The sequence below is a fragment of the Methyloceanibacter caenitepidi genome (assembly GCF_000828475.1).
Classification (GTDB): Bacteria; Pseudomonadota; Alphaproteobacteria; order Rhizobiales; family Methyloligellaceae; genus Methyloceanibacter; species Methyloceanibacter caenitepidi.
Genome location: NZ_AP014648.1, coordinates 171,117 through 625,075 on the forward strand (window position 1 = coordinate 171,117; position 453,959 = coordinate 625,075).

412 protein-coding genes, 7 tRNA genes, 3 pseudogenes and 2 riboswitches (2 of these 424 cut by a window edge) are annotated in these 453,959 nt (G+C 63.6%); of the genes and pseudogenes, 195 read left to right on the forward strand and 227 right to left on the reverse strand.

Translation table 11 applies throughout. The features are described 5' to 3' along the window. The 3 genes in view from GL4_RS00835 to GL4_RS00845 are tightly spaced (at most 50 nt apart) and all read right to left on the reverse strand, a layout consistent with a single transcriptional unit that may run on beyond the window. Window positions 1–676, reverse strand: partial view of a DUF1365 domain-containing protein gene (locus GL4_RS00835; RefSeq protein ID WP_052464006.1) — the 5' portion only. The gene continues 113 nt to the left of window position 1, outside the view; 676 of the gene's 789 nt are visible here — the first part of the coding sequence; its start codon is at window positions 674–676; the stop codon falls past the left edge of the window. Further along, a complete protein-coding gene (locus tag GL4_RS00840) occupies window positions 673–2,076 on the reverse strand; it encodes an NAD(P)/FAD-dependent oxidoreductase (RefSeq protein ID WP_342016325.1) in 1,404 nt (467 codons plus the stop codon). The genes GL4_RS00835 and GL4_RS00840 overlap by 4 nt, the downstream gene beginning before the upstream one ends. A 50-nt stretch (window positions 2,077–2,126) precedes the next feature. Beyond that, window positions 2,127–2,531, reverse strand: coding sequence for a DUF2177 family protein (locus tag GL4_RS00845; RefSeq protein ID WP_045363501.1), 405 nt, complete (start codon window positions 2,529–2,531; stop codon window positions 2,127–2,129). 472 nt (window positions 2,532–3,003) lie between these two features. On the opposite strand from GL4_RS00845, the gene GL4_RS00850 reads away from it, so the two are divergent. The 3 genes from GL4_RS00850 (at window position 3,004) to GL4_RS00860 (ending at window position 7,818) form a co-directional block, all read left to right on the forward strand. Next, a complete protein-coding gene (locus GL4_RS00850) occupies window positions 3,004–3,999 on the forward strand; it encodes a ligand-gated ion channel (protein ID WP_172653264.1) in 996 nt (331 codons plus the stop codon). Between the two features lie 97 nt (window positions 4,000–4,096). Beyond that, entirely contained in the window at window positions 4,097–5,944 is a 1,848-nt protein-coding gene (locus GL4_RS00855; protein WP_045363504.1) for an ABC-F family ATP-binding cassette domain-containing protein, read from the forward strand. A 182-nt stretch (window positions 5,945–6,126) separates the two neighbouring features. Next, window positions 6,127–7,818, forward strand: coding sequence for an alpha/beta hydrolase (locus tag GL4_RS00860; RefSeq protein WP_045363508.1), 1,692 nt, complete (start codon window positions 6,127–6,129; stop codon window positions 7,816–7,818). Window positions 7,819–7,867: 49 nt separating this feature from the next. Here the strand turns inward: GL4_RS00860 and GL4_RS00865 are convergent, their stop codons facing one another. After that, window positions 7,868–8,260 (reverse strand): hypothetical protein, encoded by a 393-nt coding sequence (locus GL4_RS00865; RefSeq protein WP_045363511.1) that lies wholly within the window; start codon window positions 8,258–8,260, stop codon window positions 7,868–7,870. 541 nt (window positions 8,261–8,801) lie between these two features. Between GL4_RS00865 and GL4_RS00870 the strand changes: the two genes are divergently transcribed. The 4 genes from GL4_RS00870 (at window position 8,802) to GL4_RS17360 (ending at window position 13,520) form a co-directional block, all read left to right on the forward strand. Beyond that, window positions 8,802–9,731: a YegS/Rv2252/BmrU family lipid kinase gene (locus GL4_RS00870; protein ID WP_082025380.1), complete on the forward strand. Its 930-nt coding sequence runs from the start codon at window positions 8,802–8,804 to the stop codon at window positions 9,729–9,731. 249 nt (window positions 9,732–9,980) lie between these two features. Then, a complete protein-coding gene (locus GL4_RS00875; protein ID WP_045363514.1) occupies window positions 9,981–10,523 on the forward strand; it encodes a zinc ribbon domain-containing protein in 543 nt (180 codons plus the stop codon). Between the two features lie 291 nt (window positions 10,524–10,814). Further along, window positions 10,815–13,190: a mechanosensitive ion channel domain-containing protein gene (locus tag GL4_RS16460; RefSeq protein ID WP_052464009.1), complete on the forward strand. Its 2,376-nt coding sequence runs from the start codon at window positions 10,815–10,817 to the stop codon at window positions 13,188–13,190. Window positions 13,191–13,373: 183 nt separating this feature from the next. Next, entirely contained in the window at window positions 13,374–13,520 is a 147-nt protein-coding gene (locus GL4_RS17360; protein WP_156137333.1) for a hypothetical protein, read from the forward strand. A gap of 86 nt (window positions 13,521–13,606) precedes the next feature. Here GL4_RS17360 and GL4_RS00885 read toward each other — a convergent pair whose 3' ends face one another. Continuing rightward, window positions 13,607–14,062 carry a hypothetical protein gene (locus GL4_RS00885; RefSeq protein WP_045363517.1) on the reverse strand — a complete coding sequence of 152 codons (456 nt, stop codon included), beginning with the start codon at window positions 14,060–14,062 and terminating at the stop codon, window positions 13,607–13,609. Between the two features lie 154 nt (window positions 14,063–14,216). Here GL4_RS00885 and GL4_RS00890 point away from each other — a divergent pair, with 154 nt between their 5' ends. The 8 genes from GL4_RS00890 (at window position 14,217) to GL4_RS00925 (ending at window position 22,103) form a co-directional block, all read left to right on the forward strand. After that, on the forward strand, window positions 14,217–14,993 hold the full coding sequence (locus GL4_RS00890) for a phospholipase D-like domain-containing protein (RefSeq protein ID WP_052464010.1): 777 nt from the start codon (window positions 14,217–14,219) through the stop codon (window positions 14,991–14,993). Between the two features lie 79 nt (window positions 14,994–15,072). Next, window positions 15,073–15,282, forward strand: a complete 210-nt coding sequence (locus GL4_RS00895) for a hypothetical protein (protein ID WP_045363520.1) — start codon at window positions 15,073–15,075, stop codon at window positions 15,280–15,282. Window positions 15,283–15,434: 152 nt separating this feature from the next. Further along, window positions 15,435–15,923 carry an ATP-dependent zinc protease family protein gene (locus GL4_RS00900; protein WP_045363523.1) on the forward strand — a complete coding sequence of 163 codons (489 nt, stop codon included), beginning with the start codon at window positions 15,435–15,437 and terminating at the stop codon, window positions 15,921–15,923. 67 nt (window positions 15,924–15,990) lie between these two features. Continuing rightward, window positions 15,991–16,896 carry a 30S ribosomal protein S6--L-glutamate ligase gene (gene rimK, locus GL4_RS00905; RefSeq protein WP_045363526.1) on the forward strand — a complete coding sequence of 302 codons (906 nt, stop codon included), beginning with the start codon at window positions 15,991–15,993 and terminating at the stop codon, window positions 16,894–16,896. Between the two features lie 2 nt (window positions 16,897–16,898). Further along, window positions 16,899–17,939 (forward strand): succinylglutamate desuccinylase/aspartoacylase family protein, encoded by a 1,041-nt coding sequence (locus GL4_RS00910; RefSeq protein WP_045363529.1) that lies wholly within the window; start codon window positions 16,899–16,901, stop codon window positions 17,937–17,939. A 284-nt stretch (window positions 17,940–18,223) separates the two neighbouring features. Next, window positions 18,224–20,218 (forward strand): acyl CoA:acetate/3-ketoacid CoA transferase, encoded by a 1,995-nt coding sequence (locus GL4_RS00915; RefSeq protein WP_045363532.1) that lies wholly within the window; start codon window positions 18,224–18,226, stop codon window positions 20,216–20,218. A gap of 254 nt (window positions 20,219–20,472) precedes the next feature. Next, window positions 20,473–21,333, forward strand: a complete 861-nt coding sequence (locus tag GL4_RS00920) for a D-alanyl-D-alanine carboxypeptidase family protein (RefSeq protein ID WP_045363535.1) — start codon at window positions 20,473–20,475, stop codon at window positions 21,331–21,333. Window positions 21,334–21,488: 155 nt separating this feature from the next. Then, a complete protein-coding gene (locus tag GL4_RS00925) occupies window positions 21,489–22,103 on the forward strand; it encodes a hypothetical protein (protein ID WP_045363538.1) in 615 nt (204 codons plus the stop codon). A 6-nt stretch (window positions 22,104–22,109) separates the two neighbouring features. Here the strand turns inward: GL4_RS00925 and mdoH are convergent, their stop codons facing one another. The 3 genes from mdoH to GL4_RS00940 form a co-directional block, all read right to left on the reverse strand. Continuing rightward, window positions 22,110–23,981, reverse strand: coding sequence for a glucans biosynthesis glucosyltransferase MdoH (mdoH, locus tag GL4_RS00930; RefSeq protein ID WP_082025383.1), 1,872 nt, complete (start codon window positions 23,979–23,981; stop codon window positions 22,110–22,112). A 3-nt stretch (window positions 23,982–23,984) separates the two neighbouring features. Beyond that, window positions 23,985–25,484: an OpgD/OpgG family glucan biosynthesis protein gene (locus GL4_RS00935; protein WP_172653265.1), complete on the reverse strand. Its 1,500-nt coding sequence runs from the start codon at window positions 25,482–25,484 to the stop codon at window positions 23,985–23,987. 284 nt (window positions 25,485–25,768) lie between these two features. Further along, window positions 25,769–26,110, reverse strand: coding sequence for a hypothetical protein (locus GL4_RS00940; RefSeq protein ID WP_156137334.1), 342 nt, complete (start codon window positions 26,108–26,110; stop codon window positions 25,769–25,771). A 73-nt stretch (window positions 26,111–26,183) separates the two neighbouring features. Between GL4_RS00940 and GL4_RS00945 the strand changes: the two genes are divergently transcribed. Next, the gene (locus GL4_RS00945; RefSeq protein WP_045363548.1) at window positions 26,184–26,990 is read left to right on the forward strand and encodes a metallophosphoesterase family protein; all 807 of its coding nucleotides are present in this window, start codon (window positions 26,184–26,186) and stop codon (window positions 26,988–26,990) included. On the opposite strand, the gene GL4_RS00950 is transcribed toward GL4_RS00945, so the two are convergent. Together GL4_RS00950 and GL4_RS00955 are read right to left on the reverse strand one after the other, a co-directional pair. Then, window positions 26,950–27,435 carry a Crp/Fnr family transcriptional regulator gene (locus GL4_RS00950; protein ID WP_045363551.1) on the reverse strand — a complete coding sequence of 162 codons (486 nt, stop codon included), beginning with the start codon at window positions 27,433–27,435 and terminating at the stop codon, window positions 26,950–26,952. The two genes, GL4_RS00945 and GL4_RS00950, sit on opposite strands and share 41 nt — an antisense overlap. A gap of 65 nt (window positions 27,436–27,500) precedes the next feature. Then, window positions 27,501–29,870, reverse strand: coding sequence for an AsmA family protein (locus GL4_RS00955; RefSeq protein WP_052464012.1), 2,370 nt, complete (start codon window positions 29,868–29,870; stop codon window positions 27,501–27,503). A 228-nt stretch (window positions 29,871–30,098) separates the two neighbouring features. Between GL4_RS00955 and gpmA the strand changes: the two genes are divergently transcribed. Continuing rightward, a complete protein-coding gene (gene gpmA / locus GL4_RS00970) occupies window positions 30,099–30,842 on the forward strand; it encodes a 2,3-diphosphoglycerate-dependent phosphoglycerate mutase (protein ID WP_045363560.1) in 744 nt (247 codons plus the stop codon). Between the two features lie 23 nt (window positions 30,843–30,865). On the opposite strand, the gene GL4_RS00975 is transcribed toward gpmA, so the two are convergent. Continuing rightward, window positions 30,866–31,210, reverse strand: a complete 345-nt coding sequence (locus GL4_RS00975; protein WP_156137335.1) for a hypothetical protein — start codon at window positions 31,208–31,210, stop codon at window positions 30,866–30,868. A 42-nt stretch (window positions 31,211–31,252) separates the two neighbouring features. Then, on the reverse strand, window positions 31,253–31,951 hold the full coding sequence (locus GL4_RS00980; protein ID WP_156137336.1) for a hypothetical protein: 699 nt from the start codon (window positions 31,949–31,951) through the stop codon (window positions 31,253–31,255). A 528-nt stretch (window positions 31,952–32,479) separates the two neighbouring features. Here GL4_RS00980 and GL4_RS00985 point away from each other — a divergent pair. The 5 genes from GL4_RS00985 (at window position 32,480) to GL4_RS01005 (ending at window position 37,843) form a co-directional block, all read left to right on the forward strand. Beyond that, a complete protein-coding gene (locus tag GL4_RS00985) occupies window positions 32,480–33,187 on the forward strand; it encodes a WecB/TagA/CpsF family glycosyltransferase (protein WP_172653266.1) in 708 nt (235 codons plus the stop codon). 68 nt (window positions 33,188–33,255) lie between these two features. Next, window positions 33,256–34,449, forward strand: coding sequence for a glycosyltransferase family 4 protein (locus GL4_RS00990; RefSeq protein ID WP_052464014.1), 1,194 nt, complete (start codon window positions 33,256–33,258; stop codon window positions 34,447–34,449). Further along, window positions 34,436–35,806 (forward strand): hypothetical protein, encoded by a 1,371-nt coding sequence (locus GL4_RS00995; RefSeq protein WP_045363568.1) that lies wholly within the window; start codon window positions 34,436–34,438, stop codon window positions 35,804–35,806. Before GL4_RS00990 ends, GL4_RS00995 begins: the two co-directional genes overlap by 14 nt. A gap of 8 nt (window positions 35,807–35,814) precedes the next feature. Further along, a complete protein-coding gene (locus GL4_RS01000) occupies window positions 35,815–36,714 on the forward strand; it encodes a hypothetical protein (RefSeq protein ID WP_045363571.1) in 900 nt (299 codons plus the stop codon). A 13-nt stretch (window positions 36,715–36,727) separates the two neighbouring features. Beyond that, window positions 36,728–37,843: a glycoside hydrolase family 5 protein gene (locus tag GL4_RS01005; RefSeq protein WP_244462656.1), complete on the forward strand. Its 1,116-nt coding sequence runs from the start codon at window positions 36,728–36,730 to the stop codon at window positions 37,841–37,843. Between the two features lie 8 nt (window positions 37,844–37,851). Here the strand turns inward: GL4_RS01005 and GL4_RS01010 are convergent, their stop codons facing one another. The 5 genes from GL4_RS01010 to GL4_RS01030 all read right to left on the reverse strand — a co-directional run bounded on the left by GL4_RS01010 (window position 37,852) and on the right by GL4_RS01030 (window position 43,626). Continuing rightward, window positions 37,852–38,973, reverse strand: a complete 1,122-nt coding sequence (locus GL4_RS01010; RefSeq protein ID WP_052464015.1) for a glycosyltransferase family 4 protein — start codon at window positions 38,971–38,973, stop codon at window positions 37,852–37,854. 221 nt (window positions 38,974–39,194) lie between these two features. Beyond that, a complete protein-coding gene (locus tag GL4_RS01015) occupies window positions 39,195–40,805 on the reverse strand; it encodes a lipopolysaccharide biosynthesis protein (RefSeq protein WP_045363576.1) in 1,611 nt (536 codons plus the stop codon). Between the two features lie 36 nt (window positions 40,806–40,841). After that, complete coding sequence (locus tag GL4_RS01020) at window positions 40,842–41,999, reverse strand: glycosyltransferase family 2 protein (RefSeq protein ID WP_052464016.1); 1,158 nt, start codon at window positions 41,997–41,999, stop codon at window positions 40,842–40,844. A gap of 168 nt (window positions 42,000–42,167) precedes the next feature. Then, on the reverse strand, window positions 42,168–42,821 hold the full coding sequence (locus tag GL4_RS01025) for a PIG-L deacetylase family protein (protein ID WP_045363579.1): 654 nt from the start codon (window positions 42,819–42,821) through the stop codon (window positions 42,168–42,170). 4 nt (window positions 42,822–42,825) lie between these two features. Next, a complete protein-coding gene (locus GL4_RS01030; RefSeq protein WP_045363582.1) occupies window positions 42,826–43,626 on the reverse strand; it encodes a sugar phosphate nucleotidyltransferase in 801 nt (266 codons plus the stop codon). A 355-nt stretch (window positions 43,627–43,981) separates the two neighbouring features. Between GL4_RS01030 and GL4_RS01035 the strand changes: the two genes are divergently transcribed. The 5 genes and pseudogenes from GL4_RS01035 (at window position 43,982) to GL4_RS01055 (ending at window position 50,782) form a co-directional block, all read left to right on the forward strand. Beyond that, window positions 43,982–44,587: a dTDP-4-dehydrorhamnose 3,5-epimerase family protein gene (locus tag GL4_RS01035; protein ID WP_045363585.1), complete on the forward strand. Its 606-nt coding sequence runs from the start codon at window positions 43,982–43,984 to the stop codon at window positions 44,585–44,587. Window positions 44,588–44,614: 27 nt separating this feature from the next. Continuing rightward, window positions 44,615–45,880 (forward strand): annotated as a pseudogene (locus GL4_RS01040) (methyltransferase domain-containing protein); the annotation flags it as partial. A 101-nt stretch (window positions 45,881–45,981) separates the two neighbouring features. After that, window positions 45,982–47,310 carry a DUF4910 domain-containing protein gene (locus tag GL4_RS01045; protein ID WP_045363587.1) on the forward strand — a complete coding sequence of 443 codons (1,329 nt, stop codon included), beginning with the start codon at window positions 45,982–45,984 and terminating at the stop codon, window positions 47,308–47,310. 97 nt (window positions 47,311–47,407) lie between these two features. After that, window positions 47,408–48,454 carry an NAD-dependent epimerase/dehydratase family protein gene (locus GL4_RS01050; protein WP_045363590.1) on the forward strand — a complete coding sequence of 349 codons (1,047 nt, stop codon included), beginning with the start codon at window positions 47,408–47,410 and terminating at the stop codon, window positions 48,452–48,454. A gap of 210 nt (window positions 48,455–48,664) precedes the next feature. Further along, entirely contained in the window at window positions 48,665–50,782 is a 2,118-nt protein-coding gene (locus GL4_RS01055) for a GumC family protein (protein ID WP_045363592.1), read from the forward strand. A gap of 45 nt (window positions 50,783–50,827) precedes the next feature. Here GL4_RS01055 and GL4_RS01060 read toward each other — a convergent pair whose 3' ends face one another. After that, window positions 50,828–52,294 (reverse strand): undecaprenyl-phosphate glucose phosphotransferase, encoded by a 1,467-nt coding sequence (locus GL4_RS01060; RefSeq protein ID WP_052464017.1) that lies wholly within the window; start codon window positions 52,292–52,294, stop codon window positions 50,828–50,830. Window positions 52,295–52,725: 431 nt separating this feature from the next. Between GL4_RS01060 and GL4_RS17675 the strand changes: the two genes are divergently transcribed. After that, window positions 52,726–53,397: a polysaccharide biosynthesis/export family protein gene (locus tag GL4_RS17675; RefSeq protein WP_045363595.1), complete on the forward strand. Its 672-nt coding sequence runs from the start codon at window positions 52,726–52,728 to the stop codon at window positions 53,395–53,397. Window positions 53,398–53,517: 120 nt separating this feature from the next. Then, entirely contained in the window at window positions 53,518–54,864 is a 1,347-nt protein-coding gene (locus GL4_RS01070) for a glutamate-1-semialdehyde 2,1-aminomutase (RefSeq protein WP_244462657.1), read from the forward strand. 18 nt (window positions 54,865–54,882) lie between these two features. Here the strand turns inward: GL4_RS01070 and GL4_RS01075 are convergent, their stop codons facing one another. Genes GL4_RS01075 through GL4_RS01085 form a run of 3 tightly spaced genes read right to left on the reverse strand, consistent with a single transcriptional unit; the run spans window position 54,883 to window position 60,021 of the window. Further along, on the reverse strand, window positions 54,883–55,332 hold the full coding sequence (locus GL4_RS01075; RefSeq protein WP_052464018.1) for a potassium channel family protein: 450 nt from the start codon (window positions 55,330–55,332) through the stop codon (window positions 54,883–54,885). A 3-nt stretch (window positions 55,333–55,335) separates the two neighbouring features. Further along, window positions 55,336–58,530, reverse strand: coding sequence for an efflux RND transporter permease subunit (locus tag GL4_RS01080; protein ID WP_045363598.1), 3,195 nt, complete (start codon window positions 58,528–58,530; stop codon window positions 55,336–55,338). A gap of 3 nt (window positions 58,531–58,533) precedes the next feature. Next, the gene (locus GL4_RS01085; RefSeq protein ID WP_082025386.1) at window positions 58,534–60,021 is read right to left on the reverse strand and encodes an efflux RND transporter periplasmic adaptor subunit; all 1,488 of its coding nucleotides are present in this window, start codon (window positions 60,019–60,021) and stop codon (window positions 58,534–58,536) included. 229 nt (window positions 60,022–60,250) lie between these two features. Between GL4_RS01085 and GL4_RS01090 the strand changes: the two genes are divergently transcribed. After that, window positions 60,251–60,664: a hypothetical protein gene (locus GL4_RS01090; RefSeq protein ID WP_045363601.1), complete on the forward strand. Its 414-nt coding sequence runs from the start codon at window positions 60,251–60,253 to the stop codon at window positions 60,662–60,664. Window positions 60,665–60,693: 29 nt separating this feature from the next. Here the strand turns inward: GL4_RS01090 and GL4_RS01095 are convergent, their stop codons facing one another. Beyond that, window positions 60,694–62,940, reverse strand: coding sequence for a DUF6600 domain-containing protein (locus GL4_RS01095; RefSeq protein WP_045363604.1), 2,247 nt, complete (start codon window positions 62,938–62,940; stop codon window positions 60,694–60,696). Between the two features lie 251 nt (window positions 62,941–63,191). Between GL4_RS01095 and GL4_RS01100 the strand changes: the two genes are divergently transcribed. From GL4_RS01100 to GL4_RS01125, 6 genes are all read left to right on the forward strand, one after another. Beyond that, complete coding sequence (locus tag GL4_RS01100; RefSeq protein ID WP_045363607.1) at window positions 63,192–64,316, forward strand: DegT/DnrJ/EryC1/StrS family aminotransferase; 1,125 nt, start codon at window positions 63,192–63,194, stop codon at window positions 64,314–64,316. A gap of 150 nt (window positions 64,317–64,466) precedes the next feature. Then, window positions 64,467–65,474, forward strand: a complete 1,008-nt coding sequence (locus tag GL4_RS01105; protein ID WP_045363610.1) for a glycosyl hydrolase family 28-related protein — start codon at window positions 64,467–64,469, stop codon at window positions 65,472–65,474. Window positions 65,475–65,492: 18 nt separating this feature from the next. Continuing rightward, window positions 65,493–66,620 (forward strand): NAD(P)/FAD-dependent oxidoreductase, encoded by a 1,128-nt coding sequence (locus GL4_RS01110; RefSeq protein WP_045363613.1) that lies wholly within the window; start codon window positions 65,493–65,495, stop codon window positions 66,618–66,620. 116 nt (window positions 66,621–66,736) lie between these two features. Then, complete coding sequence (locus GL4_RS01115; RefSeq protein WP_172653267.1) at window positions 66,737–68,329, forward strand: sulfatase-like hydrolase/transferase; 1,593 nt, start codon at window positions 66,737–66,739, stop codon at window positions 68,327–68,329. 164 nt (window positions 68,330–68,493) lie between these two features. Then, window positions 68,494–68,835, forward strand: coding sequence for a c-type cytochrome (locus GL4_RS01120; RefSeq protein WP_045363618.1), 342 nt, complete (start codon window positions 68,494–68,496; stop codon window positions 68,833–68,835). Window positions 68,836–68,921: 86 nt separating this feature from the next. Next, complete coding sequence (locus GL4_RS01125) at window positions 68,922–69,869, forward strand: metallophosphoesterase (protein ID WP_045363621.1); 948 nt, start codon at window positions 68,922–68,924, stop codon at window positions 69,867–69,869. Here the strand turns inward: GL4_RS01125 and GL4_RS01130 are convergent. From GL4_RS01130 to GL4_RS01140, 3 genes are all read right to left on the reverse strand, one after another. Beyond that, window positions 69,863–70,351, reverse strand: coding sequence for a CDP-archaeol synthase (locus GL4_RS01130; RefSeq protein WP_045363623.1), 489 nt, complete (start codon window positions 70,349–70,351; stop codon window positions 69,863–69,865). The genes GL4_RS01125 and GL4_RS01130 overlap by 7 nt on opposite strands. A gap of 116 nt (window positions 70,352–70,467) precedes the next feature. Further along, entirely contained in the window at window positions 70,468–71,688 is a 1,221-nt protein-coding gene (locus GL4_RS01135) for an NAD(P)/FAD-dependent oxidoreductase (protein ID WP_045363625.1), read from the reverse strand. 113 nt (window positions 71,689–71,801) lie between these two features. Further along, window positions 71,802–73,139, reverse strand: a complete 1,338-nt coding sequence (locus tag GL4_RS01140; RefSeq protein WP_045363628.1) for a UDP-glucose dehydrogenase family protein — start codon at window positions 73,137–73,139, stop codon at window positions 71,802–71,804. 275 nt (window positions 73,140–73,414) lie between these two features. Between GL4_RS01140 and GL4_RS01145 the strand changes: the two genes are divergently transcribed. Next, a complete protein-coding gene (locus GL4_RS01145; RefSeq protein ID WP_045363631.1) occupies window positions 73,415–74,422 on the forward strand; it encodes an NAD-dependent epimerase in 1,008 nt (335 codons plus the stop codon). A gap of 60 nt (window positions 74,423–74,482) precedes the next feature. Here GL4_RS01145 and GL4_RS01150 read toward each other — a convergent pair whose 3' ends face one another. Further along, on the reverse strand, window positions 74,483–75,262 hold the full coding sequence (locus GL4_RS01150) for a sulfotransferase family protein (RefSeq protein WP_045363634.1): 780 nt from the start codon (window positions 75,260–75,262) through the stop codon (window positions 74,483–74,485). A 381-nt stretch (window positions 75,263–75,643) separates the two neighbouring features. Here GL4_RS01150 and GL4_RS01155 point away from each other — a divergent pair, with 381 nt between their 5' ends. The 3 genes from GL4_RS01155 to GL4_RS16465 all read left to right on the forward strand — a co-directional run bounded on the left by GL4_RS01155 (window position 75,644) and on the right by GL4_RS16465 (window position 79,061). After that, a complete protein-coding gene (locus tag GL4_RS01155; RefSeq protein ID WP_045363637.1) occupies window positions 75,644–76,483 on the forward strand; it encodes a putative nucleotide-diphospho-sugar transferase in 840 nt (279 codons plus the stop codon). 145 nt (window positions 76,484–76,628) lie between these two features. Continuing rightward, on the forward strand, window positions 76,629–77,822 hold the full coding sequence (locus GL4_RS01160) for an NAD-dependent epimerase/dehydratase family protein (protein ID WP_045363640.1): 1,194 nt from the start codon (window positions 76,629–76,631) through the stop codon (window positions 77,820–77,822). 303 nt (window positions 77,823–78,125) lie between these two features. After that, window positions 78,126–79,061: a sulfotransferase domain-containing protein gene (locus tag GL4_RS16465; RefSeq protein WP_244462658.1), complete on the forward strand. Its 936-nt coding sequence runs from the start codon at window positions 78,126–78,128 to the stop codon at window positions 79,059–79,061. A 92-nt stretch (window positions 79,062–79,153) separates the two neighbouring features. Here the strand turns inward: GL4_RS16465 and GL4_RS16470 are convergent, their stop codons facing one another. The 4 genes from GL4_RS16470 to GL4_RS01185 all read right to left on the reverse strand — a co-directional run bounded on the left by GL4_RS16470 (window position 79,154) and on the right by GL4_RS01185 (window position 86,358). Beyond that, window positions 79,154–83,317: an FkbM family methyltransferase gene (locus GL4_RS16470; RefSeq protein WP_052464021.1), complete on the reverse strand. Its 4,164-nt coding sequence runs from the start codon at window positions 83,315–83,317 to the stop codon at window positions 79,154–79,156. A 655-nt stretch (window positions 83,318–83,972) separates the two neighbouring features. Then, on the reverse strand, window positions 83,973–84,635 hold the full coding sequence (yidC, locus tag GL4_RS01175; RefSeq protein WP_045363643.1) for a membrane protein insertase YidC: 663 nt from the start codon (window positions 84,633–84,635) through the stop codon (window positions 83,973–83,975). Then, the gene (locus tag GL4_RS01180) at window positions 84,635–86,086 is read right to left on the reverse strand and encodes a class I SAM-dependent methyltransferase (RefSeq protein ID WP_052464022.1); all 1,452 of its coding nucleotides are present in this window, start codon (window positions 86,084–86,086) and stop codon (window positions 84,635–84,637) included. Before GL4_RS01180 ends, yidC begins: the two co-directional genes overlap by 1 nt. Window positions 86,087–86,094: 8 nt before the next feature. After that, window positions 86,095–86,358, reverse strand: coding sequence for a hypothetical protein (locus tag GL4_RS01185; RefSeq protein ID WP_156137339.1), 264 nt, complete (start codon window positions 86,356–86,358; stop codon window positions 86,095–86,097). Between the two features lie 734 nt (window positions 86,359–87,092). On the opposite strand from GL4_RS01185, the gene GL4_RS01190 reads away from it, so the two are divergent. Further along, on the forward strand, window positions 87,093–88,808 hold the full coding sequence (locus GL4_RS01190) for a sulfatase-like hydrolase/transferase (protein ID WP_045363649.1): 1,716 nt from the start codon (window positions 87,093–87,095) through the stop codon (window positions 88,806–88,808). 189 nt (window positions 88,809–88,997) lie between these two features. On the opposite strand, the gene GL4_RS17070 is transcribed toward GL4_RS01190, so the two are convergent. The 5 genes from GL4_RS17070 to GL4_RS01215 form a co-directional block, all read right to left on the reverse strand. After that, window positions 88,998–89,882: a putative capsular polysaccharide synthesis family protein gene (locus tag GL4_RS17070; protein ID WP_082025390.1), complete on the reverse strand. Its 885-nt coding sequence runs from the start codon at window positions 89,880–89,882 to the stop codon at window positions 88,998–89,000. 17 nt (window positions 89,883–89,899) lie between these two features. Beyond that, window positions 89,900–90,574 carry an SDR family NAD(P)-dependent oxidoreductase gene (locus tag GL4_RS01200; protein ID WP_082025746.1) on the reverse strand — a complete coding sequence of 225 codons (675 nt, stop codon included), beginning with the start codon at window positions 90,572–90,574 and terminating at the stop codon, window positions 89,900–89,902. A gap of 90 nt (window positions 90,575–90,664) precedes the next feature. Further along, window positions 90,665–91,639 (reverse strand): phosphoglycerate dehydrogenase, encoded by a 975-nt coding sequence (locus GL4_RS01205; RefSeq protein ID WP_045363658.1) that lies wholly within the window; start codon window positions 91,637–91,639, stop codon window positions 90,665–90,667. A 3-nt stretch (window positions 91,640–91,642) separates the two neighbouring features. Next, on the reverse strand, window positions 91,643–92,326 hold the full coding sequence (locus GL4_RS01210) for an acylneuraminate cytidylyltransferase family protein (protein WP_045363661.1): 684 nt from the start codon (window positions 92,324–92,326) through the stop codon (window positions 91,643–91,645). After that, window positions 92,323–93,360, reverse strand: coding sequence for a glycosyltransferase family 2 protein (locus GL4_RS01215; protein ID WP_052464023.1), 1,038 nt, complete (start codon window positions 93,358–93,360; stop codon window positions 92,323–92,325). Before GL4_RS01215 ends, GL4_RS01210 begins: the two co-directional genes overlap by 4 nt. Before the next feature lie 234 nt (window positions 93,361–93,594). Here GL4_RS01215 and GL4_RS01220 point away from each other — a divergent pair, with 234 nt between their 5' ends. Further along, the gene (locus GL4_RS01220) at window positions 93,595–94,488 is read left to right on the forward strand and encodes an SMP-30/gluconolactonase/LRE family protein (RefSeq protein ID WP_045369181.1); all 894 of its coding nucleotides are present in this window, start codon (window positions 93,595–93,597) and stop codon (window positions 94,486–94,488) included. A gap of 91 nt (window positions 94,489–94,579) precedes the next feature. Beyond that, window positions 94,580–95,764, forward strand: a complete 1,185-nt coding sequence (locus GL4_RS01225; RefSeq protein ID WP_045363664.1) for a hypothetical protein — start codon at window positions 94,580–94,582, stop codon at window positions 95,762–95,764. Between the two features lie 41 nt (window positions 95,765–95,805). On the opposite strand, the gene GL4_RS01230 is transcribed toward GL4_RS01225, so the two are convergent. The 3 genes from GL4_RS01230 to GL4_RS01240 form a co-directional block, all read right to left on the reverse strand. Further along, a complete protein-coding gene (locus GL4_RS01230; RefSeq protein ID WP_052464025.1) occupies window positions 95,806–96,618 on the reverse strand; it encodes an ABC transporter ATP-binding protein in 813 nt (270 codons plus the stop codon). 4 nt (window positions 96,619–96,622) lie between these two features. Beyond that, the gene (locus GL4_RS01235; RefSeq protein ID WP_172653268.1) at window positions 96,623–97,393 is read right to left on the reverse strand and encodes an ABC transporter permease; all 771 of its coding nucleotides are present in this window, start codon (window positions 97,391–97,393) and stop codon (window positions 96,623–96,625) included. A gap of 175 nt (window positions 97,394–97,568) precedes the next feature. Continuing rightward, window positions 97,569–98,669, reverse strand: coding sequence for a hypothetical protein (locus tag GL4_RS01240; RefSeq protein WP_045369185.1), 1,101 nt, complete (start codon window positions 98,667–98,669; stop codon window positions 97,569–97,571). Between the two features lie 134 nt (window positions 98,670–98,803). Here GL4_RS01240 and GL4_RS01245 point away from each other — a divergent pair, with 134 nt between their 5' ends. The 5 genes from GL4_RS01245 to GL4_RS16475 all read left to right on the forward strand — a co-directional run bounded on the left by GL4_RS01245 (window position 98,804) and on the right by GL4_RS16475 (window position 106,247). After that, complete coding sequence (locus tag GL4_RS01245; protein WP_052464027.1) at window positions 98,804–100,843, forward strand: acyltransferase family protein; 2,040 nt, start codon at window positions 98,804–98,806, stop codon at window positions 100,841–100,843. 204 nt (window positions 100,844–101,047) lie between these two features. Beyond that, window positions 101,048–102,124: a glycosyltransferase family 2 protein gene (locus tag GL4_RS01250; protein WP_045363670.1), complete on the forward strand. Its 1,077-nt coding sequence runs from the start codon at window positions 101,048–101,050 to the stop codon at window positions 102,122–102,124. Between the two features lie 37 nt (window positions 102,125–102,161). Continuing rightward, window positions 102,162–103,085 carry an NAD-dependent epimerase/dehydratase family protein gene (locus tag GL4_RS01255; RefSeq protein WP_045363673.1) on the forward strand — a complete coding sequence of 308 codons (924 nt, stop codon included), beginning with the start codon at window positions 102,162–102,164 and terminating at the stop codon, window positions 103,083–103,085. Further along, the gene (locus GL4_RS01260) at window positions 103,078–104,370 is read left to right on the forward strand and encodes a glycosyltransferase (RefSeq protein WP_052464028.1); all 1,293 of its coding nucleotides are present in this window, start codon (window positions 103,078–103,080) and stop codon (window positions 104,368–104,370) included. The genes GL4_RS01255 and GL4_RS01260 overlap by 8 nt, the downstream gene beginning before the upstream one ends. Window positions 104,371–104,459: 89 nt before the next feature. Further along, window positions 104,460–106,247, forward strand: coding sequence for an FkbM family methyltransferase (locus tag GL4_RS16475; protein WP_052464029.1), 1,788 nt, complete (start codon window positions 104,460–104,462; stop codon window positions 106,245–106,247). A gap of 13 nt (window positions 106,248–106,260) precedes the next feature. Here GL4_RS16475 and GL4_RS01270 read toward each other — a convergent pair whose 3' ends face one another. After that, entirely contained in the window at window positions 106,261–107,682 is a 1,422-nt protein-coding gene (locus GL4_RS01270; RefSeq protein ID WP_045363676.1) for a hypothetical protein, read from the reverse strand. A 42-nt stretch (window positions 107,683–107,724) separates the two neighbouring features. Further along, on the reverse strand, window positions 107,725–109,140 hold the full coding sequence (locus tag GL4_RS01275) for a mannose-1-phosphate guanylyltransferase/mannose-6-phosphate isomerase (RefSeq protein ID WP_045363679.1): 1,416 nt from the start codon (window positions 109,138–109,140) through the stop codon (window positions 107,725–107,727). A 236-nt stretch (window positions 109,141–109,376) separates the two neighbouring features. Between GL4_RS01275 and GL4_RS01280 the strand changes: the two genes are divergently transcribed. Then, window positions 109,377–110,345 (forward strand): GDP-L-fucose synthase family protein, encoded by a 969-nt coding sequence (locus GL4_RS01280; RefSeq protein WP_045369191.1) that lies wholly within the window; start codon window positions 109,377–109,379, stop codon window positions 110,343–110,345. A 15-nt stretch (window positions 110,346–110,360) separates the two neighbouring features. Here GL4_RS01280 and gmd read toward each other — a convergent pair whose 3' ends face one another. From gmd to asnB, 5 genes are all read right to left on the reverse strand, one after another. After that, entirely contained in the window at window positions 110,361–111,437 is a 1,077-nt protein-coding gene (gene gmd / locus GL4_RS01285; protein WP_045363680.1) for a GDP-mannose 4,6-dehydratase, read from the reverse strand. A 147-nt stretch (window positions 111,438–111,584) separates the two neighbouring features. Next, on the reverse strand, window positions 111,585–112,466 hold the full coding sequence (locus tag GL4_RS01290) for a glycosyltransferase family 2 protein (protein ID WP_052464030.1): 882 nt from the start codon (window positions 112,464–112,466) through the stop codon (window positions 111,585–111,587). A gap of 2 nt (window positions 112,467–112,468) precedes the next feature. Beyond that, a complete protein-coding gene (locus tag GL4_RS16480) occupies window positions 112,469–113,392 on the reverse strand; it encodes a glycosyltransferase family 2 protein (protein ID WP_052464031.1) in 924 nt (307 codons plus the stop codon). A 31-nt stretch (window positions 113,393–113,423) separates the two neighbouring features. After that, a complete protein-coding gene (locus tag GL4_RS01300; protein WP_045363682.1) occupies window positions 113,424–114,293 on the reverse strand; it encodes a sulfotransferase family protein in 870 nt (289 codons plus the stop codon). A gap of 158 nt (window positions 114,294–114,451) precedes the next feature. Continuing rightward, window positions 114,452–116,377 carry an asparagine synthase (glutamine-hydrolyzing) gene (gene asnB, locus GL4_RS01305; RefSeq protein ID WP_045363684.1) on the reverse strand — a complete coding sequence of 642 codons (1,926 nt, stop codon included), beginning with the start codon at window positions 116,375–116,377 and terminating at the stop codon, window positions 114,452–114,454. A 210-nt stretch (window positions 116,378–116,587) separates the two neighbouring features. Between asnB and GL4_RS01310 the strand changes: the two genes are divergently transcribed. Beyond that, window positions 116,588–117,835, forward strand: a complete 1,248-nt coding sequence (locus GL4_RS01310; RefSeq protein WP_045363685.1) for a polysaccharide pyruvyl transferase family protein — start codon at window positions 116,588–116,590, stop codon at window positions 117,833–117,835. 167 nt (window positions 117,836–118,002) lie between these two features. On the opposite strand, the gene GL4_RS01315 is transcribed toward GL4_RS01310, so the two are convergent. Then, window positions 118,003–119,880, reverse strand: a complete 1,878-nt coding sequence (locus GL4_RS01315) for a protein kinase domain-containing protein (protein ID WP_045363687.1) — start codon at window positions 119,878–119,880, stop codon at window positions 118,003–118,005. 231 nt (window positions 119,881–120,111) lie between these two features. Here GL4_RS01315 and GL4_RS17365 point away from each other — a divergent pair, with 231 nt between their 5' ends. After that, window positions 120,112–120,267, forward strand: coding sequence for a hypothetical protein (locus GL4_RS17365; RefSeq protein ID WP_156137343.1), 156 nt, complete (start codon window positions 120,112–120,114; stop codon window positions 120,265–120,267). Between the two features lie 14 nt (window positions 120,268–120,281). Here GL4_RS17365 and GL4_RS01320 read toward each other — a convergent pair whose 3' ends face one another. Both GL4_RS01320 and aat read right to left on the reverse strand, forming a co-directional pair. Continuing rightward, window positions 120,282–121,619, reverse strand: a complete 1,338-nt coding sequence (locus GL4_RS01320; RefSeq protein WP_045369197.1) for a lipopolysaccharide biosynthesis protein — start codon at window positions 121,617–121,619, stop codon at window positions 120,282–120,284. 71 nt (window positions 121,620–121,690) lie between these two features. Further along, window positions 121,691–122,644: a leucyl/phenylalanyl-tRNA--protein transferase gene (gene aat / locus GL4_RS01325; RefSeq protein ID WP_052464033.1), complete on the reverse strand. Its 954-nt coding sequence runs from the start codon at window positions 122,642–122,644 to the stop codon at window positions 121,691–121,693. Window positions 122,645–122,860: 216 nt separating this feature from the next. Here aat and GL4_RS01330 point away from each other — a divergent pair, with 216 nt between their 5' ends. Beyond that, window positions 122,861–123,904 (forward strand): NADP(H)-dependent aldo-keto reductase, encoded by a 1,044-nt coding sequence (locus GL4_RS01330; RefSeq protein WP_045363690.1) that lies wholly within the window; start codon window positions 122,861–122,863, stop codon window positions 123,902–123,904. A gap of 33 nt (window positions 123,905–123,937) precedes the next feature. Continuing rightward, window positions 123,938–124,546: an RNA 2',3'-cyclic phosphodiesterase gene (gene thpR, locus GL4_RS01335; RefSeq protein WP_045363693.1), complete on the forward strand. Its 609-nt coding sequence runs from the start codon at window positions 123,938–123,940 to the stop codon at window positions 124,544–124,546. Here thpR and GL4_RS01340 read toward each other — a convergent pair. Further along, the gene (locus GL4_RS01340) at window positions 124,543–125,067 is read right to left on the reverse strand and encodes a low molecular weight protein-tyrosine-phosphatase (protein WP_208430892.1); all 525 of its coding nucleotides are present in this window, start codon (window positions 125,065–125,067) and stop codon (window positions 124,543–124,545) included. The genes thpR and GL4_RS01340 overlap by 4 nt on opposite strands. Before the next feature lie 97 nt (window positions 125,068–125,164). Here GL4_RS01340 and GL4_RS01345 point away from each other — a divergent pair, with 97 nt between their 5' ends. Next, window positions 125,165–125,575 (forward strand): YkvA family protein, encoded by a 411-nt coding sequence (locus tag GL4_RS01345; protein ID WP_425283178.1) that lies wholly within the window; start codon window positions 125,165–125,167, stop codon window positions 125,573–125,575. 21 nt (window positions 125,576–125,596) lie between these two features. On the opposite strand, the gene GL4_RS01350 is transcribed toward GL4_RS01345, so the two are convergent. Further along, a complete protein-coding gene (locus GL4_RS01350; RefSeq protein WP_045363696.1) occupies window positions 125,597–126,577 on the reverse strand; it encodes an NADPH:quinone oxidoreductase family protein in 981 nt (326 codons plus the stop codon). 127 nt (window positions 126,578–126,704) lie between these two features. On the opposite strand from GL4_RS01350, the gene GL4_RS01355 reads away from it, so the two are divergent. From GL4_RS01355 to GL4_RS01370, 4 genes are all read left to right on the forward strand, one after another. Beyond that, complete coding sequence (locus GL4_RS01355) at window positions 126,705–127,253, forward strand: RNA methyltransferase (protein ID WP_045369204.1); 549 nt, start codon at window positions 126,705–126,707, stop codon at window positions 127,251–127,253. A 72-nt stretch (window positions 127,254–127,325) separates the two neighbouring features. Continuing rightward, window positions 127,326–127,838, forward strand: coding sequence for an invasion associated locus B family protein (locus tag GL4_RS01360; protein WP_045363699.1), 513 nt, complete (start codon window positions 127,326–127,328; stop codon window positions 127,836–127,838). A gap of 140 nt (window positions 127,839–127,978) precedes the next feature. Further along, window positions 127,979–129,175, forward strand: a complete 1,197-nt coding sequence (gene rlmN, locus GL4_RS01365; protein WP_045363702.1) for a dual-specificity RNA methyltransferase RlmN — start codon at window positions 127,979–127,981, stop codon at window positions 129,173–129,175. After that, the gene (locus tag GL4_RS01370) at window positions 129,172–129,735 is read left to right on the forward strand and encodes a peroxiredoxin (protein WP_045363705.1); all 564 of its coding nucleotides are present in this window, start codon (window positions 129,172–129,174) and stop codon (window positions 129,733–129,735) included. Before rlmN ends, GL4_RS01370 begins: the two co-directional genes overlap by 4 nt. Window positions 129,736–129,738: 3 nt before the next feature. On the opposite strand, the gene GL4_RS01375 is transcribed toward GL4_RS01370, so the two are convergent. Continuing rightward, window positions 129,739–130,332, reverse strand: coding sequence for a 2-hydroxychromene-2-carboxylate isomerase (locus GL4_RS01375; RefSeq protein WP_045363708.1), 594 nt, complete (start codon window positions 130,330–130,332; stop codon window positions 129,739–129,741). A gap of 84 nt (window positions 130,333–130,416) precedes the next feature. On the opposite strand from GL4_RS01375, the gene GL4_RS01380 reads away from it, so the two are divergent. Beyond that, window positions 130,417–130,899: a hypothetical protein gene (locus GL4_RS01380; protein ID WP_045363711.1), complete on the forward strand. Its 483-nt coding sequence runs from the start codon at window positions 130,417–130,419 to the stop codon at window positions 130,897–130,899. Here the strand turns inward: GL4_RS01380 and GL4_RS01385 are convergent. Further along, a complete protein-coding gene (locus GL4_RS01385; protein WP_045363714.1) occupies window positions 130,865–131,086 on the reverse strand; it encodes a hypothetical protein in 222 nt (73 codons plus the stop codon). The genes GL4_RS01380 and GL4_RS01385 overlap by 35 nt on opposite strands. A gap of 227 nt (window positions 131,087–131,313) precedes the next feature. On the opposite strand from GL4_RS01385, the gene GL4_RS01390 reads away from it, so the two are divergent. From GL4_RS01390 to GL4_RS01400, 3 genes are all read left to right on the forward strand, one after another. Beyond that, complete coding sequence (locus GL4_RS01390) at window positions 131,314–132,138, forward strand: phosphatase PAP2 family protein (protein ID WP_052464035.1); 825 nt, start codon at window positions 131,314–131,316, stop codon at window positions 132,136–132,138. Between the two features lie 118 nt (window positions 132,139–132,256). Further along, window positions 132,257–133,468 carry an argininosuccinate synthase gene (locus tag GL4_RS01395; RefSeq protein ID WP_045363717.1) on the forward strand — a complete coding sequence of 404 codons (1,212 nt, stop codon included), beginning with the start codon at window positions 132,257–132,259 and terminating at the stop codon, window positions 133,466–133,468. Window positions 133,469–133,500: 32 nt separating this feature from the next. After that, window positions 133,501–134,565, forward strand: coding sequence for an NAD(P)H-dependent flavin oxidoreductase (locus GL4_RS01400; RefSeq protein WP_045363719.1), 1,065 nt, complete (start codon window positions 133,501–133,503; stop codon window positions 134,563–134,565). Between the two features lie 36 nt (window positions 134,566–134,601). Here GL4_RS01400 and GL4_RS01405 read toward each other — a convergent pair whose 3' ends face one another. Next, entirely contained in the window at window positions 134,602–135,684 is a 1,083-nt protein-coding gene (locus tag GL4_RS01405; protein WP_082025397.1) for a cupin domain-containing protein, read from the reverse strand. Between the two features lie 240 nt (window positions 135,685–135,924). Here GL4_RS01405 and typA point away from each other — a divergent pair, with 240 nt between their 5' ends. The 3 genes from typA (at window position 135,925) to GL4_RS16485 (ending at window position 140,563) form a co-directional block, all read left to right on the forward strand. Then, window positions 135,925–137,754 (forward strand): translational GTPase TypA, encoded by a 1,830-nt coding sequence (typA, locus tag GL4_RS01410; RefSeq protein ID WP_045363724.1) that lies wholly within the window; start codon window positions 135,925–135,927, stop codon window positions 137,752–137,754. A gap of 118 nt (window positions 137,755–137,872) precedes the next feature. Continuing rightward, entirely contained in the window at window positions 137,873–138,379 is a 507-nt protein-coding gene (locus GL4_RS01415; RefSeq protein ID WP_045363727.1) for a GNAT family N-acetyltransferase, read from the forward strand. 105 nt (window positions 138,380–138,484) lie between these two features. After that, window positions 138,485–140,563: a putative bifunctional diguanylate cyclase/phosphodiesterase gene (locus tag GL4_RS16485; protein WP_052464036.1), complete on the forward strand. Its 2,079-nt coding sequence runs from the start codon at window positions 138,485–138,487 to the stop codon at window positions 140,561–140,563. A gap of 27 nt (window positions 140,564–140,590) precedes the next feature. Here the strand turns inward: GL4_RS16485 and GL4_RS01425 are convergent, their stop codons facing one another. Then, window positions 140,591–141,160, reverse strand: coding sequence for a hypothetical protein (locus GL4_RS01425; RefSeq protein WP_045363728.1), 570 nt, complete (start codon window positions 141,158–141,160; stop codon window positions 140,591–140,593). Window positions 141,161–141,321: 161 nt separating this feature from the next. Between GL4_RS01425 and dapB the strand changes: the two genes are divergently transcribed. After that, complete coding sequence (gene dapB, locus GL4_RS01430) at window positions 141,322–142,119, forward strand: 4-hydroxy-tetrahydrodipicolinate reductase (protein ID WP_045363729.1); 798 nt, start codon at window positions 141,322–141,324, stop codon at window positions 142,117–142,119. A gap of 201 nt (window positions 142,120–142,320) precedes the next feature. Beyond that, window positions 142,321–142,974, forward strand: coding sequence for a 2,3-bisphosphoglycerate-dependent phosphoglycerate mutase (locus tag GL4_RS01435; RefSeq protein ID WP_045363730.1), 654 nt, complete (start codon window positions 142,321–142,323; stop codon window positions 142,972–142,974). Between the two features lie 21 nt (window positions 142,975–142,995). Here GL4_RS01435 and GL4_RS01440 read toward each other — a convergent pair whose 3' ends face one another. Then, on the reverse strand, window positions 142,996–143,502 hold the full coding sequence (locus tag GL4_RS01440; protein ID WP_045363731.1) for a DUF2244 domain-containing protein: 507 nt from the start codon (window positions 143,500–143,502) through the stop codon (window positions 142,996–142,998). 42 nt (window positions 143,503–143,544) lie between these two features. Between GL4_RS01440 and nth the strand changes: the two genes are divergently transcribed. Next, window positions 143,545–144,255, forward strand: coding sequence for an endonuclease III (nth, locus tag GL4_RS01445; protein WP_045363736.1), 711 nt, complete (start codon window positions 143,545–143,547; stop codon window positions 144,253–144,255). Here the strand turns inward: nth and GL4_RS01450 are convergent. Then, complete coding sequence (locus GL4_RS01450; protein ID WP_045363739.1) at window positions 144,252–144,980, reverse strand: sulfate transporter family protein; 729 nt, start codon at window positions 144,978–144,980, stop codon at window positions 144,252–144,254. The genes nth and GL4_RS01450 overlap by 4 nt on opposite strands. Window positions 144,981–145,087: 107 nt before the next feature. Between GL4_RS01450 and GL4_RS01455 the strand changes: the two genes are divergently transcribed. Continuing rightward, window positions 145,088–146,086: an adenosine kinase gene (locus GL4_RS01455; RefSeq protein ID WP_045363742.1), complete on the forward strand. Its 999-nt coding sequence runs from the start codon at window positions 145,088–145,090 to the stop codon at window positions 146,084–146,086. An 11-nt stretch (window positions 146,087–146,097) separates the two neighbouring features. Here GL4_RS01455 and coaA read toward each other — a convergent pair whose 3' ends face one another. From coaA to hisB, 8 genes are read right to left on the reverse strand one after another with little or no spacing between them, the layout of a single operon-like run. Next, window positions 146,098–147,051, reverse strand: a complete 954-nt coding sequence (gene coaA, locus GL4_RS01460; RefSeq protein WP_045363745.1) for a type I pantothenate kinase — start codon at window positions 147,049–147,051, stop codon at window positions 146,098–146,100. Between the two features lie 21 nt (window positions 147,052–147,072). Further along, on the reverse strand, window positions 147,073–147,390 hold the full coding sequence (hisE, locus tag GL4_RS01465; RefSeq protein ID WP_045363748.1) for a phosphoribosyl-ATP diphosphatase: 318 nt from the start codon (window positions 147,388–147,390) through the stop codon (window positions 147,073–147,075). 60 nt (window positions 147,391–147,450) lie between these two features. Next, window positions 147,451–148,227, reverse strand: coding sequence for an imidazole glycerol phosphate synthase subunit HisF (gene hisF / locus GL4_RS01470; protein ID WP_045363751.1), 777 nt, complete (start codon window positions 148,225–148,227; stop codon window positions 147,451–147,453). A gap of 3 nt (window positions 148,228–148,230) precedes the next feature. Next, the gene (locus GL4_RS01475; protein WP_208430893.1) at window positions 148,231–148,506 is read right to left on the reverse strand and encodes a hypothetical protein; all 276 of its coding nucleotides are present in this window, start codon (window positions 148,504–148,506) and stop codon (window positions 148,231–148,233) included. 59 nt (window positions 148,507–148,565) lie between these two features. Next, complete coding sequence (gene hisA / locus GL4_RS01480; RefSeq protein ID WP_045363757.1) at window positions 148,566–149,324, reverse strand: 1-(5-phosphoribosyl)-5-[(5-phosphoribosylamino)methylideneamino]imidazole-4-carboxamide isomerase; 759 nt, start codon at window positions 149,322–149,324, stop codon at window positions 148,566–148,568. A 13-nt stretch (window positions 149,325–149,337) separates the two neighbouring features. Next, entirely contained in the window at window positions 149,338–149,988 is a 651-nt protein-coding gene (hisH, locus tag GL4_RS01485) for an imidazole glycerol phosphate synthase subunit HisH (RefSeq protein ID WP_045363760.1), read from the reverse strand. A gap of 4 nt (window positions 149,989–149,992) precedes the next feature. Next, on the reverse strand, window positions 149,993–150,493 hold the full coding sequence (locus GL4_RS01490) for a DUF2628 domain-containing protein (protein ID WP_052464037.1): 501 nt from the start codon (window positions 150,491–150,493) through the stop codon (window positions 149,993–149,995). A gap of 58 nt (window positions 150,494–150,551) precedes the next feature. Further along, window positions 150,552–151,184, reverse strand: coding sequence for an imidazoleglycerol-phosphate dehydratase HisB (hisB, locus tag GL4_RS01495; RefSeq protein ID WP_045363763.1), 633 nt, complete (start codon window positions 151,182–151,184; stop codon window positions 150,552–150,554). Window positions 151,185–151,301: 117 nt separating this feature from the next. Here hisB and GL4_RS01500 point away from each other — a divergent pair, with 117 nt between their 5' ends. From GL4_RS01500 to GL4_RS01515, 4 genes are all read left to right on the forward strand, one after another. Further along, window positions 151,302–151,871, forward strand: a complete 570-nt coding sequence (locus tag GL4_RS01500) for a DUF2939 domain-containing protein (protein ID WP_045363766.1) — start codon at window positions 151,302–151,304, stop codon at window positions 151,869–151,871. A gap of 68 nt (window positions 151,872–151,939) precedes the next feature. Further along, window positions 151,940–152,518 (forward strand): ATP-dependent protease subunit HslV, encoded by a 579-nt coding sequence (gene hslV / locus GL4_RS01505; protein ID WP_045363769.1) that lies wholly within the window; start codon window positions 151,940–151,942, stop codon window positions 152,516–152,518. 32 nt (window positions 152,519–152,550) lie between these two features. Further along, the gene (hslU, locus tag GL4_RS01510) at window positions 152,551–153,855 is read left to right on the forward strand and encodes an ATP-dependent protease ATPase subunit HslU (RefSeq protein ID WP_045363772.1); all 1,305 of its coding nucleotides are present in this window, start codon (window positions 152,551–152,553) and stop codon (window positions 153,853–153,855) included. Window positions 153,856–153,867: 12 nt separating this feature from the next. Beyond that, entirely contained in the window at window positions 153,868–154,410 is a 543-nt protein-coding gene (locus GL4_RS01515) for an AAA family ATPase (protein WP_045363776.1), read from the forward strand. On the opposite strand, the gene GL4_RS01520 is transcribed toward GL4_RS01515, so the two are convergent. The 6 genes from GL4_RS01520 to GL4_RS01545 all read right to left on the reverse strand — a co-directional run bounded on the left by GL4_RS01520 (window position 154,407) and on the right by GL4_RS01545 (window position 160,240). Next, a complete protein-coding gene (locus tag GL4_RS01520) occupies window positions 154,407–156,212 on the reverse strand; it encodes a tetratricopeptide repeat protein (RefSeq protein ID WP_045363780.1) in 1,806 nt (601 codons plus the stop codon). The two genes, GL4_RS01515 and GL4_RS01520, sit on opposite strands and share 4 nt — an antisense overlap. Window positions 156,213–156,239: 27 nt before the next feature. Then, window positions 156,240–157,232 (reverse strand): hypothetical protein, encoded by a 993-nt coding sequence (locus GL4_RS01525; RefSeq protein WP_045363783.1) that lies wholly within the window; start codon window positions 157,230–157,232, stop codon window positions 156,240–156,242. A gap of 28 nt (window positions 157,233–157,260) precedes the next feature. Continuing rightward, the gene (locus GL4_RS01530; protein ID WP_045363786.1) at window positions 157,261–157,722 is read right to left on the reverse strand and encodes a thioredoxin family protein; all 462 of its coding nucleotides are present in this window, start codon (window positions 157,720–157,722) and stop codon (window positions 157,261–157,263) included. A gap of 103 nt (window positions 157,723–157,825) precedes the next feature. Further along, window positions 157,826–158,476 carry a Smr/MutS family protein gene (locus GL4_RS01535; RefSeq protein WP_045363789.1) on the reverse strand — a complete coding sequence of 217 codons (651 nt, stop codon included), beginning with the start codon at window positions 158,474–158,476 and terminating at the stop codon, window positions 157,826–157,828. Window positions 158,477–158,500: 24 nt separating this feature from the next. Then, window positions 158,501–159,505 carry a murein transglycosylase A gene (mltA, locus tag GL4_RS01540; protein WP_045363792.1) on the reverse strand — a complete coding sequence of 335 codons (1,005 nt, stop codon included), beginning with the start codon at window positions 159,503–159,505 and terminating at the stop codon, window positions 158,501–158,503. A 9-nt stretch (window positions 159,506–159,514) separates the two neighbouring features. Continuing rightward, window positions 159,515–160,240 carry a Tim44/TimA family putative adaptor protein gene (locus GL4_RS01545; protein WP_045363795.1) on the reverse strand — a complete coding sequence of 242 codons (726 nt, stop codon included), beginning with the start codon at window positions 160,238–160,240 and terminating at the stop codon, window positions 159,515–159,517. Between the two features lie 298 nt (window positions 160,241–160,538). On the opposite strand from GL4_RS01545, the gene secB reads away from it, so the two are divergent. Next, complete coding sequence (gene secB / locus GL4_RS01550; protein WP_045363799.1) at window positions 160,539–161,057, forward strand: protein-export chaperone SecB; 519 nt, start codon at window positions 160,539–160,541, stop codon at window positions 161,055–161,057. A gap of 57 nt (window positions 161,058–161,114) precedes the next feature. On the opposite strand, the gene dnaQ is transcribed toward secB, so the two are convergent. The 5 genes from dnaQ to GL4_RS01575 are packed head-to-tail and all read right to left on the reverse strand — an operon-like array spanning window position 161,115 to window position 164,757. Beyond that, a complete protein-coding gene (gene dnaQ, locus GL4_RS01555; RefSeq protein WP_045363802.1) occupies window positions 161,115–161,804 on the reverse strand; it encodes a DNA polymerase III subunit epsilon in 690 nt (229 codons plus the stop codon). 23 nt (window positions 161,805–161,827) lie between these two features. Continuing rightward, a complete protein-coding gene (coaE, locus tag GL4_RS01560; RefSeq protein ID WP_045363804.1) occupies window positions 161,828–162,451 on the reverse strand; it encodes a dephospho-CoA kinase in 624 nt (207 codons plus the stop codon). Beyond that, the gene (locus tag GL4_RS01565; RefSeq protein WP_045363807.1) at window positions 162,451–163,293 is read right to left on the reverse strand and encodes a shikimate dehydrogenase; all 843 of its coding nucleotides are present in this window, start codon (window positions 163,291–163,293) and stop codon (window positions 162,451–162,453) included. The genes coaE and GL4_RS01565 overlap by 1 nt, the downstream gene beginning before the upstream one ends. A 7-nt stretch (window positions 163,294–163,300) precedes the next feature. Then, window positions 163,301–163,924, reverse strand: a complete 624-nt coding sequence (locus tag GL4_RS01570; RefSeq protein WP_045363810.1) for a Maf family nucleotide pyrophosphatase — start codon at window positions 163,922–163,924, stop codon at window positions 163,301–163,303. Continuing rightward, on the reverse strand, window positions 163,921–164,757 hold the full coding sequence (locus tag GL4_RS01575; protein WP_045363813.1) for a pyruvate, water dikinase regulatory protein: 837 nt from the start codon (window positions 164,755–164,757) through the stop codon (window positions 163,921–163,923). The genes GL4_RS01570 and GL4_RS01575 overlap by 4 nt, the downstream gene beginning before the upstream one ends. Window positions 164,758–164,935: 178 nt before the next feature. On the opposite strand from GL4_RS01575, the gene GL4_RS17680 reads away from it, so the two are divergent. The 4 genes from GL4_RS17680 to rho all read left to right on the forward strand — a co-directional run bounded on the left by GL4_RS17680 (window position 164,936) and on the right by rho (window position 168,211). After that, the gene (locus GL4_RS17680) at window positions 164,936–165,178 is read left to right on the forward strand and encodes a hypothetical protein (RefSeq protein WP_172653270.1); all 243 of its coding nucleotides are present in this window, start codon (window positions 164,936–164,938) and stop codon (window positions 165,176–165,178) included. Window positions 165,179–165,186: 8 nt separating this feature from the next. Continuing rightward, the gene (gene hemE / locus GL4_RS01580; protein ID WP_045363816.1) at window positions 165,187–166,230 is read left to right on the forward strand and encodes a uroporphyrinogen decarboxylase; all 1,044 of its coding nucleotides are present in this window, start codon (window positions 165,187–165,189) and stop codon (window positions 166,228–166,230) included. A 15-nt stretch (window positions 166,231–166,245) separates the two neighbouring features. Next, on the forward strand, window positions 166,246–166,674 hold the full coding sequence (hemJ, locus tag GL4_RS01585) for a protoporphyrinogen oxidase HemJ (protein ID WP_045363819.1): 429 nt from the start codon (window positions 166,246–166,248) through the stop codon (window positions 166,672–166,674). A gap of 271 nt (window positions 166,675–166,945) precedes the next feature. Beyond that, the gene (gene rho / locus GL4_RS01590) at window positions 166,946–168,211 is read left to right on the forward strand and encodes a transcription termination factor Rho (protein ID WP_045363822.1); all 1,266 of its coding nucleotides are present in this window, start codon (window positions 166,946–166,948) and stop codon (window positions 168,209–168,211) included. 24 nt (window positions 168,212–168,235) lie between these two features. On the opposite strand, the gene GL4_RS01595 is transcribed toward rho, so the two are convergent. Further along, entirely contained in the window at window positions 168,236–170,281 is a 2,046-nt protein-coding gene (locus GL4_RS01595; protein WP_045363825.1) for a thioredoxin domain-containing protein, read from the reverse strand. A 71-nt stretch (window positions 170,282–170,352) separates the two neighbouring features. Here GL4_RS01595 and mnmE point away from each other — a divergent pair, with 71 nt between their 5' ends. The 5 genes from mnmE (at window position 170,353) to GL4_RS01620 (ending at window position 176,089) form a co-directional block, all read left to right on the forward strand. After that, complete coding sequence (gene mnmE / locus GL4_RS01600) at window positions 170,353–171,672, forward strand: tRNA uridine-5-carboxymethylaminomethyl(34) synthesis GTPase MnmE (protein WP_244462660.1); 1,320 nt, start codon at window positions 170,353–170,355, stop codon at window positions 171,670–171,672. A 161-nt stretch (window positions 171,673–171,833) separates the two neighbouring features. Next, window positions 171,834–173,717 carry a tRNA uridine-5-carboxymethylaminomethyl(34) synthesis enzyme MnmG gene (gene mnmG / locus GL4_RS01605; protein ID WP_045369211.1) on the forward strand — a complete coding sequence of 628 codons (1,884 nt, stop codon included), beginning with the start codon at window positions 171,834–171,836 and terminating at the stop codon, window positions 173,715–173,717. Continuing rightward, window positions 173,714–174,379: a 16S rRNA (guanine(527)-N(7))-methyltransferase RsmG gene (gene rsmG, locus GL4_RS01610; protein ID WP_052464038.1), complete on the forward strand. Its 666-nt coding sequence runs from the start codon at window positions 173,714–173,716 to the stop codon at window positions 174,377–174,379. The genes mnmG and rsmG overlap by 4 nt, the downstream gene beginning before the upstream one ends. Continuing rightward, on the forward strand, window positions 174,376–175,179 hold the full coding sequence (locus tag GL4_RS01615; RefSeq protein WP_045363831.1) for a ParA family protein: 804 nt from the start codon (window positions 174,376–174,378) through the stop codon (window positions 175,177–175,179). The genes rsmG and GL4_RS01615 overlap by 4 nt, the downstream gene beginning before the upstream one ends. Before the next feature lie 43 nt (window positions 175,180–175,222). Further along, window positions 175,223–176,089 carry a ParB/RepB/Spo0J family partition protein gene (locus GL4_RS01620; RefSeq protein WP_045363834.1) on the forward strand — a complete coding sequence of 289 codons (867 nt, stop codon included), beginning with the start codon at window positions 175,223–175,225 and terminating at the stop codon, window positions 176,087–176,089. Between the two features lie 37 nt (window positions 176,090–176,126). On the opposite strand, the gene pyrE is transcribed toward GL4_RS01620, so the two are convergent. The 4 genes from pyrE to leuS all read right to left on the reverse strand — a co-directional run bounded on the left by pyrE (window position 176,127) and on the right by leuS (window position 180,988). Continuing rightward, a complete protein-coding gene (gene pyrE / locus GL4_RS01625; protein WP_045363837.1) occupies window positions 176,127–176,714 on the reverse strand; it encodes an orotate phosphoribosyltransferase in 588 nt (195 codons plus the stop codon). A gap of 70 nt (window positions 176,715–176,784) precedes the next feature. Beyond that, window positions 176,785–177,720, reverse strand: coding sequence for a DNA polymerase III subunit delta (gene holA / locus GL4_RS01630; RefSeq protein WP_052464039.1), 936 nt, complete (start codon window positions 177,718–177,720; stop codon window positions 176,785–176,787). Between the two features lie 150 nt (window positions 177,721–177,870). Beyond that, window positions 177,871–178,395, reverse strand: coding sequence for an LPS assembly lipoprotein LptE (locus GL4_RS01635; protein ID WP_045363843.1), 525 nt, complete (start codon window positions 178,393–178,395; stop codon window positions 177,871–177,873). Continuing rightward, window positions 178,382–180,988: a leucine--tRNA ligase gene (gene leuS / locus GL4_RS01640; protein ID WP_045363846.1), complete on the reverse strand. Its 2,607-nt coding sequence runs from the start codon at window positions 180,986–180,988 to the stop codon at window positions 178,382–178,384. The genes GL4_RS01635 and leuS overlap by 14 nt, the downstream gene beginning before the upstream one ends. 171 nt (window positions 180,989–181,159) lie before the next feature. On the opposite strand from leuS, the gene GL4_RS01645 reads away from it, so the two are divergent. Beyond that, complete coding sequence (locus GL4_RS01645; protein WP_045363849.1) at window positions 181,160–181,855, forward strand: YggS family pyridoxal phosphate-dependent enzyme; 696 nt, start codon at window positions 181,160–181,162, stop codon at window positions 181,853–181,855. A gap of 10 nt (window positions 181,856–181,865) precedes the next feature. Here the strand turns inward: GL4_RS01645 and GL4_RS01650 are convergent, their stop codons facing one another. Continuing rightward, on the reverse strand, window positions 181,866–182,393 hold the full coding sequence (locus GL4_RS01650; protein WP_244462661.1) for a L,D-transpeptidase family protein: 528 nt from the start codon (window positions 182,391–182,393) through the stop codon (window positions 181,866–181,868). Window positions 182,394–182,540: 147 nt separating this feature from the next. Here GL4_RS01650 and GL4_RS01655 point away from each other — a divergent pair, with 147 nt between their 5' ends. Beyond that, window positions 182,541–183,230: a response regulator transcription factor gene (locus GL4_RS01655; RefSeq protein ID WP_045363852.1), complete on the forward strand. Its 690-nt coding sequence runs from the start codon at window positions 182,541–182,543 to the stop codon at window positions 183,228–183,230. Between the two features lie 37 nt (window positions 183,231–183,267). Here the strand turns inward: GL4_RS01655 and GL4_RS01660 are convergent, their stop codons facing one another. The 7 genes and pseudogenes from GL4_RS01660 to tesB all read right to left on the reverse strand — a co-directional run bounded on the left by GL4_RS01660 (window position 183,268) and on the right by tesB (window position 192,190). Beyond that, window positions 183,268–184,089: an exodeoxyribonuclease III gene (locus GL4_RS01660; RefSeq protein WP_045363855.1), complete on the reverse strand. Its 822-nt coding sequence runs from the start codon at window positions 184,087–184,089 to the stop codon at window positions 183,268–183,270. A gap of 340 nt (window positions 184,090–184,429) precedes the next feature. After that, entirely contained in the window at window positions 184,430–185,254 is an 825-nt protein-coding gene (locus GL4_RS01665; RefSeq protein ID WP_082025399.1) for a LolA family protein, read from the reverse strand. 114 nt (window positions 185,255–185,368) lie between these two features. Then, window positions 185,369–187,735: pseudogene (locus tag GL4_RS01670) on the reverse strand (FtsK/SpoIIIE family DNA translocase); the annotation flags it as partial. Between the two features lie 164 nt (window positions 187,736–187,899). Then, on the reverse strand, window positions 187,900–189,114 hold the full coding sequence (locus tag GL4_RS01675) for an aminotransferase class I/II-fold pyridoxal phosphate-dependent enzyme (RefSeq protein ID WP_045363858.1): 1,215 nt from the start codon (window positions 189,112–189,114) through the stop codon (window positions 187,900–187,902). Window positions 189,115–189,320: 206 nt separating this feature from the next. Continuing rightward, complete coding sequence (locus GL4_RS01680; protein ID WP_342016326.1) at window positions 189,321–190,505, reverse strand: ammonium transporter; 1,185 nt, start codon at window positions 190,503–190,505, stop codon at window positions 189,321–189,323. 254 nt (window positions 190,506–190,759) lie between these two features. Further along, a complete protein-coding gene (locus GL4_RS01685) occupies window positions 190,760–191,098 on the reverse strand; it encodes a P-II family nitrogen regulator (RefSeq protein WP_045363861.1) in 339 nt (112 codons plus the stop codon). 225 nt (window positions 191,099–191,323) lie between these two features. Further along, a complete protein-coding gene (gene tesB / locus GL4_RS01690; protein WP_045369220.1) occupies window positions 191,324–192,190 on the reverse strand; it encodes an acyl-CoA thioesterase II in 867 nt (288 codons plus the stop codon). Window positions 192,191–192,361: 171 nt separating this feature from the next. On the opposite strand from tesB, the gene GL4_RS01695 reads away from it, so the two are divergent. Further along, complete coding sequence (locus tag GL4_RS01695; RefSeq protein ID WP_045363864.1) at window positions 192,362–193,609, forward strand: FAD-dependent monooxygenase; 1,248 nt, start codon at window positions 192,362–192,364, stop codon at window positions 193,607–193,609. A 4-nt stretch (window positions 193,610–193,613) separates the two neighbouring features. Beyond that, on the forward strand, window positions 193,614–194,519 hold the full coding sequence (gene gluQRS / locus GL4_RS01700; RefSeq protein WP_045363867.1) for a tRNA glutamyl-Q(34) synthetase GluQRS: 906 nt from the start codon (window positions 193,614–193,616) through the stop codon (window positions 194,517–194,519). 24 nt (window positions 194,520–194,543) lie between these two features. On the opposite strand, the gene GL4_RS01705 is transcribed toward gluQRS, so the two are convergent. The 4 genes from GL4_RS01705 to GL4_RS01720 form a co-directional block, all read right to left on the reverse strand. Beyond that, window positions 194,544–194,756, reverse strand: a complete 213-nt coding sequence (locus GL4_RS01705) for a Trm112 family protein (protein WP_045363870.1) — start codon at window positions 194,754–194,756, stop codon at window positions 194,544–194,546. Continuing rightward, on the reverse strand, window positions 194,753–195,430 hold the full coding sequence (locus GL4_RS01710; RefSeq protein ID WP_045363873.1) for an LON peptidase substrate-binding domain-containing protein: 678 nt from the start codon (window positions 195,428–195,430) through the stop codon (window positions 194,753–194,755). Before GL4_RS01710 ends, GL4_RS01705 begins: the two co-directional genes overlap by 4 nt. A gap of 19 nt (window positions 195,431–195,449) precedes the next feature. After that, window positions 195,450–196,364, reverse strand: coding sequence for a thioredoxin (gene trxA / locus GL4_RS01715; RefSeq protein WP_082025402.1), 915 nt, complete (start codon window positions 196,362–196,364; stop codon window positions 195,450–195,452). Window positions 196,365–196,494: 130 nt separating this feature from the next. Beyond that, entirely contained in the window at window positions 196,495–196,989 is a 495-nt protein-coding gene (locus GL4_RS01720) for a prolyl-tRNA synthetase associated domain-containing protein (RefSeq protein ID WP_045363879.1), read from the reverse strand. 172 nt (window positions 196,990–197,161) lie between these two features. On the opposite strand from GL4_RS01720, the gene GL4_RS01725 reads away from it, so the two are divergent. Beyond that, a tRNA-Gly gene (locus tag GL4_RS01725) sits at window positions 197,162–197,236 on the forward strand. A gap of 113 nt (window positions 197,237–197,349) precedes the next feature. On the opposite strand, the gene GL4_RS16490 is transcribed toward GL4_RS01725, so the two are convergent. Continuing rightward, window positions 197,350–199,344 (reverse strand): L,D-transpeptidase family protein, encoded by a 1,995-nt coding sequence (locus GL4_RS16490; protein ID WP_052464041.1) that lies wholly within the window; start codon window positions 199,342–199,344, stop codon window positions 197,350–197,352. A 433-nt stretch (window positions 199,345–199,777) separates the two neighbouring features. Here GL4_RS16490 and GL4_RS01735 point away from each other — a divergent pair, with 433 nt between their 5' ends. Together GL4_RS01735 and GL4_RS01740 are read left to right on the forward strand one after the other, a co-directional pair. Beyond that, entirely contained in the window at window positions 199,778–200,389 is a 612-nt protein-coding gene (locus GL4_RS01735; protein WP_045363882.1) for a LemA family protein, read from the forward strand. A 28-nt stretch (window positions 200,390–200,417) separates the two neighbouring features. Then, on the forward strand, window positions 200,418–201,194 hold the full coding sequence (locus tag GL4_RS01740) for a TPM domain-containing protein (RefSeq protein WP_045363885.1): 777 nt from the start codon (window positions 200,418–200,420) through the stop codon (window positions 201,192–201,194). A 5-nt stretch (window positions 201,195–201,199) separates the two neighbouring features. On the opposite strand, the gene GL4_RS01745 is transcribed toward GL4_RS01740, so the two are convergent. Further along, a complete protein-coding gene (locus tag GL4_RS01745; RefSeq protein ID WP_052464042.1) occupies window positions 201,200–201,967 on the reverse strand; it encodes a DUF3047 domain-containing protein in 768 nt (255 codons plus the stop codon). Window positions 201,968–202,098: 131 nt separating this feature from the next. Here GL4_RS01745 and GL4_RS01750 point away from each other — a divergent pair, with 131 nt between their 5' ends. The 3 genes from GL4_RS01750 (at window position 202,099) to GL4_RS01760 (ending at window position 205,158) form a co-directional block, all read left to right on the forward strand. Beyond that, entirely contained in the window at window positions 202,099–202,731 is a 633-nt protein-coding gene (locus GL4_RS01750) for a TPM domain-containing protein (protein ID WP_045363888.1), read from the forward strand. Beyond that, complete coding sequence (locus GL4_RS01755; RefSeq protein ID WP_045363891.1) at window positions 202,724–204,091, forward strand: MFS transporter; 1,368 nt, start codon at window positions 202,724–202,726, stop codon at window positions 204,089–204,091. The genes GL4_RS01750 and GL4_RS01755 overlap by 8 nt, the downstream gene beginning before the upstream one ends. Before the next feature lie 179 nt (window positions 204,092–204,270). Continuing rightward, a complete protein-coding gene (locus GL4_RS01760; RefSeq protein ID WP_045363894.1) occupies window positions 204,271–205,158 on the forward strand; it encodes a hypothetical protein in 888 nt (295 codons plus the stop codon). A gap of 66 nt (window positions 205,159–205,224) precedes the next feature. Here GL4_RS01760 and purH read toward each other — a convergent pair whose 3' ends face one another. From purH to htpX, 4 genes are all read right to left on the reverse strand, one after another. After that, complete coding sequence (purH, locus tag GL4_RS01765) at window positions 205,225–206,811, reverse strand: bifunctional phosphoribosylaminoimidazolecarboxamide formyltransferase/IMP cyclohydrolase (RefSeq protein ID WP_045363898.1); 1,587 nt, start codon at window positions 206,809–206,811, stop codon at window positions 205,225–205,227. A 3-nt stretch (window positions 206,812–206,814) separates the two neighbouring features. Further along, window positions 206,815–208,593 (reverse strand): heparinase II/III family protein, encoded by a 1,779-nt coding sequence (locus tag GL4_RS01770; protein ID WP_052464043.1) that lies wholly within the window; start codon window positions 208,591–208,593, stop codon window positions 206,815–206,817. 130 nt (window positions 208,594–208,723) lie between these two features. Continuing rightward, window positions 208,724–210,082: a 16S rRNA (cytosine(967)-C(5))-methyltransferase RsmB gene (rsmB, locus tag GL4_RS01775; protein ID WP_045363901.1), complete on the reverse strand. Its 1,359-nt coding sequence runs from the start codon at window positions 210,080–210,082 to the stop codon at window positions 208,724–208,726. 131 nt (window positions 210,083–210,213) lie between these two features. Beyond that, entirely contained in the window at window positions 210,214–211,170 is a 957-nt protein-coding gene (gene htpX / locus GL4_RS01780; RefSeq protein ID WP_045363904.1) for a zinc metalloprotease HtpX, read from the reverse strand. Window positions 211,171–211,392: 222 nt separating this feature from the next. Here htpX and GL4_RS01785 point away from each other — a divergent pair, with 222 nt between their 5' ends. Further along, window positions 211,393–211,872 carry a globin domain-containing protein gene (locus GL4_RS01785; RefSeq protein WP_045363907.1) on the forward strand — a complete coding sequence of 160 codons (480 nt, stop codon included), beginning with the start codon at window positions 211,393–211,395 and terminating at the stop codon, window positions 211,870–211,872. A 77-nt stretch (window positions 211,873–211,949) separates the two neighbouring features. Here GL4_RS01785 and GL4_RS01790 read toward each other — a convergent pair whose 3' ends face one another. From GL4_RS01790 to GL4_RS01825, 8 genes are all read right to left on the reverse strand, one after another. After that, window positions 211,950–212,294, reverse strand: coding sequence for a hypothetical protein (locus GL4_RS01790; RefSeq protein WP_045363911.1), 345 nt, complete (start codon window positions 212,292–212,294; stop codon window positions 211,950–211,952). Between the two features lie 118 nt (window positions 212,295–212,412). Next, window positions 212,413–214,380: an acetate--CoA ligase gene (gene acs / locus GL4_RS01795; RefSeq protein WP_045363913.1), complete on the reverse strand. Its 1,968-nt coding sequence runs from the start codon at window positions 214,378–214,380 to the stop codon at window positions 212,413–212,415. Window positions 214,381–214,522: 142 nt separating this feature from the next. Continuing rightward, window positions 214,523–214,936 carry a DUF1761 domain-containing protein gene (locus GL4_RS01800; RefSeq protein ID WP_045363915.1) on the reverse strand — a complete coding sequence of 138 codons (414 nt, stop codon included), beginning with the start codon at window positions 214,934–214,936 and terminating at the stop codon, window positions 214,523–214,525. A gap of 69 nt (window positions 214,937–215,005) precedes the next feature. Continuing rightward, window positions 215,006–215,437, reverse strand: coding sequence for an EVE domain-containing protein (locus GL4_RS01805; protein WP_045363917.1), 432 nt, complete (start codon window positions 215,435–215,437; stop codon window positions 215,006–215,008). A 13-nt stretch (window positions 215,438–215,450) separates the two neighbouring features. Beyond that, window positions 215,451–215,741 (reverse strand): YciI family protein, encoded by a 291-nt coding sequence (locus tag GL4_RS01810; protein WP_045363919.1) that lies wholly within the window; start codon window positions 215,739–215,741, stop codon window positions 215,451–215,453. A 53-nt stretch (window positions 215,742–215,794) separates the two neighbouring features. Next, on the reverse strand, window positions 215,795–216,802 hold the full coding sequence (locus tag GL4_RS01815; protein WP_045363920.1) for an NAD(P)H-dependent glycerol-3-phosphate dehydrogenase: 1,008 nt from the start codon (window positions 216,800–216,802) through the stop codon (window positions 215,795–215,797). Between the two features lie 69 nt (window positions 216,803–216,871). Then, window positions 216,872–217,954, reverse strand: coding sequence for a tRNA (adenosine(37)-N6)-threonylcarbamoyltransferase complex transferase subunit TsaD (gene tsaD, locus GL4_RS01820; protein WP_045363922.1), 1,083 nt, complete (start codon window positions 217,952–217,954; stop codon window positions 216,872–216,874). Then, the gene (locus tag GL4_RS01825) at window positions 217,951–218,898 is read right to left on the reverse strand and encodes a DUF808 domain-containing protein (RefSeq protein ID WP_045369226.1); all 948 of its coding nucleotides are present in this window, start codon (window positions 218,896–218,898) and stop codon (window positions 217,951–217,953) included. The genes tsaD and GL4_RS01825 overlap by 4 nt, the downstream gene beginning before the upstream one ends. Before the next feature lie 215 nt (window positions 218,899–219,113). Between GL4_RS01825 and hemC the strand changes: the two genes are divergently transcribed. The 7 genes from hemC (at window position 219,114) to GL4_RS01865 (ending at window position 227,883) form a co-directional block, all read left to right on the forward strand. Continuing rightward, a complete protein-coding gene (gene hemC / locus GL4_RS01830) occupies window positions 219,114–220,040 on the forward strand; it encodes a hydroxymethylbilane synthase (RefSeq protein WP_082025404.1) in 927 nt (308 codons plus the stop codon). Window positions 220,041–220,049: 9 nt separating this feature from the next. Next, window positions 220,050–220,766, forward strand: a complete 717-nt coding sequence (locus GL4_RS01835) for a uroporphyrinogen-III synthase (RefSeq protein ID WP_052464044.1) — start codon at window positions 220,050–220,052, stop codon at window positions 220,764–220,766. An 88-nt stretch (window positions 220,767–220,854) separates the two neighbouring features. Next, complete coding sequence (locus GL4_RS01840; RefSeq protein WP_045363923.1) at window positions 220,855–222,393, forward strand: COG4223 family protein; 1,539 nt, start codon at window positions 220,855–220,857, stop codon at window positions 222,391–222,393. A 3-nt stretch (window positions 222,394–222,396) separates the two neighbouring features. Continuing rightward, window positions 222,397–224,160: a heme biosynthesis protein HemY gene (locus GL4_RS01845; RefSeq protein ID WP_045363925.1), complete on the forward strand. Its 1,764-nt coding sequence runs from the start codon at window positions 222,397–222,399 to the stop codon at window positions 224,158–224,160. Between the two features lie 102 nt (window positions 224,161–224,262). Continuing rightward, window positions 224,263–224,338, forward strand: a tRNA-Thr gene (locus GL4_RS01850). Window positions 224,339–224,487: 149 nt separating this feature from the next. Continuing rightward, window positions 224,488–225,087 carry a cysteine hydrolase family protein gene (locus tag GL4_RS01855; RefSeq protein ID WP_045363927.1) on the forward strand — a complete coding sequence of 200 codons (600 nt, stop codon included), beginning with the start codon at window positions 224,488–224,490 and terminating at the stop codon, window positions 225,085–225,087. 330 nt (window positions 225,088–225,417) lie between these two features. Further along, window positions 225,418–227,883 carry a DUF3141 domain-containing protein gene (locus tag GL4_RS01865; protein ID WP_244462662.1) on the forward strand — a complete coding sequence of 822 codons (2,466 nt, stop codon included), beginning with the start codon at window positions 225,418–225,420 and terminating at the stop codon, window positions 227,881–227,883. 89 nt (window positions 227,884–227,972) lie between these two features. Here GL4_RS01865 and GL4_RS01870 read toward each other — a convergent pair whose 3' ends face one another. The 8 genes from GL4_RS01870 to GL4_RS01905 form a co-directional block, all read right to left on the reverse strand. Continuing rightward, a complete protein-coding gene (locus GL4_RS01870; RefSeq protein ID WP_082025405.1) occupies window positions 227,973–228,875 on the reverse strand; it encodes a MipA/OmpV family protein in 903 nt (300 codons plus the stop codon). Window positions 228,876–229,083: 208 nt separating this feature from the next. Further along, window positions 229,084–230,277 (reverse strand): acetate/propionate family kinase, encoded by a 1,194-nt coding sequence (locus GL4_RS01875; RefSeq protein WP_045363933.1) that lies wholly within the window; start codon window positions 230,275–230,277, stop codon window positions 229,084–229,086. Next, on the reverse strand, window positions 230,277–231,686 hold the full coding sequence (locus GL4_RS01880) for a bifunctional enoyl-CoA hydratase/phosphate acetyltransferase (protein WP_045363935.1): 1,410 nt from the start codon (window positions 231,684–231,686) through the stop codon (window positions 230,277–230,279). The genes GL4_RS01875 and GL4_RS01880 overlap by 1 nt, the downstream gene beginning before the upstream one ends. A gap of 69 nt (window positions 231,687–231,755) precedes the next feature. After that, a complete protein-coding gene (locus GL4_RS01885; protein WP_052464045.1) occupies window positions 231,756–234,110 on the reverse strand; it encodes a DUF3141 domain-containing protein in 2,355 nt (784 codons plus the stop codon). Continuing rightward, window positions 234,100–234,864 (reverse strand): enoyl-ACP reductase FabI, encoded by a 765-nt coding sequence (fabI, locus tag GL4_RS01890; RefSeq protein WP_045363937.1) that lies wholly within the window; start codon window positions 234,862–234,864, stop codon window positions 234,100–234,102. The genes GL4_RS01885 and fabI overlap by 11 nt, the downstream gene beginning before the upstream one ends. A gap of 169 nt (window positions 234,865–235,033) precedes the next feature. Continuing rightward, window positions 235,034–236,212: an osmoprotectant NAGGN system M42 family peptidase gene (locus GL4_RS01895; protein WP_045369234.1), complete on the reverse strand. Its 1,179-nt coding sequence runs from the start codon at window positions 236,210–236,212 to the stop codon at window positions 235,034–235,036. Between the two features lie 70 nt (window positions 236,213–236,282). Beyond that, entirely contained in the window at window positions 236,283–237,989 is a 1,707-nt protein-coding gene (gene ngg / locus GL4_RS01900; RefSeq protein ID WP_045369235.1) for an N-acetylglutaminylglutamine synthetase, read from the reverse strand. Window positions 237,990–238,053: 64 nt separating this feature from the next. Beyond that, on the reverse strand, window positions 238,054–239,829 hold the full coding sequence (locus tag GL4_RS01905) for an N-acetylglutaminylglutamine amidotransferase (protein WP_045363939.1): 1,776 nt from the start codon (window positions 239,827–239,829) through the stop codon (window positions 238,054–238,056). 456 nt (window positions 239,830–240,285) lie between these two features. Between GL4_RS01905 and GL4_RS01910 the strand changes: the two genes are divergently transcribed. Next, entirely contained in the window at window positions 240,286–243,789 is a 3,504-nt protein-coding gene (locus tag GL4_RS01910) for a L,D-transpeptidase scaffold domain-containing protein (RefSeq protein ID WP_156137346.1), read from the forward strand. 9 nt (window positions 243,790–243,798) lie between these two features. Here GL4_RS01910 and GL4_RS01915 read toward each other — a convergent pair whose 3' ends face one another. The 3 genes from GL4_RS01915 to cobS form a co-directional block, all read right to left on the reverse strand. Beyond that, window positions 243,799–245,739, reverse strand: coding sequence for a glutamate ligase domain-containing protein (locus tag GL4_RS01915; protein ID WP_172653272.1), 1,941 nt, complete (start codon window positions 245,737–245,739; stop codon window positions 243,799–243,801). A gap of 65 nt (window positions 245,740–245,804) precedes the next feature. Further along, window positions 245,805–246,086, reverse strand: coding sequence for a hypothetical protein (locus tag GL4_RS01920; protein ID WP_045363944.1), 282 nt, complete (start codon window positions 246,084–246,086; stop codon window positions 245,805–245,807). Between the two features lie 144 nt (window positions 246,087–246,230). After that, entirely contained in the window at window positions 246,231–246,995 is a 765-nt protein-coding gene (cobS, locus tag GL4_RS01925; RefSeq protein ID WP_342016314.1) for an adenosylcobinamide-GDP ribazoletransferase, read from the reverse strand. Between the two features lie 39 nt (window positions 246,996–247,034). Between cobS and cobT the strand changes: the two genes are divergently transcribed. Then, window positions 247,035–248,054: a nicotinate-nucleotide--dimethylbenzimidazole phosphoribosyltransferase gene (gene cobT, locus GL4_RS01930; RefSeq protein ID WP_045363950.1), complete on the forward strand. Its 1,020-nt coding sequence runs from the start codon at window positions 247,035–247,037 to the stop codon at window positions 248,052–248,054. Window positions 248,055–248,076: 22 nt separating this feature from the next. Here the strand turns inward: cobT and GL4_RS01935 are convergent, their stop codons facing one another. Beyond that, window positions 248,077–249,390, reverse strand: a complete 1,314-nt coding sequence (locus tag GL4_RS01935; protein ID WP_045363953.1) for a cobyrinic acid a,c-diamide synthase CobB — start codon at window positions 249,388–249,390, stop codon at window positions 248,077–248,079. Window positions 249,391–249,440: 50 nt separating this feature from the next. On the opposite strand from GL4_RS01935, the gene GL4_RS01940 reads away from it, so the two are divergent. Beyond that, entirely contained in the window at window positions 249,441–250,547 is a 1,107-nt protein-coding gene (locus tag GL4_RS01940) for a cobalt-precorrin-5B (C(1))-methyltransferase (protein WP_244462663.1), read from the forward strand. On the opposite strand, the gene cobM is transcribed toward GL4_RS01940, so the two are convergent. From cobM to GL4_RS01990, 10 genes are read right to left on the reverse strand one after another with little or no spacing between them, the layout of a single operon-like run. Next, window positions 250,526–251,287: a precorrin-4 C(11)-methyltransferase gene (gene cobM, locus GL4_RS01945; RefSeq protein WP_045363959.1), complete on the reverse strand. Its 762-nt coding sequence runs from the start codon at window positions 251,285–251,287 to the stop codon at window positions 250,526–250,528. The two genes, GL4_RS01940 and cobM, sit on opposite strands and share 22 nt — an antisense overlap. Next, window positions 251,284–251,670: a cobalamin biosynthesis protein gene (locus tag GL4_RS01950; RefSeq protein WP_045363962.1), complete on the reverse strand. Its 387-nt coding sequence runs from the start codon at window positions 251,668–251,670 to the stop codon at window positions 251,284–251,286. Before GL4_RS01950 ends, cobM begins: the two co-directional genes overlap by 4 nt. After that, window positions 251,667–252,914 carry a bifunctional cobalt-precorrin-7 (C(5))-methyltransferase/cobalt-precorrin-6B (C(15))-methyltransferase gene (locus tag GL4_RS01955; protein WP_045363965.1) on the reverse strand — a complete coding sequence of 416 codons (1,248 nt, stop codon included), beginning with the start codon at window positions 252,912–252,914 and terminating at the stop codon, window positions 251,667–251,669. Before GL4_RS01955 ends, GL4_RS01950 begins: the two co-directional genes overlap by 4 nt. Before the next feature lie 33 nt (window positions 252,915–252,947). Next, window positions 252,948–253,712: a precorrin-3B C(17)-methyltransferase gene (locus GL4_RS01960; protein ID WP_045363968.1), complete on the reverse strand. Its 765-nt coding sequence runs from the start codon at window positions 253,710–253,712 to the stop codon at window positions 252,948–252,950. Next, window positions 253,709–254,440 (reverse strand): precorrin-2 C(20)-methyltransferase, encoded by a 732-nt coding sequence (locus GL4_RS01965; RefSeq protein WP_045363971.1) that lies wholly within the window; start codon window positions 254,438–254,440, stop codon window positions 253,709–253,711. The genes GL4_RS01960 and GL4_RS01965 overlap by 4 nt, the downstream gene beginning before the upstream one ends. 10 nt (window positions 254,441–254,450) lie before the next feature. Beyond that, window positions 254,451–255,083, reverse strand: coding sequence for a precorrin-8X methylmutase (locus GL4_RS01970; protein ID WP_045363973.1), 633 nt, complete (start codon window positions 255,081–255,083; stop codon window positions 254,451–254,453). After that, window positions 255,076–256,353: a precorrin-3B synthase gene (cobG, locus tag GL4_RS01975; RefSeq protein ID WP_082025409.1), complete on the reverse strand. Its 1,278-nt coding sequence runs from the start codon at window positions 256,351–256,353 to the stop codon at window positions 255,076–255,078. Before cobG ends, GL4_RS01970 begins: the two co-directional genes overlap by 8 nt. Further along, window positions 256,350–259,688, reverse strand: coding sequence for a cobaltochelatase subunit CobN (gene cobN, locus GL4_RS01980; RefSeq protein ID WP_045363976.1), 3,339 nt, complete (start codon window positions 259,686–259,688; stop codon window positions 256,350–256,352). Before cobN ends, cobG begins: the two co-directional genes overlap by 4 nt. 15 nt (window positions 259,689–259,703) lie before the next feature. Beyond that, entirely contained in the window at window positions 259,704–260,774 is a 1,071-nt protein-coding gene (cobW, locus tag GL4_RS01985) for a cobalamin biosynthesis protein CobW (protein ID WP_045363979.1), read from the reverse strand. Further along, on the reverse strand, window positions 260,771–261,196 hold the full coding sequence (locus GL4_RS01990; RefSeq protein WP_172653273.1) for a DUF1636 family protein: 426 nt from the start codon (window positions 261,194–261,196) through the stop codon (window positions 260,771–260,773). The genes cobW and GL4_RS01990 overlap by 4 nt, the downstream gene beginning before the upstream one ends. Window positions 261,197–261,305: 109 nt before the next feature. After that, window positions 261,306–261,528, reverse strand: a riboswitch (cobalamin riboswitch). 113 nt (window positions 261,529–261,641) lie between these two features. After that, a riboswitch (cobalamin riboswitch) is annotated at window positions 261,642–261,845 on the forward strand. A gap of 36 nt (window positions 261,846–261,881) precedes the next feature. Between GL4_RS01990 and GL4_RS01995 the strand changes: the two genes are divergently transcribed. Genes GL4_RS01995 through GL4_RS02010 form a run of 4 tightly spaced genes read left to right on the forward strand, consistent with a single transcriptional unit; the run spans window position 261,882 to window position 265,132 of the window. Further along, entirely contained in the window at window positions 261,882–262,511 is a 630-nt protein-coding gene (locus tag GL4_RS01995) for a HupE/UreJ family protein (protein WP_045363982.1), read from the forward strand. Between the two features lie 7 nt (window positions 262,512–262,518). Further along, the gene (gene cobU / locus GL4_RS02000; RefSeq protein ID WP_045363985.1) at window positions 262,519–263,055 is read left to right on the forward strand and encodes a bifunctional adenosylcobinamide kinase/adenosylcobinamide-phosphate guanylyltransferase; all 537 of its coding nucleotides are present in this window, start codon (window positions 262,519–262,521) and stop codon (window positions 263,053–263,055) included. Beyond that, entirely contained in the window at window positions 263,052–263,669 is a 618-nt protein-coding gene (gene cobO / locus GL4_RS02005; RefSeq protein ID WP_045363988.1) for a cob(I)yrinic acid a,c-diamide adenosyltransferase, read from the forward strand. The genes cobU and cobO overlap by 4 nt, the downstream gene beginning before the upstream one ends. Before the next feature lie 2 nt (window positions 263,670–263,671). After that, window positions 263,672–265,132 carry a cobyric acid synthase gene (locus GL4_RS02010; protein WP_045363991.1) on the forward strand — a complete coding sequence of 487 codons (1,461 nt, stop codon included), beginning with the start codon at window positions 263,672–263,674 and terminating at the stop codon, window positions 265,130–265,132. On the opposite strand, the gene cbiB is transcribed toward GL4_RS02010, so the two are convergent. Next, window positions 265,116–266,093, reverse strand: coding sequence for an adenosylcobinamide-phosphate synthase CbiB (gene cbiB / locus GL4_RS02015; RefSeq protein WP_045363994.1), 978 nt, complete (start codon window positions 266,091–266,093; stop codon window positions 265,116–265,118). The two genes, GL4_RS02010 and cbiB, sit on opposite strands and share 17 nt — an antisense overlap. Here cbiB and cobD point away from each other — a divergent pair. After that, the gene (gene cobD, locus GL4_RS02020) at window positions 266,092–267,153 is read left to right on the forward strand and encodes a threonine-phosphate decarboxylase CobD (RefSeq protein ID WP_082025410.1); all 1,062 of its coding nucleotides are present in this window, start codon (window positions 266,092–266,094) and stop codon (window positions 267,151–267,153) included. The two genes, cbiB and cobD, sit on opposite strands and share 2 nt — an antisense overlap. Before the next feature lie 21 nt (window positions 267,154–267,174). On the opposite strand, the gene GL4_RS02025 is transcribed toward cobD, so the two are convergent. The 3 genes from GL4_RS02025 to ligD all read right to left on the reverse strand — a co-directional run bounded on the left by GL4_RS02025 (window position 267,175) and on the right by ligD (window position 269,385). After that, on the reverse strand, window positions 267,175–267,396 hold the full coding sequence (locus tag GL4_RS02025; RefSeq protein WP_069443941.1) for a hypothetical protein: 222 nt from the start codon (window positions 267,394–267,396) through the stop codon (window positions 267,175–267,177). A gap of 149 nt (window positions 267,397–267,545) precedes the next feature. Continuing rightward, on the reverse strand, window positions 267,546–268,361 hold the full coding sequence (locus GL4_RS02030; RefSeq protein ID WP_156137347.1) for an extensin-like domain-containing protein: 816 nt from the start codon (window positions 268,359–268,361) through the stop codon (window positions 267,546–267,548). A gap of 97 nt (window positions 268,362–268,458) precedes the next feature. Then, on the reverse strand, window positions 268,459–269,385 hold the full coding sequence (gene ligD / locus GL4_RS02035) for a non-homologous end-joining DNA ligase (protein WP_045363999.1): 927 nt from the start codon (window positions 269,383–269,385) through the stop codon (window positions 268,459–268,461). 217 nt (window positions 269,386–269,602) lie between these two features. Between ligD and GL4_RS02040 the strand changes: the two genes are divergently transcribed. Then, window positions 269,603–270,496 (forward strand): SDR family NAD(P)-dependent oxidoreductase, encoded by an 894-nt coding sequence (locus tag GL4_RS02040; protein ID WP_082025411.1) that lies wholly within the window; start codon window positions 269,603–269,605, stop codon window positions 270,494–270,496. A 48-nt stretch (window positions 270,497–270,544) separates the two neighbouring features. On the opposite strand, the gene GL4_RS02045 is transcribed toward GL4_RS02040, so the two are convergent. From GL4_RS02045 to GL4_RS02055, 3 genes are read right to left on the reverse strand one after another with little or no spacing between them, the layout of a single operon-like run. Then, window positions 270,545–271,198, reverse strand: coding sequence for a response regulator transcription factor (locus tag GL4_RS02045; protein WP_045364002.1), 654 nt, complete (start codon window positions 271,196–271,198; stop codon window positions 270,545–270,547). Further along, on the reverse strand, window positions 271,199–272,719 hold the full coding sequence (locus GL4_RS16495; RefSeq protein WP_156137348.1) for a HAMP domain-containing protein: 1,521 nt from the start codon (window positions 272,717–272,719) through the stop codon (window positions 271,199–271,201). Continuing rightward, window positions 272,712–273,263: a hypothetical protein gene (locus tag GL4_RS02055; protein ID WP_045364005.1), complete on the reverse strand. Its 552-nt coding sequence runs from the start codon at window positions 273,261–273,263 to the stop codon at window positions 272,712–272,714. Before GL4_RS02055 ends, GL4_RS16495 begins: the two co-directional genes overlap by 8 nt. Before the next feature lie 567 nt (window positions 273,264–273,830). Here GL4_RS02055 and GL4_RS02060 point away from each other — a divergent pair. The 13 genes from GL4_RS02060 to GL4_RS02120 all read left to right on the forward strand — a co-directional run bounded on the left by GL4_RS02060 (window position 273,831) and on the right by GL4_RS02120 (window position 285,946). Next, entirely contained in the window at window positions 273,831–275,738 is a 1,908-nt protein-coding gene (locus GL4_RS02060) for a methanol/ethanol family PQQ-dependent dehydrogenase (RefSeq protein ID WP_045364008.1), read from the forward strand. 185 nt (window positions 275,739–275,923) lie between these two features. Continuing rightward, window positions 275,924–276,808, forward strand: a complete 885-nt coding sequence (gene moxJ / locus GL4_RS02065; protein ID WP_045364011.1) for a methanol oxidation system protein MoxJ — start codon at window positions 275,924–275,926, stop codon at window positions 276,806–276,808. A gap of 77 nt (window positions 276,809–276,885) precedes the next feature. Further along, the gene (moxG, locus tag GL4_RS02070; protein ID WP_082025412.1) at window positions 276,886–277,509 is read left to right on the forward strand and encodes a cytochrome c(L), periplasmic; all 624 of its coding nucleotides are present in this window, start codon (window positions 276,886–276,888) and stop codon (window positions 277,507–277,509) included. A 25-nt stretch (window positions 277,510–277,534) separates the two neighbouring features. Further along, entirely contained in the window at window positions 277,535–277,831 is a 297-nt protein-coding gene (locus tag GL4_RS02075) for a methanol dehydrogenase [cytochrome c] subunit (protein ID WP_045364013.1), read from the forward strand. 171 nt (window positions 277,832–278,002) lie between these two features. Then, window positions 278,003–279,061 carry an AAA family ATPase gene (locus tag GL4_RS02080; RefSeq protein ID WP_045364016.1) on the forward strand — a complete coding sequence of 353 codons (1,059 nt, stop codon included), beginning with the start codon at window positions 278,003–278,005 and terminating at the stop codon, window positions 279,059–279,061. Next, window positions 279,058–279,948, forward strand: coding sequence for a DUF58 domain-containing protein (locus GL4_RS02085; protein ID WP_045364019.1), 891 nt, complete (start codon window positions 279,058–279,060; stop codon window positions 279,946–279,948). Before GL4_RS02080 ends, GL4_RS02085 begins: the two co-directional genes overlap by 4 nt. Continuing rightward, entirely contained in the window at window positions 279,945–280,865 is a 921-nt protein-coding gene (locus GL4_RS02090; RefSeq protein WP_045364022.1) for a hypothetical protein, read from the forward strand. Before GL4_RS02085 ends, GL4_RS02090 begins: the two co-directional genes overlap by 4 nt. Continuing rightward, window positions 280,862–281,902: a vWA domain-containing protein gene (locus GL4_RS02095; RefSeq protein WP_045364024.1), complete on the forward strand. Its 1,041-nt coding sequence runs from the start codon at window positions 280,862–280,864 to the stop codon at window positions 281,900–281,902. Before GL4_RS02090 ends, GL4_RS02095 begins: the two co-directional genes overlap by 4 nt. Further along, window positions 281,899–282,516 (forward strand): hypothetical protein, encoded by a 618-nt coding sequence (locus tag GL4_RS02100; protein ID WP_052464050.1) that lies wholly within the window; start codon window positions 281,899–281,901, stop codon window positions 282,514–282,516. Before GL4_RS02095 ends, GL4_RS02100 begins: the two co-directional genes overlap by 4 nt. After that, complete coding sequence (locus GL4_RS02105; protein ID WP_045364027.1) at window positions 282,513–283,523, forward strand: vWA domain-containing protein; 1,011 nt, start codon at window positions 282,513–282,515, stop codon at window positions 283,521–283,523. The genes GL4_RS02100 and GL4_RS02105 overlap by 4 nt, the downstream gene beginning before the upstream one ends. Beyond that, window positions 283,520–284,053 (forward strand): SRPBCC family protein, encoded by a 534-nt coding sequence (locus tag GL4_RS02110; protein ID WP_045364030.1) that lies wholly within the window; start codon window positions 283,520–283,522, stop codon window positions 284,051–284,053. The genes GL4_RS02105 and GL4_RS02110 overlap by 4 nt, the downstream gene beginning before the upstream one ends. 74 nt (window positions 284,054–284,127) lie before the next feature. Beyond that, window positions 284,128–285,030, forward strand: coding sequence for a beta-propeller fold lactonase family protein (locus tag GL4_RS02115; RefSeq protein ID WP_172653274.1), 903 nt, complete (start codon window positions 284,128–284,130; stop codon window positions 285,028–285,030). 13 nt (window positions 285,031–285,043) lie between these two features. Further along, window positions 285,044–285,946, forward strand: coding sequence for a trypsin-like serine protease (locus tag GL4_RS02120; RefSeq protein WP_045364033.1), 903 nt, complete (start codon window positions 285,044–285,046; stop codon window positions 285,944–285,946). Here the strand turns inward: GL4_RS02120 and GL4_RS02125 are convergent. Then, window positions 285,930–286,553 carry a hypothetical protein gene (locus GL4_RS02125; protein WP_045364035.1) on the reverse strand — a complete coding sequence of 208 codons (624 nt, stop codon included), beginning with the start codon at window positions 286,551–286,553 and terminating at the stop codon, window positions 285,930–285,932. The two genes, GL4_RS02120 and GL4_RS02125, sit on opposite strands and share 17 nt — an antisense overlap. A 304-nt stretch (window positions 286,554–286,857) precedes the next feature. On the opposite strand from GL4_RS02125, the gene GL4_RS02130 reads away from it, so the two are divergent. From GL4_RS02130 to GL4_RS02155, 6 genes are all read left to right on the forward strand, one after another. Next, window positions 286,858–287,232: a hypothetical protein gene (locus GL4_RS02130; RefSeq protein ID WP_156137350.1), complete on the forward strand. Its 375-nt coding sequence runs from the start codon at window positions 286,858–286,860 to the stop codon at window positions 287,230–287,232. A gap of 270 nt (window positions 287,233–287,502) precedes the next feature. Beyond that, a complete protein-coding gene (locus tag GL4_RS02135; protein WP_052464052.1) occupies window positions 287,503–288,225 on the forward strand; it encodes a response regulator transcription factor in 723 nt (240 codons plus the stop codon). A gap of 374 nt (window positions 288,226–288,599) precedes the next feature. Beyond that, window positions 288,600–290,525, forward strand: a complete 1,926-nt coding sequence (locus GL4_RS02140; RefSeq protein WP_045364038.1) for a PQQ-dependent dehydrogenase, methanol/ethanol family — start codon at window positions 288,600–288,602, stop codon at window positions 290,523–290,525. An 88-nt stretch (window positions 290,526–290,613) separates the two neighbouring features. Then, window positions 290,614–292,560 carry a quinoprotein dehydrogenase-associated putative ABC transporter substrate-binding protein gene (locus tag GL4_RS02145; RefSeq protein ID WP_052464053.1) on the forward strand — a complete coding sequence of 649 codons (1,947 nt, stop codon included), beginning with the start codon at window positions 290,614–290,616 and terminating at the stop codon, window positions 292,558–292,560. After that, window positions 292,557–293,864 (forward strand): ABC transporter substrate-binding protein, encoded by a 1,308-nt coding sequence (locus tag GL4_RS02150; RefSeq protein WP_045364040.1) that lies wholly within the window; start codon window positions 292,557–292,559, stop codon window positions 293,862–293,864. Before GL4_RS02145 ends, GL4_RS02150 begins: the two co-directional genes overlap by 4 nt. A gap of 5 nt (window positions 293,865–293,869) precedes the next feature. Then, window positions 293,870–294,844, forward strand: coding sequence for a PQQ-dependent catabolism-associated beta-propeller protein (locus GL4_RS02155; RefSeq protein ID WP_045369258.1), 975 nt, complete (start codon window positions 293,870–293,872; stop codon window positions 294,842–294,844). 91 nt (window positions 294,845–294,935) lie between these two features. Here the strand turns inward: GL4_RS02155 and GL4_RS02160 are convergent. Next, window positions 294,936–295,011: transfer RNA gene (locus GL4_RS02160), tRNA-Ala, on the reverse strand. Between the two features lie 209 nt (window positions 295,012–295,220). On the opposite strand from GL4_RS02160, the gene GL4_RS02165 reads away from it, so the two are divergent. Beyond that, complete coding sequence (locus GL4_RS02165; RefSeq protein ID WP_045364043.1) at window positions 295,221–295,514, forward strand: YggT family protein; 294 nt, start codon at window positions 295,221–295,223, stop codon at window positions 295,512–295,514. 7 nt (window positions 295,515–295,521) lie between these two features. After that, complete coding sequence (locus GL4_RS02170; RefSeq protein WP_045364046.1) at window positions 295,522–295,881, forward strand: DUF167 family protein; 360 nt, start codon at window positions 295,522–295,524, stop codon at window positions 295,879–295,881. Here GL4_RS02170 and pyrF read toward each other — a convergent pair. The 4 genes from pyrF to dnaK form a co-directional block, all read right to left on the reverse strand. Next, complete coding sequence (gene pyrF / locus GL4_RS02175; RefSeq protein WP_045364048.1) at window positions 295,878–296,585, reverse strand: orotidine-5'-phosphate decarboxylase; 708 nt, start codon at window positions 296,583–296,585, stop codon at window positions 295,878–295,880. The genes GL4_RS02170 and pyrF overlap by 4 nt on opposite strands. A 22-nt stretch (window positions 296,586–296,607) precedes the next feature. Further along, window positions 296,608–297,171 carry an NADPH-dependent FMN reductase gene (locus GL4_RS02180; protein ID WP_045364050.1) on the reverse strand — a complete coding sequence of 188 codons (564 nt, stop codon included), beginning with the start codon at window positions 297,169–297,171 and terminating at the stop codon, window positions 296,608–296,610. A gap of 211 nt (window positions 297,172–297,382) precedes the next feature. Further along, window positions 297,383–298,540: a molecular chaperone DnaJ gene (dnaJ, locus tag GL4_RS02185; protein ID WP_045364053.1), complete on the reverse strand. Its 1,158-nt coding sequence runs from the start codon at window positions 298,538–298,540 to the stop codon at window positions 297,383–297,385. Window positions 298,541–298,660: 120 nt separating this feature from the next. Continuing rightward, a complete protein-coding gene (gene dnaK / locus GL4_RS02190) occupies window positions 298,661–300,586 on the reverse strand; it encodes a molecular chaperone DnaK (protein ID WP_045364056.1) in 1,926 nt (641 codons plus the stop codon). Window positions 300,587–300,963: 377 nt separating this feature from the next. Between dnaK and GL4_RS02195 the strand changes: the two genes are divergently transcribed. Continuing rightward, on the forward strand, window positions 300,964–301,533 hold the full coding sequence (locus GL4_RS02195) for an alpha-ketoglutarate-dependent dioxygenase AlkB family protein (protein WP_244462664.1): 570 nt from the start codon (window positions 300,964–300,966) through the stop codon (window positions 301,531–301,533). A gap of 9 nt (window positions 301,534–301,542) precedes the next feature. On the opposite strand, the gene grpE is transcribed toward GL4_RS02195, so the two are convergent. The 5 genes from grpE to GL4_RS02220 form a co-directional block, all read right to left on the reverse strand. After that, entirely contained in the window at window positions 301,543–302,211 is a 669-nt protein-coding gene (grpE, locus tag GL4_RS02200; protein ID WP_045364062.1) for a nucleotide exchange factor GrpE, read from the reverse strand. Between the two features lie 100 nt (window positions 302,212–302,311). Beyond that, entirely contained in the window at window positions 302,312–303,406 is a 1,095-nt protein-coding gene (gene hrcA, locus GL4_RS02205; protein ID WP_045364065.1) for a heat-inducible transcriptional repressor HrcA, read from the reverse strand. A gap of 66 nt (window positions 303,407–303,472) precedes the next feature. Next, on the reverse strand, window positions 303,473–304,495 hold the full coding sequence (gene olsB, locus GL4_RS02210) for a l-ornithine N(alpha)-acyltransferase (RefSeq protein WP_082025414.1): 1,023 nt from the start codon (window positions 304,493–304,495) through the stop codon (window positions 303,473–303,475). 180 nt (window positions 304,496–304,675) lie between these two features. Continuing rightward, window positions 304,676–306,949, reverse strand: coding sequence for an ATP-binding protein (locus tag GL4_RS02215; protein ID WP_156137351.1), 2,274 nt, complete (start codon window positions 306,947–306,949; stop codon window positions 304,676–304,678). Between the two features lie 110 nt (window positions 306,950–307,059). Next, a complete protein-coding gene (locus GL4_RS02220; RefSeq protein WP_045364071.1) occupies window positions 307,060–308,595 on the reverse strand; it encodes a YifB family Mg chelatase-like AAA ATPase in 1,536 nt (511 codons plus the stop codon). 122 nt (window positions 308,596–308,717) lie between these two features. Between GL4_RS02220 and GL4_RS02225 the strand changes: the two genes are divergently transcribed. Further along, complete coding sequence (locus GL4_RS02225) at window positions 308,718–309,665, forward strand: IS1595 family transposase (protein ID WP_045364075.1); 948 nt, start codon at window positions 308,718–308,720, stop codon at window positions 309,663–309,665. 136 nt (window positions 309,666–309,801) lie between these two features. Here GL4_RS02225 and GL4_RS02230 read toward each other — a convergent pair whose 3' ends face one another. Then, window positions 309,802–310,620 (reverse strand): DUF3800 domain-containing protein, encoded by an 819-nt coding sequence (locus GL4_RS02230; protein ID WP_045364078.1) that lies wholly within the window; start codon window positions 310,618–310,620, stop codon window positions 309,802–309,804. On the opposite strand from GL4_RS02230, the gene GL4_RS02235 reads away from it, so the two are divergent. Then, window positions 310,619–310,798, forward strand: coding sequence for a hypothetical protein (locus GL4_RS02235; RefSeq protein WP_045364081.1), 180 nt, complete (start codon window positions 310,619–310,621; stop codon window positions 310,796–310,798). The two genes, GL4_RS02230 and GL4_RS02235, sit on opposite strands and share 2 nt — an antisense overlap. Window positions 310,799–311,089: 291 nt before the next feature. On the opposite strand, the gene GL4_RS17370 is transcribed toward GL4_RS02235, so the two are convergent. Next, window positions 311,090–311,395 (reverse strand): hypothetical protein, encoded by a 306-nt coding sequence (locus GL4_RS17370; RefSeq protein ID WP_156137352.1) that lies wholly within the window; start codon window positions 311,393–311,395, stop codon window positions 311,090–311,092. Between the two features lie 259 nt (window positions 311,396–311,654). Between GL4_RS17370 and GL4_RS02240 the strand changes: the two genes are divergently transcribed. Continuing rightward, complete coding sequence (locus tag GL4_RS02240) at window positions 311,655–311,858, forward strand: 2TM domain-containing protein (RefSeq protein ID WP_045364084.1); 204 nt, start codon at window positions 311,655–311,657, stop codon at window positions 311,856–311,858. Here GL4_RS02240 and gshB read toward each other — a convergent pair. From gshB to rph, 6 genes are all read right to left on the reverse strand, one after another. Continuing rightward, window positions 311,855–312,802, reverse strand: coding sequence for a glutathione synthase (gshB, locus tag GL4_RS02245; protein ID WP_045364087.1), 948 nt, complete (start codon window positions 312,800–312,802; stop codon window positions 311,855–311,857). The genes GL4_RS02240 and gshB overlap by 4 nt on opposite strands. A 111-nt stretch (window positions 312,803–312,913) precedes the next feature. Further along, the gene (locus GL4_RS02250; protein ID WP_045364090.1) at window positions 312,914–313,273 is read right to left on the reverse strand and encodes a YraN family protein; all 360 of its coding nucleotides are present in this window, start codon (window positions 313,271–313,273) and stop codon (window positions 312,914–312,916) included. Then, window positions 313,270–314,154 carry a 16S rRNA (cytidine(1402)-2'-O)-methyltransferase gene (rsmI, locus tag GL4_RS02255; protein ID WP_045369262.1) on the reverse strand — a complete coding sequence of 295 codons (885 nt, stop codon included), beginning with the start codon at window positions 314,152–314,154 and terminating at the stop codon, window positions 313,270–313,272. Before rsmI ends, GL4_RS02250 begins: the two co-directional genes overlap by 4 nt. Before the next feature lie 114 nt (window positions 314,155–314,268). Next, the gene (gene hemW, locus GL4_RS02260) at window positions 314,269–315,468 is read right to left on the reverse strand and encodes a radical SAM family heme chaperone HemW (RefSeq protein ID WP_082025415.1); all 1,200 of its coding nucleotides are present in this window, start codon (window positions 315,466–315,468) and stop codon (window positions 314,269–314,271) included. Beyond that, window positions 315,437–316,072 carry an RdgB/HAM1 family non-canonical purine NTP pyrophosphatase gene (gene rdgB / locus GL4_RS02265; protein WP_156137664.1) on the reverse strand — a complete coding sequence of 212 codons (636 nt, stop codon included), beginning with the start codon at window positions 316,070–316,072 and terminating at the stop codon, window positions 315,437–315,439. The genes hemW and rdgB overlap by 32 nt, the downstream gene beginning before the upstream one ends. Window positions 316,073–316,082: 10 nt before the next feature. After that, window positions 316,083–316,796 carry a ribonuclease PH gene (gene rph, locus GL4_RS02270; RefSeq protein WP_045369266.1) on the reverse strand — a complete coding sequence of 238 codons (714 nt, stop codon included), beginning with the start codon at window positions 316,794–316,796 and terminating at the stop codon, window positions 316,083–316,085. Window positions 316,797–316,942: 146 nt separating this feature from the next. Here rph and GL4_RS02275 point away from each other — a divergent pair, with 146 nt between their 5' ends. From GL4_RS02275 to trpS, 6 genes are all read left to right on the forward strand, one after another. After that, window positions 316,943–317,854, forward strand: a complete 912-nt coding sequence (locus GL4_RS02275; RefSeq protein WP_045364096.1) for a DUF6869 domain-containing protein — start codon at window positions 316,943–316,945, stop codon at window positions 317,852–317,854. Continuing rightward, the gene (gene mutS, locus GL4_RS02280; protein WP_045369268.1) at window positions 317,851–320,598 is read left to right on the forward strand and encodes a DNA mismatch repair protein MutS; all 2,748 of its coding nucleotides are present in this window, start codon (window positions 317,851–317,853) and stop codon (window positions 320,596–320,598) included. Before GL4_RS02275 ends, mutS begins: the two co-directional genes overlap by 4 nt. A 25-nt stretch (window positions 320,599–320,623) precedes the next feature. Next, window positions 320,624–323,404 (forward strand): [protein-PII] uridylyltransferase, encoded by a 2,781-nt coding sequence (locus GL4_RS02285; RefSeq protein ID WP_052464055.1) that lies wholly within the window; start codon window positions 320,624–320,626, stop codon window positions 323,402–323,404. A 50-nt stretch (window positions 323,405–323,454) separates the two neighbouring features. Then, the gene (gene murJ, locus GL4_RS02290) at window positions 323,455–325,014 is read left to right on the forward strand and encodes a murein biosynthesis integral membrane protein MurJ (RefSeq protein WP_045364100.1); all 1,560 of its coding nucleotides are present in this window, start codon (window positions 323,455–323,457) and stop codon (window positions 325,012–325,014) included. Window positions 325,015–325,101: 87 nt separating this feature from the next. Continuing rightward, on the forward strand, window positions 325,102–325,992 hold the full coding sequence (locus GL4_RS02295) for an HpcH/HpaI aldolase/citrate lyase family protein (protein ID WP_045364103.1): 891 nt from the start codon (window positions 325,102–325,104) through the stop codon (window positions 325,990–325,992). A 98-nt stretch (window positions 325,993–326,090) separates the two neighbouring features. Then, on the forward strand, window positions 326,091–327,137 hold the full coding sequence (gene trpS, locus GL4_RS02300) for a tryptophan--tRNA ligase (protein ID WP_045364106.1): 1,047 nt from the start codon (window positions 326,091–326,093) through the stop codon (window positions 327,135–327,137). A gap of 141 nt (window positions 327,138–327,278) precedes the next feature. On the opposite strand, the gene msrA (GL4_RS02305) is transcribed toward trpS, so the two are convergent. Further along, window positions 327,279–327,923 carry a peptide-methionine (S)-S-oxide reductase MsrA gene (msrA, locus tag GL4_RS02305; RefSeq protein ID WP_045364109.1) on the reverse strand — a complete coding sequence of 215 codons (645 nt, stop codon included), beginning with the start codon at window positions 327,921–327,923 and terminating at the stop codon, window positions 327,279–327,281. An 80-nt stretch (window positions 327,924–328,003) separates the two neighbouring features. Next, window positions 328,004–328,321 carry a hypothetical protein gene (locus GL4_RS02310; protein WP_045364111.1) on the reverse strand — a complete coding sequence of 106 codons (318 nt, stop codon included), beginning with the start codon at window positions 328,319–328,321 and terminating at the stop codon, window positions 328,004–328,006. Between the two features lie 174 nt (window positions 328,322–328,495). Between GL4_RS02310 and GL4_RS02315 the strand changes: the two genes are divergently transcribed. Beyond that, a tRNA-Ser gene (locus GL4_RS02315) sits at window positions 328,496–328,585 on the forward strand. Window positions 328,586–328,658: 73 nt separating this feature from the next. Here the strand turns inward: GL4_RS02315 and GL4_RS02320 are convergent. Both GL4_RS02320 and sthA read right to left on the reverse strand, forming a co-directional pair. Further along, window positions 328,659–329,918, reverse strand: coding sequence for a DEAD/DEAH box helicase (locus GL4_RS02320; RefSeq protein ID WP_045364113.1), 1,260 nt, complete (start codon window positions 329,916–329,918; stop codon window positions 328,659–328,661). Window positions 329,919–330,286: 368 nt separating this feature from the next. Continuing rightward, on the reverse strand, window positions 330,287–331,678 hold the full coding sequence (gene sthA / locus GL4_RS02325) for a Si-specific NAD(P)(+) transhydrogenase (RefSeq protein WP_045364115.1): 1,392 nt from the start codon (window positions 331,676–331,678) through the stop codon (window positions 330,287–330,289). Between the two features lie 438 nt (window positions 331,679–332,116). Between sthA and GL4_RS02330 the strand changes: the two genes are divergently transcribed. Beyond that, window positions 332,117–335,356 carry an AMP-binding protein gene (locus GL4_RS02330; RefSeq protein WP_052464056.1) on the forward strand — a complete coding sequence of 1,080 codons (3,240 nt, stop codon included), beginning with the start codon at window positions 332,117–332,119 and terminating at the stop codon, window positions 335,354–335,356. 63 nt (window positions 335,357–335,419) lie between these two features. Here GL4_RS02330 and GL4_RS02335 read toward each other — a convergent pair whose 3' ends face one another. Then, window positions 335,420–335,869: a cupin domain-containing protein gene (locus GL4_RS02335; protein ID WP_045369274.1), complete on the reverse strand. Its 450-nt coding sequence runs from the start codon at window positions 335,867–335,869 to the stop codon at window positions 335,420–335,422. A gap of 101 nt (window positions 335,870–335,970) precedes the next feature. Between GL4_RS02335 and GL4_RS02340 the strand changes: the two genes are divergently transcribed. Together GL4_RS02340 and GL4_RS02345 are read left to right on the forward strand one after the other, a co-directional pair. After that, complete coding sequence (locus GL4_RS02340; RefSeq protein ID WP_045364118.1) at window positions 335,971–336,696, forward strand: glutathione S-transferase family protein; 726 nt, start codon at window positions 335,971–335,973, stop codon at window positions 336,694–336,696. A gap of 132 nt (window positions 336,697–336,828) precedes the next feature. Beyond that, window positions 336,829–338,325 carry an MFS transporter gene (locus tag GL4_RS02345; protein WP_045364121.1) on the forward strand — a complete coding sequence of 499 codons (1,497 nt, stop codon included), beginning with the start codon at window positions 336,829–336,831 and terminating at the stop codon, window positions 338,323–338,325. Between the two features lie 6 nt (window positions 338,326–338,331). Here GL4_RS02345 and ppk2 read toward each other — a convergent pair whose 3' ends face one another. The 5 genes from ppk2 to GL4_RS17685 all read right to left on the reverse strand — a co-directional run bounded on the left by ppk2 (window position 338,332) and on the right by GL4_RS17685 (window position 341,471). Next, entirely contained in the window at window positions 338,332–339,246 is a 915-nt protein-coding gene (gene ppk2, locus GL4_RS02350; RefSeq protein WP_045364124.1) for a polyphosphate kinase 2, read from the reverse strand. Between the two features lie 177 nt (window positions 339,247–339,423). Continuing rightward, window positions 339,424–339,663 (reverse strand): helix-turn-helix domain-containing protein, encoded by a 240-nt coding sequence (locus GL4_RS02355; protein ID WP_045364126.1) that lies wholly within the window; start codon window positions 339,661–339,663, stop codon window positions 339,424–339,426. 9 nt (window positions 339,664–339,672) lie between these two features. Then, window positions 339,673–340,269, reverse strand: a complete 597-nt coding sequence (locus GL4_RS16500) for a DUF2975 domain-containing protein (protein ID WP_052464058.1) — start codon at window positions 340,267–340,269, stop codon at window positions 339,673–339,675. Between the two features lie 27 nt (window positions 340,270–340,296). After that, window positions 340,297–340,887: a hypothetical protein gene (locus tag GL4_RS02365; protein WP_045364129.1), complete on the reverse strand. Its 591-nt coding sequence runs from the start codon at window positions 340,885–340,887 to the stop codon at window positions 340,297–340,299. 122 nt (window positions 340,888–341,009) lie between these two features. After that, on the reverse strand, window positions 341,010–341,471 hold the full coding sequence (locus tag GL4_RS17685) for a DUF3617 domain-containing protein (protein ID WP_052464059.1): 462 nt from the start codon (window positions 341,469–341,471) through the stop codon (window positions 341,010–341,012). Window positions 341,472–341,709: 238 nt separating this feature from the next. Here GL4_RS17685 and GL4_RS02375 point away from each other — a divergent pair, with 238 nt between their 5' ends. After that, entirely contained in the window at window positions 341,710–342,981 is a 1,272-nt protein-coding gene (locus tag GL4_RS02375; protein ID WP_052464060.1) for an MFS transporter, read from the forward strand. 422 nt (window positions 342,982–343,403) lie between these two features. Continuing rightward, window positions 343,404–344,300 carry a hypothetical protein gene (locus GL4_RS02380; protein ID WP_045364131.1) on the forward strand — a complete coding sequence of 299 codons (897 nt, stop codon included), beginning with the start codon at window positions 343,404–343,406 and terminating at the stop codon, window positions 344,298–344,300. A gap of 10 nt (window positions 344,301–344,310) precedes the next feature. Here GL4_RS02380 and olsA read toward each other — a convergent pair whose 3' ends face one another. From olsA to mepA, 10 genes are all read right to left on the reverse strand, one after another. Then, entirely contained in the window at window positions 344,311–345,105 is a 795-nt protein-coding gene (gene olsA / locus GL4_RS02385) for a lyso-ornithine lipid O-acyltransferase (protein ID WP_045364134.1), read from the reverse strand. A 51-nt stretch (window positions 345,106–345,156) separates the two neighbouring features. Beyond that, window positions 345,157–345,546 (reverse strand): hypothetical protein, encoded by a 390-nt coding sequence (locus GL4_RS02390; RefSeq protein WP_156137354.1) that lies wholly within the window; start codon window positions 345,544–345,546, stop codon window positions 345,157–345,159. Window positions 345,547–345,635: 89 nt separating this feature from the next. Next, entirely contained in the window at window positions 345,636–346,085 is a 450-nt protein-coding gene (locus tag GL4_RS02395) for a Fur family transcriptional regulator (RefSeq protein WP_045369280.1), read from the reverse strand. A 118-nt stretch (window positions 346,086–346,203) separates the two neighbouring features. Further along, entirely contained in the window at window positions 346,204–346,698 is a 495-nt protein-coding gene (locus tag GL4_RS02400) for a GNAT family N-acetyltransferase (RefSeq protein ID WP_052464061.1), read from the reverse strand. Further along, window positions 346,695–347,387, reverse strand: a complete 693-nt coding sequence (gene tsaB, locus GL4_RS02405; RefSeq protein ID WP_045364140.1) for a tRNA (adenosine(37)-N6)-threonylcarbamoyltransferase complex dimerization subunit type 1 TsaB — start codon at window positions 347,385–347,387, stop codon at window positions 346,695–346,697. Before tsaB ends, GL4_RS02400 begins: the two co-directional genes overlap by 4 nt. A gap of 9 nt (window positions 347,388–347,396) precedes the next feature. Continuing rightward, window positions 347,397–347,987, reverse strand: coding sequence for a malonic semialdehyde reductase (locus GL4_RS02410; RefSeq protein WP_045364143.1), 591 nt, complete (start codon window positions 347,985–347,987; stop codon window positions 347,397–347,399). Then, on the reverse strand, window positions 347,984–348,544 hold the full coding sequence (locus tag GL4_RS02415) for a NifU family protein (protein ID WP_045364146.1): 561 nt from the start codon (window positions 348,542–348,544) through the stop codon (window positions 347,984–347,986). Before GL4_RS02415 ends, GL4_RS02410 begins: the two co-directional genes overlap by 4 nt. A gap of 124 nt (window positions 348,545–348,668) precedes the next feature. Further along, window positions 348,669–349,217 (reverse strand): universal stress protein, encoded by a 549-nt coding sequence (locus GL4_RS02420; RefSeq protein WP_045364149.1) that lies wholly within the window; start codon window positions 349,215–349,217, stop codon window positions 348,669–348,671. A 94-nt stretch (window positions 349,218–349,311) separates the two neighbouring features. After that, window positions 349,312–349,707 carry a DUF2237 family protein gene (locus GL4_RS02425; protein ID WP_045364152.1) on the reverse strand — a complete coding sequence of 132 codons (396 nt, stop codon included), beginning with the start codon at window positions 349,705–349,707 and terminating at the stop codon, window positions 349,312–349,314. Between the two features lie 64 nt (window positions 349,708–349,771). Next, the gene (mepA, locus tag GL4_RS16505; protein ID WP_244462665.1) at window positions 349,772–351,061 is read right to left on the reverse strand and encodes a penicillin-insensitive murein endopeptidase; all 1,290 of its coding nucleotides are present in this window, start codon (window positions 351,059–351,061) and stop codon (window positions 349,772–349,774) included. A gap of 255 nt (window positions 351,062–351,316) precedes the next feature. Between mepA and GL4_RS02435 the strand changes: the two genes are divergently transcribed. From GL4_RS02435 to GL4_RS02465, 7 genes are all read left to right on the forward strand, one after another. Further along, window positions 351,317–351,742: a L,D-transpeptidase gene (locus GL4_RS02435; protein ID WP_045364154.1), complete on the forward strand. Its 426-nt coding sequence runs from the start codon at window positions 351,317–351,319 to the stop codon at window positions 351,740–351,742. A gap of 126 nt (window positions 351,743–351,868) precedes the next feature. Then, the gene (locus tag GL4_RS02440) at window positions 351,869–352,606 is read left to right on the forward strand and encodes a carbonic anhydrase (protein WP_052464063.1); all 738 of its coding nucleotides are present in this window, start codon (window positions 351,869–351,871) and stop codon (window positions 352,604–352,606) included. A gap of 11 nt (window positions 352,607–352,617) precedes the next feature. Next, window positions 352,618–353,667, forward strand: coding sequence for a VIT1/CCC1 transporter family protein (locus GL4_RS02445; protein WP_045364156.1), 1,050 nt, complete (start codon window positions 352,618–352,620; stop codon window positions 353,665–353,667). Window positions 353,668–353,773: 106 nt separating this feature from the next. Then, the gene (locus tag GL4_RS02450) at window positions 353,774–354,106 is read left to right on the forward strand and encodes a c-type cytochrome (RefSeq protein WP_052464064.1); all 333 of its coding nucleotides are present in this window, start codon (window positions 353,774–353,776) and stop codon (window positions 354,104–354,106) included. Between the two features lie 264 nt (window positions 354,107–354,370). Then, on the forward strand, window positions 354,371–355,501 hold the full coding sequence (locus GL4_RS02455; protein WP_045364159.1) for a linear amide C-N hydrolase: 1,131 nt from the start codon (window positions 354,371–354,373) through the stop codon (window positions 355,499–355,501). A 193-nt stretch (window positions 355,502–355,694) separates the two neighbouring features. Beyond that, window positions 355,695–356,618, forward strand: a complete 924-nt coding sequence (locus GL4_RS02460) for a hypothetical protein (protein WP_156137355.1) — start codon at window positions 355,695–355,697, stop codon at window positions 356,616–356,618. Window positions 356,619–356,749: 131 nt separating this feature from the next. Further along, window positions 356,750–358,762 (forward strand): AI-2E family transporter, encoded by a 2,013-nt coding sequence (locus GL4_RS02465; protein WP_045364165.1) that lies wholly within the window; start codon window positions 356,750–356,752, stop codon window positions 358,760–358,762. Here the strand turns inward: GL4_RS02465 and GL4_RS02470 are convergent. Beyond that, window positions 358,759–360,060: an MFS transporter gene (locus tag GL4_RS02470; protein ID WP_045364167.1), complete on the reverse strand. Its 1,302-nt coding sequence runs from the start codon at window positions 360,058–360,060 to the stop codon at window positions 358,759–358,761. The two genes, GL4_RS02465 and GL4_RS02470, sit on opposite strands and share 4 nt — an antisense overlap. 75 nt (window positions 360,061–360,135) lie before the next feature. Here GL4_RS02470 and GL4_RS02475 point away from each other — a divergent pair, with 75 nt between their 5' ends. Beyond that, on the forward strand, window positions 360,136–360,726 hold the full coding sequence (locus GL4_RS02475; protein ID WP_045364170.1) for an HdeD family acid-resistance protein: 591 nt from the start codon (window positions 360,136–360,138) through the stop codon (window positions 360,724–360,726). Here GL4_RS02475 and GL4_RS02480 read toward each other — a convergent pair. The 3 genes from GL4_RS02480 to lepA all read right to left on the reverse strand — a co-directional run bounded on the left by GL4_RS02480 (window position 360,723) and on the right by lepA (window position 365,341). Beyond that, entirely contained in the window at window positions 360,723–362,039 is a 1,317-nt protein-coding gene (locus GL4_RS02480) for an SH3 domain-containing protein (RefSeq protein ID WP_156137356.1), read from the reverse strand. The genes GL4_RS02475 and GL4_RS02480 overlap by 4 nt on opposite strands. Before the next feature lie 42 nt (window positions 362,040–362,081). Next, entirely contained in the window at window positions 362,082–363,218 is a 1,137-nt protein-coding gene (locus GL4_RS02485) for a TAXI family TRAP transporter solute-binding subunit (RefSeq protein ID WP_045364176.1), read from the reverse strand. Between the two features lie 311 nt (window positions 363,219–363,529). Next, a complete protein-coding gene (lepA, locus tag GL4_RS02490; protein WP_045364179.1) occupies window positions 363,530–365,341 on the reverse strand; it encodes a translation elongation factor 4 in 1,812 nt (603 codons plus the stop codon). A 244-nt stretch (window positions 365,342–365,585) separates the two neighbouring features. Between lepA and GL4_RS02495 the strand changes: the two genes are divergently transcribed. Both GL4_RS02495 and GL4_RS02500 read left to right on the forward strand, forming a co-directional pair. Then, window positions 365,586–365,813, forward strand: coding sequence for a hypothetical protein (locus GL4_RS02495; protein ID WP_045364181.1), 228 nt, complete (start codon window positions 365,586–365,588; stop codon window positions 365,811–365,813). Window positions 365,814–365,939: 126 nt separating this feature from the next. After that, window positions 365,940–366,185 (forward strand): hypothetical protein, encoded by a 246-nt coding sequence (locus GL4_RS02500; RefSeq protein WP_045364184.1) that lies wholly within the window; start codon window positions 365,940–365,942, stop codon window positions 366,183–366,185. A gap of 76 nt (window positions 366,186–366,261) precedes the next feature. Here the strand turns inward: GL4_RS02500 and msrA (GL4_RS02505) are convergent, their stop codons facing one another. Beyond that, the gene (gene msrA, locus GL4_RS02505) at window positions 366,262–366,873 is read right to left on the reverse strand and encodes a peptide-methionine (S)-S-oxide reductase MsrA (protein ID WP_197539056.1); all 612 of its coding nucleotides are present in this window, start codon (window positions 366,871–366,873) and stop codon (window positions 366,262–366,264) included. A 154-nt stretch (window positions 366,874–367,027) separates the two neighbouring features. Between msrA (GL4_RS02505) and GL4_RS02510 the strand changes: the two genes are divergently transcribed. Both GL4_RS02510 and GL4_RS02515 read left to right on the forward strand, forming a co-directional pair. Next, a complete protein-coding gene (locus GL4_RS02510; protein WP_052464065.1) occupies window positions 367,028–368,692 on the forward strand; it encodes a GMC oxidoreductase in 1,665 nt (554 codons plus the stop codon). A gap of 181 nt (window positions 368,693–368,873) precedes the next feature. Then, window positions 368,874–370,142 carry a CapA family protein gene (locus tag GL4_RS02515; RefSeq protein ID WP_172653276.1) on the forward strand — a complete coding sequence of 423 codons (1,269 nt, stop codon included), beginning with the start codon at window positions 368,874–368,876 and terminating at the stop codon, window positions 370,140–370,142. A gap of 391 nt (window positions 370,143–370,533) precedes the next feature. Here GL4_RS02515 and pheT read toward each other — a convergent pair whose 3' ends face one another. The 8 genes from pheT to GL4_RS02555 all read right to left on the reverse strand — a co-directional run bounded on the left by pheT (window position 370,534) and on the right by GL4_RS02555 (window position 379,360). Continuing rightward, window positions 370,534–372,945: a phenylalanine--tRNA ligase subunit beta gene (gene pheT, locus GL4_RS02520; protein ID WP_045364190.1), complete on the reverse strand. Its 2,412-nt coding sequence runs from the start codon at window positions 372,943–372,945 to the stop codon at window positions 370,534–370,536. 3 nt (window positions 372,946–372,948) lie between these two features. Beyond that, window positions 372,949–374,034, reverse strand: coding sequence for a phenylalanine--tRNA ligase subunit alpha (gene pheS / locus GL4_RS02525; protein ID WP_045364193.1), 1,086 nt, complete (start codon window positions 374,032–374,034; stop codon window positions 372,949–372,951). Between the two features lie 33 nt (window positions 374,035–374,067). Next, window positions 374,068–374,424 (reverse strand): 50S ribosomal protein L20, encoded by a 357-nt coding sequence (gene rplT, locus GL4_RS02530; RefSeq protein WP_045364196.1) that lies wholly within the window; start codon window positions 374,422–374,424, stop codon window positions 374,068–374,070. 61 nt (window positions 374,425–374,485) lie between these two features. Continuing rightward, window positions 374,486–374,689, reverse strand: coding sequence for a 50S ribosomal protein L35 (gene rpmI / locus GL4_RS02535; protein ID WP_045364199.1), 204 nt, complete (start codon window positions 374,687–374,689; stop codon window positions 374,486–374,488). A 187-nt stretch (window positions 374,690–374,876) separates the two neighbouring features. Then, entirely contained in the window at window positions 374,877–375,398 is a 522-nt protein-coding gene (gene infC / locus GL4_RS02540) for a translation initiation factor IF-3 (RefSeq protein ID WP_045364201.1), read from the reverse strand. A gap of 157 nt (window positions 375,399–375,555) precedes the next feature. Further along, window positions 375,556–376,869 (reverse strand): O-antigen ligase family protein, encoded by a 1,314-nt coding sequence (locus GL4_RS02545; RefSeq protein ID WP_045364204.1) that lies wholly within the window; start codon window positions 376,867–376,869, stop codon window positions 375,556–375,558. Window positions 376,870–377,059: 190 nt separating this feature from the next. Next, complete coding sequence (locus GL4_RS02550) at window positions 377,060–377,971, reverse strand: hypothetical protein (protein WP_156137357.1); 912 nt, start codon at window positions 377,969–377,971, stop codon at window positions 377,060–377,062. A gap of 192 nt (window positions 377,972–378,163) precedes the next feature. Next, window positions 378,164–379,360, reverse strand: a complete 1,197-nt coding sequence (locus GL4_RS02555) for a glycosyltransferase family 4 protein (protein ID WP_045369287.1) — start codon at window positions 379,358–379,360, stop codon at window positions 378,164–378,166. A gap of 46 nt (window positions 379,361–379,406) precedes the next feature. Here GL4_RS02555 and GL4_RS02560 point away from each other — a divergent pair, with 46 nt between their 5' ends. Then, window positions 379,407–380,198, forward strand: coding sequence for an alpha/beta hydrolase (locus GL4_RS02560; RefSeq protein ID WP_045364210.1), 792 nt, complete (start codon window positions 379,407–379,409; stop codon window positions 380,196–380,198). A 3-nt stretch (window positions 380,199–380,201) separates the two neighbouring features. Here GL4_RS02560 and GL4_RS02565 read toward each other — a convergent pair whose 3' ends face one another. From GL4_RS02565 to GL4_RS02575, 3 genes are read right to left on the reverse strand one after another with little or no spacing between them, the layout of a single operon-like run. Continuing rightward, on the reverse strand, window positions 380,202–381,077 hold the full coding sequence (locus tag GL4_RS02565; protein ID WP_045364213.1) for an SDR family oxidoreductase: 876 nt from the start codon (window positions 381,075–381,077) through the stop codon (window positions 380,202–380,204). Continuing rightward, window positions 381,074–382,204 carry a tRNA epoxyqueuosine(34) reductase QueG gene (queG, locus tag GL4_RS02570; RefSeq protein WP_045369288.1) on the reverse strand — a complete coding sequence of 377 codons (1,131 nt, stop codon included), beginning with the start codon at window positions 382,202–382,204 and terminating at the stop codon, window positions 381,074–381,076. Before queG ends, GL4_RS02565 begins: the two co-directional genes overlap by 4 nt. Before the next feature lie 58 nt (window positions 382,205–382,262). Further along, window positions 382,263–382,949, reverse strand: a complete 687-nt coding sequence (locus GL4_RS02575) for a glutathione S-transferase family protein (protein WP_045364216.1) — start codon at window positions 382,947–382,949, stop codon at window positions 382,263–382,265. 135 nt (window positions 382,950–383,084) lie between these two features. On the opposite strand from GL4_RS02575, the gene GL4_RS02580 reads away from it, so the two are divergent. Then, window positions 383,085–383,882: an undecaprenyl-diphosphate phosphatase gene (locus GL4_RS02580; RefSeq protein WP_045364219.1), complete on the forward strand. Its 798-nt coding sequence runs from the start codon at window positions 383,085–383,087 to the stop codon at window positions 383,880–383,882. Window positions 383,883–383,889: 7 nt separating this feature from the next. Further along, a complete protein-coding gene (locus GL4_RS02585) occupies window positions 383,890–384,306 on the forward strand; it encodes a GFA family protein (protein WP_045364222.1) in 417 nt (138 codons plus the stop codon). Window positions 384,307–384,331: 25 nt separating this feature from the next. Here GL4_RS02585 and GL4_RS02590 read toward each other — a convergent pair whose 3' ends face one another. Next, complete coding sequence (locus GL4_RS02590; protein ID WP_156137358.1) at window positions 384,332–385,306, reverse strand: complex I NDUFA9 subunit family protein; 975 nt, start codon at window positions 385,304–385,306, stop codon at window positions 384,332–384,334. 146 nt (window positions 385,307–385,452) lie between these two features. Here GL4_RS02590 and GL4_RS02595 point away from each other — a divergent pair. The 7 genes from GL4_RS02595 (at window position 385,453) to GL4_RS02625 (ending at window position 391,638) form a co-directional block, all read left to right on the forward strand. Further along, window positions 385,453–385,539, forward strand: a tRNA-Leu gene (locus tag GL4_RS02595). An 82-nt stretch (window positions 385,540–385,621) separates the two neighbouring features. Next, complete coding sequence (locus GL4_RS02600; RefSeq protein WP_045364226.1) at window positions 385,622–386,242, forward strand: ribonuclease D; 621 nt, start codon at window positions 385,622–385,624, stop codon at window positions 386,240–386,242. Between the two features lie 130 nt (window positions 386,243–386,372). Further along, the gene (gene lptC / locus GL4_RS02605) at window positions 386,373–387,113 is read left to right on the forward strand and encodes an LPS export ABC transporter periplasmic protein LptC (RefSeq protein ID WP_045364228.1); all 741 of its coding nucleotides are present in this window, start codon (window positions 386,373–386,375) and stop codon (window positions 387,111–387,113) included. After that, on the forward strand, window positions 387,110–387,868 hold the full coding sequence (locus tag GL4_RS02610) for an LptA/OstA family protein (protein WP_045364230.1): 759 nt from the start codon (window positions 387,110–387,112) through the stop codon (window positions 387,866–387,868). Before lptC ends, GL4_RS02610 begins: the two co-directional genes overlap by 4 nt. A 378-nt stretch (window positions 387,869–388,246) precedes the next feature. Beyond that, the gene (gene lptB / locus GL4_RS02615; protein WP_082025419.1) at window positions 388,247–389,182 is read left to right on the forward strand and encodes an LPS export ABC transporter ATP-binding protein; all 936 of its coding nucleotides are present in this window, start codon (window positions 388,247–388,249) and stop codon (window positions 389,180–389,182) included. 26 nt (window positions 389,183–389,208) lie between these two features. Next, on the forward strand, window positions 389,209–390,750 hold the full coding sequence (rpoN, locus tag GL4_RS02620) for an RNA polymerase factor sigma-54 (protein ID WP_045364232.1): 1,542 nt from the start codon (window positions 389,209–389,211) through the stop codon (window positions 390,748–390,750). Window positions 390,751–391,170: 420 nt separating this feature from the next. Continuing rightward, window positions 391,171–391,638 (forward strand): PTS sugar transporter subunit IIA, encoded by a 468-nt coding sequence (locus GL4_RS02625; protein WP_045364234.1) that lies wholly within the window; start codon window positions 391,171–391,173, stop codon window positions 391,636–391,638. Window positions 391,639–391,684: 46 nt separating this feature from the next. On the opposite strand, the gene GL4_RS02630 is transcribed toward GL4_RS02625, so the two are convergent. Beyond that, window positions 391,685–391,951, reverse strand: a complete 267-nt coding sequence (locus GL4_RS02630; protein WP_045364236.1) for a BQ00720 family protein — start codon at window positions 391,949–391,951, stop codon at window positions 391,685–391,687. Window positions 391,952–391,971: 20 nt separating this feature from the next. Further along, window positions 391,972–392,385 carry an Hsp20 family protein gene (locus GL4_RS02635; RefSeq protein ID WP_052464066.1) on the reverse strand — a complete coding sequence of 138 codons (414 nt, stop codon included), beginning with the start codon at window positions 392,383–392,385 and terminating at the stop codon, window positions 391,972–391,974. A 225-nt stretch (window positions 392,386–392,610) separates the two neighbouring features. Here GL4_RS02635 and GL4_RS02640 point away from each other — a divergent pair, with 225 nt between their 5' ends. The 4 genes from GL4_RS02640 (at window position 392,611) to GL4_RS02655 (ending at window position 395,500) form a co-directional block, all read left to right on the forward strand. Then, a complete protein-coding gene (locus tag GL4_RS02640; RefSeq protein WP_082025420.1) occupies window positions 392,611–393,618 on the forward strand; it encodes a quinoprotein relay system zinc metallohydrolase 2 in 1,008 nt (335 codons plus the stop codon). A gap of 34 nt (window positions 393,619–393,652) precedes the next feature. Further along, the gene (locus GL4_RS02645; protein WP_045364238.1) at window positions 393,653–394,480 is read left to right on the forward strand and encodes a quinoprotein dehydrogenase-associated SoxYZ-like carrier; all 828 of its coding nucleotides are present in this window, start codon (window positions 393,653–393,655) and stop codon (window positions 394,478–394,480) included. 34 nt (window positions 394,481–394,514) lie between these two features. Next, window positions 394,515–395,093: a TetR/AcrR family transcriptional regulator gene (locus GL4_RS02650; protein ID WP_045364240.1), complete on the forward strand. Its 579-nt coding sequence runs from the start codon at window positions 394,515–394,517 to the stop codon at window positions 395,091–395,093. Between the two features lie 95 nt (window positions 395,094–395,188). After that, window positions 395,189–395,500, forward strand: a complete 312-nt coding sequence (locus GL4_RS02655; RefSeq protein WP_045364242.1) for a hypothetical protein — start codon at window positions 395,189–395,191, stop codon at window positions 395,498–395,500. On the opposite strand, the gene GL4_RS02660 is transcribed toward GL4_RS02655, so the two are convergent. The 3 genes from GL4_RS02660 to GL4_RS02670 form a co-directional block, all read right to left on the reverse strand. Then, window positions 395,481–396,098, reverse strand: a complete 618-nt coding sequence (locus GL4_RS02660; RefSeq protein ID WP_045364244.1) for a hypothetical protein — start codon at window positions 396,096–396,098, stop codon at window positions 395,481–395,483. The genes GL4_RS02655 and GL4_RS02660 overlap by 20 nt on opposite strands. Before the next feature lie 121 nt (window positions 396,099–396,219). Further along, window positions 396,220–396,295: transfer RNA gene (locus tag GL4_RS02665), tRNA-Ala, on the reverse strand. A gap of 162 nt (window positions 396,296–396,457) precedes the next feature. After that, window positions 396,458–396,850, reverse strand: coding sequence for a TIGR02300 family protein (locus tag GL4_RS02670; protein WP_045364247.1), 393 nt, complete (start codon window positions 396,848–396,850; stop codon window positions 396,458–396,460). Between the two features lie 99 nt (window positions 396,851–396,949). On the opposite strand from GL4_RS02670, the gene aroA reads away from it, so the two are divergent. From aroA to GL4_RS02730, 12 genes and pseudogenes are all read left to right on the forward strand, one after another. Next, window positions 396,950–398,263 (forward strand): 3-phosphoshikimate 1-carboxyvinyltransferase, encoded by a 1,314-nt coding sequence (gene aroA / locus GL4_RS02675; RefSeq protein WP_045364250.1) that lies wholly within the window; start codon window positions 396,950–396,952, stop codon window positions 398,261–398,263. Further along, a complete protein-coding gene (cmk, locus tag GL4_RS02680; RefSeq protein ID WP_045364253.1) occupies window positions 398,260–398,901 on the forward strand; it encodes a (d)CMP kinase in 642 nt (213 codons plus the stop codon). Before aroA ends, cmk begins: the two co-directional genes overlap by 4 nt. A 194-nt stretch (window positions 398,902–399,095) precedes the next feature. Beyond that, window positions 399,096–400,808, forward strand: a pseudogene (gene rpsA, locus GL4_RS02685) (30S ribosomal protein S1); the annotation flags it as partial. A gap of 242 nt (window positions 400,809–401,050) precedes the next feature. Continuing rightward, window positions 401,051–402,013, forward strand: coding sequence for a signal peptide peptidase SppA (gene sppA, locus GL4_RS02690; protein ID WP_045364256.1), 963 nt, complete (start codon window positions 401,051–401,053; stop codon window positions 402,011–402,013). A 51-nt stretch (window positions 402,014–402,064) separates the two neighbouring features. Next, window positions 402,065–402,364: an integration host factor subunit beta gene (gene ihfB, locus GL4_RS02695; protein WP_045364259.1), complete on the forward strand. Its 300-nt coding sequence runs from the start codon at window positions 402,065–402,067 to the stop codon at window positions 402,362–402,364. Between the two features lie 45 nt (window positions 402,365–402,409). Then, complete coding sequence (locus GL4_RS02700; RefSeq protein WP_045364262.1) at window positions 402,410–402,754, forward strand: LapA family protein; 345 nt, start codon at window positions 402,410–402,412, stop codon at window positions 402,752–402,754. 10 nt (window positions 402,755–402,764) lie between these two features. Then, window positions 402,765–402,983 (forward strand): hypothetical protein, encoded by a 219-nt coding sequence (locus GL4_RS02705; protein ID WP_045364265.1) that lies wholly within the window; start codon window positions 402,765–402,767, stop codon window positions 402,981–402,983. A 110-nt stretch (window positions 402,984–403,093) separates the two neighbouring features. Next, a complete protein-coding gene (locus tag GL4_RS02710; protein ID WP_045364268.1) occupies window positions 403,094–403,753 on the forward strand; it encodes a phosphoribosylanthranilate isomerase in 660 nt (219 codons plus the stop codon). Further along, a complete protein-coding gene (gene trpB / locus GL4_RS02715) occupies window positions 403,750–404,976 on the forward strand; it encodes a tryptophan synthase subunit beta (protein ID WP_045364271.1) in 1,227 nt (408 codons plus the stop codon). Before GL4_RS02710 ends, trpB begins: the two co-directional genes overlap by 4 nt. Before the next feature lie 2 nt (window positions 404,977–404,978). After that, window positions 404,979–405,815 carry a tryptophan synthase subunit alpha gene (gene trpA / locus GL4_RS02720; protein WP_045364274.1) on the forward strand — a complete coding sequence of 279 codons (837 nt, stop codon included), beginning with the start codon at window positions 404,979–404,981 and terminating at the stop codon, window positions 405,813–405,815. A gap of 28 nt (window positions 405,816–405,843) precedes the next feature. Continuing rightward, on the forward strand, window positions 405,844–406,911 hold the full coding sequence (accD, locus tag GL4_RS02725) for an acetyl-CoA carboxylase, carboxyltransferase subunit beta (protein WP_082025423.1): 1,068 nt from the start codon (window positions 405,844–405,846) through the stop codon (window positions 406,909–406,911). A gap of 137 nt (window positions 406,912–407,048) precedes the next feature. Continuing rightward, a complete protein-coding gene (locus GL4_RS02730) occupies window positions 407,049–408,350 on the forward strand; it encodes a bifunctional folylpolyglutamate synthase/dihydrofolate synthase (RefSeq protein WP_045364275.1) in 1,302 nt (433 codons plus the stop codon). Window positions 408,351–408,361: 11 nt separating this feature from the next. On the opposite strand, the gene trxA (GL4_RS02735) is transcribed toward GL4_RS02730, so the two are convergent. From trxA (GL4_RS02735) to GL4_RS02775, 9 genes are all read right to left on the reverse strand, one after another. Further along, window positions 408,362–408,694 carry a thioredoxin gene (trxA, locus tag GL4_RS02735; protein ID WP_045364278.1) on the reverse strand — a complete coding sequence of 111 codons (333 nt, stop codon included), beginning with the start codon at window positions 408,692–408,694 and terminating at the stop codon, window positions 408,362–408,364. A 63-nt stretch (window positions 408,695–408,757) separates the two neighbouring features. Beyond that, window positions 408,758–412,297 (reverse strand): double-strand break repair helicase AddA, encoded by a 3,540-nt coding sequence (addA, locus tag GL4_RS02740; protein WP_045364281.1) that lies wholly within the window; start codon window positions 412,295–412,297, stop codon window positions 408,758–408,760. Further along, window positions 412,294–415,368 (reverse strand): double-strand break repair protein AddB, encoded by a 3,075-nt coding sequence (gene addB / locus GL4_RS02745; protein WP_045364283.1) that lies wholly within the window; start codon window positions 415,366–415,368, stop codon window positions 412,294–412,296. The genes addA and addB overlap by 4 nt, the downstream gene beginning before the upstream one ends. Window positions 415,369–415,377: 9 nt before the next feature. Next, window positions 415,378–416,106: a nucleotidyltransferase family protein gene (locus tag GL4_RS02750; protein WP_045364286.1), complete on the reverse strand. Its 729-nt coding sequence runs from the start codon at window positions 416,104–416,106 to the stop codon at window positions 415,378–415,380. A 9-nt stretch (window positions 416,107–416,115) separates the two neighbouring features. Further along, on the reverse strand, window positions 416,116–417,642 hold the full coding sequence (tsaE, locus tag GL4_RS02755; RefSeq protein ID WP_045364289.1) for a tRNA (adenosine(37)-N6)-threonylcarbamoyltransferase complex ATPase subunit type 1 TsaE: 1,527 nt from the start codon (window positions 417,640–417,642) through the stop codon (window positions 416,116–416,118). After that, window positions 417,639–419,879, reverse strand: coding sequence for an ATP-binding protein (locus GL4_RS02760; protein ID WP_045364292.1), 2,241 nt, complete (start codon window positions 419,877–419,879; stop codon window positions 417,639–417,641). The genes tsaE and GL4_RS02760 overlap by 4 nt, the downstream gene beginning before the upstream one ends. Before the next feature lie 332 nt (window positions 419,880–420,211). Next, window positions 420,212–421,597 carry a porin gene (locus tag GL4_RS02765; RefSeq protein ID WP_197539057.1) on the reverse strand — a complete coding sequence of 462 codons (1,386 nt, stop codon included), beginning with the start codon at window positions 421,595–421,597 and terminating at the stop codon, window positions 420,212–420,214. Window positions 421,598–421,965: 368 nt separating this feature from the next. Beyond that, on the reverse strand, window positions 421,966–422,280 hold the full coding sequence (locus GL4_RS02770) for an EthD family reductase (protein WP_045364295.1): 315 nt from the start codon (window positions 422,278–422,280) through the stop codon (window positions 421,966–421,968). Window positions 422,281–422,383: 103 nt separating this feature from the next. After that, on the reverse strand, window positions 422,384–423,604 hold the full coding sequence (locus tag GL4_RS02775; protein WP_045364298.1) for a permease: 1,221 nt from the start codon (window positions 423,602–423,604) through the stop codon (window positions 422,384–422,386). Window positions 423,605–423,913: 309 nt separating this feature from the next. Between GL4_RS02775 and GL4_RS02780 the strand changes: the two genes are divergently transcribed. Together GL4_RS02780 and GL4_RS02785 are read left to right on the forward strand one after the other, a co-directional pair. Further along, a complete protein-coding gene (locus tag GL4_RS02780) occupies window positions 423,914–424,333 on the forward strand; it encodes a (R)-mandelonitrile lyase (protein WP_045364301.1) in 420 nt (139 codons plus the stop codon). After that, window positions 424,315–424,548, forward strand: a complete 234-nt coding sequence (locus tag GL4_RS02785) for a tautomerase family protein (RefSeq protein WP_045364304.1) — start codon at window positions 424,315–424,317, stop codon at window positions 424,546–424,548. Before GL4_RS02780 ends, GL4_RS02785 begins: the two co-directional genes overlap by 19 nt. 60 nt (window positions 424,549–424,608) lie before the next feature. Here GL4_RS02785 and GL4_RS02790 read toward each other — a convergent pair whose 3' ends face one another. Then, window positions 424,609–424,896: a hypothetical protein gene (locus GL4_RS02790; protein ID WP_045364307.1), complete on the reverse strand. Its 288-nt coding sequence runs from the start codon at window positions 424,894–424,896 to the stop codon at window positions 424,609–424,611. 170 nt (window positions 424,897–425,066) lie between these two features. On the opposite strand from GL4_RS02790, the gene GL4_RS02795 reads away from it, so the two are divergent. Continuing rightward, the gene (locus GL4_RS02795; protein ID WP_045364310.1) at window positions 425,067–427,598 is read left to right on the forward strand and encodes an arylsulfatase; all 2,532 of its coding nucleotides are present in this window, start codon (window positions 425,067–425,069) and stop codon (window positions 427,596–427,598) included. A 63-nt stretch (window positions 427,599–427,661) separates the two neighbouring features. Here the strand turns inward: GL4_RS02795 and ahcY are convergent, their stop codons facing one another. After that, window positions 427,662–429,050, reverse strand: coding sequence for an adenosylhomocysteinase (gene ahcY, locus GL4_RS02800; protein ID WP_045364312.1), 1,389 nt, complete (start codon window positions 429,048–429,050; stop codon window positions 427,662–427,664). A gap of 225 nt (window positions 429,051–429,275) precedes the next feature. Here ahcY and GL4_RS02805 point away from each other — a divergent pair, with 225 nt between their 5' ends. Then, window positions 429,276–429,851 (forward strand): cytochrome b/b6 domain-containing protein, encoded by a 576-nt coding sequence (locus tag GL4_RS02805; protein WP_045364315.1) that lies wholly within the window; start codon window positions 429,276–429,278, stop codon window positions 429,849–429,851. Window positions 429,852–429,897: 46 nt separating this feature from the next. Here the strand turns inward: GL4_RS02805 and GL4_RS02810 are convergent, their stop codons facing one another. From GL4_RS02810 to GL4_RS02830, 5 genes are all read right to left on the reverse strand, one after another. Next, complete coding sequence (locus tag GL4_RS02810) at window positions 429,898–430,215, reverse strand: HPr family phosphocarrier protein (protein ID WP_045364317.1); 318 nt, start codon at window positions 430,213–430,215, stop codon at window positions 429,898–429,900. Then, window positions 430,216–430,617 (reverse strand): PTS sugar transporter subunit IIA, encoded by a 402-nt coding sequence (locus GL4_RS02815; RefSeq protein ID WP_045364320.1) that lies wholly within the window; start codon window positions 430,615–430,617, stop codon window positions 430,216–430,218. It abuts the gene before it with no gap. Window positions 430,618–430,717: 100 nt separating this feature from the next. Further along, entirely contained in the window at window positions 430,718–431,215 is a 498-nt protein-coding gene (locus tag GL4_RS02820; protein ID WP_045364323.1) for an HPr kinase/phosphorylase, read from the reverse strand. Window positions 431,216–431,231: 16 nt separating this feature from the next. Continuing rightward, the gene (locus tag GL4_RS02825; RefSeq protein ID WP_045364325.1) at window positions 431,232–433,046 is read right to left on the reverse strand and encodes a sensor histidine kinase; all 1,815 of its coding nucleotides are present in this window, start codon (window positions 433,044–433,046) and stop codon (window positions 431,232–431,234) included. 12 nt (window positions 433,047–433,058) lie between these two features. Continuing rightward, a complete protein-coding gene (locus GL4_RS02830; protein WP_045364328.1) occupies window positions 433,059–433,754 on the reverse strand; it encodes a response regulator transcription factor in 696 nt (231 codons plus the stop codon). A 176-nt stretch (window positions 433,755–433,930) separates the two neighbouring features. Here GL4_RS02830 and GL4_RS02835 point away from each other — a divergent pair, with 176 nt between their 5' ends. The 4 genes from GL4_RS02835 to GL4_RS02850 all read left to right on the forward strand — a co-directional run bounded on the left by GL4_RS02835 (window position 433,931) and on the right by GL4_RS02850 (window position 439,045). Next, entirely contained in the window at window positions 433,931–434,677 is a 747-nt protein-coding gene (locus GL4_RS02835) for a HugZ family pyridoxamine 5'-phosphate oxidase (protein ID WP_052464069.1), read from the forward strand. A gap of 113 nt (window positions 434,678–434,790) precedes the next feature. Further along, window positions 434,791–436,596 carry a phosphoenolpyruvate carboxykinase (GTP) gene (locus GL4_RS02840; protein ID WP_045364332.1) on the forward strand — a complete coding sequence of 602 codons (1,806 nt, stop codon included), beginning with the start codon at window positions 434,791–434,793 and terminating at the stop codon, window positions 436,594–436,596. A 125-nt stretch (window positions 436,597–436,721) separates the two neighbouring features. Then, window positions 436,722–438,245, forward strand: a complete 1,524-nt coding sequence (locus tag GL4_RS02845) for a gamma-glutamyltransferase (protein WP_045364335.1) — start codon at window positions 436,722–436,724, stop codon at window positions 438,243–438,245. 104 nt (window positions 438,246–438,349) lie between these two features. Further along, the gene (locus GL4_RS02850) at window positions 438,350–439,045 is read left to right on the forward strand and encodes a glutamine amidotransferase (protein WP_045364339.1); all 696 of its coding nucleotides are present in this window, start codon (window positions 438,350–438,352) and stop codon (window positions 439,043–439,045) included. A 3-nt stretch (window positions 439,046–439,048) separates the two neighbouring features. Here the strand turns inward: GL4_RS02850 and GL4_RS02855 are convergent, their stop codons facing one another. Further along, window positions 439,049–440,260 (reverse strand): APC family permease, encoded by a 1,212-nt coding sequence (locus GL4_RS02855; RefSeq protein WP_172653277.1) that lies wholly within the window; start codon window positions 440,258–440,260, stop codon window positions 439,049–439,051. Between the two features lie 76 nt (window positions 440,261–440,336). Next, window positions 440,337–441,599, reverse strand: a complete 1,263-nt coding sequence (locus GL4_RS02860; protein WP_045364342.1) for a SulP family inorganic anion transporter — start codon at window positions 441,597–441,599, stop codon at window positions 440,337–440,339. Between the two features lie 149 nt (window positions 441,600–441,748). Between GL4_RS02860 and GL4_RS02865 the strand changes: the two genes are divergently transcribed. Further along, complete coding sequence (locus GL4_RS02865) at window positions 441,749–442,003, forward strand: hypothetical protein (protein ID WP_045364345.1); 255 nt, start codon at window positions 441,749–441,751, stop codon at window positions 442,001–442,003. Between the two features lie 3 nt (window positions 442,004–442,006). On the opposite strand, the gene polA is transcribed toward GL4_RS02865, so the two are convergent. The 3 genes from polA to GL4_RS02880 form a co-directional block, all read right to left on the reverse strand. Beyond that, window positions 442,007–444,976: a DNA polymerase I gene (gene polA, locus GL4_RS02870; protein WP_082025425.1), complete on the reverse strand. Its 2,970-nt coding sequence runs from the start codon at window positions 444,974–444,976 to the stop codon at window positions 442,007–442,009. A 96-nt stretch (window positions 444,977–445,072) separates the two neighbouring features. After that, window positions 445,073–446,737 (reverse strand): FAD-dependent oxidoreductase, encoded by a 1,665-nt coding sequence (locus GL4_RS02875; protein ID WP_045369303.1) that lies wholly within the window; start codon window positions 446,735–446,737, stop codon window positions 445,073–445,075. A gap of 108 nt (window positions 446,738–446,845) precedes the next feature. Continuing rightward, window positions 446,846–447,811: an acyltransferase family protein gene (locus GL4_RS02880; protein WP_082025755.1), complete on the reverse strand. Its 966-nt coding sequence runs from the start codon at window positions 447,809–447,811 to the stop codon at window positions 446,846–446,848. Window positions 447,812–448,026: 215 nt separating this feature from the next. On the opposite strand from GL4_RS02880, the gene GL4_RS02885 reads away from it, so the two are divergent. After that, a tRNA-Arg gene (locus tag GL4_RS02885) sits at window positions 448,027–448,103 on the forward strand. 79 nt (window positions 448,104–448,182) lie between these two features. On the opposite strand, the gene GL4_RS17375 is transcribed toward GL4_RS02885, so the two are convergent. The 10 genes from GL4_RS17375 to GL4_RS02930 form a co-directional block, all read right to left on the reverse strand. Then, entirely contained in the window at window positions 448,183–448,356 is a 174-nt protein-coding gene (locus tag GL4_RS17375; RefSeq protein ID WP_156137360.1) for a hypothetical protein, read from the reverse strand. Continuing rightward, a complete protein-coding gene (locus tag GL4_RS02890) occupies window positions 448,353–448,901 on the reverse strand; it encodes a 3'-5' exonuclease (RefSeq protein ID WP_045364351.1) in 549 nt (182 codons plus the stop codon). Before GL4_RS02890 ends, GL4_RS17375 begins: the two co-directional genes overlap by 4 nt. Then, window positions 448,898–449,077: a hypothetical protein gene (locus tag GL4_RS02895; protein WP_045364354.1), complete on the reverse strand. Its 180-nt coding sequence runs from the start codon at window positions 449,075–449,077 to the stop codon at window positions 448,898–448,900. The genes GL4_RS02890 and GL4_RS02895 overlap by 4 nt, the downstream gene beginning before the upstream one ends. Then, window positions 449,074–451,278, reverse strand: a complete 2,205-nt coding sequence (locus GL4_RS02900; RefSeq protein WP_045364356.1) for a DNA polymerase — start codon at window positions 451,276–451,278, stop codon at window positions 449,074–449,076. The genes GL4_RS02895 and GL4_RS02900 overlap by 4 nt, the downstream gene beginning before the upstream one ends. Next, window positions 451,275–451,769: a DNA N-6-adenine-methyltransferase gene (locus tag GL4_RS18170; RefSeq protein ID WP_045364359.1), complete on the reverse strand. Its 495-nt coding sequence runs from the start codon at window positions 451,767–451,769 to the stop codon at window positions 451,275–451,277. Before GL4_RS18170 ends, GL4_RS02900 begins: the two co-directional genes overlap by 4 nt. Beyond that, window positions 451,766–452,179 carry a winged helix-turn-helix domain-containing protein gene (locus GL4_RS18175; protein WP_052464071.1) on the reverse strand — a complete coding sequence of 138 codons (414 nt, stop codon included), beginning with the start codon at window positions 452,177–452,179 and terminating at the stop codon, window positions 451,766–451,768. Before GL4_RS18175 ends, GL4_RS18170 begins: the two co-directional genes overlap by 4 nt. Beyond that, the gene (locus GL4_RS02915) at window positions 452,176–452,730 is read right to left on the reverse strand and encodes a phosphohydrolase (RefSeq protein ID WP_045364361.1); all 555 of its coding nucleotides are present in this window, start codon (window positions 452,728–452,730) and stop codon (window positions 452,176–452,178) included. Before GL4_RS02915 ends, GL4_RS18175 begins: the two co-directional genes overlap by 4 nt. A 92-nt stretch (window positions 452,731–452,822) precedes the next feature. Then, window positions 452,823–453,098 carry a DUF2312 domain-containing protein gene (locus GL4_RS02920; RefSeq protein ID WP_045364364.1) on the reverse strand — a complete coding sequence of 92 codons (276 nt, stop codon included), beginning with the start codon at window positions 453,096–453,098 and terminating at the stop codon, window positions 452,823–452,825. Then, window positions 453,095–453,400, reverse strand: coding sequence for a hypothetical protein (locus GL4_RS02925; RefSeq protein ID WP_045364367.1), 306 nt, complete (start codon window positions 453,398–453,400; stop codon window positions 453,095–453,097). The genes GL4_RS02920 and GL4_RS02925 overlap by 4 nt, the downstream gene beginning before the upstream one ends. 5 nt (window positions 453,401–453,405) lie before the next feature. Further along, window positions 453,406–453,959 carry the 3' portion of an ssDNA-binding protein gene (locus GL4_RS02930; protein ID WP_045364369.1) on the reverse strand. 37 nt of this gene lie beyond the right edge of the window, so 554 of the gene's 591 nt are visible here — the last part of the coding sequence; the start codon falls outside the window, past its right edge — the gene reads right to left on this strand; the stop codon is at window positions 453,406–453,408.

Below are 453,959 nucleotides of genomic sequence, written 5' to 3' on the forward strand. Positions count from 1 at the left end.
GAATGGCCGCAATGACCTTAACCGAAAGCCAGCCTGTTCGCGCCAAGGCGGCCGCCAGCGACGCGTCGGTCAGCGTCGTACGCTCGCCACGGAAGAAGGCCTTCAGCAGCGGCCCCTCCTCGGTGTGAAGCGCAATGCCGATCGTGATCTCGTCCTCAAGCGGGGTGACGTGGAAACTGTACCGCCCGTCGACGCTGTTGAAAGGCGAGACGTAGAACGTCTTTCCGCAGCTTTGATGCAGTGTTTCACCGCTGCCGCCCGGTTGTGCCGGCACCACATAGGTCTGCCGCTCGCCGAACGTGTTGTTCACCTCGTAGACGATGAGCGCAGGGGTGCCGCACGCCTTCAAGCCGAAATAAACCGTCACCGGATTGAAGCCATAGCCCAGCACGCGCGGATAGCAGAGCATCAAGAAACGTTCGATCCCCGTCACACCGCTCTGATCCGCAATGCCCCGCAGATACGCGGCAATTGCCGTGCCGTCACCATGGTCGGCGTCTCGGATGCTGCAAACATTGAATCGGTTGTAGGAGAAAAGCCGCAAACGCCGATCTAGATCGGGAAGCTCATCACAATCGATCAGAAGAGAAAAGACATGATAACGCAGCGCATGCTGTACCGGACGCACGCGCTTGTGCACCACGACACCGTTGTAAAGCGCCGATGCGGACATCATTCCGCCGCCACGAGTGGCACGGTGCCGGCAGCACCCGCATCGTGTGTGATGTGGATACGTCCCGACTCCTCGGGCACCGACCATGGCCGCCGAACGCCTCCGAGTTGTTCCGCGACCGCCAGTCCACTCTGCAGCCCGTCCTCATGAAAGCCGTAGCCGAAATAGCTGCCGCAGAACCATGTGCGAGCCTTGCCTTGCAGCGACCAGAGTCGGCGCTGCGCGGAGATGGCCCGCGCATTGAATACGGGGTGGTCGTAGTCGACCTGCAGGTCGATCGCCTTCGGGTGAATCTCCCAGGGCGGGTTCAGGGTCACGAACAGGTCCGTCTTGGTCGGCAGGTTCTGCAAGCTGTTCATCCAATAGGAGACGCACAACTCCGATTCCAAGCCGCGCCCGCGCTTGATGTAGTTCCAGCTCTGCCAGAGTCGGCGGCGGCGCGGCATGAAACGCCGATCGCGATGGAGCACCGCATGGTTACGCTCATAGGCGAAGTCGCCAAGAATCTCCTGCTCCCTTGAAGTCGGATCGGCGAGCAATTTTAGCGCTTGGTCCGCATGCGTTGCAATTACCACGTGATCGAACATCCGAACGACGCCTCGTACATCCTCCACGTGAACGCGGGACCGCACGCGGCCGATCCGCCGAACCGGAGTGCCGACGGCGGTTTGGATGTTGCCATCGTCGATCAAGCGGTCGACGTAATTCTTGCTCCCCCCGGCAACGGTCTTCCAAGCGGGGCGGCCGACCGCCTGCAGCATGCCGTGATTGGCGTAGAAGTTGACGAAGGTTGCTGCCGGAAAGTCCAGCATGCCCGCCATCGGCGTCGACCAGATCGCTGCGCCCATGGGCAGAATGTGGTCCTCGATGAAGGCGTCGGAATAACGTTCTGCTCGCAGGAAAGCGCCCAGCGAAATCCCTTCCGGATGATGCTTCAGTGCGCCTTGCGCGTTGCGGAAAAACCGGAAGAGATCGGAAACGAGGCGCCATTGGCGCGGGTTCGCGAGATTCGAGACCTGGCCGAACAAGCCCGGGCCGCTGCCGGCATATTCGAAGGCGCCGTCGTTCGCGGAAACGGCGAAAGTCATCTCGGTCGACTCGGTGCGAACGCCGAGATGCGCGAAGAGAGCGGTCAGATTCGGATAGTTCAACTCGTTGTAGACGATGAACCCGGTATCGACAGGCACCGGTCCATCGGCCGTCAACGCGGTCGTCGTGTGGGTATGGCCGCCAAGCCGATGATCCTGCTCGAACAGCGTGACGTCATGACGTTTGGAGAGCAGCCAGGCGGCGGAAAGCCCTGAAATCCCCGAGCCGACAACTGCGATATTGAGATTAGCCATGGTGACCCTGATAGACGGCAGCACTTGAACCGTTACGGACCAATAGACGGCTTGGATCACCTGCAAGGAGCAGGAGTTGCGGCATCGTTTCGAATGCCGCGGCAGATCCCTTATGTGCCAGTCAGTGCCCGCGTGGCGCTATAGCCGGCAACGGCGGCGGTACCCGTGAGAAAAGTGCCCCAGGCGATATCGACGACCGTAAGAGTCGGGCTCCAGCCTTGCAGCGTGGCCAGATTGGTCATGTCATAGGTGGCATAGGCGAAGAAGCCGAACATGGCGCCGTAGAGCAACGCCGTTCGCCACGTGCCCCCCTGCAGCGCGGGAGCCACCGCGAAGATGACCACGCCTGCGATAAAGACCAGATAGAATCCGACTGCCGCAGAGGCATTGAACTTCTCGAGGAGAAGCGGACCAATTTCCTGCTGGTAGAGGGGCTTGGCGACGTATCCCAGCCAGATGAAGTCCAGGAAAAGAAAAGTAATCGCGGTTGCCACATAGGCAAGGACATAGGTCATGCGGTGGTCCTGAGCGTTTTCCGTAAGCGCATTACGGAAGGCGGCCCGATCCGGATCACTCTTATGGCCCGAACTGCGCCCAGGCCCGGGAGTTCGGACAACCCATGCAACAACCGCGGGCCCTACGGGCGGCTCACCGCCGCGACGTAGGTGCAGCGACGATTGGCATCGGATGCGTGAGGCATCCACGTCGGCCTGAGCTGGCTATCGGACGCTTGGAATGTCTCGGCTATTGAAGAGCGCCTCGACAATAGGTTACAGCGGGCCCTGTCGATGCGGGAGCCGATTCTAACCTGGAGCTACTAGTCTCAAGATGCCAACTGACTGCATGAGGAGTGCTTGCCGACATGCCCGTGGTGCATTCAGCAAGGCCGGATTCGCAAAACCACTCCTCCACGCAGCGCTCAGGCCCGCGCTCGTTTGGCTTCTCCTGCTTGTCGGTTCCGCTCCCGCCTTCGCCATGGATGCGGGGATGCCCAATCCGCCCGCCTCTCCCACCGAGGTGAAGGTCGGCATTTTTCTGGCGGACATTATCGACCTGGACGAGGTGGATGAAACCTTCCAGGCCGAGCTCATTATCCTGGCGGAATGGAAGGATCCGCGTCTCGCGTTCGACGCAGACGAATACGGCAGCGACCGCAAACTGTTTCAGGGCGGCTTCCAGTTCGACGAAGTGTATAGCGGCTGGTGGCCGTCACTCATTTTTCTCAATGAGATCGGGTCCGGCGATCTCAACGCCATACAGATCGAGGTGTTTTCCGACGGCCGGGTGCTCTCCAAGGAGCAACGCAATGTGACACTTGAGACGCCCATGAATCTGCACTCATATCCCTTTGATGTGCAGGTTCTGGAAGCAGACATGATTGCTTTTGGCGACACGCGCCACGAAGTCGTCTTGGATGTTCACACGGGGATGCAGGGCGCCAGCGAGGAATATGCCGAAACCAACCAGAGAGTGAATATTGCCCAGTGGCAATTGGCCGGTGTCGACCTGACGCCCTTCATGTCGAAGCACCGGTACTATGCCGAAGACGCGGAGGTTTCCGCAGTCAAGCTCGCCATAACGCTGAAACGCGACCCCATGAACATTATCTGGAAGGTGCTCGCGCCGATGGTGATCTTGGTGTCACTCATGTGGGCGGTCTTTTGGATGGATATCCACGACCTGTCCGACCGGTTGAACGTCTCGTTCATCGGCATCCTCACCATCGTCGCGTACCAATTCCTGATCGACGGAACCATGCCGCGGATATCGTATTTCACGCTCACCGATACAGTCGTGCTGTACTCCTTCGTCATCATGTGCCTGACGATCTTGGAGAGCCTAGTGGTGGTGTCCCTCTCCAGGGCCGATCGGGATTCGATTGCCCGCCGGGTCGACAAGACAGCCCAGTGGCTGTTCCCGGTCGTCTATTTCTCCGGCTTGGTCCTAATTTTCGCGACCTATCACTTCTACTTTCGTGGCTGAGTCCGGCTTGGGTCCCCACCCGTCCACCCCCCCGACGAAGACGCCGCATACTGGAATTCCGTCTAGGCATTGAGGCAAAGACGGGCTAGCACGGGCCATGGCTCCGCCTCCCCTCCTGCTTCTCAAGGACATCTCGCTGTCCTACGGCAGCAAACCGTTGCTGTCCGACGCCGTTCTGTCGATCGGCCAAGGCGAGCGGCTTTGCCTGGTCGGCCGCAATGGTTCCGGCAAATCCACGCTCCTGAAGATCGCCGCCGGGATGATCGAACCCGATGCCGGCAGCCGCTTCGTCCAGCCGGGCGCCACGATTCGCTATCTGGCGCAAGAGCCGGACCTGTCCGCCTATGCCACCACGGGAGCCTTCGTCGAGGCGGGACTGAACCCCGGCGATGATCCCCATCGCGCGCGCCAACTGCTGGAGAGCCTCGGACTGACCGGCGACGAAAAGCCGTCCAACTTGTCAGGCGGCGAAACAAGGCGCGCGGCCCTAGCTCAAGTCTTGGCCCCTGATCCCGACATCGTGCTGCTGGACGAGCCGACCAACCATCTCGACGTGGCGGCGATCGAGGAGTTGGAGGCGGTGTTGAAAGCCTCCCGTTCGGCATTGGTTTTGATCAGCCATGACCGGCGTTTTCTGGAAACTCTCTCGCAAGCGACAGTTTGGCTTGACCGCGGAATCACAAGGCGGCTCGAAGAGGGCTTCGGCGCGTTTGAGGCATGGCGGGACGGCATTCTCGAAGACGAGGAGACGGCCCGTCACAAGCTCGACCGCAAGATCGTCCGCGAAGAACATTGGCTGCGCTACGGCGTCAGCGCCCGGCGAAAACGCAACCAGCGCCGTTTGGAGAACCTGGTATCGCTGCGCGGCGAACGCACGGTCGCCAAGCGCAACCGCACGCAAGCCGACGTGAAGATGGCCGCCCATGAGGCAAACGAGTCCGGGCGGAAAGTGATCGAAGCCCGGGGTCTTGCAAAACGCTACGGCGACCAGATCCTGGTGCGCGACTTTAGCATCAAGATCGCCCGGGGCGACCGGGTCGGTCTCGTTGGACCGAACGGCGCCGGCAAGACGACCCTGATCAACATGCTCACTGGCGCGCTGGAACCGGATGCGGGCCGCGTGAAGTTCGGCACGAATCTCGAAGTGGCCACGCTCGATCAGAAGCGCGAACAACTCGATCCCGAAAGAAGCGTCGCCGCGACCTTGACCGGGGGGAGCGGCGACACGGTGATCATCAACGGGGAAGAACGCCACATCATCAGCTACATGAAGGATTTCCTGTTCGAGCCCGAGCAGGCCCGCACGCCCATCAAGGTACTGTCGGGCGGCGAGCGCGGCCGGCTGATGCTGGCCCTGGCGCTGGCGCACCCGTCCAATGTTCTGGTGCTCGACGAGCCCACCAATGATCTCGATCTTGAGACCTTGGACGTCCTGCAGGAGTTGCTGGCGGACTATCCGGGAACCGTGTTGCTCGTCAGCCACGACCGCGATTTTCTCGACCGCACCGTCACCTCGATCGTCGCCTCCGAAGGGGACGGGCGCTGGATCGAATATGCCGGCGGCTACACGGACATGGTGGCGCAGCGCGGGGCTGGCGTGGGCACGCCAAAACGGGACAAGCCGGCTGCGAAGAGCCGCGAAAATGGAACCGCGCCACCGCCGAAGGTCCCGCCCGCACCGCGGAAGCGCCTCAGCCCCAAGGAGCAGCATCTGTTGAAGACGGCGCCGGAGCGAATGGACAAGTTGACGGAAGAGATTCGCCGGCTGGAGCAAGTCCTCGCCGATCCGCACCTCTATACGAGAGATCGCGACGCATTCACTGCTGCGGCAGAGGCGTTGGGCAAGGCTCAAGCAGAACTTGCCGCCGTGGAAGAAGAGTGGCTGCGGCTTGAACTGCTGCAAGAAGAGATAGCGGCGAACGCCGCCGCACCATTTGCGCCGTAAGACGCAAGGACGAAGCATCGCGGTCCGAGTCCGTTGTCCCTCCTGCGCGGTGCCCGTCTCGGTATTCTTCGTCGTCGACGTGTCGAATGCGGTTGTCGTTCAACTAGCTCTCTGGCTGTAGCGTCGGGTACATTGACGCCTTGGCGACTTTGACCACTCGAGATTGCGACTCATTGGAGAGCATGACCAAAAGCCAACGTTCGACAGCGACCGAGCCCGAGGCGTCCCCTTGGTGGCTTCCCTCCTACGTAGGACTCTTCGTCGGCGTCATTTTCTTCGCCCTGATGTTCACGCCGTCCTTGATCCCGCGCCCGCCGATCTTTCAGGGACTTCTCGGCGGTCTGGCCTTTGCCATAGGCTACGCCATCGGGCACGGCAGCGTGGTCCTGTGGCGCTATCTCGAACTGCCGGAAGTGCCGCGTCCCTGGCGGCGGGCGGCCAACATCGTGCTGGTCATCGCCTGCGCCATTGCCGCCGTCATATACGTTCCGCAGGCGGCCGCGTGGCAGGACGAGGTGCGCGCGCGGCTGAACATGCCGCCGGTCGAGACCTTCAATCTCCTGCTCGTGTTCGCGGTGGCGGTGATCACGGCGCTGCTCCTGATCCTCTTGGGGCGTCTCGTGCTCGCGGGCGTCCGGGCCGCGTCGGCCGGCGTCTACCGCTGGATGCCGCGCCGCATTGCGAGCTTGCTCGGCGCCGTGATCTTTATCGTGCTGTTGGTCACGATCGTGAACGGCACGCTGGTCAGTGCCACGATTGGCGCGATCGACCGGGCTCAAGCGCTCGTGGACGTTACCGATCCCCCCGGGGCTGTCGTACCGGCGGAAGACACCCGCTCGGGCGGGCCCGGCTCGTCAATCGAGTGGCGGCAACTTGGCCGGGCCGGCAAGCGGTTCGTCACGGAAGGGCCAAGAAAGGCGGACATCGAGGCCTTCACCGGGCGCCAGGCCCTCGAGCCGATCCGTGTCTATGCCGGACTCCGCGCTGCCGATTCACCCGAAAAGCAGGCAGAGGCGGCCCTAGCGGATCTGATTCGCATGGGAGCGTTCTCCAGGTCCATCCTGGTTATCGCGACACCCACAGGGACGGGCTGGGTCGACAACAACGGCATCGCGCCGCTCGAGTACATGCATGACGGCGACATCGCGACCGTCGGCGTTCAGTATTCGTACCTGCAAAGCCCGTTCTCGCTGGTGCTCGAGCCGGGGCGGGCTCAGGACTCCGCGGCCGCGGTATTCCGGACCATCTACCGCTATTGGAAGACCCTGCCCGAGGACAGCCGGCCGAGGCTCTATCTCTTCGGCCTCAGCCTCGGCTCGCACGGTTCGGAAGCCTCACCTCCGTTGCATGCCTGGCTCGGGGATTCGTTCGACGGTGCCGTCTGGTCCGGCCCGCCGTTTCGCAATCGACTCTGGCTCACCATTCAGCGCGACCGGGACGAGGGGTCGCCCTCTTGGCGTCCGGTGTTCGAGGGCGGTGCCAATTTCCGCGTGATCGGCCACGGGGGCGACGCGAGCGATGCCCCTAGCGACTGGGGACGCGTGCGGATGGTCTACATTGTCTACCCGAGCGACGCGATCGTGTTCTTCGAAGAGAGCATGTTCTATCGGCCACCCGAGTGGTTGACCCCGCCTCGTGGGGAGGATGTGTCTCCGCTGCTGCGTTGGTACCCGATCATCACCGCCCTTCAGGTCGGAATCGACATGATGCTGTCGGCGGAGGTGCCGCCGGGACACGGGCACGACTACGCGGTAGCGGACTATATTTCCGCTTGGAACGCCGTCAGCGCCCCTGCGAATTGGACGGACGAGGACGCGAAGCGACTCGCCACAAAGATCGAGACGGAAACGGCAAAGCACAGCGGGTCCTGGTAAGGCCGGGTCCAACCGGCCGGCCGGCGATCAGCTGCGACGACCTATCGGGTTACCAGCAGAGCTTTGCCCCGGACGTGCACACATAGGGCGAGACCACGCCCGACCAGCAAGTTGTGTAGGAGCTCTTCTTCACGATGTCGGGCTTGTAGATGCCGCACCAGACGTTGAAGCAGAGCATGTTGTTGCTGACGCTGGTGCGCCAATAAGGGTTCGGCGACGCACGCATGGCGGTCACGCTAACGGTGCCCAATCTCTTCTGCGCCTTATAATCCCTGACCTCCTCGGCGAGCGCGGCCTGAGCGCGGCCGACCGCCGTCGGCTTGTCGAACCCGTCGGCTGTGCCCGACAGGAGAACACAACCTGCCTGCGCGGGAGCGCCCACAGCCAAACAAAATACCGCGGCGACGAAAGCCAGCGCCACGCCGTGCCAACAAACCCTCATCGGAACGTCTCCCTCCCTGTCAGCCTGATCAAATATAGGGTGCCGTCCAGGCTTCTGCCGACACTGCCAAATCCTAGTAGCTCCCGACGTAATTCTCGACGGAAGTGTCGGATTCCCGCTGGCTCCCGTTCCCGATCTGGCAGTCGTCTGGTAGCAATTGTTCAGATAAACGAGCTCCATGAGGCCGGCCACACACAACAGCCCGATCACGGCTCCGCAGGTCGCTCACCGTCTCAAGATCGGTCTCCGTCTAATGGTCCATGCAAAATGGATAAGGGGCGACTAGATAGCCGGCGATGTCTGACCGGAAAAAATAGCAAAACCGGGGCGTCCGGCTTCGAGGAGATCGTTGTTTTGGTCCGGGGCCCGTCCCGCCGCGAAAAACAGCGTGGCGGCCGCTGCGGACATGAACGATCCAGGCTGCACGTGCTGTTTCGCTGTTTCGAACATTGGAACAACCTGGCAAATCAGCTGTTCGACCTTGGGGCGGTTGCTGGCATCACTATAGGGAGATGCTCGAGTGCGCTGGAGGCGCGGCTAAATGTCGACAAGACGTCCTGGTGTGTGCCTGCTGGCACGCGATGAGATCCTCTGCCGACCGGATGTGGCGGCAGCGGTCGACGCGGTGCGGCGCTCTTCCGTCGAGCTTGATATCGGCACACCGGCCAGCCCCGAGGCACTCAAGGCCTCCATCCCACGTGCGATCGAAGAGGGCGCCAGCCGGATCGTGGTCGCCGGCGGCGACGGCACGCTCAACGCCGCGGTCGACACACTGATGGGAGCGGAGCTCGGCCGGGAAGCATCGCTGGGGCTCCTGCCGCTCGGAACGGCCAACGACTTTGCGAAGAGTGCTGGCATACCCTCGGACGACGTGGCCGCGGCGCTCTCTCTCGCCTGCACCGGCGAGGCGACCCGGATCGACGTCGGGTGTGTGAACGGAAGCTATTTCGTGAACGCGGCCAGCCTCGGCTTCGGGGCGCAGGTCACGGCGACTACGCCACAGGATATGAAAAGTCTGCTGGGTGGCGCGGCCTATTCCATCATGGGACTCGTACGCGCCTTCCGCGCGGAGCCCCATGAAGGACGGCTCACGTTGCCCGACGGCGAGACGATGGAGGTGCGCTTCCTGATGATGGCGGTTGGCAATGGCCGTTTCGCAGGCGGCGGGTTCGACGTGGCCCCTTACGCCAGTCTGACCGATGGCCTGCTCGATATCGGGTGGATCGCCGAAGCGGCAACGGAATCGATTGGCACTGTGTTGGATGAGATGACCGACCCCGCCGACCCACAGAACGAGCACATACTCTATCGGCAGGCTCCCGGTTTCAAACTCCAAACAATCGACCCGCTCCACGTCACGCTAGACGGGGAGGCCACCACCGGTTCCCTCTTCGAATTTGAATGCTTTCCTCAAGCCCTGTCCATGGCCTTGGGTGCGGATGCTTTGACCTCCAAGGAGCCGTCTTCTTGATGAGATCGGATGTTTGAAATGCGCCGTCAGGGCAGGCCTGGCGGCGCCCTTCGTGCTATCGAGCGTGAGAGATCACCTTGCACCGCACGTTGACGATGGCGTGCAATGTTTTGATGATAGCGGTCGATGAGAGTCGCTCGAGGCGGCGCAGGTTCGCTGTGCGCAACAGGGCCAGCGTCACAATACAGGCGGTATCGCGGTCTGATGCCGGCCAATGCAATGCAAGAGTGTTAGGAGCACCGATTACCGATGACTCAGGTCTGCCCAAGCTGCAATGCGCCCCTCGCCGATGACGACAAATTCTGCAGCGAGTGCGGCAAGGAGCTCGATGCCTTTCTGGAGCTGCCTGACGGATCGCGGCCCGTGGCGCGCCGGCCGAACCTCTACCGCGACGCCCTCGTCTTTTTCCTGCTCGCGGCAATCAGCACGCTGGTTGCGGACTTCATTGAAGTCAATCTGGCCCTGAGAGCGTCTTGGGACATCACCTCCACCCCGTCGCTCTACCTTGTCTATTCGTTGCTGGCGATGGGCGTTTTCGTCATCCTCTACATCCTCTGGGGACGTCTTTTCCGCGGCTTGGGACCGGCCTATTCCGGCCGCCAGCTGCTGGCACAGCTGGTATGCCTCGGCCTTGGCATGGCGATCTTGTTCTACGGTCCGATCACCGATGCGATCTACGAAGTGACCGACCCCGAGGGGCCTATCTGGTACCAGTTCGACCTCCTGAATGCCTTGCTGTCCGCTCTCCTGTATGCGGCGTTTATGGCGTTCACCATGAGGCGTTCCGATTGACGGCAACGCTCGGTGCTCACCATGGCCGGTGATGGGGCGTTCGCGCTTGGTCTGAGCCTCGCAGAATCGGGCGGTTTCCGCTGAATTTGGCTTAAAAACCAAGGCGGGTACGAACTCGGGCCAGTGCTGTACCGGCCTGCCGTCAATCTTCCTCATTGTCGTGGCTGAACGTCAGCCGGTAAAACCGGCCTTGGAAGTTCAAGGGAATTTCCGGCCGCTGTTCGCCGAGGAGATGAATCGACCGTGCCAATGTTTGGGCCAACGCAGAGACTCTCACGCATAGCAACCGTCTTGGGCTTTCTCCTGACGCTGGTGGCCTCCCCGCTCGCCATCGCCCAGGATGGGACAAAGACGCCGGTTGCCGAAGCGGGAGCCCCCGAAGCTATCGTTGCCGACCCTGGCGTTCTGGCCTTCAGCGAGAAGCTCGATAAATGGCGCGCCAAAATCGAGGCTGCTGAGCGAGAGATTGCCGATTCCTCAACGACCGACGAGGACCTGCGAACAATTCCGGACGAGCTCGAAGGGCTCCGCCAGACGATCGTCGACCGCCGTGCGAAACTCCGGCCGAATTTGGAGGACCGGCGCGAGCGGCTGGCAAAGCTCGGCCCCGCTCCCGAAGACGGGGCGCCGCCGGAAAGCGACGAGATTGCCAAGCAAAGGAAGCAACTCGAGGACGAAGTCGCGGACCTTGACGGCAAGCTGAAGCAAGCGGATGTGCTGTTCGTGCGCGCAGGCCAGGTGATCGACCAGGCCAACGAGGCGCGCCGTGATCGCTTTACGGACTCGCTTTTTCGGCCGGTTCCCAACCTGTATTCGTCCATCCTTCCGACTGCCCTTGAAACACTGCCCCAGCAATTCGTCCGCATTTTCGCAGAATCTGAAGAGCGGATCGCTGAAGCCTGGAGCAAAGGCGTCCTTGTATTCGGGCTTCTAGTGTTCGCACCGTTCGGTGCCGCCTACGCGACGAGCCGCTTTGTTCGCCGCTTGGCGCCGAGCGCGGTCGAGGCCGGTCAACCCGCCAGTCTTCAAGACCGGGGCATCGCTGTGATCAAAGCCTTGCTGCGCACGTGCTTGCCCATTTTCGCAGGGCTCGCCGCATTCGGCCTCATCGCCGTATCGGCTGGGCTGGCCGGTCCCACGCTCGACGCCTTCCTGCCGCAAGCGCTGTTCGCAATCGCCTGGGCCGCGCTGCTCGCATCCCTCGTTCGCGAGACGCTCGTTCCGGAGGACGGCGTTCAAAGAATAGTGCACGCAACCGACGCGGTGGCCTGGAAGGTGGCGGTTTTGCTGTGGGCGCTGATCGCCGTCTGGCTGCTAGACAAACTGTTCGTCTTGAAAGACCTGATCGTATTCACGCCCTATCAGGTTTCGGTCTTCCGCTCGACCCTCTTCGCCGCGCTGTGCGGGCTCCTACTCGCTTCGGTTCTTTGGACCATCCACAAAGGACCGCAGATACGCCAAGCCGCTCTCAGCGGCTGGCGGGGCTGGCTGTTCTCGCTCGCCGCCGTTCTCACCGGCGCCATATTGCTGGCCATGCTCCTCGGCTACGCGTCGCTCGCGCAGTTCATCGGGACGCATGCCGTGTCGACGGCGGGCGTGGTGTGGATCATGTATCTGCTCCACCTGGGCGCGGAGTCCATCTCGAGCGTCAGCGTGATCTCGGGCCAGGCCATCGACGATGATGCCGAGGAAGACGAGGACATGGGGGCGCCATCGCTCCTGACGATGCGGATCATCGCCAGTCTATTCTTGGACATCGCCATCCTCGCAGTTGGCATCACGATCCTCCTGCTGCTGTGGCGGTTCGACTGGGTCGAGGTTCACAGCTGGATCAAGGCGGCCTTTTTCGGATTCCAGTTTGGCCCGATACGGATCTCGCTTCAGTCCTTGCTGATCGCGCTTGGCGTCTTTGCCCTGGGCCTGGCTCTCACGCGGTTCGTACAGCGCTGGGTTACGGGCCGTGTTTTCGCCGGCCGTAGAAGCGAATCCGGCCTGCACGAATCGATCCGGATCGGGATCGGCTATCTCGGCTTCGTCCTAGCCGCGCTCGCGGGCATATCCTATCTCGGCGTCGACTTTTCGAACCTTGCCATCATCGCGGGCGCGTTGTCGGTCGGCATCGGCTTCGGCCTGCAGAGTATTTTCAACAACTTCGTGTCGGGTCTCATTCTCCTCGCCGAACGGCCGATCAAGATCGGTGACTACATCCGGGTTGGCGACCAGGAGGGAACGGTCAAGAAGATCAGTGTGCGGTCGACCGAGATCGAGACGATCCACCGGCAATCCGTCATTGTTCCGAACGCCACACTCATCACAGATCCGGTGGTCAATTGGATGCATCTCGACAAGAGCTGCCGCCTCGATTTGCCGGTTGGCGTCGACTACGGCACGGACATGGAACTGCTCTCTTCGACGCTGCTGCAAGTCGCCCGGTCGCATCGCGGCGTTCTCAAGCATCCGCCTCCGGTCGTGCACTTTGCCGGCTTTGGCGACAGCTCGCTCGACTTCGAGCTCCGCGTCTTCTTGCGTGACGTGCGCGAGCGCATCACAACGAGCAGTGCGCTCCGCTTCGCTATCCTCGCGGCCTTGCGCGACGCGAATATCACCATTCCGTTCCCGCAGCGCGACGTGCACGTTCGGGGCGGCTCGCCCGAAGATGGGGTCTGACACCTGAGGCTGGCTGCCCCGCGCTCTGACTGCCCACTCCTGGTGAGAATGGTTTTGCGCGGCCGCCGCAATACGGCTTTGAAAAATGCGCCAGGCCGCTATCGGTTGGTCGCGGCTTTGCCCCGATCTGGCCCTAGTAGTCTTCTTCGCCGGTCTCCGGCGTTCGTTATAGGGAGCAGATCCATGAGGCCTCTCATCGCATTGTTTGCCGCGCTCGCTCTTATGGCGGTTTCCTCAGGGGCCATTGCTCAAGACGACTGCCCCTCGGGCACCCATTGGGACGAAGATGTCCAGGCCTGCGTTTCCGACGATCTTCCCGACGAAGCCTAGCAGTCTGCTCTGCATTCGCTCGAAAGAGCGCAGAACTCCGGCGCCGCCCGGCCCTCACGGGCTTCTTGCCGGGGCATAACGGCCGGCTATTCGAACGTGACGATGCGCCCGCCGACGCTCCACTCGAGGCCAAGCGGATCCACACTTACACCGTCCTGCAACACGGCCGGCAAGCACCCGCCCCAGGCCTCTCCCGGCTTCAGGATCTTGTTGCTGTTGTAAGCACGGCGGCTCGCCAGGTTAGTGGTGTCCCCCTTGCGCTGGGCCCTGAGCCTAAAGCTTATCTCCTCGACGGTCTTCGGCGAGTTGTTGACGATGTCGACGAATAGTGGACGGTCTCTAGCGTCGGAGCAGATCGCTCCGGCACCTTGCGGATGGACGGTCACGCTGACAGCAACCTTCTTGACGTGGCGATCGTAGGTCCAATGCCGATAGACCGTGATGCCCACCCAGAGCAGCAGGCCGAAAGCTGCGATCGCAAGCAGCCCCTTGAGCAGCCGCGTTAGAAACACGCGACTGAACGCTTTGACCGAGTCGGCCATCGACCCTACCCTTCAGCTCCAGTCCCGGTAGTCTACCTGGATGGGCATGGATCACCAATGGCCATAGGCATGATCGGATGGGCGTTGTCATGCTGGAGACACACCAAGACCCAGCCGGGCGCGGCGCCCGCGAAAGCGACGATGGCTGCTTGTGATGAGCACATCTGACGAACTCTATCACCGGGCCGGCATTCTCCTGTCCCAGGTGCCGAACTTCAATCGGCAGGGCGCGCTGAGCGCTGAGGAAGACCACTGGCTCGCAGCGGCGATCGCCTTGATCGAGCGCGCGTCCGAAATTGTCCCCATGCCGGACATTCTGGAGATCTTCGACGCGAAGTACGCGGCAAAGATGGTCGTGGCGCAAATCGCGAACGCTCATTTGAGAGCGACGAATGCGCGCATCGTCATTTCTTTGCTTCGCCGCGTCCTGGGCCGTCTTGAACTGCAGGTCCAAACGGCAATCGTCGGCGCTTATGTGCCCGCCGGAGATCTCGAAGAAGCCCACAAAGCCGTCGGCGATGTGCTGAGGACGGCGGTCAGCGATGTACTCCTGGTGGATCCGTTTGCTGATGAAACCATTCTCAAGGCCTATGCGGAACGTGCCCCCGACAACGTTGTCGTCCGTGTCCTGACCGATCCCGATAAGCACGAGCCGACACTGAAGGCGGCACGCGAAATCTGGAAGCAGCAATACGGGGACAAGAGACCGCTACAGGTGCGCCTCGCCAATGCCCCGTTGCACGACCGGCTGATCATCGTGGACGGAAAGCGCGCATGGACGGTGACACAGTCCTTCAAGGACCTCGCCGCAACGCGCCCAACGACGATCGTCAGCACACCCAACGAAATCGCCGAACTGAAGATCAGGGCCTACCAGGATATTTGGAGCGGCGCGGCGCGGATTGTACCGGCATCCGGGCCTTCCCCGTGACGATAACCTGCCTGCCGGCGCCGCAACCTAGGTGCGTCCTGCTTTTTCAAACTCCCGTCAGCTAAGAGGCCTGAACCCGATGAACACGGAGACGTATCTGGAAGAGGCTCGAGTGGCCCACAGGAAGATTCTGGAGGCGGCGGCATTTCTTCACGATGCAGCCGAGCCCTTCGCCGACACGCCGCGCCGACGGGCCATCGAGGGGGTCGCGGCCGATGCCGAGAAACTGGCCCGGGACTTAGAAGCCCATTTGCAGGAAGTCCTGCGTGGACTCTGGCAGGGCGAGTAGAGCGGATCCTGCGTGCAACCGTATGGGGTTCTGAAGCGCGCCCGCCGGTTCTTGATAACCGCATGGTCGGCCCGTTGCTGCTTCACGTTCAGCCGAAAGACAGTATGGTGCTCTGACCTCGTTGGTGCCCGTCGCGGCAAGGACTTCCGTACATGAAGAAACGCGTCCCTCGTTCGAAACGTCTCGACGGCCGTGAGATCGGCTGGCGCGAGCATGTCGCCCTTCCCGAACTCGGCATTGCATCGATGCGCGCCAAAATCGACACCGGGGCACGAACCTCGGCGCTGAATACGGACCACATGGAGCGATTCGAACGCAACGGGCAGCATTGGATAAGCTTTACGCTCCCGGCGGCCGGCCGAAGATCCAAGGTGCGCTACGAGGCACAGCTTGAGGACGTGCGCAACATTAAGAACACGGGCGGCGTGGCGGAGACTCGTCCCATAATCAAGACGACGATGATTCTCGGCAAACGCGCTTGGGTGATTGAGATTTCACTCGCAGACCGTGAGAATATGAAATTCGACATGATTGTTGGGAGAACGGCGATTCGCACGCAGCGACTAATCGTCAACCCCGGCCGGTCGTATCTCGCCGGAGAGCCCATCGGGCCCGCGCCGCTTGAGTCGAACGAGACGTAGCCGTGAAACGTGTCGAGGACGCATTGGCGCCTCGTTTTGCCTAATCTGTTGACACCGGGGTTTTGATATGAAGATCGCTATGTTGGCTCGCAACCCAAACCTTTATTCGCATCGGCGCTTGGAGGAAGCAGCGGAGGAACGCGGCCACGAGCTGCATATCATCAACACGTTGCGGTGCTACATGAACATCGCCTCGCGCCGCCCCGAAATCTACTACAACGGCGAGAAGCTGCCCCACTACGATGCTGTCATCCCCCGCATCGGCGCGTCTGTGACCTTTTACGGTCTGGCCGTGCTGCGGCAGTTCGAGATGATGGGCGTTTATCCTTTGAACGAGTCGGTCGCCATTGGCCGCTCGCGCGACAAGCTGCGGTCCATGCAGATTCTGGCGCGCGATGGGATCGGCCTGCCGGTCACAACCTTCGCTCACGATCCGAAACAGACCGAGGAAGTCGTCAGGCTGGCCGGCGGCGCCCCGCTGGTCGTGAAGCTCCTCGAAGGCACTCAGGGCATCGGTGTGGTCCTTGCGGACACCGATCGATCCGCCAAGTCGGTCATCGAGGCCTTTCGTGGCGCCAATGTGAACATTCTCGTGCAGGAGTTCATCAAGGAGGCTGGCGGCAGCGACATTCGTGTCCTCGTCATCGGGGGGAAGGTCGTCGCCGCCATGAAGCGCACGGGCGCGGAGGGCGAGTTCCGGTCCAACCTCCACCGGGGCGGCTCCGCTCAGACGGTCAAGATCTCGCCGGAGGAGCGGTCCACGGCGGTACGCGCGGCAAAAGCGCTCGGGCTGAATGTCTGCGGCGTCGACATGCTGCGCGCCAACCACGGTGCCGTTATCATGGAGGTGAATTCGTCCCCAGGGCTCGAGGGTGTCGAGAAAGCCACAGGCATCGATATCGCCGGAAGGATGATTGAGTTCCTCGAAAAAGAAGCAAAGCCCGGCAAGACACGGACACGCGGCAAGGGTTGAATTTGAGGCGCAAACCATTCGAGATCGGCGGCAGAAAAGTCCCGCCAGGCGCACGGCAGACCGTTGACCTCCCCGTCAGCGTTCTGTCCGACCACACACCCGTCACCATGTCGGTCCATGTGGTGCATGGACGCGAACCGGGACCGACCTTGTTTGTGAGCGCCGCGATCCACGGCGACGAGGTCATGGGCGTGGAGATCGTACGCCGGCTCTTGCGTATGCCGAGCCTCGATACGGTGAAGGGCACGCTGTTGGCGATCCCCATCGTCAACAGCTATGGCTTCCTCAATCATTCGCGTTACCTGCCGGACCGGCGCGACCTCAACCGCTCCTTTCCCGGCGACGCGGTCGGATCGCTCGCCGCGCGTCTCGCCAAGATGTTCATGACCGAGATCGTCAAGCGGTCCGATGTCGGCATCGATCTGCACTCCGCGGCGATCCACCGTACGAACCTGCCGCAGGTCCGTGTCTCGCCGCGAAAGCCGGAGACGATGACGCTCGCCGAGGTCTTCGGCGCTCCGATCGTGATGACGTCCAAGATTCGCGATGGATCCCTGCGTCAGGCCGCCCGAGAGCATGACGTCGACATCTTGCTCTACGAAGCTGGCGAAGGCTTGCGCTTCGACGAAGTTTCTGCGCGAACGGGCGTCATGGGCATCCTGCGGGTCATGCGTCATCTAGGGATGGTCAGGGCCAAAGGGATCGCCAAGCCGCAGGTCGCACCGATGCGGTCCTCGTCGAGTTTCTGGCTTCGCGCTCCGGCAGGCGGACTGTTGCGTACGGTCAAGACGATCGGCGCCCGTGTGGAGTCCGGCGACATCCTCGGACTGATCTCCAACCCGTTCGGCGAAATCGAGACGGAGATCATTGCCGGCGAGCCGGGCTTGCTGGTGGGTCGCACCAATCTGCCCGTGGTCAACGAGGGCGACGGCCTCTTTCACGTGGCCAGAATTCGCGCCGACGACAACCCCGCGGCGACGATAGACCTGCTGACCGGCCAGCTGGAAGAAGACCCGCTGTTCGACGAAGACGAAATCATCTGATCCCGGCGGCGCAGGCCCGGGCGCCGTCCTGCACGACCGCGACGGAGCGGCGTGCGGCATGGCGAGAAAGAAGCCCTGCCGTGCCACTCCCGAGGACCGCGCCGCGATAGACCCCCGGCCCGCCGGTCCGTTTTTGGCATCCGCGACTCGGTGAGACGCGCTCTGGAAGTCAATGAGGCTTTGGTCTAATGCTGGTCCGATGAGGCCCTTCTTCTTGGGCTTCCAAAAAGCTGTGCCCTTTTCGCAAGTGCGAAAAGAGAAGACCCCAGAGGAAACGGACGGACATGAAAGACAAGGTCATCAATGCTGACGAAGCGATCGCGCTGATCAGTGACAACGACGTCGTCACGACTACGGGTTTTGTTCAAAGTTGCATACCCGAAGCGCTTCACGCTGCCCTAGAGAAGCGTTTTGTCGAGACAGGTGCCCCCCGTGACCTCACGCTGATCATGTGCGCCGGCGCCGGCGACAGTAAGGGCCTTGGCACCGGCCGTCTGCACCATGAGGGTCTTCTGAAGCGCGTGATCGCCGCCAACTTCGGGCGGATGCCCAAGGTAGCCGAGGCAGCGCAACAAAATAAGATCTGCGGCTACAACCTGCCCCAAGGCGTGATCTCTCAACTCTACCGGGCCTGTGCCGCCGGTCAGCCCGGCCTCTTCTCCAAGGTCGGCCTTCACACTTACGTTGATCCGCGGATCGACGGCGGCAAGGTCAACGACATCACGAAGGAAGACATCGTCAAGCTCGTCGACGTCGAGGGAGAGGAGTGGCTCTTCTACAAGGCGACCAAGATCGATGTGGCCTTCATCCGCGCCACGAGCGCCGATCCGTCGGGCAATCTCAGCATGGAGAAGGAAGCGCTGACGCTCGATAGCCTGGCCCAGGCCATGGCCGCCTACAACAACGGTGGCCTTGTCATCGCCCAGGTCGAGCGCATCGTCGAGCAGGGGTCCCTAAAGCCGAAAGAGGTCAAGGTGCCCGGCATTCTGGTGGACTGCGTCGTCGTCGCCGACCCGCCGGAGATGCACCGCATGAATTACGGCGTGATCTACGATCCGGCGCTGTCCGGCGAAATCCGCGTGCCGGTGGATGCCATGCCGAAGATGCCGCTCGATGCCCGCAAGGTGATCGCGCGCCGCGCCGCATTCGAGCTCCCGCCCAACGGCGTCGTGAACCTTGGCGTCGGCGCGCCCGACGGCGTGGCCTCGATCGCCAACGAGGAGAAGGTGACGCCCTATATCACCCTCACCACCGAAGCCGGCGCCGTCGGCGGCGTGCTGGCGGGCGGATCGAGTTTCGGATCCTCGGCCAACGCCCACGCGATCATCGACCAGAACACGATGTTCGATTTCTATGACGGCGGCGGGCTCGACCTCACTTGCCTCGGCATGGCCGAGTGCGATGCGCAAGGCAACGTCAACACCAGCCGCTTCGGCGGCCGCCTCAACGGATGCGGCGGCTTCATCAATATCTCGCAGAACTCCCGCGCCGTCGTGTTCGCGGGGACGTTCACCGCGGGCGGGCTGCAAGTCGAGATCGCGAACGGCACGCTCAAGATCGTTCAGGAGGGCCGCGCCAAGAAGTTCGTCAAGCAGGTCGAGCAGATCACGTTCAGCGGGCACTTCGCGCAGCAACGCTCACAGCCGGTGATCTACGTCACTGAGCGTTGCGTGTTCCAGCTGACCCCCGATGGGCTCGAGCTAATCGAGGTCGCTCCGGGCATCGACATTGATCGGGACATTCTCCCCCACATGGAGTTCGAGCCCGTCAGCATCAATCCGATCTGCATGGAACGGCGCATCTTCTTCGATGAGCCGATGGACCTCTTGTCCGACCTGATGAACCTGAAACTCTGGGAGCGCGTCAGCTACGACGCGGATCGGAACATCCTGTTCCTGAACCTCGAAGGCTGGAGTGTCCGCAAGAAGAGCGATATCGACGACCTCCAGAAGGTCCTGTGCGATGCCTGCGAGAAGGCCGGCAAGCGTGTCAACGCCGTCGTGAATCACGATGGCAGCCGGATTGCGGAGGACCTCTACGACGACTATGCCGCGATGATCGAGTATATGATGCAGCATCATTACGCATCGACCACCCGGTATACGACCAGCGCCTTCATGCGCCTCAAGATGCAGGAGGCGTTGAGCAAACGCGGACTCGCACCGCATGTCTTCGAGAAAGCGTCCGAGGCTCACGAGGCTCTCGGACTCGACGACAGCGGCAACTCGGGTCCGAAGCCGACGGCGCGTCGTATGGCAGAAGCTCCTATGGGTAAGTAGGACCGGGGCGGCCAGCGTCAATGCCTATACGAAACACACGCGGGGCGGCCTTGCGGCATGCCGTGCGACCACCGCACCGTTGGAACTGTCATCGAGCCTTATTATAGATTGCTCAACGACACTCGAACGAAACGCGGTGGCGCCGGATCATGTTGCAAAGATGGGGGCGGCTTTTCGGATTAGCTTGCATCGCCGTGACGGTGGTTTCGGCGATAGCATTGACAGGGCTGCACCGAACGGCACAGTCGAGCGCGATGAACAAGGGGATCGAACCGCCGGACGTGAGCGCGAAATCGGTGTTCGTGCTGAATGCCGATACGGGTGAAGTCCTCTATGAGAAGAACCCCGACGAAGTCTTCCGGATCCTCAGCCTCACCAAGCTGGTGACAGCCTACCTCCTCGTGGACCGGATGGGCGACAGGCTCTCCGAGACGATCAAGATCAACTGGCCGCACCTCGCCGGCGGCTCGTCCGCGAAGCTCAAGCGGCTCGATGTCTGGACGCTTCAGGACCTGCTCTATGGCATGGTGCTCGTCTCCGGCAATGACGCCTCGCTCGCCATCGCCGACGCGGTCGGGCACGACCTGTTGGCCTCTGAGGGCCAGCGCGGCGACACGGCTAAGGCCACGGCGCGTTTCGTCGAAGAAATGGGGGCCGCGGCCAAGACGCTCGGTGCGCACAATGCGACCTTTGCCGACCCGTACGGCTTGTCGCCCCAGAACGCCGCGACAGCGCGCGACATGGGGCTGATCGCCGCCCAGATCTTCGTGGATCCGCGGCTCCTGCCCGCATGGGCTTGTACCGAGCGCACGCTGCATATCGAGGGAAGACAGCCCCGCACGGTCACGCTCAAGACAAGCCTCGAAATCCTCGGCGAAGGATCCGTGATTGGCGCCAAGACGGGATCGCACGTGTCCAAGAACATCTACAATCTGGTCACGGCATGGCGCGCACCGAGCGGCCAGACTATCGTGGGCGTGGTGCTGGGCAGCAAGAGCCATCCCGCGCGCTACGACGAGATGCGCGCCATCATCGACGCGGCGCCCCGCGACTTTCCGGAGCTCGGGGCGGTCGAGACCGCTACAAAGCGCGCGTCCACCGACACGTGTCATTAACGGAAACCGCCTAGATCGCCGTGGGGCACGAACGGGCCGGTTCAGATGGGCCGGTTCGGACATCCATCGGTCAGCACGCATGCCTGCCGGGGTGGCGCGCTGGATCGGGGGTCTGGCCTGTGGCATAGTGCGCATCTGCGTAGGGAGTAACGTTCATGGCCGAGCATAAGCTACTCGGAATTCTTCTGGCGATCGGCCTTTGCCTTGTCGCGGGTGTCTTCTTCTTGATCGACACCGAAGACACGACTACCAAAGACACGCTGGGGATGACGGTTGACGTTGCGCCGCCGGCCGACGACTCGGGCTCGGCGGCAGCCGACAACCGGCCGACCATGGGCACGCCCTTGCCGCCGGACTCGCCCCTTGCCGGCAAGGTGCTCGTTTCGAAGCAGCCCGTGCAGGTGCTGTCCTCACCCAGTCCCTCCGCAACACCGCTTTACAGCCTTCCTATGGGGCGGCCGTTCCGCGCCGTGGCGAAACAAGGCAGGTATTTGCGTATTCAGGACGTGAATAGCGGCGCCGGCGGCTGGATCGAGCAGGCCGCTCTCGCGCCCGCGCCCGCCCAGAAGCGAGCTGCGGAGCCAAGCCGCGCCGCCCCGTCCGATTCCGGCGCCAGCCCATCGCGACGGACCACGACGTCCAGCCCGCCGAAGCAGACAACCACAACCACGAGCACGGCAGCTGCGCCCAAGAAGGAACAGCCCCAGCGCCGTTCCGGCGGCGGTCTGTTCGGCGGCAACGGACCGCTTAAGGGCCTGTTCGGCAACTAGCAGAACCTACCCCGGTACGGCCTCGCCCTTGGGCATGGAGGCTTCCTTGTCGCGCCGGCGCTCGGCGGCGATGCGAAACAGGCCTGCCCGCAAGGCTGCGGCGCCCACGCCCCGCCGCGCTGTCACATAGGCAAGCGGGATGGCGGCCGTCAGTCCCAGCCACACGGGCAGAAGCCACAGCCAGACCGACACGGACACGCTGAACGCGGCGAACGACAGGGCGAGCCCCATGGCCGTCAGCCCCAAATTCCCCCGGACCAAGGCTGTGAAGGAGGCATCCGCCGCAAACCGCTGCTGAGCGGCCCAGCCCGAATCGCGCCCTAGGACCACTTCCAGCACGGCGCGGCTCTGCAGAAGCATCAGCACCGGCGCCAGGAGCGAGGACAACAACACTTCGAGAACGACGCTGCCCGTCAGCGCGAGGCCCCCGCCCGCGGCCGTGCGCCTGCCACCGTCTATCATGGCCGCGGCCCAGGCCAGCACCTTCGGCATGAGCAGCACCGCCAGGGATACGCCCAGCAGAGACCACGCCTGCCGGGCATCGAACTGCGGCCAGGTCGGATAGAGCGCAAAGTCGCGGGGGAAGTAGTCGATCGGGACCGCCACGGCGATCCAACTCAAGGCAAAGCCGGTCGCCAAGAAGAGGAGCCAGATGGGCGACGCCAGATAGCTCATGATGCCGTTGACGAGATGGAACCGGCTCATCCAATGAAGCCCCGCCCCGCCGACGATGCGGGCGTGCTGAAGATTGCCTTGTGCCCAACGGCGGTCGCGTGCGGCGTGCTCGGACAGCGTCGGCGGCGTCCCCTCGAAACTGCCGGCGATATCGGGCCGCATGGAAACGCCGTAGCCGGCCCGGCGCATCAGGGCGGCCTCGACGAAGTCGTGACTGAGGATCGGTCCGCCGAAAGGCGGCACGCCGCGGAGGTCCGGGAGCCCGCACGCTTCGGCAAAGGCCCTCACTCGGATAATCGCGTTGTGGCCCCAGTAGTTGCTGTCGTTCCCGAACCAAAGCGCAAGGCCCGATGCATGAAGCGGTCCATAGACGGCCGCGGCGAATTGCTGGAGCCGAGCGAACAGCGTTTCGCCGCCGGTGAGATGGGGCAAGGTCTGAATGAGACCGGTCCGGGGTTCCGCTTCCATGGCCTGCGCGAGCGCGATCACCGCGCCGGGAGTCATCGTGCTGTCTGCGTCGAGAACGATCATGAAATCGTAGCGGCCGCCCCACCGGCGCACGAACTCGGCGACGTTACCCGCCTTCTTGCCTTCATTGTTCTGCCGCTTGCGGTAATACGCAAGGATGCCATGCCTGCCGAGAGACCGAAGCCGGTGCGCCGCCATCTCTTCGCGGCGCACCGTCTCGGCGTCGCTCGTGTCGCTGAGAACGAAGACCTCGAAATGCTTTGCGCATCCCTTTGCCGCGAGTCCCCGCGCCAGATCGCCCAGCGACCCGAACACCATGTCCGGATCTTCATTGTAGACGGGCATCACGATCACCGTTCGCGTCGTCAGGGGCGTGGCACGCTCGGTGCTTTGCGCACGAAGGCGCCGGCTGACCAGAATGCAGAAGCCGAGCAGCGCGGTCGCCGCCGACAGTGTGATCCACGCGAATGCCAAGGCGAACAGGATAACGAGGAGCACCTGCAGACTGGTGGCATTGCTCTGCCCCACGATGGCGTACATCTGCGTCGCCCCGTACATGGTGACAGCGCCCGCGGTCGCGAACACGAAGAGGCGCGCGAGCAGAACCTTCCAGGACAGCCACCCAAGATGGCGCGGACTCGGCCAGTGTCTGAGGCACTGCCGCGGCATGGTCAGCCCCTGCTCCGGCGGCACGAGTGCTGTAGGGCTGAGAGACTTGGTTGCGGCCTCTATCATGACTCAGCCCGTCCACCGGTACAGCCAGGTCTCGCTGACGACCGCGCCGTGATGCTCCAACGCGAGCCGAAGCTCGCTCAGGTCGACCCCGCTTGTGTCCAGCTCGAAGCTCGCCCGATAGCCGCCCGTGGCACGGTTCGGGTATCCGACGACGTTGGCGACCTCGCCGGCGCTCGCCCAAACGCTCGGCTCGATCTCGTCCGGGAAATAGTCCGCGCCCTTGCGGCCGCCCGGCGTCTCCACGTCCAGCGGCGCCTCGAAGTCCACGACGAAGAGCTGCCGGCTGCGATCCAGCGTCAGTCCGCCATTGGTTTCCTTCACGCGCGCAAGACCACTCTCGGTCAGGGGGCGTCCCCAACGCAAGGCGTAGGCGTAGTGCATCGGCGCACCGGGCTTGAGCACGCGGGAGGGCCGCCAGAAGGCGACGATGTTGTCGTTGAACTCCCTGTCGGACGGGATCTCGACGAGCTCCACGACGCCCTCGCCCCAACCCTCGCGCGGCACGACCCAAATGCTCGGCCGCAGCTCGTACTTTGCTTCGAGATCCTTGAAATCGGTGTAGCGCACCGAGCGCTGTTGCAGGCCGAAGCCCTTTACATCGTTGGCCGCGAACGCGCTCATCTGGAGCGACGTAGGATTTGCGAGGGGCCGCACGACCCAGTTGCCGCCAGCCTCGGCAATTGTAAGCGTGTCGGAATCATGAACCGCGTCGCGATAGTCCGGAAAGCGCGGCTTCTCCATCGAGCCGAACAGATACATGCTGGTAAGCGGCGCAAGACCCAAATGGCCGATCTCCGCGCGGGCGAACAGCGTCGCATCCACGTCCATCAGGGTCGAGTGACCAGGCATGATCTGAAAGGTGAACGCGCCGGTGACGCGCGGGCTGTCCAGCAAGGCGTGCACCGTTGCGATACGCGCACCGACTGCCGGCCGCTCGACCCAAAACGCACGAAAGATGGGGAACTCTTCCCCTTCCGGCTCTCCGGTATCGATCGCCAGCCCGCGGGCGGACACGCCATAGACCTGCCCCTCGCCAACCGAACGGAAATAGCTCCCGCCCTGGAAGACGGCGATCTCATCCAAATAGCCAGGGGTGTTGATCGGATAGCGCAGGCGAATACCGCTGAAGAGGCGCGCGCCGGGCTCATGCGGCAGCTCATTCTTCCCGAATGCAAATAGAGAGGGATCGTAACGCACTGCCGCTTCGACACCGTTCTCGACGAGATGAACGTCGACCGGCGTGTCGTAGATGAACCCGCTATGCAGGAGCTCGAGCACAAAGCCGCGTTTGTCGCCCGACCAGATCGCATGGCCCGGCCGAAATTGAATGTCACGGTACTGATCATATCCGAGCGCGCGAAAGGGATCCCCGACCTTCTGCGGCGGTTCGTAAGGCCGTGCGGCGAGTGTCTCGGCGCGCGCAACAATCTCATCGCGATTGAACGACCGGCTACGTTCCTCGGCCCAAGCCGGGTCGGCAACGCGCGGCGCAATCGCGCTCAACGCACTTCCTCCGCCAGCAACCAGAAACTCGCGACGGTTCATCCCGACCCTTCGGATGAAAATTCCAAACCGGAGACCAACGTAAGTTTGGCGTGCTGTGTTCCGACTTCAGAACCGCTTTCTGAATTGAGTCGCAGGCAAAACGTCGCAGCGACGGCGATTGCCGTCTGCTTAAGCAGTCTCATAGGGGGAATGCGCAAGGCGCGGGCGGATGGCGCGTAATTGCACTGAGGTCCGCGGGAAGCCTGGCGGGCGGCGCGGCGCGGCACCGCCATCGCTACGCGCTAGAGAGCGCGATGCCGGCCGACGGGAACGCCGATGATGAGATCCGCGCTTGCGGACTCGACAGTCGTCACTTCGGGCACCGGGACAGTCGACAAGCGATTGTCGAGTTGCATGCCGAGCCAAATCAGGGCGATCGCACCTGTCAGGCCGAACAGCTCCACCAGCTGGTGACGCCGGGCCAGGGTCCGGAAGCAGATCGGACGCTGCCGCCTCAAGAAGCGCTTGCGTCCGTAGAAGGGTGTCATCAGGTTGAGCATCATCGTATGCTGATCATTGGTGCCGTTGGAGGCCTGCGAGCGATGGTGCAGGTCTAACCGGGGGACCCCAAAAGAACCGTTCACGACGTCGCCGATTCTCCGATTTGCACGGGGAACCTGCGAACAAGGTGAGCAAACTGTTGACGGTGGAAACGCCATGCGCCTGCTCCTGGTCTCCGACCTGCACTATTCGCTGCCGCTGTTCGACTGGGTCGTCGGGGTCGCGGGCGATTTCGACGTCGTGGTCATGGCAGGCGACCATCTCGACCTCGCTTCGCTGGTGGACGGCCGCGCGCAGGCCACCGTGGTCCGGAAGTACTTCGATCGCATTCGCACCAAGACGAAGCTTCTCATCTGCTCGGGCAATCACGACCTCGATTCGAAAAACGAGGCCGGCGAATGGACGGCGCGCTGGCTGACGGGGCGCCGCAAGGACGGCGTTCTGTCGGATGGCGAGACGACCCGTATCGGCGACATCCTGTTCACGGCCTGCCCTTGGTGGGACGGTCCGGTGTCACAGGCCGAGATCGGCCGGCAGTTCGAGAAGGCCGCCAAGGACCGCGAGGGGCGTTGGATTTGGATCTACCATGCGCCGCCGTCGAAATCGCCGATCGCCTGGAGCGGTCAACGCTATTTCGGAGACGACGCGCTACTGCGCTGGATTGAGGAGTACCAGCCGGACATCGTCATGTGCGGCCACGTGCACGAAGCGCCTTATGTGGCGGATGGATCATGGGTGGATCGCGTCGGCGCGACCTGGGTCTTCAACACGGGTCACTATCTGGGGGCCCCGCCCGCCCACGTCATCATGGACACCGACGAACAAGAAGCGATCTGGTTCTCGGCGGCGGGAACCCAGCATGTCCGCCTGACGGAAGATTTGGCGCGCCCGGTGCCGAACCTTCGCGCCCTCCCCGATTGGCTTAAAGACGGGGATCCGATTCCCGCTCCGGACCAGGGCTGAACTCTCTTTCGTGCGTGTGCATCAGCGTGTCGAGCACCTCGCCGACCATGCCGAGATGGTCCGCGCGATCTTCGAACTGTTGCTTGATGTCCGCCAAATAACAGGTTGCGGAGTTCAACCGGCTTGCGAGGAGCCGCGCCACGTGAAACGCAATCTCGGGGCGCGACCGCAGGAAGCTCGCGGCATCGTCGAACACGAAAAGGGTGCAAGGCGTCATGGTGCGGACGGTCGCCGTGTGGGGCCGCTGCAACAGCACCGACATTTCGCCGAACAGGGCGCCCGGTTCGTCCACGACCGCCACTTGCGTCTCGCCGCGCAGGACCTCGACCTCACCGTCCTTCAAGACGTAAAGATGTCCCGACGTCGTGCCCTCCGTCAGCAACACCTCGCCCGCCGGAACTTCGGCAAGCGGTGTACCCTGACAGACTTCGAGGAGCGATTGCATGACGTTGAGCCTAGCGCGCGGCCAACGTTTGTCAAACAGCGGCCTGGGGGCAATGCGTCACACGTCTATTGCCCGGAGAGCCAATTGTTGAGGAGCTGCTTCCCGATATCCTCGGGCTTCAGCTTCTTTTTCTTGGTGTTGTCCTGGGCCTGATTTTGGGTCTGGGTCTCGGGCTGAGCCGTGCGGTTCGTCGTCGGCGCCGTGCCCGTCGCCGCGCCGGTTTTTGGCTGCTGCGCAGGTTTAGGCTGTTGCGCGGCTTTGGGTTGTTGCACAGCATTGGGTTGCGGCGCGACGTTGCCGCCGCCGATTAGTCCACCAATGCCTTCGATCAGCTTGTTCTTGTCGATCTTGCCGTCCTTGACGACGCCGTCCAGCGCGCCGGCGGCGCCACCCAGCCCGCCCGGCAGATTCTTCAGGTCCTTGCCGAACTGCTTGTAGCGCGCAATTGCCTCGGCGGGGTTCTCCAGAATGCCTTTGATGTCAGGATAGATCTTCGGGTTCGCCCAAGGCCCGACGATCATGACCGGCACGCCGAGACCGGCCATCTCCTGCTGGCGCCCCTGGCCCTCAAGCGAGGCCACGAGCTGCGGATCGACGCGAAGCTTCAGCGACTGCTGGGGAAGGTTGACCGTGCCGCCGCCATTCACCGTCACGAGCGGTCCGACGAGGTGGATGTCCTTCGTTTGGGCCACACCGTTCTTGATCTGAAAGCTCGCCCCGAGCGATGCGAAATCCGTCTTCTCGGCCGCACCGCCCTGCCAGCCGTTGATCGCGCCCTGTCCCAGGTTGCGGATCATCTTGGCGACATTGACGCCACGAATAGCGCCGTTCTTGAACTCAACGCTTGCCTTACCGCCGAGCGAGCCGACCATCGCCCGCTGACTGGTACCGGCCGTCCCGACATTGAGTGACACGGTCCCCTTACCCTCGATGGAGTCGAGGCCCGCGGCATCGTTGAGGAACGTGCGACCGTCGAAATTCTTCAAGGACGCGTTCACACGCTGCGTGGGCCGCTTGCCGCTGGCATCGATGACCACGGTTGCATTGCCCGCGCCGCCATAGAGCCCGAATTGCGCCAGCTTCGCGTCGAGCTTACCGCCATTGAGTGTGACCTGGAGGGAGACGGGCGCGATCTTGACGTCGTCGTAAATAAGTTGCTCCGCACGCAGATTAACTTTGCCGTTGACCGATCTCAGGATCGAAAAGTCGATCTTGTCGTTGCTCCAACCGCTGCCGCCTGCGCGCTTGGCCCCGCCGCCTTCTTTCTTCGCGCCGCCGGAATTCGAGCTTTTGGATTTTTTCGGCGATGACTTCTTGCTCCCTGTCATCGCGTTGATGTCGATCGTCTTTGCGCCGAATGCGGCCACTACATAAGGCACCTTGTTCGCGAGACTGGCCTGAACCTGGCCGGCGAGAACCGTGCCGCGCACATTCGCCCGCAACGGGTTGATGGTGATAATTTTGTCCTTGTAGTGCACGGTGCCGGCGAAGGTATCGCGTCCCATCGTCCCGGTGAGCTGACTGAGCGTCGCCGCGCCGTCCTTGTAGAGGGCCGAGCCCGACAGTGTCTTGTCACCGGACTTGGCGCTGAACTGAGGCAGCGTCAGCGTCTCGTCCTTGTAGGATGCGGTGCCGCTCAAGCTCACCGGATCGTCGAGCGTGCCGGGCAGGCTCGCCTTGATGCGTACGGGCACCGTGGCGCCGCCGAGGAACGGCCCGAAGTTTCCGATCGCGGCGCCGAGCGTCATCGCCTTGCCATCCACCACGGCGGACGTATCGAGGTTCATCGGCTCGTCGTATCCAGGCAGCGAAGCCGTGAGGTTGAGCTTCGCGATCTTGGTCCCGGGCTTTCCACCGGACGACGGCAAGGTCACAGTGCCGTTCTTGATGACGAGCTTGTCGAGAGAAATCGATTTCAGTTGCTCGGCGAACGCGGCCATGCCCGACTGCCCGTCCTGAGCCGCGGGCGATGCTGGAGCGGCGGGAGCATATGGCGCAGCCGGCGTGGCTGGCGCCGCGCCCGGTTGTGCGGCGGGTGGAGCTGGTTGGGGAGGCTGTGCCGGCGCTGGCGCCGACGCCGTCGTCTGCGGCACGGCGACAACCGGATTGACCAGGGTCACCTCGCGCACGCGAACGTTCCCCTGCAGAAGTCCGGTCCACAAGAGATCGAACCGGACCTCCTGTGCCTTCGCGAACTCCTTGTCGCCGCCGGCGGTCGGCTGCGCGATCCCGACATCTTCGGCCACGAGGGCGAGAGAAGGAAACACGGTGATATCCAACGGGCCGCTCACCCGAAGCCGGTAGCCGGTCATCTGCTCGACCCGCGCGAACAGCTCGTTCCGCACATCGTCCGCGGAGATGAACATCGGGGCGACGAAAATCAGGCCCGCGATCAAGACCACGATAGCCGTCAGGATTGAGAAGATGAGCCGCACAATGCCTCTCCGCAGGTGTGGTGGGGTTGAAGCCAGTTTACCGCGATTCCTGCCATGTCAGGAAAGGTCGCGAAAACCTGACAAAATACCGCCGTCGAGGAGGAAATTGGCTTTGAAATACGTGCAAATAACGGCCAGACACAACGGTGGCTGCAAGAATGTCCGCCTTGCCCTTTCGCTTGTGGCCCCATAAACCGTCCCGGCGGAGAATTTGCAAGGAGGAGCCCAATGCCGCGCCTGATCTTGCTTAGACACGGCCAAAGCGTCTGGAACCGCGATGCTATCTTCACGGGCTGGACGGATGTCGACCTCTGCGACAACGGCATCGAGGAGGCCCAGCGCGCGGCGGAGCTCCTGAAAGATCATAATATTGAATTTGATCAATGCTTTACCTCGTATCTGCACCGCGCCATCCATACGCTTTGGATCGTTCTCGAAGCGTTGGACAAGACTTGGCTGCCCGTGGAGCGCAACTGGCGGCTCAACGAACGCCATTACGGTGCGCTTCAAGGGCGCAAGCGTGACGTGGTCAAGGAAGAGGTCGGCGCCGAGCAGCTACATATCTGGCGCCGGAGCTATGCCGTCCAGCCGCCCGCTCTGACGGAGGACGATCCGCGCTATCCAGGCAACCAGGCCAAGTACAAGGGCGTGCCGCGGCGGCATCTGCCCCTCACCGAGAGCCTGAAGGATACGGTTTCGCGCGTCTTGCCGTTTTGGCAGGAACGGGTGGAGCCGCTGCTGATGCAGGGACGCACGCCGCTGATTTCCGCCCATGGCAACAGCCTGCGCGGTCTCATCAAATATCTCGATGGAATCTCCGACGAGGACATCCCCAGCCTCGAAGTGCCGACCGGCAAGCCGCTGGTCTACGACCTCGACGATGGTCTGCAGACGGTCCGCAGCTTCTATCTGGAAGATGGCCAAGAGGCGCACAGCCTGCCAAAGGCCAAGGCGGCACGCTCAACCGCCTAGCCGGCCAGCCCGGGAGGCGCTTATCACCAAAGGTTCTGCGGCCCATAGGCCCCGCAAGCGCCCTGCAGCCGGGTGTCGCCGCCCATCGCCTGGCAGATCTCCACCTTCTTGAGGGGGTTGTTGCGCACTTCCGCATCGGAAACGCGCCAGCCGTAACTGCGCGCGACCCGTGCGATCTGCCGGTCCCGGCAGATCTGGGTCGAGACCAAACCGGTCTTGTTGACCTGGAAGATTCCCTTGCAGCGGATTTTCGCCGAAGCGGGGGCGGTGCAGACCGCTATCAGGAGAGCGAAAAGAGCGCTCGCGATCAACGGCGCGGCTGCACGCCACCTAGAGAGGACCGGCTTCAAGGCTGCATCTGCCATCATCACCTCCGTGGCGCCGCCCCGGGACGAGACAGCCCCGCGCACCTACCACTCGACGGACTGCAACGCCGGGAAGAAACCATCCTCACGAAAGGCATAAGCCTCCCCGTTCGGCCATACGGCTGCGGGACGTCCGTCCGAAACCAGGGCGCCGTCCTCGAGCCGAAGGCGCGGCAGCGGGAGGCAGACGAAGCGCTGCCCGACAATCCAGAACGACCCGAGCCCGGCCATCAAGGCGTCCGCGAATGGCATGTAAGCCTCGTTGAGGTCCTCGAGACGCTCACTCTCCACACTGGAGTTCGCCACCACGTCACGCATCACCGACGTGACCAACGAGGCTACGTTGTACCCTCGCGTGCCGGCGTCGCCCGAAATCAAGTTCCGCAGAGCCAGCGCGAATATTTCTAGATGCAGCGCGTCGGCGATCCGCTCGGCCGCATTGGCTTGCGCCCGACGATAGGCCTCCGAGGTCGCAGGATCCGCACTGAGTTCCGCCATGGCCTCATCGCGCATGGACTTCGTGGTGTCTGCCCAAAGGCAGGATTCTGAGCTCGAGAAGTCGATTCCGGAAAGCTCGTCATTGGCCTGTTGCGGCCCCATGGCCCAGGTGAAGGAAACGTCTCGAAAACCGATCAGCCGCGCGTGCCGGCTCACAGCTTCCTCAACCACGATCGGGTCGAAATACGGCCGCTCCGGATCGATTCCGTTCAGGCGTGAGATAATTTTTTCGACTTCATCCACCACGGCCATGTCCTCCCTGCGGGGCGCCCTTCCGCGCTTTAGCCGGTAACGCCTCTTCTAAAGGTTCTTGTCTGTCTTGGCAGTGCCGCTATGGAGCGCTTTAAGCGCCCGCGTCCCCCTAGCATAGCCTATCGCGCCCCGTCGCGCGCCCAGATTGCCAAATTCGAACGAAAAATCTAGGCCCCGGCGCGAGCCGGCAATAATGCATTAGCCACAGTCGCTTATACGTAGATGAGTTCCATACTAGATCGTGCGCGGCAGCCTCGAAACGTAACCTTTGCCATACTATATCGTAGGCGAAATCGGGGCCGGCCGCGCCAGAATGAGGCGGTCCTGTATCGGGACGAGACGGGGCACTGCCGAAGGGCCTGGAAGACAGCGTTTGCCGTTGCCGAACCGTGGCAGGCGAATTGCAGTGACGGAGCAATGGCCCAAACTGGTACGGGTTCGCGCGAGACGGCAAGTGGGCGCCAATAGAGCATGCAAGACATCGCACAATCCAAAGAGAACGCCTCACGCACGATTCTCGGAGTGAGGATCGAAGACCTGAGCCGCGACAGTGCCATCGCCCTGATCGATGAACGGCTGGCGGCCGGCCTGGAGACCAAGATTTGTTTCGCCAACGCCCAAGCCCTAAACGTGGCCTGCGACAACCCCGACTTCCGCAAGGCTCTCGCTGATTTCGTCGTTCTGAACGACGGGCTTGGGACGGACCTCGCCTGCCGGCTCAAATTCGGCCACCCCTTTACCGAGAACTTGAACGGGACGGACTTCGTTCCTGACTATCTCGGAAGGACCGATCAGACACTCCGCATCTATCTGGTGGGAACGAATGACGACACGGTTGCGCGTGCGGCGGAGGTCCTTGGGCACGCCTATCCGAGGCATAGCGTCGTCGGATACCGCAACGGATTTTTTCAAGATCGGCAAGACATCGAACAGACCTGCGCCGAAATTCGCCAGTCCACGGCGAACTGCCTGCTAGTGGGCATGGGCAATCCTCTGCAGGAGCTGTGGATCGCCGAACATGGCGGCAAAACCGGAGCGAAGCTGTTTTTCGGGGTCGGCGCGCTACTCGACTTTCAAGCGGGGCGGGTGCCACGCGCGCCGGAATGGCTGCGCGGTCTACGCTGCGAGTGGATTTACAGGCTGGCTCAGGAGCCTCGGCGCCTGGCGCGGCGGTACCTGATCGGCAATCTGGTCTTTCTCGGACGGGTGATGGCTGATGCGCGCCGTTGAACAATCACACCGCCCGGCGGGTGGATCGAGTTGCCGCCGAACCGCAAACAGTGTGCGGGAGGACTGACATGTTCCTGACGCATGTTGTTCGGCAGTTTTATCCCGGGGTCGGCGGCCTCGAGAACCACGTACTCGACCTTGCCGCTGCGCAAGTTGCGGAAGGGCATCGGGTTCGAGTCGTCGCCTTGAACAGGCTGTTCAAGGACGCTCAGGCCAAAGTCTTGCCGGCACAGGAGACGCTGAACGGCATCGAGATCGTGCGGATTCCCTTTCGGGGGTCTTCGCGCTATCCGATCGCACTGTCGGTTCTCCAGCACATCAAGGACGCCGACATCGTCCATGTCCACGCCATCGACTTCTTCTTCGATTTCCTGGCTTGGACAAAACCATTTCACCGGCGCCCGCTCGTCGCCACAACCCATGGCGGCTTCTTCCACACGTCCTATGCCGCGGGTCTCAAACGCTTGTGGTTCGCCACTTTGACCAGATGGTCGGCGCGCGCCTATGACGCCATTATTGCCTGCAGCGCCTCCGACTACGATCGGTTCCGCACGCTGAACCTCGAGCGCCTCGTCCTGATCGAAGACGGCGTCAACACGGACAAGTTCCGGGACGCGGCATCAAAGAACTTTCGAAAGTCCATACTTTGGATCGGGCGTTTCTCGCAAAACAAGCGCATCGATCGCTTCGTGCAGTTTGCGAAATCTCTCAGGCAGATCGACCCCGAATGGACCTTCACAATCGTGGGGCGTCCGGACGATCTCCAGACCTCCGACATTGCGGCGCTCGCGGACGCGGCGCAGGTTGAAGATGCTATCCAAGTCGTCACGTCGCCATCGGACGCGCAGCTGAGGAAACTGATGGGCGACTGCTCCTTCATCGCGAGCACGTCGGACTATGAAGGTTTCGGAATGACAGCCGTGGAGGGACTGTCCGCCGGTCTCTTCCCGCTGCTCAGCGACATCCCGCCCTATCGGCGTCTGGTTCAGGCGACGGGGCTCGGGTTGATCCTCGACTATGCCGACCCCGACGCCGCCGCGCGGGCCGCATCCGCCGAGGCGAAGACGCTTGTCTCCTCAATCGGACGGCGACGGCGCGCCAGTATGGAGGCGGCGGCCGGCTACGACTGGGCCCATATTTCCCGTAAGACATCTGAACTCTACGAACAGGTTCTGAATGGCGACGTCACCGGCGAGGACCCGGAAGACCGGAACGCATCCGAGTCTCTCGACAATGGGGGCGTTTCGATTGCCAAGCACTGACCAAACGCTCCCGGCCACTGCCTCGGCTTCGGCGTGGTTCGCCGGCGCCATCATTGTCGGAACGGTCGCGTTCAACGCGGGTCTCGCCTTCTTGAACGGGCACGTATTTCCGACGGGCGCCACGGTGGTGATGGCGTCTGAGGCGCTCCTTTTGTTCGCTGCTGGCCTGGCATGCCGCAACTACCTCACGATGAACCACGTGGCGCTGCTCGGGCTGCTGGTCGCCTATGCCTTGGCACTGGCAGCGACGCGGTCGATAGCGATTCCCGGTACGCCCTTCGATCCGAAGAGCGCGCGGGACATCGTCATCCCGGTCATCTTCTTCCTGCTGGGACGCGCCGTCGGCGACATTCGGGCGGCGGACAGGATCGTGCTCTTCGTCACGGGCCTGCTCTTCGTCGTCGCGCTGTTGGAATACTTGTCGCTGAGCACCTATCTGTCGGTCTTCAAGGTGGCTCAGTACTACATCGCGCGCGGCACGTTGGAGGCCAGCTCCCACTCCCTGAACGTTTCGGAGGGCTTGATGGTCAGCGGCGTGCGGCCGGAGGAGCAGGGACGCACGCTGCTTCCGTTCCTCGGCGGCCACCGCGTTTCATCGCTGTTCCTCGAGCCGAGCACGCTTGGAAACTACGGAGCGATTGTCGCGCTATGGGGCGCGGTCCGGACACGGATGACGCGGCAAATCTACTTCTGGACCATTCTCGGCGCCTTGGCGCTCGTCGTCCTGTCGGACACGCGCGTGGCAGCATTCCTGGCTCTGGTCGGACTGATCGTCCTGTTGCTCCCGCCGCGGCTGACGACCCCGGCCGTCTTTGTGCTTCCCTTTGCGACGATCTTCGCTCTATGTGTCTTCGCCGCCTGGACCGGACCTGTGAACGGCAAGCTCGAAGTCGAGGGGTTGGGCCTCTATGACCGGCTGCTCTATTCCGGCCGTGTGCTGATGAGTTTCGACATCTACCACTGGTTCGGTCTCAACGTTTCCACGGCACAAACCTTCGATTCCGGCTACGGTTATGTCATCAGTAATTTCGGGATTGTAGGGTTCGCGCTTCTGTGGACGCTGTTCATGTCCTTGAGGGGACGCACCCCGTATTTTCTTGCTTTTCGAAACGTCATGGGGGTTTTCTTCGCAGCCCTGCTCTGCATCTCCGCCTCGCAATTCACGATCAAGCTGGCGGCAACATTGTGGTTCCTTCTCGGCGTGCTGTCCGTCGCGCAAGAGCCGAAGCTTGCGAAGCGCTTCGGCACGGCAAGGACCCAGCTGGCGCCGCCTCGTCGGATCGAACGCGGCTGGTTCGGAACGCCGGCGGGAACCGCCCCGGAACTATCAGTCACCAACAAATTTCGTCGAGCATAGGAACCAAGATGTCACTGTACGCTTTGAGACGGCTCGGCCGGCCCGGCCAACTGAGGAAGGTCCTCGTTGAGCGCGGAACCGAGCCAATGCACCTGAACCTTCTGTCCGTGTTCGTTGCACTTTTCGGCAGCTATCGGGCAAAGGTCGATTTCGACCTCGTGGTCCGGCAGCAATATGCGTTTCCGATCCTGTACGCCGCCGATATGGCAAAGAGATATGGCTACAAGGCCGTTACGATTATCGAGTTCGGCGTTGCGGGCGGCGCCGGGCTGATGAACATGTGCGAAATCGCCAAACGAACCACCAAGGCGACGGGCATCGAGTTCCGCGTCTTCGGATTCGACACGGGTACGGGCATGCCTCCCGCCATCGACTACCGGGATCTTCCGGAGTCCTTCCAGGCCGGCGATTTTCCCATGGACCAGGAGCGTTTGCGTGAGGCGCTACCGGATTTCGCGGAACTCGTTATCGGCGATATCGCTGACACGGTGCCGGCCTTCTGCAAGACGCTCACCGAGGATGCGCCGGTGGGCTTCGTCGCCATCGATGTGGACTACTATTCCTCGGCGAAAAAGACGCTCGAGATTCTGAAGGGCGCACCGGAGCATTATCTGCCGATCGTTCCCGTGTACCTGGACGATATCGGCGTCGACGGGTCCAATCCCTGGACCGGCGAGCTGCTGGCGGTCAAGGAGTTCAACGAAGAGAACGCGCTACGCAAGATCGCGCCGTTCACGCTCCTCCGGTCGCAGCGGATATTCAAGAACACCCAGTGGATCGACCGAATGTTCGCCGCCCATATCCATGACCACGCCTTGCGCTCGCCGGAGAACAAGCGCGAGCCGCAGAGAAGCTTGCCGAACGAGTACATCAACTGGCGGAGCAAAGACACCGCCGACGCAAGCTGACGGCGGTGCGGACGTGGGCGTCGCCGAGATCGGCCGAGGACGAGACGGCTCGGGCGTGACCGTGGCCTCGACTTCCGGCCGCCGGCGAAGTGCCCGTGTCGCTACCATTTTGGCGTTACTTGCAGGAACGCTGTTCCCGGTGCACACGACGTCTGCCGCCATGGCCGACAAGTCCGGCGCACTGCCGCTTCCGGGTGTCAACCTGCCGAGCGGCAGTTTCGGTTCGGACGGGGACGTTCTGGGACGCGACTATATCTATCCGACGCGCGCCGATATCGATGCCTGGGCCGCGCAAGGTTTCAAACTCATCCGATTGGGATTTCTGGGGCGCCGGCTGCTGAAGCCGGACGGTTCGGGCGGGTTCAACACGACGGCTGATCTCGACATTCTCGTAGACCTTGTAGACTACGCCTCTACCAAGGACATGTCGGTGATCCTCGACATGCACGATTACGGCAAGACGGCATCGGGAAAGCTGATCGGGCGCGACGAAGGCGCGGTCGCCGAGTTTGCGGCCGCGTGGCGAAAGCTTGCGGAGGCCATGAAGCACCGCGCCAATGTCATCTTCGGCCTCATGAATGAGCCGCACGAGCAGTCGGCGGCCGAATGGCTGGACGGCGCGAACGCTGCCATTGCCGCGATACGCGATGTCGGCGCCTATCAGCTCGTTCTGGTCCCGGGGTCCTACTGGGGCGGCGCGCACGACTGGACCAAGACGGACAACGCGACGGTCATGCTGCAGGTCGATGACCCGGCCCGGAACGTCGCGTACGAAGTCCATCAATACCTGGACTACAACAGCTCCGGCACCCACCGCACCGTCGTGGCCGGAGCTGGTGCGCAACGCCTTGCGGCATTCACGGCCTGGGCCCGCGCGCATGGCGTTCGCGGCTTTCTGGGCGAGTTCGGCTGGGCGGACAACCGGCAGGCCCAACGCGAAGGCAGGGCCCTGCTCTGCTACATGGCGCGTAATCGCGACGTGTGGCTCGGCTGGACGTACTGGGCGGCAGGTCCGTGGTGGGGCGACTACATGTTCTCGATAGAGCCCAAGGACGGTGCGGCGCGGCCCCAAATGGCCGTGCTCGGGAAGTTCGTCGGCCCGACCGTTCCACCGGACTGCGCCTCGTAGACGGCGTCTTAGGCTTGGGCGTCCATCGGCAAACTAGATGGCTCCTGTCGGCGCCGATCCACGACTTGCTTGACGAAACTGTCGAGCGCATCGGCCATCTTCTCAGGCGAGTAGTCACGCGACCGGGACAGGGCGCCCTTTTGAAGCCTGCGAAAGAGAGGTCGGTCTTCCGCTAAGCGGCGAAGGCAGGCGCCAAGCTCGTGAGGATCGCCAGGCGAAAAGACAAGCCCGCTCTTGTCCGGTTGGACAATTTCAGGAAGTGCCCCGGAGCGGGCGGCAATAACAGGCACACCGTACGAGAGCGCCTCGACTGCCACGTTGCCGAAGGGCTCTTCCCAAATCGACGGAACGACAACGACGTCGACCTGCCGGAAGAATTCATCCCGCTCGGTCCAGCCAAGAAACGTTGCTGTCGACGACGGGAACGTCGCACGTAGCTTCGCCATGAAATCGCTGTCGCCATCGCCGGCGATGACGTATTCGAACCCGGCGTCGGGTCCCAGCAATGCCGCAGCATCGGCCAGCGTGCCGATGCCCTTGACCGGCGCAATCATACCGATGAACCCGACGCGGACCGGTCCGGTGTCAGGCAGAACATTGTCCGGAATGACACTGGGCGGTTCGACAGCACCCGGAATAACCATGCCCAACGCGCGGCGGAAGAAGCCGTTCTTCCGATGCTTTGCCATCGAGTGGGAGGCCTCGGACGTGACGCCATCGACGACCTGACTGCAGAGTTTCTTACCGGCGGAGGCGATGCGGCACTGCCAGCACTGCGTAGGGCAGTTCCGCCCTTTCGAGAACATCGTGCCACGCCAGCACATCAAGAAGTAGCTATGGATTACGTGCGCGACGGGATAGCCCATGGTCTTGGCGGCCACCCAGGTTGCGACATTCACGTTCTCGGCGCTAATCGTCATGACAAGGTCGGGACGGAATTCGGCGATTTCCTTGCGCATCCGGAAGTAGGCGCGCGGATTGAAGTTCTCGAGCGCGTGCCAGATCAGCTTGGTGATGGTGGGCCGTTCGGTCCAATAGTTCCAGTAGACGTTCAGACCACCGATCGTCTTGACCTCGACACCGTCACGGGCCTCGAGCGTTTCTTCACCCGCGACCGTAATGACACGCACGGTATGCCCGCGGCCGGCGAGTGATTTGGCTACAGCCTCCGACGCCTTGGGTCCACCACCGCGGCCGTGCGGCGGATAGGCGGCGGCTGCACAGAGTATTCGCAATCAACGAACTCCCGTCTGGTCCGACACGTCGGCACCGAGCTGTCCTTGGCGGCGATCCGTCATGGACATAGTGTGCAAGGAGGGTGCCACCGTGAGAGCATGGAGCATCGTTTACCCTATTCATTGCCCGCGGACCGGAAACGACCGGGCCCGTATTTCGATATCCAGCTCAACAGCATCGTCTGCTCGTCTTGCGGGAGGACCGACAGCAGCGCAATGCAAGCCGTGTAGACAACAGCGCCGGCCGCGATGCCGAGGAGCATGCCGAGAAGCCCGGGATCCCAGTAAAGGCAAAACCGCGCCGCCAAGGCCGACATGAGACCTGCCGCGACAATCTTCAAGATGTCGGCCGTAACAAATGGCATGTCGAGCCGCGTCTGGCAGTACCAGGCAAACGACGCGAGCGTCGCAACGGCAATCGCGGCCTTGATCCAAGCGGCCCCAATAGGCCCGAGGAACGGAACGAGGATCAGCATAAGGACGATCGAGATCGCGCCCCAGACTCCCGAGAGGCCGAGCTGCCACGCGCTTTTTTCCCGGGCGAGCATCATATGGGTCTGCACCAATGTGAGCGCGCTCGCAAATGAACACGCGACCAGCACTTCCGAAATCGGGACTGCCGGCGTGAACTCTTGTCCGAAGACCAAGGGTATCAACGCCGGCGCTATCGCGGCTCCGCCGAAACAGATCGGCGCGAGGACGATTCCCAGCCAACGCAGACTGCGCTGGTAGCTGAGGACAAGCCCCGCGACGTCGTTTTGGTCGTGTAGTGCGCTGAAATGAGGAAGAAGACTCGCAAGGAGGAACAGCCCGAGCTGGACCACCAACGCATACATGGTGAGGCCGACTGCGTAATAGCCGACGGCGACGAACGAGAAATACAGACCGATGACGGCGAGTTCGGCGCGGGTTTCGACGGTGGCATGCAGGACGCCCGAAAGCCACGTGTTCCTGGCATAGTTCCGAACCGGTTTCGTAATCTCGACGTCCCGGCTCGAGCCCGGTCCGATATAGCTGCGAAGCGAAAGCGCCTGCGGCAAATGCCGGAGCACGTGTCCGAGAATTGCCCCGCCCGGCCCGAGCACCAAAGCGCCAAAGAGCACAGCCGCCGGCTGCATGATGCATCCGATGAGCGTGTTGACGGCCGCGTCGCCGAAACGACCAAGACCGTGAGCGGCGCCGATCGACATGGCGGCATAGGCATAGGTGAGGAAGAGCGCCGCCGTCGCGGCCCATACAAACGCCGCCCCGCTGTTGCCAGAGTGGTAAAGCCAGCCGGCATAGCCGAGGATGCCGATCGCCATGAGGCCAGTCGTAACGGCGAACCTCTTGATCAGCGCCTTGCAAAGTAGGCTGGTCCTGCCATCAGGCCCAACGGTTCCCCCAATAAAGCGCAGAACTGCTTGCGGCCACCCCCGGTCGGAGACGGCCGTCGCAAGCATCATGAACCACAGCGCGAAGGCAACGATACCCGTTCCTTCGACACCCAGCGCCCGGGCAACGATCACGCTCGAACCGAAGCCGGCGATGAGGGAAAACATCCCCGCCGCAGTATTGATGAGCGACGAGTTCAGCGCGGACTTACCCTCCCGCAGCGCAGGAGGACCGGCGAGGGATTCATACAGGCCCTCGTCTCGATGAACGCCTACGCCCAGTATATCGCCGGTACCGGTGTGTTCGTCGCGGTTGATCGGATTCTGGTCGTCCGTCGTCGCCTCGCTGTTCATTGGCTGACGTCAGTCATGAAAGCCCCCGACCACCCGCTAGACCCACTGGTCAAATCCATTCTTGGCCATCCAGCGCGCGAGCGGTTGAGGAGACAGAATGCGAACGATGGAGCGCAGCCGCCATGTCGAAAGGAAGTCCGTAACCGAACACTTGGCGAGCACGGTCCTCCAGCCCCAGAGTTTCTGGACCGCCTGGGACAAGCTGGCGCCACCGCGGCGATAGATAACAAGATTCACCGCCGCCATATAGGCAAGATAGCGATTCAGGAGCTGTTGAATGCGCTCGCGCATCGCCGGGTCGGAGACCTTCTTGGCCGTGACGGCAGACAGTTCGTCCAGTACCTCACGCAGATCGCCGAGGCGCTTGTCGGCGGTAAAGCCCTCGGTCAGGCTCTCCCGAAGAACCATATAGGTCGCGCAAGGTTCATCCACGAAGCCGGCACGCCCCTCCATCAGGAGTGGAATCCAGGTCGCTTCGTCGCTCGCGCAAGGATGAGGACTGTATCCGCCGTTGCGCCGAAGAATGTCGGTCCGCACGAGACTGCTCAAGAGCTGTGCGGAAATGCGCCCATGCAGGTACTCCTGCAGAATGTCCGTACCCTGCCAGATACCAGTCGAAAGCTTTTTGCTCAGCCGAGCCGGCACCGTGCGCCGATCGTCCTTGGAGAACTCATCGACGACAAGGACGTCGTAGGCCGCGATTACAATCGGGAGGCCAGGTTCGTCTTCGATCAGACGCACGCACTTGCTGACGAAGTCGGGTCGGTAATAGTTGTCGTCCGCGGCCAGCACAAAATAGTCGCCGCGCGCCTCGTCGATGCATTTGTTGAAGTTACCGATCGCGCCGATGTTCTCCTCGCTCGTGAGGATACGAAGACGGTCGTCGTCGATGGCCCGAAGCATCTCCACCGTTCCGTCGGTCGACGCGTTGTCCGACACGAGAATCTCGAGTTTCGGATAGGTCTGTGCCATTGCGCTGCGGACACACTTCTCGACCAGTTCCGCGCGGTTGAATGTCGGGATCGCAATCGTGACAAGGGGTGCGATAGGCACGTCCGCACCGTCACGCCCTTTGGCGGTGGAACCGCTGTGCGCGTGGGATCGATCACCGCTAGCGCGGCCGAAGTTCGGCAGTGCATCGCTCAATGTATAGCTCGCAGGATCGACATTGCCGCGAAATCCAAGAATCTTCATATCGCTCTCCCGCCCCGATGCGGCACGCTCCGCGTCGAAGCGAACCCGACACGCCACAACTGACAGCAATTGTTGCGCCCTGCGCGATACTAGACCTTGGCCCTCAACAAATGGTTCTTCAGTAGCCGACAGATTTCCGTTTTTTGGCTGCGTCCGGCGCGCGGCGGTTTACCGCACCACGAGTTTTCTAGCAAAAAACGCCTCCGCGAATCGCTCCGGCGCCCGGCACTCCATGCCTCTGATGCGGGCCAGCCCTTTGAACGTGTCGGCGTCGAACCAATCTTTGGACCGCTGCGAGCCGAAGCAATTCTCGAGGATCTCGAGCTTGCGCTGCATAACCTCTCCGGTCATGGGAATGTAGAGATTGGGCTGCCCGAGATCGCCATCCCATTTCGGTATCTCGTATTCTAAAACCACCTGGTCGCGGAAGGCATTCCAGGTAAGGCGCGATATCTCGCGGTGATCCTGATGCGCGTCGTCGCCGCGGTGGGTAAATACGATGTCGGGCTTGGTTCGCGTGGCCAGATCCTGGACCCACTCCTTGACCTGCTCACCCTGCGCCGGGAAGTAGCCGTCGCGGAAATCTGCACATTCCACGGTCTGCGTGTTTGCCCCGCCTAGGACCGCCGACGCACCGGCCATCGCCTCGTCGCGCCGGGGCCCGGCCCCGCTCAAGACACACCAATGCACGTCGAGTTCAGTCCCGGCGGCGATCCATCCGAGCAGCGTGCCTCCCACGCCGATCTCGATGTCGTCCGAATGCGCCCCGAGACAGAGCACCTTCAGCGGCCCTTTCGGCTTCTGCCATGACAGGTTCAGCATCGCCCTACTCTGCGGCGAGGCGGCAAGCCAGGTTATCGCGCCGGTCCCAAGGCATCGTACCCTGTTCGACCATTTCCTCGAGCACCTGACGGTCGCGCAGCGTGTCCATCGCACGCCAGAAGCCGTGATGCTTATAGGCGAGCAACTGATCGTCCTCGATCAAACGCGCGAAAGGCTCGACGACGAGCTCCTCGCCCGGCCGCATGTAGTCGAAGATCTCGCGACGGAAAATGAAGAAGCCGCCGTTGATCCAGAGGTCGGCCTGAGACGCCGGCGTCATCTTCCGGACCAGGCCGTTCTCCGCAATGTCTGCGAAATGGAACGTGAGCTGTGGCGGCACCGCAAGAAAGCACGCGACCTTCCCGCTTTCCTTGAAGTCCGCGATCATTTTGTCGAGATTGACGTCACTGAGACCGTCGCTGTAGTTGGCCATAAACATCTCTTCGTCCTTGAGATGCTCGCGAACGGCCCAAAGGCGTTCGCCGACGCTCCGCCAAATTCCGGTCTCGATCATTTTGACGGACCAATCATCCGTGGGCCGATCGAGCAGTTCGACCGCGTCGCCGTTATTCCAGACCACGCAATCGTTGAACATCTCGTGCCGGTAATTCAGGAAGAATTCCTTGACGACGGTCGCCTTGTGCCCGAGGCACAGCGTAAAGTCAGAGTGCCCGAAGGAGCTGTAATACTGCATGAGGTGCCAGAGGATCGGCTGTCCTCCGATCGGGATCATCGGCTTCGGAATGGCCTCTGAATATTCCCTGATTCGGGTACCCAATCCTCCGCAGAAAAGCACAACCTTCATTGTTCAACACTCCTGTTGACGCGCAGAACACGTAAGAACGTCGTTCGACATTGACAAGCACGGGAGTGGCGCCAGCATAGCCCCGAGGCGTATCGCCCGATAGTGCCGGAGAGCCGGCCTTGGCCGGGTCACGAGCGGCCTTTCCCCGTGTTCGCCTTCGAACGTCCGCCCCAAAGTCCCAAGGGGCGGAAACGCATCGGTTTTTCTGTTCGAATCCGGGACTGTCATCCCTTTTCGATTGTTTAGCGCCTCATAAGATAGAAGCAGGCGATGAAACTTCCCTTAACCGGTGTCGTCATTAATTTTTGGTAAACCGGGCAGTAGCCCTCATTGTTCACGCCCACGGAGCACTCGGATGCGGTTTATAGAGACTGAACTCGCAGGCGCCTTCGTCGTCGAACTGGAGCGTCGTCAAGACGACCGGGGCTTCTTCGCGCGCTCGTTTTGCCGGGATGAGTTCGAGGCGCATGGCCTGAGGCCGCTCGTCGCGCAATCGAACCTCTCCTTCACCGCGAAGTCCGGCACTGTGCGGGGCATGCACTTCCAGTTTCCGCCGTCGACGGAATCAAAACTCGTGCGGTGCGTGCGGGGAGCGGTCTGGGACATCATCGTCGATCTTCGCCCCGAAAGCCCGACCTATCTCAGTCACGTCGCCATAGAACTCGACGAGGAAAGTTTGCGGGCGATCTACGTTCCGGAGCGATTTGCCCACGGCCACCAGACTCTGAGAGACGATTCACTTCTCAGTTATCAAATGGGGGCACCTTACACACCGAACAACGAGGGTGGCTTGCGCTATGACGATCCCGCGCTCGGCCTCACCTGGCCGCTACCCGTCACAGAGATTTCCGAGAAGGACCTCTCGTTTCCGTCCTACAGCTCGATCGAGCAGTCACTGCGAGACCGAATGGCGAACCTCGATACAGATGCCGTCGACGAGGCCGGGAAACATGGCCAGTGAGATCCGGCCGATGAGTGGAATGCAACGATGACGAACGAGCCCGTTTCCGCCGAACCGTGCTGCCGGATCTGCCACGCACCGCTGCGGCACACATTTGTGGATCTCGGCATGTCGCCGCTGTGCGAGAGCTTCGTGCCCGCGGACAAGATCGATGCGATGGAGCCGTTCTATCCGCTTCACGTGATGGTGTGCGATCAGTGCTTCCTCGTGCAGCTGCGCGAATATGTCAGCCCCGAGAGCATCTTCGACGACTATGCGTACTTCTCGTCCTATTCGACCTCGTGGGTCGCTCACGCCAAGACCTATTGTGAGATGATCGCGGCGCGGCTCGGTCTCGGGGCGGACAGCCAAGTGGTCGAGATCGCAAGCAACGACGGATATCTGCTTCAGCACTTCGGACCGCTGGGCATTCCCGTGCACGGCGTAGAACCGTCCGGCAACGTGGCCGAGGTGGCCATCGAGAAAGGCATCCCCACCACCGTCGACTTCTTTGGCCAAGGACTAGCCCGTCAGCTCGTCGAAGACGGCAGGGCGGCCGACTTGATCGTTGCAAACAACGTCCTTGCCCATGTGCCGGACATCAACGATTTCGTTGCCGGGCTCAAAATCCTCCTGAAGCCGGAGGGGATCGCCACGCTCGAATTTCCCCATCTCGAGCGTTTGATGGCGGAGAACCAGTTCGACACGATCTATCACGAGCACTTCTCGTATCTTTCGGCCCTGGTGATCGAGCGGCTCGCAAAGATGCACGGGCTCGCCTTTGTCGACGTCGAAGAACTGCCGAGCCACGGCGGCTCCTTACGCATCTATCTGGCCCAGGCCGGCTCGTCCCATGTACGGAGCCCGCGCGTGGACGAGCTGATTGCACGCGAACGGAAGCTCGGTTTCGACAACCTTGCGGGTTACGTAGGCTTCTCGGACAAGGTCGAAAGGACGAAGCGGGAGCTTCTGTCCTTCCTCATCGCTGCGAAGAACGAGGGTAAACGTATTTGCGGCTACGGCGCGCCCGGCAAAGGAAACACGCTTCTCAACTATTGCGGAATCGGTCCGGACTTCCTCGACTTCACCGTCGATCGCAACCCATACAAGCACGGCCGATTCACGCCGGGAACGCATATCCCCATCCGGCCCGTTGAGGCGATCGACGAGGCCAAGCCGGACTTGATCCTGATCCTGCCTTGGAATCTGACGAAAGAGATCGTGAGCCAGATGAAGCACGTCGCGGACTGGGGCGCAAAGTTTGTGATTCCCATACCGGCCGCTCACGTGATCGATCCGGCCGCACTTCCGGAAAGCAGCACCGCAGAGAGCGGGACGTCATCGGAGCGACCGGCGGCAAGCGCCGTGGCGAATGGATGACCCGAACTCTACAGACTACGGATAGCGGGTCGGCCATGGCGGGTTTGACGACGCAGAGCCTCATCTCGCCCGACGCCGGTCAAGAGATCTATGCGCTCGCGCGCGAGATCTACCCGATCTGCCGGTCCATCACCGGAGACGGCGTCCGCGAAACGCTCGACATCATTGGGCGCCACATTCCCATCGAGCGCAAAGAGCTTCCAACCGGCGCCAAGGTGCTCGACTGGGAGATACCGCGCGAATGGAACATTTCCGACGCCTATATCAAGGATGCGCAAGGCAACCGGCTGATCGACTTTCGCCAATCCAATCTGCACGTCGTGAGCTACAGCGCGCCCGTCCACCGGCGCATGAGTCTAGACGAGCTTCGCCCCCACATCTTTACGCTGCCCGAGCAGCCCGACCTCATTCCCTACCGGACGTCGTACTACGCCGACGCCTGGGGCTTCTGCATGTCGCGGAACCAACTCGACAAGCTTGAATCCGCCGGGGGCGAGTTCGAGGTCGTCATCGATTCGCGCTTCGCTAGCGGCTCCCTGACCTGGGGTGAGTATCTGCATCGCGGCGCCAGCACGGACGAAGTGCTCCTGTCGGCGCATATCTGTCATCCGTCACTCGCGAACGACAATTGCTCGGGGCTCGCCCTTCAAACCGTCTTGGCGCGCGCGTTGTCGAACATGAAGACGCGTTTCAGCTACCGCTTCGTGTTCGCGCCCGGCACGATCGGTGCCATTGCCTGGCTCGCTACCAACGATGCCGAGGCCAGCCGGATCAAGAATGGCCTGGTGCTATCATGCGTCGGCGATGCCGGCGGTCCGACCTATAAGCGCAGCCGTCAGGGAAACGCACTGATCGACCGCGTCATGATCCATGTCCTGCGCCACGCGGTCGCAGAACCCAATATCATCGACTTCTTCCCCTACGGCTACGACGAGCGGCAATATTGCTCGCCCGGCTATGACCTTGCCGTGGGACTGTTTCAGCGCAGCCAGTTCGCGACCTTTCCCGAGTACCACACCTCCGCCGACAATCTGGACTTCATCTCGGCGGAGAACCTCGCCGCGTCCTATGGCTGGGTGACCGACGCGCTGACCATTCTCGAGAGCGATCGCACCCTCATCAATCTGAACCCCAAGGGCGAGCCGCAACTCGGACGCCGGGGGCTCTATGCGGGGACGGGCGGCGACAAGGATGCCGTACGCCACAACATGGCGATGCTTTGGACACTGAATCTATCGGATGGGACGCACTCGCTCCTGGACATCGCGGAGCGGTCGCAGCTTCCCTTCAAAGCGATCGCCCGTGCGGCAAGCGCACTGGAAGAGCATGGGCTCCTCGCCGAGCGACGCGCGCGTGAAGGTTGAGTGTCGTGCGAGAAGAACGTCTTGAGATCGCGCGCGTGGCATCGATAGCGCCGCCGCGTCACATAACAGTCATTGGTTACGTCGAAAGGAGACAGTCATGCGGGTATTGGTGACCGGGAGCCAAGGCTATATCGGGCAGGTCATGGTGCCGATGCTGATGGCGGCCGGCCACGATGTGGTGGGTTGCGACACGGATCTGTACCGCAGATGCACGTTTGCGGAGGGCGGCACGGTTCACGCTGCACCCACGCTCGCGATCGACGTTCGGGATCTGCAGCCTTCCGACGTTGCCGGATTCGACGCCGTCATTCATCTTGCCGCGCTGTCGAACGATCCGCTGAGCGATCTCGATCCCAATCTCACCTATGACATCAACTACCGCGCCAGCGTCCGCCTCGCGGAGCTGGCCAAGAGCACCGGCGCCAAGCGCTTTCTGTTTGCCTCGTCGTGCAGCAATTACGGCGTTGCCACCGAAGGCATGATCGACGAGACCGGCGAGCTGAATCCGATCACGCCCTACGGTATTTCAAAGGTGCGTACGGAGCAGGACGTCTCCAAGCTTGCCGGCGACGGCTTCTGCCCGGTCTACATGCGGCCCGCGACGGCCTATGGCGTTTCGCCCCGCCTGCGCTTCGATATCGTTCTCAACAACCTCACCGCCTGGGCCGTGACCAAGGGCAGCATCTATCTGAAATCGGACGGCACGCCGTGGCGCCCGATCGTCCATATCGAGGACATCTCGCGCGCCTTTATCGCCGCACTCGAAGCGCCGGAAGAGGCCGTGTTCAACCAGGCCTTCAACGTCGGGCAGACCGCTCACAACTACCGCATCCGCGACATCGCGGAGATCGTTGCCGAGGTCGTTCCTCAGTGCCAGCTTGAGTTCGCCCCCGATGCGGGACCGGACAACCGCTCCTACCGGGTCAATTTCGACAAGATCGCGGAGACGCTTCCGGCCTTCCAACCGCAATGGGATGCCCGCAAAGGGGCACAAGAGCTGTACCAGGCGTATCTGAAGGCCGATATTTCCTGGGAGGATTTCGAGGGGCCGCGCTTCCAGCGCATTGCCCACATCCGAAAGCTCCTGGAAGAGGGAATTCTGGGCGGGGATCTCCGATTCACGGGAAAGACCGAGGCAGCCTGAGCGGGAGCATGAGCCTGCGACCCGCAGGTCGGGACAGGGCTAATGGCAGGTTAACACCTTGCCAAGAATTCATCGTTCTAAAGCCCACCGTAAGTTTTATCCTAGTAGAATAATCCGATCATGACCGGGACAGGGGCCGCGCGGCGGGCTTGATGGTGTGGCCGGACGCAATAGAGCGGCAAGTTTCTCGTAGAACGGACGTGTTGACCCATGGAAACTGAGGCTACCTACGCACCGTCTCCGTCGCTTGGAGACGCCGTTGCCGTTCTGTGGCGGCGCTGGTTTCTCATTGCCATGACGACCGCGATCGCGATTGCCCTCGGCGTGGCCTACATCGTGGTCGCGCCCCGCTATTTCACGGCCAGCACCGAGATCCTTATCGATCCGCGCAAGAAGAACACCGTCGAGAACGAAGTGCTCCCCTCCGGGCTCGGAACCACGGCCAGCGACAACTTCGCCCTTGTCGACAGCCAAATGAAAGTGATCACGTCGGATGTCGTGCTGAAGCCGGTCGTGGAGAGCCAGAACCTTGCGGAGAATCCGGAGTTCAACGGCACCGAACGAGGGATCGCCGCGCGCGCGATCGGCTTCGTCTCCGAGCTTCTCGGCGGCTCGGGGGCCGGGCCCGCGGCCAGTCCCGAGGAGCTGGCGCTATGGAACCTGAGGAACGCGATCACGGTCGAACGGGACACCGAGACCTACGTGATCGTGATAACCGTGACTACGAGAAACGCTGTGAAGTCGGCGGAGATAGCGCGCGCCATCGCCGATGCCTATCTGCGCGATCAATCCGGAGAGCGGCTCGAGACCACGCAACGGGTCAGTTCCCAAATGGATGCGCAGCTCGCCACGCTTCGGGACAGGCTGCTCAAGGCGGAGGGCAAAGTCCAAAAGTTCAGGGCCGAGAACGATCTGCAGATATCCGAGAACGATGTCCTGATCGACACGCGGCAACTGGAGCAACTCAACGAGAAGCTGGCCGACGCCAAGGCGGACCTAGCCAAGACCCAGGCCAAGTACGATCAGCTGCAACGGCTCCTGAAGAGCGGCGTGGATCCCGACGCGATGGCAGAATCGATCAACTCATCGACTGTCACAGGGCTGCGCGACCAATACGCGACCGCCGCCCGCCGGGAAGCCGTCCTCAGTGCGAGCCTGCTGCCGTCCCACCCGACGATGGTACAGGCGCGGTCGGAGGTTCAGCGGCTGGCCGGTCTGATCCGGGCGGAGGTCGAGCGGATCGCCAAGGCCATCAAGCTGGAGAACGACGCGGCAAAGGAACGGCTTCGGGCGGCCGAAGCCGCGCTTGCGGCCTCCCGCAAAGACGTCAATACCAGCGACAGCGCCATTGTCGAGTTGCGCGAACTCCAGCGAGAGGCCGAGACGACCCGCGCCGTCTATGAGAGCTTCCTGTCCCGGGTCAAGCAGATGAACGAGTCCGAGAGCGTTTATACGCCCGATGCCCGGATCATTACGCCGGCCAGCATCCCGCTGAAGCCGAGTTCGCCCAAGAAGCTCCTCACACTTGCGCTCGCATCGATGGCCGGCTTCATGCTTGGGTGCGCGCTCGCGCTCGTCCGAGACTTTACCGGTCAACCCTCGACCCACACGAACACCGAATTGCTCACGCGTTCGGGCCTCACGCCATTGATTTCCATTCCGGCGCTCCGTCCCCAGCGCGGCCTGATCGGCACGGGGCGCGGCGGCCAATCCGCCCCTCCCAACCTCTATGAAATCGCGATCGAGGTCTTGGACGGGGGCGCCCGGTCGCGATATCGCTCGGCGGTGATGCAGCTACTGTCTTACATCATGGATCTTGAGGCGTCCGATCAGCCGCGCATCGTGACATTGACATCCGCGTTGCCTGGAGAGGGCAAGACCGCTCTCGCGCTTAGTCTCGGTGTTGGCGCAGCCTCGTCGGGCCTGAAGACATTACTCGTGGACGCAAGCAATTCTAATCCCGCGCTGACCAAAATGCTCGGTCAAGAGAGCACCGGCCGCAGCTACCGCGACCGCCTAGTTTCCGATGCTCAACTCGGACTCTCGTTCTTGTCGCTTCAGGATGCAGCCGGGCAGCGCTCGAGTGAGCATGTCCGCAAACGCGAGTTGGAGGAACTCGCCGGCAGGTACGACTTGACGGTTATCGATGGCGGGCTCCTGAAAGACGACACGACCATGGAGCCGTTGATCTCGATTTCCGAGGCTGTTCTGCTGGTCTCTCAGTCGAAAAAATCGTCGCCTGCGGTGGATGCCAGCGCGGCCGCCGACCTCCTGGAAATGGCGCGCGGCAGATATTGCGCGTCAGTCCTGACGATGGCGAATGCCTAGCGTGAGACGCCCACGGCGCGCAGACGTCTGATCCGCCAATCGTGTCTAGAGGGCGTTGCGGTAGGCTTTTGGCGAAACGATCGTGCGGACGAGTACGGAGAAGTCCAGCAGGAACGACCAATTGTCGATGTAGTAGAGATCGTGCTCAACGCGTCCCGCGATCTTATCGAGCGAGTCCGTCGGCCCGCGATAGCCGTTGACCTGCGCCCACCCCGTAATACCCGGCTTGATGTTGTGGCGTCTGGCATAGGACGCGACACGGAGCTCGAAATCCCGGTCGTGCGTAACCGCATGCGGACGCGGCCCGACCAGGGACATCTCCCCTCGCACCACATTGATGAGCTGGGGCAGCTCGTCGAAGTTCCAGCGGCGCAGGAACCGGCCAACGCGCGTGACCCGTGAATCGCCTTTGACGACTTGGTTGACCGCCTCGCCGTCCTCGGTGACCGACATCGTACGGAACTTGTAGATCTGGAAGGCCCGCTGATTGAAGCCCAGCCGGTGCTGGCGGAACAGGACGGGTCCCGGCGAATCGAGCTTGATCAGCACGGCGAACAGCGCGAGCAGCGGGGAAATCAGTGTCAGTACAGCGGAAGCGGCAACAAAATCGAAGGCGCGCTTGAGCCATACCTCGGCTCGCATCAGCGGCGGCCGGACAAGATTGAGCGTCGCCGCCGGACCGAGCTGGGAAATGGGCGCATCGAGAAACCGGTCGAAGACGGCTTCCGGTCCCAGGCGGACCTTTGCCGGTGTCGTCATGAGCATGTCGGCGCAAATATTGATGGTGTTGTTGCTCGACCAGGGCAGCAGAACCACGACCTCGTCCACGCCGGAGTCGCGGATTCGCGCAATGGCATGCCGGACGCTCTCCCGCAGCAAGACGCGGCCCGCCGTCGTCTCCTCAAGCGCACGCTCCGGCCAGGAAATGATGTCGCTGACGACGAGCCCGAAATCGGATGGCTTGTGCTTGGCCAGGAACTCCTCGACCTTCTCGGCCGTCCCGAGCAGCAGTACCCGATGTGCTGCGAGCGCGCCCGAACTATAGCCCTCCCGAACGAGACGCTTCCATGTGGTCTGCCACAACAGCAGGACCGGGAAGCCCAGGACATAGAAGAGGAGGATGGCGCCGCGGGAATAGTCCGCGGAGACCTTCATCAAAAAGGCGAAGGCGATAACGAGCAGAAGGGTCGCGGTCCAAAGCTGGAACTCGGCGCGCACCGTGCTGCCCGGACGGCGCGAACGGACCGCGAATGACTTTCTCAGGAGCAGCCTCAGTGCCGCAACACCGATACCGAGATGGAAGTAGGCCTCGATCGGACCGGCCTGGCCGTAGACGACCCAGTGATACGTGATCCCGAAAAAGACCGCGAGACCGACAATGACCAACGCGTCCGCAAGGGGCCATGACGACCGCAGGGCGCGCCCAAAGAAGAGTGGCAGACGATACGGCGGCCGCGCCGCCGGCGATGCAACGTGCGGCGTATCAAGTTTGGTGATCGATATATCGGTCATGGGCGCGAAATGGGTAGGGAACCTTTGTGGGCCGCCATCAGTTGGGCTCTTGCGGGGTACTGTGCAAGTCGCGCGCCGTTCCGGACGGTATGGACGGGTGGCGCGACACCCCGCGCTCCCGGCGTAAGTCCATCGGAAATAAAGCGTTTATCGGTGTACGCTGGCGGCACGGCTCGATCGGCCTGCGACATTTAATCTTCGTAATGTCCGGATCGAGGCGCCCCGCATGCCACTCCAGGTGCATTTTTGTACGATCCTACAACCCAGCGACGCCTGGTTGCCGCGTGCCGATTTGGTGCAACTGCCGCATCGAAAGGGGGACGTGCCCAGCCTGGGACATCCGCTCAGCATTTATTAACCATGCCGGGGGTAGGTTCGGGACGTATCGACGCCTGTTTGGGCGTCGTTCGACGACGTCCTGGAGCCGCTTGATGACCACGTGCCGTATCACGGTCAGTGCCAAAATCCTCACCCTCTTGCTCGTGGTTCTCGCGAGCGGCCTGTCGGGGTGCAAAGGCGGCGCCATCCCAGGGCTGAGGACGCCGGATCTCGCTCTTTCCACGCCCGCGCCCCTGCCCGGCCCCGGCCGGCTGTTCCCGCCCGGCGCAGGCCGCGCCCCGCCCGGCGTTCCCGTCGTGCCCCACGCCAACTACACGCTGGATGCAGGCGACCGCGTCCGCATCATCGTGTTCGGGCAGCAGAACCTCTCGAACGTCTACACGGTCTCGGCCTCCGGCAGCGTCGCCGTGCCCCTGATCGGACAGGTTCGCGCGCGGGGCCTCACCGCCGACGAACTCGCGCGCCAAGTGGCCAGCCGCCTGCGCAGCCAATACATCAAGGACCCCAAGGTCACCGCCGAGGTCATCACCTACCGGCCCTTCTACATCCTCGGGCAGGTCACGCGGCCGGGCCAATATCCGTTCGCCCAGGGCCTCACCGTCGAGAACGCCGTCGCCATCGCCGAAGGCTACACGCCGCGCGCCAAGCAGCGCTTCGTCCGCCTCACGCGCAAATTCGACGGCGTCATGTCCACCGTCATGGTGCCCACCGACTATCCCGTCCAGCCAGGCGACACTATTTACGTCCTCCAACGCGTGTTTTAAGCGGATTCGGACTGCCGTGTCTCAGCCCGGCAGGGTAACGAAAGCTAGAGCATTCGCAGGTAGGTTTCGCCGGCGCGGCACCCGTCTCGTCCGCGTTGGCAACTCTGTGCGGAGGAGTGTGTGTCCAAGCCGAACAAGCCAGTCCAGCCACTCGACCCGATGCGCTTCGACCGCTCCAATGCGCTGAATGCGCGGCTCCGCCATCTCATTCCCGGCGGGAGCCACACCTATGCCAAGGGCGAGGATCAGTTTCCGGAGCATATGGCGCCGGTGATCGTCCGCGGATCCGGGTCGCATGTGTGGGACGCCGACGGCAACGAGTTCATCGAGTACGGCTCCGGCTTGCGCGCCGTGACCCTCGGCCATGGCTATCCCGCCGTGATCTCCGCCGCTCGGGAACAGTTGCCGCTCGGATCCAATTTCATTCGCCCGGCCGAGATCGAGTTGCAGTGCGCCGAGCAGTTTCTGCGGCTTATTCGCACGGCCGATATGGTGAAGTTCTGCAAGGACGGCTCCCACGCTGTGAGCGGCGCCGTCCGACTGGCCCGCGCGGTGACGGGGCGGAAGCTTGTCGCCATTTGCGGCGACCAGCCGTTCTTCTCGACGGACGACTGGTTCATTGGAACCACGCCCCTGCATAACGGCATTCCGAGCGAGACGCGAGCGCTCGTCCGCAAGTTTCACTACAACGACCTGGAAAGCCTTTCGGCCCTGTTCGACGCCTACCCGGACCAGATCGCGGCAGTGATTCTCGAAGCGGAGAAGGAAACACCGCCGACGGAGGAATTCCTGCCGGGCATCCGCGCCTTATGCGACCGTCACGGCGCCGTACTCGTGCTCGACGAGATGATCACCGGGTTCCGCTGGGACAATGGCGGGGCACAAGCCTTCCACAAAATTCAACCGGACTTGTCCTGCTTCGGCAAAGGTCTCGGCAACGGCTTCTCCGTATCCGCTCTGGCGGGAAAGCGCGAGTTGATGCGCCGCGGCGGCATCGACCACGACCTGGAACGGGTTTTCCTGCTGTCGACCACCCATGGCGGCGAAACCCATGCGCTCGCCGCCGCGATGGCCACCATGCGCACCTTCGAGACCGAGCCTGTCGTCGAAACGCTTTGGGCGCGCGGCGCGCGGCTCAAAGAGGGATTGCAACAAGCGGCCGCGGCACACGGGCTATCCGAGCAGGTGCCTATTCTTGGTCGACCCTGCTGCTTGGTCTTTGGGTCGCGGGATCGGGACGGGCAGCCTTCGCAACTGTTCCGGACGCTGATGCTTCAGGAGTTGCTCAAGCGTGGCATCCTCGCCTCCTCACTCGTGGTGAACTATTCACACACCGAAGCGGATATCGACCGAACCGTCGAGGCGTTCGACGAGGCCTTCGTGACCTACCGTCGCGCACTAGAAGACGGGATCGAGCGCCATCTTGCCGGACGACCGGTCAAGCCCGTGTTCCGGCCTTATGCCTGACGCCGCTTCCGGCCCGCATCAATCGTGACGGGTCCTTTTGCGGCGATGCTGCGCGCGATTCTCGAATGTCCACTGCACGCCGACGAACACCAGCGCCGTGGACCAGCCGAACATCAGCAGGCCGTTGGCGGCTTCGAACGAAGATAGCAGCCGCCATTTATCCTCAAGCACAATGTCTCCGAAGCCAAGCGTGGTGAACGTTACGGTCGAAAAGTAGAGCGCGGTCTCGAAGGAATCGAAGGCGTCAAGGGAGATGTAGAGCGCCGCCCACACCCACACCTCGGTGATCGTGGCGAGAAATAGCCACAGGACGAATGCCGCCAGCCGCAGCGTCGACCAGATCAGCGCTGGCTCATTGTGCCGGTCGGCGTAGTCGCGCATGTATTCCACGCCCACCATGGTGAACACGCCCTGGATGATCGTCGTAATGACGATCATGGCGGCGCCGATGATGATTTCGAAGTGCATGGCTTAGGTCTGCTGCGGCGCCGGGTCTTGCGTGGATCCAGTTTCGCCAGGCGTACCGGATCCTTCGGATGGTGTCGGGGCGTCGCCGCTCTTCTTCTTGTTCTTCACCGATTCCCGCAAGCGCTGGAACTCGACATAGAGGAACGGGATGAAACTGACGCCGATGATCGTCGCGAACAGCATGCCGCCAAAGACCGTCACGCCGACCGAGACACGCGACGCGGCGCCGGCGCCGGTCGCCAAGACAAGCGGCAGCACACCCAGGATAAAAGACAGAGCCGTCATAAGAACGGCGCGGAACCGCAAGGATGCAGCTTCCTCCGCCGCCTGCACGATCGGTTCGCCCGCCTCGCGTTTCTCCTTGGCGAACTCGACGATCAGAATTGCGTTCTTGGCCGCGAGACCGACAAGCAGGATTAGACCGACTTGACCATAAGTGTTGAGCGCGATGCCGGTGAGGCGCAGAGCCAGGAGCGCACCCAAGACCGCGAAGACGACCGTGAGCATGACCGCCATGGGAATGGTCCAGCTCTCGTACTGCGCGACCAGGAAGAGGTAGGCGAAGATGATCGAGAGCAGGAACACGGCATTGCCGGCCGCCCCCGCCTTGACTTCTTCGTAGGACATGCCCGTCCACTCATAAGTGTAGCCTTCCGGCAGATTCTCTGCGGCCAGCGTATCCATGGCGTCGAGCGCCTGCCCCGAACTGTAGCCGGCCGCCGCGTTGCCGTTGATGGTGGCGGAGTTGAACATGTTGTAGCGCTGGATGGTGTCGGGTCCGAGCGAGGGCTCCAGGGTCACCAGCGAGCGGACGGGGACCATCGCGTTGTTGGTCGACTTTACGTAGAGGTCTCCAACGTCGGTCGGTTTCTCACGCTTGTCCGCCTCCGCCTGGAGGTAAACTTGGTAGACACGGCCAAACTTGTTGAAGTCGTTGACGTAGTACGTACCGATATTCGCGTTGAGCACGGTGAAGAGGTCTTCCGCGCTGACACCTTTGGTCTCGGCCAGCTTGCGATTGAGATCGACGAAGTATTGCGGCGAATTCGCCGTGAACGTGCTGAAGACGCCGGTGAGCGTGGGATCGCCATTGGCGGTGTAGATGAAGCCATTGAGCACCGAGGCCAAATCCCCCACCGGACGGTTCTGGGTATCCTGCAGTACGAACTCGAAGCCGCCCGTGTTGCCGAGCCCGGGAATTGCCGGCGGCACAAAGGGTATGATCGTCGCCTGCGGTATGGCGGCGAACTGCGGACCAATGGATTCCATGATCCCGCGCAGACTGAGTTCCTTCGTCGTCCGCTCGTCCCACGGCTTTAGAACCGCGATCAGGAACGCGGCATTCGGCATCACGGTGCTCTGCAGGATCGAATACCCACCGACAGAGATGATGTTTTCAACGCCGGGGTTGTCCTCGAGAATCTTCTCGACCTGCTTCATGACTTGGGCCGTCCGCGGCAGGGCGGCGCCGTCGGGAAGGCTCACGTTGACATAGACCGTACCCTGATCTTCTTGCGGAATGAACCCGGTTGCCGTGGTCATGCCGAGGAAGGCGGTCGCACCGATCATGCCGGCAATGATCACCAGCCCGAGGATCGTTCTGCGGATCAGATGGCGGACGATTGAGTTGTAGCCATTACGTGATTTTTCCAGTCCCTTCTCGAACCAGGCCAGCGGCCCCCAAGTCGCTTTCTTGGGCTCCCTCAGAACGGCAGCACAGAGCGCAGGGCTGAGCGTGAGGGCATTGATCGACGACAACAGCACCGAGATCGAGATCGTCGCGGCGAACTGGACGAACAGCCGGCCCGTAATGCCCGGCGTGAAGGCGGACGGAACAAACACGGCGAGCAGGACGAGTGTGGTGGCGATGACCGGAGCCGTGACTTCCCGCATGGCGACCTTCGTCGCCTCTCGCGGTTCGAGTCCGTCGGCGATATGCCGCTGCACGTTTTCGACCACGACGATGGCGTCGTCCACCACGAGGCCGATGGCGAGCACGAGGCCGAACAGGCTGATCGTGTTGATGGTGAAGCCCATTGCCAGCAGGAACGCCAGCGTTCCGATCAGCGAGACGGGGATGGCGATGGCCGGAATGAGCGTCGAGCGCCAGTCCTGCAAGAAAATGAAGACCACACAGATCACCAGGGCCAGGGCCTGGAACAGCGTTACGACGACCTCCTTGATCGACGCCGTCACGAAGAGCGTGGTGTCGTAGGTAACCTGGTAGGCGACATCGTCGGGAAAGCGCTGCGCCAAGACTTCCATCTCGGCCCTGATCTGATCGGCCACGTTGAGCGCATTGGCGTCGGAGAGCTGATACACCGCGAGGAGTGCGGCTGGCTTTCCGTTCAGTTCGCCGAACCAGCCGTAGTTCTGCGCCCCGAGCTCTACCCGGGCGACATCCTTGAGCGTGACCACGGTGCCGTCCGGCTTGGCCACGAGGATGATGTCCTCGAACTCCGAAACCGTGTCGAGACGCCCCTGGGCGGTAAGCGTGTACTGGAACTGCTGCGTCTGCGAGGTCGGCGCCGCGCCGAGCGAACCGGGCGCCGCCTGAATATTCTGCTGGCGAATTGCCGAGATGACGTCGGTTGCCGTCAGCCCCAGGCTCGTCATCCGGTCGGGCTGCAGCCAGACGCGCATGCTGTAGTCGCGCGCGCCGAGATTGCTGACCTGCGCGACGCCGGGCGTCCGTGCCAGCGTATCGAGCACATTGATGCTCGCGTAGTTTGACAGGAAGATGCTGTCGTAGGTGCCCTTCGGAGAATAGATCGACACCACCATGAGCATCGTGGTGGACGTCTTCTGCGTCGTAACGCCCTGGCGCTGCACTTCCTCGGGGAGCTGCGGCAAAGCCTGGGCGACACGGTTTTGGACGTTGACCTGGTTGATGTCACCGTCCGTATCGATCCCGAACGTCACCGTGAGGGTGTAGCTGCCGTCGTTGGTGCTCTGGGATGACATATAGCTCATCCCTTCGACGCCGTTGACCTGCTCCTCGATGACGGCGGCCACGGATTCGGCCACCACACTCGCGTTGGCGCCCGGATAGCTTGCGGTCACCTGCACCTGGGGCGGCGAAATCTCGGGGAACTGCGCGACGGGCAGCACCATGAGCGCCAGCACGCCGACAAGCGTGGTCACAATAGCGATGACGAATGCGAACTTGGGACGGTCTATGAAGAAGGCGCTGAGCACGGTCTACTGCTTCGCCTCCGTATTCGTGTCCGTCGTTTCGTCCTTTCCGGCGTCGGACGATGAAGCGGGCGCGGCATCCTTGTCTGCGGCATCCGCCTCGCTCGCTTTGCCATCCGTATCGCCACTCGGCTTCTCGGACGGCTTTGAAGATGTGTCCGGCTGGGCGGCCTCGCTCTTTGTGTCCTCGGTCTTTGTGTCCTTGGCTTTGGCGTCTTTGGTCTCTGCGGATTTGCCGCCCCCGGTCGCAGCGGAACCCGACTCCGCGGACGCACCCTGGTCGTCAGACGCCTGACCGCCGCTACTGTCATCGGAGCCAGCGGCGGCCGGCTCGCTTTCGACATTCTGAGCGGTCCCGGACGGGTTCTGATAGGTCACCTTGACCTTGGCCCCCGGCCTGACTTTCTGAATACCGTCAACGACGATCGTCTGACCTGGAACCAGCCCTTCCGTCACGACAATCCCCGTGCCCACGCGCTGACCGGTCTTGATGGCGCGGGACTGCACTTGATCGTTGCTGTCGACGACAAGGACAAACGGCCCGGACTGATTCTGCTGAACGGCGGCTTGCGGAACAACGACCTGTTTTTCGGGTTTGGCGTCCGTCAAAAGGACGGTGACGTATTGCCCCGGCAGCAGCAGGCGATCAGGATTCGGGAACTTCAGACGGATGGCGATGGTGCCTGTCGTCGGGTCGACCTCGTTGTTGACCACATAGACGCGTCCCGTGTGGGGATAGAGCTTGCCGTTCGCCAGACGAATCCGCGGGGTGAAATCTTTCGCAGTCCCCGCTTCCTTCGCTTCCACGTAGTTCAAGTAGACGCGTTCACCGACCGAGAAGTCCACCTCGATCGGATCCAGCGCAACCACCGTGACGAGCACGCCGCTTTCCGGCCCGATGATGTTGCCCACGTCCACCGCCGAAATGCCGGCCCGGCCATTGAGGGGCGAGGTGATTGTCGCATAGCCGAGATTGAGCTTGGCGTTGGCGACGTCGGCCTTGCCGGCACTGACTTCCGCATCCGCCTGCTTGGCCTGGGACAATGCAATGTCGTATTGCGCCTCGCTTACGCCGGGGCTGTTCTTGTCGACCAAGGCCTGATAGCGCGCGAGGGTGAGGTTCTTCTCGTCGGAACTGGCTTGCGCCTTGGCCAGGGTCGCCTTGGCCGAAAGGAGATCCGCTTCGAATTGCGACGGATCGATCTTGTAGAGAACCGCGCCTTCCTTGACCTCGCGCCCTTCCTCGAAGGGGCGCTCCAGCAGCGTGCCCTTGACGCGCGCTTGGATATCGACGCTTTGAGAGGAGCGGGTTTGGCCGACGAACGTGGTCTCGTCGCTAACCTCTTTCTCCGTGACGACCTCTGCCACGACGCCCGGAAGAGGTTGGTTGGTTTTCGCAGCCTCTTTGCCGTCGGAGCAGGCACTCACGAAAAGAGGCAGCGCAAGAACCAGCAGCGCCTTGATCACCCCCGCAACACGACCCCACTGACCCATTCGACCCCTCTTGCGCAGCTTGACCTAATCCGTGTGACGCGATGCTACCCCACTCGGATCGGGAGACAAAACATGACCTACCGCAATCCACTTGCCGCCGCGACCCATGATGTTGTGGAAACTTGCACAGAGCGGTCATAAGGCGGACATTCGGCTCGCCGATCCAAATCGTGACATACATCGAACCAGAGCCGGTCCGAACAAGGCTCTATCCAGGGAGAACAACCTCATGGCGACCATTCGCCGGATGCGTTCCTACTTCAGCCTCCTCCCCGCCATGGCCGCCTTCGTCTTGCTCGGCGCGCTGCCGGCTCAGGCTGAGCGCCGCGACGGCGTCAATGGCTGCTTCATTGAGGAAGTGGAGACCGACGCAGGCAAGGTCTGGCGGCATAAGCTCGACGTGCAGGTACCGAAGGACGGCTATTGCCGCCTCTACATCGTCGACGACAAGGACAAGAAAAGCTGGCGCTATTGCTCGTTGAAACGGGCGGCGGAGAACCCCGTCTCCGACGTTTGCGACGATCCTGTCGATGACCCGGATTTCGACTATTGGAAAGCGAAGGCCGTGTGCGGGGGTATGAACCTTATGGCGACCTGCCGCCGGGAGAAGCCCTTGCAGCCCGGTCAGTTCTCAGGCGACTGACACCATAGCCGTCGCGGCTAGGGTTTCCGCTACCCGTTCTTCGACTTCTTGCCTTTTGACTTCCTGTTTTTCGGCGCCTGCCCCCGCGGCCGTTTGGCCTGGGCGTTCTTTGCGGCAGGTCTTCCTGCCTGCGGTCTCTGCCGCTGCGGCCTCTGGGCCTGAGGCTTCTTGGCTTGAGGCTTTTTGGCTTGAGGCTTTTTGGCCTGAGGCTTTTTGGGCGCTGATCGCGTCGCTTGGGGTCTCGGGGCCTGCGGCCGCTTAGCTTGAGGCTTCTTGGGAGGGGATTTCCGCGCCTGCGGCATCGGCCCCCGCGGCTTGTTGAGGGCGGCATTCGGCCTCGCCGGAGGCCGTTTCGCTTGCGGCCTCGGGGCCGGGGGCCGGTTGGCGTGGGCCTGCTTTGCCGAGGGCTTGCGGGCGTCAGGCCTCTTTGCCGGCGGCCGTTGCGCCTGTGGTTTCCGTCCCTGCGGCCTGGCGGCGGCATTCGGCCTCGCCGGAGGCCGTTTCGCTTGCGGCCTCGGGGCCGGGGGCCGGTTGGCGTGGGCCTGCTTTGCCGAGGGCTTGCGGGCGTCAGGCCTCTTTGCCGGCGGCCGTTGCGCCTGTGGTTTCCGTCCCTGCGGCCTGGCGGCGGCATTCGGCCTCGCCGGAGGCCGTTTCGCCTGCGGCCTCGGTGCCGGCGACCGATTGGCGTGCGCCTGCTTCGCCGAGGGCTTGTTGGCCTCCGGCTTCGGGCCGGGCTGCTTCTTGCTCTGGGGGCCCGCGCCGCGACCGCCTGCGCCATCCGGTCTATTGGCTGCCGCCCCGCGGCCCTGCGGGGGTCCGCTCGGTCGATTCCGGGCATCAGGCTGCCGGTCGGGGCCGCGTCGGGCCTGCGATCCGTTCGCGCCATCGGGCTTGCGGTTGGCATAGCGCCCGTCGGCAGGCCGGTTCTGTGTGCCGCGCGTACGGCCGGTTCCATGGCCCTCGCCGGGGCCGCGCCCGGGACCGCGATTGGCCTGCCGCGGCGGTCCATTCTTCTGTGCCTTCGCATCCTTGGGCGGCTGCGAATGCTTCGGCTTCGACCTGGCGCTGGCCGGTTTCGGGGCGCCCTGTTTGGGCTTGCTGCCCTGGTGCGGCCGCGCGGCCGGAGGCCGGCGGCGCGCCTCCTCGAGCTCTTTCCTCTGGACGTAGGACGGCTTGACCGCCGCGGCCCGCTCGAACGGCGTCAGCCGTGGTTGAGCCGGGGCCACATAGCGGGGCGCGTTGCCGCGGGCAGACGCCCTTCCGCGCCCCTGATTGACGCCGACCTTCCGGCGCGTGGACTTCTGCGCGACCTTTTTCGGCGGACGACGCGGCCCGGCATTCTTCTTCACCTGGGGCGCATAGACATACAGGTCCCGGTTGCCCCGGCTATAGGCACGGCCTCTGTAAGAGTGAGGCCGGTGAGCGGCCCGGTGGACGCGATGCGTGTCGAGGTGTCTGCGCGTGACCCTGGACCAATGCGCACGGGGGAAGCCCTCGTTGTAGATGGCGCCGTTCCGGTAATGCGGCCGGTACACGGTCTTCGTCGAATTGAACACCAACGAGATGCTCGTGCGCGGAACCGCATAGCTTCGAACCGCCGGCGATACGAGGTAGCGGGGTCGGACGAACGTCCAGGCATCGGCGACGGGCGCGTAGGTGCGCGGCGCGTAACGCCCCGGTGCGCCGTAGCCGTAGCCGTAATCGTCGTAGCCGTCGTAGCTCTCGATGGAGAACCCGAAGCCGCCGGAAGACAGACCGAGCCCGAAATAGGACAGTCCGTCGTTGTAGCCGTAGTCTCGGTAGCCGCCATAAGAACCGCCGTAACCGCCGTAGCCCACAGGCGTTACCGGGGCCTCGGGCGCCCAGCCGACATAGTCGTCGCTATAGCGCCACTGCACCCAGGCCGGAGACCATGTATCGCCGGGAACCCAGTACCAGCCGTACTCGGCATCGTAGCCCCAGCGCCCGTAGTGATAGACGGCCCAGGCAAACGGCTCGGGCGAGTCCCAATACCAGCCGTATTCGTCGGTGTAGACCCAATTGCCCACGGTGTAGGGGCGCCAGCCCTGCTGAACAGCGTTGGGGTACCAAACATAGCCAAAGCGCTCGTCGGACACCCAATCGCCATACGGCGCAAGGGCATCGTAAAACTCGTCGATCTGGAAATCGGCGGCGGCGTAAGGGGCAGGGCCGCCCGCGTGCGCCTTGCCCGAAACCAGCGTGCCGCCGGCGATCGAGGCGATCGCCATCACGCAAACCATGAGCAAGCGGTTCATTAAGACCTCCACGGTCCCACCGCTCGGCTCGGGAGACCATCCTGGGGCACAAGGTGGAGGTCCCGACCTGAACCCAGTCTGAACACGAAAAGCGCGGCCATCCAAAGAGACCATGCAGCTCGAAGGCGGCGCGCTGCGTCGTGTTGATGCGTCCCCTTGCCGTTGCCTCCCGACTTGGATAGGGAAAGCGCGGCCCAGACGCTCGACCTCGAGAGCCGGGAACCGCAGCACAGAGATGAGAAGGAAGATCGATGTCGGGCGTCCCCTTTGTCGACTTGAAGACACAATATGCGCGGCTGAAGCCGCAGATCGCAGAAGCGATCCAGGATGTTCTCGACGACGGCCGCTATATCCTCGGCCCCGCGGTCACGAAGCTCGAAAGCGAGCTTGCTGAATACTGCGGCGTCCGCCATGCGATCTCGTGCTCAAGCGGCACCGACGCGATCATCATGCCACTGATCGCCTACGGCATCGGACCGGGCGACGCGGTGTTCGTGCCGTCCTTCACCTTCACAGCCAGCGCGGAAGCGATCATCCTTGTCGGCGCCTCGCCCGTGTTCGTCGATGTCGAGGAAGACAGTTTCAATCTCGACCTTGCGGATCTGGACGCAAAGATCGCCGCGACCCGCGCGGGCGGCAAGTTGAACCCGAAGGCGATCCTCGCGGTGGATCTGTTCGGCTTGCCCGCGGATTGGGACGAACTCAATACGTTAGCTGATCGGGAGGAGCTGCACCTGATTTCCGACGCGGCGCAGTCGTTCGGTGGCGTCTATGACGGCAAGCGCGTCGGTTCGCTCGCGCATGTGAGCTGCACCAGCTTTTTCCCCGCCAAGCCGCTGGGATGCTACGGCGACGGCGGCGCGATCTTTACCGACGACGACGAACTTGCAGAACTCTTGATGTCGATCCGCGTGCACGGCCAGGGCGCCGACCGCTACGAGATCGCCCGTATAGGCATCAACGGCCGCCTCGACAGCATTCAGGCGGCGATCCTCTCGGTGAAGCTGCAGATCCTCGACGACGAGCTTGCGGCCCGCGATCACCTCGCGTCCGTCTACGACGAGGAGCTCAAGGACGCGGTGACGGTCCCGAAGCGCATCCCGGGACGGCAGTCGGCCTGGGCGCAATACACCATCAAGACGGACCGGCGCGCCGACATCCAGGCGGCGCTGAACGAAGCGGGAATCCCGTCGGCAATCTACTATCCGAAGCCGATGCACCTTCAGGCGCCCTACCTGCCCTATGGCGGCGGCGAGGGCTCTCTGCCGATCAGTGAGACCATCTGCCATCAGGTGATGAGCCTGCCGATGCATCCCTACCTGCCCGACGACGACGCGCGGCGTGTCGCCGAGGTGATTCGAAAGGCTGTGGCTTAGCGGTAAAGGGCCGCGACGCGCCGGTGGCGCTGTACGGGACGCGGGGCTCAAGTTGGGGAACCATCCCCAAGGCAGCGTTGTTCATGTCATATTCAGGGTCGGCCGTGTTAAATGCCGATTGGTGAACAAGAGGGAACACCAAGAGCAATTTTGACCTATCTTCTTCGGATAAGCGCCCTTCTGATTTTCTCCCTGGCCGTCCTGCCGCTCGGCCAGGCTGAAGCCGCCCCTTTCAAGGGCTGCAATGCCCGCCCCACGTCCAAGCTGACGGTCAACGTCAAGTCCATGGGCGCGAAGGGCAACGGCAGCGCGGACGACACGAAGGCCATCCAGCGCGCGATCAACAAAGTCGCCGGCACAGGCGGGACCGTCTATCTTCCGCCCGGCACCTATCGGGTTCAGACCAAAAGCAAGAGCCGGCTGACGTTGAAGAGCAACATGACCTTCAAGATGCACCCGCAGGCAACCTTGAGAATGTTTCCGACCGACAAGCCGCACTACACGGTCCTCCGGATTTCCGACGTTCAAGATGTGACTGTGACTGGGGGCACGATTGTCGGCGACCGCCGGACGCATAAAGGCAAGGGCGGCGAGTGGGGCATGGGTATCTTCATCATGGAAGGATCGGAGCGCATCACGATCTCGAATGTGCGCGCACGCGAATTTTGGGGCGACGGCTTCCACATCTCCGATGCACAGGACGTGGCGCTTTGCGGCGTCCGGGCCGAACGCAACCGGCGGCAGGGTCTTTCCATCATCCACGGCAACCGCATTCTGGTGACGAGGTCGATGTTCCGGGACACCCAAGGCACGCGCCCCGCCGCTGGGATCGATCTGGAGCCCGACAACCCCAAACAGACGATCACCAACGTTCGCATCGAGCGCTCGAAGTTCATCAACAACGAGGGCGGCGGCATTATCATTGCCGGAAAGAAGGCGCGTATCTCGCGCATCCAGATCCAGAACAACGAGTTCGATGGCGCCCGTCCCCTGTTGATCGAGTATGCGCCCCGCCTCGCCGAGAGCCACATCTGCAGCAACAGCTACAAGCCGTTCCGGCGCATCGACATGAAGATGTTCGAGAAGGTGTCGCGGCCGAAGCACACGATCGGGATGCAGAAACCCTGCAACGGCGCGGCCCAGAAGCCGCTCTGGTAGAGTCACCCCGCGGGAGCCATGGACGCCCCTCTGGACAAAGTGGACACAACGGTCGTCGGCGCAGGGGTGGTCGGGCTCGCGATTGCGCGGGCGCTCGCGCAGGCCGGGCGCGAGGTCCTGGTCCTGGAGCGCGGATCCGGCATCGGCCAGGAGACATCCTCGCGCAACAGCGAGGTCATCCACGCGGGGCTCTACTACCCCACAGACAGCCTGCGCGCCAAATTCTGCGTCGAAGGTCGCCGCGCCCTTTATCACTACTGCGAGGAGCGCGGCGTTCCCTACAGCCGTTGCGGCAAACTCGTCGTGGCGGCGAACGACGAAGAGGTCACCGCGCTTGAGGCGCTCCACCGGCGCGCGCTCGCCAACGGGGTCGAGGACGTCGAGCTGATCGACAGATCGCGCCTGGAAGACTTGGAGCCCTCCCTCACCGGGACGCGGGCGCTTCACTCCGGGTCGACGGGCATCGTCGACGGGCACGCCCTCATGTTGGCCTACCAAGGTGACGCCGAGAGCGCCGGTGCGCTGGTGCAATGCGGCGCGCCGGTCGTCGGTGGCACGTTAGGTGGCGGCGCATCTGACGGCGGCGCAATCCGGCTTCGGATCGGGGGCGCCGATCCCACCGAGATCGAGACGAGCCTTCTCGTCAACGCCGCGGGGCTCGGGGCGTGGGACCTCTCGCGGACCCTCGCGGGGCTCGACCCCTCCACCATCCCACCCCGCCACCTCGCCAAGGGCTGCTACTTCTCTCTGACCGGGCGGGCGCCCTTCCGGCACCTGATCTACCCCGTTCCCCCCGAGGGCGGGCTGGGCACGCACCTCACGTTCGACCTCGGCGGACAGGTGCGCTTCGGCCCCGATGTGGAGTGGGTCGATGAGGTCGACTACCGCGTCGATCCGGGCCGCGGCGCCGCCTTCTACGCCGCCATCCGCCGCTACTGGCCGGGCCTCCCCGACGGCTCGCTGGAGCCCGACTACGCCGGCATCCGCCCCCGCACCTACGGCCCGGGGGAGCCCGCGGCGGACTTCGTCATCCAGGGGCCGCGCGAGACGGGGCACCGCGGCTACGTCGCCCTCTACGGCATCGACTCCCCGGGGCTGACGTCGTCGCTCGCGATCGGGGACTACGTCGCCCGCCTCGTGATCTAGCCGCGAAAATCTGGCTGGTGATGCGCAGAGCCGGCCACTTCAAAGACCATGAACCTTGCCCGCACTGGACCGTGACTTGTTCTGGGCAACTTCAGAACTCTATGCTGTGCCCTACTATGAGACGCCCTTGGCTCCTGGCTGGCATGGCCGCGCTCGTTCTGCTCCTCGCGGTCGGCTTGTGGTTGCGGCGAGATCCCCAACCGCAGCCGCTGAATATTATGTTTCTTACCGTCGAGAGTTGGCGCGCCGAGACGGCGGAGCCGGGGCGCATGCCAAACCTCTTGCGCGCCGCGGCAGAAGGATCCCGCTACCTCAACCACCGCGCAATCTCAGCGTGGACGGCCCCGAATATCATCGCCGTCTTGACGGGTCTCTCGCCGTTCGAGCAGGGCGTCCACGCCCGCGGGCAGTCGATTGACGCCGAGCGCGACGTCTTCCTTGAAGATCTAGCGGCAAAAGGATGGGAAGTCGCGGGCCTCCAATCCTTCATGACAATCGACGTCTTCCGAAATCTCGGCCTCGCTGTGGAGCCGAAGACGGACCCCTTCGCCTGGCTGACGGACCGATCTCGAGCGGGCAAACCATTCGTGCTGTGGCACCACTACTTGAACACCCATCTTCCCTATGCGCCATCCGAAGAATTCCGCGGCCCGTATCGCGAGCTTGCTGGAGAGCTCGACTCCTCAGCACGCGCCCGACTTGACGTCGTTCAGACAGCGTCGACCATCCCGACCGGCACCGTCGCCTTTGAAGACGGTGATATCCCTGCGGTGCGGGCACTCTATCTGGGCGGCGTCGCCGAGTTCGATACTTGGTTCGGCACCTTTTGGGAGTTTTTCAATCGGTCGGGACTTCGCGATACAACGATACTGGTTGTCACGGCCGACCACGGCGAGGAGCTCTTCGAGCGCGGCAACGTCGGCCACGCCTCTACGACCCGCGCTGGTCACCTGCACGAAGAAATCTTGCGGGTGCCGCTGTTCATCTGGCGGCCCGGGCAGCGCGACGGAGCCGCGGTCGAAGAAGCGACGGACCACACGGATATCGTTCCATTGCTGCGGAGCCAACTCGGGCTGCCCTCTCGGCAAAAGGCTCCCGATGATGGCTCCTATTTCGCCGCGACAAGTCTGTCCGGCTACACAGAGGCCAACCCCAGCGACCCCTCGGGCTTCGAGGCGGCGATCATCCAAGGCGGCTGGAAATTGCGGCTCCGGCAGCTGCGGGACGGGCAAGTCGTGCCGCACCTGTATGACCTCGACGGCGATCCGGATGAGCGCAGCGACCTCGCCGAGGCGGAGCCGGACCGCGTCGCCGCGATGAGCCAGACGCTCCTGCCGAAGCTTTTATCGCTGCGGCGCAGACCAAGAACCGATCACCCCCCCTCCACGAGTGTCGACGTCGCACGCCCCGAATGGATGACCCCGAGCGCGAGCCGCACCGTTCGCTACGCCGACATCGCAGATGGGGCGCGTCTGCAATGGACGGGCGATCCATCAGGGCAATACGTCGTTGAGTACCGCGCCGGCGATGGGCCGTTCGCGCTCGACGGGGTGCTCGATGTTTCGGGAACGACGAAGGACTTCGGCACCGTTGGTGAATTCTACTGGCGCACCTGGGTGGTTCCCTATCGCCAGATCAAGCTTCGCGTAATGCCCGAGGGACGCGAGCACCTCGCAAGCGAGTGGATTGAGCTGACATTTGCGCCGTGAGGCGTTCGACGCCACTGGGTTGATGCCTCGCAGCTGCGTGGCAGCTTCAGCGGGGCGGCTTCGTTTGCTCTTCAAGTGAGGTGACGGCCCAGTGAACAAGGCCACCCCATGGCGTTGAGTATTGGTATAGTCGACCGGCAACTCAAGGAACTAGGGAGGCTCCGATGAAAGTTGCGCTATTGACGTTGGCATTTTTGCTCGCAGCCTCGGCTAGCCTCATGGCGGAGCCGCAGGAGATGGGTGACCCCCAAGAGGGCTTCGAATACGCCAAAGAGGTTTGCGCCAATTGTCATGCGATCCTTTCCAATGGAACCTCGCCCGTGCGCGAGGCCCCAACTTTTGACGAGATCGCTAAACAGGCGCAGATGTCAGCGGCGACGATCATCGAGCGGATAGAAGCTACTCATCCCTCGATGCCCAACATCCCGATGGAGCGGGATGAACTCAATGACCTCGCGGCCTACATTTTAAGTTTGGATGATGAGGAACCGGCCAACATCCCGTAGCACCACGACGGCTGAGTAGCGCGCGCCTTGCGCATAGACGCCTTCGCGCCGCACCTCATCCATCTCAAAGGAGCCTCAAGACACACATGTCGGAGGACCGAATCCTGAAGCTGCTCGAACAGCGCCTCGGACGCCGCCACGCGCGGCAGCGTCTGGGCGTCGAGAACGACCACGAGGCGCAAGTCTTCGGGCAGGGCATCAACTTCTTCCACATCGAGAATATGCCGATCGGCGCCGCGATCATCCGCGCGGTGCTCATGGTGAGCGGGCTCTATTGGCGCGGCCGCCGCAACGCCACAAAGGTCGTCGTCCGGCACAATGTGATTTCGTCGCCGCAAGTCCCGAAGGCATTCGACGGCTTCACGATGCTTCAGATCAGCGATCTGCATGTGGAGTACAGCGCGGAGGCGATGGCTGAGGTGGTGAGGCTCGCCGGCGACCTCTCTTACGACATCACTCTTCTGACTGGTGACTACAGAGCCAAGACCTGGGGGCCGTACGACGCAGCGTTGGAGGGCACGAGACGTGTGTGCAGCGCGCTACGGGGACCTGTTTACGGCGTCCTCGGCAATCACGACACTGTCCGCATGCTCCCCGGGTTGGAGGAGATGGGCATTCGGATGCTCATGAACGAGGCCGAGACGATCAGGCGCGGCGAAGACCGCATCCATCTCGTTGGGATTGACGACGCCCACTTCTACCGCGCCGACAACATCGAGAAGGCCGCCGACGGCATCCCCCACGAGGACTTCTCGGTCCTCGTGACGCACACACCGGAAATCTATCGGCAGGCGGCCCATGCGGATTTCGATGTGCTGCTCAGCGGCCATACCCACGGGGGGCAGGTCTGCCTACCCGGCGGCGTTCCCTTAACCCTCAGCGCCGTCTTGCCGAGAGCGTTGGGCTCCGGTGCGTGGCGGCACCACGGCATGATCGGATATACGGCGGCGGGGGCCGGGTCGTCCGTCGTGCCTGTCCGCTTTAATTGCCCGCCGGAGATTACCCTTCACCGCCTCCGGCGCGCCGATCAGTAAGGCTTGTCCCGGACGTTCAGCTTGAACAGAAGGCGCGAGACGACGAGGCTCCCCACAAAGAACAGAGCCGTACCCACCAACACGTCGGCAACGCCGACGGGTAGCAGCCACCGGGCCGCAAGAAGCGGCAAGAGGGACTCCGGGATTTGATCGAGGCCGATGGCCTGACTGCTGGGGCGAAGCCCCAAGCGCCGCTTCAGGAAGCTCGATACGAGATCCCCGGCCATCGCGGTTCCTGCGACCACCAAGCCGACTGGCCAACTCAATCCAATCAACAACGCCACGACTGGTGTCAGGACGACCGAAAGCAAGACGCCGCGGACGGTCTTGGATGCACCGAACAGAGGCCCGCCATCGGGAAGCGTGACGCCGCCATCCAGCGGCCAGGCAGTCGCCGGCCCGAGCAGCTTCTTCGCGAAGACCGGTATCGCGTTCGCGACCGCGATCAGCGTGAGCAGCTGAAGTAGCAAGAGTGGCTGCATGTCACGGACAACGCGCTCTGTTGATGATCGGAACCACCTCGTGAGGCTATCAGATATTTTTGGGGAAGCAGCGGCTCGCAGCTGCCCAATCGTATGCGAAGATCTCGCATACTTCCTCAGGCAACCATCGTCCGGAGCGCGAGCCGGTAGAGCGGCGTTCTGCCGACGCCGCTCTCATTGCCCATCATGTACTCGATGCAATCGCAGCAGAGGTTGGGATCTCTTGCGCCCGCCCGAAGCATACGGTCGAACAAGCCCGGCCGCTCGAGGAGCTTCCGCAGGTAGTAGTTGCCCCGAAAGTGTCCAGTGAAGGTGCGGCGGAAGACGCGCTCGTAGCGGATCAGCGCCTGGGCCCTCCCCTCTCGGGTCTGCGCCGCGCGCGCGAGCCCGCGGCCCAGCAGGAGGCCTGCCTCCATGCCGTAGAAGATGCCCTCTCCCGTCAGCGGGTTAATCATCGAGGCGGCGTCGCCGATGAGCGCCGCCTGAACCTTGGGGTAGGCGAGCGGCGGCATCTGCGAGGCGAGCGGCAGGATTTGGGAGTGCCGCGTGGCGTCGTCGTAGGACAGCGTATCCGGCAGCAGGCCCTTGTAGGTCTTGAGGATCTCCCGCAGGTGCCGCCCACTCGCTTTGTATGTGGGGGTGTCACACACGAAGCCGACGTTCACGGTTCCCGACCCCGTGGAGAAGTTCCAGGCGTAGCCGGGGATCGGCAATTCCTTCGCGACGTTGAGCTCCTGCCGAGGGGGAAAAGGCGGCTCCGTTTGCGCGAGGATGCGCATCGAGACCGACACGTGCCTCTCGTGATTGAAAGGCTGCCCCAAGAGCCGCCGTACCCGTGACGTTGCCCCGTCTGCGCCGATCAGAACATCCGCCGTGATCGAGCATGGCTCCCCGCTCTCGCTTTCCGCCAAATCGAGCCTCCACCGGCCGTCGGCATACTCCGCGCCCTCGAGCGTCCAACCGGTCCTGTCGGCGCAACCCCGTTTGGCCGCGGCGCTCATGAGCGCATGATCGAACTCCGTACGCCGGATCACGTAGCCAAGCGGCGACTGACCTCTGATCTCGTTGTCGTTGAGTGTCATGCGGCCGCCGAGCGGGCTCGTCATCACCATCTGCGTGACGCGCCGATGACCATCGAGGATGTGGCGCAACTCCAGCGCCTCGAGGATGGCGATGACCCCGGGCCCGATCCCGTCGCCGCAGATCTTGTCTCGCGGGAACCGGGCGCGGTCGATGAGGACGACGCTCGACGCGCCCTCAAGCAGCAGCGCGTTGGCGCAGGCCGAGCCCGCGGGCCCGGCCCCGACAATCGCGAAATCGTAGTGCGATTTGGCCACTCAGGCGTACCCCGCGCTGATTTCGAAGGTCCAAGAGTATATTAGAGCAGGATGGCCAGAACGGGCCAGCGTCACCCACCACGTCACAAACGCCACCCTGCGTGGCATAAGGTCTAGGTGGCGTTGTCGTCCACGCAGCTGGTCGTCTGGCCACGGCCGACGCCCATATAGGTGAAGCCAGCCTCGGCGGCGAGCTTCGGCGCGTAGACATTGCGCAAGTCAACGAGTACGTCACCGTTCATCACGGATCGCAGCTTCTTGAGGTCCAGCGCGCGAAACTCATTCCACTCCGTCAGTACCAGGAGCACATCGGCGTCCCGCGCAGCCTCCATCGGATCGACGTACCACTCGACGTCCGGCAACAGCGGCTCTGCTTGGGTACGCCCCTGCGGATCGCACGCACGGATTTTAGCCCCGCGGGACTGGAGCATCGGAAGGATCACAAGACTTGGCGCATCGCGCATATCGTCGGTATTGGGCTTGAACGTGACCCCCAGCACCGCGACGGTCTTCCCTTGAACCGAACCGCCCGCGGCGCGTTCCACGCGCGCGCCCATGGCGATTTTCCGCTCCATGTTGACCTTCTCGACCTGTTCGACGAGCGTGATGGGCGCCTTGGCCTCGCGCGCCGTACGCGCAAGGGCACTCACATCCTTCGGAAAGCACGAGCCGCCGTAGCCCGGGCCCGGATTGAGAAATTTCGGACCGATACGGCCGTCGGCGCCGACCGCTGTCGCCACCTCGCTGACGTCAGCCCCGACCTCTTCGCAGAGATCGGCGATTTCATTGATGAAGGTGATCTTCATCGCGAGGAAGGAATTTGCGGCGTATTTGGCCAACTCGGCCGACTCGCGGCTCACGAACATGATCGGCGCATTGCGAAGCGAGAGCGGCTCGTAGAGCCGCGCCATGACATCCCGTCCCCGGCCGTTGTCGCAGCCCACCAGCACACGGTCGGGATGAGTGAAGTCGCGAATAGCCGACCCCTCGCGCAAGAACTCCGGGTTGGAACACACGGCGAAATCGGCGTCGGGGCGCAGCGCCTTCAGGCGCCGCTCGATTTCCCGTCCCGTCCCGACCGGCACGGTCGACTTCGTCGTGATAACGACGCCGTCCCGTAGATGGGGCGCCAGTTCCTCGACGGCCTCGAAGACAAAAGTCAGATCGGCATACCCATCACCGCGGCGCACGGGCGTACCGACGGCGAGGAAGACAACGTCCGCGTCCTGTACGGACTCGGCGAGGGAGCCTGAGAACTGGATGCGGCCCGCGGCGACGTTGCGCGCCACCAAGTCGTCGAGCCCGGGTTCGTAGATGGGAATCTCGCCCCGATGGAGCTGCGCGAGCCGGCCTTCGTCCTTGTCAACGCAAACGACATTCCAGCCAAAATCCGAGAAACAGGCAGCGGAAACAAGCCCCACATAACCCGCCCCAATCATGCAAATTTTCACGCGGCAACTCCTCGTCCAAACGCTGGTCGTTAATAGTGTGATGGACAGGGGAAGACAATACCGGCAGAAAGGCGGCTCATGACGCTTCAATGACAAGCGTGATCGAGGTCATATTGCACGCTGGATGATGCCCCCCAATTCGCCAGCCGGGGCACCCGCCACACGCGCGGGACCGGCAGACAGGCCGAACTTCCCGGTTGAAACCGCCCACCAGCGCAAGCCATAACGACGCGGGCTCCCCTGCTCCAACCCGAAAGCCCAGGTAGTTTGACCAGATGAAGATATTGGTGACCGGCGCGGCCGGCTTTATCGGCTTCCATACGGCGCGCGTGCTGCTCGATCGCGGCGACGAGGTCGTCGGCTTCGATAACCTCAACGACTACTACGACGTTTCACTCAAGGAGGCGCGGCTGGCCCAGCTTGCGCCACGCAACCGCTTCGCCTTCGTCAAAGGCGACCTTGCGGACAAGAAGGCCGTGGACGGCCTCTTCGCCGAACACCGCCCCGAGCGCGTGGTCCATCTCGCGGCCCAGGCCGGCGTCCGCCACTCCCTGACACACCCGGAAGAATACGTGGCGTCCAATCTGGTCGGCTTCGCCAACATCCTGGAGGCCTGCCGGCATGGCGGCGTGGAGCACCTCGTGTATGCCTCGTCGAGCTCCGTTTACGGAGCCAACACGCGTACGCCCTTTAGCGTCCACGATAACGTGGATCATCCCTTGAGCCTGTACGCCGCGTCGAAGAAGTCGAACGAGCTGATGGCGCATGTCTATGCGCACCTCTACCGCATCCCGGTCACGGGCCTTCGCTTCTTCACCGTCTATGGTCCATGGGGCCGGCCCGACATGGCGCTGTTCACGTTCGTAAAGAAGATCCTGGCGGGTGCACCCATCGACGTGTTCAACCAGGGCCACCATGCCCGCGACTTCACCTATATCGACGACATCGTCGAAGCCGTGGTGCGCGTCACTGACCGCATCCCGGAGCCCAACGCCGAATGGAGCGGCGACGCGCCCGATCCGGGGACGTCGTCGGCGCCCTACCGGCTTTACAATATCGGCAATAGCAGCCCCGTTCAGCTGATGGACTTCATCGCCGCGATCGAAAAGGCCTTGGGACGTGAGGCGAAGAAAAACTTCCTGCCGATGCAGCCGGGAGACGTCCTGGAAACCTATGCCGACGTGAGCGACCTCACCGCCGACGTCGCGTTCTCGCCAAACACGCCGATCGACGAGGGCATCCAACGTTTCGTCGATTGGTATCGGGATTACTACAAGCCCTGAGGATCGTGCGGCACACGAGAGTCTTGCGGCCGATCCGCTTCGCCCCTCCAGCTAAGCCGTTCAGGTCGAAATTAAAACCTGCTCGCGGCTCCTGAGATCGGCGATCTCCGCCGGCGTGAGGAAGCGGCGATGATCGCCAGGGTAGGGTGAGCGCACGTGCCGCAGCCTGCTGCCATTCTTTGCAACATATTCAAGCGGATCCGAGAAGAACTCCTGGTCAACCTCCGGGGGTGGATACTCCGGCCTCAAATCACTCAAGATCGATCCAATGCCCGGTATGGCGTCCTGCAAGAAGGCTTCGATCCGGGCCGCCCATTGGTCATAGTCCACGACCATTTCCTCGTACTGCACACAAAGAAACCTATCCGGGCCTAGGCGTTCTTCCAGCACGCGAAGCCTCGCCATTTTCTGGAGAATGGACTCTTGGCCGAAGTCGGAGCGGCCTTCGAATTCCATCAATGCATAATCGTATACGCTGATCCGGCCGGCTCGGAGATCTTTCCTCACCTGGCTGAAATCATCATTGGGCGTATGAAGCCAGCCCTGCGAGAAGTATTGAGAGACCACAAGATCCAGGGTGTCGCGGACCTGGCAAACGGCGAAATACGAAACTCCCTCGATCAAGAAATCCGGGGTCGCAAACCTGTAGTCCTTATCGGGATTGCCGGGAGCGCCCTCGATGACGGAGAAGTTTCGGACAGGACCGCGTAGGCACGTTCCGTCGACGTTGAGCACACGTGCATCCGCCAAGTCCGTGTGATTTGGAGGCCGGTTGTTCTGAGAGAAATGCGGAATGCCTGTTCGCCGCGAGATCGTGTTGAGGATCTCGAAGGCGAACATCGAGGCCGTCTTGTGGGGGAAGTGAAAGGCTATGATCGTTGGCACTCTCGTCCTACATCAGTCTGATCCGGCTCACATCAAGTGTCCTAGTCGTAGGCTGGACCCGAGCGGGATCTGGCTCTTTCCTTACCTATCATCCCAACGCGGCGCGCATGCGAAGACGCTTGCCCCGCTGAGGTGCCTCGGTCGCAGCACTACCGCTGCTGTGCAAACATGCCTTGATTGCGGTCGCAGGGCTCCTCAAGTTTGACAAAGATGACCGGCGCATTGGGGCTGAGTGAAAAAGCACGTGATCCTAGCGGTCCGCTGGGCTGCGGGCTATAGAGACCCTACGCTTTGCGCCCGTCGTGCGCTGCGCCGATTCAACAGCCTTGTGTCCCTATGCCCGACCTACATGCCACCGCCTCGCTGGAACAGAAATTGGACAGGGCGCGCGTACACGGCAACGTTGTGGTTTGCGTGTTTGCGAATCGCGATTACGGAACGCTGCTAAAACACTGGCTCGCGACGGCCGCGCGGGCGGGTTGCCACAAGCCGCTTGTCTTTTGCTTCGACGAGGAGACCGCGCAGATTGCCGCCGAAGCCGGGGCGAGCTCCCATACGGTGCCTTTCAACGGCGACTGGTTGGGCTTCATGCGCCACCAGATGCAGATCACGCGCGGCATTCTGGCGCTCGGCTATGCGCCGCTGGCCAGCGATCTCGATGCGATTTGGCTCCGTGACCCGATCCCGTACACCATCGGTCATCCCCAGGATATGGTCTTTTCACCAGGCACGGTTCAGCCTTCCGAGGCTCACGCGGCGTGGGGCAACGTGCTGTGCTTCGGCTATTACTTGCTCCGTCCGACGTCGGCGGTTTTATCGATGCTGGATAAGTGTCTGCCGCTCATGGAGAGCGCGGGCGATCAACCGGTATTCAACCGCTATCTCCTGGCTCAAGGCCTGAACTTCGCGCCCACGAGCCTCTACGCGTTGTCCTTCAACGGAAACGACGTGCTTCAATCCCGGGAGACCCGCTTGGGCGCTGCCGGCGACTTGTCCGTCGCCCTTCTCCCCAACCGGTTGTTCCAACGACTGCCGGAGCCGGATGAACCGGAACCTCTCGTCATCCATCCGATCACGCCGAAGGTCGAGGACACCAAGATCGCCCACCTCAAGGAGATCGGCCTCTGGTTCGAGGACCTGGTGAGCGTGCCCGAGGCCGTCTCGGAGCTCAGGTGAGCGCCGCCGGCGCGGCCCTTGCTAGTGGGTCCAGGGGTGCTTTCGGGGTACTGGTCATACAGGTTGTCAACAGCCGCGGGGATCGGCTAAAGGTCAAACTGCCTTCCACAATTCGGCAGAGCACAGTCTGGCTGAAGGAATACCCATGAGAATTCTCGTACTTGGCGGCGATGGCTTCTGCGGATGGCCGACCGCTCTGCATCTGTCGAATCTGGGGCACGACGTCGCAATCGTTGACAACCTGTCCCGCCGGAAGATCGATATCGAACTCGAGGCCGAGTCCCTGACGCCAATCCGGCCGATCCACGAACGCCTCCGGGCCTGGAAGGAGGTTTCCGGGCGCGACATCGACCTCCACACGTTCACGGTTGGCGAGCACTACCACCGGCTGCTCTCGCTAATCGAAGACGAGAAGCCGGACGCCATCGTCCACTTCGCCGAACAGCGCGCGGCACCTTACTCGATGAAGTCGTCGGCCCATAAGCGCTACACCGTCAACAACAACCTCAACGCGACCAACGATGTCTGCGCGGCCATCGTTGAGTCAGGCGTCGACGTGCATCTCGTTCATCTCGGCACGATGGGCGTCTACGGATACGGCACCGCCGGCATGCAGATCCCGGAAGGGTACTTGCCAATTCGCGTCGAGACCAAGGACGGCGAACTGATCGATCAGGAGATCCTGTATCCGGCCAATCCCGGATCGATCTATCACATGACGAAAACCCAGGATCAGCTGTTCTTCCACTTCTACAACAAGAACGACAAGCTCAAGATCACGGATCTTCATCAGGGCATCGTTTGGGGGACGCAGACGGCGGAGACAAAGCTGGACGAGCGGCTCGTCAACCGCTTCGACTACGACGGCGACTACGGAACGGTGCTCAACCGGTTCCTGGCGCAGGCTGCCGTAAACTATCCGCTGACGGTCCATGGCACCGGGGGACAGACGCGTGCCTTCATCCACATCCAGGATACTGTCAAGTGCATCCAGCTTGCCATCGAGAACCCGCCGCAGACAGGCGAGCGAGTCAACATCCTGAACCAGATGACGGAGACACATCGCGTCCGCGATCTCGCCAAGATGGTAGCCGACCTGTCGGGGACGCAAATCGCGTTCGTCCCGAACCCGCGCAACGAGGCCGACGAGAATGATCTGTTCGTGGCCAACGATCGGTTTCTCGCAATGGGCCTGGAACCCATCACGTTGGAAGCGGGGCTGTTGGAAGAGGTGCGCGAGATCGCTCAGAAGTACGCCGACCGGTGCGATCCGGCGAAGATCCCTTGTGTTTCCGCGTGGAACGCGGACGCGCAGGTCCGCCTTGAGGGTCAGGCCTGATCCCTGGCCTTGGACCGGCAAGGTCTATGGACGGGCCAAGAGCCGTCCTGTAGCGCCGTCGATCGATCTTGAGAAATTGATACAGTCGCGTCGCACCGTTCCAACGGGTGTCGTTCAGTACGGCTTGCGCCACACCCGTTCCATGATATGCGTGACAGTCCGTTTCTGTTCCACTTGGATCGGCTGCACCTGCCTTCTGGGCTACCGTCTAGATCGGGCTCAGCCGCAGAGGGTTGCTCTAGACCGCAGATGATTGTTTGGCTTGCCTCCTACCCTCGCAGTGGCAACACGTACTGCCGATCTGTGCTGAACCACTATTTCGGCATACGCAGCTACTCGATCTATGGCGATCGACGTGACATCGGATCGAACGCAAGACTTGGAGAGCTGGTCGGGCACACCGCGAACGCGGACGATGCTCTCCCTTTGGACGAGTTCAGAGCATCGGACGATTGCTACTTCATCAAGACGCATGAACACCCAGATGGAACGGTTGCCGATGACGACATGGTTTTCTACGTCGTCCGCGACGGCCGCGACGCATGCATCTCCTATCAACGATATCTTCTCAAGATTGCCGAATTCGAGAAGGTGACGCTCGAGGAGGTTTTGACCGGCGCGGTGCCCTTCGGCCTGTGGGGGAGCCACATCCTTCGGTGGCATCAGGCGAGGCAAGCGCAGGTACACACGTTTAGATTTGAGGAAATCACACGTCAGCCCGACACGTTCGCAAACAAGCTGTCGGGCATCTTGCAAATCGAGCGTTCGCGGGAGCCGTTTCCGGAGTTCGAGACTTTTCGGCAGGCGTCGCCATCGTTCTTCGGTTCAGGCAAGGTCGGTACCCACAAAGCAATTTTTTCCGCTGCGGATTCGGCCCTGTTCGAGATGTACAACGGGCCCGCGATGCGGCTGACGGGATACGCTGAGGGTGGGGTCGACGACAGCGAGATCGTTGCCTATAGCATCTACTGTAAGCGATTAGACGAGGAGGAACGGCTGCGGAGCATCGTCAGAGATCTCAAGAATCGTCTTGCCTCTGCGAAGCAGCAACGCGAAAAGCTCGACCGGAAGCTCGTCATCGCGCGGGGCGAGATAGAAAGACAGCGCGAACAGAAGGAGGCGCTTTCTCGTGCGCACGCGGCTCTCGCCGAGAGACACAACACCCTCCTGCGATGGACGGGCATCTCAGCATTCCGATGGGTTGTTGCGAGATTGCGCGCCGCCCTACGGCGCAGTTGAGGTGGCTTCCCGCGTCGCGGTCACCGGCGACGATCGCGGCCGGCGGCGATTAAAGGGGCGATGATTTCATAAGCTCCGGCGTGAGCCGAAGACTACCAATCGAAGGTCTTCTCGTATCCGAGATTAATGAGCCCTTGGCCATAGCGCTCTTTGAAAATCTCGCGAACGCGCGGTGTGAAATGATTCTGCCACGCTCCGGATTCAGAATTCACATACACGGGCGATAGATCGATTCCCGCGATGTCCGAAACGCACAACCACTCCCCGATCTCGCTCAAATACTTCCGAGGATCCAGAACATAGTCCTCGAGCCTGAACTGCAATAACCGATCGTCGGTAAACGGCGCGAGAATCTGCTCCTCGATAACTTCTTTCGAAATATTGTCGAGTTCGTACAGGAGCCCATCTTCTTCGCTTAGTTTTTGCAAGATCGGCTGGTCGGTAGCGAGCTTGTCCCAGACCCACCCGGCACCCTCGGTTGGGTGCCCGGCCCGATGATGAAAATAGTTCGAAACGAGAATCTGGCGGGGGTCCCGTACGACGCGAACACCCTTCCAATCCGGTGCAACCGAGCGGATCTTCTCCAACGACCGCAGCGTCGCGTTGGCAAAGAGGACAACGTTGCGTTCCGAACTGGACAAGCTGCTGAAATCGATGTTCGCCAAGTCCAACTCATCCATTTGCGAATAATGGAACGGCGGGTTCTCGATTTCGTACTTCAGGACGCCGGCTCCCGACATCTCGGCGACTCGCGACATCAGTTGAAAGCGGAAGAAGCGCGAGGCGCATTTGTGGTGGCCGAAGAATACAATGCACGGCGGCGCTTCGGGATACCGGAGCGCGCCCAGTTGTCGCTCGGCAGCCACCGCGCGCTCGCGCAAGAGTTCAAGTTCCGTTGCGTGCTGCAACGACAGAGCCTCGTTTGAGCGAATTATCCTGTCCAGCTTGGCGTCAAGCTCTCCCGTGCGGCGGTTTGCGGCCTCGATCCGACCGAGCACAGCTCGATGTCGGCCTTCTGCATCGGCCGTCCTTTGCCGCAACAGGCCTAGCATGGCGAGCAGGATCAGAGCCGCCGCCAAGGCGGCTACCGCCAAAGCGCTTAGCCCAACCAAGATCCAGGCGAACGTTGCGCTCGGCACGAGTAGGGCTGCCACCAACGGTATGACGATGGCGAGAATCGCGGCGCCGCCGAGACCGAATCGTCGGCGCCACACGGTTCTTGCAGATCGCGCGACGAACCGGCCTGCATGGTAGAGCAAATGACTGCGGCCTTTGATGCTCTCCGCAAAGTGCGCATAGCGGTCCGCCGCATGACCTTTTTGTGCTGCCAGGATGCTGGTGCGCCTACGAGCGGCGGCAGAACGGCGAGCCGCGTCTCGTCGCGCAACATCCCTTGAAACCAGATTGTTTCTGAATGCAGCCGCCAGCGAGTCCAGGCCCGGGTCTTCCCGGAACGCCAAGAGATTGCCCCAGCCCTGGGGCGTCGCTAGAGCGCTCGGATATTTTGTCAGCCGGCACCAGTCGTGTGCGATGCCATATCGGATGATCGGATGCCACTCGCTGATATAGACCGTATACCCCTTATCTACGAGAAAATCGGCCATATCGGTGTACGTATGACCCAGCGGCACAGTCTTTGCGTCTTCGAACTCGCACTCGATCACTTCCGGCTTGATGGTGTCCCACGGAACGCCCTTGAGCACAGCAAAATCGAGACCTTCCACATCGATCTTCAAGAAATCGATTTTTTCCACGCCATGTTGACGCGCGACCTCGCCGACAGTGGTCACGTCGACGGTGCAAGCCTCTTCGTGGGTGTCCCGGAATGCGTGAAGCGTACCGATGCCCGTGCTCTCCTCCGAGACGAAAAACGCTTGATCCTTCTCGACAGCCTCGCCGACGGCGCGCTTGTCGATGCGGATGCGAGGGTTTTCCCCGAACCTTGCGGTCAAACGCGCACGATTTTCGTCGTTCGGCTCAAAGCAATAGAGGCTCCAACCGAGTGCATCAAAGAAGGCTGCGCTTGTTCCCACATGCGCACCAACGTCGAACATCACATTTGACTCGCCACGCTTCTTGGAAAGGAGCTCGGCAACGACCTTCGTCTCATCCACGCCCATCTTAAGGCTGCGCGGATATACGAGCGCCCGCGTGCTAGGAGCGGACGATGCACCCGATTTCGCCGCCGCCGACATGGCGTCCATAAACCGGGTCCTGATCTCCTCGAGGTTGAGTTTCTCGAAGGCCACTTCGCGACCGCGGGCTCCAAGCTTCCGGCGGCGGTCCTTGTCCAAGAGTTCGCGTAGTCCCGCCTTCACGCTGTCGGGATCGGGCTTGTCGAGAACAAGCGCACAGTCGAGGTCGGCGACAAAGGAGACGGTGGCTGCTGCCTTAGGACCGTGGACAATCAGCGGCGCCGCGCTGGCGAGGCATTCAGGCAACTTGTTTGCCATCGAGAGGCCGACATAGCGCAAGCTGTCGTCGTCGAAATTGTACGCGATGAGAACGGCCCCGGCAGAGCTGAGCCATTTGCGGTAGTCCTCGGGCGACAGAAGGTCCGTGACGATCGACGTGCGCTTTAGATCTTGGTATTGCGACCCGCGTCTGATCTTCCAGATCTCTCTTGTGCGGATTTCAAAGCGTATCGGGAGGCCTTCTTCTGCGAGGCTTTCGATGGCCTGGGCCACGCGCATGACGCTCCCGGCGCCCATGTTGTCCGCAAGCGCACCAGCATAGCGAACGACAAGTTCGGAATCCGGTGGATACTCGAGCGAAGACCAATCCTTGGGCTCGATCCCATTCGCAAATGGCTGGAACTCGTAACCATAGCGTTCCTTGAACGCATCGGACATCTTTTCGCAAATCGAGAGGCGTAGCGCCGAATTCTCGAGCAACCAGAGCCAGTCCTCGTTGCGCGCGGTGTACTGGCTGGGGTCGTCGACCTCCAGGCGAGCCGGCCAATCGTCCATAATCCACGTGACCAGCGGCACTGATGGACGCGAGGCGATCGCGTGCATGGCGAATTCGTGCAGAGCCGGCGCATCGGGCACGGGCCTGTACAGGATGAGCTCCGGATCGAACTCATCGACAACCCGCTCAAGCTCGTCGGCGTCGGCGGGATAGTCGTGCGCCTGGTCGGCCACCAGCCCCCGCTGCACACCGAGCGCATCGCCGCCCTTGTTGAAGATCTGCAAATAATTGTCGTCCGGCCATTGCGCGAAGATGTTTCGCTTCAGTTCGCCGGTAGCGCTTCCATCGCCTTGCGCTGTGATGTCGAGCACGAGCAGACGCGGGGTAACGACACGTTCCGCCAAAGCTTTCTTGTTCGCGGCGGCCACAACCTCGGGAGCGCGGGCATCGGGAAAGATATCCGCGTAGGCGCGTCGTTCGAATACCTCGAGCTTGCCGCCAATGGTTGCGTTGTAGATCCGCTGATCGGTCCGTTCGGTCACGCGCCGTGCCTCTTGGTAAGCCTGGACCATCTTCTCGACTTGCGGATCGTGCCAGCGAAAGCCTTTGCCGAAGTAGTCGGGATGAAAATGGTTGGGGTCGTCGGACTTCATATCGAGAACGCCGACGGCATAGGAGTCTGCCTGTTTGACGTCCTGGGGCAAGTCGTAGCTTGCATCGACGCCGATGAGATAGATCTCCTCGAAACCGAAATAGAACGCGAGCTGCATGCACGTGAAGGTCACGGTGCAGCCGGTATAGGTCGCTTGGGCAGCGTCGGTAGAGAAGTCGTAGCCATGCGGGAAGCTCTTCCGCGGCAAATGATTGAAAAAGATCGTGTCCTGACCCTCATCGAGGCAGTAGCCAAGATAGGCCGGGAAAAGCTTCGTGGAGCCTTCGAAGGCATTGATCCAACGGCGTCTGTCTTCTGCGACGAGATGGTCTTCGACGACGTAGAACGTCGGACGCCAGTCCAGATCCTTGGCCTTGAGAAAAAAGCCGTTGACCGCGAAGGTGACCTCGTCCTTCAGAACGGACAGATCCGTCTCGTTGAGACTGGGGCCGTTTCCGATGACGAAGCACCGTTTGGTCCCCTTGTACTTTTTTCGCAAGTCCCTGAGCTTGGGGCGATAGATCGCATCCAGGCGCTTCGTATAGATATCCTGGACTTTCCGGATACCAGCCAAGCGCTGATCGAGTGTGAACTTGTCGGTCGGTAGAAAAATCTCCGTGCGCGTCGGCAAGGAGCTTACGATCTCGCGATATTCCAATTCCCGCAAGTCGTCGTCAGAATAGGCGTCATTCATGCATGGTACTCGGCTGCCGCCGCGCTAGGCGTGATTGAATTAACAGCCCCTACGCCAATCCGCTCGCGGTTTGGAGGCGATGACAGAGCTTTTCCGCTCCAAAACTCGGCACTAACTATCAAGTCAAACCCCGCAGTGCAACAAGCAGCCTGCGGTTACGTCAATTAGAACTCTAGCTAAGCAGGGTCAGCATTGAGGCAGCAAATCTGGATCGGATTTGCGCCATGCATGGCCGACGAGCGCTGCCGCCGAGAGACACTGGAGGCACGCAGAGATATGGGTGATTGCAGACGAGGCACCAAAAGAAGGGAAGCACCTGGCCAAATCTACTGCTGGGAGCAGCCAAATGCTTCATCGAGCGATGTTACCGCAATCACAAAAAAGAATTTTCCATAGAAAGGTTCTATGACGTTGTTGGCCAATCAATTGAATATCATGCTAAAATATTCATGCGACCATCATCAATACTGGCTAAGGGTCTCGAACCGCAGGTCAGATTCTCTAGAACTCTTCCGAGAAAGCATGTCGCGCGCGTCTTGTGATGCTTTGCCGACTGAGAGCCAAAGAACAGCGGATTTGGCGCGATGCGACAGGCGCCTTGGTTGTCTTTACCCAAACCACGCTCGGATGCACCAGCTCCCCAAAGCCGGCTCGCTCAGGCAAAACTCTGCGCAACAATCGTTCGGGACAGCGAGAAGGATGCGCTGGCAAACCAATACAGGCAGACTCCGGAAGGCGCTGGATAGATCAGTACGAGAAGAACAAGCGCGACAATGAGGAAACGTCGACGAGATTGCGGTGTCGACTCTCTCTTGAGCCAGGCCTCAATTAGGGTCACGGCGATGAGAGCGAATGGCAAGACGTTCACCGCTGCTCCCCCAATCTTTATTAGGTGATCCGGCGCCGCAAGGTCTGGGAGAAAGAGAAATGGCGTTCCTTCGATCGGTGGATAGTCCGACAGCAAGAGCAACGCTGCCAACAAGAACGGCAGCTGAACGAGCAGCGGCAATAGCGAAACAGTCGATTTGATTGGATGGTAGCCGTACTCTCTATAGACTTCATCGATCCTCTCGAAGCGCTCCTGGCCCCGATAGCTGGCTCGAATCTCTGCAACTTGCGGAGCCATAAGATCTAAACGGGCCTTGTCTTTTGCCTCTAGCCGTCGGGCCGTAGCTGCCACCGGAAGGAGCAAAGTGGAGACAAGGAGGCTCACGCAAATGATCGAGAGTCCATAGCTTCCAGTGAGCGAATAGATCAGTTCGAGCGCAATCTCCAAAGCCGCGATGAGTGGCCACAAGATTGTCTTGAGGACATCCATCAACGGCAGCGCAAATAATAAATCTTGCGATGCCCGCCCTTTAGCTCCTCGGCAGCTCCAATGGAAAACCTCCGGGAGGCCAAACGCTCGAACTCAGCTTCAGTATAGTCAGTGTACTGATTGACTTTGTTGCGCATGAGCATCTGAGACATGTCATCTTCTGGACTTACGAACTCGATGATGACATCCGCGCCTAGTGAGGCGATCCAATCGATAAATTCGGCCATCGGAATGTTGGCGCCAATAACCATATGGTGGATGAGCGCTAGGCACAGCACGAGATCTGGATTCCCTCGAGCGTCCAGGGCCTTTCGCTCCGAGCAGCGCCAGCCCTGATTGGGGGACACATTGCTGAGGTCAACGACAATCGGAAGCAGCTTTGAAGACTTTCGTTGCCGTTCGTGCAGGTAACACCGATCGATCGCCTTAGCGTCACCATCCATTGAAACAACGTAGTCGGCGAATGGTTCGCACAGCCGCGAAAAGGTTCCGGTATTGCAGCCAATATCCCAGACAAGAGCGCGATGACGGCTTCCACCATGCTTCTCTACGAAACGCTGCTTCTTCGCGAATGAATCGTCGCCATAGCTATGGCCCGTATCGTATTCGCCCCAGGTCGTTTGGGCATCGGGGCTTCGCATGCTTCCGATGGTACGCCTCATGCTTTGAACCATACCGAGAACCATTGCCTTGGAATGCCGCATTGACGTCGCGGCCTGGACCGTACCTTGTGCGTCCTCTGTGAGCCGGCGGGCCTCCTCGATTTCTTTTGCTGCGGCTCTCTCTTGCATCCGGGCATGCAGCGCAACATGCGTCGTTACGCCCTTCCGGAATCGCGTCCACCCGGTCAAAATCTTATTGGCGACGCTTGGGTCGATGCCCTCCAAGCTGCTCCTGAGGAATGGGCCGAAGTCAATTCCGCGGTAAGCCTTCAGCATCAGCGGATACAAAAACATCATGCAGAACTGCCGGTAGCCGCCCCATGGCGTTCCTTCGGCATATGGTTCGAGCGATGGAATATCGATGAAAACGGGTTTCGGACCGACCCATTGGATATTGAAAGACGATGAGTCTTTCAGCGTCCAGCCTTGTTCGAGGGCGGCTTCCAAAATGTCCAGGTGCAGCAGAGCCGCGTCCTTGAGCATGTTGAAGGACCACTCATAGGGGTAGGTCAGGAAGGGAACACGATCGTGCTGCAGCACGCCCGGCCAGGACTTTAGGTCGATGTCACCCTCGACGGTAGGGCCGGCTGACTCCTCAGTCCTAACCAGCTTCGACTGCGACATCAGATCCGCAAAGAAGTCCGTCCGCGACACCTCGCGCCAATTTTCGAGGGCCGCACGGCTTACGCCGCGATAAATATGCACCCCGTCGTCGTAAACACGATTGTTGCGATCGCGAAATGACCCTGGGTCCGCACGGAGCTGCGTCGCGCTCTTCAAAGCGCCCATTGAACCACTCAACGCGTCCGCGCTTTGTTGTCCGCTTCAACCGCCTTAGGTTGACGACCGAACAACGCGTCCTTCAGCCGATAAAAATACTTCCGGCCCGTATAAGCCGCCGCCGCAAAGAAGCCGATGATTGCGCTGGTCAGAACGCTGCCCGAGCCCGGATCGATGTAGGCTTGCGCAGGTGAAACCATCCCTACAAACAGCAAGCCCGCCAGAACAAGTACTGAAACCCTAGCCATCGGATTATCCCCCAAATCCACTTGCGCTGTCATAAAACCTACATAAAAGTGCGTCCAAGGCAAGGCGGATTGCCAGGGCCGTACCGCAATGCGTGCCCAGAGCAATTGTTGTCACGGTGCGCGTGTTGAGTCGAAATGCGGGAGGTGGATCAATACACAGGGCCCCAGAGGGAAATATTTATCTTTCTGGCTTAAATATTTCGTCAAAAACTCTATGAGATATACATAACAATATTCGTGATATTGTTGTGATTATTGGAAAAATATTGTTATTACGCAATTTTATCTCATATCGCAATCATGGTGCTATCACCGGCATTCTTTTTGACTTGCGGTGTGCTGCCCTTTTTAGGGCTCTGCATCGCCGTCGCTGTAGAGATTCTTTGTCTAGCCGTCCTTCGCTCCACTTCGTGGTGCGGAAGAAGTTCTACCAAATTCGAGAACGGGAACGGCCTTTGGTCGGTCGTCACCCCCGTCGTGGGGTGCCAGCACAGATCACGGATGTGCGTGCAGGTTTGTGGCGTGGTCATCCGTTGCGATTGGCATGTATCGGGAAAAATGTCCGTCGCTTCAATGGCGACGGCATGATGAGCAAGGAATGCTCGTTGGCTCTAGGCTGCGCCAGCCAGACGGTCGAAGACGCGACCATAGCCGCCCCGCGCCTACAGGCAGTTCCGCGTGAGGGTCTGCTGGTCGACACGGACTACGATCGGAGCGGACCACCGATGCGGAGTAACTTTCAGCAACGTCCAAGGTGAAAATTGATCATGCAATCGGCACCGTACCCGCGGGCCTGGGGACAAATTCTGGGAAGTGCACTCGCGCTGTCGGTCTCCATCTTCCTGCTTGTCCCATCGTTTTTCTATCAAACTCAGGCTGCTAGCATTGCTCTCCCGTTTGGGAACTTCCTTTTGCTAGGTTCCTTGGTCGGCGCCTTGCTTGCGTTCACGCTTGCGGCGATCGCAATTCTGGTCAGCAGATGGCTTGACCTGTCTCGCCTCTATAGCGCGCTCGCAATCGCAATTACCGTAAAGGCGATATTTCTTGCGTCCTATGTTCCGCTTCTGGACGGGGATGTTCAGTTCCCCTCTATCCAGTCAGCGACAGGTATTTGGTCTGCCGTATCGCTGCTGATCGCGCTGGTTCTCGGGTTCGCCGCGACGTTTGTATTCAACCTAAGGGCCGGACCCGTCCTCGTCGCCGTCCTTGTATTCAGCCTTCAGCCGCTCTTGGATACGCGGAACTGGAGTTGGAGTAGGTCGGCCCTCAGTTCCCAGAAGAGCGTAGAGCCGGATGCCTTGCTGTCGTTTTCCAAGAGCAAGCACAACGTGCTTATCGTTTTGATAGATACGTTTTCTTCGGATGTATTCGCGGAGATTTTAGAGGAAAAAGAAAAATTTCGCCAAGAATTTGCGGGCTTCATATATTTCTACAATGCCATTTCCTATGCCCCTTACACTATGATGTCCATGCAGAATGTTTATTCTGGCCGAGAATATAATGGTGGCGACATTGTAAAAATATATGAGTCGATCCGGAGCGATAGCCTGTTTGCAGATTTTGAGAAAAATGGCGGTCAAACCACGCTCGGCGGCTTCTACTTTTTCCGAAAGTGTCCCGCACAGGAATGCTGGACAGAAAATGAGATTCTTGGAACGACGCCAATAGATACATCAATATTGGATTACATTGAGTTGCTTGAAAATGGTCTGCTGCGCATTTCGCCAACATTCCTTCAGGGTCAGATCTACAACTCCGGCAATGGGAGGCTCGGAAAATACTTTGATCCGGATAAGGAGCCGGGTCGTATTTCCGCGGAAGTGATTAGCGAGTTTACGCAGAAGCTACAGGCGATTGAGAGCGGACCGCAGCTTAAGTTTCTCCACTTGATGACAACCCATTCGCCGCTAGTTCTTGATGACCATTGCCGTACTGTAGATGAAATGTCGCACCAACGACGCAATTACAAGAAGCAGGCGACATGTGCCGTTCGCGGGTTGGTCGCCATGTTGGCAGCCCTGAAAGCGTCAAATGTCTACGACAACACGACTATAGTGTTGCTCGGAGATCATGGCGCCAGCATCGTCGGCCGCAAGCCGGATCGACGCTTCTTCGACGCCGTGGCTCCGACGGTGGGACGCGTCGGCCGGTTCAGGCCCGTTCTCGCGGTAAAACCCGCAGGCGCCGACGGACCGTTTTCGGTATCGGGCGCACCAGCTCAACTTGGAGACATTAGGAAGACACTTTGCGCACTGTCGAGTGACTGTCTCGCAAGCGTGCCGGGAGAGAGCCTGTTTTCACTGTCCTCAGACGCCGATCGCGAAAGACCATTTGTCGATTACGACAATCCCACCGTTGTGCGCAGCGCGAAAGAATCCGGCGAGATTCCAGAGCGTCTTCTTACGCGGTACACGATCGGAGGCTCATTGGAGTCGTTGTATGAAACCTATGACCCGGGCGCCGTTTCCAAGCACACGCGTTAGGTTTGATCCCGACCCTTTTGGCGCGATGGTGGTAATCCCTGAAACGGATGCGTCTTGGTCCCGGTGATGTTGAAATCAATCAGTTGAACGGCTCTCGCTCCAGAGTACCGCCCGGGCCGCTTCGAGCAGCAGCGCGACATACGGGTAGCAACACGTCCCGGTGCCGCTAATAAGATTGGAAGTCGCGGGCTATTCCGCGAGATGTTGCTGCGCCATGCGAAGGAGCTCGTCCTCGGTCCAAAAATGCCTAGCGAATTTCGAGCCATACATCTGCTCGATATATTCTGGCTCCAGAGCAACCTGCTCCTTGAACGCCCGATAGGCCGCCGCATACGGCTTCATCTTGGAAGAGTTCTCTACGGCCAGCGAGATCGGCTGCCCCACGAAATCCGAGACCTCAGCCTGCTGCCGCTCAAGCTCAGCATCCATTCGCATGACCAGGAATTCAAACGCGTCTTTGCGATAACGCCCAACGCGGACCTCGCGATCAAAGTCTTCTGCAAAAATGTCGAAGTCGACACCGTCATTGAACTCCCGATCGAACCACTCGAGCGGCAACCTGTGGGGATAGCGCGCCTTGAAGGCTTTGACGAGTTGATCTGTAGGCGCCTCGTGCGACAAAGCAAAAACATGAAGATTTTCGAAGAACGCGGAGATGTTCCGAGCGATCGGTTCTCGAACCATCGTGATAATCCGCACCGGACGAGCGTCGCTCGCTATGATCTCTACGGCCTTTTTTGATGCTTCGACGTGCGGGACACGCGGAGGCCTAATAGCCTTTGTCGCACCGTTCCATTCCCGCCGAAGGAGCGGCAGAAGACCAACTTCTCGTGGCCGAGAGCGCGACGGCGCAGCCTGAAAACCTCCGCGACGTAAGCATCCCAACAATTCCGATGAATCTCGGTACTTGCGGAGGGCCGCCAGCCAACGGCCCCACTTAACGGTCGCATGCACGTTGGGCCGTATAGAGTGCATATGAAGCGTTGGGATGTGCGCGCGCTTGAGCGCCCGCGAAACGGTGCTGGTGCCCACCTTGCCCATGGTCCAAACAAGTATAGGGGTTGCCTCCGACATTCTGCCCTCTCTCAGAGCTATATCCAGCCACCATCGACGACGAAGGTTTGATGGGTGCACATTGCACCATCGTCCGCAGCCAGAAACAATGCCATGCGCGCAATGTCGTCGGGCATGACCCGGCCAGGCAGGCATTGTGCGTTATCGATCTCACGGTGCGCTTCTTCGTCTACCCAGCGCTCTAGCTGGCGCTCGGTCATCGTCCAGCCGGGTAGCAACGCATTCACGCGGATTTTCTTCGGCCCCAAGAGGCGCGCCAAAGTCCGCACCAGGCCATGAATGCCGGCCTTCGCCGTCGTGTACCCCACCATCCCTGTGGTGTTGTTCAACCACGAGATGGAACCGAGACAGATTATGGCGCCGCCGCCAGCGGCTTCGATTGCCGGATACGCCGCCTGGGCCGCAAAGAACTGGTGCTTCAGATTGACGGCGAGGCAGTCGTCCCACAGATCAGGGGTAACCTCATCCAGTTCGTGGCGCGTGTCGTTCGCGGCGTTGGCGATCAGAACCTGAAGACCACCGAGCGCAGCGGCGGTGTCCTTGATGGCTGCTTGTAGCTGCGGCGCGTCTGCGACGTCGCAGACCACGAAACGCACCCGCCCGCCGAGCTGCGCAGAGAGAGCCGACCCGGCCTCCTCGTCACGGTCGAGGAACGCGACCTTGGCGCCTTGCGCCGCAAACGCCTCGACCATGGCGCGGCCGATACCGGTCGCCCCACCGGTGATGACGACAGCGCGATCCCGGAGGCTTGGATAAGTCGCAAACTGGTCGCTACCGCCCAATCAAGCCACTCTGTTCGGTGTGAAGTCCAAATCCTTGAGGCCGAGCACGTGGAGCAGAATGTCCGTGGTCATCGCGTTGACCCGCGCAACGGCCTCGATTGTATTCGATCCGTTGTGTGTGCTGAAGACCGCTGTATCGAAGCCGTGAAGCGCGCTGGTTTGCGGCAGGGGCTCCACCTCGAAAACATCGAGCCCCGCGCCGGCGACTTTGCCGCTCTCGAGCGCCCGGCACAAAGCAGCCTCGTGGATCAGCGGCCCCCGGGACACGTTGACGATATAAACGCCTTCCTTCATCTGCGCGAAGGTTTCGTCACGCAGGAGATGCCGGCTCTCGGGTGTCAACTCGCAGGCGACGAGGATGGCATCGCTTTGCGCAAACAAGGCCGGCAGGTCGACCTGCATGACGCCGAGAGCGGACAGCGTCTCCTGATCGATCTCCCGGACGTCATACCCGATCGTTTCCATGCCGAATGCAACGGTACGCTTTGCTATAGCCTGGCCGATCGAGCCCAGACCGATCACGCCCGCCGTCATGCCGGCAAGGGACCGGCCCGGCACTTTACGCCAGCCGCCCTCTCTAACCGAGTTGTGCATGTGATGCGTCTGACGCAGGACGTTCAGCAGCAGGCTGAGCGCGAGATCGGCGACCTCGTTGGCGAAGGTGCCAGGCGTGTTGTAGACAGGGATACCGAGTTCGGCGGCTTTCGCCTTGTCGATCGAGTCCGTCCCGATGCCCCATTTGATGACGGCCTTGAGCTGGGACGACTTTCCGGCCTCCAGAACGCTCGCATCGATCTCGTCGTCACCGGCGATCACCGCGTCAACGCCGACGATGGCCTCTCGCATGGCTGCCGCATCGAGCTGCTGCCCTTCGATGGTCGGCAGGATCGGTTCGACGCCGGCGGCCTCATAGAAGGGACGGAAGTCCTCGAAATAGCGTTGCAGATGGTGGCAAGTCACGAGTGCTCTGTACATCGCTCACGCGCCACGCGTTTCTTTGAAGATCAAGTCAGCGATGCGGAAATCGATCTCTTCGTCGATATCCTGCGCCTCGAGCGGATCCATCTCGAACATGATTGGACGGTTCCCGATGCGGTTGTGCCGCTGCTTCATGAGATCGCCGGGAAAGATGAAGATGCACGAATTCTCTTCGTAGATCGGCGGCAGGTCTTGCGTCCGCAGCAGGATGTTCGGGTTGTGGTTTACCGCGCGGGCCAAGCCATCCCAAAGCCGTGTCTGCAGCCGCGTGACCGAAAACAGCGAATCGTAAATCGGGTATTGGTCGAAGAACATGTCGACGGCGCGCTGCATCGTGTCCTTGCTGAGCAGTGGATTCGTCGAATGCGTCTGAAGATAGAACTCCGACGGAACCTCGTTGATGTCGTGCAGCAGGACATCGTTCATAGGCGTCATGCCGCCGAGCAGGTGCTCCGGGCGGTCCAGTACGAGAACATCCGGGAATTGGTCGGTACACTGTTCTTTGATGAGGTTGCTATCCGTATCGATGACGATCTTGTCGATCTGCGGACACGAGAGCATCACCTCGACCATGTGATGAAAGAGCGGGCGCCCGTCGCCGAATGGGCGATAGTTTTTCCCTGGTACGCGCTCCGAGCTGTGCCGCATGGGCATGAGTGCGACCAGACGATACGGTGAACTCATCGATCTCCTCTTACAATCCGAAGGCTTGGCGCCGCGCCATCGCCGTCTCCATCGCGGGGCTCCGCCTGGGCATCGGCGCTCGGCTCGTTCTCATCGAGCAGTCGGTCGTAGTCGATCGGGCGCCGCTCCACCGCCGCGTGGCCGTGGTGATGATGGGGCCGGGTTGGGTAGTAGAACCGCGCCCGGAGCTCGGCGGAAACGTCTGACGGACCGTTGAACCCGCGCCAGGTCCCGAGCAGCTGATTGTAGCGGAACTTGCAGATCGATCCCCACTCGCGGCGGAGAACGCCTTGCTTCAGGGCATGCATCCCATCGGACAAGACGTGTTGCGCGAGGAGCCAGCCAAAGTCCAGCCGCGAGAACTTCGCATGCTCGTCGATGGCGCGCATGGCGATCGCCTCGCGGCGGTAGCGGTTTTGCACCTGGTCCCAGGTCTCGTCGTGCAAATGCACAATCTCCGCTTCGGCCGTATAAGCGAGGAGGTAGCCCTTCGCCTGCACCGACTTGGCCCAAGCGAGGTCTTCCAGGCCGGTGAGGGCCTCGTCATAGGGATGATCCTCCCAGGTAGCCTTCCGGATCGCCGCATTCGCGTTGTTGCAGAAGTAGTTCTTCTGGGGAAAGACCGAGTGGGGCGGAAACCAGCGGGCGAAAATCTGATGCTCGGAGAACTTGTTCACATCGCCGCCGCGCTGCCGCCCGTAGGTGAGCGCGACGCGGTCGTCCTCGAATGGAGCGACTAGCGTCTCGAGCCAATCGTCGTAGAGCGGGTAGACATGCGCGCTCACGAACACGCAGATGTCCCCGGTCGCCGCCGCGCAGCCGAGGTTCAGAGCCCGGCCGAAGGTGAACTGGTGCTTGTCGATGGGCACGACCCGGCAGCCGTAACGCCGCCCGATCTCGACGGTGCTGTCCGTGGACCCGGAATCAACAAGGATGATCTCGTCGGGCGCCTTGCGCTGAGCTTTTAGGCCAAGCAGAAGCTTCTCGAAATGCTCCTCCTCGTTGAAAGCCCGGATCACGATGGAAACGCGCATACAGCTCCCCCAACGACGCCTGACGCACCCAGAACGCGCGGCATCGGCCTCATGTAGGCCGCATCGCATCGCATGGGTCAAGGGCAAAATGCCCGCCCCCCGGCGGCCGCTGAGGCTGCAAATCGGCCCTTCCGAAAACACCGCCTGCTGGCCCGCGCCGGGACGGCAATGCTATGAGGGGCTGTGGGCCGTTTCGAGGCAACGACGTGCCCCGCCACAGGGAAGACCTTGATTATGAATACATTCGTCTCTGAGGCGCCCGCGATCGCGGCCGATGTGACCTGTATTTGGCGGGCAGGCGCGGTGCTCGGCGAAGGCCCGGTCTGGCACGACGCCGAGAAACGTCTGTATTGGACCGACATCAAGAGCTCGCGGCTCCACGCCTATCGGCCGGCGGACGGGAACATGCAGCAATGGGAGCTTCCCTGCAGGGTGGGATCGGTCGGCGTTCCGCCCGCCAACTGGGTGCCACCATCGGAGTTCGCGGGCACAGCACTTCTCGCCTGCGGCGACTGGGGTCTCATGTGGCTTGGGGTAAGCACCAAGGAAGTTACCGCGACCCCCATCGCGGACCCAGAATCGGACCTGTTAGAGAACCGCTACAACGACGGCAAGATCGGGCCGGACGGTCGCTATTGGGCCGGCTCGATGCATGACGCCGAAACCGAGGCCACGGGCAGTCTCTATGCCTTCACGCCCGCCGGGCAATCGATGCGTCTCGACACCGGCTACCACGTGACCAATGGGCCCGCGTTCAGCCCCGACGGCCGGACGGTGTATCACAACGACTCCGCGCTCCAGACCATCTACGCCTTCGATTTGAACCAGGACGGAACGATTGGGAACAAGCGGGTCCTGGCGCGCTTCGGGCCGGACGAAGGATATCCGGACGGGATGACCACCGACCGCGACGGGAACCTATGGGTGGCCATATGGGGCGGCGCCCGGATCGAGAAAGTCTCACCCCAAGGCGAGCGCCTCGGGCGCGTAGCGATACCGACGCCCCAGGTGACCTCCTGTGCCTTCCAGGGCGACGACGAGACCGTCCTCTACGCCACGAGCGCAAAGATCGGCCTCGAGGCTCCCGAGCCCCTCGCGGGCGGACTGTTCAGGATCACGCTGGCATAGACACGCGCCGCATGCCGGTGGTCCTAGTGGGCCCCGAGGCCGCGGAAACTCGCTCGTGACAAATCGCACCAGAACGGCCAAAACCAATCCCATGGCAACGGCGACGACACTCGTAATTGTTGGAAATGGCCCGTCCTTGCGGGGGTTCGACTTCGAACGGCTGGCGCAAGCCGACTGCATCGGAATGAACGCGGCCTATCGCTTTTGGCGCGAGACGGGGTGGTACCCGCGCTACTACATCTGCCTGGATTTGGTGGTCGGCCTGTCGCACAAGGAGGCAATCGCGGATCTCATTCGGGAGTCCCGTTCGAACGGGATCGAGCGATTTTTCCTGAGACAAAACCTCATCGAAGCGCTCCCCGCGGACGTTCAAACGGCGCCTGGCGTCGTCAACTACGATGCCTGGGCGAAGCAAGAGCCCTTTCTGTCCATCAATCCGCTGACCACGGGCAGCCACTCCGCGCTCATTGGCGCGCTGCTCGGCTACGACCAGCTCATTCTCTTGGGCATCGACTGCGGCTATGTCGAGCAGGTCAGCGGCTCGAAGCTTTCGGGTCGCACGCTTGAGATTGCCGCTGAACCGGGCCGGAATCCCAACTACTTCTTCGACGGCTACCAGCAGGTCGGCGACAAGTACAACGTGCCGAACCCGCAACCCGACCTCCACATCCGGAGCTGGCGCGCCGTTGCGCCGATCCTCGAAAGGGCTGGCGTCGCCGTTTGGAACTGTAACCCGCTCTCCCATGTCGATGCGTTCCCGTTTCGCCAGCTGGACGATTTCGAGGACACGCTGGGGCAGCGCCTCCCCCCGTGGGATGGGCACGCAGACAGCCTGCGCGCCACGGGGCGGAACGGCACGGCGGCTACATCGCCGCCCACACAGTCATCCCTGGCGCGGCGCGCCGCGCGGACACTTTGGGCTCGGAGGCGATGGGTTGCGGCGGCCTTGGCCATCGCTCTGGTGGTGTTGCCCTTCGCCTTGACGGCGGCCTTCAGCGCGCCGGCTTGGCTGCTCGTAGCCGCGAACAGCGTCATCGTTCTCGTCCTGCTTGCGGGCCTGGCGGCGGAGCTGCGCAGTCCGGATGCCCTTGCGCGCCCGGAGGCAGGCAATGGCCGCGATCCGGGCGCGGTATCGAACATGCGGGCGACGGCCGCCTTCTCCAAGGCATCCGTTGTCGCCCAGGAATTGAAGTCGCTCGAAGAGCGGCTCGACACGCGGGAGGATCGCGACCACAGCGAATACCGGCTGGAGACGACAGGAAAACCTAGCGACTAGGATTTGGTTGGAGCTGTCGCGCGGCGCCGACTACCGCCGCGCTATTTGTCCTGAGCGCCGTCGTTATAGAGCTCGAGGGCCTCGTCCAAGCCCCCGTAGAAAAGGACCTTGCCCTTCGACAACACCAAGCCGTGCGTACACAGATTCCGCATCAGCTTTTCGTTGTGTGTGGCGATGATCAGACCACGGCTCTTTTCGACCAAGGAATTCATCCGCTCCTGGACTTTGCCGCTGAAGCGCGCGTCGCCCGCACCGAGCCATTCATCCAGCAAGAGAATATCCGGCTCCACCATCGTCGAAATACTGACGGCAAGACGCAGACGCATGCCGCTCGAATAGGTATTGAACGGCTTCTCGATGGCGTCGCCGAGTTCGGTGAACTCGACAATCCCCGGAACGAGGGATTTGATCTCGTCGAGATTCAGCCCCATCTGCAGCCCGCGCATGTAGATGTTCTCGAGCCCGGTTGCATCCTGCAGCATCCCAAGGGACACATCGAACAGCCCCTTGGCTGTGCCTCGCACGGTCAAGGTCCCGCTGCTCGGCGTGTAGATCCCCGCCAGAACGCGTAGCAATGTGCTCTTGCCGGCGCCGTTCGCACCGATGAGCCCAAGCCGCTCGCCGTGGTTGACGGTGAATGACACATCTTCAAGCAGCGTCGAGACGGAGCGGTTGGTGCCGCCGAAATACAAATCCCGCAGCAGCCGCATGGGGCTGATCCTGATGGACCGGTCGTTCGCCTTGAGGATGGGAATTCTCAAGGCGAGGTTCTTGGCCTCGACCAACGGGAGCGCATCCGTTTGCGCTACCGCCTTGCCGGCGCCGGTCTTTGGAGCAAGTTCGGTCACGGACATGACGTTACACCCAAAGCGGCACGAGCCGCGCGAACCGCCTGTGCATCTCGTTCGCCAGGAAGAAGCCCCCGACGGTAATCGTCAGGACGACGATCCAACTTGTCATCGAAATAGGCATTCCGAGAAGCGGCGCCCGGACGATCTCGAGGAAGTGGTAGAACGGATTCAGGAGTAGATAGATCCCAAGCATCTGGCCGCGGGTGGATGTGGCCATCCAGATAATCGGCGTCGCGAGGAAGGCGACCCGCATGATGGCGGAAATCATCTGATGGAGATCGCGGTAACGCGCGCCCACAATGCCGAAGACGATCGACAGCCAAAACCCGTTTGCCACGATGATCGCAAGGCCTAACAGGCTGACGAGCGCGTACCAGGAAAACGGGAAGCCGTAGATCGCAAATACAACGACCAGAATCAGAACCTGGTGGATGAACTGCAAGAATATCGAAATAACGTCGACGACCGTAATCTCGATCAGGGTCATGGACCCCTGGAGGATCTGAGCGCGGTTACGCGGGTAGACCGTCGTACTCTTCGTCACGAAGCCGCCGAGCAAGGTCCAAAGGATCACGCCGATGGCCAAATGGGGTACGAAGATTTCCGCGGGGACGTCGTTGACCCTCTTGAAGATGCCGCCAATGATGAAAATGAAGATCGATGGGCCGGCCAGAAGCCAAAATGGACCGAGGGTCGTCTTCCGGTAGGTCACGACGAAGTTGAACCAGGCGACGTAGAGCCAGCGGTGCCACCGATTCCAGTCCAAAGCTGAATCCAAGATCACGAAAGTGCCCTTACCCCAGGGTTTGCGCGGGAGTTCCAAAGGAACGCCCCCTAAGGGGCAAGCGCATAAGTGGCTTGAAACCGAACGTCAAGCCGACAGGCGGCTCCCCTCTCCGGCCTATCGAGCGCAATACTATGTCGCGCATAGGGCAAACCCGCTGGTCACGGCCTCATGAGAGGCCACCGGCATCGGCGATAATGTCGCAGGCGTCCTCGATGCCAGATGCTCGTGCGGCCGGCATGGCCGGTTCCCTAAAAACGGCGTCTAACGCGGCACGGAGCGCCTGCTCCCCGAACCCACTCGGCGTCAGCGCGAAGCGGGCGTTGGCCGCCGCCCACGACAAGAGAAAGGGCGACTCCGGCCAATCGTCGCGCGGCGCGCTGATCAGCGCCGTCCCGTTGCATGCCGCCTCGACGAACGTGGCATAGCCAACCTTGCCGATTACCGCATCCGCCGAGGCCAAGACATCCGCGAACGGCAGCCCAAGCGACCGAACGTCATTGGTCCCATCCGCAGGACCTGAGACGCCTGCGCCGGCGAGCCAGTGGATACCTTCGAGTGGCGGCAGGATGAGAGGGTCGCCCCCCGGAATGCCGCCAAGGGTGACGAGCACCAGCTTGCGGTGGGACGGCACACCCAAAGCGGCGTCGATCTCGCCGCGCCGGTCACGCCCGACCCGCGCAACCGGCCCGATCGAGCGCCTGTTCGACAGGTCCGTCATGGGCATGTGGGGTTGGACTTGAAGGAAGAGGTCCGCAGAACGGTAAGCGCCGCCGATGGTCTTTAGGACCGCCTCGGCGTCCGGTGCCGCGCCGCAATAGGTGCGGTAGATGTCCCCCCAGTTGATGGAACTCAGGCCGATCGCGGGAAGGCCGAGGCGTTTCGCCGCCGCGATCGATAGGTAGGAAACATCCGACACCAGGACCGCCGGTGCGAGCGCAGCAAGACGGGCCGCTTCCCGTTCGACGTGAGTGTCCCAATTGTCGCACAGACGACGGTGCGCTTCGGCGCTCGCGGAGGGATCCACGGCTGTCGGGCCGTGCATGACCATCGTGGCTTCCGTCGGCGGCGGCGCCAGCTCGATGCGGCTGCCGACAAAGTCGCGCACGACGGCCGCCGTAAGGGCGGTTCGCACGACGATGCGGCAGCTTGGATGACGTGCCCGGAGAGCCTGGACAATCGGGGCGACCTGACCGAGATGCCCGAACCCGTGACCCGAAACGTCGAAGACGGCGGTCGGACCCGCGCCACCCGCTTCATCAGTTACCATGGCTCCCCTGTCGAACCCCGGTGTGCGCATTTGCGCAACGAGTTTGCGGCAAGCCATACGGCGCAAGCCGGTTGACTGCAACGTCCCGCCGCAATAGCGGACAGGGATTGTGGTAACGACTTCGGCAGCCGCCGGTGCGGTTCAGGCCGGCGGTCGGGGTGCAGGCGGGCGGCGACTTGCTGCGGGACGGGATGCAGAATACATCGCCACTGAAATATCGGCCGGAAATCGACGGTCTAAGGGCGCTGGCCGTTTCGGCCGTCGTGATCTACCACGCCGAATTCACACTGCAGGCAGCGCCAGTGCTCGCGGGCGGATACCTGGGCGTCGATATATTCTTCGTTATTTCCGGGTACCTAATCACCTCGATCATTCTTCGCGAACTTGCCGCCGGCGGCTTCTCTCTCCTGACCTTCTACCACCGGCGTGCTCGGCGCATTTTGCCGGCGCTCTTTCTGGTTTTGGCCGTCTGCGCGCCTTTTGCCTGGCGCCTCATGACCCCGGACCAACTGGAGTCTTTCTCCGGCTCGGCAATCTCCGCCCTGACGTTCTGGTCGAATTTCTGGTTCTGGTCCGAGGACAGCTACTGGGCCGGGCCGAGCGAGTTGAAACCGCTTCTGCATACCTGGACGCTGTCCCTCGAGGAGCAGTTCTACATCATCTGCCCCCTGTTTCTGATGGCGACCTGGCGGCTGGCCAAGGATCGGATCCTGCCGATCATGGTCGTGCTGTTCGTTGCCTCGCTGGGGCTGGCTCAATACGGCTCGAGCGCCTTTCCAGACGCGAACTTCTTTCTGCTTCCGACGCGCGCATGGGAACTATTGGCGGGCGCGATCCTCGCGAAAGTCGAGTTGTCCGTGGGCGGAAGGCCGGCTGGCCGTTGGGACGCAGTACTAACTGCGCTGGGAGCTGTGATGATCGTCGGCCCCTTCGTGGCCTTCGATCAAGGCACGCCGCACCCCTCGCTGCTGACGCTCGTGCCGGTGGTCGGCACATGCCTCGTGATCCGTTTTGCGCGCCCCGGCGAGCCCACGACTGCACTCCTAAGCTCCCGGGCGTTCGTTGGCGTCGGGCTGATCTCCTATTCGCTGTATTTGTGGCATTATCCAATCTTCTCGTTCTGGAAGATGACGCACCCCGAGAATTCGGCTTTCGATGCGAGCATCCTCATTGTCCTCGCCGTTCTCCTCTCTATCTTGTCGTACTTCCTCATCGAGCGTCCGGCTCGGTCTAGAATCGCGGTTCCGACATCGGCGTTCGTACCGGCGATTTCAGTCACCTTCCTCGTCTTCCTGACCCTCGGTGTCGCGTCCTATGTCTCCCACGGCTTCGCCTTCCGCTATGGAAGCCTCGCCGAAGTTTTCAAAGAGACAGGCGCGCAGGAGATGTATGCATCGGTGTTCGGCGCAAAGTCGAAGCCGAACGGCCGGATATTCCTGGTCGGCGACAGCCATGCCGCCGTCCTGACGAGAGAGCTCTCCGAGATGGCGGAAAGGCACAACTATGCGCTGGACCGAAGGGTCTCCGGGAGCTGCCCGGTCGTCGATGTGGAGTCCGTAAAATTCGATGATTGCGATGCTTATCGCACAGAGACGCTCAAGCTCATCGAGGAGGCGCCGCCTGCGCTCATCGTTTATGCGCTTCACTGGAGGAAGTACCAGGATCAATCGGGCCGGAAGAAATTCCGCGGCACGGTTACCCCTCACAAAGGCGAGACGCTGCGCGCGGCTTACGCCAAGACATTCGCCAACTGGATCCGGGCGGGGCACCGCATTGTCGTGATCCTTCCCGGGATGGAAACCGAGCGCAATGTCAAAGAGCAGCTGAAGGAACTTGTCGACGCCGTCCCGTACGCAGAGCGAGAGAACTTCTTGGCGAATCTGAAAATGCAGGTCGCCTACGCGCAACAACTCGCCCGGGCGGACTGGGAGCGGGACATGATCAGCGCTGAGGCGGAGAGCGAGGACCTCCAAGCGATCGATCCGCTCGACCTCTTCTGCAACCCTTCGCAAGGGATTTGCACGGTGAACGAAGGAACGACGTTCTACATCACCGACAAGACCCACTATTCGCGGGCGGCGGCCAAACGGATCGTCCAGCGCATCGAGGATGTTCTCTCGGACGCCGATTGGTGGGCTTCAGCGCCGCAGGACAAAAACACGCGAAGACCCTGAGAAGGCGCCGGCAGCGGCCGGACTTCACTGGGACCGGGATTGGGTTTGTGCGTTGAAACCCCCTTTGGGCTCTGCTAGGCAGCGGGACACTTGCGCCGCTGTCGGGACACCGCGCGAGGCGCGAGCGACTAGGCCTCAAGGGCCCCTGACCCACTCGAAGGCACTGATCCGGCCCGGAAGCAACCACTTGGGACTGCGATTTTCGTGTCTAAGGTCCACGTCATCATTCCGACCCACAACCGACAGGCGCTCGCGGAGCGTTGCCTGGAGCGCGTCTTTGCGCAAACGGCGATGAACTCCATGACCGTTACCGTGGTGGATGACGGCAGTACCGACGGGACCGCCGCGATGCTGGCAGAGAAATTCCCGGCGGCCGGCGTGATCGAAGGCGACGGCAATCTTTGGTGGACCGGCGCCGTCGCCAAGGCCCTGGATACGCTGCGGCCGGATTTTGCGCGCGGCGACTTCTTCCTCCTCGTCAACGACGACACGCTGCTGGGCGCGGACACCGTCGAGGCGCTTGTGCGCATTTCGGAGCAGAGCGGCCGCGCGGGCGTCGCACCGATCGCCGTGGATGCCGCCAGCGGCCACGCCATTTCGACAGGTTGGGCGCCCGGATCGGGGCCCGTCCTGAACGATCTCGAAAAACTCCATGCCGCCATGGCGGAGAACGGCGGCCTCTACCCGGTGCAGACCCTCTTCGGGCGCTGCTCTCTGTTCCCCGTCGAGATCCTCGACCGGGTCGGAAACTACGACGCAGCCTTGTTCCCGCATTACTACGGTGACGCGGATTTCTGTTTGCGCGCCGGGAAAGAAGGCTTCCGCTTCTTCGTCACCGATGCCGCTTCGATCGAGGTGGTGGAGGAGCAAGCGGCGACGGGTGTCCATTTTACGTTCCGACAGGGTCCGCAGGACTTTCCGGCGGTCCTTGAGAACATGACCTCGATACGGTCGATCGAGAACGTGCCCATCGCCTGGCACTATATGCGCCGCCATTTTCCGGGCCGCGCCGGCGCCAACACCGCATCGATCGCTTGGCGCAGCCTCCGCCAGTGGCGGCCGATCTACAACGCCCTCGGCCTCGAGCCCCTGCCGCAGAGGGGGGCGCCGGCTCAGCCGCAGAACGGCGTCGCAGCGCCGTCGAAAGACGCAAAGCTACCGAGACGCGTCGTCCGGCTTGGGCGGAAACTTTTGGCGCCGGTGTTCGAAGTCGTGTTCTTCCTCTGCTATTACATCGCGCGCGCCGCCTACCGCCTCGTACGGTGGGTGCGGCAGCGATGACGTCATTCCACCACAGCCGACAGGTGTTGATCGCAGCATGAAACGGGTTCTAGTCACAGGCGGGCTTGGCTTCATCGGAACGAGCCTGGTGCCGAAGCTGCATGGGCGGTTCGGCGCCGAGATCCGCATCCTCGACAACATGTCGAACCCGAGCGGCGACCTCGTCATCGCAGATGGGATCGAGGTCGTGGAAGCCGATGTGCGCGACGCCGCCGCGGTGCGCAAGGCCGTCAAGGGCATGGACGCCGTCGTTCACCTCGCCGCGCATACGCGTGTGATCGACTCTATCGAGGACCCGCAGCTCAATTTCGACATCAACACGACCGGCACCTTCAACGTGCTGGAGGCGATGCGGCAGGAGGACGTGCCGTCGCTGGTGAACGCGTCCACCGGCGGCGCGATTCTGGGCGAGGTGCCCCCGCCCATCAACGAGGACATCGCCGCCAAGCCTGCGTCGCCCTACGGCGCCTCGAAGCTCGCCGGCGAAGGCTATTGCTGGGCCTACGCGCAATCTTATGGGCTCAAGGCCGCGAGCTTGCGTTTCTCCAACATTTACGGGCCGAACTCGCGCCGCAAGAGCTCGGTCGTCGCCGCCTTCATCAAAAACATCCGCGACACCGGCGCCGTGACCGTCTATGGCGATGGAACGCAGACTCGCGACTACCTCTTCGTCGACGATCTCACCGACGGGATCGTGCGCGCCATCGAGACCGGCGCCGCCGGCACCTACCAGCTTGGTTTCGGCAAACCGACGTCCGTGAATACGCTGATCGACATCATTCGCGAAGCGACCGGCACTAATTTCAGCGTGACCTACGAGCCCGCGCGCGCCGGCGAGATCCTCCACACCTATTGCGATATCGCCAAGGCGCGCGGCGCCATTGGCTATAATCCGACGACTGAACTCGACGAGGGCGTCCGGCGCACCTGGGATTGGTTCGAGACATCGGGACATGCCTGAGCAATCTGCGACCGACAGACCGTTGCGCGTCATCCACCTGTGCTATTCCGACAGCATGGGCGGCGCGGCGATCGGGGCGCGGCGGTCTCATCAGGCCATGCTCTCGCAAGGGATCGAGTCCCGCCTGGTAGTCGTGCACAAGGGAACCGACGATCCGCGCGTTATCGCTCTACCCAAGAAGCGGCTTCGGCGCCTGTTCGCCCGCCGCGGCACCTGGCTGATCAACAAGCTCCGGCGGTCCGACAACCCGGTGGTCCGGACGTTCAATATCGTTCCCATGGGCGCCGCCGAATTTCTGAACCGGATGGATGCCGACCTCATCCAGATGCATTGGATCGGCGAGGACACGATCTCGATCGGTGAACTGGCTAAGCTCAACAAGCCCGTGGTTTGGAAGTTGCCCGACATCTGGGGCTTCGCCGGCACGGAGCACTATCTCCTCCCCGGCGATCCGGAGCGCTACCGCGAAGGCTACCGCGCCGACAACAGACCTGCGCACGAGTCCGGGCCCGATTTCGATCGGCTTGTCTGGAACTACAAACGCCGGTGCTGGCGCGACACCGAACTCAACATCGTGGGCCCCAGCAAGTGGATCAGCGATTGCGCCGAAGCGAGCCAGCTCTTCGGCCGCTATCGCGTCCGTCACATTCTCAATCCCGTCGACACCGAACTCTACGCGCCGAGGGATAAGAAGGTCTCGCGCGACGCCTTCGGACTGCCACGGGACAAATGCGTGATCATGTTCGGGGCCATGAACTCGACCAGCGACCGCCGCAAGGGCTTTCACCATCTGAAAGCAGCCCTCGGTCATCTCTCCGAGCATCTCGATCCGGAAAAGACGGTGTTTGCGATCCTTGGGGCAAGCGGACCCCCGGACCAGACCATCGCCGGGTTTGCGTGCCGCTATCTCGGCACCATCAACGACGAGGAGAAGCTGGCGACGGCCTATAGCGCCGCGGACGTGTTCGTGCTGCCGACCGAGGCGGACAACCTTCCGAATACCATCAAGGAGGCGGCCTGCTGCGGGGTCGCTTGCGTCGGCTTCGACGTGGGCGGGATGCCCGACATGATCGACCACCGCGAAACCGGCTACCTCGCCCAACCCTTCGATGTGGAGGATCTCGCCAAGGGCATCGCCTGGGCCGCCAGCCACACCGGACCCGATATGAGCGCGGAGATAAGAAGGCGCGCGGTCGCCCGTCACGCCCAGGCCACAGCCGTGCGGAACTATGTGGACTTCTACCGCGAGATCTTGTCCGCGCGGGAGCGCGGCGGCGAGCAATAGGTGACGCGCCGAATTGGGCTATTTGCACCCTGGCGAAGCGCGAAGAGACCTGCGAAAAACGGGGCACTGCCGCCCAAAGAGAACCGTTGATGAACCAGGCCAAGGCACAGACGTCCGAGACGGCGCCCGTCGCACTCTTCGTCTACAACCGCGTCGACCACGCGCAGGCGACGCTCGAAGCGTTGCGCGGCAACGCGCGCGCGTCCGAGACGGATCTTTATGTGTTCAGCGACGGACCGAAGACGGACGCGGATCGTGCGGCCGTGGAGTCCGTCCGCGCACTGCTGGAAAATGTCGACGGCTTCCGCTCGGTCACCGTCAATGCACGGCCCGAGAATATCGGCCTCGCCCAATCCATCATCGGCGGGGTGACCGAGATCGTGGAACGCCACGGCAGGGTGATCGTCATCGAAGACGACCTCGTGACCCATCCTGCGACCCTCACCTATTTCAACACCATGTTGGATCGCTTCGAGAACCATGCGGGCGTCTTCTCCATCAGCGCGTATTCGCATCCTGCAAACGTGATGCCCGTTCCGGCGGATTACGACTACGACGTCTACGCGATCCCGCGCATGCAATGCTGGGGCTGGGCGACGTGGCACAACCGCTGGGAAAAAGCGGATTTCGCCGTTCCGGACTTCGACGAGTTCAATTCCTCGGCCAGCGCGACGGCGGCCTATGCGCATTGGATCGGCGCCGACAGCCTCGACACGTTGCGCGCCTGCATGCGCGGCGAAAGGGACGTCTGGGCCTGCCGCTGGGTCTATACCCACTTCAGGCACCACGCGGTCTGCATCTGCCCCACGCAGTCGCTGGTGGACAATACGGGCCTCGACGGCTCAGGCAGCAATTGCGGCGTCCGTCCAGAATTCAAGCACACGCTGGACACGTTGAAGATGACGGACTGGCGGACCCCGGAGACCGCGTTTGTGGATCCCCGCATCTTCGATGCGTTCATGGCCGTGATGGACCCGCGGCGGAAGCGCGCACGGGCGTCCGGGGCGGCGCAATACGGGTTCGATCCCGCTCCACGGCCAAGCGCCGCGGCACGCGCCGCCTATTGGGCGCGCAGGCCAAGACAGCTCCTCCGCCGCATCCGGGAGCGGGCAGGGTTTGCCGGAGGCGTTAGCTTGTCTCAAGTGGAAGCGCGGCATAAGGCGCTCAGCGCGCCACCGAGCGCGCCGCTCATCCGGCTGGGCACGGATTATGGGGGCTGGTGGCTGCCGCAGACGGGACTGAGTGCCGACGACGTCGTCGTCTCGGCGGGGGCCGGCGAAGACATCTCATTCGACGTCGAGGTGGCGAAGCGGTTCGGCTGTAGGATCGTTGTGCTGGATCCAACTCCGCGCGCCATCGCCCACTTCGAAGCGACCAAGGATGCTATCGCAACGGGGGCGCCTGCACCGATTAACAACGCCGCGGCGGTGTTCTACGAGGCCGACAGCGAGACGCTGAGCCGGATCGCCTTCCGCCCGTGGGGTCTGTGGCGCAAGAATGAAACGCTGAAGTTCCACGCACCGGCGAATGCCGGCAGCGTCTCCCATTCGGCCGTGAACCTCCAGAATACGGACGACGGCTTCGATGCGGAATGCGTCAGCCTCGACGAACTCATGCGGCGCGAGGACATAGACAACATCAGTGTCCTCAAGATGGATATCGAGGGTGCCGAATTCGCCGTTCTGGATCGTCTCGTGGACAGCAGCCTGCGCCCCAAGATCCTGCTCGTCGAGTTTCATCCCGGCGACAGCGACGCCGAAAGGACCGGCAAAGCCCAGACGCTCGCGACGCTAGGGAAGCTCTACGACGTCGGCTATCGGCTCGTCCGCTATCGTGGGTGGGACTACGTGCTGGAATATCAGAGAGAGACTGATTGAAGCCCGAGCTCAATCAACTGCCATTGTGCATCCGGTCCAACAGGACAGTCAGCCGCTTGCGTACACTTTCGGGAGCTTGCCCGTAGCGATAGCCGCGATACGCGACGTAGCGCGCCAAAGAGATGGCGCATGCGGCGGCCGCAATGGCTACGCAGCCGAATCCCGCCAGCCAATAGGCGATGACGTATCCACCCTGGGCCGATGTAACTATCGGGGCGATGAAGAGGATTAGGCCTAGGCATAACAGAGCCGCAAGTACAGCAAGTGTTCGGGGGCGAATTAGTCCGGCCCATGAAACGATAAGCGAGCGGGGGCTTTCTCCACTGGCATCGGAACCCAGCAGGCGTTGGGCCGCGCGTTGCAGGAGCGGTGCTTTGGTGCTTTCCGGCCGCAACGGCTGAGATTTCATGCGATCCAATGTGCCAATTGCTCGTCGTACATTGGTGCGGATCATTCTCTCCCGCGCGACCAGCCTATTGTTCTCGCGCTTCAGCTCGTCGAGCTCGGTGCGAATCGTTCCGACTCGGTCCTCGAGCACGTTGTTTCTGTTCGTCAGCTTTTTGATTGCTCGCGGCGCGGCGATCGCGTGGTAGTCACGCATGGAGCGAAACTCAACGACGCCGCAGCTCACCACCTGGTCCGCGCAGAAGTGCAGCGCTTCGGATTGGCTGCGCAGCCAGTCGTACACCGCGAGCGCGATGGCCTGCGACTTCTCTGCTGATACGTCCGGAAACTGAAGTACATCCAACGCACCTTCAGAGGCCAGCCGACTGCGCTCCTCGATGATTTGGGCGCGGAAGTACCGCGAATTCTGCTCCCAAGTCTGCGGGTCCCATCTGCGTTCGTGTGCCAGATGCAGGAGCATCGGAGAAGACGTCCGAAAGAGCTCGATGCCCCGCAGCGCAGCGATGCACGGAAGCCAGTAGTCCCACCAGGGGTCCCCCAGCCGTAGAGTGGCGTCGAAGTTTGTCCCGAGTTCAGACGGCAGAAAATAGAAGCCATCGAATCCCCCGCAGGATCCGGGCACAAACTCTCCATGGTCTCCAAGATCAATACGCTCGGTGAAATAGAGGCCGTGTGTCGTCTCCTGATCGAGTTGCTGAGCCAATCCCGGAATCCGAACCATGATGCAGTCGGCATTGACGATGCCGCAAAGACGCGCGCCAGTTGACTGTGCCAGCTCGAGCAGGGAGGCGATCGTTGGACGGCCGTCTCCGTTCGCCTCTACGACCTCAAGCGGCAGCTTCAGGGATCGAACCGCGTCGACCTCACACATCGGGTTTACGCTGATGACGCGGAAACCCGATTCAACCCAAGACTCTATGCAATCGCGCTGGTAGCGCTCTCCAACTTGCTGGCCACCCCGCATCCGGTGCGTTGCCGGCGGGACAGACGTCAGGAGAACGGGATGCGAAGCACTCAAGGTATCGCCCATGCCGAGAGATTGGCACGCTCGGTCTGCAGAACCAATCGAAGCCTATGCCCGGTTGTAGATATCCTCTAGCCGGACGATGTCGTCCTCGCCGAGATAGCTGCCGGTCTGCACCTCGATGAGCTCGAGTTCGATCTTGCCTGGATTGGCGAGGCGATGCGTGCACCCAATCGGGAGATAAATCGACTCGTTCTCGTGGACGGTGAGCACTTCGTCGTCACGCGTCACCTCTGCGGTGCCCTTCACGACGATCCAGTGCTCGGCGCGGTGAAAGTGCTTTTGCAGTGATAGGCTCGCGCCAGGCTTGACTAGAATGCGCTTCACCTGATGCCGCGCGCCCTGATCGACCCCCTGATAGTAACCCCACGGACGATAGACCCGCTTGTGCTCGACCACTTCGCGGCGTTCGCGCTTTCTCAGCTCCTCGACCAGCGCCTTCACCTTGTCGGCCTCCTTGCTGTTCAGCACGAGAACCGCGTCGGCTGTCGTTACGACGACGAGGTCTTGCAGGCCCACAACGGCGGTCAGCATCTCGGGAGAGCGCACATGGACATTGGTGCAATCGACAACCACGCCGTCGCCGCGAATGGAGTTGCCCGCATCGTCGGTCACCGTGAAGCCCAGCGCGGAACTCCAGGTGCCAAGGTCGTTCCAGCCCATATCGGCCTCTAGAACGGCGGCGCGATCAGTGCGCTCCATAACGGCGTAGTCGATCGACTTCTTGGTCGCGCGCCCGAAAGCGTCCTCGTCGAGAACCAGAAAGTCGAGATCCGTCTTTGCTTTGGCAACGGCATCGGACACGGCGGACGCCATCTCCGGCTCGAACCGCTCGATCTCATCGCGCATGGTCTCTGCCGGGAAGACGAAATTTCCCGAATTCCAAAGATAGCCTTCGGCGATATAGCGTTCGGCGGTCGCGGCGTCCGGCTTTTCGACGAAGGCCTCGACACGTCGAGCCGCGGTTCCTTCGATCGGCGCGCCGGGGCGGATGTAACCGAAATTCGTCGCCGCGTGAGCCGGCTTGATCCCGAAGCTTACGATGTTGCCTTTGGCCGCAGTCGCGATTGCGGCCTTGCAGTTCGCGATAAACTCGTCGGGCTTCTCGTAGATATGGTCCGCGGCGAACATGGCCACGACGGTGTCCGGCCCGGCCGCGGCGCCGAGGATCGCCGCGACCGCGACCGCCGGACCCGAATCCCTTCGCACCGGCTCAAGCACGATGGTTGCCTCGACGCCGACCTCATCGAGTTGCTCGGCGACGAGAAAGCGATAGGCGTGGTTTGTGATGACGACGGGTTTGCCGAACACGGCGGGGTCCGCGATCATCGAGAGGATGCGCTGAAACGTGGACTGCTCGCCAACGAGCGGGATGAACTGCTTGGGAAGCGTCTCGCGCGATTCCGGCCAGACGCGAGTCCCCGCGCCGCCACACATGATCACCGGAATGCAGAGGGGTCCCATCTTTCGCAGCCTCACTCCATCGGGCTTCCCGCCGCGAGTCGGGCGAGTGCATTAACTATCTGGTCTGTAAGGGCCGATCACGCCGTGCACGACCTGCCCGGGTCGCCGCACAGTCATCCCCGCCAGGCCCGCGGTTGTCAATGACGGTGTCGCGGCATGGTTTGCCGCAGGGACGTATCGATTGGCTTGGGGAATTAAGTGGTGCTATGGAACCGGCGAACGACACGAGGGGATTGATGGCTTCGCAGTTGGATATTTCAGGGAAACGCATTTTTGTGGCCGGCCACAAGGGCCTGGTGGGACAAGCGCTTGTCCGCCGCCTCGAACAGGAGCCTGTCGAAATCCTGACCGCCGGACGGTCCGGGGTCGACCTGCGCGACCAGGCGGCGACGAAGAGTTACCTGAAGACGACCGCACCCGACATCGTGATCGTGGCCGCCGCGAAGGTCGGCGGCATCCTGGCAAACGCCACCTATCCCGTGGATTTCCTCAACGACAATTTGTTGATCGAATCCAACCTCATTGCCGGATCCCACGAAGCCGACATCGACAGGCTGCTGTTCCTCGGCTCCTCTTGCATCTACCCGCGCGAGGCCCCGCAGCCCATGCGGGAGGATGCGTTGCTGACCGGCCCGCTTGAGCCAACCAACAAATGGTACGCGATCGCCAAGATCGCCGGCATCATGTTGTGCCAGGCTTATCGCGAGCAATACGGCCGCTCCTATATCTCCGCGATGCCGACAAATCTCTACGGCCCCGGCGACAATTTCGACTTGAACAACAGCCACGTCATTCCCGCACTCATGCGCAAAGTGGATGCGGCGGCGCGTGAAGGCGCAAGCAGCGTCGAGATCTGGGGTACAGGCACCCCCTTGCGTGAATTCATGCACGTGGACGACCTCGCCGACGCTCTCGTTTTTCTGTTGCGGGAATACGACGACGCCGAGCACATCAATGTGGGAACGGGCGAGGAAGTCACCATCGCCGAGCTGGCCCAGCGCATGATGGAGGCGGTCGGCTTTTCGGGCGAACTGCGCTTCGATAAGTCGAAGCCGGACGGGACGCCGCGCAAGGTCATGGATTGCTCGCGCCTGGCTGCCCTCGGCTGGCGGCCGAAATACGACCTCGCCGCGGGCCTCAAGCAGACTTACGAGTGGTATACGGGCGAGCTCGGCAAAGGTGAGATCCGGCTCGGCGCCGCCTAGGCCTTTTGTGCGCTCCTACTCGCCCATCGCGCGGCGCTGGAAGCTATTCGTTCCCCTGAACGCACGCATGTCGCTGTCGACCATCTCGGATACGAGTTGCCGAAACGGCGTCGAGTGCTCCCACCCGAGGACACGCTTCGCCTTGCTCGGATCGCCGAGCAGCTGATCGACCTCAGTCGGCCGGAAATACCGCTCGTCGATGCGGATCAGAACGCGGCCGTTCCGCGTATCGATGCCTTGCTCGTCGATTCCCTCGCCACGCCACTCGATTGGAACGCCGAGCTGCCCGAAAGCGAGTTCCACAAACTCACGGACAGAGTGCATCTCGCCGGTCGCCAGCACGTAGTCGTCCGGCGTGTCCTGCTGGAGAATCCGCCACATGCCTTCGACATAGTCCCGCGCATGGCCCCAATCGCGCTGGGCGTCGAGATTGCCGAGCCACAGACAATCCTGCGCGCCGGCCTCGATCGCGGCAACCGCGCGGGTGATCTTGCGGGTCACGAAGGTCTCGCCGCGAATGGGGCTCTCGTGGTTGAAGAGGATGCCGTTCGAGGCATGCATCCCGTAGGCCTCGCGGTAGTTCACCGTGATCCAATAGGCATAGAGCTTCGCAGCGGCATAAGGCGAACGCGGATAGAATGGGGTCGTCTCCCGCTGGGGGACTTCCTGAACCTTACCGTAGAGCTCGGAAGTCGAAGCCTGATAGAAACGGGTTCGGCCCTCCATGCCGAGAATCCGGATAGCCTCGAGAAAGCGCAGCGTACCGACGGCATCGGCGTTCGCCGTGTACTCCGGCGTGTCGAAGCTGACCTGCACGTGGCTCTGTGCCGCGAGGTTGTAGATCTCGTCCGGCTGGACCTCTTGCACGAGGCGGATGAGGTTGGTCGCGTCCGTCAGATCGCCGTAATGCATGCGAAAGCGCGGATCGTTTTCGTGCGGATCCTCGTAGAGATGATCGACGCGCTCGGTGTTGAACGACGAGGAGCGCCGCTTGATGCCGTGGACGCGGTACCCTTTGGACAGCAACAGCTCGGCGAGATACGCGCCATCTTGGCCGGTGACACCGCTGATCAATGCGACTTTATCTGACAAACTCAATCTCCTGTTGGCGCCGACCGCTGGCGGACGAATGGCCACGAAGGTTCGAAATATTGGGCCTTGTCCTACAAGGAACCTCCCCCACAAGGCAATGGCTTAGACCAACCCCGCAGGAATCGGCACCTGTCCGCACCGCAGATTTTAGGGCGTCCGCAGGAGCGACCGGATCCGGGGGCCGAGAATGACTCGAAACGGCCAGTTTCCGGCGGGTGCCAAGCAAAAGGCGCGGAGCAGCTCGCCCCCGACCCCCAGCCACCGACCCTGCCCCGCGAAGACGGCGCCCCGGTTGAAGGCGATGCCCGAGCGGAATTGCCGGTACAGCTTGGGATCACGAGCCCGCAAAGCGGCTCCGTGCTTCGAGAGCATGAGATCGAGGGCCGTGTTCCACGCCGGACGGCTGGCGCTGGAGCCGAGATGGATCGCCGCAAGCGGCGTGTCGAGAAAGCCGATCCGCCCCGGATGGTCCAACACGAGCCGCAGCATCAAATCCCAGTCCTCGAAACGGGCGAATTGCGCATCATACGATCCGCTGGCCGCAATCGCATCGCGCCGCACGACCAAGGTCGAGCCGGGGCTGGTGTAGCAGCCCCAGGCGGTATCGCTCTCGGACAGGATTTCCGCGTAGGGGCGCCAAGCGTCTTCGGCCTCGGTGCCGGATATCGTCTTGAAGCCGGTGCAACTGCCGACCAGACCGAGGCGCGCCATGAATGCAAGCTGCTGCGCCTGCTTGTCCTCGAGCCAAACATCGTCGCTATCGAGAAAGGCGACCCAGTCTCCGCCGGCCGCCTCGAGACCCGTGTTGCGCGCCGCCGCCGCCCCCTGGTTGGTCTCGTGCCGGACGCACCGCACCTTGTCGCCGAACGGTGCCAGCACCGCCGCCAGATCGTCGGTCGACGCATCGTCGACGACGATGATCTCCTCCGGCGGCAGCGTTTGTGCCAGCACACTCTCGAGCGCGCGGCCGATACAGTGGCTGCGGTTGTAGGCGGGGATGATCGCGCTGACGCGTCCGGTCACCGACATGGTTACACCCGCTCCAGCCGCATACGCCGCACGGCCCAAGCCCCGACGGCACCGAGCGCAGAGACGGGCCAGAGACCATTGGACCGCATCGCGCGGCCGGCCCAACGGCTCGCGTCGCTGACGTCGCCTCGCCGCAAAGAATCGGCGACACAGATGAGGGTGCACTGCGCATGCAGACGCTTCATGCTGCGCGCGGCGGCCGCTGACATTTGCGGCGTGCGGCCGAGCCAATCTTCGGCCATCTCGATCGACTCTTCCGCGATACGCCGGCGCGCTCCGATGCCGCCAATGGTGAGCGACCCGCCATGGGACCCGTACGCGTAGACGACACCCTCGATTGGAGCGGCCGCCGCATCTGCGAGCGCCGCTCGCAACAGGAAGTCGCGGTCCGCCACGATCTTGTACCTTGTGTCGAACAAGCCGACTTGGTCGAACAATGCGCGACGGTAGAACCGCGCGTTCACGATGGGCACGCCGAGGAGCAGGTCCTGCGGATCGAGATTCCGGTTGTCGGCGTTGTCATAGCGCCGGATGACGGTGTCGCTGCTCGCCGCGCCCTCGAGTATGTCGGCGCCGCCGCACACCATCGCAGCTGCGGGGTCGGCGCTAAAGGCAGCAACGGCCTTGCGGACGGCGTGCGGCCGATAGACATCATCGGAGTTGAGAAGGCCGACAATGGAGGCTTGCGCCCGTGCGATGCCCTTGTTCAGGGCGTCGTAGAGGCCATTATCGGGTTCGGAGACCACCGTGACCTCCGGGTAGCACTTGAGCAGATCGAGGGTCCCGTCCGTCGAGCCGCCGTCCATGACGAGGTGCTCGATACGTCCGTCGAAATCCTGATCGCGGACGCTCTCGACTGCGGCAGCAATCATGTCCGCGCGATTGAGACACGGCGTTACGATCGTGACGGCCGGCTGCGAAGTCATCGCGCCCTCCAAAGCGGCCGGACGTCGGGCATCAGCGTGCCCCACCCGGGCCCAATCCGAAGCGATACCGGACAATAAAGGGAAACGAGAGCACCGTGGCGAGATATAGCAAGTGTCGCGGCATTTGCGTGCGCCACGCATCGTCCAGTCTCACGACGACCGTTTTCTCGTTCCGCATCGCGTTGCCGCCGAGCGAATGGTAATCGCCGATGCCGCTCTCGTGGGTCACTCCTTCTTGCGCGCCCTGCGGCAGTATGCCTTCAAGGGTACGTGGCGTGCCGAACCGCACAAAGTGATCGTACCGCAGCCGGATCATGTCAGGCGCGAACCAGAGTCCCTGCAGCTCGGCCGCGACGTTCGCCGCCTGCCAGACGAGCGACGTCTTTGCCGCCAGCAGAACGTCGCGCCAAACGCTCGGTTGGTCTCGCCGCGTCCGCCGGTCGCGAACGACCGACCAGACGACCGCGCGCGGATCCCTGACCAGGTGCACGAGATACAGCTTCACGGGCAGGGTTCTGCTGAGGAAGTGGGGGCGGAACGCGAGCAGCGCGGCCGTCTTGGAGGAGTCGACGATGGTCTGCTGCGTCGAGACTTCGAGAATGGCGCGGAGCAGCGCCGCATGGTCATGCCGATTCGCCGGCCGGGGCGGCAGCTGGCGCAGCTCTTCAGGGACGGCGCCCCAAACGGGGCACGCGGTCAATCTCGCGCCGCATGAGCAGCGGGACTTTGGTTTGGAAAGAAACAGCGGCGCCATGGCCACTTCGCCGACGTCCAGCGCCTGTCCGGTACTCGCAATGAGGCGACCCACCAAGGTCGATCCGCTGCGGCCATACCCCGCTACATAGACGAGCGTCCGTTGAGCCGTCCGCGCACTCTTGCCGTCGGATGTTTCTGGGGTCATTCAGCCACAATATCCGGGATTGGCCGCAGCCCTCCCCCGGCTTTCGCGGTGACCGCCAAAGTCTCCGCCGTCTATTCGGATGTCAGTCATAGCGCGGCAATTCAGCAGACCGCCGCGCGCCGCGCAAGACGGCCTGGGCCGCAACGTCGAAGCCTCTGTCATTGGCGGCGCCAGGCCTCGAACATCAGCACATTCCAGAGGAAGTGCTGCCAGTTGCGCCGCCCGGAGAGGTGCTCGGCCCATTTGAGCCTGATCGGCTCCGGGTCGAGATATCCCGCCTGCGCCATCGGGCCCGGGTCGAGGAGATCCTCGGCCCACTCCTTGAGCGGCCCCCGGAGCCACGCGTCGATCGGAACGCCGAAGCCCATCTTGGGCCGCTCCACCAGCGATTTCGGGACGTATTTGTAGAGAAGCTGCCGCAGCAGCCATTTTCCCTGACCGCGCCTGATCTTGAGGTCGTCGGGCAGCTGCCACGCAAACGCGACCACGCGGTGGTCCAGGAGCGGCACGCGCGCCTCCAGCGATACCGCCATCGAGGCGCGGTCGACCTTCGTCAGAACGTCGTCCGGGAGGTAGGTCACCATGTCGGCGTACTGCATCCAAGCCAGCTCGTTCTTGAAGCGGCTGCGCACCTCTTTGGCGAACGGGGCCGGCTCGGGCCGGCGAGCGCCCTGGACCAGCGACCACGCCTCCGCCCAAGGGGAAACCAAAACCGGGTAGTAGTCGTCTGCGTCCGCGCCCAGAACGGCCGCAAGCTTGTGCAGCTTGTCGCCCGGCTGCCGGGGCCGCAGCCCCGACGGGACGGCTGAGAACAGGGCGTCCCACGTCTGCGGCGACGCCGACGCCAGCAGCCGGGAAACGGCACTGGGCAGAGGTCCGGGCAAATGCCGCAGCGCCTGCACGGCGCGAAGGCCCTGAGCGTAGCGATTGTAGCCCGCGAACAACTCGTCGCCCCCGTCGCCCGAGAGCGCCACCGTGACGTGCTTCCGCGTCATCTCCGAGACGAGATAGGTGGGAATTTGGGAGACATCGGCAAAAGGCTCGTCGAAGATTTCGGGCAGCTTCGGCACGACGCTTTGCGCTTCGGCGGCGCTCACATAGAGCTCCGTGTGATCGGTGCCGAGATGCTCCGCCACCGCTTTCGCTGCGTCGGCCTCGTTGTAGGACTGCTCGTGGAACCCTATCGAGAAACTCCGCACCGGCTCTCGCGCGTTCGCCTGCATGAGCGCCGCCACGGTCGATGAGTCGATGCCCCCGGACAGGAACACCCCGAGCGGCACGTCGGCGACCATGCGCCGCGTCACCGCATCGGTTAGAAGCGCCTCGAGCTGACCGACCGCCTCGGTCTCGTCCGCCTTCAGGGGTAGGGATTGCCCGCGCTCCGCCACATCGAGCGCAGACCAGTATCTGTGGCTTCGCACGACGCCGTCGGCCCGGACTTCAAGCATGGAGCCCGGTTCCAACTTGGAGATGCCCCGATAGATGGAGGCCGGCGCGGGCACATAGCCGGTGCACAGATAGGCCGCGAGCGCGTCGCGATCGATCTCGGAAGGAAACCCCGGCAGCGGCGCGAAGGCTTTCAACTCCGACGCAAACGCGACGCGGCCCTCGAGCCGTCCCCAGTAGAGGGGCTTGATGCCGAGACGGTCGCGGACAAGCGTCAGCACGCGCTCTTTGCGGTCGAAGACCGCGAAGGCGAACATGCCGATCAGCCGCTCGACGGTCTCCGGCACGCCCCACGCCGCGAAGCCCTCGACGATCGCTTCCGTATCGGAATGACCGCGAAACAGGTGCCCCTCCTGTTCGAGATCGGCGCGCAGCTCGCCTGCGTTGTAGACCTCGCCGTTGTAGGACAGCACGTAGCGCCCCGACGCTGACGCCATGGGCTGCGCGCCTGCCGCGCTGAGATCGATGATGGAGAGCCGGGCGTGGCCCAGGGCAACCCCGGCCTCAGGCTCCGTCCAGACCCCGCTTGCGTCGGGCCCGCGATGCCGCAGCAAACACACCATGTTTTCCGCGAGCCCCTCCAGCGCATCGCCTGTGGAGCGCCGTTCGGGGTCGAGCAGCCCGGCAATACCGCACATCTAGGAGACCCAAGGCATGGAGCGTGGCGAGGATGGCATCATGAATCGAGAGACGGCATCGGGGCGGTCCGGTTGTCAAGACGTAGTGGTACAAGGAGCGCCGTTGCACTCATCCGAAGAGCAGCACATGCGTCGCGCGACGAGACGATCATGAAGGCAACCTTTGGTACTTGAGCTAAGGTCAAACGGTAAGCAGGGAAACGCCGCCGGATGAAAATCCTAATCGACTGCTCCAACTACTTCTCGCAGTGGTCGAATATCGGGGATATCGCGCTGTATCAGGTCGCCGGGAGGCGACTGTCGGAGCTGTTTCCCACCGCCGAGATCAGGGTTTTAACAGACGACCCCGACCTCATCATTCGGCACTGCTCGCCTCTGATGCCAATTTCGCACGGCGCCGCTCATTCTCGAGAGTGGTTCGCAGCAGGCGATCCTTCACGATGGCCGATCGACGGTCTCTGGCCGCTGAGGCGAACGGCACTAACCGCCGCTCGCCAGGTAAACACGCCCGGTATTCTATGTGGGCGCACCAAGGAACTGTGGGACCTACCGCGCGCAGAGGCATACTTCGAGGCACTCCGATCCAGTGATCTCGTGCTTTTGTCGGGGGGAGGTTACTTCACCGACAGCTTCGCGCGTCATGCTCGCGGTCTCCTCGATACGCTGGCGGGCGCGCAGCGACTTGGACGTCCTACGGCCATCATGTCCCCGGGCTTCGAACCCTTTGGACGCGAGCTCGCCCCCAAGGCACGGGACGTCTTGGCCAACGTGGATCTCATCGGCTGCAGGGACCCGCGGACTTCGCCGAAAGTTCTTAGATCATTAGGTGTCGCCGAGGAGCGGATCCACATGACCGGGGATGACGCCCTCGAGATTGCGCTCGAAGGCGAGAGGGCGGAACGGCCGAATGCCATCGGTTTCGGAATTCGTGTCATAAAATACGCCAACGTAAATGACGAAGTGGCACACGGCATCGGGACGGCGATTGCCGACGTTTCTTCGCATTTTGACGCGCCGGTCGTGCGGCTCCCTGTCAACATAGTCGGCCCATCGGACTGGGACGCGATGGAGTCCGCGCTATCGGGGCTCGCTGTAAATCTGGACGACGCCCCGATGCCGACGACGCCGGCCGAACTTAGTAATCGCGTGGGCCGGTGCCGTGTGGTGATAACCGGGGCTTTTCATGCTGCCGTATTTGCACTCGCTGCCGGGGTCCCGGTCGTTGCCTTCGCAGCATCGGACCATTATCGCCGCAAATTTTTGGGCCTTGCAGATCTGTTCGGGCGTGGCTGCGAGGTGATTGATTTCGCGGATGGCGTCCCCGCTAAACGACTGATCGAGGCCACGCGGCGTGCGTGGAATCAAGGCGACGATGTGCGTGCCGGGCTCCGCAACAAGGCAATTGAGTTAGTTAGAACTCAGCGCGCGTTTTGGGGGCGACTGCGTGAGCTGGTCTAAGAGGCTCGGTGAGGCTGCACAAATGCCGGTCCGGCACTCGCACCGGGCGCATGGTGGTCCACCCTACTGAGGTCAGGCCAAATTACGTGTAAACGAGATGTATCGCGCATTTCACATTCAGGCGGCACGCAGGCCGGCGATGCGATTGCGGCGGAGCGGCATGCGCCTTAATCCTGTGATCCGTTGGGCTCTGCCTGGTCCTGCTGCGATTTGAGAACCTCTACGATGTCGCCGAGGTCCGTCGTGCGGCGGCTCGGCTCCGCCGCCGTCATACCGCGCACCAGATCGCCGATGTCGCGCGGCATCTGGTCCTCGCCGTCGCGCTTCCAGAGACGCCCCAAGTTCGCGCGCGCCGGCACGCGTCCGCCCCATAGCTCGGCGATCATCTGCCCGAGGGCGTAGATGTCGGCGCTCGTGTCGACGTCCCCGCCGGCCACCTGCTCCGGGGCGACGTACGGAGGCACGCCTGGATACCCGGCAACGCCGGGTGCCGCGGCGACGGGCGCCAACCCCAACTCGATCAGCACCGGAAGCTCGCGGCCCTGGTTGTCGCGCCCGACGACCACGTGGTCGGGGGTCAAGTCGCGGTGCACGATATCGCGGCGGTGCAGCACGCTGAGCGCCCCGGCGGTGTCGGCCAGAAGCGAGAGCATGCGCGACGGGTCAGTTCCCGCTGCGTAGAGGTCGCGAAGGGTCGGGCCTTCCGGCCGAAGCTGCAGCGTGTAGAGCAAGCCGTCCGGCGCGAGGCGCATGTCGCGGATCTTGGCGATCCGCGCATCGTGGAGCGTCGCGACCGTTGCGTAGGCGCGCCGCTCCCTGGACAGCACGGCCTCGCGCTCCTTCTCGCCGAGAGCGCTGAGATCCAGCGTCCTGAGGGAGACCTCTTCGCCGTCGTCCATACCCAACGCGAGCACGCTGTCACCGGCGCTCCCGTGGCCGAGCGGGCGGAGCTTCACGAACCGTAGCTCGCGTTCTCCGTCGAGCCCGATCAGGCTCTTCGAGCCGGCGAGGTCGAGGAGACGGTCGGCACCCGCGCGCCGCAGAATTTCCGTGCGCAGCTCGCCCGCCACCTTGAGCTTCCCGTGTAGCGCCGCCCGCAGCGCGCAACCGAGCGCCCCCAAGGCGCCGGTAACGTCGCCTCGCTTCAGGAGCGCGTTGGCGAGCGCGCGGCAGGCGACAACGATGCGCGCCGCAGCATCTTGCTCCGTATACTGTGCAACGAGAAGCTTCAAACTCTCAACGGCGGATTCCCCGGCGCGAACCTCCTGCAGCTCCGTCACCGCCTCGACGAACTCGGAGTGGTCTATCGCCGTAACGTCCTCGGGCAGGAAATTCTCGGCCACCAGCAGCCCACCCTCCGCCTCGTCGTGACGTCCGAGCCCCGCGCTCGCGCGGGCGGCCTCGATCTGCGTCAGGAAACGCAGGCGCCTGTCGTCTTCACTCAAAGTCGCGTGGGAGACCTTGACGTGGGCGGGAACCTCCTCGTGCCGACCGAGCGCGTTCAGCGCCTGTACGAGACTGATACGAGCGTCGTGGACGGCGTAGTCGGGGACTTTGAGGGTGTCGTTGCCCTTGAGAAGAAACTCGAAAAGAAGTGCGCCGTTCTCGAAGCGCCGCGCCTGCAGCTCGCTCTGCGCGACATCGGCGACGAGCCGCACGATCTCGTCGGGTGTGCCGCCGATTGCGGTGAAGGTCAGCGCGGTGATCAGTTCGTCCCGAGCCAGACGTTCGTCGCCCGAGGCCGCATAGATAGCGGACATCGCGCGCGCGACGTTGCCCAACTCGCGGTAATTTGGCGGCGACAACTTCGCGGCGAGCCCCCGCGCGTCGCCGAGTTCCTTGAGCGCATCGGCGTCGCGGCCCATCTGGCTGTAGACGACGCCCAGCATGCGATGGGCGCGCGGACGCTCAGCGCTATCGCGCGGGAAGCCCAAGAGACGCGTCGCAAGCTCCGACAGCAACGAATCGGGCGACGCCTGACGCCGCTCGACGGTTTCCTCCAGAGCGTCCAGAGCCGCGATCAGATCCTTCGACTTTTCGGTCATACGGCAACACCCCCCGCCAACGCCGTGGACGGAGTGTCGTCGGCAAGTCGTCGGAAAGCAAGTTTCGGCACATATGTGTCCAACAGTCCGCCCGGTCGCTCAAGTCTGTTTTTCAAGTTCATTGATCGCGATCCATCTGTTGCGCTAGGGTCGCGGCGCGAAGAACTGGTGTCCGCCGTGTTGCGGCGCAAGACAATCCCAACAAGACAAACCCGAAACGAGTGCACATTCATGCCCCTATCCTTCGGCGCCTTCGGCAAAGCCGTCGCGATCTTCGTGGTCGCCGCGTTCATTCTGTGGCTTATCTTCACCTACATGTTCGCCAGCGAGGAAGCCGCCGTGGAAGCCGAGCAAATCGGCGCGCTCCCGGCGGCGGCGCTTACCTAGAGGGCAAAATTCTCCTAGAGGGCCTTCCGGCGCTCTCGCGCGGTACGCGACGCAAGATGCAGGACGTCGGTGCGCAGCCCGCTCACGCGCGATAGGACCACCGCGCAGGTGCCAAGCCACACCAGCGTCGCCACGGCCACGGCAAGCGCCGCCCCGACGACGCCCAAGGGCGGCACAAGCGCCAAATTAGCCAACGCGAGCACCACGAGGGCCGTAACGGCGAGCGTTGCGTTCTGTCGCTGAGCGCCGATCACCGAAAGCAGCGCCACGTTTGGCCCGAAGAAGACACGGACCAGCTGGCACGCGAGCAGGATCAGGAGCGGCACCTTCGCGCCCGTGAACGCCGGTCCGAACAACGATAAAATTGTCTCACCCCAGAGCGCGACCACGACGAGTGCGCCGAGCGTCGCCACGAGCGGGAACAAGATCGCCTTCAGCACGATGGCGTCGATGGCGTCGTGCTCCTTGCGCGCATGGGCGTCGGCGAGGTCGGGCACCGTCACCTGATGGGCGACCTGGACCGCGAAACCAACGAGGAGCGCCAGCTTGAGGCAAAGTCCGACGATGGCCGTGTCCGCGCTGGAGAGAAGCGGCGTCACCAGGAGAATGTCCACATCGGCGAAAAAGAACGTGTACAGCGCAACCAGGATCAGCGGCGGCGCCTCGCGGCGCCAGATCCGCACGTAGCGCGGCGGGGCCTGTGTCGCGGGTCGGCTCACGGCGGGGACCGCCCTCGCTAGCAGCAGATATTGCGCCAGCGCGAGGGCGACGAAGATGACCGTCAGAAGACTGGTCGCGATCGCGGCGGTCAGCGGCGCGCCCAGCTCGACCAACAGCAGCAGACAGGCCAACAGAATGAATGGCCGGATGCACGTATCCGGAAGATAGGCCAACCCGAATTTTCGGAAGGCAGCCGCAAGCGCGCCGTTGAACCGCAGCGCCGCGTTCGCCGGGATCGCGAGAGCGGCGGCGGCCGTCGCAAGCTTGGCCTCCGTGCTCAGCCCCGGCCACATCGCCGCGAAGACCAGCACGGCAGCGGTGGCGACGGCGGCGCACAGCCTCGTCGCCGTCCTGGCATGGATGACGAAGGCCGAAAGCAGCCCGTACTGGTTCTTTTCCCGGAAGCGCGACACGAAGCGCGACGCGATCCCCGGATAGCCGAGTGCGGCGACGACCCCCATGACGGCGGCGAGGCTGGTGACGGAGTAGAACAGCCCAAGCGCCGAGGCGTGGAGCGCGCGCGCCAGCAGGATCTGCGTGGCGAAGCCCGCCGCCGCGCCGGCAATCCGCGCGAGCGAAAGAAGCGACGACGTCGATACGAACGGCTTCAGGTGCCGGTGCAAGAACGCCATCCAATCACCTTCCCTCGCAGCGCCCCCGGAGACGTCGGGCCGTTCGGTCGAATATTGCATCCGCGCTGCACTCACGCCGCATGCGGCGCCGCGCCGGGCGGGGTGGGCGACGCGACGTCCCACCCCTTGGACCAATCCGCAGGGTCGAGCGCCGGATCGACAGACCAGCGGCCGACATGCCCCTCTTCCGAGGTGTACCACGGCAGCAAGGACAGGAAGTCGTCGCGCGGCATCGCCACGAAGCCGGTTTCGGCCAGATGGGGCGTCATCCATTTCGCATCGTAGAGGCGGTAGCCCCAAGCTGCGAGGTGCCGGTGCAGATAGGCGACCGCGACCTTGGATGCGTGGGACGAACGGGAAAATTTGGATTCACCGAAGTAGACTTGGCCGATGGCGAGGCCGAAGAGACCGCCAACCAGCCTGCCATGCCGGTCCCACACCTCGACGGAGTGCGCGTATCCGGCTCTGTAGGCGGCGTAGAACGCCCGCATGACCTTCGGCGTGATCCAGGTGAGCGGCGTCTTCCCCGGCCGCGGCTGCGCACAGGCCTCCATCACGCCTACAAAATCCGTGTCCATCGTGACCGTGAAGCTGTGCCGCCGGATGAGCCGCCGGACGGTTCGGCCGACACGGGCATTCCGCGGGTCCTGCACAGCCCGCAGCGAGGGACACCACCACTTCATCGGCCCGATATGGCAGACCGGGAACAAACCCTGCGCGTAGTTGTGTAGGAGCGCCGGAACGCCGAGGTCATCGCTGATGCCGGCCAGCCCCCAGTTGGTGTAGTAGGTGGGCCGCGCCGGCAAATGGTCCCGCACGTTTTTGGGGCTCAGGTAGTAGGCAAGCGTCATCTGCCACAGCCGCGGCAGGAGCGCGATGCGCTGCGGCTGCAACGCATAGGCCGCGCCGAGAACGAGCCGCCGCAGATAGCGGCTCCACGGTTCCCAAAAGGGCGGCTCATGAGCCGGCTCATGAAATGAACGTTCGTTCGGGCTGGACGGCCCGGTGGCCGCAGCGCTGCCCAAATCCCTCGGTAGCCTTTCTGGCCTAAGCGCACCCATGCGGGCATCCCATCCCTGTCGGCGCCCGGCCGGCGGGTCTCCCGCGCCGGGCTGGTTTGACCTACCTTTCTAGGCCAAGAGTCCTTAACAACTGGATTAGGACGGTAGCCGCTAACAAGTTGTTATCCTTTGCAAAATGTGACTCTGGGAGACGCAGGGAACAGGAACCACGGAGATTTTATGGAGTATCGGGAACTTGGACGCACCGGCGTGAAAGTGAGCGCGCTCACGCTCGGCACGATGACCTTCGGCGAGCAGAACACCGAGGCCGAGGGGCACGCGCAGATGGACTACGCCGTGGAGCAGGGCATCAACATCTTCGATGCCGCGGAGATCTACCCGATCCCGCCGAAGGCTGCGACCCAGGGCGCCACGGAGGAGATCGTGGGAACCTGGCTCGCCTCGCGGAAGGCCCGCGACAAGGTGATGATCGCCACGAAGGTGGCGGGGCGCAGCAGCGTCATCGACTGGCTACGTGACGAACCCGTACTCTCGCGTCAGACGCCGGCGCAGATGCGCGAGGCCATCGACAAGAGCCTCAGGCGCCTGCAGACGGACTATGTGGACCTCTACCAGCTCCACTGGCCGGACAGGCCCATCCGCGTGTTCGAAGGGCTGGAATACCGGCGGCTCGGCGACGACGCCCACAACATCCACGAAATTCTCGAAGTGCTTGGCGAGTTCGTTGCGAGCGGCAAGGTGCGCTTCATCGGTCTGTCAAACGAGACGCCGTGGGGCACGATGAGCTTCCTGAAGCTCGCCGAGCAGCACAATCTGCCGCGGGTGGTCTCGATCCAGAACGCCTTCAACCTCGTGAACCGGTCCTACGAGGTCGGCCTTTCCGAAATCAGCTACGAAGAGCAGATCAGCCTTCTGGGCTACTCACCACTTGGCCAGGGCTATCTGACCGGCAAATACGAGAACGGCGCGTTGCCGGAAGGCGCGCGCAAGACTCTGTTCAATCGGCTCGGACGCTACGAGCAAGGAAACGGCCCCCGCGCGATATCAGCCTATGTTGCGCTCGCCCGACGCCACGGCCTCGACCCCTCGCAGATGGCGATCGCCTACGCCATATCGCGCCCCTTCATGACGTCCGTCATCATTGGCGCAACTTCGATGGAGCAGCTCAAGACCGATATCGATGCCGCGGATCTGACGCTGCCTAAGGCGGTTCTTGAGGACATCGAGAACATCCACCTTGACTACCCTAACCCTTGCCCCTGAGACTCGTAATCGCAACAACATGTTGATTCGGTTATGCCCAGGCTATTCACCGCAATAGAGATACCGAGGAGCATCGCCGATCGTTTGTCGATGCTACGGGCCGGCCTCCATGGGGCCCGCTGGATCGACCCGGAGTACTACCACCTCACATTGCGCTTCATTGGCGACGTGGACGGCGCGACGGCCCGCGATTTCACCGAGGCTCTAGGCGAATTGGTCGCCGCGCCCTTCACCGTCAAGCTGAACGGTCTCGATAGCTTCGGCGGCAAGAAGCCCCGTACGATCTTCGCTTGCGTCGCGCCCTCGCCCGAGCTCGAAGCGCTGCAGCACGCCCATGATGGGGCCGCGCGGGTCGCCGGTCTCGCGCCGGAGCGCCGCAAGTTCACGCCGCACGTGACGGTCGCCCGCCTGCGCGGCACCAGGCCAGATGCGGTGGCCGCCTATCTTCAGAATGCCGGACTGATCTCCGAGACCTTCACGGTGAAGCGTTTCGTTCTTTACTCGTCGCGCAACTCGGTCGGCGGCGGCCCCTATGTCGTCGAGGCGGCCTACGATCTCGATGACGAGGAGGTGGACTACGGCGACGACTACTATGGCGGCTACGAGTTCGATCACCCGCCGCTCTTCGGGATCGATCCTTAAGACTCCGGCGCCGCGTCGGCTTCGCGCATCAGCTCGGTCAGCAGACCCGTTGACGCCGCTTCGATGAGGTCGAGCGCGTGGTCGAAGCCTGCCTCCCCGCCGTAATAGGGATCGGGGACGTCGTCCTCCTCAAGGTGCGGCGCGAAGTCGAGGAAGCGCCGGATCTTGTGGCGTTCGGCATGAGGCGCGACGTCCTGAAGGTCGGCGATGTTCGATCCATCCATGGCCAAGATCAGATCGAAGTGTTCGAAGTCTTCGAGTTCGACCTTGCGCGCCGACTGCGCGGAGATGTCGACCCCGCGCGCCAAGGCGGCCTTCTGGGCCCGGGGGTCGGGCGCCTGACCCTTGTGCCAATCACCCATCCCGGCCGAATCGATCTCGAACAAATGCGCCACGCCTTCCTCCTCGGCCACGCGGCGAAACACGCCTTCGGCCATCGGCGACCGGCAGATATTGCCGAGGCACGCAAACAGCAGCCGATGGCGGACCATATCGGCGTTATTGGTGTTGTCTCCAGTCATGTCTCGGGTCTTGGTGCTCCACTTGAGAGGGGGATCTCGACCTCCCATATAATAAAAGAGTTGCGCCCGCACACATCAAACGGACAGACAGTCGACCATGACCGCATTTGAAGACGCGGCCGATCTCCGTGAAGCCGCTTTGGGACGGGAGATATCCGTGGAAACAATGCTCAAGCGCGAGCAAAACGTACGCAGCAACTTTTGGCGCAAGCTGAAGCGCGTTGCCGGACATGTGCCCTTCGTCGAGGACCTTGTCGCCGCGTATTACTGCGCCATGGACCCAAACACGCCGATGCGCGTGCGCGGCATGCTGCTCGCGGCGCTCGCCTATTTCATCATGCCGATCGACGTCATCCCGGACATCGTCGCGGGCCTCGGCTTCGCGGACGACATGGCGCTTCTGACCGCCGTGGTCGGCCTCGTGTCGGCAAATATCACGCCGGTCCACCGGGCGGCCGCCGCGCAGGCGCTGGACAAGGCATTGCCGGGCGCAACCGCCCACAGCTAGCCCGTACAGCGCAACAACGCGCTATTCCTGCGGGCGGACGATCACCTTGCCGCTGGCTTTGCGTTCCTGAATGACCCTTAGGGCCTCCTTGGTTTCGGCCAGCGAATAGGTCCCGTGGATGTGCGGCGCGAGCCGCCCCTCCCGGCACCAATTCAGAACCTGCAGCGTGTTGGCGCGATGCGCCTCCGGCTCGCGGTCCACGAACGCCGTCCAGAAGACGCCCAGCACGTCGCATCCCTTCAGCATGATCACGTTGAGCGGCAGGCGTGGGATGTCGCCGGATGCAAAGCCGATAACGAGATACCGGCCCTTCCACCCCAGCGCGCGCAAAGACGGCTCCGCCGCATCGCCGCCGACACAGTCGTACAGCACATCGAGCCCCCCGGGCGCCGTCCGCTCCTTGAGCGCCGTCTTGAGGTCGCAGGTCTCGTAGTCGATGCCCTCGTCGGCCCCATGTCGCATGGCGAGCGCAATCTTCTCCTCCGAGGAGGCGACGGCAATGACGTGGGCGCCCATCAGCTTGGCGATCTCGACGGCCGCGAGACCCGCGCCGCCGGCCGCCCCCAGCACCGCGACGCTCTCGCCGGGCTGCAGCTTCGCCCGGTCCTTGAAGCCGTGCATCGCCGTCCCGTAGGTGACCGAAACCCCCGCCGCCACGTCGTCGCTGACGCCGTCGGGTATCGGGATCGCGCGCGCGGCGTCGATCGCCAGCCGTTCCCGGCAGCCATTGCCGCCCACATGCGCCATGACCCGCTGGCCTATCGTGAGGTCGGTGACGTCGTCGCCGAGCGCCTCGACGACACCGGCAATCTCGCCGCCGGGCGAGGCCGGAAGGCGCGGCGTGAATTGGTACTTGTTCCTCAGGACCAGGGTGTCGAAGAAGTTGAGACCGACCGCTGTGACCTTGACGACCACCTCGCCGGGCTTCGGCGCAGGATCCGCGACCTCCACGAGCTTGAGCGCGTCGATCCCTGAGAATTCGCTGAACTGCACTGCACGCATAGAAGGGCTCCCGGTCGCGTTGCCTCTCATGCCTTTTGCCCCGAGCGCGCCGCCATCACAAGTCCGAGCGGCCGGCGGGATGCAGAGCCGCCTTTTGCTCGGCTCTTCCGTGTGGCACACAAGGTTCGTGAAACCGAACCCTTCGAGGACGCGCGGCTATTTCGGCATCGGTGCCGAAAGTATTTCCAAAGCGGGAAATCTCGGCGGCCTGCTCCGGTCGGCGCACGCCTTCGGTGCGAGCTTCGCGTTCACGGTCGGCGCGGATGCCCGGGCTCTGGAGATGCGCTCGGACACATCCAAGGCCGGCAACCACCTGCCGGTGTACCATTGGAAGACGGTAGACGAGATGCAGCTTCCCAAGGGGTGCAGCCTCGTCGGGATCGAAATTCTGGACGACGCCACAGAACTGCCGAGTTTTCCTCATCCCTTGCAGTGTGCGTACGTGCTGGGACCGGAACGGGGTGTACTGAGTGCAGGGCTGCTCACGCGCTGCGATCAGGTAATTCGCATTCCGACGAATTTCTCATTGAATGTGGCGACAGCAGGGGCAATCGTAATGTATGACCGGCTTCGGGCGTTGGGTCGTTTCGCCCCGCGTCCGGTCAGCGAGGGAGCCGTAGCGCCGCAGCTGGCGCCCCATGTCCAGGGGCAGCCCAAGCGGCGGCGTCAGGGTTGACCTTTGGGCCATAACTAGGGAAGACTGCAGCCATTCATGCGTAGAGACTGCTCACGACACGGGGACGGGGAGATGCGCCGAGCCGTTGTAGCGGCTTGTGCGGTGGTGGCGTTCAGCGCAACGCCGGTCGTCGCGCAGGAAGTCAAGCTTCTTCAGAAATTCAACGACTGGGCCGCCTACGTTTCGCAAGGAAGCCCCAAGGTCTGCTTTGCCGTCTCGCAGCCTCGTAAGTCGCTGCCGCGGAACGTGCGGCGCGGGCCTATCTATTTCTACACATCCGAATACCCCAGTGACAAAATCGCCGGCGAGATCAGCGTGAAGATGGGCTACCCCTTCCCGCCCGGCGGCAAGGTCACGGTGACGATCGGCAGCGACTCGTTCGAACTGTTCACCAAGGACGAGGGCGCCTTTGTCGAGAAGCCGGAAGACGAGGCGAAGCTCGTCGAGGCGCTGAAGGCCGGGAGCGCCATGACCGTCAAAGGCCGGTCGGCGCGCGGCACCAACACCACGGACGAATATTCCCTAAGCGGCACCTCGAGTGCAATCGAGCGCGCCGCCAAGGAGTGCGCCACCGAGTCCGGCTAGGGTTCGCCGAAGTCCTGTTACCTCACTGTCGGGCACGCCGGCCTCCGGGTTCGAAAGCCACCCGATGCGGGTGGCTGTCCGCAGCATCTTGGCATTTTCGGTCCGCCTCATGATATGAGGGGCCGAGAAGGCAATTTGTCATGACCACGACCGCCACAATCGATTCGGCCGCAGAGCCGCAGACCGCCGATATACACGCACGGGAAAGTCTTGCCAGGGAAAGCCTTGCCGGGCTTGGCCGTGAAGCGCTGCGCGACCGGCTGACCGCCGCCGGCGTGCCCGAGCGGCAGCTGCGCATGCGCGTCGCCCAGCTTTGGGGCTGGCTCTATGTGCGCGGCGCAACCTCATTCGACGCCATGACCGACGTCGCCAAGGATTTGCGCGCCACGCTGGCGGCGCGGTATTCGCTCGACCGGCCGCAGATCGTCTCCGAGCAGGTCTCGGTCGACGGGACGCGCAAATGGCTGCTTCGGCTCGCGGACGGCAAGGATGTGGAGACGGTCTACATCCCTGAAGAGGATCGCGGTACGCTCTGCATCTCGAGCCAGGTCGGCTGCACGCTGAACTGCACCTTCTGCCACACGGGCACGCAACGGCTCGTGCGCAACCTCACCGCACAGGAGATCGTCGGGCAGATCTTGCTCGCGCGCGACCGGATCGGCGATTGGCCCGGTGCGGTCCCGGACGACCCCACGGGGCTGCCGTCCGGCGAGCGGAAGATCACCAATGTGGTGCTGATGGGCATGGGCGAGCCCCTCTACAATTTCGACAACGTCCGCGAGGCGTGCGCCGTCGCCGCCGACGGCGAGGGGCTCTCCATATCGAAGCGCCGCATCACGCTGTCCACCTCCGGCATCGTGCCGGAGATTCCGCGCTGGGGCGACGAAGCCGGAACGATGCTGGCGATTTCGCTGCACGCCGTGCGGGACGAGCTGCGCGACGAGCTGGTGCCGATCAACCGCAAATGGCCCATCGCCGAACTGCTGGACGCCTGCCGCGCCTATCCGGGCCTCTCCAACGCGAAACGCATCACCTTCGAATATGTGATGCTGAAGGACGTGAACGACTCGATCGACGACGCGAAGGCGCTCGTGCGCCTACTCAAGAAGATCCCCGCCAAGATCAATCTCATTCCATTCAATCCCTGGCCGGGCGCGCCGTACGAGTGTTCCGACTGGGAGCAGATCGAGAAATTCGCCGAGGTCGTCAATCGCGCCGGCTATGCAAGCCCGGTACGCAGCCCCCGCGGCCGCGATATCATGGCCGCCTGCGGCCAGCTCAAGAGCGCGAGCCTAAAGCAGCGCGCGAGCGCGCGTCTCGACGAGGCGCGGGCTTGAGCAGCCTGCAGGACCTGCCGGACGACCTTCCCCGCCCCATCGACGACGGCGCCTGCGATCATCTTGCCGGCATGGCGGTGCCGGAGATTGTCCTTCCCTCGACAAAGGGACGCGACGTCAACCTCGCCCGCCTCGGTCCCGACCGCACGGTTATCTATTGCTATCCGCGTACCGGCGTGCCCGGCGAACCCTTGCCAGACGGGTGGGACGCCATCCCTGGTGCGCGCGGTTGCACGCCGCAGGCTTGCGCCTTCCGCGACCTCGCCGCCGATCTCGCCCGGCTCGGGGCGCGGGTGTTCGGACTCAGCACCCAGGACACGGCCTATCAGCGGGAGGTGGCGGAACGCCTCCATCTTCCATTCGAAATCTTGAGCGATGTCCGGCTCGCATTCACCGAGGCGCCGCGCCTGCCGACTTTCACAGTGGACGGCATGCGGCTGATCAAGAGGCTCACGCTCATCATCCGCGACGGCGCGATCGAGCACGTGTTCTATCCGGTGTTCCCGCCGACCTCGAACACCGCCGATGTGATCGCCTGGCTCGAGGACCACCAGACCTGAGAGCTACCCCTTCGCCCAGCGCAGCGCCGCTTCCAGCCGGTCGTTACCCCAAAACAGTTCGTCGCCAACCGTGAAAGACGGCGCACCAAAGATGCCGCGGGCCTTGGCCTCGTCGACTTGGGCAAACAACGCTTCCTTGTTGGCCGGCGCATTGGCCGCCTCGAAGGCGGCATCCGGATCGACATCGATACCAGACAGAATGTCCCTCAGCGTCCCGTCGTCGGAGATGTCGCGCTGCTCCGCATAATTCGCGGTGAAGACCGCGCGCGTGAACGCCGCCGTCCAGCCGTCCGCTTCGCCGGCAAGCGCGAGCCGCGCGGCCTTCACGCCATTCTGCGGGAAGCGCACCGGCGGCAGTTGCAGCGGCAAGCCTTCTTCGTCACACACGCGAGCGAAGTCGTGCCACATATAGCGCCCCTTGGCGGGATAGATATTGAACGGTGAGTCGTTCCAGCCGAGTTCCTTGAAGATGGGACCGAGCAAGAAAGGCCGCCAGCGGACAACGACGCCTTCCTCAGCCGCGACGTTCGCGATACGCATCGCGGTTATATAAGAGTACGTGCTGGCGAACTCGTACCAGAAATCGATTCTAGGCATGATGCTGATCCCCGGGGCTGCGATGCTTCTTCTATAGTCGCGACAGCAGGAGGCGTCACGGAAAGCAGGGGAACAAAAAGCCGCATGATCGGGCATTTCGTTTGGCGCGGCATCGTCGTCGCCGTGTCGTTCTGCGTTGCCGTCGGGGTCGCGCTCGTTGTGCTGCTCGCACTCGGATCGGTGTGGGTGGGCGACGAGCTACGGGCGATTGCAGTCGAGGACCCGCAGTTTCGCGCCTTCGTGCTTCAGGACCCGGTCCTGCAGGATCCCGACGTGCAGCGGAGCGTGGCGATGACCTTCGGAGCTGTCGTCTTCATCGGGACCGTCGGCCCCGCGCTCACGGCCCTGCCGGCTTTCGCCGCCGCTGTCATCGGTGAGGTCCTGCACGTCCGTTCGTGGATGTACTACGTGCTGGCGGGGGGAGCGGCGCTCGCCGCCATTCCGGTCCTGGCCGGCGCGGCAGCCGACGCGCCCTCTCTGCCCGCGAGCGAGTACATGACCATCTTCGCGACGGCGGGCTTTGCCGGTGGTTTTATTTACTGGCTTCTGGCAGGTCGCGGAGCTTGACGGGCGAACGCGCCTTGTCGTGGTCCACGGCAACGAGCCAGGGCTCCGGCTTGAAGAGCGTCACCGTCTCGCGCCAGGACCGCTTGGCCTGGCTGCGGCGGCGGCGCCAAGCATAGCCGAATTCGCGAAGCAGAGCCGCACGCGACTGTTCCTGCTTTTCGTCTGTATCGATCGTGTCTTTCGTCATCTACGCACTCCTTCGGACCCCCCGAAAGAATCAACACACCTCACTCTGTGTGGTTCCAGCTCGTTGCGCAACAATCATAAAATCGTCACGGGGATTTGGGTTTGCGATATCCCATAGCTGTTGTTGGCATTGTGCGTGCGCTGCGCCATAAAGCCTTGATTTTGGTCATGCGAACCTCGCCGCCAGCATCCCCGCGGCGGCCGGTTCCCTCACGTTAGGAGATAGGCGTGGCGCGCCGCTTGCTGCTCGCGACTCTGGCTCTCGGACTGATCCTGGGTTTGATCTTCGCGATTTTCCCGGAGATCGATCTATGGGCGGCGTCTCTGTTCTACGATCCGCAAACCGGCCGGTTCCCGATGGCGCGCGACGAGGACTGGGAGAGGGTACGCAACCTGGCCTACTGGGTCCCTTATCTCCTCGTCGCCCCGTCGCTATTCGTGCTGATCCGGAAGTTCGTGTTTCCCCGCACCAAGATGGTCATCGCACCGTCCGTGGCGCTTTTCCTCGTCGGATCGTTCATCGCGGGGCCAGGTGTCCTCACCAATCTGGTTCTGAAAGACAATTGGGGGCGCCCGCGTCCCAACCAGGTGGAGCAATTCGGCGGCAAGGCCGACTTCGAACCCTGGTGGCGGCCCGGTGGCGCGTGCCACCGCAATTGCTCCTTCGTCTCTGGCGAGGGCAGCCTCGCCTTCTGGACCGTCGCGCCGGCCATGCTCGCGCCCCCGGCCGCCCGGCCCTTCACCGTGGGCGCGGCGGTGCTCTACGGCATCTCCGTCGGTGGCTTGAGGGTCACGTTCGGACGGCACTTTCTGAGCGACGTCCTCTTCGCCGGCATCTTCACCGTCGGCATGTTGCTGCTGTTCTACTACCTGCTCCTGGCGCCGGGACGCCGCAACGATGCCAGACTGGAGGCGCAGCTCGACAGAGTAGCCTTCGCCCTGCATCGCGGTATTGCCGCGCTTCTTGCCGGTATCGGCACGGGGCTCGCCCGATTGGGGGCGGGCTTGCGCCATTCGGGCCAAGCCCTGCTGCGGCGCGCCGACCCCGACTAGCCAATCCCGCTCGTTGCTCCTGCACCTCTTGCGCGCGGGCGCGCCGCGCCTATAGTCCCGGCCAACGCTGCAATCGCGCCGCAAGCGCGCCTCTCCAAGACTTCGGCAGGACTTCTGAATGGCTGATATCAAGAAGGTCGTGCTCGCCTATTCCGGCGGTCTCGACACCTCCATCATCCTCAAATGGCTCCAGGAAACTTATGGCTGCGAGGTCGTCACCTTCACGGCCGACCTCGGTCAGGGCGAGGAACTCGAGCCCGCCCGCAAGAAGGCGGAGATGCTGGGCATCAAGGAGATCTTCATCGAGGATCTGCGCGAGGAGTTCGTGCGCGACTACGTGTTCCCGATGTTCCGGGCGAACGCGCTTTATGAAGGCGTGTACCTGCTGGGCACTTCCATCGCGCGGCCACTGATCGCCAAGCGGCAGATCGAGATCGCCAAGGAGACCGGCGCCGATGCCGTCTGTCACGGCGCCACCGGCAAGGGCAACGACCAGGTCCGGTTCGAACTCGGCTATTACGCGCTTAACCCAGACATCAAGGTCATCGCGCCGTGGCGCGACTGGGACTTCAAGTCACGGTCCGATCTCATCGAGTTCGCCGAGAAACATCAGATCCCCGTGGCGAAGGACAAGCGCGGCGAGGCGCCGTTCTCCGTCGACGCCAATCTGCTGCATTCGTCCTCGGAGGGCAAAGTGCTCGAGGATCCGAACGTGGAGCCGCCCGCCTACGTGTTTCAACGCACGGTCGCACCAGAGGATGCGCCGGATGAGCCGACGATCATCACCATCGGTTTCGAGAAGGGCGACCCGGTCTCCATCGACGGCATGGCCTTATCGCCCGCGGCGCTCCTTACCAAGCTCAATCAACTCGGCCACGACAACGGTATCGGACGCGTCGACCTCGTCGAGAACCGCTTCGTCGGCATGAAGTCGCGCGGCATATACGAGACGCCGGGCGGCACCATCCTGATCGCCGCGCACCGGGCCATCGAGTCGCTCACCCTCGACCGCGAAGCGATGCACCTGAAGGACCAGCTCATGCCGCGCTATGCGGAACTCGTCTATTACGGGTTCTGGTTCGCGCCCGAGCGAGAGATGCTGCAGGCGTTGATCGACAAGAGCCAGGAGCACGTGGAAGGCGAGGTGACGCTCAAGCTCTACAAGGGCAATGTCATCGTCATCGGCCGCAAGAGCGCAAAGTCGCTCTACTCCGACGAGATCGTCACCTTCGAGGACGACAAGGGCGCTTACGATCAGAAGGACGCGGAAGGCTTCATCAAGCTCAATGCGCTGCGGCTGCGCACGCTTCGCAAGCTGCGAGGGTCGTAGCGGAACGGCAGCGCCGGTAGTACAAAGTCGTCATGACCTGGCCTGACCGACGCCTTCTCGACCTGTTTGGCATCGACGTCCCGATTCTCCTCGCCCCCATGGCCAATTCGGCGGGGGTCGAGCTGGCGATTGAGGTTGCCCGGGAGGGCGGGCTTGGCGCGCTGCCGTGCGCGGTGCTGAGCCCGGCGGAGATCGAAGCCGGGGTCGCCGCCTTCCGGGCAAAAACGGACGCCCCGCTCAACGCAAATTTCTTCTGTCACAGGCCTGAGCCCGAGGACCCGGAGCGCGACCGCGCGTGGCTTGCCCATCTCGCCCCCTATTTCGACGCCGCCGGGGTGGCGCCGCCGGATCTGCCGCTGCCGACCGGCCACGCGCCATTCGGGGAAGCCGAGTGCGCCGCGATCGATTCGGCCAAACCGGAGATCGTCAGCTTTCATTTCGGGCTGCCCCCGGCGCCACTTCTGGCGCGCGTCAAAGACACCGGCTGCAAAGTTATTTCTTCCGCGACCTCGCTCCGCGAAGCCCGCTACCTCGCTGAGAACGGCGTCGACGCGATCATCGCCCAAGGCGCCGAGGCGGGCGGGCATCGCGCCATGTTTCTGGAGACCGACGTTTCGCGTCAGGTCGGGACGTTTGCGCTCGTTCGGAGCATTGCGGCGAACATCGATCTGCCGGTGATCGCGGCGGGCGGCATCGCCGATGGGCAGGCAATCGCTGCATGTTTTGCGCTGGGTGCGGCCGCCGTGCAGATCGGCACGGCCTACCTCCTCACGGACGAGGCCTGGACGCCGCCGCTTCACCGCGCGGCGCTGGCGGATCCGGTGCGCGAAACCGCCATGACGAACGTGCTGACCGGCCGCCCGGCACGGGGTGTCGTGAACCGGTTCATGCGTGAACAAGGACCGATGAACGCCGCGGCGCCACATTTTCCGCGCGGGCGCCCGGCGATTGCGCCGCTGCGTGCGAAGGCCGAGGCCGAAGGCTCGAGCGACTTCTCCCCGCTCTGGTCCGGTCAGGCCGCGACGCTGCCCGGGCCCATGGGTGCCGGCGCGCTAACGCGGTGGCTGTCGGAACACGCCCTCGCGGCAATGGCGTAGCGGCCGCGGCCGTTTCCAACGACCCGACGACCGCGCCTAGGACTCCTCCTCGGGCATGATCACCGCATCGCCGGGCATCTCTTCGAACACGCTTTCCTTCACGCCGAAATTCGTGGAGAGCAGCAGGTCGGGCGTCCCCGCCATCCAGGCGGTGATCGAGATCGACTCGTAAGTGCCGTTGTTGAGCACGACGAGAAGCTCGAGATCCTCCGCGCCGGTGTTCTCGATGTAGTGGCCGAAGCCTTGCGGCACGTAGCCCACATCGCCGGCGGCGAATTCATCCGTGCGCGCCCGCCCGCCCGAGCCGAACACGGTCATGCGGCCCGTGCCCGTAAGATAGTATTGCCACTCCACGGCATTCGGATGCCAATGCAGTTCGCGCATCCCGCCCGGGGCAATCGTCAGCAACGCACCCGTCATCGTCGTCGAGATCGGAAACTCCACCTCCGAGGCGATCCGCATCTCGCCGCCCGGAAACGGCTCGGGCGCCTGGGCGAGAAGACGATAGCGGTGGGTCAGCGGGGGCACGTTGAGCGTGCCGGGCGCAGGGAACGCGTCGAGCGGCGGCGGTACCGGGCCCTTGGCGATATAGACCTCATGGTCGGGAAAGTTCGCGAACGCCGATTCCGGCAGGCCGAAATTCTTGGCCAGCACCTCGTGCGGCGTGTGGCCCAGCCAGTCCGTGATCGAGAACGTGCCGAATTCCGAGAAATAGCCGTTGTCGAACACGAGAATGAAGGTACAGCCGTCGCTCAAGCCTTGGATCGAATGGCCGTGGCCGCGCGGGAAATACCAGACGTCGCCGGGCCCGAAGTCGACGACCTCCGCCTGGTTCTCCGGATCGATAGTGGTGACGCGCGCGTGACCCTCGATCATGTAAGCCCACTCGGCGGCATTGGCGTGCCAATGCAGCTCGCGCACCGCGCCGGGCTCCAAGGTCATGTAGACCCCGGCGAGCGCTTCGGAGACCGGAAACTGGCTGACATTGGCTTCCTTCGCCGTGCCGCCGTCGAACTGCTTGGCGGGGGCATCGCCCAGCGCATAGCGGAACGACGGCAATTCCTTGCCGGAGAGCGACTGGGGCATGGCCCCGAAGGGCGGTTCAGGCGTTTCAGTCATCGCGGGACCTTCATGGGATGGCTACGGTGAGGCGTCGCGTCGCCGGCCTTGCGGCCGGCCGGGCAGGCGCGAGTGTGCCGCATCGCCGACAGCGCGCGCAACGGATATCGAATGTCTGTAACGCACCCATGATCAGGCCGATCGCGCGCCATTGCGGTTGGCGGCAAAATCCCTATATTGCGCCGCAATAACAGCCCGCTGGCGCTTCCGCCCGCGCCTGGCCGAAAGACCTACCCAAATATGAAGCTACGCAACATCGCCATCATCGCGCATGTCGACCATGGCAAGACCACCCTCGTCGACCGCCTCCTCCAGCAGTCGGGCGCTGTCCGCAACAATCAGCGTGTCGACGAACGCGCCATGGACTCCAATGATCTGGAGAAGGAACGCGGGATCACCATCCTGGCGAAGGCCACCTCCATCGTGTGGAACGACATCCGCATCAATGTGGTCGACACGCCGGGCCACGCCGATTTCGGCGGTGAGGTCGAACGCATTCTCAACATGGTCGACGGCGCACTCGTCCTGGTCGATGCGGCCGAGGGCCCGCTGCCGCAGACGAAATTCGTCGTGTCGAAGGCCCTCAAGATGGGCCTCAAGCCGATCGTGGTCATCAACAAGGTCGACCGTCCCGATGCGCGGCCCGACGAGGTTCTGAACGAGATCTTCGATCTGTTCGCGGCCCTCGACGCCAACGACGAGCAGCTCGATTTCCCGGTCCTCTACGGCTCGGCCAAGGAAGGCTGGATGGCCGAAAGCCCCGAGGGGCCGAAGGACCAGGGCATGATGCCGCTGTTCGAGCTGGTTCTCCGGCACGTGCCGGCACCCGCCGTCGAGGAGGGGCCCTTCCAGCTGCTGGGAACGATCCTCGAGGCCAATCCCTATCTGGGCCGCATCGTCACAGGCCGCATCACCTCGGGCACGATTAAGCCCAACGAAATGGTCAAGGTGCTGGACCACGAAGGCAAACTCGTCGAGCAGGGCCGCGTATCCAAAGTGCTCGCATTCCGCGGTCTCGAGCGCGCGGCGCTGGACGAGGCGAGCGCGGGCGACATCGTCTCCCTTGCGGGCCTGCCCAACGCGACGGTCGCCCATACGATCTGCGCCCCGGAAATCGATACCCCGCTGGCGGCCCAGCCCATCGACCCGCCGACGCTGTCCATGACCTTCCGGGTCAACGATTCGCCGCTGGCAGGGACCGAAGGATCGAAGGTCACCGGCCGCATGATTCGCGACCGGCTGCTGCAAGAGGCCGAAGGCAACGTAGCGCTGAAGGTCACAGAATCCGACGAACGCGATTCGATGATTGTCGCCGGCCGCGGCGAGTTGCAGCTCGGGATCCTGATCGAAACCATGCGCCGCGAGGGTTTCGAGCTTTCAGTGTCCCGGCCGCGCGTCTTGTTCAGCCGCGACGAGTCGGGACAGCTTCTGGAGCCGATCGAGGAAGTCGTCATCGATCTCGATGAGGAGCACCAAGGCGCGGTCGTGCAAAAGCTGTCCGAACGAAAGGCCGATTTGATCGAGATGAAGCCGTCCGGCGGCGGGCGGATACGCCTGGTCTTCCATGCGCCGACACGCGGCCTGATCGGATATCAGAGCGAACTCCTGACCGATACGCGCGGCACCGGCATCATCAATCGGCTGTTCCACGGCTATGCGCCGCATAAAGGCGCGATTCAGGGACGGCGCAACGGCGTCTTGATCTCCACCGAACAAGGTGAGGCCGTGGCCTATGCGCTCTTCAACCTGGAAGACCGCGGCCCGATGATGATCGAACCTGGGGCGCGGGTCTATCAGGGCATGATCGTCGGCGAGCATACGCGCGGCAACGACCTCGAGGTCAATGTCTTGAAGGGCAAGAAGCTCACGAATATCCGGACCACGTCGAAGGACGAAGCGGTCCGCCTGACCCCACCGATACGCATGGTCCTGGAGAAGGCCCTCTCCTACATCCAGGACGACGAGTTGGTCGAAGTGACGCCGGACTCGATCCGTCTGCGCAAGCAGCATCTCGATCCGAACGACCGCAAGAAGGCCGAGCGGCAGCGGGAAGCGGAAAACGCCGCCTAGGGGTATGTCCTTTTGCCCGTGCGCACCGGACTCGTGTGCTCGCTTCGCGCGTATCGGAACAAGGGATAACCCAAACGGACCCTTTGCCCGATTGGAGCGGCTGAGCTAGGCTTTGCCTATGTCCGTCGATGTCGCTCAGGTTCGGCCGGCAGGGCCAAAAGACGCAAACGCGCTTGCAACCGCCTACGAGGAAGCATGGCGCGGGGCCTATCAGGGTATTATTCCCCATCTCGATCTCGAGCGAATGATTGCCCGCCGCGGCCAAGGCTGGTGGGAGCGGGTGCTGCAGCGGCGCGCGTCCGTGCTCGTCCTCGACTTTGGAGGTCAGGTGGCGGGCTACGTCACCTTCGGGCGTTGCCGCATCGGTCGCGGCCCGTACCGAGGCGAGATATTCGAACTTTACCTCTCGCCCACCTATCAAGGGTTGGGATTGGGCACCAAGCTCTTCGACGGCGCGCGACAGAAGCTTCACGAATGGCGTCTCCCGGGCCTCCTTGTATGGGCGCTCGCGGACAACGAGGCCGCGTGCGACTTCTACCTAACGCTCGGCGGAAAGCCGATTGCCGAAGGCACTGAGGACTTCAGCGGAACAAGCTTGCGCAAGATCGCATTCGCTTGGCGCTAATTTGCGCCCGCCGATTCAGCAACCATTAACTGTAACCATTCGGTCTGCCTTAACGACCTCGCTCATAGGGTCTCCTATTCAGCTAGGGACGGTAGGGACGACGATATGGCGGAGATCGACAAGCGCGACCGATGGATCATGCTTGGTCTTGTTGTGCTGGGGCTTTTCACGGTGACGGCCGCCGTTCTTTCGGGCGGATCTGCAATCAATTACGCACTTGAGGTCGAGGCCAGCAACGCGGCCCATGCCTGGGGCACGGAGGCCGATAAGCGCCTTCGCGGGGCCTTGGATGGGGAGGAGGCTCTTCCTGCGGGAGAGGCTCTGCACGTCATCGATCCGGCAGCGTTGCGGCGGCACTTGACGTCCGACCCGAGCGCGGCTTCCAGCATGCCGACGATTTCCGTGAATGAGAGCCATCGCAAATTCGCCGACCGGCTTCGGTGGCTCACGGGCGGTCTGCTTGCCGCCGATCCGGGCCGATCCGGCGAGGACGCAGTGAGCAAGATGGAAGGCTTCGCCGTGCTCAGCCCGAGCGGCAAGACCATGGCTGTCGGCGGTCCCATCGCGCCCGATGTCCTTGTCCGTACGCTCCAAACCGGTCAGAACAGAGAGGCCATCGCGGCCGCGGTTGCGCTCAAAGAGATCACGGTCGCCGAGTTGCCGGGCAAGGATCGAAAGAGCCTCGCCATCGTCCCCGTGATCCACAACGGCGATGTGGCCTATCTCTATGCGTTTGAGGTCGACCAGAGCGCTGCGGCGGCCCTCACCAACCTCGCCCTTGTCGTCGTGACCGTGACGACTGGCCTTCTGATCGTGATGGGTTTCTCGGTTCCGGCCGCCATTGCGTCGCGCCGCATCCGCGAGCGTTGGCAGGCAGAGGACAAGATCCGCTATCTCGCCATGCACGACTCCCTGACCGGGCTGCCCAACCGGCTGCAGTTTCGCTATCACCTGGAACAGGCCGTCGCCCGTGCAAAGAGGCATGACACCAAGATTGCCGTCTTCGGCTTGGATCTGGACCGCTTCAAGAACGTCAACTACACCCTCGGCCATGCGACCGGCGATGCCCTGCTTGAAGAGGTTGCCGCCCGGCTGGTCGAGACCCTCCGCGACAGCGATATCGTCGGACGAATGGGCGGCGATGAATTCGCCGTGGTCGCCGAGAACATCGCGGTCCCGGAAGACGCCATGACTTTGGCCAAACGCATTTGCGATGCGCTGGGCGCGCCGTACATGGTCAACGGCCATGAGATCACGACGTCCGCCAGTGTCGGCATCGCTCTGGGACCGATCGCCAATCATCCCGTCGAAATCCTGATGAAGAACGCGGATCTGGCGCTTTACCGGGCCAAGCAGGACGGTCGCAACACGTTCCGCTTCTTCGAGCCGGCCATGGACGCGGCGCTCCAAAGGCGCCGGCGTCTGGAGCACGATCTGCGGAATGCCATCCGCAAGAATCAACTCTATCTCGACTATCAACCGCAGTTCGGTCTCAGCGAAGGACAGTTGACCGGCTACGAGGCGCTGGTGCGTTGGTGGCATCCGACGGAAGGCGAAATCCCGCCGTCGACTTTCGTGCCGATCGCCGAGGAGACGGGTCTCATCGTGCCGCTCGGCGAGTGGATCCTGAAGACAGCCTGCACCTATGCCTTGGGTTGGCCCAGCGACACCAAGCTCGCCGTGAACCTGTCGCCCGCCCAGTTCAAGACCCAAGACGTCTTCGACCTCGTGCGACGGGTGCTGGTAGAGACAGGCCTTGAGCCCGAACGCCTGGAGCTTGAGATCACGGAAAGCACCATTCTGCAGAATACCGACCAAGTCATCGAGACGCTTAGCAGGCTGGACCAGCTCGGTGTTTCGATTGCAATGGACGACTTCGGCACCGGCTATTCGAGCTTGTCCTACCTGACCCGTTTCCCGGTGAGGAAGATCAAGATCGACCGCTCCTTCATCGATACGCTCGGCACGAACGAGCAGACGAGCGCGATCGTCTCCAGCATCGTCGGCCTTGGCCAATCCCTGCATGTGACGATCACGGCCGAGGGCGTCGAAACCGAGGGGCAGGCGGCCATGCTGAAGCGCTGGGGCTGCGATCAGGTTCAGGGATACTATTACGGCCGGCCGGAGGCCGAGGTGCCCGCAAACCCGCTCGAAGACGTGCCGCTCGACCGCAACGTCGCGTGATGGCTTGAAACGAGCCGCAGCCGGTCGTCAGTCGACCGGCTGACCGCCCGGGCCGTATGTCCGCGGCCGGTCACGTTCACATGAAAACCGGCGCGCGTCCTTGTCCGCGATCTCGCGGGCCAGTCTGTTCGCGTCCGGGTTCGCCTCCGCGCGCACATAGGCGACATGGCAGGCGTCCGTTTCGCCCAGCTTGGTGACCACCAGGGTCGACCCCTTGCTGAGGCCGTCCGAGTCCCAATGGTATCGGAGGATCGTGGCGAACGGCTTCCCGTCCTCGACCCGCCACTCCAGCGTTTCGCCGGTCGTGTTGAACATCGGGAGGGTCTGTCGGGCGGCCGTCTGATCCCTCGCCCGGTTGCCGTAGGACACGAACATGCGCAAATCGCCCTCGGCGACCCGGACGGCCATGCCGCCGTACCCCTTGCAGCGAAACACCGCGCCTTGCTCGGCCATCGCGGGCGGCGTGACGGCGTCGCATTTCTCCAGGACGAGGGGCGTATAGGCGCTTTCGGCGGCTCCGGCGGCCGGCGCCGTGGGCACGAGAAGCCCGGCCCCAGCCAAAATGGCGGCGAATGTCCGGCTCCCAGGCCCCGTCATGTCCGAAAGCCCCCTACTTTGGTCCAGTGAGGTTGAGCGCTTGCCGGACTTGTGACAAGCGTCCGGTCGTCATACAACGGCACCGCACAATTTTTTGCCGTCAGCCATCGTAGCCCGGCGGCTCGACGAATGCATCGGGGGCGCCACGCACCATGAGTGACATGAGGATCGCGGTACTCGGTGCTGCCGGGCGCATGGGCCAGGCCCTGACCCGCGCCCTGCACGCGACCCCGGGCTGCGAAATCGCCGGCGGCCTCGAGACGGCGGGCTCGCCGGCTGTCGGCTGCGATATCGGCGAGATCGCCGGCCTTGATCCTGTTGGGGTCTCAATCACCGACGATCCTCATGCGCTCTTCGCCCACGCGGAAGGCGTTCTCGACTTCACCCTGCCCCATGCGACGACCGAGTTCGTGGCGCTCTCCGCTCAGGCCCGGATCGTCCATGTCATCGGCACGACCGGTTTTAGCGACGAGCAGCTTTCCCGGATCGATGCCGCCGCCCGGCACGCCACCATCGTAAAGGCCGGCAATATGAGCATGGGCGTCAATCTCATGGCGGCGCTGACGAAGCGCGTCGCCGAGATCTTGGGGCCCGAGTTCGATATCGAAATTCTGGAGATGCACCACCGCCACAAGCGCGACGCGCCGTCGGGCACCGCGCTGATGCTCGGCGAGGCGGCCGCACAGGGGCGGGCAGTCGCGCTCGCGGATAAGGCGGTCCGGACGCGCGAAGGCGAGACAGGCCCGCGCGCCGAAGGCGACATTGGTTTCGCTACGCTCCGGGGCGGCGACGTCGTCGGCGAGCACAGCGTGATCTTCGCCGGTCCTGGCGAGCGTTTCGAGCTGACACATATTGCATCCGACCGCGGCATTTTCGCCCGCGGGGCGGTTCGCGCGGCCCTCTGGGCCCGGGGACGGCCGCCTGGGCTATACTCGATGGCGGATGTGCTTGGACTGTAACAACGCAGTGATAGTTCGGTTGGGGACATCCGATGGCAGCGCTAAGGCCTTGTTATCCTTGCAGCCAAAAAGTCACCCCAATGGGCGGTAATAGTGACCATGGCTCTTACACATGCGGACTTATAATCGCCGCCAAGAAGAGGCCTCCACGGCGTCGAAGGGCCAATTGAGCAGACGATGACAGGGCGGTATTCAGGGGACATGCTTCAAAAGACGAGCGATCGACCAGACGGCTCAGACAACGTTCTTGTTTTGGTCCGGCACGGCCAAAGCGAGTGGAACCGCCTCAATATGTTCACGGGCTGGAAGGATGTCGGCCTGAGCGAGGAAGGCGTCTCCGAAGCGCATCGGGCCGGTCAGCGGCTCAAGGACGAGGGCCTCGTTTTCGACAGCGCCTTCGCGTCCACATTGAAGCGCGCCCACAACACGCTCGACATCATCCTTGGCGAAGTGGGTCAGGGCAAACTCCCCATCATCAAGGCAGCCGCGCTCAACGAGCGCGACTATGGGGACCTTGTGGGAATCAACAAGGAAGAGGCCCGCAAGCGTTTCGGTGCCGAGAAGGTTCAGATCTGGCAGCGCTCTTACGATGTCGCGCCGCCGGGTGGCGAATCCCTGAAGGATACGGCCGCGCGGGTGTGCCCCTTTTTCGATCGTTGGATCGTCCCAGAGCTGCAATCCGGCAAGAACGTGATCGTGGTCGCGCACGGTAACTCCCTGCGCTCGCTGATCATGGAGCTGGACAAGCTCACGCCGGAAGAGGTTCAGCACTACTCCCTGGCGACCGCCACACCGGTGATCTATCGGGTCAAGGCGGACGGAACCCTCGCCGAGAAGCGCAGCCTCGCCGCGTAACGCTTCAGCCGTTTCAGGTCACTAGACGGCCGGTGCGCTGCCTTCGCGCAGCGCCGCTTTCAGCGCATCCGCAAAATCTTCCCGCTCCGGATCGGTCAGAAATGCGCCGAACACGAGCCGCTTGCCGTGGCTGGCCAGAGACAGCTCCGAGGAGAGCCCGACGCGCTCCTCGACCCGGACCCGGACCCAGTAGGGATTGAACCGCCAGGACTGCTCTTTTCCATTGGGCGCGACGCGCGTCACCGTCAGCGCCTCGTCGGTGAGCGCCACGGTCTCGTACACCCGCAAGGCCCTGAAATTGATTCGGAACGCCACATAGACGAGCAGCACATCGAGGCCCATGAACCCGAGGATGGGCCAAGCCCCCATCAGGAAAAACATGAGTCCTGTGCCGAAGGAAACCGCACTGATGGCGGCCATGAAAATCACAAAGCCCTTGGGTCCCAGAGACCGGTGCGGGGTCAGCACCGCACGAAATCGAGGCTCGCTGTCATCGGGGCCTTGCGGCAGGGTCGGCGTGTCTGTCATAGCGTTCACAATAATACAGCCGGGAAGGGTGGCACAACGCAAGTGGCGGTCGGATCGAGAAAGGGTGAGGCGCCGAAACGGCGCCCGGCGCGCCGGCGCTCGGGCACCAAGCTGACCCGCGCGCAGATCGAGGAAATGTTCGCGCGCTTCGAAGCGCTCGATCCCGATCCGCGGACGGAATTGAACTACCGCAATCCGTTCACGCTCCTCGTCGCGGTGGTACTTTCCGCCCAGGCCACCGACGCATCCGTTAACCGCTGCACACCGGCTCTCTTCGAGATCGCCGAGACACCCGAGAAAATGGCCGCTCTTGCCGAAGAAGACGTCAGTGAACGGATCAAGACAATCGGGCTCTTCCGCAACAAGGCTAAGAACGTGATCGCGCTGTCGAAGAAGATCGTCGCCGAGCACGGCGGCAAGGTGCCCGAGAGCCGCGAGGATCTCGAGGCGCTGCCGGGCGTGGGACGCAAAACCGCAAATGTCGTTTTAAACGTCGCGTTCGGCCAGCCCACGATCGCCATCGACACGCACATCTTCCGGGTCTCCAACCGCACCGGCCTCGCGCCCGGAAAAACCCCGTTGCAGGTGGAGGAGACCCTCGAGCGCGTGATCCCCGACCGGTACAAGCGCCACGCCCATCATTGGCTGATCCTGCACGGACGTTATGTGTGCAAGGCCCGTAAGCCCGAATGCTGGCGCTGCCATATAGCCGATCTGTGCACCTTCAAGAAAAAGATCGAGGCGCCCACTTAGACCCTCGTCGTTTGCGCGGCAGGCTCTTGTGCTGCTTGGCGTTGTCCGGAACCCGGCAGTCCGGGCTTCGTCTTGGCGGCAATGCGTTTCCACATGCGCACCATGAACCCCGTCGCAAAGAGCGGCGTGAGAAGGTTGAGGATCGGCACGGACGCCACGGCCGCGATCACCAGCCCGCACAACAACACGGTCGTGGTGTTGGCCTTGCGGATGCGCTTGGCCTCGCGCGCGCTTACATGCCGCATGGCCGCAAGTTCGAAATACTCGCGTCCGAGCAGATAACCATTGCCCACGTAGAACGCGATCAAATTGACGCCCGGCACCAACAGAAGGAGCAGCGCGACGAGATTGACGATCAGGACGACGAAGAAGAATCGGATCGCCAGCCATATGGATCGCGCGATCGGTAACTCCCGGCCCGGCGGATCGGCCGGAAACCCCTGTTGCTCGACGACGGCGGCGATATCGTCGAGATAGAGGCCCGCGATCAGTGACGTCACCGGTGGTACGAGGAAGATCGAGGCCGCGACCAGCGCAAGCCCGCCGAGAACCTGAACGGATGTCTCGATCCAATCCGGCCACGCGACGAAATGCGCGAACGACCACTGGATGGCGATGAAAAGCCCTGCCAGCAAGGCGAGCGTAAAAGCCACGCACTTCACCATGACCGAGCGGAATGGCGGCGAGAAGAGTTCCCCAAAGGCTTGACGTGCTGCGCTAAGCATGACTTGTCCTGCGTCTGTCGGCTGGAGGGAATATAGCGATGGCAGATCGCGACGCCAGCAGCCACATCTGACGTGAACGAAGCTGAACCGGGAGAATTGGCGGGACTATGGCTGAAAAGACGATCGACGTGGTTGGTATCGGAAACGCCATTGTGGACATCATCGCGCGTTGCGACGACGCGTTTTTGACGAAGCGCAACCTGGACAAAGGCTTCATGCGGCTGATCGATTCCGCAGAGGCCGCCGAACTCTATGAAGAGATGGGACCGGCCACGGAGCGTTCGGGCGGATCCGTCGCCAATTCGATCGCCGGCCTCGCCGCACTCGGTGCGAAGTGCGGCTTTATCGGCCGCGTCGCCGCCGATCAGTTCGGCGGGATTTTCCGCCACGATATCCGCTCACTGGGCGTCTCATACGAGACCGAACCGGCCGTCGACGGCGCGCCGACCGCGCGCTGCCTGATCCTGGTGACGCCCGATGGCGAGCGCACCATGAACACGTTTCTCGGTGCGAGCGTGGACATGACGGCCGCCGACATCGATGCCGATCTCATCGCTGCCTCCAAGTTCGTCTATCTGGAGGGCTATCTCTTCGACAAGGACGAGGCCAAGTCGGCATTCCGCGAGGCGGCCAAGCTCGCCAAGGAGGCCGGCGCCAAGGTTGCTCTGTCGTTGTCAGATCCGTTCTGCGTCGACCGGCACCGGGACGACTTCCGGGAACTGGTCAAACACGGCGCCGACATCGTGTTTGCCAATGAGAAGGAAATCACTTCCCTTTACGAGACCAACACGTTTCTGGAGGCGGCCGACGCGGCCTTGCAGGACTGCGAGATGGCCGTCCTCACCCGGTCCGAGGACGGATCGCTGATCGTCGGCGGCGGGGAGACCATCGAGATTCGTGCCGAGCCTGTCTCCGAGGTGCTGGATGCCACGGGCGCGGGCGATTTATACGCGGCGGGCTTCCTTTTCGGTCTCTCGCGCGGCATGCCGGTCGCCGATTGCGGCCGTCTCGGCAGCATTGCCGCCGCAGAAGCCATCTCTCATATCGGCGCGCGGCCCGAGGCTAACCTCGTTGAACTCGCCAAGGCCCGAGGGCTCCTGTCCTAGCGCGGCACGGTTCACAGCTTCCGCAGCGCCACGCTTTCCACGGCGTGGCCTGCGCCCTTGCGCAGGATGAGATCGGCGCGCTGCCGGGTCGGCAGAATGTTCTCATGCAGGTTGATGAGGTTGATCGTCCGCCACAGCGACAAGGCAACCTCGCGCGCCTCGACTTCGGAGAGCGACGCGTAGCGGTGAAAGTAGGCCGCCGGATCGCGGAAGGCCGTTTGGCGCAAACGCAGGAAGCGCTCCACGTACCAGCGCTCGACCAGGGCTTCCGCCGCATCGATGTAAATCGAGAAATCGAAGAAGTCCGATACGAACGGAATCGTCTCACCATCCTTCGGCAGAATGGCGGGTTGAAGAACGTTGAGCCCCTCGACGATGACGATGTCCGGATGCTCGACCGCGAGTGTCTGGCCCTGCAGCACGTCGTAAACGACATGCGAGTAGACCGGCGCCTCCACCCGCGCCTTGCCCGATTTCACGTCGCCCAAGAAATTGAGCAGCGTTGGCAGGTCGTAGCTCTCTGGGAACCCTTTCCGGGTCATCAAACCACGGTCTTCCAGGACCGCGTTCGGGAACAGAAAGCCGTCGGTGGGAACGAGCGCCACGTTCGGGTGGCTCGGCCAACGGGCGAGCAACGCCTGAAGCACGCGCGCCGACGTGCTCTTGCCCGCGGCGACACTGCCCGCAAGTCCGATGACGAAGGGAATCTTTCCGTTGCCTTTGCGCAAGAACTCTTCAGTGATGCCGTGCAGACCTTGCGAGGCTTCAACGTAGAGATTGAGTAAACGGCTCAGAGGCAGATAGACATCGACGACTTCGTCTGTGGAGACGCGTTCTGTCACGCCGGACAGGTTCTCGATGTCCGCCTCGGTCAGCGTGAGCGGCGTGTCCTCACGCAGGCGCGCCCATTCCTCGCGCGAGTAGAGCGTGTAGGGCGAGAAACCGACGGCGGGCATGATATCCATCACGAAACACCCCGTGGCGGGTTAGCCGGCCGGTCCTTTGTCGCGCGCAAGGCCCGACGTGCCCATGCGCTGCTCGAGCACCTCGCACACCTCGTCGAGCGCAATGTTGCGGGATTCCAGCAGCACGAGGAAGTGATAGAGCAAGTCCGCGCTCTCTTGGAGGAGTGCGTTCCTGTCCTGCGCCGTTGCGGCAATCGCCACCTCTACGCCCTCTTCGCCCACTTTCTTGGCCGACTTGATGGGATCGTCCAGAAGCTGCCGGGTGTAGGACTTATCGGCCGCTTCGGTCCGGCGTTCGCGGATCGTGGCGGCGAGCCTATCCAATGCATTCTTGCTCATGTTGTGGCTCTTACACCGTGCCGACGCCGCTGGGAATAGGCGCAAAGGCGGATCGAAGGGTCAAGGGTCCAGGCGAACAGGCAATCCCGCTTCGGCCATGAAGCGCTTGGCTTCGCCGATCGAATGCTCGCCGAAATGGAAAATCGACGCGGCCAGCACCGCCGAGGCGTGCCCGTCGCGCACACCATCCACGAGATGCTGCAGATTGCCGACGCCACCCGAGGCGATGACGGGCACCGAGACCGTGTCCGCGATCGCCCGTGTCAGCTCGTTGTCGAAGCCGGCGCGCGTACCGTCGCGGTCCATCGAGGTCAGCAGGATCTCGCCCGCGCCGAGCGAGACGACCTCTTCGGCGTAAGCGATCGCATCGATACCCGTGGGCTCGCGGCCGCCATGGGTGAAGATTTCGAAGCGCGGCGCCTTGCCGTTGGCGCCAACGCGCTTGGCATCGATCGCCACCACGATGCATTGCGCCCCGAACTTTTCTGCGGCGCGGCGCACGAGCTGGCGGTCGCGCACCGCCGCGGTGTTGATCGAGACCTTGTCGGCGCCCGCCTCAAGAAGCGCGCGGACATCATTCGTGGACCGGACGCCGCCCCCCACGGTCAGCGGCATGAAGCAACGCTCGGCGGTGCGGCTGACGATATCGAGAATAGTCCCGCGCTTCTCATGGCTTGCGGTGATGTCGAGGAAACACAGCTCGTCCGCACCGGCCTCGTCATACGCGGCGGCGGCCTCCACGGGATCGCCCGCATCGCGCAGATCGACGAAGTTCACGCCTTTCACGACGCGCCCGGCCTTCACGTCGAGACAGGGAATGACCCGGACCTTCAACATACTCTATGCGGCCCCCTGCTTGGCCCGTTTGCGCGCCGCGACTGCGGTAATGATCCAAACCAAGATGAGGATCGCGGCCGCACCGAGACCGAGCGGCAGGGTCGCGATGGCGAACCATCCAACCATGCCGAGTTGATACAATGTCTGGCCAACATCCTGCCCGTCGACGATGCATGGATTGACGAAGCCCTCATGCAGAACGCAACCGTGATTCGCGGCATAGGTCCCCGCACCTAGCGTGACGATCAGCGGCGCGACGGCAAGAAGCAAGATCAGCACAAGGGCTAACAAGAAGAACACATTGCGTTTGCGCATCGGCACATACGATGTCCCATGAATCAGTACTGCCCTGTCACACCGTGATGGCCGTACTTCGCCGCGATGATACCAAGCGCCTCGGCCGCATCGAGCCGGCCGTCATAGAGCGCGCGGCCGGCGATGGCCCCGTCGAGCTTGGCGCAAGCCGGTTCGACCAGCCGCTTGATGTCGTCGATCGAGCCGAGACCACCGCTGGCGATCACCGGCACGGAGACCGCATCGGCGAGTTCCACCGTGGCGTCGAGATTGAGCCCTTCCAGCAGGCCGTCGCGGGCGATATCCGTATGAATGATGGCGGCGACGCCCGCGTCCTCGAACCGGCGCGCGAGATCGAGCGCCGTCATTTCCGAGGTCTCCGCCCAGCCCTCGATGGCGACCTTGCCGTCGCGCGCATCGATCCCGACGGCAATGCAGCCGGGGAAATCCCGTGCCGCCTCCCGGACGAGATCGGGGTCGCGCACCGCCGCCGTACCGAGGATGACCCGGTCGATACCTTTGTCGAGCCAGTCGGCGATCGTATCGATATCGCGGATGCCGCCTCCGAGCTGTATCGGCAGATGGCTCGCGGCAAAGATCGCCTCGACCGCGGGTCCATTCACCGGCTTGCCCTCGAACGCACCGTTGAGGTCGACCACATGCAGCCATTCGAAGCCTTGGTCCTCGAACGTCTTGGCCTGAGCGGCCGGGTCCTCGTTGAAAACGGTGGCCTGGTCCATCTCGCCTTGGCGCAGGCGCACGCATTGTCCGTCCTTCAGATCGATGGCGGGATAGAGAATCATGAACGGTGTCTCGCTATGGCTTCCATTTGAGGAAATTGTCAATCAGGGCCAATCCCAGTTTCTGACTCTTTTCGGGATGGAACTGGCTGCCGGCCACATTGTCCCGTGCAAGGAACGCCGTCACCGTGCCGCCGTAATCCGTGGTCGCGACACGGGTCTCACGCGCCGCCGGCACGAAATGGTACGAGTGCACGAAATAGGCGTGAAGGCCCTCAGGGCCGGTCGGAATGCCCTCGAAGAGCGCATGCTCGCGATCGAGGTCCAGCGTGTTCCAACCCATATGCGGAATCTTCAAGGTGACGTCGTCGGGCTCGATCGCACGCACCTCGCCGCCAATCCAGTCGAGACCCGGCGTAACACCGTGCTCCAGCCCGCGGGTCGCCATCAGCTGCAAGCCGACACAGATTCCGAGGAACGGCGCTCCCCGCTCGCCGACGGCCTCGTCCAGCGCCTCGATCATGCCCGGCACGGCGGCGAGCCCCGCCTTGCAATCGGCAAAGGCGCCGACACCCGGCAGCACGATGCGATCGGCGCTGAGCACTTCGTCCGGTTCCGCCGTGACTTTGATCTCGAGCGGCGAGCCCTGTTCACTCGCGGCGCGCTCGAACGCTTTCGCGGCGGAGTGGAGATTGCCGGAGCCGTAATCGATGATGGCGACATGCATGGTGTCAGCTCCGCGGAAAAGAGCCGATCACTTCGTCGCCGGCCGCGGGTCGGGTCGGCACGATCGCGGAGGGGGCCGCTGGCGCCGGGAGGACGGCCGGAACGCCTTGCGCTACCTTCTCCTGCTCGGGGAGCCAGCGCGAGAAAAAGCGCGTCTCGGCCTCGACCTGATCCCGGCCAAAAGCCGTACCGGCGAATTTGAAGCCGCGGCGGCGGAGGGCCCAGCTACGCAAGTCGTTGGCCTCGAACGCGAACAAGACCAAGAGCCCGATCGAAACCCAGCCCCCGATCTCTTGTCCGGCCGGGCCTGATCCGAAGATCGCCGGCAGCGACAAGAAAATGGCGAGAAAGGCGATGAGCTCCAGCCACATACGCTGATAGATCAGCCACAGGATCGGGACGATCAGCGCAAACCAAGCGATCCCTTCCTTCACGAAGGCGACCTTGCCCGCGCGCGCCGCGAGATCGGCGTCGTCGACAGGCTCATAAACGGAATAGACAGTCACTGTTCGCTACGCTCGACTTCGGTCAGGCCGCCGCCCGTCGTTCCGCCCTTACGGAACGTCAAAGCTGGCCCTTGGTGGAGGGCACACGCCCGCTCTGCCGCGGATCTACGGCCACAGCCTGGCGCAACGCCCTTGCCAGCGCCTTATAGCAGGTCTCGGCCACGTGGTGACTGTTCTCGCCATAGAGATTCTCCACGTGGAGCGTGATGCCCGCGTTCTGAGCGAAGGCCTGAAACCACTCGCGGAACAGCTCCGTGTCCATCTCGCCGATCTTGGAGCGGCTGAAATCCACGTTCCACACGAGAAACGGCCGTCCCGATACGTCGAGCGCGACGCGGGTCAGCGTCTCGTCCATGGGCAGATAACAGGAGCCGTAGCGCGTGATGCCGGCCTTGTCGCCGAGAGCCTTGGCGAAGGCTTGGCCCAGCACGATCCCCGAATCCTCGGTCGTGTGATGCTGATCGATGTGAAGATCGCCCTCGGCCTTCAGCGTGATATCGAACAGACCATGACGCGCAAGCTGCTCCAGCATGTGGTCGAGAAAGCCCACACCGGTCGTGACATCGTAGACCCCCGTCCCGTCGAGATTGACGGTGGTGCTGATGTTCGTTTCCTTGGTGCGGCGATCGATCGTCGCCGTGCGGGGCGTTGCCGCGCCGGCGGCGTCCGCTGATTTGCTTCGCTGTTGCATGTCTGCCAGCCTAATCCAAAGGCTCTTAGCAATTCGCTTCCATAACGGATGCGCTTATACGCCCCGTCATGCAGCCATGCTATGGGCGACTGTCACAATTTGAGGGAATTTGAGCCAATGCGCCGCCTGTTTCTGCTGATTCTCATCCTGCTCGGCATCTACCTCGCCTACCCCTACTGGACGCTGTACCGGCTTCAGAACGCGCTGCTATCGAACAATGCTGAAACTTTGAAGAAAATTGTCGATTTTCCAGCCGTCCGGGCCAACATGGAGAAGCAGGTCCAGGGCGGACTGCTCAAAAAATCTCAGGAATTGGGCAAGAAAGCCCCGGTTCTGGGGGATATCGGCGAGGCGCTGACCCGCACCTTCGGTCCGTCGGTGGTCGGCGGTTCGATCGATAGCCTCGTGACGCCCGAGGCCGTCCTGAGCAATCCGACCGTCGTGGAACACCGCGAGAACCAGGAAGGATTCGCCGATTTCCTCAAATGGGCGTTCTTTACAGGCCCGACGACCTTCACAATCCAATCGCAGAACCCCGAAAAGGCCGATGCGCCCGTAATCACCACGACCATGAACCTTGAGGGGCTGCGCTGGCGCATCACCGATGTCGACCTGCCGCCGCTGAAGACCCTGGTGCCCGACATGATCGCGCCGGTCCCGGAGCCGGAGGCCGCGCCGGCGAATTAGACGCTCAGCACGCCCGGAGGACCAGCGCTTGACGAACGGGACGCCAGGCCCGATATCGCAGGACAGTTATGAGTGCTTCTTCCTCTTCGGCTGAGACGTCGCCCCCATCCTGGCATGGCACGACCATTCTCACCGTCCGCAAGGACGGCAAGGTGGTGGTGGCGGGCGATGGCCAAGTCTCCCTGGGCCAGACCATTATCAAGGGCACTGCGCGAAAAGTGCGTCGCGTCGGCTCGGGATCGGTGATCGCCGGGTTCGCGGGTTCCACCGCCGATGCCTTCACCCTGTTCGAGCGCCTCGAGACCAAGCTGGAACGGTTTCCCGATCAGCTGAAACGCGCCTGCGTCGAGCTGGCCAAGGACTGGCGGACCGACCGCTATCTCCGCCGGCTGGAGGCGATGATGATCGTGGCGGACCGGGACGAGAGCCTCGTCCTGACGGGCACCGGCGACGTGCTGGAACCGGACGATGCTGTCATGGGGATCGGTTCCGGGGGCATGTATGCCCTCGCCGCGGCCAAGGCCCTGCTCGACGCCGATCTCGATGCGGAGCAGATCGCACGCAAGGCGATGGCCATTGCCGCCCAGATCTGCGTTTACACCAACGATTCGCTGACCGTCGAAACCCTCGACACGGCCGCCAGCTAGACCAACGCCAACCAGTATCTGTCAGTATCTGTATGACCGCATTCTCCCCCCGCGAAATCGTCTCCGAACTCGACCGCCACATCGTCGGCCAAAGCGACGCCAAGCGCGCCGTGGCTATTGCCTTGCGCAACCGCTGGCGGCGTCAGCAGCTCGACGAGGACATGCGCGAGGAGGTTTTGCCGAAGAACATCCTGATGATCGGCCCCACTGGCGTCGGCAAGACCGAGATTTCCCGCCGCCTGGCCAAGCTCGCCAACGCGCCCTTCATCAAGATCGAAGCGACCAAGTTCACCGAGGTCGGCTACGTGGGCCGCGACGTGGAGCAGATCGTCCGTGATCTGATCGAGGCGGGTATCGGTCTCGTACGCGACGCAAAGCGCAAAGAGGTTTCGGCGCGCGCGCAAGTGAACGCGGAGGAGCGCGTGATAGACGCACTCGTGGGCCCCGGCGCCGGCAGCGCCACGCGCGAGTCGTTCCGGAAGAAGCTTCGGAACAACGAGCTTGACGACAAGGAAATCGAGATTCAGGTGGCTGATACGGGCGGCATGCCGTCGTTTGAGATTCCCGGCATGCCCGGCAGCCAAGTCGGCATGATCAACCTTTCCGACATGCTCGGCAAGGCGCTCGGCCAGCGCACACGCTCGCGGAAAGTGACCGTCGAGGACTCCTTCGAGATTCTGATGGCGGAGGAATCCGACAAGCTCATCGACGACGACATGATGATCCAGGAAGCCATCCGCAACGTCGAGAACAACGGCATCGTTTTCCTCGACGAAATCGACAAGATCTGCGCCCGCTCGGACCGGGCCGGCGCCGACGTCAGCCGCGAAGGCGTGCAGCGCGACCTCCTGCCGCTGATCGAGGGCACGACCGTCGGCACGAAGTACGGGCCCGTGAAGACGGACCACATACTCTTCATTGCCTCGGGCGCGTTCCACATCGCCAAGCCCTCGGATCTATTGCCCGAACTGCAGGGGCGCCTGCCGATCCGCGTTGAGCTGCGCGCGCTCACCCGCGAGGACTTCCGCCGGATCCTAACGGAGCCCAAAGCCTGCCTCATCAATCAATACGTGGCGCTGATGAAGACCGAAGGTGTGGCGCTGGAGTTCACCGAAGATGCTATCGATGCGATCGCCGACATCGCCGTGGAGGTGAACACCTCCGTCGAGAATATCGGCGCACGCCGCCTGATGACGGTGATGGAGCGTATTCTGGACGACATCTCCTTCGGCGCCTCCGACAAGAGCGGCGAGGCCATCACAATCGATGCCGCGTATGTGCGCGAGCATATCGGCGACCTCGCCAAGAACGCCGACCTCTCGAAATTCATTCTTTAGAGCGAACGTCCCATGGATCGCCGTGTCGTGATCTCCGGCTGCTCAGGCGGGGGTAAGTCCACCTTGCTCGAAGCGCTGCGCGAACGCGGTTTTAGCGTGGTCGAGGAGCCCGGCCGGCGGATCGTTCGTGAAGAATTGGCATCGAACGGGTCGGCTTTGCCCTGGATCGATCTTGCTGCATTCGCACGGCGGGCCATTTCGGCGGCGGCTTCCGACTGGGAAGCCAACGCGAAATCCGACAGTTGGGTCTTCTTCGACCGCAGCCTTGTCGATGCCGCTTCGGCCCTGGAACACGCCAGCGGCGACCGAGTCCTGGACGACCTAGGTCGAACACACCCCTATCATCGGCGCGTGTTTCTAACGCCACCCTGGCCCGAGATCTACGGGCAAGACGAGGAGCGGCAACACGATCTCGAGGCCGCAGCCGAAGAGTACGACCGACTCCTCGCCGCCTATCGCATGCTCGGTTACGAGATCACGATTTTGCCCAAGGCCAGCGTCGCCGAGCGGGCAGACCTTATCCTTCGCACGCTGGAGGCCGATGTCCCACGCTAGGGGTCGCACGGGGGCATCGTGTTCGGGTCTGCTCCCTCTAGGAGCAGCGCGATGTCTTGATCGTCGCACTCTCGCAATCCCGTAGATTTCGCGGGTTTCGTCTCCGCGGCTGCGTTCTTGGCGTCCGCGTTCGGCTTTTCGGGCGCCGCCTCCGACTTTTTCTCCGGCTTCGGCGCTGGATCGGCCAGAACCTCCCGCGCTCTTTTCCGGCCCGTGTCCCAAGTCTTGGTGATTTCAGCTGGCTTGGCTTTGCCCTCGATCTTGGCGACAGTGTCGGCCCACACACCGCACGGCAGCCCGCTCGCGGGCGCGTCGGCCGCGATCATCTTGCCAAGCTGGACATTGACGTTGGGCACGCCCATGCCATTGAGCGTCGCTGCCAGATAGCCGGCATTGGAGACGGCGAACACCGCGGCGGCTCTCTTGCCGTATTTCTTTTCGAGCGCCGCCTCGGCCACCTTCGCTTGACGGAAAATGAAGCCGATCGTCTGCTTGAGCTGGTCGGATTTCGATCCGTCGAATTTGGGAATTTGGGCGAGCCCGCGCGGCGGCTCTCCCGCTGCCTTCTGCTCGGCGCGAACGAGATTTGACATGACGTCCCAGGCCTTGTCGATCGTGGCATTGGGCTTGCCGATCAGATGTTGGATTGGCGCCAGGGCCGCGACTTCTCCCATGCTCCAGACGTCGCGCAGCGTCGCAGGCGGTATGGCGGGTCCGGTCGGCGCAGGGCCTGCCGTTGCCAGTTCGCAGGCCCGCTCCGGATTATCGAGATAATCGGGTTTGAGCTTGTCGATTTGCGCGCGCAGTCGTTTCGCTTGGCGGGCGTCACCCTGCTGCGTGCGCACGAGCAGCAAGCCATGAAGATAGTCCGCATTCTTGGCGTTGAGTGCGACGAGCTTCTCGAAATCCTTGGCCGCCGCGTCGAGCTTACCGTACTCGCGATAAAGGTCCGCGCGCGCTTTCAGATAATCTTTGTACCGGTAGGCCGTCTCGTCGCTCATCGCTTTGGTGTAGTCGGCGATGGCCTCGTCGATCCGACCGAACTGCTTGTAGAGGGCCGCACGGTCCGCATAGCGCCGGGCCTCGGGTTCAGGATCGAAGCCGATCCCACTGCTGAGATCTGCAAGCCGTCCCTCTTTGTCGCCGATCCGATAGCGGGTGAAGGCCCGATCATAATAGGCCCGGGCCTTGTCCTCGTTGTTCTGCGCGTATTCGACCTGCGCGTTGCGCTCGGCGAGCGCCTCTTGGAAGTCTTCTCGCTTTTCATAGATGTCCGCGCGTGCCGCGCGGTAGACCGATGTCTTGGGATTGCGCTCGATGGCCTTGTTCACGACCCCGAGCGTCCAGTCCAGGAACACGGCTGGTGCCGGTTGTGCCATCGAGTCATTGTTGAACAGCGCCCGCATGTGGGGTCGAATTTTCCAGAGCCCCTCGAAGTGTGCGTCGAGCAGCAAGGCGATATCGCGCACCGCGAGGTCATAGTCGCCCTGACCCGTCGCGGCAATGGCGCGGCCCAGATGGCTCTTCTTCAGCTCCTCCTTGGCGAAAACGTTCTTGGCGGCCAACGTCTGGCCACAGGTCTTTGCGGTCCAATCGATCGCTTTGGTGTAGCCCGCGATCGCTTCACGATACTTTTTGGCCTTTAATGCCTCGTCAGTGGTTGCGGTGGTGACCCAGCACGTATCCTCGGTGAGCGTGGAATACATGTCCGCCCTGGCAGCTTGCGTGGCTGGCAGGGCAAAGCTGAAGACGACGAACATCGCCGCAAGAACTCTGAGGCACGAAGTTTCGATCTTGAGCATCGCTGCCCTCCCGCCATCTATGCCGACTCACTTCACGTAGCTCGCCTCGAAGCTGGCAATGTCGTTGGCAGCGACACAGCCCAGCGGCGTACTCATCTTCGTCTCGACTCCCGGCGCCAACGAGTGAAACGTCCAGGCGCCCCCGCTATGTTGTGTCACGCGGACTTTGATGGGCCGCTGCCCGCCGTTGAGGATCTGGCACTTTTCCAGCCGCCCACGTTCGGCGAAGAGAACATCGCAGGCGTCGCCGCTACACGGGCGCATCGGCGAGTGCCTGGCCTTGCCCTTCGGTTGCCCCGGCGCGGCGGCTTGCTTCGATCGCGCGGCAGGCTGCGACAAGAGGTTGGCGATGCCGGCGACCGCAGTCCCTTCCTCGGCCGCATGCGCGGCATAGGTATCGATCTCGCTCTTGTCGGCGATGCAGTCCTTGGATCCTCTGATCTTCACCGAGAAGGTACCGTAGTCGGCCTGCATAAACGGGTCGTACGTCTTGCCGTACGTTCCTGCGAATCTGTCGGCGCCGCGGGACGGCCCGAGCGACGCGGCCTCCATTCCGTACCTTTGCGTCTTACCACCGGTTTTGACCGCAATGATGACCGGCTCGGTCGCCCGGCTTTGGAGCCAGTAGCACCCGTCCTTCTTTGTCAGCGAGACCGCTTGGCAGGAATCACCCGTGCAGTTTGGCCCCTTTTTTCCGGCGCCGCCGAGGGGAGGGGGCGACAGGACGACTTGATAGTTGGCGAGGTTCTTGTCGGGATCCAGACAGCCGTCGGCGGCGTATGCTTTGCGGGTTTGACCTGGTGGGATGGTGTAGCTCGAGAAGCTGCCGCTCTTCAGGAAGACGAGAACCTGTATCTCCGTGTCGGCACTGTTGGTAAGCTTGCAACCGTCTTCACTCAGGGTAAGCGCGGTGCAAGCATCCTGCTTGCCGCGACACGCCGGACTGGCCGCGGCATCAACGCCGACAGCGGCTACTAATGCTGCCGACAGAACGGTTCCAAGAGTCCTGTATCCGAGCATCAGTCGTCTCCACGACCCGGTGCGCCGTTCACGAGCCAGTGTTCTTGTCGAAAAACTCCCGAAGCGCCTCGATGTCGTAATGTGCGCCGATCATGAGCCCCATCGGCTTACCGTCGCGAAACGCGACCACCGCCGGAATCTGCATGTTGGGCGGTCTCTTGATGTCTTGCTGATCAAGCATCATGAGGATCGCCTCCACCGTGCGTGGATTTGAATCGATATCCAAACTGACGAGCTTGACGCGCCCATCTTGGCCAGCCGCGGCCGTCTCCAGCTTCTGGAACAACGGGCGGCAGGGCCGGCACCAAACCGCATAGAGATTCACGAAGACCGCCGTGTGTTTGGACGCCTCGATCACCTCCGCAGTGAAGCTCTCCTCGGTCACGCCCGGAGCCTGCGCCACAGTGGGGCCCGCCACGATAAGCGACAGCCCGACCAGCAGAAAGGCGCCCGGCAACGAAAGACAGTGACTGAGAATGCGACGGGACATGACGAGGGGCTCCCTCACCAATGCTTGGCGTAGCTACGGTCCCCGCTTATGCACTCAACTTAGAATTACATTTGCACGCGCGCAACAGGTGCCGCGCGGCCAGTCAGCGCCGGCGGTCCGCCCGCCGCAGCCGCACATAGAGCGCGCCTTCGCCGCCGAGCCGGCGGGGGGCATCCGAAAAGCTTACGATCAGCGGCGCCAGGTCCCCGTGGGACAGCCAACGCGGCACCGCCTGGCGCAGCACGCCCCGCGCTTCTTCGTCATAGAAGCTTCTGTCCTCGGCGCGCAGCGACCCCTTGCCGGTGATGACCAGGACATGGCGATAGTCCTTACCCCGCGCCCACTGCAGGAATTTCCGCAGGGCGCTATGGGCCTCGCGCTGGCGCATCCCATGCAGATCGATCCGCGCGTCGATGGCGAGATGGCCCTTGTCGAGCTTGCGCGCGGTTTGCCGGTCGAGACCTTCCTTTGGCGAGAAAGCTTTCGTGACGCTGACTTTGCCGGCGCTGGTCCCGGGGCTCGGCTGAAGCTCCGGCGCAATAGTGGGCATCACCTCGGCCGCCTTCGGTTGTTTTGACGGCGATGGCCTTGCGGGAGCCTTGAGCGGCATTGCCACATCGACGAAACGGTTCTTCTTGGCAAGTGGATGGGCGGTCTCGGCCACGCGCGCCCACAGCGCCGCGTCGTCCTCGAGACGGCCGGACTCCGCACCCTTCTTTGATGGCTTAACCTTGCCTGATTTCTCTTTGGCCATAACCGCACCCTAGCGCAAAGCGCCTTAACGCTTCCGCATCAGGACATGAAACCGCGCCGCGTGGCGCGTGCGCCCGGAAAGCGCACCCGCGGCCTCGCCGGTCCCGAAGAAAATGTCGCCGCGCTGTGGCCCCCGGATCGCCGAGCCTACGTCCTGAGCGATCATCAGACGGCGGAAGGGCCGCCCGTCGTCGCCGGCAAGGTCCGGGGCCGTCACGAAGACCGGCGTGCCGAGCGGGATATAGGTGGGATCCACCGCGAGACTGCGGCCCGGCGTGAGGGGAACGCCCTCGGCCCCGTGCGGGCCTCGCGCCGCCTCGCCACCCGGAAGGACGGAAAAGAAGATATAGGACTGGTTCAGCCGCATGAGCGCCTTGCCACGGTCCGGATCGGCTCGAAGCCAGGCCTTCAGCGTACTCATATCGATGCCGCCGGCCTCAAACTCGCCGCGATCGACCAGAACGCGTGCAATGGACGTATACGGATGGCCGTTCTTTCCCGCATAGGTGAGGCGCAACGAACTGCCGTCGTCGAGGTGAACGAGACCCGATCCCTGCACATGCATGAAGAAGAGGTCGACAAGATCGTCCGTATACAGGAGGACGTGTCCTCTCCCGTCGAGCGCGCCCGCTTCTATTTCGGCGCGCGTGAAATACGGAACCATACCGTCAGACGTGAGACGAAACCCGGTGTGGCTTTCGTTGTGGGCCGCGCGGTGTGTCTCTACAATCGTCGTGACAAGGTCGGGCGGGCGACCGTAGATCGGGAATGGGAAGCGCGGTGACTTGGTCATCGAACCGCGCAGCTCCGGCTCGTAATAGCCGGTGACAAAGCCGGGCGTGTCGGCGGCTGCCGCAAAAGCATTGAACGCGGATTCGAAGTACCCTCGGGCCTCGTCCTCTTGGAGGCGCGCAACTCCATCGCGTATTGTCGAGTTCACGAGGGCGCGCAGGGCCGCTGCGTGATCGTCCTCCGCCCAACCGTCGAGGCCGGCAAAACTGCAAGGGGTTGCGTAAGCGGGGCCGGTCAAGGCCGACTGCTAGTTCGCTGCCTCGGTGGCCACGAGCTTCCAGTTCGGATTGCGGGACACCGTATCGCGGGCGAATGTCCAGATGTCCGTAACCTCGCGCACCTTCTTCGGATCGCCGTCAACGACCTCTCCGGCGGAATCGCGCGTGACGGAGATGAGCTCGCTCACGAACTTGACCGTGACGAAGGCCTGCTTGTCCTTGACCTCGGCTTCGATCATGTCGGCCTTGTCGATGCCCACCAGTGTCGTGTGGTGGGTCTCGCCGCGTTCGTCGCGCTCCGCGATCGCGCGGGAGAAGCCCTCCAGAACGTCGTCGCCCAGGAGCTGCTTGAGTGTCTTCTCGTCGCCCTCGGCAAAAGCGGCCACGATCATCTCGTAGGCCATCTTGGCGCCATCCAGAAACTGTGCGGGGTCGAACCCTGGGTCCGCCTTGATCAAGGCGGTCAGCGATTTGCCGAGCGGACTATCCGCCTTGGCATAGCGTTCCAGACGCTCTTCGATGTCCTCGGGCGAAGGGCCGGTGTCGGTACCGACAGGAACCTCGGCGTTCCGGCCGCGCGGCAGCGCCACGACGGTGCCCTCCGGCGCGCCCTGCTTGGCGTCGGGTCTGGAATAAGGATCGAAGGGCTGCCGCTCGTTTCCGGTCCTGCGTCCGAGCACGCTGCGCAGCCTGATGAAGATCACCACCGCGAGAACCAGAAACAGCAATGTATAGATGTCGAAAGCTTCACTCATAGTCTTGCTGCCATCCAGTTCCGGATCCGGTCCGGTTCATGCAAAACGCCTCGCGGTCAGTGGACCAATGCCATAGCTTAGATATTGTTGCATGCCACGGGGTTTTCTAGCGGTCGCAACCCGCCGCAGCGCATTTTTCATATCGAACAGGCTGCGTAATAGAGCCAACTTACGTCATTCCCCTCACTGACGCCAACCCCAAAGGGATGGCCGGGCGCACCCGTGCACTTTGTCGAATTGCGTGGTGCTCGCCTCCCGTGTTAGCCAGCGGTCGGAGTTTGCGCCCAGGGAGGATCAGATGGCCAAGAACGACAAACAGAGTAGCCCGAAAGGCACCAACGGCGACGGCCCGGCGGGCGCGGAAGGCGGCTCTCAGGCCCAACTCAACGTGCTCGCACAGTATGTGAAGGATTTCTCCTTCGAGAGCCCGGGCGCGCCGCAGACGCTGCAGGGCCCCGGCGAGAACCCCCAGCTCCAGGTCGGCGTCAACGTCAATGCCGGTCCGCGGGGCGAGGACATTTACGAGGCCGTGGTCCATCTCGAGGCGCACGCCAAAAGCGACGCGGGCGTCATCTACAACGTCGAACTCGACTTTGGCGGCCTGTTCCGAATCAAGAATGTCCCGGAAAACATGCTGCAGCCGGTCTTGTTCGTGGACTGCCCCACCCTGCTTTTCCCGTTCGTGCGGCGGGTGATCGCGGACGTCGTCCGCGATGGCGGGTTTCCGCCCCTGATGCTCGATCCCATCGACTTCGGCCGCCTCTATGCACAGAACTTGTCGAAGGGCGGCGCAGCCGACATGAGCCAGCCGAACTAGGTCCTCCGCCAGACCCGCTGATCGACCGAACCACGCCGGACAGGCATCAGCATTCACTCACTCGTAGCGGTGCCAGATCGCGTCTTCGCCCAACGTGGCGACGAAGGCGCGATGGGCTTCGCGTTCCTCTGCCGTCAGGCGCGAGGGCAGCGGCGCCGCGCGCGGGGCGACCGTGACGGCATTGCCCGCCGGATCGGCCTGCTGCGCTCCGTTTCCGGCCAGCTCCAGCCGCGCCTGCTTTCCGCCGACGAGTTCCACGTAGACGGCGGCCAGCAGACGGCAGTCCAGGAGCGCGCCGTGGAGATCGCGCCCGCTGAGGTCGATGCCATAGCGGCGGCACAGAGCATCGAGACTTGCCGGCGATCCAGGATGGCGCCGCCGCGCCAGCGCCAGCGTGTCCACGATTCTGTCCCAGGTCAGGAGCGGCTTGGACGCCCAGCCGAGCTCCGCGTTCAAGAAGCCGAAGTCGAACTTCGCATTGTGAATGACGAGCCTCGCGCTTTCGACGAATTCCAGGAACTCGTCGGCCTTGTCCGCGAACAGAGGCTTATCACCGAGGAACTCGGTGGAGAGCCCGTGCACGGCGAAAGCCTGTTCAGGCATGTCGCGCTCGGGATTCAGATAGCAGTGCCAAGTCCGGCCCGTGGGAATGGAGTTGACCAGCTCCACGCAGCCGATCTCGACGATCCGATGTCCCTCTTTGGGTTCGAGACCCGTCGTTTCCGTATCGAGTATGATCTCGCGCACCGGTTCGAATGACCTCCGCTCGGCTAGTGACGCTGAGCGCGCAGGCGCTCCATAACGCTTCCGTCCTGTAGCTTAAGCGATTCGATCAGCACATCGAGTTGCGCCTGCAGGTTTTCCAAGCTGGAACCGCTGTCAAGCCCGTGATCGGCCCGCGCGCGCCGGTCCGCATCGTCGAGCTGCCGCGCTCGCAGCGCTTCGAACTTCTCGGCTGTCATGCCTAGCCGTTCCAGCACGCGCTGCCGCTGCACATCTTCGGGCGCGCTGACGGCAACCGTGACGTCGACGCGGGTCTCGGCGCCCGTTTCGAACAGTAGCGGTATTTCCAGAACCGCCATGGGCACGCCGGCGTCTTCTTGGTCGCAGAGAAAGTCGATCTCCGCCTGCACCACCAGCGGATGGACGATCTCCTCCAGTTGCTTGAGCCGATCTGGACGCCCGGCTACTTCCTTGGCCAGGAGCGTACGGTCGACCCGACCGTCGCGGGTGGTCCCCGGAAAGGCGTCCTCGATCAAAGGCACGGCCTCGCCCTCGTAGAGCTGGTGCACATAGTCGTCGGCGTCGAAGACGGGCACACCATGGCGCCTGAAATGAGCGGCTGCTGAGCTTTTTCCCATGCCAATCCCGCCCGTGAGCCCGATGACCAGCATCAGCCCGCCTCCAACGTGGCGACCACGAGGGCACGCAGATCGGGGGTCACCTCGGGCCGAACGCCGAACCAGCGCTCGAAGCCGGGCACGGCCTGGTGCAGTAGCATGCCCAACCCGTCCACGCCGGTCAGCCCGCGCGCGCGGGCCGCGGCCAACAAGGGCGTCTCCAGGGGTACATAAACAATGTCCGCCACCACGGCGTCCGCGGGAAGGGCCGACACCATGATGTCGAGCGGGGCTTGGCCCGCCATCCCGAGGCTCGTCGTGTTGACCAGGAGGCGGCACGCGGACAACGCCGAGTCCTTGTCCTCCCAGGGAACGACCTGGACGGAATCGCCGAAGTCCCGGGCCAGTGTATCCGCCTTCGCAATCGTGCGATTCGTCAAGAGGATCCGGGGAACGCCAGCCTCGATCAGGCCATGAAGGATTGCCCGCGCGGCGCCCCCAGCGCCCAGCACCATGGCAACGTCGTAGCCCTCACGCCATTCGGGCGCGCACGCATCGAGGTTGGTCATGAAGCCATAGGCGTCCGTGTTGGCGCCGTGGAGCATGCCGCGCTCATCGACCCACACGGTATTGACGGCGCCGATCGCCCGGGCGGCCGGGTCGGCGTCATCAACCGTACGCAACGCGGCTTCCTTATGCGGCAGCGTGACGTTCGCGCCCACATAGCCGTGCTCCGAGAGGGTGCTCAAAAAAGCAGGGAAGTTCTCCGGCGGAACGGCCTCTTTGGTGTAGGCGCCGTCGATGCCGTAATGGGCGAGCCAATAGCCGTGGATCGCCGGCGAGCGGGAGTGCTCCACCGGCCAGCCGATCACACAGGCGCGCGGTGCCGTACTCATGGTCCCGTCATCCCTCAATAACCGCCTCGCGCCGCAGCGCATCGAGGAGCGGGAGTAGCGGCAAGCCTAGGATCGAGAAGAAGTCGCCTTCGATCTTTTCGAAGAGCTGGATACCGAGCGATTCGATCTGGTAGGCGCCGACCGAACCCATCACGCCTTGGCCCGCGGCAGCGAGATAGCGCCCGACGAATTCCGGCGATAGACGCCGCATTGTCAGGGTCGCGACATCCGTGTGGGCCCAGACCGTGGCGCCACCGGTCGCGACGACAACAGCGGTGTGCAACTGGTGGCTCTTGCCGCTGAGGTCGAGAAGCCGGGCCCTTGCATCCTCCATCGAATGCGGCTTCCCGTAAATCTTGCCGTCGGCGGCCATCACCTGGTCTCCGCCGATCACGAACGCATCGCCAACTTGCGCGCTCACGTCCTCGGCCTTGGCGCGCGCCAGAACCTCGGCCACGTCACTCGGCTCCACCGTGCCTTCGAGACCAATGGCCGTGCGCATCGCAGCCTCGTCGAGTTCCGAGCCTTTCGTGCTGAAGGTGAGGCCTGCGCCCTCGAGAAGCTTGCGCCGCGTGGCGCTAGCGGAGGCGAGGACCAAGGGCGGGCGACCCTCTTGGAGAAAGTTCGTCATGTGTCGAGGGCCGGTGCGTCGCGATCGTCATAAAGCCGGATGATCGCTGCCGCGGTTTCTTCGATCGACCGGCGCGTCACATCGATGATGGGCCAACCGTGGCGCGCGCAAAGCTGGCGCGTTTGCGCGATCTCGGCGGCGATGGCGTCACGATCCACATAGTCGTCCAAATGCCCGTGGGCCTGTTCGATGACCCGGTTGTGGCGCACTTGGGAGATTCGCTCCGGACTCGCGACCAGGGCGACCACGAAGGCTTTGGTCTCTTGTTCGAGCTGCGGCGGGACGGGTACGCCCGGCACGAGCGGGACATTGGCGGTCTTCAGTCCGCGGTTTGCGAGATAGATACTCGTCGGCGTCTTCGATGTACGGCTGATGCCCAGCAGGATGATGTCGGCATCGTCCAGATTGTCCGGCAAATGCCCATCATCGTGCATCATGGTGAAGTTCAGCGCCTCGATACGGCGGAAATAGTCCGCGTTGAGCTGGTGCTGTCCGCCGACCATGGGCGTGGAGGCCATACCCAAATAGGATTCGAAAATCTGAAGCACGTTCAGCAGCGGCGCCACGTAGGGAACGTTCAAGCCTTTGCAGGCCTGCTCGAGCTTCTCGGCGAGGTCACGATTGAACAGCGTGTAGAGGACGATGCCCGGCGCCGCCTCGACCTCTCGCAGCACGCGTTCGAGCTCGCGCTCGCTGCGCACGAGCGGGTGCAGATGTTCGATCGCCCGGGCCGCTGCGTATTGCACTCCCACGGCCCGCGCGATCGTCACGAGCGTCTCGCCGGTGGCGTCGGAGATCATGTGAAGATGAAAGGTGCGCTGTTGGATATCCATTGTACGGCCATTGGATAACTGGGGCGGGGAACAGGAGCAACATTAGGCGGTACTGCGCCTCTCCCCACTGACCCGAAAATCATACGCTTTGTTTTTCACAGATTCGTCTGTGTCTAGATCGTGACGGAGTTTGTCAGCAGGGGGGACAATAGCCTTTTTCATCCCCAGCTCCGAGGGGGTGCAACCCACAGATAATGCGGGTGTTCCCAAGCCGCTTCGTAGCGGAAATAGACAAGTTATTTCAATTTTTTATGCGATTTTTCAGGCACGCATGGCCACAGCCGGCCGTCTTCATCGCGAAACCGTCGCATTCGGCCATGCGAAGCCTGTTGAAACTGTGGTGATGAAGATGAATGTCCGCTATCCACGGGATAACAAAAACAACAGAAACCTTTTTAAAGACTCTTCTTATTTGTTTTAGAGAGACGCATGTCTTTTCCCGACTCTCCCTTTCTGTCCGTCTTGAGCGGTCAGACCTGCTCGCCTCCCCCCATGTGGCTGATGCGCCAGGCGGGCCGCTACCTGCCCGAGTACCGGGAGGTCCGGAAAACGGTCCCCTCGTTCCTGGATTTGTGCCTGACACCGAAATTGGCGGCCGAGGTCACGCTCCAGCCCCTGCGCCGGTTTCCCTTCGATGCCTCGATCGTCTTCTCCGACATTCTGATCGTGCCCTTCGCGCTCGGTCAGTCCGTGACGTTCGTTGAGGGAGAGGGTCCGAAGCTCGATCCCATCCGCGATGCGGCCGCGCTGTCGAAGCTCGATCCTGAAGCGGCCCCTGAGAAGCTCTCGCCGGTCTATGAGACCGTGGAACGGGTGGTGGCCGGGCTGCCGGACGGAGTCCCGCTCATCGGCTTCTGTGGGGCGCCCTGGACCGTTGCCACCTACATGGTCGAAGGGGCGGGCAGCAAGGATCAGGCGCGGGCGCGGGCGCTCTCCTACGAGGACCCCCCGCTGTTCCGGGCGCTGATCGATACGATCGTGGAGACATCGACGACCTATCTGCTGGGGCAGGTCGCGGCCGGGTGCCGCGCGCTCCAGATCTTCGATAGCTGGTCGGGAAGCTTGCCCGAGGATGCTTTCGCCCGCTGGTGCATTGCGCCGACGCGAGAGATCGTGGAGCGGGTGAAGGCGCAAGCCCCGGATATCCCCATTATCGGCTTTCCGCGGGGCGCCGGACCCTCGGCGGTCCGCTACGCCGAAGAAACGGGAATCGACGCGGTCGGGTGCGATACCAGCCTGCCGGTGGGGTGGATCCGCGATGCGCTGCAGACGCTCGTGCCCGTGCAGGGCAACCTCGATCCGGTGCTGTTGGTCGCCGGCGGCCCCCAACTCGATGCGCGTGTCCACGAGATCCTGGAGGCGCTCGGCGACCGGCCGTTCATCTTCAATCTCGGCCATGGCATCCTGCCGGAGACGCCGATTGAGAACGTGGATCGGCTGGTCCGTCTGGTGAATGGCGAGTGGGCCGGATAAGGATCTGAAAAACTTATGTTTTTACTCTACATCAAGGCGTTTCACATCATCTCGGTGATCGCCTGGATGGCAGGCGTCCTCTACCTGCCGCGGCTGTTCGTCTATCACACCTTGGCGGAAACAGGATCGAAGCAGTCCGAGACGTTCAAGGTGATGGAACGGCGGCTCCTGAAGGCGATCATCACGCCGGCGATGATCGCGAGCTGGATATTCGGGTTGATCCTTGCGTATTACGCGGTCGATTGGGCCCAGGCGGGCTGGTTCCACCTCAAGCTTCTCCTGGTCGTGGTGCTTTCGGGTTTCACCGGCTCCCTCGCCCGCTGGACCCGGGAGTTCGCCGAGGATCGCAACACTCACAGCCAGCGCTTCTACAGGATCGCCAACGAGGTCCCGACGCTCCTGATGATCGTCATCGTCATTCTGGCGGTGGTGAAACCCTTTTAGAAATCCTGGTCTTCAGATCCAGATCAGTCGGCGCACAAATAATGTGCGGCTTTTAGGTCAAGTCTATTCCGCGCGGGCGCAGGCTCTGCTATAAGTCGACTCGAATCTAGTCTAAGCCTCAAGGTTCCAGTCCGGCATTCGACGCCGACTGGCCGGGGCGGTCCCGCCGCCCTCCCGCCATAGACCATCCCTTTCCTTTTCTCTTCGTTCGCGCGCCGGTAAGCGCGCGGCAATCCAAACCACAACCCCTTTCCCCATTGGAGTTAGCAGCGTGCAGGAAATGAAGCTGCAAGATTTGAAGGCCAAATCGCCGACGGAGCTTTTGAGCTTCGCCGAGGAGGTCGAAGTCGAGAACGCGAACGCCATGCGCAAGCAGGAACTGATGTTCGCGATCCTGAAACAACTCGCCGCCCGGGAGGTGGACATCACCGGCCAGGGCGTGGTCGAGGTGCTGCAGGACGGATTCGGCTTTCTACGGTCGCCGGATTCGAACTATCTGGCCGGCCCCGACGACATCTACGTTTCGCCCTCGCAGATCCGGCGCTTCGGCCTTCGGACCGGCGACACGGTCGAGGGGCAGATCAGAAGCCCCAAGGAAGGCGAACGCTATTTCGCGCTTCTCAAGGTCAACACGATCAATTTCGAGGACCCGGAGAAGCAGCGCCACAAGATCCATTTCGACAATCTGACGCCGCTCTACCCGGACGAGCGTCTCGAGATGGAGACGGAGGATCCGACGCGGAAGGACCATACTGGACGGGTCATCGACATCGTGGCGCCCATCGGTAAGGGCCAGCGTGGCTTGATCGTGGCGCAGCCGCGCACGGGTAAGACCGTGATTCTCCAGAATATCGCCCACGCGATCACCGCCAATCATCCGGAGTGCTATCTGATCGTGCTCCTGATCGACGAGCGCCCGGAAGAAGTGACGGACATGCAGCGCTCCGTGAAGGGTGAGGTCGTGTCCTCCACCTTCGACGAGCCGGCCGCGCGCCACGTGCAGGTAGCCGAGATGGTGATCGAGAAGGCCAAGCGCCTGGTGGAGCATGGCCGCGATGTGGTTATCCTCTTGGACTCGATCACCCGTTTGGGCCGCGCCTACAACACGGTGGTTCCCTCTTCCGGCAAGGTGCTGACCGGCGGTGTCGACGCGAACGCGCTGCAGCGCCCGAAGCGTTTCTTCGGCGCGGCGCGAAATATCGAAGAAGGCGGTTCGCTGACGATCATCGCCACGGCCCTGATCGACACGGGCAGTCGCATGGACGAAGTCATCTTCGAAGAGTTCAAGGGCACCGGTAACTCCGAAGTCGTGCTCGACCGTAAGGTCGCCGACAAGCGCGTGTTCCCGGCTATCGACATCGCCCGGTCCGGCACCCGAAAAGAGGAGCTGCTGGTCGACAAGGATCAGCTCAAGAAGATGTACGTGCTCCGCCGTATCCTGAACCCCATGGGCACCATGGATGCGATCGAGTTCCTGGTCGACAAGCTGAAGCAGACCAAGAACAACGCCGAGTTCTTCGACTCGATGAATACGTAGATTTTGCGCCTGGAGTGGCGGCCGCTAGGCGACCGTCACCTCTCGTGCGGTCTTGATCGTCTCCACGAGCTTTTCAGGCTCCGTGACCGGCAAGGAGCATTGCGGGCCGATGCAGACATAAGCGGTGGTCTTGCCGTCGATGACGGTCTTACCGGCCGCGGGTGACGTGGACGGCAGGGTCTCGTCGGCCCAGACCTCGTCCACCACGGCGTTCGGAAGCGAGACGTCGCGAAGTGCCGCACGCATGGCCGTGGGGTCGCCGCCTTCCGGCACCATCAGGACAATGAGCGCCGGCGCTAGCCGGTCGAGCGCCGCCCCCAGCATGCCGGAATGGCCGACCGGGTTGGCGGTGATCGCGGGGCCGAACGCCTCGATGATCCTCTCGGCACGATCCGTATACGTCGTATGGCCGGTCCAGGACGCGAGCGCGACGAGGTTCGACACCATCATCGCGTTGGCGTTTGGTGTGGCATCGTCGTGCGCGTTGAGCGGACGCACGAGGATGTCGGCCGTATCGTCGGCCGCCAGGTGATAGCCGCCGAGATCTTCCGACCAGTAGTGCTTGTCGAGGACATGGGTCCAGGCGCAGGCCTGCTCCACGTATTCCGGATTGTTCGTGGCGTTGGCGAGGGCCAGCGCGGCGCGGATCATGTTGGCGTAGTCGCTGGCTGTCGCCGGCGCATTGCCCGGACCTTCGCGATAGGCGTGGATGAGCCGCACGCCCATACTCATCCGCATAAGGACGAAATCGAAGGCGGCCTCGGCGGCTTCCAGCCACTCGGGTCTGTCGAAGGCTGTGGCGGCATTGGCGAGCGCCGCGACCACGAGCCCGTTCCAATCGGCGAGGACCTTGTCGTCGAAACCAGGACGTATACGGAGGGAGCGGCCCTCGAACAGCGTCCTCAGCATGCCTTTCAGCCGTGCCTCGGTGTCGTCGTCGCGCAAGTCGACCGTATACAGACGATTGGGGATGTTCTTCCCCTCAAAATTGCCCGGCGGGGTGACGTCGTATATGTCGGCGAAGAAGTCGATGTTCTCCGCGCCAAGCAGGGCCTTCACCTCGTCGAAGTCCCAGACATAGAACTTGCCCTCCTCGCCTTCGGAGTCCGCATCCAGAGACGCGGCGAAGGCGCCGCCTTCCGTGACCATCTCCCGCAGGAGCCAGGCGACGGTCTCCTCGATCCGCTTGGCAAAGAGCGGCGATTTGGTCTCGCGCCAGACCTCGGTCATGAGGTCGATCAGGAGCGCGTTGTCGTAGAGCATCTTCTCGAAGTGAGGGACGAGCCATCGCTCGTCGACGCTGTAGCGGGCGAAGCCGCCGCCCACATGGTCGTAGATGCCGCCCTGGCAAATTTGGGTCAGCGTGAGGTCGACCGCGTCCCGCAGGGACTCCACGTCGTAGCGGAGGCCGCCGCGCCAGAGGAGAGAGAAGAAGGTCGTTTGCGGGAATTTCGGGGCGCCGCGCAGGCCGCCGGTCACAGGGTCGACGGCCTGGAGGAAGCGCTGGGTCCAGTTCTCAAGTGTGGCGTCGGTGAGCGGGACGGCCTCGCCTTTGGGCTGCGTGGGGGTCAGCCGGGATCGGAGGGCGTCGGCGTTGGTGCGGATTTTTTGCGGCTCCGCATGAAACGTATGGGCGACCGTGCGGAGGACGTCCACGAAGGCGGGGCGGCCGTAGCGCTGCTCTTTCGGGAAATAGGTGCCGCCCCAGAACGGTTCGGCGTCCGGCGTGAGGAACATCGTCAGCGGCCAGCCGCCTTGCTCGCCGATCATGTGCAGCGCGTTCATATAGATCGAGTCGACGTCCGGCCGTTCCTCGCGATCGACCTTGATGTTCACAAACAGGTCGTTCATGACCGCGGCTGTTTCCGGATCCTCGAAACTTTCATGCGCCATGACATGGCACCAATGACAAGCGGCGTAGCCGACCGACAGCAGGATGGGCTTGCCGGTGCGCTTGGCCTCGGCCAGGGCATCCGGGCCCCAGGGGCGCCAGTGGACGGGATTGTCCTTGTGTTGGCGCAGATAGGGACTGGTCTGGTCGGCGAGTTGATTTCCGTCTTGTTCGGCCATCCTGGCTTCCGGTCTTCTATAGGCTCCGAGTACGATAGCCTATGAAACACACGCATCCTCATCATGGAACAGTGGACCCGCGGCCAACGTCCGGAGGCGACACGATTGTGGCGCTTGCGTCTGGCGCGGGGGTGGCAGCCGTCGCGGTTGTGCGCGTCTCGGGCCCGGGCACCCGTGCGGTACTGGAGAACCTCATCGGTTCGGCGCCTGTTCCACGTGAAGCATCCTTGCGCCGCATTGGCGGTATCGACCGCGGGCTGGTGTTGTGGTTTCCGGGTCCGGCAAGCTTCACGGGCGAGGACATGGCCGAGCTGCAGGTGCACGGCGGCCGCGCCGTCGTGAAGGCCGTGGTTGAAGCCGTGCTGGCGACCGAAGGCACGCGCCTTGCGGAGCCCGGCGAGTTCGCCCGGCGGGCCTTCGAGAACGGCAAGCTGGATCTCACCGAGGTCGAGGGTCTGGCAGATTTGGTCAGTGCGGAGACGGAAGCGCAGCGGCGGCAGGCGTTGGCGCAATCCGAAGGTGGGCTGCGCCGGCTCTACGAGGGCTGGCGGGCGGAGCTTCTGAAGGCGCAAAGCCTCATGGAGGCCGGGCTCGACTTTTCCGACGAGGCCGACGTGGCGGAGGATGCGACGCGGATGGCCGGCGATGTAGTGGGGGCCCTGCTCCCGAAGATCGAGGCGCATCTCGCGGACAAGAGCGGCGAGCGTCTGCGGGATGGCTTCCGTGTCGTAATTGCCGGGCCGCCCAACGCGGGCAAGTCGTCCATCTTGAATGCGCTGGCGAAGCGCGACGTGGCGATCGTGTCCGAGGAAGCCGGCACAACGCGCGACGTGATCGAGGTGCATCTCGATATCGGCGGCATGCCGGTGATCGTCGCGGACACGGCGGGCCTGCGCGAAGGCGGCGGCGCCGTCGAGAGCGAGGGCATCCGCCGTGCGGTGTCGCGCGCGCAAGGCGCCGACCTCGTGCTTTGGATCGTGGATGCGGCGGAACCCAATCCGGAAGCCGCGCCGGGTTTTGGCGGCGTGCCGGTTCTGTCCGTCACCAACAAGTCCGACTTGGTCTCACGTTCTGCGGCTGGAAGCACATCGGGGGTGACGATGTCGGCCAAGACCGGAGAGGGCCTCGAGGCGCTCATTGCCGAGCTGGGCCAGCGCGCGGGTGCGGGTATCGGGGCACATTGTGCCGCGCCGATCACCAGGACACGCCATCGGGTCGAGCTTGTGTCGGTTCGGGACGCCCTGAAACGATTTGTTAACCACGATCTCGATTCGGAACTCCGGGCGGAGGAGTTGCGGATCGCCGCGCACCATTTGGGACGCCTTACGGGCCGGATCGACGTCGAGGAAGTGCTTGGCGCCATCTTCTCCGAGTTCTGCATCGGGAAGTAGGAGCATGCGCCCCGTGCGCGACCGAAATGATTCACGTGAAACGTTGCTGAAGGCGCACGTCAGAATGATTCACGTGAAACATCGTCCCGGTAGGTCGTCGATGGCGGCTCTGCTTTGACGCGGGCGCATTTCGCCACTACTTAGCGCCCATGAAGGACAACATGAGCGACGCGCCTACACTGAAGCCCTACGACGTGATCGTCATCGGCGGTGGCCACGCCGGCTGCGAAGCCGCGAGCGCGGCCGCGCGGCTCGGTGCGCGCACGGCTCTGGTGACGCATAGCGCATCGTCCATCGGCGAGATGTCGTGCAATCCTGCCATCGGTGGCCTGGGCAAGGGGCACCTTGTGCGCGAGATCGATGCCCTGGACGGGCTGATGGGCCGGGTCGCCGATGCCGCTGGCATTCAGTTCCGCATGCTGAACCGGAGCAAGGGGCCGGCGGTGCAGGGGCCGCGTGCCCAGGCCGACCGCAAGCTCTACCGGGAGGCCATGCAGGCCGCCATTACCGCGACCGAAAATCTCGAGGTGATCGAGGCCGCGGCTGAGGACCTTATTGTCGACGGCGATCGCGTGGCAGGCATCGTCACGGGCGACGGCCGCCGGCTCGTCGCGGGTGCGGTGGTCCTGACGACCGGCACGTTCTTGCGTGGGCTCATCCATATCGGCGACACGCGCATTCCGGCCGGTCGGATGGGCGAAGCGCCGGCGCTTGGCCTGTCCGAGCGCCTGTATGGTCTCGGCCTGCGTATGGGGCGCTTGAAGACGGGCACGCCCCCGCGTCTCGACGGGACGACCATCGATTGGGCCCGGCTGCAGGAGCAACCCGGCGACACGCCGCCGGTGCCGTTCTCGTTCCTCACGGAAACCATCTCGACGCCGCAGGTGCCCTGCCACATCACCTATACGACTGAAGAGACTCACAGAATCATCGAGGCGAACCTTTCGCGGGCGCCGATGTACTCGGGCGCCATCGAGAGCGTCGGTCCGCGCTACTGCCCGTCCATCGAGGACAAGGTGGTGCGCTTCAAGGATCGGGCGAGCCACCAGATCTTTCTGGAGCCCGAAGGCCTCGACGACGAGACGGTCTACCCGAACGGGATCTCGACCTCCCTGCCCGAGGACGTCCAGCACGCGTTCCTGAAAACCATTGCGGGTCTCGAGAACGTTCACGTGAAACGTCCGGGCTACGCGATCGAGTACGATTACGTGGATCCGCGCGAACTGCATCCGAGCCTCGAGACGAAGGTCGTGCGGGGTCTTTTCCTTGCCGGCCAGATCAACGGCACCACGGGATACGAAGAAGCCGGCGCGCAAGGCCTCATTGCGGGTCTCAATGCCGCGAAGGTCGCAGGCGGCGACCGGGATCGCTTCGCCGTGACGCGGGCCGACGGCTATCTCGGCGTGATGATCGACGATCTCGTGACGCGGGGCGTCACCGAGCCGTACCGGATGTTCACCTCGCGGGCGGAATACCGGCTCATGCTACGCGCCGACAACGCGGACCAGCGGCTGACGCCGCTCGGCATCGCCGTGGGCTGTGTGGGCGCGGAGCGCTGCCGGTCTTTCGAAGCGAAGGCGGACCGTCTGGCGGCAGGCGCGGAACTCCTCCGCGGCCTGACGCTGACGCCGAACGAAGCCGCAAACGCGGGTCTCGCCATCAATCGCGATGGGCGCAAGCGCAGCGCCTTCGATCTTCTGAGCTACCCGGAGATCGATATTGCCCGGCTTACGCAGATCTGGCCCGAGATCGGGGCGCTCGATGCCGCCACCGCCAATCAACTCGCAATCGATGCCCGCTACGCGGTTTACATCGCGCGACAGGAATTGGATGTCGCCGCGTTCCGCAAGGACGAGGCCATAGCGATCCCCGCCGATTTCTCCTACGAGGCGCTTCCGGGTCTTTCCAACGAGCTGCGGCAAAAGCTGTCTCGGCATCGGCCGGCGAGTCTCGGGCAGGCGGCGCGCCTCGATGGGATGACGCCGGCGGCGCTGATGTTGCTCCTTGCCCATGTGAAAAAGAGCGCACCAGCGAAAAGCGCATGAGTGCGGACAGTAAACGCGGCGCCCTCGCATCGAGTGCGGAATCGTTCGCCGACACCTTTAAAGTTTCACATGAAACAATCCACAGGCTAGAGCGCCTTGTGGACCTCCTGGAGCACTGGCAGAAAACGACGAATCTCGTCGCCCCCTCCACGCTTCCGGACGTCTGGGGCCGCCATCTGGCCGACTCAGCGCAGCTTTCAGGGCTTGCACCGAAAGCGCGACTCTGGCTCGATCTAGGATCGGGCGGCGGCTTTCCAGGATTGGTGGTCGCCATCCTTCGAAGCGGCGATCCGGACTTCCGCATGCATCTCGTTGAATCGAATCACAAAAAATGCGCGTTCCTCGGCCAGGCGGTACGGGCTGTTCAGGCCCCTGTGGACATTCATGCGATGCGTATTGAACAGTTTGCGGAAAACGCCCAAAGCCTAAGGCCGGACGTGGTCAGCGCCCGTGCGCTCGCGCCGCTGCCCCGTCTCTTGGAGCTTGCAGAACCGTTTCTGCGAGGTGAAACCCGGGGGCTGTTCCTGAAAGGCCGCGAAACAGAAGCCGAGATCGCCTCCGCCCAAGACCGGTGGAGCTTCGGTCATGTGTGCCATCCAAGCCTGACGGCCGACGACGCGTGGGTCGTTCAGGTCACGAATCTGCGCCGGAGGCCCGCATGAGCCGGAGCATCATGCGCGTCATCGCTCTCGCCAATCAGAAAGGGGGCGTCGGCAAGACGACCACGGCGATCAACCTCGGGACCGCCCTCGCCGCCGTCGGCGAACGCGTGTTGATCGTCGACCTCGATCCGCAAGGCAACGCCTCGACGGGACTCGGCATCGATCAGCGCGAACACTCGACATTCGACGTTCTCACGGGCGATGCCTCGATCCTCGACGCGAAGGTCGCGACGCACGTCCCGCGCCTGTCGATCATCCCGGCGACCATCGATCTCATGTCGTTCGAGCGAGAAGTCGGCGAGAGCAGCGGCAAACACTATCGTCTGCGCGATTGCTTCGCCGAGCTGGCTGCCAGCGAGAGCGACGACGCCCGCACGACCTACGTGCTGATCGACTGCCCGCCCTCGCTCAATCTTCTGACGCTCAACGCCCTGGCGGCGGCAGACGCCGTGCTGGTGCCGTTGCAATGCGAGTTCTTTGCCCTTGAAGGTCTGGCCCAGCTCTTGAGCACCGTCGAGGAGATCCGCGGCCGGCTCAATCCGAAGCTGCGCATTCACGGCGTGGTCCTGACCATGTACGACCAACGCACCAGCCTTTCGGACCAGGTGGTGCAGGACGTCCGGGATGTCCTCGGCGACAAGGTCTACACGACTGTGATTCCCCGGAACGTGCGCGTGGCCGAGTCGCCGTCGCACGGCAAGCCCGTCCTTCTCTACGATTACAAGTGCAGTGGAAGCCAAGCCTATATCCAACTCGCCTCGGAGGTCATCGAGCGCGAGCGGCGGATCAAGGCGGCATGATGCGGGGACGGCCCAATGCCGTCCGGAACTGGAGACCAAGAAGATGGCAGTGAGCGCACAGAAGAAACGATTGGGCCGGAGCCTCGCCTCCCTCATCGGAGACGAGCCGACAGGAGCCGCGCTTGCTTCCGAGGATCAGCGGACCGTAGCTCTATCGGCGCTAAAGGCGAGTTCGTACAACCCGCGCCGGGATTTTTCCGACGAGCACCTTGAGGAGCTTGCCGCCTCGATTCGCGAGCGCGGCCTCGTCCAACCGCTCGTTGTGCGCCCCAAAGGAACCGACAAATACGAGATCGTCGCCGGCGAGCGCCGCTGGCGTGCGGCTCAGCGGGCCAACCTCCATGAGGTTCCCGTAATCATCCGTACACTGACGGACAAGGAAGCAATCGAGATCGCGATCATCGAGAACGTCCAGCGCGAGGACCTCAACGCCATCGAAGAGGGCGAGGGCTATCAGGCGCTCATGGACGGTCACGACTACACGCAGGAAGACCTCTCAAAGGTGATCGGCAAGAGCCGCAGCCACCTCGCCAATACGCTCCGTTTACTGAAGTTACCGAAGGCCGTCCGTGATCTCGTCCGCAACGGCGATCTCAGTGCCGGCCACGCCCGCGCGCTGATCGGGCGCGACGATGCCGCGAAGCTCGCCGAGCGTATCGTCAAGGAGGGTTTGACCGTGCGCCAGGTAGAGGCGCTGGCGCAGGAACAAAAGGCGAAGGGCAAAACCAAAGCCAAGGCCGGTAAGGACGCCAACACGCGCGCCGCCGAAACGGAGCTGCACGAGGCTCTGGGCCTGCGCGTCGAAATCAAGAGCGGCCGCGGCGAACGCGGCGAGCTGCGCATTCGCTATACGAATTTCGATCAGCTCGAAGACTTGCGCGAACGGCTCATGCGTACGCCCGGCCGATAGCCACAATCGTCGTTCCTAAATACGACGTATACGGACGTTATTCCGTGCCGCCGCCAAGGAACTCCTCGGCCTTGAATAGAGATTTGAAGGGCACGCCCGCGTCGGCATAGAGTGCCGCCGCGCCTTCGCCCCGGTCGAGGATCGAGATGACCAGGGACACCTTGGCGCCGGCATCCTCGACGACCTTGACCGCATCCATGGCGGAGCCTCCGGTCGTCGTCACGTCTTCGAGAATGACGACTGTCTTTCCGGCAATGTCGTTTCCGTCGACGCGTTTCTTGGTGCCGTGATCCTTCACCGCCTTGCGCACAAAAAAGCCGGGCAGGTAACGGCCATAGGCGGGGGACTTCATGGCGACGGGGGCGATCAAGGGCACGGCGCCCATTTCCAACCCGCCGACGGCATCGGCGTCGATCCCCTGAAGCTCCTCGAGAATCAGCTCGGCCATCAGCGCCGCGCCGTCCGGGTCGAGCATGGCCGGCTTCATGTCGAAGTAGTACGTGCTCTCCTTGCCCGAGGCGAGGACCACCTTGCCGCGGCGGAATGCCTTCGCCTGCAACAGCATAAAGAGCTTGTTGCGGCGCTCGAACGTCGCGGGGTCCTGTCCGGCAGCCTGGTGCTCCATTGCCCATTCCTCTGAAAGTGAAGTCGCCTACTGAATAAGAACGGGCGCGCGCGGCGTCAAACCCGGGGTGTCAAACTTTCGACGCGAGCGCCAAGAGAAGACGTTCCCCGAAGGCGGGCCCGAGGTCGGGCGACCGCCGGGTCCGGCGCACCGCCTCTTGGATGAGGGGCAGGGTGCTCGCCAGCCGCCTTGGGCCCCATTTGCGGCAGTGCTGAAGAAACATGTCGCGGCGCTTGTAGTGCAGCGGCGGCCGCAGTCTCTTGGCGCCGTCCTCGAGTGTGCCCTTGTGGGTGGCGACGAGGTAGAGCTTGGTGAAATGCCGCGACAGGGCGCCGAGGGCCACGGTGCGGTCGGTGCCCGACGCGGCGAGCCGGTTGAGTTCGCGCAAGGCCCCGGCTGCATCGCCTGCGCTCACCGCGTAGACGAAATTGTCGAGCGCGATCTCCGAAGCGTCGCCGACGATCGCGGCGACATCGTCGTGGGTCACCTGCTCCGCACCTTGCGCATAGAGGGCGAGCTTGGCGACCTCGCCCCGCGACAGTGCCTGGTCGGCCCCGAGCCGTCCCATCAGATAGGCTTTGGTGTCGCGGTCGATGGACAGGTGGCTCTTGGCGAGTTCGGTCTCTATCAGGTCCGACAGGCCGCGCTCGTCCGCATAACAGGGGAGGGCGGCGGCCTCGGCATGCTTCTCGAACAGCTTCCGTAGGGCCGCGTCGGGCCGGAGATTTCCCGCCTCGATGACCAGGGGATTGTCCGAAGGTTCAGAGAACAGGGCCTTGAGCGCGGCGACGTCGAGTTTGGCGCCGGCCTTCGCCCGCACGACCTTGCCGGAAGCGAACATGGAGCGCGTCCGGCACTCCACCTCCAGCCGCGCCGGATCCTCCGCGAAATCCCGGTCGTCCAGCCGGACCACCTCGGCGTCCGGCCCAAGGCCGTCGGCCAGTTTCTTGGCGAGGGCGGCGGCCTGCTCGGACACGAGCCCGGCATCGGGGCCATACACCAGCATGGCCCGGCACGCGGGATCCGGGGATCGGAGAAATCGTGAAACGCTGGCGGCTTTATAGGCGACCATGGGACCAAGCAATCACGGGCTTAAGCCAGCACGGGACTAGACCGTCCGCAAATCATGAGAACGCCGCCGTGCCGTTGAAGCTGGCTACGTTGTCGCAAGGTAGGCCGCGAGCTGGCTCTTGATGCTTTGCGAGACGGTCTCGGCGGCGCGGTCCTCGGCGTTGTACCGGGCCCGGACATTGGCGAACACTTCCTGGAACCGAGTATAGGGTGCGCGCGAAATGGCCGTGCCTTCGTGGATGACTTTCCCGGTGGCGATGTCCGTGAGCTTGTACTTTGCTTGGAGCTGGTACACTTGCCCTTGCGCGTTACCCGTCACCTGCACGAGCTGCTGAATATCGCGTTCTTTCAAGGCGATCTTGAGCTGATAGCGGGGGGTGGGCGCGGCGGCGCCGCCGGTGTTCGAGAAGATCAGTTCGTTGCGGACCTTCTGCCCGACACGGCCCGGGATCGGTTGCACGTCGACAGCCGACATCGCCTCCGAAAGCCGCGTGCCGGAGGCGGTCGTCGTACTGCTGCCGTAGAGCGGCTGGAATCCGCACCCCGCCAGGCCCAGCCCGGCGATGGCGGCTACCGCGACAACAGCGAATGCGCGACTACGCGACCACATTGACGATCCTCTGTGGTACGACCACGATCTTCCGAATTTCCCGTCCCTCAATGGCGCGCGCGACCGGAGCCAGCGCAAGCGCCGCAGCCTCAATATCTTCTTTCGCGGCGTCGCGCGCAATCGTCAATTCGCCTCGCCTCTTGCCGTTGACCTGGACGGCGATGGTGACCGTATCTTCGGTCAGCAACGAGGAATCGGCTTCAGGCCAGGCCTGCTCTGCTACAAGTCCTTGATTTCCCAGAATTTTCCAGCATTCCTCGGCCAAATGCGGCACCATCGGCGCCGCCAGCCGCACCAGAGCCTCGGCAGCCTCGCGAATCGCGAATTTCGACCCCTCGGTCGGGGCTTCGGCCTGCAGCGCCGAGGAAAGCGTACCGGCCAGCTCGTAGATCTGCGCCACGGCCGAGTTGAATCGGAGCCGTTCGACGGCGCTCGTGACCGCAGCGATGGTCTTGTGGGTCGCCCGGCGCAAGGCCAGGGCATCGTCGTCCAAGTTCGCCGGACAAGCGGTTCCGGCGGCAGTGCCCGTCAGCGCGGCCTCGCCGGCGAGACGCCAGATGCGCTGCAGGAAGCGGTGGGCGCCGTCGACGCCGCCCGTGGTCCACTCGATATCGCGCTCGGGCGGGGTGTCGGAGAGCATGAACCAGCGGGCCGTATCGGCGCCGTAGGTTCCGATGATGCTGTCCGGATCGACCACGTTCTTCTTCGACTTCGACATCGATTCGACCGCGCCGACCGTCACGGGCGCGCCGGTTGAGACGTGTACGGATTTTCCGTCGCGCGTGGCGACGTCCTCCGGGAACAGCCATTTGCCGTTCTCGTCCTTGTAGGTCTCGTGGGTGACCATGCCCTGGGTAAACAGACCTTTGAAGGGCTCGTCCAGCGCCACGTGTCCCGTCTTGTGCATGGCGCGCGTGAAAAAGCGCGCATAGAGCAGATGCAGAATCGCGTGCTCGACGCCGCCGATGTACTGGTCAACGGGGAGCCAATAGCCGACCGCGTTCGTGTCCGTCGGCACATTGGCCCGCGGCGAACAGAACCGCGCGAAGTACCAGGATGAATCCACGAACGTGTCCATGGTGTCGGTCTCGCGCGTCGCGGCTCCGCCGCAACTGGGACAGGTCACGTTCTTCCAGGTGGGATGCCGGTCGAGCGGATTGCCCGGCACGTCGAAGGTCACGTCCTCGGGCAGCTTGACGGGCAGGTCCTCGTCCGGCACCGGCACGAGCCCGCACGTCTCGCAATGGATCATGGGAATGGGACAGCCCCAATAGCGCTGGCGGGAGATACCCCAGTCGCGCAAGCGGAATTGCGTCTTACGTACCCCTTGCGGCGCCCCGCCGATCTCGCGCGCTTCCAGACGATCCGCCATGGCGTTCTTCGCGTCGACCACGGCCAGGCCATCGAGGAAGTCCGAATTGAACAAAGTCCCGTCGCCCGTGTAGGCCTCGTTGCCGATCTCGAACGTTTTGGGGTCCGCGCCGGGCGGCAGCACGACCGGCAGCACCGGCAGTCCATAGGCCCGGGCGAATTCCAGGTCGCGTTGGTCGTGCGCCGGGCAGCCGAAAATGGCGCCGGTGCCGTACTCCATGAGAATGAAGTTGGCGATGTAGACCGGCAGCTCGGCGCCTTCTATCACCGGATGGGCAACCCGCACGCCGGTGTCGAAGCCCTTCTTCTCCAGCGTCTCGATTTCCGCCGCACTCGTGCCGTGCCTTTGGCATTCCTCGACGAAGGCGCGCGCATCCGGATTTGACGAGGCGATGGCCTGCGCAAGCGCGTGGTCGGGCGCGATCGCCACGAAAGATGCGCCGAAGAGCGTATCGGGACGGGTGGTGAAGACCTCGACGGTCTCGAAGCCCTTCGGGCTGCTCCCCGCCATGGTCTCGAACTTGAGGAGCAAGCCTTCAGACCGGCCGATCCAGTTCGCCTGCATCAGGCGCACTTTGTCCGGCCAGCGCTCGAGCGTCTCGAGCGCGTCCAACAGATCCTGGGCGTAGTCCGTGATCTTGAAGACCCATTCCGGCTGCTCTCGCTGCTCCACCAGCGCACCGGAACGCCAGCCGCGTCCGTCGATGACCTGCTCGTTCGCAAGCACCGTGTTGTCGACCGGGTCCCAATTCACCTTGCGCGTCTTGCGGTCGACGAGGCCTGCCGCGAGCATGTCGAGAAAGAGCTTCTGCTGCTGGTGGTAGTATTCCAGATCGCAGGTGGCGATCTCCCGCGACCAATCCAGCGACAGGCCCATGCTCTTCAGCTGGCCGCGCATGGTCGCGATATTGTCGTAGGTCCACTTGCCCGGATGGACGCCGCGCTCGATGGCGGCGTTTTCGGCTGGAAGGCCGAACGCGTCCCAGCCCATGGGGTGCAGCACGTTGTAACCGCGCGCGCGCATGAAGCGGGCGACCACGTCGCCCATCGTGTAGTTGCGCACATGGCCCATATGGATCCGGCCCGACGGGTACGGAAACATCTCGAGCACGTAGTATTTTGGGCGCGCTCCGTCGTCCTGCGCCTCGAACAGGCCCTTATCGTCCCAGGCCTTCTGCCAATGCTTTTCACGTGCCGGCGCGTCGTAGCGGTCCGCGGCCATAGTCACCCCATTCGGTTCTCGATTGCGCGGCAATCGAAACCAAATCGGCAATCGGGTCAAGCGCGTGGTGAGGTCGCGGGGCGCCATGACCTGCGCGGGCGCTCGACAGGACCTGCGCGGGCGCTGGACATGCCCGATGCCGCCGCTAATGATGGGCGCCGGGAATCCTGCATGACCACAGAAAGCCACTCCGCCGCTGAAATTCCGGCCCGCCTGAATCTCGTTCGGGAGGAGATTCGTCTCGCCTGCGAGGGTGCGGACCGGCCTGCCGATGCCGTCGAACTGGTCGCCGTCAGCAAGACCGTGCCGGCTGCCGCGATCGAAGACGCCATCGAGGCGGGCCAGTGCGTCTTCGGCGAGAACCGTGTGCAGGAGGCGCATGCCAAGTGGCCCGCGCTGAAGGAGCTTCACGCCGGCATCGAACTCCATCTCATCGGGCCGCTGCAAACGAACAAGGTCAAGGACGCCGTTGCGCTCTTCGACGTCATCCAAACCGTGGACCGGCCGAAGCTAGCGCGAGCCCTCGCCGAGGAAATGGAGCGCACCGGCAAGCGGCCGGGCTGTTTTGTTCAGGTCAACACGGGCGAAGAGCCGCAAAAAGCCGGGGTGGCGCCGGACGATGTCGCAGAGTTCGTCGAGCTCTGCCGCGAGACCTTCAATTTGCCGATCATGGGATTGATGTGCATTCCCCCCTTCGACGAAGAACCCGCCATGCACTTCGCCTTGCTGGCCAAGCTGGCCGATGAGCTCGGCCTTTCTGATCTCAGCATGGGCATGAGCGGAGACTTCGAGACGGCAATCGCCTTTGGGGCGACCTATGTGCGGGTCGGCACGGCGATCTTCGGTGAACGCGTTCTGCTGGAATAGAAGACGCAGGCTACGGCACGACGAGGATGCGGCCCCCGGGACGCAACTCGGCCAGCACCGCCCGCAGATCCCGCAGCGAGAAGGCGATGCAGCCTTCGGTTGGCGTATAGCCGGGCCGTGCGAGGTGGCAGAAGATCGCGCTGCCGCGTCCCCGGAGTCTCGGCCGGTCGTTGTGTCCCAGAACCAGCACGATGTCGTAGAGCGCGTCGTCGCGCAGCATCGATTCGGTGCTCGGGCCGTAGGGAATGCGGACGGGCCGGTTGTAGTTCCTGTCTGAAGGGTCGTCGCACCAGCCGTCGCGCGGGCCGATCACCTTGAGCGGAAACGCGGTGCGCGGACGCAAGAGCCGGTCCGCCCGGTAGAACACGCGGCGCACGGGCAGCGGCCCGGTCGGCGTGCCGCCGTCTCCTTCGCGTTTGAGGGACTTGATGCCGCCTCTCCCCAATGCCGCCCGACGGACACCGTGGGCGAGCTGCACCCGCGCCTCCGTCGGCCGTCCCGGTGCACGGCGGACAATGATGGGCTTGGGCCGTTTCACGCCCGCAGGGCCTCCATTCGCCAATACGCCAGAGAATCGAATACTTGTAGCTTCGCTGCGCCCCCCTTAAGAACGTGTACCGAGAAACTGTCCTGCTGGCGATCAGCAACAAGCCCTTGGCAGAAATCAGTCGGGAAGGACCGCCCCATGAGCAATGCGCGCAAGATTCTCATCATCGACGACGACGATGAGCTGCGCGAGTCCTTGAGCGAGCAGCTGTCTCTACATGAAGAGTTCGAAACCGAACTCGCATCGACAGCGCAGGACGGACTCAAGCTTGCCCGCAACGGTCACGTGGATTTGGTCCTGCTGGACGTGGGGCTGCCGGATCTCGACGGCCGCGAAGCCTGCAAACTCCTGCGGCGCGGCGGGTTCAAGGGACCGATCATCATGCTGACGGGCCAGAGTTCCGACGCCGATACCATCCTGGGTCTCGAGTCGGGCGCGAACGACTATGTCACCAAGCCGTTCCGGCTCGGAGTCCTTCTGGCACGCATTCGGGCGCAGCTCCGGCAGCATGAGCAAAGCGAGGACGCGGTCTTCACCATCGGGCCGTACACGTTCAAGCCTGCCTCGAAGCTGCTGCTGGAGGCCGATGGCGGCAAGAAGATCCGGCTTACCGAGAAAGAGACGTCCATCCTCAAATATCTCTATCGCGCCGGAGAACGGGTGGTGACGCGCGACGTCCTGCTGCACGAGGTCTGGGGCTACAATGCCGGGGTCACGACCCACACGCTCGAGACCCACATCTACCGTCTGCGCCAGAAGATCGAGAAAGATCCGTCCCAGGCCGAGCTCCTGATCACCGAGACGGGCGGCTACAAGCTCGTTCCCTGACACGGCGACGCCCACGTCGGCCTGCCTGGCGGTCGCGTCACGCGATCTCGAAATCCGATATCACCGGCACATGGTCCGACGTGCGCTCCCAGTCGCGCGTCTCTTGCAGGACCCGCATGGCGACGGCCGCGCCCTCCAGGGCCGGCGTCGTCCAAATATGGTCGAGGCGGCGCCCCCGGTTGGCGACGCGCCAATCTCGGTTGCGATAGCTCCACCAGGTGAACAGAGATTGCTCGGGAGGCACATGGCGGCGCATCACGTCGATCCAGTCGTGCGAGGCGAGCGCCTTTGCCATCCGTTCGGTCTCGGGCGGCGTGTGGCTGACCACTTTCAGAAGCTGCTTGTGGGACCACACGTCCGTCGGCAGCGGCGCCACATTCAGATCGCCGACCAGGATCATGCGGTTCTTGGCCTTGGTTTTGTGGGCGGCCGACCAGGCGGTCAGGGCATCGAGGAAATCGAGCTTGTGCTGGAACTTGTCGTTGGCGGCCGGATCGGGAATATCGCCGCCCGCGGGTATGTAAAAATTGTGTAAAGTCAGTGGCTTATGACCAATCAGACCGTCGTCGATCACGACCGAGACGTGGCGGGCATGCCCGTCGCCGCACAGATCCAAGCGGTCCATCTTAACGAGCGGAATCTTCGAGACCGTGGCCACGCCGTGATAGCCCTTCTGGCCGGTCACGGCGATATGCGGAAAGCCCATCGCCTCGAAGGCCGCACGCGGAAACTGGTCCTCCTGGCACTTGATCTCTTGGAGGCAGAGCACGTCCGGGTTTTCGGCGCGCACGAAGCGCTGGACGAGGTCGAGCCGAAGGCGAACGGAGTTGATATTCCACGTGGCCAATCTGAAACGCATGATCAGGCTTGCTAAGCCGTCGCAGGGGCCCGCGCAATGGCAAGGTCCGGCTGGGGCGCTGTTTTCTGGGGATCACCGGGGAGGAATGGGCCGGGCAAAGAAAAAGGCGTCCAACCGCTGCGCGGGGTTGGACGCCTAAGCGCGTTCTTCGCGCGAGCCGGGAGGGAAGCCGGCTCGAGCAGATCACGTCTTCGGCTAGACGGGGGGCACTGCCGATGAAAAGCGACGTGATCCGCTTCTGTTCAAGAGATATGCAGTACCAGAGGCGACTTCAAGCTCTGCCACAAGAAAAACTTAATAAGTAGTAAAGACGATGAAGTTGACGCCGTAAGCCTCTGATTTATCCGCCCATTCTAAACGGGTTGGTCTTTTCCTTGATCGTGAAGAAACTGGGCGGTTTCTTGCGCCCCCGGACGAGACTGTCGACGGTGACGCGCGTGGTCAGGCCCTGCGCGTCGGTGATGGTCCACTCCTCCAGCTCCAGGGCGCTGCCGGACTTGAACAGGAGCCGGATATGGCCGGCAGTGCCCTTGCGGTCTTCGAGCGTGATCGCGAGGCTCCCGTTATCCCGTTCGACCCCGACAATCTTGGCATCCCGGCCAAGATCGACCGTGTCGGCCAGCAGCAGTCGGAACGGGGTCGACTTGATGGGATACTTCTCGACCGTCTTCAGGCTCGTATCCTGAATGCCGAGCGAATGGCCGTCGGCGACAATGCGCAACGGGCTCGGCGGTGCGTAGTCGAAGCGGATCTTGCCGGGACGAAGCACGTAAAACCGCCCGGAAGAGCGATTGTTGCTGGCGTCCGTCTGATTGAAATTGCCCTCAAGGCTAGTCATGCCGTTGAAGTAGGCGTTGATCTTGCTGACCGCCGCAGCCTGCTGCTGCCCCATCAAAGGTGTCGGTCCCTTGGCCTGCTCCACCGCGACCTGCCAGTCGGCCCCCTCGTCGATCTTGGGAGGCACGACCTCTTCGACCGGCGCGGCGCTCTCGACCGGAACAACGCTCTGGTCGATGCTCGGACGCAGAGCCTCATGAGATGCGGGCTGTTGCGCGGGCGTCTTGGTGACGGTTGTCGAGGAGTCCTCAGCATAGGCCAGACCCATGGTCAGGCAGAACGCAATCGGCAGACCTGCGGCGGCTCGTGCAGCGCAGCCTTTCGTCATAAATCCCCCATCGTCGGAGCCCGCTTGGCGAGGACGTGTGTTCAACGCCTCCGAATAGACGATTCCGCAAAATATGGTCAACTTATTGGCGGCGACCCGTTTTGTCGCGGGCCTTTAGTAGGGGGAAGCGCCGTCGTCGTTGCCGACGAGGATTTCGCGCTTGCCGGCATGATTGGCCGGGCCGATCAGGCCCTCTTTCTCCATCCGCTCGATCAGGGTGGCGGCGCGATTGTAGCCGATGCCCAAGCGGCGCTGGATGTAGCTGGTCGAAACCTTCTTGTCGCGAAGCACCACGGCCACGGCCTGATCGTACAGGTCGTTGCTGCCGTCGCCATATTCCGGCGTGCCGCCGTCCTCGTCGTCGCCGGACTCGTCGTCTTCGGTGATCGCATCGAGATAGGCAGGCACGCCCTGCTTCTTCAGATGACGGACGACCTTCTCCACCTCGTCGTCGGACACGAACGGGCCATGCACGCGAATGATGCGCCCGCCACCAGCCATGTAGAGCATGTCGCCCTGGCCCAGCAGTTGCTCGGCGCCCTGCTCGCCCAGGATCGTGCGGCTGTCGATCTTGGAGGTGACCATGAAACTGATGCGCGTCGGGAAGTTCGCCTTGATGGTGCCGGTGATGACGTCGACGCTCGGCCGCTGCGTCGCGGTGATGAGATGAATGCCGGCCGCGCGGGCCATCTGCGCCAGGCGCTGGACCGCGGCCTCGATGTCCTTGCCGGCGACCATCATGAGGTCGGCCATCTCGTCGACAATGACGACGATGTACGGCATCGCCTCGTAGTCCATCTCTTCCTGCTCGTAGATGGCTTGTCCGGTTTCGCGATCGAATCCGGTCTGGACTGTGCGGGTCAGGGTTTCGCCCTTCGCCTCGGCCTGCGCGATGCGGGCGTTGTAGCCCTTGATGTCGCGCACACCGAGCTTGGACATGCGCTTGTAACGCTCCTCCATCTCGCGAACCGTCCACTTCAAGGCGACGACGGCCTTTTTCGGATCGGTGACGACGGGCGCGAGGAGATGTGGAATGCCGTCATAGACCGACAATTCCAGCATCTTCGGGTCGATCATGATGAATTTGCACTGCTCTGGCGACATTCGGTAGAGCAGCGACAGGATCATCGTGTTGATGCCGACGGACTTGCCCGAGCCGGTGGTGCCCGCGATGAGCAGATGCGGCATCCGCGACAGGTCGGCCACCATGGGCTCGCCGCCGATGGTCTTGCCGAGCGACAAGGCCAGCCGCGCATCGGTCTGCTGGAAGTCGGGCGATTCGAACAGTTCACGGAGCATCACCATTTCGCGCCGCTCGTTCGGCAACTCGATGCCGATGGCATTGCGTCCCGGAACGACGGCGACGCGGGCGGCGATGGCGCTCATGGACCGGGCGATGTCGTCGGCGAGGCCGATGACGCGGGAGGATTTCGTGCCCGGCGCCGGCTCCAGCTCGTAGAGCGTGACCACGGGACCCGGGCGCACATTGGTGATCTCGCCCTTCACGCCGAAGTCCTGAAGCACACCTTCGAGTTCGCGCGCATTTTCCTGCAAGGTCTCGTCGCTGATGCCGGCGCCACGCGCCACGCGCGGCTTCGCCTGCAGCAGCCTCACGGACGGCGGGTCGAACGGTGCGCCGCTCGGGCGGGCCGCGACTCGCGTTTGCTTGCGGACAGGTTTGTTTTGCGGCTCCTCGGTGCGCGTGATGCGGTATCCGGGTGCGGCAGGACCGTCCTCGTCGCCGTACGTATCGTCGCCATAGCGAGTGTCGACGAGCGGCGCCGGGCCGAAGGACGGCTCGATGCGGCCATCGTCATAGGCGAGCAGCCTCTGCTCCTCCTCCGGGTCTTCCCAGGGCTGGACATCGGGCTCCAGGTCCTCGTCGGCCTCGTAGTCGTCGTCACTGACGGCCGCCGTGGCGCTCGGCTTGCGGCGGAACAGGCGCCGTACGCGCGCGAAGCTGTCGATCATGACGTGCATGGCGGCGCCGAGCCAGGCGTTGGCCCATTCCTCGGCCGCGCTCTGCCGCGGGGCCCACAGGCCGACCAGCTTCGAGACACTGGTGCCGCTAGCGAAGAACAGGAGCGCGAATCCTGCGATCATGAACACAAGACCGGCGACAAAGGACACGGCCGCTTCGGGCAGGAACGGCCCGATGACATGGGCGCCGGCCATGATGAAGTCCCCGAGGATGCCACCGAGCCCGTTGGGGAGGGGCCAGCTCTTCGGCTGTGGCAGTCCGGCGAAGGCGGCGGCCAGCAGGAGGCCGGCGAAGGGCCAAGCCAAGAGGCGGTACTTGATCTTGCCGGGGACCGTATCGGCCACCAGGTGCCAGCCCCAGGCCGCCAGAGGCAGGAACATGAAGATCGCCGCGAGCCCCAAGGATTGAATGCCGAGGTCGGCGATCACGGCGCCCCAGTCACCCAGCAGATTGCGTGGGACGACGGGCGTTGCGTTGTTGAGGCTGGGATCGTGAACGGACCAGGTCGCCAGCGCCAGCCACACGGCGCAGGCGCCCGCGATCAGGACGAATCCGTAGGTGCCGAACATCAGGCGCCGCAGGCCGTGCGCTACAGCGCTTGGAAGGAGGCGTCGCTTCGGTTCTGATCTGCCTGTCGCTGCCATCCCTCTCGCCCGCTGCCCCTCTAACCCAATGTGGCGACGATCCGCGCAAGGCCGTCGCGCGTAGTCTCCGCGTCGTGCACGAGCGCAAGGCGGACGTAGTCCCGGCCCTGATCGGCCTGGCCGTCTTGCGACTTCGTGAGATAGGTCCCGGGGAGAACTTTGACGCCACATCCTTTCCAAAGGGTTTTCGCGGCCTTCTCGCCACCCCCGAAATCGGCCAGATTCAGCCAAAGAAAAAAGCCGCCCTCCGGCCGGGCATAGCCGTATCGGCCCTGAAGGATGGCCTCTGCAGCCTCGAAATTGGCGCGGTAGAAGGCGCGTGCCTGCTCCACATGGGTCTCATCGGCCCACGCGGCTGCGGAAACGTATTGGATCGGCAGGGGAACCTGCGGACAGGCGACGTTCCGGAATCGCTCGAAAGCCGCCAGAAACGCCGAGTCGCCCGCGACAAATCCCGACCGCAGGCCGGGAAGCCCGGAGCGCTTTGAGAGGGACTGGAAGGAAACAACGTTGGCGAGGCTGCCCGTGGCTGCTTGCGCCACCTCCAAGGCCCCGGCAGGCGACTTCTCGGTGTAGATCTCCGAATAGCATTCGTCGGCGCAGAGCAGGAAATCGTGGGTGCGGGCGAGGCGAATCGCCTTCTCGAGATAGTCGCGGGACGCCACCGCGCCTTCGGGGTTCGAGGGCGAGCACAGATACAGCGCCACCGTCCGCCGGAGGAGCCCCACGTCCACCTTGTCGAGATCGGGCAGAAACCCCGTCTCGGCGCCGGATCTCAGAAAGATCGGCTCGGCGCCCGCAACTGCGGAGGCAGCCGCATAGACCTGATAGAAGGGGTTCGGAATGAGGACCGCCGGGTCTGCAACCTCCGGCTTTCGCGCTAAGGCCGGGAAAATTGCAGAGAAGAGTCCCTCGCGCGAACCGTTGAGCGGCAGCACATGCCGTTCCGGGTCCACCACGCCGTCGAGCGCGGGGTAACGGCGCGCGAGCCAGCTTGAGATGGCGTGCCGCAGTTCAGGTATGCCGCGAATGGGCGGGTATTTTCCGAACGACGCGATGTGCTCGTCCAGCACGGGCTGCACGAAAGAGGGCAGCGCCGTGTGAGGTTCTCCCAGCGAGAACAGAATCGGATCGGCCCCGGGAGGTATGCCCTCCAGCAGCGCGTTCAGGCGCGCAAAGGGCGAGCGGATCAGAACGTCGAGAGCGGTTTCAGAGAAAGCTTCAGTGTTGGACATCGTGCGCCTGCGTGTAGGCCAAGTCGCGGCCCGCAGCAACGGCGCGCTTCGCGGCACTGGCTCGCGCCGACGCTTGGCGCCTCGACATAAAGAGACCCCGGCGTCGAAGTGACGCCGGGGTCCGAGGTGGAGCTAGCTGTCAAGGGAGGAGGAGACCTAGCTCGAATTCTCCAATCTTCTTGTCCCTCTTTGTTTTGCGCGAAGGCTTATTGGACGGTCTCACCGTGAAGGTTGATGTCCAGGCCCTCGATCTCGACCGGCTCGCTGACCCGGAGACCCACCAGAATGTTGGTGACGATCAGGATCACGAAGGTCGCGATACCGCACCACACGATGGTGGCGACGATGCCCCAAAGCTGGGTCAGCACCTGGCCGGGGTTCCCCTCGAGCAGGCCGGCCGTACCGCCGATCGCCTCAACGGCGAAGACGCCGGTGAGGATGGCGCCGACGATACCGCCAACGCCGTGGATGCCCCAGACGTCGAGCGAGTCGTCATAGCCAAGCGCCTTCTTCACGGCAGTCGACATGAAGAAGCAGATCACGCCGGCGGCAATACCGATCCAGAGTGCGCCCCAACCATCGACGAAGCCGCAAGCCGGGGTAATGGCCACGAGGCCCGCAACGGCACCGGAGATGATACCGAGTACGGACGGCTTCTTGTGGACGAGCCATTCGACGAACATCCACGCAAGAGCCGCAGCTGCCGTGGCGACCTGCGTCGCGAGCATGGCCATGCCGGCGCCGCCATTGGCACCGAGAGCCGAACCGGCGTTGAAGCCGAACCAGCCAACCCACAGCAGAGAAGCACCGATCACGCTGAGCACCAGATTATGCGGTGCCATGTTCTCGTTCGGGTAGCCCACGCGCTTGCCGAGGAAGATACACGCCACGAGAGCGGCAACACCGGCATTGATGTGAACGACCGTACCGCCAGCGAAGTCGAGAACGCCATCTTCCGAAAGGAAGCCGCCGCCCCAGACCCAGTGCCAAACCGGCACATAGACGATGATCAGCCACAGGCACATGAAGATGCACACGGCGGAGAACTTCATGCGGTCCGCAAAAGCACCCACTATCAGGGCCGGGGTAATGGCCGCGAAGGTGAGTTGGAACATGAAGAACACCGATTCGGGAATCGTGCCGCTCAGCGTGTCCGTGCCGATCCCGGCAAGGAACATCTTGTCGAAGCCGCCGATATACGCGTTCAGCGAACCGCCGTCGGTTGCCGCCAGCGAGTAGCCGACGATGTACCACAGCAGCGTCATCAAGCAGACGATCGTAAACACCTGCATGAGAACAGCCAGGACGCCCTTCTTCCGGACGAGACCGCCGTAGAACAGGGCGAGACCGGGGATGGACATCATCAGCACGATAGCCGTGGCGACGATCATCCAGGCCGTGTCGCCTGTGTCGAGAGTGGCTTCAGGTTCGGCCTCCTCGCCTGCTTCGGCGAGAGGTTCTTCTGCCGGCGGCTCTTCAGCCTGGGCTACCTGAAACTCGGTCATCTGGGCACTTTGAGCAGTGGCCGCCTGAGAGGCGCCCTCAGCAAATGCCGAGTCGGCATGGAACAGCGCTACCAAAAAGAGCGCTGCGACCACGCCGAACATGTATTTGGCAAAGGTCGTCATCTTCAACTTTCCCCCAATCACAGTGCAGATTCGTTGGTTTCGCCGGTGCGAATGCGCACCGTTTGCTCGACGGGAACGACGAAGATCTTGCCATCGCCGATCTGACCGGTCTTCGCGGCTGCGACGATCGCATCCACTGCGTTGTCGACCATCTTGGCCGGCACCACGACTTCGATCTTGATCTTCGGTAGGAAGTTCACCGCGTACTCGGCGCCACGGTAGATTTCCGTGTGGCCTTTCTGCCGTCCGTATCCCTTGACCTCGGTAACGGTCATGCCTTGCAGTCCAAGCTCTGTGAGGGCTTGGCGCACCTCGTCGAGCTTGAATGGCTTGATGATTGCCATCACCAGCTTCATCTGTTTGAGCCCTCCTAATGTTGACGGCCGTCTGGGCGGTTGTCGCCGCAGTTCAGCCGTTGGAACCCGTTAACAGAGTCAAGCTGCGTGCCAAGTCGGCAAATGTGGCCCCAACTCGTTGGTTTTACGGAAAATTTAGGATGTTCCGCCGTCTGTGCGCATTGCTTGAGCAGCGATATGATGCACAAACAGGTGGCAAAAATAGCCCATTGCATAGAAAATAGGCTATTTGGACGGCAGGCGTTCGCGCACAAGCCCCTCCTGGGCGGTCGAGGCGACCAGCAGCCCGTCGCGCGTGTAGAAGGTCCCCCGGCAAAATGCGCGCGCGGCGCCCGAGATCGGGCTGTCTTGAGCGTAGAGCAACCATTCGTCCGCCCGGAACGGCCGGTGAAACCACAAGGCGTGGTCTAGGCTTGCGAGCATCAGGCTTGGGTCGAAGACGAACCGGCCATGGGCAACCAGGGCCGTATCTAAAAGGGTGAAATCCGAGGCATAGGCGAGGACGCACTGATGCAAGGCCGGGTCGTCGGCCAAGGAGCCGCTTGCCCGGATCCAGATGTACTGGCCCGGGTCGCGCTTCTGCGGCGACAAATAACGCGACAGATCAACGGGGCGCATCTCGATCGGACGCTCGGCCTGCCAATAGGCCTTGGCCGGAGGGGGCATGCGATCCATCAGCGTCTCGGCCAGCGCCTCCTCGCTCGGGACCTCCTCGGGGGGCGGCACGTCGGGCATCGGCATCTGGTGTTCGAGACCCTTTTCTTCCCGCTGAAACGACGCCGACATGGAAAAGATCGGGTGGCCGTGCTGGATCGCCACAACATGCCGGGTCGAAAAGCTCTTGCCGTCCCGCAGTCGGTCCACCTCGTAGATGATCGGTACGGCCGGATCGCCGGCGCGCAAAAAATAGGCATGGAGCGAATGCGCCCCCCGGTCCTCGACGGTCCGCTGGGCGGCGACGAGGGCCTGGCCGATGACCTGGCCGCCGAACACCCGCTGCCATCCGATCTGCGGGCTGAGGCCCCGGTACAGATTGTGCTCCAGGGGTTCGAGATCGAGGATGGACAGGAGTTGGTCGACGGCAGCGCTCATATGAAAGACCTCGTTCGACGGCGTGGGGTAGGGCGACGCGCCCGGGCCCAAGCCCATAGCAGCTTGATCGCGGGTACGAAAAGCCGCTTGTCCGCCGCGACGGGTAACACAGCAGCCAGGTGCGGCCTGCAAGATGTGGCGCGGGCGCTCGCGCTCCCCTATAGAAGGCGAGTGTCGCAGAGCGCCAAAGGACAGAGCGGTTTTCGCATCGTCGTTGCCGGCGGAGGTTTCGCCGGTGGCGTCCTCGCCCTGGCGCTGGCACGCCTTGCGCCGAAGACATGCCGCGTGACGCTGGTCGACGCGGCCCCGCCGGACGCGACCAGAGACCCTGACGGGCGCGGGCTTGCGCTCTCCCCGGCGTCGAAGAATCTCCTCAACGCCGTCGGGCTGTGGTCGCGCCTTGAACCGGGCGCGCAGTCCATGGACGCGATCGAAATCACGGACAGCCCGCTCAATGCGGCCTTGCGGCCTCATCTTCTGGGTTTTGCGGATGAATTGAAGGACGACGGGACGAAGGCCTGGCTCGTCGAGGCCGGGGCGCTGCTCGGGACGATCGCGGACGAGGTTCGCGACGAACCGGGGATCGAGCTGATCGCGCCGGATACGGTGCAGACCTTCGAAACCGACGGGTTCGGCGCCACCATACATCTGGCGAGCGGGCGAAACTTGCGGGCGGCGCTGCTGGTTGCCGCGGACGGAAAGAAGTCGAAGCTTCGCGATCTCGCCGGCATCAAGTGTATCGGCTGGTCCTACGCGCAGATGGGGATCGTGGCGACGATCGCCCATGAGCGGCCGCACAACGGCCGCGCGATCCAGCATTTCCTTCCCTCGGGGCCCTTTGCCATTCTGCCGCTCAAGGGCAACCGCTCCTCGATCGTCTGGACGGAGGAGGCCGGCCTCGCGAAGACATTGGTCGAAGGCGACCCGGACATTTTCTTGGCCGAGCTGAGCCGCCGCTTCGGCCACCGCTTGGGCGCTATTTCTCTTGAAGGATCCCCACGTGCCTTTCCGCTCTCGTTCCAGATGGCGCGGGCGTTCGTCGGGGAGCGCCTGGCGTTGGTGGGCGATGCGGCGCATGTGGTGCACCCGCTGGCCGGGCAGGGACTCAATATCGGGCTGCGCGACGTCGCGGCGCTCGTCGAAGCCATCACCGACAGCGCGCGCGTGGGACTCGATATCGGGTCGGCGACGGCGCTTGCGCGCTATCAGCGCTGGCGGCGCTTCGATAGCGCGTTCTCAGGCGCCGCGATGGACGGCATGAACCGGCTGTTCTCGAACGACAGCGCGCCCTTGCGGGCGATCCGCGATCTCGGCATGGGGCTCGTCGATCGCGCGCCCGGCCTCAAACGCTTTCTCGTCCGCGAGGCCGCGGGCGCGACAGGCGACGTCCCGCGCCTTCTCCGCGGCAAGGCGCTGTAGTGGCATGGCGATTCAAGCGGCGGCGTCTTCGGGCTTCGTGACGCGCTTTGCGCCGTCGCCGACAGGGCTTTTGCATCTAGGGCATGCGTATTCAGCGCTGACGGCCTGGGAGGCCGCGAAAGCCGCGGACGGGCTGTGTCTCCTTCGCATAGAGGACACAGATGCGGGCCGCGTCCGTCCCGAATACGAGGCCGCGATCTACGACGATTTGTCCTGGCTGGGACTCACTTGGCCGGAGCCCGTGATGCGCCAGTCGGAGCGGCACGCGGCCTATGCGGATGCGCTCGCCCGCCTCGGCGCGCTCGGGCTGACCTATCCGTGCCGATGCACGCGCGCCGATATCCGGGCCGCGTTTGCCGCGCCGCAGGAAGGCGCCACGCCGAAGGAAGGCGCCACGCCGGAAAGCGATGCACCGCTGGTCTATCCAGGCACGTGCCGGGGGCGCTCCCTGTCCGACGCAGGGCCCGAGGAAGCGATCCGCCTCGATCTCGACCGCGCGCTCCGCCTCGTCCGGGGAGAAAGATTGACCTGGCTCGAAACGGGACCGAGACACGCGGGCGCGCAGGCGCTCCATCCCGACACCATGCGGGACGAGATCGGCGACGTGGTGCTGGCGCGGAAAGACAGCGGCACGGCGGCCTATCACCTCGCAGTCGTGGTCGATGACGCGGCCCAAGGTGTGACGCATGTCATCCGCGGAGAGGATCTGCTGGATGCGACGCCGATCCACCGTCTCCTGCAGGCGCTCCTCAAGCTGCCCGTGCCGGTTTGGCACCATCATGCGCTGGTCCGCGATGAGAACGGCAAACGCCTCGCCAAACGTGACGATGCGCGCGCGATCCGCGCCTATCGAGACTCGGGAATGACGCCGGCCGAGGTGCGTGATTTGTGCCGCGCCCAGGCATCGTGAAGCCCGGCGCGGCCGTCCTTAGGGCTAGCTCTGGTCGAGCTCCCGCGCCTCTTCCGGCAGCATGACGGGAATGCCGTCACGAATGGGGTAGGCCAGCCCGGCCGCGCGGCTGATCAGTTCCTGGCGCTGCGCATCGTAGTCCAACGACGTTTTTGTCAGGGGGCAGACTAAAATTTCAAGGAGCCGCGGATCGACGCCGCTGCTGTCAGCGTTCTCTGTCTTGCCGGGATCGGTCATTGCAGCGAAGTCCCTGAGTTGTCATCGCGTGAGGCCAATTCCATTTCCGCCAGGGCGACCAGGGCCTCGGCCCGCGCCCTGAGGCTTTCCGCTTCGAGGAGCGCCTGCTTCTCCTCGGGCCCGTAGGGCGACAGGATAGAGAGCGTGTTCACGAGCTGCTCGTTCGCCGCCTCGTTGATCCGCTCCCAGTCCGCGTTCAGGCCGTTGGCCTCCAGGTAGCGCCGAAGCGTTGCAAGCAGGCGCACGCGATCCACATCCTCCTCGCCGAGATCCGGTATAAAATCGTCTGCATACGCACTAAAATCGGCGGCGAAGAGCCGGAACGGCGCATCGGAGGAAATCTCTTCCCCGACCTGGAAGCGCGAAACACCCGTGAGAGAAATAACCAGCGGTCCATCGTCGGTCTCGTTGAAGGCGGAAATGCGCCCCACGCAGCCGACGGAACGGACTGCAAAGGATTTCCCTCTCGGCGACTCCGCTGAGCCCGTGTCGCCGGCAGGCTGCACCACGCCGACGAGGCGTCCATTCGCCAAGGCATGATCGACGAGCGCAAGGTAGCGCGGCTCGAACACGTTCAGCGTCAGCGAGGCGCGCGGAAGCAGGATCGCGCCGCGCAAAGGAAACACGGGCAGAACCGAAGGGAGATCGCCGGGACTGTCGTAGACGGTTGTCATGGACGCTCCTCAGGCCTCGTCAGGCAAAAAGCAGCGACGACAATCTCTGCCGGCCGGAGGTCGTCGCCGGGTCCGATGGACCCCAGACCTCGAAGAACTGCACCAGTTGCTTCCGGGCGGCATCGTCGTTCCAGCTCCGGTTTTTGGCGACGATGGACAGGAGCGCATCGAGTGCGCCGTACCGGTCGTCGGCCGCGTTGAGAGCCAGCGCCAGGTCGAACTGCACTTGGGGATCGTTTGGCGATTGCGCCGCTTTGGCCCGGAGGGCGTCCACGTCGCCGGCATCGTTCGATTTTCGCGCAAGGTCCAGGGCCGACTGGGCGGCGGCGATCGGGGCGCTGTCGGCCTTGCCCGCGGGCGCCAGCGCAAGGGTCTGTTCCGCACGCTCGAGATCGCCCATCTTCACGTAGCATTTCGCGAGACCGGCCAGCGCCTCCATGTTCTCCGGCTCGTCCTGCATGAGCTGACCGAAGATCTGTGCGGCGGCATTGACGTCGCCGGCATCGAGTGCGGCCGTGGCTGTCTCGATATCGGCGGCGGTTCCAACCGTCTCGCCCACGAGCCGCGCGATGAAGGCATTGATCTGCGATTCGGGCAGCGCTCCCATGAAGCCGTCCACTGGACGCCCTTCCTTGAAAGCGAACACGGCGGGGATGGACTGGACGCCCATCTGCCCCGGAATTTCGGGATGCTCGTCGATGTTCATCTTGACGAGGGCAACGGCGCCTTTGGAAGCGCGCACCGCTTTCTCGAGAACGGGTGTGAGCTGTTTGCAGGGGCCGCACCACGGCGCCCAGAAATCCACCAGCACAGGCCGGTCGCGCGAGGCCTCGACAACATCGCGCATGAAGTCTTGGGTGGTGGTGTTCTTGATGGCCTCACCGCCTGGGGCGCCATCGCCCTCGGCACCGAGGATCGGGGTGTCCATACTCATTCTAGATTCCGTGGGCCGCAGCGAATGCGCGGTATCTTGCGGTTGTCTCACTCGCCCCGAAAGATGGGCCGTCCCAACGCATTTGGCAACCTTGGCGCCGGTACCCACGGACGTTCAGCCATGCGCCGTGTCACTGAAGCGGCAGCACTTGCGGTTCGTGTCCGCAGGCCCGCATGAAGCGCAGGAGATCGGCCAGCGCGAGCCGGGTCGTGGCGCGGTTGTCGAGGGGATGGCAGTTCACTTCCGCGAACGCCATCAGGGCCTCGTCCACGACCACAGCGGCAAGGTCCTTCGATCCTTCGTTCATCAGCGCCAGCGCCGTCACCGAGCCCGGCTCGACCCCGAGCACGGCTCTCATCTGCTCAGGTCTACCGAAGCTGAAACGGCCGAGCCCGAGCTTTTTGGCCAAGGCTTTGAGGTCCACTGTCGTGTCTTCCTTGGCCACGACCAGGACGAGTCGATTATCTTTGTCGCGCAAGAAGAGGTTCTTCGTATGGGCGCCCGGTATCGTGCCGCGCAGGGCCTGAGACTGTTCCACCGTGAACATGGCGTCGTGTTCGACGGTCGTGGACGCGATTCCGAGCGTGTCCAGATACGCAAAGAGCTTCGCGCGTGCTAAATCCATTGCGTTTGCTGCCCGGTTCCTTTAATGGGAGCCCCTCATCGGGCCCAAACGGGGTCTGGCCGCGGCGCGGCGGGCGTCAGTAGACTTCCCCCGCGCGGTCGATTACAAGACCAGTTCGCGGCAAGTGACCACCCAGAGACTTGAATTTCAAGGATGCGCGGTGGTCTGGAGTGCGGGTGTAGCTCAGGGGTAGAGCACAACCTTGCCAAGGTTGGGGTCGTGGGTTCGAATCCCATCGCCCGCTCCATTTTCTCAAGAAGGCAAATGCGTAACAGCGCCCCACGGGCGCTTGCCCGCGCGGGTGCGTGAGCAGCCGACGCCGACGCGGTTGGGCCCCGGCGCGGCGTCCTTCGCTTCAATCTAGAACTGGAAGAAACCGCGGCGCGGTGAAGCGCGGCGCGATGAATAGCGAGAGCGCGACCGTTCCCGCGTATAGCTGGGACGTTGTGCCGTCGAGCGCTTGCGCACCGCGCGGCTAGGCGTGGTGCTTGCCCGCTGTACCGCGGCGCCCTTGCTCGTATCCCAGACCAGGAAGTCCGCTCCCTTCGGGAGCGCCGCCGAGTTGATGGCCGTATCGGCCACGATCAGCGACGAGCCGGGAGTCAGCCGCTCGGAGATGCGCTGGCGCACATCGTCCGGGATGGTGATGCGGTCGAGCACCGATTCCGCCGTCTCCTCGTCATTCAGGCTGATGGCGGTCCACTCGGCCTGCTTCGCGCCAGGCTCGAAATGCATGATCGTGAAGAGATGCGTGCCGAGCGGCTTATCCGGATTGGAGAAGCTGACCGGTGTCGAAAACACGCTTGCGAATTTCTGCCGAACGAAAAGCTGGCCCTCCGCGGGCTCCTCCTTGCCGGCCACTTCGTAGATTTTCTTGATGACGTCGTCGGTGAACGCGCCGGTGACAGGCATCTCGTTGTCTTCCTGAAATGCCTTGAGGGCACGGATCGTAGCCGACCCGCGCGTGCCGTCGAAATTCTGCCGCTCCAGATAGCCCATGTCGGACAGCATGTACTGAACGTCGACCGTGCGGTCGCGCGTCGTCCGGCGCGTCACAAGGATACGCAGCGGCTCCTGAGAGATCGGGTCGGCGGCCTCGACCGCCGCGGCGCGGGCGCCGGCCTTCAAACGCGAGGTCATCGCGGACGGCCGCTCCAGCGGCAGCGGCGGATGGTCGTTCACGCCGAGGACGGAAAGAGACACCGTCACGGGCTGCTGCGCTGCGGCCTCCAAGGTGCCGGCGGTCACGGTCGGCGTCGAGTCCGTCGCAGGCATGCTCTGCGATGCCGATTCGCTGACGAGGTCTGCAATCGGATCGCTGTCTTTCGACTGCGGCTCGATTTCCTCCGCAGCGCCGACCGGCTCCTTGGTCGCTGCCGTCTTGTCCGCAGGCCCCAGCCGATCCTGGCCCTTGGGCCCCTCGCGGTCCAGCAGACGATCCTGATGCTTCATGAAGTCGTCGGTCGTCTCGACGGCGGCAATCTCCGCACCTGCCATCGCGTTGCCGGACACGTCGTCACCAACCTTGGCAGGGCTCTTGGCGGCGACAGCATGCGCACCGCTGCCCACAAACGGAGCGGCACTCGGGTCGATGGCATGGTGGCTCGTGTCGTCCAGGCTATGCGGCGTCTCGAAGCCTTCGGCCTGCATGGTGCTTTCGGCCTGCGGGATCGAACCCGTCGTCTCCGGCACCAGTGCCAGCTTCGCCGCCGCCTTGCCCGCGGTCGGCGCCGGCGTGACGGCGGTCGCCTTGGCGAAGACGACGGGTAGACGGAACGGCCGCTCCGGCGTCGTTTCGTTGCTCGACTTGCGCATGGGCTTGGCGGCCGGTGCGGTCTGGGTGAGGAGCTCCGGCGGCATTGGCGGCGGTAGCGGCTGGAACAGCGCCGGATGCGAAATCGGCTTCGGCTCCACGGCGCTGTGCGCAACGACGACCTGCGCGCCGACTTGCGTCATGGAAAACAGCTTGGGCGCAAAGGAGTAGGGCAGCCGGATACACCCATGGGAGGCGGGGTATCCGGGCACGACGCCCGCATGAAGGGCGGTGCCGGACCACGTCAGGCGCTGCATCCAAGGCATGGGCGCGCCGTTGTAGAGGTTCGAATAGTGGCGGCGACGTTTCTCGAGGATGCTGTAGACGCCGGCCTTGGTCGAATGGCCGCGCTTGCCGGTCGACACGGCTGTAGTTGTCACCACCGACGTGCCGCGGAAGATCGTCGCTCTCTGGTTCGGCAACGACACGACAATGGTCATCGGATCGTCGGCATTGGCCGGTGCGCCTTCCTCGGCCGCGGCCGGCGCAGCCCAAAGGGCCGCCGCAAACAGCGCAGCGCTGGAAACGCTCGATAATCTCATAAGGGTCCGCATCTTGGCGCCTGCCCGTCTGTTCCAGGTCTTACGCCTACGCAACACCGCTACTGCACCCATCAAGAGCCCCCAAAACGACTCGCGAATCAGCCTAAAAGAGGCCTTGCAGTTTGACTAGCAAAGCCTTCGGATTGGCTAACGCCCACCAAAGCGTGTCGAACGGAAGTTCCTCGCCCACCCTTGTGGAAAAAACGTTGACCTGACGCACAGTTACTTTGTGTGTGCGCTGCAAAAAGGGAAGAGACACCTGCGCCCTTGCAGGCCCCGCAACAACAGAAAGTTGCCCGCTGTCTCATTCGCGCAACACCAAAACCGGGCGCGACGCCTTGTGATCTGCTAATCGGCGCCGCGAAACTGCTTGTCAGCCTCCGGGGCTGCCACTACACGAGTCTGCAGAGGGATCGCTCGAAAGGACATCGTCATGCAGGCCTTGGCGCGGATTTGGAACGGGCCCGTCGGCCGGATCGGACTCCTGTCGCTGGTGGCGGCGATGCTGGCCGGTTGCGGCATCAACACCATCCCGACGCTGGATGAGCGTGCACAAGCCGCGTGGAGCGAAGTGCTCAACCAGTATCAGCGACGCGCCGATCTCATTCCGAACCTGGTCGAGACCGTGAAAGGCTTCGCCGAGCAGGAAAGCAAGGTCCTGACGGAGGTGATCGAAGCGCGGGCCAAGGCCACGCAGGTCCAGATCCCGAAAGACATCCTCACGAACAAGGAAGCCTTCGACAAGTTCCAGGAGGCCCAGAACAACTTGTCCGGCGCGCTGGGCCGCCTGCTCGTCACCGTCGAGCGTTACCCCGACCTCAAGTCGAACCAGAACTTCCTGGCGCTGCAGTCGCAGCTCGAAGGAACGGAGAACAGGATCGCCATCGCGCGGCGCGACTACATCGCGGCGGTTCGGGACTACAACACCGAACTGCGGACCTTCCCCGGACGGTTGTGGCACATGATCCTGTATTCCAACCTGGAGCCGATGCAGAACTTCTCCGTGTCTGAGGGTGCGATGGATACGCCGAAGGTCGAGTTCTAGCGGGCCGATCCGTCAACGCGAGGGCTTTATGGCCGGAATTTCGCACAGCCGGGCGGTGCCTCACGGTCTCGTTGGCGCGCTGACACTCGTCTTTTGTCTGGCCGTTTTGCTTCCGGCTGCCCTGGCGGAGCCGGAGTTCCCGGCGCTCACGGGGCGCGTCGTCGACAACGCCAATCTTCTCAGCCCTGCCGACGAGCAGGCGCTGACGGAGAAACTCAAGCAGCTCGAGGACAAAAGTTCGGACCAGCTGGTCGTCGTCACGCTGCCCTCGCTGCAGGGCTATACAATTGAAGATTTCGGCTATCAGCTCGGTCGCCATTGGGGCATCGGCACGAAGGAACTCGACAACGGCGTCCTCCTGATCGTCGCGCCGAACGAGCGCAAAGTGCGTATCGAAGTCGGCTACGGGCTCGAGCCTATCCTCACCGATGCTCTGTCCCGGGTGATCATCGACAACGCGATCCTGCCCCGCTTCCGCAGCGGAGACTTTGCGGGCGGCATCAAGACTGGTGTGGAAGACATCAGCCTCGCGCTCACGGGCGACACGGCCGAGTTGGAACGGCGGGCCAGCGCGCGCCACGACGCGGATGAGGCGCCGATCGATTGGTTCACCGTCCTGTTCTACATCGCGATCTTCGTGTTGGTCATGTACCTGTCGAGCAAAGGCGTAGTCGTCGCGCCAGGCAGCGGCCGTGGCGGCCGGTCGGGCGGCGGCTATTCGGGCGGCGGTTGGAGCAGCGGCGGTGGTGGCTTCTCGGGCGGCGGCGGCGGTTTCGGCGGCGGTGGCTCCTCGGGAAGCTGGTAGACGGCCTAGTTCACGTAGAGATCGGCCAGAGCGGCGATGTTGTGTCCGCCGGTATCATCGGCATCGCTGGACAGCGCGATTGCCACAAGGCGCCCCGGCGGCCTTCCGAACGCGCGCCGGAAATCGTCCGCAAGGGCCGCACTCTCCTCGAACCATTTTTCCGCGGGGGCATCGGCCGGCTGTTTGACCACGGCCCGTCCCCGCCCGTTGAAATAGGGCACGTTCACGAGCGTTCCGGGACGGCTCTGACCGCCCCACACATACATGAGGATATCGCCGCGCCCCGAGCGCAAGAGCGCCTTGAGGTCGGTGCGGCCGCTCACGTCACGCGGATCGACGAATGCGAAATAGACGGCGAGGAGCCGATCGTCGCCCCCCTTCCTCGACAGATCCGTCGGGCCCACGCCAAGTGCCTTGCGCCAACGCCACGTCGCCGTCGTGGCGCCTGCGGCACTGGCCGGGAGGGGACGCCAAAGCAGCCCCGCGCCGCCGGCAGTTTCGACATGGACGGCATCGCCACCGCGTGCTGTGAAGCGTGCGGCGGGGCGTCCAGGGAAGCTGACCGCCTGCCAGCCCGCCGCCGCGAGGCTGGGCCCGAACGGTATGGCGAGTCCGGCCGCCATGCCGGGACCACGCGCCAGCACCGGCGGGATGAAGCCAACGAGGGTGGCACCCGCAAGTGCGGCCGCCGCTGTGGCGATGCGGGCCGGACGGAACGGGTCAACGAGGCCAAGAAAACCGGGCCGGAGCGACCCGAAGGAACGATTCAGCATGAACTACCCTCAAAGACAGCGCTCGAAGCGCCCGGCAGTTGCCGGCCAGATTGCCGGTTCCAAAGCCTGCGATTCTCGCCATAGTGTGCCGGGCTGCGATCAGGCACGCCCGGACGCCAAGACCATACGCGATGAAGCCCTTCACCCCTGATGAACATGCCGTGATTGCCGAAGCGATCTCGCGTGCCGAGCGCAGGACCAGCGGCGAAATTGTCATCGTCTTCGCCGCGGCGTCGTCCGGATATTATTTCTTCGCGCTTTTATGCGCCGCCCTCCTCGCACTCGCGGTGCCGCTGCCCTTCATTCACCTCACGAAGTGGCCGATCGAATATGTGTATCTCACCCAGCTCGCGGTCTTCGCCGCCGGCGTGCTCCTGGTTCAATGGCCGGCTCTCCGCGTGGCGCTTGCCCCGGGGAGTCTCAAACGGCACCGCGCGCACTTGCGGGCACTCCAGCAGTTTCTGGCTCAGAACCTTCACACCACCAGGGGGCGCACCGGCGTTCTTGTGTATGTCTCCGACGCGGAACACTACGCGGAGGTGATTGCCGACAGCGGGATCTACGAGAAGGTGCCGCAGGGTGTCTGGGACGACTTGGTTGCAGACCTCACGGCGCAGATCGGCCAAGGCGACCGCGTGCAAGGCTTGATGGCGGCGGCGGAACGATGCGGCGATATTCTGGCCGAACATTTTCCGCCCGAGCCGCTCGGTCAGGACGAACTGCCGAACCATCTGATCGTGCTCGACGCTGAGCGCTATGTCTGACGCCGCGCAGCCTGTCCGCAAACGCGGCTTGGTGGGGTGGGCCCTGTTCGACTGGGCCACGCAGCCCTATTACACGCTCGTCGTCACCTTTCTGTTCGCGCCCTATTTCGTGAACGGCTTCATGAGCGACCCCGCCCACGCCCAATCTCTCTGGGCGTTTGCAACGGGCGCCGCGCAGCTGGCAACCGCCTTGCTCGCCCCCGTGCTCGGTGCGATCGCCGATGCGGGGCTGCCCCGCAAGCCTTGGATTGGCGTGTTCTCGGTCATGATCATGCTCGGCCTGAGTGGCTTGTGGTGGGCCGTGCCGGGGTCGAGCGGCGCGGTGCCCTTGGTCTTGGTCTCGTTTGGGATCGCGACTCTCGGCGTCGAACTCGCCACGCAGTTCAACAACGCTATGATGCCGGGGCTCGTCTCGGCGAGGCGCTTGGGACGGCTCTCGGGTCTTGCCTGGGCCGTGGGCTACATGGGCGGTCTGGTGAGTCTCGCCCTCGTCGCGGGTTTTTTGGTGACGAGCCCGGACACCGGCAAGACGCTGTTCGGCTCGAGTCCGATCGTGCAGCTGGATGCAGGGACGCGCGAGGGTGATCGCTTGGTCGGGCCATTCTGCGCGCTCTGGTACGCCATCTTCGTCTTGCCGATGTTTCTTTTCACGCCGGATAGGCATGGCGCGCGGGCGGAGACAGGTTCGGTACGGGAAGGGCTCGCCCGCTTTGCCGGCTCGATCAGGGATATCCTGCGTAGCCACCGCAACGTCGCTCTCTTCTTGTTGGCTAGGATGCTCTACGCGGATGGCGGTGCCGCGATCTTCGCCTTCGGCGGTATCTATGCGGCCAGCGTTTTCGGCTGGGGCGTGACGGAGCTTGGACTGTTCGGCATCATCCTGACCGTGGCCGCGTTCTTCGGCGCCTGCGTTGGCGGCCTACTGGATGACCGGGTGGGCTCGAAGACTGTCATTGTCGCTGGCCTCGTGATTCTCATAAGCGGCGCGCTTGGCGTGCTGTCGGTCGACCCGGACGAGATTCTCTTCTTCGTACCCGTGGAGCCGAAGGCCGCCGGCGGCGGGATGTTCGCGGCCGCGGGCGAACAGGCCATGCTAGTTTTTGCCGTTCTCCTTGGCCTTGCGGTGGGGCCGGTTCAGGCCTCGGGCCGAACCTTGCTGGCCCGCATCTGTCCGCCGGCGCAGACAACCGAGTTCTATGGCTTCTTTGCCTTCTCGGGCAAAGTCACGGCCTTCGCCGCGCCGCTGGCGATCGGGATCGTGACCACGCTGACAGGTAGCCAGCGCCTTGGAATCTCAGTCAGTCTCGCGTTCCTGATCGCGGGGCTGCTGCTTCTCGTGCCCGTCCGTCCTTCCCGCTGAACAAGTACGCCGTGCACCGGATTGCGCTGGGCGAGAATAGGTCGGTGCCGCGCGGCCCGGTGCGTGTTGACCCCTCATAGTCGCGGGAACTTGGACCGTCGCGACGCGAACCGTAGAAATACGTGGCTTTTCGCGCTACGCTCAGCACAATGCCTAGCTTAGAATTTCGCGCGCAATCGATGGATCGGGGGGCGATCATGAAATACGTGGGTTTGGGTGGTGCTTTGCTGGCGGCGATGTTGCTCGCTGCCTGCGAGAAACCGAAAGACGAGACAACCGAGAAGGACGTGGAGCCCGCTGCCACTGAGGAAGCGGCGCCGGCACCGGAAGCCGCTACTGAGGACCAGATGGCTCCGGCCGAGGACCAGATGGCTCCGGCCGAGGACGAGATGGCTCCGGCCGAAGAGGAGCCCGCCGCAGCCGAGGAGGAGATGGCTCCTGCCGAGGATGAGCCGGCCGCAACCGAGGACGAAGCCGCTCCGGCTGAAGACGAGATGGCGCCCGCTGAAGAGGAGCCAGCCGCTGCCGAGGAAGAGGCCGCACCAGCCGAGGAAGAGCCGGTCGCCGTGGAAGAGATGACGGCCGAGGAAACCATCGTCGTGCCGCCGACCGTGTCGGAGGACGCACCCAAGTTGCCGAGCAAGGGCGAGCCGCCCTCGCCGAACCAGCCGCAGCCCGTGGTTCCGGAGGAGCCCGAAGCGATGCCGGAAGAGTCGGCAACGGAGGCCGACGAGCCGGCTATGGCGACCGAAGACGAGGCTATGGAAGCACCTGCCGGTGTTCACAAGGGTGAGCCGCCGTCGCCGAACCAGCCGCAACCGGTCTATCCGGACGGCGGTCCCGACGGCATGTCCGATAGCGCCGACGCGGCCGATGCACCCGCCGTCGTCGTTGAGGAAGCCGATGCGGTGATGACGACGCCGGAAGGTAACACGGTCATCGTCGAGGAAGACGCCGTGACGGTAGTCGTACCGCCGACGGTCTCCGAGGATGCGCCGAAGCAGCCCCACAAGGGCGAGCCGCCGTCGCCGAACCAGCCCCAGCCGGTCTATCCGGACGGGCTCTAGGCGAAACGCCATTAAGAGCTGAAGAAGAGGCCTCCCTACAGGGAGGCCTTTTTTGTTTGGGGTCAGCTAGTGCCGGAAGTGGCGCATGCCGGTGAAAATCATGGCGAGGTCCGCGTCGTCGGCAGCGGCAATGACTTCGTCGTCACGCATGGAGCCGCCCGGCTGAATCACCGCCGTCGCACCGGCTTCCGCGACGACCTGGAGGCCATCGGCGAAGGGGAAGAAGGCGTCCGATGCCGCCACAGACCCGATCGTGAGCGGCTTCCCGAGCCCCAACGTCCCGGCGGCGTCCTGGGCCTTGCGCGCGGCGATGCGCGCGGAATCCACTCGGCTCATCTGGCCCGCGCCGATGCCGACCGTCGCGCCGTCCTTCGCGTAGACGATCGTATTCGACTTCACATGCTTGGCGACGGTGAAGGCGAAGACCAGATCAGCAAGTTCCTGCTCGGAGGGCTTGCGCTTCGTCACGACCTTCAGCGCATCCTGATCGACCAGCTGATTGTCCCGGGACTGGACGAGGAGGCCGCCTGCCAGCGAACGGACGGTAATGCCGTCGGCGCGCGGATCCGGCAGCGCGCCGGTCAGGAGGAGCCGCAGGTTCTTCTTGGCGGCGATGATCTCCTTCGCGGCCTCGGTCGCATCGGGGGCGATGATCACCTCGGTGAAGATCTTGACGATCTCATCGGCGGCCTCAGCATCAAGTGTGCCGTTGAGCGCCACGATGCCGCCGAACGCGCTGACGCTGTCGCAAGCGAACGCCTTCGCATAGGCCTCGGCGAGTGTCGGTCCGAGCGCGACCCCGCAGGGATTTGCGTGTTTGATGATCGCGACGGCGGCCGAGCTGTTCGGATCGAACTCCGCCACGAGTTCGAACGCGGCGTCCGTGTCGTTGAGATTATTGAAGGAAAGTTCCTTCCCCTGCACCTGCTCGGCGGTCGCGATGCCGGGGCGCTGCTCGGCGGTCTTGTAGAACGCCGCCCATTGATGCGGGTTCTCGCCGTAACGCAGCTTGGCCGCGCGCGTGCCCGAGAAAACGCGTTTGTGCGGCGCGGTCACGCCGAGCTGATCGGCGAACCAGGTCGCGATCGCCCCGTCATAGGCGCCGGTATGCGCAAAGGCCTTGGCCGCCAGATGCCGCCGCGTGCCGCCCGTGGTGCAGCCTTCGTGGGTCGCGATCTCTTCGAGCACCTGAGCGTAATCGTCCGGATCGACGACGACCGCGACGCCATCGTGGTTCTTTGCCGCCGCGCGGATCATCGCCGGCCCGCCGATGTCGATGTTCTCGATGGCGGTGCCGAAGTCCGCGCCGGCCGCCACCGTCGCCTCGAACGGATAGAGATTGACCACCAGGAGATCGATCGGCGGAATGCCGTGCGTGCCCATGGCGGCCACGTGCTCGGCGTTGTCGCGCATGGCGAGGAGCCCGCCGTGGATTTTCGGATGCAGCGTCTTGACGCGCCCGTCCATCATCTCGGGGCTGCCGGTAACCTCGGCAACGTCGACCACGTCCAGCCCAGCCTCGCGCAGGGCCCGCGCGGTGCCCCCCGTCGACACCAGCGTCACGTCGTATTTGGCAAGCGCTTGGGCAAACTCGACGAGTCCAGTCTTGTCGCTGACCGAAAGCAGCGCTCTCCTGATCTTACGTGTTGGCATGCTCTAACTGTCGTTCGAACGATTGTCGGGTGCGTCATTGGGATCGACGAGCGCGTGCGGCGCGGCCTCGTCGCCCATCTTTTCGAGATTCCAGACGATGCGCACTTCGCGCGCGTCGCCCATCATACCGCTGAGCACGATCTGCGAGGTCACTTGCGGTCCGCGCGGGTCGGCGAGAAGCACGCTTTCCTCGATGCTCATCTCCTCGGCGTTGGCGGTAAGCCGCCATGTCTCGCCGTTGCGCAATACGAGGACGGCCGACATGCCGTCGCCCATGGTCTGGGCTTTGACGGATGGGTGCAGGTGAAACCGCACAGCGTACGCTCCGGCGATGAGAACATCCGGGCTCTTCAGTCCGCGCGTCGAAAGCTTATCTTCGCTCGAGATCAGATTGCCGTCCGGGGCAATCAGAATCTGCCGGGCGTGGCTGACCCCGTAGCGCTCCACATAGCCGTCGTGGGAACCCTTTATGCGCAAGTTCCCGCCCTCTCCCTGGTCGGAAAAGGCGCCTTGGGGATTGAGCGGCCCGATCAGGGCGGCGTCCGCCTCCGGCTCGGCGTCCTCGCTCGCCAGTTCGAACTCGGCCAGCGAGTCGTCCTCGAGGCTGAGCGTCGAATGGGCCGGCGTTGTCCGCGAATAGAGACGCCATTCCTCGAACTCCGGAGTCGGCGCCCCGCAATTGATGATGATGGGCGCGTCTCCCGAACTCATTTCGAAGGACAGGAAGCCTGCGTGGGCTTGGCGCGTGAGAGACTTCGCCGGCGGCGGCCCGAGATCGCACAGAATGAGGATCGACCCCGCCTCGACGCGGACATAGCCCGAATTCGCGGCGGAGCGCACCGGCGCCCCATCGATATCGTCATAGGCGCGCACGGTGGCCAGCGCGTCGGTGGGCGTGGGACCCGCGCCGTTGAACCGGGCCATCGATCCATCGCCCAGCCGGAAAAACCGCAGCATGGGCATGATGCGGTCGACGGCATCCGTGAGTTCCTTCGGCGGGGTGCGGTCACGGGCCACGAAGCATTGGCGCAAAGGCAGCAGGTCGAGCAGCAGCTCGATGAGCGCCTCCGGATTGCGGGAGATATGGCCGCCATCGGGCAAAATCTGACGGTCGAGCTCGCGGCAGAACGGCTTGGTATACCGGTCCACCACCGCCTTCTGGTCTGCGATGCACAGCCCGCCATAGAGAAGCGCCGTAAGCGACAGGAGCCGCGGCACACCGTCGGGCGCATCGCGATAGCCCGCCGAGAGATAGCGCAGCTGAGCGGTGAGCTCCTTCAGAAACGATTCGTAGGCTTCCGGTTCGTCCGCAGCCAGCACCAGAACCGAGTTCGAGAGCCAGGAAATCACCCGCCGGGCGACGATCTCCGGTTGCCACGCAAGCGAGGGTACTTGCCGCCGCAGCCGAATGAAGTCGTGGACCAGCGTCTTGGCTTGCTCGCGGGACAGTTCGGAGTCCGCGGCCCGCAAATGCCGCAGCCAACCGAAGCCGTAGAGTTCCCGCGCCCAGCGTGCGGAGGGCGGATCGATCTCGAACGGCGATTTCGCGCCGATATCGGCCAGCTTGCCGGCGAGCCCGAAATGACCGTTATAGATCTCCGTTGCGAAGCTCGGGTCGGCGGTCCGCAGTTCCTGCGGGGCCAGAAGCAGTTGCTCGGCCTGTGAACCGGGGTAGCTGACGGCCGCGAGCCCGGACAGCATGAGGCGTCTCAGCGCGCTCGGCCCGCCAAGCTTCACCTCTTGAGCGCCGTTCTCGCGCTCGAAGGCCTGATCGCCCGCCATTAGGATCGTTCTCCATCCGAGCAGCGGCACGCAAAACCGGCGCCACGCTCTCCCCCGCTGCTTGTTGAACAAGCAGGGCGCATTGTCGTGCAGCAGGACCCCAAGGGCAAGTGGCTCAACACTTTCTTCCCTAGCCGGCAGCGACGAGCCGGGCCGCGAAGAACCCGTCCATGCCGCTCCATTCAGGACTGTCGAGCTGGAGTTGGAAGGGGAACGTGCGCAACACGCCGGACGACTGCGCCCACGCCGTATTGCCAAAAGGTTCGTCGGCCCGCATGGGCTCGATACGGAGCGAATCGTTCCGGGCAAGGAGCGCCGCGATCTGCGCTTCACCCTCCTCCGGTTCGAGCGAACAGGTCGAATAGACGAGCGTGCCGCCCGGCTTCAAGAGGCGCACCGCATTGTCGAGCAGTCGGGTCTGGAGAGCCGCCAACTCGGCGATGTCCGCATCCGATTTGAGATAGGGCACATCGGGATGGCGGCGAATCGTGCCGGTCGACGAGCAGGGCGCATCGAGCAGCACCGCGTCGAACGGAGCATCCGGTTGCCATTGGGTTGCATCGGCGGTGACGGTCTCGGCGGCGAGGCCGAGTCGGCTGAGATTCTCCTCGAGCCGGGCGAGACGATTCTTGGAGAGGTCGACGGCAGTCACGGCCCCAGCTCTTGCCACGAGTTGCGCCGTCTTGCCGCCGGGAGCGGCGCACAGATCGGCGACCCGCTTGCCGGCGACGTCGTGAAGCAACTGCGCCGGGATGGACGCCGCCGCGTCCTGCACCCACCAAGCGCCTTCGTCAAATCCGGGCAATTCCTCGATCCGCCCGCGCGGGATCAGACGCACGCTGCCCGTGGGCAACACGCGGCCGCCGAGCTTCTCGGCCCAAATATCCGGATCGCCTTTCACGGTGACGTCGAGCGGAGGTTCGATAAGCTGCGTCTCGGCGATAGCGCTTGTTCGGTCCTCGCCCCAGGCGCGGACCCAGCGCTGCCACAGCCAGTTCGGTGTGTTCACCCGGGCGGGGTCGAGCGCCTCCGCGATGCCGGCACCCTTCTCCGACACGCGGCGGAGAACGGCGTTGACCAGCTTGTCGTAGCGCTTGGCGCGCGGGTCCCATTGGGCGAGGCGCACCGCCAGGTCGATGGCTGCATGAGGCGGTACGTTCATGAAGAGGATCTGCGCCGCGCCGGAGAGGAGGATCGGATAGAGGGTGCCGGCCCGTGCGGGCAGGCCTTTCTCCAAGAACGTTTCGAGCACGCGGTCGATCTGCCCCTTGCGGCGCAAGGACGTGCCGACGATCGCGCGGGCGAGCGCCCGGTCCCGCGTTGGGAGATCGAACAGAGCGCCGGTGCGGTTCCGTCCGAGCACATCGTCCAGGGACTGATGCTTTTGCAGCACGGCGTCGAGCAGATCCGCGGCAGCGCGGCGGGCGGGAAGCCCGACCTGGTGGTCGCGCGTGGGCGAAAGGGTCTTGTTCCGAGGGGTGGTCTTCATCGCGTCGTCTCCAAGGTGCTTCGGTTTCAATGAGTCTGGGGAGATCGGTGGCCGGTGAGGCGCTTGGTCTTGCGGCGCTCAGCGCCGAACGGGGGCCTTCTGCATGGCTAGCCTATTCCGTGGCCCATTTCCTAGCCCCATGGACCGCGCGCGCGGCGAGGGCTCTCGGGTACACTTCCGGACCAGGGTCCGGTTTCGGATGCCGGCCGCACCGACCCGCCATCATAGCCGCCGGATCCCATGGTTTGCGACATGGCTTTGAGCCTCGCCACACGTTCCTCCATGGGCGGGTGTGTCGCGAACATGCGGTCGAGACGCAGACCGTGCAGCGGATTGACGATGAACAGGTGCGCGGAGGCGGGGTTCTCTTCTGCCTCTTCGTTGGGGATGCGTGCCGCGCCGCCGGCAATCTTCTGCAAGGCGGATGCGAGCCAAAGCGGGTGGCCGCAGATTTCGGCGCCACCCTTGTCGGCCTCGTACTCGCGCGTCCGGCTGATCGCCATCTGCACGAGACCCGCCGCCATGGGGCCAAGGATCATCAGGGCAAGCGTACCGATGAAACCCATGTGGTTGTTGTCGCGATTGCCGCCGAAGAACATGGCGAAATTCGCGAGCATGGAGATCGCACCGGCGATGGTCGCGGTGATTGTCATCAGCAGCGTGTCGTGATGGCGGATATGGGCAAGCTCATGGGCAATGACGCCCGCAAGCTCCTCTCTTGTCACCGTTTGCATCAGGCCGGTCGTCACCGCCACCGCCGCGTTCTCCGGGTTCCGGCCCGTAGCGAACGCGTTCGGCTGGGGATTGTCCATGACATAGACCTTGGGCATCGGCAGGTTCGCATTGCGCGCGAGCCCAGCGACCATGTCGTACAGATCGCGCGCATCGCGGCCGCTGTTCGGGTCCACCAAATGCGCCCCGTACATGCGCAGGACGGCCTTGTCCGAGTTCCAGTAGGCGAACAGGTTCATGCCGCCCGCCATCACGAGCGCAATGATCATGCCGGTCTGCCCGCCGAGCAGGAACCCGATGCCCATGAAGAGGGCGGTGAGCGCTGCGAGCAGAATCGCGGTGCGCATATAACTCATGGACGGTGTGGCCTCCGTAGACTGTCCAAAAAACCGCGGAAATCAGCGGCTTCTCATATGTTGGGAGTGGACGGTTCCGGTGCAAGGGCTTGAGCTGGCATCGAAAAGAGGGGTCGTGTCCCGACCCGCTGCGCTCTCAAACTTAAGATCGCGCTTACCTTAACGCTTCATCAATCCGGTTTGCGCATTCTGTCGATAATTCAGTTCAAGGAGTAACCCGACATGCCTGCCGCACTGCACGTTTCGGATGCCGCGCCCAAGAAGTCCACTCGGCGCGCAAAAAGCACCGCGTCCAAGGAACTTAACCTGACGACGGAACAGAAGCGTTTGATTCTGAATAGCTTTTTCCGTCTGGAACCCGCGCTGGACCTTGTCGCGCAGCTCTTCTTCCTGAAGCTGTTCCGCCTCGATCCCGGTCTTCGCAAGAAATTCGACGGTCCCGTGGAGATGCAGGCCCGGAAATTCTCGGCCGGCGCCAAGCTCGCGATGATTTCGCTCGGCCATGAAGACGGCCTTGCACCGACCCTCAAATTGCTCGGCACCCGTCACCGGCAGATGGGCATTCGCGCTCGCCACTACCGCACCATGTCCCGCGCATTGGTGTGGACGCTGGAGCGGTCCCTCGACAAGTCCTTCGATCGCGATACGCGCGATGCCTGGAACACGATGCTGGCCCAGTTCACGAAGGTTATGTCCGGCTAGGGCCGACACGCTCTCCGCTTCGAAGTCGATCTCTGATTGGGGCCTCTCCTAGGGGCCCCAATTGCGTGCCTGGAGTCCTAACTCTCAGGTTCCAGCGTCACCGTGATATTGCCGTCCTTGGACACGGTGACGGTGACGTTTTCTTCCGGTTCCAGAACCTGAGCCTTGCCGTCCACCGAGAGTTGATCGGCGGTGACCATGATCTCGTGGCCTTCCACGATAATCTTGACGCCGTCCGCGATCGATTCCTGGCTGAGCGTGTCGTAGTGGCCATCGACGGTGACGGTCCGGCTGCCGACAGTGAGCGCCGTGATTTCCCCGCCGCTGTCGCCCGATCCCACATTGCCGATCAGGAGCACGATCACGATCACGAGCCCCAGGGCCAACGCGACCGCCACCAGCACCCGCATGATCCAGACCATTCGCCATCCCCGTGAAACCGCCCCGCGCCGTACGAAGCTCCAACGAAGGTCATAGCGCGGTTCGGCCGGGCATGGGAGCCCGGCCGTTACATAGCCCGCGATCTAGACCCTTGGGTCCCTAGGTAACCCGGCGGTTCTGCCGGTTCTCGATCAGATGAGAAACGACGCTCGGGTCCGCCAGCGTGGAGGTGTCACCGAGATTGCCGTACTCGTCCTCGGCGATCTTCCGCAAGATGCGCCGCATGATCTTGCCGGAGCGCGTCTTGGGCAGTCCCGGTGCGAACTGGATATGATCCGGAGCGGCGATGGGGCCGATCTCATTGCGGACCCAATCGCGCAGTTCCTTTTTGAGGCCATCCATCTCGTGCTCACCGGCCATCAGGGTTACGTAGCAATAGATGCCCTGGCCCTTGATGTCGTGGGGGAAGCCCACGGCCGCCGCCTCGGAAACTTTGGGATGGGCCACGAGGGCCGATTCGACTTCCGCCGTTCCCATGCGGTGGCCCGACACGTTGATCACGTCGTCCACGCGCCCGGTGATCCAGTAATAGTCGTCCTCGTCGCGCCGGCAGCCGTCACCGGTAAAATACATGCCCTTGTAGGCGGAGAAATACGTGTCGACGAAGCGCTTGTGGTCGCCATAGACGGTTCGCATCATACCGGGCCAAGAATCGAGGATGACGAGATTACCCTGGCCCGGTCCTTCGATCATGTTGCCGTCCGAGTCGACGAGGGCCGGCTGCACACCGAAGAACGGACGCGTCGCCGAACCCGGCTTCAGTTTCGTCGCGCCGGGCAGCGGCGTGATCAGCACGCCACCCGTCTCAGTTTGCCACCACGTGTCGACGATCGGACACCGGGACTCGCCGACGACGTGGTAGTACCACTCCCACGCTTCCGGATTGATCGGCTCGCCCACCGAGCCCAGCAAGCGCAGCGACTTGCGGCTCGTCTTCGTCACATAGTCCTCGCCCGCACCCATCAGGGCCCGGATGGCCGTCGGCGCGGTGTAGAAGATGGTGACGTTGTGCTTGTCGACGACCTCCCAGAACCGCGACGGATCCGGGAAGTTCGGGACGCCTTCAAACATCAAGGTCGTCGCGCCGTTGGCCAACGGTCCGTACACGATATAGCTGTGACCGGTTACCCAGCCGACGTCCGCCGTGCACCAGTAGACGTCGTCATCGTGATAATCGAAGACGTACTGGTGGGTCATAGATGCATAGACGAGATATCCGCCCGTGCAGTGAACGACACCCTTCGGCGCTCCGGTCGAGCCGGACGTATACAGAATGAATAACGGATCCTCGGCGTTCATCTCCTCCGGCGGGCAATCCGGGCTGGCTTCGGCCATCGCCTCGTCGAGCCAAATATCGCGGCCCTCCGTCCACGGAATATCGCCGCCCGTGTGACGCACGACCAAAATCTTTTCGACATGGCCGCTCTTTTCGGCGGCGGCGTCGGCATTGGCCTTGAGCGGAACGCTCCGTCCGCCGCGGCGGCCCTCGTCGGAGGTGATGATCACGGCTGATTTGCAGTCCTCAACGCGGCCTGCGAGAGAATCCGGCGAGAAGCCGCCGAACACGATGGAGTGGATGGCGCCGATGCGCGCGCAGGCCAGCATGGCGTAGGCCGCCGCGGGAATCATCGGAAGGTAAATGGTTACGCGGTCGCCGCGCTTGACGCCTTGTGCCTTGAGCACGTTGGCGAGACGGCAGACATTGTCGTGCAGCTCGCGATAGGTGATGTGCTGCGCCGGGGTCTCGGGATCGTCCGGCTCCCAGATGATGGCCGTCTGGTCCGCGCGCTTCGCAAGGTGCCGGTCGATGCAGTTCGCCGACACGTTAAGCGTTCCGTCCTCGAACCATTTGATGGAGACGTCCGGATACGCAAAGGTCGAGTTCTTGACGCGCGTGTACGGCTTGATCCAGTCGAGGCGCTGTCCTTCCCGTCCCCAAAACGTGTCTGGGGCCTCGACGCTTTCTTTGTAAAGCGCCAGGTATTTGTCGTTATCGATGTATGCGCGTTTTTTCCACGCGTCGGACACTTCGACGGTGTCGAGTTTGTAGACCTTATGCTCGGACATGGGTCCGGTACCTCCCTAGTACGCGAGTAGCCTTCAACGGCGTTTTGTGTGGGACATTATGCCGCCATGTAGGGCCGTGGAGAAGGGGCTGTTGGTCATCCTTTCGTCTGACCGACTTTCGTCCAAATCTCCGAGGGTTCGCCTAGACCCCGAAGGCGCCGATGATCGCGCCCATGACCAGGAGCACGGCGAGCCAGTGGCCGCCGTCTATGGCGGTCAGTTTGGTGCTGGCGCCGCTGAAGGCGTGATTGACGCCCATGGTGGTGATGACGAAGCCGATCCAAACGAACAGCGCGCTGATCAGCCCGCCCCGGATCGTGACGTTGCCGAGATGGCCCATCAGTCCGGCAAGCATGATGGCCATCACCAAATCGGCCACGAGAGCGATGACGAAGGGCATGGCTTGCGCCACCCCGCTGCCCTTGATGTCCTCTTCGGTCTTGCCGAGCGCATCGAGCCAGGCCTTGCCGAAAACCGTGTACCAGATTGCGCCGACGCCGAATCCCGCCAGCGCGGCGACTACGACGGCGAAATAGTTCGCACCTGCGAATGCCATGTTGCCTCCCCGCAGCCATCCCGACTGTCTCGTTCGAGAGACCTTAACGCAGAAGAAGCGGCAAGAGCACTAGGCCGTCGGAGGATTCTTTAGGCCCGCCAGCGCACACACCGCCGTCCACTCGGCCGCTGTCACCGGCTGTACGGACAGGCGCGAGTTGTTGACGAGAACCATGTCGGCGAGCTTCGGCTTGGCCTTGATCTCGTCGAGCGTCACCGGCCGCGGGAGATCCTCGACGGCGGCGACGTCGACGCATTCCCACTTGCCCGTCGTGTCCGTGGAGTCCGGGTGCGCTTCGGCAACGACCTTGACGATCCCCACGCACGCCTTCTCGCCGATCGAGTGGTAGAAGAAGGCGAGGTCGCCATTCTTCATGGCGCGCATATTGTTGCGGGCCTGGTAGTTGCGCACCCCGTCCCACTCGGCGCCCTTCGCGCCTTCCTTCTTCTGATCCTCCCACGACCACGTGCCGGGTTCGGACTTCATCAGCCAATACGCCATCGGACCTCCGCGCCTACTCTTCTGGTTTTCCGAGCGACCATTTCCACGGGCGGATGTCGACCGAGGCGAACAGGCCGGCCTTGGCGAAGGGATCCCCGTCGGCGATCGTTTTTGCGTCGGCGAGCGAGGCCGCCTCGATCACGACGAGGCTCCCGGTCATGGTCTCGCCGTCCTCGGCCGTGAAGGGGCCGGCAAATTTCAGCGTGTCCCCCAGCCCTTGCAGATAGGCCAGGTGTTCGGGGCGGTGCGCCTTGCGGATGGGCAATCCGTCCGGCTTGTCGGTGCAGATGAACGCGAAATACATTCAAGCCTCCCTCGGCAATGTGCAGGGCGCCGTAAGCGCGGCGCGCGGTTTCGTCATTCGGTCTCGGGGCGCAATGGGCGAGAGAGCAGGGCGCCGATGGCGGCGTCGACACCCATCTCGCCGCTCACAATCGCATGGACGGCCTCGGCAATGGGCAGCTCGATCCCGCGCGCCCTGGCGATCTCCACCATGGCTTGCGCCGTCGCGACGCCTTCCGTGACTGACAAGCGTCCGGACAAAACTTCCGCTGTTGTGGCGCCCCGGCCCAACGCGATACCGAGCGACATGTTGCGCGACTGCTCGCTGCCGCAGGTGAGCACGAGGTCGCCGAGGCCCGACAGACCGATCAGCGTTTCGAGCGCGGCGCCCATCGCGACGCCGAACCGCGCCATCTCGGCAAAGCTGCGGGTGATGAGACCGGCTTGCGCGCTGCTGCCGAGTTCCTTCCCGACGACGATGCCGGAGGCGATGGCGTAGACATTCTTGACGGCCCCACCGATCTCCGCGCCGAGCACGTCGCCGCTCCAATAGCAGCGGAACGCCGGCGCGCGGAGTGCATGAGAGAGATCCCGTCCGAGATCCTCCGCGCCGGTCGCAAGGGTCACGGCCACGGGCAGTTCGCGCGCAACCTCGGCGGCGAAGCTCGGGCCCGACAGGACGGCGATCGTCGCGCCCGGCATCACGTCGGCGGCGACTTGCGACATCAGGAGGCCGGTCGACTGTTCGATGCCTTTGCAGCAAAGGATGAGGGGCTGCCCGCTTCTCGTATAGGGCTGCAATGCGCCGAGGATTCCGCGCAGGTGCTGCGCGGGGCTCACGATGAGAAGCGCATCGCATGTCGCCACCTCGCTCAGTTGTGACGTCGCTTCGATGGCCGGGTCGAGATCGACCCCGGGCAGATAGGTGGGATTGGCGTGGCCTTGATTGATCGCGGCCACGGTCTCGGGCTCGTGCGCCCACAGAAGCACGTCGCGGCCCGCACGCCGCGCCACAGTGGCGAGGGCCGTTCCCCACGCGCCGCCGCCCACAATGCCGATCGTCTGAAGCTGTCTGCCTGTCACGGCGTCCGGTTTTAGCGCAGATTCGCCGGTTGCGTGGACGAAAAAGCGCCAAATACGCCGAATACGGCGTTAGGCCTTCACGCCCGCCCCGAGCGCCGGCGCGGCGTCCGGGTCGAGGGGCCAGCGCGCGCGGCCCGGCGTACCCATGTCGTCCGTAAGGCCGCGCGCCAGCCGTTGCGCCCCGGCCCAGGCGATCATGGCGGCATTGTCCGTGCAAAGGGCCGGGGGCGGCACCACCAGCCGGTATCCCCGTGCGGCCGCCACCTCGCCGAGCGCGGAGCGGAGCCGCCCATTGGCGGCGACGCCGCCTGCGGCGACCAGTGTGAGCTCGGTGTCCGCGGAAACCCGGTCCTCGAACAGGTCCATGGCCCGCGTGACCCGGTCCCGGACCACGTCGCCGACGGCCTCTTGAAAACTGGCGCAAAGATCGGCGACATCGTGCTCACTAAGCGGCGCCCGCGCCATCGCTTCCTGGCGCAATGCAGTCTTGAGGCCGGCGAGCGAAAAATGCGGCTCCGGCCGCCCCATCATGGGGCGCGGCAGCGGAATGGTGGGAGCCCCGCGCGCGGCCCAGCGCTCGACGTCCGGCCCGCCCGGATAGCCGAGCCCAAGCAGTTTGGCGGCCTTGTCGAACGCTTCGCCGAGGGCGTCATCGAGCGTGGTGCCGAGCCGGGTGTACGAGCCTACATCGTTCACGACGACCAGCTGCGTGTGCCCGCCCGAGACGAGCAGGAGCAGATACGGCGGACGGACATTGTCCGTCAGGCCGGGGCTGAGCGCATGCGCTTCCAGATGGTTGACCGCGACGAACGGCTTTCCGCAGCCGAGCGCGATGGCCTTCGCGGTGGTCAGGCCGACAATGACGCCACCGATCAAGCCTGGGCCGGCGGCCGCCGCCACCCCATCGAGGTCGCCAAAGTCGAGCGCGGCCTCCGCCATGGCCTGCTTGATCGCAGGCTCCAGCAAGTCCACATGAGCGCGTGCGGCGATCTCCGGCACGACGCCGCCGTAGGCGGCATGAAGGTCGAGCTGGGCACGGACGACGTTGGCGACAATCTCGCCGCTGCCGTCCGCGCGCAGGCGCACGACCGCGGCGGCGGTCTCATCGCAGCTCGTTTCGATGCCGAGGAGCGTGAGCGGGGTCCGGTTCATTTCTCCGGGAATAGCACACCGATCGGCATCAGCAGTACCGTCACGACCGGAATCAGGAGCGATCCGAGCAGGAAGCCGAAGACGGCATGCGCCGTGGCGGTCACGATCCAGGTCAGCGCACCGCCTGCCTCGTTGCCTATCAGCGCCGTCACGACCCAGCCCGTGGCCTCGTGCGGCCATGAGACGTGTAGCGTGTGAAGGCTATGCTCGACGATGCTGCCGCCCACCCACAGCATGGCGATCGTGCCGACGACCGAGATGACGTTGAGGACCGTGGGCATGGCGACGACAAGACCGCGCCCGAAGGATCGAAGGAACTTCCACGACGCCTCCTGGCTCATGTGCAAGCCGACATCGTCGACCTTCACCAGCAGCGCGACGGCGCCATAGACCATGATGGTGAACACGATCGCGACGACCGCCAAGACCACCGCGCGGGTCCAAAGGTCGTCGACCTCGATGGTCGACAAAGCGATGGTCATGATCTCCGCCGACAGGATGAAGTCTGTCTTGATCGCGCCCTTGACCCGCTGTTCCTCGAGATGGGCGGCACTGACGGGCTTCTCCGTGTCGCGCTCGACCTCGTGATGGCCGAGAATCCAATGCCAGATCTTCTCGGCGCCTTCGAAACAGAGATAGCAGCCGCCGAGAAGCAGCAGCGGTGCGATCACCCAAGACGCGAATGATTGCAGCAAGAGCAGCGCCGGCAGCAGGATCACCAGCTTGCTGAAGATCGACCCCGCGGCGATCCTGCCAACCATGGGCAGTTCTCGGGCAGCGGCGATACCGGTGACGTATTTCGGCGTTACGGCGGCATCGTCGACCACCACGCCCGCCGACTTCCCTGTGGCTTTCGCCGCATGCGCGGCGATGTCGTCGACCTGCGCCGCGGCCATCTTGGCGATGGCGGCGACGTCGTCGAGCAATGCGAGAAGGCCGCTCATGACTTCCGTTCCGCTCCAGTGTTGTCCTGCCCTGTAGTGGGCAGCATTGTTATACGCAACGCGCAGGCGGCGCGACAGTCGAGGCCGCGAGGCGTCAAGGTCTTGCCAATCGGCCGGGGACATTGAAGGGGCTGGCGAAACGGTCCAATAATGCGGTACTCCCACTCCGTGAGTCGCCCGCGCAGCCTATTGTTAATGCGAGGATTTTTCGCAGTTTGCCCGCATCACTTCCCATCGGTACACGAGGCAGCCCCCTAGCCCTCTGGCAGGCCGAGCACGTGCGCGACAGGCTCGCCGCCCATCATGGTCCCGACCGTGGCGCGGCGTCGTTGAGCGTCATCACGACCAGCGGTGACCGTATCCAAGACAAGCCGCTCGCAGACTTTGGCGGCAAGGGGCTGTTCACGAAGGAGATCGACGAGGCCCTTCTACGGGGGGATATCGCCCTCGCCGTGCATTCCATGAAGGACCTGCCGACACAGCTTCCCGACGGGCTATGTCTTGCGGCCGTCCTGCCGCGCGCCGACGTGCGCGATGCCTTTCTCAGTCCCTCCGCAGCCTCGTTGGCGGCGCTGCCCGCCGGCGCCGTTGTCGGCACCTCGTCTTTGCGCCGGGGCGCTCAGGTCAAACGGGCGCGCCCGGACGTTCGCGTCGTTGACTTTCGCGGCAATGTTCAAACGCGCATGCGAAAGCTCGCAGAGGGCGTCGCGGATGCAACGCTTTTGGCCAAAGCGGGCCTAGACCGGCTCGGCCTCGCCGATGCGGCCACGTCGGTGCTTTCGGTCGACGAAATGCTGCCGGCTGTCGCACAAGGTGCGATCGGCGTTGTCACACGCTGTGATGATGATGAGACGCGCGCGCTGCTGCAGCCGCTGAACGACTCTGCCACGGAGACCGCCGTCACCTGCGAACGGGCGTTTCTCGCAGAGTTGGATGGGTCATGCCGAACCCCAATCGCGGGGCTCGCGGCGGTCGAGGGCGACACAATCCGGTTTCGCGGGTTGATTCTCTCTCCGGACGGCGCAGAGTGGCACGAGGTTGAAATGACCGGACCCGTCGCCGAGGCAGAAGCAATCGGCCACCGGGCCGGCGAGGACGTGCGCGGCCGGGCGGGCCCCGCGTTCCTCGACAAGATGACGTGATGTGACCGAATGCGCTTGCTCGTGACGAGGCCGGAACCGGATGCGACAAGGGAAGCGGAAACGCTGACCGCGTTAGGGCACGAGCCTGTGCGGGCGCCGCTGCTTCAGATCGAGTTCCTTCCAGACGTCCCGCTGAACTTGAATGGCGCGCAAGCGATCGTCATCACGAGCCGGAATGCACTCCGCGCGCTCGGAACTCATCCCGAGCGCGAGAAGGCAGTCCAGCTGCCGCTTTTCGCCGTCGGCGAGGCGACGGCGTGGGCTGCCCGACAGTTGGGCTTCACTGAGGTGACCATTGGCCCGGGAACCGGCGCGGGGCTGCCGCCGATCATCTGTACGGAGGTCCATCCCGACCACGGTCCGCTGATTCATATCGGCGCGGAGAAGGTCGCGTTCGATCTGAAGGGCACGCTGGAGGAAGACGGCTTCGAGTTGCGCCGGGTTGTTCTCTACCGGTCGCACCCGGTTGAAGAGCTGAGCGAAGAGATCGTCCAGCAGCTCAAGAACGGCGACATCGACGGTGTGCTTTTGATGTCGCCACGCACCGCGCGCGCCTTCGCCAGACTGATCCAACGCTACGGTCTCGTCACAGAAGCAAAGGGACTCGTTTGCTATTGCTTGTCCAAGGCGATAGCAGAAGCCGTCGTAACGTTGGGCGTCGAAGCCCGCGTTCCCCAATATGCGCGTGAGGAGGATCTCATCGCGCTCGTGGAGTCCGGTGCGTGAGTGTTCTTTCGGCGCGAAGCATGGGCCGTTTCGATAGTCGGCCGAACGAGTTTGGCCACAGTGGCGACAGCGCAGAGGTCATGATGCGATGAGCGGTACCTTCGACGAGAGGGGCACGGGATCGGATTCGTCGGACAAGCGGCCGCGGCCGACCATCGAGGGCACGGCGACGGAAGTATCCGTCGAGCCGAGCGCCGAAGAGACAATGGCCGGCGCGCTCGAGGCAGGGTCCGCGAGCACTGACGAAGCGCCGGCGCACGAAGAGGACGTTCACGAGTCCGACTCCGGCAGCGCCGAAGGCGGTGAGCCGGGCGACGCAGATGGAGAGTCCGGCGACGTGCCGCCGGCGCCGGCAGCCGCATCCGGCGGCCGCTCGTTCGGCAGCAGATTTCTCGCCTGGATCGGCGCGCTTTTCACCCATGCCTTGGCGGGGCTCGCCGGTGGCCTTGCGGTCTTGGCGGCTCTGATCTGGGGCTACTTGCCGGTAGGCACGCCGCAACAAGACGCAAGCATCGACACCATCGAGACCAGGATCGCCGCGCTCGAGTCGGCGCCGAAGAGCCCGGACAACGCGGCCGCTCTCGAGGCCTTGCAGTCGCGGCTCGCGACGCTCGAATCCGCATCCGGTGAGGCGGCGGCGCCGGCCGTCGACCCGGCCGAGGTCAAGACACTCGCGGCGCAAGTGGCCGAGATGCAGCAAAGCCTCAAGTCGATGGCCGAGGCCGCAAAGGACGGCGGCTCGGTCAGCGACGCCGCTGCGATCAGCCGTCAGGTCGCGGAGGCCGAACAGCGCCTCGACAGCCAGATTAAGAGCAAGGTTGAGACCGAGGTCCGGTCGGCTTTGGCCGGGGTCCAAGCCTCGGGCGCAGACGACAAAACAGTGGCGGCGCTGAAGTCGGAAGTTTCCGCTCTTGACGCCAAGCTCAAGGCGCTGACGGCGGCCACGATGTCCGCGGATGAGGGCTCGAAGTTGAAGCCCGAGATATCGGCCCTGCAGCGGCGCTTGAACGAGATCGAGACGACGCTTCCGGCTTTGGAGCAAGCGCTCGATGCGGAGAACGCCCAAACCAGGAAGGCCAATCTCACGATCGCCTATTCGGGCCTGCGCGACGCGGTCAACTCGGGGCGCCCATATGCGCCGGAACTCGCCGCCATGACCGCACTGTCGGCCGATACGAACGACCTCGAGGACTTGGCCGAATACGAGCACACGGGCATTCCCACCGTGCCGATGCTGGCCAGCTCGTTCGCCAAGCTGCGCGAGCAGGCGCTGGCAGCGCAGCCTGAAGCCGAGCAGGATCTCTTCGGACGGCTTCTCGGAGGCGCGCAGTCGCTCGTCAAGGTCAAGCGCATCGGCGAAGAGGCGGACGGCACGGGTCCAGACGCGATCCTGGCTCGGGCCGATGCGAAACTCCAAGCCGGAGATCTCCAGGAAGCGGTGATGGAAGTCGAGAAGCTGAAAGGGCCGCAGGCAAAGACCTTCGGACCGTGGATCGACGATGCGCTAGCGCGCCTCGACGCGAACACGGCCTTGCAGCGCCTGCAGGAGGCGCTACTTGTGTCCTTGGCAAGCGGCGACGGCGCCCCTGAAATTGTGGTCCCCCCGGCGGCAGGCGAGACAGAATAGCCGATGACACGCATCCTCTTTTTCACGCTCTTCGTCATCGCGGCGGCGCTGGGACTTGCCTGGCTTGCCGACCGGCCGGGCACGATCTCGGTCGCCTGGTTGGGGTATCAGATCGAGACCAGCGCCTTTATCGGCGTCGTGTTCCTGTCGGTCTTCGTCGTGGCCGTGATCCTGGTCTTGGCCATCCTGCGTTACATCTGGACCCGGCCGTCGGCCATCGCGGCGCATATGCGCGAGCGCAAGCAGAAGCAGGGCTTCGACGCGCTGTCGCGCGGGCTCGTCGCCATCGGGGTCGGCGACCGGGCTCAGGCGCAGCGCTATGCGGGCGTCGCCCAGCGCAACCTGCCGCAGGAACCGTTGACGGCCCTCTTGAAGGCGCAGACCGCCCAACTCAAAGGAGACGACGCGGCCGCGCGGCGCACCTTCGAGGGCATGCTCGATCACCACGATACGGAACTGCTCGGCGTGCGCGGCCTCTTCCTCGAAGCCAAGCGCGCGGGCGACGAAGGCGCCGCGCTCGTCCTCGCGCAGCAGGCCGTCGACCGCAATCCGAAGCTGGCATGGGGCGTCAATGCGTTGTTCGATCTCCAGGCCCGGTCCGGCGATTGGGATCGCGCCCTGAACACGCTGGCGATCGCACGCCAGAACGGACATGTGGATTCCAAGAGCGCCAACCGCCGCCGCGCGGTCTTGCTGACCGCCGAGGCGCGCGAGACCGAGGCCTTCGATCCCAGCAAGGCGTTGATCCTCGCGAACGAGGCCTTGCGGCTCGCCCCGTCGCTGGTGCCGGCGGCTGAGCTCGCCGGCCGCCTGCTGGCGTCAAAGGGCGAGGTGCGCGCCGCCTCACGGCAGATCTTGCGGACCTGGTCGCTGTCGCCGCATCCCAGCCTCGCGGTGGCCTACGCCTTCGCCAAGCCCGGCCTGTCGCCCAAGGACCGCCTGAAGCGCGTCGAGTATCTCGCCAAGCAGACCCCGGACGACGTGGAAGGCACCGTCGCCATTGCCCAGGCCGCCGTGGAGGCCCAGGAGTGGGATCGGGCGCGCGAGGTGCTGGAACCGTACCTCGAGGAGGCGCCGTCGGCCCGGATCTGCACCTTGATGGCACGGATCGAAGGCGGCAGCGGCGACAAGGGCCGCGAGCGCGAATGGCTCGCCCGCGCGCTCCGCGCCCCGCGCGACCGGGCCTGGATCGCCGATGGCTATGTGTCCGACCGCTGGCTTCCGGTCTCCCCGGTTACCGGCGTCGTGGACGCGTTCGAATGGAAAGCGCCTGCGGACGCCATCGGCCGGCCCGACGAGACGCTTCAGATCGACGAATGGACCGGCCCGCCGCGCGATGCCAGCGCCATGCTGCGCGAAAGCCACCCGACGCAAGCGCCGGACTTGCGGGACGAAGCCCCGGCCGACGTGGGCGAACCGCCGATCGAAGGCCCATCCGTGATCGAGGGTACGGCCGAGGAGGTTACGGTGTCCGAGCCTCAGCCCGCTCCGCCTCAGCCCGCCGACACCGGCACCGCAAAGCCCGAGGATGCCCCGTCCGGCGAAACAACCTCGGCGCCCGAGACGCCGGAACCCCCTGAGGGAAAGGCCGAAACCCAGGCCAGTTCCGCGTCAGTTGCCAAGACAGGTGACGGCGCCGCCGAAGAGAAGCCGCCCGCGTCGATCCTCGTCCCGCCGCGGGCGCCGGACGATCCGGGCGTAGCTCCCGACACCGAAGACGAAAGCGAAGTCTCGCTGGAACGGCTGCGCTCGGCGCATATCCGCTAAGGTTGTGGACGCGGATTCCAGACGGCGGAACCGCCCATTCTGCCTCGCGCCGCGCTTGCGCCGCGCGCCCAATGGCATTAAGCACGAGGCCACACTCAGAGGGCCGCAATAGCTCAGTCGGTAGAGCGGCGCATTCGTAATGCGTAGGTCGGGGGTTCGAATCCCTCTTGCGGCACCACTCTCGCCATCTCTCCAGTTCCATTTTCGGTTGATCCGGCAAGTCCGGATTCACTCTCCGTCTAGGCGCTTCTGTTTTTCCGCCTGCCTGCGCTAGGATGTTTGCCGGAAGATCGGCGCATCGGCCGACGCATCGTAGGAGGGAACTGCATGTCCAACCCGACACTTCGCGATCTCACCGGCATGAGTCCGGACCCTGCGCCGATTTCGACGAGCGCGCTTGTCTTGATCGACTGCCAGCAGACGTATCGCGAGGGCGTCATGCAGCTCGAGGGCGTCGAGCCGGCTCTTGAAGAAGCGGCCGAACTTCTGCGGCGGTTCCGCGAGGCGGGCCGCCCCGTCATCCACATCATGCACGATGCGGGCGAAGGGACGCCCTATGACGTCGGCGCACCGATCGGACAGATCGCCGATGTGGTCGCTCCGATCGACGGCGAGACGGTCATCATCAAAAGATTCCCATCCGCGTTCGAGCAAACCGAGCTCGATTGGGAGCTCAAGAAGCACGGCGTCGACAATGTCGTCTATGGCGGGTTCATGACCCATATGTGCGTGAGCTCGACCGCGCGATCCGCCTTCAACAAGGGCTACGCCAACACGGTCGTCGCAGGCGCCACGGCGACGCGGGCGCTTCCCAATCCCGCCGGCGGAGAGGCCGTGCCGGCCGAACAGCTTCAGACAGCCAGCCTATCGGCGCTTGCGGACATGTTCGCGGTGGTCGTCCCGGCGACCAAGAACCTGCCTGACTGAGCCGCGCCTAGCTGCCGTCGTCGAAGAAGCCCGTGCACGGCTTGCGAATCTCGCGTGCACTTGACGCCTCCAAGTCTTCAGACAGTGCGCCGAGCACCACGCCCCGACCGTTGGCACGCAGTGACTCTGTGTCGCCGGGCTTTTGGTTGCAGGTGCGACAGAAAGGCCTAGAATGTGCGCCAAACAAGACGAAGGCCTTATCGGTCAGGGTGGGACGCTTCAAAGGGCTGTCATTCATCACGCGTAGGTTTTTCTTTCGACAGAAGCGACAACGCTCCGACAGCTCTGCTTGAATTACCGCAGACCTGCACATCAAAGGTCCACAGTTCCATGACCGATACGGTTGCCGACACCGGCACGACATCCGACCACGTTATCGAATCCATGTTCGACTCCGTCGCGAAGGCGGTCTCGGAATCGCCAGCCGTGATGCTCAATCGCCGGGTGGAGGCTGCGACCAAGATCTCCGATGGCCTGCAGACGACGCAGAGCTTCCTGATGCACAGCGCGATGAGCCACGCCGAGCGCATTTCCCGCGAACATCAGGAACGGTTCAAGGCTTCGTTGGCCACGCTGTCGGACATTGCCAAGAGCTTTTCCGAAAAGCCGGACCTGGACGAACTTGCCGAGGCCTGGCAGGCCTACGTCAACGACAGCACGCAGCGTGCTGCCCTCTTCCTGGATACGATGCGCGAACGCGGCGACATCTTCCTGGAGCACGAGGCGGCCGGGTGTCCCCCTGTCTTGACGTATGACTACGAGGTCGTGCTCGACGGTGCGAACCTGCTCCATCCGTGCAACTACATGCTGCTGAAAATACTGCCGCCCGAGGGCATCGAGATCGACGCAGCTCTGCGGCCCTACATCATCATCGACCCGCGGGCCGGCCACGGCGCCGGCATCGGCGGCTTCAAGTCCGACAGCCAAGTCGGCGTGGCTTTGGCGAAGGGCCACCCGGTCTACTTCGTCGCGTTCCGTCGCGAGCCCATACCCGGGCAGGACCTTTCCGATGTGACGCGCGCCGAGGCCGAGTTCGTTCGCGAGGTGGCGCGGCGCCATCCGCAATCGCCGAAGCCCGTCATCACCGGCAATTGCCAGGGCGGTTGGGCGACGCTTCTCCTTGCTGCGACGAACCACGACCTCACGGGACCGATCGTCTTGAACGGGTCGCCCGTTGCGACCTGGGGCGGAGAAGTCGGCAAATACCCGATGCGCTACAATGGCGGCATTCTGGGTGGCACATGGCAGCCGATGTTCTGGTCCGACATGGGCGACGGCGTGTTCGACGGCGCCCACCTGGTGCTGAACTTCGAATTGCTCAATCCGAGCCGAAACTATTTCGGCAAGTACTACGACCTTTATCGGGATATCGATCACGGCCGCGAGCGCTTCTTGGAGTTCGAGAAGTGGTGGGGTGGGTTCTTCCTTCTGAACGAGGCCGAGATCCACTGGATCGTCGAGCAGCTCTTCGTCGGCAACCGCCTTGCGAAAAATGAAGCGCAGCTCGAGCCCGGACGCCACATCGATGTGAAGAATATCCGTTCGCCCATCATCGTGTTCGCGAGCCAGGGCGACAACATCACGCCGCCGCAGCAGGCCCTGAACTGGATTGCGGACAGCTATGCGGATGCCTCGGAAATCAGGATCCGGGGCCAGCGCATCATCTACATGGTGCATGAGCAGGTCGGCCATCTCGGCATTTTTGTCTCCTCGAAGATCGCCAAGCGCGAGCATTCGGAGATGACCGGCACAATGGAAGCGATCGAATCGCTTCCGCCCGGCCTGTACGAAATGAAGATCGACGACTATCAGGGTCACGGCGAGGGCCGCGAGTTCACCGTGAGCTTCCACGAACGCAGGCTCGATCAGCTCCGCGCCCTCGATGCCAAGCGCGAGGACGAAAAGCCCTTTGCCGCCGTCGCGCGCATGTCCGAGATTCAGGCGCAGCTCTACGATCTTTGCCTGAGGCCATTTGTGAAGGCTGCGGTCAATCCGGGTATCGCCGAACTTGCGCGCATGCTGCATCCCTTGCGGTTGCAGCGCGGGCTCGTATCCGGACGCAATCCCGTGATGGCCGGCGTGACAGGTCTAGCCGAGAAGGCCAAGGAGGAGCGGCAGCCTGCGGCCGCCGACAACCCGTTCGTTCAGACCGAGAAAGTGTTTGCCGCGCTGTTCGAACAGTCCATCGACTTCATGCGCGACGTGCGTGACGCGATGTACGAGAACATGTTTTTCTCGATGTGGTCGACGCCGTGGGCCGCGTCGTTCGGTGCGCCCAATCTCCTGGGGCGGACGCTCAAGAACGAGGCGGAACTCCGCGCTCTTCCCGAGGTTCAGACGGCTCTCCGCCATATTTCGGAAGGCGGCTTCACGGAGGCGGTCATCCGCATGCTCATCCTGCTGGCAGACTCGCGCGGCGAAGTGCGTCGCGACAGGCTGGAGCGGGCTGGTGCGGTGCTCACCGAAGACGAGCCTTTCCGGTCTCTCAACACCGACCAGCGGCGGCAAATCATCGATGAGCAGACCCTGGTGGTTCAATTCGAGCGCGAAGCGGCAATCCAGACTCTGCCGGATCTGCTGAAGACGAACGAGGACCGGAAGCTGGCCGCCGAGGTCGCCCAATACGTGCCGGGGTCGATCGAAGAGATGTCGCCGAACACGCTGGAAATGCTTCAGCGTTTCCGCCATGTCCTGAACCTGTCGCCGATTTCGGGCGACATCACGAAGGATCCGCTCGCGGGCCGTAGCTTCGGTACCTTGCGCGGGGGCGTGCGGATGCCGTCGGCCGCCGAGTAGGCACACGGCGAAGGGCACAATGTGCCGGGCTCAACGGATAACTGTTTTCGAAATCTGAAGGAAAAAGCGGCGCGGCCGTCGTGCTCGGCCTAACGGTCCCAGTAGAAGCGGTAGGCGAGCCCGACAGTGCCCGAAACCTGGTCGGGGGTCTGCACGACGGGGCTGTCCGCGGCCTCGTCCAGAAGACGGCTATAGTTCACGCCGCCCTTCAAGACCCAGCGGTCGCTGATGTCATACGTGCCGCCAACGGAGACGAAGACATCTTTGATGCCGCCATCGGTCTTGTAGACCGGTAGACCTGCCTTCGAACGATTGGCCTCGGCCTGCGTCACGCCGAAATAGGTCTGCATGTATTCCGCGCTGGCAAAGGTTGTGCCGACCCGGACGCCGGCCTTCAAGCGATCCGTCAGTTGCTTCTCGGTCTCGATGCCGAACCGGTATTGCGGACCGGCGGACTCGCCCGTGACCTTGTCGATATAGGCGGCATCGAACGTAAAGGCCCCTAGCGTGTACGCTGTGTACGCGCCGAGCACCAGACCGCCCTCGACATCGCCGAGGCCTTTCAGAAGATCGCCATCGTCTTGATCGCGCGTTGTGATGTAGCCGGTCACCGCCCCAATCTGAAAATGGTCGCCGCCAAAGGCACGAATCCGGATCTCATCGAGCCCGCGAAAAGTGATGCGCTGGCGCACTTCCTTGAAGATGCCATCCGGCGTGTCCTCGGTCTCGACAAACGAGGGAATGATCATCGGGATCGGAATGACTTCGACCTCGTTGGAGCCTTCGTATTTGGGCTGGATGATCGCGGCAGCGCCAAGCGCGACGCTCTTCCGTACAACGGTCTCGCCGGCCGCTGGGCCGTCGACCAGAGCTGCCTGAGCATGCGCGTCAGAGACGGCAAAGCCGCCTGCCAGGACGGCACAGACGACGCCGCCCTTCAAAGCACCGTGGGCGCAACCCAGGTGCCGCGCAAACCCCAACCCAAACCGCATTCGTGAAACCCCGTTGAATCGTTCCGTGTTCTTAGCACGGATATGGTTAACCCAATAGTCGTGAAGGCCACATTGAGCCGAAGATCGTCATAGGAATTTGCGATGGAAAGAGAGGAGCTTAGCTATGGCCGCGGTGGGCGGTCCGGCGGCCGGAGAGACCTCGGCCAGCGGCCTTGCCCCTGACGGCAAACGGCCTGCACGGCCTGGTTTAGGCCGCGGCTGCCGAAGCGATGGCCTCTTGCGCCTTCTCGGCCGCATGAGAGGCGATCATCAACTCTTCATTGGTGCGGATGATGAAGACCCGAACGCGCGAGCGCTGGGAGGAGATGATCGTCTCGCCCGCGCGGTTCTGCGATTCGTCCAGTTCGAGACCCAGCCATCCGAAGTCCTGACAGACGCGCTCGCGAATGCGCCAGGCGTTCTCGCCGATGCCGCCGCAGAAAACGAGCGCATCGAGCCCCGACAGGATGGCAACCATGGCCCCGAGCTCGCGGCGAATGCGATAGACGAAATAGTCGATCGCGCGCCGCGCCTCGATCGTGCCGGCCTCCTCCAGCGCCCGCATGTCGTTCGAGAGCCCCGATAGCCCTTTGAGACCGGACTGCTTGTAGAGCAGGTTCTCGATCTCCGCGGCCGTCAGTCCCTTCTCGGCCATCAGATAAAGAACCACGCCAGGATCCAGTTGACCGCAGCGCGTTCCCATGGGGAGGCCGTCGAGCGCGGTGAAGCCCATCGTGGAGCCGACACTCTGTCCGCCTTGGATGGCGCACATCGAAGCGCCGTTGCCGAGATGCGAGACGACCACACGCCCCGCCGCGTGCATCGGCGCAAGCTGCCGCAGAGCGCGCGTCACGTATTCATAGGACAGCCCGTGAAAGCCGTAGCGCCGGATCCCTTCCTCATAGAGCTCCAACGGCAACGCATAGGTGTCGTTCACCCACGGATGCTGCCGATGGAACGCCGTGTCGAAACACGCAACCTGCGTCGCGTCGGGGAAGGCCGCTTGCGCGGCCCGCACGCCGGATAGATTGTGCGGCTGGTGCAACGGCGCCAGCGGGATCAGTTTCTCAAGATTCGCGAGGCAGTCTTCGTCGATGATCACGGGCGAGCCGTAGTCGGGGCCGCCATGAACGATGCGATGCCCAACGGCTTTTACGTCGGCGCCGGAGAATCTGTCCTCCATGAGCGCGAGAATTGCGGCTAGCGCCGCGGCATGATCGCTGACCTCGGCGGCATCCAGATCCGTCTCGGTTTTTTCCGCATTGGCGATCCGCGCGCTGAGATGCGGCTTTGTCCCGATCGCCTCGATCTGCCCGCGCACGCGCTCATTCAGGCTGCCGGCTTCGAACAGCGCGAACTTGATGGAAGACGACCCGGCGTTGAGCGTGAGGATATGGGGCACTACTCGGCTGCCTCCGCAAGTCGCGACCCGACAGGAACGCCGTTCTCCTGCCAGAACCGGTACAGCACGGCGATGGCGCACGAGGCGAGCCGCGCCTTCTCGCCGTCGGCGCGGCTGGTCAGGATGATGGGAACGGAAGCGCCGAGTGCAATGCCGGCAGCGTCGGCGCCGGACACGAAAGCGAGCTGTTTCGCAAGCATGTTGCCCGCCTCGAGATTGGGAACGATGAGAACCTCGGCATGGCCGGCGACCAGGCCCGTCACGCCCTTGGTCGTTGCTGCTTCGGCGTCCATTGCATTGTCCATCGCGAGCGGGCCGTCGACGACGCCGCCCTTGATCTGACCGCGATCCGACATCTTCGACAGCGCGGCTGCGTCCAGCGTCGAAGGGATCTGAGGGTTCACCGTCTCGACCGCCGATAGAACGCCGACCTTGGGCTTCTCGATGCCCAGAGCCAGGGCCACGTCGATGGCGCTCTGGGTGATGTCCACCTTCGTGACCAGGTCGGGCATGATGTTGATGGCCGCATCCGAGATGATCAGCGGATGGTCGAGCCCCGGCACGTCCATCACGAAGGCGTGGCTCATGCGGCGGCTGGTGCGCAAACCACCCTTGCTCTTCAGCACCTGGTGCAACAGATCGCTCGTGTGGAGGTGGCCCTTCATGATGGCCCCGGCGTAGCCCTCGTGCACAAGCTCGACAGCCCTGCCGGCCGCGGCGACGTGGTCGGGAATGTCGATAATCTCGTATGGGCCGAGATCTTCGCCTGCGTCGAGGGCGGCCTGGCGGATGAGCGGCTCGGATCCGATAAGGATCGGCCGGATGAGTGAATGCCGCGCCGCTAAAAGCGCCCCGCCGAGAGACTCCTTCTCCTCCGGCGCGACGACCGCGGTCACAAGCGGCTCCAGTCCCTCGCACAAATGAATGTAATGGTCGAAGTGCTGATGCCGCTGCAGGACGATCTCCGGCAGCTCTTCCATATCGATCCTGACTTTGCGCTCGGGCGCGAGCACCTCCGCGACCCCCTCGGCAACAGTCTCGCCGCCCCGGCCCGTGACCTTGGTGTCCATGACGACGACGGAATTGGGCAGCTTGTCCTTCACGGAAACGGTGATCGTCAGCTCATCGCCCACATGAACCCGGTCGAGAAATCGCAGGCTCTGCGACCGGTACAGTGTTCCGGGTCCCGGCAGCACGTTGCCAAGCACCGACGAAATCAGCGCGCCGACCCACATGGATGGCGCGACGGCCTCTGTGCGGTCCTTATCTTCTTCGTCCGGGATGTGAAGCGGATTGAGATTGCCGGACGCGTGCGCGAATACGAAAAGGTCGTTCGCTGTGCAGACACGTTTGACCGACTCCGTGTCGCCGATCGAAAGTTCGTCGTAGAGCCTGTTCTCGCGGATCATGTAGGTCTCCTGCGGTCTGCTGTTTTCCGCTGCTGTGACAGCCGTTTTTTCGGGCGAGGTCCCGGCGCCTCAAGCGCCAATGCGCATGCCGGGAGCCGCGCCGTTGCTTCTGCCCGGAGCGCGTTCCTTCCACCCCCGGGCCATCGTGTACAATGTTGATTGCAGTTGCTTGAACATGGCGATCGTTCGGTCATCCATCTCTTCGGCGGGACCGACGATATCGAACACGAGATTGACCGCCCGCACACGGTCGACGTCGTCACGCAGCAGCACGGGCAGAGACGAGACCGCCCCGTCGGCTGCGAATTCGACGATCATGTTCTGCTCATTGATGAGGCGGGCGCGCCGTTCCGGCGTCATCGTGTCGAAGGGCGCGCGCGAATGGAGCAGGCGGTTGGTACGCTCCAAGCGGTCGCGCCGGACGGAGCCGCGCGCGCGTGCCAGTAGGATCAGCATACGTACGATTGCTTCCTTGTAGCCGCCCGCTTCCGCGTTCTGGATCGCGTCACGAACTTGAGGCAGCTTTCGAATGTTATGCTCTTGCGGGCGCGCCTGGTATGTGGCTCCAAGCCGCATCATCCAAGGGGTCGCGTAGAGACCGAGGAATGCGATCTCCATGCAGGCATCGCGCATGTCGCGGGCAAGGTTGAAGCTCTCCTCGATGGCCGTCGCCGTCAGGCGTTCCAGACGCAAGAACGGATTGTCCTCCTCGGCCGGGTCGCGTGCCTCCCGCGTCGCTTCCGCCAGCGGATAGATGCCGCCGAGCAACGGATTGGCGCTCGAGAAGAGCTTGTATTGCGCGCGCATGGGATGGGCCTCACGCAACGTTTCGGCGACCTCCGGCGTGACGAGCGCACGCAGTAGGGGCTGCACTGTCAGCTCATAGGTTTTGACCGCCCAATCCGAAAGGCGTGCGACGGCGGCGAAAGCGGCTTCCTCCTTGCGGTCGCCCCCGATTGCCAGGATGTCGTCGATCGTGCGGGTCTCGAACGAAACGGTCGGCACGCCGTCGCCCTCGTGAATGAGCATCTCGTAGAGACCCGGCGCCAGCGACTCGATCGTCTGCACGACGGAAGTGATCTCCTTGTGCTGCTTACTCGCGACCTTTGCGGACACGAAGATGCCGAGATGGCCGATGCTGTCATGCAGCGTGTAGACGATCACGTGTCCACGCGCGCGCACCTCCTGAACGGACTCGTAAAGATCTGCGATCCAGAACAGCGCCTGCTGCGGCGGCGTGATGTTGTCGCCGTGGGAGGCGAACACGACGATTGGCGAGTCGATGCGTGTGAGGTCGACCGGCGTTCCGTCATCGAGCACGGCCTCTCCGCGGACCAGCTTGTTGCCCACGAAGAGAGTCTCGACGATCCAACGTATCTCCGCCGCGTTCATGAAATAGAACCCGGACCACCAGCGTTCGAAGTCCAGGTAGCGCTCGGAGTCCCAATCGACCTTCGAGAAAATATCGTAGTTCTTGCGCCAGACCGTCTTGCCGGGATTGAGCTGCTCGAAATTGTGGATCAGCGTCGCGCCGTCGAACTTGCCTGCACCGAGATCGGCGGTCAGCAGGGCCGGAACCGCGCCGCCTTCCATGCCCGCAAGATACCGGAACGGATTTTGCCCGATCTTGCCGGCCCAATAGGACAGGGGCGTGCCGGCGATCACCACGGGCCCCATCAGATCCGGGTGGGTCGCAGCGAGGATCATGGCGGCCCAGCCGCCTTGGCAATTGCCGGTCACCAGGGGCTTGGAACTCTTCGGATGACGCTCCCGAACCGCCTTCAGGAACGCGGCCTCGGCGGCGCAGACATCGGCCAGCGTCTGATGCGGCTCGGGGTCCCGGAAGAAGATGACGAAATACACCGGGTGACCGTCGTTGAGGGCCTCGCCCACTTCAGACTCGCTCTTGAAGCCGCCGATGCCGCTTCCCTGACCGGCACGCGGATCGATGATCACCCATGGGCGGCGGTCGTTGCGGGGCGGCGGCGCGCCTTCCGGCGGAATGATGCGCACGAGCGCATAGTTGGCCGGACGTTCCAGCAGCCGTCCGTCGACGATGATCTCGTAGTCGAAGGCGAGCACCGGCGTGAAACCCTCGGCTTCCCTGGCCGCGCACGCGTCGCCGCGCCGGCACAACGTGTCGAGCGTCAGCACCCAGCGCTGGGCCGCGTCCTTCCAGTAGGGCAGAAGGCTGTTGGCGGCGAATGGGGCGGCGAACCCGGCCGCGATCCCGGCCCATTCGTCGGCAAGCCCGCTCCAGGCCGTACGGGTCTTCTCCGCGATGGCCGATCCGTGCTTGACGGCAAGCGCGCCGAGCAGCTGCGCTTGGGCATTGGCCTGGTGAAGGTCTTCCACGGCGTGCCGGGCATAGGCGTCGCGGCTCTGTGCGTAGACACCGGTTTCGTTGGGGATCTCATCCGACAATGTGATACCCGCCGTCGATGTAGTGCACGCCGCCCGTGACATTCTCCGCCTCGCGGCTGGCGAGAAAGGCGGCGTAGGCACCGATATCCTCGATCGACGCCAGGTGATGAGTGGGCGCGCGTTCGGCTGCCTCGTTCATCAATTCGTCGAAACGGGAAATGCCCGAGGCGGCGCGAGTCTTCAGCGGCCCCGGCGACAACGCGTTCACGCTGATGCCCTTTGGTCCGAGCTCCGCGGCCATGTAGCGCGTGACCGATTCAAGCGCTGCCTTGGCCGGCCCCATAATGTTGTAGTTCTCGACAACCTTTTCCGCCCCGAAGAAGGAGACGGTCATGCAGCTGCCGCCGTGGCGCATCAGCGGTTCGGCCCGGCGCACCATCCGGATGAACGAGTAGACGGAGATGTCCATCGCCGTGATGAAGCCGTTGCGCGAACAGTCCACCACGCGGCCATGCAGATCCTCGCGCGGGCAAAACGCGATCGAGTGCAGGCAGATATCGATGTGGCCCCAGATTTGGCGAATGCGGTCGAACAGTTGCCCGTACTGTCCGTCTTCGCGCACGTCGAGGGGCAGCAGAATGTCCGTGCCGAGCTTCTCGGCGAGCGGCCGGACATGCTTTTCGGCCTTATCGTTCTGGTAGGTAATTGCGAGGTCCGCGCCCTGGTCGCGGAACGCCTTCGCGCAGCCGAACGCAATGGAGTCCTCGTTGGCGACCCCAAGGACGAGAGCCTTCTTTCCGGCAAGAGAGAACATGGTGTGACTCGGCAGGTCTGTGACAGTGGAAACTACCGATGCAACATGACACTTGGGATTCAGTCGGGCGGATTTCAGTTGGACGCGGCCCTTGCGCGCTTTGGTCGCGCCCGGCCTGTCATAACGCCGACATTCCGCTGAGAGGGCACACGGCGACCCCTCCGCGCCGCTATTCGTCCACAGCCTCGTCTTCGATCTCGTCCATGCGCACATCCGACGAGAGCTTCTGCTCGGCCTTCTCCGTGGGCTGGGTGGTGAAGTCCTCGAGCGTGCTTACCTCCTCGGCATCGCGCCAGAAGGCGATCGGGCTCAAGAGATAGGCCGTGATCAGCTCGGCCAGTGACCGCAGAGCGTGAATGTGAATGCGCTCCCAGCCGTGGGAAGCATCGATGCCGAAACAGACCAGGGCCGTGCGGACGTCGTGCCCGGCCACAACCGCCGAGGCAACATCGGACCGGTAGTGCCGGAAGATGTCCTTCTGATAGAAGATGTCGTCCTCGCGGCAAAGGCGGGCCAGCTTTCGCGTGAGATGGTAGTCGAACGGGCCGTTCTGGTCGGCCATGGCGAGCGTCACGCCAAACTCGGCGCTGTTCTGGCCAGGCGCCGTAGTGCCGTTGTCGACCGCGATGAGCGACGCGATGTCTTCCGTCAGGATATTGGCTGCGCCGATCCCGACCTCTTCCTCGATCGTGAAGAGGAAATAGGCGTCGACCGGAAGCTGGTCCTTGACCGCGATCAGGGCCTTCAGCGCCGCGAACATCACCGCCACGCCGGCCTTGTCGTCGAGGTGCCGGGAACTGATGAACCCGTTCTCCAAAAACTCCGGCTGTGGATCGATCGAGACGACGTCGCCGACTTCGATGCCGAGCCGAGTGGCTTCTTCGGCCGTTGAGCATCGCGCATCCACACGAATCTCCACGTGGGGCCAGCCCGTCGGCTGCTCGTCGACATCGTCGCCAAACGTATGCCCGGAGGCCATGAGCGGCAGGATCGTCCCCCGATAGCTTCCGCGCTCGGTGAAGATGGTGCATCGCGCGCCCTCGGCAAAGCGCGCGCTCCAATAGCCGATGGGCACTACCGCCAGGCGTCCATTGTCCTTGATCGCCTTCACCTGAGCGCCGAGCGTATCGAGATGGGCTGCGATCGCGCGCGCCGGCCGCCGCTCCTTGCCGCGCAAGACGGCCCGGATGGCGCCGCGCCGCGTAACCTCGAACGGAATGCCAAGCCGGTCGAGCTCCTGGCCGCACCACCGCACCGCATTGTCGGTGTAGCTCGTGGGGCTCGGAATATTGAGGAAAGTCTCGAGCGTTTCGGCGAGGTAGTCGAGATCGATATGGAGAATAGTCATCACGCAGCCCTGGTGTTCGCAGCGCTCGTCGGCGCTTTTGAAAGATTGGCTATGGGTAGTACGAGGACGCCTACATTTGAAGCGCTTTGCGCACCGTAGCAGGCACTGTCTGGGGGAATAGAAGGTCGATAAAGCGCGCCGCGGTCGGCTGTGGCTCGTGATTAGCGAGCCCCGGGCGTTCATTTGCCTCGATAAACCAGTAGTCCGGCTCCGTCGGGGTCTTCACGATGAAATCGATGCCGGTGACGGGAATTTCGATTGCCTTGGCGGCATTGACCGCAGCGTCGATCAGGGTCCGGTGAAGGATACCCGTCACGTCGTGAATCGTGCCGCCGGTGTGCAGGTTTGCCGTCTTTCGGACGGCGATCGAGGCATCGATCTCGGGAACATCGTCGTAGGTATAGCCTGCCGCGGCTAGGCAGCGCTCCGTCTCCGCATCCATCGGGATGGCGGATTCGCCCCCCGTCGCAGCCAAGCGTCGTCTCGTCTGCTTCTCGATGAGTTCGCGCACCGTGGATTTGCCGTTGCCGATAATGGTTGCCGGCTTTCGGATCGCGGCGGCCACCACGCGGTAGTTGATCACGATGATGCGAAGGTCGACCCCCTCAACGAATTCCTCGAGGATCACTTCGTTGCAGAGAGTCTTCGCATAGTCGATCGCCGCTTTCGCATCGTCCCAATTCGTGAGGCCTACGGCGATGCCCTTGCCCTGCTCACCGCGGGCCGGCTTCACCACGACCGACCCGTACCGCCCCAGAAATGCGCGGGCTGTATCCTCGTCATCCACGTTGATCTGCTCGGGAACCTGCACGCCTGCGGCGCTAACGATGCGCCGCGTCACTCGCTTGTCGTCGCAGATGCTCATGGCGATGGCGGTTGTGAGCGCGGTCAGGCTTTCGCGGCAGGCCACGGACCGGCCGCCGTAAGTCAGCCGGAAGAAGCCGCCCTCGGCATCGATGATCTCCGTTCCGATACCGCGCCGTTGTGCTTCGTCGACGATGATTCTCGCATAGGGGTTGAGCTCGTCGTACGCGTCCGAGATTTCCGTAAAAAGCTGCTCGTTGATGACGTTCTTGCGCTTCACGGTGAATGTGGCCCAGCGAATGAAGCCCAGCTTCTCATAGAGCGAGATGGCCAGCTTGTTGTCGTGCAGGACGGACAAGTCCATGTACGAACAACCGCGATCCTTGAAGTGCTCCGACAGGCGGCGCACGAGCGACTCGCCGATGCCTGGAAGTGTCGACTGGGTGTCCACCGCAAGGCACCATAGCGACGAGCCCTTCTCGGGGTCGCCGAATGCCGCGTTGTGGTCGACGCCGGTGACGGTGCCGACGACCGCATTGGTCTTGTCGTCCACGGCGACAAAATAGGTGATCGCTTCGCTGTCGCGGTTCTCCCAGAAGAAGTTTGGCGCAACCGTCACCATGCGCCTGGCCGCGTAGATGCGGTTGATCTCCTCGGCGTCCTGCAGAGACTCCAGTCGCCGGATGTGAAATCCCGGCGGTGCGGTGGTCGCCGGCTCGTACTTCTTCAGATCGAGCCGATAGGTATGCGAGGGATCGAGAAACAGCTCCTGAGGGGCCGCCGCCAAAACCACATGGGGGTCGAGGATGTAGAAGGCGATGTCGCGCCGGCCGGGGCCTTCCGCCCGCAGACACTCCGCCAAGTCAGCCGCGCTGGCGAATGTCTGGCCGAACAGAAGACGTCCCCAGCCGCAGTTGAAGGCGACATTGCTTTGGAGCTCGCTCTGCGGCGAAAGATTCGCGCGCGGCTGCATGTCCTTAAGAGGGCCGCCTTCCGTCGTGCCGTGTACGCTGCTTTTTTCCGTGCTCATGCCGTGCCTAGATGTTGTGGGACTGAAGCCAGAGCTCCAACAACGCACATTGCCAAAGCTCTGATCCGCGCAAGGGTGTGATATGCGCCTTCGGATCAGAAAAAAGACTGTCGAGATAGCCCGAACGGAAAAGCCCTCGTTCGCTGGCAGCTTGGGACGACAGCGCATCGCGTGTCATCTCCAGGACGGGACCGTCGATATATTTGAGCGCCGGCACTGGGAAGTACCCCTTCGGCCGGTCGATTACGGACGAAGGAATAACATCGCGGGCCACGTCTTTCAGAACGCCCTTGCCTTCGTCCTTGAGTTTCATCTCCGGCGGTACGCGCGCGGCGAGTTCGACGAGTTCGTGATCGAGAAACGGCACCCGCGCCTCGAGGCCCCAGGCCATGGTCATGTTGTCGACGCGCTTCACCGGATCGTCGACCAGCATCACGGTGGTGTCGATGCGCAAGGCGCGGTCCAACGGCGTCTCGGCGCCGTCCTTCATGAGGTGTGCCTCCACAAGCCGGGCTGGCTCGTCCTCGTCGGCCATCCACGTCTCGTTGAGGTGCGAGGCCAGTTTCTCCCGGCCCCGGTCGAAGAAGAGGGCCTTGTAGTCGGTCAGCACGTCATTGGAATTCGCCAGCTTCGGATACCAATGGTATCCGGCAAAGACCTCGTCCGCGCCTTGGCCGCTCTGCACCACCTTCACGTGCTTCGCCACCTCGCGGGAAAGCAGGTAGAAACCCACATTGTCGTAGGACACCATGGGTTCGGACATTGCCGCGATCGTGTCCGGCAGGGATTCGAGCATGTGCCCTGTGGGGATCATGATCTTGGTGTGGTCGGTGCCGAAATGCTTGGCGATGATGTCCGAGTATTTGAACTCGTCGCCCGCTTCGCCGTGGGCGGCCTCGAAGCCGATCGAGAACGTCTTCAGATGCTGCTGTCCGGCTTCGGCCAAGAGGCCCACGATCAAGCTGGAATCCACGCCGCCTGAGAGCAGCACGCCTACCGGAACGTCGGCGATCATGCGCCTGTCGACCGCGCGACGCAGTGCGGCACCCACGCGGTCCTTCCACTCCGCGTGGCTGGTCGCAAGATCCTCCGCCGAGCGTTCGAAGCGCAGCTCCCAATATTGAGTATCCTTGAAGCTTCCGTCGGGCTCGATCAGACGCAAGGTTGCCGCCGGCAGCTTTCTCACGCCCCGCAGGATCGTATGCGGCGGCGGCACCACGGCATGAAACGTCATGTAGTGCGCCAGCCCGACGGGATCGAGCCCCGTATCGACATCGCCCGCCGCAACGAGCGCGGGCAGCGTCGAGGCGAAGCGCAGACGCTTGTCTGACATGGTGTAGTAGAGCGGCTTGATCCCGAGCCGGTCCCGGCCCATTGCGACTCGGCCGGTATCGCGCTCATAGACCACGAACGCGAACATCCCGTTGAAGTGCTTCGGCGCCTCCGGTCCCCAGGCATGCCATGCTTTGAGGACCACTTCGGTGTCGCTCGTGGAGAAGAACCGGTAGCCCTTGGCTTCCAGTTCCGTGCGCAGCTCCTTGTGATTGTAGATGCATCCGTTGAAGACGAGCGTTATGCCGAGGTCCGAATCGACCATGGGCTGCTGGCCGCGTTCGGACAGGTCGATGATCTTCAGGCGCCGATGGCCGAATGCGAAGGGACCGCGCGAGACGATGCCGCCGGCATCCGGGCCTCGCGGAACCATTGAGCACGTCATGGCCTCCATGGCCTCGACCGATGCGGGCGAGCCGTCAAATGTGATCTCGCCGCATAATCCGCACATACTGCAATGCCTCTCTTGGGACGATGGTTTCGGCTGACCGCGTCAGGCCATTCCAAGAATTAAGCAAGAATGGGGCCGGACTCGCGAAGTTTCGCGCGCGCCGGCAACGACGCTCTTAGGAACATAGAATTGCGTTGATATTGCAAAGTATTGCATCGATGCGGGTATCGATCAAATCGGGCCCCCCGTCATGTGCGGGTCAAATCCGCGCAGATGCCGTTTTTTTGGGCATGCGGGCAAAGGGACCCTCGGCCTGAGGTCCGGCGCCGCAAACATGGCCGTCGCGAAACCGCCGGAAAGATGCAAGGCTGGCGATTTTGTGATGGGCGGCGCCCGACAAAGCCCAGGAACCGCCCTGTTTTGCCATTATGTTTAGGCTCTTGTGCGATCCTCTGCAAATTCATGAATGCGGCGACTACATTAGCGCTCAGGCGCGGAGGCTTTGAGGGACGGCGAATGAGGGGACGAATTGCCATTATTGGGCTGACGGCATTGGCCCTTTTGGCATTGGGGATTGGTACGAGCGCGGTTCCAGGCACGGCAACGGCAGAATTCCGCGTGCCCGGCCTGTTCGGCGGCAAGAAGGTCGTCAAGCGCAGACGCTATCGCCGCCCTGCGCCCGTCGAGCCGGTTCGAAACCCCGACAGGATCTTCGCCACCGCCTCCGCCAAGACCGTCTCGCCCGACGTTGCCAAGGGCAGCGACAACGCGCTCGTCGTTGGTGCCGTGTCGACTGCCAGCGTGGTCATGGCGCTGCCTGCGGCAGTGGCTCTCGCGGCCACGACAGACGATTCCGACGACAATGCTCTCGCCGACAACAAGTCCGACGAAACCATGACGGCCGAATCGGATGAGATTCCGGCGTCCGAATCCGGCGACACGACGTCCGACTCCAAGACCGAGAGTGCGGATGCGTCCGATGCGTCCGACAAGAAGGCCGAGCCGGACTCGACGGCTGACGCGGAGGACAGCCCAGGCCAGGCGGACGAGGACAAGCCGGCTGTGGCGGATTCCTCGTCTGCGGATGCTGAGAGTGCTTCCGATGCGCCGACCGCCGAGGCGGATGAGTCGGACACGCCAGAAGATGCGACCGACACGGCCGCGGTGACGGAAGAGACCGCCGAGACAAAGTCAGCAGACGCCGAACCCGCAGAAGACCATACGTCGTCCGACACCAAGACCGCCGAAACGGTGACGGATGACGAGGCGTCGGATACGAAGCTCGCGGACGCCGAATCGGACAAGTCCGACACCGAGACCGCAACTGACTCCGAGGCGAATGCCGACGAGGGCGATGCGTCTGTGACGGCGGCTGCCGATACCGACGAAGACAAGTCGGCCGAGTCCAAAACGCCCGAATCTAAGACGGCTGACACAGAGAACTCCGACGACCAAGCGGCCGGAACCAAGACAGCGGACGCGACGACCGCTGACGGCGAGACCGCCGGCACGGAAGCTGCCGAGGAAAAGACGGCGGCGGACGACAGTGACGGCGACAAGACGGCGGGCGACAAGGCAGAGGAAGAGCCTCAGTCGAAGACCGCCGCTGCGGACGCACCTGAAGAGTCCGAAACCGCATCGGCCGATGCATCCGCAAAGTCGGAGGATGCCGCCGACGAAGACAAACGCGACGAAGCCGCCGAGACTGCTGCCAAGTCCGAGGACACCGCCAAAGACGAAGCCGCTAAAGCGGCGACGGCCGCCGCCGCCGCAGCAGCTAGTGCAGCCGCGGCCGCAGCGGGGGCTGACGCCGAGAGCAAGGACCCCGAGACCGACGAGCCGGCGAAGGTTGCCGACAGCGCCAAGGACGAAGACGCGACCGTCGAAGACTCGGAGGATGCCGACGCCAAGCAGGCGGATGCCGAGGATGGCGATACCAAGAGCGCCGACGCCAAAACTGCAGACACTGAGACCGCAGACGCCAAGAACGCCGATACCAAGACTTCCGATACCAAGGCTGGCGAGGATACGGATAGCGAGGGCGTCGCCGAGAACGCCGAGGAGCCAGCCGACAAGGCTGACGATTCCAAGGGCGAGATCGTGACCGCGTCTCTTCCGCCCGCTCCGGAGCCGAAGCCCGAGATCGCCCGCATGGCGAGCCCGGCCAACACGCCCGAACGTGCGGCGGAGACCGCAACAGACGATGAGGACAACGGGCCGTCCCTCGATGGCGAAGTCACGGCCTCGATCTCACCATCCTCCGAGCCGGACGGCATGGCCCATTCGGACGAAGCGCAGGACGTTACGGATGTGGCCCGCTCGTCGGATGAAGACCCTGCCGAAGAGCCTCTTGAGCTCGATCCGCGCGCCTATTCCGCGACGGTCGTTCTCGACGTCTCGCCGCCGCCTGGCGCCGAGGCGGGTGGTGAGGACACCCAGGTCGCGGCGCTCGAGCCCGGTTCGGCACGGTTGACCGCCGACGATGAGAAGTCCGAAGGCGAAGACACGAAAGAGGCGGTCGATCTTGGCCCGCCCCCTCCGCCGCCTGTCGATCCTGTCATCGAGAGCGTGCGCGCCAAGCTCGAAGGGTCCACGGCGCCCAAGGTGGCGACAGCGGATCTGGAAGCGCTCAAGACGCTCTATGGCGAGCGTGACGAGGATCCGCTCTGGATCGCCGACGACAGCCTGACCCCCAAAGCCAAGGCGCTGGTCGCGACCGTACGCGACGCGGACGACTGGGGCCTCGACGCGGCTGCATATGAGGTGCCGTCCCCCGAAGTTGCTCTGACCACGGACGAAGCGCGGGCAGATGCCGAACTCGCCCTCTCCGCGGCTGTTCTCAAATATGCACGCCACGCGCAAACCGGCCGCTTGACGCCGTCGAGCGCCCACAAACTCTTCGACTTCAACCCCAGGGCGCGCGATCCCAAGACCGTCTTGACGGAGATTGCCGCGTCGGACACCCCGGACAAGGCGCTGCTCGCGCTCCATCCGCAAAGCGAGCAGTATCAGCGCCTGCATACGGCGCTGGTTCAGGCGCGGGACTCGGCGAAGCAGGCCGGCCGCAACCCGGACAACGACCGGACCGTTCAGCTCATTGCCATCAACATGGAGCGGTGGCGCTGGCTGCCGTCCGACCTCGGCAACTTCCACGTCTGGAACAACATCCCGGAGTTCAAGTTCCGTGTCCTGAAGGGCGGCCGGACGATCTACGAGGAAAAGACGATTGTTGGGCAGACCCAATACGCCACGGCCTTTTTCTCCGCGCCGATGCGGAACATCGTCTTCAATCCCAATTGGACGGTCCCGCCGACGATCGTGAAAGAAGACATCGCACCGAAGTTGAAGGGCCCGCAGCGCTCAGGCGGCTTGTTTGGCGGGCGGGAATCCCGGAACAGGATGCTGAGCCGCTACGGCTTGAAGGTCAGCAAGGGCGGCAAGCCTGTCGATGCGGACGCCGTGGATTGGCAGACCGTCAATGTGCACGCCTACACGTTCCAGCAGGATCCGGGGCCGCACAATGTGCTCGGCCAGTTCAAGTTCAACTTTCCGAACAAGCACGCGATCTATATGCACGACACGACGCAGAAGGAGCTGTTCGGGCGCCGGGTCCGGACGCTGAGTCACGGGTGTATCCGCGTCAATCAGCCGGCCCGCTTCGCGGCTTTCCTTCTGAACGAGGACAAGGGCTGGTCCATGGGCACGGTCCAAGACATCCTGGCCCGCGCCCAAGGCCAGACGAAGGTGATCGCGCTCGATCACAAGATTCCGGTCCATCTCACCTACAATACGGCCATCGCCGACGGCTATGGCTCCATCCGTGAATTCGGCGACGTGTACGGCATCGACAACCGTATGGCGGCGAAGCTCTTCAAGAATCCGGCGCACTTCAACGTGCCGGTATCCGGGCCGGAGGTTGCCGAGACATCGCCCACCCAGCGGTATTCGGAGCCGCGTCCACGCAGGCGGCGCACCGCGAACAGCGTCGACGACTTCATCTCGGGAATCCTCGGCAATTAGCCGTCTCGGCTAGCCTCGCTCGATCGCGCTGAGAATGTCGCGCGCGAAAGCCGTGAGCGAGGGGTCGCGCGCGCCCATGACGAGGACCACGTCGCCTTCGCGTGCTTCGTTCGCGATAGCCTCGATCAGCCACTCCCGCGATGGCGCGAACGCGGCCTGCGTCCCGGCCGCGGCGATCTCGCCGACGATGTCGGCGGCGGAGAAGTCCCGCGTCGCCGTGCCGCCCGCGTAGAACACTTCGAGCATGAAGAGCCTGTCGTCTGCGGAAAGTTCGCTTGAAAAGGTGCGGACGAAGTCCTGCCACAGGAAGCGCGTCGGCCCGTAGCCGTGCGGCTGGTAGATACCGAGCACGCGGCGCCCCCTAAGTTTCGCTGTCCGGATCGCGGCGGCGATCTTCTCCGCGTTATGAGCGAAGTCGTCTACGACCTCTATTCCGCTCGCGCAGCCGATAGTTTGGAACCGCCTCCCAATACCGGAGAAGCCCGCGAGCGGGTCCGCCATGCCTTCCAGCGGCAGGCCCGCGGCGCGGCAAGCTGCGATGGCGGCAAGCGCATTGGTTACGTTGTGCAGCCCCGGAACGGGAATCGCGAACGCGACGCCCTCCACCTCGAAGCGCGCGCCGTCGGCGCTGTGTTGCACATTGACCGCGCGAATGTCCGCCCGCTCGCTGAGGCCGAAGCGCATCGCCCCGCCGGCGAACGGGTCGAGGTTCGCATCGTCGCCCACGACGAGCGTCTCGCGGGTGCGCGCGCGCAGCGTGGCGAACATCGCCGCCACGTCCTCCATCTCCTTGTGGTCGCGTTGGAGGTTGAGGATGACGCCGATGGACGGTGCATAGCGGACGAGGGAGCCGTCGCTCTCGTCCGCCTCCACCACGAGCAGGTCGGATGCGCCGGCGAAGGCATTGCCGATCAGGCCTTCGGCTTGAAGCGCCGGCAAGTCGCCGCCGGTAATGACGGATGGATCGGCGCCCATCCCACGCAGGATCTCGAACGTCATGCCCGTCACGGTGGACTTTCCGCTCGTGCCGGTCACCGCAATCGACCGGTAGGTCCCGACAAAATGGGCCAGCATCTCGGACCGGTGCACGATCGGCACGCCACGGGTTTTGGCCGCGGCGAAGTCGGGCACAGTCTCTTCAACCGCCGTCGACACCACGAGCGCGGCGCAGTCTTCTCCGATCCCGCTGCCGTCTTGGGGAAACACGCCGATACCCAGCGCTTCGAATTGGGCGCGGACGGCCGCGCGCTCCCCATGGTCAAAGGCGCGGTCGCTGCCGCTCACGCGCCCGCCCTTCATCGCCTGGAACTGTGCGAGGGCGCTCATGCCGGAGCCGCCGAGGCCCGCATAGTGAAAGCGGCCAGAAGACAGTTCGGGGATGTCTCGGCTCTCCGGCGGCGCGATTAGAATAAGGTCGCCCTCCTGCGCCACGTCGAACAGTGCGGTGACATCGGCGTTGCCCATACGGACGCAGCCGCAGGACGCCGGACGCCCGATGTGCTCCTCATGGTTGGAGCCGTGGATGTAGATGTAGCGCTCGCGGGAGTCGCAGCCCGGCCCGCGGTTCACGCCGTCCTCGAGCCCGTCCAATGTCAGGATCCGTGTGAGGATGAGATCGGACTCGCAAGTCTCGCCCTGCCAGCGCTCGCCGGTCGGCTCCCGCGACGAGAAGACCGTGCCCGCCGCCGCGCCGGTGCCGATCTTGCGGTCGATGCGATGCCAGCCCGGGGGCGTCTTGAAGGAGTTCTCTTCGCCGCCGATCCCTTTCAGCGCCGTGGAGACCGGCCAACTTGCCACGGCCACCCCGTCCACGATCAGCGCCGCCGTCTGCCGCTCCACGTCGACGACGAAGAGCCGGCCGGGAAGGTCCGCAGGCGCGCCGGGGCGGGCGCGGGCAGCCTCAAAAAGCGCAAGGGCACGGGTGGTTATGGCGGAAGCAGGCGGCGTCACGCGGCGCACTCTGCCACAAGGGCAAGGTGCCGTGTCACTCTTTTATCGCAGAGCGATGAATGGCGTTACCGCCGCGAGTAAAACAAAGGACCGCCGTAAGGATAGTAGAACTTCCAATAGCGGTACTGGTAGGGGCGGTAGTACCGCTTGCATTGCCAGCCGCAATTGCGCGTGCTTTGCCGCACAGTCTTGCGCTTGCGCTTCGCGACCGTCGTGATCAACGAACCGGCGTCCTCGGCGATCGTATCGGCCGCCGTACCGGTCAGGGGTACGGGCGCCGCGTGTGCGGGAGCGGCGGCGAGCCAAACCGCACCAACTATGACAAGCGTCGCAATCGCAATGCGCATGGGACAGAACTCCTTCTGGCCGGATGCTCCGAAGGCCGCTGTTTGGCAACGACATGGGCACCATACCACGCCAGTCTTTCGGCCGTCTTACGCAGATCTTAGCGATTTGGTTACCCTGACGGGACCTGCTGCCCGAGCTTTGCCTCAGGGCAACGCGGCCGCCGTGAGCAGGATCAAGATTTCGCCTGCCTGTTCGGCGGTGCCGAGCACATCGCCGGTTTGGCCGCCGATCTTGGCGATGGCCATCCGGGCGAGCACGGCGAGCGTCCCGGCCAACAGGATTGCGGACACGAGGGTCGCGCCCAACCCGAGGCAGGCGAGGGTCACAACAACGCCGAGGGCGAGAGCGCCGGCGGCCACGTTCGCGCTGGGCCGGCCTGCGCCGTGCGAAAGGCCGTCCATGCGGGCCCGCGGTACGGCCCGCATGAAAAGCGGCAAGGCACCCCTCGCGCCCGCATGCGCGGCGATCAGAGCGAGGATCGCGGGGCCTGCACCAGCGGCGGCGAGGCTGGACAAGGCGCCAATGCGCAACAGGAAGGAAACGATCAGCGCGATGACGCCATAGGTGCCGATCCGGCTGTCGCGCAGAATCTCGAGCACCCGCTTGCGCTCATGGCCGCCACCGAACCCGTCGGCCGTGTCGGCGAGCCCGTCCTCGTGAAGGCATCCGGTCGCCAGGGCCGTGGCGGCAACGGCCAGCGTCGCCGCGGCGAAGGGCGGCAGGTTGAGCGACAACGCCAGATATACGACGAAGCCGCCGATCAGACCGACGACGGCGCCGGCGATCGGAAAGGTCCAGGCGGCATCGGCCAGCCGCGCGCCGGCGGGCGCCGTGACAGGCAGCCGCGTGCAAAAGGCTAGGCCCGCCCTGAGGTCCGTGTTAATGCCGCCCATAGAGTTGAATTCCACTCTGTCTCCCTCGATCTACTTTTGCGACCCTACGCTGAAATGTCCCGATTTTCTTCTCTCAAACAGTTGCGCGCCGCCTGTCTCGACCTGCCGGCGCCCGACCAGTCCGCCGCGGACGCCGCTGCCGCGCGCGAAGCTCAACTCACCAAACCGCCGGGTTCCCTTGGCCGGCTGGAAGAACTGACGGCATGGCTCGCCGCCTGGCAGGGGCACAACCCTCCCGGCTTGGACAAGTGCGAGATTCTGATCTTTGCGGGCAACCATGGCGTCGCGGCACAAGGCATCTCGGCCTATCCGCCCGAGGTCACGGTGCAGATGGTGGCCAATTTTGCCGCCGGCGGAGCGGCCATCAACCAGCTCGCGCGGGTCAATGGGGCGTCCTTACGCGTGACGCCGCTCGATCTCGACCGGCCAACCGCCGATTTCACTGAAGCGCCTGCTATGAGCGACGACGAGTTCCTGGACGCCGTGGGGACCGGCTACGACCAGGTGCCCGACGGGGCGGATCTGATCATTCTGGGCGAGATGGGCATCAGCAACACCACGGCGGCGGCGGCGCTTTCCGGCGCGCTTTTCGGCGGTGGGGCGCGGTTCATCAGCACCGGCACGGGCGTCGGCAAGGACGGCTTCGGCCGCAAGCGCGCCGTGATCCAGCAGGCGCTGCTCTGCCATTCCGACGTCCTGGGCGATCCCTTGCGCGCGGCAGCGGCCGTCGGGGGACGCGAACTCGCCGCGATGATGGGCGCGTGCCTTGCGGCCCGTCACAAGCGGGTGCCGGTCCTGATCGACGGAATGGTGAGTTCGTCGGCGGTGGCGCCGCTCAAAGCGTTGCGGGCCGACGCCCTCGATCACGCGCGGGTCGGGCACAAATCGGCCGACGCCGGTCACGAGTTGCTCCTGCGCGAACTCGGCATGACCCCGCTTCTCGATCTCGGCATGCGGCTCGGCGAAGGCACGGGCGCGAGCGTAGCGCTTCTAATCCTCCGCGCGGCCCTCGCGTGCCACACGGGCATGGCCACCTTCGAGGAAGCGCAGGTGTCGGGGAAGGCGGCGTCCTAGACTCGAGCATTATGCGGAATTCCTACGCCGCTGCGATCGCGTGGAAGAAGGTGCCGGTGACGGTCCCGCACCGTCCGCCGGAAGTGCCGAGCGGTTTTCCTTCGCCGTCGCTGAGCGCCGCCAAGGGCGCATCGTCCCCCGGCTCAATCACGCACGCATAATGATATTCGTGCCCGCGCACGCTCGCGCCTACGTTCCCGAGCACGGACGGTTCGAGCAGCTTCGCTTGGCGATAGCCGAGATGCATGCTGCGTTCCGCGAAACTGGTGGCGTGGCTGAGAAGACCGCACATTTCATGGCGGACGCCGTCCGCGTCCACGAGCCCCTGACCCAGCACCATGTACCCGCCGCACTCCCCGTGCACGGGCCGCGTCTCGGCGAAGGCCGCGAGCTTCGTCTTGAAGCCGGAAGCGGCGGCGAGCCGGCCCGCGTGCAGCTCCGGGTAGCCGCCCGGAAGCCAGCAGGAATCGCAAGATCGATCCGGACCCTCGTCCGCCAGTGGCGAGAACGGCACGAGGGTCGCGCCGTGCTCCCGCCAGCCCTGCACGAGATGCGGATAGAGGAACGTGAAGGCCGCGTCCTGAGCCACCGCGATCCGCATGCCCGGCTGGGGTAGACGGCCCGAGACCGTATCGCCGGACAAGAGAGGCGGCCGCGCGAGGGCGAGGATCGCATCGAGATCGAGATGGGCCTCCGCGAGCGCCGCCAAGGCCGCAAGCCGGGCGTCCAGATCGTCGTGCTCGCCGGCCTGGACGAGCCCGAGATGCCGTTCCGGCAAGGTCACGGTCTTGTCACGGGGGAACATGCCGAGAATCGGGATGCGCAAAGCCTCTATAGCGCGGGACACGAGATTCGCATGGCGCTCGCTTGCCACACGATTGAGGACCACGCCGGCCACTTGCACCGCCGGATCGTGAGTGGCGAAGCCCCTGAGAAGTGCGGCGGCGGACTGGGCCTGCGAGGTGACGTCGATCACCAAGACGACCGGAAGGTCGAATCGGGCCGCGAGATCTGCCGTTGCGCCCGTGCGGCCCGGGACGCCGGCGATCCCGTCGAACAGGCCCATGACCCCTTCCACCACAACGATATCGGCCTCGCGCGCAGTCTCCGCCATGAGGGCGTCCAGCAACCCTGGTGGCATGGCCCAGCTGTCGAGGTTGACGCTGCCATGTCCGGTTGCCCGCTCATGGAAGGCTGGGTCGATGTAGTCCGGTCCCGCCTTGGCCGCATGGACGGTCAGATCCCGCCGCTTGAGGGCGGCGAGCAGCGCCAGCGTCAGCGTGGTCTTCCCCGCGCCCGATTTGTGCGCGGCGATAACGAGGCCGGACGCACTCACGGTGCGCCCTCCGCGTGACGGCGCGGCATTTGCGTCCTATAGGCATGGGCATGAAGGAAGAGGACCGCCCGCTCCGCAAGGGATGGACCACAGGCGCCTGCGCCACGGCCGCGGCCAAAGCCGCGTACACGGCCTTGCTCACCGGCAGTTTCCCCGATCCCGTGGAAATCACGTTGCCGGGCAAGCAGCGCCCCGCTTTCGCGCTGGCAACGGCCGAGGCCGATGCGGCATCCGCGACGGTTGGCGTGGTCAAGGACGCGGGCGACGACCCGGACGTCACCCACGGCGCGCTCGTCTTGGCCATCGTCAAGCGCGGAAGCCCGGGGGCGGGCGTAACGTTTCGCGCGGGCGAGGGTGTCGGCACGGTAACCAAGGCCGGTTTGCCCATTCCGCCGGGCGAACCCGCCATCAATCCCGTGCCGCGCAAAATGATGCGTGACGCCCTGGCCGAGGTGGCCGATGAGAACGGGGTGGCTTGCGACGTGGAGGTCGAGATCGGTGTCGCCAACGGCAAGGCGCTGGCGGCGAAGACGCTGAACGGACGCCTCGGCATTGTCGGCGGCCTTTCGATCCTCGGCACCACGGGTATCGTCGTCCCTTATTCCTGCGCGGCCTGGATTCATTCCATTCACAGGGGCGTTGACGTGGCCCGCGCGGCGGGTCTCGATCATATCGCCGCGTCGACCGGTTCGGCGTCCGAACGTGCCGTGCAGGACCTCTACGGCCTGTCCGAGACAGCGCTGATCGACATGGGCGATTTCGTCGGCGGCACGCTCAAATACGTCAAGCTGCATCCCGTGCCGCGCGTCACGATTGCCGGCGGCGTGGCGAAGATGACCAAGCTCGCTCAAGGGCTCCTCGATCTTCATTCCAAGCGCGGGTCCGTCGATCTCGAAGCGCTGGCGTCGTTCGCTCGGGCTGCCGGTGGCTCGGCCGATTTGTCCGCGCGCATTGAGGCTGCCAATACGGCGGCGGAAGCGTTTGGTCTCGCGGCGGCTGACCATGTTCCTCTCGGCGACGAGGTGGCCCGCGCCGCGCAAGGGACGGCGCTGAAGGTCGTCACGGGCAAGCCGGTCGCCGTCGAGGTCGTGGTCTTCGACCGGCAGGGTCAGCTTGTCGGCCGCGCGCCCTTCGCTCATGCGGGACCTCCCCGGTAGCGGCGGCGATAGTCCGGATCGTAGAGCGCGCTCTCTCTGAAGTCGGATGCGGCCAGCGCCGGCCCCACCAGGATCATCGCCGTACGCTCGATCGGGTTGGCTTCGAGCTGCGCGCACAGCGTGCCGAGCGTCCCGCGCAGGACCGTTTGGTTCGCGTGGCTTGCGTGGGCGACGATGGCGGCGGGACAGTCCGCGCCATAGTGCGGCAGCAAGGTCTCGACAATGGCGGGGAGCGCGTGAATGGCCAAGTGAATGGCGAGCGTCGCACCGGTCGCGGCGAACGCTTCGAGACTCTCGCCCTCCGGCATTTTCGAGGCGCGTCCGGACACGCGTGTCAGCACCACGCTTTGCGCGACTTCCGGAACCGTCAATTCGCACCGAAGCGTAGCGGCGGCCGCGGCGAAGGCCGGAACACCGGGCGTCAGCGTGTATGGAATGCCGCGCGCATCGAGCCGACGCATCTGCTCGGCCACGGCGCTATAGACCGAAAGATCCCCGGAATGGAGCCGCGCCACGTCATGCCCTTGGTCGTAGGCCGCCACGTACTCGGCTTCGATCTCGTCGAGCGACATCGGCGCCGTGTTCACGATGCGGGCCTTTGCCGGGCAGTAGGCGAGCAGTTCTTCCGAAACGATCGATCCCGCATAGAGACAGACCGGGCAACGCGCGATGAGATCGCGGCCGCGAACCGTGATCAGGTCCGCAGCGCCCGGCCCTGCGCCTATGAAGTGAACGGTCACGTTTTCGGGGCGGTGCCCGCGATGGCGCAGGTCACGGACCCGACGATCGTGCGGGGGCCGAACAGAGTGGAGTCCGGCCCAGCCGCTGCGAGCGCGGCGGCCTCTGCCACGGACGGCACGTCAAACATTTCCTTGACCCTCGGCGAGAAGGACTGCGTGCGCGGCCCGGCCGCTTCCAGCGCCGCAGGCTTGATGAGGATGAGCTCGAGACCGCACGCGGCGGCGGCATCGACGAGGCCCGGCTCGCTGCCCTTGCCGTCCGATGTAGCGAGCGATGTCAACGCTGCGCGCGTCTGCCCCGTCTCCGCGAGGGCAGCCTCGATCGCCGCGTCGATCTCCTGAGCTGTGGCGCCTTTGCGGCAGCCGATTCCAGCGACAATCATGTTTTCTCCCAACTCCATTGCGTCACGGGCATTGCCGAACGCCAGCCGGTCTTTCCGCCGACGGCGTCCGCGCGCGCGAGGGCCAAACGGGTCAGCGTCCCGCCCCGCGCGGCATGCCTCGCGATGAGTTCCGATTCCGTCTCGAGCGTCACCGCGTTGGCCACCAGGCGGCCGCTGGGCTTCAGTGCCTCGAGACAGGTGTCGAGCACGCCGTCGCCGCTGCCGCCGCCCCCGACAAAGATCGCGTCGGGTGCCGGCAAATCAGCAAGCGCTTCCGGCGCGCGCGCCTGTCTCACATCGAGATGTGGCACGCCGAAGGCAGCAGCATTGCGCGCGGCGCGCGCGGCACGGGCCTCATCTGCCTCGATCGCGATCGCACGAAGCGAGCCATGTGCGAGCAGCCACTCGATCCCGATCGAACCGGAGCCGGCGCCGACGTCCCACAGGAGTTGGCCGTGGCGGGGCGCAAGCGAGGAAAGCGTGAGAGCGCGAATCTCGCGCTTGGTGATCTGACCGTCGTGCTCGAAGAGGTCGTCGTCGAGTCCAGGCGTAAAGCTGAGAACGCGCGCACCCAGCTCGGCGGCCACCTCGATGGCGACGGTGTTGAGCGCGGCAATATCGGCAACGCCGAAGTCTCGCGCTACCGCCCCCCGGACGCGTTCGCTTGGGCCCCCCAAAGCCTCCAGCACGGTCATGCGCGATGGGCCGAAGCCTGTTTCAGTGAGGAGTTGCGCCAACGCCGCCGGGCCCTCGGCGTCCGACGTCAGGGCGAGGAGCTTCGCGCCTGGATGCAAGTGAGGCCGAATGCGGTCGAGCGCACGGCCATGCACCGAGACCACGGTCGCTTCCTGAAGCGGCCAGCCCATCCGCGCGGCCGCCAGGCTGAAGGCGGATGGCGCCGGGACGACCCATGTCTCGTCGGCCGCGACATGGCCCGCGAGTGTCGCCCCCACGCCGTAGAAAAAGGGGTCGCCGGACGCCAGCACGCACACGCGCCGGCCCCGCAAAGCAACCACCTCGGCGGGCGCCAACGAAAAAGGCGATGGCCAGGGTTTCGCTTCGCCGCGGATGAGCGGCGCGGCAAGCGCGAGATGGCGCACGCCTCCGAACACGATCTCCGCACTCTGGATGAGGTCCTGGGCTCCGCGGCCAAGGCCGTCGATCCCATCCTCGCCGATCCCGACGATGGACAGCCACCGCTGCAAGGGGGCGGGCGCTGCCGCAAATGGACTAGGAGCGGACATGGAGACTCTCCCGCGTCGTGTCGCGTTGCGCGATCATGCGCTTACCGCGGCGGCCATGCGCGGGGTGTAGACAAGCGGTGGCTGCCCGTTGCGGGCGATGACGCGGGTTTCCGGCGAGCCGACAATAATGAGGGTCGCCATATCCGCCGGCGTCTCGGCCGCTTTGTCGAGCGTGGTCACGGTCACGGCTTCGTCACCGCGCCCCACGGCGCGCCCGAACACGACGGGCGTTTCCGGCGCGAGGTGACGGCTAAGACGTTCGAATGCCTGACCGAGTTGCCAGGGCCGCGCCGTGGAGATCGGATTGTAAAACGCGATCACGAAACCGCCCGTGGCGGCGGCGTCCAGGCGCCGTTCGATCAGGTCCCAGGGCTTGAGATTGTCCGACAGCGAGATGGCGCAGAAATCGTGTCCCAGCGGCGCGCCGGCACGGGCGGCGACGGCAAGCATGGCTGTCACACCCGGCAGAATGCGCACGTCGAGCGCGCGCCACTCATCGGGACCGTCCTCGATCTCGCCGCACACCGCCGCGGCCATGGCGAATACGCCGGGGTCGCCGCCCGAGACCATGGCCACATGCGCGCCTTCCGCAGCATGGGCGAGCGCAGCCTGCGCGCGGTTGCCTTCGACGCGGTTGCCGGACGGATTGCGGGCCTGACCCTCGCGCACAGGGACCCGGTCGAGATAGGGCCCGTAGCCGTAAAGCGCCTCGGCGCTGGCAAGCGCGTCCCGTGCTTCGGGTGTGAGGAAGCGGTCGTCCCCAGGCCCGAGCCCGACCACGGTCAAGCGTCCGCTCATCGGCGCTCCTCCCAGCCGGGCACGAGCACAATGGCGAAGTAAGGCGCCGCGACATCGAGCTTGTCGGTGAGCTTCATCACCGCCGAATTCGTCATCGTGCCGCGCTCAACATAGATCGCCCGGTCGAGGCATCCGGCCCGTTCGCAGGCGCGCCGGATCTTCGGCAAGTGCCGGCCGATCTTCATCACTACGGCGGCGTCGCTGTCGGCGAGCCGCCGTTCGAGCTCAACCTCGGGCAAGGTCCCCGGCAGCACGGTGAAGATATCGTCGCCTTGGGTGATTGGCGTGGCGGCGGACGACCAGCAGCCGGACATGCCGGTGACGCCGGGGATCACTTCCGTCGGGTAGTGCTGGCTCAGCCGCACATGGATATGCATGTACGAGCCATAGAACAGCGGATCGCCTTCGGACAGGACGGCCACGTCCCGCCCGTCGTCGAGATAGGAGGAAACAGCCGCCGCCGAGACATCGTAGAAGTCGGCGATGGCGTCGCGATAGGCGGTGTGCGCCTTGGGGATCTCGGTCGTGACCGGATAGAGCAGCGGCAGCTCCTCGGCTCCGTTCAAATGGCCTTCCACGATCCGCCGCGCATTGCTCTCGTTGCCGGCCTTCGCGAAATAGGCGACGACGTCCGCCAATTGAAGCGCCTTCAAGGCCTTCACCGTCAGAAGTTCCGGGTCGCCGGGGCCGACGCCCACGCCGATCAAACGGCCGGTTATTCGGCTCATGCGCTCATCCTCATATGCCTTTGCGCGCAAGCGCGTTCAGCGCCGCCGCCGTCATGGCGCTGCCGCCCATACGGCCGCGCACGATAAGCCAGGGCACGCCACCGGAGCGAGTGGCCAGCGCCTCCTTGGATTCCGCCGCGCCGACAAACCCGACGGGGACGCCGAGTATGGCGGCTGGCTTGGGTCCGCCCGCCTCAATCATCTCCAGCAGGTGAAACAGAGCCGTCGGTGCATTGCCGATGGCGACGACCGCGCCCTCGAGCCGGTCGCGCCACAGCTCGAGCGCCGCCGCCGACCGCGTCGTACCGAGTTTTGCGGCGATCTCGGGCGTGCGTTCGTCCCGCAAGGTGCAGATAACGTCGTTGTCGGCCGGAAGCCGCGCCCGTGTCACGCCATGGGCCACCATCTGCGCATCGCAAAAGATCGGAGCGCCGTTCTGCAGCGCCTCGCGCGCGGCAGGGACGAAGTCTTCCGAGAACTCGATGAACTCGGCCGCATCGACACGGCCGCACGCATGGATCATGCGAACCGCGATATCCGCCTGATCCGGCGTGAAGCGCGACAGGTCGGACTCTTCGCGGATGATCGCAAACGAGCGCTCGTAGATCGCCGTGCCGTCGCGAATATAGTCGTGCTCAAGCATTCTCGTTCTCCGCGGCGACCCGGCGCGCAATCTGTCCGATCATATCATCCGTATACATATCATCAGCGGTTAAATTTCGAACGGAGCCGCCGTCAATGATGCGCGCGCCCTCGTCCGTACCCACAATTGTCAGCGGCGCGGGCCTCGGATAGGCGCAGCCCTTGCTGCACCCGGAAATATGAAGCGCGAAACTGCCTTGCGGGAGGCGCTCGGCGATACGGGCCGCCAGTTCACGTGACGGAATATGTCCGGACCTGCAGGCCGGCGCACCCGCGCAGGCGGCAATACGCCGGCGCGCATCGCGGGCATCCACGATGAAGCCGAGCGTGTCGGCGGCGGTCCCGAGCGCAAAGGCCGTCATCTCGCCGATGGGACCGAGAAGGAGTGTCCGGTGCGGCGCAAGCGCCACCCAGTCCGCGCCATTCGCACCGGCAATGCGAGCGAGCGCGATGAGATCGAGCGACTGAGCCTGACCGAAAGGCAGCGCAACGCCGATGGCGCAAGCTCCTGTAGCGAGGCGGTGCAGGCCGATGCTTTCGGTGAGCCGGGGAGCCGACCGAATGGCGGTCCTGTCGAGGGAATCCCCCCCGGCACGCAGGAACCGCTCAACGCCTTCGCGCTCGACGATATCGCGCGCCCGTGCATCGGGGCCGCTTGCCGCCAAGGCCGCGAGCACATCGACGGCAACCGTGCCCGCATGTTCCGGCCGCGTGACCCCAAGCGGCACGGCAGTCTCGCCATCGCCACCAAGGCAGACGACAACGTTCGGAGTGGAGGGTGACTCGCGCAGCGTCAGGCGGACATCCGCCCCCAATTCATCAAGCGAAATCGGCCCGCCGTCATCGACGACGACCGACACCTTCGGTGCAAGCTTGAGCGCGCGCTTGGCGATCCCTCGGCGGATTTCAGAGGCGATCTCTTGCGGATTGAAGCCGCCGCCCCGAGGTGCAGGCAACGGCGAGACGACGACGGGAACATGATCGTCGAACGGAATGTCGAGCGCCTCGACCGCAGCCGCAAAGCGTGGCGCGGAACTCTCGGACAGACCGCGCACCTGCAGGCTGCCCCGTGCCGTGATCTCCATGAGCCCGTTGCCATGGGTCCGCGCGGCGGCGCAAAGGGCGGCGAAGCTGTCGATCGGAACCGGCCCCGACAGCACAATCCGCGCAAGCAGCCCGTCGCCCGTCTCCATGGGCTCGGAAAGACGGGGGCACGCGCCTCTTGGGCGGCGCACCGCGAGGCCGTCGCTTTGACGCTGTCCCTCGCTCATTGTGCTGCCTCCGCAAAACCCAGGAGGGCGTCCGTATAAAGATCGTTCCGCTTCGGGTGCCACAATCCCTTGCGGCGTGCATCGTCGAGGCGCGTCGCGATGGCGCGGGCGGCTGGCAGGTTTTCCCGGATCAGGAAGTCTCGCACCGCAGTGTCCGCAAGATAGGCGTCGTGGATTGCGTCGAACAGGCTGTCGGAGACCGCGTCCGTGATCTCGGCGAAGTCCGCCAGCCGGTCGACGGTCTCGGCCAACTCGGCCGCGCCGCGCGCCCCGTGGCGCATCATGCCTTCGATGAAGGCGGGGCTGATCGCGCGGGCGCGCACGATCCGGGCGAGAGCCTGCGGCAGCGGCCGCGCTCTGGGAGCGTCCGGGTTGGTCGTGTCGAGCACGACGAGATCGGGACTGGCGCCGAGCGCGCGGGCGGCGGCCGCAAAGCCACCCATGTGGGCGACGTCCTCGGCGCCTTCGAGAATGTCGCGGGTCGGGTCGTCACTGATGTGCACGAGGAGGTCGGCCGACGCCACGCGGTTGGCGAAGGCGCCGCGACGGGCCGTGCCGGTTCCCTCGGCGCCGCCGTAAACATGTGATGTCGCTGCGAGATAGGCGGCGCTCAAAGCCTCGTCCGAGACGGGTTCGGCGCTCTCCGACCCCAGCAAGTCTTCGATCCCCGCGCCGTAGGCACCTGGTGCGCTGCCGAAGATGCGTTCGGGAGCCTCGGCGCCGGCCTCTTTGACTGCGGCTGCCAGCGGGTTCTCTTCCGCTTCCTCGTCCCGCGCGGCCACGAGCTTGACGGCGGCATCCAGCAGGGCGATCTGTGCCGGAAAGAGATCGCGGAACAGCCCCGAGATGCGGAAGGTGACGTCAACGCGCGGCCGTCCCATCGACGCGGGCGGCAGAACCTCGACGCCGGTGACGCGCCCCGTGGCGGGATCCCAGACTGGGCGGCAGCCCATGAGAGCCAGACCTTGTGCGATCTCCTCGCCGCCGGTCCTCAAGGTCGAACTACCCCAAAGGTCGATTACGAGCGAACGGGGCATCTCCCCATGCTCCTGCATGTAGCCGCGAACGATTTCGCTGGCGGCTCGCGCTCCAAGCTCCATGGCAGTTTGGGTGGGCAAGACGCGCGGATCGGCCGTGTAGAGATTGCGTCCTGTCGGCAGCACGTCGCGGCGTCCGCGCGCCGGCGCACCGGCGGGGCCCGGCTTCACGCGCTTGCCGTCGAGCGCATCGAGAAGCGCGGCGCGCTCTGTTTCTGCGCAGGCCAGCCAGTGGGCATCATCCGTATACGCATCACGTCCGAAAACGTGCAGCCCGTCCTTGACGGCGAGGTCTTTGAGATCGCACAGCCAGGTGTCGATCTTGCGCAAGGCCTCTTGTTCGCACTCACCCTGAGCAAGACCCGCCTCGGCGGCGAGTCCCGTCTCCTTTGCCTTGTCCACGATGAGCCCTGCGAGGCGGTCGCGCCGCCGCGTATCGAGACCGTCGGCAATCGCGTACTCGTCCACGAGTTGCTCCAGTTCGAGCGCCGCGCCGGACATCTCCGTACCGGTCAGCGGCGGCGGCAAGTGGCCGATGGTCACCGCCGCGACACGCCGCTTGGCCTGCGCCGCTTCGCCGGGATTGGACACGATGAAGGGATAGAACACCGGCAGGGTGCCCAGCACGGCTTCGGGGGAGCAGGATGCCGTGAGGGCGACAGCATGACCGGGTAGCCACTCCAGCGTGCCGTGGGCGCCGAGATGCAAAACCGCATCCGCACCGATCTCGTGCTGCATCCACAGGCCGAAGGCCAGCAGTGCATGGCGGGGGGGCAGCACCGGATCGTGATAGTCCGCGCGCCGGTCGGTCGTCTTGCCCCGGTCGGGCGGAAGCGCGGCGACGAGTTTGCCAAATCTCGCGGCCTTGTATCGGAAGGCGCCGTCGCGAAAATCCGGGTCCTCCTCGGGACGGCCCCAAGCCTCGCGCACCGTCGCGACTACGGATTCAGGAAGCGCTGACACGAGACGCTCGTAGCGTTCGAGGCTCAGGCATAAGCCCCCTGCCGGGTCGGTCAGGCGTGCCAGCAGCGTGCGCGAATCTTCCGGAACACCCTCAACCGTGTATCCGGCGTCCTCGAGATCCGACAAAACAGCCAGCACGCTCGCGGGTACGTCGAGTCCGACGGCATAGGCCGCCCTGCCACCCGCGCCGGGGTAGTCCGGCAGCACGATGGCCAGCTTGCGATCCGCGCGCGGCATGTGCCGGAGGCGGGCGAGCTTCGCGATCTTGTCCCCGACCGCCTCGATGCGATCGGGTTCGGGTTTGCTGACGAAGCCTTCAAAACCCAGTGCGTCGTCTTTGTCGCGCTTGTCTTTGAAGCCGAGCGTTCCGGCCAGCACACGCCCGTCGAGCTCGGGCAGAACCACATGCATGGACAGGTCCGACGGGCCGAGACCGCGCGGGTTGGAGGCCCAGGCCTCACGCCGCGTGTTGGCGACGATCGCCTGCAGAACCGGCGCATCGCAGCCGTCGAAAACGCCGTCGCCGGCGGCAAAGGCTGTCGTCGTCACGATCACCGACGGGTCGAGCCGGCCGAAAGCCTCGCGCACGAAAGCGATCGCATCCGGCGCCTTCAAGCTGGGAACGAAAAGCGGGACGGGATTGAGCCCGCGCGCTGCAAGCGCGTCGCACAGCGCATCGATGGGCCCCGTGTCCGCGGCAAGCAGCGAGGCGCGATAGAAAAGAATCGGAACAGTTGCTTCCTGCTCCGGACCCGGAGCGAGCTGGGCATCGATGTCGGTCACGCCTGTGCCGGGCCGGTACGCGCCCATGCGCGGAAACGTATGCGGCGGCGGCGCCTCGATCGCCGCGCCGCCAAGACGGGCCAGGCGCCGCAGCAGTGCGCGCAGGTTCGCAGCACCGCCCTCGCGGAAATAGGCCAGGAGAGTTTGCAGTTCGGCTTCGTCCAACGTCGATAGCTCGAACAGGCGCGGGTCGTCCCGGTCTTCACCCGGCAGGACAGCGAGCGCGATCCCGCGCTCACGGGCGACGGCGGACAGCCTCTCGACGCCATAGCGCCACCAGTCCAGGCCGCCCAAGAGCCGGACCACGATCACCTTGGCGTGCTGGGCGACAGTGTCGATCCAAAGATCGGTGGACATGGGATGGCGAAGGTCGCGCAAATGCGCGAGCCGCACGGACGGCACCTGTTCGCGCTCGTCGGCGTACGCGGCCGCGAGACCCGAGAGGTCGCTATCCGTGAAAGACAAGACCGCGATGTCGCCGGGCGTCTGGCCCAGGTCGATCGGCTCGGCGATGTCGTCGAGCGTCGCGCTGCTTGTCTGCAGGAGGTGCATCCGCGGGCCTTTCGGTTATCCGGCCAGGGCTTCTTGGCCAGCCCGTGACGTGTCACCGGTCAGAAACTTGGCGACCGCCTCGCGGTCGAGGCCCTTCAAGCCGATCACGACGACCTTGCCTTGGCGGTCCTCCGCCCGCTCCCAGGGACGGTCGAAATAGTGGTTCACGCGCGGCCCCACGGCCTGGATCAGCAGGCGCATCGGCTTGCCCGCCACGGCGGCGAAGCCCTTCACGCGCAGCACATCGTGCGCCTCGGCCAACTCGGCGATGCGCTGCGTGATGTCCGCGGCATCGGCGACCTCCGCGATCGGAACGACGAACGTGTCGAAATCGTCGTGGTCGTGATCCTCCTCGCTGTCGTGATGGGTCTTGCGGTTTTCAATATCGTCTTCCGCGCCGATACCGAGACCGAGGAGTGCGGTGGCATCGACCTTCCCTTCCGACACGGTCACCACGCCGATGCCGCGCGGAAGCGCAGCCGTCACCGACTGCATGGCGCGCTGGAGCCCGTCGGCATCGAGCAAATCGCGCTTGTTAAGGACGATCAGGTCGGCGCAGGCAATTTGATCCTCGAAAACCTCTTCGATGGGATCGTCGTGATCGAGCGCATCGTCCGCAGCGCGCTGCGCGGAGAGCGCTTCGATGTCGGCGGAGACTTGACCCTCGGCGAGAGCCGCGCCGTCGACGACCGCCACGACACCGTCAACGGTGACGCGGTTCTTGATGGCCGGCCAGTGGAAGGCTTGGACCAGGGGCTTCGGCAGCGCGAGGCCCGAGGTTTCGATCACGATGTGGTCGACCGGCGGCTCGGCCGCCAGGATCTCGTCGAGGGCCGGCACGAACTCGTCCGCGACCGTGCAGCACAGGCAGCCATTGGCGAGCTCGACGATATTTTCCTCGCTGCAGTTCTCGTCGCCGCAGCCTTTGAGGATCTCGCCATCGATACCCACATCGCCGAATTCGTTCACGATTACGGCCAGACGCCGCCCATTGGCGTTGGCGAGCACGTGGCGGATGAGCGTGGTTTTTCCCGAGCCGAGAAAGCCGGTCACGATCGTGCAGGGAACGCGGGCGACGGAATTCATTCAAAATCCTCCGGAATGGGGCCGAGTACGAGGGGTGGAACGCGCGCAACGAGGCCGCCCTTGAGGGCGTCGGGCCGGCCGCGCCAGGGCAGGAGACCGTCCTCTGCTTCTGCGAGCAGCATCGCGCCGTCGATGAGAGCGGCCGCATCGTCGGGGGTGCTCAGATCGCCGAAGACATAGGTCCAGCTGTCCTTCTTTCGCATTGCCGCGCTGAGCGAGCGCCGGCAATTGGCAAGGCATTCGACTTGGCGGACCGTTACGCGCGTTCCGCGCGCGGCCTCCGCTGTGGCCTCGGCGAGAAGCAGGCCCGCGCGGGGGGCATCGGCTGCGTCGTCCGGCTTGCGGCAGGTTACGCAGACATAGACCGTGGGGCCCTCCGGGATGGGGGCGGCGCTGTCCTTGGCGTCTAGGGGAGATGTCACCCTGATGATCCCTCGGCGATCCCAAGCGAAAGCCACAGCAGACAGGGTGCAATGCGGCCCAGATTCGGGCCGGAACGAGGACCAACCGTCGCAGAGGCACCCCGCCCGGCGAACGACTAGATCGACGACAGGTCTCCTGGCTTCGCGGGTCTCTCCCTTCGCCGCCTTCCCGGGTCAGTCCCAGTGGCAATGGCTCGGGCGCCCAAGACCGGTATCGAGACCGTTCGATGGGCTCACCGCTTACAGTTGCGGGGGCAGCCGCGGGTTTGGGATATCCCCATACCGCGTTCCCTGTTCGCTCGAAACGAGCAACCGTCGATCAGGCACATAAGGGCTTCCGGTGCGGGTTTGTCAATGCGTTGTATGGGTTTGTGATCTGCGGGCGCCACTCTCGGTCGTCAGGCCCGCCACCGAGGTTTCCCTCTTGCGACGGGCCCTTCAGGCTCTATAGTCGTTGCGCCGATGGTTCCCGCATGAGGCGGGACGCAAGAAGGGAACACGGTGAGGGAGTCTCCCGATTCCGTGGCTGCCCCCGCAACTGAAAGCGGAGAGCGCCCCTCGTCACGCCACTGGAGCGGTCGCTCCGGGAAGGTTGAGGGGATGCGCAGACCCGCGAAGCCAGGAAACCTGCCACGGCACAAACCTTGAACGGCGTCCTCGGGTGGAGGGCGCAAGGGGGGACCACATGACTCGTTCTTCGCTCCATCGCACCGCGCTTTTGGCGCTCGCCGCACTTATGCTCACCGCCGCGCCGGCCTCGGCGCACCACGTCATGGGCGGCGAAATGCCGTCCACGTTCGTCCAGGGCTTTCTTTCCGGTCTCGGCCACCCGGTGATCGGGCTCGACCATCTGGCGTTTCTCATTGCCGTTGGCGTCGCGGTCGGCGTCGGCGGTCTCAATCTCGGCCTGCCGGTCCTGTTCGTCGCGGCTTCGGCCGTCGGCGTCGGCATCCATGTCGTCGGGTTCCAGCTGCCTGGGGCCGAGCTTATCGTCGCGTCCTCGGTAGTGATCGTCGGCGCTCTCATCGCCGCCGGCCGCGCGTTGCCCCTCGCCGCCTGGGGCGCCTTGTTCGGCGCCGCCGGCCTGGCGCACGGCTATGCCTACGGCGAGTCGATCTTCGGCGCAGAGCCAACCCCGCTCTTGGCCTATCTGCTCGGCCTTGTGGTCATTCAAAGCGCGCTCAGCGTGGGCGTGGCCTTATTGTTCCGCATCCGCAATCTGTCCGTCTCGGCCGTGGCGCCGCGTCTGGCCGGTGCGGTTGTCGTCGGCATCGGCATCGCCGCGCTGCTCGGCCAGATCATCCCGGACGCATAGCGATCTGATGGCAGACAACAGCCTCGAGGACGAGGGGATTACCTTCGTCCTTGGGGGTGCCCGCTCGGGAAAAAGCCGTTTCGCCGAAAGCTTTGTCGCCAGTCTTCCTAGGCCCTGGGTCTATATTGCCACGGCCGAGGCCCATGACGACGAGATGAAGGCGCGGATCGCCGAGCACCAGGCCCGGCGCGAGGCCGGCTGGCAGACCTTGGAGGCGCCCCACGATCTGCATGACGCCATACGCGCGGCGCCGAAAGGGGCCATCGTCCTCGTGGACTGTTTGACCTTGTGGCTCTCAAATATCATGCACGGCCCTTTCGACGTCGGCCGCGCGATGGACCAGCTGGAGGACGCGTTGCACACCCGTGAGAGCGCCACCGTACTGGTCTCCAACGAAGTCGGAATGGGGCTGGTGCCCGAAACACCGCTCGGGCGCGCGTTCCGCGATGCGCAAGGGCGGCTCAATCAGCGTATCGCCGCCATCGCCAGCCGGGTGATTTTCGTGGTCGCGGGGCAGCCTCTCATCGTGAAAGGAAGCACATGACCAAATCGGTCGAAGAGAAAGACCTCGAGCGCCATCGCGCCAAGATGGCGAAACGCAAAGAGCTGCAAGATGCCGAGGTCGCCGAGAAGACCGTCGAGAAGGGGCTCCTGATCGTCCACACGGGAACGGGCAAGGGCAAGTCGACGGCGGCTTTCGGTCTTGCCTTGCGCATGATCGGCCGCGGCAAGCGCGTGGGGATCGTGCAGTTCGTCAAGGGCGCGTGGCATACGGCGGAGCGTGACGCCTTGGAGCGATTCGGCGATCAGGTTGCTTGGTATTCCATGGGCGAAGGCTTCACCTGGGAGACCCAGGATCTGGAACGCGACATCGCCGCGGCGGAGCGTGCCTGGGCCAAGGCGGTCGAGTTGATGGACGATCCCAGCTTCAGCCTTGTCATTCTCGACGAACTGAACATCGCGCTGCGCTACGACTATCTGCCTTTCGAAGAGGTCGTGGCCACGCTGAAGGCGCGGCGCCCGGACCTCCATGTGATCGTGACCGGACGCAACGCCAAGCCGGCGCTGATCGACGCGGCGGATCTCGTCACCGACATGACGCTCGTGAAGCACCATTTCGCCGCCGGGGTGAAGGCGCAAGCCGGCATCGAATTCTAGCGATGACCGCCCGCGCGCTCATGTTTCAGGGCACGGGCTCCGATGTGGGTAAGTCCCTGATCGTGGCCGGGCTGGCGCGCGCGCTCGTGTCCCGTGGACTGAAGGTCTTGCCCTTCAAGCCGCAAAACATGTCGAACAATGCGGCGGTCACCATCGATGGAGGTGAGATCGGGCGCGCACAGGCTCTGCAGGCGCGGGCGGCGCGCGAAACGCCAAGCGTTCACATGAATCCGGTTTTGCTCAAGCCGCAGAGCGAAGTCGGGGCGCAGATCATCGTGCGCGGCCAGGTTTACGGAAAGGCCAAGGCCGCGGACTACCAGGCGCTGAAGCCCGAGCTGATGGACGCGGTGCAGGATAGCTTCGCCCTTCTCAAGGACGAGGCGGACATCGTTCTAGTCGAAGGGGCAGGCAGCGCCTCTGAAGTCAATCTTCGCGCGAATGACATCGCCAATATGGGCTTTGCACGCGAAGCCGACGTGCCCGTCGTGCTCATCGGCGATATCGACCGCGGAGGTGTCATCGCCAGCCTCGTGGGCACAAAGGCGGTGCTCGACCCCGACGATGCCGCGATGATCCGCGGATTCCTCGTCAACAAATTCAGGGGCGATCCGTCGTTGTTCGCGGACGGCATGGTGCGCATCGCGAGAGAGACGGGCTGGGAACCGCTCGGCCTGATCCCGTTCTTCGCGGACGCAAGAGCCCTGCCTGCCGAGGACGCGCTGGCCCTCGAGCAGCAGCAGGCCGCAAAGACCGACGCGTTGCTGAAGGTCGCCGTGCCGCTGTTGCCTCATATCTCGAATTTCGACGACCTCGATCCGTTCGCCGCCGAGCCGGCCGTCGAAGTCGTCCGTATACGTCCTGGTGAGGCGCTGCCGGGGGACGCGCAACTCGTCATCCTGCCGGGCTCGAAAGCGACGCTGTCCGACTTGCGCGTACTGCGTGACGCCGGTTTCGACATCGATATCGAGGCGCATTTGCGCCGGGGCGGATCGGTGCTCGGCCTGTGCGGCGGCTATCAGATGCTTGGGCGTGTGTTGCGCGACCCGGACGGCATCGAAGGGCCTCCCGGAGAGGCCGAGGGTCTCGGTCTACTCGATGTGGAGACCACGTTGTCGGACGAGAAGCGTCTCGAGCCGGCGTCCGGCCACACCTTCGACGGTGTCCCGTTCGAGGGCTACGAAATGCATATGGGACGCACGAAAGGGCCCGATTGCGCACGGGCGTTCGCACGGCTCGACACGGGCTTCCAGGACGGCGCGATCTCGGCGGACCGTCAGGTTTACGGCACCTACGTGCACGGGCTGTTCGCGGACGACCGCCAGCGCGCCGCATGGCTAGCGCGGTTCTCCGCTGGCCCGTCGCAGATTCGCTACGAGGAACAAGTCGACGCCGTGCTGGACGATCTAGCCGCTCATTTGGAGGACCATGTCGACATCGACCGCCTACTCACCTTGTCGCGTTGAAGATCATGCCGAGCACGGCCGCGATCGCCACAAGCGCGATCAAGACTGCGTCGGCGCGCGCGTACAGGCGAAGCGCGGCGCGAATGTCTTGGGCGGTTGCGGTGCGCCGGCCGTCGCCGAGCCAAGGGCCGTCCGTATGCGATCCGGCGTAAGTGCGCGGTCCACCCAGCACCACGCCGAGGGCCCCTGCCATGGCCGCCTCCGGGTACCCGGCATTCGGGGAGGCGTGCTTGGCCGCATCGCGCCGCATTGCCGTCCACGCGCGCCCGGGAGATGCCTCTTTCGTGAGGGCCGCCGCGGCGACGAGCAACAGGCCGGACAGGCGGGCGCCCGGCAGGTTAACGGCGTCGTCGAGCTTGGCGGATGCGCGTCCGAAATCCTCGTATCGTTCGGAGCGATGACCGATCATGCTGTCGGCCGTGTTGATGGCTTTGTAGAGCGCTCCGCCCGTGAGCCCGGTAAGCCCCAGCCAAATCACGGGCGACACGACGCCGTCGGAGAAATTCTCGGCGAGACTCTCGATGGCCGCGCGCGCGATGCCGGCTTCATCGAGTTCAGTTGTATCGCGGCCGACGATTTGCGCGACGGCGTCACGCGCGTCCCTCAACGAGCCATTCTCCAGAGCCTCCGCAACCGCTGCCACGTGGCTGTAAAGGCTCCGTTGCGCGATCAAAGTGCTTGCGGCGAGGGCGGCGAAAAACAGTCCGTAAGGCAACAGGAGCAGTGCGGTCTCGAGAAGAAGCGCGCAGGCGCCGACAATGAGCAGCAGGAGCACGAGTGCCATGAGGCCCGCACGCCGCCGCCGCTCGCCACCCGCCGCGGAGTCGTTGAGCCGCCTATCCAACCACCCGATCAAACGGCCCATCCAGGTCACGGGATGACCGATATGTGCCGTGAGCCAAGCCGGATAGCCGACGGCAAGCTCGACGAGCATCGCAAGAAGCGCTAGCGGTGCTGCCATGACGTCACCCGATCCATACCCACTCAAGAGCCTCGCGGCCGCATACGCCGCGGACGAAACGCACGCCCCATTTGTGCACGGCGGCGACCGCGGCGCGGCGCGCGCGCAATTTCCCAACGCGCCCCAGCCAATCGTCGACCTGTCGACCGGCGTCAACCCTCATCCCTATCCTATCGCCGATTGTACCGCCGACGATTTTGCCCATCTTCCAGATCCGGGCGCGCTCGCACGTCTCTTGGATCCGGCCGCGGCCGTCTACGGCGCACCGTCGACACAAAACGTGGTGGCCGCGCCGGGAAGCCAGATCTTGATGGCGCTGATTGCCGATCTCTTGCCGCAAGGGCCGGCCGCGATTTTGGGGCCAACCTATGCGGAACATGCGCGCATTGCGGCGCTGGCCGGGCACACGGTGGTAACGGTCCAGACTCTGGCCGAACTCGAAGAGTCGACTTTGGCTGTCGTGGTCAATCCCAACAATCCGGACGGACGCGTGACGTCGCGGGATGATCTCTTGAGACTGGCCGACAGGCAGAGCGTCAACGGCGGCATTCTCGTCGTGGACGAGGCCTTCATGGATGTCGGTCCCAATGGCGCCAGTGTTGCGGATCAGGTGGAGCAAGCCCCCATTGCCGTCTTGCGCTCGTTCGGCAAGTTCTTCGGCCTTGCGGGTTTGCGTCTCAGTTTTGCGCTGACGAACCGAGCGCTTGCGAGACAGCTTCGCGCGCGGCTCGGCCCGTGGCCGGTTTCCGGGCCGGCGCTTTCCATCGGCGCCGCCGCGTTCGCCGACAAGGCTTGGATCGACAGCACACGAACGACGCTGAGAGCCGCGTCGGAGCGGCTGGAGATGTTGCTTCGCTCGGCCGGTCTGACGCCGCTGGGGCGCACGGATCTCTTCTGCCTCGTGAGCAGTCCGCGTGCGCAGGCGATTTTCACGGCGCTGGGCGAGGCAGGCATCTTCGTGCGACGGTTCGATGAGAACCCGCAAGCTTTGCGATTCGGTCTTCCGGGAAACGAAGTAGAGTGGCAGCGCCTGAGCGGCGCGCTCAAATCCCCGTCCTAAGACGTCTTCCGCGAGTGCGCCCTAGTGGGCCCAGCGGCGGTTATAGTGCTCGGCGAGTTCTATGCTGCCCTGCGCTTCTTCCGGCAGGAGCCTTGCGATCACACCCATGGCGAGTTCGACGGACACTTCGCTGCCGCCGCACTCTTTGAGTTGATCCCGAAGCCAGCCATAGACTTCCTCGTCGCCCGATTTCAGCCCTACGGCGATTTCCTCGAGCATTTGCACCAACGATTCGGCTGCCATCGCGTCCTCCGATCGAACGAAGCCCAAGGAAACCATGGGCTTACGGCTTGGTTAAAGCGTTCCTGGTGCGATTCTTCCCCGAACTGATCATACCCCAATGGTGCGTCTGCGAAGTTGCGGATGGGCCACAGTCGGCTGTTTTCTCCCCCCTAGTGGGCGGGCCCCAGCGTGTAGGCCGGCATCTGCTGGTCCGCTTCGGTCGTTCCGGTGAACGGGATCGGCTTGACCGATGCCGTCGAAACCGGGGCCGTGTCGTCGGCAGCTGCGAACAGGCCTTGCTTGGGCTGCGGCCGGCAGTAGTGGCCGCCACCCTTCGATACGTTGGTGATGAGCAGGTCCACGTGGAAATGGTTGTAGTGGGCCCGGTCGCTGCCGGGACCTAGAACCGTGAAGAACTCTCGGCAAGCGCCCGCGAAAGCTTCGCGCAGGAACGCTTTCTCGGCGGCCGTGCCGCGCCACCAGCCTTTGACGACCGTGATGGTGCGGCCGTCCGCGAGCGTGAATCCGGCGATATCCAAGGCGTTTCCGAAGGCGTGCTCGGACAGTTTGCCGGTCGATTTGCTGTTGCGGCCGCGGCAGCTATAGGCGGAGATCTGCTTGATTTCGACGACCGGTTGCCGGAACTGGCGCATGGCCGCCCGCTGCACCGAATTGTTGAGCCAGCGGTCGAGCGCCGCCGTCATGGGGCAGCCCATGGTCGCAGTCGGCGCGACGCGGACTCGGCCGCCGAGCGCCGCCGAGACCCGCAGCGGCGCCAAAATGCCGCATGCGCTGCGGCCACGGATCGAAGAGACCTGCGTCACATAGGAAGACGCACGCACTTGGCCCGAGGCCATGCACTGTGCCTCGGCACGGTCGCGCCATTCCGCGCGCGTGTCGTTCGGAATACCGCCGCCACCGCATGAACTGAGAAAGACAGCCGCTGCCAGTGCGGCGGCCGGATACGCAATACGAGCCCCCAACATGGCCACGACTTTGGGGCCAAGGTCGTGAAGAATTCTTCAATGCGGTGGTCCCGACTGACCCGGGGGGCCGGTCTTCAGAACCGGCGGAATTCAGCCGTTAATCGAGGCCGAGCGCCTTGCGGGCGCGGGCCGTTATGGACTGTCTCGTGGTGAAATAGCCCTCCCAAGGATCCGTCTTCAGCTGGGACAGGCGGCGAGGCAGCGACTTGACCGAATACGGCGCCCCGCTCTTGAGGCCCGCCAACTCGTCCCAGCGCAAGGGCGTGGCAACTGGCGCACCGGACTTGGCGCGCGGAGAATAGTTGCAGATCGCCGAACTGCCCCTGCCGTTGCGCAAATAGTCGATGAAGATCTTGCCGGTGCGGGTCCGCTTGAGCGGATTGGCCGTATAGCGATCCGGCACCTCGGCCACGAGGGCGTCGGCGACCGCGCGCGCAAATGCCTTCACCGCCGGCCAATCGGCCTTGGGGGTCAGCGGCGCGACGACATGCACGCCTTTGCCGCCCGTGGCCTTGAGGAAGCTCGTCAGGCCGAGCTCGGCGAGATAATCGCGGACGTGCCTGGCAGCGTCCCTCAGCACCTCAAATCCCAGGTCCTCGTCCGGGTCGAGATCGAAGACGAGCCGGTCCGGCATTTCGAGCTTGTCGACGGTGACACCCCAATCGTGAATCTCCAGCGTTCCGATTTGCGTCAGCGCAAACAGTCCATTCTCGTCGGCGATATAGAGATACGGTTGGTCGGACTCGCCGCCCGGAACGTCCACCTGCTTGATCGCATCGGACATGCCCTTCGTTGCGTGCCGCTGAAAGAAGCGAGGGCCGCCGAGGCCCGCAGGACAGCGCACGAGGCTGATGGGCCGATTGGCGGCGTAAGGGAGCATGGCCTGTGCGATCCGGGCATCGTATTCGGCGAGATCGCGCTTGGTCAGCGGAACGGAAGGATAAAGGACCTTGTCTGGACTGGTGAGCGTGATGGCGCCGAATGTGTCTCGGTCGGACTTCTGTGCCGCGCTGTCGGCTGACATATCGGGCCCTCGCCTCCTACCGGTCTCGCCGTTTCGGATCTTGGCGTCCGCGCCAGTTCGATGCCGACAATGCCATGTATCCGGCCGGTTCCGAAGCGAAGTTGTACCGATTGCCAGCAGCCTTGGCTTGCGCCAGGGCGCATTCGGTGGTTGCTTGCCGCCCGATTGGCGGACTTACGGACGAGCGGGGAACGACGCAGTGAGCGGGCAACAATAAATGGCAGAGATGGACTCGGCTAAGGGAACACGGGCGCCATTGAAGCCGGTCGCCGTGATCACCGGGGCGACGCGGGGGATCGGCCGCGCTCTGGCCGAGGAGTTCGCGAAGAACAGCCATGCAGTCCTTCTTGTCGGGCGCAACGAAACGGCCCTCGCCGAGCTCGCCCAGCAGATCGCTGCCACCTACAATGTCGGGGCCTATTCCGTTGCGTGCGACCTCGCGACGCCGGAAGGGTGCGACAAGGTCGAAGACGCCCTTCAAGCGAATGGCCTCTATTGCGAGTCGCTTGTGAACAACGCAGCCATGATGACTGCGGGCCACTTCCAAGATCAGGACCGGGATACGCTGCTCAAGACGATCGATCTCAATCTGCGTTCGGTATTGGACCTCACGCGTCGGTTCCTGCCCGACATGATCGCGCGCGGCGCCGGCGGCGTGCTGAACGTCTCCTCGGTCGAAGGGTTCATGCCGGTGCCGTATCAAGCAACCTACGCGGCCACGAAAGCGGCCATGATCTCTTGGAGCCGGGCGCTTGCCTACGAAGTTATGGGAACGGGTGTGCGGGTTTGCATGGTCGCGCCGGGCGTGATCGAAACAGACATTCACGCAACCGGCGGCGCGGAGAACTCCTACTACGCCCTCTACCTGCCGAAGATGACGCCGGAACGCTTGTCCGAAGCGGCCTACCGGCGCTTCAAGCACGGCAATTGGATCATCATCGAAGGCTGGTTGAACCGCGCCTTCGTCACGCTCGCCCGCTTTGTGCCGGGCTACTTCCTCATCCCCACGTCCGGGTGGTTCTTCCGCGTCCGTGACGAGAACGGCACCGCGGCGGAAGCCAAGCCGCTGCCGCATCCGGACGACGACACGCCGAAGCACGATAAAACCTGACGCAAGCCGTGTTCGCGCAACCGGGGCGACGGTGTCTTCTGGATCCCGCTACTGCTTCAAGCTTCGCCCGGGGACGGACGGCAGATTCTCGATCGCGAGCCGCATAAGCTCGGGCAGTGATTGCACCCGCAGTTTGGATTTCAGCTGACTGCAGGTATTGGCGATCGTCTTGTAGCTCACATGCAGGTCCGAGGCGATTTGAGCGTAGGACTTGCCTTCCGCCAGAAGCGACAGGATTTGCAGTTCCCGCTCGGTGATAGCGTGCAAGGGGTTCTTGGTGTGCCCGCGAGCTTCCATGAACGCGATGTTGGACGCGAGCTCGTGGCTCAAATACGGCACGCCGTTGCGGATCGCGTCGAAGGCTTTGACGATCTCGTCACCGGACGTGTCCTTCAGGATGTAGCCGTTGGCGCCGAGCTTCAGCGCCTGGGACACGATGAACGGATCGCTATGCATGCTGAAGACAAGGACAGGCGTGCGGCTGTCGTGCAGCCGCAGGCGACGGATGAAGGACAGCCCGCCAAGCGCGCCCGTGCGCATCGCTAAGTCCACGATGATCACGTCCGGTTTCTTGCTGCGGTAGAGCTGGAACCCTTCCGCGAGACTTTCCGTCTGCACGATCTTTTTCGCGCCCGCGAACTTGAGGAGCTGCTTGCAGCCCTCCAGCACGATGGGATGGTCGTCGATTACGAGAACCTGCATTTATGTAACCTCGGTGTGGTCGAGTATTCCGGGTGCGGCGGCTTTGGTCTTCGCCAGTGCGGCGGTGACGGGAATGACGATCTTCAGCAGCGTACCTTTCGACGACACGTTCTCGATCTGCCAGGTGCCGGACAGGGCATGCACGCGTTCGCGCATAGCCGTCAGTCCGAAGCCGAGAGAGGTGCCGGGCGGAACGCCTTTGCCGTCGTCTTGAATAAGAAGGTGCAAGAGCCTGGCGCCGCGCTTGGGACGCTTGTCGAACAGGTCGACACGAATGGCCCGCGCGTTGCCATGCCGGATCGCGTTGGTCACGCCTTCCTGAATACAGCGGTACACGGTCAGGTCGACCAACTCACCGTAGCGCTCGCCCCGCGTCCGCAAGGAGGGGGTGATGTCCACGTGCGGATACCGGTTCTGGAGTTCCCCGATAAGATCGCGTGCCAATTCCGACAGAGCCACGTGATCGACCGCGACCGGGCGCAACTTCTTCAGCATGACTCGGTTCATGTGCTTGAGCCGGTCGGTGATATTCAGGATCTCGGTCAGATGCTCGCCGAGCTCGACGGAAGACCGTTCCGTCGGCTGTTCGAGCAGCCGTTGCGCCGACATGGTGTTCGCCATGATTCCGAACAGACACGGGCTCGCCTCGTCATGCAGCTCGTTGGCGATCTCGCGCCGCTCCTCTTCCTGAACGGTGACGAGCTGGCCGTACAGCCGCCCATTCTCCGAGCGCGTGCGCCCCAGCGTTGCCGCGAGACGGTTGAAGCTCGATGCGATCGCGCCGAGCTCCGTGACACGCGGCGGGGTAAGGCGTGTGCCGTAATCGCCGTCTTCGAGCCGTGACAAGCCCTTCGCGACGTGCGCCATCGGATCGAGCAGGCGTCCCAAAACGACATAGAGCGTGGCCAGCACAAGGATGTTGATCAGGCCGACGACGGGGCCGAGGGCGGTCAAGTCCGCCCAAACCTCCGCGACTTCGTCGGAGGGTTCGCCGGCGATCACAACAGTGCCGAGATCCCAGGTGCGTGGGCCGTCGAGAACCGGCATCTCGACCATGACGATGGAGCCGGCCGTCTTGGCCGAGTGGATTACACTGACGGTACTCGGCGCGACGTCGGGCGCAACGAGGGCTTCGAACCAGCGCGGCGCGGGCGGCGGCAGTGCGGGATCGCGCCTTGCGCTCGGCGCAGGCGATAGCTGCACCAGGGCGCCGGTCGCATCGGCCATATAGATGCGTACGTGACGAAGCTTGCCGATGCGAAGCCGGCTCGACAGCTGGTCCACGTTCTTGGAGATATCCTCAGGGCGCGTATTCGGCGACAGCGACTGGATGGCGACCCGCACGAAATTCTTGGCCAGATCGACCGAGGCGTCCATTTCGACGCGCGTCGCCTTGTGCGCATTCGCGACGAAGATCACGCCCACGATCACGAGCGCGATGACATTGATGATGCCGATGGCGATCATGAGCTGGACGCGGATGGTCCGGTCGTACCAGATCGCATTCAGTAGCTTAGCCATGGCTTCGGTCACTCCCGGGTTCCCGCAAACTAAGGTCTTGCAAGCGTTCGACGGCGGCCTTGCGGCCGATGCCCTGCTGGCGAAGATTGAAGTATTGCTGGCACAGCGCGCCGAAGCCCTGGAGAGCGCCGGACGTTTCCGCGACGGGCAGCAGCGCCTCGATGATCTCCGGGGCTGTCTCGTGGATGCCGCGTTTCGCGAGCATGCCCTCGAGCTGAACCGCGCGGTTGGCGATCATGCGCGGTTCGTCGCCAAATCGGTGCGCGGCAAGCCCGAGTTCCGTTCGCGCCGCTTCGACTCGTGGATCGTTCTGCGGCAGCTCTGTCTTCGCGGTACGGCTCGCCAGCCACTGTGCCGGCGTGATGGGCGATCCGGCGTCCAGCCAAGTGATCTGTGAATAGACGGAGCGTTCGTCCTCTTGCGGAACGGGCGTCCGCGTGGCCGTCGCGGACTTGTCGTCGCAGCCAGCCAGGCAAAGTGCCGTCAGCGCAACGAGCAAAAGGCGCGAACGGCGCGCGGCGACAGCGGGGAGCAAAGGGGACATGTGGGTGTCGGCTCTCGAATTATTCGGCAAGATGCCTGGGCCGCACGCGCTCCGCGCGCGCTCTCTCGGCGGCATCTACTCGGCAGCAATAATGTCACCGAGTTTCTTGCCACCGTTGACCAATCGGTCTGCTCGCTTTTCCCGAAAATTTGCTTCCTCCTGCCGCTGCCCGAAGCGAATTCGTCAATCGCTGCCGGGAGGAAACGCACGGCTGTCCCACCACTAATCCAAACGTCTGAGATGAAGTTGCGCCCTTCGGTTTCGAGCAATGCTCCAGAGGCGTTTCTGGGAATAGGCCCAAAGACGTTTCAGCGGGCGCGGCCCTAGACTTCGTCCACCGCTAGGGATGTGGGCGCCCTGTGGAAGCAAGCCGCTCACGTCTCCTGACATGGCCAGACTTCAACACGTGGTTTGAACATTTGGCTTGGCGGCTGCGTGAAGCGCCGACGGCATCGTTCGCCCGAGGTGTTGTCGCGCAGAAACCGAGCGGAGAGGACGAGGTCCCTCGATCATGAGGGCTCTTGGACGTCTTCGTCATAATGGGAGCGAAAACGCGAGGGTTCGCATATGAGGAGATTTCACAGTATCGGTGGGTATGTGTCGGCGTCATGCGTCGCGCTAGCCCTCGGTGGCTTTCTAGCAGGGGCCGCCAACGCCAACGATCGTCTGATCGAGATGGCGAAGAATCCAGAAAACTACGTCATGCCGGGTCTCGACTACACGGCGGACAACTACAGTGAGATGGATCAGATCAACACGGGGAACGTTAAGGACCTCCGTGTGGCTTGGACTTTCTCGACGGGTTTGCTGAATGGTCACGAAGGCACGCCGCTCGTGGTCGATGGCGTGATGTACGTCAACAGCTCTTTCCCGAACAACGTCTATGCCCTGGACCTCAAGAATCCGGGCAAGATCAAATGGCAGTACAAGCCCAAGCAGGATCCCGCGGCCCGTGCCGTGGCGTGCTGCGACTTGGTCAATCGCGGTCTCGCCTACTGGCCGACCGACGATGCGAGCAAGACGCCCAACCTCATCCTCTCGAACCAGCTCGACGGACATGTCGTCGCGCTGAATGCTGATACGGGTGAGATGTACTGGAAGGTCGAGAACTCCGACATCAAGGTCGGCTCGACGCTGACTGTCGCGCCTTATGTCGTCAAGGACATGGTCATCGTCGGGTCGTCGGGCGCCGAGCTCGGCGTTCGCGGCTATGCCACCGCCTACAACGTCAAGACCGGCGAGCAGGTCTGGCGCCGTTATGCCACGGGTCCCGACGCCGAAATCGGCATCGGCGACGACTTCAACAAGGATAACCCCCAATACGGTCAGAAGGGCCTCGGCCTTGCGACTTGGGAAGGCGATGCCTGGAAGATCGGCGGCGGCACCAACTGGGGTTGGTATGCCTACGATCCGTCCTTGGACCTGATCTACTACGGCTCTGGCAACCCCTCGCCGTGGAACGAGACGATGCGTCCGGGCGACAACAAGTGGACCATGACCATCATGGCCCGCAACGCCGACGACGGCATGCTCAAGTGGGGTTATCAGAAGACCCCGCATGACGAGTGGGACTACGCCGGCGTCAACGTGATGATGCTTTCCGATCAGAAGATCGATGGCAAAGACCTCAAGCTGGTCACCCATCCGGATCGGAACGGCATCATCTACACGCTGAACCGCGTGAACGGCGACCTTGTCCGTGCCGACTTCCTGGATGACACCGTCAACGTTTGGACGCATGTCGACATGAAGACGGGTATTCCGGTTCGTAATCCGGAATACGGCACGCGCATGGACCACAAAGGCAAGGACATCTGCCCGTCGGCCATGGGCTACCACGACCAAGCCCACGACTCGTACGATCCGGAGCGGGGTCTCTTCTACCTCGCCATCAACCACATCTGCATGGATTGGGAGCCCTTCATGCTTCCCTACCGCGCCGGCCAGTTCTTTGTCGGTGCCACCCTGTCGATGTACCCGGGTCCGAAGGGCGACCGCGCCAACTATCTTGGTCTCGGTCAGGTCAAGGCCTACAGCGCGCCTGAAGGCAAGTACAAGTGGTCGGTCATGGAGCGCTTCGCCGCTTGGGGCGGTACGCTCGCGACCAAGGGCGGTGTGATGTTCTACCCGACCCTGGACGGCTACTTCAAAGCCCGCAACTCCGACACCGGCGAGCTTCTGTGGAAGTTCAAGATGCCATCTGGCGGTATCGGCTACCCGATGACCTATGAGCACGACGGCACGCAGTATGTCGCAGTGTACTACGGCGTCGGCGGCTGGCCGGGCGTTGGCCTGGTGTTCGACCTCCAGGATCCGACTGCCGGTCTCGGTGCCGTGGGTGCGTTCCGCAACCTGCAGAACTGGACCCAGCAAGGCGGTGGCCTCCTGGTCTTCTCGCTGGACGGCAAAGGTCCGTATAGCGAGGACGTGAATCTCGACGAGTACTCGACCGAGATCATCACGGACGGAACCTAGTCAGACGAAGGGTTCGCCAGGGCGCCTCGGTGCGTCCTGGCGAAACCCGCTTCCCCCACGACATTGCGAGGGTCGACCAGGCCGCCTGATGGACGAGAGCGCGATCGGCATTCGCCGACCCGCCGTTGCCGCCGCGCCAAGCCGAACCCTCCAAACGACAAGTCAGTCTGTAAGGACACAATGTGATGGACAAGAAATTCGACTTCCTGAGTAAGGCGCTTCTGACGACCGCCGCCGCCATGGCCCTGTTCGCGGGGCCTGCCAATGCGGCGAGCGACGCAAAGAGCGACGAGGCTCCCTTGCGGGTCTGCGCCGGCGCCAACGAAAACCCCTACTCCCTGAAAAGCGAGGAAGGCTTCGAGAACCGCATCGCCAAGGTTCTCGGCGAGGCCATGGACCGAGACGTGGAATTCGTTTGGGAGGACCGGCCTGCGATCTACGTGGTGCGGGACCTCCTCGACAAGGACAAGTGCGACATCGTCATCGGTGTCGACACTGGCGATCCGCGTGTGCTCACCACCTCGCCGTACTATCGCGCCGGCTATGTCTTCGTGCAGCCCTCGAACTCCAAGCTCGAAATCGAGGCGTTCGACAGCGAGGATCTCGCCAAGGCGAAGAACGTTGGCTACGAGCCCGGCGGACCCGCCGAAGTGATGATGGTGAAGTACGGCCTGTTCAGTAAGAACTTCAACTACGTAAAGTCGCTGACCAACTTCAAGAGCTCCCGCAATCAGTATCTGCGCATCGACCCGGCCCTCATGGTGGGCAACGTGTCGTCCGGCAAGTCTGACGTTGCCATTGCGTTTGCACCGTCCGTGGCGCGCTACGTCAAGGAATCGGACGGGAAGCTCAAAATGACCGGCGTGCCGGACAACAATTTCCGCTTCGACGGCGAGCCGGTGCTGTTCCACTTCGATCAGTCCATGGGTGTGCGCAAGGACGACGAGAAGCTTCTCGCCGAGGTCGAAGAGGCCTTGGAGCGGGCCAAGCCGCAGATCCACGAGATTCTGATCGAGGAAGGCATCCCGGTCGAAGAACCCACGAAGCCGCCATCGGATACGAAGTCCTAGGACATGGCATGCGGGCGTCTGGGCGCCACCCATAAAGAAGACTTGAGAAAGAAGAATCGAGAAGGAAGCGAAACGTAATGAGGCAGGGTTTTAAGTTTGCAGCCGTGGTGGCCGCGCTTTCGTTGATTCCGCTGATGGCTCTCGCCCAGCAGATTCAACTGGTTCACACGATCACCGGCATGCCGCTCGATCTCAGCCTGTCGCCGGAGGAAGGGCGAGACACGCCGGCTGTGAAGGAGTTCATGAAGACCGGCCACAATCCGTACAACGGCGTTGAGAGCTGTATGCACGAGGCCGAGGAAGTGTTCCTCACAGCGTGCTCGGGTTGTCACGGCCATATCGGCGAAGGCAAGCTCGGCCCCGGTCTCAACGACGACTACTGGACCTATCCGAAGAACCAGACCGACAAAGGTCTGTTCGAGACGATCTATGGCGGCGCCCGCAGCATGATGGGACCGCAAGCATCCGCCAGAACAATGGACGAGATCCTGCTGGTGATCGCCTGGGTCCGCCATCTGTACAAAGGGGACGTGGAGGGCGCCGTCTGGCTCACCGATGAGCAGAAGGCCAACTTCGTTCCCTTCGACCCAGAACACCACAAGCCTGAAGCCGAAGAATTGGTTTGCGAGATTCCCGCGCAAACGGCCGCAGTAGGTGCGGACAGCGCGGAGAAGAAGACGGAAACACCGTCGGAAAACTAGCGACTGAGCACGGAGGAACTGACCCATGAAGAAGACACTACGTATTACAGGCGCGGCGCTTGCGGGCGCTGTTGCGCTTGCCATGACGGCCGGAAGCGCTCTGGCCTATGACGGCACCAACTGCAAGGCCCCCGGTAATTGCTGGGAGCCCAAGCCGGGCTACCCGGAGAAAGTCAAGGGATCCAAGTACGATCCGAAGCACGACCCGAAGGAACTCGCAAAACAAAGCGAGTCCATCAAGGAAATGGAAGCGCGCAACGCCAAGCGCTCCGCGCACTTCAAAGAGACCGGCAAGTGGGTCTACGACGTTTCCAAACTCTAGCTCTGTCCTGCTTCTCCCAGAGCTAACCCTCGGAACAGGGCGTCCATCACTGTTTTTCGGGGGCGGGGTGCAGCCAAGGGCTGCACCCCCTTTTGTCTTCGACAACTCGGACGGCGTGCCGCGCGCCTGCACTTGAGTGACAGCGGCACAACGCAAGAGGGGGGCATTGCTATGACAGGTCTTGCTGGGCCGCACGCGGACTCCGTCAGCCGGGACCAAAAAATCGATCTTGCCAATTGGCGCGACCGCGCCTTGGCGTTCGAGGGCGTCCTTCGAAACACCATTATCGGACAGGACCGTGTCCTTCGTCTGCTGACGATCGCGATCTTTGCGCGCGGCCACGTGCTGCTGGAAGGGGATGTCGGCGTCGGCAAGACAACGTTACTGCGCGCTGCAACGCGCGCGCTCGGCGGTGCGTTTGAACGTGTCGAGGGCACGATCGACCTCATGCCTGCGGACCTGATCTATCACACATATCTCGACGAGGACGGACGGCCGCGCGTCGATCCGGGCCCGGTTTTGCGCCAGGGCGGCGATCTTACGGTCTTCTTCTTCAACGAGATCAACCGTGCCCGTCCTCAGGTTCATTCATTGCTGCTGCGGCTCATGGCCGAGCGTAGCGTGACGGCGTTCAATCGCGAGTATTCCTTCCCGCACCTGCTGGTGTTCGCTGACCGCAACAGGATCGAGCGCGAGGAGACGTTCGAGTTGCCAGCCGCCGCACGCGACCGGTTCTTCATGGAAATCTCCATGGAGACTCCGAAGGACCGTGAGACCAGCCGCGCTCTGGCCTTCGACCGTCGGTTCTACGATGCGGATGCGCTGGTGCAATCGGTCACGGGGGAGGTCCTCGACCACAGCCAGTTGAACGATGTGGCGCGTGGCGTGCAGTCGGAGATCCAGACCAGCGAGGCCCTCGAGAGATACACGCTCGATCTGTGGTCTGCCATTCGTGATCCCGTATCCGCCGGAATTGAAATCAGAGGTGTCGATATGTCCCGACTCGTCCAGGGTGGCGCGTCACCGCGCGGCATCGCCTATCTGGTGCGCGGCGCCCGTGTCGAAGCCTGGCTCAATGGGCGCGACATGGTGGTCCCGGAAGACATCCGATCCTTGTTCCCTGAGATCATGTCGCATCGCGTCTTTCTGGATCCGATCTACGAGCTCCGCCGCGAAGCCCTGGTCGGAGCGTTGTTCGCGGAGGTCTTTGCGAAGGTGCCGGCCCCATGAGCATGGCTTCTCAAGAAGTCAGTTCAGCTATTGACGTGCCTTACCGGCTGGCTTGGCGCGCGGCCGGCGTTCGCATCGGCGCCCATCAAGGAAAACTGGAGGGCGCCGGCGGACTGTTCAAGGACCACGAACTTCTCATTCGCACCAAAGACCCGCGCCGTATCGACCTGCGGGTGTCGCTTCGCGATCCGTTCGGAAACCTCTACGCCAAGCGGTTTTCGCAGAGAAGCGCCATCACCGTTTATGCGCTCGTGGACCTGTCGGCCTCCATGACATTCGTCGGAGAGGCGTGCATCGTCGACGTCGCCGCTGATCTATGCGCGGCGCTGGCCGGATCTGCGCGGCGCGTCGGCGATGCGTTCGGTCTCATCGGTGCCAATCGCCGTATCGTCCCGACGTGCTTCTGGCCAGCGACTGCCTCTCGCGGCGCCGAGGCGGAGATGCTGACCAATCTACGCGACTTCGAGCCCGCCGGGCAGGGGGACTTCGGTGCGAGCGCTGAGGGTCTTGTCGATGCCGCCGCGATCATCGCCGGACGCCGCAAGCTGGTGTTTCTCATCTCCGACTTCCTCATGCCGGGCGAGACGATCGAGGCCATCTTCGAGGCCCTGGCTGGCCACGATGTTATTCCGATCGTGTTGCGCGATCCCCGCGAGCTGGAGGACCTGCCGCGCTACGGCCTCGTGTCGTTCGCCGATCTCGAAACGGGTCGCCGGCGTCTGTACGTGATGCGGCCCGCCTTGCGGGCGGCGCTGGTCGCCGATGCCGCGGTGCGGTCCAAACGCCTGCGCTCGGTCGCCATGCTTTACGGCCGTCCGCCGTTCGAGAGTGTCGGCAAGATCGATTGGGACAGGTTCGGCGCCTATCTCATGGGTGAGACCGGATGATCGCGTTCGTGCTTGCCCTGCTGCTGTCGACACCGGCGCTCGCGGTCGACGCGCCCGCATCGCCGGTCCTGTCCGTCAGCACGGTCGAGCCGCGCGGCTTCGGTTACTTTGTCGGCGATCTCCTCACGCGCGAAGTGCATGTTGACGTCGCCAAATCCTATATCCTCGAAGCGGCGTCACAGCCGAAGCCCGGACGTTTGTCCTATTGGCTCGACCTGCGTTCGGTCGATGTATCCGAGCGGTGGGCGTCCGGGGCGACGCGCTACCGCCTCAAGCTCGTCTACCAAACGCTCTACGTGCCGCTGTCGCCGGCCGAGCGGCATCTGCCGGCCTTCGAACTCCGCTTCAAGGATGGCGACGACGTCGCGGTCGCCAAAGTGCCGGCGTTCAAATTCGTCATGGCGCCGCTGCGCGAGGTCATCCCGGAGGTGCCGGCGGAAGGGCCGGAAGGCTACCTGAGACCCGACGTCAAACCGCAAGCGCTGTCCACACGCCGCGACCGCGTCCTGTTCGGCGTGGGGCTTGGTCTCACTGGTTTGGCGTTGATCTTCCTGGCGTACGACCGGGCGTGGTGGCCGTTCCGCGCGAGGCCGAACCGGCCCTTCGCGCGCGCCTCCCGCCGGTTGCGGTCGCTCGCGCGCTTCAAGAATGCCGATGCCTATCGTGAGGGGCTCCTCGATCTGCACCGGGCGTTCGACGCCGCCGCCGGGCGCCGTGTGCTGGCGGAGGATGTCGCCGGATTTCTGGAAAGCCACGCGGTGTTCCGCGCCTACGAGCGCGAGATCGGCCGGTTCTTCGCCGCCTCACGCCAAGCATTCTTCGCGAACGATGTGAGCGGCGCCGAGAAGGCGATGCCGCTGTCGGCAATGGCCGCCCTCGGCGCCGAACTCAGTGCAGCGGAACGGAGGGCCTTGTGAGTTTCGCCGTCGGCTATGCATGGGTTCTGTTTCTGCTCCCGTTGGCAATCTTGCCGCTCCTGGCAACGGCGCGGGAGGCGAACCCCTATCCATCGTTACGGGCCGCCAAGCTGGACCCGCTCTCGCAAGGCGTCGATGTGGTTTTGCGCGTGCTCGGGGCCCTCGCGATCGCCGCGCTCTTGCTCGGGCTGGCGGGGCTTCACGTCAAAGGCCAAAGCATCGAGCGAACCGGCGAAGGCGCCAGTATCGTGCTGCTCTTCGATCGGTCGTCCAGTATGAACGACACTTTCGCCGGCCAGGCGCCGACACGCAGCGGTGAGGAATCGAAATCGGCCGCGGCGCGGCGCTTCCTGAAGCAGTTCGTCGCGACCCGCGAGCACGACCGCTTCGGCATCACGGCCTTTTCAACGGCGCCGATGTTCGTCCTGCCGCTATCGGAACACAAAGAGGCGACGCTTGCCGCCATCGATGCCATCGTACAGCCGGGGCTCGCGCTTACCAATGTCGGCAAGGGCCTCGCCATGGCGATCGCCATGCATGACACGGATATCGTGTCCACGGAGGATACGGATGCCGGGGTCGCGAACCGCGCCATCGTGCTGGTCTCGGACGGCGCCGCCGTCATCGACCGCAAGATGCAGCAGAAGCTCGAGGCGGCGTTTCTCAAACGGCCGGTCAACCTCTATTGGATTTTCCTGCGCACGGAAGGCGCGCGCGGGATTTTCGAAGCACCCGATCCCGACAAGCCGGACACGCCTCGGGCTATGCCGGAGCGCCACCTCAATCTGTTCTTCCAGAACCTGAATATTCCATATCGTGCGTTCGAGGTGGAAAACTCATCCGCGGTCGGAGAGGCGATCGCCACCATCGATAAACTCGAGCGGCGCCCGATGCGCTACCGTGAGCGCATCCCCCAGAAGGATCTATCGGGACTTGCCTACGCCATTGCCACGGGCGCCCTGATACTTCTTGTCCTGGCTAAGCTCGCCGAGGTCAGGGTCTCGAGGCCGCTCCCTCTTCGGAAGGAGGCGCAATGACCGCCATCCGTCACTCTGCTCGCACGCCCGGGCTTCTGCGCGGCGCTCTGGGCACCATCTACGCCGCGCGCATCGTTTTTGTCTGGCTTCTCCTTGCCATTGGCCTGGCGCTTGCGATCGCGTCGGGCTGGAATTGGTACAAGGCCTGGAACGACAACCGCACAATCGCCGCGCTGGCCGCCGGGCAGAATGTCGAGATTCGCGCCGACACGGCGTCGCCGCCGGTGCTGTTCGCGCGCGCTTACTATCTTCTCCAGCGCGACCGGATCGGCGAGGCGCAGCTACTACTCGATCAGGCCAACTTTCGCGCCGACGACAAAACGCGCGTCGCCATGCTCTATGACGACGGTAATGCGCGCCTGCGAGCGACCTTCGCCGCGATTGAACAGGGAAAGTTCGACAGGGCGACATCGCTCGTCAATCTCGCCAAGGCCGACTACGAGCAGGCGCTCCGCCTGGACCCCGGCACCTGGGACGTCAAATACAACATGGACGTGGCTGCGCGGCTGGTCCGGGACCTTCCCGTGATCACGCCGAGCGAAGAGCCGATGCAGCAAGAGCCGCGCAAGGACCTGTGGAGCGACCTGCCCGGCATTCCGCGGGGGGCGCCATGAGACGCGTGTCCGTCCCGTCCGCGCTTGGTGACATTCGCTTCTGGTTGCTGGCTGCCGCGCTTGCTTTGGTCGTTGCCGCGCTCTTCGTGCCACGCGTGACGCTCACACGGAACGCCTACGATGCGATGGCCTTCGTCGATGTAACGGCGAGCATGAACACGCGCGATACCAAACTTCACGAAGAGCCGGCCAGCAGGCTCGACTTCGCAAAGGATCGTCTGACGGGACTGATCGCACAACTGCCGTGCCAGTCCAAAATCGGGCTCGGCATTTTCACGGCGCGGCGCGTCTTCGTCTTGGTCGAGCCGATCGAGGTGTGTGAAAACTTCTCCAGTCTCGATTCCGCAATCGAAGCGCTCGACTGGCGCATGGCTTGGGAGGGCGACAGTTATGTCGCGCTCGGCGTCCACGACGCCTTGGCCGTCGTGAAGCCGCTCGGCGCATCGCTACTTTTCTTTACGGACGGTCACGAGGCGCCGCCGCTTCCCTGGACAGGCATTCCGGCGTTCGAGGGAAGGCCCGGCGACGTACCGGGCCTGATCGTCGGCGTCGGCGGCAAGACGCTGGTGCCGTTGCCGAAGTTCGACGACTCCGGCCGCGAGATCGGCACCTTGAGCGCAACGGACGTGCTGCAGGAAAACCGTTCCGGACAGCCGCCGCCCGATGCGTCGTCGCGCCCGGGCTGGCACCCGAAATGGGCGCCGTTCGGCGACATGCCCATCGACAACAACGAACACATGACCTCCGTCAAGGAGGATCACCTCGAAGCGATCGCGGCGCAAACCGGACTGACCTACGTTCACCTGGGGAGCGCAGGAGCACTGGTTCAAGACCTGGAGGAGATCGCGCCGCCACGGAAAGTTCGGGTCGCGGCGGATGTTCGCGCCTATCCCGCCGGCTTGGCGCTGCTGCTTCTCGTCGTCCTTTACGGCGTTCTGCCGCTGCGGGAGCGCATCGCGCGCCGCATCCAACACCCAAGACCAGTACTGAATGAGGTTTATCCATGACGTTGTTTCGATATGCCATGCTGCACGTCCTACTACTGCTCGGCATCGCGCCCGCGGCAGCACATGGTCCGACGCCACAAAAGGTCGAAGAGAGTATCGCGATCGCGGCGCCGCCCGCGAAAGTGTGGGAACTCGTCAAGGACTTCGACGGCCTCGTGTCGTGGAACCCGCTCGTCGAGACGAGCATGGGCACCGGCGGCAACGAGGCGGGTGCGGAACGCACGGTCGTGCTGCGCGATGGCGGTCAGCTCAAGGACAGCCTCGATGAATATGTCGAGGCCGAGATGTCTTACTCCTACCGCCTCGACACGCCTGACATCCAAGCATTCCCCGTGAGCTTCTACTCCGCCACGCTGGCCGTGAAGCCGGACGCCGACGGCGGCAGCGAAGTCATCTGGGACGCGCGGCTCTATCGGGCCGATACGGGCAATTTCCCCTCCGAGACGCAGAACGATGCAGCGGCCGTCGATGCCGTCACCACGTTCTACAAGGCGGGGCTCGAAGAGCTGAAGAAGAAGGCGGAGCAGTAGCGGTGGCCGTGGCGCGGCAACGTATGGCCGGGGCCGCCGGGCTCCTTGCGGCGCTTTGCACTACCCTGTGTGGTGTGAGTGTTTCGGTAGCTGCGCCGCACCTTTATGTCACCAACCAAGAGGCGGGGCGCGTGGTAGTGATCGACACTGCGACGGACGAGGCAGTCGAAACGATCACGGTAGCACCGGGCCCCGCCATCATCGCCGCCGCGCCGAACGGACGGAGGCTGTATGTCACCCATCCCGAGATCGGCCGGATCGACGTTCTGGATCCCGGCGCCCTGAATAAGCCGCGCACCATCACCATTGCCGGCACGCCGTTCGGGATAGCCGCCTCCGACGACGGGCGCTTGTTCGTCAGTGACTGGAACAGAAATATCCTGTCGGTCGTGGACAGTGCGGCCGGGAAGACCCTCGCGGAGATCAAGGTCGGACGCTCGCCAGCGCATGTGGCATTCGCTCCGAAGCTCAAGCGGGTCTTTGTGGCGAACCGCGAGGACGATTCTGTGACTGCGATCGATACGGACACGTTGAAGGTCGCGGGCACGGTCCACGTCGGCAAGGCGCCGTTCGCGCTGAACGTCTCGCCTCTAGGCGAGCGCGTTTACGTGGCCAACGTCCGAAGCGGTGACGTGTCGGTCTTGGATGCACGGTCCCTCGCGACGTTGGGGACCGTGCGAACTGGCGCCATGCCGTACGGCGTTGTGGTCTCACCGGACGACGCGCGGGTGTTCGTGGCAAACCAGCAGTCTGGAACTGTGACAATTCTGGACGCCGAATCGCTCGATCCCGTTCAACGCACCAAAGTCGGAAAATATCCGGAGAGCATGGGCATGCTCCCCGATGGCAAACGCCTCTACGTTGTGAACTGGATGTCCGGCGACATTTCCGTCCTCGACGGCACGTCGGGACAAGAGCTGAAGCGCATCGCGGTGGGCGAAGGCATTCGCGGCCTCGCCATTGCGGCCTCCGAATAGTGGTCCTCTCTCGATGCCGCGCCCGCCACGCTTCTCTACGATCCTAGCTCGGCTGGCGCTTCTGATCGCCGCGACGCTGCCGGGCCCATCGGTTCACGCCCTTCCCAACGGCATCGACGATCGCGACAACCGCTATCCCTTCGTCGTGGAGATCGCCCAGCGCGGCCGCATGATCTGCTCGGGCACGGTGCTGTATCCCCGCGTCGTCGTAACCTCGGCGCACTGCGTGCAGCATGTGGCCCAAGCCTATGGCAAGCGCATCTATGTCGACTCCTATCTGCAGCCGGACGAGCTCTTCGTGCATGTGTTCAAGCAGGGGCGTATGCGGTCCCACGCCGTAGAAGCCGTCGAGATCGCTCCGGAGTGGCGCGAGAACGATACGAGCCAATGGCGAACCGCGCGGGTTCCCCATGATATGGCGATACTCGTCACGGCGGCGCCGATCGATGTCGAATTGCCGCTCGCCGAGACTGATGCGATTGGGGCTTCGTTGCCGCGCCCCGCGACGACGGGGCCAGGACGAAAGGGCGTGCTTGTGGCCTATGGGGGGCTCAGTTGCGTTGCGGCGGAGGACTGTAGCAGTGCGGGCGTGCGCCGCTATCTGCCCGTCGAGATCAAGAACTCGGCGGAATGCTTCAAGAGCCGCTTGGATCGCGAGGCAGGCCTCCCCGAGGCGCTATGGTGCCTGGATGAAAATGTTTCGCCGGGCGACAGCGGCGGCGCCCTCCTGATCGAGGACGACGACGCAGTGTTGCGCTATGTCGGAGTCATATCGGCTCAGCGCGGCCTGCCGCCGGAACTGGCCGCCGTCTTTGGCCGGCGCGAGAGTGCCGCTACTGCGCTCTCCGCAAATCTCGCGTTCATCGAAGGGACAGCGCGTTCATTGGGCTACGGGCCGGCTATTGCGGATCCATGATCGGCGCGAGCTTGTCCTTCATGGCAACGATCATCTCGTAGTTCGCATCGGACGGCTCGAGGCGTTTCAGGCTGGACGCGATCCGCCGATACATCTCGATCATCTCGGCCTTTTGCTCCGGCGTCAGGTTCGGATTGCGTTCGGTGTGCTCGACGTTCAGGCGGAGAGCCGTATCGGTCGCGCCGGGCTTCTTGCCTTGGGCCAGGAAAATATAGCCGCGGACCACGGTCCCTGCCGTGTCGGACCATTCCTCCAGAGTCTTGAAGCCGTGCTTTTGGGCAACAGCCTCGAGGGCCGCGCGCTTGTTGTCCGGCAGAGCGTCGAGGTCTGAGTTGCCGCTACCGGGTACGGGCGGCTTCTCCGGTAGCTGTGTCTTGGAGAACTTGGCTCCCGTCTTCCGCATCTCGGGGAACGACGCGATCAGCCGGGTCACCATGTCTTCGGTGAGATCCACCTGGTGTACCGAAGCAGTCATCGCTTCGAGGTCTGCGGGGTCAAACCCCCCTTCGGCAAGCCCTTGCGCCTGCGCGGTGTTGATGAAGGCAAGCGCAAGGAGCGTAGCGAAGCTCAGACACAGAGTGCGAAGAGCCGGAATGCGAATGGACATGGGGTTACTCTCGTTTCGGGGACACAAGAGTCTTCCCTTAGACGATCGCGGGTCCTGGTAGCGATGCCATCGCCCCCAATTCTACCGAGTGAAAAGTGCCCATGACAAAAGGTTCCAACGCTCGAAAAAACGCAGAGAAAATGGCCAAAATGCCACGCAGAACTGGACCAAAGCGCGCCAGACAAGTTCCAATGTCAGAGTGGCAAACTTGCCTACCAACCCCCAGGATGTTCTTGACCGGCCGCCAGGCGAAGTTGACAATTTTGCCTCGACGCAAATTTGCACGAACCAGGACAGGCCATTCATGCAGGCAAGAACTCTCTTAATTGCGTTGGCGGGCGTCTTCGCGGCCATTCCCGCGGTCGCGGGCGAGGCCAGATCACCTTCAAAGGTCAACGCCATGCTGTGCGAGACCGAGGCGCAGGCCATTTCACTTGCGTCGGAGTTGTCGGCGGGCAAGACTGAACCCATCGCGGTGAACGCGGTCAACAAGGCTGCAGGCGCCGAAGTCTGCGGACGTTTCATCGGCTACGCCGTCGTGGAAGTCGAAAAGACCAAGAATCAGTCCGGCGCCTTGTTCATCCTGGCCGGTCTTCGCTTCGCCGAGGACGGGCGCTTGGGCTGGACGGCCTCTTGGATCACGCCCTTCGACGGGCTTAGCGTCGCGCGCGGCATCTGAGCGGATTCGTCGGGCACACGGCATCCGCCGGAAGAACCGGCGGTCGGCCGAACTCGGTACGGCCGACAACGGGCTGAGATTGCTGGGCACGCGCAGTCGCCGGCGCAGCATCGATTCCCATCCGGGCGTTGGCGACTATTGTTCCTCGGCCTACCAACGCGATGAGGGAGGCTTCCCGTTTTTCTGCAGGCGCTCTGGAATATCAGGCATGGCGCCCTCTGCTAACATTTCTCCGCAAAGGCGAATCGAAGTGGGGCGAACTGAAATCCGGTGCCGAATGATAGAAACCCGAACGGCGGGCAGACGGACTCGAACGACGTCATTCTGGTCGTCGACGATCATCCCGTCGTCTTCGCCGGCATTCGCCTGCTGATCGAAGAGACCCGTGCCACCGTCATTCACAATGCGCAAAGCTTCTCCGAAGCCTTCAGGCTCTGCCGCCTCAGGCGGCCTGCCATCGTCATTGTGGACTTGGCCATGGGCGCCGGCGCGCTTGCGGGCCTGTCCTTCATCAGGCGGCTCCGCCGCTACGACGAGAGCGTGCCAATCCTCGTGCTCAGCATGTACGACGATCCCCGCATCGCGCACGAGGCGCTGAAGGTGGGCGCGGATGGCTATGTCGTGAAGGATGCCTCGAACGACGAGATTGCGATCTCGCTTGAGACGGTGCGCGAAGGGCTTCCCTATGTGAGCCGCGTCCTGGCGTCGGATCTTGCATTCCTCAGAAATCGACAGCCGAAGTCGCTTGACCTCGAGGCCCTATCCCCTCGCGAACGCTTCATCCTGTCCCTCCTTGCGGAGGGGAAGTCCTACGCGCAGATCGCCGACAATCTCGCCCTCAGCTACAAAGCCGTTGCTCACATTTGCAATCGACTGAAGCCGAAGCTGGGCGTGCAATCGCTGCAGGAATTGGTGCATTTCGCCGTTCAGCACTTTCCGGTCACTCCGAACGTCGCGCGCCCGACTGCCAAAGGCTCCAAAAAAACAGGCTAGATCTTCCCTGTGCGTCGGGAAACCCCGCGGGAAGAAGTGTTGCGCGAAGTCGGGACAAATTCCCCAAAACCCAGACGTGCGTTTTCGAAGGCGGCGCGCAATCTTCTCTGAGAGGTCTGGAACACCAAGCACAGCGACACTCTATAGCATCCTAGTCGTCGAGAGCCTCAATGGCCCTCCGTTTGTGAGAGTGTTGACTTCGTTTCGAACCCGCGTCTGGGCACTTCTTCCCAACTCGACTTTCCCTCGGAACATCGCGCTCACGGACAAGCCGGCCAGCGAGTGCTTCGCCGACGTCACGCCCCAAGGGGCAAGTCTGGCCCGCAGGAACAAATCCTACGAGCCGCTCGGATAATTCGGGAGGAGCAACCGAAATGAAGTTTGAGAAACTAGGCCTAGGTATTGGCCTGACAGCCGCGCTTCTGCTCGCGCCGGTGTCGGTGATGGCGGACCAGTCCGCATCAGCCGAGATCGACGAACGAGCAAAAGATCCGGACCTTTGGCCCGCGCCGGGTCGCGACAACCAGCTGACGCGTCACAGCCCGCTGAAAGACATCAACACGGAAAATGTCGGCAAGCTTGGGATGATCTGGGCGCAATCGATGAATTCGCTGCGCGGCCAGGAAGGCCAGCCCATCGTCATCAAGCTGGAAGACGGCACGCCCATGATGTATTTCGTGAGCGGTTGCCCGTCGATGCCGCTCTGCAACGTCGTGCAGGCGCTTGACCTGACGGATCCGGATAATCCGAAGCAGATCTGGAACTACGTGAAGAAGACCGATCGTGACGAATCGGCCATCCCGCGCGCCTGCTGCGACACGGTCAACCGAGGTCTGAACTACGCCAAGGGCAAGGTCGTGTTCCACACACTGGACGGCTTCGTCATTGCGCTGGACGGCAAGACCGGCAAGGAGATCTGGACGGTCAAGCACGCCTATCCTGAGCACGGTGAGACCCACACGGGCCCGACGATGATTGCCGAGAACCTGGTTCTGGCCGGCTTCGGCGGTGACGAGTTCGCCGCTCGCGGCCGCATCACGGCCTACAACATTGAGGACGGCAGCGAAGTATGGAGCTGTCATTCGACGGGGTCGGACAAGGATGTCTGCCTGACGGCCGACACCAACAAGGCCAACCCGCATTACGGGTCGTATGGCAAGGATCTCGGCGTCGTCACCTATCCGAAAGATGAGTGGAAGATCGGCGGCGGCTCGCCTTGGGCGTGGTTCAGCTACGACCCCGAGCTGAAGATGATCTATTACTCCACGGGCAACCCCGGTCACTGGAGCCCCGGCCTTCGCTGCGGCCTCGAAGGTGAGGATCATACGCACGAGAAGTGCAACGAGTTCGATCCCGACCTGACCTCCGGCAAGTTCGACAACAAGTGGTCGATGACGATCTTCGGCCGCAAGGTTGATACCGGTGAGGCTGTGTTCGCTTACCAGATGACCCCGTTCGACCAGTGGGACTATGACGGCGTCAACGAGAACATCCTCGTGAACATGGAAGTCGACGGGAAAGACCGTAAGACGCTGGTGCACTTCGATCGCAACGGCTTCGCTTACGTTCTCGACCGGGTCGACGGCACGCTCCTTCGCGCCAATAAGTTCGTCACGGTGGATTGGGCGGAGAAGGTCGATCTGAAGACCGGCCGTCCGATCAAGGTGAAGGAGCATTCGCCCTTCGACATCGGCGTGAACACCTCGGCGTGTCCGTCTGCCATGGGCGGTAAAGATCAGCAGCCCTGCGCAATCGATCCCAAGGAAGGAAACATTGCGTACTGCCCGACCAACAACTGGTGCATGGAGGACGAACCCCAGGAGCGTACGCATACGCAACAGGGCACGGTCTACGTGTTCGCGAACGTGTACATGTATCCAGAGAAGCCCGGTGTGACCGGCAAGTTCAAGAAGTTCGACGTGCTGACCGGTAAGACGCTCTGGGAAATCCCGGATCCGTATCCGAACTGGGGTGGCGCTGCCGTGACCGACGGCGGCCTCGTCTTCTACGGCTCGCTCGGCGGTGACTTCCGCGCGGTCGACCGCAAGACCGGCAAGGTCCTGTGGAGCCGCAAGCTTGGCTCCGGCATCATCGGCAACCCGATCACTTACAAGATCGACGGGAAGCAGTACGTGTCGGTGCATTCGGGTATCGGCGGCTGGATCGGCCTTCCGGTCACCGCGGGTCTCGACATGAGCGACAAGTTCGGTGCGATCGGCGCGACGGCGATGGCGAAAGCCACTGGCCTGAGCAACATCCCGCAGGGTGGAACGGTCACCACCTTCAGACTCCTCGACTAGCTACGGCTTGTCACTGGCGTCAGGCGGGGCAACCCGTCTGACGCCAACTCTTTCCCTGATAACCGTTCACCAAATTGGGGTTGTTGCGTTGACCCACCGACTTTCCTGCACCGCCGTCTGCGCGGCGTTTCTGCTTTTCTCAGGCAGCGCAATCGCGACTGTTCAGGCCAAAGAAGCCGTGCGGCCCGAGGAAACGTCACAGGCCAAAGACAAGCCACAGGCCAACGAGACAGCCGAATTCCTCAGTCAGGGCTTTGCCAACAAGACCTATGACGAGCTGACCTCCGCCGAACTGACGGAGGCCAAGGCGGTCGCGCGCAAGATGAAGATCGACTCGCTGCGCGTTTGCGCCGACCCCGGCAACCTGCCCCTGTCCAACGACAAGAGGGAGGGCTTCGACAACAAGATCATCGACATCGTCGCGAAGGAACTCGGCGCCAAGATGACCTATTTCTGGCGGCCACAGATCGACCGTGGCCTGACCCGTCAGACCTTTGACAATCATGAGTGCGACGTGCTCTTGGGCATGCCGGCTGGCTATGAAAGCGTTCTGACCACGATCCCCATTTATCGAGCCCCGTACGTATTCGTCACCCGCGAGGAAGACGGTATCGACATCGAAGATCTGGACGATCCGCGCCTGAAGGAGCTCCGCTTCGGCGTCTACCAGCACTCCGGTCTACGCCTTGCGCTCGCCAAGCACGGCATCACCGGCGGCTTGGACGTGCATGTTCTCAGCCACGACGCGGACCTGGAACCCGAGAAACAGCCCTGGCGGCAAGTCCAGCAGGTCGTCGACGGGGAGCTCGATATCGCCGGCGTGTTCGGTCCGTTCGCGGGCTTCCTCAAGACCATGCGCGGCGAGAAGATCGCCATTCAGCCCGCCAATTTGATGGATGACAACATACCGCTCGAGTTCAGCCTCGCGCTCGGTGTCCAGCCGACCAATGTCGTGCTGAAATACATGCTGGACGATGCGCTGGAACGCGGCCGCGACGAGATCAAGAAGGTCTTGACCGCATACGGCGTGCCGCTCGTGCAATGCAGCAACTGCGTCGTGTCGGGCGACATTCCCTCTCACGGCACCTATTTCACCGACCGGCAGGAGAAGGCGCGCAGACTCTATTTGTCGTCGCTGTCGGAGAACCGCGATGGGCTGGCGAAAGACAAGGCCTCCGCCGACCAGGTTGTCACGGAAGAGCGTCTCGACCAATGGCTCGACGACGGCGCCGACCTCAACGAAGAACTCAGCAACGCTGTTATCGGCACCGACCGGGAGCGCGCCGCCTTCTTGCTCGACCGCGGCGCCGACATAAACGCGCTCAATCTCATGGGGCTGGCGCCACTGCACACCGCAGCACGCGAAAGGGATTCAGAGATGATCGCCTTGCTGCTCGAACGGGGCGCCGATCCCAACCAACTCGATCGAGACGGGTGGACGCCGTTGCTGCATGCCGCGTTCCGCAATCACGTGCCGTCCATCGAGACGCTGGCGAAGGGCGGGGCCGATTTGGACAAAGCCGCCCCCAGCGGCGCGACGCCGCTGGCAATCGCCATCATGGAAGCCAAGTTCTTCGCCGCCAACGCGCTCATGGACGCGGGCGCGAAGCTGGACGAGCCGGTGGGCGCGGAAAAGCTAACCCCCCTCATGATGGTTGCCACGCAACCCCTGAAGTCGGGGCGTGCCGCTCGCTTCAATCAGGGTGCCAGTTCCGTCGATGTCGCCCGCCGGCTCATAGAAGGCGGTGCAGACGTCGATGCGCGAAGCACGAAGGGCGTGACACCGCTCATGATCGCCGCCACGCACAACAACCCGCCCCTGATCGGTCTCTTGCTCCAGGCCGGTGCCGATCCAGAGGTGAAGACGCCCGGCGGTCAAACGGCGCTCGATATCGCCAAGGCCAATCAGAGCGATGCTGCGGTTCTCCAGCTCGAACTCCCGGCCAAGATACCTGGGCCGCGCACCAACAGGTCCGAGCGCGGCGCGGAAGAAACGCCCGAGAAGTCGTCCGCGGCCATGATGGAGGTGAAATGAGATTGGCAACGGCCAGCTTGAACCTTGCCATCGCCGCGATCTCGATCGCATTACTCACGCCTGCGCTCGCCACGAAGCAACCGGGTAAAGGCGCTTCCCAACCGGCCGAAGAGTCGCGGGCAGCCCGGAAGCCACAGGTACCGCAGCCGGACACGGTCGTGGACATCGTCTATCTCGGCAAGCAGTACGAGGAGCCGATCCCATTGTCGCTGATGGAGCCCGTCCTGACCGACAAGGGTATTCAAGGCGCCCGTCTCGGCATCCTCGATAACAATGCGACGGCGCGCTTTCTCGGCGTCGAGACAGTGCTGACGGAGCACATCGTGCCCGAAGATGGCGATGTCGCCGCCGAAGCCAAGAGACTGCTTGCAGACGGACCGCGACTGATCGTTGCCGATTTGGAGCCGGCGGACCTCCTCGCCGTGGCCGATCTTCCCGAGGCGCAAGAGTCGCTTATTCTGAACATGCGCTCCGCCGACGACCGGCTGCGGCAGGTGAATTGCCGCGCCAACATTGTCCACATCGTGCCCAATTGGGCCATGCGCGCGGACGCTCTTGCCCAATACCTCGTTTGGAAGAAATGGCCCAGATGGATGATCGTCAAAGGGACCACCCCGCAAGACGACGACTATGCCGAGGCCGTCAAGCGCGCGGCGAAGCGATTCGGCGGCAAGGTGGTCGACGAACGCACCTATGAGTTCGAGGCCGGTTCGCGGCGCGTCGAGTCCGGCCATCAGCAGATTCAGAGCCAGATCCCGATGGTCACGCAGAATGCGCCCGCTCACGACGTGGTCTTCGTCATCGATACGGCCGAGGCCTTCGGACTGTACTTCATGTACCGCACAGCGGATCCCGACCCGGTTGTCGGCACGCATGGTCTTACGGCCTCGATCTGGCACCGCGCCTTCGAGCAATGGGGCGGCATGTCTCTGCAAAGCGCCTTCCAGGAACAGGCGGGCCGCAGCATGACCGAGCCGGACTATGCGGGCTGGCTGGCCGTCCGCACGCTCGGCGAAGCCGCGGCGCGTTCCAAGAGGCGCGATGTGGAGTCCCTGCGCGACTACATCTTCTCGGACAAGTTCCGCGTGGCCGGCTTCAAGGGTCAGAAGATGACCGTGCGGCCCTGGGACCACCAACTGCGTCAGCCCATTTTGATCATGGGCCCGCAGGCGCTCGTGTCCCTCTCGCCGCAGGAGGGATTCCTGCATCAGCATTTCCCGACCGACACGCTCGGATTCGACGAGCCGGAAACGGACTGCCGTTTCCCTGAAAACGCCGCCCCCGAAACAACCGTCCAGAGATAGTGGGAATGAAACGCCGCAACGCCGTCATGCTGGCCGTGGCGCCGGCCGCGATGCTCGCGATCACGCCGGCCTACGCCGATAAGATCTTCGTCTCCAATGAACGAGACAACACTGTCACGGTGGTCGACTCCGAGTCGTTGGAGATCATCAAGACGATCGCGACGGGGCGCCGCCCGCGCGGGATCGTCACGGGACCAGACAAGACGGAGGTGTTTGTGTGTGTCGGTGACGACGATGCCGTCGAGGTCATCGATGCAGAGTCGCTCGAGATCGTCCGCACCTTGGATTCGGGCCCCGACCCAGAGCTGATGGACGTGTCGAAGGACGGCAAGACCATTTACATCGCCAACGAGGACGATTCGATGGTGACGATCATGAAACCCGACTCAGGCGAGCTCATTGTCGAGGTTCCCGTCGGCGTCGAACCGGAGGGCATGCGAGTCAGCCCCGACGGCGCCGTGACGGTGGCGACGTCTGAAAGCTCGAGCATGGCGCATTTCATCGACACGGAAGCCAACGAGCTCATCGCCAACGTCCTCGTCGATACGCGGCCGCGCCACGCCGAGTGGCAACCGGACGGGAGGAACGTCTGGGTCTCCTCCGAAGTGGGCGGCACCGTTGCGGTCATCGACGGCAGCACCTACGAGACGCTCAAGGTGATCGGCTTCGAGATTCCCGGCGTATCGCCGGAGCAGATCCAGCCCGTCGGCATGCGGTTTTCCAAGGACGGCAGACAAGCCTTTGTCGCACTGGGGCCCGCCAACCGGGTCGCGGTGGTGAATGCCGACACGTTCGAAGTGGAGGACTATATCCTTGTGGGACAGCGCCCCTGGCACGTAGAGGTCGCTCCCGACGGGTCGAAACTCTACGTCGCGAACGGCCTCACCAACGACATGACCGTCGTCGATCTGGAGACGCTGAAGCCGCTGAAGTCGGTCCCGGTCGGGCGCCTGCCGTGGGGCATTGCGATCACGCCGTAGAGGGGCCCGGCGCATGACGCGCACGAAACCGACCCGGCGGACGCAAAGGCTTACGACCGCGTCCTATAAGAGACTGATTAATCGCGGGATTTGGTGGAGCCGAGGGGAGTCGAACCCCTGACCTCAGCAGTGCGATTGCTGCGCTCTCCCAACTGAGCTACGGCCCCATTCGAGCCCCGCATTTAGGGAGCCGCCTCGCCCTCTGTCAAGCAACGCCCGCGCTGATGCGCCGATTCTTGTAAGGGTTCTGCAGAACGGGGAGGCCGCCCCGAACAGGCCATGGGTCCGCATGAACGGGCTTTTCGTCACGGGGCTTGCCCTTTGGCGTGCCCGTCCGCTACATGGGGTCCGAGGCCGCGCGAGGAGGGGCCGTTACATGGTGCCTTTGATCGGATTCATTGCTCTTGTCATCGACCTCTTCATCTGGGTTGTCATTGCCAGCGCTATCTTGAGCTGGCTGATCGCCTTCAATGTCGTCAATACGAACAACCGCTTCGTCTACTCGATCGCGGACATGCTTTACCGCATCACCGAGCCGGCACTCGCGCCGATACGCAGCTTCATGCCCAATCTCGGCGGCATCGACATCTCGCCGGTGATCCTCATCCTCATTCTGTTGTTCATCCGCGACGTGGTGCTGCTGGGCTGGCTGCTGCCGGCTTTCGTGTAGCGGGTCGATGGGCGAAAGCGCCCAGCGGCCTCGCGCGCCGCAACTGAAAATCCGACAGACCGAAAACGGCGTCGCCATTGCCGTTCGGCTGACGCCGAAAGCCGCGCGGGATGCAGTGGAGGGCATCGAGGAGTTCGGGGGCGACACCGTACTGAAGGCGCGCGTGCGCGCCGTGCCGGAGAACGGCAAAGCAAATGCCGCGCTCGAGGCGCTGATCGCAAAATGGCTCGATGTGCCGCGCTCGACGGTTTCGGTGATTCAGGGCGCAAAGGCGCGCATCAAGATCGTTGCGATCGACGGCAGCGCCATCGGCCTGTCGGCCCTGGTCGCCACACGGCTCACCGAATTTCTAAAATCTGATTCTTAGCTTGCTGCGGCAATCTCCGCGGCGATCGCTTCCGCCGCTGCGCGCGGATCCTTCGCGCGCGTGATCGGGCGTCCGATCACGAGGTAATTCGCCCCGGCGGCGATCGCATCGCTAGGCGTCACGATCCGCGCCTGATCGTTTGCATCGGCGCCCGCCGGTCTGATGCCGGGCGTGACGATGAGAAAGTCCCGCAGGCGCTCATGCAGCGCGGCGGCCTCCTTGCCGGACGCCACGATGCCGTCGAAACCCGCATCCTGCGCCAGCCTCGCCCGCTCTTGCACGAGGGCCAAGGGAGGCATGTCGATGCCTTGCTCGCCGAGGTCCGCCCGGTCGAGATTGGTGAGCACCGTGACGCCAAGCAGCTTCATCGCACTGTCGCCGCGCCCGCGCACAGCCGCATTCAGAGTCTTGCGATCCGTCGCGTGGACGGTGAGGAACTTCGCGCCGGTCTTGGCGATCGCCGCCGTGGCGCGCTCCACGGTCGCTTCGATGTCGAGCAGCTTGGCATCGAGAAACACGTTGCGGCCCTCGCCGGCCAGTTCCTCCGCGAAGCCGAGGCCGCCGCGATAGATCAACTCGAGGCCGATCTTGAACACACCCACGCTGTCGCCGAGCGCGTCGACAAGCCTCCGCGCCTCGTCGAGATCGGCGACGTCAAGCGCCAGGACGATGCGGTCCTTGGGTGCCAGGTGCTCCGTTGCCATGTCTCCCCCAACGATATCGCGCCTACGCGGCGAATTTCCGCGCCGCCACCGCCAAGGCCTCGACCACGTCGGCAAACCGCTTCTGCTGTGACTCGTCAACCAGACTACCATCCTCGGCGAAGGCTTTCATCGCGTTGGGCAGAGCCATTTGCTGCGGAATCACAGTTGCGCCAAGACCAATCGTCAGGACCTGGCGCAGCTGCAGCAGCGCGCGCATGGCGCCATAATAGCCGGGTGAGGTGCCGGAGACCGCGAATACGCGGGTTTGGAACACGTCGGGCTTCGTGCCGACACGGCTCACCCAATCGAGCGTGTTCTTGAGGAGCGGTGGGATGCCCGAATTGTATTCTGGCGTGACGATCATGACGCCATCGTATTCGCCAAGCAGCGCCTTGAAAGCCTGTGCCCTCTCTGGCACGCCCTCGGCGTCTTCAAGATCGCCGTGATAGATCGGCATGTGATAGTCGGCGAGATCAGCGAATACGGCCTCTATACCGTTGGCCTCGGCGATCATCTGCCCTAGACGGGCCAGCTTCTTGTTGTGCGATCCCTCTCGAGCGCTCCCTGCGAAAAACAACAACCGCATTAGCGTCTCCGTTGTAATTGATCTTTACCCGTTGAGCCGTGTCGGCTGAGCCTCGCCCGCCGAGGCTTGATGCGCCCTCGCCGTGGCCTAATGGCGAAGCGCGCCGGTGCCGCCCTCCTGTCGTCCGCGCGAGAATGCATGTAGGGACGTTTCGGCGGAAGCGAAAGAGGCGATTGTGCAATTAATCGACTTGATTGCGCCGCGGCGTTGCCTATTCGCCGATGCCGTCAAAAAATTCTTTCACCCGCGCGAAGAAGCCTGACGATTCGGGACTCGTTTCCGCGTTCGACTCTTCGTCGAATTGCCGCAGGAGTTCACGCTGTTTGCGCGTGAGGTTCTTCGGTGTTTCGACCTCGACCTGAATATAGAGGTCGCCCTGCTGCTTGGACCGCAGAACGGGCATGCCTTTGCCCTTGAGGCGAAACTGTTTGCCGCTCTCGCTGCCCTCGGGAATCTTCACGCGGCTGCGTCCGCCGTCGATCGTCGGGACTTCTATATGCCCGCCGAGCGCGGCCGTCGTCATGGAGATCGGCGCGCGGCAGAACAGGTCCGCACCGTCGCGCTGGAAAAACGCGTGAGGCTTGATGGCTAGGAAGATATAGAGATCTCCCGGCGGTCCGCCGCGCAAGCCTGCCTCGCCCTCGCCGGCAAGCCGGATGCGCGTGCCGTCCTCAACGCCCTCGGGGATGGTCACGGACAGCGTCCGCTCGCGCATCACGCGCCCAGTGCCCTGGCAGCTCGTGCAAGGGTCTTCGATAACCTCGCCGCGGCCATCGCAAGTGGGGCATGACCGTTCGATTGTGAAAAACCCCTGGCTCGCGCGGACCTTGCCCGCGCCGCCGCACGTCCGGCAGGTGACCGGCGATGTCCCCGGCTTGGCGCCCGAGCCGGAACACTCTTCGCAGGTGACGCCGGTGGGAACGCGGATCTGCGCCGTGCGGCCTTCATAGGCCTCGGCCAGCGAAATTTGCATGTTGTAGCGGAGATCGGCGCCACGCTCGCGGCCGCCGCGTTGCCGTGGCCGGCGCGCGCCCATGAACTCGCCGAACAGGTCGTCGAACATCGCCGACATGGATTCCGAAAAGTCCGAGCCGAAGCCGTGAGGGCCACCGCCCCCGCCAAATCCGCCAAAGCCCGACCGTCCGTCGAAGGCCGCATGGCCAAACCGGTCGTAAGCCGCGCGGCGCTGCGGATCCTTCAGGATCTCATAGGCTTCGTTGACAACCTTGAAACGTTCTTCCGCGGTCTCATCCCCGCCATGGCGGTCGGGGTGACATTCCTTCGCAAGGCGCCGGAACGCGCTCTTGATCTCGGCGTCATTGGCACCGCGGGCAACGCCGAGGACTTCGTAGTAGCACTGCTTCGCCATCACCCCTCCGGACCCTCATGCCCCGTTCGTTTGTAAACGGGGCGCATGCGAGCCTCTTATTGGGCAGTCGGCGGAGCCCCGAACGAAACCAGGGCTCCGCTGCCGTATTGCACCTTGTCGTTACGCGGATTTCTTGTCGTCGTCGTCTTTGACTTCCTCAAAGTCGACATCGACCACGTTCTCATCTCCGCCGCCGCTTCCGGCTGCATCGGCAGAGGGACCCTCAGCGGCACCCTCGGCCTCGTTCGACTGATACATGGCTTCGCCAAGCTTCATCGAGGCCTGAGCCAGAGCCTCAAGCTTCTGCTTGATGGCTTCCACGTCCTCGCCCTCGGCGGCGGTTTTCACTTCGGCCGCGGCAGCCTCGACTGCCGCTTTGTCCTCGGCCGAAACCTTGTCGCCGAAATCGGCGAGCATCTTTTCGGTCGAATGGGTCAGCGCTTCGGCCTGGTTGCGAACCTCGACAAGTTCGCGGCGCTTCTTGTCTTCCTCGGCGTGGCTCTCGGCTTCCTTGACCATGCGGTCGATATCCGCGTCGGACAGGCCGCCAGAGGCCTGAATGCGGATCGACTGCTCCTTGCCGGTTGCCTTGTCCGATGCCGAGACGTTCACGATGCCGTTGGCGTCGATGTCGAACGTAACCTCAATCTGCGGCACGCCACGAGGTGCGGGCGGAATACCGACAAGGTCGAACTGGCCCAGCAGCTTGTTGTCCGCCGCCATCTCGCGCTCGCCTTGGAAGACCCGGATCGTCACCGCGTTCTGATTGTCTTCGGCGGTGGAGAAGACCTGGCTCTTCTTGGTCGGGATCGTGGTATTGCGGTCGATGAGACGGGTAAACACGCCGCCCAGGGTCTCGATGCCGAGCGACAGCGGCGTCACGTCGAGCAGCAGCACGTCCTTGACGTCGCCCTGCAGCACGCCCGCCTGGATCGCGGCGCCGATGGCCACGACTTCGTCCGGATTCACGCCCTTGTGCGGCTCTTTGCCGAAGAAGTTCTTCACCGTCTCGGCGACCTTCGGCATGCGGGTCATGCCGCCGACGAGGATCACCTCGTTGATGTCGCCGGCCTTCAGACCAGCATCCTTGAGCGCCGCTTCGCACGGGGCGATGGTGCGCTTGATCAGGTCTTCCACGAGGCTCTCGAGCTTCGCGCGGGTCAGCTTCATGGTCAGATGCTTCGGACCCGACTGGTCGGCCGTGATGAAGGGCAGGTTGATTTCCGTCTGCTGCGTGGAGGACAGCTCGATCTTGGCCTTCTCGGCCGCCTCCTTCAGGCGCTGCAGCGCGAGCTTGTCGCCGCGCAGATCGATCCCGTTCTCCTTCTTGAACTCATCGGCCAGATAGTCGACGAGGCGCATATCGAAGTCCTCGCCGCCGAGGAACGTGTCGCCGTTGGTCGACTTCACCTCGAACACGCCGTCGCCGATCTCGAGAATCGAGACGTCGAAGGTGCCGCCGCCGAGGTCGTAGACGGCGATGGTCTGACCGTCCTTCTTGTCGAGACCGTAGGCCAGCGCAGCCGCCGTCGGCTCGTTGATGATGCGGAGCACCTCAAGGCCGGCGATCTTACCGGCGTCCTTCGTTGCCTGGCGCTGAGCGTCGTTGAAGTAGGCAGGAACCGTGATGACAGCCTGCTCGACCTTCTGCCCGAGATGAGCTTCCGCCGTCTCCTTCATCTTCTGAAGGATGTAAGCGGAGATCTGGGAGGGCGAGTATTTCTTGCCGTGGGATTCGACCCAGGCATCGCCGTTGTCCGCCTTGATGATTTGGTAGGGGACCAGCTTCTGATCCTTGGCGACGGTGGGATCGTCGAAGCGGCGCCCGATCAGGCGCTTGATCGCAAAAAACGTGTTCTCGGGATTGGTAACGGCCTGGCGCTTCGCCGGCAGGCCGATGAGCACCTCGTCGTCGTCGGCAAACGCCACCATGGACGGTGTCGTGCGCACGCCCTCGGCGTTCTCGATAACCTTCGGGCTTGTTCCATCCATGACCGCGACACATGAATTCGTCGTGCCGAGGTCGATACCAATAACTTTCGCCATTTCCGAGCCTCTCTTTCTGGCAAACCGTCCGGGCCCTAGCGCGGCACCCGGCATCAACTGATGCGCCTGGCCTTCCTCAAGGCGGCGCGATCCGGTTCCCAATTGTTTCGCAGCGCCCCCGTGCGGAAAATCACGCGGGGTTCCGCGGTTATATAGGTGCCAACCCTAGGGCCCGCAAGGAGAACACAGGTCGCATCTGGAGGTATTCCAGGTCTTCCCGCCGATGCTTCTGCGTGGCCCTTACGTGCGACGCCCGGCCTCGCAATCGGCTCTATCCTGGGCATTTCGGCCCGATAGACTGAGGCTTCAAGGCGAGAGGCGCGAAAGGGAAGCGGAAAGGCAAACGGCGCGTGCAGTATTTTCCGAAAGAATTAACCGTGGCCGAACAGATCGCGCTGCTGGGCGATATTCGCGACATTATCCGGCAGGCGCCACTTTTCGTGCCCACGATGCCGCGCTCAGGCAGGCCCATGTCCGTCCGGATGACGAATGCGGGCGCGCTCGGCTGGGTCACGGACAAGGCGCGCGGCTATCGCTATCAGGCCACTCATCCCGCGACGGGCGCCCCATGGCCCGCAATTCCCCAAGGGCTCCTCGCGCTGTGGGAGAAGCTTTCCGGCTATCCCCATCCGCCGGAAGCCTGCCTGATCAACTACTATGACAGCACCGCCAAGATGGGACTGCATCAGGACCGGGACGAGGACGAGTTCGCAGCGCCTGTGCTGTCGGTGTCGCTTGGCGATACCGCGATTTTCCGTGTCGGCGGCACCACCCGGAAAGGCCCGGCGCGCAAGCTCGAGCTGATCTCGGGGGATGTGGTCGTTCTGGGCGGCGCCGACCGGCTCGCCTATCACGGGATCGATCGCGTGCTGCCCGGCACGAGCGATCTGCTGGACGAGGGCGGACGGTTCAATCTCACGCTCCGCCGCGTCACCAAGCCCGGCTAGCGCTGTGTCCTAGCGTTTGCCCTGATTGTCGTCATTGGCCGCCGTGCCCGTGCCGAAGCCATTGCCCTGCTTCCCTTGGGCGTCGCCTTTCGGCGTGGGCGCCGGCTTCGGACCGCCCTTCGACACGGCAACGAGCGCGGGCCGCAAGACCCGGTCGCCAATGGTGAAGCCGGCCTGCATGACCTGTACCACGGTGCCTTCCGGCACGTCGGTCGTCGGGACCTCGTACATCGCCTGCTGCTCGTTGGGATCGAAGCGCTGCCCCAGGGGCTCCAGCCGCGTGACGCCGTGCTTCTCCATCATCTTCAGGAGTTCGCGCTCGGTCAGTTCCACGCCTTCGAGAAAGCTCTTGAGCGCCGGGTCCTTCTCCGCCGCCTCCGCCGGCACATGTTCGATCACGCGGCGCAGATTGTCGCCAATGGTCAGAACGTCGCGCGCGAAATTCGAGATGGCATAGCGTGAGGTATCTTCCTTCTCCCGCTCCGTGCGGCGGCGCAGGTTCTCCATGTCGGCCATGGTGCGCAATAGCTTGTCGCGCATGTCTGCGTTTTCTGTCAGCAGCGCATCGAGGTCACCCGCGACGTCGGTGCCGGCGTCCGTGTCGGCAGACGTTTCCGGCGCACCTTGCGGTGTCTGCGGATTGTCGTTGGGGCGGGTATCGGAAGGGTCGTCCGGCATCGAAACTCTCAAGCGTTTGGATTGACAGGAAGCGCCCCGGATATCGACCGGGCGGCGACAAAAATCAAGGGACAAGGCCGGGATCGCCGTGGCGGAGGCCTTACGGGACGAGCCGCCCGAGGAGCCGCGCCGTGTAATCCACCATCGGAATGATGCGGGCGTAGTTGAGGCGCGTGGGCCCGATCACGCCCAGCACGCCGACGATCTTCTGCTCCGAATCCTCGAATGGCGACACGATAAGCGCCGAGCCGGAGAGGGAGAAGAGATTGTTCTCCGAACCGATGAAGATCCGGACCCCTTGCGCCCGTTCGGCAAGGCCGAGCAGCTGAATCAGCCCCTTCTTGGCGTCGAGATCCTCGAACAGCAGCCGGACCCGCTCCAGGTCCTCCATGGCCTTGATGTCCTCGAGAAGATGCGCGCGGCCACACACGATCAGGCTCTGCCGGTCGTCGGCTTCGCCGGACCATGTCGCGAGGCCATCCGTCACCACTTGCGCCGTCAGTTCGTCGAGTTGAGCGCGCCGCTCCTCGATCTCCGTCTCGACGCGCTTGCGCGCCTCTTCCAGCGTCATGCCGGCGATGCGCGCGTTCATGTAGTTCGTCGCCTCGTTCAGAGACGACGGCGGCAATCCTTGCGGCAGCGTGACAATGCGGTTCTCGACGTCTCCGTCTTCGCTCACGAGCACCGCCAGCGCCTGGCCTTGACCGAGATTGACGAACTCCACCTGCCTCAGCGTCTTGCTCTGCTTCTCGGCCAAGACCACGCCGGCGCAGCGGGACAGGCCCGACAGCATCTCGCCGGCCTCGGCGAGGTAGTCTTTCACACCCCGGTGGCGCCCGCTCGCCGACATGCGGGCTTCGATTTCCCTGCGCTCGGCCTCCGTGACGTCGCCGATCTCCAGCAGGCCGTCCACGAACAGCCGCAAGCCCGTTTGCGTCGGCAGCCGGCCGGCGCTCGTGTGCGGGGCGTAGATCAGTCCCAGCCCCTCGAGATCGGACATGACGTTGCGCACCGAAGCCGGCGACAAGGTCATCGGCAGTGCACGGCTCAAATTGCGCGAGCCGACCGGTTCGCCCGTCTCCAAATAGGTCTCGACGATGCGCCGGAAGATCTCGCGCGAGCGTTCGTTGAGCTGACGCAAACCGGCAGCCGCGTCCGCCGCCGCCATGGCGTCTTTGACGTCCGTATGACCCATGCGGGAAATTTAGGTAGCGCTCTGCACGGCGTCAAACGACATCGGCGGCGGGCGTCGGCGTGTCGACTAGTTCAACGGTCCAAAATCTTGGGTGATCGGGGCCGCGAGTTCGTCCGGCGCGCCGAAATGAGCGAAGTAGCGCGAATTGATATGCTCCACCGGCAGGATGATCAGGACATCCGTGGTGCCGAACTGCCGATCGATTACCGCCCCGTCGCCGATATAGGCCCCGAGCCGGAGATAGCCCTTGATCAGAGGCGGCATCGCCTTGAGCGCCGCGCGCATGTTCAGCGCTTCCTGCGGCATCATGTTCATGTCGACACGGAGATGATCGTGCGCCGAGACACGCCACTCTTCCGGCGGACTGGCCGTGTGATGCAGGAAGCTGAGTGCTGCCGCATGCTGGGCGGGATCGACTCCCGGGAAACTGGCGCAGCCGACCATGACGTCGACGCCGTGTTGGCGTACGTAGGACCAGATGCCGTGCCACAGAAGCTCCACGGTCCGGCGGTTGCGGTACGGCTTCAGCACGCACGAGCGGCCGAGCTCCATGAAGCTGTAACCGGGTTTGGACCGGATCAGCGGTGCGATGTCGTATTCGCCCTGGGTGTAGAACCCGTCGTGTTCGTCCGCGATATCCTGGCGCAGAACGCGATAGGTGCCGACCACCTTCGAGCGCCTCCAGCCCTTGCGGTTGGCATCGCCGTGGTCCAGCACCAGGAGATGGTCGAAAATGGGATCGAACGCATCCTCGTCGCGTCGCGACAGCATGGCCAGGGCGTTGGGCGTGGCCGCCATCTCCTCGTAGAACACTTTGTAGCGGAGGCGCTGGGCCCGGCGGATTTCGCTCTTCTTGCGTGCGAGCCGGACTTCGAGCGAGCCGATTCGTCCATAGACCTGCGGCGGCTGAAACCGCCCGCGAAAGCCTGCCGAGAGGCCGCCCTTGCCGAGGGCGAGGCCTTTGCCCAAAGCGCCGCCGCTGCCCACAAACGGTAGTCCGCTGGGGACGCCTCGGAAATTCAAACCGGGGAATTTAGCTCCCACCAGAAACTTCTCTGCAAGGCGTCCCGGAGTCGTTTTCGTCGGCATAGTGCTGCCCACCTGACATTTTCGGGGATCGTGCCGCGAGGCTTAAGCAAGGTCTCGACGGATCGCAGGGCCTTCCGACCAACCCCGATTCGGCCACATCGGAAGCGGGTTAGCAAACCAATTCGAACTCTATGTGACAGGCGGTGGATATCCGCACAGGGCGGGTACTGCTTACGGTGACTAGGCGGCACCTGCTTCCGCCTCGAGAGGGTCCTCTTGCCAGCGTGCGACCAGCTCTTGCAGGTCACGTTTTTCGAAGGGTTTGGCCAGGTAGTCGTCCAGACCCGCTGCAAGATAGGAGTCCCCGTCCTCCGCATAGGCATTGGCGGTCAGGGCGACGATCGGGGGGCGTCCGTTCCCCGGTTCCGCACTGCCGGGATAGAGCGCCCGGATTCGGGCCGCGGCTTCGATTCCGCCGATATTCGGCATGTGGATATCCATCAGGATCAGGTCGATGCCGGCGCCGGTACCGAGGGCCGCCTTGACGTTCGCGATGGCTTCGGCACCGTCGCGAACCCGGGTCACGCTGGCCCCCGCCTTCACAAGGACGGTGCGCGCCAACAGGGCGTTGATGTCGTTGTCTTCGGCGAGCAGGACCGAAAAGCCGCTTGCCGGGAGGGTGCGGGTGGGGGAGCCGCCGCCGAGCCGGTGGACGGGCTTCCGGGTCGCTTCTAGCGGGGCGAACAGGCGCGTCAATGCCGAAATCGGCCGCACCGGACGCACCAGAAAAGCTGTAGGGCCCTGGTCCGCGAGCCCCGCATAGGCATCGCGTTCTCCTGGATCGATGACAACCACCAGCCGGGGCTCCGATTGGCCTTCCGCGCGGCCAAGCAGGGGGACGAGGGACCGTGCGCCGTACTCGGCGTTCGCCATGTCGGTCAGCAATCCGGTGAACGGGGCGCCTTCTTGGGCCGCACGTTGCGCGACGCTGGCGGCTTCGGCGCGGGCGACACAGGCGACCGAAGCGCCGGCGCTGGCGATGAGGTCTTCAGCGACGGTAGCTTCCGTTCGGCCCTCGAGCAGGATCAGCACGCGTTCTCCCGGCAGGGGCTTTGGCCATGCGGCGCCAAGAGGCGGCGTGTCTGCGGGGGCTTCGAGCGGGATCTCGACGCTGAAGGTCGTCCCCATGCCCGGCCGGCTTGCAACACGGATGTCGCCTCCCATCGCCTGCACGAGCCGCTTCGAGATTGTGAGCCCGAGCCCGGTGCCGCCATGGCGCCGTGTCGGGCCCTGATCGGCTTGTTCGAACTCGGCAAAGATGCGCTCGAGCGCGTCGTCGCGGACGCCGGGGCCCGTGTCGGTCACGTCGAAACGGAGAAGGGCTTGGTCTGGGTTGGAAGGATCGCTGGCGCCGCTGACGGATAGGCTCACGCCTCCTATCTCGGTGAACTTGATGGCGTTGCCGACGAGATTGATCAGCACCTGTCGGACCCGCATCTCGTCGCCGACGATGCGTGTCGGCAGGTCGGGCGCAACGATCCAGCCGATCTCCAGCCCCTTCTCGCGGGCGCGGGGAGCCAGCAGTTCGACGACGCCCTGAACGGCTTCGGACAGATCGAACGGCGCCGGGCGCAATTCCATCTTGCCCGCCTCGATCTTGGAGAAGTCGAGGACCTCGTCGATGAGGCTCAGAAGCGTTGTTGCGGATGCCGAAATGGCGCGCGCATAGGTCAGTTGTTCCGGCGACAGCTTGGTGTCCAGGAGCAGACCCGTCATGCCGAGTATGCCGTTCATCGGTGTACGGATTTCGTGGCTCATCGCGGCAAGGAACTGCGACTTGGCCTGGTTCGCCGTCATGGCTTCGTCGCGGGCGCGGGCGAGCGCCAATTCGGCAGCCCGCTGCTCGGTCACGTCGCGGGCGACGCTCTGAACCTCACCGTCCCTGCCGTCTTCACACGGCAAGGCGAAATCCTCCCAGACGAACCAGCGCGGACCCGAGGCGGTGTTCAGCTCGATCACGCGGGTGCTGCGGCCCGCCCCTGTCTCATCGCTCTGCGGACCGGAGTCGCTAGCGAGGATGGGCAGCGTCAGCGGTGCACCAATGACTTCGTCGCGGGCGACGCCGAACGTTCTGCAAAATGCGTCGTTGACGAAGGACAGGTTACCGTCGGCGTCGCGGCGCGCGATGACCTCGTCCTGGTGGTCCAGCAGGTCGCGATAGCGCCTCTCGCGCTCGCGGATTTCCCACTGCAGGTCCTTGATCGATTCGATGTCGTTGTTGAGCCGGTCGGCAAGGGCCGCAAGCCGGCTGTGGTCGGGTGCCGGATGCAGCCGCATGGCCACGACCAGGAGGGCGAAGCCCAGCATCAGCGGCGCAAGCGCGAGCGTTCCGGTCCCGCCCAGGCCGAGCAGGCACAGCCCGATCAGCGCCAGCGCGAGGGCCGCGATGGTCAGGGGTGCACGCACCCCGCCGGCGCCGTCAGCGCCGGAGCTCTGCCAGTTCGTGTACTGCACTGTTTTGACGCCTGTTTATGCGCCGGACTTTGTGTCCGGCTTTTCATTGGCGCCGAGCTTGGCAGAGAAAGTTTGAGAAACTCTTGAGAGGATCGCGCGCAATTGCGGCTTCAGGCCGCCACTTTCGTGCGGCGCAGGGCTTCGCCGCGATAGCTGAGGGCCTCGGCGATGTGGATGCGGGAGACGGTCTCCGCGCCGTCGAGGTCCGCAAGCGTCCGGGCCACGCGCAAGGTCCGGTGATAGCCGCGGGCGCTTAACGAGAGCGTCCGGGCGGCATCGCGCAACAGCCCCAGCCCTTGCGCATCGGGCGTTGCCGCCGTCTCCAGGACGTCGCCGTCGGCCTCCGCGTTGGTCCGCACATGCGGCAGGCCGAGGCCACGGTAACGCGCCGTTTGGATGGCCCGTGCGGCTGCCACGCGCTCCCGCACCTCGGTGCTGCCTTCGGAGGCGCGCGGCAGCACCAGATCGGTGGCGGAGACGGCCGGCACCTCGATCTGCAGGTCGATCCGGTCGAGTAGCGGCCCGGAGATGCGCGCTTGGTAGCGGGCCGCGCATGCATGCCCCTGGCGGCAGACATGGCCGGGCTCGCCCGCGTGCCCGCACCGGCACGGGTTCATGGCCGCGACGAGTTGCACCCGGGAGGGATAGGTGATGCGGTGGTTGGCCCGCGCGATCACTGTCTCGCCGCTTTCGAGCGGCTGCCGCAGCGCGTCCAGCACCTGCGGATTGAACTCTGGCAGTTCGTCGAGAAACAGAACCCCGAGATGGGCCAGCGCCACTTCGCCGGGCCGGGGCCGCGTGCCGCCGCCCACCAGCGCGGCCATGCTGGCGGAATGGTGCGGCGCCCGGAAGGGCCGGTTACGGCCGATTCGCCCGCCCGCCAGATCGCCCGCGAGGCTGCGGATCATGCTGACTTCGAGCATTTCGGCGGGTTCGAGAGGCGGCAGGATCGAGGGCAGGCGCTTTGCCAGCATGGATTTGCCCGAGCCCGGCGGGCCCACCATGAGAAAATGATGCCCGCCGGCGGCCGCCACTTCGAGCGCACGCTTCGCGGTTTCCTGCCCCTTGATGTCGGCCAGGTCCGGCATGGATTCGTCTTCCGGCTCCAGATTGGGCTCCGGACGCCGCAGGGTTTGGACGCCTTTGAAATGGTTGATGAGCTGCAGCAGGTCCGCCGGCGCCAGGATCGGCATGTCGGCCGCCGCCCAGGCGGCTTCGGGTCCGCAGGGGCCTGGGCAGATCAGCCCCTTGTCCATCGCGTTGGCGCCCACGGCTGCCGGCAGCGCGCCCGCAATGGCGGCGATCGAACCGTCCAGCGCCAGTTCGCCCAGGACGCAATGGCCCTCGATCGCGTCCGGCGCGATGGCCCCGGCCGAGGCCATCACCCCGAGCGCAATGGGCAAATCGTAGTGGCTGCCTTCCTTCGGGAGGTCGGCAGGCGCGAGGTTCACGGTGATGCGTTTGGGCGGCAGGGCGAGCCCGATGGCGTTCAATGCGCCGCGCACCCGTTCGCGGCTCTCCGCGACCGCCTTGTCGGGCAAGCCCACGATGGTGAAGGCGGGCATTCCGGAGCTGATCTGCACCTGCACATCGACCGCGCGGGGCTCGATACCCTCGAATGCAACCGTCGTAACCCGCGCAAACATGCCGCGAACCCCCGTTTGATCGTCGAGGGCAATGCTATCTCAGCGTGTAGGCGCGCGGCGATTGTATACTTGACAAACCCAAAAGGAATCCCTATTTTGTAAGGACTTAAGAGGGAATTCCGATGTCTGTCCTGTCCAAAGCCTATTTCCACGACGAGAAAGCCGCCTTCGAGAAGCTTGAGCAGATTGTGTGGCCGAACGGCCCCGTCTGCCCTCACTGTGGGAACAAGGGCGACAAGCCGTTCTACGACCTGTCCAAGACCCGTATTGGCCTGAAGAAGTGCGGTGACTGCCGTAAGCAGTTCACGGTGCGCGTGGGCACGGTTTTCGAGTCCAGCCATGTGCCCCTGCACAAGTGGCTCCAGGCCACGCATCTGATGTGCTCGTCCAAGAAGGGTATCAGCGCGCATCAGCTGCACCGCGTCTTGGAAGTCACCTACAAGACGGCTTGGTTCATGGCTCACCGCTTGCGCGAGGCCATGCGGGACTCCAGCCCGCTCCCTTTGGGCGGTGAGGGCCAGACCGTGGAAGCTGACGAAACCTATTTTGGCAACGTGAAGGCCGCCCGTGCCAAGCGCATCTTCATCAACGGCAAGGGATGGGTTCGTCGCGGTGCCGGTGGCGAAGCGAAGTTTAAGGTCGTGTCGCTAGTGGAGCGCGGTGGCCGCGCCCGCTCGGTGCATGTGCCCTACCTGACGGCCAACAACGTCCGCAAGGTTCTTAAGCAGAACGTGCTCGCTAAGACCGATCTCATGACCGACAACGCGCGCTTGTATGACACGGTGGGCAAAGAGTTCAACAGCCACGAGACCGTGAACCATTCGATCTACGAATACGCTCGCGGCATCGTCCACACGAACACGATTGAGGGGTTCTTCTCGATCTTCAAACGCGGCATGCGTGGCGTGTATCAGCATTGCAGCGAGAAGCATCTGCACCGCTATCTGGCGGAGTTCGACTTCCGATACAGCGAGCGGAAGGTCTCGGATACGGAGCGCGCTGAGACGGCCCTGAGGGGCGTCAAGGGCAAGCGCCTCACCTATCGGAGAACTGACGCAGCCCAGGCCTAAAAGCGAATCCGAATCAACGGGTTAGAGAACCTATTGATTCTTAACGTGGAATCTACTATATTTAGTTTGGTAGGCAAGCGCTGGATGACCTGAGGGGGTAACACCCACACACTCGGACCAGGGGCCTACCTTCTTTTTATCTGTAGTGGGTTTCTACCCAGTGAGCCTTTGGTTCGCCTGGGTCGAGTTGCTGTGGGAAGAACTTAAGGCCGTAGCTCATACAGTTGCCGTTGCGGCGATAGGTTATCGGTTCCAGCAGCTTCGCGTAGCGATGTTCCGTGAAGCCAAAGAGAGTTTCTTCGAGCGCCCACTTGAGGCCGCCCGCTGTTAGGTCAGCCAATTGCAGCCCTGCGTACTGATCTTTTTGTGCGGCTTCTACTTTGTCTCGTTGAATGGCCGGCCAGTGAATCCGAACGTCGTTCAACAGGATCTGGAGCCAAGCGTCCTCTAGCGCTAGCCCCTTAAGTGTATCGAGGTAGTCACGTAATTGATCGTAAGACAGGCGCTTGCGGTGTTCGAAAATTATCCGTGCGAGCGGGGACTCAAGCCCTAGCGCTTGCGCCGTATCGCGGCAGTACCAAGAGATGCGCTCTATCAGTAGGCGGGCAGCGTAGAAATAGAGCCTGAATGGAGCACTCGTGAAGACTTCAGGCTGCAAGATTCGTCGTTTGTGAATGATGACGCTAGAGACACGAATAGGTGCGTCAGCCATCTCTGCGAATGCTCGCACACGCTTCTCATGCGGGATGTCTTTGAAGTGGAGCTTCTCGCGCTCCTGCAATTTGAGGGCAGATCGGATGCGCGCTGCTAGCGCCCTGACTTCTTGGTCCTGGCTAGTTGGTATGATTACCGCCGAAAGTACGAACCAGTCTGAACTTCCCTTGTCAGGCGGGTCTTTGAACGTGAATCCTTCGTCTCCAGACTCGTCAATGTAGACAACAAAGCTATGAGCCATGCCTAAGACCCCTGCCGACGAGAAAACACAGATTCAGAAATTCAAGGACGCCGCCAAAGAAGTCGGCTGCAACGACGACGAAGCGGCATTTGATGCAGCATTGCGAAAGATCGGCAACGCACAGCCCCCTACGGCATCAAAGCCCAAACCCAAGAAGACAAAAACCCCGGCCAAGTGAGCCGGGGTTACATCCAGGGGAGCCTTGCAGTGCGGGCGGGTGCGACCGAGAAATGCGCTGGGACCAACTGCCAACAGCTAGTTCACAATCGTCGGCTTGTACGGGTCTTCCTTGGGCCCATCGATAAGATAGGTCAGGATGCTTTGGGCGTGGTCTTGATCGATGTAGATGCCTTCGGGCGGCACCCATTGAAGGAAAAAACGATAGCCTGAAGGAGATACCCAATACTGGCCCAATAGGGGGCTAGCGCACCTTTCCTTGGGAGAACACTTCTGCGCTACCAGCTGACTCTCAACTGTCTCCCGGAGTACCTGCTGGACCATCTGTGCCACACCCCATATCTGCAATCATGAACGCTGGAAGGTGGCGAGGGGAATTATCAGATTCATCTGCATCGCGCAATGCGGGTAGTTGGCGAAGTTCACCAGCACCGTAATTCACGCTCAGAATTTCAGGTAGAATTGCAATGGCGTTGCTAAACGCCTCGTCTTGGCTTGCCCCGGTTACGCTGAACATGGGGACGTCTGGACTCTCGATGAACCAGCTGCCGTCATCTCTTTCTCGACCTTCGAGAACGATGATCACCTTCTTGCTCATAACGGTCTCTCCTTGACTTCCCGTGGATACACTTTGTGAATCACCTAAACCGGGCGGTCAACCATGAAGCGCTACCTAGGGGTGTTGCAGATATGCCGCACCACAAGCAAACGCAAGCCCAGCAACGATTAATAGTTAGCAATCTGTCGCGGTCGCATTTTGGGTTCGCCAAGTATACAAACGCCAGGCGCGCGCAAGAACATTAAGAGAACAAACCGCAGATCTGCCAAATCCGGCGCGATCGTGTTTGTCTTTGCCAATGAAGAACGATTCGATCCCGCTCGGGTTCTTGATCCACGCCGGCGTCTACCTCGCCGTCGTGGGGCTGTGCGCCGCGCTGGCGCTGTCTCACGATCCGCCGCGCCACTGGTTCGTGTGGGTGGCGGCCGGTTGGGGCATCGGGCTCGGGGCCCATGCTCTTGCCGTTCGGCGCTGCCGTGCGAGACGGCCCGCGCGGTCCTAGCGCGCCGCGACCTTTTTCTCGACCACGTCCCAGATCATGGCGGCGATGTCGTTGCCGCCGAACTCCTTCACCTGACGGATGCCCGTCGGCGAGGTGACGTTGATCTCGGTGAGGTAGTCGCCGATCACGTCGATGCCGGTGAAGATCAGGCCGCGCTTCTTGAGCTCGGGCGCGAGGCGGGCGCAGATCTCCTCTTCGCGCGGCGTCAGCGTGGTCTTCTTGGCCGTGCCGCCCACATGCAGGTTCGAGCGCGTCTCGTCCGCAGCCGGCACGCGGTTGATGGCGCCGGCGACCTCGCCGTCGACCAGGATGATGCGCTTGTCGCCCGCGCGCACGCTCGGCAGGTAACGCTGCACCATGATCGGCTCGCGGAAGGTCTGGCCGAGAAGTTCGATCAGCGAGTTGAGATTGGTGTCGCCCTCGGCGATGCGGAAGATCGCGGCGCCGCCGTTGCCGTAGAGCGGTTTCACCACGATGTCCTTGTGCTCGGCGCGAAAGGCGCGGATCTCGTCCGGCGACCGGGTCACGAGCGTCGGCGGCATCAGGTCGAGGAAGTCGAGAACGAAGACCTTTTCCGGCGCATTGCGCACGGACGCCGGATCGTTGACCACGAGCGTGCCGGGCTGCAGGCGCTCCAGCAGATGCGTCGTGGTGATGTAGGCCATATCAAACGGCGGGTCCTGACGGAGCTGCACCACGTCGAAGTCGGCGAGGTCCACCGTGTGCGGATGCGCGAGGCGGTAATGGTCGCCCGGCTTGTCCTCGACCGTCAGGCTGTGGCCGAACGCGATCAGCCGGCCGTCCTTCAGCGAGAGATTGGGCGGTGTGTAGTAGAACACGTCGTGGCCGCGGCTCTGCGCCTCCAAGAGAAGCGCGAAGGTCGAATCCCCGTTGATGTCGATCAGCTCGATGGGGTCCATTTGGAAGGCGACTTTGAGAGCCATATTGTCCTGTCGGGTCTGGGGGCCAAGATGAGGGCTAAGGCAAGTTCCGCGGAACTTGCGCGCTGGGCCGGCCCTTTTCAAGCGCGCCGGGAGCGCAGGGGCCGGCCGCCGTCAGATGGGGAAGGCGTTCTCTACGTGTTGCGGCAAGGTCCACGGGGCGCACAGCACCACGTCGAAGGCGATGGCATGACCGACGAAGTCCGGATGGCTCGCGATCCAATACTGCGCCGCGCGGACGATGCGCCGCTTTTGCCGCGGCGTGACGGCATAGGCCGCCTCGTCGTGGGTCTTGCGATGCTTCACTTCCACGAAGGCGAGGCGGCCGCCCTTGGTGGCGACGAGATCGATCTCGCCAACCGGCGAGCGATAGCGCTTCGCCACGATGCGGTAGCCCTTGAGGCGGAAGAGCCAGGCAGTGAGCGTCTCGGCCATGACGCCGTCGCGATAGGCGCGTGTGCGGGCCCGGGTCACGACCTGTCCCGTTTCGTCAAGGACAGCCCAAGTTCGTAGACCCGCGCGCGTTTCACCCCGTGCGCGTCGGTCACCGCGCGCACCGCATCGCGGAAGCTCATGGTCTGAAGCGCCGTCTCCAAGTCCACCGCGAGGCGTGCATCGTCAACGTCCGCCTCCTCGGCGCGTGGCGGCGCGATCACCACGGCCACCTCGCCTTTCACCGGTTGCGCCTCGATGTCTTTGGCGAGCGTCTCCAGGTTGCCGCGATGCAGGGTCTCGTGGAGCTTGGTGAGCTCGCGCGCGACCACCGCCTCGCGTGGTCCCAATACCGCGCTCATGTCGGTAAGGCTCTTGGCGAGGCGAGGCGCGGTCTCGAAGAAGATCAACGTGGCCGGTGCATCTTTGAGCGCCGTGAGACGCGCCTGGCGCGGTCCTGATTTTGGCGGCAGAAACCCGCCGAACAGGAAGGAGTCGGTCGGGAGCCCGGCGCTTGTCAGCGCGGCGAGCGCCGCCGACGGTCCGGGAATGCTGGTCACCTTGAGTCCCGCATCGAGCGCCTCGCGCACCAGCTTGTAGCCGGGGTCGGAGACGAGCGGGGTGCCCGCGTCGGAGATCAGCGCGACGGCGTAGCCGGCCTCGATCCGTGCCAGAAGCTTCGGGCGTTCCCGTGCCGCGTTGTGTTCGTGATAGGGCGTGAGTTCTGCGGAGATGTTGTAGTGCGACAGCAGTTTGCGGGAGTGCCGCGTATCCTCGGCGGCGATCAGCGGGGCGCGGCAGAGGACCGCAAGCGCCCTCAGAGAAATGTCGGCGAGATTTCCGATCGGCGTCGCCACGAGATAGAGGCCCGCCGCCAACGGCCGGTCCAGAAGTTCGGACAGCGCCTCGCTGGCTCGGGCCATCGTTCTGGCATTGGCTTCTGTCGTGGCCTGGTCTTGCACCGGCTCCACTCTTTCTGAAAGTCTCGTTCCGGAATTGGAAATCTAAGCGGATTCGCGTGGCTCCGCACGCGGGCTTCAGGCGGCGAGTTCCAGGATCAGCCGTTCCAGCACGAGCCGTCCTGCGGGTGTCGCCACAAGCCGCGTCTTGTTCCGGGCAAGCAGTCCTTCGGCGGCAAGCGCGTCGATGCGCGTCTCCTTGAGCGGTTCGCCGGCGAAACTCTGAAAGCGGGACAGATCCATGCCCTCGGCGAGCCGCAAGGCCATCAGCAGATATTCTTCCGCCGTTTCGCGCGAAGAGAGCGGCTCGTCACTTAGGAGACCGTGCCCGCGTGCTTCGACTTGCGCCAGCCAGTCTTCGGGAAGCCTCAAAGTCGAGAGCGCACGCTTCGTGCCGTCTAACGTGACCCGGGCATGCGCGCCCGCGCCGATCCCCGCATAATCGTGGCCGCGCCAATAGACGAGGTTGTGGCGAGACTCGGCGCCCGGCGCCGCGTGGTTGGATATCTCGTAGGCGGGGAGCCCGGCAGCCTCGCACAGCTCTTGGGTCGCCAGATACATCGCCCGCGCCGTCTCGCCTTCGGGCACCCGCAAACGACACCTCTCATGCAGCGCCGCGAACGGCGTCCCCTCCTCGATGGTCAGCTGATAGAGCGAGAGATGATCGGCGGCGAAGGACAAGGCGCGCGTGAGTTCGTCCCGCCAGGCGTCGAGAGACTGCCCTTCGCGCGCATAGATCAGGTCGAAGGAAATCCGGTCGAAACATTCCCGCGCCAGCGCGAATGCGGCGAGCGCCTCCTCGGCCGTATGCATGCGGCCCAAGGCTTTTAGACTGTCGTCGTCCAGTGCTTGAACGCCCAGCGACAGCCGGTTGACGCCCGCGGCCGCGTAGCCCCGGAAGTTCTCCGCCTCCACGCTGGTCGGATTGGCTTCGAGGGTGATCTCCGCGTCCTCGTCCAGCGTCCAGTGTTTGGCGATGGCATCCAGGATGGCGCTCGTCACGCGCGGCGCCATGAGCGAGGGCGTGCCCCCGCCGAAGAAAACGCTGGTCACCGTACGTCCCGGTGCGGCTTCCGCGAAATAAGCGAGTTCCTGGACATAAGCGGCGAGGAAACGGTCCTGGTCGATACCGCCATGGCGCACGTGGGAGTTGAAGTCGCAATAGGGGCACTTGGCCGCGCAGAACGGCCAATGCACATAGACGCCGAACGGCTCGCCGCGGGAGGCGTTCTCGCCGCGTGCGGCGTCAGCTTGCGGTTTCGTCGTCGGCTTCAGCATAGGTCGCCTCGATCAGCTGCTCGAAGGCGCGCATGCGGTGAGACAGGTCGTTCTTCAGGGCCGGGTCCATCTCGCCGAATGTCTCTTTGTAGCCCTCGGGCACGAAGATGGGATCATAGCCGAAGCCGTGCTCCCCGCGCGGCGGCCATTGGATGTGCCCAAAGACCTTGCCCGTAAAAACGGCTTCCTCGCCATTGGGAGCCGCAAGCGCCAGGGCGCAGGTGAAGTTGGCATGCGTGAACGCCCCTCCCGTGGCTTCCAGCGCCTCGTGCACCTTCCGCATGGCGAGGGCGAAGTCCTTGTCCGGGCCGCCCCATCGCGCCGAATGGATGCCGGGATCGCCACTGAGCGCATCAACTTCTAGCCCGGAATCATCCGCGAGCGCCATCATACCCGAGCCGCGAGCCGACGCATGGGCCTTGAGCAGCGCATTGGCCTCGAACGTGTCGCCCGTCTCCTCCGGTTCCGGCAGATCGAGACTGCCCGCCGAGACGCAAGTAATGCCGAGCGGTTCGAACAACTCGCCGAGTTCGCGCACCTTGCCTTCGTTGTGGCTGGCGACAACGATTTTCGAGCCGGGATGAAGAACGCCGGGACCGAGCACACGCGCCTCCTTAGGCAATGGTCATCTTTTGGAGCTCGACGAGATCGGCGATGCCGGCGCGCGCAAGCAGCATGAGTTGATCGAACTGCTCTTGGCTGAACGGTTCGGTTTCGGCCGTTCCTTGCACCTCGACAATCCCGCCTTTGCCGGTGATGACGAAGTTGGCGTCCGCATCGGCCTCGGAGTCCTCGGCGTAGTCGAGATCGAGCACGGGTTCGCCGCCATAGAGCCCGCAGGAGACGGCCGCCACGTGGTCACGCAGCACGCCGCCCTTGATCATGCTGCGCGCCTCCATCCAGGCGAGCGCATCGTGGAGCGCGACCCAGGCCCCCGTGATCGAGGCGGTGCGCGTGCCGCCGTCGGCCTGCAGGACATCGCAGTCGATGACGATCTGCTTCTCCGCCATGCCCGCCAGATTGGTCACCGCCCGCAAGGAGCGTCCGATCAGCCGCTGAATCTCTTGGGTCCGTCCGGACTGCTTGCCGGCGGCCGCTTCGCGGCGCGTGCGGTCGTGGGTCGAGCGCGGCAGCATGCCGTATTCGGCCGTGACCCAGCCCCGCCCGGAGCCCTTCAGCCATGGGGGAACCGATTCGGCGACCGAAGCGGTGCACAGGACATGGGTCTCGCCGAAGCGGACAAGGCACGAGCCTTCGGCATGGCGCGAGGCCGCGCGCTCGAGGCTGACGGGGCGCAGTGCGTTGGGCGCGCGTTTGGACGGGCGAATGATGGCGGCTCTCCTCTCAAATAACGGTGGGGCCGCGCACCCTAGAGGACGCGGCGAGGCGCGGGAAGCCCTTTCCCCCGCTGTCCTCCCCAACTGTCGCAGGGCGTGCCCTTGTGCGCCCGACGGTGAAAAGCTAGGACGCTTTGATGGCCTGGTGCGACGAAGTTTTGGGGTTCTGCGATGCCTCGGGTGCCGCGCTCGATCCCATGCCCGCCCATTACGAGGTCGCTGCGCGGATCGAGGCGATGCCCATGACCGACTGGGTTCGTGCCTGGCGCGAGGTCTGCACGACGAAGTTCCGGGATCGAACGCCGGGGGTCTACGCGTTCGTCACCCATTTCGATCGCCTGTCCCACGACGACCCCGAACGGGGAGTTGCCTTCATCGAGGCGGCGCTGCAACACGAGCCGGACGACGAGGTGCTCAATCTGATCGCCAAGGGTAAGCCGCTCGGTCAGCTTCTTGTCTTCCGCGCCCCGGTGGCGACGCCTCTCCTGCAAGAGCTTGCGCTGCGGCAGCCGCGTCTGCGGTGGCTGATGGGCCGCCAGGCGGCATCCATAGGGAACGGCAAGGTGGACGATACGGATTTGGCGCGGCGTCTCCTGGCGATCTGCGATGAGCCCGCCTACCGAGCCTGGGAAGAGGCGGCGTATCCCAAGTCCGAGCCGGTCGACTTCGAGGCCCTGTCCGTTCCCGAACTCGCTGCAAAATGGGTAGAGATCATGTCGCGCTCCGATATTGAGATCGAGCGCGACCATCAGTGGTACGACCTCTACGATTACCAGCACACCCTGACCGGAAGCGAGCCGTTGAAAGCCTTGGCCCTGGTGAAAGCCATTCTCGATATCGAAGACAACCCGAACCTGCTTGGCATCCTGTCCGCCGGTATGCTGGAGGACCTGATACCCTATGACGACGGCCCGGTGGTCGATGCGGTGGTGGCTGATGCCGCGGACGATCCGCAGTTCCAGGATTTGTTGTGCGGCGTGTGGTTCGATGGCTTGAGCCCGCAAGTGGTGGCGCGGCTCAAATGGGCATGCGGTCAGAGACGGCCATGAAGACGGACACGCAGACAGGCAACAGCCTCGGCGCGGCGAAAGAGCCTTTCCGCGCGCCGGACGGCGTCACGCCGATGATGGCGCAATACCTGGAAATCAAGGCCGCCAACGCCGACAGCCTCCTCTTTTACCGCATGGGCGATTTCTACGAGATGTTCTTCGAAGACGCGTCGGTCGCCTCGCGCGCGCTTGGGATCGCGCTCACGAAGCGCGGCAAGCATCTCGGCGAGGACATTCCCATGTGCGGCGTTCCCGTCCATGCCGCCGACGACTATCTGCAGAAGCTCATCGCTCTAGGCCACCGCGTTGCCGTGTGCGAGCAGACCGAGGATCCGGCCGAAGCCAAGAAGCGGGGTGCGAAGGCCGTTGTCCGCCGCGACGTGGTGCGGCTCGTGACGCCCGGGACGCTCACCGAGGAGTCGCTGCTCGATGCGCGCGCTCACAACTTCCTCACGGCCCTGTTCCGCGAACCGCAAAGCGAGGGCGCCGAGCCGCGCTTGGCGCTGGCCTCGATCGATATCTCTACGGGCGAGCTGATCGCGGCGACCTGCAAGCTCGCGGATATACCGGGCGAGCTGGCGCGCATCCGGCCGGGCGAGGTGCTTATCGGTGAGGACCTGGCGAGCGACGCCGAAATCCGTGCGCGCATCGGCGAGGCCGGGGCCGCGCTCACGCCGTGTCCGCGCGCCCATTTCGACTCGGCCCGCGGCGAGCGCGCCCTGAAGGAGCGTCTCGGCGTGGCCGCGCTCGACGCCTTCGGCGATTTCTCGCGGGCGGAGCTCGCGGCCCTTGCGGGGCTGCTCACCTATGTGGAGCTTACCCAGGTCGGGCGCATGCCGCTCTTGCGTCCGCCGCGCCGGGAATCGGCCGACAGGCTGATGCTGATCGATGCGGCGACGCGGGCCAATTTGGAACTCGTTCGTTCGAACCAGGGGACGCGGGCGGGCAGCCTATTGGCGGCGGTCGATCGCACCGTCACTGCGGCCGGCGCGCGCGAACTCGCAAGCCGTCTTTCGAGTCCCCTCACGGACGTCGCCCTGGTCAGCGCCCGGCTCGACGCCGTGGGCTATCTCGCCGACGAGCCGCCCCTGCGTCAGGACCTGCGGGATGCCTTGAAAGCGGCCCCGGATCTCGCCCGTTCGCTTGCACGCCTCGCTTTCGGCCGCGGCACGCCGCGCGATCTCGGGGCCGTGGGTGCCGCGATCGGGGCGGCCCACGCGCTCGCGGCCCGGCTCATCAGCGCGGGCGATACTCTGGGTTTGCCACGAGAGTTGATGGGGATCGCCGAACGTTTGGCGCAAGCGCCAGCGGACGTGGCGACGTCGTTGTCCGCAGCCCTTGTCGAGGAACTGCCGGTCAACGCGCGGGACGGAGGCTTCGTGCAAGCCGGATACGACGTGAGCCTCGACGAATTGCGCGCCTTGCGGGACGGTAGCCGCAAAGTCATCGCCGGTTTGCAGGCGACATATGCAGAGGTCACCGGTATCAAATCGCTCAAGGTCCGGCACAACAACGTGCTTGGCTATTTCGTCGAAGTCACCGCGCTCCATGCGCCGACGCTCACGGCGCCGCCGCATGCAGAAACCTTCATTCACCGCCAGACCATGGCGAACGCTGTCCGGTTCTCGACGACCGAACTGTCCGATCTCGAGTCGAAGATCACCTCCGCCGCAGATCGGGCGCTGGCGCTGGAGCTCGAGATATTCGCCAGGCTCACGAGCGAAGTGCTCGCCGCGGAACGGCAACTGTCGGCCGCCAGCGCCGCGCTCGCCGAACTCGATCATTATGCGGGGCTCGCGGAACTCGCGGTCGAGCTACGCTATGTGCGCCCGCGCGTCGACGACAGCGCGGTGTTCGCAATCGAAGAAGGCCGCCACCCGATGGTGGAGCAGACCTTGCGGCGCGAACAGGCCGGCGACTTCATCGGCAACGATTGCCGGCTGTGCGGCGGCGATGGGGACCGCAATGGGGCCCCTAGTGCGCTCGTGGTCACCGGGCCCAACATGGGCGGCAAGTCGACGTTTCTGCGCCAGAACGCGCTGATCGTGGTGTTGGCGCAAGCCGGTGCGTTCGTACCGGCGAAGTCGGCGCATATCGGCCTTGTCGACAGGCTCTTCAGCCGTGTCGGCGCCGCCGACGATCTTGCGCGCGGCCGCTCCACGTTCATGGTCGAGATGGTCGAGACCGCCGCAATTCTCAATCAGGCGACGCCACGGTCCTTCGTGGTACTCGACGAGATCGGACGCGGCACGGCGACGTTCGATGGGTTGTCGATTGCCTGGGCCGCGCTCGAATATCTCCACGAGGTCAATCGGTCGCGCGTGCTGTTCGCGACCCACTACCACGAACTGACGGCGCTCGCCGACCGGCTTCCCCATGCCGCCAACGCAACCGTCGAGGTCAAGGAATGGCGCGAGGAGATCGTTTTCCTTTATCGCGTGAAGATGGGCGCCGCCGACCGGTCCTATGGTATCCACGTGGCCAAGCTCGCGGGACTGCCGGCGCCGGTGCTCAAGCGCGCAGGCGCGGTTCTCGCCGAGCTGGAAAAGGCCGACGGACGTCCGAAACCCACCGATCTAGCCGGCGACCTGCCGCTGTTTCAGGCGGCCGCCGCGCAAGCGGCGGAGTCGACGCCGTCCAGGCTGGAGGAGGCGCTGCGGGAGTTCCATCCGGACGCCATGACGCCGAAAGAGGCCATTGAGGCGCTCTATCGCTTGCGGGCGCTGTTAGAAGACGATGGCTAGTGCGGTTGTGCTAAAGTCTGCCTCTATGGATCAAGCCGTTATCAAAAGAGCTCCCTATCTCGATTTCGACCTGTTGCGCGAACAAGCCGACGATGTAGCGCGCACGCATGCTGGCCAAGACACGCAGATGCGCGCGGCGCTGGTCGAATTCCTGAAACCACGCGTGGAAGAGGCCCGTTCTCTGGCAAAGGCTCAGCTGGACGACGACGGGGACGGCCGCGCTTGCGCCGCCGGTCTGTCCGCCTTCCAGGATGAACTGATCCGCCTCGCCTACGACTTCACCACGCGCCACGTCTACCGGGCCGAAAATCCTTCCATGTCCGAACGCATGGCCGTGGTCGCCCAAGGCGGGTACGGGCGTGGCCTGCTCGCGCCGGGCTCCGACATCGATTTGCTTTTCCTGCTACCTTACAAGCAGACTGCCTGGGGCGAGAGCGTTGCGGAGTACATCCTGTATCTCCTTTGGGATCTCGGCTTCACGGTAGGACACGCCGCGCGCACGATCAGCCAATGCGTGCGGCTCAGTATGGCCGATATGACGATCCGCACGGCGCTGCTCGACGCGCGATTGATCCTCGGCGACGAGAAACTCTTTGCCGAGTTCCTGCACCGCTATCGCCGCGAAGTGCTGGATGTGGATGCGCGCGCGTTCGTCGAGGCGAAGCTGGCCGAGCAGCATGCGCGTCATTCACGCTCGGGCGCATCTCGCTATCTCGTCGAACCGAACATCAAGGAGGGTACGGGCGGACTGCGCGACCTCCACACGCTCCACTGGCTCGCCAAGCACATCTATCCCGACCAGGCCGAGGAGGAGTTCGTCGAGGCCGGCGTTTTTACACACGCCGAGTATGCCAGCTTTCGCCGCTGCGAGTTCTTTCTGTGGACGGTCCGCTGTCACTTGCATTTTCTGACGGACCGGGAAGAGGACCGGCTGAGTTTCGATCTGCAGCGCGCCATGGCCGAACGGCTCGGTTATCGCGACCACGCAGGGCTCAGCGGTGTCGAGCGCTTCATGAAGCACTACTTCATGATAGCGCTGGAGGTGGGCCAGCTGACGCGCATCGTGTGCACCGCGCTCGAGCTGAAACAGCTGAAGTCGGTGCCTTCGCTCGACGCGCTTCTGGCGCCTTTCGATTGGCGCCGCCGCGCCAAGCTGCGCCGCACCTCGGACTTCCGGATCGACAACGGCCGGATCTCCGCCGTCGCGAAGGATGCGTTCAAAACCGACCCGGTGAACTTCATCCGGCTCTTCGTGGTGGCGGATGAGAGCCAGGCCGCGCTGTCGCCCGAGGTGCTGCGCCAGATCCGCGCGAACTTCCGCTATATCGACGAAGACCTGCGCCAGGACCCGACGGCCAACAAGCTGTTCATGAAGTTGCTGACATCGGCGCGCGACCCGGAAGTCGCCTTGCGCAAGATGACCGAGGCCGGCGTGCTCGGGCGCTTTCTGCCGGAGTGGGGGCGGGTCGTGTCGATGATGCAGTTCAACATGTACCATCACTTCACGGTCAACGAGCACCTCGTCCGGACGATCGGCTATCTCGATGCCATCGAGCGCGGCAAGCTGGCCGCCGAGCACCCTCTGGCGAGCGAGATCATCAAGACGATCGACAATCGCCGCGCACTCTACGTCGCCGCGCTGCTCCACGACGTGGCCAAGGGGCGCGACGAGGACCATTCCATCGCAGGCGCTCGCATCGCGCGCGAACTGTGCCCGCGCTTGGGGCTCACGCGGTCCGAAACCGAGACGGTCTCCTGGCTCATCGAGCAGCACCTCACCATGAGTCTGTTCGCCCAGAGCCGCGACCTCAACGACCCGAAGACGATCAGCGATTTCGTAGAGATCGTGCAGAGCCGCGAGCGGCTCAAACTGCTCCTGATCCTAACGGTGTGCGATATCTGCGCCGTCGGGCCCGGGACCTGGACGGGCTGGAAAGGGCAACTTCTCCGGACACTCTATTACGAGGTCGAGCCGATCCTCAGCGGCGGCCACACGGCACTCACGCGGTCGCAGCGGCTGCAGCGTACCCAAGCCGCTTTGCGCGAGAAGCTCGCCGATTGGCCCCAAGAGGAGTTGGACCGCTTCATCGACCGACACTATCCGGCCTATTGGCTTCGGACCGATCTCGACGTCATTGCGGAGCACGCCGAACTCATGCGCTCGGCGGAGCAGCAGAACAGCGTGATTGCCACGCATATCGCCACGGATGCGTTCCGCGGGGTCACGCAGCTGACGCTGCTTGCACCGAACCATCCCTGGCTGCTCGCGATGGTGGCCGGGGCCTGTACGGGCGCTGGCGCCAATATCGCCGACGCGCAAATCTCGACGACGCGCGACGGCATGGCCCTCGACACCATCCATCTTCAGCGCGAGTTCGATCACGCCGAGGATGAAGAGCGGCGCGCCCGAAAGATCGCGGGCTCGATCGAGCGCATGCTCATGGGCGAAACCGACGTGGTGGATGTCATCAAGGCGAAGGTGCTCGGCACCTCGCGCCTGTCCGCCTTCTCCGTCGAGCCCCAAGTGATCATCGACAACACGCTGTCGGATGCCCTGACAGTGATCGAGATCAACGGGCTCGACCGGCCCGGCCTGCTCTACGAAATCACGCGCGAAATATCGAACCTCAATCTCGATATCGCGTCGGCGCATATCGCAACGTTCGGCGAGAAGGCCGTCGACGTGTTCTACGTGACGGACCTGACCGGCAAGAAGATCGGGAGTTCGAGCCGCGAGTCCCTCATCCGCGAGCGCCTGACCCGCGTGCTTGTGGAAACCCAAGAGCCGGAGCTGGAGGTATTGTGACCCCTGGCCCCGCTTACCATTAAGTCCCGCGTGCAGATGGCGCAGCATCCATGACGCTCTATCGCGGGTTCGCAACCGTCGGCGGCATGACCGTCATCAGCCGCCTGCTCGGCTTCGTGCGGGACATTCTGATCGCCGCCGTGCTCGGCGCCTCGGCCATTTCAGATGCGTTTTTCGTGGCGCTGCGTGTGCCGAACATGTTCCGCCGCATCTTCGCCGAGGGCGCCTTCAACGCGGCCTTCATTCCGCTCTACACGAAGAAGCTCCATGAGGCCGGGGAAAAGGCCGCCAAGGACTACGCCGCCAAGGCGCTGGCAGGGCTGACGGCCGTTTTGGTCTTGGTCGTGCTCTTGGCGGAGATCGCTGCACCTTGGCTTGTCATGCTTCTGGCACCCGGCTTCGCGGAGGATCCGGACAAGTTCAGCTTGACCGTTCTGCTGGTGCGGATCGCGATGCCGTACCTCCTCTTCATGTCCTGGGTCGCCCTCTACACGGGTTTGCTCAACACGCTCGGCAAGTTCGCCGCCGCCGCTTTCGCGCCGAGCATCTTGAACTTCGTCCTGATCTCCGTGCTGCTCGGCCTCATCGCGACGGGAAATGGTCAAGATGAGGTCGCGGGCGTCGCGCTTGCCTGGGGCGTGGCTATTTCGGGCCTGTTGCAGGTCGCCATCGTCGTCTTCGCCGCCGTCCGCACGGGGCTGCGGCTGAAGCTCGAGCGCCCGCAATGGTCCGACGACATGAAGCGGCTCGTGCACCTCGCGATCCCCGGCATTATTGCCGGCGGCATGGCGCAGATCTCGATTGTGATTGCAACCATCGTGGCCAGCCTCGAAGGCCGTGTCGTGTCGTGGCTGTATTACGCGGATCGCATTTTCCAACTGCCGCTCGGTCTTATCGGGGTCGCGGTCGGCGTCGTGCTGCTCCCGGATCTCAGCCACAAGCTCCGGTCGGGCGATCATGACGCCGTTGTGGACAGCGAGAACAGGGCGCTGGAGTTCTCGCTCTTGCTGACCGTGCCGGCGGCTGTTGCCATGTTCATATGCGCCGAGCCCATCATCCGCGTGCTATTCGAGCGCGGCGCCTTCACCGCGATCGATGCCCAAGCGTCGGCGGGGATGCTGGCAATGCTATCGCTGGGGCTGCCGGCCTATGTGATCGTGAAAGCCCTGCAGCCCAGCTTCTTTGCCCGCGAGAACACCAAGACGCCGATGATCTATTCGGGCATCGCGATGACGCTGGGGGCCGTGCTCTCCGTCGTGCTGTTCTACGCGATCGGACCCTCAGGCATCGCCCTCGCCACGAGCCTGTCGGGCTGGATCAACGTGGTCTTGCTCGCCGGGGCCTTGAGGAAACGGGGCGAGTTTATCCTGGATGCGCGCTTTCGCTCGGCTTTTCTCGGCATCGTCCTTGCCAGTACGGCCATGGGGCTTGGCCTGTGGTGGGCGGCCTCCGCGCTCCAGCCCTATTTCGATCCGGGCTACGGGCTCCTTCTGCAGATCGTTGCCCTGGCTGCGCTCATCGCCTTCGGGCTCGCACTCTATTTCGCCATTGGCACGCTCACGGGCGCCGTGAAGCCCCGGACCTTCGTCAAGGACCTCCTAGGGCGCTGAATTAGACCAAGGAACCAGTTCTCCCCGGTTGCGCCGCGACGATGTTGCAGTGCAATATCGGCGTTCGACAGACATGGGGGAACTTGAATGGCAGGTCGTCCGCGCCGCAGCGTGCTCTATATGCCCGGCTCCAACGCCCGGGCCCTGGAAAAGGCCAAAACGATCCCGGCCGACGCGCTGATCTTCGACCTGGAAGACGCCGTCGCCCCGGACGACAAGGTCATGGCCCGGGAGCAGGTCTGCGCGGCCGCGGCCGCCGGCGGCTATGGCGGCCGTGAGGTCGTAATCCGGGTGAACGCGCTCGAGACCCCCTGGGGCGCGGCGGACATCATGGCCGCCTGCAAGGCTGCACCCGACGCTATCCTGATCCCGAAGGTCATCCACTCCGGCGACATCATCTCCGCCGCCAAGCTGTTGCAAAGCGTGCATGCACCGAAGAAGGTGCGGCTCTGGGCCATGATGGAGACGCCCATGGCCATCCTCAACGCCCGCACCATTGCAGCAAGAGCGGTCTACGACGACAACCGGCTCGATTGCCTCGTCATGGGCACCAACGACCTCATCAAGGAGAGCCGGGCCCGCGCGCTGCACGATCGTTTCGCCGTGGTGCCATGGCTTGCCATGACGCTCGCCGCCGCGCGCGCCTACCGGCTCGACATCATCGACGGCGTCTACAACGACTTTCGCGACGTCGAGGGCTTCCGCGACGAGTGTGAGAAGGGCCGTATTCTCGGCATGGACGGCAAGACGCTGATCCACCCGACGCAGGTGGCCCCCTGCAACGAGATCTTCTCGCCGAGCGAGGAGGAAGTCGAATGGTCCCGCAAGGTTATCGACGCGTTCGGCCGGCCGGAGAACGAGAAGAAGGGCGTCATCGTGGTCGAAGGCCACATGGTGGAGCGGTTGCACTTCAGCATGGCCCAGCGCGTCGTGGAGATCGCCGACCAGATCAGAGAGCTGGAAGCCTCGCTCGGCTAGCCGGATCGGTTTGTACGGACAGACCGGCCTCGTGAGCAGAGCAGCCTTGCGTGCGCGCCTGCCCCACGCCATAACGCCGCGTGGCTTAGGGCGAGGATATGCAAGACACTCCGACACATAAGACCCGGATCTTCTCCGGGGTTCAGCCGACGGGCAATCTGCATCTCGGCAACTATCTCGGGGCGATCAAACGCTTCGTGGAGATGCAGGCGGACCATGAGTGCCTGTACTGCGTGGTGGACCTGCACGCCATCACCGTGTTCCAGGACCCGGACGAGCTGACCCACAACACGCGCGAGGTCACGGCCGCCTATATCGCGGCCGGCATCGACCCGACGCAAAGCACGATCTTCAATCAGAGCCAGGTGTCGGGCCATGCGGAGCTCGCCTGGATCCTCAACTGCGTCGCCCGCATCGGCTGGCTCAACCGCATGACCCAGTTCAAGGAGAAGGCGGGCAAGGACCGCGAGAAGGCGTCCGCCGGTCTCTACATCTATCCGAACCTCATGGCGGCCGACGTGCTGCTCTATCACGCCACGCACGTACCGGTGGGCGAGGATCAGAAGCAGCATATCGAGCTCGCCCGCGACATCGCCCAGAAGTTCAACAACGATTTCGCAGAGACGATTGCGCGCGTCGGCTATCCGGGCGGTTTCTTCCCGCTGCCCGAACCCGTGATCGCGGGCGCGGCCACACGCGTCATGAGCTTCCGCGACGGCACCAAGAAGATGTCGAAGTCCGATCCGTCCGATCTCAGCCGGATCAACATGACCGACGACGAGGACACGATCGCCAAGAAGATCAGGAAGGCGAAGACCGATCCGGAGCCCCTGCCGTCCGAAGTGGACGGCTTGAAGGAACGTCCCGAGGCCGACAATCTCGTCGGCATCTACGCGGCGCTGGCCGGGACGGGCAAGGACGCCGTGCTCGCGGACTACGGCGGGGGCGAGTTCTCGGCCTTCAAGGGCGCGCTGGTGGAACTGGCCACGGAGAAGCTCACGCCCATCGGGGATGAGATGCGCCGGCTGCTGTCGGACCCGGTCGAGATCGACCGCATCTTGGCCGACGGCGCGGCCCGCGCGCACAGCGTGGCCGATCCCATCCTGGCCAAAACCAAGGACATCATCGGCTTCATTAGAAGCTAGGCTTCATCCGGAGCTGATGCTGTCATGCCTGCGAAAGCGGGCCACCGATCCTCATCCTTCGAGGCCCGGCGCGTCATGCTGAGGTGCGCGCGACGCGCGCCTCGAAGCACACGCCGGGCGCCTCAGGATGACGGCATCGCGTTAGGCTTCGACGCCGGTCCCGATGGGGCAGGCGACGCCCGTGCCGCCAAGTCCGCAATACCCCGCCGGGTTCTTGGCGAGGTATTGCTGGTGATAGGCTTCCGCGAAATAGAAGGTCGGGGCAGGCGCGATCTCGGTCGTGATGGCGCCCATGCCTTGCGCCTTGAGCGCCGCCTCGTAGGCCGCCTTCGATCTTTGCGCGGCCGCGGCCTGCTCGTCCGAGAACGTATAGATCGCCGAGCGGTACTGGGTGCCCACGTCGTTGCCCTGGCGCATGCCTTGGGTCGGGTCGTGGCTCTCCCAGAACACCCTCAGGAGATCGTCGTAGCTGATCTCGTTGGGATCGAACACGACGAGCACCGCCTCGGTGTGCCCGGTCCGTCCGGTGCACACTTCGTCATAGGTGGGGTTCGGCGTCGGCCCGCCCGCATAGCCCACGGCCGTTACAGCCACGCCGGGCAGCTGCCAGAATTTCCGCTCCGCGCCCCAGAAACAGCCGAGGCCGAACAGCGCCATTTGCGCGCCTTGCGGGTAGGGGCCCTTGAGGGGCGCGCCGTTGACGAAATGGGTCTGCGCCGTCGGGATCGCATGATCGCGGCCGGTCATGGCCTCCGCGGCGCTGGGTATGGTGAGGGATTTGAGCATGAGGGTTCTCCGTATGAGCTCAAACATGGGGTTCCCCCGAACCGATTTCAGCGTCCGCGTCCATCACAAGCGCGCTAGCGCTAGTTGATGAAGACCTCCACCTCTTTGCGTTTCTGACCAAGCCAATAAAGGAACACGCCGAGGATCCCGAACACGACCCAGGTCGGCGCGGCGAGGATCGACAGCAGGATCGGGTCCCAAAGCCAGTCGCCCACGGTGTTGATCACCCACTGCCTGAACCCGTCCAGCATCTCCGGGAACAGTTGGCGCCATTGCTCGCCGAGCGGCGTCACGGCCCAGGCTCCGCCGCCCGCCAGGCTCTTGGTGGCGTCGACGACGGCCGCGACCATGGCCAGCAACAGCAGCCAGATACCGAGGGTTCGTAGAACAAAGCGCATGGGCCGCAATCGCTCCGGTAGCGTTAACGCATTTCCGCTTTGATACGCGATCCGCCTTTCCGGTTCAAATGGCAGGTCAGGCGCCTTCGAAATGAGTGCCGAAAGGCCCATTCGCTCGCTTGAACGCGAAACACGGATCGCTATAGTGCGGCGCTTCGCTTTCAGCGCCCTTTAGGAGAGATGGCCGAGTGGTCGAAGGCGCACGCCTGGAACGCGTGTAGGCGGGTAACCGTCTCGAGGGTTCGAATCCCTCTCTCTCCGCCATGCTGCCTCTCGGCAATCTGTACAGTCTGATTGGCCCTTGCGCGCGACGCTATAGCCCAAGGGTACCGAAGGCCTACGCCGCGCGGCGCCGGGGCGGCCTGCGGCGCTTGCTGCGCTCCGGCCTTGAGGCGCCGGACGCCTGCTTCTGACCGCCTCGCTTGTGCTGGTTCGGCCGGCGCACCGGCTTGCCCTCGCGGCCGCCCGTCGGCGGCGTGCCGCTCGCGACCGGAATGTCGAACTTCATCAGCCGCTGGATCTGACGCAGCAGGCCCGCTTCGTCCGGAGCGCAGAGAGCGATGGCTTCGCCTTCGCGGCCCGCACGGGCTGTCCGCCCGATGCGGTGCACGTAGCTGTCGGGCACCTCGGGCAGATCATAGTTGATGACATAGACCACGCCCTTGATGTCGATGCCGCGCGAGGCGACGTCGGTCGCCACGAGCACCGTCACGCGGCCCTCGCGGAACGCCTTGATGGCGCGGTCCCGTTGGCCTTGCGTCTTGTTGCCGTGGATTGAGGCGGCGTTGTAGCCGTCGGCGATCAGGCTTTTCGAGAGCTTCTCGGCGCCGTGCTTGGTGCGTGCAAAGACGAGCGTCGTGGCATCGAGATCGCTTGAAAGAATGTCGCGCAGTTTCGCGGGCTTCTCCGACTTCTCGAGGAAGTGCACCGACTGGGTGATCTTGTCGGCGACCTTGCCGGGCGGCGCGACTTGCACACGCTTCGGATCGTTGAGGTACGTGTGGGCGAGTTCTTCCATCTGCTTCGGCATCGTGGCCGAGAACAGCATGGTCTGGCGCGGCGTGCCCAGCCGGGGCGCGATCTTCCGCAGCGCATGGATAAAGCCCATGTCGAGCATCTGATCGGCCTCATCCAGGACGAGGTGACGCACGGTGCTAAGATCGACCGCCCTGCGGTCCATCAGGTCGATGAGACGCCCGGGCGTCGCCACGAGGATATCGGTGCCGCGGCCGAGCATCTTGATCTGGTTGTAGAGCGACGCGCCGCCAACCACGGTCGCTACGTGCAGTTTCGTTTTCGCCGTGAGGACGCGCAAACTGTCGGCGATCTGGTTCACCAGCTCGCGCGTCGGCGCGAGGATGAGCGCCTTGGCGGTTTTCGGTGCGGGCCGTCCGGGCGCCGCGAGCAGATGCTCGATCAGCGGCAGGCCGAAAGCGAGAGTCTTGCCGGTGCCCGTCTGGGCAAGGCCGAGAATGTCGTGGCCTTCGAGGGCCAGCGGGATCGCCTGGTCTTGAATAGGGGTGGGAGTGGAAAATCCGGCGCGGGAAAGCGCCTCGTTCAAAGCCGGCGCGAGGCCGAGCGTATCGAAGTCTAACAAATCGAATCCTTTTATTGCCGCGCTCAAAGCCCAACGGCCGCGCGGACGTGTTGCATGGCCGCGCGGGAGCGCGACATACGAGGGTGTTGCAAAAACCTCGGCGCTATCGGGCCTCGTGCCCAAGCGCGGCTTTGCATGAAGAACCCTGCGTGATGGGGAACTGGAAAGAGGAATCCGTGCTGCTGTGCCCTAAAATTTCGGGCGCGGCTGATTCACGCGGCAGCGCAGCGGTGCCCCTGACGTGAGGCACGGGGCCCGGAATGTCAAGCACTTACTGGCGCGGTGCGGTATTGCCGCACGAGCCTAGGCGGATGAAAGCGCCCGCCTAGGCAGGTTTGTTTGCCGCGCTTCCCGCCGATCAATAGCGCCTAAATCTGGCTCATGCGATTCCACGCATCGAGCCCGGCCACCTTGTAGGCCTCGGCAAGGGTCGGGTAGTTGAACGTGTTCTCGACGAAGAAATCGACCGTACCTTTGAGGTTGATCACCGCCTGGCCGATGTGGATCAGCTCGGTCGCGCCCTCGCCGATGATGTGCGCGCCGAGGAGCCTGCGTGTGTCCAGCGCGAAGATCAGCTTCAGGAACCCGTTGTCGACGCCCATGATGTGGCCGCGCGATGTCTCGCGGAACCGCGCCACGCCGCATTCGTAGGGTGTGCCGTTGGCCCGCACCTCTTCCTCCGATTGCCCCACGGTGGAGATTTCGGGCACCGCATAAATGCCGTAGGGAAACGCTTCGGGCGGCGGCGGGGCAGGCATGCCGAAAGCATGACAAGCGGCGAGACGCCCTTGTTCCATGGACGTGGAGGCAAGGCTCGGGAAGCCGATCACGTCGCCGGCCGCATAGATGTTGGGGACGGCGCTCTGAAACGTCTCCGGATCGACCTTCAGCCTGCCGCGCTTGTCAGGCTCGAGCCCGATCGCCTCGAGGTTCAGGCTCTCCACGTTGCCGGAGCGGCCGGCAGCGAACAGCACGAATTCCGACGACACCTTGCGCCCGTCGTTCAGCGCAATCGAAACGCGATGATCGGACTGAGTGATGTCCTTCACCGCGGCGCCGAGGCGGACGATCATGCCGCGGTCGCGCATCTGGTGGATGAAGTCCTCGACAATCTCCTTGTCGAGAAAGTCGAGAATGGTGTCGCGTCCTTCGATGAGCGTGACGGGAACATCGAGCGCCGAAAAGATCGTCGCGTATTCGACGCCGATCACGCCGCCGCCGATCACAGTGAGCGAGCGGGGCAGGTGCTCGATCTCCAGGATATCGTCGCTGTCGTAGATCCGCTTGCCGTCGAACGGAACGTGTCCGGGGCGGAAGGGACGAGTGCCAACCGCTATCACGGCCTTGTCGAAGCCCACGCGCCAGGTCTCTTCGGACTCCGTGGTCAGCTCGACCTCATTGGGGCCGATGAAGCGAGCCGATGCGAGGGCGAAGTCGACCATGTTGCGCATGAACTGGTGCTCGAGCACCTCGACTTCGTGATCGAGTGTCTTGTAGAGGCGCTCGGTGAGGTCGACGGCGCTGATGTCCTGCTTCACCCGGTAGGAGCGCCCGTAGAACCCGCGCTCACGCCAGCCACTCAGGTTCAGGACGGTCTCGCGCAACGTCTTCGACGGGATCGTGCCGGTGTGGACGGAAACGCCGCCGAGCCGCCGTCCCCGATCGACGACCAGGACCGACTTCCCGAACTTCGCCGACTGGACAGCCGCCCGCCGCCCTGCGGGCCCGCTGCCGATCACCAACATATCCACCTTGTCCATGTTCCCCCCGTTTCTTGTCCCGCTAGGCGAAAAAGCCAGTGCTGGCACATGCAAGTTTCGTACAAGTGACGGGCACACGAGAAACCGCAGAAGCCTCTAGCTTCTTGCGCAGAGCATACGCGCAGGGGCCGTGGACGGGCCGGTTTTGCTTGCAAAAACGGCACTCGTCGCCTATTTGCCCAGGGTCGGGTCGGCCGGGGGGCGCTTCTCAAAATCGGCGTTCGGGAAACGATTTTCCTTGGGTGATTTCGGCACGGCTAGGGCTGTGCGACGATCCCGTATGCCTTCGTGCCGCGCATCTCTTGTGGGGCTTTAAGTGATCGGGACCCGAGCTGCAGCCAGCGAGGCTATGCTTCGAGATGCACCGTGCATGGGGTGCGGCGCTGCTAACCGACAGGGGTGTGTTCCCGATCTTCCGGCGCACGAACAGCAACGACCGTGAACATCAACATCGCCCCGTCCGTCAATATCAATTCCATCCTGCGAGATTGGGTCGAGCGGCAGCCCGCACGCCGGTTGTTCGCCTTCGTCAATTCCCGGGGCGAGACGCTCGAGGACTATGACTATGTGGGGTTCGCGGCGCGCGTAGAGACGCTCGCGGCGCGGCTTGCCGAAACGGACGGCTTGCGGCCGGGCGACCGTGTTGTCCTGACCTACCAGCCGGGGCTCGAACTGGTGGCGGCGTTGTTCGCCTGTTCGAAAGTCGGGCTGATTCCCATACCGACGCCGCCGCTGAGCGCCTTCGATTTCGTTGCCTGGGTCGGGCGGATCGACCACATCGTTGCGGACAGCGGCGCAAGTCTGTGGCTCGCCTGCGGGCGCACGCTCGAGTTTTTTGCCGATGGGCGCCAACGCTATACCGATCCGATGTCGCGCGCGGGGGCGGACAGTCTCGATGCGCTGCCCGTGGTCGAGACGACGGCGATCGAGACTGATCCGAATGCCGCGGCGCCGGAGAAGCCACACCCGATCGCCTTTCTTCAATACACGTCCGGTTCGACGAGCAATCCCAAGGGCGTCTGCGTTTCGCACCAAAACCTGATCGCGAACTGCCGTGCCGTGGTCGACTACGACAACCAGATCGCGGTGACCTGGCTGCCACAGCACCACGACATGGGGCTGATCGGCTACTACATCTACGCGGTGCTCTCGGGTGGCACCACATGGGGAATGTCGCCGCGTTCCTTCATGCAGAACCCGTCCATTTGGCTGGAACTGCTGACACGCCACAAGGCGACAGCGACCTCCGTTCCGAACTTCGCGCTGGAGCTCTGCCTCAACGAGCGCCATGTCCCACCCGCCGATCTCGATCGCTACGATCTTTCTTCGCTGCGCATGCTGATGGTCGCGGCCGAGCCCGTCTCGCCCGAAACGTTCGAGGCATTCCGGCGGAAATTCGCGCGCTGCGGTCTCAAGGACGAAGGCTTCTTCACCGCTTATGGCCTTGCGGAGTTCACGCTCGCGGTGTCGAGCCGCGGGCGCCGCGCCATCTCCGTGGATCGGCGCCGTCTGGCCCAAGGTCAGGCGTCGGTCGTCACCGAAACGACGGGCGTGAGTCATGCGCTGCCCCTCATGAGCTGCGGGCGTGCGCTCGGCGACACGGATATTCGGATCGTCGATCCCGACACCGGCATTGAGGTGCCGGATGGTCGGACCGGCGAGATCTGGTGCGCCGGCGCCGGACGCGCGATGGGCTATTGGCAGAAGCCGGAAGACAACCGCGACATCTTCGATGCTCGGTTGGTCGGCGCCGCCGGTGTTGACACGCCGTTTCTGCGCACCGGCGATATCGGCTTCATGCAGGACGGAGAACTCTTCGTCTGCGGCCGCCTTAAGGACATGATTATCATCCGTGGGCAGAATATTTACCCAGAGGATATCGAAGCGTTGGCGCTGCAAGTTTATCCCCAACTGCGCCGCAACGGCGTCGTGGCGTTCTCAAGCGGCGACGGGACGGAGACGGACATTACGCTGGTGGCCGAGATCGCGCGGGGCAACGAGATGCCGGACGAAGTCGAGATCGTCCGCGTGATCCGCGAGGGGCTCCAGGTTCCCGTGGCGCGCGTCGTATTTGTGCCGCCGCGCTCGGTCGCCCGCACGAGTTCGGGCAAGGTGCGCCGCGCCCGCACGCGCGAGTTCTTGGAAACCGGACAGATGCCGCTCCTTCTCGACACGCGCCACGCTCTGGCGGCCGCGCGGACGGACGGGAAGTCAGATGTCTATGAGCTAGAGCTGTTGAAGGACCGCTACGGCATCACCGGCGAAGAGGACTACACGCTGTTCGACGCAGGGATCGACTCGCTCGATCTCGTCGTGTTCCTGAATTGGATCAAGGACTCGCTCGTCGATCGCAATGCGCCGGAGCTGGCCGAGCGGGTTAATCCGCGCCTTCTGTCGTCGATCTCCATTCGTGATCTGTTTGCCCTTGTTCGTCAGTTCGTGACGGCGCCCGCCGCCGCCACCCGGGCCATGGCCGAGTTCTTCGCGCATGCCTATGAGGCGCGCGTCGCCGCCGAGAAGGAGAAGATGCTCGCGGATCGCAGCTATCATGCGGTCGACCGCCGCGCCGCCAACCCACCCGGCCAAAAAATCGGAACGCTGCTCACGGGCGGGACCGGCTTTCTCGGCCCGTTCCTGATCGACGCGCTCCTCAAGCAATCGGACGAGGACCTGCACGTGTTGGTGCGGGGGCGCAGCCTCGAGCAGGCTCGCGCGCGTCTGGACAAGGCCTTCCTCGAAAACATCACCGGCCCGGACAGTCGCAAGGCCTACGAGAAACGGGTTCACGTGGTCCTCGGAGATCTGGAGGCGCCGCGTCTCGGTCTCGACGAGGCGGCCTGGTCTCGCCTGGCTGACGGCGTCGATACGGTCTATCACAACGGCGCGCTGGTGAATTACCTGCTCACTTACGATCACATGCGGGCCGCGAACGTTGTCGGCACGTCCGAGGTTCTGGACCTCTGCTTTACCGGCCGCGACAAGGTGCTCAACTACCTCTCGACCACCTTCATCTTCGGCTGGGCCGTCAAGGATTTCCTCTACGAGAGCGACAATAACGACGCCATGGACCGTCTCGACTTCGGCTACAGCCAGACAAAATGGGCTGCCGAGCAGAAGGTCTTCGCCGCCATGCGGCAGGGCCTCAAGGCGCGCGTCTTCCGGCCATCGCTGGTGACGCCGGCGCTCAACGGCAACGGCGGCAACCTCGACATCGCGTTGCGCCTGCTGAGCTTCATCGTCAAGCACGGCCTCGGCGTCACCGCGGGCAATCAGGTGAGCTTCATGCCGGCCGACATCTCCGCCGACAATATGATCGCCATCGCGCGCCAAGAGGAGACGCTGGGTCAGACTTTCCATGTGGTGCGCGACCACCACGAGACCATGCCGATGATCACCGACATCATCGCGCAGCGCCTCGGTACGTGTTTCGATATGTACGACCTGAAGAGTTTCGTGCCTCAGGTCATCCGCCGCTGCACGCGGGCCGACCCGCTCTATCCGCTGCTCGATTTTCTCGTGGGGTCCGTCGACAACATCTCGCGGATGGAGTTCAAGCGTTACGAGAGCAGCAACTACCAACTCGCCCGCGACCGGGCCGCGGCTACCCATGCCGACCCGCCGCTCGACGTGGTCGTCGATGGTATCTTGCGCTTTCTGAAGGTCCGGAACCTGCTTTAGCGGCGCGCCGCTAGAATTTGGGCCCCCGCGCCTAGAGGGCTTCGCGCCAAGGCGTTGGGCGCCCTAGCGCTTCCGTTCGAAGGGCGCACCCTCCGGTGTCGTCAGCCGGATGCCGGCCGCGGTTCGGTGCAGTACAGCGCCATGGTCCGGGTAGTGCACTGTTTCTTCCGTGGCTCTCGTGCCGACGATGAGGATCGTAGCGGCGTCGCCGGAGCGATTCTCGAGGCAGTGCGCAGTCGGGACCCCGGCGCGCCAAGCTGCTGCATCGCCTGCGTTGAGCACGGTCTCGGCGTCTTCAACGAGAACGAGTTGACCTGAGATCACGTAGACGAATTCGTCCTCGTTCTCGTGCCAATGCCGGACGGACGAGCGCGAACCGGGCGGCAGCCGCTCCATCCGCACCCCAAACTGACTGAGACCCACCGTGTCGCCGAGCACGATCTCACCGTAAGATCCATGGTCCTCACCGGAAATTGCATTGATGCCGCCAGGGCTTTCAGTCCAGTTGGGCATGTCGATTTTTGGCATGTGAGTCGACGTAATTGAGTCGGGAGCCGCGCGCAAACGTGAAGACCGGCGTTAGCGACGTTCGGTTTGGCGGATGGAGAAGCCCTATGATCACCCTGTACACATTCGGTCCGGCCTTTGGCCTGCCCGACATGAGTCCCTTCGTCATGAAGGCCGAAATGCTGCTCAAGTTGGCCGGCCTCGTCTACGGCACCGATACGACCGGGTTCAGCAAGGCCCCCAAGGGCAAACTTCCCTATATCGACGACGATGGCGCGGTCGTCGCCGATTCCACGTTCATCCGGCGTCACATTGAGCAGAAGTACGGGATCGATTTCGATCGTGGCTTGGATGCCGAACAGCGCGCGATCGCGTGGGCCTTCGAGCGGATGTTCGAAGATCACGTCTACTGGGCCTTCCTGCATGCACGATGGGTGGACGACGAGAATTTCAATCGCGGGCCCCGCGTATTTTTTCAACGTCTGCCGATGCCCATGCGCCTCATCGTGCCTCGCGTTGCGCGGCGCCAGATGAAGGCACAGGTCATGGGGCAGGGCATCGGCCGTCACTCCGACGCGGAAATTGTCGAGCTAGGGACGCGCTCGCTTGATGCAGCCGCGGCGTTCCTTGGCGAAAAGACCTACATGATGGGCGAGGAGCCCGGCGGGCTGGACGCTACTGCATTCGCCTTTCTCACCCACGCACTGTGCCCGGTCTTCGAGACACCGCTGCGGACGGGCGCCGAGCGTCACGACAATGTCAAAGCCTATGTCGGTCGTATGGCCGAACGCTACTTTCCGGACTATCCCGAAATGCGTGAGTGGGCGGCATAGACCTAGCGACCGTACCGTTGGCCTGATTATCCACGGGCGCGCGGCGGACCACGCCTGTCAGCACGCCTGCCGTCACAAGACCTGAACGTTGCTGCCCTAGGGTCGGCTGGCGATCGAGTTGTGGGGGCAGTCATGGATCAGACCGTTATTGCGGAGAAGGTCAAGGACGGCGACACGCGCACCGTCCAGGACTACATCGACGAGACGCCATTCTGGGCAGACGGCACATCCGTCCCGGACGGCCCGATGAGCGGCATGCAGTGGCGGATCTGGTGGCTGTCCATTGCCGGCAAGTTTTTCGAAGGCCTGGTCGTCTTCATGACTGGGGTCGCGCTTCCCCTGCTCGCCAAGGACTGGGACCTGACAGCGGCCCAGCACGGCATGGTCGGGGCGTCGACGCTGTTCGGCATTCTCATTGGTGCGAGCGCGCTCGGCGCTCTCTCCGACTATTTCGGCCGCAAGCCGATGTTCATCTTCGAGATCGGCCTCTTCACGCTGTTTCTCGCGCTGATCGTCGTATCGCCCGGCTTCATCTGGTTCATCGTCTGCCTGTTCGGTCTCGGTCTCGCGCTTGGCTGCGACTACCCGACTGCTCATGTGATGATCTCGGAGAGCACGCCCTCGCGCATCCGCGGAAGACTTGTGCTCGGCGCGTTCGGGTTCCAAGCGGCAGGCGCTCTGGCGGGCACGGCAGTTGGCTATTTCGCGTTGAGCCTCGACCCGGACGTTGGCGCGTGGCGCTGGATGTACGGCGCGGCGCTCATTCCGGCGCTGCTCGTTTTGATCGGCCGCTTCTACGTCACCGAGAGCCCCCACTGGCTTGCGGAGATGGGACAGGACCAAAAGGCCGAGCACGAGCTCAATCGGCTGCTTCAGCGCCATCCGCCCTATCCGCCCCAGTTCAACTTACCGGCCGCGCAAGCGGAGGCGGCCGCCAGGAAGGAATCCGGATATCGCGCCTTGTTCAAGAAGAAGAACAGGCGGGCGCTCGTGCTCGCGTCGGTGCCATGGTTTCTGCAGGACCTCGGCACCTACGGCATCGGCATCTTCACGCCGACCATTCTTGCCGCCTCCTTGGGACACAAGCGCGAGCACGCGCAGAACGTCGCCGATATCGTGCACAACGATCTTCTTGCGGCGAAGGGCGCGGCGATGGTCGACGTCCTGCTTCTTATCGGTATCGCCGTTGCCGTGCTGCTGTCCGACAAAGTCGGACGGATCAAGCTTCAGGTTCTCGGCTTTATAGGGTGCGCCGCCGGTCTTTTCATCGCGGCACAGTCGGCCTTGTTCTCGGACGACGACCCGTTGAAACTGGTCCTGATCTTCGCCGGCTTCATGCTGTTCAACTTCATGACCAATCTCGGGCCGAATGCGCAGACCTATCTGATCGCGGGCGAAGTCTTCCCGACCAAGGCTAGAGCGAAGGGCGCAGGGCTGGCCGCGTCCTTCGCCAAAGTCGGTGCCTGTACCACGGCCTTTCTCTTCCCGATCCTGCTCGCCGATATCGGCACACAGGCGCTCCTCTACATTCTCGTCGGAACCTCGCTGCTCGGTGCGCTGGTCACCTGGCTATTCCGCATTGAGACCAAGGGCGTGACGCTCGACACCGTCGGTGTCGAGCTTCGTTAGGACTGCCTAGAAATAGTCCGGGATGAAGGTCTGATCCTCGAGCGGTGGCCGGACATAGTCGCCGGCCTTCGGACGCGGCGGCAGCGACGGCGGCGTCGGCGTCAGGTCGCCATACTCGATCTGGCTGAGCAGGTGCGTGATGCAGTTCAGCCGCGCGAGCTTCTTGTTGTCGGCCTTCACGACGAACCAGGGCGCTTGCTTGATATCGGTGTGCGCGAACATGTTGTCCTTCGCGCGCGAGTACTCGACCCAGCGCGAACGCGATTCCACGTCCATTGGGCTGAGCTTCCAGCTCCGGGTCCGGTCGGTCATGCGCTTTTGGAAGCGCCGCTCCTGTTCCGCATCGCTGACGGAGAACCAGTATTTGATGAGAATAATGCCAGACCGTACCAGCATGCGCTCAAATTCCGGGCAACTACGCAAGAACTCCTGGTACTCGGCGTCGGAGCAGAAACCCATGACGCGCTCCACGCCGGCGCGGTTGTACCAGCTGCGGTCGAACAGGACCATTTCGCCGGCCGCCGGCAGGTGCGGCACGTAGCGCTGGAAGTACCACGAGGATTTCTCGCGTTCCGTCGGTGTGCCGAGCGCGACGACGCGGCAGAGGCGTGGATTGAGGCTTTCCGTTATCCGCTTGATAACGCCACCTTTTCCGGCTGCGTCGCGGCCCTCGAAGATCACGACCACGCGGAGCTTCTCCGCCTTGATCCACTCTTGCATCTTCACCAGCTCCACTTGGAGCTTGGCGAGTTCCTTTTCGTAGACGTCGTTCTTGATTTTGCGTGTTTTCGCTTTGACATCGCCGACAGCGAGGTCGGCGGCGGCGAGCTCTTCATCGGACAAGTGTTTGGCCAGCTTGCCATTTTTCTTTGGCTTCTTGTCCTTCTTCGACTTCTTCTCCTCGTTCAGGATCGCATCCATGGCTATTCCCTCTCGTTCCTGGCTCTGACGTCCTGCCAACGCGGACCTTGCAGGGCCTAAAGCTTGCCGGCTGCGCCGCGGGTGGCCGTTGCCGGCCTCGATACGGCGCGTCAAGGGATTAGCGCTGCAACAAAAGTGCCATAGTCGGCTGCAGGCACCGACCCGCGGGCCAGCGGGCTAGGATGGATCGCCTTCAAGCGCGGCGTCCGGCTCCTCTGCGACAAATTCGAGGATGTCTCCGGGCTGGCAGTCCAGCGCGTCGCAGATCTTTGCGAGGGTCTCGAAGCGCACGCCTCGCACCTTGCCCGTGCGCAGCAGCGAGAGGTTCGATTCCGTGATGCCGACGAACGCGGCCAGGTCCTTCGCCTTCATCTTCCGGCGAGCAAGCATCAAGTCGAGGGTGACGACGATTGGCATGGCGGCGGGTCACACGATGGCGGCATTGTCTTCCGCCAGCAGCGCCGCCGCATGCAGAACGCGCGCGAGCCCGAGGAAGATGAGAGCGAACAGAGCGATCCAGATCTGGTGCGAGCCGATGCTGAGGACCAGGCCGTGCGCCCTGCCAGCACCGGACAAGATCGCGGACAGGGCGAGACCGCCCAGCGGGGCGGCGAAGGCCTGCGCCAGAAGGCCCAACGCAATCCGTCGCAGGTAGACAGCCGTGCGCGTCGTGAAGACCGCGCCCTGGCGGAATCGCAGAAACATCAGACGGGCCGCGTTCGTGGCGTAAAGTACGGGCGCCGAACACAGCACGAGAACGCCGAAGGCCGCAAGTCTCCAGGGAAGTGTCAGAGGGCCCGGCGCGGCTTCGAAGTCCCCAAGGATCTCCAGGCTCCGAAGTTGCTCGGAGAAGACAAAGGCGAGGACGCCGAGGCCCAGCGGGACCGAGAGCAGAACGGCGCCGAGGGCAATCTCCATCATGCGGCTGAACCGCCCGATCGATTCTAATTCGGCGCGCGGCGGCGCGGCGATGGACGTCGATGCGTCTGCCATTCTGTCGTCCTCCTGCTTCGTATTTGTCATCGGGGTCTCTCCCTCCGGCCGGAATTGCTATCGGGGGCAGGGCTTGAGCTCAAGCCGGCCGTCGGGCATGCCGGTGCGCAAGTCGACATTGCGAACCAGCGGGACAAAACTCTTTGTTTCGCTCGTCTTGAGGTAGGTGTTCACAGGAACTGGACCGGCCGGAACGGAACCAGTGCTACACGCATCGGCGGCGACGCTAACCATCAGGCTTCCTTTGGTCCCGCGTTGTTTGGCACGGAGCGCTTCCTGCCGGAGGTCGTCAAGCGCACGCGTCGCAGTCGCAGATAGGCCGTAGGCATAGAGCTGTCGGGCACCGTCGCTTTCGACATTGATCGTCGCCGCTTCCGCATCGTCGACCTCAACCAGTTCCAGCTTCCGTTCGAGCTTGGGGCCGTCGTCGCCGGAGACCGCGATCCACAGCCAGACACCGTCCGGGGCGGGACGCAGATAGGACGGCAACAGGATCGCTGCGCGAAGTACCGACAGGTCGGTGGTCTCGAAATCGATTCGCGACAGTTTCGCCATGCTTGCCACCGGCACTGTCGTGCAACCGGCGGCAAGTAGGACCACGCCTAGAAAGACGCAAAGCAGAAGTGTCGTCAGAACCTGAAAACGCATGGTGCAGCCTCGAAAAACACGCCAAGAGGTCTCCGACTTTGGCTCTCTGCGTGCTTTTCGTACTGCAGCTATAAATTACTGTCAAACAGAAATAAATTACTGTTATGCGGTAGGCATGGGGCCTAAGGCTTTGCCGCGTCGAGGCCCTTCGGGCACTCGGGGCCGAGATATTTCCCGTCGATATTCACGCCCATGCGGTGGATGGCGCCAATCGGCGGGTCGAAGGTGGTCTTCATCGTGCCGTGGTAGCGCGTCTCGAAATCTCCGGTGAAGGTTGAGCTGATGATTTGCTTGCCGTCCTGGTTGCTGCACGCGACGGTGACGATGATGCCTTCGTCGAGCGGGGTGAGTTCGGGCTCCGTGCAGTCCGACCCTTCGGGCCGGATGATGTCGTCGTTCTCGCCGATACAGACGTTGCGGGTCGTCATGCCGGACACGGGCGCCACGGTCGTGATTTCCCAGAGGCCGGCCTTGCGTTGGGGTGCCGCGACGTCGGCAGCGGCAGCGAGCGAACAGGCGGCCGAGCCCAAAACGGCTGCGAGAATGAACTGACGTACAATGAACCGACGTACCGGGAATTCCATGGGTGACCTCCGTACCGGGGCGCTCGTTGTGTCTGATAAGCGTGTGGTCGCAGACATCGGCGTGCTCGCCAACGCGGGGCGCGTGGGCATGTGCCCAAAAATGCACGTGTGCTGATCCCGGAAATCGTCGGGAAGAACTTCCCGCCTGCGGATCGCCGGCGCCGACGGACGCGGGGGCTTGCGCGGAGGGTGCCGTTTGCCCCACTCCTGCGGGCGAACTTGAACTGGAACGAATCGGATGACGACTGAGACGAAGACCGCGCCGACGCCGGCCTCGAACGGGCCGGCGCAGAAAATGGCCGTGACCGTCCTTGCGGCGATCAGCATGTGCCACATGCTCAATGACATCATTCAGTCGTTGATCTTGGCGATCTACCCGATGTTGAAGACCTCGCTTGCCCTCGACTTCGCGCAGATCGGCTTCATCACCTTCACATTTCAGGCGACCGCATCCGTGCTTCAGCCCTTTGTCGGCTACGTCACCGACCGCTACCCCACGCCCTATTCCCTCGTGGCCGGCATGGGTTCCTCGCTCGCGGGTCTGCTCTTGATCGCCTACGCGACCACCTATTCCACCGTCCTTGTCGCCGCCGCCCTCATCGGCATGGGATCGTCGGTGTTCCATCCCGAGTCCTCGCGCGTGGCGCGGCTTGCTTCCGGCGGCAAGCACGGTACCGCCCAGGCCGTGTTCCAGGTCGGCGGAAACTTTGGCACCGCGCTCGGACCGCTGCTTGCGGCCTTCATCGTGCTGCCCTATGGGCAGCACTCGATCGCCTGGTTCTCCGTGGTGGCGCTGGTGGGCATGGTGATCTTGGGCGGCGTCGGCGCGTGGTACGGCAAGGCGCTCAAGATCCGCCCGATCTCGCACCCGGAGGAGCGCGAGGCGATCGCCGCGCTCGGGCGGCGCAAGGTGGCCAAGGCGATCGTGATCCTCATCACGCTCACGTTCTCGAAGCACTTCTATCTGGCCTCGATCGCAAGCTTCTACATCTTCTATCTGGTGCACACGTTCGACCTGTCGGTGCAGTCCGCCCAGCTTTACCTGTTCCTGTTCTTGGGAGCGGTCGCGGCGGGCACGGTCATCGGCGGTCCCATCGGCGATCGCATCGGACGGCGACGCGTGATCTGGTGGTCCATTCTCGGCGTGTTGCCTTTCACCCTGGCGCTGCCCCATGTAGGCCTGTTCGCGACCGCGGTTCTGAGCGTGATCATCGGCTTGATCCTCGCTTCGGCCCATCCCGCAATCATCGTCTATGCCCAAAGCCTGTTGCCGGGCCGCGTAGGCATGGTCGCAGGCCTTTTCTTCGGCTTGGCTTTCGGGATTGCAGGCATTGGAGCGGCGCTTCTCGGCCGGTTGGCGGATGCGACGAGCATCACGTTCGTCTACAACGTCTGCGCGTTTCTTCCTGCTATTGGGCTGCTCGCGGCATTCCTGCCAGAAATGTCGAACCCGCGGCAAGAGCCCGCTCAGGACAAGCGGCCGCGTGCCGCCGGTTCACCCCAAACTTGACAAGTTAATGACACCGTCCGGTGTCACCTCTTGGTCAATTGTTCAGCGCACGTCTTTGTTTTGTCTTGGCCGGCTGATCCAAGAGCGCCGGATTAACGTTAATGAGACGTTGCTTTGCTGCGGGACATCGCCGGGGTCCGGAAATTCGAGACTCTGCAGGCGGTTAACGGTAAAATGCTGAGTGTTGGCGCCGATGCTGAGGCTGAGTTCGGCGCCCCGTCTACGAGTTCTGCGTAACGTACCGGGCGGCGGTGGGCGCGGTCATTTTTGACCCGCAGGAACCCCTTGCCCGGATGTCAGTTGTACTGAGGTTCAGTGATTTCTGGGGGTAAGAGATGCGTGATATTCGCGGGGACCTACAAGACCGCGCTGGCTTCCTAGAGGAGCAGATCAGCGCGGCACAAGCGCAATTTGAAAAGAGGATGGAGCTGTTCACGCGCGAGCATGAGTCGAAGATCGCCGATCTTCAGGCCGAGCTCGAGGCGGTCAGCATGCTCATGGAGCGCGAGTACCGTCGCATCATGAGCGCGCCGGATGTTGCGGAGGAGCGCCGTCAGGCGCCGCCTCAGCCGGCACCCGAGCACGCCCCGGTCGCATCCACGCGTGAAGCGTATGAGGAGTCCGAATACCTGGACGACGAGCCTGAGTATCTTCCCGAGGACGAGCCCTACCGCAGGACCGCCGCCGCGGATCCGGCCCGGCATGCGGCGCCCGCCGAAGAGGCAAGACCCGTCCGGCGGGAGCCCGAGCCGCGCTACGCGCCGCGCCCGGCAGCCCACGCCGAGGACGATCATCGGCAGCACGCTGTAGCGGAAGCGCAGCCACAGCGGCCGATTCCCATGGAGCGTCCGGCAGCGGAACAGCGTCCGGTCGAGGCAGCGCCCTACCGGCCTACCGCCCGTGCACCCGAGCCGCGTCAGGAAGCGCCGCGTCAAGAGGCTCCCCGTCAGGAGCCCGTACGTCGGGAAGCACCTCGGCAAGAGGCGCCACGCCAAGAGGCGCCTCGCCAAGAGCCTTCACGGCGCGAGGAGCAGCCCCGGCACTACGAGCCGGTACAGCGGGACCGCGGTCCGGCGCAGCGTCAGCCTCTTGCGGACTTCCTGATCCGCAAGCTCGGTGAAGCCGGCAACATGAGCCTGGACGATTTGTGCGGCGTCGCCATCCGCGAGGGGTACTTCGCCGAAGGCGACAACCCGGACCGGACGGTGCACATGACGCTCATGAATGTCGTCAAGGCGGGCTTCATCCGGCAGATGCCGAATGGAACCTTCGCACCGGCATCCGTCATGGACACGATCAGGCTGCGGCGCGCGATCTAGCGCCGCCGTCTCATTCGGTGGGCCGTCCGCGCAGCAACTCGACGACGTCGCTTCGGATCTTGTCTTCCGTATAGCGCGCCAGTTCCTTGCGATCGGCGAAGTCGTCAAGCGGCACGGGCGGTCCAATCCGAATATTGGCCTCAAGTGGCCCCAGCCCCAGCAGCCGCCAAGCGTGGCTCGCCATGTCCATGTCGCCATACCAGGCGACTTGCGGCCGGCCGCGGCGGCCGAGCGGCAGCCCATAGACCTTCGTATATGCCAGCGCCAAGGTCTGAACGGAGACATCGGACTCCGTCGTTTCGCTCCCGGGCGGCTTCACAGCCGCGAACAGCGCCGAGCGGAAGGGCAGCACGCCGTTGCCGTCGCTGGACGTACCTTCCGCGAAGAACACGACATGGTCGCCCGCCTCGAGCCGGTCGAGAATTTCGTTCGCCTTTGTGCCCGTCTGCGTGCGCCGCTCGCGGTCCACGAAGACCGAGCGCTGCAGCTTCGCCAGCCATTTCACGAAGGGCCAGGTCGAGACCTCCTGCTTTGCCACGAACGAGACCGGCGCCACGGCGGACAACACGGTAATGTCGAGCCAAGACACGTGATTCGAAACGACGAGGACGCCGTTCTGGCGCGCGAGTTCGCCATCCACATGGATGCGGACGCCGACGATTCGGCAAACTTGACGGTGATACCAATGCGGGAAGGTGCGGGCGAAGCGCGATCGTGTCCGGACGAAAAGGTGCTGCAAGGGCATCAAGGGAAGGGTGAAGGCGAAGAAGGTCGCCAGCACGAAGAATGCGCGCGCATTTTTCATCGGTCAGCAGCGAAGCGAGCGGGTATCAGCGAAGTCGAGGGGCTCAATGCATCAATAGCAGGTGCGGTTCCCATAGCGCGTGATGCAGATCCCGCGCAAGGCGGAGTCTTTGGCCCGCACCGGCAGCGGCCGGGTCCTGCACTCAGTGCGGATGTCGCCACCACCGAAATCGAACGTGTCGCAGACCTCGCGGCTTCCGGTATCGATGAGATAGAGGTCCAGCTCGGATGGGAAGGCCACATTCACAGGGGCCGCGCCGGGCGCCCGCTTTGCGGTGGCAGGGTTGCGATCGGTCGTCTGGCTTTCGACCGGCGCCGCGCTCGGGGCCGAATTCGTTTGCGGTTTGGGCGGGGCTTCCGCGTCGAGCGAGATCGCGTGCTCCGCAAAGGCGAGTGAGGTCAGCAGCATCAACGCCGTCGCTAAAAATACGCGCAAACCCATCACGCACCCCTTCATCCCGTTAACCTTTCGTTAACGTTGTCCCGGGGCGCGCCGGAAGTCAAACATTGCACGCGGCAAGCGCGCGCCGCCTAGGTCTCGTCCTTGGCCTTCCGGGGTTTGAGCGGCTTGCCGAAAAGCTCGAGACGATGGCCTGTCAGCCGGAACCCGAGTTCGGCCGCGACGCGTTCTTGCAGGCGCTCGATGTCTTCGTTGGTGAACTCGATGACCTCGCCGGTGGTCACGTCGATGAGGTGGTCGTGGTGCTCGTGGTCGCCCGGCTCGTAGCGCGCGCGGCCATCGCCGAAATCGCGCCGCTCCACGATGCCCTCGTCCTCAAGGAGTCGAACCGTGCGATACACGGTCGACAGGGAAATGCGCGGATCGCGCTCCGCCACGCGCCGGTGGACTTCCTCGACAGCCGGGTGGTCGTCTGCCTCGGACAGGACTTGCGCGATGATGCGCCGCTGCCCGGTCATCCGCAGGCCCCGCTCGGCGCAAAGGCGCTCCAACCTGCTCTCACGCCTGGGCTGTTTGGGCATGGCTCTCGTCGGGCGCGACGTGTTCGGCGCTTGGCCCATGCTCAGCGCCGCCACGGCTCGGGTTGTTCGCGACATAACGCATCATCGTGGCGTGGGTCTCAAAGGGCAAGAACGAAGATCACGCCCGAAGATCGAAGCGCAAGATGGCGGCGTTGCCGCCGCTCTCGTAGTAGCCGGGCCGGCGCCCGACCGCTACGGCTCCAAGCCCGCGGTAGAGCGCAAGCGCGGGCGCATTGGCCTCGTCCACCTCCAAGAAAAGCGAGCTGATTTGGTTTTCCTTGAGGGCCGCGACCGCGTGCCGGAGGAGCGCGCGGCCGACGCCGCGCTTCCTCGATCCGGCCTCCACGCCGATCGTGAGCAACTCCGCTTCGTCGCCGGCCGCGCGAGCGACCAAGAAGCCGGCGGGCCGCGCTTCCGCGCCAACCGTTGCCAGCAGGCACAGCGTAGAAGGGCCGGCGATAAACTGCGTCATCGCCGCCTCGTCCCAGGCGCGCTGCCGTTGAGGCTGTGCGCCTGTGTTGAAGCAGGTCTTGTGGAGGGCGGCAAAGAGCAGGGCATCGAAGGGCGTGGCCTGCCGAATTTCAATGTCCGCGGCGTCTTCGTGCCCGGTCACGGCCGCCGCTCCAGAGCCGTATTCTGGGGCTTTGCATCCGGGGGGCGTAGATAGAGCGGCCGCAGGACAGGGTCGCGCTCATCGCTTTCGGCGGCAAGCTCGGCGAGCGCCAACGCGCCGGGCTGCAGGCGGGGCAAAACGGGCGTCAATTCCCGGTTTTTCGCCGCTGCAGCCTCAGCCAGCAGTGCCGCGCCGCTCCCGACAGCAAGTGTGAGAGCGCCGGGCAGAAGCACCGCGGCGTCCTCGGGGCCGAGAAGGGCCGGGCCGTTGAGGCGCGCACCATCGGGTCCGAAGAGGCCGAAATAAAGCATGCCGCGCCGCGCATCGGCGGCGACCGCGAACGGGCCGTCCGGGGCAAGTCCTTCCCGAACCGCTCTTCGCGCCATCACCGTGAGACTGTCGGTACCGAAGAGGGCGCCCCCGCAGGTGAGAGCGAGCCCGCGCGCGGCCGCAATGGCTATGCGCACGCCCGTGAAGCTGCCGGGTCCTTGCGTGGCGGCGATCGTATCGATGTCGTCAGGCGCGAGGCCGGCCTCGGAAAGAACGCCCTCGACCATCGGCATCAGCGCCTCGGCGTGACCGCGCTGCATCTCGGCTTCGCGCAGCACCTCGGTCCGCGCCGATGGGCTGGTTCGCAGCACGGCAGCCGAGCAGACTCCCATGCTCGTATCGAGCGCCAAAATGTTCATGAGGTGGTCTTAGAGGATGCGGGCGACTTGGTCGAAGTCGAATCGCGGCGACCGGGGACGCAGTGCCGAGCTGTCGCCATAGCCGAGATTGCAAAGGAAGTTCGATTTGACGTTCGTGCCGTCGAAAAAGGCCGCGTCGACGCCGGCCGGGTCGAAGCCCGACATGGGGCCGCAGTCGAGCCCCAGAGCCCGTGCGGCCATAATGAGATAGGCGCCCTGCAGCGTTCCGTTGCGGAAGGCGGTCTCGGCGATTTTCTCGGGTTTACCCGTGAACCAACTCTTCGCGTCCGTATGCGGAAACAGCTTGGGCAGGTGTTCGTGAAACTCGAGGTCGTGGCCGATGATCGCGCAGACCGGGGCCTGCATGGTCTTCTCCCGATTGCCGTCCGACAGGAACGGCTTCAGCCGTTCCTTGGCTTCGGGGGACTTCACGAAAACAAATCGAGCGGGGCTACAGTTCGCGCTGGTCGGCCCCAGCAAGACAAGCGACACCAGCTCGCGCAGCAGCGCGTCGGGCACATCCCGGTCCTGCCAGGCATTGTGCGTGCGCGCCTCGTGAAAAAGCTGTGCGAAGGATCCGTCTGGGAGGCGGTCCGTCAAATCGGGCGGACTTCCTGCACTTCGGGAATGAAGTGCCGCAACAAGTTCTCGATGCCGTGTCGCAGCGTCGCCGTGGAACTCGGGCAGCCGGAGCAGGCGCCGCGCATGTGCAGGTAGACGACACCGTCGCGATAGCCCTGGAAGGTGATGTCGCCGCCATCCTGGGCCACGGCGGGCCGGACCCGCGTATCGAGCAGTTCCTTGATGGTCTTGACCGTGTCCTCGTCCTCGGGCTCGAAGAACTCTTCGCCACCCGGCTGGACCTCATCCGCCTCGTCCACGGTGGCTTCGCCGGACAGGTAATGCTCCATGATCGCGCCGAGGATGGCGGGCTTCAAATGTGGCCACTCGCCATCGCTCTTGGTCACGCTGATGAAGTCGGAGCCGAGAAACACGCTGGAGACCCCGTCGATCTCGAACAGCCGCGAGGCAAGCGGTGACGCTTCGCCCTCGTCGCCGGCGCGGAACTCCACCGCGTCGTGATCGCCGAGGACGGTTCGTCCAGGTAGAAATTTCAGGGTCGCCGGATTTGGCGTCGCCTCGGTCTGGATAAACATGACAGGCCCTTCTGTGAGACGAGTCTCATGCGAGTCTTAGAATTATTCTATATTTGTGCCCACGGCGCCCCGAAGTCAAGGCGGCGGGGGCCAGAGGGGCGGCTTCTCCAGCGCCTTTTTGGCCTCAAGCCAGCGCTAGAATCTCCTCTGTCGACAGGTGTCCCGGAACCACCGTGATCGGCGTCGGGAAGACACCAGCGAGCCGGCCACCCGCGAGGCTCGAGACCAACGGGCCGGGGCCGGAGGGGTCCTTCGACGCGCCGAGAACCAGAACGCCGATATCGGGATCTTCCTCGATCAGCTTGGTGATTTCCTCCGATTTCGAGCCTTCTCGCACGATCTCTTCAGGGTCCAGATCCTCGAAGCCTAAGCTCTTGAGTTTGCGCCCGAAAAGGCGAAAAACGGCCTTCGCCTTGTTGAGCCCCTCCTCGCGCGCGATCTCCTCGACACCGAGCCAGTGCATGGCACCGTCTTCGGGCTCGATGACGTAGAGGAGCGCGAGTTGGCCTTTGGTGCGCTCGGCGCGGCTTGCGGCAAAGGCAAGCGCGCTCTCGCATTCCGGGGTTTCGTCGACAACGACCAGAAACTTGCGCTTGTGGCCCTTGAGATAGATCTGGCGCTTCTGGGGGCGCCGCGCCGGCTTGGACTTCTTGTCTTCTGATTTTTCGCTCATTGTGCCGCAAAGGTGCCCGTTGGTAGCTTGGGCGCGCATGCTGCCACCTCCGGATGGACGCAACAAGCCAGTTCTGAGCGGCGCACCTGAGCGCTCAGGCAAGGTCGATGGCAAAACGTTTGAGGTCTTCGAGCTCCACGAGCTCGAGCGTCGCCTCGTGTGTCGCGCCAAGGATGACGCGCGGCGCCTTGCCGGCCTCGAAGGCCTCGAGCCAGCGGGCTGCGCACAGGCACCAACGGTCTCCCGGCTTCAGGCCCGGAAAGCCGAAGTCCGGAACGGGCGTGGAAAGATCGTTTCCACGTGCCTTGGAAAACGTCAGGAACGCCTCGGTCACCTCGACACAGACAGTGTGCAGCCCGGCATCCTCGGGGCCGGTATGGCAGCAGCCCGTCCGGTAGAACCCCGTGAGCGGCCGGTCCGAACACGGCTTGAGGGGGTCCCCAAAGACGTTTCTTTGACCTTCGAATGGATTCGAGCGCCTCTGCAACATGGCCGGGAGTGTGCCCGAAAGAAGCGATCTGCGCAAAGACGGCGCGCCGCCACGACGCCGCCGGTCAGCGGATGGGATTGCGCTCGGGCATCTGCATCGAGACTTTCTTGGGCTTCTCGCCCAAGGCCCTGGCGAGCTCTTCCTTTGAGAGGACCGGCACGCCGGGCCCTGCGTCCTTGCTGGTCGCGGCCTTGACGGCGATTTCAGGTAGCTCGTCGCCCACTTTGAGCGGCTCCACGCCGCCCGATGTCAAAACGGTCTGACAGTCTTTCGGCAGATCCCCGAGTTTGCCGCGATTCTTCCGGTCGGAAACGCTGGGGCGGCGCCGGATCGGGTCCAAGGGGCTGAAGCCGTGGTCTGTCGCCCACTTGGCGGAGATCTTCAGCTTCTTGTCCCAATACACGAAAGCCTTGTCGTCGCAGCCGATATCGCCCGAGACCGGCGCCTGGCTGTCGCACCCGGACATGCCCCGCGGGCAGTTCAGGCGGACATGAAAATGGTAGTGGTGATTCCACCAGGGCCGGACCTTTGCCAGCCACGACTTGTCCTTGCCGGCAACGTCCGCGCGCGCACACAGTGCTTTCTTGATCGCCGGGTGGACAAAGATTCGCCCGACCTGCGGGTAGGACGCCGCGCGCCGAATGAGTTTGATCTGCAGATCCGTGAAGACTTCCGGATCGACGGTGAAGGGGTCCTTCAGCATCGAGACGGCCGTCATCTCCTCCCGCTCTTCCTGCGTCAGCACACGGTCTGGCATGGGCGTCAGCCAAATGTCTGCATCCAAACCAATCTGATGGCTGGTATGGCCGGTGAGCATGGGCCCGCCGCGGGGCTGAGATAGATCGCCGACCAGGAGCCCCGGCCAGCCGTCGAGAGCATGCGCGTCGCTGGCGAGCCGCTCCATATAGTCGATGAGCTGCGGCGCTCCCCAATTGCGGTTCCGCGATACGCGCATCACTTGCCAGTCCGGACCGTTGATAGGCAGCGAGACCCCCCCGGAGAGACAGCCCTTGGTGTAGCCGCCGATTGACCGAGCGGCCAGCGGGGCAGGCTCTGCCACCGATCCGAACAGATCGTTGGCTGGGGCTAGCTTCGCCGGAGGAATATCCTTTGGCGGATCGGGCCGGCGCAACGGAAGTTCCATCGGGACGTCCGCCTGAGCCGACACGTCCTCTTCGCCCGTAGCGCCGTCGGCTGGTTGGGCCTCGTTTAGCGCGTTGTCTTGCTGAGACGTCGCAGCGTCTGGCGGCGCGACGTGCTGCGGCCGCACGGCCGCTTGCGGCGAGGCGACCTCCGCCACGGCGACCCCGGTCATCAGGATAATAAGTGGTAGGCCGATGATCAGCCTACGCATTGTCCTCCAGCCACATGACATGTGCCCCGCCAGCTGACGACGATGAAAGCGAAAGCTTAACACAATCAAGATCAATAGTAGGAGCCCCTTGAGGGTGCCGATTCGCCAAAGACTTCCGACCCAGCAGCACCGTGCGCGCCGTTCAGGAGATGTTCAGTCCATGGCGATAGACTGACAAGTGAGAGGTTTGAGGGCTTGCGCGCGTCAGCGCCGCCGATCCTGAGCGTGAGTTGAGCTACGGAGGAGACACAACAAATGCGTCGTTTCTTGGTCCTGATCGCGATCCTGGGCGCTGCAGCGTTCCTGCCCGCATCGGCCGTTGCCGGCGTCGTGGCGCAGATCGACCTGTCGAGCCAGCGGATGCACGTCTATGTCGACGGCAAGCCTGCCTATACGTGGAAGGTCTCGACCGCGCGGCCGGGGTACCGGACGCCGACGGGGACGTACAAGCCCTATAATCTTGTCAGGTACCATCGCTCGACGATCTACAACGGCTCGCCGATGCCCTACTCGATTTTCTTCAAAGGCGGCTACGCGATCCACGGCTCATACGAGACAAAGCATTTGGGCCGGCCCGCTTCGCATGGCTGCGTGCGGCTGCACCCGTCCAATGCCGCGCGGCTTTACGCGCTCGTTCAAAGATACGGCAAGAGCAACACCACGATCCGCATCACCCGTTAAGGGTGCCCGGGCCGGACGTTCGTCACACGCCGCCAGCAGCATGAACTTTGTACGAACGCCTTGACCGGGCCCCGCCCGCGCAGGACGCTTCAGGGAAAATTGGAAAGACCGGTATTGGAGGAACGCATGTGTGATTGCCCCGAACACGCAACGCTGTCGCGCCGCACAGTTGTCGCCGGCGCGGGAACGCTGCTGGCAGCCGGTATGCTCCCACGCCGAAGCGCGCAAGCCGAAGACGCGCAAGCCCAAGACAAGGCACAGACGCCACCGCCCAATGCGATCCCACCTGAGGAGGCGCTCGAACGGCTGAAGGCAGGTAACGCCCGGTATATGGCTGGCGATGCGAAGGAAAGAGACTTCTCGGTGGAGCGCGCCGCCCGCGTTAAAGCCCAACATCCAATCGCCGGCATCCTTGCGTGCGCCGACAGCCGCGTCCCGCCGGAGATCATCTTCGACCAAGGCCCCGGCGATTTGTTCATCTCGCGCGATGCGGGCAATGTCGTGAGTAACTATGGGCTTGCCAGCTTCGAGTTCGCGGTAACGAGCCTTCGCATTCCGCTGATATTCGTCCTGGGGCACACGGGGTGCGGTGCCGTGCTGACAGCGCTCAGCGCCTCTATGCAGCGCAAGGAACTGCCGGGCCATTTGCCCGAGCTGGTCAAGGCTATTCAGCCCGCCGTCATCACCGCCCACGGCAAACACCCAGGCGACTATCTGGCGGCGTCGATCGAAGAGAACGTGCGTCTCGGCATGAAGCGGCTGAAGACCCAATCGGACATCATCGGCGAGGCCGTCGCGGCCGGAAAGCTGAAGATCGCCGGCGGGGTCTACGACCTCGAAACGGGCACCGTAAACTTGGTCTAACGGGGAACATCATGGAAGACGTGCTTGAGCGTTGGCGGTCGGAAAAGACTGCGGCCTACCTGTCTACCGCCGTCGCGGCCAACGAGCCCGATCCCAGGCGCGCCAAACTCTTCCGCAAGATGGCCGAGGCGGCTGAAGCGCAGGCCGCGATCCTCGCCAAGGACATCACGCAGGTTCCGAGTTTCACACCGTCGGTGCGGTCGCGCATTATGGTCTTTCTCCTGGGCATCTTGCCGCCACGCGCCATGCGCAATGTCCTGTCCGCGCACAAGGTGCGAGGCATCTCCGTTTATCGCGGCAGGACCGAGGAGCCGAAGGACGAAAAGACCGACGGCGGCGGGCATCCCTGGCCGACGTCCGTCGACGACATCGGACGTCAGCACAAGAACTACACCAGCGGAACGCTGCGCGCTGGCGTGTTCGGCGTGAACGACGGGCTTGTCTCCAACACGTGCCTCGTCATGGGCGTGGCCGGCGCAGGCGTGGGGCCGAGCGAGATTCTGCTGACCGGCATTGCCGGGCTGCTTGCAGGCGCGTTCTCGATGGGCGCCGGCGAGTTCATCTCGATGCTGTCGCAACGGGAAATGTTCGAACATCAAATCGCGCAGGAGAGGGACGAGCTCGAACGCTATCCCGATCAGGAAGCCGAAGAGCTTGCGCTCATCTACGAAGCGCGCGGCATTCCCCTCAACGAAGCGCGCGATATGGCCAAGCATCTAATTGCGAATCCGGAAAAGGCCCTCGATGCCTTGACCCGCGAAGAACTGGGGCTCAATCCCGACGAACTCGGCTCTCCCATGGGTGCGGCCGTCTCGTCCTTTCTCACCTTCAGCGTCGGCGCGTGCGTACCGCTCGTGCCGTACCTCCTCGGCTACGAGAAGGAAGGCATCGTCATCGCCGCGGTGCTGGCGGGGATCGCGCTGTTCGGCGTGGGCTCTGCGCTCAGCCTCTTCTCGGGGAAGAACGCGATCGTCGGCGGCGCGCGCATGCTCGTCGTCGGCTCGCTGGCGGCGGCGGCGACCTACTTCATTGGCTCTCTTCTCGGCGCGAACGTCGCCTGATCCACCGCCGATCGTCGGCTTCGCGTCCCTTCTCCATTGCCGGCATTCGCGGTAAAATCAGCAGCATCTCGACTTCGTTTTCAAAAATTCGTTTCGGGAGCTGGGTATGAGTAAACATCTGATACTTGCGGCCGCCGTCGTTGCGGCTTTCGTCGCGCCGGACGTCTTCGCCGCCGACGCCGAGAACGGGAAACAGCTGTATGCGACCTGCGCGGCCTGTCACGGACCGGCCGGAGCTGGCAACGAGGCGCTCGGTGCACCGCCGATTGCCGGCATGCCGGCCTGGTACACAGTCCGGCAGCTGAACAACTTCAAGACCGGCATACGGGGAGCCGACCCCAAGGACACCCATGGCCAGCAGATGGCGCCCATGGCCAAGATGCTGGGCACGGATGAGGACGTCGCGGACGTGGCGGCCTATATCGAGACGCTCCAATAGAGCGGGATGGACCGCCGGCGCCTGACACGACCTGCATGAAACCTGGAGACGGGACCGCATATCGCGGCCCCGCCCTGTTCATTCAGGAGCTTGTTTTCTTGAGCGCGTTGCCGGTCCGCCGCGATGGGCGCCAAAGCTTTTACGAAAATTCGAGTGGGTTGCGCCGGTCCTCGATAACCTTCTGTGGAAGTTCGAAGTCCGCTTAACGCAGCCTTCACAGCCACCACGCATTCTCCTGACGAGTTTCGTCCAAGGAGATGGTCCATGATTCGACGCGCTGCAACGTACGTCTTCGCCGCTTCGCTTGCGCTGGCCACAACCCCGGCGTTTTCCTGCACCGGCATTAGTCTCAAGGCGCAAGATGGCGCCGCAATTCGTGGCCGTACGCTCGAGTTCGGCTTCCCCCTCAAGTCCAATGTGATTGCGGTTCCCGCCGGCCAGGAGTTCAGCGGCTCTCTGCCCGACAATGGCAAAGGGCTCACCTACAAGACCCGCTACGACATCGTCGGCGCGAACGCCTTCGATGAAACCGTGATTATCGATGGCCTGAATGACCAGGGGCTATCCATCGGTCTGTTCTATTTCCCGGGCTACGCGCAATACGCCGAAGCGACGTCGGACAACGCGTCCCGCACGCTTGCACCGCAGGATTTCGGCATGTGGGTGCTAGGCAACTTCGCCACGGTCGACGAGGTGAAGAAGGCGGTCGAGGACATCCTCCTAGTAGGAACGCCCATGCCGGGCCTCGGCAGCGCCAAGGGCATGCCGGCGGACGTCCACTTTTTCGTTCAGGACAAGACCGGTAAGTCCATCGCCATTGAGCCACGCGGCGGCGTGGTGAAAGTGACGGACGCGCCGCTCGGTGTCATGACCAACGCACCGACATACGACTGGCACATGACCAATCTGGACACCTACATCAACTTGTCCCCGAAGGATGTCGATTCGGCGAAGCTCGGCCCGGTTACGCTCGAATCAACCGGTTCCGGCACGGGTATGCTCGGACTTCCCGGCGACTTCACGCCGCCGTCGCGCTTCGTTCGCGCAGCCATGTTCAGTCAGGCCGCCGTTCCCAACGATAACGCCGAGGATGCGGTGTTCGCCGCTTTCCACATCCTGAACCAGTTCGACATTCCGAAGGGATCGGTGGTCAATGCATCCGTCGGGGGCGCTCTTCCTGAGATCACCGAATGGACCAGTGTCAACGACCTTCAGAATCTGCGCTGGTATTTCCGGACGCACCAGGATCAGAACATCCGCGTGGTCGACCTCAAGGAGGCGATCAAGGCTGCGGACGGCAAGATCTCCTATATCGAAATGGAGACCGCAACGCAGTCCGTGTCGGATGTGTCGGCCGACGCCAAGCCCGCGCCTGCGGGGTCGACAGACAAGTAGCGCGCCGTCGAGCGAGACCAAACATGAAGGCCCCGGGCGCATGCTCGGGGCCTTTTTTCTTCCGTTGTGGGCATATCGTTTCAATTTGAGACAATTTCGAAAGAAGTTTGCCGAAAGCGCCCCGCGAGGCGAGACAAGCCGCGATTCGGCGCATAGGATCGGCGCGGTTGGGGAAATTGTTCAGCGCACCATCATGACGTCTTCGCTTCAGAAAGCCTTTGTCAGGGGTCGTCTCGCCGGGGCTTGTCTCGGCAGGTCTTGGCTCACCAGCGCCTTGTTCTTGTCGCTCTGCCTGCTCGTCTTCGCGGTCCCCATTGCGCGCGCTCAAGACGCGCCGGACGATGCGGAGACCGCCACGGAGCAAACCGACCCGAAGAGCGATGAGGCGGAAGAGGCCCCTGCGGCGTGGGACATCGCGAAGCCGTGCGTGAACGTCCAGCATCCCTATCAAGCCGACGTCTGCCAGCAATCGCGCGCGGCGGACGCATCCGAGAGCACGGCGCGGCTGTCGCGGCTGATCATGCTGATCGGCCTGGTCGCCCTTGCGATCTTGCTCCTGATGCTTTGGCCCATTATCACCGCCGCGCTCGCGGCACGCCGTGCCGCCGAGGGCGGTGCCGTGCCGGCACGGTTGACGCCCGCGCCGAGGACAGGGGACCACGAAGCGGAACTGCGCGCCTATGTTGATGTAGACTCGCTCGAATTCGTCGAGACGCCGGAGGCAGACGGTGTCGTCAAGGTGAAGGTCACGTTCCGCAATTCGGGCCAGACGCCGGCGTTCAAGCTCGAAACCTTGGCCGAGATGGAGGTCGTCGACACTGCCGATGAAGCGGACCTGCCGGTCAAGGCCGTTCCCGATGACACGGCGCCGGCCTCGTCGCGTCCGCGCGTTGGGCGCGACGGAACCACGACGGTGATCGTGCAGTGCGATTCGACACCCAAGCTTGCCGACCGCGTGACGAATGGCGAAGCGACCATCCTCGTTTGGGGCGCGGCGGGCTACTACGATGTCTTCGACCGCCGCCGCCGCACGATCTTCCAATATTTCTGCAACGCGGAAACTCTGGACACGGGCGAGATGTTCCGGCCCATGGAGCGCGGCGACGAACTCGGCTAGGCGCCGAGCCTTCGACGGCGCCTCGTCCACAGCCGCCGATGCAGACCTCATTCTCCCTGCTTGAGCTTAGCTCATAGGCGCGGCACTCTAAGGCCGCGTGCCGCGCCTTCCACCGCGGCCGGGAGATCGCCATGACGTCCCGTTCGCCGCTGCCTATCACACAATCCACCGCTGAAAGCCGCGCCAACGTGCTCCAAGGGCTTCTGATCGCAGCCATCGTGATCGGCGGCCTGTATCTTGCGCAAGAAGTCCTGCTTCCGTTGGCGGTAGCGATTCTGTTGAGCTTCGTTCTCACGCCGCCGATGCTGGTTCTCCAGCGCATCAAGGTGCCGCGGGTTCTGGCGGTGGTCGTGGTCGTAGCCGTTGCGTTCTCCATTCTCGGTGGCCTCGGTTGGCTGATCTCGCACGAGGCAACCAAGCTTGCCGGCAATCTGCCGAGCTACCGATGGACGCTGTCGCAAAAGATCGATCTGGTGCGTGAAACCACGGCGGAATCGCAGGTTCTGAAAAAGGCCGGCGACGTCCTCGCGGAGCTCGAGAGTCAGTTGGACAAGCCGGCGGAGGTCGAGGGCACCAAGCCCGGCCAGGTCGAGGTCACGGAGGAGGACGCCGAACGAGAGCCGATACCCGTCGAGATCCGCGTGCCCGAGCCCACGGGGCTCGATCTTTACCGGTCGATTGCGGGCAAGGTCTTGCCGCCGCTCATGACGGCAGGCATCGTCCTTTTGTTCGTGGTCTTCATACTTCTGGAGCGCGAAGATCTGCGCGACAGGATCATACGCCTGTTCGGTGGTTCCGACCTGCAACGCGCGACGTCGACAATGAACGAGGCAGCGAAGCGGCTCAGCGGGTACTTCCTGCGCCAAGTTCTGGTAAACGCGGCATACGGAATATTCATTGGCATCGCGCTCGGGGCCGTCGGCATGCCGAGCCCCGTCGCTTGGGGCATCCTTGCGATGATGATGCGCTTTGTCCCCTATGTGGGATCTTACATCGCGGCCGCTATCCCCGTGCTGATTGCCGCTGCGATCGATCCGGGCTGGTCTCTCGTTCTCATCGTGATTGCGCTGTTCGTGGTGGGTGAGTTCACCATGGGGCAGATTGTCGAGCCGCTGGTGTATGGGCGCGGCACCGGCGTGACGCCGGTCGCCGTGATCGTCAGTCAGGTATTTTGGACCTGGCTTTGGGGGCCGGTGGGTCTCATCATCGCCACGCCCATCACCGTCTGCCTCGCGGTACTCGGCCGCCATGTGCAAGGCTTGAGTTTCTTTGACGTGCTGTTGGGGGACCGGCCGGCCCTGTCGCCGGCGCAGGGATTCTATCGGCACGCCCTGATCGGCGATGCAGCCAATGCGACCTACAAGGCCGAGCTCGCCCTCAAGGACCAGAGCCTTCTCACCTATCTCGATGATGTCGCGCTCGGCGGGCTTGGCATAGCCGAACGGGACCTGGCCCGCGGGGCGCTCGAAGACGAGCAGACCGAGCAGATCGCCGAAACCGTTGCAGAGATCCTCGAAAATCTCGACGAATACGAACCGAAGCGCTGGTTCTCGCGGCTGCGCCGGCACCTGGAAATGGTGGGCGCCGAGCCTGCCAAAGACGACGAGCCTGTCGACGAGCCCGAGACCGAGGACGCGCAGGTGGTCGATTCGAAGGACTTTCGACCGGGATGGAGTGTGGATACGCCGGTCCTGTGCATCGCCGGCCGGAACGGTCTCGATAAGGCCGCAGCGTTGACGCTGGGGCGCGCCCTCGAGAAGCGTGGCCTGAAGGCCAGCGTACTCGGCCCTGACACGCTGTCTCCCGGCATGATCGAATCTCTGTCGGAGACGAAGGCGAAGCTGGTGTGCCTGTCCTATCTCGGTTTCGGAGGCGGTCCGGTCGAAATTCGCTACATGGTTCGCCGCCTACGGCGCATCCTGCCCGACGGCACGATGATCCTCGTGGCCTATTGGAATCAGGAGAATGAGGGCGAAGCCGAGGCGGAACGCAAGCTCCTCGACGTAGTCAATGCCGACGGTTATGCCAACACGCTCCACGAAGCCGTGCGGTTCTGCGAGGACGCCGCGACCAAAAAGCCGCCTTCTGGATCCGAGGAATCGGCTCAAGCCAACGCCGCACCCAAGACAGTGCCAGCGGCCTAGGCCGGCGCGCGCGCGCCGGTGCGTGGTTCCCTGAACGCCAGTGCCATCACGCCGCCAAGAGCGAGTGCGGCAGCGAGGAAAAGGAGCGCGGCCGAGAAGCTGCCCGTCGCTTGCTTCAGCACGCCGACGATGTAGGGCCCTGCGAAACCGGCCGCGTTCCCCATGGAGTTGACGAGGGCGATGCCGGCGGCTGCGCCCGCGCCCGTAAGAAGTGCCGTCGGAAGCGCCCAGAACGGGCCGAAGGCCGCGTAGAAGCCGAGCGTCGCAATCGTCAGCGCGATCATGGTGGGAACGAGCGGGCCCGAGTAGGCCGACCAGGCGAAGGCGGCCGCTGCAAGGAAGAGGGGCAGGGCGATGTGCCAGCGCCGCTCACCCGTACGGTCCGAACGCCGGCCCCAAAACACCATAGCGATGGCGGCGAAGAGATAGGGGATCGCAGTGAGAAAGCCCACCGCCAGCGAGCCGAGTCCGAAGCCGCTGATGACCTGCGGCATCCAGAACCCGATGCCGTACAGCCCGGTGACCATGAGGAAGTACAGGCACCCCAGCGCCAATACGCGCGGGCGCGTCAACGCCGTGCGCAAGTCGGCGTAGCCGACGGCCTCCGTCTCTTTTGCCTCCCGGGCCAGCGCCCCCGACAACGCGGTCTTCTCTGCGTCCGTTAGCCAGTCCGCCTCGCTCGGCCGGTCCGTGAGCACCTTCAACGCGAGGATGCCGAGAATGATGGCCGGCAAGCCCTCGATCACGAACAGCCATTGCCAGCCTTGGAATCCGAGAAAGCCGTGCATCTCGAGCAGCGCCCCGGAGAGCGGCCCGCCGAAAACGGTCGCCAGCGGCACCGAAGCCATGAACAACGCGACGATGCGGGCGCGCTCGGCGGCAGGAAACCAGTAGGTCAGATATAGGATGATGCCTGGGAAGAAGCCGGCCTCGGCGATACCGAGCAGCGCGCGGGTCACGTAGAAGCTCGTTTCCGAGTGAACCAGCGCCATCGCGCAGGCGATAACACCCCACGAGATCATGATGCGCGCGATCCAGATCCGTGCGCCGAAGCGACGAAGGGCGAGATTGCTCGGGATCTCGAAGGCGATGTAGCCGAGAAAGAAAATTCCCGCGCCGAACCCATAGACCGCGGGAGAAAATCCAAGGTCCTCATTCATGTGCAGCGCGGCGAAGCCCACATTGACCCGGTCGAGGAAATTGACCGTGTATGCAAGACACAGAAACGGGATCAGACGCAATGTCGCCTTGTGGATTGCGGACGCAAGGGCATTGGCTTCGTCTGTCTGACGCTTCATCGAGGTCCCGCTTGGCGTATGCTGCTGGGAAGAACAGGAGTGATTCGACCGACACCCTAGAGGAGGGCCCGACCCATGGCTATTCCAGTGGACGCAGCTGCCGCGGCGCTTCGCGAGGCAATGCGCGAGACCGTGAAGCGTTACTCCCTTTGGTACCTAATTCAGGGCGTGTTGCTCGTCGTCGCGGGCGTGCTCGCGATCATCTCACCCGTTATCGCGTCCGTCGCGATCGTATCCCTGTTGGGGTGGGTGTTGATCATCAGCGGGGTGCTGCAGGCGGTCGGCTTGATCGGCGCCACCAACGTCCCGCACTTCTGGCTGCAGCTGATCTCGGCCGTGCTCGCGGTCCTGATCGGCGTGCTGCTGCTCCGCTCTCCCGAAAGCGGGCTGCTGGTGATGACGATGCTGCTGATCGTCTACTTCATGGTCGAAGGTATCGCGAAGGTCATCTTCGCCCTGACGATCCGCCCGTTCCCGAATTGGGGATGGGTGCTGGCAAGCGGCCTCGTCGGCATCGTTCTGGCGTTCATCTTGTGGGCCAACATGCCGCTGACGGCCAGCTGGGTCCTTGGGCTGATGCTTGGCATACTGCTCGTCAGCGAGGGGTCGGCGCTCACCTATCTCGCTTGGCAGGTGCATAAGGCTCCCGCGGTCAAAGACAGCTAGGGCGCGCTGCTCTCCTTCAGGAAGCGGTTGTAGATGTAGCCTTCCTGCGCCGTTTTGGGGTCGGCGACGCGGATCCAGTTGCCCTCGCGGCCAACCACGCGGAACTTGGCGCCTTTCGGGGCGACCTTGTCGGTGCCGGCGTTCGAGGAGGGGCCCTTGCGGACATTCACGGGGCTGGCGACCTCCATCCACTCTTCCTGCGCCGAGAGGCCGGCGGCCGCGCGCACAATCATCGTCAAGGGTCCTGGCTTCGGCTCCTCGTCGGAGGCCAGCAATTGCGGCCGTACCGAACTCGTCGGGACGGCGTTGTTGCTGGCAACGCGTTGCCGGTCGGCGCCGCCGCTGGCGTCTTGCGGGACCCGCGTTGCGGCGTGGGGGTTCTTGATGGGAGCGGAGACGCCGGGCGCCGAGATGCTGTGAGTCGGGCTCGCCGACGCCATGATCTCCGTCTGTTTGGGAGTGGTCTGCTCGTCGCCCCAGTGCTCCGTCAGTCTATGGAGTACCTTTTCCCGATCGGCGATGCCGAGGCCTGCCGCCGTCGCATACCATTTGGCGGCTTCCGCTCTGTCGGGTTTGATGCCCTGAACGCCCAGGCGAGCAACGATGTCGGGATCGTAGGTCGCGCCCAGCGCGAGAGCGGCTTCGCCGCTTCCGGCTTCCGCCGCCCGGCGGTAATAGGCCCGGGCGCCGGCGAGATAGCCCACGTCGATCATTTTCTGCCCGTGCGCCATCAAACCTTCGATGCGATCGGACTCCCCGGCCCGCACGGCGAACCCAGACGAAAGTGGGGGAGCCACATTAGGCCGGGCCGCCGTACGGACCTTGCCGTCTTCGTCCGCCGCGAGGGTCGGAGCGGAGAAGCGAGGCGGAAGGACGTCGATCGACAGTGCCGCGGATGCGCGCGGCGCAGTGTCCGTTTGCTTGACGAGGCCCGCATGCTGGAACATGCGGTCCAGGTCGAGATTGAAGTCGAGACCACCGCTACCCACGAGCCACATCATCCCACCCGCCAAGGCCGTCGCGGAGGCCAGTCCGAAGGCAGCCGCGCGCAAGAAGCGCCGAGGCCTCGCGACGGCCCGGCTTGAGGCCGGCGGAACGGGAGCTAGCAAGGTGGGATCTGCGGCAGCGGCGCGCTGCCGAACGGTGTCGGGTGCGAAGCGCCGCGCGAGCGAGGACGCGGTGTGGTCCGTATTCGCAGCAGCGAGCCTATGCTCGAACGGCGCGGCCGCATTGATCTCTTCCGCAAGCCGCAAGACGTCGTCCGGCAAGAACTCATCTAGAATGCCGTCCTGTTTCAGTACTGGCTGTGTCACTGTGACCTCCCTCTCAACATGCCGGTGGCAGTTGACGTTGGTTCAGTTCGACTGTTGGGCCTTGTTCCAGGCCTTGAAGGCGCGGAACAGCTTCTCCTGGTCCGCATCGGAGACAGAGTCGGGCCCCACGACGTCGCCGGCCTGCGTCAGGAACGCCTTGAAACTTTCGCGCTCGCGGGCTTCCGCGACGGCTGCCGAGCGGGCCGTGTCGATCCACGCTTGTGCTTGCGGGGCGCGTTGCCAGCCCTCGAGCGTCGCGGCGAAATTCACGTCCCGCCATTTGGGGTGGTTCGGTGCTTGCTGGAGCACGTCGAACCCCGAGAAGAAGCGGTCGACGAAGAGTTCGAGTTTTGCCCCAAGTTCCGCATTGTCCTTGTCGGCGAGCGCCACAAGTACGGCGCAAATCGCCACGGTATCGAGGCGCGCGCCGTCGTCGATCAGCACCGGGTAATCGTCATGGGTCAGGACGGCGGGATAGGTGTCGTCCTCGAGCCCCGGCGGGTACGGGACCGGCAGAAGTTTGAGGCCTGCATCCACCCCGATCTGCGCCAAGCCGGCGATGGGCGTCGTCCCGATGAGGATTGCGGCGTCGATCCCGCCCGACTTCAGCTTCGCTACCGCATCGGCCGGTTCGAGACGAGCTGCCTCGACCTCAAGCCCGAGCCCCTCGAACAGGATGGTCGCCGCGATTTCCGTGGCGCTTCCTTCCGGGCCGACATTCACCGTCTTGCCGTTCAGGTCCTCAATCGTCGTGACGTCCGCGCCGGCCAAAAGGTGCAGGTCTTCGTTGAACAGCTTCGCCACATAGACGATGCGATCCTTGATGGGTCCGAGCTCGCCCGTATCGGCATAGTGATTGAGTACGGTCGAATGGGTCACGCCCAGATCGACAGTGCCAAGGTTGAGAACGTCGCGGAGGGTTTGCGCCGGGCCCTGTCCTATCATCGGGACGGCCCTGAGGGACGGGTCGCTGCTGCCCGACGCCCTGCTGTTGATCATAGCCGCCATATCGCGAGCGACGACCGCGGTCCCGTCGAACGTGGTCCCGGACATGATCGTCACGGTACCGGCGGTCAGCGGGCTGCCGTCTTTGCCGGCGCCATTCTCGGCGCTGTTCGCGGCCCCGTAGGGGAGCAGCAGACACAGTCCGGCCAGGCCGAGGGCCAAAGCGATCCGCATGATAGTTCCCTCATTCAAACGTCCCCCGCGTCGAATGGGAAGTGATCGATTCGCATCTGTCAACAATAGATGAGAAAAAATCAAGATAAAAACGCAAGTATGACTGGAGTGTGGCGGAGAAAACGATAGTTAGACTGAAACAAGGCAATAGACGTCTGAATAAACGCAAACAAATTCGGGCGCGTGGAAAGATGTCCCGCACAATTTACTTGCTTCATTATATCAAGGCACACGCAGTATCGCCCGTGGTGCGGGCTACCGCATCATCAACGCGGGGGGAGCGAATTGGTTTCGTCTGAGGAGAGGACCGCCTAATCCGCGTCCATCTTGAGGGCGGCGATGAAGGCTTCCTGGGGGATGTCCACCTTGCCGAAGCTGCGCATCTTCTTCTTACCCGCCTTCTGCTTCTCGAGCAGCTTGCGCTTCCGGGTGATGTCGCCGCCGTAGCATTTCGCGGTGACGTCCTTGCGCAGGGCGCTGATGGTCTCGCGCGCGATGACCTTGCCGCCGATGGCCGCCTGAATCGGGATCTTGAACATGTGCCGCGGGATCAGATCCTTGAGCTTGTCCACCATGGCGCGGCCGCGCGCCTCGGCCCGGTCGCGATGCACGATGACCGACAGCGCGTCCACGGGCTCGGCATTCACCAGCATCGACATCTTGACGAGATTGCCCGCCTCGTAGCCGGTGATGTGGTAGTCGAAGGAGGCATAGCCGCGCGTCACCGACTTCAGGCGGTCGTAAAAGTCGAACACCACCTCGTTGAGGGGCAGGTCGTAGACGATCATCGCGCGGGCGCCGGCATAGGTGAGCGTCTTCTGCCGTCCGCGCCGGTCCTCGCACAGCTTCAGGACGGCACCCAGATGCTCGTCCGGCACGAGAATGCTCGCCTCGATCCACGGCTCCTCGATGCGTTCGATCTTCTGAGGCTCGGGCATGTCGGCCGGATTATGCAGCTCGACCATCGTGCCGTCGGTGAGGAACACGTGGTAGACGACCGACGGGGCCGTCGCGATGAGGTCGATATCGAACTCGCGCTCCAGCCTTTCGCGGACGATCTCGAGATGCAGGAGGCCGAGGAAGCCGCAGCGGAATCCGAAGCCGAGCGCGGCGGATGTCTCCATCTCGTACTCGAAGCTCGCATCGTTGAGCCGCAGCTTGCCGACGGCCTCGCGCAGATCTTCAAAGTCGCCCGAGTCCACGGGGAACAGCCCGCAGAACACGACCGGCTGTGCCGGCTGAAATCCAGCCAGGGGTTTGTCGGTCGGCTTTTTCTCGTCGGTCACCGTGTCGCCGACGCGGGTGTCGGCCACCTCTTTGATGGCGGCCGTGAAAAATCCGATCTCGCCGGGTCCGAGTTTGTCGCGCGCTTCCTTTTTGGGGCGGAAGATGCCGCAGCGGTCGACCTGATAGCCTGCGCCGGTCGACATCAGCCGGATCCGCTGCCCTTTCCGCAGCGTGCCGTCGATCACGCGGACGAGGACGACCACACCGAGATACGCATCGTACCAGCTGTCGACGAGCATGGCCTTGAGCGGCGCGTCCACATCGCCTTCCGGCGGGGGCAAACGCGTCACGATCGCCTCGAGCACATCTTCCACGCCAAGACCTGTCTTCGCCGAAATCTCGACCGCTTCGGAAGCGTCCAGCCCGATCACGTCCTCAATCTGCGCGCGAACCTTTTCCGGCTCCGCGGCCGGCAAATCGATCTTGTTCAGGACGGGGACGATCTCGTGGTCGTTGTCCAGGGCCTGGTAGACATTGGCGAGGGTCTGGGCTTCTACGCCTTGGGTCGCGTCGACGACGAGGAGCGATCCCTCGCACGCGGCCAGCGACCGGTTGACCTCGTAGGCGAAGTCCACATGGCCCGGCGTGTCGATCAGGTTCAGCTCGTAGAGCTGGCCGTCCTTCGCCCGGTAGTCGAGGCGAACGGTCTGGGCCTTGATGGTGATGCCGCGCTCGCGCTCGATATCCATCGAGTCGAGCACCTGCTCCTTCATCTCCCGCGCCGTGAGGCCGCCACACAGCTGGATCAGCCGGTCGGCCAGGGTCGACTTGCCATGGTCGATATGGGCAATGATCGAGAAGTTTCGAATATGGGAAAGGGGTGTCGGCGCACTCATGGACGGCTACGTAGGGGAGCAAACGGCTGTAGGTCAAGCTGGGAGTGATGCGCGCCGCGGCGCCTGTTAATTTGGGCGAAACCATGTGCGCGATTGCCGTAATTTTGCAGTTGTCTCGGCGTAGAAATTCCTCGATTGGAATGCTCTTCCGATCGTGGGGGATTCGGTCGATTCGCAACGTGTCCGGAGCCTCGCATCCAAACCCTGGTCTCGTTCCTAGAGACTGCCCTTGAGGATTACGTCTATGAATAAGAATGTCCTTCTCGCCACCGCTGCGGCTGCTCTGATTGCCGGCGCCACGCTTGCGTCCCCGGCCCAGGCCGCAAAGACCTGCCAGGAAGTGGCCAAGGTCAAGGCCACCAGCATGATGGAGCGCGTGAAGATCAAGCGCGAGTGCAAGAAGTCGATGAAGTCGGCCAAGGCCGACGGCGGCATGTTCTCGAAGCTGAACTTCCTGAAGGACCGCTCGTAGCAGCGCCGATCGATCGCGGATCGATTGACATCAGAAATGCAAGAAAGGGGCTCATTTGGGCCCCTTTCTTTTTGCCTGTTGGGGCGAGGTGCCGTGCCGATCCCGTCAATACGGAGGAGACTAGCGATGAAGAAACTCGTTCTATGTTCGATAGCCGCCGCGATGATCGCGGGTAGTGCGACGCTCGTTTCGGCCCCGGCCCCGGCCAACGCGGGTCCCAGCTGCGGTGACCGCGCGAAGTGGATGTACCCTCACGACAAGTGGTCGCGCAAAGCCTACAAGCAGGCTTGCAAGGATCGCCGCGACGCTTGGGAGGACCGCCGCAAGGCCTGGAAGAAGGCCCGCAAGCGGGGCGTCTGGATCGGCTACTAGCCGCACCGCCGGATAGACAAGCCAATGGGGCGTCGTGCATCTGCACGCGCCCCATTTTCGTTTCGGCCGTGATCGATCAGCTACTCTTGTCGCCCCAGATCTCGGAGAGACGCTGCGCGCGGCCGCAGCCCCATTTGTAGTACTTGTAGCTCACCGGATTTTTCGTGTGGTAATCCTGGTGATACTCCTCGGCCGCGGTGAATGTCGTAGTCGGCCGGATCTCGGTCTCCACCGTCTTGCCGAATTGCTCCTCAATTTCCTGCTTCGTCTTCTCGGCAAGCGCCCGTTCAGCATCGTCGGAGACGAACACGACCGTGTGGTAGGCGGGGCCCTTGTCGCAGAACTGCCCTTCCGCATCAAAAGGGTCGATGTTGTGCCAGTAATTGTCGAGCAGTTCCGCATAGGTCACTTTCGACGGATCGTAGGTGACCTTGAGGGCCTCCACATGGGTCTTGTGGTTCGCATACGTTGGGTTTTTCAGGGTGCCCCCCGCGTAGCCCGAGATCGTCTCCGTCACGCCGTCGACCTTGTCGAAGGCATCCTCCACACACCAGAAGCAGCCGCCGGCGAAAATGGCGGTCTTCGTCCCCGCCGCATCCTCCGCCATCGCAGTCTGGCCATGCATGGCGAGCACGAACAGCGCCAGGAAGGCGGCCGTTAGGCTGGCGAAAATCCATCGCGCGATCATTGAACGTCTCCAAATTGTTGTCTGTCTTGGACGATAAGGAGTCGCGCAGTGCGGCGGTAGAGACACTCGCGGTTGTGTGATTGGAAGTGAACCGGACCCAACCCTGCGGCCACAACGTGTTGGAAGTCCTGCCGCACCCGAGGTATTGAGAGGCATGCAGCAGCCCGTAACGCTATCCCTGGACCGCTTGGCCATGCGGCCTGCCTACGACGTGGTCGTGGTCGGGTCCGGCTATGGGGGCGGCATCGCCGCGTCCCGGCTGTCGCGCGCGGGCCAACGCGTCTGTGTCCTTGAGCGGGGCCGGGAGGTTCCGGTCGGCGGCTTTCCCGCGCGCCTGCCCGAACTGCGGCGCGAGCTTCAGGTCCACAGCGGCAAGAAGCGCTCCGGGTCCGGAACGGGCCTGTACGACGTTCGCCTGGGCTCCGACATCAACGTGGTGGTTGGGTGTGGCCTTGGCGGCGGTTCACTGATCAACGCCGGCGTCGCCCTGCGGCCCGATGCGCGCGTCTTCGCCGATCGTGTTTGGCCTGACGCGATCCGAGACGACGGCCTGCTCGACCTCGGCTTTGCTCGAGCCGCGGCCATGCTGCGGCCGGCGCGGTATGCGGGCGCGCCCGAACTCACCAAGTATCGGGCATTGGAAGCAGCCAGCGGTGTTTTCGGCAAGGCGCCGGTCACCGCGCCTATCACCGTGAGCTTCGACGAGGTGGTCAACCCCGCCGGGATCGCACAAGCCGCCTGCACGCTTTGCGGCGATTGCTGCTCGGGCTGCAATGTGGGTGCAAAGAACTCCGTCGCCGTCACCTATCTGGCCGATGCCAAGACCCATGGCGCTGAGATCTTCACCGAGCTTTCCGTGAGCCATGTCGAGAAGCTGAGCGGCGGCTGGCGCGTGCATTTCTTCTCGACCGGCGATGCGGGCGAGGCGTCCTCCGTCGATGCGAAGACGGTGTTCCTCGGCGCAGGGACCTTGGGCTCGACCGAGATCTTGCTGCGCTCGCGCGAGCGGGGACTCAGCACCTCCGACCGGCTCGGCATGGGGTTCTCGGCCAATGGCGACATCATCGCCTTTGCCCTGGGCGGTAAGAACCGCGTCAACGCGGTGGGCGTCGGCGAGCCGCCCAAGTTCAGCGAGGATCCCGTGGGGACGTCGGTGGCGGGCCAGATCGAACTGCCGGACGACGACGACCTCAATGCCAGCATGATCATCCAGGAAGGCACGATGCCATCCTCCGTCGCGCCGTTGCTGCCGGTGTTCTTCATCGCGGGCGGACGTCTGTTGGGCGCGGCCCAGAGCCTGATCAAGGGCGTCTATAAAGGCCCGCTCTCGCATCTGCAGAGCTTCTTCTGCGTATCGCACGACGAGGCGCTCGGCCGGCTCGTCCTGAAGGACGATGCGATCCAAGTCGATTGGCCCGACGTCGCTAAGCAGGATGTTTACGCGCGCGTCGACGCCGCGCTGACGAAGGCCGCGGAGTTCGTCGGCGGTCGCTACATCAAGAACCCGCTCGCGGCCACCAACATGGGCTCAAAGCCCGCGACCGCGCACCCGCTCGGCGGTTGTGGCATGGGCGAGACCGCCGAGAGCGGCACCGTCAATCACAAGTGTCAGGTCTTTGCGGGGCCACGCGGCGATGAGACCCATGCCGGGCTCTATGTCTGCGACGGATCTGTCATGCCGCGCTCGCTCGGTTGCAACCCGCTTCTGACGATCAGCGCCCTGGCGGAGCGCGCGATGGTTCAATTCGCGCGCGACCATAACCTAGGATTCGACACCGAACCGATTCGGCCTCAAGCCGAACTCGAAGCCACCGCCTAAGGGCCGGATACGGATGCGCCTTGCTGCCTGCACCACTGCCTTGTTCCTAGCGGGACTCGGCGTGTCGGTAGCCGTTGGCGCCAGCGGGCCAGCGCGGGCCGACATGCGCATCGGGCCCTGTGCGAATGCCGAGTACACGGCGTCGATCGGCGGCAGGCCAAAGCTGGCAAGCGCCTCTCCCATGAAAGGACCAACTGAGTTCACGCTCGTGCTGGCCGGCGATACGGGTTTCAATCCGAAAGGCGCACTGGTCGACCCAAAGGGCTTCACGAAAGACCGGCGCAGTCTCACGTTCGATCAGAGCCTCAGCGGCATCGCGGGCGAATTGGACGGCGACGTCGCCTTCCTCAATCTCGAAACCGTGGTGACGGACCGCAACGATTTGCCCCCGGATATGAAGGGGCAGACCGCGCCCTACAATTTCCGCAGCCATCCGGCCGGGCTCGACGCGCTCATCGGTGCCGGCTTCAACCTGTTCTCCCTCGCCAACAACCATTCCATGGACTACGGCCCAAAGGGTGCGGAGGAGACGCTGTATCATTTGGCCATCGCGAATGCGGCACAAGGGGATGGCAAAACCATCGCATATGCAGGCCTTGGCGCCGATTTCGAGGAGGCGACGCGGCCGGGCTGTCTCGATATCGAGGGCATGACGCTCGGCTTCGCGGCGACGGGGATCGTCACCGGTCAGCGGACCGAGCATCGCGCAGGAGAGGGCAAACCCGGTCAGGCTGCCTATCGCCGGCGTGGAGATTTCGAAATCGTCGTCAATCGGCTGCGTGAGATTCCGGCCGACTATCGGATCCTGTCGGTCCACTACGGGCTCGAAGGGCGTGTCGTGCCCGACAAGCGACAGCTCGACGACTGGCGGGACTTCGCCGCGCGCGAGAAAGGCATCGATCTGATCGTCGGTCATCACCCGCATGTGGCGCAAGGTGTCGAACGCGTCGGGGACTCGCTGATCTTTTACGGGCTCGGCAATTTTCTGCATCCGGGCACGGCGGAGATGAAGCGCTTCGGCATGTGCCGCGACTACGGCCTCATGGCGAAGGTGCATCTGGCCAAGATGAACGATGCGTGGACCGTCGGCGCGATCGAGGCCATCCCCATCGCGGACACCCATATCCGCCCCGCGCGCTTTACGCCCCAGGAGGGCGCGCGGCGGATCCATGCGCTCAACTATCTCGGGGCGCGGCTAGGGGATGGCGAGGGCGCGGAAGGCATCGTCTTCACGCCGCGCGACGATGGGACGGGGCTTTTTTGCGCGGACGGCGCCGGAGAATTTGGCGGCAAGATCGGCGCGCTATGCGCTGCTTGGACGCCCGCGCCGCCAATCCCCGCGCAACTCACTGCGACGCTGGCGAACGCGTGTGCGGACAAGCCCTTCTATGGCGCAGGGCCCAAGAAGAAGCGCAAGAGCAATTCGATTTTCGGGTTCGGACAGTTCTAGCGCTGATGCGGCTCTGGCGCTGACACAGCTTTGCGGGAAAACGAGGGCCACGAGCGTGGCCCTCGCGAGAGATCAAATGAGTGTTGGGACTATTTCTTTTTCGCCCGACCGGCCTTGGCGGCGCCCTGTCCTGCTTTGGACATGCTTCCCGCTGCGGGTGTGCTGGAACGACTTTTGGTCTGTTTTACCGGGGTGACGCGGCCTGTTTTGGCAGCGCTGGCAGATGCACTTGTTTTGCCCTTTGGCATTTGAGTTTCTCCATGAGAGATGCACCACGATCGGTGCATCGAATCGAAAAATTGATCCGAATCTGCGGGGAACGCAAGGGGAACGTGCAGGCGTGGAAGCTTTTGCACTTCAATAGCTTGGCGGCCCTTCGAGGGAGAGCAGCCTAGCGGAGCGTGCCGCCGGTGGTCTTGACGACGCTTGCGACGACCTTTTCGGCGACCGCGTCGATCTCTTCGTCCGTCAGCGTCTTGTCGCGCGGCTGCAGCGTCACCTCGATGGCGAGCGACTTTTTGCCCTCCGGCACGCCTTGGCCGGTGAACTCGTCGAACACGCTGACGCCTGAGATGAGCGCCCGGTCCGCACCGGACGCGGTTCGCACGAGAAGACCTGCGTCCGTGTCTGCATCGACGAGGAAGGCGAAATCGCGTGTGACCGCCTGAAGGTCGGAGGCATCCAGCGCAGGCTTAGCGGTGCCCTTGCGCTTCGACGGCGGCAGATTATCGAGATAGAGCTCGAACGCGGCCATGGGCCCGTCCGCATTGAGGCTTGCGAGCGTATCGGGATGAAGTTCGCCGAACACGCCGAGCGTCACTTTCGGCCCGAGCTTGATCTCGCCCGACCGGCCCGGATGAAACCAGTCCGGTGCGTCACGCGTGATCTGAACATTGCTCTGACTGAGGCCCAACGCTTCCAGTGCGGCGATGGCGTCCGCCTTCACGGTAGCCCAGCCGGCCTCGGGCGCGGCGCCCGACCAATGGCGGCCCGCGCCGTCGAGCGCGGACTGTCCGAAACGGACCCCGCTTGCGGCCGTGTACTGATCGTCTGGCTCAAGGCCGCGATAGGCGTTGCCAAGCTCGAACAGGGCGCCATCGGCGAAGCCGCGGTCCCGGTTGCGCTTGGCCGCACTGATGAGGCCCGGCAGGAGGCTCGGACGCATCTGGGACATCTCCGTCGAGATCGGGTTGTCCAGCGCGAGGGCTTCGTTACCGCCGCCGAAGAGCGTAGCCTCGTTTTTTGGGATGAAGGACCAGGTGACGGCCTCGACGAAGCCGCGGGCAGCGAGCAGCCGGCGTGTGGTGCGCGCCTTTTTCTGGGCAGGCGTGAGCACCGGCTTGGCGACGCCCGACAGGCGAGGCAGGGGCTCGGCCGGAATGCGATCGACGCCCGTGAGACGCACGATTTCTTCCACGAGGTCGGCAGGCATCGAAAGGTCGGGGCGCCAGGACGGTGGCACGGCTTTCAGCACGTGGCCCTCGCCTTCGAGCATGACGCCCAGCACTTTGAGTTTGCGTTCAATGCCGCGGTGAAGCAGCGAGAGGCCGCTCAAGCGGCCGATCAGCCGCAGGTCGAACCGGAAGGGCTTGTTGGCCTTCGGCGCGCCGCCGGCCACCGTGACCGTGCTGGGCTCGCCGCCGCAAAGGTCCAGCACCATGGCCGTTGCCTGCTCGATGCCGTGCTCAGCGGACTGCGGGTCGATCCCGCGCTCGAACCGGAATCGGGCGTCGGAAATGATGTTCAGGGTGCGTCCTGTGCGGGCCGTGCGCTTCGGATCGAAATAGGCCGATTCGATGAAGACATTGGTCGTCTCCTCGGTGCAGCCTGTCTCCTCGCCACCCATCACGCCGCCAAGGCCGAGCACCGCACGTTCATCCGCGATCACGCACATTTCGTCGTCGACCTTGTACGTCTTGCCGTCGAGAGCTTCGAAGCTCTCGCCGATCCTGCCGAGCCGGGCGTGCACGGCGCCGGCAAGCTTGTCGGCATCGTAGACATGCAAAGGCCGCGCACGATCGAATGAAATGTAGTTCGTGATATCGACCAGCGCGTTGATGGGGCGGAGCCCGATCGCTTTGAGCCGCGCCTGTAGCCAGGCCGGGCTCGGCCCATTCTTGACACCGCGCACGAGGCGGCCGGCGAAGATGGGACAAGCGTTCTTCGTTTCCTTGTCGAACGTAAGCTTGACCGGAACGGGATTGTCGAAGCGGCCCTTGACCGGTTTGACCGTGTCCTTCTTCAGCTTGCCGAGGCCGGCTGCCGCAAGATCGCGGGCCACGCCCCGGACGCCGAGACAATCCGGCCGGTTCGGCGTGATCGCGATATCGAAGATCACGTCGTCGAGGCCGAGTGCCTTCGCCGCCGGACTGCCCACGCGCGACTTCGCCGGGAGCTCGATGATCCCCGCATGCTCGTCGGAGAGTTCCAGCTCGCGCTCCGAGACCATCATGCCGCTGGATTCGACGCCGCGGATCTTGGCTTTGGTCAGGGTGAAATCGATGCCGGGGACGTAGGTGCCGACCGGGGCGAACACGCCCTTCATCCCCGCGTGCGCATTTGGCGCCCCGCAGACGACCTGCAGCGTCTCCTTGCCGGTATTGACCTGGAGCACCTGCAGCTTGTCGGCGTCAGGATGTTTCTCGGCGGTTACCACCTCGGCCACACGAAAATCCGCGAGCGACTTGGCGGGGTCGACGACCTCTTCGATCTCGAGCCCGATCAGGGTCAGCGTGTCGGCGATCTCCTCGACGGTCGCGTCCGTGTCGAGATGCTCTTTCAGCCACGACAGGGTGAACTTCATGGTCTAGCTCAGCCCCCCGGCAAGGGTCGGGACGGCGAGCGGGGCGAAGCCGTAGTGCTTCAGCCAGCGCAGATCCCCGGAGAAGAACGCGCGCAGGTCCGGCGCGCCGTATTTCAGCATGGTCAGTCGGTCGATCCCGACGCCGAAGGCGAAGCCTTGATACTTCTTGGGATCGAGCTGGACGGCGGTCAGCACGTTGGGATGGACCATGCCGCAGCCGAGGATCTCCAACCACTGATCGCCCTCGCCGATGCGGATCTCATCGCCCACCTTGGCGTAGCCGATGTCCACCTCCATCGAAGGCTCGGTGAAGGGGAAATGGCTTGCGCGGAAGCGCATCTTGACCTCGGGCACCTCGAAGAAGGCCTTGCAGAATTCTTCGAGCACCCATTTCAGGTGACCGAGATGGGCCTCATTGTCGATCACTAGCCCTTCCACCTGGTGGAACATGGGCGTGTGGGTCTGATCTGAATCGCAGCGATAGACGCGCCCGGGCGCGATGATGCGCAAGGGCGGCTTGTTGTTCAGCATCGTGCGGATCTGCACGGGGCTCGTATGGGTGCGCAGGACAGGCCGCGTCCCGTCCGGGCCTTCCGCGAAATAAAACGTGTCGTGGTCCTGCCGGGCCGGATGCTCGGGCGGAATGTTCAGCGCCGTGAAATTGTTGAAGTCGGTCTCGATGTCGGGGCCCTCGGCGATCGAGAAGCCCATGTCGGCGAAGATCTCGGTGATCTCGTCGGTGACCTGGCTGACTGGGTGAACGCGGCCCTCGGCCAGTGGTCCTTCGCGGACCGGCAAGGTCACGTCGGCTCGTTCGGCGGCGAGTTTCGCCGTCGTGGCCGCGCGGGCGAGCGTCTCACGCTTGGCTTCGAGTGCGTCCGAGACGGCCATCTTGACGGCGTTGACTGCCTGGCCGAAGTCGCGCCGCTCTTCCGGCGGCATGGAGCCGAGACGCTGCATCAGGGCTGAGACGCGGCCCTTCTTGCCGAGCGCGCCCACGCGCACCTCTTCGAGGCTCGCCAAATCGGACGCAGCCGCGACCGCCTCAAGCAGTTCTGCTTTGAGGGTGTCGAGCTCTGACGCGCTCATCGGTCTTGCTCCTTCGCCGTTCGAGGCCGGGCCTTACGCCCGGGCGGCAGTGGCAGCTTCGACCAATCCCTGGAACGTTTGCGGCTCGCGCACGGCGATGTCCGCCAGGACCTTGCGGTCGAGCTCGATGCCGGCCTTCTTGAGACCGTCGATGAGCTGGCCATAGGTGACCCCATGCAAGCGCGCGGCGGCGTTGATGCGCTGGATCCACAAAGAGCGGAAGGTGCGCTTCTTCACCTTGCGGTCGCGATAGGCGTACTGACCGGCTTTCTCCACGGCCTGCTTGGCGACGCGGATGGTGTTCTTACGGCGTCCGTAATAGCCCTTGGCCTGCTTGAGGACCTTGCTGTGACGGGCATGGGCGGTAACGCCACGTTTTACACGGGACATGTGTCGGTGCTCCTTAAGCGTTCGTTTCTTCTCTTGGCCCTATGGGGCGCAAGGCCCAGCCTTAACGGGCGTAGGGGAGAAAATTCTTCTTCACGACTTTTGCGTCTTCGTCGGCCAGGACCATGGTCCCCCGGGCATTCCGGATGAACTTGTTGGTCCGCTTGATCATGCCGTGACGCTTACCGGCGGCGAGGCATTTCACCTTGCCGTTGGCCGTGACCTTGAATCGCTTCTTGGCACCGCTCTTCGTCTTGAGCTTGGGCATTTTGCTTCCTTCTTCGGCAGGCGCTGGATGGCTCCAGGCCCACGTTCTTGAACAATTTTCGTACAGATATGCTGGAAAGCATGCGAGCCGCCACGGCATGCCCTGCCGGGCGGCTCCTTGAACGGCGGGTTATAAAGGGAATTGCGCCTGAAGTGCAAGCTCTGTCGGCGCGATTCGGGCCCGCCGCCTAGCGGGGTGCGAGCACCATGACCATTTGGCGCCCTTCCAGCCTCGGCTCGGACTCCACCTTTGCGATTTCAACGGTGTCGTCCTTGACCTTGTTGAGCAGCTGCATGCCCAACTCCTGGTGCGCCATTTCGCGGCCTCGGAAGCGCAATGTCACCTTGACCTTGTCGCCCTCCTCGAAGAACCGGTTCATGGACCGCATCTTCACGTCGTAGTCGTGCGTGTCGATGTTGGGCCGCATCTTGATCTCTTTGATCTCGACGGTGCGCTGCTTCTTGCGCGCCTCGGCGGCCTTCTTCTGAGCCTGATATTTGTATTTGCCGTAATCCAGGATCTTGCAAACGGGCGGGTCCGTGTTCGGCGAAATCTCGACGAGATCGAGCCCGGCTTCGCTGGCGCGCGCGAGCGCGTCTTCGATATCAACGACGCCGACATTTTCGCCGGTTGCGTCAATGAGCTGGATTTGCGGAGTGTCTATACCCTCGTTGGTGCGTGGGCCGCCCCGGTTGGGGGCCATCTTCATGGGCCGTCTTGCGATGTCTCAGTCTCCTTAAGTGGTGATGCGCCCTCGCCGCGGCGAGGCACGGGACGCGACAGTAAAACAAAGTTAGAAGCGAAAAGTTCTACAAGAAGGCGGTAATGCCTGACAAGTCACGACGGAATCCGCTTTCGGATCAAGGCTAAGTGGCAATGGTTTCCGGTTGGCTCGCACGATAGACGCTCACGGCGAGCGCGACATAGAGCCCCGCCAACCCCGTCAACGCCATCAACCATGCCTGCCACATGCCCCACGCGAATGCGATGATAGCGAAGTACGCCGCCACTTGGGCCAGCGCGAAACGCTGCGTATCGTCTGGTAGACGGCCGAGCGACAAGATGACGGCCGACCCCGTCACAACGAACAGGATCACGCCGACGGCGCCCAGTTCGTACCACGTCTGCAGAAAGACATTGTGGGCGTGGGCGCCCGCGCGCCAGCCGAAGCCCTCGGTCTTCAGTTTCTTCTTCCACTGCTTTTTCCGATTGTCCGGCGACTGGTCGATCTTGCGTGTGGACGATCCGCCGATGCCGAGGATAGGGGCGTCGCGGACGTGCTTGGCGGTGTAAGCCCAGAGCGTCACGCGTGCTTGGGCCGACATCGGGAGATACTCGGACTTGTGAAGGTCGGCCTTGTACGCGGATGTCGCCAGCGGCACCACCAGAGCGAACGCAAGGCACCAGACGAGCCACAATGCTTTCCGCGCCGCTCCGGGCCAGGGGGTCGCGAGCGCGAAGACGACCAGACTCGCAACGATGCCCACCTTCGACGAATCGTGATTGGACAGAAAGATGGCCGCGGTTGCTGCGACAAACAGCGCGCCTGCCGCGAGATAACGGTTCCTGTCGCCGAGACGGGTCAGGATGCAGAGCAGCGCCGGCCACAGGGCCAACAACATGACGGCGATCATCGCGTTGAGTTCGCCCGGCGCGATCCGCGTGATCTGACCGTTGCGCACACCGAACCCCTTGAGGCTGTCGGGCTGCGTGACGGGAAACGCGTTGTAGAGGCTCACAGTGGCGAGCCGCCCCGTGGCCGCTTCGAAAAGGAGAAAGGCAACGCCGCCCCCGATCCCAATAGCGAAGGCCGTCGCCGCCGCACGCAATGCGGGCGCCGGCCAGCGGGCAAGCGCACGGGCCGCGCTGAACGTCATGAGAGCCACCAGGACGAACCAGGCAGAAGCCGTGACGGCGCGTTGGGGGTCGAGCGACCACATCGCGTTGATGAAGAGATACGCGGCCGTCACGCCGAACAAGGCGAGTGTCGCATCGATGCGAAACAGATCCTTGAGCTTGCCGCCCCGCGCCAAGTCGAGCCCTACGCAACACACAAACAACACGATCAGGATCACGACCGTCGTTTTCGGGATCAGCAGCGTGATGAGGGGCCCAAGGAAAAACAGCGAACGGATGATCGCGAGCTCTCGCCGGAGCGCGAGTTTGGCAAGCTGCCGCATAGAGATTCCGGTGTCTGGGCTTGGGCGCGGGTCCCGAGATGCCGTTGGTGAACGAGGTCAGTGCCGAGTCCATAGCACTTCGCATGCGCACCCGGAAGCGCCCTCCAGGCGATGTTGGGGGCCCACGGAGACCTCCCCGGCTTTCGGAGAGGTACTTGCGGTGGAAGGTGTCGGTTGGATCGAAGGTCTGCTAGACGATCGTGGCGGGGTCTTGCTGCGGGACGGCAATACCGGCGTCGAAGTGTCCCCAGCGCCGCTGCAAGCGCCGGACGATCTGGTGCACGAAGCGGATGGCTTCCCCGCCGATGAAGCTGGCAGCCCCGTTCTCGAGGGCGACCGGACGCACGGCGCCAGTCTCGTGCCGCGCGTCGTGCCAGGTCTCCCAGAGTCTCTGATCGATCAAGTTGTCGTCCTGAATACGCGCCACTGTCGACTGAGGAAGCAAATCCAGCGTTAGCGGAGTCCAGCCCGCACCCCGCGACAGGTCCGCGAGCCCGTTGTGCAGCCGCGCATTGGCCGAGATGTCGAGCCGGTCGCCAAGAGCGCTCAGCAGGTCATCGCACAGCGTGTAGTCGCCGACGAACCAGAACATGGACAGGAACGCATTCGCGAGGTCGTACTTCTCTTGATCGGATAGGCTGGCGATCTGCACCCAGTTCAACTCGAGGAAGTTGTTGAGGATGTAGTGCGTTATGAAGTTCCGCCGCATCGCGCCATAGGCGATGTCGATGCCGTAGGGCTGCAGACCCTCGTTGATGTAACGGGTCATGCGGTAGTTGTAGTACGACACGAAATGGCTCGCCGGGTCGCGCAGCAGCATGCTGCGCTTGATGAGCCGATCCCGGAACAGCGCGTCGATTGAGATTCCGAGATAATGGCTGCTGACGACCTTCGTCTCGCTCGGATCGGGCAGATGCGAGGTGTCGTAGCCCGTCGCAAACCGGCCCAGGCCCCGGCGCCGGCGCAAACGGTGATAGGCGTTCGCCGGCAGCGCGCCGGCCAGATGCCGATCTATCGTCCGGCCTGCACATTTCGGCACGTGATAGACGAAGTGCACCGGCGGCGTATCCACGCCCCGCGCTGAAGTCGTTCGTGCCTGCATCTGTGTTGAAACGCCTGGGTACATTTTTAAGAGATTGGCACCGCCCTACTTAACAACTCCTTTAGGATGTTGGTTCCCCGAATGAGGAGCTGTGCAGCGCCAGCGCGAACAATTGGTCCCAGGATGTCGCGGCGGAACCGAGGCAAAACCTGGGCAAACGGCACCGAAGCCGGCACACGATTTTTTGAACGATTAGAGTTGCTTGGCGGGACAGAACGCCGCAGCCAATTCCGTACCTAATAGTTCGTCGTAGACGGCGAGCGTGGCCCGCTGCATGTCGTGAAGCGCAAAGCGTGCGCGTGCATGCGTCCTGGCTCGTTGCCCGATTTCGGCAAGGGACTGAGGGGAAAGGGTTAACGCCTCGGCGAGGCAATCGGCGAGGGCGCGCGCATCGGCGGTCGGCACGACCCATCCGGTGAAGTCGTCTCCGGCGCTCTGGGTCACCACGTTCTCGCCCGCCGCTCCCACATCGCTGACAATGACCGGACACCCGGCCGCCTGAGACTCGATACTGGTGCGTCCAAATGTCTCCGCGCGCGTCGACGCGACCACCGCGAGGTCCGCCAGCGTGAAGGCCGCCGGAATATCGTCGCAATGGCCGACGAGGCGCACGACGCCCGTGAGACCCGCAGCGTCGATCTCGCCCTGAAGTTCGGCGCGGTAGTCCTCGCGACTCTGCGTGTCGCCGGCGAAGACAAAAACTGCATCGCCGAGCTGGCCGCGCTCCTTCAGCAGACGCGCCGCCTCGATTGTGTAGGGATGTCCCTTCCAGCGCGTCAGCCGCGCGGCTTGCAGGACGACACGGTGTTCCGGCGAGATACCCCAGGCCTCGCGCAGCCGTGCAATGCGGTCCGGCGCCACGTTGTCCGCATCGAACGCCGAGACGTCGAACCCGCGATAGATGACGTGCAGGTGCTCCGGGGGCACGGTGTGTTGGCCGTTGATCAGCCCCGCCGTGAAGCGGGAGTTCGCGATCACGCGGTCGCCGCGCGCCATGACGCTGTTGTAGAAGGTCTTCAGCTGGCTCTTGCCGCTATAGGCTCCATGATATGTGGTGACGAAGGGGCGCCCGGTGCGGCGCGCTGCTATATACGCGCTCCAGGCAGGGGCGCGGCTGCGCGCATGGAGCAGCGTGACATTCCGGTCTTCGACGATCCGCGCCAGGTGCCGCGCGTTGGCGAGGATGGTCAGCGGGTTCTTGCTCGCCACGGGAAGTTCGATGATTTCGCCGCCGGCGGCCTCGAGAGCAGTTGCCAAGCGGCCGCCTTCGGTGGCAACCAGAGCCTTCGCTCCGGCTTGGGTGAGCGCTGCGGCGATCTCGACGGTCGACTGTTCGCTGCCGCCGGTCTCAAGCCGTGGCACGACCTGCAATATGGTCACGTCCGACATCGCGTCGCTTTTATCCTCGAATTCCAAACTGCGGGCAGCTCTCAAGATGGACCAGCAAGAACCACATTTTATGGAGATTGGCCAAGGGGATCATGGCCGACGCATCGCCTATCGCTTCGATGAGGGCGCATCGGGGAACGCGCCGGTCATCGTTTGGCTGTCCGGTTTCCTCTCCGACATGGCCAGCACGAAGGTCGTGTTCTTGAGCGAGTGGGCGGCCCGGAAGGGCTACGCGATGCTGCGCTTCGACTACTCGGGCCACGGACGTTCCGGCGGCGACATCGAGAAGGCATCGACCGGTGCTTGGCTGGAAGAGGCGCAAGAGATGCTGGCGCTCGTGGGGACACGGCCCGTGATTCTCGTGGGCTCCTCGCTCGGCGGCTGGATCTCGTTGCTCCTGGCGCGCCAACTCGCGGATAGCCGCGACACGCGCCTCAAGGGCCTCGTGCTCATCGCGCCGGCCTGGGACATGACCGAGAAGCTCATGTGGGAAAAGATGTCGGAGAAGACGCGCAACGTCGTGCTCACGGAAGGCGTTTACTACGCCCCCTCCAATTACGACGACCCGTATCCCATCACCAAAATCCTGATCGAAGAAGGCCGCAACTATCTGCTGGCCGACGGCAACATCCCGGTGAATGCGCCGGTGCGCATCCTTCAAGGCATGCGCGACGAAGATGTGCCCTGGGAACATAGCGCGCAGTTGGTAGATCTTCTGGCGACCGATGATGTTGAGCTCACGCTGGTGAAATCCGCCGGGCATCGCCTGTCGGAGCCTGCAGATCTCGATCGCCTCGCCCGCACGATCGAGACGCTGATCGATCCGGCGTCCGTCTAAGCCCTATGGTTTGAGCGCGGCCAGACCCTCGCGGAAGGTAGGATAACGCAGCTTGACGCCAAGCTCGGACTTGATGCGCGCGTTGCCGATCTTGCGGCTGCCTTCGTAGAAGCTGCGCACCATGGCCGGCAGATTGGCATCCTCGAAATCGATTTCCGGCGGCGGCTCGACCCCGATCATCCGGGCGGCATGGGCCACAATGTCCCCGGGCGCCGCGGGCTCGTCGTCCGCGACGTTGTAAATTGCCCCCGCGCGCGGTTGCGCAATCGACGCCTCCAGCACCGTGGCGATGTCGTCCACGTGGATGCGACTGAAGACCTGGCCCTGCTTGTTGATGCGCCGTGCCGTGCCCGCTTTGAGCTTGTCGAACACGCTGCGGCCAGGGCCGTAGATCCCTGCGAGCCGGAAAATGTGCACCGGCACGCCGGTCTTCGCGCCGAAATCGAGCCAAGCCTGTTCGGCGGACACGCGCGCTTCGGTGCGGGCGCTGTTGGGCTTCGTCGGCGTTTCCTCGCTCACCCACTCTCCGTGCTGATCGCCGTACACGCCGACCGTCGAGAGATAGCCGATCCATTCGAGACTGCCGAGCTTGGCCAGCGCGTCGCCGTAATGGATCAGCACATGATCTCCGTGCTCGCCATCGTCGTCGCGGTCGGGCGGAATCGAATGCAGCAGATGCGTGGTCCCGGTCAGCAAGCGGTTGACGTCCGGGTTGACCGCAATGCCTGAAAACGAAGCGGCCTCGAATCCGCGAGCGCGCAAGGCGTCGCATTTGGCTTCATCCCGCGCGGTGCCGGCTGCGGTCCAGCCTCGCGCCACGAGCCGCGGTGCGAGTTCCTGTGCGGAATAGCCAAATCCGAAAGCGAAGAGCCGGCTCATGGCACCAACGCTCCTGCGGTCTCCTGCCACTCCGCCCGAACGGCACTGTCAGTCTCGGCGGCGAGCCGTTCGGCACGCATCGTGTCCGAGCGGGCAGGATCGAGGCGCTGAAGCGCCCAAGCCGCCATGGCACGCACGAGCGGCGAAGCATCGTCGATCAATGCCTCGACATGCGGCACGAGCGATGTGTCCGCCGCATTGCCGGCCGCGATGAGAGCATTGCGGACGAAGCGGTCGCGCCCGGTCCGCTTGATCGGCGTGCCGCGGAAGCGCTCCCGAAACGCCGCATCGTCCAGCGCCAAGATCTCGGCGAGCGGCGGGTCGTCCGTCTCCGGACGAATAGCGAGCTTCGTCTCATGACTCGCTTGCGCGAATTTGTTCCAGGGGCACACGGCGAGACAATCGTCGCAGCCATAGATTCGATTCCCCATCGCCGCGCGAAACTCGCGCGCGATGTGTCCCTTGTGCTCAATGGTGAGGTAAGAGATGCAGCGGCGCGCATCGATCTCGTAGGGCGCGGTGAACGCCTTTGTGGGGCAGGCGTCGAGGCAACGGCAGCAGGCGCCGCAATGGTCGATCTCAGGGGCGTCCGCTTCGATATCGGCCGTGGTGAAGATCGAGCCGAGGAACAGCCACGACCCGAATTCGCGCGAGACGAGATTGGTGTGCTTGCCCTGCCAGCCGAGCCCGGCCTTCGCGGCCAGCGGCTTTTCCATCACGGGCGCCGTGTCGACGAAGACTTTCACGTCACCACCAGCCAGTGCCTGGATCTGTCGTGCCAGTTGCTTGAGCTTGCCCTTGATGACGTCGTGATAGTCCGCACGCTTCGCATAGATCGACACGGCGCCGCGCGAGGCATCCCGCAGAGACGCGAGCGGGTCCTCAGGGCCTCCGTAGTTTGTTCCAAGCAAGATGACACTGCGGACATCGGGCCAGAGCGCCTGCGGGCTCTTGCGGCGTTCCGCCGTATCCTTGAGCCAGCCCATGTCGCCCTCGCGCCCTTGCGCCAGAAATGCGTCGAGCTCGGAACCTATGCGCGCGGGAGCATCGGCGCCCGTGATCCGCATGACATCGAAGCCAAGCGCCTCCGCACGTTCGGCGATGGTCTGTTTCAGAGATTGTCCCATCACGGACGACCGTCCGGTTGCGGCAGGGTGGGCACGCTCCAGGTGCTGCGCGTCGAACTCAGAAGTCGAGATCGGCATAGGTCCCCGCCGGGACGAATCCGGCGATCCGGTCCTGCAGCAGCGGGCGGAAAGAGGGCCGCGACTTCACCAGCGCATACCAGTTCTTGGCAGGTTCGAACTCTTCCCACGGCACCTCGCCGAGATAATCCAGGGCCGACAGATGGGCCGCCGCCGCCAAGTCCGCAAAGCTCATAGCATCGCCTGCGAGCCAGCTGCGCGTCTCCGTCAAATGGCCGATATAGGTCATATGATAGCGCAGATTGTCGTGTCCGGCCCGCATTGCCGCCATGTCGGGCGAGGAACTTTGGGGGCCGAAGCGCCGGAAGACCTTCTCGACAACGAGATAGTCGGTGACCTCCTCGTAGAACTTGTGATGGAACCACTCGACGAGACGGCGCGTCTCGGCACGAGCCGCGGCATTTCCCGGGAAGGGCTGAAAAGCGGTCGCCGCGCGCTCGGCCATTGTGTCGGAAAGCCATTCCGAGATGGCGTAGGCGCCTGCGATCGGGGCCCCTCCGTCGGGAATGAAGACCGGCAACGTTCCCGCCGGATTGAGGGCTAGAAACTCGGGTCTCCACTCCCAAGGCCTCTCTTCGTTCAGCTCGTACTCGACCCTGCATTCCGCAAAGGCGAGACGAATTGACCGGGAGAAGGCGCATAGCGGATGGTGGAGAAGATTCGCCATGAAGGGCTTCGATCGCTATTCGTTCGGAAGGTGACCGGGCGCAAAATGAATCGCGCCAAACGCGTGAGCCTCGTATAGAACCTGCGGCCAAGGCGAACAAGCGGCACGGGCACGCCGCGTCTGGGGGGTGGGACCATGACCATAGAGCAGATCATCGTCATCGCGGTGGTTCAGGGCATCACGGAGTTCCTGCCCATTTCCTCGTCGGGTCATCTGGTTCTCGTCCCTTACCTTTTTCATTGGCCGGACCAAGGCCAGTTCGTGGACGTCATGGTGCATGTGGGCACCCTGTTCGCGATTCTGATCTATTTCTGGCGCGATGTCTGGAAGCTGATCGTCGGTGCCTTGGAGCTTTTCCGGGGCAAGGTCACCCAGGACGGCAAGCTTGCGATCTACATCGTCCTGGCCACGATCCCCGCGGTCGCATTCGGTCTGTTTCTCAAAAAATTCGGTGTCGGCGATCTGGAACGCAGCGTCACGATCGTCGCCTGGAACACCGTTATCTACGGCATTCTCATGCTCATCGCCGATATGCTCGGCAGGCAAGAGAAGACCATCGAGAACATGACGCTCAAGAGTGCGATGATTATCGGTGTGGCCCAGGCGCTTGCCCTGATCCCCGGCACCAGCCGTTCGGGCATCACCATGACCGCCGCGCGCTTCCTAAACTTCACACGGCCCGACGCGGCGCGGTTCTCGTTTCTGTTGGGGATCCCGGCCATCGCCGGTGCCGGCGTACTCACCGTGGGCGAAGCGCTTGCCTCGGGCGATGCGATCACGATGGACGCCATCTACTGCGCAATCCTGACCTTCTTCGCCGGCCTTGCGGCGATTGCCTTCCTCATGGCGCTCGTTCGCCGCATCAGCTTCCTGCCCTTTGTGCTCTACCGCATGGTTTTGGGCGGCTTCCTGCTGTTCATGATCTACCTATGAGGATCGGATGACCGAGATCCATCATGGCGGATGCGCTTGTGGCAACGTGCGCTACACCACGATGGGAGATCCGCAGCGTGTCAGCGCGTGCGCGTGCCGCTGGTGTCAGCGGCGCACGGGCAGCGCCTTCGGCATCTCCGTCTATTTCGACAGGGACAATGTGACGTTCAACGGAGGCGTCATGCGCACGTATAGGCTCGTGTCCGATGCTGGCCGTTGGATCGATGCGGAGTTCTGTGAGACGTGCGGCTCGACGGTGACGTGGACGCTCGAGTTCTTGCCGGCCTATCGCGGCATCGCCGGGGGAACCTTCGACGAACCCACGTTCTGGTACAAGCTGCAGCGTTTCGGGTTCGCGCGCACGAAGCCCGATTGGCTCACCGTGCCCAAGGGCCTCGAAGTGTGCCAAGGCATGCCGAAATAGGCCGTGCCGAAGCCAAGCGTTCGGCTCAGGCCTTGTAGACCGAGAACTGCCCCCGCGGACGGAACTGCTCCAGATAGTCGGGCGCGACGCTGGCGATCTGCACCGGCTCGATGCCGAGCCCCTGCAGCGTGCGCCCGTCCTTCACCGCGCCCTCGCTGACGACGTTGTCGGTCTCGAGAAGGCGAACCTGGTCGACGGTCAGCGGCGGGTTGGGCAGCCATTGCAGGAAAGCGCCCTGCAACTTGGCGAGCCAGAACGGCAGCGGGATCAGCGGTCGCGACCGCATCGTGTAGGCGAGCACGCGCTCCATCACCTCTTTCATGGTCAGGACTTCGGGACCGCCGAGTTCGTACGGCGCGTCCGTCTTCGTCCGGCCTTCGATCGCCGCGACAATGGTCTGGGCCACGTCGCCGACGAAAACCGGCTGGAATTTGGTGTGACCGCCGCCGATCAGGGGCAGAGCCGGGAACAGCTGCGCCATCGCGCCGAACCGGTTGAAGAACTCGTCTTCCGGGCCAAACACGACCGACGGACGGACGATCGTGGCGTCGGGATAGACGTCCCGAACGGCTGCTTCGCCGGCTGCCTTGCTCCGAGCATAGACCGACGGCGAGTCCGCGTCGGCGCCGATTGCCGAGGCATGGACAAAGGTCCCGACACCGGCCGCTTTAGCGGCCTCGGCGACGTTGCGGGCGCCTTCGTCCTGCACCGTCTTGAAGGTCTGCTTGCCCGAGGCGAACAGGATTCCGACCAGATTAACGGCCGCGTCCGCATCCTCTGCGGCGGTCACGAGCGAGTCTGGAAACCGTACGTTTGCCTGGACCGGAACGATCTGCCCGACGCCGCCGAGCGGCTGGAGATGGCCCGCGAGGTCTGGCCGGCGGCAGGCGACTCGGACGCGCGCGCCGGTGCGGGCGATGGCCCTCACCAAATGGCGCCCCAGAAATCCGGAGCCGCCATAGACGGTTACCAATGCTCGATTGTTCAGTGTGACGCCCACGGCAGTGCCTCATCTCTCACGGCGCTGAATTTCGCAGATGCAACATGCCACGAACGCAGGCCGCCTTGAAGGCGGTTCTTCGTCTCAATTCCCGCTCTCGAAAGAATTGACATTGTGCAGCGCCAATCGTACCTGAACCCGTTCAAGCCCAGGTGGCGGAATTGGTAGACGCGCTAGCTTCAGGTGCTAGTGCCCGTATGGGCGTGGAAGTTCGAGTCTTCTCCTGGGCACCATCTCTCGTCTCGCCGTGCAATGGTACGGCGAGCGTCTTAGTCGGCAAGAGGGGTCTGCCGAGATCCTTCCGGAAAGGCGCACTTGAGCCAGTCCTCGACCGTAGAACTCTTCAAGGGTGATTTGCCGCCGGGCCGCTTCACGGCCAAGGCGATCGCGGTCGACACCGAGACGCTCGGCCTCAATCCGCATCGCGACCGTCTGTGCCTGGTGCAACTCTCCGATGGCGATGGCACGGCCGCGCTGGTGCAGATTTCTCCAGACGACGACGCACCCGAGCTGAAGCGCCTGCTGGCCGACGACAGCGTACTCAAGATCTTCCACTACGCGCGTTTCGACGTAGCCGTGCTGAAGCACTATCTCGGCGTCGACACGGCGCCGATCTACTGCACCAAGATCGCCTCGAAATTGGCTCGCACCTATACGGATCGGCACGGTCTGAAAGATCTGTGCCGGGAGCTCCTAGGGATCGAGTTGTCTAAGCAGCAGCAATCATCCGACTGGGGCGCGGACACGTTGAGCCCCGACCAGCTCAGCTACGCGGCCAGCGACGTGCTGTATCTGCATGCCCTCAAGGAGCGGCTGGATGCGATGCTCGACCGCGAGGGCCGGGCTCAGTTCGCGCGTGCCTGTTTCGCGTTTCTGCCGGTCCGGGCCGAACTGGACCTCAAAGGCTGGTCCGAAATGGACATCTTCGCCCATTGAGGCCCGCGAAAAATCGCGTGAAATCAAGGGTCACGGTCGCAATGTGATCAAAGTCCTGCGGCTAGTTACCTAAGGGTTCCAGCCTGTCCAATCGTGCGCGGAGCCAGGGGCGTGGAAGTTGGCGAATGTAATGGCATATGAGGCGGATATCGCGGGCGCGCGGTCGCGCCACCGGATACGTACGCCTGAAGAGCGCGCTCGGGCGATGCGCAATGCCAAGCGCCACAGCGTGGTGGTCCGCGTCTTGCGGAATGCGCTGCCCGTTCTCGCTATTCTCGTGCTGGGCGCCTACTTCTTCTCGGCGCGCATGAACGTCCATGTCGGCGGCATCACCGCGAGCATCGACGGCCTTCAGGTGACCGACGGCGCCTTGCGGATGCTCAATCCCACCATGCGCGGGACCGACAAGAAGAATGGGGACTATGTCATCAAGGCCGACTACGCGGACCAAGATGTCACCAACCCCAACCTCGTCGAACTGAACGCAATCAAGGCAGATGTGAACAACAAGGCCAATGGCAGCTGGTCGCGTATGCGCGCTGTGCGGGGCAAGTTCGACTCGAAGAAAGAAAAGCTCATCCTCAAGGACAAGATCACGCTCGCCACCAGCGCCGGCCTGACGGGCGAACTTTCCTACGCCACCATCGACATGAAAAAGCAGATCCTCCGGTCCCATAACCCGGTCAAGCTGGATATGCCTTCCGGGACCGTCAGGGCCAACGCCATGACGCTCTATTCGGACAAGAACGAGATCGTCTTTCGCGGGAAGGTGGCCGTTCATCTGAAGCCGCGAAAGGGTAAGGCCGCGGCGCCGGCAACCCAGCCGTCCGCCGCCGTCCCGGCCGAGACGCAGGCTGGGCCGGCACAATGAGACTGGCGTCCGTCATTTGGATCCCGGTGGCCGTCGCGGTCCTTTTGGGAGCGTTTTCGCCAGGCCCGGCACGCACCGAGGAGGTCAAGAGCGCCTTCAAGGGCCTTTCCAAGAACTCGGACAAGCCGATCGACATCTTGGCCGACACGCTCACGGTCTATGACGAGAAGAAGCTCGCCGTCTTCAAGGGAAATGTGCGGGCAAGCCAGGGCTCGTCCACCCTGCGGGCGGCTCAGCTCGACGTCCATTATATCGGCGGGGCAAACAAGCTGACCGGACAAGGAGAGCCGCAGCAGACTACGCTGCAAGCTCAGCCCACGGCCGCGGGGGACTCCGGCCCCGACGGACAGATCGAGAAGATCGAGGCACGCGGCAGCGTCGTGATCACCGGCGAGGACAATCAGACGACGACCTGCGACCATCTTGTCTACGACGTTCCCACCCAGAAGGTCACGGTGACAGGGAACGTGGTCATCAATAGCGAGGAAGATCAGACGACCACCAGCGATTGGGCCATTTACGATGTGGCCGGGCAGAAGGCCGTCGTCGGCGGCAATGTGGTACTGTCCCAAGGGCAGAACGTGCTAAAGGGTGACCGGCTCAATATCGACCTGGCCACGGGCGAGAGCCGGTTCGAGAACACCGGCACGACACAGGATGGCAGCCGCCGAATCCGCGCTTTGCTTCTCCCGAAGGAGGAGAAGAAGAAGCCCGGCAAGGAGAAGAAGAAAGCAAAAGAGGCCCCGCAGCCCTGACCCTAGGCAGGTTCCTCGGTTGGCCGGCGTCGCCACGGTGCGCCGCCGGATCGCGCCTGCGCTCATTGCGCGCGTCCGTGTGCCGCGCCGCACCGCGGCCGTGATTGGCGCAGAATTGGAATGTCAGGGATTTCTGCAGGTATTCTGCGTACACTTTAGCCGGCATTAACGGCGGTGCAGTTCAACCAAAGGGTGACACGAGCATTGGGCAAGGTGGTCTCGATACCGGGACAAGGAGCGGTTTCCGCTCCTCAAGGCGCGTCCGCGGGGGCGCAGCCTGGGCACGCGCCGCGTAACGACTCGGGACGCGCGAATGCACCCGTGCAGTCCGACCCGCGAAGCCATCCGAGCCAGCCCGCGCATCCGAGTCAGCCCGTCATGCCAAGCCCAGCGCCGCGCCCTACCACGCCGGCACCCCATGGGCAGCCTGCGCCGCAGCGGCAGCCGGCCGCGCAGCCTGCCCCGCAGCCTCACCGGGTTCCGCCGGGCCGGCCTATGCCGCCGGGGCAGCCCGTGCCGCCACCGCTGCCGCAGGAGCCGCATGCCCGACAGGCTCAGGCCGCGGCGCCGCAAGGGCTGCATGAACCGGGCGAGGGATGGCTCACGATCCGTTCCATTGTGAAAAGCTTCAAAAAGCGAACCGTCGTCCGCGGTGTCAGCCTCGATGTCCAGCGCGGCGAAGCGGTGGGGTTGCTCGGCCCGAACGGCGCGGGCAAGACCACGACATTCTACATGATTACGGGGCTCATTCCGGCGGACGAGGGCTCGATCAAGATCGACGGGCAGGACGTCACGCGGCTGCCGATGTATCGCCGCGCGCGCCTCGGGATCGGCTATCTGCCGCAGGAAGCGTCGATCTTTCGAGGATTGACGGTCGAGGAGAACATTCTCGCCGTTTTGGAAGCGGTGGAGCCGAACAAGAAGGCGCGCCGCGAGCAGCTGGATGCCCTGCTCGAAGAATTCCGGATCACGCGGCTTCGGAAGTCTCCCTCGATGCGCTTATCGGGTGGTGAGCGACGCCGCGTCGAGATCGCGCGCGCCCTTGCCACGCGTCCCTCCTACATGCTGCTCGACGAGCCCTTCGCAGGCATCGACCCCATCGCAGTCAACGATATCCGTGCGCTCGTTCGGCATCTCACCCAGCGCGGTATCGGCGTCCTGATCACGGATCACAATGTTCGCGAGACGCTCGACCTCGTGGGTCGGGCCTATATTATTCACGATGGAACAGTTTTGACCCACGGAACCACCCACGAGATCGTCAACAACGAAGACGTCAGACGCGTCTATCTGGGTGACGATTTCAAAATTTGAGTCTGTGATCGCGAGTGAATTCGTAGATGGCGATCAACGCAAAGCTCGAAATGCGCCAGACCCAGAGTCTGGTCATGACGCCTCAGTTGCAGCAGGCCATCAAGCTCCTGCAACTGTCGAACATGGAGCTGAGCGCTTTTGTGGAGGGTGAGCTCGAACGCAACCCGTTGCTCGAGCGGGGCGATGGTGACGGTTCTTCTAGTCAGCCTACCGAGGATAATCCTGCCGAACGGTCGGATGAGAAAAGCGACGGCGCGGCGGACGCGCGGGATTCCGACAATTGGGTCGATCTTGAGTCCGGCGGCGACAACAACCGGACGGAGGACCTCGACGCCGATCCGCGCGACATGTTTCCCGACTCGGAGGATTTCGTTCCGGGCGCCGTGATGGACAGCGGCTGGAGCGGCCTGACGCATTCCGGGCCTGGCGTGTCCGAAGATAGCGCCGACCTCGAAGCTTATGTGGCCGAGGAAAAGACGTTGCGGCTCCATCTGTCGGAACAGTTGACGCTCGCTTTCGCCGATCCCGCGAAACGCATGATCGGCCAGCACATCATCGATATGACGGATGAAGCCGGTTATCTGCGCGGCGAGCTGGACCTGCTCGCCGACCAGCTCGGAGCGCCACTCGATCTGATCGAAGAAACGCTTCGGCAGATGCAGGGCTTCGATCCCTGCGGAGTCTTCGCACGCGACCTGCGCGATTGTCTTACGCTCCAGCTAAAGGAGCAGGACCGATGCGATCCCGCCATGGCCGCGCTCATCGACAACCTGCACCTGCTTGCTGCCCACGACCTCGTCGCCTTGAAGCGCGCCACGGGCGTCAGCGACGAGGATCTCCGGGATATGATCGCCGAGGTGAAGCGGCTTAATCCGAAGCCCGGCCTGGAGTTCGGTGCGACACCCGCGCAGCCCATCGTGCCGGATGTGCTGCTCCGGACCTTGCCGGACGGCAGCTATCACGTGGAACTCAATTCGGACACGCTGCCGCGCGTCCTCGTCAACCAGACCTATTATGCGAAGGTCACCAAGGGTCCGCTCGCCAAGGACGACAAGAGCTACCTTGTCGATTGTCTGCAGACTGCAAACTGGCTGGTCAAAAGCCTCGACCAGCGGGCGCGCACCATCCTGAAAGTGTCCCAGGAAATCGTCCGTCAGCAGGACGCGTTCTTCACCTACGGCGTCCGGCACTTGCGGCCACTCAACCTCAAGACCGTCGCCGATGCGATTTCGATGCACGAATCGACGGTGAGCCGCGTGACGGCCAACAAGTACATGGCGACGAATCGCGGTCTGTTTGAGCTGAAATACTTCTTCACGTCCGCGATCGCCGCCACCGGCGAGGGCGATTTCCATTCTTCGGAAGCCGTGCGGCACAGGATTCGCGAAATGATCGACGCGGAGCCTGCGGAAGACGTGTTGTCCGACGACAAGATTGTCGAGCGCCTCAAGGTCGACGGAATCGATATCGCGCGCCGTACCGTTGCAAAATACCGCGAGGCGTTGGGTATCCCGTCCTCGGTCCAGCGCCGGCGACAGAAGCGTATGGCGTTGGCGGCAAGCGCCTAGCGGGCGGACTTTTCGACATTTATGGAGGATTGGATTTGACACCCTCCAAGCTCAGAGCTAGCTTCCGGCCTCCGCTACAGAGGCCTATGTTGTTTGGGCCGGGACGTATAGATCCCGATGCTGGCCTCGCTTCTTGTGGAATTGGTGCCGGATGGTGCGCCGCCGCAAGACTTGAGCGGGTCGCTAACGGGAAAAACAGCGCAGCCAGTTACCAGATAGACTTCCAGAACTCGTCAGAAGCGTTCCGCGTTTTCGGATAGATTTGCGTTCTATAGCGACGCCCGGCGGTCTCGGGCCCCGGGCGAGGCGCGCGAGACACAAACGAATGGCCCGCGCGTGCGGGTTGGAACACACGCGCAACGAAAATTGTTTGTTGGTCGATGTCGACCGTGCCGGATCGGAGGCACACAGGTAATCAAAATGACCCTAGCTGATTTCATTGCGCCCGACGCCGTACTGCCCTCGCTCCACGTCGCGGATAAGAAGCAGCTTCTGGCTGCCCTTTCGGCGCGTGCCTCGGAGCTATGCGGCCTCCAGGAACGGGATATCTTCGATGTTCTGTTGCAGCGGGAGCGCCTCGGATCGACGGGGCTTGGTCAGGGCGTCGCGATTCCGCATGGCAAAATGCCGGGCCTGAACAGGATTGTCGGCATGTTCGCGCGGCTTGCCGAGCCAATCGACTTCGATGCGGCCGACGCCGAGCCCGTGACAATTGTTGTGCTGCTCTTGGCGCCGGAGGGCGCGGGCGCGGACCATCTGAAGGCCCTGGCGCGCATTTCGCGTCTGCTGCGCGATCGACCGTCGGTACAGAAGTTACAGTCCAGCACCGACGCCGAGGCGCTCTATGCTGTGCTGACCCAGGACGACACGGCGTCTCACGCTGCGTAACGGCCGCTGCGCGCGTCCAGCAAACGCTGCAAGTTCATTTTCAGTATTAGTGAACGCTCAAGGGAACGAGGTCATTCTCGATCGCGTTGGCGATCGCTGCGTTGCGGCTGTCCGTTAGCGCGATCGGCGTTCCGTCGGCGCCCAACACGGCGAACAGATCGATCCCCTCCGGCGTATCGTCGAGAGCCGGAAACAGCCGCTCCGCATCGTCGAAATCGACCTGCTTGATATACGCGACTTCGCCTTCCCCAAGCAGAGCAAGCTCCTTGGGGCTCATCGCGATCTCGGTCTCGTCGTCTTGGTGCTTATTCATCGAACTCGTTTCCAAACATCTCAGCCAGCGGGCTTGATCCCGACCTTGAAGGCGCGCGTCTCTCGCGGAAGTCTCTCGAGCTCGACGGCCAGGAGCCCGTTGTCTAACTCCGCTTTACGCACTTCAACGCCGTTGACAAGTGCAAACGTCCTTTTGAAGCGGCGGCTGGCGAGGCCGCGGTGCAAATAGTCCCTGCTGTCTTCTTCCGGTTTTTCACCGCGGATGTGAAGTGCTCCGTCTGCGACGCTCACGTCCAATTCTTCCCGGGAGAACCCGGCCACGGCCAGGGTAATCCGCAATCGCTCGGGACGTTGAGCCTCCGCAGGCAGGATTTCAACGTTGTAGGGCGGATAACCGCCGTCGGCCAGCTTCGTCGCAGCGCCGTTTTGGGCGGCGCCGACGCTGATCCATGGACTGCCGTTGGGACGTGTCATGCACTATCCGGCAAAGGGGCCTATTCTTCCGCCGTCGTCCGACGCGCCGGAAAGTTCCAAGAAATCAACCTCGATATGGGTGTCCGGCGCCTGAATTCAAGTTCGACGCTCCGGCCTGCGCCTGGCGCCAAACGGTCGCTGTCGACGCTTTTTTTCCCGAAGGGAGGCGTCGGGACGCATGACAACTTGACACACCTACCTAGTGATAGGTAGGATGCTTTGCAGATGCCGAACGATCTTCACAGCCATCCCACAGGGACCACGGGTGCTCACAGCTGCGGCTGTGGGGTCTATGTGCTTTCGCGCCGGAATCTGATCCTGGCGGGCCTGGTGATGGCCTCCGCCCCGCTCCTGCGCTATAGCCCTGCATATGCGTCCACCAGCGAAGTGAGCGAAGTCGCGCCCGGCGTTTTCGTGCATCAGGGACGCTACGAGGTTCAGTCCGCCGCCAATGGCGGGGACATCGCCAATGCGAGTTTCGTCGTAGGATCCGAGGCCGTCGCCGTCATCGACACGTCGGGCAGCGCCAAGCTCGGCGCTGAGCTGCGCGACGCCATTCGGGCCGTCACCGACAAGCCCATCAAATACGTGATCAACACGCACATGCATCCCGACCATGTTTTCGGGAATGCGGCCTTCAACCAGGACAATCCCGAGTTCGTCGGTCACTACAAGCTCGCGCGGGCGCTCGGGACCCGGAAGGACAGCTATCTCGTCGCCAACGAGCAGATGATCGGTGCCGAAGGCTTCGCCGGCAGCGAGATCATTCTGCCGACGCTCGGCATCAAGGAGCCGACGAAGCTGGACCTCGGTGATCGGGAGTTGCTGCTGGAGCCGCAGCCCACCGCCCATACCGACAACGATATGATCGTGACGGACCTGAAGACCAATACGCTCTTCCTGGGCGATCTGCTGTTCTCCGTGCACGTCCCGACCATCGACGGGTCGATCACGGGCTGGCTCGCGGTGCTCGACGAGATGGGGAAGCGGAAGGCGGCCCGCGTGGTTCCTGGTCATGGACCGAAGACAATGGAACTGCCGCAAGCGCTGGTCCCCGAACAGGAATATCTATCCGCCATTGTGGACGACGTGCGGCGCCAAATCGCCGAAGGCAAGACGTTGGAGCAGGCGACGAAGACGGCTGGCTTCACTGAAAAAGATGCCTGGAAGCTGTTTGATCAGTATCATGTGCGCAACGTCACTGCCGCCTACGCCGAACTCGAGTGGGAATAGCTGAGACCAAAGCGATAAGAGGAAACACAAGGTCATGACACACGCTTTCAACACGCTGAGCCGGACGATCTGCGGCGTCGTGCTCGCAGCCAGTATCGGCGCTTCCGCGACCGCACCGGCGTATGCGGAGGAAGATATATGGCCGATCCTGCGAGAGCAGGCCTTCGGCGACCGTCAGATCGCGGAGGAGGACGGCGCTGTCGTTCTCGAAACCCCTCAGAAGATCGAGGACGCCGCCATTGTGCCGATCACGGTGCGGATCCCGCCTCACGTAAAAGACAAGGTCAAATCTCTGTCGATCTTCATCGACAAGAATCCGGATCCGAAGGTTGCGACTCTCACATTCGGTCCGGCAGCGGGAACAGGCGGCGAGCGCAGCTTCGCCACGCGTGTGCGCGTGGACAATTTCTCCCATGCCCGGGCCGTGCTCGAGCTTGAAGACGGCAGCCTACATATGGCGACCAAGTTTTTGTCCGCCGCCGGAGGATGCGCCGCCATGCAGGCGAAGGATCCGGATGCGGACACAGCCGGAATGGGCAAGACCATCGTCCGCACTTTCCCGCCGGCGCTGAGCAGCAATCCGATCTGGGGCGGCCAGGTCATGATCAAGCATCCGAACCACAACGGCATGCAGCTCGACATCAACACCGCGAAGTTCATTCCCGCCCGTTACGTCAAGGAAGTGACCGTCGAGCGGGATGGTGAATTGGTGTTCAAGCTGGATGGGACATTCTCGATTTCGACCAATCCGAATTTCCGCTTCACGTTTGCGAAGGGCGACAACAATGAGCTCGACGTATCGGTTGTGGATACGGACGGCGAGACGTTCAGCGGGACGAGTAAGCCCCAAGGTGGGTCCTAGGACCAGCGCGGGCAGCGCTGTCGAGGTGCGGCAAATGTCGATCGGAACACGCGATCTCTTGTTGAAAGAGGCGGAGATGCTCACTCGGACCCGCGGCTACGCGGCCTTCAGCTACGCGGATCTGGCCGAACGGGTCGGCATTCGCAAGGCGAGCGTCCATCACCACTTTCCGACGAAGGAGGTTCTGGGAGTCGCTCTGATCGACGGTTATCTCGTCGAGTTCAAGAGGGCCCTTGAGAAGGTTTTGGAAGAGGACACCTCGGCGAGGGGCCGTCTTGCGGTCTATAGCGGGTTCTTCATCGACAGCCTGCGGGATGGTTTGATGCCGCTCTGCGCGGCGCTTTCCGCCGAGACAGCCGCCCTGCCGCAGTCGATGCGCGCGCAAGTATCGACGTTCTTCGAGCTTCACCTCGACTGGCTCTCCGGCGTCGTCCGCGATGGGATCGCCGACGGCGAGTTCCGTACCGATCTCGACGTGCGCCAGACGGCGACCATGCTGTTGAGCGTCCTCGAAGGGGCCAGCCTCGTCGCATGGGCGTTGAAGGACAGCACGCGTATCAAACCGACATTCGCACAGGCGCTTTCCAGCCTTTCCGAGACCGGCACGCTCTAGACGTCCCACAATCCGACCGGCAATTGGGTGTCGCCCGCGTCACAAAAGGCGACTACGATCCGTTACATCGGTCCTTGAGGGAATTGGAGACAGCGATGGTCGTGTTCAGATTCGTGCCTGCCGTGGTTCTTCTCGCTTCCGTGCAGGCGGTCGCCTATGACGGGCTTGAGGCGGATTTCGCCACGTGTACGCAGGGTAACGACAGCAGTGCCGTGGTCGCGGCCTGCACGCGTTTGATCGACAATGCGGAGGCGGAAAATTCGGTGACCGGCATGTTCTACGGCCTTCGGGCGGCGAACAACACTGATGCGGCACAAAACTGTGCAGACGCGAAAAAGTCGCTGGCGCTTGCCGACGATGCCACGATCAAGTCGCTGTCCCAGCAACTCATCGATCAGAATTGTTAGGGCTCTTGCCGGGTTGAGCGGCGGCCCCGCCGAGCAACGCTTCAGGGGGTGCAAGCGGATCGAAGCGTGTGCTTCCGCCGCTACGCACCTCTCGCCAGATCAACGGCAGACAGACGGCGCAGACACCGAGCGCCACCGCAAAGCTGCCTAGCAAGGGCGCGTCGAACACCGTCTCGAACAGCGCCGCGGCAAGAAGCGCGATCACGCCAACCCAAAGCAGGCCGACAGCCAGCCACAGGATCCACAGCCCCGTGCTGCCGGCGACGAACGTTGCGCCGGGGTTGGTTTTGTGTATCCGCCGGGCTAGTTCACGTACGAAAGGCCCGTAGCTGTCCGTTCGATCCTCGAACGCGCCGAGGCTGAGATAATGCGCGGATCGCAGCCGCGCCCTGTCCCCGGCCGCGCTTGTCACCTTGCACTGCAGAGCCCTGCCGATGGGTGAGGCGTAGGAGATCAACTGCATCGCCCGGGCATCCGCATAGGCCAGGCGTCCATCGGACTTGCCGGTCTCCGTCCAGCAAAGGGCCTCCGGCGTGAGCCGATATGTGCGCTCTGCGCCGAACATGCTGTTGCGGACCCTGTGTGCCCATTCGGTCATGGACAACTTGGGTAACCTGTTTCCACCCGAGGTCCAAGCCTCGCGGCGGAGGCGCGCCGGCGATCTCCTAGAGCGTCAGCGACCCTAGCAAGCTAGAACCGGCAATCGTCGTTGTGGGAAATGGTGGAGCCAGGCGGGATCGAACCGCCGACCTCGTGAATGCCATTCACGCGCTCTCCCAACTGAGCTATGGCCCCTTAGCGGAATTGTTGAGAATCCGGGCTGCCGAGCAGCGCCGTCGATTCCAGACCGCATCGTTTAGGATGAGCGGCCCGTTCGTTCAAGCGAAATGCGACTCGGCGCGGCAGATCCATTGGAACAGGGCGGTATGCCGGGGGGCGTGCGCCTCCGGCAGTGTCTTAGCCCTCTTCTTCCCGTTCGTTCTTGACGATGTCGGTGACGTCGTCTTCCTCTTCGTCGTCCTCGAGGAACGTATCCTCGTCGTCGCTGTCGGGGATGTCTTCATCGTCATCTCCGATATCGACGATTTCCTCGTCGTCGACAGCCGCCTCCTCGGCCTCCTCCGCTTCGTCGAGGCTGATAACTTCGGCACCGCCCATGACGGGCTTGTCCTCTTCTTCCTCAACCTCAGGCTTGGCGGCCGGCTGCGCAGCTGCACCGCGCCGCGTCGGCGCTGCGACGTGATAGACGGCTTGACAGACGGGGCAGATAATCGGCGAACGACCCAGATCGTAAAACCGCGCGTCACAGCTCGCGCACACGCGCTTGGTTCCCCGTGCGGGTTTCGACATGACTCTCCTCAAACATAGTCTAAGCGTGACTCCCCATTGCCACGCCTCATGCGTAGTGTCAAAAGCTATCAAGCATCCTCAAACAGCAATCTGATCCCTATGCCGCAGCCTCTGACCGCTCGCCGATCCGCAGCCATTTCCGGCCGCGTGAAAGTTCCGGGCGACAAGTCGATCTCGCACCGCGCTCTCATCTTGGCCGGTCTTGCGACCGGACGCACGCGCATCGAGGGATTGCTCGAGGCCGACGATGTTCTGGCAACGGCGCGTGCCGTCGCGGCGTTGGGCGCCTCGGTCGACCGAGACGGGGACGTCTTCGAGGTCCTAGGGCAGGGCGTGGGTGGTCTTACCGCCCCCGAGGGCCTTCTCGATTTCGGCAACTCCGGTACGGCAAGCCGGCTGATGCTCGGCGTGCTGGCTGGGTATCCGATGCATGTTTCGCTTACGGGAGACGCGTCCTTGTGCCGGCGCCCCATGAGTCGCGTGTTGAAGCCGCTGATGGAGATGGGGCTGCTGGTCGAGGACGACAGGGAGACCTTGCCGCTCACGGTCATCGGTACCCAGGACCTGTTGCCGATCGTGTATGAACTGCCGGTGCCGTCCGCCCAAGTTAAGTCGGCCATTTTGCTGGCGGGCCTCCATGCACCGGGACGCACCACCGTGATCGAGCCGCTCCCGACCCGCGACCACACGGAACGTATGCTGCGCTATTTCGGCGCCGAGGTTGATATTGAGACGCGCGCGGATGGCTCGCGCGCCGTCGTTGTCGCCGGCGATGCGGAGCTGAGGGGCGCTCACGTGGTCGTGCCGGGCGATCCGAGCTCGGCGGCCTTCCTGGTCGCCGCCGCCCTTATCTGTCCTGGCTCCGATCTCACGATCGAGAACGTGCTTCTCAATCCGACGCGCACCGGCTTCTTCGACACCTTGCAGGAGATGGGTGCCGATATCGCCGTGCTCGACCGGCGCGACGCGGCTGGCGAACCCGTTGGCGATCTGCGGATCCGGTCTGGCGCGCTGAGCGGCGTACGCGTGCCGCCGGAGCGGGCACCGTCCATGATCGACGAGTATCCGATCCTCGCCGCGCTTGCGGCCTTCGCCCAAGGAGAGACCAGAATGGAAGGGCTCGCCGAGTTGAAGGTCAAGGAAAGCGATCGCCTAGCCGCTACCGCCGCCGGGCTCGCTGCCTGCGGCGTGACCGCACGCGTTGAGGGCGACGATCTCATCGTCACCGGTACAGGCGCCGTTCGGGGCGGCGGGACCGTGGCGACGGAGATGGATCACCGCATCGCCATGGCCTTTTTGACGCTCGGCCTCGGCGCCGAGAAACCCGTGGCCGTCGACGATATCGCGATGATCGCCACTAGCTTCCCCGCCTTCGTGCCCTTGATGACCGGCTTGGGAGCGCGCCTGGGATGATTATCGCAATCGACGGGCCGGCCGCATCGGGCAAGGGCACTTTGGCCAAGCGGGTCGCCGTGCACTATGGACTACCGCATCTCGATACGGGTCTGCTCTACCGAGCAGTGGGCAGGGATGCCCTGGCCCGAGGCATCGCGCTCGATAACGCCGAGGCCGCGGCCGAGGTCGCCTCTGCACTCGAAATCGCCACACTCGACGATCCCGCGTTGAGGACAGCAGGGGCCGGCGAGGCGGCCTCCCAAGTGGCCCGCCACCCGGCGGTGCGCACGGCGCTTCTCGCCTATCAGCGCTCCTTTGCCCATGGGGAACTTGGCGCGGTCCTGGACGGCCGGGATATCGGCACGGTGATCTGCCCCGACGCGGACGCGAAATTGTTCGTTACCGCGACCCCCGAAGTCCGCGCCATGCGGCGATTTTTGGAACTGGCGGGCCGTGGCGTCGCCATTTCGGAGGCGGCGGTGCTCGAAGATATCAGGGCCCGGGACGAGCGCGACTCGACCCGAGGCGCCGCGCCGCTCGTGCAGGCCCCCGACGCGGTCTTGCTCGACACCTCAAATTTGAGTATAGACGCGGCGTTCAGGGCAGCTCTCGATTTGATCGAGGCTGCGATGAGCCGCGCAGGGCGGGCCGGTTGAGGTCATGCCCATTTGGCGTTGGCCCATCATCTTGAAGCAAGCTTGAAAGAATTTCGCGCGGCGAGGCGAAGCGGATCAGGCCATTTACAGATGGCAGCGGTCCGGGGCGCGTTCGTCGCATTGCTACAACATCTAACCTCGGGTTCGGCCGCACCAGGCACAACACAACCAACGAACGCCGAGTAGGAGTACAAATGTCCGAACCACAGACCAGCATCAGCCAGCCGAGCCACGACGAGTTTGCAGCGCTTCTTGAAGAATCTCTGACCGGCGCAGCGCTCCAGGAAGGCAGTGTGGTCAAAGGAACTGTCGTCAGCATCGAGAAAGATGTGGCGATCATCGATGTGGGCCTTAAGACCGAAGGCCGCGTCCCCCTCAAGGAATTCGGCGTCGCCGGCGCCCCCTCCACGCTTTCGGAAGGCGACGAAGTCGACGTCTATCTCGAGCGTGTCGAGAATGCTGCCGGTGAGGCAGTCCTCTCCCGCGAGAAGGCCCGCCGCGAAGAGAGCTGGGTCCGTCTCGAGGAGAAGTACAAGAACAACGAGAAGGTCGAAGGCGTGATCTTCAATCGCGTCAAGGGCGGTTTCACCGTCGACCTCGACGGCGCCGTGGCCTTCCTTCCTGGCAGCCAGGTCGACATTCGCCCGATCCGCGATGTCGGCCCGCTCATGAATACGCCGCAGCCCTTCCAGATTCTCAAGATGGACCGCCGCCGCGGCAACATCGTCGTGTCCCGCCGGTCGGTTCTGGAAGAGAGCCGCGCCGAGAAGCGTGGCGAGATCGTCGCCCGCCTCAAGGAAGGCGAAGTCGTCGACGGTGTCGTCAAGAACATCACCGACTACGGCGCCTTTATCGATCTTGGCGGTATCGACGGCCTGCTTCACGTCACGGATATGGCGTGGCGCCGCGTCAACCACCCGAGCGAGATCGTCAATGTCGGCGACACGGTGAAGGTGCAGATTATCCGCATCAATCCGGATACGCAGCGCATCAGCCTCGGCATCAAACAGCTCGAGGCCGATCCGTGGGAAGGCATCGCCGCGAAGTACCCGGTCGATGCGCGCTTCACGGGCACGGTCACGAACATCACCGACTACGGTGCGTTCGTGGAGTTGGAGCCGGGCGTTGAAGGCCTGATCCACGTTTCCGAGATGAGCTGGACCAAGAAGAACATCCACCCCGGCAAAATCATCTCCACCAGCCAGGAGGTCGAGGTGCAGGTTCTGGAGGTCGATCCGGACAAGCGCCGCATTTCGCTCGGCCTCAAGCAGACCCAGGAGAACCCGTGGGTCGCGTTCGCGGCGGCGTATCAGCCCGGCACCGAGATCGAGGGTCAGATCCGAAACATCACCGAGTTCGGCCTGTTCGTCGGCCTCGATGGCGGGATCGACGGTATGGTCCATCTGTCCGATCTGGACTGGTCCAAGTCGGGCGAGGAAGCACTCAAGGACTACAAGAAGGGCGACACGGTGAAGGCCGTTGTCCTGGAAGCAGACTCCGAAAAGGAGCGCATCAGCCTCGGCATCAAGCAGCTTGGGGCGGACCCGTTCGAGGGCGCCGCGTCTTCCGACAAGCTTGGCAAGGGCGCCCGCGTGACCTGCGAAGTGACGGCCGTCAAGGACAATGGGATCGAGGCCAAGCTTCTCGACCATGACCTCACGACCTTTATCCGCCGTTCCGATCTATCCCGCGATCGTTCCGAGCAGCGTCCCGACCGCTTCGGCGTGGGCGAGAAGTTCGACGCCGTCGTGACCCAGGTGGATCAGAAGACGCGCAAGATCTCCGCCTCCATCAAGGCGCTCGAGATCGCCGAGGAGAAGGAAGCGGTGGCTCAGTACGGGTCGACCGATTCCGGCGCGTCGCTTGGCGACATTCTCGGCGCTGCCCTGAACAAGGCCAAAGACGCAGACGAGGAGCCGGCCGAGGCCGACGCCGAAGCTGCTCCGAAGGCGAAGGCTGCGCCCAAGGCCAAGGCCAAGCGCGCTGCCAAGGCCGCGGCCGACAGCGAGAGTGCGGACGGGGCCTCCGCAGAGGAATAGTCCGGCACGCCTCACGGCTGCCTGATTTTCGATGTCTCACGGGCTGCGGTCGATTAGACTGCGGCCCGTGTGTCGTTTGAGCCCGAGTTACAACTTTCGAGTCGAACCTTATGAGCCTTGACGCAGAACGCGTAGTCGAACGGCGCCGCCTGAAACGGCGTATTTCCATCTGGCGCATCGCTGCAGTGCTGCTTGCCGTGCTGTTCGTGGGCACGCTCGTCGTGGGCGACCCGGAATCGAGCGGTACGGGCGGAATCCTGCCCCATGTGGCGCGGATCACCGTCGATGGGGTGATTACAAACGACCGCAAGATGATCGACCTGATCGACAGGGTCGGTAACGCCGACCAGGTCAAGGCGGTGATCCTCGAGGTCAATAGCCCCGGCGGGACGACGACCGGCGGCGAAGCGCTTTATGACGCCATTCGCCGTCTCTCGGAGAAAAAACCCGTGGTCGCGACATGCGGGACCCTGGCGACATCCGCCGCCTATATCGTCGCCCTCGCCACGGATCGGATTTTCGTCTACGGCAACACGATCACGGGCTCGGTCGGTGTGATCTTCCAATGGGCCAACGTGACCGAACTGATGAAGAGCCTCGGCATTCAGTTCGAGGACGTGAAGAGCGGGACCTTGAAAGCGGTACCCAGCCCGTTTGAGCCGACCACGGAAGAAGCCCGCAAGGTGACCGAAGAAATGGTCGACGACGCAATGGAGTGGTTTGTCGGCCTCGTGGAGACGCGCCGCAAGATCACGCCGGACACAATTCCGGGGCTCACCGAAGGGCGCATCTATTCGGGTCGTCAGGCCGTCGACTACAAGCTGGTCGACCAGATCGGAGACGAACTCGCCGCGCGCGCATGGCTCGCGAAGGAACGCGGCATCCAGCCGGGCTTGCGGGTCCGGCAATGGAAACCCCCGGCCGAGGAGACAGGTTTTCTCGGGTTTGCGACGCAGTCCATTGCGGCGATCTTCGGGGTGTCCGGAAGCAAGTTTGCGGGACTATTGGACGAGGCCGGTGCGGTCCTTGAACTTGACGGTCTGGTCTCTGTTTGGCACCCTGCGTCCAATTAGTGGGGCTTGGATCGCGGCGGTACAGGGCTGCGGTCCCTTTGGGGCGTGCCAATGATAAAATCCGAGTTGATTCAGCGGGTGGCCGCCGCCAATCCGCATTTATTCCATCGTGATGTTGAGCGCATTATCAATATCATCCTCGATGAGATCACCGGCGCACTGTCGCGCGGGGATCGTGTCGAGTTGCGCGGCTTCGGCGCCTTTACCGTCAAGCATCGCGCGGCGCGGCAAGGCCGTAACCCGCGGACGGGCGACACGGTGTTCGTTGAGGACAAGTTCGTGCCCTTCTTCAAGACCGGCAAGGAACTGCGCGAGCGCCTCAACCCGGACGACAACCAGGGTGGCGCATAGCGCTGACGGCGTGGGGCCCCGAACGGGCCGCTTTGGGAGCGAGACGTGACGCGGAAGCTCGTCCTGGGACTTGTGATCATCCCGCTTGGCCTGGCGCTGATTGCGCTTGCCGTCGTCAATCGTGGACCGGCCGAGCTCATTCTCGATCCGTTTGGCGGCGACCAGGGCTATATGGTCGAGGCACCGCTGTTTCTGTTCCTCCTCTGCGCGTTTGCACTGGGCCTCCTGATCGGCGGCTTCGCCTCCTGGATCAATCAGGGCAAATGGCGCCGGACGGCTCGGGCCGAGGCGCGCGAAGCGCGCGACTGGCGCCGGCAGGCGGATCGGCTGGAGCGCGAGCTGGAATCGGCCAATACCGCACAGCAGCGGCCGCAACTGCCTGCCGAATAGGCCTTCCTCCATGGATCATTTGACCGTTTTCGGTCTCATTGCCGTGACCGCGATGCTGGTCACCTACGCGCTCGAGGACCGCAGTCCCTGGTTCATCCTGGCGTTCGCGTTTGCGTGTCTGCTCGGGTCGGCGTATGGCTTCCTGCAGGGCGCTTGGCCCTTTGGTGTCCTCGAGGCGGTCTGGGCCGGTGTCGCGGCCTATCGCTGGCGCAGCCGTGTCGCCCGGTAACCGCTATGTTGCGGTGCGATGGACTTGAGCGCGTGGATTTCATAGGGTGAGCGCCGCTCCGGGCCCCCGCCCCGGCGAGCCCCGTGTCACAACCTTTTTGAAGAGTTCCCGTGACGGTCGAAGTTAAAATTTGTGGTGTGCGGACGCCTGCCATTCTCGATGCCGCGATGACCGCGGGCGCGGATTTCGTCGGCTTGGTCTTCTTTAAGAAGAGCCCCCGCAATCTCTCGGCGGCGGATGCGGCGCCCCTCGCGACCGCCGCCCGCGGGCGCGTGAAGACAGTCGCCGTCGTCGTCGATCCCGACGATGTGCTGATCGAGACGATCGCCACGCAAGTGTGCCCGGACGTGGTCCAGCTTCACGGCTCCGAGACCCCCGAGCGCACCGCGGCCATCAAAGCGCAGACGGGTTTGTCCATCTTCAAGGCCATTCCGGTCGCGGAGGCCGCCGATGTGACGGCCGCCGCGCGTTACGAGGGCATCGCGGATCGCATCCTGTTCGATGCCAAGGCGCCGGCCGGCGCCGACTTGCCCGGCGGCAACGGCATGCGTTTCGACTGGGCGATCCTCGGAGACGCGTCCGCTCCGTTCGCGCTATCGGGGGGGCTCGATGCGTCCAACGTTGCCGAGGCGATCCGCCTGTCGGGCGCGACGCTGGTCGACGTCTCGTCCGGGGTGGAAACGGCGCCGGGCGAAAAGGATCCAGCCCTTATCGCGCAATTCGTTCAAGCGGCGCGCGGCGCGGCGCCAGAGCATAAGAAAGCCTCATGAGCACGATGACGGATGCCTTGAATACCTATCGCGGCGGCCCTGACGAGCACGGTCATTTCGGCCTGTTTGGTGGCCGCTACGTGGCCGAGACGCTGATGCCGCTGATCCTGGATTTGGAGCAGGCCTATAACGAGGCGAAGGCCGACCCGTCCTTTCAGGCCGAGCTGGACTCGTTAAACGCGCACTATTCGGGGCGCCCCAGCCCGCTCTATTTCGCTGAGCGGATTACGGAGCATCTCGGCGGCGCCAAGATCTACTTCAAGCGCGACGAGCTCAACCATACCGGCTCCCATAAGATCAACAATTGCCTGGGGCAGATTCAGCTCGCGCGGCGCATGGGCAAGACGCGCATCATTGCCGAGACCGGCGCCGGCCAGCACGGCGTGGCGGTGGCGACCGTGGCCGCGCGCTTCGGACTGCCGTGCGAAATCTACATGGGCGCCACCGACATCGAACGGCAGCGGCCGAACGTGTTCCGCATGCGGCTGCTGGGCGCCAAGGTCAATCCGGTCACGTCCGGATCCGGCACGCTGAAGGACGCCATGAACGACGCGCTGCGCGACTGGGTCGCCAACGTCCACGACACGTTCTACATCATCGGGACCGTCGCCGGTCCGCACCCGTATCCCGCCATGGTGCGCGATTTTCAATCCGTCATCGGCAAGGAAACGCGCGAGCAGATGATGGAGCGCGAGGGGCGTCTTCCGGACACGCTGGTTGCATGCATTGGCGGCGGGTCCAATGCGATGGGGCTGTTTCACCCCTTCCTCGACGACCGCTCCGTGGCGATCTACGGCGTGGAAGCGGGCGGTCACGGTCTCGAGGTACCGAACGGCCATGCCGCATCCATGACAGGTGGTGAGCCTGGCGTGCTGCATGGCAACCGGACGTATCTGCTACAGGACGACGACGGACAAATTCTCGAGGGACATTCCATTTCAGCGGGGCTGGACTATCCCGGCGTCGGCCCCGAGCATTCCTGGCTCAAAGACTCGGGCCGCGTCACCTATGTGGCCGTGACGGACAAGGAGGCTCTCGAGGCCTTTCAACTCTGCACCAAGCTCGAAGGCATTATCCCGGCTCTCGAACCGTCCCACGCGCTGGCCTATGTGCGGAAGCTTGCGCCCGAGCTGCCGAAGGACAATTTGTTGGTCATGAACATGTGCGGACGCGGCGATAAGGACATCTTCGCGGTCGCCGAACACCTCTCGATGGAAATGTAGTCATGACCAGGATCGATCAGACATTTGCGAAGCTGAAGGCGGAAGGCCGTGGCGGTCTCGTTACGTTCATCACGGCGGGCGATCCCGACTACGACACTTCGCTCAGCCTACTGAAGGGTTTGCCGGGGGCGGGCGCCGACATCGTTGAACTCGGCATGCCGTTCTCCGATCCCATGGCCGACGGCCCGGCCATTCAGGCCTCCTCGCTGCGCGCCCTGAAGGGCGGCCAGAACATGAAGAAGACGCTGGCCATGGTGCGGGAGTTCCGAGCCGAGAACCAAGACACCCCGATCGTGCTGATGGGCTACTACAATCCCGTCTACATTTACGGCGTCGACCGGTTCGTGGCCGATGCGAGCGAAGCGGGGGCGGACGGCCTGATCATCGTGGACATGCCGCCGGAAGAGGACGAGGAGCTGCGGCCCGCTGCATCCAAAAAAGGTCTTAATTTCATACGGTTGGCAACGCCCACCACGGATGAGAAGCGACTTCCCGCCGTGCTCGCGAACACGTCGGGTTTTGTCTATTATGTCTCGATCGCCGGGATTACCGGCACCGCGGCGCCCGACGTTTCGTCGGTCGGTGCGCATGTGGCCCGCATCAAGGCCCATACGGATCTTCCGATCGCGATCGGCTTCGGCGTCAAGTCGCCACAGCAGGTTCGCGAACTTGCGGCCTTGGCGGAGGGCGTGGTTGTCGGGTCGGCCCTGGTCTCGTCGATCGAGGAGACGCTCGACGAGAACGGTCAGGCGACGGCGGAGACCAAACCGAGGCTCTTGGGGCTTGTTGAGTATCTCGCCGAGGCACTCCATGAGCGTGCCGAGGCCTCGGCGATCTAGAGCGGCAGCAGCGTAGAGAGTTGGACCAGTGAACTGGATCAATAGCGTCGTCAGACCAAAAATCCGCAGCTTCCTTCGCAAGAAGGAGATTCCGGACAATCTCTGGGTCAAGTGCCCCGAGACCGGCCAGATGATCTACTACAAGGATCTCGAGGCCAATCAGTTCGTCGTGCCGGGATCCAACTTCCACATGCGCATGACGGGCCCGGCCCGGCTGAAGGCGCTGTTCGACGATGGGAAATACGCGGCGCTGCATTTGCCAGACGTGCCCCACGACCCGCTGAAATTCCGTGACGAGCGCCGCTATTCCGAACGCCTCAAGGACGCCCGCAGCAAGACGGGTCTCAACGATGCGATCCATTCGGGCATCGGCAAGCTGCATGGCGATACGGTCGTGGCCGCCGTTCAGGACTTCGACTTCATGGGCGGCTCGCTCGGCACGGCGGCTGGCGAGGCGGTGATCTCGTCCATGCGCGCGGCGCTGGTACGGAATGCCCCGTTCATCCTGTTCGCCGCGTCGGGTGGCGCCCGAATGCAGGAAGGCATTCTCTCGCTCATGCAGATGCCGCGGACCACGGTTGCCGTGGAGGAACTGCACGAGGCCAATCTTCCCTATATCGTCGTGCTCACCAACCCGACGACCGGCGGCGTCACCGCCTCCTACGCCATGCTGGGCGACATCCATATCGCCGAGCCAGGCGCCTTGATTGGCTTCGCAGGGCCCCGCGTCATCGAGCAGACCATCCGCGAGCAGCTCCCTTCGGGCTTCCAGCGGTCGGAATATTTGCTCGAACACGGCATGGTCGACATGGTCGTCCACCGCCACGACCTGCGCGCCACGCTGGCGCGCGTCTGCAACCTGCTCCTCCATCGACGGCTCGACGCCACCGCCGAGGATCAGGTGAAGGCTCTCGTGCATCGGCCTGCCGTTGCGGCGTCCCGCGAGGAAGACGCGCCGGTGCAAGCGCAAGATGCGCCCGCCAAGCATAGCGGCAATGGCCTGGACAAGAGCAGCCACGAGAAGCCCGAGACGGACGAGGTCTTGACGCAAGCCCCAAGCAATGGCGCTAATCAACAAACGTCACAGAATGCGTAAGCTGCGTAGGGCTGGCCCCTTCGAAGAAGTTCGGCCATGCCAGGCACCTGGAATAAGGTTCCTTCGATAAGGCCGATTGAGGATTGACCAGTCTACCCGATAGTGCCCGCGGCGCGTCGCCGGACCCATCTGAGGTCATGAGCTCGACGCTTCTCGAGCGGCTGAAATCGCTTCACCCGCAATCGATCGATCTGTCGCTGGGGCGCATAGAGACGCTGCTGCACCGTCTCGGAGATCCACAGGACCACCTGCCGCCCGTCGTGCATGTGGCCGGCACCAACGGCAAGGGGTCGACGCTGGCCTTCGTGCGCGCGATCGCCGAAGCGTTGTCCGAGCGGGTGCATGTCTACACCTCACCGCATCTCGTCGACTTTCACGAACGCATCGTTCTTGCGGGGCCACATGGTGCGGCCCCGATCAGTGAGGCGCGATTGGTCGATTGCCTGGAACGCACGGAGGCGGCCAATGCCGGTGCGCTGATCACCCTGTTCGAGATCACGACCGCCGCGGCATTCCTCGCGTTTTCCGAAGCGCCGGGAGATCTGCTGTTGCTGGAAACGGGCCTTGGCGGCCGGCTCGATGCGACCAACATGGTCAAGAAGCCTGCGCTCACGATCATCACGCCGGTCGCCATCGACCATGTATCGTTCCTTGGCGACACCATTGCGCTGATCGCGGGCGAGAAGGCAGGCATCATGAAGCCCGGAGTGCCCTGTGTCGTCGGTCGTCAGGAGCCCGAGGCCCTGGAAGTGATCGAAGCGCGTGCGGCGGAAATCGGAGCGCCGCTTCATGTGGCGGGCCGCGACTTCGACACGTTCGAACAGCAGGGCCGGCTGGTCTTCCAGACCACGTCGCGCCTGGTTGATCTGCCCTTGCCACGCCTGGCCGGCCGGCATCAGATCGACAATGCGGGTATGGCGATTGCCGCCGCCAGCGTCGTGTTCGGCGACGCGCTGACTCAAAGCGCGCTCGAGGAGGGACTCACGAATGCCCACTGGCCGGCACGGCTCGAGCGTCTCGCCGTTGGCGCCCTTCACGCCTACGCGAGCGAGGGCACGGAGATCTGGCTCGACGGCGGCCACAACGAGGCGGGCGGCAAGGTGGTGGCCAACACGCTCGCCGAACTCGACGAGCGTGTGCCTCGTCCCGTGCATGTCATCTGGGGCATGATGGAAACCAAGGATGCCGAGCGTTTCATCGCGCCGTTCAAGGGGCTCGTGGAACGCGTCTATACGGTGCCGATCCCGGGCGAACCGAATGCGTTCGGGGCGGGCGCGCTGGCGGAGGTTGCGCAAGCCGCTGGATTTAACGCGGTTCCCGCAAGCAGCGTCCAGGAGGCCTTGCTACGCTCGGCGTCGGGCGAGGAGCCCGCACGCGTCCTCATCTGCGGCTCGCTGTATCTCGCGGGCCACGTTCTGCGGCTCCATTCAGGCCGATAAGCCGACGCGCGCTACGCAACCCCGTCGACGGCGCCGCCGATCCAGGCCGCCAGCTGATTCTTGGGGTAGGCGCCGCGAAGCGTGTCCACCACTTCGCCATCCTTGAAGATGATGAGCGTGGGAATGGCGCGCACATTGTACTTGGCGGGGGCGTTCGGATTCTCGTCGATGTTGAGCTTGGTGATCTTTACCTTATCGCCGAGGTCCTTTGCGATCTCTTCGAGCGCCGGCGCGATCTGACGGCACGGGCCGCACCATTCGGCCCAAAAATCCACCACAACAGGCGTCGAGGACTTTAGAACTTCCGCCTCGAATGTGTCGTCTGAAACCTTGTCGGTCGCCATCGATCGTCTCTCCTCATGGCCGGCCGGAGGTGTCCGGCCGGACTAGTCTGCTGTCCCCGGAACCTAGGTGCGCCCCTCATGGGCGTCAAGGCCGCCCCTGGCCCGCAAGATGTCGCGTTCGGCCTTCTCAAGCAAAGTTGAAGAGATCTCCATGAGGCGCGGCCCATCAGTCCAAAGCAGAGCCGCGCGGACGGGCTTGCCGGGAAACATCGCGCTGAGCGCCAGCCGGTAGGCCGCAAGCTGTCCAACATAGGCCGGCGCCACGTCTTCCTCCTTCGTCGGCGGTGGGCGGTTGGTCTTGTAGTCGAGGATCAAAAGCCCGTCCTCCAGAATGGCGAGGCGATCAATCTGGCCTTCCAGATCGAAGGCCGTCTGCCCCTCGCCAATCCGCGCCACCACGGGCACTTCGGCCAGGCTGTCGCCCGCAAACAGCGGCGCGAAGCGCACATCGCCGACGATGGCGAGCGATTCGGAGACGATCTGTTCGCGGTTTTCCTCAGAGAGCATGTCGCCGCGCGCCGACACGAATCGCTCCGCCGCCGGCCGGCGCTCGTCCGCCGGAACCTGCGGCAGATGCTGAAGGAGAGCGTGGATCAACCGGCCACGGACGAAACGCATGTCTTCGGCAAGGGCGCTGGGCCCAAGCGGGGGCTGCTCGGTGCCGAACGGCCCTTCGCCTGTGGCGTTCTGAGCCAGCCGGGACGGTGAGAGCCTTGCACCGGTCCGTTCCTGCGGGGCCGGCTCCCGCGCCCAGCCGGGCAACGGGGCGGGTGCGCCTTGCGCCGGCGTGGCGCTATCTTTCTTCGGTTCTGCTTCCTGCGGGCACGACATCCGGTGGACGGTGCGCCCCTCCATGTCCTGCATCGCCGTCAGATGCCCACGCAGACCGCCTTCGATCAGGTCGTACCAGCATCCCTCGCTGCGCTTCTTCACGCCTTGCCATCCACACACATAGAGCCGGTCCTCGGCGCGCGTCATGGCCACATAGAGTAGCCGCCGGTATTCCTCCTGCGCGGCGCGCTTTGCGGCGGCTTTGGCGCCGTCGAGACCGGGAACGCCCGAATGCCCGGCGGGCGGCCAGACGAGATGCGGTGCATCGCCGGGAATGCCGCCGGTCCGGGGCGGGAGGTAGACTTGCGGTCCCTGGCTCTGCGGCGTCGAACATGTATCGGGCATGATCACGATCGGGGCTTGGAGGCCCTTCGCTCCATGCACGGTCATGATGCGCACTTCGTCGCGGTCTTGCTCCATGTCGCGTTTGACGTCGATGTCTCCCTCGCGCAAGGCGGCGATGAAGCCTTGCAAGGATGGCGGGTGCTCGCGTTCGTAGGCGAGCGCCGCATCCAGGAATTCGTCGATGGCCTCGGCGGCTTCGGGACCAAGCCGTGTCAACATCCGCTTGCGCATGCGCATGGCGCTCCCACCGAGGAACGCGGCATAGAACTCGAAGGGTGGCACCATGTCGACTTGCCCCAGAAGTGCGCGCAACGCCGTCGCGGCCTCAGCGTAGCGGATATCGCTCTCGGCCTTTGCGAGCAGCGCCGACCAGAGAGAGCCCTCGCGCCCATGGGCCAGGCCGAACAACGCTGTCTCGTCCAGACCGAACAGTGGGCTCCGCAGGACGACGGCGAGCGCCAAATCGTCCTCTGGCATCAGCAGCACATCGGCCAGAGCCATCAGGTCCTGCACGGCGAGCTGCTCGAGCAGGCGCATGCGGTCCGCGCCGGCGACGGGAATGCCCGCCCGTTTTAGCGCACGGATCATTGGGGCTGTGAAGGGCTGCCGCCGCCGGACTAGGATGAGGATATCGCCCGCCCGGATCGGCCGGTCTTGGGATTCGAGAATTTCGTCCGTGTCCAGCCAATGGCGAATCTGCCGCGCGAGGCGCAAGCAGAGCGCCTCCAGCGCATCGGCCCCGCTTTCGTCTTCGTTCCAGGGCTCGAAAGGCGCGCTCTCCAGAGGCTGCTTTGTCTCCTCGACGTCCCACAGTTCGACAAGACCGGCCTGGCCCTGGCGCGCGGCATGGTGCTGGATCGGCGTGCCTTCCAGAAATGTCAGTCCGCCCGCGGCCTCGTCCTGCGCGAACACGCGGTCGACAGCCTCCAGCACCGGGACCGTCGACCGGAAGGAGACATTGAGCGGGACGTCGAGCCAAGTCATTTGCGCTTCCCGCGCGGCCGCGCGGAACAGGCGTCCGGTCTCGCCGAAGCGCACGGGGTTGGCACCCTGGAAGCTGTAGATCGATTGTTTCTCGTCCCCCACCGCGAACAGTGTGCGCGGCTGCGGGCGTGCGCTCGCGCCGGCAAAGAACTCCGCCGCTAGCGCCTCGACGATGGACCACTGTTCCGGGTTCGTGTCTTGGGCTTCGTCGACGAGGATGTGATCGATGCCGCCGTCGATCTTATACAGCACCCAGGCAGCCGCGTTGCTGCGCGACAAAAGATTGAGCGTCTTGACGATCAAGTCATCGTAGTCGAGTGCAGCCTCACGTCGCTTCGCACCTTCGTAGGCGTTCTGCACGCCATCGGCGAAAGTCAGGACCGCGCCGGTCGCTTCGATCACGCGCAAGTGCGCAAGATCCGTTTCGAGGCGCGCGAATGCCAGCTTGGCCGCGTCGAGCATGTCCACAATCTGGGGCGCGTTGTCGGCGACGGCGTTCGTCACGAGCCGTGCCCGCGGTGTGCCCTTCTGCGTCAGAAACAGCGCGTTGAACAAGGCGGCACGTGGTGCCCCTGACGCGTGCCGCGCGCGCTGCAGAGTGTCTTCCGTGCCTTTGTCGGTCTTGGTTGCGCCGTATGCGGCGAGCGCTTCCAGCGCCGCGTCGAGTTGTTCGTCCGAGAGCACGTTGGCTTGTTCGGTTGCGAGCAGAGCCGCGTCTTTCCCTGCGACGTCGAAAAAGGTCTTGAGTGCTTCGGTCTCGACGCTGGGCCAGTCGGCCGCCGTCGCGCTTTGCAGGTGCCGCCGGACGATCCGCTGTAGCTCCGCGCGCTTTGCAAGGATCTCCCCCACGACATCGCGGAATTGGTCTTCACTCGTCAGGGCGACGACCTTGGCGAGCGCGTGGCCCAACGGGCTGTCGGGATTGGCGACGGCTTCCATCGCGACCGTATCGAAGGCCTCGTTTCGAGTGTGTTTGGCGGTTGCCTCGTCGAGCACCGTGAAGTTCGGCGTCACCGTCGCCTCCAAGGGGAAACGCTGCAGCAGCCGCTCGCAGAAGCCGTGGATGGTATGGATCTTCAGTCCGCCCCGTGCCTCGAGCACGCGCGCGAACAGCCGCCGTGCGGTCCGCATGTCCTCATCGTCGAAGGGCTTGCGGAGAAGTTTCCCCAGCGTCTCGCGCAGCTTCTCCTCTGGCATCAGCGCCCAGCCCGCCAGAGTCTTGAGGAGACGGTTCTGCATCTCCGCTGCGGCGGTCTTCGTGTAAGTGAGGCACAGGATGCTTTCGGGCGACGCCCCTGCCAGCAAGAGCCTCAGGAAGCGCTTCACGAGCACGGCCGTCTTACCGGTCCCGGCGTTGGCGGACACCCAGACCGAGGCCTCAGGTTCGGACGCGCGTGCCTGGTTGGCATCGGCGGTGTGAACGAGATCGGACGCCCCGGTCATGATCCCTCTCCCTCGGTCAGCCATTCGGGTACGCGGGCGAGTTGCGCGTAGTCGTCAAACCGGTACGCGTCCGTGAATCCCGCGCTCGCGCGCCGTTTGACCTCGTAGGGCGTCTTGGGATCGTCGAAATAGGCCACGAGCGCTTCGAGCTGTTCAAGCGCGCACTTGGCCAGAACCGCGGGAGTCTCCTTGCTTGCCGCGTGCTGCTCGCCGCCGTCGCCTCGGCCCGAGGCTCGGATATATTCGAGCCCCGTCACCGCGCGGGCCCCGAGGCCCTCGAAGCCACCGCCTTGTGCAATCGCTGCTTCCAGCGGCAATTGCGGCCGGTAGAGCTCCTTGACGTGACTTTGGTTCGGCGGCGGGCCGGTCTTGTAGTCGTAGATCACGAGCGTCCCGTCTTCCGCCGCATCGATGCGGTCGGCGCGCGCCGTCAGTCGAAACCCCGAGGGCAGCTCCAGCACGCCGGTCACCTCGGCGAAGGACTGAACGATATCGGCGCGACGTGCCGGTTCGGTGGCGGCGAACCAAGCGGCGAAACGGCGAAAGCCCGGGCGCCAGAAAGCGTGCAGGCTAGGATTATCGCCGAGGGTTGCAAACGTGGCGTCGCCGATCTCGTTCAGCACGGCTTCGATGTCTTTCGGCAGTGCCTCCGGATAGGCTTCCGTGAACTTTCGTAGGATCGCGTGAAAGGCGGAGCCGCGCATGGCGTTGTCCGGCTCGGCGCCGAGGGGAGACAGCGGAACGAGTTTCAGGATATGCCGCGCGTAAATCTCGTAAGGGTTGGCGATCCAGCGCTCGATCTGGGTGACGCTCAGGCTGCGTGGCCGCGCCGCGATGGGTGGGCAGGGACGCGGCCGCTCGGCGGGCTTGAAAGCACCATCGTCGATCGTGTCCCGGTCTCTCGCCCAGGCAATCCAATCCTCTCGGGGCGCGAGAGCCTTGCTCAGCTTCGCGGCGTCGACCAGGGCTTGCAGCCGCTGCAGCCAGCGTGACGGGACGGTCGGCACGCCTTCCACCTTGAGAGCGCGGCTCAAGACCACGGACGTGGCGCCAAGCGCCTGGGCGAAATCGTGAGCGGCAAGCCCGATGCGTCGTTCCGGCGACGACAGTCCCAACTTTTCGCGCATCGGGCGGCTGAGCCAGGGATCCGACTCTTGCGGCTTCGGCCAGGTGCCTTCGTTGAGCCCGCCCAGAACCATGAGATCCGGCTGCTGCAGCCGGGCTTCCAATTGGCCCCAGATAAACAGCCGGGGATGGGCAGGGCGCGTCGGGCGCACGGCGTGGCCCGCGAGCAGGGTGCGGTAAACGGCCGGGTAGCTGCGTGCGGGCATCTCGAACCCGCCGCCCTCCTCGATCAGCCGCGACAGCAGCACCGTCAGGGCTTCGCCCGCGTCGCCGCCCCAGAGCGGTATGGCGCCGGTCTCGTCCCGCGCCAGGGCTTCAGCGGCGGCCGTATGCGCCCGCACCAGGCTCGCCGCGTCGTGCGGTGCGCCACCCTCGAACAAGTCCACAAGGGGCGCGAAAGCCGCCTCAAGCGCTTCGACGAGTGCTGCCGCTGCTGAACGCTCAGGCTTCGAGACGGGTACCCTGGCGTCGATACGCGTGAGGGCCTTGGCTACGCTGATGAGCCCCCGGCCGAGATAGGTCTCCCGAAACACCGCCCTTTCCAGGACGCGCCCCAGGCGACGGATGTCGCCCGCGGGCCGCGACAGGCGCGTCAGCGGGTGTTTGAGCAGCGCCATCAGGTCGGGCGGCGCGAAATCGCTCTCGACGGCGGCGAGCACCAGGTCGAGAAACGCGCCCGGCAAGGTGCGACGCACAGGAGTTCCGGCAGAGTCGTCGATGTCGAGGCCGTAGTCCCTCAGGCGGGCCGCCACCCGCCGCGCCAGCTCCCGATCCGGGGTGACAAGCGCGGCGGTCTTGCCGGGGGCCTCGATGCAGCCACGCAGAATGAGCGCAATGACCTCGGCTTCGTCGTGGGCGGTAGGCGCCGCGACGAGGCTCAAGCCTTCCAGCGCCTCCGCGAGGTCGGAGGTGGATCCACCTGCCTCGTCTGTGAACGCCTCAGGCCAGCGCTCCGTAGTCTCGGCGGGCCGCAAGGTCTCGCTCGCAAGGCGCAACCGCGCTTGCGCGGCGGGCCCCGGATCGCTGCCCGGCACGAGCCCCACGTCGTCGCGCGTGGCGCCCAGCTTCTTCAGGAGCTCGGCCATACCGGCCTGCGGGTGCTCCGGGTGGCGGTGGAGCGTCTCCCAGCTTTCGCTATCGAGAAAGAGATCGAGACCGGGCAGGACGACGGCCCCGTTCGGAAGATGTGCGATCGTTTCCAAAAGGCGCGCCGTCGCGGGCACCGTGCCGGTCGAGCCCGCGGCAATCACGGGGTAGGGCGAGCCCGCCGTAATCCTCGCGGTCTCCTGCGCCATGAGCAGGTTGCGCCGCCCAACCGGCGAGGCGAGGCCGATTTCGTCGAGATACGCGGGCCACTGTTCGGTGACGATGGTGAGAAAGTCCACCGTTTCCCCCCAGTGGGCGGCGAGTTCATCCGGCACCAGCGTTTCCAGCGCGGTGAGGTCGACCTCCTCGGATTCCGTACTGTCCATGAGCGCCGCAAGGTCACCCGCAAGGCTCGCCGCCTGCGCCGGTGTCATCGGCAAATGAACTTCGTCGCCTGACGATCCCGCCGCCAGTCCGCGCGACCACGCGAGGATCATCCGCGTCAGCGCGATCAGGCGCGCGGTTGGCTCGATTGCCGGAATGCCCAGCGTGGCATCGGCCTCCGCGAAGCGCTCGCCGTCGAGGACCAGTGCCTCGTCTTCGTCCGCGTGACCGAGCGCCAGGATCTTCGGCAGCAGCAATGCTTCGCCGCCGGACTGTTCCAGAAAGGCTTCGCGCAAGGTACGCGCCGCACGCCGCGTGGGCAGGTAGATCGTGGTTCGCGGCAGGTCGAGCAGGCTGGGCTCGGCGCCGCCCGGCACGGGCAAATCACCGGCAAGGATCGCCCCTGCCAGGGTCGTAAGGAATGGCGCCGAAGGCGGGATTGTGTAGAGGCGGGGCTGTGCGCGGGGCTCAGACACGCGTCATTCTCATGCGCCTTCGTGCTCGAAAGAGGCCTCGGCCTCCTTGAGCGCCTCGGGCGTGCCCACATGCATCCAACGGCCGTCCAGGCGCACGCCAAAGAGGCGGTCCTTTTCGAGAGCACGGTCCCAGAGCAGATTGAGAGAGAAGGGACCCTCCGGGGCGTTCTCGAAAAGCGCCGACGTGCAGAGCGACACGCCGGCAAATGCGAAAGGCACGACCTGGCGTTCGCCGCGCCGGGAGATTCGTCCGTCCGGCTCCATGTCGAAGTCACCGCGGCCGCCATAGCCGATGCTGGTCGACAAGGGGGCGAGAAGCAGAAGGCAGTCCATCAACGCCGGGTTCCAGTGGCGCCGCATATGGGACAGCGCTGGCGTAACGCCCTCGCTCCAGACCGAGTCCGAATTATGGATGAAGAACGGACCTTCGCCGAGGAGAGGCAGAGCCTTGGTCGCGCCGCCGCCCGTATCGAGCAGCTGTTCCCGTTCGTCCGAGATGATCGTTTTCGGCGCTCGATCCGCGCGCGCCGCCATATGCGCTTCGATCTGTTCGGGCAGATAATGCACGTTCACCACTGCTGTCTCGACGCCCGCGGCATTGAGCCGGTCGAGGACATGATCGATCAACGACCGACCCATGAGCGGCACGAGAGGTTTCGGCATCTTGTCGGTGAGAGGACGCATGCGCTCGCCAAATCCGGCGGCGAGCACCATCGCACTGCGTACAGGAGTCATCATGGTGTCCTTCTAGAGCGACGTCGGCGGAAGCTCCTCCGCGGCCGGGAAGGCCCGCGCGTAGAAGTCGCGCAAATCTGCAAGCGCCGGGTGGGCGAGGTCCCGTTCCAGGTAGCGCGCGACTCGCGGCATGTGGCCCAGATAGGCGCGCTTTCCGTCGCGCTTCGCCAAACGGGCGAAGATGCCGAGAATCTTGGAATTCCGCTGGGCGCCAAGCGTGGCGTAGAGCGTTCGAAAATCATCGCTTGAGAAAGTCCCACCCCGCGCCGTTCGGGCCGCACAGTACCGGTCGAGTTCTGCCCGTTCAAGCGCCTCGGGCACGTCGAGCCGTGCATCCTGGAGCACGGAGACGACGTCGTAGGCAAGGGGACCATAGAGCGCATCCTGGAAGTCCAGGAGGCCGATATTCCGGACGCCGTCGCGGTCCTGCAAATACATCAGATTGGGCGAATGAAAGTCCCTGAGCACCCACCCGGGATCGGCGCTCGCGGCAGTCTCGAGATGAGGACGCCAGAGGGATTCGAACTCGGCTCGTACCTCTTCGGGCAACGCGCGACCTTGTGCGGCCGGCCACAGCCATTCGACGATGAGCGAGGCCTCGATCAGCATAGCCTCGGCATCGAACCGGGGCAGGGCGTAGGCGCTGCTACCCGGCACGGGCAGGGCTTGTTCTGGGGGTCTCTCGGCGAGCGCCAGCAGCACGTCGACGGCGTCGTGCCACAGCTCGGCCTGACTCATCCCGCGTTCCATGGCCGTCTTGAAGACCGCGTCGCCGAAGTCCTCCAGCACGATGAATCCCTTGTCGAGGTCGAAGGCCTGGATCTCGGGGGCCGAAAAGCCGCGCGCCCCTAAGGCCTCCGCGACGGCGACGAAGGGTTTGACGTCCTCCGCCAAGTGCACGAGCGCGCTATAGGGCTTGCCGTCGCGGATCGGCGGGCCGTCCGGCTGCCGCGGCGAATTCATCAGTACCGCCCGCCGGTCCGGTAGCACGAGCCGGGCATAGCCGCGCGCGGACGCGTCTCCTTGCAGGTAAAGCGCATCGGCGTCGGCGAAGGCCGTGCTCTCTAAAAAACCGGCCATGTCTTGAAGACGGTGCAGCCGCCCGGCCCAATCGCCGTGGCCGGTCAGCACGAGCGTGCGAGTCTCGGGCGCGTCTGTCTCGTCGAACACAATGTCGAGCCGGTCCTGGGGGAGCCAGTCGGCGGCCCGCTCCGGCCACTCGATCAGCAGGGCACCATCGGCCAGGGCGTCGTCGAGGCCAAGCTCCTCCAGTTCGCCGTCGTCGAGCCGGTAGAAATCGCAATGACTCAAGGCCAAGCGCGGTGTCTCGTAGCGTTGGATCAACGCAAAAGTAGGGCTCGGCACCTCGCTGCCCCTGTCGAAATGGCCGACCAGGGTCCGCGCAAGCGTCGTCTTGCCGGCGCCAAGAGGGCCCGACAGCGTCACCACGTCGCCAGTCTTGAGGGTGAGTGCGATCCGGCTTGCAAGGCGGTCGAGACGGCCCAAATCGACACCGTCAAGGCGCCAGACTTCGGTCATCCGGCGTGTTTGGCCCGCATGGGACCCGCTTCAATTTCGGGCGTTTCCACATCCTGTGTCAGCGGCAGAAGCACCGTGAACCGCGTCCCCCGGCCTGGCGCGCTTTCGAGCGAGACCGTGCCGCCGTGGAGCTCGGCCAGGCTCTTGACGATGGACAGCCCTAGGCCCGCTCCGCGGTGACGCGAGCCTTGCGTCCGGCTTTCGAAAGGATCGAACACGGCGTCCTGGAAGTCCTCCGGTATTCCCGGGCCTTCGTCCTCCACGGAGAAGGCCAGCATCGGGCCGTCGCGACGGCAGGTCAGCCGTGCCACGGAGTTCGGCTCGGAAAAGCCGATAGCATTCGAGAGCAGATTATAGAGGATCTGCGTGACGCGGCTAGCGTCCGCGACCACCTCATCGACCCCGTCCTCGATCTCGATCTCCAACTGGACTTCATTCTGCTTCAAGCGTTCCTCGACGCCGTGCTTGGCCGCGTCGATGATCGACGATACGCGCACCGGGGCGAGTTGCAGCCGCAGCGACCCCGCGTCGATTGTGGCGAGATCCAGAATGTCGTCCACGATCGCGCGCAGCGTGCTGCCCGAGGAGAGGATGTCGTCCACATACTCGCGCTGTTTCTCAGTCAATGGGCCGAAGGCAGGCTCGGCGAGCATCTGTGCGAACCCGAGCATGCTGTTGAGGGGCGTCCGCAATTCGTACGACACGTGCGAAACGAAATCGCTCTTCAGACGGTCGGTCGTTTCGAGCGCCTCATTCTTCTCGATCAGCGCGCGTTCGGCGCGCTTGGAGTCCGTGATGTCGGAGTAAGTGAGCAGCGTGCCGCCGTCGGGCAGGGGCAAGGCGGCAAAGGCCAGCACCATGCCGTCCGGCCGGTCGAACTGGCTGTCATAGGGCCGCCGCTCGGCGACAATGGAGGTGACGATCGCCCGGGTCCGGTCCCACTCGTCCGGTTCGTCGTACAGCAGGCTGCACCACGCCGTGACCTCGTCCACATGCGGTTCGGCGTCCAGAAGCTTCGGCGTAAGGCACCAGATGGCGGCGAAGGCGCTGTTGTAGAGTCGCAAGCGCCCGTCGGAGCCGAATACGGCCACGCCTTCGCGCAGCGTATCGAGAGTCTCGCGCTGCACCTGAGTAAGGGCGTTGTAGCGGCTCTCCAGGGCGATGTGTTCGGTGACGTTCTCGTACAAATAGGTCACGCCGCCATCGCTGTTCGAGTCCGCGATCACATGCAGCATGCGGCCGTCGGGCAAATGCCAGCGGTCTTCGGCCTGCTCGCCGCTGCCGTAGGTCGAAAGCCAGTCCTGTTTCCAGACACGATACTCCGCGCGCTCTTCGAGCCGGCGGGCTTGGCGCAGGCGATCGAGGATCTCGCCGTCGCGCGGCCGCGTCTTGAGCCAATCGGCATCGAGTTGCCACAGGTCGACATAAGCTTGGTTGTAGTGGGCGAGTCTCTGCGTGGAGTCGAATACCGCGAACGCCGTCGCCAGCCTGTCGAAGCTGCGGAAATGCGTATCGAGCAACGCGCGCGCTTCCGCGTTGTCGCGTTCGTTCTGCTTGGCTTCGTCCAGCAGCAAGCGCAACGCGGCGACCTGCTCCTCCAGTTCTTTATGCTTCGCCGAAAGCTCCGCCAGTTCGAGACGCTGCCCGGCGATATCGCGGACCTTCAAGACCAGGGTGTGCCCGGCGGTCCGTCCGTCCGCTTCCACATAGCGTCCGCGCTTGGTGCGGAGCATCAGGTTGAAGGGCTCGCCGTGCGCGGCAAGTTCCTTCATCGCGGATTCGAGATCGGCTGCCGACTCGCCATCGAGCCATTGTTCGAAGGCGAGGAGCCGTGAGGCATCGCGCGGCACGCCGAAGCTTCCGGGCAAGTTGGACACCAGCAACTCCGGCTGCGCCGTTTCGCCTAGGGTCAGCAAGGCTTGCGGCTCTGCGGCCAGAACGGTCTCAAGCGTGTTTTCGCTTAGGGCCAGCCGTTCGGCTTCCTCGGCGGCGGTCGCCTCGCGCAGCTTTGCCCGTTTGATCGCGCGTAGGCACGCGATGACCATGCCGACCGAAAAAGTGATGATCCCGAGATCGATGCCGAGCTTCAGCAGCATCCCGGGTTCGAGAAAGCTTCCGTCCGCCGCGCCCGCGCAAGTGCCGCACAGGAGCCACGCCGGAACCGAATAGGCGAGAATACGGGACAGCGCCGTAGGCCACCTCGATGCAGGCGCCGCCTCGCTCGTGCTGGTCCGCATGGTCCCCCTCGCTCCACGCCACAGATAAGCTGCCGAACGTCCGTTGGCCGCGCGATCTGCGCTGCGTAAGATGGTGTCCTTGCGGTACTAAAACCGAACGCGTCTGAAACGTGCCGCATTTTGGACGCGATACCGAGCTGGCGGACGCCAGCCGCAAGGACGAATCACTTTGAGAGTACCTGCTTCGCGGACTCTTGCCCACAGGGTGAAAGGCCATTCGCCGGCGCCGTGGGCAGGCCGATCCCGCGCTGCTAAGGACCCTAAGCCGCGCCCAATCGCGTTGGCATTCAGTGGCCCCTTCCGCCACCCCGAAGGCCGTGACACTGCGAGCCTCAGAAATACAGCCCGACATTGATGTTGAAGCGGGCGTGCCAATCGTTCTCCAGCCCGCCATCGGCCAGCGCGGTGGTCCAGTCGCCGCCGAGCCAGGGCTGATTCTTTCCCATGGCGAGATCGACGTAGACGTAGAGCGGATCCGCATCCACGGCGCAGCCGACGACGTTCTGCAAGCTGTTCTTGAAGCCGCTCTCCTCCTTCGCCATCAGGCTGAAGTCGTTATAGAACGTGAGCGACTTCACGCGCTGCCAGTCGACCGGAAGCGTATACGCGATGCCGGCCGTGTAGACGCTCGCGACAGACGCAACGTAATACGCCGCGTCGTACGCGCCGAAGACGACGAAACTTCCGTCGGGGCTCGCGTCGCGGTTGGGATCGTTGTCCACGTCGTAGTCGTAGTGCAGCGCCTGGAGCATCACGTTCCAGCGGTCGTAATTGCCGACGAGATGCGCGGCCACTGCATAGCGGCTGCCGTCTCCGCCTTGGGGGTTGCTGTTGTCGACTTCGCCCACCATCAGCGACACGCCGACCTCCGTGGCATAGCCCTCCCGGTGGTCGATCGTGTAGGCCAGCCGCCCGTTGAACTGGTTGCGCTCGGCGTTGCCGTTCGTGCCCTCGCGCACGAGATCGTAGGAGTAGCGCGCGCTGTCGCCGCTATCGCCGAAATAGTTGCCCTCGTCCTTCGGGAAATACGCCAGCTGGATGTTCCACGGCGAATCGTCGGCGATGTATTTGACGCCGAGATCGTAATCGTCCTCGAGCCCGAGATAGTAGGGCAGCTGAAAGAACCAGTTGTGCGAGGCGTAAGGCAGGATGCCGAACGGCACCTTGGTCACGCCGGCCTGCACTTCACGCGTCTCGCCGAACTTCCGTCCGATCCAGGCATGATGGATCATCGAATAGTCGTGGCCGTCCGCGAACTTGTCCTGGTAGTAGCGGTACTCGAACGAGCCGATGAACGGGCTCGCTTCCGTATCTAGGTCGAGATTGATGCGCGCGGTGTCGAAGGCAAATTCCCCCGGCCAGTCGTAAGCGTCGTCCCAATCGTTGACGATGTAGTTCACGCGGAACGCGCCGCCGATGCGCACCGGGCCGATCTTGAGCGGCTCCCAGCCCTCGTCGACGACGTCGTACGGATCGTCGACTTCGGGGTCGCCCGCGTTCGGATTGCCGGCGAGCGGATCGTCGGTTTGGATTTGAGATTCCGCCGCGCCGTCGGGCACGGGGCCCGTGCCCCTGTCTTCGACCGGCACGGCCGCGCCCTCGTACGCCTCCTGCGCCCGGACCGGCGACCCCTCGAGCCAGAAACAAACGCCGGCCGCAACGATCGCGAGCGGGATTTGCGCGGCACCGGGCATCCTATGTGGGACGGCGGTCTTCATGACGGCGGGCGCCCCTTCCAAAAGCGCATCGAACGGTTGCGGCCCGGCCGCACCAGCTTCGCTTTCGGAATGGACGCGGCGACCCTGACGCCAAGCATGTCACACGGGGCGGCGCCCTGACCAGCGCCGGGCGTCCCGCCATAACTTTGTCACTGCCGTCATCGCCCGGCACCCGGGTCCGGCTGCGCGGGCCCGAGCACAAGCTTGATGATCCGGGCGATCCAGTAACCACCACCCTGCGCGAATCGCGACGGGCGGTGAGTACTGGATGCCCGCGTGCGCGGGCATGACAAGTCAGAGAATCATTGCGGCCGATGCATACGGCGGACCGTTAGCCGACGCGAGCATCGAAGAGTGGGAGAACCCGATCAGTCGACCACGACGTCGCTGATTTGGATCACGGGCGAAAGATCGGTGTAGTTCGGAATGTCGCCCATGATCTCTTCGGCGTGCGGCCCGAAGGCGCCCTGGAAGCTCTCGACCGAGTCGCAGTAGATGTGACACATGCCGACGAAGGGCGCATCGCTGCCGGGCTCGCCGCCCGCGATACCTTTGTCGACCGTATAGCGCAGGCAGGCGTCGCCCATCTTCTCCGCGACCATCGGCATGTGCTTCTGGGCGTAGTAGTCGTGGTCGAAACGTGCGCCGGCTTCGTTGGGGTAAAAAACGCTGACCTTGATCATGCGTGCGCTCTCCTCGAATGGTCGGATGATTGTGTGCGTTGGGGGTGTGTAGGACGGCCGCGACAGTGTGTCGAGGCCAAGAGCGTCTCGACCGGCCGTGACATCAGCCTCCGGCGAGACCAAAGAGCGGAAGGGAAAGCCCCACAGCGAGCCAGACCAGCGCGACAACCGACAGCCAGACCAGCGCCTGCTCGCTGAGCTTGTCGGGCAGGCTCATATCGAAGCCCGCAGTCTTGGTTTTCCAGAACAGGAAAAACGCACTCAAGGCCAGAAAGGCCAGATTGAGAAACAGCGTGTAGTCTACGCGAAAGAACTGCCGATCTGTGACGCTCTGCGCGTTGGCGGAATCCGGCAGCGCACCGAAGGCGGCAAACCCGTAATGCAGGATGATCGCGGTCGCTACCAGCACGGCGAGAAAGATTCCGAGGATGTAGAGTGCCATCTTCCACCCGTAATATTTGGCCTGAATGCGCAACACGGGGAAGACCACGAGGTCCGAGAAGATGAACGCCATGATACCCGCGAAGCTGACGCCATTCGAATAGAGTACGGCGGCGAGCGGAATGTTGCCCATCGAGCCGATGAAGGTGAAGAACGCGGCGACAGGTCCGACGATCGCCTGCAGCAGCACTTCCCAGAAGGCGGGGTTCTGGCTGCCGGACCCGACAAACAGGGCTTCGAAGAAACTCCGCGGCACGAATGCGGCGATGATTCCAGCCACGGTGAAGCCGATCAGCACATCCTTCCACACCATGCGCCATTCCATCACGTAGCGCATGGCGACCATGCGCCAGCCTTCCGTGCTCTGGATCAGCTTGCGCCAGTCCGGGATATCCTCGTCAGCCGTCCGTCCCTCTTCCTGACGCGCGTGCTGCCGCGCCTGCTCGACAAGCCGCGTCGGATAGGTGAGCCGGACAAGAAGCCACATCAGCAAGATCAGCAGAACACCGCCGACATACTCGCCGACGACGAACTGCCAGCTCAGGAAGACGGCGATGACAATGCCGAGTTCGATTACGAGATTGGTCGAGGCAAGCAGGAAGGCGAGAGATGGAATGAGTCCGGCCCCTTTCGTAAATAGGGAGCGGCTTGTCGCAAGGGCGGCGAAGGAACACGAGCTTGAAAGAAACCCGAAGAGCGTCCCTAGTCCAACACTGGCTGCCCCGGCTTCTCCCATGCTCTTCTTCATGCGTTCCCGGGTCACGAAGACCTGGATCATGCTTGAAATCAGATAGCCGAAGCCGAATGCCCAAAGCGCCATCCAGAACAGGCCAACGGTGGTAAAGGCCGCCGTATGCCAAGTCTCCATGAAGTCCGATTGCATGACTAGACACGCCTCGCTTTCCCGCTTGCTTTCCTTACTGGGCCAACACGGCACTTGAGAAATTGATCCAAAATTTGAGCGGCCAAGATGCCGATGAAATAAGAGCGCCGTACGGGCTCACGCCTGCGTACTTCCTCCGGCAGCAACGCCTGTGCCTGCTCCATCTGTAAGATGTCACACGCGCTCAAGTAGCGCCTAGCGACATCGCTGCGCGCATTGAAGCACGCGCGAACTGATAATAGAGAATGGCTGAGCAACACGCGATGAGGGCGCGCATTGCGCGCCGCCGAGCAAAAAGGAGCCACGACCATGGACATCGTTCGCAACGGCACGCAGCCTTCTGTCGAGGGCCCGGCCGATTGGTTCACCGGCGACGTGCGGATTGGCTCGGCCTTTCAACGGGAGGACCCGGCCCGGGTGGCCGGCGCGGTGGTCACGTTCGAACCCGGCGCGCGTACCGCCTGGCACACGCATCCGCTGGGCCAGACCTTGATCGTGACCGAGGGCTTAGGCTGGGCTCAGACGGAAGACGGCCCGCGCATCGACATTCACCCCGGCGACGTGATCTGGTTTCCGCCGGGCGAGAAACACTGGCATGGCGCGACGGCGACAACGGCCATGACCCATATCGCGATCCAGGAGGCCCTCGACGGCAGCACCGTTACCTGGATGGAGCAGGTCGCCGACGCGGACTATTTGGGAGGGACGGAATGCCCCATATCGTCGTGAAGCTTTATCCCGGCAAGAGCGCCGAGCAGAAGGCGGAGCTTACCGATGCGATCGTGCGCGCGGTGACGGGGATCCTCGGCAGCGGGCCGCAGGCCGTCTCGGTCGCTTTCGAAGAGGTGCCGTCCGATGCGTGGACCGAGCAGGTTTTCAAACCCGACATCCTCGACAAATGGGACACGCTGACGAAGGAGCCCGGCTACGGGCCCCGGCCCTGAGGGACCAGGACTGCTCAGGCCACCGCCACGGGCGCTCGTGAACACACGCCTCGTTCCGGATTACGGCGCCCCGCGCTTGCGCAGTCGTGCGGCGAGCCACGTACCCAATGCCCAGAGCAGGCCAAAGTTGAGGGCCATCCCCAGCAGGAGGAGAGCGAGGTTAAGCGCCACGGATTCGGAGGCGCCCAGCCAGGGCAGACCAATGCTCCACGGCAGCCCGAGCAGCACAGCCGGAATAGCCGACAGAGGGTCGCGTGCGATCCATCCGGCGGCGCTCATCGGGACCAGCGCCAGCGCCAACACGCAGGCAATCGCATAAAGCCACGCGGGCCAATGTTCCAGGCGCATCCGTCCGTACTCCTCTAAAGGGAGTCTATCCCCGAAGACGGCACCGAATGGCAAGATTCTGACATGGCGCAGCGCTATCCTATGCCGCCGACCGCGCCAAGGCCGGCGCGAATGGGCCCTCCGAAAGGCGCCGGCGGGTCACTGTAGACCGTCGCCAAGGGAGGTCAGAAATGCGGCATTTTCTGTTTAAGTCAATAACGTACGTCCGGGCCGGGTCGCTCGCCGCGTGTCTGCTCGTATTGGCAGTGGACCCCGCGCACGCACAGAAGATAACCGGAACGCCGGGCTCCCCCAGCGCCACAACGACGATCGACGGTCAACAGCTTCCGGCGCCCGATCCCAAGTTCGGCGGTGTCATCAAGAACGATGCCCTCGAGTCGACTCCCTGGTGGGCGCCGCGCATCGTACCGCCGAAGGACGCACCGAACATCCTGCTGATCATCACGGACGATGCCGGCTTCGGGGTGCCGAGCACGTTCGGCGGCGTCATCCCGACACCCACAATGGACGAGATCGCCAATGAGGGGCTGCGCTATACGAGAGTCTTCTCCACGGCGCTGTGCTCGCCGACGCGGGCGGCGCTCATCACGGGCCGCAATCATCACTCGGCCGGCTTCGGTGTGATCTCCGAGCAATCGACCGGGTTCCCCGGCTACAACAGCATCATCGCCGAAGACAAGGCAACGATCGGCCGCATCCTGCTCGACAACGGCTACGCGACGTCGTGGTTCGGCAAGGATCACAACACGCCGGCCTTCGCCGCAAGCCAGGTCGGCCCCTTCGACCAATGGCCGACCGGCATGGGTTTCGAGTATTTCTACGGCTTCGTGGGCGGTGACGCCAACCAGTGGCAGCCCAACCTGTTCCGCAACACTACGCAGATCTATCCGTTCAAGGGTCAGGAAGGAACCTGGAACCTCGTGACCGCCATGGCCGACGACGCGATTGATTACATTTCACGCATACACCAGACTCAGCCGGACAAGCCGATCTTCATCAAATACGCGCCTGGCGCCACCCATGCGCCGCACCATCCCACCAAGGAATGGGTGGACAAGATTAGCGCGATGCACCTTTTCGACGACGGCTACGAGAAACTGCGCGAGCGCATCTTCGAGAACCAGAAGAAGCTTGGGATCATCCCGCAGGATGCGAAGCTGACGCCTTGGCCGAAGGACGTCCTCAAGCCCTGGGACGAACTCACGCCTGAGGCGAAGAAGCTTTTCATCCGCCAGGTCGAAGTCTTCGCCGCCTACGCAGCGTATGGCGACCACGAGATCGGGCGCGTGATCCAAGCATTCGAGGATATTGGCCGACGCGACAACACGCTGGTCATCTACATCAACGGCGACAACGGCACGAGCGCTGAGGGCGGGCCCTTGGGAACGCCGAACGAGGTCGCCTTCTTCAACGGCATGAACGAAATCCCGGTCGACGTGCAGATGAAGTTCTACGACGTTTGGGGCACGGAGCAGACCTACAATCATATGTCGGCGGCCTGGGCATGGGCGTTCGACACGCCCTTCGACTGGTTCAAGCAGAATGCCTCCAGGCTCGGCGGCATCAACCAGAACATGGTCGTGTCGTGGCCGTCGCGCATCAAGGACAAGGGCGATCTGCGCGAGCAGTTCATTCACGTCATCGATGTGGTGCCGACCCTTCTCGAGGTCACGGGTATCTCGGCGCCAGACATGGTCGACGGCATCAAGCAGGCGCCGATCGAGGGCACGAGCTTCGCCTACACCTTCGATGCGGAGAATGCCAAGACGGCGTCCCGGCACAAGACCCAATACTTCGAGATGATGGGGCAATGGGCGCTCTACGACGATGGCTGGCTGTTAAGCACCAAAGTCAATCGCGCACCATGGGAGGGGTTTGGCCCTGCCAATCCCGATCCGCTGAACAATCAGGTCTTCCAGCTGTATGACCTGAGCAACGACTTCAACCAGACCACCGACATCGCGGCACAACACCCGGACAAGGTCGCCGAGATGCGGGAGAAGTTCGTTGCCGAAGCGAAGAAGTATCAAGTCTTTCCGCTAGATGCGTCGTTCGCGGCCCGCATCGCCGCGCCGCGTCCAAACATCACCGCCGGGCGCACCGAGTTCGTCTACACGCGTCCGATGGTTGGTCTGCCCCAAGGCGACTCGCCGGTCTTGCTGAACACCTCCTACACGATCACCGCCGACATCGACGTGCCGGAAGGCGGGGCCGAGGGCATGATCCTCACCTCGGGCGGTCGCTTCGGCGGTTATGGCTTCTACCTCAAGGAGGGCAAGCCCATGTTCCTATGGAACATGGTCGACCTCGAACGGCTGAAATGGGAGGGTCCGGATGCGCTTTCGCCTGGCCGCCACACGGTCGAGTTCGACTTCGTGTATGACGGCCTGGGCTCCGGGACGTTGGCGTATAATAATTTCAGCGGCGTCGGCAAATCGGGAACCGGGACGCTGAAGGTCGACGGTAAGGTGGTGGCCACCAAGAAGATGGAGAAGACCCTGCCGATGATCTTGCAGTGGGACGAGAGCTTCGACATCGGCTCCGACACGCTCACCGGCGTCAACGACGCAGACTACAAGCCGCCCTTCCCGCTGACCGCCAAGCTCGAGAAGCTGACGATCAAGATGGATCGGCCCACGCTCACGCCGGAGGATATCAAGACGCTGGAAAACGCGCAGAAGGCCGCGGCGGACGCACTGTAGGCAGGGCAACAAAAAAGGGGCGCCTGCCGGCGCCCCTATCTAGGTAGCGGTGGTAACGCTCGCTTAGTAGCGGTAGTGCTCCGGCTTGAAGGGTCCGTCGACGCTGACGCCGATATAGGCCGCCTGCTCGTCGTTGAGCTTCGTCAGCTGCGCACCCAGCTTGGCCAGATGCAGCTGCGCGACCTTCTCGTCGAGATGCTTCGGCAGCACATAGACCTTGTTCTCGTATTTGTCCGAGTACTGCCACAGCTCGATCTGCGCCAGCACCTGGTTGGTGAAGGAGGCGCTCATCACGAAGCTCGGATGGCCCGTAGCGCAGCCGAGATTCACCAGACGGCCTTCGGCCAACAGGATGATGCGCTTGCCGTCGGGGAACTCCACCTCGTCCACCTGCGGCTTCACGTTGTGCCACTTGAAGTTCTTCAGCGCAGCGACCTGAATCTCCGAGTCGAAGTGGCCGATATTGCAGACGATGGCCCGGTCGTGCATCTCGCGCATATGGTCGACCGTGATGACGTCCTTGTTGCCGGTCGTGGTCACGAAGATGTCCCCGCGCGGCGCGGCCGCTTCCATGGTCGTTACTTCGTAGCCTTCCATGGCCGCCTGCAGCGCGCAGATCGGATCGATCTCGGTGATGGCCACGCGCGCGCCCTGGCTCTTCAGGCTCTCGGCGCAGCCCTTGCCCACATCGCCATAGCCGCAGACCACGGCATACTTGCCGGCCAGCATGACGTCCGTGGCGCGCTTGATGCCGTCGGGAAGGCTCTCGCGGCAGCCATAAAGGTTGTCGAATTTTGACTTGGTCACGCTGTCGTTCACGTTGATGGCGGGGAAGGGAAGCGTGCCCTTCTTCTGCATTTCGTAGAGGCGGTGCACGCCGGTGGTCGTCTCTTCGGACACGCCTTTGAGATTGTCGCGGACCTTGGAGTAGAAACCGGGATCGCGCGCGATGCGCTTTTTCATCGTGGCGAAGAAGGCTTCCTCTTCCTCGTTCGACGGATTGTCGAGCACGGAGGGGTCGGTTTCGGCCTGGGCGCCGAGGATGACCATCATGGTGGCGTCGCCGCCGTCGTCGAGAATGAGGTTCGCGGTCTCACCTCCCGGCCATTCGAGGATGCGGTCCACGTAGTCCCAATATTCTTCCAGCGTCTCGCCCTTCACGGCGAACACAGGCGTTCCCGTCGAGGCGATGGCCGCGGCCGCATGGTCCTGCGTCGAGAAGATGTTGCACGAGGCCCAGCGGACCTCGGCGCCGAGCGCCTGAAGCGACTCGATCAGAACCGCCGTCTGAATGGTCATATGCAGGCAGCCTGCGATTCGGGCGCCCTTCAGAGGTTGGTCGCTGCCATATTCGTCGCGTACGGCCATCAGTCCCGGCATCTCGGTCTCTGCGATGGCGATTTCCTTACGGCCCCAATCGGCGAGCCCGATATCCTTGACGTGGTAGTTCATGCCGTCCTGCCTTTGCGTCCTGCCTGTTGCGTCTCGCAACGTGGCTGCATAAAGATATAAAGAAGTCCTTATATGTTATAGGCAGCTGGGGGAGTCAAGACGGGGGTGCGCGGTTTCCGGACGGCAAATTTGCCGCGCCGCCGTTTCAGGTCCCTTTAATCTGCGTCATTTTTGTTGTCACTGCTGGATGGCAAATTGCCAGCGGATCTATTGAGGAATGAGATCATGGGGAACGAAATCGAGGCTTCTTCCGGAACGGAAGTGGTGGTGTGGGATCCTATCGTCCGCATTTTCCACTGGACCGTGGTCGCCGCCTTCATCGTGGCCTATCTGGTCGAGGATCCGCACGTCGTCCATGTGTGGGCGGGCTATGTTATCGCCGCGATGCTGATTGCCCGCGTGATCTGGGGCCTTGTCGGCTCGAAGCACGCCCGCTTCTCGGACTTCCTCTATTCCCCGTCGACGACGTTTGCGTATGTGCGCGATCTGCTGCGCCGGAAAGGCAAGCGCTACCTTGGCCATAGCCCGGGCGGCGGCTACATGATCGTGGCCCTTATCGTGATGCTTGCGCTCACCGGCGTCGCCGGTCTGATCGTGTATGGCGGGGACGAAAATGCAGGTCCGCTGGCCGGCATGGTCACCAAGCAGACTGCCGAGCAGTTCGAAGAAGTGCATGAGGTGCTCGCGAACATCACGCTCGCGCTCATCCTCGTTCACATCTCGGCCGTCCTGTTCGCGAGCTTCGCGCATCATGAGAACCTGGCCCGGTCGATGGTGACGGGGAAGAAGCGCGCGGAATAGCCAATTGCGGCGGGCCTTCTGCCGGCGCTTGTCTTGTGGCGGTTCGTCAGTCTTCTTCGCCGAAGCCGTCTTCGACCAGGGCCACGAGCGCGTGGATGGCGGCCTTCGCGCTCTCGCCGCTCGCTTCGATATGGATGAAATCGCCTTGGCCGGCCGCGAGCATCATGAGCCCCATGATCGAGGTGCCGCCGACGGTCTGCCCGTCGCGGCTGACCTGAATGTTGGCCTTGTAGTCGCCGGCGGTGCGCACGAATTGCGCCGAGGCCCGGGCGTGCAGCCCCTTCTTGTTCGGGATCAGGACGTTGGCCGCGTAGGTCCCACTGGCGGGGTCCGAGAGTTCGATACGGGCCCTCTTGCCGCCCATCTAGTGCGCCGCCAGGATCTGGCTGGCGACGCTGATATATTTGCGGCCGGCTTCCTGCGCCTGAGTAATCGCTTCCTCGAGGCCGCACTCCCCCCGTACACTCGCCAGCTTGACGAGCATCGGCAGGTTGACGCCGGCCACGACCTCGACATCGGGTTTTTCCATCGCCGAGATAGCAAGGTTCGACGGCGAGCCGCCGAACATGTCGGTGAGGACGACAACGCCGTCGCCGGAATCGACCTTGGCAAGCGCCGCAAGCATGTCGGCGCGCCGCGCATCGAGGTCGTCGTCCGGTCCGATGGAGATCGTTTCGACCTGCTCCTGCGGACCGACAACGTGCTCCAGCGCTGCCCGGAATTCGCAAGCCAGATTTCCGTGGGTCACGATGACGACGCCGATCATGCTACCTCTGGGATGAATGCCGCCCCGCTATGGGCCACCATTGTCTTCGGGCGGAAGGGGACTGTGCAAGTCTGATCACGCAAGTCTGATCCGCGCCTTCCTAAACCCTATTGTTCACGACGCGCAAGTGTGCCGTGGCGGCGACGATCGCCAGTCTAAGTTTCAATGGCGCGGATGTCTCGAAAGGCGCCAACTTGAGCACCGGAATCTCGCTTCCCGCCAACACGGTCCGGTCCCAGGGGTCCGGCGGCATGCGAGGAACGTCCTGCGCAGCCACGAGGTCGCACACGACGACCAGACGCGCCGAACGGGCGAAAGAAACCGTCTGAATTCCAAGCCCGCGCACTTCGATGAGCCCCGCGAGATTTGGCGGGGGGCTTGCCATCAGGCTGTCCTCGGCGCGGGTCAAACAAACCTGATCGTCGGCTACGAGGCGCGGAAGTCCCTCTTCGCAGTCCGGCAGCGCAAGGAACCGCAAGGCGAGGTCGGACTTGCCGGCACCCGAGCCGCCACGGAGAAGAGCGGCGTCGGTCCCAAGCGCCACGCAGGTGCCATGCACGGTCTCTCGAACGCCGCCAGGGACAGGATCGCGCGTCATTGTTTTTCCGGAACCGTTACGCGGCTTTAAGGCGGATGACGAAGCGCGCGCCACCACTGCGCTTTGCGCCCGAGGCCCCCGTGTCTCCTCCCGGCGGCGGTCTGTTCTCCGCGTAGAGCTTTCCGCCATGGGCCGCGATGATCTGGCGCGAGATGTTGAGACCGAGACCGGAATTCTGACCGAAAGTCTCGTGGGGCCGGTCGGTATAGAAGCGCTCGAATATGCGCTCCAGATTCTCCGGCGGGATTCCCGGGCCCTCGTCTTCGATCAAGATCTCAATATTGGTCCCGCGCCGCCGTGCCGTGATGATCACGCGGCCGCGCGGCGGCGAGAAGGAGATTGCGTTCTCGATCAGGTTCACCATCACTTGGTGCAGCCGGCTGTCGTGGCCGATCACGCGGTAGGGATAGCTCCCGGGCGCATGGTCGATCTCCAGCGACACTTCAGGCAGATCGTCGAGGTGGATGTCGTTGTAGAGCGACACGGTCGCGCGCAGTAGGTCGTCCAAATCGACAGGCCCCGCATCCTCGCGAGCCAGCTCCGCATCGAGCCGCGAGGCATCGGAGATGTCGCTGATCAGACGGTCGAGCCGCCTCACGTCGTGCTGGATGATTTCCATCAACCGCATGCGCGATTCCTGGTCCCTCACGACCGGCAGGGTCTCGGTTGCGCTGCGCAGCGATGTGAGAGGGTTCTTCAGTTCGTGCGCCACGTCGGCCGCGAAGCTCTCGATCGCGTCGATACGGTTATAGAGCGCTGCCGTCATGTCTCTGAGCGCGCCGGACAGGTGCCCGATCTCGTCGGAGCGGTCCGTGAAGTCCGGGATCTCGGCGCGCGCCTTGACGCTGTGCCGTACGCGCTCGGCCGCGACGGCCAGGCGTTGCATCGGGCCGGCGATGGTGTTCGCGAGGATAAGAGACAGGACGACAGTCACAGCGGCGGCGAACAGCGCGACGCGGAAGATACGCCAGCGCTCTGCGGCAACGACCTTGTCGATGTCGCCGCCCCGCGTCGAAAACAGAAGCACACCGAGCACCGACCGCATGCGTTCGACGGGTACGGCGACGGAGACGACAATCTCACCCTTCTCGTTCTTGCGGACGATGGGAACGGACGTGCCCGTCAGCGCCGCCTCGACCTCCGGGTAGGCCTTCCCGTTCACGGTTCCGATCTCCGTATAGACCGGCAGATCCAAGGGTTGGAACTGATTGGCCACGGCGTTCCAGAACGTCGTCAGCGCATCGGGTTCGCTCGTCTCCGGCGGCGGCAGGTCGTAGCGCAAGACCTCGCCGCGCGAATAGAACGTGTCGGAATCGAGGATCAGCGCGCCGTCGCGATCGTAGATGCGCGCGCGGCTGCCCGTGGGTTTCACTAGTGGGCGCAGGATCGGCGCGGCGCGCTCGGGATCGATCGTGAATCCGAGCGCGTTCGGCAGGGCGCCGCTCTCGGCGAAGGCCGCATCGCCCATCTCCCGTTCCAGGATCGTTTCCGGGTCGACCTCGGACTCGCCGGCATCGACGCCCGCCGACGCGGCGATGGCCCGGGCGATGATCTCGCCTTGCGTCTGAAGGCTCTGAACCTCGGCGCCGATCAGAGCGGCGCGCAAGTCGTTGAGATACAGAATGCCCGAAACAAGGATCGCAAGGCCGATGAGATTCAGCACGACGATCCGGCGGGTCAGGCTCGAGAAGCCATGCCGGAATGGACGGTGCTGTCCGAGCCAGCGCGTGGCGCGCCGGACCCAGTAGAGAACGGCACGGCCAGCGCGCATGGCGCGGGCGCGCCACGTCCCGGAGTCCTGCTGCCAGGACCTTTCGGCCTCGGCAGTCATTGGCGCTGCCCGTTATTCTTTGAAGCGATAGCCCACGCCATAAAGTGTCTCGATCACATCGAAGCTTTGGTCGACGGCCTTGAACTTCTTCCGCAACCGCTTGATGTGGCTGTCGATTGTGCGGTCGTCGACATAGACTTGGTCATCATAGGCCGCATCCATCAGCGCGTCCCGGCTTTTTACGACGCCCGGGCGCTGCGCCAGCGCCTGCAGGATCAGGAACTCGGTCACGGTGAGGGTCACCGGCAGCCCATCCCACACGCAGGTGTGGCGCTCGGAATCCATTTTCAGTTTTCCCCGCTCCAGGACCTTCGACTTGTCGTCGGCCACTTGGGCCGTGTCGCGAGGCTGGGCGCGCCGCAGCACCGCCTTGACGCGCTCGATCAACAGACGCTGCGGGAAGGGCTTACGGATGTAGTCGTCCGCGCCCATCTTGAGCCCGAACAGCTCGTCGATCTCCTCGTCTTTCGAGGTGAGGAAGATCACGGGCATCTCCGTGCGCTGACGAAGGCGCCGCAGAAGCTCCATACCGTCCATGCGCGGCATCTTGATGTCGAGGATGGCGAGATCGGGCGGACTGTCAAACAAGCCGTCCAGCGCGCTGGCGCCGTCGTTGTAGGTCTGGGTCTTGTACCCTTCCGCCTCGAGCACCATGCGCAAGGAGGTGAGAATGTTTCTGTCGTCATCGACAAGGGCAATTGTTGGCATAGGGGGGCCTTTTTGCGCGCGTTGCGCGATTGACTGGGTGTTATGCTCCTAGCGCTGCGCGAAAACCATGGCAGCATCGGGGCAGAGCTGGGGGCGTCGTGCGCCCGACCCATCGATACCGGGATGCAACAAAAACCGTTATGGCGCAAGTAAATAACTCTCCAGAATTACCCGATATGGCAGAGATAGCGGCCGAAGCGCGCAGCCTCGTGCGACTATCTTCCAAGGGCGCTTTGGCGACCTTGGAGCCCCCATCCGGGGCGCCCTATGCCTCGCTCATCACCCTAGCGACGGAGGCGGACGGGTCCCCGGTCTTCCTCATTTCGACGCTGGCCCGGCATACGCGCAATCTGGTGCAAGACCCGCGCGCGGCAATCCTTCTGGATGGGACGGGTTCGGGCCGGGCGGACGGCGGCGATCCGCTGCAAGGCGCGCGGCTGACACTCAGCGGGCGGGCGGAGCGGACCGACGATCCAAACGCTCGCCGCCGGTTCCTGGCCCGGCAGGCTCAGGCCGCATTTTACGCGGATTTTCCCGATTTTTCGTTCTGGAGGCTGGATATCGAGAGCGCCCATTTCATCGGCGGCTTCGGCCGCATCGTCGACTTATCGCCGGAGGACCTGCTGGTCCCGCTCGCGGGCGCGGAGAGCCTCCTCGAGGCCGAGGAAGGGATCGTGGCGCACATGAACGAAGACCACGCCGACGCAATCGCCCTCTATGCGCAGGTCTTCGGCGGTGTAGCAGCCGATCCGGCCGCACCACCCTGGCTGATGAGCGGCCTCGATCCGTTGGGGTGCGATCTCGTGCGGGGCTCTGAGACCCTGCGGGTCGATTTCCGGAGCCGGATTGAGACCCCGCAGGACGCGCGAAACGAACTCGTACGACTTGTGGATGAGGCCAGGGCCACGCTAGGCTCTGGCTGACAATTGCCATTGGCCTAATTGCCGATAGGCGTTTTCCAAGAACAACGCGTATTGGAGACAGCTCCATCGATTAAAACCGCAGACAGACAACCAATAAATAGGGACGGAAACGCATGAATGTTCAGTCAAAAGTGGCCCCGACCACGAATCCGAAAGTGCTGGAGTTCGTGGCCGAGGCGGAAAAGTTATTCAAGCCGGAGGCGGTCCATTGGTGCGATGGCTCCAAGGAAGAATACCAGGCGCTGCTGAAGGCGATGGTCGATGGCGGCACGGCGATCTGGCTGAACCCCGAGAAGCGCCCAAACTCGATCCTGGTCCGTTCCGACCCTAAAGACGTCGCCCGCGTCGAAGACCAAACCTATATCTGTTCCGAAAAAGAAGAAGACGCCGGCCCGACCAACAACTGGTTCGACCCGGCCAAGATGAAAGAGACCCTGACCGCGCTCTATGACGGCGCGATGCAGGGCCGCACCATGTATGTGGTGCCCTATTCCATGGGGCCGGTTGGTTCCCCGATCGCGGGCATTGGCGTCATGGTCACGGACTCGGCCTACGCCGTCGCCAACATGCACATCATGACCCGCGTCGGAGACGCAGTCTGGGGCGCACTAGGCGACAGCGACGATTTCGTCCGCGGCATGCACACGGTGGGCGCGCCGCTTACGGCGCCGAACCAGGCCGACGTGCCGTGGCCCTGCAGCGAAACCAAGTACATCTCGCACTTCCCCGAGACGCGGGAGATCTGGTCGTACGGGTCCGGCTATGGCGGCAATGCTCTACTCGGCAAGAAGTGCCACGCGCTGCGTATCGCTTCCGTGAAGGCGCGGGACGAAGGCTGGCTTGCGGAGCACATGCTGATCCTCAAGCTCACCAATCCGGAAGGGGAGGTGAAGTACATCGCCGCCGCCTTCCCCAGCGCCTGCGGCAAGACCAACCTGGCGATGCTGAATCCGACGATTCCCGGCTGGAAGGCCGAGACCATCGGCGACGACATCTGCTGGATGAAGTTCGGCGAGGACGGGCGCCTATACGCGATCAATCCGGAGACCGGCTTCTTCGGCGTGGCGCCGGGCACCTCCGACAAGTCGAACGTCAACGCCATGCGGACCCTGGATGCGAATTGCATCTACTCCAATGTCGCGCTCACCGACGACGGCGATGTCTGGTGGGAGGAAATGTCGAAGGAGCCGCCGGCCCACGCGACGGATTGGCTGCGCCGCTCTTGGACGCCGGACTCCGACCGGCCGGCCGCGCATCCGAACTCGCGCTTCACCGCGCCCGCCGGCCAGTGCCCGGTCATCGCCTCCGAATGGGAGGATCCGAAGGGTGTGCCGATCGACGCGATTCTGTTCGGTGGCCGCCGCGCTTCCGTCGTGCCGCTCGTCATGGAGGCGGAGAACTGGAGGCAGGGCACGTTCCTTGGCTCGATCATGGCCTCGGAGAAGACGGCCGCCGCAACGGGCGGGCTCGGCAACCTGCGCCGCGATCCCATGGCGATGCTGCCCTTCTGCGGCTACCACATGGGTGACTACTTCGCGCACTGGCTGAAGGTCGGCGAGAAGGGCGGCGATAAGATGCCGAAGATCTTCTACGTGAACTGGTTCCGCAAGAGCCCGGACGGCAAGTTTCTGTGGCCGGGCTTCGCCGAGAACGCGCGCGTGTTGAAATGGATCTTCGAGCGCTGCGACGGCAAGGCCGAGGCCGTGGACACGCCGCTCGGCAAGATACCGGCCGAGGGCGGTCTCGACACCGACGGGCTCGACGTGGACAGCGGGGACATGAAGGAGTTGCTCCGCGTCGACCTCGAAGGGTGGAAGGCGGAGATCCCCTCGATCAAGGAGCACTACGAGTCGTTCGGCGACAAACTGCCCGGCGGCTTGAAGGAAGAACTCGCCGATCTCGAGAAACGCTTGAGCTAGCCGAACTCGGCAGTGACAAGAGACAGAAACATGGCCGGGCTTGTCTCGGCCATGTACCGTTTTGAGCGCCTGTTTCGTGCATCTCGCCCTTGCTCCCGGCGGCAACGCCCCTTACGCACTCCCCGATGAGCAAACCCCAATCCGTCGTTGCTGCCGGCCACACCCGGACCGCCGAGGCTGCCGCCGAAATCCTCGCCGATGGCGGCAACGCCTTCGATGCAGCCATTGCCGGCGTGTGCATGAGCTTCGTCGCCGAAGCCGTGTTCGCCTCTCCCGGCGGTGGCGGCTTCCTGATGGCTCGGGCGGCGGGCCAGCGCGCGCCTAAGCTGTTCGACTTCTTTGTGGAGACGCCGCTCAAGCGCCGCGCAGTGAACGACGTCTCCTTCTTTCCGATCAACGCTAATTTCGGACCTGCTACCCAGGAGTTCCATATCGGGCTTGGGTCCAGCGCCACCCCCGGCATCGCGCAAGGCCTCTTCGCCATGCACGAGGCCTATGGGCGTCTGCCCATGAAGCGGCTGGTTGAGCCGGCCGTCCGCGCGGCGAACGAAGGGTTTCCGCTCTCGGACTTCCAGGCCTATCTGTTCACGGTCGTCGCGCCGATCCTGCAGCAGAGTGCGTCGGCGCGGGCGATCTTCGCTCCCGGCGGCACCCTCCTCAAAGGCGGAGACACGTTCCGCAACGAACGGCTCGGCGAAACGCTCTCCTGGCTCGCCGAGGACGGTGCGCGCCTTTTCGTCGATGGCGATATTGGGCAAGCCATCGCGGCCCAATCAAGGGACCTCGGCGGGCATCTCACGCTCGACGACCTCAAGCGCTATGAGGTCTGCATACGCGACCCGCTTCTATGGCGGTTCGGCGGCGCTGCGGTCGCGCTCAATCCGCCGCCCAGCGCGGGCGGGGCGCTCGTCGCTTACGGCTTGTCCTACCTCGAGGCGTTTGCCGCAGCGGGACAGCCGATCGATGCGCGCGCGTTGGCAGCGGCCATGATCGCCACAAACGAGGTGCGCGGCGCCCATGGCAATAAGCTCGCCGCGAAGCTCGCGGCCGGGGCGCTCGCCGCGGACATCGCCGCGAGCGTGGCGGCGCCGCCGGCCTACCGCGGTACGACCCATATCAGCGTCATCGACTCGGAAGGAAATGCCGCCGCCGTCAGCCTCTCGAACGGCGAAGGCAACGGCTTCATCGTTGGCAATCACGGCTTCATGCTGAACAACATGCTCGGCGAGGAAGACGTGGTGGGCGGCGAGCCCGGCGCGTTTCACGAAGGCGTTCGCATGTCGTCCATGATGGCGCCGACGATCATTCTCGAACCCGACGGCACCGTCACCGCGATCGGTACGGGCGGGTCCAATCGTATCCGCACCGCAATCCTGCAGGTGGCGGTGAACATCCTGGTGCACCGTATGGACGTGGAGGACGCGGTGAACGCGCCGCGCCTCCATGTGGAACGCTGCGGCACGGTGAGTTTCGAACCGGGCTTCACCGAAGAGGAAGGGGCGGCCTTGCGCGCGCTCAGCGAGAACGTAAAGGCCTGGCCCGAGCTAAACCTGTTCTTCGGCGGCGTGCATGTGGCGCGCTGGCACGAGAAGAAGGGCGCGCAAGGGGCTGGCGATCCGCGACGCCAGGGCGTCGCCAAAGTCGCATAACGGCACGCCATGTCGCAAACGAGCAACCCGGCGTCGCGATAGGACAATAGACCTCTTCGCGCCGGTGCTTACCTTCAAGACTTGCGCGCAAGGAGGGAGACCCCATGAAAAACGCCGTCGCCATCTATCACGTGGCTTTCGAGGATGCCGGCACGCTCGGCCCCGTGCTCGCCGAGCGCGGCATCGGTCTCACCTATCTTCAAGCGGGGCGCGACGATCTCAGCCCGGCGCTCGATGCCGATCTGGTGCTGATCCTCGGCGGGCCCATCAGCGTTTACGAGTTCGAACGCTATCCGTTTCTGACCGACGAGCTGAAGCTGATCGAAGCCGTGGTCAAGAAAGGCACGCCGGTTGTGGGCATCTGCCTCGGCGCTCAGGCCCTGGCGGCGGTGCTCGCGGCCCGCGTCTATCCCGGCGCGGAGAAGGAGCTCGGCTGGGACCAGCTGACCTTGACCGAGGAAGGCAAGGCCTCGCCGCTTGGCGTGCTGGAAGGCCTGCACATTCTGAACTGGCATGGCGACACGTTCGATCTGCCCTCCGGCGCCGCGCGGCTCGCCTCCACCACGATCACGCCCAACCAAGCCTTCGCATACGGACCCAACGTGCTCGCGCTCCAGTTCCATGTGGAACTGCCCAAGGAGGACATGGAGCGCTGGCTCATCGGCCATACGCTGGAACTGGCGAACTCCAATGTGGACTTGGGCGAGATGCGCGCCACCACGGCGCGCTATGCGCCGGCAACCAACGAAGCCAGCCGCACGCTGTTCAACGATTGGCTCGACCGGTTGCCGCGCAGTTAGCCGTCATTCGCCGCCGCCTTCGACCGGCGTGCCATACAGCGTGATGGCGAGCCCGAGCACCATGAGCGCCGCATAGGACAGGCACAGAGGCCCGAACGGCTTGTTGCGGTGGGCGAAGTGCGCCGCGATGCCCGCCTGAATGGCGTAGTAGGCCGCGAAGGCGCGCGAGGCATAGGCGATGATCTCGAACACGTCAGCGGTCCAGGTCAGGGCAATGCCGATGACGATGAGCAGGAGATAGCCGACCCGGCTCGAGACCCTGCCGTGGGTCAGCTCTTCGAACAACCCGCCCGATCCGCTCGTGTCCGCCACCGCCGCGCTGAACTGCGCGCTGAGTGCCGCCACCACCAGCAGCACGGTGAGGATTGGCGCGACCATGCCCATCATGTCCACCACCGCCGTTTCCGAGAAATGCAGGTCTTCGCGCGCGAACACGAACGTCACGAGGCCGATATAGACGAGATAGATCACGGTCGAGATGATCTGGGCCAGCCGCATGGAGGCGATGCGCGTCTTGGCGGAATAGGTGTCGCCGAGATAGCGCGAGGTCTCGAAGCCCTGCACCGTGACGATCAGTCCGAAGAGCATCGCGACCGCGTTCCAGCCTGTAACCTGCGGCGCGTTCAGGACGAGCGCGCCTGCGGACGCCTTGGCGCCGAAATAGACCGCAAGGCCGACCAGCAGGCCGCCGATGACCGCCAGCTTCAGCCCCACGGAAATCTGTTCGAGTCGTTCGAGCGCGGAGAACCCCCGCGTCCATCCGATGACGAGAATGAACGCGAACATCGCTGTGGTCAGAAGCTTTGCCGAGAAGTCCTGATCGACATCCGCGAGACTGACACCGAAGGCGCCGAACAGGTTCAGGTAATAGGCGACCGAGATGATATAGGCGAAGGCAAGCACCCAGGAGGAGACGTGCTCCAGCCGCTCGACCGGCGATCCGGCGATCCATCCGTCCTGGTCGTACGCGGCGATGTTGAAGCGGATGGCCGAGCCGAACATGGCCGCCATGCCGCAGAGTGCGATCATGGCGAGGAGCCCGTAGGCACCGAACCGGTCGTCGAGAATGGGACCGAGAACCAGGAAGCCCGAGCCGATGATCGAGGCCAGCGGCGTCAGAGTGGCGCGCCAAAGGCGGTTGTTTGCGAGCTTCGGCCACGCCATCAGCCCCGCGCAGGCGGCTGTCGTCAGGAGTATGAGGGCGCTAAGTATCATAGGAGCGAATGGTGCAACCCATAGCGGATGATGGGCGCGAGGTCATGTGGGCGGCATCGAAGCGACTATTTGGCTGTCATCGCTCCGGCGTCTGCCAGTCGGAAGGCGGCACGTTGCGCCGCCGCAGCCGGATGGCGAGGCCCAAGGCAACGCCGACTGCTATGGCGATGGTGAGATTAGTCAGCACCGTCAGAACCAGCGTCAGCACCAGCAGAACCCGGTCCGACAGCCGCTCCGCCATGTAGCCGCGCCATTTGTGCGGCTCGCTCATGTACCAGGCGGTGAGGATGAGGAGCGCAGCGAGCGCCGGCAGCGCCAGATGCCCGGCAAGCGGCGCGGCGACCAGCATGATGACCAGTACCGCGAGTGCATGGATAAGCCCCGCGACCGGCGTCTTTGCGCCGGCCCGCACGTTCTTCGCCGTTCGGGCGACCGCGCCCGTCGCCGGCAGGCCGCCAAAGAGCGCCGAACCGATATTGGCGGCGCCCTGGGCGATGACCTCCGCATTCGGCCTGTGATGGCTGGCGATCATGCGATCCGCAACCATGGCCGAAAGCAGGGATTCGACCGCCGCCAGGAAGGCGATGATGAGGGCGCTGGGCAGCAGCTCCACCACGCGCGCGAACGAGACGTCGGGAAGAGCCGGCGCCGGCAAGGTTTGGGGCAAGGGCCCGTAGCGGGAGACGATGGTGTCGGCGGGAAGCGCGAACGCCGCGATCACGGCCGAGACGATGGCCACCACGATGATCGTGCAAGGCAGTCGCGGCGCCGCCCGCCGCAGCAGTACGATTGAGACCAGAGTCACGACGCCGATCACAAGCGCGGTTAGGCTCGCCGTGTCGCGCGCGGCCCATAGAGCAGCCACCTGGCCGAGAAAGTCGGCCGGAAGCGCCTCGACCTGGATGCCGAAAAAGTCCTTGAGCTGGCTCGTGGCGATGATCACCGCGATGCCGATGGTGAAACCGTTGATGACCGCCTCGGGGATGTACTGGATCAGGCTCCCGGCCCGGAGCGCGCCTGCGATCAGCAGGAGGATCCCGGCCATCAGCGTCGCAAGCACGAGGCCGTCATAGCCGTGCTCGGCGATGACGCCATAGACCACCACGATGAAGGCGCCGGTCGGCCCGCCGATCTGGACTTTGCTGCCGCCGAGCAGCGAGACCAGAAATCCGGCCACGATGACCGTGACGATGCCTTTCGCCGGGTCCGCCCCCGAGGCGATGGCGATGGCGATGCTGAGCGGGATCGCCACCAGGGCCACCGTCAGCCCCGCGACCGTGTCGCTGAGGAAGTCGGCGCGCGTATAGGTTTGAAGGGTGGTCAGGAGCTTTGGCTTCATGCGCCGGTGTCGCGCAACGGCACGCGCGCCGTCAACGCAGCATATTGTCTCTGGCTGGGCGAGCTGCGAAGTCGGGAGCAAAACGCGCGCAGGCGTGTTGACAGAACACTGGCGCTCGTGCGCCGGCAAGAACCGGAGGAAATGCGACGATGGTGAATATCTATCTATTTATAGAATTGCTGGGTTCGGCCAACGCCAGGGCCACCCTCGATACCCTCAAGGCGCTGGAAATGGACAACTGCCAGTTCGCCAATGTCGTGAGGTTGTCGGACGAAAAGCTCGTGGCCCAGCTCGACTGTCAGGACTCGCCCGACGGCGACAAGGCCATCCTCAACCACATCGCCAAGGTCGACGGCGTGGTGCAGACCAACATCGTCGCCGTGGTCCGGCCGCGCAGTGGCTGAGGTCTAATGTGCGGCCTCCCAGTTGTCGGCGGCGCGGGCATCGACCTTCAGCGGGACTTTGAGCTCGAGGGCGGGCGCTGGCGCGGCTTCCATGATCTCGCGCGCGACCTTCATGGTCTTCTCGGCTTCCTCCTCGGGCGCTTCGAAGATCAGCTCGTCATGGACCTGCAGCAGCATGCGCGCTTTCAGCCCCGCGTCGCGTAACGCCCCGGGTATACGGATCATGGCGCGGCGGATGATGTCGGCGGCCGAGCCCTGGATCGGCGCATTGATGGCCGCGCGCTCGTAGTTGCCACGTAGCGATGGGTTCTTCGTGTTGATCTCGGGGTAGTGGACTTTCCGCCCGAACAGCGTCGAGACGTAGCCGGAGTGCCGCGCCTCTGCCTTCATCTGCTCCATGTAGTCCTTGATGCCGGGGAAGCGCTCGAAATAGGTCTTGATATAGGCGGCCGCTTCCCCGCGCGGGATGCCGAGCTGCGCGGCGAGCCCCACCGCAGAGATGCCGTAGATAATGCCAAAATTGATCGCCTTGGCGCGCCGGCGCACGCCCGGGTCCATGCCCTCGATGGGCACGCCGAACATCTCCGACGCCGTCATGGCGTGGATGTCGAGCCCGTCCGCGAAGGCCTGGCGCAAGGTCGGCGTGTCGGCCATGTGCGCGAGCACGCGCAATTCGATCTGGCTGTAGTCGGCGCTGATCAGCGTCTTGCCGGGTTCGGCCACGAACGCTTTGCGTATTTCGCGCCCCTCTTTGGTGCGCACGGGAATGTTCTGCAGGTTCGGCTCTTGGCTGGCGAGGCGTCCCGTCGTGGTCGAGGCCAAGACATAGCGCGTATGCACCCGGCCCGTTTCCTCGTTGATGTAAGCGGGCAGAGCGTCCGTGTACGTACTTTTCAGCTTCGCGAGCTGCCGCCATTCGAGGATCTTCTGCGGCAGATCGTGACCTGCGGCCGCGAGTTCCTCGAGCGCGGCGGCGTCGGTGCTCCGGGCGCCGGTCTTAGTCTTGCGCCCGCCCGCCAGGCTCATCTTGTCGAACAGGATTTCGCCGAGCTGCTTGGGCGAACCGATGTTGAAATCCTCGCCCGCCAGCTCGCGGATCTCGTCTTCGAGCCGCGCGATGGTCTGCGCGAACGAGCCGGAGAGCCGCGCGAGCATGGCCCGGTCCACCTTGATGCCGGCCCGTTCCATCTCGGCCAACACCGGCTCCAGGGGCCGCTCGAGCGTTTCGTACACGGCCGTCACGCCTTCGGACGGCATGCGCGGCTTCAGCACCATCCACATCCGTAAGCCTGCGTCGGCTTCTTCGCCCGCGGCTTCCGTGGCCCGCGCCACGTCGACCTGGTCGAAGGGGATCGCGGACTTGCCGGTGCCGACCACCTCCTTCTCGGTGAGGCAGGCGTGGCCGAACAGGGCGGCCGTGCGTTTCGGAAGACTGTGGTCCGAGCGCCCCGCATCCAGCGCGTAGGAGATGAGCGTGGGATCGTCGACGCTGTCCAGAGCGATGCCGTAACGCCCCAGCACCACCATGGCGGGCTTGGCGTCGGCGATGATCTTCAGCACAGCCTCATCTTCGAGCAGCGGCTTCAGCAGTTTCAGCGCCTCTACGGGAGGAATTTGCGCAATCTCCGGCCCCCCGCCGAGGTCGAGCCCGTCACCGGCGCGATGGGCCATGGGGATGTAGGCCGCCTGGCCGGGCGTAAGCGACAGCGCGATGCCGGCGACGTCGGAGGCCATGGGGTCGGCGCGGTCGCGTTTCACCGACAGCGCCACGAAGGCTTGCTCGCGCGCCGCCTCTAAAAGCTCGGATAGCCGTGCGGTGTCCGTCACGGTCTCGTAGGCAGCGCGGTCGAACGGAATGTCCTCGATCCGGTCCAGGCGCTCGGCGGCCAGCTCGCGCGGCGATCCGCCCTGAACGGCGATGTCGCGTGAGGGCCCGCTCGCTCCGCGCGGGCTCTGCCGCAACGGATGATCGTAGTCGTCCTTTTTCTTGCGGGCCGTCTTCTTGGGCTTGTCGAGGCCTTCAGGGACGGGCGCGCCCAGTCCCTCGGCCACCCGCTTCGTCAGCGTGGTGAACTCCATTTCGCGCATGAAGCCGAGCAGCGCCTCGGGCTCCGGCGCACGCACCGCCGTTTCCGCCAGCGGCACGTCCAGCGGCGTTTGCGTGTCGAGCGTGACGAGCGTCCGCGACAGGCGCGCTTGATCCGCGAATTCGATCAGGTTCTCGCGGCGCTTCTGCTGCTTGATCTCGGGCGCGCGCGCAAGCAGCGTATCGAGGTCTCCGTACTCGCCGATCAGCAGGGCAGCTGTCTTGACGCCGATGCCCGGCACGCCCGGCACGTTATCGGACGTGTCGCCTATCAGCGCCTGCACCTCGATGACCTTGTCGGGCGGCACGCCGAATTTCTCGACGACACCCTCTTCGTCGATCACCTTGTTCTTCATGGTGTCGTACATGACGATACCGGGGCCCACGAGCTGCATCAGGTCCTTGTCGGACGAGACGATGGTCACGTCGGCGCCGGCGTTCTTGGCCTCAAGCGCGTAGGTCGCGATCAGATCGTCGGCCTCGTAGCCGAGCTTTTCGATACACGCCACGTTGAAGGCGCGTACGGCGTCGCGCACCAGCGGGAACTGGGGCACGAGATCCTCGGGTGTCTCCGACCGGTTGGCTTTGTAGCCCTGGTAGAGGTCGTTGCGGAACGTGTGCTCGGACTTGTCGAAGATCGCCGCTAGATGCGTCGGCGGCGCGAGCTCGTCCGCGTCCCGCAACAGCTTCCACAGCATCGCGCAGAAGCCATGCACGGCCCCGATGGGCAAGCCGTCCGAGGGGCGCGTCAGGGGCGGCAGCGCGTGGTAGGCGCGGAAGATATAGCCCGAGGCGTCGATCAGGTAGACGTGGTCGCCAGGTCCCGCAGGCTTGCTAAGTCCCGCAGGCTTGCCTGCGGTCGCGGATTTGGTGGTCTTCGTGGTCATGACCGGGCGACTATAAGGACTGCGGGACGTCCGCGGGAGGGGGAAAGCCCAACGGGCCACAGAAGCGTTGATAGCGCGGTTGCACGGAACGGAAGCCTACGATCCGTGCTCGTCTTCCTTCTCGTCCTTGACATTCCCCGGCGCGAACGCCTTGTCCGGGCCGCCGAAGGTCTCGTCGATATAGCTCCGGAAATATTTCTCGAGCGGCGGGAAGGCCCGCGCGAAGCGCCGGAAGTCCTTCTGCGCGGTGAACAGCAGCAGGCCGTCCTCGAGCGCTTCGACAAGCCCCGTGCGCAGATGCGATATGAGCAGGACCCGCTCGCCAAAATGCTCCCCGGGCCCGAACTCTTTTTCGAAATGCTCGCCCGTCTCGGGGTTGTCGATGGTCAGCTTGAAGCGGCCTTTGATCACCGTATAGAAGCCGTCGATCAGCATGCCCGGCTCGAACACCTTGTCGCCCTTCCAGAAGTGGATGTAGCGCGTGGCAGGCGCCGGCATGCGCAGCTGCACGATGTTCGGGGGCATCACGGCGTTAATCATCCAGTTCAGCCCGACGCGGAACTTCGCGACAAGGCCCGGCAGGAAGGATAGATAGAAGCCTCGCCACAGCAGCCACGCGAAGATGCCGTGCATCTTGACGCCGTAGACGTCGGCCACGGCCTTACTCATGCCGAGTGAGGCGAGGGAGCCCTTCGACGTGTAGGCAAACGGCTTCAGCGGTTCGCCCTTGAGCTTCGCCACGATATTGGCCGCAAGCTGGTAGCCCTCGCGCACCGCAAACTGCGCGGTCTGCGTCGCATAATCGGCCGGATCGTCTTTTGGATAGTCGTTCAGCGGGATCAGCGCGGCGTCGCCGAGCGCCCAAACATGGTCGTGGCCGGGCACCTGCATAAACCGGTCCGTCTTGATGCGCCCCCACTTCATGTCGAGGCCGAGCGCGTCCACAAGCGGATGCGGCCCGTTGCCGATCGTGGCGACGATGGTCGAGGCGTTGATCACACGGTCATTGGTGAGTTCGACACCGGTGGACGTGGCCGACTTCGTGCCCACGCCGGTCAGGACCTCCACGCCGTTCGCGCGGAGATTTTTCGTGGCGTATTCGGCAAGGTCCGCCGGAAAGGTCGGCAGGATGCGCGGCGCGAACTCGATGAGATACATACGAATCTCTTCGGGCTTGATGTTGTGGTAGTAGCGCAGCGCGCGGCTGATCAGCTCGTTCGTTTCCGCAGCGGTTTCAACACCGGAAAAGCCCGCGCCCACGACAACGAATGTGAGCAACTGGTCCTTGACCAGCGTGTCTGTGGTAACGTCCGCGGTCTCCAGGCAGCCGATCACGTGGGTGCGCAGCATATGCGCATCCGTCAGGTCCTTCATGGTCAGGGCGTGGTCCGACATGCCCGGAATGCGGGCGAGATCCACGCCTGTGCCGAGCGCGATGACGAGCTCGTCGTAAGGCAGCTCTACGGGCGTCATCCGGGCGCCCTGGATCACGATGACGATCTTCCGTTCGAAATCGATCCCCATGACGCGGGCCTGGCGGATCTGCACCCGGCTCAGGAGTTGCCGCAACGGCACCACGGCGTCCGAAGAGTTCAGGTTCGACGACGCCACCTCCGGCAGGAGGGGTTGAAACACGAAGTAGTTGTTGTTGTTGATCAGCTCGACATCGACCACGCCGCGTCCGAGCTTCTCTAGGGATTTAGCCGCGAAGACGCCGCCAAAACCGCCGCCGATAACGATGACCTTCTTTTTGTCCGCCATCTTCTTATTCACCCTCGGCTGCCCAGCCATCTCAGTTTTTGAGCCGCATAGGTGACGCCTATGACAAAGCGCGTCAAGTGAGGCATGGGAGCCGGGGTGGCCGCTCCCTCACGAGGCCTTTGCCGGCGGGCTCACGGGCGCGGGCTTCAGCTTGGCCCAATCGGGCCGCTCGAACAGAAAACTGAGGGCCGTGTTGCGGACCAGCCGGTGCAAAATGAGGGGCACGACGACCCCCATGGCGGTCACGATGAGAGCGATCAGCCCCGTGTCGAGTCCCGGCGCGACCTTCACGAGCAAAATCCGCGTGGCGGCCATGGGCAGGAAGAAGGCGAGATAGATGACAATCGAGTGCTCCCCCGAATAGCGGACGAAATCCGCGAGGCCATACCTCCATAGCAGCACGCCCGACGTGATCACGGCGAGTGCCCCCAGGAAGCCCAGGGCCAGACCGACGACCGGGAGGGCGGACACCCCGCTGAACACGACCACAGCCTCGAAAACGGCCCATGCGACCAGCAGTGCAGTGGCTTCGCGCGGATGGCGCTGCACCGTATCCGCGAACCGGAAGAAGAAGTCCGCGAAAACGTAGCCTGAGTAGAAATAGACGAAACGCGCGCAGAACTCGTCGATCACGATGCTGCCGGTCTGCACGTCGGCGATCTGCAGCGCTGCCGCCAGGGGCCAAACGATCAGCGGCGAGATGCCACGCGTGAGCTTCGAGACCACGAAGAAGATGGGCAACAGGTAGATGAACCACAGCGTGCCGAAGGGCTGCACGTAGGACAGCGCATAGGCCTGCGCCACGCCCGCCCAGCCATCCTCCGCGGCGAAGCCGGGCGCCTTGAAGGCGAATTGGATAGTCACCCACAGAGCGTAGAAATAGGCGAAATGGACGACCTTCGTATCGAGGTATCGGCGCCAGGGCCGGTCGATGACGCGTGTCAGAAAAAGACCGGAAATCAAGAAAAAATCGGGCATGCGGAAGGGTTTGGCGAAAGCCACCAGCGCGCCCATCCAGCTCGGTTCGCCCGTGGCCTCTTGCACGCCCAGGGTCGAATGCATCATCACCACCATGATGATGCAGATGCCCTTGGCGTAGTCGACCCACGCAATTCTGTCCGAACCGGTCGTCACGCGCTCCTGCCTCCAGTCGCCAGCCAGATCCTCCGGCCTTGTTCCGGGCGGCCCCTGCCTGCCCCAAGATGGGGTACAATACGTCCCAGGTCGGGTTAAGGGGCCGTTGCTTCGCGATCACGGTTTGGATAGGTTCGCGCACAGATTCCGCGAAAGCACCCGTAGCTCAGCTGGATAGAGCGCTGCCCTCCGAAGGCAGAGGTCACAAGTTCGAATCTTGTCGGGTGCGCCACCTAAACAATTGATCTAGCTAGATTTTCGTTTGTCGGGAATTTTGTAGAACGGCAATTTTGGCACGTTATAGTGGCTCGTTATTTTCGCGTGCGCTGCTGCTCCCGCCCAACCTGCCGGCGCGCGGCCATTCGTGCGTTGTCGAGATGCGGGAGCGCCGCCTCGATCGCCTTGGCCGCATGGCCGCGGGGGATGCCGGCGGCCTCCTGCGCTGCCTTGACCGCCTTCTCGATGTGCTTGCTGACCTCGCTCACCCCTGCCACCGCTTGATGTTGAAGAACAGCTCGCCCTGTTCGATTGCGTCCTCAATAGCGACGTGCGTGTGCTTCCGCTCCGAGAACCATTCCTTCGGCATGTTGCGCTTCGTGGCGTTTCGGTAGCCGCAGCCGAGCTTGGCCATGGCGTAAGACTTGATATCGAGCGCGGAGAAGCTGAACGGGCTCCGGCCAACGAACCGCATCAAGTACCAATAGACGAAGGTGAAATCGAAGCCCGCCGGATAGGCGACGAAGACCGGCTTGCCCTCTAGTGAATCGACCCACGCAGCGAACTCACACATGGCATCCTTGGCGGGAAGTTGGCCCCGCTGCGTCATCTCGTAAGCTTCGGGGTTCTTGGCCCACCACGCCATGGTGTCGGGATCCGGCAACGCCCCTATGATGGGATGGAGATTGCGCTGCCAACTCTCGAGCAACGTGCCTTCTTCGTCGAAGGCCGCGGCGCCGAGTGACAGCATCGAATTCGGGCCGGGGATCGGGCCGTCCGTCTCTACGTCCACGCTGACATAAATTTCCTTCACTGCTGCGTCCTCTCTTGGGTTCGCTTCATCCGTTCCCGCATTTCCCGGCGCATGGACTCAACGGCCTTCTCCGTCCGGCCGGTGCGCTCGGCGATCACCGCTGCTGTCAGGCCCGGCTTCGACAGCAGGCACTTCTCCCAGGCCGCCCAGGGGCGGCGGACTTCACCGCGTTTCACTTGCGATACCTCTTTCCTTCCCAGCCTTCGGCCGTGATCGGAGCGCCTTCGGCCCAATCCGGCAGATCGACCATGATCGCGCCCATCTCGTCGGGCGACCCGAAGTCCTCATCGACCTCGGCCACGATTTCGTCATGCACTGTGAGAATTGTCGGGTAGCCGGCGGCCTCGAGCCGCGGCATGGCGTCCGCAAGGATGTCGCGGGACGCGGCCTGCGTGGCATTTTCGGCGAGCAGCCCGCCGTAGAGATAACAACGCTCCCATTTGCGGGTGTAACTGTTGACGCCCATGTATGAGACGACTTGCTTCTTGGCCTTGCGCTTCAGGAGCACCATGCCGCGGTCGGCGTCGTAATCGGCGACAGCATCGCCCCAAAACTTACGCGCACTCTCATCGTCGCCCCAATCCTTCCAATAGGTGTCGGCATCGGAGTACCAAGGCATCTCCTTCCACTCGATCTTCGGGTAGGCGTAGGCCAGGAACCGCTTCGACGGCAGGCGCATGAACAGCCAGCTCCCGGCGACCCGGAAGACGATGCGCTCGCCCACGTAGGCCGTCTCGCCAGGATGCTCGACAGCCATGAACGCCGCCTCTTCGAGGTCGTACCAAAACGACTTGACGTTGGGGTGCGCGAGGCGCCACGCATCGCGTATCCCGATCACTTCCTCTTCCGGAAGCTGCACCCCGTAATTCACGGCCATGGTCTGGAACGCGCCGACGCCGCCTTGATAGCCGAGGGCGAGCTCCATCACCTTGCCGATCTGGCGCTGCGGCTTCGTCACTTCGCTGGCCGGCATGTTGTAGGACCGCCCATAGGCCACCTTATAGAGGTCGGGCCCGGTCCCCTCGTCGAAGGCGCGGAAGGCGTCGAGCTTCCACTGTTCGCCTGCGAGCCACGCCAGCATGCGACCCTCGATGTTGCGGTAGTCGACGGCGACGAGCTTCTTGCCCTTTGGGGCACGGAGCATGCCGCGGAGGCATTGACTGACCGTGTTCAGCGGCTCATCGAACGCCATACTGCAGTAGCCGCCGAGAATGGCGTCGATCGCCTCGGCGACCGGAAAGTCCTCATCGGTGCGGACGAGGTTCTGTGGCTGGAAGCGGCGCCCCGCCCAGCGACCCGTGCTGGCGGCGAGGAACTGCAAGAGCCCCCTGGCCCGGCCATCGGGGCACATGCCGCGCAAGAGCGCGTCGATCTTGGCTACGGAGGTCTTGGCGCTCTCCCGGCGAAGATTGAGCACGCAGCGTACTACAGGCGGGATGTCGTCTCGACCGAGGATTTCTTCAACCTGATCTTTGGCCACGGACTCTGTGTCGACTCCGTGGCTTTTGACGAAGGCGATGATTTGGTTCCGGTTGGAGCAGGCCGTGACATCGCCTTCGGTGGCAGCTCGCATGTCGGCGTCGAGCTTTTCGGCAGTGTCGGCAACAACCTGTTTCGCAGCTTCGCAGAGACGCACATCGACGCAGACTCCTCGGTCATTGATCTTCTGATCCAGATGCCACAGGTCGAGCTCGGACGGCTTCAGCGGCCGCAAGCGATCGAGCATGGCCCGCTCAACCTCCACGTCCTGCCGGCGGTACTTGATGAGCCGCTCAACCTTCTCGGCTGAGTTCCACCAACGGACATCCGCGATGACAGGGCCGTCGGGCGTACGGGCGTACGCCTCCCACCCTTCCTCGTTCATCTCTCTCACGCGGATCGCATCGTCCGGAACGGAACTGTAGCCCTTGGAGAATTTGATCTTGCCGCGCGGCTTCGCCATCTGCAGCATGAGCCGGCGACCGGCGGCGTCCTTCTGAACGTCGAGGCCCAGCGCGAGGGCCGCGTCCTCGAGCGCGCCAGGCAGCGCCATGGCGTAGGCCATGACCATCGTGCAACGCCATTGCTCGGTCTTCGGGATCGGCCAGCCGTAGCGGGGCCCGAGCAGATGCGTCCACATGACCCTTTCGAAGGCCGCGTTGTGCGCGTAGATGAGGCCCCCGGATTCGACGTGCTCGGCGATCTCCGGCGGGCAGCGAGGGTGCATGTACTCCGGCACGACATCCGGCGATTCCCAATCGAGGATCGGGCCGTCGCCGAAGGCAAAACTCGCGCCCCACACGTCGGTCGTCGGGTGCTTCGCATAGACGTACGTGCCGGTCTTCTTGAGGTCGACCGTTGAGCGGCTTTCGAAGTCGATGTGGAGGCCGTTGGTCATTGCATCGACCACCCCTCAACGAAGGCGCCAGATAGCCCGCAGCGCCGCAAGCAAGCGGCGTTGAGATCGTCGGCGGCGACCAAGACCACGGGGGCGCCGCTGTTGGCCTCCTGCATGCTCCCGTCGGATCGACAAAATTTCACTCGCTTATCGAGGAACAGGAGCGCGGAAGCACACTTCCATACTAAGCGGAACCAATTTGTCTCCGTGCGGGCATGCAGGAGCGCAATGCCGCGCCCATGATCGAAAAACCGGTCCATCCAATCCCCGACGACGTACCGGTTGAACGGCGGGTTCAGCCACACCCGGCCTGACCACACTTGAGAAAGGCCGTCGTCTTCCTCGGTGTAGTTCACATCGGCGCACGACCAAGGCCGGGGGCTCGCTGCGCAGGGGTCAAGTTCGAATTCCCCTAACGGATCGAGAATCCATCTCGGCGTGAGATGCTGTTGCGACTTGCCGACGCACCTTTGGTGGCTCCCGAGGGTCACTGGGCCCCCTCAACCTTCGCCTTGAGCCACTCCCGGCCCTTCGGCGACAGGTAGTAGCCGCGGCCCCAGCTCGTTTGGATGTCGGCATCCGGCAGGTTTTGACGCAGCTTGCAAATCTGCACGTCGATAATCTTCTGCTCCGGCAGATCGCTATCCGGCCGCTCCGAGTAGAGCGCGTGGTAAAGCATCTCCTTGGTCGCGACCTCGCGCCGGTACAGCACGCGCAGTAGGGTCTCTTGGGCGCGCGGGATGCCAAGATCGGGCCACCGCTCGTCGTTCTCTTTGAGCAGGGCCTCGAGCTGCGTGTACCGTTCGCGCTCGTGCTCGAGGGCCTCCTGCGCCCGCTCCCATTGATCGCGCCAGTACCGCGCTTCCGTGTCGAGAGGGCCTTCGGCCGCCTGGGTGCTCATGCCGAAACCCCCGACAGCTTCTCGTACATGCACGCGAAGGCGACCTCGGCCTCGCGCGGCGACCAATGGGGCAGGTCGACTCCGAGGGGCGGCCTAGGCAGCGCCCATTCCGCCGGAGCAATGGTCATCAATTGGACTTGCTCGTCGGCGAGGATCCGGTTGTCGACCTCATGGACGGCATCGGGCCACGGATACGCCAAGCCGAACTTCTCGGCGATGCACTCGTCAAGCTGCCGTTCGATGTCCTTGTATCCAGACAGGTATGGTTTCACCGGGCGCGGCACGTCGGCGAGATACGCCTCGGCCGCGTCATGGAGCAACGCGGTCAGCCGATGCTCAAGCGGCACGTTCTCGGCCACCGCAACGCTGTGCTCGGCCACGCTGTAAAAGCGCAGGCAATGCCCGTTGAAACGGCATGTGTTGGCGAGCGCGTGCGCGATGTCGCGGATGTCGATGTCGTCCGGGTGCGGATCGAGAGGCCAGAACTGCTTGCCGGTGAACGTCTGCAGCCAGTCGCCTCGCCGCTCCGTGATGTTGACTAAATGGCGCATTTAAAATCTCCAAAATCGACACCGGGGGCGCAAACGGGGGGTAACGCCCCCGGTGTCTATAGCCAGCGAGAGGGAGGGAAAGCCCCCCGCGGCTAATCCAAAAGCAGCATGCCGAGCGCGGAGAGGTACGTGTCGAGAATCATCTCCTCTTCGCGCCGCTTGTTGTCGTCCATCTTGCGGATCTTGATGAGCTTCCGCAGGGCTTTGGTGTCGAAACCGTTGCCCTTGGCCTCCGCGTAGACTTCACGCTTGTCGGCCGCCAGGGCGTCTTGTTCCTCTTCAAGGCGCTCGATGCGCTCGACGAAGGCCCTCAGTTGGTCCTTTGCCGACGAGCCGAGCGTTTCGAAGTTGTCGCCGACCTCACTCATCCGATTGCCTCGGAGATACGGGCGAGAGCCGCGTCGAGCCGCCTTTCGGCCCGTCGCATCTCGTCCAGATTCTCGATCCCGGCGCCGATGAGCCCGTAAGGCGGGGGCGCCGGTTCCTTACAGGATTCCCCGAGAGCAGCAGACACCCCGTTGCCGAGGCGATCTGCCATAGCTTCCGCCGTATCCGCATGGTTGTGGATGATCTTCGCCCAATTGGCGATCGCTTCAGTGATCTTCGTAACCGTCGCTTTCTCGACGGCCTGGGTGGTAGAAGCCTCACAGGCTTTCATGTTCTCCTGCATGGCGCTTACTCCAAGTCTTCGAGGTCGTTGGTTTCGACAGGGGCGAACTCGTCCGTGCCCTTCACGCGCCCGCCGGCCATCGGCTCGTCGTGGTCGAGAAGCTGCACGTTCTGCAGGCCGAACGAGACGCCCTTGCCGCCGGTCGGATGCGTCCACCAATAGGGCCGCACACTGAACCGCGCCCAGCGGCCGCCGTAGACCTCATCGGCCTCGTCTTCTTCGCTGACGGTACGGTCGCCCTTCGGCGTCACCACGTCGGGCTTGAACTTGGCCTGGCAGCGGATCATCCACGGGAAGTCCTCGGCCATCTCGGCGAAGCGCGGCTGATCCTCGGTCTTGAGGAACGGCGACTTGACCTTCGTTGTCTTGCGCTTGGCCTCCGGCACGTTCTCATCGACGAGCTCCTTGTAGGCCGCCTTCAGAACATCGATATCGGAGCCCGCCGGAATGAGCAGGGTGGCCTGATATTTGGCTTTGTCCTCGTCCGTCTCACCTTTCGGCATGCTCGGCTGGAACAGCGCCGGGTAGAGCATCCGGCCTCTGCAGGTCCGGATATTGC

Excerpts from the sequence above, each read along its gene's own strand:
- GL4_RS01835 (WP_052464044.1), top strand. The coding sequence starts at position 220,050 with ATGCGCTTGCTCGTGACGAGGCCGGAACCGGATGCGACAAGGGAAGCG.
- GL4_RS02440 (WP_052464063.1), top strand. The coding sequence starts at position 351,869 with ATGTGTGATTGCCCCGAACACGCAACGCTGTCGCGCCGCACAGTTGTC.
- GL4_RS16495 (WP_156137348.1), bottom strand. The coding sequence starts at position 272,719 with ATGGCTAAGCTACTGAATGCGATCTGGTACGACCGGACCATCCGCGTC.
- GL4_RS02865 (WP_045364345.1), top strand. The coding sequence starts at position 441,749 with ATGGTGAATATCTATCTATTTATAGAATTGCTGGGTTCGGCCAACGCC.
- GL4_RS01090 (WP_045363601.1), top strand. The coding sequence starts at position 60,251 with ATGGCGACCATTCGCCGGATGCGTTCCTACTTCAGCCTCCTCCCCGCC.
- GL4_RS01375 (WP_045363708.1), bottom strand. The coding sequence starts at position 130,332 with ATGCCTAGAATCGATTTCTGGTACGAGTTCGCCAGCACGTACTCTTAT.
- GL4_RS01710 (WP_045363873.1), bottom strand. The coding sequence starts at position 195,430 with ATGACAACCGTCTACGACAGTCCCGGCGATCTCCCTTCGGTTCTGCCC.
- GL4_RS02875 (WP_045369303.1), bottom strand. The coding sequence starts at position 446,737 with ATGGCGGACAAAAAGAAGGTCATCGTTATCGGCGGCGGTTTTGGCGGC.
- cobO (WP_045363988.1), top strand. The coding sequence starts at position 263,052 with ATGACCAAATCGGTCGAAGAGAAAGACCTCGAGCGCCATCGCGCCAAG.
- GL4_RS02555 (WP_045369287.1), bottom strand. The coding sequence starts at position 379,360 with ATGTCGGACGTGACCATATTGCAGGTCGTGCCACGGCTTGAGACCGGC.
- GL4_RS01515 (WP_045363776.1), top strand. The coding sequence starts at position 153,868 with ATGGATCGCCGTGTCGTGATCTCCGGCTGCTCAGGCGGGGGTAAGTCC.
- GL4_RS00975 (WP_156137335.1), bottom strand. The coding sequence starts at position 31,210 with ATGATGGCAGATGCAGCCTTGAAGCCGGTCCTCTCTAGGTGGCGTGCA.
- tsaB (WP_045364140.1), bottom strand. The coding sequence starts at position 347,387 with ATGAACATTTTGGCGCTCGATACGAGCATGGGAGTCTGCTCGGCTGCC.
- GL4_RS02850 (WP_045364339.1), top strand. The coding sequence starts at position 438,350 with ATGAAAAACGCCGTCGCCATCTATCACGTGGCTTTCGAGGATGCCGGC.
- GL4_RS02835 (WP_052464069.1), top strand. The coding sequence starts at position 433,931 with ATGGCAGAGATAGCGGCCGAAGCGCGCAGCCTCGTGCGACTATCTTCC.
- trpA (WP_045364274.1), top strand. The coding sequence starts at position 404,979 with ATGACCAGGATCGATCAGACATTTGCGAAGCTGAAGGCGGAAGGCCGT.
- GL4_RS02100 (WP_052464050.1), top strand. The coding sequence starts at position 281,899 with ATGACCGCCATCCGTCACTCTGCTCGCACGCCCGGGCTTCTGCGCGGC.
- GL4_RS01405 (WP_082025397.1), bottom strand. The coding sequence starts at position 135,684 with ATGACTGAAACGCCTGAACCGCCCTTCGGGGCCATGCCCCAGTCGCTC.
- lptC (WP_045364228.1), top strand. The coding sequence starts at position 386,373 with ATGGCATATGAGGCGGATATCGCGGGCGCGCGGTCGCGCCACCGGATA.
- GL4_RS01660 (WP_045363855.1), bottom strand. The coding sequence starts at position 184,089 with ATGCGTTTCAGATTGGCCACGTGGAATATCAACTCCGTTCGCCTTCGG.
- GL4_RS01705 (WP_045363870.1), bottom strand. The coding sequence starts at position 194,756 with ATGACCGATCCCGGCAAGACAGAGAACGCTGACAGCAGCGGCGTCGAT.
- GL4_RS01275 (WP_045363679.1), bottom strand. The coding sequence starts at position 109,140 with ATGGGACCCCTCTGCATTCCGGTGATCATGTGTGGCGGCGCGGGGACT.
- GL4_RS01910 (WP_156137346.1), top strand. The coding sequence starts at position 240,286 with ATGAGGGGACGAATTGCCATTATTGGGCTGACGGCATTGGCCCTTTTG.
- GL4_RS02230 (WP_045364078.1), bottom strand. The coding sequence starts at position 310,620 with ATGGCTCATAGCTTTGTTGTCTACATTGACGAGTCTGGAGACGAAGGA.
- GL4_RS02125 (WP_045364035.1), bottom strand. The coding sequence starts at position 286,553 with ATGTCCATTCGCATTCCGGCTCTTCGCACTCTGTGTCTGAGCTTCGCT.
- GL4_RS02550 (WP_156137357.1), bottom strand. The coding sequence starts at position 377,971 with ATGCAGGCACGAACGACTTCAGCGCGGGGCGTGGATACGCCGCCGGTG.
- GL4_RS01345 (WP_425283178.1), top strand. The coding sequence starts at position 125,165 with ATGACCGCATTTGAAGACGCGGCCGATCTCCGTGAAGCCGCTTTGGGA.
- GL4_RS16470 (WP_052464021.1), bottom strand. The coding sequence starts at position 83,317 with ATGAATGACGCCTATTCTGACGACGACTTGCGGGAATTGGAATATCGC.
- GL4_RS01565 (WP_045363807.1), bottom strand. The coding sequence starts at position 163,293 with ATGAGTACGGCACCGCGCGCCTGTGTGATCGGCTGGCCGGTGGAGCAC.
- hemW (WP_082025415.1), bottom strand. The coding sequence starts at position 315,468 with ATGCTGAAGCCGACGACGAAACCGCAAGCTGACGCCGCACGCGGCGAG.
- GL4_RS01255 (WP_045363673.1), top strand. The coding sequence starts at position 102,162 with ATGAAACGGGTTCTAGTCACAGGCGGGCTTGGCTTCATCGGAACGAGC.
- trpS (WP_045364106.1), top strand. The coding sequence starts at position 326,091 with ATGCAAGACACTCCGACACATAAGACCCGGATCTTCTCCGGGGTTCAG.
- GL4_RS01300 (WP_045363682.1), bottom strand. The coding sequence starts at position 114,293 with ATGACCCCAGAAACATCCGACGGCAAGAGTGCGCGGACGGCTCAACGG.
- GL4_RS02130 (WP_156137350.1), top strand. The coding sequence starts at position 286,858 with ATGCAGGCAAGAACTCTCTTAATTGCGTTGGCGGGCGTCTTCGCGGCC.
- GL4_RS02435 (WP_045364154.1), top strand. The coding sequence starts at position 351,317 with ATGCGTCGTTTCTTGGTCCTGATCGCGATCCTGGGCGCTGCAGCGTTC.
- GL4_RS02470 (WP_045364167.1), bottom strand. The coding sequence starts at position 360,060 with ATGAAGCGTCAGACAGACGAAGCCAATGCCCTTGCGTCCGCAATCCAC.
- GL4_RS02390 (WP_156137354.1), bottom strand. The coding sequence starts at position 345,546 with ATGGGTTTGCGCGTATTTTTAGCGACGGCGTTGATGCTGCTGACCTCA.
- GL4_RS01230 (WP_052464025.1), bottom strand. The coding sequence starts at position 96,618 with ATGTCCGTGACCGAACTTGCTCCAAAGACCGGCGCCGGCAAGGCGGTA.
- gpmA (WP_045363560.1), top strand. The coding sequence starts at position 30,099 with ATGCCGCGCCTGATCTTGCTTAGACACGGCCAAAGCGTCTGGAACCGC.
- GL4_RS01055 (WP_045363592.1), top strand. The coding sequence starts at position 48,665 with ATGGAAACTGAGGCTACCTACGCACCGTCTCCGTCGCTTGGAGACGCC.
- tesB (WP_045369220.1), bottom strand. The coding sequence starts at position 192,190 with ATGAGCGCTGCCGTCGACCAACTCCTGTCCATCCTCGATCTCGAACCC.
- GL4_RS01060 (WP_052464017.1), bottom strand. The coding sequence starts at position 52,294 with ATGACCGATATATCGATCACCAAACTTGATACGCCGCACGTTGCATCG.
- GL4_RS01680 (WP_342016326.1), bottom strand. The coding sequence starts at position 190,505 with ATGATCGTCGCCACGGCTATCGTGCTGATGATGTCCATCCCCGGTCTC.
- cbiB (WP_045363994.1), bottom strand. The coding sequence starts at position 266,093 with ATGGCAGCACCGCTAGCGCTTCTTGCGATGCTCGTCGAGCTTGCCGTC.
- GL4_RS01595 (WP_045363825.1), bottom strand. The coding sequence starts at position 170,281 with ATGGCCGAACAAGACGGAAATCAACTCGCCGACCAGACCAGTCCCTAT.
- hslV (WP_045363769.1), top strand. The coding sequence starts at position 151,940 with ATGAGTGCTTCTTCCTCTTCGGCTGAGACGTCGCCCCCATCCTGGCAT.
- GL4_RS02080 (WP_045364016.1), top strand. The coding sequence starts at position 278,003 with ATGACAGGTCTTGCTGGGCCGCACGCGGACTCCGTCAGCCGGGACCAA.
- trxA (WP_045364278.1), bottom strand. The coding sequence starts at position 408,694 with ATGGCGACCGACAAGGTTTCAGACGACACATTCGAGGCGGAAGTTCTA.
- GL4_RS01280 (WP_045369191.1), top strand. The coding sequence starts at position 109,377 with ATGGCTTCGCAGTTGGATATTTCAGGGAAACGCATTTTTGTGGCCGGC.
- GL4_RS00895 (WP_045363520.1), top strand. The coding sequence starts at position 15,073 with ATGAACACGGAGACGTATCTGGAAGAGGCTCGAGTGGCCCACAGGAAG.
- GL4_RS02635 (WP_052464066.1), bottom strand. The coding sequence starts at position 392,385 with ATGACACGTCCCAACGGCAGTCCATGGATCAGCGTCGGCGCCGCCCAA.
- GL4_RS01865 (WP_244462662.1), top strand. The coding sequence starts at position 225,418 with ATGACCGATACGGTTGCCGACACCGGCACGACATCCGACCACGTTATC.
- cobT (WP_045363950.1), top strand. The coding sequence starts at position 247,035 with ATGTCCCGATTTTCTTCTCTCAAACAGTTGCGCGCCGCCTGTCTCGAC.
- GL4_RS02785 (WP_045364304.1), top strand. The coding sequence starts at position 424,315 with ATGCCCCATATCGTCGTGAAGCTTTATCCCGGCAAGAGCGCCGAGCAG.
- GL4_RS02780 (WP_045364301.1), top strand. The coding sequence starts at position 423,914 with ATGGACATCGTTCGCAACGGCACGCAGCCTTCTGTCGAGGGCCCGGCC.
- GL4_RS01800 (WP_045363915.1), bottom strand. The coding sequence starts at position 214,936 with ATGGCATTCGCAGGTGCGAACTATTTCGCCGTCGTAGTCGCCGCGCTG.
- GL4_RS01415 (WP_045363727.1), top strand. The coding sequence starts at position 137,873 with ATGTCCGTCGATGTCGCTCAGGTTCGGCCGGCAGGGCCAAAAGACGCA.
- GL4_RS16490 (WP_052464041.1), bottom strand. The coding sequence starts at position 199,344 with ATGAGATTATCGAGCGTTTCCAGCGCTGCGCTGTTTGCGGCGGCCCTT.
- GL4_RS02450 (WP_052464064.1), top strand. The coding sequence starts at position 353,774 with ATGAGTAAACATCTGATACTTGCGGCCGCCGTCGTTGCGGCTTTCGTC.
- GL4_RS01455 (WP_045363742.1), top strand. The coding sequence starts at position 145,088 with ATGGCTGAAAAGACGATCGACGTGGTTGGTATCGGAAACGCCATTGTG.
- GL4_RS01155 (WP_045363637.1), top strand. The coding sequence starts at position 75,644 with ATGCCCGACCTACATGCCACCGCCTCGCTGGAACAGAAATTGGACAGG.
- GL4_RS01805 (WP_045363917.1), bottom strand. The coding sequence starts at position 215,437 with ATGGCGTATTGGCTGATGAAGTCCGAACCCGGCACGTGGTCGTGGGAG.
- GL4_RS01525 (WP_045363783.1), bottom strand. The coding sequence starts at position 157,232 with ATGCTCGGATACAGGACTCTTGGAACCGTTCTGTCGGCAGCATTAGTA.
- GL4_RS01380 (WP_045363711.1), top strand. The coding sequence starts at position 130,417 with ATGATCGGGCATTTCGTTTGGCGCGGCATCGTCGTCGCCGTGTCGTTC.
- GL4_RS01400 (WP_045363719.1), top strand. The coding sequence starts at position 133,501 with ATGACCTGGCCTGACCGACGCCTTCTCGACCTGTTTGGCATCGACGTC.
- holA (WP_052464039.1), bottom strand. The coding sequence starts at position 177,720 with ATGCTGGTGTATGGCCCCGATGCCGGGCTCGTGTCCGAGCAGGCCGCC.
- GL4_RS02655 (WP_045364242.1), top strand. The coding sequence starts at position 395,189 with ATGGTCGTGTTCAGATTCGTGCCTGCCGTGGTTCTTCTCGCTTCCGTG.
- lptB (WP_082025419.1), top strand. The coding sequence starts at position 388,247 with ATGCCAAGCCCAGCGCCGCGCCCTACCACGCCGGCACCCCATGGGCAG.
- GL4_RS00925 (WP_045363538.1), top strand. The coding sequence starts at position 21,489 with ATGGCCGAGCATAAGCTACTCGGAATTCTTCTGGCGATCGGCCTTTGC.
- GL4_RS02855 (WP_172653277.1), bottom strand. The coding sequence starts at position 440,260 with ATGATACTTAGCGCCCTCATACTCCTGACGACAGCCGCCTGCGCGGGG.
- GL4_RS02630 (WP_045364236.1), bottom strand. The coding sequence starts at position 391,951 with ATGAATAAGCACCAAGACGACGAGACCGAGATCGCGATGAGCCCCAAG.
- GL4_RS02055 (WP_045364005.1), bottom strand. The coding sequence starts at position 273,263 with ATGTCCCCTTTGCTCCCCGCTGTCGCCGCGCGCCGTTCGCGCCTTTTG.
- GL4_RS01095 (WP_045363604.1), bottom strand. The coding sequence starts at position 62,940 with ATGAACCGCTTGCTCATGGTTTGCGTGATGGCGATCGCCTCGATCGCC.
- GL4_RS02845 (WP_045364335.1), top strand. The coding sequence starts at position 436,722 with ATGAGCAAACCCCAATCCGTCGTTGCTGCCGGCCACACCCGGACCGCC.
- GL4_RS02475 (WP_045364170.1), top strand. The coding sequence starts at position 360,136 with ATGGCTATTCCAGTGGACGCAGCTGCCGCGGCGCTTCGCGAGGCAATG.
- GL4_RS02610 (WP_045364230.1), top strand. The coding sequence starts at position 387,110 with ATGAGACTGGCGTCCGTCATTTGGATCCCGGTGGCCGTCGCGGTCCTT.
- GL4_RS02860 (WP_045364342.1), bottom strand. The coding sequence starts at position 441,599 with ATGAAGCCAAAGCTCCTGACCACCCTTCAAACCTATACGCGCGCCGAC.
- GL4_RS00915 (WP_045363532.1), top strand. The coding sequence starts at position 18,224 with ATGAAAGACAAGGTCATCAATGCTGACGAAGCGATCGCGCTGATCAGT.
- rsmI (WP_045369262.1), bottom strand. The coding sequence starts at position 314,154 with ATGGCCCGAGCCAGCGAGGCGCTGTCCGAACTTCTGGACCGGCCGTTG.
- moxJ (WP_045364011.1), top strand. The coding sequence starts at position 275,924 with ATGGACAAGAAATTCGACTTCCTGAGTAAGGCGCTTCTGACGACCGCC.
- hisH (WP_045363760.1), bottom strand. The coding sequence starts at position 149,988 with ATGCATGTCGCCATCATCGATTACGGCTCCGGCAATCTCCACTCCGCC.
- GL4_RS02645 (WP_045364238.1), top strand. The coding sequence starts at position 393,653 with ATGACACACGCTTTCAACACGCTGAGCCGGACGATCTGCGGCGTCGTG.
- GL4_RS01120 (WP_045363618.1), top strand. The coding sequence starts at position 68,494 with ATGAAAGTTGCGCTATTGACGTTGGCATTTTTGCTCGCAGCCTCGGCT.
- GL4_RS01100 (WP_045363607.1), top strand. The coding sequence starts at position 63,192 with ATGTCGGGCGTCCCCTTTGTCGACTTGAAGACACAATATGCGCGGCTG.
- GL4_RS02025 (WP_069443941.1), bottom strand. The coding sequence starts at position 267,396 with ATGGCAGCCGAATCGTTGGTGCAAATGCTCGAGGAAATCGCCGTAGGG.
- GL4_RS02750 (WP_045364286.1), bottom strand. The coding sequence starts at position 416,106 with ATGATGACTCCTGTACGCAGTGCGATGGTGCTCGCCGCCGGATTTGGC.
- GL4_RS02500 (WP_045364184.1), top strand. The coding sequence starts at position 365,940 with ATGAAGAAACTCGTTCTATGTTCGATAGCCGCCGCGATGATCGCGGGT.
- GL4_RS01220 (WP_045369181.1), top strand. The coding sequence starts at position 93,595 with ATGAATACATTCGTCTCTGAGGCGCCCGCGATCGCGGCCGATGTGACC.
- GL4_RS02465 (WP_045364165.1), top strand. The coding sequence starts at position 356,750 with ATGACGTCCCGTTCGCCGCTGCCTATCACACAATCCACCGCTGAAAGC.
- GL4_RS17365 (WP_156137343.1), top strand. The coding sequence starts at position 120,112 with ATGCCCCTATCCTTCGGCGCCTTCGGCAAAGCCGTCGCGATCTTCGTG.
- GL4_RS02820 (WP_045364323.1), bottom strand. The coding sequence starts at position 431,215 with ATGACGCGCGATCCTGTCCCTGGCGGCGTTCGAGAGACCGTGCATGGC.
- GL4_RS16480 (WP_052464031.1), bottom strand. The coding sequence starts at position 113,392 with ATGACTTCGCAGCCGGCCGTCACGATCGTAACGCCGTGTCTCAATCGC.
- GL4_RS01015 (WP_045363576.1), bottom strand. The coding sequence starts at position 40,805 with ATGAACAGCGAGGCGACGACGGACGACCAGAATCCGATCAACCGCGAC.
- GL4_RS00855 (WP_045363504.1), top strand. The coding sequence starts at position 4,097 with ATGGCTCCGCCTCCCCTCCTGCTTCTCAAGGACATCTCGCTGTCCTAC.
- tsaE (WP_045364289.1), bottom strand. The coding sequence starts at position 417,642 with ATGACCGAAGTCTGGCGCCTTGACGGTGTCGATTTGGGCCGTCTCGAC.
- GL4_RS01615 (WP_045363831.1), top strand. The coding sequence starts at position 174,376 with ATGAGCCGGAGCATCATGCGCGTCATCGCTCTCGCCAATCAGAAAGGG.
- GL4_RS01655 (WP_045363852.1), top strand. The coding sequence starts at position 182,541 with ATGAGCAATGCGCGCAAGATTCTCATCATCGACGACGACGATGAGCTG.
- ihfB (WP_045364259.1), top strand. The coding sequence starts at position 402,065 with ATGATAAAATCCGAGTTGATTCAGCGGGTGGCCGCCGCCAATCCGCAT.
- GL4_RS02380 (WP_045364131.1), top strand. The coding sequence starts at position 343,404 with ATGGAGCTGTTCACGCGCGAGCATGAGTCGAAGATCGCCGATCTTCAG.
- hisE (WP_045363748.1), bottom strand. The coding sequence starts at position 147,390 with ATGAGCAAGAATGCATTGGATAGGCTCGCCGCCACGATCCGCGAACGC.
- GL4_RS01360 (WP_045363699.1), top strand. The coding sequence starts at position 127,326 with ATGCGCCGAGCCGTTGTAGCGGCTTGTGCGGTGGTGGCGTTCAGCGCA.
- GL4_RS01500 (WP_045363766.1), top strand. The coding sequence starts at position 151,302 with ATGCGCCGCCTGTTTCTGCTGATTCTCATCCTGCTCGGCATCTACCTC.
- GL4_RS02295 (WP_045364103.1), top strand. The coding sequence starts at position 325,102 with ATGGCAGGTCGTCCGCGCCGCAGCGTGCTCTATATGCCCGGCTCCAAC.
- aroA (WP_045364250.1), top strand. The coding sequence starts at position 396,950 with ATGCCGCAGCCTCTGACCGCTCGCCGATCCGCAGCCATTTCCGGCCGC.
- GL4_RS01995 (WP_045363982.1), top strand. The coding sequence starts at position 261,882 with ATGACTCGTTCTTCGCTCCATCGCACCGCGCTTTTGGCGCTCGCCGCA.
- GL4_RS02460 (WP_156137355.1), top strand. The coding sequence starts at position 355,695 with ATGACGTCTTCGCTTCAGAAAGCCTTTGTCAGGGGTCGTCTCGCCGGG.
- GL4_RS02830 (WP_045364328.1), bottom strand. The coding sequence starts at position 433,754 with ATGCCAACAATTGCCCTTGTCGATGACGACAGAAACATTCTCACCTCC.
- GL4_RS02085 (WP_045364019.1), top strand. The coding sequence starts at position 279,058 with ATGAGCATGGCTTCTCAAGAAGTCAGTTCAGCTATTGACGTGCCTTAC.
- GL4_RS01855 (WP_045363927.1), top strand. The coding sequence starts at position 224,488 with ATGTCCAACCCGACACTTCGCGATCTCACCGGCATGAGTCCGGACCCT.
- GL4_RS00860 (WP_045363508.1), top strand. The coding sequence starts at position 6,127 with ATGACCAAAAGCCAACGTTCGACAGCGACCGAGCCCGAGGCGTCCCCT.
- GL4_RS02120 (WP_045364033.1), top strand. The coding sequence starts at position 285,044 with ATGCCGCGCCCGCCACGCTTCTCTACGATCCTAGCTCGGCTGGCGCTT.
- hemJ (WP_045363819.1), top strand. The coding sequence starts at position 166,246 with ATGTTTTTACTCTACATCAAGGCGTTTCACATCATCTCGGTGATCGCC.
- GL4_RS02730 (WP_045364275.1), top strand. The coding sequence starts at position 407,049 with ATGAGCTCGACGCTTCTCGAGCGGCTGAAATCGCTTCACCCGCAATCG.
- GL4_RS01180 (WP_052464022.1), bottom strand. The coding sequence starts at position 86,086 with ATGGGCGCTTTGAAGAGCGCGACGCAGCTCCGTGCGGACCCAGGGTCA.
- GL4_RS01115 (WP_172653267.1), top strand. The coding sequence starts at position 66,737 with ATGAGACGCCCTTGGCTCCTGGCTGGCATGGCCGCGCTCGTTCTGCTC.
- GL4_RS00990 (WP_052464014.1), top strand. The coding sequence starts at position 33,256 with ATGTTCCTGACGCATGTTGTTCGGCAGTTTTATCCCGGGGTCGGCGGC.
- GL4_RS01150 (WP_045363634.1), bottom strand. The coding sequence starts at position 75,262 with ATGTTCGCCTTCGAGATCCTCAACACGATCTCGCGGCGAACAGGCATT.
- GL4_RS01755 (WP_045363891.1), top strand. The coding sequence starts at position 202,724 with ATGTCTGACGCCGCGCAGCCTGTCCGCAAACGCGGCTTGGTGGGGTGG.
- GL4_RS01290 (WP_052464030.1), bottom strand. The coding sequence starts at position 112,466 with ATGTCGGTGACCGGACGCGTCAGCGCGATCATCCCCGCCTACAACCGC.
- GL4_RS17370 (WP_156137352.1), bottom strand. The coding sequence starts at position 311,395 with ATGAGCAAGAAGGTGATCATCGTTCTCGAAGGTCGAGAAAGAGATGAC.
- GL4_RS01735 (WP_045363882.1), top strand. The coding sequence starts at position 199,778 with ATGCAGGCCTTGGCGCGGATTTGGAACGGGCCCGTCGGCCGGATCGGA.
- GL4_RS01895 (WP_045369234.1), bottom strand. The coding sequence starts at position 236,212 with ATGACTATTCTCCATATCGATCTCGACTACCTCGCCGAAACGCTCGAG.
- GL4_RS01965 (WP_045363971.1), bottom strand. The coding sequence starts at position 254,440 with ATGAGCCGAATAACCGGCCGTTTGATCGGCGTGGGCGTCGGCCCCGGC.
- GL4_RS02775 (WP_045364298.1), bottom strand. The coding sequence starts at position 423,604 with ATGCAATCGGACTTCATGGAGACTTGGCATACGGCGGCCTTTACCACC.
- GL4_RS17685 (WP_052464059.1), bottom strand. The coding sequence starts at position 341,471 with ATGGAATTCCCGGTACGTCGGTTCATTGTACGTCAGTTCATTCTCGCA.
- GL4_RS02705 (WP_045364265.1), top strand. The coding sequence starts at position 402,765 with ATGGATCATTTGACCGTTTTCGGTCTCATTGCCGTGACCGCGATGCTG.
- mutS (WP_045369268.1), top strand. The coding sequence starts at position 317,851 with ATGAAGACGGACACGCAGACAGGCAACAGCCTCGGCGCGGCGAAAGAG.
- GL4_RS02495 (WP_045364181.1), top strand. The coding sequence starts at position 365,586 with ATGAATAAGAATGTCCTTCTCGCCACCGCTGCGGCTGCTCTGATTGCC.
- GL4_RS02485 (WP_045364176.1), bottom strand. The coding sequence starts at position 363,218 with ATGCGGATCGCTTTGGCCCTCGGCCTGGCCGGACTGTGTCTGCTGCTC.
- GL4_RS02805 (WP_045364315.1), top strand. The coding sequence starts at position 429,276 with ATGGGGAACGAAATCGAGGCTTCTTCCGGAACGGAAGTGGTGGTGTGG.
- mdoH (WP_082025383.1), bottom strand. The coding sequence starts at position 23,981 with ATGATAGAGGCCGCAACCAAGTCTCTCAGCCCTACAGCACTCGTGCCG.
- GL4_RS01020 (WP_052464016.1), bottom strand. The coding sequence starts at position 41,999 with ATGAAGATTCTTGGATTTCGCGGCAATGTCGATCCTGCGAGCTATACA.
- GL4_RS01310 (WP_045363685.1), top strand. The coding sequence starts at position 116,588 with ATGAAAATCCTAATCGACTGCTCCAACTACTTCTCGCAGTGGTCGAAT.
- GL4_RS01810 (WP_045363919.1), bottom strand. The coding sequence starts at position 215,741 with ATGTATTTCGCGTTCATCTGCACCGACAAGCCGGACGGATTGCCCATC.
- ppk2 (WP_045364124.1), bottom strand. The coding sequence starts at position 339,246 with ATGGATGCGATCCTGAACGAGGAGAAGAAGTCGAAGAAGGACAAGAAG.
- mnmG (WP_045369211.1), top strand. The coding sequence starts at position 171,834 with ATGAGCGACGCGCCTACACTGAAGCCCTACGACGTGATCGTCATCGGC.
- GL4_RS02375 (WP_052464060.1), top strand. The coding sequence starts at position 341,710 with ATGACGACTGAGACGAAGACCGCGCCGACGCCGGCCTCGAACGGGCCG.
- dnaJ (WP_045364053.1), bottom strand. The coding sequence starts at position 298,540 with ATGGCGAAGCAGTGCTACTACGAAGTCCTCGGCGTTGCCCGCGGTGCC.
- GL4_RS02670 (WP_045364247.1), bottom strand. The coding sequence starts at position 396,850 with ATGTCGAAACCCGCACGGGGAACCAAGCGCGTGTGCGCGAGCTGTGAC.
- GL4_RS01940 (WP_244462663.1), top strand. The coding sequence starts at position 249,441 with ATGAAGGAAGAGGACCGCCCGCTCCGCAAGGGATGGACCACAGGCGCC.
- GL4_RS00900 (WP_045363523.1), top strand. The coding sequence starts at position 15,435 with ATGAAGAAACGCGTCCCTCGTTCGAAACGTCTCGACGGCCGTGAGATC.
- GL4_RS02790 (WP_045364307.1), bottom strand. The coding sequence starts at position 424,896 with ATGCGCCTGGAACATTGGCCCGCGTGGCTTTATGCGATTGCCTGCGTG.
- rpmI (WP_045364199.1), bottom strand. The coding sequence starts at position 374,689 with ATGCCCAAGCTCAAGACGAAGAGCGGTGCCAAGAAGCGATTCAAGGTC.
- GL4_RS01205 (WP_045363658.1), bottom strand. The coding sequence starts at position 91,639 with ATGTACAGAGCACTCGTGACTTGCCACCATCTGCAACGCTATTTCGAG.
- GL4_RS01790 (WP_045363911.1), bottom strand. The coding sequence starts at position 212,294 with ATGGTCTGGATCATGCGGGTGCTGGTGGCGGTCGCGTTGGCCCTGGGG.
- GL4_RS02285 (WP_052464055.1), top strand. The coding sequence starts at position 320,624 with ATGGATCAAGCCGTTATCAAAAGAGCTCCCTATCTCGATTTCGACCTG.
- GL4_RS00875 (WP_045363514.1), top strand. The coding sequence starts at position 9,981 with ATGACTCAGGTCTGCCCAAGCTGCAATGCGCCCCTCGCCGATGACGAC.
- htpX (WP_045363904.1), bottom strand. The coding sequence starts at position 211,170 with ATGAGTTATATGCGCACCGCGATTCTGCTCGCAGCGCTCACCGCCCTC.
- GL4_RS01740 (WP_045363885.1), top strand. The coding sequence starts at position 200,418 with ATGGCCGGAATTTCGCACAGCCGGGCGGTGCCTCACGGTCTCGTTGGC.
- fabI (WP_045363937.1), bottom strand. The coding sequence starts at position 234,864 with ATGTTCTCTCTTGCCGGAAAGAAGGCTCTCGTCCTTGGGGTCGCCAAC.
- GL4_RS01260 (WP_052464028.1), top strand. The coding sequence starts at position 103,078 with ATGCCTGAGCAATCTGCGACCGACAGACCGTTGCGCGTCATCCACCTG.
- GL4_RS02340 (WP_045364118.1), top strand. The coding sequence starts at position 335,971 with ATGATCACCCTGTACACATTCGGTCCGGCCTTTGGCCTGCCCGACATG.
- moxG (WP_082025412.1), top strand. The coding sequence starts at position 276,886 with ATGAGGCAGGGTTTTAAGTTTGCAGCCGTGGTGGCCGCGCTTTCGTTG.
- GL4_RS02045 (WP_045364002.1), bottom strand. The coding sequence starts at position 271,198 with ATGCAGGTTCTCGTAATCGACGACCATCCCATCGTGCTGGAGGGCTGC.
- GL4_RS00870 (WP_082025380.1), top strand. The coding sequence starts at position 8,802 with ATGTCGACAAGACGTCCTGGTGTGTGCCTGCTGGCACGCGATGAGATC.
- GL4_RS01535 (WP_045363789.1), bottom strand. The coding sequence starts at position 158,476 with ATGGCCAAAGAGAAATCAGGCAAGGTTAAGCCATCAAAGAAGGGTGCG.
- GL4_RS01675 (WP_045363858.1), bottom strand. The coding sequence starts at position 189,114 with ATGTCCAACACTGAAGCTTTCTCTGAAACCGCTCTCGACGTTCTGATC.
- hisA (WP_045363757.1), bottom strand. The coding sequence starts at position 149,324 with ATGATTCTCTATCCCGCCATCGATCTGAAGGACGGACAATGCGTGCGC.
- GL4_RS17070 (WP_082025390.1), bottom strand. The coding sequence starts at position 89,882 with ATGTCGGAGGCAACCCCTATACTTGTTTGGACCATGGGCAAGGTGGGC.
- lepA (WP_045364179.1), bottom strand. The coding sequence starts at position 365,341 with ATGAGTGCGCCGACACCCCTTTCCCATATTCGAAACTTCTCGATCATT.
- GL4_RS01960 (WP_045363968.1), bottom strand. The coding sequence starts at position 253,712 with ATGAGCGGACGCTTGACCGTGGTCGGGCTCGGGCCTGGGGACGACCGC.
- GL4_RS01950 (WP_045363962.1), bottom strand. The coding sequence starts at position 251,670 with ATGATTGTCGCTGGAATCGGCTGCCGCAAAGGCGCCACAGCTCAGGAG.
- GL4_RS01870 (WP_082025405.1), bottom strand. The coding sequence starts at position 228,875 with ATGCGGTTTGGGTTGGGGTTTGCGCGGCACCTGGGTTGCGCCCACGGT.
- GL4_RS00920 (WP_045363535.1), top strand. The coding sequence starts at position 20,473 with ATGAACAAGGGGATCGAACCGCCGGACGTGAGCGCGAAATCGGTGTTC.
- GL4_RS02170 (WP_045364046.1), top strand. The coding sequence starts at position 295,522 with ATGGGCGAAAGCGCCCAGCGGCCTCGCGCGCCGCAACTGAAAATCCGA.
- GL4_RS02235 (WP_045364081.1), top strand. The coding sequence starts at position 310,619 with ATGCCTAAGACCCCTGCCGACGAGAAAACACAGATTCAGAAATTCAAG.
- GL4_RS01425 (WP_045363728.1), bottom strand. The coding sequence starts at position 141,160 with ATGACGGGGCCTGGGAGCCGGACATTCGCCGCCATTTTGGCTGGGGCC.
- GL4_RS01570 (WP_045363810.1), bottom strand. The coding sequence starts at position 163,924 with ATGACGAACTTTCTCCAAGAGGGTCGCCCGCCCTTGGTCCTCGCCTCC.
- olsB (WP_082025414.1), bottom strand. The coding sequence starts at position 304,495 with ATGCCGACGAAAACGACTCCGGGACGCCTTGCAGAGAAGTTTCTGGTG.
- rplT (WP_045364196.1), bottom strand. The coding sequence starts at position 374,424 with ATGTCCCGTGTAAAACGTGGCGTTACCGCCCATGCCCGTCACAGCAAG.
- typA (WP_045363724.1), top strand. The coding sequence starts at position 135,925 with ATGAAGCTACGCAACATCGCCATCATCGCGCATGTCGACCATGGCAAG.
- GL4_RS02765 (WP_197539057.1), bottom strand. The coding sequence starts at position 421,597 with ATGAAGACCGCCGTCCCACATAGGATGCCCGGTGCCGCGCAAATCCCG.
- GL4_RS00885 (WP_045363517.1), bottom strand. The coding sequence starts at position 14,062 with ATGGCCGACTCGGTCAAAGCGTTCAGTCGCGTGTTTCTAACGCGGCTG.
- GL4_RS16485 (WP_052464036.1), top strand. The coding sequence starts at position 138,485 with ATGGCGGAGATCGACAAGCGCGACCGATGGATCATGCTTGGTCTTGTT.
- dnaK (WP_045364056.1), bottom strand. The coding sequence starts at position 300,586 with ATGGCGAAAGTTATTGGTATCGACCTCGGCACGACGAATTCATGTGTC.
- GL4_RS02575 (WP_045364216.1), bottom strand. The coding sequence starts at position 382,949 with ATGGCGAATCTTCTCCACCATCCGCTATGCGCCTTCTCCCGGTCAATT.
- GL4_RS02585 (WP_045364222.1), top strand. The coding sequence starts at position 383,890 with ATGACCGAGATCCATCATGGCGGATGCGCTTGTGGCAACGTGCGCTAC.
- GL4_RS01130 (WP_045363623.1), bottom strand. The coding sequence starts at position 70,351 with ATGCAGCCACTCTTGCTACTTCAGCTGCTCACGCTGATCGCGGTCGCG.
- GL4_RS01385 (WP_045363714.1), bottom strand. The coding sequence starts at position 131,086 with ATGACGAAAGACACGATCGATACAGACGAAAAGCAGGAACAGTCGCGT.
- GL4_RS01185 (WP_156137339.1), bottom strand. The coding sequence starts at position 86,358 with ATGACAGCGCAAGTGGATTTGGGGGATAATCCGATGGCTAGGGTTTCA.
- GL4_RS02455 (WP_045364159.1), top strand. The coding sequence starts at position 354,371 with ATGATTCGACGCGCTGCAACGTACGTCTTCGCCGCTTCGCTTGCGCTG.
- cmk (WP_045364253.1), top strand. The coding sequence starts at position 398,260 with ATGATTATCGCAATCGACGGGCCGGCCGCATCGGGCAAGGGCACTTTG.
- GL4_RS00890 (WP_052464010.1), top strand. The coding sequence starts at position 14,217 with ATGAGCACATCTGACGAACTCTATCACCGGGCCGGCATTCTCCTGTCC.
- rlmN (WP_045363702.1), top strand. The coding sequence starts at position 127,979 with ATGACCACGACCGCCACAATCGATTCGGCCGCAGAGCCGCAGACCGCC.
- GL4_RS01770 (WP_052464043.1), bottom strand. The coding sequence starts at position 208,593 with ATGGCGGGCGATCAGGCCTTCGAGCGCGAGAACGGCGCTCAAGAGGTG.
- GL4_RS02445 (WP_045364156.1), top strand. The coding sequence starts at position 352,618 with ATGGAAGACGTGCTTGAGCGTTGGCGGTCGGAAAAGACTGCGGCCTAC.
- GL4_RS02030 (WP_156137347.1), bottom strand. The coding sequence starts at position 268,361 with ATGTTGGGGGCTCGTATTGCGTATCCGGCCGCCGCACTGGCAGCGGCT.
- GL4_RS02040 (WP_082025411.1), top strand. The coding sequence starts at position 269,603 with ATGGCAGAGATGGACTCGGCTAAGGGAACACGGGCGCCATTGAAGCCG.
- coaA (WP_045363745.1), bottom strand. The coding sequence starts at position 147,051 with ATGGATATCATGCCCGCCGTCGGTTTCTCGCCCTACACGCTCTACTCG.
- secB (WP_045363799.1), top strand. The coding sequence starts at position 160,539 with ATGGCCAAGAACGACAAACAGAGTAGCCCGAAAGGCACCAACGGCGAC.
- asnB (WP_045363684.1), bottom strand. The coding sequence starts at position 116,377 with ATGTGCGGTATTGCCGGGCTGCTCGACCCCGAACGGCGCTCCACAGGC.
- GL4_RS01635 (WP_045363843.1), bottom strand. The coding sequence starts at position 178,395 with ATGTGGTCGCGTAGTCGCGCATTCGCTGTTGTCGCGGTAGCCGCCATC.
- GL4_RS01545 (WP_045363795.1), bottom strand. The coding sequence starts at position 160,240 with ATGAGTGAAGCTTTCGACATCTATACATTGCTGTTTCTGGTTCTCGCG.
- GL4_RS02545 (WP_045364204.1), bottom strand. The coding sequence starts at position 376,869 with ATGCGGCAGCTTGCCAAACTCGCGCTCCGGCGAGAGCTCGCGATCATC.
- hrcA (WP_045364065.1), bottom strand. The coding sequence starts at position 303,406 with ATGGGTCATACGGACGTCAAAGACGCCATGGCGGCGGCGGACGCGGCT.
- GL4_RS01225 (WP_045363664.1), top strand. The coding sequence starts at position 94,580 with ATGGCAACGGCGACGACACTCGTAATTGTTGGAAATGGCCCGTCCTTG.
- trpB (WP_045364271.1), top strand. The coding sequence starts at position 403,750 with ATGAGCACGATGACGGATGCCTTGAATACCTATCGCGGCGGCCCTGAC.
- acs (WP_045363913.1), bottom strand. The coding sequence starts at position 214,380 with ATGTCCGAGCATAAGGTCTACAAACTCGACACCGTCGAAGTGTCCGAC.
- gshB (WP_045364087.1), bottom strand. The coding sequence starts at position 312,802 with ATGGCTCTCAAAGTCGCCTTCCAAATGGACCCCATCGAGCTGATCGAC.
- cobG (WP_082025409.1), bottom strand. The coding sequence starts at position 256,353 with ATGAGCGAGGGACAGCGTCAAAGCGACGGCCTCGCGGTGCGCCGCCCA.
- GL4_RS02225 (WP_045364075.1), top strand. The coding sequence starts at position 308,718 with ATGTCTGTCCTGTCCAAAGCCTATTTCCACGACGAGAAAGCCGCCTTC.
- GL4_RS01035 (WP_045363585.1), top strand. The coding sequence starts at position 43,982 with ATGCGGTTTATAGAGACTGAACTCGCAGGCGCCTTCGTCGTCGAACTG.
- GL4_RS02275 (WP_045364096.1), top strand. The coding sequence starts at position 316,943 with ATGGCCTGGTGCGACGAAGTTTTGGGGTTCTGCGATGCCTCGGGTGCC.
- coaE (WP_045363804.1), bottom strand. The coding sequence starts at position 162,451 with ATGCTGGTCATCGGGCTCACGGGCGGGATTGGCATGGGAAAAAGCTCA.
- sthA (WP_045364115.1), bottom strand. The coding sequence starts at position 331,678 with ATGGACAAGGTGGATATGTTGGTGATCGGCAGCGGGCCCGCAGGGCGG.
- GL4_RS02335 (WP_045369274.1), bottom strand. The coding sequence starts at position 335,869 with ATGCCCAACTGGACTGAAAGCCCTGGCGGCATCAATGCAATTTCCGGT.
- GL4_RS01315 (WP_045363687.1), bottom strand. The coding sequence starts at position 119,880 with ATGACCGAAAAGTCGAAGGATCTGATCGCGGCTCTGGACGCTCTGGAG.
- leuS (WP_045363846.1), bottom strand. The coding sequence starts at position 180,988 with ATGGCCGCGGACCGCTACGACGCGCCGGCACGTGAAAAGCATTGGCAG.
- GL4_RS01620 (WP_045363834.1), top strand. The coding sequence starts at position 175,223 with ATGGCAGTGAGCGCACAGAAGAAACGATTGGGCCGGAGCCTCGCCTCC.
- pheT (WP_045364190.1), bottom strand. The coding sequence starts at position 372,945 with ATGAAGTTCACCCTGTCGTGGCTGAAAGAGCATCTCGACACGGACGCG.
- GL4_RS02090 (WP_045364022.1), top strand. The coding sequence starts at position 279,945 with ATGATCGCGTTCGTGCTTGCCCTGCTGCTGTCGACACCGGCGCTCGCG.
- GL4_RS02920 (WP_045364364.1), bottom strand. The coding sequence starts at position 453,098 with ATGAGTGAGGTCGGCGACAACTTCGAAACGCTCGGCTCGTCGGCAAAG.
- GL4_RS01340 (WP_208430892.1), bottom strand. The coding sequence starts at position 125,067 with ATGACTGGAGACAACACCAATAACGCCGATATGGTCCGCCATCGGCTG.
- GL4_RS02180 (WP_045364050.1), bottom strand. The coding sequence starts at position 297,171 with ATGCGGTTGTTGTTTTTCGCAGGGAGCGCTCGAGAGGGATCGCACAAC.
- GL4_RS02515 (WP_172653276.1), top strand. The coding sequence starts at position 368,874 with ATGAAAGGACCAACTGAGTTCACGCTCGTGCTGGCCGGCGATACGGGT.
- GL4_RS02105 (WP_045364027.1), top strand. The coding sequence starts at position 282,513 with ATGAGACGCGTGTCCGTCCCGTCCGCGCTTGGTGACATTCGCTTCTGG.
- GL4_RS01845 (WP_045363925.1), top strand. The coding sequence starts at position 222,397 with ATGACACGCATCCTCTTTTTCACGCTCTTCGTCATCGCGGCGGCGCTG.
- trxA (WP_082025402.1), bottom strand. The coding sequence starts at position 196,364 with ATGAGTATGGACACCCCGATCCTCGGTGCCGAGGGCGATGGCGCCCCA.
- GL4_RS00950 (WP_045363551.1), bottom strand. The coding sequence starts at position 27,435 with ATGCAATCGCTCCTCGAAGTCTGTCAGGGTACACCGCTTGCCGAAGTT.
- tsaD (WP_045363922.1), bottom strand. The coding sequence starts at position 217,954 with ATGAACCGGACCCCGCTCACGCTCCTCGGCATCGAAACGAGCTGCGAT.
- GL4_RS01825 (WP_045369226.1), bottom strand. The coding sequence starts at position 218,898 with ATGAGCGGCCTTCTCGCATTGCTCGACGACGTCGCCGCCATCGCCAAG.
- rsmG (WP_052464038.1), top strand. The coding sequence starts at position 173,714 with ATGAGTGCGGACAGTAAACGCGGCGCCCTCGCATCGAGTGCGGAATCG.
- cobD (WP_082025410.1), top strand. The coding sequence starts at position 266,092 with ATGACGTCACCCGATCCATACCCACTCAAGAGCCTCGCGGCCGCATAC.
- cobU (WP_045363985.1), top strand. The coding sequence starts at position 262,519 with ATGGCAGACAACAGCCTCGAGGACGAGGGGATTACCTTCGTCCTTGGG.
- murJ (WP_045364100.1), top strand. The coding sequence starts at position 323,455 with ATGACGCTCTATCGCGGGTTCGCAACCGTCGGCGGCATGACCGTCATC.
- GL4_RS01350 (WP_045363696.1), bottom strand. The coding sequence starts at position 126,577 with ATGCGTGCAGTGCAGTTCAGCGAATTCTCAGGGATCGACGCGCTCAAG.
- GL4_RS02415 (WP_045364146.1), bottom strand. The coding sequence starts at position 348,544 with ATGTTTATCCAGACCGAGGCGACGCCAAATCCGGCGACCCTGAAATTT.
- GL4_RS01760 (WP_045363894.1), top strand. The coding sequence starts at position 204,271 with ATGGATCGGGGGGCGATCATGAAATACGTGGGTTTGGGTGGTGCTTTG.
- GL4_RS02840 (WP_045364332.1), top strand. The coding sequence starts at position 434,791 with ATGAATGTTCAGTCAAAAGTGGCCCCGACCACGAATCCGAAAGTGCTG.
- GL4_RS02900 (WP_045364356.1), bottom strand. The coding sequence starts at position 451,278 with ATGACCAACGGCCTCCACATCGACTTCGAAAGCCGCTCAACGGTCGAC.
- GL4_RS00845 (WP_045363501.1), bottom strand. The coding sequence starts at position 2,531 with ATGACCTATGTCCTTGCCTATGTGGCAACCGCGATTACTTTTCTTTTC.
- GL4_RS02565 (WP_045364213.1), bottom strand. The coding sequence starts at position 381,077 with ATGAGCCGGCTCTTCGCTTTCGGATTTGGCTATTCCGCACAGGAACTC.
- GL4_RS01955 (WP_045363965.1), bottom strand. The coding sequence starts at position 252,914 with ATGTCCGCTCCTAGTCCATTTGCGGCAGCGCCCGCCCCCTTGCAGCGG.
- GL4_RS00945 (WP_045363548.1), top strand. The coding sequence starts at position 26,184 with ATGCGCCTGCTCCTGGTCTCCGACCTGCACTATTCGCTGCCGCTGTTC.
- GL4_RS01025 (WP_045363579.1), bottom strand. The coding sequence starts at position 42,821 with ATGCTGAACCTGTCATGGCAGAAGCCGAAAGGGCCGCTGAAGGTGCTC.
- GL4_RS01905 (WP_045363939.1), bottom strand. The coding sequence starts at position 239,829 with ATGTGCGGATTATGCGGCGAGATCACATTTGACGGCTCGCCCGCATCG.
- GL4_RS01125 (WP_045363621.1), top strand. The coding sequence starts at position 68,922 with ATGTCGGAGGACCGAATCCTGAAGCTGCTCGAACAGCGCCTCGGACGC.
- GL4_RS02580 (WP_045364219.1), top strand. The coding sequence starts at position 383,085 with ATGACCATAGAGCAGATCATCGTCATCGCGGTGGTTCAGGGCATCACG.
- GL4_RS02825 (WP_045364325.1), bottom strand. The coding sequence starts at position 433,046 with ATGACTGCCGAGGCCGAAAGGTCCTGGCAGCAGGACTCCGGGACGTGG.
- GL4_RS01685 (WP_045363861.1), bottom strand. The coding sequence starts at position 191,098 with ATGAAGCTGGTGATGGCAATCATCAAGCCATTCAAGCTCGACGAGGTG.
- GL4_RS02625 (WP_045364234.1), top strand. The coding sequence starts at position 391,171 with ATGACCCTAGCTGATTTCATTGCGCCCGACGCCGTACTGCCCTCGCTC.
- hisB (WP_045363763.1), bottom strand. The coding sequence starts at position 151,184 with ATGCAACAGCGAAGCAAATCAGCGGACGCCGCCGGCGCGGCAACGCCC.
- GL4_RS01200 (WP_082025746.1), bottom strand. The coding sequence starts at position 90,574 with ATGGTCGAGGCGTTTGCGGCGCAAGGCGCCAAGGTCGCGTTCCTCGAC.
- GL4_RS02155 (WP_045369258.1), top strand. The coding sequence starts at position 293,870 with ATGAAACGCCGCAACGCCGTCATGCTGGCCGTGGCGCCGGCCGCGATG.
- GL4_RS02640 (WP_082025420.1), top strand. The coding sequence starts at position 392,611 with ATGCCGAACGATCTTCACAGCCATCCCACAGGGACCACGGGTGCTCAC.
- GL4_RS01085 (WP_082025386.1), bottom strand. The coding sequence starts at position 60,021 with ATGGGTCAGTGGGGTCGTGTTGCGGGGGTGATCAAGGCGCTGCTGGTT.
- GL4_RS01880 (WP_045363935.1), bottom strand. The coding sequence starts at position 231,686 with ATGATCCGCGAGAACAGGCTCTACGACGAACTTTCGATCGGCGACACG.
- rimK (WP_045363526.1), top strand. The coding sequence starts at position 15,991 with ATGAAGATCGCTATGTTGGCTCGCAACCCAAACCTTTATTCGCATCGG.
- GL4_RS01920 (WP_045363944.1), bottom strand. The coding sequence starts at position 246,086 with ATGCGCATTGCGATTGCGACGCTTGTCATAGTTGGTGCGGTTTGGCTC.
- dapB (WP_045363729.1), top strand. The coding sequence starts at position 141,322 with ATGAGGATCGCGGTACTCGGTGCTGCCGGGCGCATGGGCCAGGCCCTG.
- pyrF (WP_045364048.1), bottom strand. The coding sequence starts at position 296,585 with ATGGCAACGGAGCACCTGGCACCCAAGGACCGCATCGTCCTGGCGCTT.
- GL4_RS01395 (WP_045363717.1), top strand. The coding sequence starts at position 132,257 with ATGGCTGATATCAAGAAGGTCGTGCTCGCCTATTCCGGCGGTCTCGAC.
- sppA (WP_045364256.1), top strand. The coding sequence starts at position 401,051 with ATGAGCCTTGACGCAGAACGCGTAGTCGAACGGCGCCGCCTGAAACGG.
- rsmB (WP_045363901.1), bottom strand. The coding sequence starts at position 210,082 with ATGAAGACCACCCCTCGGAACAAGACCCTTTCGCCCACGCGCGACCAC.
- hemE (WP_045363816.1), top strand. The coding sequence starts at position 165,187 with ATGTCTTTTCCCGACTCTCCCTTTCTGTCCGTCTTGAGCGGTCAGACC.
- GL4_RS01785 (WP_045363907.1), top strand. The coding sequence starts at position 211,393 with ATGCCTGCCGCACTGCACGTTTCGGATGCCGCGCCCAAGAAGTCCACT.
- GL4_RS02650 (WP_045364240.1), top strand. The coding sequence starts at position 394,515 with ATGTCGATCGGAACACGCGATCTCTTGTTGAAAGAGGCGGAGATGCTC.
- GL4_RS17675 (WP_045363595.1), top strand. The coding sequence starts at position 52,726 with ATGACCACGTGCCGTATCACGGTCAGTGCCAAAATCCTCACCCTCTTG.
- GL4_RS02355 (WP_045364126.1), bottom strand. The coding sequence starts at position 339,663 with ATGCCAATCGTCGTCACCCTCGACTTGATGCTTGCTCGCCGGAAGATG.
- GL4_RS01745 (WP_052464042.1), bottom strand. The coding sequence starts at position 201,967 with ATGCTGAATCGTTCCTTCGGGTCGCTCCGGCCCGGTTTTCTTGGCCTC.
- GL4_RS01330 (WP_045363690.1), top strand. The coding sequence starts at position 122,861 with ATGGAGTATCGGGAACTTGGACGCACCGGCGTGAAAGTGAGCGCGCTC.
- GL4_RS02165 (WP_045364043.1), top strand. The coding sequence starts at position 295,221 with ATGGTGCCTTTGATCGGATTCATTGCTCTTGTCATCGACCTCTTCATC.
- GL4_RS01030 (WP_045363582.1), bottom strand. The coding sequence starts at position 43,626 with ATGAAGGTTGTGCTTTTCTGCGGAGGATTGGGTACCCGAATCAGGGAA.
- hslU (WP_045363772.1), top strand. The coding sequence starts at position 152,551 with ATGACCGCATTCTCCCCCCGCGAAATCGTCTCCGAACTCGACCGCCAC.
- GL4_RS01000 (WP_045363571.1), top strand. The coding sequence starts at position 35,815 with ATGTCACTGTACGCTTTGAGACGGCTCGGCCGGCCCGGCCAACTGAGG.
- GL4_RS16475 (WP_052464029.1), top strand. The coding sequence starts at position 104,460 with ATGAACCAGGCCAAGGCACAGACGTCCGAGACGGCGCCCGTCGCACTC.
- cobW (WP_045363979.1), bottom strand. The coding sequence starts at position 260,774 with ATGAATTCCGTCGCCCGCGTTCCCTGCACGATCGTGACCGGCTTTCTC.
- GL4_RS01750 (WP_045363888.1), top strand. The coding sequence starts at position 202,099 with ATGAAGCCCTTCACCCCTGATGAACATGCCGTGATTGCCGAAGCGATC.
- cobN (WP_045363976.1), bottom strand. The coding sequence starts at position 259,688 with ATGCACCTCCTGCAGACAAGCAGCGCGACGCTCGACGACATCGCCGAG.
- rpoN (WP_045364232.1), top strand. The coding sequence starts at position 389,209 with ATGGCGATCAACGCAAAGCTCGAAATGCGCCAGACCCAGAGTCTGGTC.
- GL4_RS02560 (WP_045364210.1), top strand. The coding sequence starts at position 379,407 with ATGGACCAGCAAGAACCACATTTTATGGAGATTGGCCAAGGGGATCAT.
- GL4_RS01190 (WP_045363649.1), top strand. The coding sequence starts at position 87,093 with ATGCAATCGGCACCGTACCCGCGGGCCTGGGGACAAATTCTGGGAAGT.
- GL4_RS01440 (WP_045363731.1), bottom strand. The coding sequence starts at position 143,502 with ATGACAGACACGCCGACCCTGCCGCAAGGCCCCGATGACAGCGAGCCT.
- GL4_RS00865 (WP_045363511.1), bottom strand. The coding sequence starts at position 8,260 with ATGAGGGTTTGTTGGCACGGCGTGGCGCTGGCTTTCGTCGCCGCGGTA.
- GL4_RS02140 (WP_045364038.1), top strand. The coding sequence starts at position 288,600 with ATGAAGTTTGAGAAACTAGGCCTAGGTATTGGCCTGACAGCCGCGCTT.
- GL4_RS16500 (WP_052464058.1), bottom strand. The coding sequence starts at position 340,269 with ATGACAAATACGAAGCAGGAGGACGACAGAATGGCAGACGCATCGACG.
- GL4_RS01665 (WP_082025399.1), bottom strand. The coding sequence starts at position 185,254 with ATGACGAAAGGCTGCGCTGCACGAGCCGCCGCAGGTCTGCCGATTGCG.
- ahcY (WP_045364312.1), bottom strand. The coding sequence starts at position 429,050 with ATGAACTACCACGTCAAGGATATCGGGCTCGCCGATTGGGGCCGTAAG.
- GL4_RS17360 (WP_156137333.1), top strand. The coding sequence starts at position 13,374 with ATGAGGCCTCTCATCGCATTGTTTGCCGCGCTCGCTCTTATGGCGGTT.
- GL4_RS02810 (WP_045364317.1), bottom strand. The coding sequence starts at position 430,215 with ATGGGCGGCAAGAGGGCCCGTATCGAACTCTCGGACCCCGCCAGTGGG.
- GL4_RS02010 (WP_045363991.1), top strand. The coding sequence starts at position 263,672 with ATGACCGCCCGCGCGCTCATGTTTCAGGGCACGGGCTCCGATGTGGGT.
- GL4_RS01645 (WP_045363849.1), top strand. The coding sequence starts at position 181,160 with ATGACCACAGAAAGCCACTCCGCCGCTGAAATTCCGGCCCGCCTGAAT.
- thpR (WP_045363693.1), top strand. The coding sequence starts at position 123,938 with ATGCCCAGGCTATTCACCGCAATAGAGATACCGAGGAGCATCGCCGAT.
- gluQRS (WP_045363867.1), top strand. The coding sequence starts at position 193,614 with ATGGCGATTCAAGCGGCGGCGTCTTCGGGCTTCGTGACGCGCTTTGCG.
- olsA (WP_045364134.1), bottom strand. The coding sequence starts at position 345,105 with ATGAAAAATGCGCGCGCATTCTTCGTGCTGGCGACCTTCTTCGCCTTC.
- GL4_RS02915 (WP_045364361.1), bottom strand. The coding sequence starts at position 452,730 with ATGCGCCATTTAGTCAACATCACGGAGCGGCGAGGCGACTGGCTGCAG.
- GL4_RS18175 (WP_052464071.1), bottom strand. The coding sequence starts at position 452,179 with ATGAGCACCCAGGCGGCCGAAGGCCCTCTCGACACGGAAGCGCGGTAC.
- GL4_RS02770 (WP_045364295.1), bottom strand. The coding sequence starts at position 422,280 with ATGATCAAGGTCAGCGTTTTTTACCCCAACGAAGCCGGCGCACGTTTC.
- GL4_RS01270 (WP_045363676.1), bottom strand. The coding sequence starts at position 107,682 with ATGGGCGATACCTTGAGTGCTTCGCATCCCGTTCTCCTGACGTCTGTC.
- GL4_RS02310 (WP_045364111.1), bottom strand. The coding sequence starts at position 328,321 with ATGCGCTTTGTTCTACGAACCCTCGGTATCTGGCTGCTGTTGCTGGCC.
- GL4_RS02365 (WP_045364129.1), bottom strand. The coding sequence starts at position 340,887 with ATGCGTTTTCAGGTTCTGACGACACTTCTGCTTTGCGTCTTTCTAGGC.
- GL4_RS01840 (WP_045363923.1), top strand. The coding sequence starts at position 220,855 with ATGAGCGGTACCTTCGACGAGAGGGGCACGGGATCGGATTCGTCGGAC.
- GL4_RS00850 (WP_172653264.1), top strand. The coding sequence starts at position 3,004 with ATGCCCAATCCGCCCGCCTCTCCCACCGAGGTGAAGGTCGGCATTTTT.
- GL4_RS02510 (WP_052464065.1), top strand. The coding sequence starts at position 367,028 with ATGCAGCAGCCCGTAACGCTATCCCTGGACCGCTTGGCCATGCGGCCT.
- GL4_RS01160 (WP_045363640.1), top strand. The coding sequence starts at position 76,629 with ATGAGAATTCTCGTACTTGGCGGCGATGGCTTCTGCGGATGGCCGACC.
- msrA (WP_197539056.1), bottom strand. The coding sequence starts at position 366,873 with ATGATCGCGCGATGGATTTTCGCCAGCCTAACGGCCGCCTTCCTGGCG.
- GL4_RS01110 (WP_045363613.1), top strand. The coding sequence starts at position 65,493 with ATGGACGCCCCTCTGGACAAAGTGGACACAACGGTCGTCGGCGCAGGG.
- yidC (WP_045363643.1), bottom strand. The coding sequence starts at position 84,635 with ATGGATGTCCTCAAGACAATCTTGTGGCCACTCATCGCGGCTTTGGAG.
- GL4_RS02240 (WP_045364084.1), top strand. The coding sequence starts at position 311,655 with ATGAAGAACGATTCGATCCCGCTCGGGTTCTTGATCCACGCCGGCGTC.
- hisF (WP_045363751.1), bottom strand. The coding sequence starts at position 148,227 with ATGTTGAAGGTCCGGGTCATTCCCTGTCTCGACGTGAAGGCCGGGCGC.
- GL4_RS02880 (WP_082025755.1), bottom strand. The coding sequence starts at position 447,811 with ATGGTGGTGATGATGCATTCGACCCTGGGCGTGCAAGAGGCCACGGGC.
- GL4_RS02425 (WP_045364152.1), bottom strand. The coding sequence starts at position 349,707 with ATGTTGCAGAGGCGCTCGAATCCATTCGAAGGTCAAAGAAACGTCTTT.
- addA (WP_045364281.1), bottom strand. The coding sequence starts at position 412,297 with ATGACCGGGGCGTCCGATCTCGTTCACACCGCCGATGCCAACCAGGCA.
- GL4_RS02795 (WP_045364310.1), top strand. The coding sequence starts at position 425,067 with ATGCGGCATTTTCTGTTTAAGTCAATAACGTACGTCCGGGCCGGGTCG.
- GL4_RS01530 (WP_045363786.1), bottom strand. The coding sequence starts at position 157,722 with ATGTCCCGTCGCATTCTCAGTCACTGTCTTTCGTTGCCGGGCGCCTTT.
- pheS (WP_045364193.1), bottom strand. The coding sequence starts at position 374,034 with ATGAGCGCGTCAGAGCTCGACACCCTCAAAGCAGAACTGCTTGAGGCG.
- GL4_RS01050 (WP_045363590.1), top strand. The coding sequence starts at position 47,408 with ATGCGGGTATTGGTGACCGGGAGCCAAGGCTATATCGGGCAGGTCATG.
- GL4_RS01970 (WP_045363973.1), bottom strand. The coding sequence starts at position 255,083 with ATGCTTGAGCACGACTATATTCGCGACGGCACGGCGATCTACGAGCGC.
- GL4_RS01145 (WP_045363631.1), top strand. The coding sequence starts at position 73,415 with ATGAAGATATTGGTGACCGGCGCGGCCGGCTTTATCGGCTTCCATACG.
- GL4_RS01045 (WP_045363587.1), top strand. The coding sequence starts at position 45,982 with ATGGCGGGTTTGACGACGCAGAGCCTCATCTCGCCCGACGCCGGTCAA.
- GL4_RS02420 (WP_045364149.1), bottom strand. The coding sequence starts at position 349,217 with ATGAGCGAAAAATCAGAAGACAAGAAGTCCAAGCCGGCGCGGCGCCCC.
- pyrE (WP_045363837.1), bottom strand. The coding sequence starts at position 176,714 with ATGGAGCACCAGGCTGCCGGACAGGACCCCGCGACGTTCGAGCGCCGC.
- ngg (WP_045369235.1), bottom strand. The coding sequence starts at position 237,989 with ATGCAGCCGCGCGCGAATCTTTCGCCGCAGAGCGAGCTCCAAAGCAAT.
- GL4_RS01435 (WP_045363730.1), top strand. The coding sequence starts at position 142,321 with ATGCTTCAAAAGACGAGCGATCGACCAGACGGCTCAGACAACGTTCTT.
- queG (WP_045369288.1), bottom strand. The coding sequence starts at position 382,204 with ATGGGACAATCTCTGAAACAGACCATCGCCGAACGTGCGGAGGCGCTT.
- GL4_RS01320 (WP_045369197.1), bottom strand. The coding sequence starts at position 121,619 with ATGGCGTTCTTGCACCGGCACCTGAAGCCGTTCGTATCGACGTCGTCG.
- GL4_RS02925 (WP_045364367.1), bottom strand. The coding sequence starts at position 453,400 with ATGCAGGAGAACATGAAAGCCTGTGAGGCTTCTACCACCCAGGCCGTC.
- GL4_RS01215 (WP_052464023.1), bottom strand. The coding sequence starts at position 93,360 with ATGCGCGTTTCCATCGTGATCCGGGCTTTCAACGAGGAGGAGCATTTC.
- infC (WP_045364201.1), bottom strand. The coding sequence starts at position 375,398 with ATGAAGATGGCCCCCAACCGGGGCGGCCCACGCACCAACGAGGGTATA.
- ligD (WP_045363999.1), bottom strand. The coding sequence starts at position 269,385 with ATGTCAGCCGACAGCGCGGCACAGAAGTCCGACCGAGACACATTCGGC.
- GL4_RS02395 (WP_045369280.1), bottom strand. The coding sequence starts at position 346,085 with ATGCCCAAACAGCCCAGGCGTGAGAGCAGGTTGGAGCGCCTTTGCGCC.
- GL4_RS02110 (WP_045364030.1), top strand. The coding sequence starts at position 283,520 with ATGACGTTGTTTCGATATGCCATGCTGCACGTCCTACTACTGCTCGGC.
- GL4_RS02815 (WP_045364320.1), bottom strand. The coding sequence starts at position 430,617 with ATGATCGGCGTCGTCATCGTGACCCACGGAAATCTGGCTTGCGAATTC.
- GL4_RS01720 (WP_045363879.1), bottom strand. The coding sequence starts at position 196,989 with ATGGATTTAGCACGCGCGAAGCTCTTTGCGTATCTGGACACGCTCGGA.
- GL4_RS01575 (WP_045363813.1), bottom strand. The coding sequence starts at position 164,757 with ATGGATATCCAACAGCGCACCTTTCATCTTCACATGATCTCCGACGCC.
- grpE (WP_045364062.1), bottom strand. The coding sequence starts at position 302,211 with ATGCCGGACGACCCTTCCGATACCCGCCCCAACGACAATCCGCAGACA.
- GL4_RS01450 (WP_045363739.1), bottom strand. The coding sequence starts at position 144,980 with ATGCTTAGCGCAGCACGTCAAGCCTTTGGGGAACTCTTCTCGCCGCCA.
- GL4_RS02345 (WP_045364121.1), top strand. The coding sequence starts at position 336,829 with ATGGATCAGACCGTTATTGCGGAGAAGGTCAAGGACGGCGACACGCGC.
- msrA (WP_045364109.1), bottom strand. The coding sequence starts at position 327,923 with ATGCTCAAATCCCTCACCATACCCAGCGCCGCGGAGGCCATGACCGGC.
- GL4_RS02220 (WP_045364071.1), bottom strand. The coding sequence starts at position 308,595 with ATGTTTGCGCGGGTTACGACGGTTGCATTCGAGGGTATCGAGCCCCGC.
- polA (WP_082025425.1), bottom strand. The coding sequence starts at position 444,976 with ATGACCACGAAGACCACCAAATCCGCGACCGCAGGCAAGCCTGCGGGA.
- mepA (WP_244462665.1), bottom strand. The coding sequence starts at position 351,061 with ATGCGTAGGCTGATCATCGGCCTACCACTTATTATCCTGATGACCGGG.
- GL4_RS02660 (WP_045364244.1), bottom strand. The coding sequence starts at position 396,098 with ATGACCGAATGGGCACACAGGGTCCGCAACAGCATGTTCGGCGCAGAG.
- GL4_RS01210 (WP_045363661.1), bottom strand. The coding sequence starts at position 92,326 with ATGAGTTCACCGTATCGTCTGGTCGCACTCATGCCCATGCGGCACAGC.
- GL4_RS02075 (WP_045364013.1), top strand. The coding sequence starts at position 277,535 with ATGAAGAAGACACTACGTATTACAGGCGCGGCGCTTGCGGGCGCTGTT.
- purH (WP_045363898.1), bottom strand. The coding sequence starts at position 206,811 with ATGCCAACACGTAAGATCAGGAGAGCGCTGCTTTCGGTCAGCGACAAG.
- GL4_RS02760 (WP_045364292.1), bottom strand. The coding sequence starts at position 419,879 with ATGCGGACCAGCACGAGCGAGGCGGCGCCTGCATCGAGGTGGCCTACG.
- GL4_RS01240 (WP_045369185.1), bottom strand. The coding sequence starts at position 98,669 with ATGGTAACTGATGAAGCGGGTGGCGCGGGTCCGACCGCCGTCTTCGAC.
- GL4_RS01075 (WP_052464018.1), bottom strand. The coding sequence starts at position 55,332 with ATGCACTTCGAAATCATCATCGGCGCCGCCATGATCGTCATTACGACG.
- GL4_RS01520 (WP_045363780.1), bottom strand. The coding sequence starts at position 156,212 with ATGCTCAAGATCGAAACTTCGTGCCTCAGAGTTCTTGCGGCGATGTTC.
- GL4_RS02150 (WP_045364040.1), top strand. The coding sequence starts at position 292,557 with ATGAGATTGGCAACGGCCAGCTTGAACCTTGCCATCGCCGCGATCTCG.
- GL4_RS02060 (WP_045364008.1), top strand. The coding sequence starts at position 273,831 with ATGAGGAGATTTCACAGTATCGGTGGGTATGTGTCGGCGTCATGCGTC.